A 455180-nucleotide genomic window follows, 5' to 3' on the forward strand; every position below is an offset into this window, starting at 1 on the left:
CGCCGAAGTGCTCGCCACGTTCCCCCGCGGAACCCAAGGCATCACACCCCTCCGCTGAACAAGGCCGCCGCATGTCCGAAGCGAAATACATTCCCCTGGTCGCACTGGGAGGTGCGCTCGGAACTCTGGCGCGTTACGGGCTCTCGACGGTCATTCCCAATGCCGGGGCGTTGCCGGTCAATGTGGTCGTCATCAACCTGAGCGGCGCCTTGCTGCTGGGGTGGCTGCTCGAAGCGCTGAAGCTCGGCGGCCCCGACACGGGAAGCCGCAAGGCCGCCCGGCTGGGTCTTGGCACCGGGTTGTTGGGCGGCTACACCACCTACAGCATGTTCGTCGTCGACGAGACCGGACTCATCGACACCGGCAACTTCGTTGGTTCGCTCGTCTACGCCCTGCCCACCGTGGCGCTGGGTGTGCTGGCGGCCCTGCTCGGCGCCGCCACCGCCAGGGCGCTCCATCGGGCACGCATGACGGGTGACTCATCATGATCGTCTGGACCGTTGTACTCGTCGGAGTCGCGGGAGGGCTCGGGGCCGCGGCACGATTCTCGCTCGACACGCTCATCACGCGCTACTCGAAGCGCGTTCCCATCCCGATCGGAACAATGATCATCAATGTCACCGGGTCATTCTTTCTGGGTGTGGTGACAGGGCTGGCGACAGCGGGCCTACTCACCCCCGAACTGCGCCTGATCGCGGGCACAGGGTTCTTGGCGGCCTATACGACGTTCAGCACCGCGAGCACTCAGACGGCCGACCTGTTCCGCGCGCGAAAGGGGGTCGCTGCCGTGGTGAACGGTCTCGTGATGCTGGTCGCCGCGGTCGCGGCGGCAGCGATCGGGTTGTGGCTCGGATCGGGCGGCGCCGGCTGAGATGCGAGGGAACGGACAGTCCCTTCAGATCCCGGTGGGCCCGATCAGGTCGCGATCCGTAGGCCCGGAGAGCTGGTGCCGCGACGTTATCTGCAGCTTGGTGAACACCTTCGCGAGGTGATACTCCACCGTTCGAGAACTGAGGAACATCCGCGAGGCGACTTCGCTGTTCGTGAGCCCCTGACCGACGAGCTGGGCGATCTGCGATTCCTGCGAGGTGAGTCCGCTGCCGGCATCGGCGCGCCGAGCGCCGGTCAGGATGCCGAGGGCGTGGAGTTCCTGCTGGGCACGGAGCGCGAACGCTGTGGCACCCATGTCGGCGAACACCTGATGGGCGCGCAGCAGATGGATGCGGGCGTCCGGCCTCCGCCTCTGACGACGGAGCCATTCCCCGTAGACCAGGGTCGCGCGCGCCAGATCGAGGCGGCTGGGAGTGCGTTCCAACAGGTTGATCGCTTCGAGGTAGCCCGACTCGGCGTCGGCGCCGGAGCTCAGAAGGGCCTTCGAGCGCGCATAGACGCCTCGAGCCCAGTCCGTGCCGTAACCCGCGGTCGCCGACTCGAGCTGGGCGAGCTCGCTCGACGCATCCGCCCCTTTCACTCGGCTTGCCGCCTCGATCGCCTCGGCGAGTGCCCAATTCGTGGCCGAATGCAGCGGGTTGCTCTGCCCACCGGCCAACCGTGCCCACTCCAGCGCCCTGTCGAAGTGCCCGCGACTGTTGTTCAGCACCGCCGCACCCCAATACGCGATGGCCAGGCCGCTCCCGTCTGCACGCCCTTCGGAGTCGGCGATCGTCGCGCGCACCAGCTTGTCGAGTTCGCTGTCCGATCCTTCGACCGCAGCGACCCCGATGGCGGCCGTCGGAGCCATCCGGCTTCCGGTCACGGCTGCGATCGTCTGCATCTCACGCACGGCTTCGACGGCGGCAGACGACTCGCCACGAAAAAGATGAGCGTAGGCGCGAGTCGTGAGCGCGATGGGGAGCTCGGAATAGTCGCCGGCCTCGCGGGCGTACCCGAGGTGCCGGAGGGACACCGCGTCCCAGGTGGTGAAGTCCCACGCGGCGAGAGCGGAGATGGTGGCGTGCCACATCCAATGGATGTGGGTGCGTTCGTCGTCGATCTCGCCGCTGAACGGGGCGAGGGCTTCTTGCAGGTTCCGCTTGGCCGAGGGGTCGTCATCTGTGAGCACCCGGGTCATCGCGTCGAGCAGGAGGTGGGCGGGGCGGCTTCCGGGAGTGGGCTCAGCCGCGAGCCAGCGCTCGGCGACCCGTCGGGCACCCGTCTCCGCGAGCGACGCGCCGAACATCGCCGCCGACAGGGCTTCCAGGTAGGCCTCCCTCGCGCCATCCGGATCGTCAGGTGCGAGATGCTCGGCCGCGTCGAGCAGCAGCGACACCGAAGCGCCCCCGCGATCTCGGGCGAAGGCGATTCTCGCTTCGGTCAGTTTCGACTCCGCGAGCAGTCTCTCGGGCAGGCACCCGGCCGCCGCAGCGATGTCGCGGGTCGCGAGGTCATATTGCCCGGCGGCGAGCTCGGCCTGCGCGATCCGGAGCAGCCACTCCGCTTTGCGGACGTCATCCGAGCTCACCTGCACCGCTTGATGGAGAAGCGCCGCGGCGGCGGCCGTTCCACCGCGGGCTTGCAGGCGGGCGGCGGCCGCGGCTAAGTCGGCGGCAGCGTCGTCGTCGGTATCCGGAGCAGCTCGGGCACGGTGCCAGGCGAGCAGATCGGGATCGGCATCACCGGTGATGGTCGTGGCCAGGGCGGCGTGCGCGGCTCGCACCGCGTCCGGGGTCGCGGCGCGGTAGACGGCCGATCGAACGAGCGGATGGCTGAAACGCATGGGAGGGTGTGCGAGGCCGGCGGCGATGGCAGGCTGGAGCGCCGATGCCTGCACCCCCAACGTCGAGGCGGCGGCGAAGATGATGTGCGACTGCGCCGTGGGTTCGGCGGCGGCGACCAGCAGCAGGCGCTGGGTGTCGTCGGGCAGGGCGCCGAGGAGGCGCTGGTAGTGCTCTTCCATCCGACTGGGGCTCGCGGTCGTGGCGGGGAGGATCATGCCCGTCGAGATCTCGGCTCGGCTCAGTTCCCGTGCCGACTCGACGATCGCGAGCGGATTGCCGTCTGCTTCGTCGAGGACGCGCTCCATGGCCCGCGGATCGATGGGCCCGGGCACCAACGATGACAGCAGGGTTTCGGCATCGTGTCGCTCGAAGGCTTCGACCGTGATCGGCGGTACGCCGTCGAACAGCGCGGTGCTGCTCGGCGCCCTCAGTGCGAACACCATTCCGACGGGTTCGAATCCGAGTCGCCGCGCCACGAAGCCGAGCACCTGGGCCGACGCCTCGTCGAGCCACTGGGCGTCGTCGACGAGACAGAGGATCGGCGTCGAACGAGAGGCTTCCGACAACAGACCGAGCGCTGCGAGCCCGACCAGGAACTTGTTGGGCGCGTCGCCCTCTCGTTGCCCGAAAGTGATCTCGAGCGCCTCCCGCTGCGGCGCCGGAAGTGCTGACATGGATTGCTCGAGCGGGCGGCACAGCTGGTGCAGCGCAGCGTAGGCGAGTTCGACCTCGGATTGGATGCCGGTGACGCTCAGGAGTTCGATGTCGTGGGCGCGCTTTGCCACGTAGTCGAGCAGCGTGGTCTTGCCGATGCCCGCGCCGCCATCCAAAAGGAGTATCGAGCTCCGCCCTTCGCGAATGCTTCTCAGCAGGGCATCGAGCTGAGTCCGTTGGGGATGACGGTCAAGCACACCATCAGGCTACTACGCCCCGCATCGCAGGATTGAGGCGGATGCCCCACGCGCGGCACCCGCCCACGGCGCGAACCTGAAACCATGACAACGACACCGCGACACGCAGTCCAGGCACTTCTCGACCATCCACGACTCCCCGACGGCGACGACGAACGATTCACCGGCTACGGCGTGATGGGGATGCCCTTCGCGACCGGCCACTACCTCGCACTGCGCGACATGGTGGCCACCTCGATCGGACCGGCCTACCGAGCCCTCTGGCATCGCGACCCGGCCGGCCACTGGACCATCCACACCACCGGCGCCTTCGAATCGTCCTGCCCCCGGTACTTCGGGTCGGTGACCACGAACATCCGGGTGCCCGCCATCGACGTGTCCTGGCGCGACGATCACACGCTCGACGTGGCCCTCGGCACCACGGTGACCTGGCGCATCGAACTGGGATCGACTCCCGCGACACGGATGATGACGACCATGGGAGGCGTGCTCCCCGCGTTCGCCTGGAACAGCGGAGCGGTGCTCGCCGCCATGGAGCCGATGGCACGCCACATGCTCCGATCCGGGCGCATGAGACTGCAGGGCGCGACGCCGAACGGCCATCGCTTCCGGTCGGCGCCGGTGAAGGTTTGGCGTGTGGTCGGAGGCGCAGCCTCGTTCAACGGCCACGACCTCGGCGCACCGGCACCGCTTGACGTGCAGACCCGGCTGGGTGACTTCTGGCTGCCGCAGCGGGGGATCTTCTTCATCGGTCGAGCCCGGTTCAGTCCTCAGGTCGACTCGGGCCAGCCGCTGGAGACCGTCGATCGGGCCGCCCGCATCCGCCGGCCCGCCGGTGCCACAATGGAAAAATGACCGTTGCCGCACGGCTGCCGCGACGAGTCGAGGTGCTCGCCGGGCTCTCGGTGGCGATCGACCTCGGGCTCGGTCAGCCGGCGGAGCACATGCTCCGCTCGGCGGTCGTCGCCTGCGGCCTGGCCGACCGACTCGGTCTCAGCCGGCAGCAGAAGTCCACGGTCTACTACACGACGCTACTGATGTGGATCGGTTGTCATGCCGACTCGCACGAATACGCCCGCTGGTTCGGCGACGACATCGCGGTGCGGCGCGAAGCCTATCTGGTCGACTGGTCGGGGATGCCGTACTTGCGTTTCCTGGTCGGTAACGTCGCACGCGGTGAGCCGCTCGGCGAACGGGTGCGCGTGATGGCGACGCTGATGCGGGATGCCCGCGGTCAGCTCGCCACGTTGATCCACTCCCACTGCGCCTCGGCCGCGCTCCTGGGCCGGCACATCGGACTCGACGCGGATGTCGAGCGGGCGCTCGCGTACACCTTCGAGCGTTTCGACGGCGGCGGGCTCCCGGCCGGAGTGTCCGGTGCCGACATCCCGATCGAGATGCGAGTGGCTCAGCTCGCCGACGTCGCCGAGGTGCACCACCGCCTGTACGGAGTCGAAGGAACGGTCGCGCTGGCGCGGAGCCGGCGCGGTGGTCAGTTCGACCCGGCCGTGGTCGACGCGTACACGAGCGACCCGGAGGCGCTCTTCCCGGCTCCCGGCGACGACCCGTGGGAGCGCGCCCTGTCGATCGCCCCGGAGGCCGGCACCCGGCTCGATGAATCGCAGCTCGATGTGCTGCTGACCGCGATCGGCGACTTCGCCGACCTCAAATGCCCCTTCGCGCTCGGCCACTCCCGCAGCGTGGCCGCACTCGCCGAGGCGGCCGCCGTGCAGCTCGCCCTTCCGGCCGACGACGTGACCGCGATCCGCCGAGCCGGCCACCTCCACGACATCGGGCGCATCGGCGTGTCCAATCAGGTCTGGTCGAAGCCCGCCGAGCTGACGGGGGCGGAATGGGAGCGCGTGCGGATGTATCCCTATCTCACCGACCGGGTGCTGACCCGGATCACCGGACTCGACCACGTCGCCGCGATCGCTCGCGCTCACCACGAGCACCTCGACGGATCGGGGTATCCGCTGGGTCTGTCCGGCGCGGCGCTTGGCCGGCCCGAGCGGATTCTGGCCGCCGCCGTCGCCTATCGATCGGCGCTGGAGCCGCGGCCCTACCGCGAACCGCTCACTCCGGAAGGCGCTGCGGCACGGCTTCGGAACCGGGTTTCCCGTGGGCATCTCGACCCCGACAGTGCGGATGCGGTGTTGGCCGTGGCCGGTCACGTGCGGTCGAGGGCGCCTCGTGACGACTCGCTCACCCCGCGCGAGACCGAGATCCTCGGCCTCGTTGCGCGGGGACTCTCCAATCGGGAGATCGCGCACCGCCTCGTGCTCAGCGAGAAGACGGTGCGCAACCATGTCGAACGCAGCTACACGAAGATCGGCGCCAGCAACCGGGTGGGCGCGAGTCTGTTCGCCCTCGAGCACGGACTGGTGGCGCCGGTCGACGGCCTTTAGCGGTGTCAACCCCCGTCTATGAGGTGCCCGGCCGGCGTAGCGTCGCAGACGAGGGAACGCTCTCTCCGAAGAGAACTCCGAACAGAACGAAGGAAATCATGCCGAAGCCTGTTGCCTGGATAGCGATGATCGCCGTGGGAATCACCGGGTACATCATCGGAACTCGTGTGAAAGCCGCCCAGAACGTGACGAAGAAGGCCCGCAAGAAGATCAAGAGGTAGCTCCTTACTGAGTATGTGGGGGGAATCGGGCCACGGGGAGCGCGAGAATGCCGGGTGCCGTATGGTGAGGGGACGCTGTCCTGGACCCAGGCCGCATCGCTCACCGGCTTCTGCTGGGTGACGGGCCAGGAGGACACCATCTCGAAGTTTCCGGTCGAACGGGCGCCGACCCTCTGCGATCCCTTCGTGGCGTCGCTCCCAATCACGCGGGCCGCGATCTCCACGTTGAAGAATCCCTTCGACGCCGAGACGGTCTGTGCGAGCGACGCCTTGGCCGCGCATCTCGACGAGCTCCAGATCGACCTGGGGGAGGGACCGTGCTGGCAGGCGCTCAGCGCGCGAGCTCCCGTGCTCGTCTCCGATCTGCAGCACACCCGGAGCCCGACCTGGCCGAGCCTGCACACCGCGATCGCGCAGTTCGGCATCCACTCCGTCTTCGCCTTTCCGCTGTTCGTCGGTGAACTGGACATCGGCGCGGTCGACCTCTACGCCGATACGCCGCAGCTGTTCACGACCACCGACGTCGCACGCGCCTCCGCGCTGGCCGCCGCTGCCGCGGTGGACGTTCTGAACCAGGCCCTCGATCGGCGGCCGGCTCACGACGGCGACCCGGCACAGGACGGGCCGTTCTCACGCCGCGAGGTGCATCAAGCCACCGGCATGGTGATCGCGCAGATGAAGGTCAGCCCGGAGGATGCGCTTTTGCTCATCCGCGCTCGCGCCTTCGCCGACGGGCGATCGGTTCGCGACATCGCATCGCAGATCGTCAACCGGGAGATATCGTTCCCCCTGTGACCGGCCGGAAGAGTTAGGTTGGGGACATGGTTATCGCGGCCGACCGGGAACAACAACTGCTCACGACCTTCGTCGAACTGGCAGACACGCTGGTCGTCGGTTACGACGTCGTCGATCTGCTCCACACGCTCGTCGAGCGCTGCGCCCTCATCCTCGAAGCCACGGATGCCGGCATCCTGATCCCCGATGAAACGGGGGCCCTCGAGGTGGTGGCGTCGACGAGCGAACGGAGCCACCTGATCGGGCTCCTCCAACTCCGCGCCGACGAAGGCCCGTGCATCGATGCCTATGAGACCGGCCGCCTGGTGACGGTGGAGAACATCGCCGGCACCTACGCACGCTGGCCCAAGTTCGCCACGGCTGCCGCCCAGGTCGGCTACCAGTCGATGCACGCCATTCCGCTGCGACTGCGCGGTGAGACCATCGGGTCGCTGAACCTCTTTCGCGACAAGGTCGGTCCGCTCGACCCGGAGGACGCGATGGCGGCCCAGACCCTCGCCGATGTTGCGACCATCGGGATTCTTCAGGAACGCGCCCTCCGCGAATCGGACATCGCTCGTGAGCAACTCCAGCACGCGCTCAACAGCCGGGTGCTCATCGAGCAGGCCAAAGGAGTGCTCTCCCAAGTCGAGGGCCTTTCAATGGAAGACGCGTTCTCACAGATGCGGACGCAGGCCCGCAACACCGGAACGCGACTGTCGGTGGTCGCCGAACGGGTGATATCCCAGGCTCAGTCGCGCTAGCGTTCAGACCCCGTGCTCTCCGGGCAGGAGGAGTTCGTCGTAACGACCGTCGGCTTTGAGGGGCCGAACCGTGACGATGCTCCGCAAGGGTGAGACCACGTAGTGATCCCACTCCGCGTGGATCAGCACACTCGCGACCGCATCCCTGACGGCCGCATCGGTGGCGTCGGAGACGCCGGTGGCGTCGTCGGTCAAGTGCGCCACCTTGAACGCTTCGTCGTCGAGCACGAATTCGATGTCGACCAGAACGCGGTGATGAGACACGAGCTCCTCACACCCGCACAGCGGAGAGCGGGGCCGGCTCGTCGACGAGATGCAGACCAGTGCCGGTGTTCGCGGTCTCGATGAGCATCCGTACCCATTGTTCGTTGATCGCCATCGGGCGGCTGCCGTTGAACCGGAACCGGAGCTCGGTCGTCGGGCTGATCCACATCGTCTCCCGGCCGCTGCCGCTGTGGGCGGGGTAGACGAACGACAACGCGACGCACTTGTCCGCGCGGAGAAGACTGAGGATCGCGACCTTCAGGTGCGCGAGCGGGCGGTCGTCGATCTCGACCGCGAATCCGGTGGTGCCGTAGAAGAGAAAACCCATGAGCTGGTGCCCCGATCCGGTCTAGCTCGCGACCGAGACGAGCCGCCGCAGGTCGGCGCCTTCCGGAATCAACTGCAGTCCAGTCGATCCGTCAGCTCGGGAGAGCATCGCGTCGATCCACGCGCGATTGAGCTGCGGGGCGCGAGAACCGAGGAAGTGGAACCGGATGTCGGAAGTGGGCGTGATCCAGATGGTCTCCCGTCCGCTGCCCTCGCTCGTCGGATGGGCGAAACTGAACGCGATGCTCTGCCCGTTCCGCAGCAACGTCAGAATGACGACTTTCAGGTGTGCCAGAGCGCGATCGTCGATCTCGATCGAGAACCCCGACTGTCCGTAATGGAGAGTGCCCATGATGCCTGCCCCTGTTCGATGCGGAGCGGACGCTGCCGTGCCTGTGCTGTCCGGAGAAAACGTCCGTGACCAGGTCCGGGGTCTCTTCCAGGATAGCGCCCTGGGCGCAGGGGCGCCATCGTTTCTGCACTGCGCGAATCATGCGCCCGCACGGCAGCAAATGCAAGGGTCCGCAGGAAGTCGGTGCCTGGAGCAGAGTGAAAATGCGAGCGACAGGCCGTCGCCGGTATCAAACGGAGGATCGCATGTATTTCCACGTTCAGGAATGGATCAACGACATCGCCGAGGACGAGCCAGACCCCGCGGCCGCGAACGCCCTGCAGGAGGGCCTCGGCGGCCAATTCGGCGAGATGCGCACGATGATGCAGTACCTGTTCCAGGCCATGAACTTCCGCGGTGCGGCCGCCAAGCCCTACCGTGACCTCATCCAGGGCGTCGGCACCGAGGAGATCAGCCATGTCGAGCTGATCGGCACCACCATCTCGCGCCTGCTCGACGGGGCACCGGATTACCACGGCAAGAAGACCGATCCCCTCGACACCCCGGGGGCCGGGGGCGCGACTCCGCTGAGTATTGCGCTCGACACGGGCAACATCCACCACTACCTCGTCGGTGCGCAGGGTGCCTTGCCGGTCGATGCGGCCGGGAACCCGTGGCTCGGCAGCTACGTCTACAACTCGGGCAACCTCGTGCTCGACCTGCTCTACAACCTGATGCTGGAGTCGACCGGACGGCTGCAGAAATGCCGCATCTACGAGATGACCGCCAACAAGACCGCGCGTTCGACCATCGCCTACCTGATCGTGCGCGACCAGGCTCACGAGAACGCATACGCCAAGGCGCTCGAGACTCTCGGCATCGACTGGAAGAAGACGCTGCCGATTCCGAAGACCAACGCCGAGAAGTTCCCCGAGGTGAAGAAGCTCGTCGACCTGGGTCTGCAGAGCAAGCAGTACTCCTTCGACCTCACCGGCGCATCCGAAGCCGGCCGCATCTTCCAGGGGGCGTCGCCGTCGAATGACGGCACCGAGCTGGATGCCACCCAGCAGGCACCGAAGGGCACGCCGTCGTTCATCGCACCCGAGCGGCTCGAGGAGTTCTCGCCGGGCCTGGACCCTGAGCTGCTGAAGCTCATCCAGAAGACCGCCGAGCTCGAACTGGCCGAGGTCGAGGCGAGCTTCGGGCCGACCGCAGCATGAGTGAACGCCGGAGGGCCGTGGCGGACGGCCGACCCTCCGGCGAACTTCCGCTCGAGGTGACCATCGTCATCCCGGTGAAGAACGACGCCGCGCGGTTGCGCACCTGCCTCGAAGCGATCCGTCGTCAGACCGTTGCGCCCGACGAGGTGATCGTTGTCGACAATGCGTCGACGGATGACTCGGCTTCCTGGGCGACCGCATGCGCTGATCCGACCGGTCCGAACGGGCGGGTCAGCGGCGGGCGGCAGCCCCCGGGCGCAGACGGATGAGCCGCTGCGGACCCTCCTCCTCGAGCTCGGCCACGTCGGATCGCGACGAGAGGAAGTCGGTGAACGACCGGTAGCCGAGCGGCTTCTCGTTGAACGACGGGTCCATCCGGCGCATCTGGTTCTTCACCGTGCCGGTGTTGAGCCACTCGTCGGCGTCGCCCTTCGCGTGCCCGATCTGCAGGGCGCGCACGAGGAGCTCGGTGGCGACCGTCTGGGGATCGATGTCCTCGGCCGGCTCCGGCTCGTCGTACGACGTGTCTTCGCTGTGCGAGAAGGTGGGGATGGTGACGCGACGCGAGCGCGTCGCCGCCTTCTTGGCCGGGGTGTCGGCGGCGTCGGCGGCATCCGTCGACTCCGTGGTGTCGACCGGTCCGGCGGTCGAGGCACGACGACCCGACGCCCGCTTGGCCGAGGCGCCGGCAGCGGTGCCGGCGGCGGTCGCAACGGTGGCGACGACCTTCTCGATGCCGGGAAGCGAGTCGTAGTCCTCGAACTCGTCGCACGCCGCGGCGAGCGACGTGCTGGTCGACCCGGCCACGCCGATGCCTACCACGAATCGGCCGAGCCGCTTCGACTTCTGCGCCAGGGCGATGTAGTCCGAATCGCCCGCCACGATGATCACGTGCGTGAGGTCGGGCAACCGGAAGAGGTCTTCGACCACGTCGACGGCGAGCCGGATGTCGGCGCCGTTCTTCGTTCCCCGGGTGGTGGTCGTGAACAACTGCGTGAGGTCGACCGCGCGCGACATCAGCTGGCGCTGGTAGCTGGCGTTGACCGGCACCGACCAGTCGGCGTAGGCCCGGTTCACCACCATCGTGCCGAACGAGGCAGCGAAATCGATGATGGCGTTGAAATCGACCGTCGCGGCGGCGAGGCGGGCGGCGATCTCGGGGTCGGCATCCGGGGCCGACTTGTCGAAATCGCGGATGCCGTCGCGCTGGAAGGCGTTGCGCCCGTGCAGCTGCTGATAGCGCGAGATGACGATGTTGTCGAAGTCGATGTAGAGGCCGACGCGGGATTCGCTCGGTTCGGTCATGGCATGCTCCTTAACGGAAAGCGGAAGACCCAGGCGCGATCCGGTGCCATCAGTCTATGGTCGATCTCACCAGGACCCACCTCGTGCCTGCTCCTTCCCGCCGCCGCTGACCGTTGATCGTCGCGTTCGTGGCCAGCGTCACCCGTGCAGGTCGTGATGCTGTTGATCGGGGTCGTCTTTCTGCTCTGCCGCGGCCACCGTCGGCGTGCTGAGTGTGGCCAGCCGGCGCACGCGATCCGAGGCCCAGCCGCGCATTCCGTTGGAGCTCGCGCTGAACACCATCCCGAGCGCCGGTGCGGTGAGGTAGGCGCGCTGGGGCGCGGAATCAGGATGTCGGTGCGGCCTCGCGTCTGCGTTCGGGCACCGTCGCGGGGATGCCGCGCGAGAACAGCAGCGCCAGCACCGAGATCGCGATCAGCCCGAAGAACGCGACCCGCAGCGACGAGAGCTGCGACTCGCGGTAGATCGTCGCGAGCGACTCGGCCTCATCGGCACTCAGGCCCGCCTCCTGGCCGATCTCGGCCACACTCGCCGCCGGCACGATCGTGACGCCGCCCTCGGTGGCCTCGCTGATGAGCGCGCGCGCATCCTCGGGCAGCTCGCTCGCAGCCACGCCACCGGCGAAGGATGTCGCCAGGGCGCCGATCAGGATCGACCCGATCAACGCCGTGCCGAGCGATGACCCCAGGTTCTGGAACACGCCCTGCAGCCCGCCGACCTCGCTCGATTCCTTCTCCGTCACGGCAGACATGTTCACGTTGCCGAGTTGGGAGGCGAGGAGGCCGAGGCCGGTGCCGGCGAAGAACATCCCGATCGCAAACAGGATGCTGCGAAGATCTTCGGTGGCTGAACCGAGCAACAGCAGCGCGCTGAACACCAGCACCAGCTGGCCCACCCGAACGATGCGCCGCGGCGACCAGAGCTGCGACAGCCGGGTGCCGATGATCGAGAAGAGCACGAGCGAGATCGAGAGCGGAAAGATCTTGATGCCGGTCTCGAGCGCGTTCAGCCCGAGGGTCATCTGCAGATACACCGGAACGATGAAGAACAGGCCTGCAGTCACCGTGTACTGCGCGCCGAGCACGCTGAGGCCGCTGCGCAACTGCCGGATGGAGAACATCTCCATGTGCACGAGCGGGGGCCGCCCCCGTTTCACGAGCGAGAACTGCCGGTGCACGAAAGCCCAGATGAGCAGTCCGCCGACCAGCATGAACCAGGCGGTGAGCGAGACGCCGAGCGGAGCGATCTCGACCCCGCCGATCTCGGGGGAGGAGAGTGGGCGCACCCAGCCCCAGGTCTTGCTCTGCAGCATTCCGAACACCACGAAGACGAGCCCGGAGGCCGAGAGCAGCACGCTCGGCACGTCGATGCGCACGGATTGCCGGGGCGTCGCATCCGAGATCAGGCGGGTGAAGATCACGACCACGGCCATGATCACCACCTCGGCCACGAAGACATAGCGCCAGCTGAAGTAGGTGGTGACGAAACCGCCGATCAGCGGCCCGATCGCGACGGCGCCGCCCGACACCGCTCCGATGATCGCGTAGGCCGTGATGCGTTCGCGGCCCTTGTAGTTGTCGGCGACCAGCGCGGCGATCGCCGGGATGACGAGCACCGCGCCGAGACCCTCGATGATCGACCAGCCGAGGAAGAGCACCTGGATGTTCGGGCTCAGCGCCGTCACCAGCGACCCGAGGGCGTAGATGCAGGAGCCGATGACGAACGCCCGCCGCCGCCCCCAGATGTCGCCGAGCTTGGCGCCGAGCAGCATCGCTGCCGCCATCGTCAGCGTGTAGAACGTGATCGCCGCCTGGAGCGACGACACGGTGGTGCCGAGATCGGCGACCACAATGGAGATCGATACGTTCATCACGGTGCCGTCGAGCACCATCACGAACTGCGCGGCGCCCAGCACGACGATCACCGACCATTTCTTCATGGCTCAGTGTGGCGCGAGGCGCGCTCGCGTGCATCGCCCGCAGAGGGTGATGCGTGCGATCGAGTGGGCACGATTCGTCGAAGCGCGACCGGAGTCGCGACGAATCGTGCCCACTCGATGCGCGGGGTCAGTCTCGGCGGTAGCGGGGGCGGTCTTCGCGCTTGGCGGAGTTGCCGCCGCGGTCGGGGCGCAGCTCGATGAGCACGCCGCTGATGCGGGTGTTCTCGAGGCGGCGGAGGGTGTCGTCGGAGAGATTCGCCGGAAGCTCCACGAGCGAGAAGTCGGGACGGATCTGGATGGCGCCGAAGTCGCCCCGGTTGAGCCCGCCTTCGTTCGCGAGCGCGCCCACGATCTGGCGCGGTTCGACCTTCTGACGCTTGCCGACCGCGATGCGGTAGGTGGTCTTCGGGCCGCCGTCGCCGCGTGGGGCGCGGTCGGGGCGGTCGCCTCGGGTGCCGCGGTCGTAGCCGCCGCCCGTGCGGTCGCCGCGGTCGTCGTTGCGGCCGCGCTCTGGCCGGTCGCTGCGCACCCGCTCGCCCCGGTCGTCCTTGTCGAAGCGGTCGAAGCGCTGGGCGCGCTCGGCCTGGGCGTCGAGCAGCAGCGGGGTGTCGCCCTGCGCCACCACGGCCAGGGCTGCCGCGACATCCGACTCCGGCACGTCGTGGTGCTCCACGTAGTGTCCGATGATGTCGCGGAACTGCTGGATCTGCTGCGGATCGGCCAGTGCCGCCGTGATCGAGTCGTCGAAGCGGGTGAGCCTCGTGGAGTTCACATCGTCGACGCTCGGCAGCTTCATCTCGGTGAGGGGCTGACGGGTGGCCTTCTCGATGCTGGTGAGCATCCGTCGTTCGCGCGGAGTGACGAAGCTGATCGCGTCGCCCGTGCGGCCGGCGCGGCCCGTGCGGCCGATGCGGTGCACGTACGACTCGGTGTCGATCGGCAGGTCGAAGTTCACCACGTGGCTGATGCGCTCGACGTCGAGACCGCGGGCCGCGACATCCGTGGCCACCAGGATGTCGAGTTTGCCCGACTTGAGCTGGTTGACGGTGCGCTCGCGCTGAGCCTGCACGACGTCGCCGTTGATGGCGGCGGCTGCGTAGCCACGCGCGCGCAGCTTCTCGGCGAGGGTCTCGGTCTCGTTCTTGGTGCGCGTGAAGACGATCATGCCCTCGAAGTTCTCGACCTCGAGGATGCGGGTGAGCGCGTCGACCTTCTGCGGATACGACACCACGAGGTAGCGCTGCGTGGTGTTCGCCGAGGTGGTGGTCTTGTTCTTGACCGTGATCTCTTCGGGGTCGTGCAGGTACTTCTGCGAGATGCGGCGGATCTGCGCCGGCATCGTGGCCGAGAACAGGGCTACCTGCTTGGTGTCGGGGGTGTCGGCGAGGATGGTCTCGACGTCTTCGGCGAAGCCCATCTTGAGCATCTCGTCGGCCTCGTCGAGCACCAGGTACTTCAGCTCGGTGAGGTCGAGGGTGCCCTTTTCGAGGTGGTCCATGATGCGGCCGGGGGTGCCCACCACGATGTGCACGCCGCGCCGGAGGGCCGAGAGCTGCACGCCGTAGCCCTGGCCGCCGTAGACGGGGAGCACGTGCACGCCGCGGAGATGCGCCGCGTACTTCTCGAAGGCCTCGCAGACCTGCAGGGCGAGTTCGCGGGTGGGCGCGAGCACGAGCGCCTGCGGGGTCTTCTGGGAGAGGTCGAGGCGCGAGAGGATCGGCAGCGCGAAGGCTGCGGTCTTGCCGGTGCCGGTCTGGGCGAGGCCGACGACGTCGCGACCCGCGAGCAGGGGAGGGATGGTGGCGGCCTGAATGGCGGAGGGAGTCTCGTAGCCGACGTCTTTGAGTGCCTTGAGCACGGCGTCGTCGAGGCCGAGGTCGGAGAAGGTTTGCGAGTCGGGGGCAGTGTCTGCCTCGGCCGACGCGGTGGTTGTGCTGGTGGTAGAGGCCATGTGTCAACGGTAGTACCTGCGGCTGGGCGGTTCGCGCCGGTTGTGCAGAAGAGTTGTGCATAGAAAGTGTGCATGCGAGACTGAGTCGCATGAGCGATTCGGATGACTACGTCGGCATACAGCTGGACGCACGTGCGGTTCGCGTGCTCGCGCATCCGCTGCGCTCACGCATCCTGAGCCGCCTACGGCTGACCGGGCCGGCCACCGCCACCGAACTCGCCGCAGCGCTCTCGACGAACAGCGGCGCCACCAGCTACCACCTGCGGGCACTCGAGTCGGTGGGGCTCGTGACCGACACGGGCGAGGGCGTGGGCAAGCGTCGGCTGTGGCGGGCGTCGACCGACTACCACTCGTGGACCAACTCCGACTTCGCCGGCGACGAGGATGCCCGCACCGCTCTCGACTGGTTGCAGCGCGACTACATCCGGCAGTTCGCCACCCGGGCCGAACGATGGCTGGATGCCGCCGACGGCTGGCCTCGTGAGTGGGTCGACGTGCTCGGGCTGAACGACGCGTTCGTGGAGGTCACCCCCGCGCAGGCGGCGGCGTTGCGCGACGACGTGGACGCGCTGTTGGCGCGGTACCGCGCGGCGGGGAGCGGGATGGCGGGGGCCCGCCGCATCCACATATCGACCCAGTCGAGCCCCATCGACCTCCGCCCGCCTGCGGGTGGGCCGCACAATGCAGCGAATGAGTGACACCGACCCCATATACGGCGTCGGTCGTTCGGATTCCCTGCATTACCGACGGCGGGAGCCACGACGGCGCGCGCCGAGACGACACGATCGGGGGCACGGCGCCGCGCTGACGGTGAGGGCTGCCGAACGACGACTCGTGCTGCTGACCGCGACGCGGTGGTTGCCCGTGGGGCTCGTGTTCGGGTTGACGGTGTTGCTGCCACTCGAACGCGGGCTGTCGTTGGTGCAGGTCGGTGGGCTGCTCGCCATCCAGGGCGTTGTCGTGCTCGTGCTCGAGCTGCCGACCGGCGGGCTCGCGGATGCGCTGGGCCGGCGCCCGCTACTCGTCGCCTCGGGCGTGCTGGCGGTGGGGTCGGCGCTGCTGTTCGTCGTCTCGACGGAGTTCTGGATGTTCGCGGTCGCGATGATCGCGCAGGGTGTGTTCCGGGCGCTCGACTCGGGGCCGCTCGAGGCTTGGTATGTCGACGCGGCGCACGCCGTCGACCCCTCGGCGCCGATCGAACGGGGGCTCAGCCGGGCGGCGACGATGCTGGGGGTGGCCATCGCGCTGGGGGCGCTCGCCGGGGGAGGGTTGGTGGCGTGGCATCCGGTGCCCGGGTGGTCGGCGTTGGTGCTGCCGTTCGGGGTGGCAGTGGGGCTGTATGTGGTGCACACGGTGCTCGTGGCACTGCTCGTGCGGGAGCCCCGGCGGGCGGTCGCGCGTGTCGGGGCTCCGATGGGGTCTGCGTGGGCCGCCGCGCGGGACTCGCCTCGGGTGGTGCTTGCGGGCCTGGTGCTGCTGCGGCGGTCGCCCGTGCTGCGCGCCGTCGTGCTGGTCGAGGTGTTCTGGAGTGTGGCGATGATCGCGTTCGAGACGCTGACCCCGGTGCGCCTCGCCGCATTGCTGGGTGGCGAGCAGGCCGCGGGAGCCCTTTTCGGACCCGCCTCGGCGGCGGCCTGGGCGCTGTTCGCCGCAGGGGCGGTGCTCGCCGGGTTCGCGAGCCGTCGGGTGGGCGTGGTCTGGACGGCGATCGGGTCGCGCATCCTGAACGGCCTCTTCGTGATCGCCATGGGGCTGACGGCGGGAGTCGTGGGGCTCGTCGCGGCCTACTGGCTCGCCTACCTCACTCATGGCGCCGCCGGCCCCATGCACAGCACGCTGCTGCACCGGCAGGCGACGAGCGCGAACCGGGCGGTGGTGCTTTCGATCAACTCGATGGTCGCCGGCGGCGCGTACAGCCTCGGCCTCCTGCTCTTCACCCCGTTGGCCGAAGGGTTCGGCACCGGTGTGGCATTCGCGGTGGCCGGGGCCTTCAGTATTCTCGGTGCACTCCTCTATCTGCCCGCACTGCGGCAGGAGCGGAGTCAGCGGGATTCGTAGGGAGAGCTGTGACGGTACGGCCGCGGACCGATTCCGGGTCGCCCGGCAACCGCGATCCGGCCACTAGCATGGTGCGTGCGGAGGGACCGCTCTGGGGGGAGCACGACGACATGGACGAGCCGATTTCGGCACAGCAGACGGCCGCGCCGCAGGCGACGACGGCCGCGGGCATCGACGCGAGGGCCGGGGCGAGCAGTGCGCGCATCCGGGCAGCCCGCATCTGGTTCGGCGGCATCGCCGTGGTGGTGGGCGTTGCGCTCATCATCCAGATCACGCTCATCTTCACCGGCGGGCAAGATGTCAACGCCTTCCAGAGCACGGTGGGTCAGAGTCTCGGCACGCGGTTCTTCCATCTGTTCAGCTACTTCACGATTCAGAGCAACCTGTTCGTGCTCGGCACCTCGATCGTGCTCGCGCTGAACATCTGGAAGAACGGCCGGGTCTGGCGGGTGCTGCGCTTCGACGCGATGCTCGGCATCATCATCACCGGCCTCGTCTACGAGGGAATCCTCGCCGCGCTGGTGCACCCCACCGGCTGGGCGCTGGCGGCCACCATCGGCTTCCACTACATCTCGCCGTGGGCGACCCTGATCGGCTGGTTCATCTTCGGGCCGCGGCCCCGGATGCCGTGGAGCACCACGCTGTTGGCCTTCATCTGGCCAGTGGCCTGGCTGGTGTTCACCTTCGTGGTGGGCGCGATCATGAACTGGTATCCCTACCCGTTCCTCGACGTGACGCTCATCGGCTTCGCCGACTCGCTGCGCAACTGCCTCGTCATCCTGCTGATCGGCGTGATCATCGCGGTCGTGCTGACCCTGCTCGACCGGCACCTGCCGGCCCTCGTGCACGACGGGGCGCCGCGTATGCGCAGCGCTCGCCGCTAGCACTCTCGCGAGTCGCCAAGTACTCCAGGGCGGCCGAAATCCGGCGTCAGGGTCTGGCAGCTCTGCCCGTGAACGCCCACCACACCGGAGCTACCAGACCCTGACGCCGGATTTCGGCAGGTTTCGGGGAGGTCACACTTCCTCGCGGGTCAGTTCGCCGGAGCGGGCGCTGCCGTCGCCGCTGGGGTCGGCAGGGGGGACGGGGTCGGGAGGGGCGTGGGCGCCGTCTGCGTGCTGCCGGCGGGGGCACAGGTGGTGGGCGCCGGCTCGCCCGTGAAGCGGTCGGCGATCCAGGCGGTGTACTCGCCCTTCGCGTCGCCCGGGATGGTCTGGTGCGTCGCACCGTTGTAGATCGTGTACTCGACCGGCTGCCCGAATCCGCAGGCCCGCTCGTAGTACTGCGTGGTTCCGTTCGGGTTCACGACGGTGTCGGCGGTGCCCTGCATCACCAGCAGCGGAGCAGTCGGCGCCACGTAGCCGGGCGTGTTCTCGTCGAGGCGCTTCTGCCAGTCGGCCGGTGTGGTGGGCTGGATGAGCGTCTCGAACGGTGTGGTGAGGTTCGAGCTGAACACGTACGCGAGGTGGTTGACGCACTGCACCCCCGCGGCGGCGAGGGCCTCCTCACCCTCCTTGGTGACGACATCCGAGGCCTTGAGCTCGGGATACGCGGCGAGGAAGCCGCGGTAGACGTTCAACTGCAGGGCCGCGGCGTGTGCCACCGAGGTCGAGTTCTCCGGGCCGGGCGCCACCTGCCCCGCGAACTGCGGGCCGTTGTCGGCCGCCGGCGCGAGTGCCGCGGCGCCGAGCAGGTTGAGCGGAGCCCCGTAGGAGGTGTCCTGCGCCATCCAGACGGATGCGCCGCCGCCCTGCGACCAGCCGAGCACGACCATGTCGTCGCCCGCCTTGGTGGCCTTGATCTGCTGCGCGGCCTTCACCGAGTCCCACACGTTGTTGGTCTCGGAGTCGAGCACCGTGTACTGCTGCACTCCCGGGGTGCCGAGACCCTGGTAGTCGGTCGCGACCACGACGTAGCCTGCGTCGAGCATCTCGGTGAGCGCGGGCACCCCGACATCCTGTTGGAAGGGGCTCTCGTAGGTGAAGAAGTCGACCAGGTCGACGGCCGGCTTCGGCGCGAGCGACGGAGCGCAGTTGCGGCCACCGCCTTCGGTGCCGTGCGCCCAGGCCACGACCTTGCGGCCGCCCTCGGGCGCGTCGCCTTCGGGTGCCACCACGAAGCCCGACGCCGCCACCGGGGTGCCGTCGTGGAGTTCGGAGAGGTAGAGGATGCGCCAGGCTCGCGCGCCATCCGGTGCCGGAACCTCTTCGGAGTCGATGATGTCGCCGTGCTCACCCTTCGGCAGCGGCGACGGCGGCGTGTAGAAGTCGGGGATGCCGAACTGCCCGTCGGTGGTGGGATCGACCTCACCCACCCCGGTGCCGCCGGCGTACGAGCCGCCTTCGACTGTTTCCGGAGAGGCGGTACTCACCGCTCCCGCACCCGAGGTGCAGCCGGTCACCGCCACTCCGGCGAGAACGAACAGCGACGCCGCAGCGACGACCGTCTTGGACAGGCGCAGGCGCGCCGAAAAATCAACCCCGAAGAACCCCATGATTCGGATGCTAGCGGATTCGACGATCTTCCGGTGACGCAGCGCGGCGCAGCTCAGACCCCGCGGTCGGCACGCGACATGTCGCCGGCCGTGGGCGCGCCGTTCCCCGGCCCGTACCTCAGGAACAGGGTGCCCTTCGGAGAGGAGGTCGGAGGTGCGAGCAACTCGAGAGTCGTGGGGAGCCCGTCGTCGGGGAACAGCCGCTTGCCGGCCCCGAGAACGATCGGATAGACCCACAGGTTCAGCTGGTCGAACAGCCCCTCCGCCACGAGCGAGCGGGCGAAGTCGATGCTGCCGATGACGTGGATGTCGCTGTGCCGCTCCCTCAGGGCCGCCACCTCGGTCGCGAGGTCGCCCCCGATCAGGTGCGAGTCGCGCCAGCTCAGGGCCGGCGTGCCCCGCGAGGCGACGTACTTCGGGATGCCGTCGAACTTGCGCGCGATCTCGCTGTCGGCGCCGTCGAGCTGTCTCGGCCAGAACCCGGCGAAGATGTCGTAGGTGCGGCGGCCCAGCAGCAAGGCGTCCATGGCTCGGATTCCCGCCATGATCTGCTCGCCGTCGGCCTCGTCCATGACGGGTGCTTGCCAGCCACCGAAGGCGAACCCGCCGTCGGTGTCTTCGTCGGGCCCGCCCGGGGCCTGCTGCACGCCGTCGAGAGTGCTGAAGAGGTCGATCTGGATGCGTCCGGTCATGATGTCTTCCTACTCTCGTGGCCGATGCAACACAATGGGGGGTGGCGGCGGCGCCATCCGTTTGCGAACCGGTCACCGACGGTTCACCCGGCGTCCGCATCCGGAACCTAGTCTCCGACGATGACCAACGGATGGGGGCGCCGCGCATGATCGACCACGTCGACCCGTTCATCGGCACCGAGGCCACGGCGCTGCCCGAGCCCACGGGGCTCGCGGCGAGCTGGTGGTGGCCGAAGCCGCAGATCGGCAACACGCATCCGGGTGCCACGCATCCGCTCGGCATGGTGTCGGCGTGCGCCTACTCCGGCGCCTATCCGACGGGCTACGGGCGCTACGACCTCAGCCTGGAGGGCGTGCCGCCCACGATCTACGACGCGCAACTGGCGAGCGGATTCACGCACTTCCAGCAGTCGGGAACGGGCGCGATCCGCAAGTACTACAACTACTTCCGGGTGACCCCGATGGTGGAGCCGCTGGATGTGCTCGGCCGCACCTGGGCGCTCACCGAGGAGCAGGCGTCGCCCGGGTATTACACGACCACTCTCGACTCCGGCATCGCTGCGGAGATCACCGTGGGCCCGAAGAGCGCCGTTCACCGGTACACCTTTCCGCAGCATCCGAATGCCCGCATCGTGATCGACTTCTCGCTCGGTGGGCTGGCCATTCCGTACGGCTCGACCATTCCGTTGCGGGCCCACCTCGAGACCATCTCGCCGGGTGTGGCCAGTGGTGTCGTGGTGGCCGAGGGCGCCCCGATCGCCGTGCACGTCGAGTGCGATGCGCCGCAGTGGCGGCAGATGCTCTGGTACGACCGCCGGCTGATGCCGGGCGGAACGCGGCTCGACTTCGACCACATCCGGCCCACGACACTGCGCCCGTTCGGGCTGATGTGGGCGGGGCCGAGCGAGTCGGGGCAGACCATCGAGCTTCGCATCGGCTTCTCGTTGCGCGGCGTCGAGCAGGCCGAGCGCAACCTTCGCGCCGACTGCGGGCCAGGGCCCGCGCGGTTCGACTCACGGCGCGAGCGCACCCAGAAGACCTGGCGCAAGCACCTCAAGACCATCACGGTCGACACCCCCTCGCCCGAGCGCAAGACGGTGTTCTCGACCGCGCTCTACCACTCGCTCATCAAGCCGTCGTTCGCACACTCGGAAAGCCCCTTCTGGCCGAGCGACGGCCCGTTCGCCTTCGACATCGCGACGATGTGGGACATCTACCGCACCCAACTGCCCCTGCTCACCGCACTGCAGCCCGAGAAGGCCGTCGAGCTGGCCAACGCGTTGCTGACCATCTGCGAGGAGGAGGGCAACTTTCCGATCGGCTACCGGATGGCGCGCGGCAGCGACCGCTTCTCGCGCCAGGGCAGCGCGCTCGCGCACACCTTCCTCGCCGATCTGTGCCAGCTCGGCGTGCCGGGAATCGACTGGGACTGGGCGCTCGTGCACATGAGCGACGACCTGCGGCGCACCTACGGCGAGGAGTATCTGCTGCGCGGGGAGGCGCATCCGATCACCCATACCCTCGACATCGCGTTCGGCTACTGGTGCACGGCCCAGGTGGCGCGGCACGTGGGCGACCGGGCGCTCGCCACCCAGTTCGAGGAGCTCGCCGCGCGCTGGGTCAACGCCTTCGACCCCACCACCGGGTTGCTCAAGGACTCCACCTACTACGAGGGCAGCCGCTACAACTATTCGTTCCGTCTGCAGCACGACATGGCGGGACGGATCGAGGTGAGCGGCGGGCGCGAACAGTTCGTCGCCCAACTCGACGAGTTCTTCGGATTCGGTGCGCCGCCGGTGCAGCAGCTCGGTATCGCACCCGGGGTGCCCGAGCTGGTCGCGGGCTATCAACTCGGCCGCTTCGAAGGTCTCAACAACGAACCCGACATGGATGCGCCGTGGGCCTACCATTACGCCGGTCGCCCTGACCGCACGGCCGAGGTGGTGCACAACGCGGTGCATCAGCAGTTCGGCACGGGTCGCGGCGGACTGCCCGGCAACGACGACTCGGGCGGTCTCAGCTCGTGGTTCGTCTGGGCATCGCTCGGGTTGTTCCCGGTGGCCGGGCAGAACCTCGTGCTGGTGAACGCGCCGTCGTTCGCCGCCGCGCAGATCGCGGTGGGTGGGGGAGTGTTCTCGGTGCGCACCGCGGGGTTCCGTGAGCCGGTTGCGGGCGGCCCGGTGCAGTACGTGCAAGCGGCCACGCTCAACGGGCAACCGCTCGAACGCAGCTGGTTGCGCGGCGCGGAGTTCCACGCCGGCGGCGAGCTGCTGATCGAACTCGGGCCCGAACCGAGCGACTGGGGCACGCAGCAGGTGCCGCCGTCGTCATCATCGTCGTCGTCGTCCAAGTCGTCCACGCCCCTCGCGGCGACGCACGACACGGCCACGACGGCCATGACCGCCATGACCGAACCGGCGGCCCTGACCGTCCCGGCCACCACGACAGCTCCGTCCAACGGGACGGGCGCGACCATCACGACTGCCACCACTGGCACGCCCACCACCACAGGCACGACCACCACGACAGGAGAGACCCCATGAACGCGATCCGAAACCGACTCGTCATCGTCGTTCGCGCCGATCCGGTCATCTGCGGCCACTCGGTCGAAGGTCGCAACCTCGCCGAGACGGCGCTGACCCGCGGCTTCGACGAGGTGCGCATCGTCACCTGGCCGATCGAGCGCCTGGACGCCGCCGGCCTGCCACTCAAACCCCTCGATTCGGTGCTGCCCTACAGCCCGGGAATCATCGTGGAGCGACCCGCGCCGGTGGGCGACTACAAGGTGCCCGACGGGCGCTACCTGGCCGGCATCACCGGACGCCTGGTGGAGCTGTTCACCGACGGAGTGCCGACGGTCGCGCTCTCGCTCTACCTGAGCCCCCACACCATCGCGGTGGCCGACGCCGTTCGGGCGGCGTGGGGCACCGGCCTGCCGGTGAACGTCACCACGATCGCCGAGGCCGTCGGCTCGGATGTCACCAACGTGGTGCGCACCGCGGTCGAAGAGGGCCGTTTGGGAGCGGCCGCGCACATCCTCTCGTCGTACCTCTCGCAGGATCACTGCGTCGCCGTCTCGGAGTACACCCGCGACCTCATCATCTCCGAGGCCGCACGGGTCGACGAACAGCACGGCACGCGCTTCGCCGAGCAGTGCCGGGAGCGCATCGCGGTGTCGTATCCAGCGATCGACGCGGCCGCCTATCTCGACCTCGACCCCGGCACGACCGATTCGCTGTTGGAGGCTCGCGGGCTCGCGCGCGACGGCTACCTGCTCTTCCTGTCCCGGCTGACGGATGCGAAGGGTGTGGACGACCTGATCGCCGGCTTCGAGCAGAGCGAACTCGCCGCCTCGACGTCGATGCCCTTGGTGATCGCGGGCCGCGGACCGCAGGCCGAGGCGCTTCGGGAACTGGCCTCGCGCTCGCCGCTGGCGTCGCGCATCCGGTTCCTCGACGACGTCGGAGATGCCGAGAAGCCGTTCCTGATGGCCGGATGCGCCGCCTTCGTCTTGCCGTCGAAGCCGCGCCCCGAGTTCGTGGAGACCTTCGGCATCGCGCTGGCCGAGAAGATGCTGGCGGGCGGTGGGCCGGTGATCACCACGCTCACGGGTGGCATCGGCGAGGCGATCGGCGACCACGCGATCGTGGTGCCGGTGAGCGACCCCGCGGCGATCGCGGCGGCGATCGACCAGGCGGTGCTGCACACGACGCCCGCCGCGCGCGCCGCCGGCGCGGAGGCCGCGCGTGCCTACGCCCTCCAGTTCGATCGGCACGCGGTCTTCGACAAGCTCTTCGCCCCCGTCGCGCTGGCCGAACCGCTTCCGCAGGCCCTCTGAGGCGATTGCGCCTCATTTCGGGAGGAGGAGCGCAGAACGACGGCCGTATTCGACCCTCGTTTCCTTCTCCTCCTCCCGAAACGACACCCTAGGCTCAGGGAATGGGCGAGCAGACGGAGTCGCGGCGCGAAGTGGACGCCGAGAAGGGCGTCGACCGGCTGGTGTTCTTCAGCGACGCCGTGATCGCGATCTCGATCACGCTGATCGTGCTGCCCCTGGTCGACGTGGCGCGCGACCCCGGCTCAGGCACGGCTGCGGAGTTCTTCACCCAGAACGGGCCGGGGCTGCTGGCCGCCGCGGTGAGCTTTCTGGTCATCGGGTCGTTCTGGCGCGAGCACCATCGCATGTTCAACCGGGCCGTCGGCTTCAACCGCACCTTGGTGACGGTGAATCTGCTGTGGCTCGCCGGCATCGCCTTCCTTCCGCTGGCCACCGTGCTGCAGGTCGGCGCCTCACGCGAAGACCGCCTGGCGGCCATCGTCTACATCGGCACGATCGGCGTCACCATGGCACTGCTCCGGGTGGACGAGCTGGTGCTGGCCCGCACCGGGCTGCTGGAGCCCGGAGCGGCACCCGGAAATCGTCGTCTGCTCTCGCACTGGGTGGGCGTGGTGCTCTGCTTCATCGCCGCCGGTGTGGTGGGCGTCTGGCCGCAACTGGGCCTCTACCCGCTGCTCCTGATGCTCCTGTCGTCGCCGATCCAGCGGCTGATCGTCAGGCCTCGGACTGCACCGTAGTGGTCGCCAGCGGGATCTCCTTGACGAAGCAGAGCAGCAGCGCCGCGGCGAGCATCAGCGGCACCAGGTAGAGGTAGACCGGGCTGAGAGCGTTGGAGTAGGCATCCACGATCATCTGGTGCATCTCGGGCGGCAGCGCGTTGATGGCCGCCGGGGTGAGCGCGTTGGTGTCGGTCGGCACCGCACCGGCCGCTGCTCCGCCGGCCGCAGCGGATGACGCCAGCTGGTCGGTGAGCCGCGCCACGAACAGCGAGCCGACGATCGCAGAACCGAGCGACGCACCGATCTCGCGGAAGAAGTTGTTGCCCGCGGTCGCCGTGCCCACCATGCGGTGGGGCACCGAGTTCTGCACGATCAGCACGAGCACCTGCATGGCGAGACCGATGCCGAGGCCGAGCACGGTGAGGTACGTGAGGATCAGCCAGAGCGGGGTGTCGGCACGCATCGTCGAGAACAGCACGAGGGCGAACGCGATGATGAGGGAGCCGACGATGGGCATCCATTTGTAGCGGCCGGTCTTCGTGACCAGGAATCCGCCACCGATCGCGGTGACCAGGAGTCCACCCAGCATCGGCAGCAGCATGAAGCCCGACTGGGTGGCGTTCACGCTGTTCACGATCTGCAGGAAGGTCGGCATGTAGCCGATGGCGCCGAACATCGAGATGCCGATCGCGAGCCCGCCGAGGGTGGTGAGCGTGAAGTTGCGGTTCTTGAACAGCGACATCGGGATGACCGGTTCGCTCGAGCGGCGTTCGATCATCACGAAGGCCACGGCCGAGACGACGGTGAGGACGATCAGGCCGATGATGACGGGGGAGTCCCAGTCGTATTCGGTGCCACCCCACGACGCGGTGAGCACGAGTCCGGCGGCTGCCAACGCGAGGGTGACCATTCCGGCCACGTCGATGCGCGGCTTGGAGCCGACACCGACGGGTGGCAGCTTGATGAACGCGACGGCGGCGACGATGGCGGCGATGCCGAGGGGAACGTTGATCCAGAAGGCGAGGCGCCAGCTGAGCACGTCGGTGAAGAGGCCGCCGAGCAAGGGTCCGGCCACGGAGGAGAGGCCGAAGACCACGCCGATGAACCCCATGTACTTGCCGCGGTCGCGGGCCGGGATGACGTCGGCGATGATGGCCTGCGAGAGGATCATCAGTCCACCGCCACCGAGCCCTTGGATGGCGCGACCGGCGATCAGCCACTCCATCGAGTTCGCGAATCCGCCCACGATCGAGCCGAACACGAAGATCGACAGTGCGATGACGAACAGCGACTTGCGCCCCATCAGGTCGCCGAGCTTGCCGTAGACGGGCATCACGACGGTGGAGGCGAGGATGTAGGCGGTCGCCACCCAGAGCATGTGGTTCACGCCGTCGAGGTCGCCGACGATGGTGGGGAGGGCAGTGCCGAGGATGGTCTGGTCGAGTGCCGAGAGGAGCATCGCCACCATGAGGGCGGCGAAGATGAGGCCGATCCGCTTCTGCGAGAGCTGCGGTGGGCCGTCGTCGGTGGTCTGGCCGGCGGTCGCGGCGGATGCGCCGGTCTTAGCAGGTTTCGTCGAGGTGGCCGGGTCGTCGCGGTCGGCGACTTCTTCGAGTTCGGGGCTGTTGGACATGGTTCTTCCTCGGAATCGTGTCGGGCGGTGACATGGGGGCGGCGGGGAACGGCGGCGGTGGTGGGATGCGGGCGTGCGGTGGCGGAGTGCGGGCGGCGGCGGGCGGTGGCGGAGTGTGGGCGGTGGATCGAAACGGTCGGTAGCGGTGCGGGTCAGTCGGAGTCGGCGGCGAGGCCGAGCAGGTGAATGCGGGCGGAGTCGATGTGCTGAGCGACGGGCCGGCGGGTGCCGGACTCGTGGGTCCAGGTCTGAAGGCCGAGTCGCAGCACCGCTCCGGCGAACATCACGATGGCCCACGCACGGTCGGTGCGTTCGCGAGCGGGCACGAGCCCCTCGACGCGGAGCAGGCGCTCGACCTGCTCGGCGAGCTCTTCTTCGATGGCGCCGAGGCGCTGGAAGTCCTTCGCGAGGAGGGAGGGATTGGCGAGTGCGACCGCTCGCCGCTTGGCCTGCAGCTCGGGTGTGCCGAAGTCGATCGAGGCGATCTCGTCGCGCACCGCGGCGATGAGCAGGTCGAGCACCGAGACGCCGGGCTGGTATTCGATGGTGGGGATGACCGGTGGGCCGAACGCTTTCGAGGCGCCGAGCACCGCATCCTCTTTGCTTGCGAAGTAGTTGAAGAAGGTGCGGCTCGTCACGTCGGCGCGATGGCTGATGGCTTCGACCGTCACCTCCGCCAACCCGAGTTCAGCCGCCAGCTCGACGGCCGCCACTTCGATGGCGCGCGCGGTCTCCCGCTTCTTGCGCTCACGCAGCCCGAGCGTCTCTTCGACGGGCTGGGGAGGAGCGGATGCCATACCCAGATTCTTTCACGCTGCGAAAACTTTCGCAACGCGAAAGTTAGAGCTAGTAGGCCTGCTGGATGATCGCGGCGACCTTGCCCACGTCGTCGTTCGCCTCGAACACGCCGAGCTGATCGGAGTAGAACCCTTGGTCCACCATGATCGTGAACGCGAGATCCCGCCCGCTCTTGGCCTCCATGACACCTCCGAGCGTCTTGGTGACGAGGCGATACCGGTCGTTCAGCGCGTCTTTGCCGAGCAGCGTGCCGGTCTTCGCGAAAACGTGTCCGGCCGCGGGGCTGTCGGGCTGCACATCGGCGAGCGATCCGTCGACGCCCAGGATGGGCAGCGTGTTACGCCACCGCTCCGCATCGGGACGCCCGGCCATGAGGGTCTGGATGTCGAGGGCGTTCTTCGGCGTGATGAAGTTGCCGTCGAGCCCCGATCCGTCGATGAGCGAGGCACCCGTCGTGTCCAGCCCGGCGTCACTCCAGATCTTCTGCATCAGCGGGATGCCGGCGTCGCAGTCGGTCTCACCGGCCTCTGCGGCGAGACGGCAGACGAGGGTCTGCGCACCGCGGTTGTAGCTGATCTTCATGACGTACTTCACCTCCTCGCCGAGCGGCAGCGATTCGAGCTCTGCCACGGCGGGAAGCGCCTCGACAGCGGCCTTGTCGGGCAGCGCGCTCTCGGGATTCGGAGCGAGCGGATCAGCCGTGACCGTGACCCCGGCCCGCCCCAGCGCCTCGATGAAGGCGGTGCGCGCGAATGGCGCCGGGTCGTCGAAGGCGAAGACCTTGAGCGCCGGATCGCTGTCGGCGGCGATGGTGCCGCTCATCACGATGCGGTGCGGGTCGTCGGCGGAGACCAACGGAGTGCCCAGCGCCGCCTTCTCTCCGGCCGCGACCGTCTGCACGGTGTTCACGACCGTCCACGGCGCGACCGCCGGGGTGAGGGCGACGCTCGCCGGTTCGCCGGCAGTGCCCGGCGTCACGAGGATGTCGAGGATGTTCTGATTGATGATGATGGGCGTGACCGGCTGCTTCGAGAGCTCACCCGTGAACAGGCGGTCGTCGACGATGACGTCGCCGTTCACCGCGGAGATGCCGGATGCCTTCACCTGGGCGGCGAGATCGTCGAGCCCCGCGAGCGGATCCTCGGTCGTGAGCGTCGCTCCTGGGAGGGGGTTGGCGTCGTTGTGGTCGAGGTTCGTGAAGTCGACCGTGCCGTCGGGCTTGGTGCGCCCGCCCATCGTGAGATCGCCCTGCCCCACCAGCACCAGGTCGCCGGTGAGGGTTCCGTCGGTCACCGAGCCCGACTGCTTCACGGGAGTGGTGATGGTGTGGTCAGGGCCCCACTTCACCCAGGCGGCGCCGGCGCTGTAGGTCTTGACGAACGATCCGGGCTCGGCCATCTTCTCGGCGTCGAGGTCGATCAACGTCTCGCCCGTGTCGATGTCTTCGACCGAGATCAGCCACCGGCCATCGGCGAACTGCGGCTGATTCATCACGGCGAGTGCGGCATCCGGAAGCCCGGAAACCGACTGCACCGATCCGACGGCGGTGCTCGACGGGCTCGCCGACCCGCCTGCGGTGCACGCGGCGGTGACGGATGCGACCGCCAGCACGGCGAGCACGCCGGCCACGCGCGTCGTTCGGATTCGCTTCATGGAACTGCCCCCTTGCCCGGCAGCCATGGCCTGCCGACTCAACCCACGTCGGCTCATGTTCCCAAGTGCGAGCGAAGTCGCGCAAGAGACGTGAGCCCGGTCGGTGGTGGCGACTAGTCGTCTTCGGTGTGCAGCCGGAGTTCCTCGTGATCGAGATCGGCTTGCACCCGCAAAAAGACGGAGTCGTCGATCTGACGCGTTCGACGGAGTTCTTCGAGAACGCGCCGCTTGCGGCCGACGGCCTTGAGCAGCAGCGTGCGCACCCCGCCGTCTGCCGCCGCCCCCGACCCGTCGACCGCCCTGGCGCGCTCGTTCTCGAGGTGCTCGCGCACGGTGTCACGGGCGGCGGGCGAGATGTCGGCTGCCGTCGCATCGGCATCCAGATGTTCGAGCGCTTCGTTGAGCATGGCCGTGACGGCGAGCTGGTGCTCCTCGGCGGAGCTGTCGTCGCGGGGGAGGCGCGCCTTCTTGAGCAGCAGCGGCATCGTGGCTCCCTGGCCCACGAGCAGCAGCACGATGACGCCGAACGTGATGGCGATGAGGAGTTCGCGATCGGGAAAGCCGAGGCCGTCGGCGACGAGCGCGGGCACCGCGAGGGCGGCGGCGAGCGAGATGGCGCCGCGGAATCCGCCCCAGATGAGGATGGCGCGGATGCGGAACGGCACCCGGCGGCTGCGCTGCGAGCGTCGGCGGTCGAGGAGGCGGATGGCCGGTGCCATCGCGACCACCCAGAGGAAACGCACGGCGAAGATGGCGACCGTGACCGCGAGGGTCAGCGAGAGCACGGAGAGCCAGCCGTCGGAGAGGTAGATCTCGATGACGACGCGCGCTTGGAGGCCGATCAGCACGAACAGGGTGCCGTTGATGATGTAGCTCGCGACGCGCCAGAAGTCGAAGCCGAGCGTGCGCGACCTCGCCGAGACCACTCGCGGCATGAGGCGACTGAGCAGCAAGCCGCCGGAGACGACGGCCACGACGCCCGATCCGTGCGCCAGCTCGGCCGGGAGGTAGAGGGCGAACGGCGTGAGCACGGAGATGGTGGCGGCGAGCGGGGGTTGACGGGCGACGCGGCGCAGGAGGTAGAGGGCATATCCGGCGGCGAGTCCGAGTGCCACACCGGCCACGACGGCCCAGAGGAACCGGAGCGAGATCTCGCCCACCGACGGATCGCGGCCCGCGACGACCGCTGCGACGGCGACGGAGTAGAGGGCCAAGGCGCTGGCGTCGTTCACGAGGCTCTCGCCGCGCAGGATGGTGTCGATCCGTCTCGGAAGGCGCGGGGCCATGGCTGAGACGGCGGTCGCATCCGTCGGTGAGAGAACCGCTCCGAGCACGAGTGCGACAGGGAACGCGAGCCCCATGAGGGTTCCGATTCCGGCGACGACGGCGGCCGTCACGAAGACCAGGCCGACGCTCAGCAGGAAAATGACCCGCAGGTCGAATCGGAACCCGTGAACGGAGATGTTGAGTGACTCCCAGTAGAGCAGCGCCGGGAGGAAGATGAAGAGCACGACGTCGGGCGGGAGGGTGATCTCGTGGAAGCCCGGCACGAAGCTGACGGCGATGCCGATGGCGAGCCAGGCCCAGGGGGCGGGCACGCGGAGGTACCGGTTCGCCAGCCCGCCGGCCAGAATCGCCAGACCCAGCACGACGGCGACCTCGAGTCCCTCCATGCACGAAAGAATAGTGTCGGATCTACGAGGGCGCAGTCACTTCAATATGGAGTCGCTTCAGCTTGGCCTCCGTGCTGCTGCCGGGGTCGGCGTGGTAGACGACGACCACTTGGCCGGCTGAGGGCGAGCTCACCGCCAGCTTCTCGTAGCGCAGGTCGAGTTCACCGACATCCGGATGCAGGATGACCGATCGGCCCGCGCCTTTCGGGCGCACGTCATGGCGTGCCCACAGCCGGGCGAAGTCGTCGCTCTGCGCGGTCATCTCGGCAACGAGTTCGGCGAGCTGCCGGTCGTCGAGCTCCCCGGTGGCTTGGGCTCGGAGGCCGGCGACGGTTCCGGAGGTCATCTCGGTCCAGTCCCGCCAGAGCTGCTTCACGTGGGGGTCGAGGAAGGCGGCGCGCACGAGATTGGTTCCGGGCGTGAAGATCGGGCTCAGTGCTCGCGCCAGTGCGTTCGAGGCGAGCACGTCGAGGGTGTGGCCCTGCACGTAGGCGGGGGTCAATGTCCAGACGTCCAGTAGTTGCCGGAGACTGTCGGTGGCGCTCTCGGCGCGGGATGCGACGCGAGGGGTGGGGTGGGGGCGTGCCAGCTCGAAGAGGTAGGCGGTCGCAGCCTCATCGAGCAGGAGGGCGCGGGCGAGCCCGGCGAGCACGGAGTCGGACGGATGCTGGTCACGGCCCTGCTCGAGCCGCAGGTAGTACTCGCTGCTGATGCCGGCGAGGCGGGCGGCTTCCTCGCGCCGCAATCCCTTCACACGGCGACGCGGTGTGGGCGGGATGCCGACGTCGGCGGGCTGCACCCGCTCGCGCCGTGCGCGCAGGAACTCGCCGATCGGGTTGTCGCCGTTCGCGCTGTTCTCACCCATACGGCAACCGTACTCGGGGCGTCTCGCCGCTCATCCTGGTGCTGGCGGTACCGGTTAAACCAGGGTCATTCTGTGCGGGACTTCCCGAGGCCGGAGAGGCGTTCCACGCTTCTGACAGCCTGAACAGAGGAGCAACCATGTCACTCATCACCTCACCTTTCGGATTCTCGTCGACGGCCGCCGAGGTCGCGGAGGGCATCGATCTCACCGGCAAGCGCGCCGTCGTCACGGGCGCTGCGTCGGGCATCGGCATCGAGACGGCGAAGGTGCTCGCCGCGCACGGTGCCGACGTCACCCTCGCCGTGCGCAACCTCGAGGCCGGTGAGCGCGCCGCCGTCTCGATCACCGCCGAGACGGGGAACACTGCCGTGCGCGTGGCCAAGCTCGATGTGGCCGACCTCGGGTCGGTGCGCGAGTTCGTGTCGGCGTGGACCGGCCCGCTGCACATCCTGATCAACAACGCCGGCATCATGGCGACCCCGGAGGAGCGAACGGCGGCCGGCACCGAACTGCAGTTCGCCACCAACTACCTCGGGCACTTCGCCCTCACGGTCGGCTTGCACGATGCGCTGGTCGAGGCGCACGGCGCCCGGGTGGTGGCGTTGAGCTCGAGCGGGCACCTCATCTCGCCCGTCGTCTTCGACGACATCGACTTCCGGTTCCGCCCCTACGACCCCCTGCTCGCCTACGGACAGTCGAAGACCGCGTCGGTGCTCTTCGCAGTGGGCGCGGCGAAGCGGTGGGCGCATGACGGCATCACCGTCAACGCCGTGATGCCCGGAGCCATCGCCACCGGGCTGCAGAAGCACACCGGCGGGCTCAAGACTCCGCCGGAGGGGCGCAAGACGGTCGAGCAGGGAGCGGCCACGAGCATCTTCGTCGCCACCTCACCCCTGCTGGAAGGCGTCAGCGGGCGCTACTTCGAAGACAACAACGAGGCCGCCACCGTGCACGACGGCAACGGATGGATGTCGGGTGTCGCCGCCTACGCGCTCGACGAGGGCAACGCCGACCGCCTGTGGGAGCTGGCGGTGCCGCTCATCGCGGCGTGACGCATCCGATGCCGTCACTCCTTCTTCAGCGCCTGGGCGAGCATCACGAGGATGCCGCTCGGGCCACGGAGGTAGGTGAGTTTGTAGACGTCCTGGTAGTTCGCCACCCCGCGGAGGGGATGGCAGCCATGCCGGGCGGCGATCTCGAGCGCTGCGTCGATGTCGTCGACGGAGAAGGCGATGCGGTGCATCCCGATCTCGTTGGGGAGGGTGGGCTCCGTCTCGATAGCGTCGGGGTGGAGGTATTCGAAGAGCTCGATCTGGCCCTGACCGCCCGGCGTCTGCAGCACGGCGATCTTGGCGTGGTTGCCGTCGAGGCCCACGGCGGTGTCGGCCCACTCACCGCTGACGGTGTCGCGGCCCGCGACGGTGAGCCCGAGGTCGGTGAAGAACGCGATCGTCTCCTCGATGTCCCGCACGGCGATCCCGACGTTCTCCAGTGTGATTGCCATGCTCTGCATGCTACCGAGGTGCGCGAGGAGCGGCCCACTGTGCCAATACCGTACTGAAAATGGTACGGTAATGGCACGGAGGTGGTGTTGTGGGGTATCGACGCGACTTGTGGGAGATCGCGGCATCCCGGCATGGCGTCGTGACGGTCGCGATTGCAGGCGAAGCCGGTGTTCCCGCTGTTGAAGTGCGGAAACTTGCGACGCGTGGCGCGCTCCGCCGATATGGGCAAGGCGTCTACGTGCACCAGGACGTCCCGACCTCCCGACTCACTGAGCCCGCGGTCGCGGTGGCACTCGGCGGCGATGACGCATTTCTGCACCGCGAGTCGGTCTTCGACCTACTGGGGGTGGGGCAATTCAACCCGAAGAAGATCCGGGTCGGAACGCGCCGTCGGGTGCGGCGCACGCTTCCGGAGTGGATGTCACTGGAGACACGCGCCGACGTTCTCGATGACGACATCACGACTTTCGATGGCGTCGCAACGACTACGGTCTCGCGAGCGCTTGCCGACGTGCGACTCAGGATGCCTCGCGAGAGATGGACGGCGCTGATCGACGAGACGCTGAGGCGAGAGCTGATCAATGCGCAGGAAGCGCTCTCTCTGAGGGGTGAGTTGGAATGACCGTCGTCCCGCCCCCGTTGAACGTGACTCAGCTGAATGCACGCCTGGCGCTGCTCGCGGAGGAAATGATGATCCCCGTAGCGCGAGCGCGCGTGATGCTGTGCACGCTCATCGTGGCGCAGATGCTTCCCGATGCAGTCGCGGTCAAGGGGGGAATGGGCATCAAACTGAGGTTCGGGGAGGGCGGCACCAGGGCGACTTCGGACCTCGATGTCTCTACTCGGTTTCGCGGAGAAGAGTTCGAGCAAGCGTTCCGCGCGAGACTCGCCGAGGGGTGGGGAAAGGTTCCTCCCTCGAAGGGCGACCAGCGACGGAACCCCGATGCGCAGGACCGAGTGGCCTTTACTGCAACAGTGCGAGCGAAGAGCGTTCACGATCCGGGCCTCGTCCAGCCACGGTACGTGATGCACCCTTATCGGGTGTCGCTCGCGTTCCTCGGGAGCCCCTGGGGCGGGTTGGATGTGGAGGTCTCCGATCCTGAGATCGACTCGTATGCCCATACCCAGCAAGGACTCGACGATGATCTCGTTCAGTTCGGGGCCTTTTTCGGCTTCGGAGAGTTGCTGCCCGTCGATCTGGTGGAGCTGGAATACCAGATCGCACAGAAGATCCACGCCGTGACCGACCCCGCCTCTACGCGAGCGCACGATCTGGTCGACCTGCAATTGCTGTGGGGTGCCGGCCCTGACCTGGCTCGCCTGAACCGGCACTGCATCCGAACGTTCGACCTGCGCAAGCAACAGGCGTGGCCACCGCTCCCACTTCGTGACATGAGCGGATGGGAACTGGTCTACCGGGATGCGCGCGAAGAGACCGAGGTGAACGGCCTGACGTCTGTTGCTTCCGATGTCGTCGCCGCGCGGGCTTGGCTCACCGACGTCGTCGCGACCATCGCGGGCACGATCCGAGGTCATTGAACCTTTTGGTTCAGTGATGTATTGTGAACCGTATGGTTCAGCAAGAAGTGCTCGACAAGGCATTCGCCGCTCTCGCCGATGCGACGCGCCGCGACATCCTCACCCGCCTCGGAGAAGGCCCCGCGACCATCAGCCAGCTCGCAGAGCCGGCCGGCATCACGCTCACCGGCATGAAGAAGCACGTGCAAGTGCTCGAAGACGCGGGCCTCGTGGTGTCGGAGAAGGTCGGCCGAGCGCGACAGTGCCGACTCGGAACGGAGCGATTGGATGACGCGATGGCCTGGATCGGCTTCTATCAGCGGCTCTGGGAACGTCGACTCGACGGTCTCGACGCCTACTTCACCCTCCGGAAAGGAACGCAGAAATGACCGAGAACATCGCTCCGGCCACACCGGACGCCATCGAGATGCGGATGACCCGCACGCTCCCCGCCACACCCGACGAGGTCTTCGACGCCTACACCGATCCGGAGAAGCAGAAGGTGTGGTTCACCATCCTCGACGAGACTCCGGGGATCGTGGAGATCACGACCGATCTTCGTGTCGGCGGCCAGCAGAGCACGGTGTGGGGCCCGGATGCCGACACCCTGTTCCGCGAAGTGCTGACCTTCGTCGAGATCGACCGGCCGCATCGCCTCGTGACGGAGTCGACCGGATCGAGCCCTGACGGGATGACGATGTCGACCCACATCGAGATCACCTTCGAAGCGCAGGGGGATGCCGGAGAGCAGACCCTCGTGACGGTGCTCCAGAGCGGGTTCCCGGTTCCCGAGGTGCGGGACTTCTTCGAGAACGACGTCTGGGTGGGAGCGTTCGCTCGCATCGAGGCGTTCCTCACGCGGTAGCCAGGGGTGGGGGAGCGGATCCTGCACGCATCATCTGGGTAATCTTCTCTAGCCGCAGCAGCGAGAAAGAAGGGATGGTCGGGATGTCGGATGCGTTCGACTCGCGTCACGAACTGGGGCGCATGATCGCGGATGGCCACCTCTCCGAAGAGGCTCTGCAGGCCATCACGGGTCTCGAACCCGAGAAGATTCGGGCCTTCCTCGACGAAACGAAGCCTGTTCAGACAGGAATGTCTGCCGAGCCGCAGGTGCTCTCGGGCGACGAGAGCATGAGGCTGTCCGGTCTCGCGGTGCAACTGGCGGAGGGGCTGCCGATCGGCGACGACGAGCGGCTCAAGGCGACCCTGGAGTCGCTGACGGTCGAGTGCCGCCTTACGCTTCAGCACATCTCAGGGTTGACCGGACTCGATGTCGGTGACGTGGAACGTGCCCTGCGTGACCCGCGGACCGTTCCGCTCGAGAAGAAGTACGAACTCGCGAGCAAGGCGTCATACCTCATCAACGCCGTCAATCGAGCCCGCGGTCGCTGAGTGGAACCTGCACCTCGTCTGCAGCGACGAAGGTGAGCCACTCCTCGTCCTGTTCGTATCCGACGGAGCGATTCGCGGCGATGCTCGCCGGATTGTCCATCGAGCCGCCCGTCCGGAAGTTGAGGTGGCCCTCTTCGCACAACACCGTCACAGAGAGGGCTTTCACCGCAGCGCCGATACCCCGGCCCCGCCATCCTCGGCCCACCACTGTGAAATCCGTTTCCACCACGTCTCGGCCGACGTCGACGAAAGTCATGGCGACGAGTCGGCCATCGAGAGCGAATGCGCCCCACCCGCGATGGTTGATGGTCGGCGTCGCGCGGGCAATGGTCAGCGCCTCATGAGCGGTCGCAACGTCGCCTGGGTAGTCGTCGAGGGTTTCCCGATCAAGAGCGAGCATGGCGTGCGCGTCAGCTGCTTCGAGCTCTCGTAGGGTGACGAGTGATCTCACCCGTTCTCCGAGATGCCACAGACGATGGCGGTTCCGCTCGTCGACTGTGAACCCGGCCCCCCATGAGCGAGCGATGACGACCCAGCCTTGGGCTTCCAATTGGGCTCGAGTAGTCGAGTCGGCCTTGACCACTCTGCGTTCCTGCCTAGAGGAATAGCTCGCCGTCATGTAATCGGCCCCCGCACCCCGAGGGGCCACGTCACATGCACAGCTCGGTCGCGCGCAGGAAATACGCTCGCGCGGGCTCGAATGCCGCCTCATCGCCGATCACGGATTCGTACGCGGCCTTGAGTCGCTCGAGTTCGGCGACTTCGTCGGCGGTGCGGAGCGGGTAGCACCGGGTCGTGATCGCAGCAGCGAAGTCGACCAGGCCGGCGGTCGGCCCCACGACGGAGCTTTGGGCGTCGCTGCCCACCTCCGAGTTGGCCAGGGCCCACAGTTGGCCCAGCGACGCCTCCTGGGCGGTCAGCCGGTTGTTGGAGTCTTGGTCGTAGTCCTCGGGAGGTGGAGGGTCACTCGGGCGATTGGTGGTGAGCGGGATCGTATGAGACGAGCCGCCGGCGGCAGGAGAAGCGGCGGCCGTGGGGACGACGATTTCGGATGTGCCGGAGCTGGTCGCGCATCCGGTGAGCAGGAGCGAGCCGATCAGAGCCGACAGAGCCAGGGCTCTCGGTGAATGCTGCATGTTCCCCCCGGTTGCGTGCTTGCCCCGAGGCTAGCCGTCAGGAATGGGACTTGCATCCCCAACCGCGGCCTGCGCGCCTGGCATCGCCGGGTTGTTCCGCCGACGCCGCCCGCCTGTTCCGGCGATCAGCCGCAATACTCCTTGAGGTCGGTCGGGGAGCGGCTGACGTCGATGATGTTGATCGTCTGGCCGTCGACGCTGGTGAAGTGGATCCAGCTCGAGCCGTCGGTGAGGCGATACCCCGGCCGCCCCTGCGAATCGGTGAAGGGCTCGGCAGCCGGGTAGGCGGTGAGAAGCGCACTGAAAGTCGAGCCCGACGTGATGCCCGCGTCGGTGTGCGGTCTCGCCGAGGGGTCGACATTCTGGGTCGGACCGGTGGTGGCCACGGCGACGACCGGAAGGTCGGAGCCGTCGCCGACCCCCACGACGCCGCTGTCGAAGAACGAGGCGATCCCCGGCCGGCAGGGCTCCTCGCCCGAAGGAACCTCGGCGAGCACGTCGTCGACCGGGCGATCGAGCAGCACCGGGCCGATGCCGGAATAAGTGATCTCCCAGGTGCCCATGTCAGCCGGGTCGTAGGCGTCTTCGGCTTCGGGCGTGGGCGTCGGCGTCGGGGTGGCTGTGGCGATAGGAGTGCCGGCCGCGGTCGGCGTCGGGCTGGCGCTCGCCGTGGGGCTCGGGCTCGGAGCGGGACCTTCGCCCACGCATCCGGATGCGGTCACAGCGATCGCCGCCGCCACCATCACCGCGGCGACCCCGTTCAGTGCTCTCATGCTGCCCCCTTCTGACGCTGAGCATCACCGTACACGTGTCGAACTGTTCCAGCGCCGGCCGTGTGCAAGGTCTCGCGGGACGCCTCTGGCTTGCCGTGCTCGCGCAGTCGCGGCCGCGGCCCTTGCGGGCTGGGGATGCGCGCTTTACGCTCCTGAGCATCCGGTGCGCCCCGACCAAGGAACGACGATGACCCCTGACGACTCGGCCATGGACTGGCTCCTCGATTCCGACCCGGCCATCCGCTGGCAGGTGCTGCGCGACGTGACGGATGCGCCGACCGCGGCGGTGGCGGCGGAGCGCTCGCGGGTTGCGACAGAAGGCTGGGGCGCCCGACTGCTGGCCGCGCAGACACCCGACGGCGGATGGGGCGGCACGACGCCGGGCGACCGTTGGCGCTTCGACCTGTACACGCTGCATCTGCTCGCCGAGCTCGGCCCCGATCCTGCAGCGCCCGCGGTGCGGCGCGCGATCGAGCGCACCCGCGACGGCGTCACCTGGGGCCCCGAATTCGGGGACTCGCCCTTCTTCGAAGGCGAGGAGGAACCCTGCATCAATGGCCGGGTTCTGCTGATCGGCGCTACGTTCGGTGAGATCTCGGAGTCCTTGATCCAGCGACTCCTCGGTGAACAACTCGACGACGGCGGCTGGAATTGCGACGCCCCGCTCAGCCGGCGATCTTCCTTCCACACCACCATCTGCGTGCTGGAGGGGCTTCTCGCGGCCGAGATGGCGCTCGGGCAGCGCCCTGATCTTCTCGCTGCCCGCCGGCGCGGCGAAGACTACCTCCTTGAGCGGCGGCTGCTGCGGCGACGGCGCACGGGCGAGATCATCGACCCGTCGTGGTTGCGGTTCGCTTTTCCCTCCCGTTCGGATTTCGATCTGCTGCGGGGGCTCGACTACTTCCAGAGCACCGGTGACGCCCCCGATCCGCGTCTCGACGAAGCACTCGCGTTTTTGCGCGAGCGCCGCGATGCGGCTGGCCGCTGGGCGCTCGACAACCCCGAGCTGGGCTACCAACACGTCGACATGGGGTGTGTTGCCGGGCAGTCGAGTCGGTGGATCACGCTGCGGGCGCGGCGGGTGCTGCGCTGGGCCGACCAGGGCGGCGATTCCCGGTCACCGGGTGCTTCTGTCAGGCCTTCGCACTGAAATAGAAAAGCTTGATCGGCGGTCGTCCGCCTCGTCAGTTCTGCGTCAGTTTCGTTGACAGCGCCCACAGCCGTTCCGCCGCATCGGTGTCGAGCGCCCAGGCCTTCACCCCGTGCGGGTGGTCGGCGAGGCGGGCATCGTCGGGAACGGTGTAAGCCTCCTGGCAGTCATCGATGTAGTGGCCTCCGGTGTGCGCGAATTCGGCACGAGTGGCCGCGACGATCGTGCTCGCGGCCCCCTGTTGGACTGTCTTGTAGGTGAAGACACCCGCTGCCTCTGCGGCGTCCAGTGATGCCTTCTGATCGGCGGTGAAGTTCCGCTGGAGGCCGGTCGCAACGCCGCCGGGGTTGACCGCATTCGCCACGATGCCCTCGGATGCCCACAACCGGGTGGCCTCGACGGCGAGAAGGGAGTTCGCGGTTTTCGCCTGGGCGTATGCGAGCTGCGGGTCGTAGTCGCGGTGGTCGAACTGGGGGTCGTCGAAATCGATGCCGGAGCGCATGTGAGCAGTCGAGCTGAGCGACACGATTCGCGCGCCGTTGCGGTCTGTCGCTCCCGTTGCAAGGGCGGCATGCAGGCCGACGGTGAGTGCGAAGTGGCCGAGATGGTTCGTCGCGAACTGCAGTTCCCAACCCTCCCTGGTGCGTTCGAGACCTCCGGTCACGAGGCCGGCGTTGTTCACGAGCAGATGCAGCGGACCCTCCCAGCCATCGACGAAGCGTGCGACGGATGCCTGATCCGACAGATCCAATTCGCTCACCCGCGGCCGAACCCGCGCGCCGGCATCCGCGATCTCCTCGGCAACGGCGGCGCCCGCGGCGAGGTTGCGAACAGCGAGGGTCACTTCCGCACCGGAAGCGGCAAGCGCGCGCGCAGTCTCTTTGCCGAGTCCTGAGGATGCGCCGGTGACGATGGCGCGAAGGCCATGAAGGTCGACGCCGGCGAGGATGTCGGCGGCTGTGCTGGTCGCAGTGAACGGGGTGGAGATGAGAGGGGAAGCGGTCATACCGGAACTATACGCAATAAACTAGTTTTGTATAGTGCGTCTATTTGGACGTATGCTGCCTTTGTGACCACACGACGGGCCGACGCACCGGCTGCAGGAGACCCTGATCGGCGACGGGCGGTTCTGGAGTCCGCGATGGAGACTTTCGCCCGGTTCGGGTATCGGAAGACGTCGATGGATGACATCGCCACAGCTGCACAGATCTCCCGGCCGGGCCTGTACTTCCTGTTCGATTCGAAGCCCGTGCTTTTTCGGGAGGCCGTCACGCACTCCCTGAATCGAGACCTCGGTCTGATCAGCACTGAGCTTGGCACCCACGACCGCCCTCTTGCCGAGCGACTGATCGCTGCCTTCGACCTCTGGGCAGGATCGTACGTCGGGCCCTTGAGTGAGGAGGTGTCCGTCGTGGTCGCCGACCCGTCGCTCCTCGGGTCAGCGGTGCATGAGGGTTCAGCGCGCTTCGAAGAATTCGTTGCGGGGGCGATCGCCGAAGTCCGCCCGGCTGATGGCGCGGCGAGAGCGAAGACGCTGATCAGCGCCTCCATCGGTATCAAGCACCAAGTCGCGACCCGGGAGGAGTACCTCCGCCGCCTCGAGGTAGCGGTGGGTCTCCTCCTGGCTTGATGCGAAGCCGATTCGCTTGTGATTCGAACAGCAGATGCACCGCTTCGCGCAGGAACTCGGCCTGGGTGCGCCCCGTCTCCTCGCGTAGCCGAGCGAACGCTGCAAAGGCTCACGCCGTCGGAGGGCCTGGCGTCAAAGTAGGAGATTCGTCGGCACCGGACAGGAAATATCCCAAGAAGGTGACGCCCTCGGATGTCGCGTCGAATCGGTCGATCAGCACCCCTGCCGGCTCGTAGAACACGTCGCCCGCGCGCAGAAGCGTCTCCGGACCTCCATCGACTTGAAAAACGGCCGAGCCGGCTTCGATCGCCCCGAACACGGGCCCGTTGTGGTGGTGACGGCCGCCCACCACGTTCGGCTGCATCGTGATTCTTCGCACCTGCACGGCTGCGGTGATCTGTTCGGCAAGCGACTGCTCAAGAAGGGTGACTCTCGTTACTGGTTCGGCCATGTGTCGATCCTGCCAGCGGAAAGTGCTTCGATCAGCGCAGCAGCATTGCGTGCTCGACATGTGTGCAAGAAAGGGTCATCGTGGGTATCGTCGGTTGCATGAGCGTCTTGAGTCCGCAAACGCCGACCACAACTGCCAAGCGCCGATCGTTCCGGGTGAATCGCGTCGCAATCTTGGCGCTCGGGGTGATCGTCGTGCCATTCGCCCTCACTGCCATGTTCAACAGCTACGGAGCGCTGACGGAAGAGAGCGCCATCCGTATGGCATTCGCCACCGTGGGTGGGCAGACGGTCGCGATCCTCAGTGGAGCCGCGGCGTTCGTCATCACCGCGATGCGTCGGCGGAATCCGGCACAGCTCGTGCTGTTCTTCCTCATTGCAGTCTTCATCGTGCTCAGTGCGCTCGGAATCATCGCCGCGGCATCCGATCTCCTGCTTACGCGTCTGGACCTCATTGCCGAGACGGATCTCATGAATCGGTAGCGGCCACACCCGACGTTTGGGAGTCAGACGGTCTCGGATGCGATCAGGTCGTCGAGCGGACAAGGCAGATGTGACGAGGTGCAACGAATCGCGACGCCGTGGACATTCCAGAGTATGAGCGTCTCTGACGAAGCAGACTGGGCTCGCGTGCTGGCGGGCGAGGGTGACGCTTTCGGTCGAATCTTCGACCGGCACCGTGACCGGGTTCGTCGTCACGCCGTGGGACTCGCCCCCTCCCGCAATGAAGCGGAAGACGTCGTCTCGCTCACATTCCTCGAGGCGTGGCGCAAACGCGAGAAGGTACGGTTCGTCGACCAGTCGATACTGCCGTGGCTGCTACGGACCGCCACCTACACGAGTCTGAACATGGCGCGCTCAGAGAGACGGCATCGGATCGCGTTGAGCAAGCTTCCCATCTCCGACACCGCTTATGAGCCGTCGGAGTTCGCCGATGACGCACAGGTCTTCGCGGCGATGCGGCGGCTCTCGGCCCGAGACCAGGAGATCATCACGTTGTGTGTGCTCGAGGAGCTCTCCGCTGAGGAGGCCGCCTCCCTGCTCGGACTGCGGTCATCATCAGCTCGCTCACGACTGTCCCGAGCGCGAGCCCGGCTGCGCGACGAAATGCCCGAACCGAGACCACGCGGGGTCCGATCGAAAGGTGTGCCCAATGCCTAGTGAAGAAAGCACGCGTGACCAGGCGCAACGCCGCATGCTCGTTGCCCTCGCCGATTCTGCGCCACTGGCTCGTCGACGCCCCAGGGCGCTGCTCGCCGTGGCGGTCTTCGCTCTCTCGGGTGCCCTCACGGGCGCGGCGGTCTCGGCTGCGGCGCTGACTGCAGACGCGCCGAACGTCTCGCGGCAGGTGCCGACAACCGCAATGCTCTCCACTCTCGTGCCTGGCTCGACTCAACTGTTCGCGAAACCGTTCATCATCGAAAACGGGAGCGGCCCGGCGGCTCTCGATGTCGGGCCGGCGCCGGAAGGAGCTACCGAACTGTTCCTCTCCTTCGGGTGCCTCGACGCAGGTACGCACACCACCTCGATCGACGGCGTGGTGTCGAGCATCTTCGCCTGCGATGGTCCCAGCTTGGGATCAGGCGGGGGTCGCGCCGTGATCGGCGCAGGACCACACACAGTCCGCGTGGAGGGCGAGGGTGCCTACGTACTGTGGGCGTCCTGGTCCGCTCCGGCCGTGCCGCCGGAAGCATCCGCTGAGCAGTCCGCAGCCCTCGCTGATGGCGCCGTGACGGAGGCTGAATACCGTGAGGGGTTCGCGCGCTATCAGCAATGCATGGCAGACGCAGGCTATCCCGTCGACGTGGCTGACGCGCCGGGACCGTTGATCAGCTATACGACGAGCGGGGCGGCGCACGACTCGGGAGCCGAAGAGGCTTGCTACGCCGCCGACTTCAGATTGATCGATATGGCGTTCCAGGCTGCGAACAAGTAAACGCCGCCGGGGTCAGGCGGCGGACTCGCCCTTGAGTACGCCGTCGAGCCAGTCGTAGACCGCGCCATCCCAGACCTTCTGGCCGAGGCCTCCGCAGTGGCCGCCGGCGCCGCTCTCGGCGGTCAGCGTGATGCGGGTCGTGGGCGCGGTCATGGCGGCGGCCAGCGCATCCGCGCCGCCGGTGCTGGAGAGCGGGTCGCCTTCGCACTCGACGAGGAGGGTAGGGCAGGCGACCTGGCCCGCGACCGGTGTCATGTCGAACTCGCGGAGGGTCGTGAAGTACTCGGCCACATCGGTGAGGCCGTGGGTCGCCATCCGGGCTCCGAAGAACTCGCGTTTCTCGGCGCTCAGCCGCATCTCGAGTTCGATCGTGGGTGCGGCGAGACTTCCCGCGACGGCGGGGATGTGCAAGCCGAGATTCGGGTCGGGCGGGTCGCAGACGAGCGCGGCGATGCGGTGTTCGAAGGCGGCCGCACGCGGTGCGAGGTAGCCGGCGAAGGAACGCCCGAAGAGTACGAGCTTCGAGGCGTCGACGGTGGAGCGGGTGAGCAGCCAGTCGACGACGGGGGTGAGTACGGCCTCGAAGTCGGGCCGCATGAAAAGGCGATCACGGTAGAGCGCGCGCCCTTGGCCGGGGCCATCGAAGGTGAGCACGTTGTAGCCGCGCTCGAGGGCCCCGATCACGTAAGCAAGTCCGTCTTCAGCCGTCGAGTCGTATCCGTCGGGGGAGATGACCGTCGGGCGCACCTCGCCGGAGTCATCCGGACTAAAGAACCACCCGTGCAGCGTCGTGCCCTCGTAGGGGATCTCGACAGCCTCGCCGAACGCGACGCCGAGGTTCGGAGCAGCGGCGGCGAAGGTGCGCACGTGATCGGCGTAAGCATCCTGCGCCCGCGGGTCGTCGAGGTCGTGCCGAATGAAGAAGAACGCCTGCCGGTAGTACTCAGCGGCGCGCAGATAGGCGCCGCGTGCCGTCACGGAGTGGCCATCAGCTGCAGCGGCGGAAGCGGATGCCTCCACGTTGCGAGCGAGAGCCAGCCAGCCGCCGTACCACTTGTCCGGCGTCGCGTGGGCGCCGATGGCCCGCGCGGCCGAGAACGCCTCTCCGAGGTCGGATGCGCCGGCATAGACGGCCGCCAATGTTCTGGCGAACTGGTCGTCGAAAACGTCGTCGCGAAAGAAAATGGTGGGCGTCTTCGCCATCAGATTCCTGTCTTTCCTGTCTCTGTGGGGCGCATCACGCGCATCCGGAATCTAGATGCTCAGCGTGCGGCGGCCGCAGCCACGGCTTCGTCGTGCACCCGCGCCGGGTAGGTCTTCGAGACCACGGCGGCGAGACCGAGCGCGGCGAAGGGGATGACCCAGTAGCAGATGATCGAGAGCGCGTCGGCGTCGTCGCGGATGGTCGCGTTGCCGTCGACGATCGGCGGAATGGCCGACGACACAGTCATCACCGCGAAGGCGGCGATCCACACCCAGGTGAGCTGCACGGTGACGCGGCGGAACGAGTCGGTCTGCGCGATCTCGGGCGACACGGTTTCGAGGGCGTAGTCGCGCACGAAAGGCCGGCCGATGAGCACGCCGATCACGGCGATCACGAGGATCGCGGCGGTGCTCGCGGGCTGGAGCCACTTCTCGACGTCGCTGTCGTTGGTGAAGAGCGCGATCACGAAGCTGATGGCGAAGAAGACCAGGCCGCCGATCTCGAGAACCTTCGGGTGCCTTCCCTTGCGCTTGTCGACGACCAGCATGATGACGAAGATCACCAGCGCCACGGATACTGCCGTCAGAAAGCTGGTGTTGCCGATCAGTACCCAGTACACGATCCACGGTACGAAGCCGACGAAAATTCCCATTACAACCCCCCGATTGATTGACCAGAAACGACAGTAGTCGATTGGATGGTGCGATCGCGACAACGACAGGCCCCATCACCGCGGGGGCTTCGTCTGGTCGACGGCTCGTCGGGTCGGTCGGAGAATGAGTGAGAGGGGGTGCCATGGACATCAGCTGGGACGAATCGTTCTTCAGCCACGGCCAGATCGAGATGCCGACCTACTGGGTGTGCTTCTGGACGGCGGTCGAGGGCTCTTCGGCGATGCACGACCCCGTGAAGGTCGAGGGCGCCGAATCCGTGAACGAGGTCATCGAGTGGATCCACGCGACCCGCGGTTCTCGCGGCTATGAACTGTTCGTCGAGGCGAATGATCGAGTCGAGACGCGCGACTCGGGCTGGGTCGACAGGAAGCAGTTCGTGCGTCTGGCGGGCGACTTCCGGCCCGCCTCGACAGTCGTCGCAACATGGCTGTTCACGAAGGACGACTGATCGGAGGGTAATGGTGATGGTTCTCCGAAGAACTGGTGTCAATCAGTGGGACGGACAAAAGGGGCCGTGCAGAGCGCACGCCCGGTTGGGTGCCGCGAAGCGCTGCCAAGCACGATTCGCACTGTTAGGCCGCCACCGTGCGTTTCGAATGCGTCGATGGCTCCGCCCATCATCTCGACAAAGCGTCTGGAGAGGTACGATCCGAGGCCGGAACCGGGTAGCGTCGCTGAGTCTGAGCGCCAGAATCGCGTGAACAGGTGGTGCAGATCCTGCGCCGGGATGCCGGGACCATGGTCAATCACGGAAAGGGTGCCGGTGCCTGACTCATCGGAGAAGCGCACGGTGATCCGCCCACCCGCAGGCGAATACCTGTGCGCGTTACTCAACGTATTGACGATGACCCGTTTCAGGAGCGCCGCGTCGGCGAGCACGGAAACCTCGTGCGGGGGAAAATCCAACGAGATATCCGAAGGGCCGAGGCGGAGTTCCTCAATGGCTTCGAGAACCACCGTCGCCAGCGCAACGGGCGCCAGACGAGCGCCGACAGCGCCGAACTCGATTCTCGAGAGGTCCAGAAGCTGGTCGACCAGCGCTGACATGGTGGCCATGCTTTCGAAAGCCACTGTGTAGAGCTCTTGGCGGTTCGGCTGCGTAGACCAGTCCGAACCCACGAGGCCATACATTGCCGCCGTCGCTGAGGAGATCGGTTGCCGCAAGTCGTGAGCGAGGCATGCTAGGAGGTCGACGCCGAGGGAATCCTCGTGTCGTCCTGAATCCGTTTGCGCGTCCTCCGCAGTGAGCGCCTTGACCATGCGCCGACGCTACGGGCCTCCGGATACCCGTTGCTAGAGCAATTCGACTCAATTCGACGTGTGGAGTTGCGAATGCCCGCCGAGGAGACGCCGATGCCCACAGCATGCAGCTAGTTGTTCTGAAACCACATCACGATGGAGAGCAACGAGTAATTGGCGTAGATCAAGAGGGCGACAGCGACGACACTCGACATCGCCAAGCATCCCGTCGCAAACACAGCCCCCCACACTCCGCTTGGGAAAAGGGGATCATAATGGCGGAATCGATCTCCCCACCAGGCGAAGTTGGCGCCCGCAACGATGTTGAAGCAGCCTAGGACCACGACTAGGGAAATCCATTGCACTTGGATCAGAAGAGTCCACGACAAGATGATTGCCGCCAGTCCAGCGAGGGGCAGGAGGGCGCCGATCCACAGCAACAGGGTGCCCGAGTCCCTGACAGTCGCGCGACGCAGGTCATTCGCATTCACCAGGACTTCCGCATGCGCCCCAATAGCCGTCATGCGGCAAGTCTGCCAGCAGCCAAGTGGCGGAGTCTCATTTCAGGATGCCTCAGAGCTCATCCATCCACTCGCCCGGCGGTTGGCCTACGCGACTGGATAGTGCAAGGCCCGCGGGTGCCCCGTAGGTTGGTCAGATGCGTGCCATCGAGGTCGATGAAAGAGATTCGTCGTGGGAGAGCGACGATCCCCGGTACCGCCTGTACGTCTTCACGGGGCCGGGAAGTGCGGTCAGAACGATCGACTTCATCGACAGCCAGCTCCGCGACGTCGAATCGGCTGCGCAAACGGTCGGCGTCGACCAGCTGTGGTCGATCGCACTGGTGGTCGATGATCCACGTCGCGGCCGTGGCCTCATCTGGCTCGTCGGCACCGACTACAACTCGCCGCCGAGCAGTTCGCGAGAATGGCGAAATCGAGCGGAGATGCAGAATCGCTACCTGAGCAAGAGAGCACTCAAGAACCTGCCGCTGACCCTTCCCGATGGACGGCGAGTCATTCGCCTGTTCCCTGATTGGGGTGTCGAATGGCCGCTCTGGGAGAGCTTTTCCGCTTCGTACACGCTCACCGCGGATGACTTGGGCCTCACCCCCACGCTCGCGACCGACTTGTACGCCTGGAACCTGCGATGGCAGAGCCGAAGCGAAGACGACCCGATTCCTGACGGCTGGACCGAACAGGGCCGCGCTCTGCACGCCCGGCTCGAAGTGGAGCTTGAATCTGTGGCGGAAGTGCGACCCGATTTCGACCGATAGCCAGCCGTGGGGCGCGGTGCACGATCGTCTACCGGCGATGTGAAAGCGCAAGACCTGCGTCCGGTTGGTGGGGCGTGAGCGGCCCGCTCGAGCGAGGATCAGCGGCCGGCGATGATGCCTTGGATGACCTGGATGGCGACGGCGATGAGGAACGCGTTGTAGAAGAAGCTGGTCACGCTCTGGAGCAGAATCACGCGCCGCACCTTGCGCGAGGCGATCGTCGCTCCCGACACGGCGAACGAGGTGCCGACGGTGAACGCGAGATACAGGAAGTCGCCGAGGGTCGGGTCTTCGTCGATGCCGGGAAAACTGATCATGCTCGCTTCCGGCAGGCGTTCGTACACGCTCTCGTAGATCTCGGCGAAACCGGTCTGCAGCAGCACCCAGGCGACGATCACCCCGACGGAACCGAGCACGCCGACCAGCACTGCTCCGCCCTGGCCCGAACCGGGGGATGCCTCGGTGGTGAGCAGGGTGACGGCGGCGGCGACTCCGGTTCCGCTGGCGGCGATCGGCACGATCCAGGACAGGTACTCCAGCACGTTGGCCGGCAGGGGACGGCTGCCCGCCGGAGCGCGTCGGGTGGAGCGGTTTCGGAACTTCGTCAGTACGAGCACGAAGTAGACGATGGCGACGATCTCCCACGCGATCAGGACCGGCAGCACAGGAACCACGATGTAGACGATCGCCAGGCTCGAGATCACCGCGGCGACGGCAATGCTCGCCAGTTCGTCGCCCTTCCGGGGTGTCTGCGGCCGAGGCTCCGTCGAGGGCGTCATATTTCAGGAAGCCTTACGGCGAGAGACGACGGCAATCGAAGCGCCACTCGGCCACGAGGATGTGGCCGGCGGCGAATTCGTTCGAGCGCTCATCTGGTTACTCCTCCGGGGTGAAGCTGACCGATCCATCTCGCGCACTCGCGCAGCATCCCAGCGCTCGACGATTTGATGGTGCCGTCCCAGTATCGCAACGGCGCGAGCGCCTTCACCAGCCATCCGCGCGGGCGTGTGTACAACTCTTATTGCGCGAGGGCCTGCACCTGTTCGACGACCAGGTCGGGACGGGAGACGAATGGGTGGTGACCTGTCGGCAGCTCGACGCTCCGTGTCGCCCGGTTCGCGTGGAAGCGTTGCAGCCCGATCGAGGTGCTGCGGTCCTGTGCGCAGACGATGTAGGTCGAATCGACGCCTTGCCACCCTGCCGCGGTGGTCGGTGTCAGAAAAGCTGCCGCAGCTTGAGCGGTCACGCGCTCCCAGGCCTGGTTACGGGCGACGTCGTCGGCATCCTGAAGGAATCTGAACCCGAACGAGTCCGCATCGTAGCCGGACGCGCTCAGGGTGCCGTCGTCCCCGCCCACGACGGACACCGGGTCGCTCTCCCCGCTCATGATCGCGGCCTGCGACTGTCCGACGTCGGGCAGATACGACGACACGTAGAGCACATGCGAGACGGCAGGATGATGCCCCGCTTCGGCTATGACAGTGCCTCCATAGGAATGGCCGACGACGATCGCGGAGTCCACGTCGTCGAGCTCGCGGCGAAGCGCCGCCGCATCGGCCACCAGGCCGCCCGCGACCTCGTCGAGAGTGGTCTCGCCACAGGAGGGCAGCAGCACCGCTCGGCTCCGGATGCCGGTGCGCTCGTGAAGCAGGTCGGCAGTCCGCTGCCACCACCACTGCCCGTCCCGCACCAGGGCGCCGTGCACAAAGATCAATTCCATCGGGGTTCCTTCGTTCGGCCTTTTCCGTATCCAACGGTACATGTATCAGTTATTACGTGAAAAGATGACCCTGTGGGCAGGCAGCGGCAACCGGAGATAGCAGACCAGCTCCTCGAGAGGTGCACGGATTACGCATTGGAGTACGGGCTTCCCGACCGGCTCGATCCTCTCGTGCGTGCCACCGGAACGTCAGCTCGGATGCTTCTCTACCATTTCGGCACCCGGGACAAGTTGTTGCGGGCGATCCTGCGGCAGGCGCGACAACGCCAGCTCGACAGCTTCGGCGAGTTGTTGCGCATCCGCCCCGACGAGGTGTACACCGCCACTCTGGCTCGAGCATGGTCCGCGATGACCGGTCCCGAGGGGCGCCCGTACCTGCGCATGTTCAGTCAGTTACGGGAGAACGCGGAGCAGTCGCTCTGGCCTGGATTCCGGCGCATAGCGACCACCGACTGGCTGCAGCCGCTCGAGACCGGCCTGCGCAGCATCGGGCGACCCCAGTCCGCAACCCTCGTCCTCGCGGTGATCCGCGGCCTGCTGATGGACCTCGACGCCACCGCCGACACCGCCCGCACCGACCGGGCCTTCCACGAACTCCTCGACGCCCTGAGTCCCGCAGGGGATGTGAGCCCCTCTCCTCATGAATGACTCGTCACGGGCGCCCCGATATCCGATCGGCTTACGAGCACTGAATCGGCATCGCTACCACGCTCATGCAGAAGTACGCCCGCCAGGAAGCGAAAGCATGGAAGGGAATGTGGTCGCCTGTCCGCGGATAGCGTTTCGCGTATCCGCCAGTTGATCACGTCCAGGCTGTGAGCGGCAGGGATGAATCCTGCACGTCGGGCCGCTGTCGTGGCCGGCGGTTGGCCCGCTGGAAACAATCCGCTGCTGGGGTGGTGGCGCCCCGCACTGTTCGAGCGGCAGCACAGCGCTCGATGGCCGATCATCGCACCGATGCTGCTCGCCGTTGCGCTTGTCTGCAACCTCGCCGCCCAAGGAGATGCAAGTGCTAGCACCGGTCTGGGTGCTACCAGGCGACGGGGCCGTTGACGTCGGTGAAGGTTCCGGTGGGTCCGTCTGCGGGGATAGTGGCCATGGTCACTGCGGAGCGGGCTCCCTCGGTGGGGGTGGAGAGCCCGCGGTGGCCGTTGAGGTCGGTGGCAACGAAGCCGGGGCACACGGCGTTGACGAGGATGCGCTCGGAGACGAGGTCTCGGGCGTACATCATGGTCACCGCGGTCAGCGCGGTCTTAGACGGGACGTAGCCGAGGGCTATCGGGTCGGTGTTACCGAAGTCCGAGATCGAGGCGAGGGAGCCGGCGCTGCTGGAAACGTTCACTATGCGAGGCGAGTCGGATCGGCGCAGGAGTGGCAGGAACGCGCTTGTCACGGTGATGACGCCGAACACGTTCGTCTCGAATACGGAGCGGACGTGGTCCACGTCCGCAGTGCGAGGCAACTGGCCGGCGAAGTCGGCCCCAGGCTGCTGGCTGATCCCGGCATTGTTGATGAGCGCATCCAGGCGTCCGTGTTCGGCAGTGACTCTTTCGGCAGCGGCAACCACTGAGGCGGCATCGGTGACGTCGAGCGCGACGGAGGTGACTGAACCACCGGCGGCGCGGAGCTCTGCAGCTGTCTGTTCGCCGCGTTCAAGGCTGCGCGCACCGATGATGACGGTGTGGCCGAGCTGCGCCAGTTGCGCGGCGATCTCTCGGCCGATGCCTTTGTTGCCGCCGGTGACGAGGGCGATCATGGGGTTAGTCATGTGGGGGTCCTTTCGTGCCGCACGCTGCGCGCGGCGAGTGTTGAGTGGTGTGTCGTCGGGGTGCTGGCACGTTGGGGCGGTGCAAGTAGCGCCCGCGTCAGCGAGATCGGGCCGATGACGTTGGTCTCGGGGTTTTGTGCACGGTATTCCTTCAGCGGGCCGGCAACTCCGAACCGTAGAAACAGCCTGCCGCCCCCGAGCCGTATGTGGAATCACGTTCAGTCCGTTTTTCATGCTCTATAGTCCCGATATGGCAGCTGATCGACTCTCCGAGGTTCTCGATTTCATCGAAGTGCGCAGTGTTGTGTCGGGCGGTTCCGCGGTTCGCGGTCGGTGGCACACTCACAGCGTCATCGACGATGACCTCAAATTCATTGCCGTCGTCCAGGGCAGCGTCACCCTCGCCACGGATGGAATCGACGCACCTCTCGTTCTCGCCCCCGGCGACGTCGCGGTATTGAACGGGCGATCCTGGCTGACATTGGACGGCGGCGAGGGGCCCGAAGAACCTCAGGTCGTCGAGCCGCCGTCTGCGGGCTCGATGATCGACGAAGCTGATGCTGACGCAGCTGACGTCGACATCCTGATCGGGGGTCGAGTCGATCTGAATCCCACCGGTAAAGAACTCCTTCTCCGCACCTTGCCGGCCGTCGCGCACGTCGGAGCGTCCAGCGCTGTCGGCCCGCAATTGCGCGGGCACGTGCAGCGGCTATTTTCCGAGATCGTCGCGCGCCAGGTCGGAGCGGATTTCGCGATCCGTCAGTACGGGCAGCTACTTGTTCTCGACATCATCCGCGGCTTCATCCAAGACACCGACATGCCCGCCGGATGGATGAAAGCTCTCACCGACGAACGGCTACGCCCCGCACTGGCGCTTATCCATGAACAACCCGCGAAGAGCTGGAGCTTAGAAGACCTCGCCCGCGCGGCATCCATGTCGCGCACCACATTCGCACAACGCTTCCGCGACATAGCCGGCACCCCGCCGTTGACCTACCTGATCAACTGGCGCATGTTGCTCGCACAACGCGAACTTCGCGGGAGCGACACCCGGGTCGGCGCACTAGCCTTCACCCTCGGGTACTCCTCAGAAAGCGCATTCAGCTCTGCCTTCAAGCGACACCTCGGCGAGTCGCCACTGGCCTATCGAACCCGAGCTCGCCAGGAAGCGTCGCTGACTTCAGGCCAGCGAGGTTTGACTTAGGCGGGCGACGATGCGGATGCGCTCGAACTGATCGGGGAGATGCGCAAGACATCCCCGGGAACTCATCGGCGTCGTCACCGCACCGTGTCGCGCCTCAGGCCTCGACGTCGGAAACTGCGGAAACGACACCACCCTCGTGGCCGCACCCGACACGCGGGGCCTAGAGTTCGACACCGTCATCATCGTCGGCCCGGGACGAGATCCAGCACGCGAGCAAGGCAGGCCTCATGACATCAGCTACGACACTTCCGCTGCCAGCCGGGCGGGAAGGTCACGGCCAATGGGTTCGCCGTCCCGGTCGTGGAGACGCTTGACGCCATCGATGAATCGCACGGCAACCTGTTGAAGCCCGGGATAGTGCACAAAACTCACGACGTTCTCGCCGTACTTTTCTCGCAGCAGTGCTTCGAGCCGCTCTTGCTCTGATAAGTCCATTCCGCCCCTACCCTGTGCGCTGCGGCTCTGGTCAACCCGAATGAGCAGCGCCGCAGCACACTGGATGTCTGACGCTAACGAAAAAGCAATGAGACTCCCACTCCCATACCGTGGAGGGTTATGGTCTGGATCGCATATGTGCTCCTCACCGCTCCGGTTCCGGCCGACCTTCGCGCGGCTCTCTATAAGGCGGCTGCCGAAATCCCGGGCGTCGCCGACGGCGGCGAGGAACCGAAGATCTAACCCCGCGAAGTTCAATCGTGCCCGGCGCCCTCTGACCACGACGGGCTTAATCCTGCCGCAGTGGGTGCCAGGTGGTCAGGGCGTGGCGGTGGCGGTGTTTGCCACGGTGTATTCGGATGCCGCGAGCGTCGCATCCAGCGTCGCCGCGATGGTGACGGTGGCCAGCTGTTCGTCGGCCGCGCGCTCTGCTTCGCGGTAGACCTCGCCGAGAGTGGGCCGGATGCTGCGGCCGATCGGGCAGTTATCCGACGGCGGCGAGGTGTGCAGGCCGAACAAGGGCCCATCATCGAGGGCGCGCCGCACGTCGGCCAGGTTGATCTCGTCGGCGGGCCGGGCGAGTGTCCAGCCCGCGTTCGCGCCGCGTTGCGAGACGACGAGGCCGGCCCCTCTGAGGCGGCCCAGCAGCCGGCGGATGACGACCGGGTTCGTCTTCACACTGCCGGCGATGCCGTCTGAAGTCGCTGGGCCGGTGCCCATCCTCGCCTGGAGTTCGACCCATTCCAGCGAGTGGATGGCGAGCGTCAATCGGGAGTTCGCGCTCATGCGCTCTGCCCGGCGACCGGCGCCCCTTTGATGAGTTTCGCCCCAGCCCAGGCGGAGCCGACGTTCGTTCGCCCCGGCTGCTTGACGAGCAGCTGCCGATAGAAGTCGAGGGCGTCTGCCGATGTTCCTGCTATCTCGTCCACGTCGCGAAGATACTGGATGGTCGCGTCGATGTCGGCGGGGGAGTCGCCGTTCTGCGGCTGCTTGTGTCCGCTGACCACGAAGCGCGGGTGAAGCTCCTTCAGTCGCGTCAACGCGGTGATCCAGTTCTGTCGAGTCTCCGGGGTCGTCTCGGCGAGGTACGCGTACGTGGCGTTGTAGACCACGTCACCGCCGACGATCAAGCCGAGGTCGGGCACCCACAGGGAGGTGCTTCCTTCCGCGTCGGTGTGGCCCGTCTCGATCACGCGCAGCTCGTGGCCTTCGACGTCGAAGCGATCGCTGTCGAGGGCATCCGGGAACTCGACCGGAGGGATCTGGCCCGGGAACAGCTTTTCCCAGAAGCCGGTGAGGTACGCCGGCTCGGTCTGGATGCGCAACGCGGCGATCGTTCCCTCCGTCGCGAGGATACGGGCATCCGGGAACGCTGCGCGCAGCATTCCGATGCCGAACGCATGGTCGCCGTGACCGTGCGTGAGGTACACCGCCGTGAGCTTTCGGTCGTGTGCGCGGATCCACTCGATCAGGCGTTCGTTCTGCTCAATGGTGGTGAACGTATCGACCAGGACGGCGTCGCGCTCGCCCCAGATCAGCGTGGAGGAGTTCGCCACCCAGCGCAGGTCGTCGTGGCCTTCCGGCAGATCTCGGGTGACGCCTTCACGGCGCTCAGTCGTGACTTCGTAGTGCAGTTCGCTCGACATCAGATCGACCCCTTTCGTAGGCGAAACCCAATGTAACCAAAATGATTACATTAGACAAAACTGGCGTGGGTGGCGGCGGAGCCGACCCGCTACAGCAGGTCCTCGACCGCGGCGAAGGTGCGGTCGAAGTCTCCGAGCTGCATGTCGAGGTGCAGGCCCCTCAGGGCCGCGCGAACCTGTGGAGGAGGCTCGGACTGAGTGGCAAGGCCACGCATGCGGTCAGCTGAAGTCGCCCACCTGCTGGTCGATGGGCACCGACCGGGCAACCGTGACGTCGCCGGTGTGCGCAGTGGTGACCGTTTCGATCAGCACGATGTGCACTTCGTTCTCGGCGACGGGGTTGTGGCGCACGCCGCGCGGCACCACGGAGAACTGGCCCGGTTCGAGGTGGATGTCGTCGGCGCCCTCGATCTGGATGCGGAGGTGCCCTGCCACGACCAGAAACATCTCGTCGTCGTTGTCATGCGCGTGCCACACGAATTCGCCGAGCAGTTTCGCGACTTTGATGTACTGATCGTTCACGCGCCCCACCACCCGAGGCGTCCAGTGCGCCGTCACCTTCTCGAGCTCCGCGGCAATGTCGGTTCCGAACATGTGCGTCATACGCCTAGTCTTCACGACTCGCACCGGAGTGCGTGGCCTTCGCGCGCATCCCACGACTGATTCGACCAGAAGGCCTCTTCTACACCTGTCATGATTGGGTCGGGTTCGCACTTGATTGTCTGCGGCAAAGGGAATGCGTGAATCGGGGAATTCAGCGCACGAGCGATTGGCGGTATGAAGTGAAGTGCGTTCGAGTAGGAATTGTTCTCGGACTGGCCGCGGTGGCGCTTACCGGTTGCTCGCTTTTTCCTACTGCCGAGGAGCTCCCAAGCAGTCCGACTCCGTCAGTGATGCGCACATCCACACCGTCGGCAACACAATCGCCGATTCCTACCCCGTCGGCGTCTCCCGCGGAAATCCCGACACCGGCCCCGCCGCTTCCGCCCACCCCTGCGAATGAGGCAGGTGGACAGACAGACGGCGGAAACACCCCGAATACGCCCTGGGTAGAAGACACCGGACCGGCACCCTACGCCGATGGCCCGGCCGAGCAGCTGAACGACTACGAGTTTCTCTATACCGTCACGGAGAACGACACGGTGCTCGCGGTAGCATCCCGATTCCGAGTTCAGACGATTGACGTCATCCGCGTCAACTTCCCCTGCAGAGACCCGTTGAATGTGCAGCCGGGCGATGTTCTTCACGTTCGATGGCCGCAGCCCTACGAGATCGTCGGCACCGGCGAAGGCTGTTGACAGACGAACCGGCTGTGAACACGCCTTCACTGGCTACCTACGCTTCTTCGGCCGCCCACCGCCCGAGTGCGTCGATACTCGCGCGCAAGGCGAGCCCGCGCTCGGTCAGCGCGTAGGCCCGGGTGTTGTGCCGGAGGGGCAGGCGGTGCAGCACGCCAGCCACTTCGAGCTCGCGCAAGCGGGTAGCGAGCATGTTCGTGCCCATTCCGAGCTCACGTTGCAGATCGCCGTAACGCTGCGGCCCGTCGAGCAGCTGCTCCACGATGAGGAGTGCCCATCGTGCTCCGACGATCTCGAGAGCCGCGGCCAGATCACTCACGCGGTCGGGTCGGCGTCCGCCTTCATCCAGAAGGGGGAGTAGTGGTAGCCGTCGGGGTCGTCGAACTGGCGCTGGTACATGAAGGGGTAGTCGTCAATGTCACCGATCCGCCCGCCGGCGGCACCAGCGCGCTCGACGAGCTCGTCGACCGCCTCGCGGCTGCCGAGGTCGAACGAGACCGTGACTTTCGAGGGGGTGTCCGGCCCGCCGACCATCTCCTCGGTGGCGCCGACGCTCGCGTACATCTCGCGGCTGCCGAGCATGACGTACTGCTCGGGCGCGATCGCGAAGCACGACACGTTGTGATCGGACATCCCGGCGTTGAGGGTCCAGCCGAGGGCCGTGTAGAAGGTGGTCGCGCGTTCGACGCTCTCGACCGGGCAGGTGATGAAGAGGCTCATGCAGGTAACACTTCCAAAATGAAAGTGCCGTGTCAAGGCCTGGTTGCGAGAGGGTCGGAGGAGCTCCTTGAGCCACAGCGACGCGACCGTTTCAATCGGATGCGGCTCGCGAGTAGAGAGGTTCGTCTTGACGCGAGTTAAGGAACCACCGAATTCCAAAGCCGCCGGTGCGCGACCGTTTGTCACGGCCTCGTTCCAAGAAGTCGGGCTACACGAGACCGGGCGTCGATCCACGCCGAGAGATCGGTGTCGAGGTAGGCGGCGATGGTGAGAATGTCGGCGTAGCGGCCGGCGATGTCGAACGAACAGATGCGGTGATGATGACCGATGCGATTGCGGAAGGTCCGCAGTCGCACCACGGGGTCGTGTATGGCCGCCTGGCTTCGGTTGGGGCTGTTCGGAAACGCGGCAACTAGATCGGGCCAAAGGAACGACTGTCTTTTCGAGACCATCTGATGCCAAAAGCCAAAAGGCAGCTCGGAGATCACCTGGTCTGGGCTGACCGGCATTCCGTTCCGGCGCACCCGACCGATCGCTGTCGACACGTCGAGGTAGGGCTGCTTGAGGCGAGGTGGCCAATTCGCGTCGCGCCCGAGCTCGAAGGCGTCGTCGAAGATCCAATGTCCAGATCGTCCCTTTCGGGCGTGGATGGCGGTCGATCGCATTGCGGAGAGCGACCTCGAGAAAGCTCAATGATTCCCAGAGCGCTGCCGACACCGCGGCGTTCCAGTCGTAGAGGCGCATTGCGGCAGCCTTATCGTCTCCACATTCGGCTAGGTAGTGCTGGAGACGCGCGGCGGCGAAGTGTCGCTCGTAAAATGACCAAGACGTTGAGTTGACCATCATCTCCTCGATTGTCTAGTCTGATCACGAACACCCCGGATCCGTCCCTGTAGTCCTCTTCGGAGGGCCGATCACACGGCCGGGGTTTTGCTTTTGCATCCCGGTCGGCACTGCCCTCAGAATCACGGGCCCGACGGAGGGCCACGGCTCCCGAGATTCAGGTGTCGATTCCGTAGCTCCGACGCTCTGTCCGGAGCAGGACGGCTCCGGCCCCGATGAGAGCCGCACCGAGCGGTGGCAGCACCTGGCCGAGGAATCGCATCAGCAGCTGGATGACCCCGAGGGCGCTCTCGTTGGCGGGTGCACCCGTGCCCAACATGGCGTACCCGATGGTCGGAATCGCAAAGTAGAGAGCAGCCGAGACGACGATCATGGCCACCCCGACGATGAGTACGCGCTTTCCGTGATTCATGGAGCCTCCAGGGTCCCTCCGCGAGTCGATGCGCCTTGCCGAGGATGCTTCATTACTCTGAGTGATCCTCAGTAATATCACATCCGTCTTGAAGGAGAAACATAATGAAGCGGACCAGATGTGATGCGGCTCGCGAGGATTCTTTTCCACGCGAGATGATTGAGGGAACGCTGGATTTTGCAGCCTGAGGAGGTCTTGATGGCACCCAAGACGTTCGTCAGCATCGACCGGCTCAAGGAGACGGTCGTGCGATCGACGATGATGACCATGAAGATCGAGGGTCGAGTCCCGTCACGTGAACCCGTCGTGCACTACGGCGGCAACACTGATGTTGTCGCTCGCCTCGAGTCGCATTCGTTACCGCGCCAGCTTGGTTGACGTAGATCGGACTCCCCACAGACCGTCGTCTGCGAAGAGCCGTGGCCCAGTCCCTAACTGGCGGGCGGTCAGCCCTCTCAGGAGCGTTCGTGGCTTTTGGCTCGTCCGCACAGTCTTCGGAGCATGCTCCGTGTAAATAGACCTGTCCCTGCGGCCATCGCTCATCGTGAACGCCACGGGCCTATGCCTGGGGTCGGGAGCCTGGCTACGATGCGAAGATGACACGGACGAAGTCGATCCGGCAGGGGAACCAGGCCTCCGACGAGCTCGGTCCGGTCATGCTCGTCTTCCTCTGGGTGTTCATCGCCGCTCTACTCGTCGTGCCGGCGATCTGCCTGTTCCACCTTCTGACCGGCAATGCGGAGGCTGCGGGCGACTGGGCGGCCGGTTCGATCGTCTGCGTTCTGGTCGCCCTTCTCCTGCTCGCGGGGCTGCGCTCATCGGCCCGCGACACGCGACAGCTCCGCGCCAGAGGCGTCCCCGGAACCGCCGCAGTGATCTCCGTGCGGCCGGAGGAGGACGGATACTCCGCAGTTCTGCGGATCCGCGTCGACGGCCTCGAGCCTTTCGAGTCACGCGCGCGTTCCCCATGGGGTCAGATGAGCGTCGGTGACACCGTCGAGGTGCTCGTCGACCCTTCGGACCGGCTGTTCACCATCGTCCGCTGAGCCGCGTCAGTGCGGAAACCTGCACAATGCCGCGCGCTCACAGTGGTCCCAGCACGTCGCGGACTGCGTCGTGCAGCTCGAGGCCTTCCAGGACGGTGAGCAGTTGCCGCTCCTCGTACCGGAAGTGGTTCTCCATGATCGCGGCCACGCCCTCCAGGTGACGTTCGAGTTCCGCCGTGGATGCGCCACGGTCGACCGCGTCTCTGAGGCCGCCGAGCAGGTGGCCGATCATCGAGTGGTCCCGCTCGAGGGCGCGCAGCACAGGTGCCAGGTGCGGATGCGCCTTCTCGATCGCGGGAAACAGGGCGCGGTCTTCGCCCCGATGATGACCGTCGAGCGCGGCGCAGAACCCGTGGCAGTAGATCAGCAGGTCACGCCCTGCCTGCTCCGCAGACCCAGGCTCGCGCACGGCCTCGAGGGTGACGCGCAGGGCGTCGCGGATGCGCTGGTGCACGGCGCGAAGTTCGGTGCTCCAGGCGATGAGCCTGGTCGTGTCGCGCTCAGTCACGCGACGACGAAGGGGAGGATGCGAGCATCAACGTTCCTTCGGTTCGGCGCCTCCATGCCTGACACGGACTGCCACCAGCACGCGACGCTCCCACGATCCTACCCAGCCGCGCCGACGTTCACGCGCACACACTACCGCCGGCGATACGGGCCAATCCCTCAGCCGGCGGCGTGAACCTGCAGAGCGAACTTTCGTGACCGTTACGAGCGGTGAGCTCTAGTCAACGGTCGTCCTTGGTCGCCATGGACGGAGGAAGAACGTTTAACAGCTCGCCGTCCTCGATCTGGATGTCCAGCTTTGTTTCAGAAGGCGTGTACCCGGCGAACTCGACGCTATCCAAAGCGGTTGCGGACACCGCGACGAGGTCTTGCGGGGACGAGGAACTAGATACTCCCACGACCACCTCGATGACGCATTGACCCGCCGTCCCTTTACCGGCAGGGCGCACGGAGGCGGTATCAATGCCTTCTTTGTCGCCGAGGTACGTTTCGAACGAGACTGCTCGTTCGGCGCAACGCAGATCGCTCTCTCCTACATAGTCCCCGAACTGGACACAACCGCTGAGTGATCCGATCGCAAGCAAGGAGACGACAGCCGCGGTCAAGACCTGCACTCTGCGCAACTCGTCCGAACCCTTCTGCGGATCGCTGTTAGTACCCACAATCTAGCGCGGTCGGGGACGACTTCTCGTGCACGTCCACGGTGGCAGTACCCAACGTTCGCGCGCAGCAAACCGCCGAAGTGTTGCTCTCGCCTCATGCCGTCTCGTCGCTGGCGCGTAGCTCGAGATAGTTCACTGTGATTCCGGCAGCCATCAGTGCTGCTCCGAAGGCGGGCAACACCGACGCGAGGAATCGGACGATGACTTCGATTGTCACCAGCGCGCCCTGGCCCGACTGAGTGCTGGCATCCAACACGGAGTATCCGACGGTCGGAATCCCGACCACCAGTGCCGCCGACAGGATGATCATTGCCGCTCCGACGATGAGCAAACGTCTGCCGACTTTCATCAGACCTTCCAATCACTTCTTGCAACTTGATTCGGGACTTGCGCTATGCCGCATCCACGAGGATGCTTCACAGAGACTGAGTGATCCTCAGTAATAGCACATCAATCTGGAGGCTACACACAAATGAAGCGGACTAGAAAGAACTACAGCCGGCTGGCATTCACGACGGCCGTGATCGGCGCGACGATGATCGCGTTGATGGCGGCCCCTGCGGCCTACGCAAGTCAGGATGCCCCTCCGACCGTCAGAGGTGGTGAACCGTCGCCGTCACCAAGCGGCACACTCGACCCTTTGACCTACGAAGGCAGCGTGATCGTCGCCACCACCAAAGGCGACGTCTTGACAACGGTGAACGCCGGCGAGCTTCCTGAGGTCGCCGCCAGCATCCGCGCCCGGGTCGCCGACGGAACTCTGGATCCTGAAACTGCCGGCGAGGCGGAAGGGGTCGAGCAGCTCAAGTCCGGCGGATGCCACGACTGGGCGAATGCTGTTGCCGGGGCATGGTCGTATGCAGAATCAACGACGGGTTGCGCCGTCATCGGCTATCCGGGATACGACCGCGTTTATAACTGGTCGAACAAGTCGGGGGTGCAGCTCTGCGTCCAGGCGAAAGGTTTCAAAAGCCCTGGAGGCAGCTATTGGGCGGGGATCGGTTGTCAGGGCGGCAAGGACTTTTACGTTCCGTGGGGCAACACGTTCGCCTATACGCAGGTGCGGGGCCAGGCGCTCTCGTGGGTGACGGGGGCTGCGTATACCTGGTGGGACTGATCGCCACCCTCTTCGATCTGACGTCTCATGGAAGTTCGTCGACCCGTCGTGCAAGCGTGGCAACGCCGACATCGTCATTCGCATGAGTCCGACCGGCGAGGGCTGGGTATGAGGGGCGATCGGATGGTCTTTGGTGGGCCTGTCGAGTCGGTGATTCGACGGTTCGGGTATCCGATCGCCCTGTCGACCAGCGAGGATGTCGAGCTGCGGGCGTTCTCGACGCAGGACTTTGCCGGCGTGCTCGACGTCGTCGAGGCCGCCGATGTGGTGCGCGGCGACGAAGATGCACGCGGCCGTCGGTGTGAACTTGGCTCGCGAATGGCACACACAAGAGGAAGCTGGCGTCATCCACGCCGTGACGCACCTCATTAGTCACCGCGGCGAATTTCGTGCCGGCACCGCGTGCCGGATTCGGAAGAGAGGGATCGGCCCCACCAAACGCTGATCGAGTCGCCCCGGACAAGCTCGTCGCTCGAAACTGGAGGCGATCCACCACTGCGACCTGGTTCACACTCGACACCTGGACGTACGGCTCCTTTGCAGCTGAAGCGACTCTCGTTACTGTCGCCGGACCCGCGTGGTTCGCAGAGTGCCCAATTCGATTGCGAGTTGAATGAGGATCTCGACCCAGTTGCTCGTCACGCCCTCGCCGACTTCACCACCCGACGCAGCCAGCTCACTTTCGGGGGCTGGACCTCGCCGATGCCCGCGAGTCGCTGCATTTCCCGAAGCAGATCCGGCGACACTACGGGACGGCCAAGATCCGGATGCCGTGGGATGGAAGGTTCGGTCTCTGCCGCGACCGCCAGCGCCTCAGACGCATAGACGGCGGCCCTCACGTCGTCGAGTTGATGAGCGACCCGAGCCCGCGCAACCAGGTACCGGAGGGCAACGTTTCGGAACATGCCCATGCTGGCTATCTCGGGCTCGACCGCGTCCAAGAGCACCTGGGCCCCCTGCGCATCGGCGGCAGTGTCTTTGACGACAAGAATCTCCGCCAACAGCACCTCGGTCATCCCTGTGGTCCCCGACCGCCCCGTAGGACTTTCCGCGATCAGATGCAGGGTCTGCCTCAGGTACGCCTCCGCAGCATGCAGGTCGCCAGCATCCGAGAACGCCATGCCGAGTTGCTCTGTAGCCGAGAGTGCCTGCATCCGCTCGTCGCCGTAATCGGAAATGACTCGCTGGAAGAGCGCCCGCCCTGCGGCACGACTGGGTTCATCTGCCTGACCGACGAGATGCACTGCCTGGATGCGCACATACTGCGCCCGGTTCCATGCTCGCGCCCTCGCCAGCTTTGCCTCGAACGCTTCAGCGATCTCCGGAGTCCATCGAGACGAGCGGAACCAGTCCTTGTCGTCGTACTTGTCCACGTGCACATTCTGTCTGAATCATCGGGTGCCACGGACGGTGGCTTCGGGACTGACGGTGGCGTGCGGGCCGTCTATCCGAGCGAAACGTAGTCCTTTCACCCAGGAATTGCGCGAACTAGGCCGTAAATCAAGAAGCCCACACCGACAGTCATAACTCCGAATCCGGTCACTGCCGTCATGGTCGGCGTCATGTTGCGATTCAGTGCGCTGACTTCCCGCTGCCAGCGGGAGAACGCACGCCGGAAGATGAGGATTACGAAACCGAGGGCCACGAGGCTCGCGCCGGCGAGAGCCATTAGCACCCATCCCAGCATGGGGAGAGTCTATAGACCGCCAATCAGCCGACTGCCACCAACCTCATGGCCTGGCACACCTACGGCGTGACGCCGAGTCGGATGGGATCATCTGGACACTGAAAACACATGAATGGCGCACTCGGCGGAGGACGCCGGATGAATCCCTCACCAGCCCATTCCGATTCGACTGGGAACGACCTACGACCGAGCGTCTCGACGCGATCCTCGAATCGCCGTCTGAGTCTTGCCGGGCGCGATGCGTTCGATCTCGTCAAGCACTTCAGTGATATGCCGAGCCCTCGCGATCAAGTACCCAGCGCGTTCGACGGGCAGAGCAAGTTCGAGCGAGCCAGACATCTCGAGAACCAGAGCGAACCGGTTGCTCGAGCCCGATCCTGCCGCACCGAGGCTGCCCACGATCGGGTCGATGCTGTACCAAGGAATCGAGCCGCGCTTGCACACGTTAACGACGCTCCACGGCACGGATGCGACTGCCGCGCTTCCCGATCCGGCGTAGAAGTGCGCGCCGGCAGAGGTGAACGCAACAGCCATCGGCTTTGCTCTGGTTCCGGTTCGTCCATCGCTCACTTCACCGAGGACACGGGTGGCCGTTCGGTCGCGAAAGACGTCAATGACCAGCGCTCCCGGATGCAGCGCGGCCGCTCGATCGTGGCGCGAACGGACACGCCACGTGTGACTCAGGATGAGGGCGGCCGCGCACACTCCGAGTGCTCCGCTAACCGCGACCGACAACACGATCGCGTTTGCGCTCCGGAAGGCGACTGCACTGAAGAGAACGCCGAGTGCGGCGCATGCAGGGATCAGCAACAGCCAGATCCATGATCGGAGCCATTCGGTGGGAATTCTCATACCGGTCGTGGGGCCACTACGCGCATGTTCATTCCGGTCCGGTGAGGATGACGTCCAACGCGTTCGCTTCGATTTCGATGGCGCCGAAGTCTCCCTCCAGCTCGAACGTCGTGCCGATCCAGTCGAACGTGTCGATGTGTCCCCAATCCTTCACGCCCGCGGCATCCGTCGCTGGTCCCTCCATGTCCTTCCAAGCCACGGATGAGACGCCTGTGAATCGAATCGCCCCGCGCCGGAAATACGCATACTCACCTTCGCGGGGTGGGCGCAGTTCGGGGTGGTCTGCGGCGTACGCGAGGTCGACATCAAGCTCGACAATGCCGGAGCGCACCTCGATGCTGGCAACCCAGCTCTCCTCCAGAACGAAGTGCTGAAGGGCTGGCAGGGTCACGTAATTCGGCACACCGTGAGCGTACCGGTCACCGACGTGACGTCCGCTTTCTACTGGCATTTGACCTGGTGCGGTCCTGGGGTCCTCCCGATTGCGCGCGACCTCATCGCTACACTCGCAGCATGGCGACCGGTCAGACCCCCGAGCCCTACGCGCGGTTCATCTGGCGATACGCCATGGCGTCGGGATTCGCTGGTTTCGCGCTCTTCCTGGCAACGATGAGCAGCGACGACTGGCATTGGATGGGCTTTGTGCTTCCAATTGCAATGTTCGTCGGGCTCTTGGGCTGGCTCGTCGGTTTCGCGGCGGGCGTCGTCGTCAACTCGGCCGCGCTCTTCTTCGCGCGTGCTTCGAAGGTCGAACCACGTCGGAGCATTTGGGCCACGGTCGTCGTGGGAGCAAGTTCTGGCCTTTCGGGGCTGCTACTCGCCGTTGGCTTCTCTGGATTTCAGCACGTCAGCTTGGGCTGGCCGGCGGTCATCATCGCTGCCATGTTCGCGGTGCTTTCGGTGCTTCTCTGGCGCATCGGTGAGCCGGCGGGATCTCCCTCAGTCCCCGCTGAAGCCAGGGACTAGAGGAGGAAGCCTCCGCTCGAATCACGTGACCGATCTGACTCGCAAACTTCGAGCAGATCGAGTCAGCGACCCGAGGGGAAGACCCACCCCGCGCGCACGCGGACGCGGATGCGCCCTAGTAGAAGTCCGGCCCGTAGGTGTCCTTGACCCACAGTTCGTCGGCGCAGTCTTCGGAGCAGGCCCGGTGGTTGTAGATCATCTCCCCGCGGGGTACCCGGATGCCGCAGTGCCGGCAGCGTCGGAGCCGGTTGCTGAACCGCTCGTGCACGTTCATCGTGGCACCGCCCCGACGTATTCGCGCAGGGCCGCGCAGACCACTGCATTGATGTCCTCGCCTCGTGCCGCGGCAATAAGACGAGCCGTCCGTTCGAGCTGGTCGGGAACTCCGACGATCAGCTCCATTTTGTTGGCTGTCATGGGTCAATTCTAGTCGGTGTGGCCACACCTTTCAATGCTTATATGAAAGTTCCTCGCGTAATATCTGTCAGACTGATTGGGTGCCGAATCAGCCCAAGACGCCCAAGCGGGGCTTCCGCATTCCTACTGACTTGTACCTGGCCGCGCAGGTCAAGGCAGCCGGCGAAGGGCGAACCGTCACCGACGTCGTGCGCGAAGCTTTGATGTCATATGTGACGACGACCGGAACGGAAGGTCATCGTCCCGCGGATTGACATCAGGCAATCATTTTGTACTGGTCCCTCACGGAACTCTTGCGGGCTGGCTCACGGGTCGCGTCAAGCGTCAGCTGTCACTCGTTTCATGGCGGATTCCGTGAGAAATTCACGAGATCATGCATATACTGGTCGTCATGTCTACCTCTGAGCTAGCATGCTGATTCGATTCGCAGTAGAAAATTTTCGATCAATCAATGAAGCGGTCGAAGTGTCAATGGTTGCTATGGATCGCGAATTCGAAGCGGCAAGACCAGCAGGCTCTATAGACCAAAGTCTGCTAACCGTCGTGGGCATCTTTGGGCCCAACGCATCCGGGAAGTCGAACATTCTCGCAGCGATCGATTGGTTGAGGCGGGCGGTAACACTTTCTCTTCGCAGCTGGGATGAGGGGATTCCTGTCGAACCTTTTGCGTTCGGCGGCAAAGGAAAACGTCCGACTACATTTTGGGCAGAGTATTTGGTCGACGGAGTTCGATTCGAGTATCAGCTGGAAGTGGACGAGGCGAGGGTCATTTATGAAGGCCTATTCCATTTCCCGACTGGACGTCGACGCCGCATATTCGAACGGGAAGGATTGGAGCTAAAGCTCCAGGACGGCTTGGGTGAGTTGTCCGGAATTCGAAAGGTGTTGACCGAGCGCTCTTTGGTGCTCTCGATTGCTCGGAGATTCGCCGAGCCTCTCACCCTAAAGTTTGCTCAACAGGTGCGAAACACCAACTCCAGGGGACTTGACCACCATCCGTCTCAACGATGGAGGAGGGATTTCGGGGCTGGAATGGGGATTTACAACTCTACGAGGTGGTTCGAGATCCCCGAATTGGATAGTGAGGACATCTCGCAAGACGAGCGAGATGACATGGAGCGCTCCGCTCGAAACGATCGCGAGCAAGGACTTGCACTGCTTCAAATGGCAGATCTCGGAATTGTCGATGTTGTACGCACAGAGGACGAGGACGTACTAGAGCGATCTCCACGACGACGCACACTGTTAGTCCATGAGGCCGATGGAGAGCGCTACCCGCTCGAGATGCACCTCGAATCGGCCGGCACCCAGACTTGGTTCAGACTGGTTGGACCGCTGTTGGACACGCTCAGAAGAGGGGGCGTGCTTGTTTTTGATGAAATTGATGCAAGTCTGCATCCCAAGCTTTCCGCGGAAGTCTTGGGGCTTTTCGCGAACCCACAAACGAATCCGCATAATGCCCAACTGATATTTACGTCGCATGACGCTAGCCTTTTGGCTCGCCTTAATCGCGATCAGATCTGGTTGACCGAGAAGGATGACAAGGGTTCAACGTCCATAACCCCGCTGACAGACTTTGGCGGCGACAGGGTGCGAAAATCTCAGAATCTTGAGAAGGCCTATCTGGAGGGTCGCTTCGGGGGCATTCCCGACGTCGACATGGTCGGCGTATTCCGAGCGCTCGGGCTCATTGGCTGATGGGTAGAAGAGCGCCAGCGAACCTAAAGCGACGCGGTCCGTCGCGCCGGGAGCGCTATGTAATCGCAGTCTTTAGCGAGGGTGAAGCCACGGAACCCGAATATTTCAGGGCTCTGGTCAACCTTCCCGAGATTAGGCAACGTGCAAAGCTTGAACTGCGAATCAGCTTAACGGGCGCGGTGCCTTTGACCTTGGTCCAAGACGCAGTTGCGTCTAAGAAGTCTCAGGAGGCAGATGAATATTGGTGCGTCTTTGATGTTGAGTGGCCCAGGCAGCATCCAAATCTTCGCGAGGCGTCAGATCTTGCGACGAGGAGTGGGGTACACCTGGCAATCTCAAATCCCTGCTTCGAAGCCTGGCTGATCCTTCACTTTGTTGATCACAACGCGCATCTCGACAATGATGGAGCACGTAGACGTCGTCGCGATCTCGACTATCAAGGTGATAAACACCTAGATCCTGATCTCTACTTGCCTCATAGAGCAACGGCGGCAGCTCGAGCTAAGAGGCTTGAAGAAAGGCATGCAAGCGACGGAAATCAGGTGCCGCACAATAATCCCTCATCTTCTGCCTATCTACTTGTCGCTGCGATCGAACGTGCAGGTAGCCGGTAGGCGTCTGAATGACGGCCAGGGCTAACGACCCTCAAGGTGAAGTAACGATACGACGACTAGCAAATGGATGCGGTCGTGGGCAGGGAGTGTTCTGCCTGGATGGCAGCGAGGAGTACCGGCTCGGAGCCTGGCATACTTAGGTAATGCTTACCTATCCTGCGAGCTCCGAGACCGTGCGCGACGAGCGACCCTCGTACCGGCCTTACCGCGCCACAGTGGCGCGGATCGTGCAGGTGAGCCCTAGCTTCAAACGGGTCACGTTCACGGGCGAGGAGTTCGAGACGTTCGGCACCGCCGGACTCGACCAGCGCATCAAGGTCGTGCTCCCACACGCCGACGGCGGGTACGGGGAGTGCGGATGGTTCGACCCCGAGGTGCTCGCCGCCGGCACCTGGTATCAGCGGTGGCGCGAGCTCGACGAGAGCGAGCGCAACCCGTTCCGCACCTACACCGTGCGCGCCATCCGGCAGGCCGAACGGGAACTCGACGTTGACTTCGTCGTGCACGATGAGGGGCACGACGCGCCAGCAGGGCCGGCCGCCGCGTGGCTTGCCGGGGCCGAAGAAGGCGACGAGATCGTCATCGTCGGCCCCGACGACCTCAGCGTCGACTACCGGCTCGGCCTCGACTGGCGACCCGGCGACGCCATCGACTACCTGCTCGCCGGCGACGAGACCGCCGCGCCCGCCATCTGCAGCATCCTCGAATCGCTGCCCGCCGGCACCCGGGCGCACGCGTTCATCGAAGTGCCGCATCCGGATGATGCGATCGACATCAGCACGGATGCCGACGTGTCCGTCACGTGGCTGGGGCGCGCATCCGGGGGCCTGGGCCTGCAAGATGCCGTGCGCGCGTGGGTCGGGGAACACCGCGACCGGATCGCCCCGGCGCTCGCCGAGACCGAGCAAGAGCTCGCCGACATCGACGTCGACGTGGAGATGCTGTGGGATTCACCGGAGCCCGACTCCGAGCATCCGTCGGCCAACTTCTACGCGTGGCTCGCGGGGGAGTCCGCGTGCATCAAGGCGCTGCGACGCCTGCTCGTCACCGAGGTGGGCGTCGACCGGCACCGCGTGGCCTTCATGGGCTACTGGCGACTCGGCAAGGCCGAAGCGCAGTGAGCCGCGCCGCTCCGGCAGCGGCTTCCGCGGCACAAGCACCCGCGCCGGCACCAGCGCCGGCCCGTGCGCTCGCGCGCCGCCGCGTTGCCCGCGTGCTCGGCCTCATCGGCCTGCTCGTGCTGGTGCTCGTCGCCGTGGGCGCCAGCCTGTTTCTCGGATCTCGCTCGATCGACCTCGGCGCCGTCGTCGACGCGCTGACCGGCCAGAACGGCAACGCCACCGAACAAATGGTCGTTCTCGACCTCCGGGTTCCCCGCACCGTCATCGGCCTCGTCGCCGGCGCCGCCCTCGGACTCGCAGGCGCACTGATGCAAGGACTCACCCGCAACCCGCTCGCCGACCCCGGACTCCTCGGCGTCAACGCCGGCGCCTCGCTCGCCGTTGTCGTGGCTATCGCCGTCTTCGGCATCGGCGCACCGAGCGGATACGTCTGGTTCGCCTTCCTCGGCGCTGCCCTCGCCGCCGTGCTCGTCTACGCCGTCGCATCCGGCCGCAACGGGCCCACACCGCTCAGCCTCACCCTCGCAGGCGCCGCCGTCACCGCCGTGCTCACCTCCGTCATCACCCTCGTGCTGCTGCGCGACCTCGACACGCTCGGGCAGTACCGGTTCTGGTCGGTGGGGTCGCTCGTGGCGCGCGACGTCTCGACGGTGGTTCCCCTGCTGCCGTTCCTTGTCGCGGGAGCCGTGCTCGCCCTGCTACTCGGACGCAGCCTCAACGGACTCGCCCTCGGCGACGACGTCGCCCGCGGCCTCGGCCAACGCGTCGGCATCACACGACTGGCCGCCGGCGTCGCCATCATCCTGCTCTGCGGCTCGGCCACCGCCCTCGCCGGACCACTCGTCTTCGTCGGGCTCGTCGTCGCCCACGTCGCCCGGCGCATCGTGGGCGCCGACTACCGCTGGATTCTGGCCTACTCCATCCCCCTCGGCGCCATCCTGCTCGTGCTCGCCGACACCGTGGGTCGGCTCATCGCGCAGCCGTCGGAGCTCGAGGCCGGGATCGTCGTGGCCATCATCGGGGCGCCCGTGCTGATCGTGCTGGTGCGGCGGGATCGGGCGGTGCTGCGGTGAGCGCCGACACCGTGACCCACGACATCCGGATGCTCGCCGCCGTTCGCCACGCATTCCGCCGACGCCTTCTCGTGGTGACCGCCGCGCTCGCCGCCATCCTCGTCGTGCTCGCCGTTCTGGCGCTCATGCTCGGCGACCGGATCGTGGCGCCCGCCGACGTCGTGGCCGCCCTCTTCGGCCAGGGATCGGGCGGCGACCGCTTCGTCGTGCTCGGCCTCCGCCTCCCGCGCCTCACCCTCGGCCTCCTCGTGGGCGCCTGCTTCGGACTCGCCGGCGCCGTCTTTCAGAGCCTCCTCCGCAATCCACTCGCGAGCCCCGACATCATCGGCATCTCGCAAGGAGCCAGCGCCGCCGCCGTCGGCGCCATCCTGCTGCTCGGACTCAGCGGCATCGCCGTCTCATTCGCCGCCTTCGGCGGAGCGGTTCTCGTCGCCGCCGTCATCACCCTGCTCGCCGGCGGCTTCGGCCGGGTGGGCAGCGGCCGCGGCGGGGGAGCGGGCGGCAGCGGCGGCGCGGCCGGCTCGCGCTTCGTGCTCATCGGCATTGCCCTCGCCTTCCTCGCCCAAGCGCTCATCGGCTACCTCCTCACCCGCTCCGACGTGCGCGACGCCCAGTCGGCCCTGGTCTGGCTCATCGGCAGCATCGGAACCGTGCAACCCGCCGAACTCATCGTCACCGCCGTTGGCGCGCTCGTGTTGACCGTCGCATTGGCCGTGCTCGCTCCACGACTCCGGATGCTCCAACTCGGCGACGAGGCGGCCGTCGGACTCGGCGTGCGCGTCACCTCCACCCGGCTCCTCCTCACCCTCGTGGGCGTCGGGTTCGCGGCGGTCGCGACCGCGGCGGCCGGACCCGTCGCGTTCGTCGCCTTCGTCTCCGCACCCATCGCGCGGCGACTGCTCGGCGGGCTGGGTCCGGCGCTCGTCACCAGCGCCCTCGTCGGCGCGGTCGTCGTGACGGGCGCCGACATCGTGGCCCAGCACGCCTTCGCCGGACTGCAAGCCCCCGTGGGCATCGTGACCGGCATCATCGGCGCCCCCGTGCTGCTCCTCCTGCTCGCCCGCGGCAACCGGACGGGGGCATCCGCATGACTCTCACGCCCGGTCGGGAGCGCGTTGCTCGGTGGGCACCGAACGTACGCCAACGAGAGGAGACGCATGACCTCCCATGAACTGCGCGCCGACGGGCTCGCCCTCGGCTATGACGGGCGTCGCGTCGTCGAAGGGCTCGACCTCGTGGTGCCCGACGGGGCCGTGACCGTGATCGTCGGACCGAACGCCTGCGGCAAATCGACCCTGCTGCGCTCGCTCGCGCGACTGCTGCGGCCCGAAGAGGGCGCGGCGACACTCGACGGAACGGATGTGCACCGCTACCCGAGCAAACAGCTCGCCACCGTTCTCGGACTCCTGCCCCAACAACCCGTCGCCCCCGAGGGCATCTCCGTGGCCGACCTCGTGGGCCGCGGGCGCTTTCCGCGGCAAGGACTCTTCCGGCAGTGGACCGCCGCCGACGACCTCGCCGTGGCCGAAGCGCTCCGCTCCACCGGCACCGCCGATCTCGCCGGCCGCCGGGTCGAAGAGCTCTCGGGCGGCCAGCGCCAACGCGTGTGGATCGCCATGGCATTGGCGCAGGAGACCGACATCCTGCTGCTCGACGAACCCACCACCTTCCTCGACGTCACCCACCAGATCGAGGTGCTCGATCTGCTGCAGGAGCTGAACGTGGAGCGGGGAACCACCGTCGTCATGGTGCTGCACGACCTCAACCTCGCCGCCCGCTACGCCGACCATCTGGTGGTGATGTCAGCCGGACGCATCGTCGCCGAAGGGGCACCCGCATCCGTCATCTCCGCTGACCTGGTGAACGAGGCGTTCGGGCTGGAGTCGCTCGTGGTGGCCGATCCGGTGAGCGGATCGCCGATGGTGGTTCCGATCGGGCGGTTCCACGGAAGAGGGTGATGGGCTACGCTGGTTAGGTAAGGCAATCCTTACTCGTTGCGAACGATCTGTTCGCCGTCCAGCCCCAGCCCCGACCGCAGGAGAACCTCCATGCCCCGCCGACTGAAGCTCGCCGCTCTCACCGCATCCGCCCTCGCCACCGCACTGGTGCTGGCGGGATGCGCCGGGAGCAGCACCGCCGAATCCTCACCCGCCGCCTCCGACGGCGCCCCTGTCACCATCGAGCACGCGTTCGGCGAGACCACGGTTCCCGCCGACCCGCAGCGCGTGGTGACGCTCGGCTGGGGGAGCACGGATGCGGCGATCGCGCTCGGCACGATCCCGGTCGCCATCCCGTTCGAGGGCTACGCCGGCGACGAGAACGGCGTGCTGCCGTGGGTCGCCGACGCGCTCGACAAGGCGGGCGCGGAGACGCCGACCGTGCTGCCCGAGTCGCCCGACGAGCCACCCTACGAGGCCATCGCCGAGGCCGACCCCGATGTCATCCTCGCCGTCTACTCGGGCATCACCGAGGAGCAATACGAGACGCTGTCGCAGATCGCGCCCACCGTCGCCTACCCGGGCGAGGCGTGGAGCACCCCGTGGCGCGACGTGGTGACCACGGTCGGCAAGGCCCTCGGAAAGTCCGCGCAGGCCGACGAGGTGCTGGCCGGCATCGACGCCCAACTCGCCGATGCCGCTGCCGCGCATCCGGAATTCAAGGGCAAGACCATCGCCGCCGTGTGGGACACCGCGGGCACCTTCTACGTCTACAAGAAGGCCGACCCGCGCGTGGAGTTCCTGCTCGATCTCGGGTTCGAGAACGCCCCCGCCGTCGATGAACTGGCCAATGGCGACGCCACCTTCTACTACACGCTGAGCTACGAGCAGCTCGACAAGCTCGACGCCGACGTGGTGCTGAGCTACTCCGACACGCAAGACGAAGCGGATGCCTTCTTGTCGGCACCGCAGACCTCCGTCATTCCCGCGGTAGCCGCCGGGCATGTGGCCCAGGTCGTGGGCACCTCGTACGTCTCGGCCGTGTCGCCGCCCACCGCGCTGTCGCTGCCGTGGGGGCTGGACTCGCTGGTCGACGCGTTGGCGGGGGCGACTGCCGACTCGAAGTAGGGTTCGCGCAGGCCGCACCGCCGCACCGCCGCTTTCGCGGCGCCGCTTCGCGGCTCGGCGGCCACCCGCCTCCCGTTCGGGAGGAGGAGAAGCACACGACCGGCTGTGCAGGGCGTCGTGTGCGTTTCCTCCTCCCGAGTTGCGCGTCGCACCGTGAGTCGGTCTCGACTTAGGGTGGGAACGGAGGGGGCAGATGACGAACAGCAGCGCCGACGACACGACCGAGCAGACCGACGTGACGGCTCACGCGTCTCCGCGGCGGCGCGGAATTGCGCGGCTGCTCATCGGTGCAGCGGTCGTTGTGGTGCTCGTGCTCGGGTTGGCGATGCTCGCCGGACACAGTCCGGGACTCTTCGTGGTGGTGTACCTCGGCTACGCGCTCGCGATCCTCGGCGTGCCCTACACGGTCGTCGCTCTCGTGGTGGCGGTGGTCGGTCATCGGCGGATCGCCCCGAGCCCACCGACACCCGGGCCAGCAGGGGAGTGGGATCGTCAGGTGCAGAACTTCGAGCTGTTCCCGCAGCGGGCGTCGCTGGTGCTCGCGGTCGTGCTCTTGCTGATTCTCGTGGTGGCGGGCATCCTCGTCGCCGATGGTGGCGGGGGAGCCGACCTGACGTCGCCCCTCTTGTTGTTCGGGGGCCCGGTGGTGGCCGGCGCCGTGTTCACGATCGGCGCGAATGTGCCCCAGCTCTACCGTCGCCGCGTCATCGCGCTGGAGCGACACGCGGTCGCCACCTGCACCGGACGGTGGCGCCTCATCGTGCTCAGCTGGGTGCTGTCGCCGCTTCTCTGGATCGCGTACCCGGTTGTCACCGTGCTCGCTCTCGTGCCGGCGATCCTCGGCGGCTGAGGTGCGTGAACGGCGCGGTCGGCTGCTTGCGCGGTGATCGCTAGCGGCGGCGGCGTCGGTTCGGGTAGACCGTCTCGCGCCGACGCGCGAGCCTGTCGGCGCGCACCCACGCGAGATGGGCACGGGAGGCCGGCACCCAGATCGAGACGGCCGCGACGATCGCGATGATCGCTGCGATCAGTTGCAACGGATCGACGGTGATCACCGCAAGGGATGCCTGCCACACGACGATGAGGGTGATCGCGATCGCGGTGACGCGACTGCCACGCCGGATCAGCCAGAACGGAAGCGCCGTGATGGCCAGCCCCACGATCGCGGACGTGCTGATGACGATCGCGAAGAATACGACGACACCGGTGCCGTGCTCCTCGTAGGCGGCCCAATCGATGCCGCGCGCCGCGACGACATCCTGGATCACCGACAGCCCGACCAGGGCGATCGACGCGAACCTCGCGACGGTGATGCTTGCGGGCGTGATCGGGGGCATCGTGCCTCGTCCGGCGGTGGGCATGTCTATAGACCCTCTTCGCCGGAGAGCCCGTCGACGGAGTAGCGGCGCTCGATGCCCGCCGTGGCCCGCCCCCAGCTGCTGCCGGCTGCCCGCGCCTGGTGCGCCGCGAAGACGGTCTCGTCTCGGAACAGCTCGTCGACTCGCCAGACCAGGGGATCGTCGGTGAGCGTGACCTCGAACGAAAGGCAGCCGGGTTCGGCGCGCGTGAGTGCGATGTGGTCGGGGAGGTGCTCGGCCACGATCCGGGCTTCGTACTGACTCGCGCAGACGAGGAATCCGCGGAGACGCACTTCACCCATGCGCCCACAGTAGAGCAGGATGAACCACTCGAACTGCACCCGGCAGCAGGTCGGCTACAGGTGTCGATAGAGTGTCCTCCGGACGTCCCGGATCAGCGCGGGCGCGAGCTATGGGCGGGGTGGCCAGGGTGTCGAGCGGGGATTACGGATGGGGCGCATCCGAGAGCGGTCGAGGTCGGCGCGACGACCGGTACTTCGGGCGAGGGCTGGCCTATTCGCTGCTCGTGGTGCCGATCGCCGTGCCGGTGTGGCTCATCATCTGGCAGTCGGGGTGGATCTCTGGCATCGTCGCTTTCGGTACGGCGTTCGGCGCGGCGGCCCTGTTCCGCTACGGCGCGAAAGGGAGGGTGTCGACCCGGGGAGCCGTGGCGATCTCGATCGTCTCGTTCGTCACGATCCTCCTCTGCGTCGCCTCGTCGCTGCTCTTCGATGCCAGCGTGGTCTACGCGCCGGAAGAACGGATGTTCGGCGGGCTCGCCGAGCCCGGATTCTGGAGCTGGCTCACCGGCAGCTACCTCAGCGACCCGGCCGTCGCGGCCGCGCTCGCGTGGAGTGCGGCGCTCAGCCTCTTTCTCGCGGCCCTCGGGGCGCTGCCCACGCTGATCGGGCTGCTGCGCGGTCGCACCGCCGGTGCTCGATGGGCGACATTGTTCGCCCCGATCGGAATCGCCGTGACCGCGGTGGCCGTGCTCGGGCTGCTCACCGCGAACGGATACGGCGGGGGCGTCGGCCCCGGCGGCCCTGGGGGCGTCGGCGGTGGACTGGCCGGGGTGGCCGGATCGCCTGGATCGGGCGGGGGCGCGGCATCCGGAGCCCAAGCCCCGGCATCCTTCGACCCCGCGTTCCCGGTCGGATCGTGCCTGCTGGGGGTTTCGGCGTCGGGCGACGTCGATCACGAGCTCACCCCTCCCGCGGTCGTGCCCTGCGAGCAGGCGCACGACGCTGAAGTGGTGTTCGTGGGGGAGACCGACGCGAGCGCCGGACCCGACTACCCTGGCGCATCCTGGCTGTCGGATGCCGCGGCGGCGCAGTGCACGGCGACCGTGTCGGAGTTCCTCGGCGTGGCCTGGGACCAGTCGGGCTTCACGCTGCAGACCGTCTATCCGTCGGAAGGTTCGTGGGGCGCCGGGGATCGCGCGCTGTCGTGCTGGGTGCAGAACCCGTCAGCGCAGACCACGGGGTCGCTGCGCGGCGTGGGGGCGGTCGGCGCGGCCGCGTAACGCGGCTGTCCCCGTTTCGCGACTGCCGTACCTGTCGGCTTGCGCGCCGCCGGCGCCCGGAGACATCGGGAAGCGGGGAACGACAGCGGTTCCAGAAACTCGCGGCGCGTCGGGCCCTGGCTATCTCGACGACAACCTCATTGTTTTGTCTGGTCTCCTCTGTCTGGCACTGCTGTATCTGATGGCATAGTCTGGTGTCAGACCACTCGGTAAGCGGTTTCCGCTGCAGGCACGATGAAGTGAGGACCCCAGATGACCATCGCAACCGTCGACCCCACCACCGGCGAGACCCTCGAGGAGTTCACTCCCCACACGGCCGCCGAGGTCGAGGACCGCATCGCCGCCGCCCACGCCGCCTACCTCGAGCTGGCGTCGACGACCATCGCCCAACGCGCCGAGTGGATGCGCGCGGCCGCGGGCATCCTGGAGTCCGAGGTCGACCAGGTCTCCGAACTCATCACCACCGAGATGGGCAAGACCCTCGGCCAGGCCCGCTACGAGACCCTGAAGTCGGCGACCGGGATGCGCTTCTTCGCCGACAACGCCGAGCGCTACCTCGCTCCCGAACATCCGGTCGAGGCCGGCGCGGTCAATGCTTCGGCCCTGTCGGTGCGCTTCGATCCGATCGGCGTGGTGCTCGCGGTGATGCCGTGGAACTATCCGCTCTGGCAGTGCATCCGCTTCGCCGCCCCCGCCCTCATGGCCGGAAACACCGGGCTGCTCAAGCACGCGTCGAACGTGCCGCAGAGCGCCCTCTACCTCGGCGAGCTGTTCGCGCGCGGCGGGTTCCCGAAGGGCGCCTTCCAGACCTTGCTGATCGAGGGCGGGGCCGTGGCTCCGCTGCTCGACGACCGGCGCATCCGGGCCGCCACACTCACCGGGTCGGTCGCTGCCGGCGCCTCCGTCGCCGAGGCCGCGGGGCGCAACGTGAAGAAGACCGTGCTCGAGCTCGGCGGAACCGACGTGTTCATCGTGCTGCCCTCGGCCGACGTGCCGCGGGCGGCGACCTTCGGCGTGAACGCGCGGGTGCAGAACTCGGGGCAGTCGTGCATCGCGGCCAAGCGCTACTACGTGCACACGGATGTCTACGACGAGTTCGCCGACGCCTTCGTCGCCGGAATGGCAGCGACCGTCGCCGGCGACCCCCGCGACGAGGCGACCACCTTCGGGCCACTCGCCACCTCGCGCGGACGCGACGACGTGCAGGAACTGGTCGACGACGCCGTGGCCAAGGGCGCCACGGTGCTCACCGGCGGATCGGTGCCGGACGGCCCCGGTTGGTTCTACCCCGCGACCGTGCTGACCGACGTGACGCCGTCAATGCGCATCTTCCGCGAAGAGTGCTTCGGCCCCGTCGCGTGCCTCTACCGGGTCGACTCCCTCGACGAGGCGATCTCGCGCTCGAACGACTCCGACTTCGGCCTCTCCTCGAGCGTCTGGACCACGGATACCGCCGAGATCGACCGACTCACGCGGTCGCTCGACTTCGGGGGAGTGTTCGTGAACGGGCTCACCGCATCCTTCCCCGGGGTTCCTTTCGGTGGGGTGAAGGATTCGGGGTACGGCCGCGAGCTCTCGGCGTTCGGCATCCGCGAGTTCACGAACGCGAAGACGGTCTGGCAGGCCTGAGCACCCTGCGGCGTGCGGGCGGAGCGGGCGTTGCGCGAGACTCTCGCGGCGTGGTAGCGTCGCCGCGATCGTGAATCGTCGGCTGGAGGTGAGACCCATGAACGCAGTATCCGAAATGGGTGCTCCCTCGCAGTGCACGATCGCGCGCGGCTGAAGACTGTCGCATCCGGGAGCGCCTGACAGGCAATTCGCGAAAGGCGACTCCCATGAACACTTCACTGCATCATCCTGCCCCCGCGCGTGACCGCGCACTCGTGCTCGGCGGCGGCGGATCGGCCGGCAATGCCTGGCTGATCGGCGTCCTCGCCGGTCTCGACGACGCCGCCCTCGACGTCACCGACGCCGACCTCATCATCGGCACCTCGGCCGGATCGACCGCCGCCGCCCAGATCGCGGGCGCGACCCCGGCCGAGCTGTACGCCGACATCCTCACCGCCCCGACACCGCCGCCGAACCGCCCGGTCGTCTCGAACGGTTCGCGTGGTTTCGTGGGCTCGCCCGACGACCAGCTGCGACGGATGGCCGAGATCATCGCCGCGTCTCAGGATGTCGCCGACATGAGCCGCCGACAGGGCGCGGCGGCTCTGTCGAAGGATGCTGTCTCCGACGGCTCGGAACACGAGCGCTGGCGCGCGACCGTCGCATCCCGGCTGCCTTCGGAGGAGTGGCCGGATCGCGCGATGCAGATCACGGCCGTGGATGCGCACTCCGGCGAACCCGTGGTGTTCGACCGCTCGAGCGGGGTGGAGCTGGTGGACGCGGTCGCGGCCAGCTGCGCCGGTGGGTTCGCCTACCGCATCGGGGGCGGGCGGTACATCGACGGTGGGTACCGGCGGTCAAGCGAGAACGCCGACCTCGCGGCCGGGTACGGGCGGGTGCTGGTGCTTTCCCCGCTCGGCGGTCGCACCCTGCTGCCGCTGGACTGGGGCATGCAGCTCGCGGTTCAGGTCGACGAGCTGCGGGCGGGTGGCAGCCAGGTCGAGACGGTGCTGCCCGACGGCGCCTCGCTCGAGGCGTTCGGCGCCGGCATGATGGACCTCTCGACGCGCCCGGCCGCGGCCCACGCCGGCTTCGCGCAGGGCCGAACCATCGCGCCGCGCCTCGTCGCGTTCTGGGCCTGAGGGGGCGCGGCCTGCGGGGTCGCGCGCTGCCCCGCGGGGTCGCGTTGCCCCGCGAAGTCGCGCTAAGTCGCCTCTGGTGCTGGTTCAGAGGCGACTTAGCGCGACCTCGCGAGCGGGTCGCGGCTCTCAGTGCACGGCGAGCATCACGAGCAGTTGGGCGGCGGCGGCGGCCGCCGTGAGCAGGGAATGCCGGATGCTCGCGGTGCGGCGGGCGGTGACAGCGAAAGCCGCGCGCGCCAGGAGCCACGCGATGAGCACCACGGTGGGGCTCGTGACGAACTCGAGCGCATTCGTGGGCGCGCCGCCATGATGAAGGGCCAGTAGCTCGCTGCTCGGATGCGCAACGGTCGACGCGGACGCCGACGTGGCGCCGGCACTCGCGGTGTCCGCAATGCCTTGGGCGCTGGGGGCGGCCAGCGTGCCCACCATCAGCAGAGTCATCGCCCAGAAGTCGACGATCGCCTCCCGCGCCCAGATCTCGGTGCGGGCAGCGCGAGCCATCACCGCCGCCACCACAAGGAAACCCATCGCAACCGGGAGCAATGCCCCCGGCACGCCAACTGCCACCAGCATCCCACCCACCATCAGCCCGTGGGCGCTCCAGGTCTCCCATCGACTCGTCCCTAAACGGGCCAAAACTCGACTCTTTGCCCCGTTAGGGACGACTCGAATCGGAGCGGCGCTGCTCAGGGCGGAGGGGGAGAGCGGGAGACCGGTCATGGGGGTGGGTCAGGCCACGGGCGGAGGGGCGGCGACGGTGGAGGGGGCGGCGAGGGAGGAGGGGGCGGCGAAGGTGGAGGGGGCGGCGAGAGAGGAGGGGGCGGCGGAGGAGGCGGCGGAGGGCTCGGGCGGCGACGCAGCGCCCGCAGCCGCACCCACGAGGCGGGCCGCGAGTTCGGTGGCACCGGCGACCGGCGGGCGATCGAGCAGGCGCACCCGGAGGCGGGAGTGGGCCGCAGTGACGAGTGCCGACATCCGTTCGAACAACACAGGCTGGGCCGCGATGACCGAACCGGCCGCCACCACGTCGGTGCCGACCGCCCCCTGCGCGACCAGCTGACGCACCAGGCGGGCGAGGTGTTGTGCGGCGCCCTCGATCACGATCTGCGCATCGAGCGACCCGGATCGCGCCGCCGCGAACACGACCGGCGCATGCGGCCCCCAGTTCTCGGTGCTCGGGTCGTCGTTGACCGCACGCGCGAGGCGCTCGGCATCCGTCACTCCGAAGCTTGCCAGGAGGGCGGCGAGGAGACCGTCGTCGGCGAAGCCGTCGTCGTGGCGCAGGAGCGCGCGTTTCACGGCTTCGCGCACGATGCCCGCGGCGCCCGCGTCGTCGCCGATGACCGATCCCCAACCGCCGGCGGCGAGGAACTCGCCCTCCGCGCTCCAGCCCACGCCGATCGCGCCGGTGCCGGCGATGAGGCCGATCACGTCGTCGAGTCCCGCGGCCGGCGCGATGAGCGCGGCGTCGTTCACCGCGATGGTCGGGATGCCGAGGCGTGCGGTGAGTGCCGCGCCGTACTCGAGCATGATGGCCGTGTTGTCGAGCCCCTGCGCGCCGACACCGAGCGCGGCGATCGACAGAGCGGATGCAGCGGATGCGGTCGGTGCGCCGGAAACACCGGAGGCACCGGATGCGGCAGCTGCGCCCGACGCGCCCGAAACTCCGGATGCGCCACCCGGCGGCACCGCACCGAGCGATCCGAGCACCGAGTCGAGCGCCCTCGCGATCCACTCGACGCCTGCCGCGACGGGCTCCGCATCCCAGTCGGACGACGGCACCACGACCTCGGCCACGAGCTCTCGCTCGAGCGTCTCGACCCGCACGGCGGCCTTGGTGCCGCCGATGTCCATGCCGACGAGCAGGCTCATCCGAGCTCGCTCGCGGGGGCGGCGGCGGACTCCACCTTGGTGTCGGCGTTGTGGAACACGAACTCCTCCACATCGATACCGCGCACGAACGCCATGTCGTTCGCGAACGCCTGCATCACCGCGGCCTCGAGCACCGCCCGCTGCGCGGCGTGCCGGCGCGGCAGCGAGATCGTGGTGAGCGAGGAGGTCTGCGGCACGTCCTGCGAGGTCACGAGCACCACCTGGTGCCCGGCCTCGCTGAGGGTCTGGGCGAGCGCGATCTCCCGCGCGTCGCCGAGCACGACGTGCACGCCGTCGCCCGCCGACTCCATCGATCCGTGCAGGTACTGGCGAGTGCTCATCGCTGTGGAGTGTACTCGCGCCACCTCGCGGAACAACAGGGCACCGGCCTCGGCCGACCCGACCGCCGGGCCCGCTCCCACGAAGTCGGCGGAGGGCGCCGTGGCGAAGCGTTGCGCGATGCTCAACGACCGCTCCGCGAGCTGCGCCTCCACCGAGCGGAAGTCGTCGGCCAGGCGATGCCAATCGGCGTCGAGTGTTCCCCCGTCCCAGAGGTCGGCGATCATGCCGAGCGCCACGATCGTCGCCGTGTAGCCGATGGTCGACGCGTAGCTGTCGGGGATGTTGCCGAGCACCAGCGAGCGGGACGCGACATCCGCGATCGGCGACGGCGCGTTGTTCACCACGGCAAGCCGCAGCGAAGGTGGCACCGACTCGAGCACGGCGAGGGTCTCCGAACTCTTGCCGCTCTGAGAGATCCCGATGATCGGATGCACACTCGCCGGGAACGGCAACGGCAGGTCGCCGGCACCGAGCCGCCACGAGTGGATGCCGCGCTTGCGCAACACCCACACCGGAGCAGCGGCCGCGGCGAGGCTCGCCCCGATGCCGACGAAGATCGGTCCCGGTCCGCTCAGGGCTCCGGATGCCTGGAGCTCGAGTGCGTCGGCCGCGATCCGGTCGATCGCGGGTTCGAGGTGGCCGACTTGGTTGCGGCGCGCCTCGGCGAGAGGAACGTAACCCTTCACGCGTGGTCTCCATCCTGGTGGTGCTGGTGGGTCTGGGGGTGGTGGTCGGTGTGGTCGTGGGCCATCGCGGGGTCAGTGGCGGGGTGCGTCGCGTGGTGGCCGGCGGCGTGGGGCGCGGGATGACCAGCGGAGTGGTCGTGGGCCAGGTGCTCGGCATCCGCGTGGCCCGCGGCTGCGTGCTCGGCGTGCGCGTGGCCCGGCGCGCAGTGGTCGCTCACGCTCTCCGGGATGTCGAGCGTGGGGTTGCGCCCGAAGAAGTCGTGCGGCTTGAAGGTGAACCCGGCGCTGTCGACCGGCATGATCGGCCAGTCCTCGATGCGCGGGAAGTGGGTGAGCCCGAAGGTGTGCCAGAGCACGATGTCGGTGTCGTCGATCGGGCGGTCGGCCGCGATCCAGGCCGGAAGGCCCGCGCCGCCCGGGTGCATGTTCACGAAGTCGCCGGCCGCATAGTTCTCGGCCGGGTCGTAGGCGGTGACCCAGAGGTGCTTGGTGGCGTAGGTGGCGCGGGCGTGAATGTCCGACGACGCATCCGCCAGCAGCACCGGCTTTCCCTCGGGCTGCAGCACCCAGCCCACGGGCCGGCCGAGCCGGTTCTGAACCGAGGGGTTCACGACGTGCCAGACCCGGTTGCGCGTGTTGTCGGCCAGCCGGCCGCCCTCGCTCTCGGTGCGCAGGCGGGTGACCGTCTGCGTGAATCCGGTGCCCGTCGGATTGGCGGGCCCGGGCGGCACGATCGCCGCCTCCAGCTCGTCGACCGCGTTGCCGAGGCCGTCGATCATGGTGTCGAGCCGGGCGCTGAAGAGGTGCTGGTGATAGGGAGCGCCGAGTCCGGGGGCTAACTCGGACGCGAAGGGATAGCCGTTACCGGGATAGGCCGAGGTGAACACCACCCCCGTGGCTTTCACCTCGAGTTCGATGGTGCCGTCGAGCCCGAAGTACCAGTAGAAGCCATAGTCGTAGTTGCCCACGGTCACGAAGAAGGAGATGACGAGGCGGCGGTTGCGGCGGGAGTCGCTCGATCCGTTCCAGTTGTCGAAGTGCTTCCACAGGATGCCGGTGTCTTCTTCGTGGATGCAGATCGCCTGCGGCACCACCCGGGCGTGCCCGTCGTCACCCGCCATCACGGCGTCGAGGTAGGTGATGTCGCCCACGCAATCGCAGCCGAGTTCGAGCGAGTTCGCGAAGCCGCCGAGCAGGTATTCGCCGCAGTCGAAGAAGTTCTGGAACCAGCGCTGGGGCGACGGATCGCCATACGGCACCATCATCTCCGCGATCGACGCGCGGTACAGTACGGGCCGCTGCTCGCCGGTGTCGGGGTCGCGGATGCCGATGTCGTGCAGCACGAGCCCCTCGCGCTGGTCAAAGCCCACCTGCAGTCGCCAGCCCAGCCAGTCGATCACGCCGTCGTCGTCGATCGTGAAGCTCGGGCCCTGGGGCTGCGTGATCTCGATGGGCTTGAGGCCCTCGCGGGGCGGCAGACCGACCCAGGACGGGAGGTGGAAGTTGCCGTCTTCTTGCGGCACGGGCAGGTCGACGTAGTCGATCACGTCGAGCACCTCCCGGGTCACGACGTCGACGATCACCGTGACGCCGTCGACCGGATGCGCCCAGCCGAGATCCTGAGGCGTCTTCTGCACGAAGGTGAAGCAGCGCTGCAGCCGGCGGCCGGCCTCGTCGACGCCGAGTACGCCTGCGGAGAGCGGATTGACGCGCAGCTGCGAGAGGTCGGTGAGGCCGCGCTTGGCCATGGCGGCGCGCCAGCGGGCATCCTGGTGCACGACTTCCTCCACCAGCGCGAACTCGGGGATGACCACGGGCGCCTGGCCCTCGGTGTCGGGGTCGAGCTCGTGCACCGACTCGACGCGGTCTTCGGAGGGCACCACCACGATGTCGGTCGAGAGCCCGGTGCCGAAGTCGACGAGCATGACCCGGATGCGCCGCGCGGGTCGGGCGCCGGCGAGCAGTTCGCGCTTGTCGGGCTCCTGCAGGCCGAGGTAGGCGACGTGCCCGTCGGGCCCGAGCAGCCCCTCGCGCACGAGCACGGCGCGGGTGGCTTCGATCTCGTCGGAGCTCACGGTGCGCAGCTCCGGCGCGAGCAGCGCGGTGAGGTCGGGGCTGCCGGCGCCCTCGGGCGCGCTGGCGGTGGGGAGGTTTGCGCCCTCGGCTGCGGTGGTGGTGGGGTGGTCGGCGGCGGTCGTGGATTCAGTTGTCACAGGGCGATCCCCTCGGTGGCGGCGGTCGAGGTGGCGGGGGTGGTGAATGCGGCGCCGGGAGCGATGGGCGCGTAACCCGAGGTGGCGGGCGCGGCGGGGGCAGGCGCGGCCTCGGTGGCAGCGGGCGGTGTCCCGGGCGCGGAGTCAGAGCCGGCGGCAGACGGCGCCGTGACGACGGCGGGCGACTCGACCGGCTCCCACTGGCGAGTGCGCATCGAGCGGTAGCAGGCGTCGATGATGGTGTTCACGATCACGCCGTCGTCGAAGGTCTCCGATGGGGCGATGCCCTGTTCGAAGCGGTCGAGGAAGTGCCGGAACTGCTGCGAGAAGCCGTAAGCCCGCGTCTCTTCGGGCACCGGGTAGACCCAGCCGGTGTCGGCATCCGATTTTTCGACGAGATAGCCGACCGGCGAGGTGATGAACCCGTAGACAGGGGTCTGCGAGGTGTCGGTGACGATGCGCCCACCCGAGCCGATGAACTCGTGGCGCAGCGACATCCCGCCCTTCTCGATCCACGACGACTCGATCGTGGCGAGCTGACCGCCCTCGAAGCGCAGCCAAGCCACCGCGGTGTCTTCACCCGTGGTCTTGTCGCCGTGCACGAGCGTGGCGCCCCAGGCCATCACCTCGACCACCGGGTTGTCTTTGCCGAAGAAGTGGCGGGCCGATTCGACGGTGTGGCAGCCCATGTCGAGCAGGGCGCCACCGCCGGCGGTCGAGGCATCCCAGAAGTGAGGAGCGTGCGGGCCGCTGTGCCCCTCGCGGGCGCGCATGGTGAGCACCGACCCGATGCCGCCGGCCGCCACCATCTCGTGCGCCTTCGCGATGTTGGGCGAGAACACCGAACTCTCGGCATACCCGTGCCAGATTCCCGCCGAACGCACGATCGCGAGAATCGACGCCGCCTCCGGCCCCGTGCGCGCCAACGGCTTGGTGCAGATGACGCCCTTGCCGTGCCGCGCCGCCGCGCGCACTGCCTCCACGTGCAGCTCGTTGGGCAGTGCGACGATGACGAGTTCGACCTCCGGATCGGCGCACAGCGCGTCGATGGAGTCGTGGGTGCGGGGGATCGACCAGCGCGTAGCGAGCCTGCTCGCCGACGACGGCGTGCGCGAGTAGTTGGCGACGAGCTCGGCGCTGCGCACATCGGTGAGCGCATCCGCGTAGCACTCGGCGATGAATCCGGAGCCGAGGATTCCAATTCGTGTCATGGTGAAGACCATACCTCTAGAAACAACATCCATACAATTAGCCGAAACATGTTCGTTACAAAGATACCTCTTGTAACCTCATGAACAGAATGTATATGCTGGCGAAACCCCGCACTGACAATCACTAGAAGAAGGAGGCGCCGTGCGATCGAAATTAGCGCCCATCGCGATCACAGCAGCAAGCCTGATGCTCGTCGGTCTTGCCGGATGCTCGTCGGGCGGCAGCGCCTCGTCGACTGACGGTGGCGACGACGTGACACTCACCCTCGCGACCTGGCGAACCGAAGACACCGCGATGTGGGAAGACGAGATCATCCCCGCCTTCGAGGCGTCGCATCCCGGTATCACCGTCGAATACGCGCCCGTCGGAACCGACGACTACAACGCGGCCATGCAGTCGCAGATCGAGGGCGGCACCGGCGCCGACCTCATCATGTGCCGCCCGTTCGACGTCAACCGCGCCTGGATCGAAGACGGCTACTTCGAGCCGCTGGCCGGCACAGATGCCGTCGGAGCCTTCGACGACACCGCGCTCGCCGCGTGGACGGATGTCGACGGCAACCCGTTCTGCGTGCCCATCGCATCCGTTCTCGCCGGCTTCTACTACAACACGGCGATCTTCGACGAGCTCGGGCTTGAAGTGCCCACCACGCAGGCCGAGTTCACCGACGTGCTCGAGAAGATCAAGGCCAGCGGAAAGTACACGCCGCTCGCCCTCGGCTCGGCCGACGGGTGGCAGCTCGCCTACAACGTGCTCTACAACCTGGGCCCGAACTACTGGAAGGGCGAAGACGGCCGGCTCGGCCTCATCGACGGCTCCCAGAAGCTCACCGACCCCGACTTCGTGGCCGCCTTCCAGGCGTTCGACGACCTCAAGCCCTACCTTCCGGAGGGCTACGAGTCGCTGACCTACGAAGACATGATGCAGCTGTTCACCCTCGGTAAGGCAGCGATCATCCCCGACGGCTCGTGGGACATCACGGCCGCCACCGCCACCGGGCTCGACGTGGGCGTCTTCGGCGCACCGGTCGCCGCGGCCGGCGACCAGCGCTACCAGCAGGAGATGCCCGACCAGGGAATCGGGATGAACGCGAAGTCGACCCACAAGGAAGCCGCGCAGGAGTTCCTCGACTGGCTCTCGACCTCCGAGTTCCAAAGCCTCTACGTCAACAAACTGCCCGGGTTCTTCTCGATGGGAACCGAGGCCGTGACCTACGACAACGAGCTCGCGCAGAAGTTCGCCGACCTGAAGACCGACGCCGAGCTCACTCCCCGTCTGGCCCTCGACCGGCTGAGCGCGGGAACCCCACCGCTCGACGACGAGATCTGGGTGGCCTTGCAGAACATGTACAACTCAGGATTGAGTGCTGAGGACGCCACTGCAGAACTGCAGGCCGGCCTCGACTCCTGGTACAAGCCCGCCCAGTAGGGTCTGCGACGCGCCGGGTGGCCACACGACCACCCGGCGCGCTCGCTGTCCTCCCGCCCGATCCGCCTGTCGATCCGACACCGAAAAGAGAGGTCAGATGAAGAGCACCGTCCGCTCGTACCGCAATCTGATCCTGTTCAGCCTTCCCGCCCTCGTCATCTACGCCGGGTTCCTCGTGATCCCGTTGATCGCGTCGGTCGTTCTGAGCTTCATGGATTCCGACACCGGCCCCACCTCGGTGTTCGTCGGATTCGACAACTACGTCTACCTGTTCACGAACACCTCCACGAGCGAGCGTTTCTGGAACGCCCTCGTCAACAACTTCGAATTCTTCGCGGTGCACCTCCTGGTGGAGCTGCCGATCGGCCTTCTGATGGCCGCGCTGCTCACCTCGTCGACACTGCGCCGCTCGCGCGGCGTCTACCGCACACTGCTGTTCATCCCGGCCACGCTCTCGGTGGTCATCGTCGGTTTCGTCTGGCGACTCATCATCAACCCGCTCTGGGGCATCGTGCAGTTCCCGCTCCTCGGCGACGAGAACACGGCGCTGCCGACCATCGCGCTGATGTCGGTGTGGGAGTACGTCGGCATTCCGATGATCTTCCTCTACACCGCCCTCATCGCCATCCCCGACGACGTGCTCGAAGCCGCCAAGCTCGACGGCGCGAACGCCTGGACCACCTTCTGGAAGGTGAAGTTCCCGCTCATCGCGCCGCAGTTCGGTCTCATCGCGATCCTGACCTACATCTGGACGTTCAACGGCTTCGACATCGTCTACGCCCTGAACGGATCCGCGCCCGGCCCCGACTACGCCACCGACATCCTGGGCACGCTGTTCTACCGCACCTTCTTCGGGTCGAGCGGGCAGGTGGCCAACCCCGATCTCGGCGCCACCGTCGCCTCGGTGGTGTTCTTCCTCATCCTGATCATCACGGCCGTCTACTTCGCCGTCGTGCAGCGCCGCCTGAAGAGCTACGAACTCTAGGACCCGAGAATGACGACAGACACCCGCCCTCCCCGCACTCCTTCCCGCAGCAGAAGCGGCGGCCGCACCCGCTTCCGCGGCGACCGCCCGACCGGCCTCGGTCTCAACAAGCCCAGCCGATCGGATGCCGGTGGCCGGCTGTTCGTGCACGTCGCGCTGATCATCTTCGTGATCGTCGCGATCGGCCCGATCCTCATCGTGGTGATGAACTCGTTGAAGACGACGCCCGGCATCTTCAACGGCCCGTTCCTTCCGCCGACGGCCGAGACCTTCAACCTCGACGGCTGGGCCAATGTGTTCAAGCGCGGAAACTTCGCGCTCAACTACGGCAACAGCATCATCGTCACTCTCGTCTCGACGCTGCTGACACTGGTGCTCAGCACCTTCGCGGCGTTCGCGATCACCGAATACAAGGTGAAGCTCGCGCCGGTGCTGGCCGGGTTCTTCATCATCGGCATCATGCTGCCGATTCGGCTGGGCACCGTGCCGATCCTGCAGACCATGGTGGCCTGGCACCTCGTCGACACGCTCGTGGCGCTCATCCTGGTCTACACGGCGATGAGCCTGCCGCTCGCGATCGCGCTGATGGCCACCTTCTTCCGGCGCGTGCCGATGGAGTTGAAGGAGGCCGCCAAGATCGACGGGGCGGGGGAGCTGCGCACGCTCTCGATCGTGTTGCCGCTCGTTCGCCCAGGGCTCGCGGCCGTGGCATCCGTCACCATGCTGCCGATCTGGAATGACCTGTGGTTCCCGCTCATCCTCGCGCCGAGCAAGGAGAACCAGACCGTGACGCTCGGCGTGCAGCAGTTCGTGGGGCAGTTCCAGAGCGACTACCCGGCGCTGCTGGCCGCGCTGACGCTCGGCGCGCTGCCTCTCGTCATCCTGTTCACGGTGTTCTCGCGCAACTTCATCCAGGGTCTCAGCCAGGGCTACGGCAAGTAGCCCTCACCGAATCGCCAAGACACGCCGCTACGCCGGGTCGGATTCCGTCAGAAATTGGCGAATCGACGACGGCGGGTGGACGCAAGCCCGCGAAGGGGGCTCAGCGACGCGGATGGCCCGGCTTCGAGCGGGTGAAGACCGTGCGCAGGCGGTAGCGGTCGCCCGAGTACTCGATGGTTGAGATGAGCACGGGACGGTCGCGCGCATCCACCGAGGTCTGCTTCATCACCAGGATCGGGCGGCCGACCTCGATGTCGAGATGCTTCGCGATCGAGGCGTCAGCGTCGCGGGCCTCGATGGTGGCCTCGGCGCGGGCGATGTCGATGCCGCTCTCACCGAGCGTGGCGTAGAGCGACCCGGTGGCGAAGTCGACGTCGGCGGCCTGCGGGATGAGGGTGGCCGGCACGCGCGTGTTGTCGATGGCGATCGGCACCCCGTCGAGCCGGCGCACCCGGCCGAGGCGCAGCAACGGTGTGCCGGGAGCGACGCCCAGTTCTTCGCCCTCGTCGAGGGTGGCGGGGGAGATGCGCTGCTCGATCACGAGGGAGTCGGAGACCAGCCCCATGCGGGCCGCCGTCTCACTGAACGACTCGAGCGAGTTCGGCCAGTCGCCGGCCGTGGGCTCGGCGGCGTCGGGCTGCGAGACGTACCAGCCGCGGCCGTGCGACGAGCTCAGCACGCCCTCTTCGACGAGGCTCACCAATGCTTTGCGCAGGGTCACCCGGCTGACATTGAGATCGAGGCACAGCTCGCGTTCGGCGGGCAGCCGCATCCCCTCGCCATAGGCGCCGCTCGCGATCTGCTCACGAACGTAGTCGGCGGTCTGGGCCCAGAGCGGCTCGGCGCGGGAGCTGTCGATCCTGGAATCCGTCATGAGCCTAAGCTATACCACTTTCAATACCACACCCTACAAAGCCACCCGTGGTGTGCGTCGGCGCGTCGGGGTGCCCGGGCGTCGGCACCGGTCACGATGAAGACGGTGCGGCTGATCCGGGGAGCACGACCGGTTTGTCGGCGTTCGGGTGCACGATCATCTCGGGGGCCTTCGTGACGATCAGCCAGGTGGGCAGGATCGCGAGGCAGAGCACCGGCAGCACGACGAGTCCGCCGCTGACCGCCGTGGCGATGAACAGGGCGATCCAGCCGTCTCGAGCGACGGCGAGCACCATGCCGAGCACGCCCGCCGACACGGCGAGGGCGACCGGGATGCCGGGCACCACCGCGTTGGCGAGGATGCCGATCGCGGCCCCGATGAACACCGACGGGAAGATACGACCGCCGCGGAATCCCGCGGCCGCGGCGACGGTGAGCGCCACCACCTTCACCAGCACGATCACGATCAGCGCTTCGATCGTGTAGTCGGCACGGTTCGTCGCGAGCTCAGAGGTCTGCTCCAGCCCCTTGAACAAGGTGATCGGGCCGCCGATCGCGCCCAGCACACCGAGCACGACACCACCGGCCGTGACGTAGAACACCGGGTTGCGGAGCAGCCGGAACGCGCCGTGCAGCCGCGGGAAGACGGCGGCAGCCGCGATGCCGAGGGCGGCCGCGACGGATGCGATGACGGCGGCGCTCAACAGATCGAGGGGTTGAAGGGTGTCGTATGCGGGCAGGGGCAGCGCGAAAGTCGGATGCGCGAGGAGATGCATCGTGACGGCACCGGCGCCGGCGGCGACCAGCGGAAGGAAGAGCTTGTCCCAGAGCGCTCCGCCGCCCGCGATCGAGCCGACCACGCCGGTGAACACCAACGCGGCGGCGACGGGCGTGCCGAACAGCGCGCCGATGGTGGCGGCCGCCGTGATCATGATCACCAGCTGAGGCGGCACCGCTTTCCACACCCGTGCGACGAGCGCGACCAGGAGGCCGGTGTTGATGGCGATGATCGGGTTCTCGGGGCCGAGGCTGACACCACCCGCCAAGCCGATCACTGCAACGAGGGTGAGCGAGGGCAGCGCGCGCAAGGGCAGCGGCGGTGCGATCAGTTCGGTGGTGGCGGAGTCTCGGCCACCGTGCCCGGGAACCAGCCAGAGGCACAGGCCCACCACGAGACCGGTCAGGGTGAGGATGCTGAAGATCCACCAGCCGTTGTCGGGGTCGATGCCGGTGGCGTTGGGAACGACGTCCCAGATGACCGTCTCGAGTTGGCCGGCGACCCACTCGATGCCGAACAGCAGCAGGGCGCTCACGACCCCGATGAGGAGCGACGGCGCCGACAGCTGCAGCAGACGCTTGATGGTCGGCGCGGGCTGGGTGAGCGCTCCGGGGGCGGGAGAGGTCATGTGCTCACGATAGCGTTCAGCCCCTCGCCACCGGGAGGGTCAGAAATCGTCGACGTGCAAGTGGTCGCAGCTGTCTTCGAAGTCGATGAAGTTCTGGAAGCTCGGCTCGTTGCCGGCGGAGTAGCGGCACTGCGACTGACCGACCCGTGATCCGTTGGGCATCATCGGGTCGAGCACGGCGATGAGGTTCAGCGACGCGTCGTTCGCCCCGGTCAGGCGCACGCCGCCCACCGAGGTGAAGTCGACCGCGTGGCCACCGCCCTGCTTGTAGTGAGCGGATGCGGTGCCCGCCCCTTCGATCTGCCCGGTGCAGCGGCGACTGATGTCGCTCACGCCCGCACTGCCGAAGGCCCGCACGGCGGCCACCATCGCCTGGAGGATGGTGACGTCGATACTGCAGTTGGCGACATCCTGACCCTGCGCGATCCAGGCGATCTCGAAGATGTGGTCGGGGGTCGATCCCCAGAACTGGCCCGCGGCGACGTAGCCCATGAGCTCCTCGGCGAGGGCCTGAGCGTCGCCCGAGACGGGCCCGATGACCTGGCCTCCGCCGTGGGCGGCCGCTGCTGCGGCCGCCGCTGCCGCTGCCGCCGCAGCGGCCCGCGCCGCGACTCCGGCCTGGTATTGCTGCTCGGTGACGGCGGTGTTCTGCTGCAGGCTCGCGAGTTGCGCATCCATCTCGTCTTTGTGGGCGTAGTTCTCCTGCAGGATCGCGACGGCCTCGCGCTGTGCCGCCGCGGCGGCCTCGAGCGCGGCCTGTGCCGCGTCGGCGAGCTCGGTGAGTTCCTGCTTCGCCACGTCGGCCTGCTTGCTGAGCGAGGTCGCGGTGTTCGCATCCTGTTCCGCGGCTGCGTAGACCGCGTTCACCGATTCTGTGAGCTGACTGGCGGCGCTCAGTTGGGCGAGCAGGTCGTCGATGTGAGAGGAGTCGCTCGTGAGGAGGAGGGTGGTGAGGTCCGACCCGCCGGAGCGCACGAACTGGGCGGCCATCTGCGCCGCGCGCTTCTTCGAATCGTCGGCCTTGGTGGCGGCCGCGGCACTGGTGGCAGCCAGGGTGTCCGACTTCAGCTGGCCGGCAGTCAGGGCGGCGCTCGCCTTGTCGTAGGCGTCGGAGGTCTCCGCGACGCGCGCCTGCGCGGCGGCGGCCTTCGCCTCGTTGTCGGCGATCACGCCCTGCAGCTTGGCGATCTCGTCCTGCTTCGCGCTCTCGCTGCTGCGGGCGGCGACCACTTCGTCCCAGCTCGGGTAGTCGTCGGCGAAGGCAGCCGGCGCGCCGGCGATCGAAGCGGCGGCGGTGAGGGCGACGACCAGCAGAGTGGTGCCGACGGCCCGCAGGCGCCGGGCGCGAAGTGTCTTGTCCATGGATCCTCTGAGCTCGGGCACGTCACGGATCGGCGCCCCAGATGCATATTCAACCCCGGCCCGGCACTCGTATCGGGGAGGTGACGGCGGCAATTCGCAAATCGTTGACGCCGGGCAAGGAGATGGCCGGAGGGGGGCGATAGGGTCGCCGTATGAGCGGCAGAATCGACGACCAGGGCGGGAGCCCGGGGCGGTATGGTGCATCCGCCACCACCGAGATCGACCCGCGGTCGGTGGGCCGGTTAGGAGTGGCGTACAACCCGTCGACCGATGGGGATGCCGACCCGGGCGAGGTCGTGTGGACCTGGGTTCCCTATGAGGAGAACGACGGTCGCGGCAAAGACCGACCGGTTCTCGTCATCGCGACGGAGCCCGGCGGAACGGTGCTCGCCCTGCAGCTCACCTCGAAGCCGCACGACGACCCGTACGACGTGGCCATCGGCAGCGGTGCGTGGGATTCGGCGGGTCGACCGAGCTGGGTGCGCCTCGAGCGCGTCTTCCGTGTGCACCAGGCCGGCATGCGACGCGAGGCGGTCGCCCTCGATGCCGCCCGCTTCGCGCTCGTAGCGGCGGCCCTGCAGAAGCGCTTCGGCTGGAAGCCGGCTGCGGCGCCGGCAGCGCCTGTGGCAGCGCCCGCGCGCGCTGCGGCAGCAGCTGTGCCAGCCCGCTCGGGCTCACGCTCGCGGATCGTTCGAGCCTTCCGTCGCCTCTTCGGCGCGCGCGGTTAGTATCCCGGCGCCCTCAGGGCGGGGCGCGGCACGAATCGCAACGGGCCGCTCCCGGACGACCCAGGGTGACGGCGAGGCCGCGAAGCGACCTCACCGGAACATGTCGCGCGGCGCCGGGCAAGGACCGGCGACGCCTGTGGGGGCCGCGCGAAGCACGGCCCCCACAGCAGCAAGCACAGCCGCGCGAAGCATCCCGACTACAACGAGCACCCAAGCACAGCTAGCCCAACGGGTTGGTATCTATACGCCCCGCAACCCCCGACGCGATCGCATCCGCCGCCGAGCTCACCGGCTTGCGGTCGGCCTGGTCGACGAAGCAGCGCAGGAACTCGTCGCGCAGGGTGAGCCGTGGGTAGCGTTCGAGCACCTCGGTGCGAAGTGTCTCGGGCCAGAGTTCGACGTGCCGGCCGGAGATGTCGAGGCCGGTGCCGATGCAGAGCAGGTGGCCTTCGGGGTCGACGGCGGGGTCGACTTCGTCCCACATGTGCCGCACGATGACTTCGGATGCGCGTGTGCGGCGCTCCTTCGACCAACCGGCTCCCGCGCCGAACACCCACGCGACGTGCCCGCTCGCGTTTTCGAACGGCAGTGTGTAGTTGTCGAACTCCGGCACCAGTGCCAGGTCGTGCAGCATCGCCGACACGAACAGCAGCTCGTCGTCGAACTCGAGCCCCGTGAGTCGCCCTTGAGCCGCTCCCCACAGGTACGACCGCACGCAGTGGTTGACGAGCGCCTCGCTCTGATACTCCCGTGCCACTTCGACGGCACTGGTCGCGGCGGCGCTGTCCGGCAGCGGAAGTTCGTCAAGGTGCATGCCCCCATTCTCGCCCGAGGTGTCGGCTGCCGTGAAGTCGCCGCCCGCGGCCGCCGCGTGGCGGACAACTCCAATCGAGGTCACCACCGCCGAGCCATGCGGCCAAGGTCACCCCCTCGTGTGGAGTTCTCCGAGCAACGACCACCCGATATCCCACGCAACAGGCCCTTTTCAATGACCCAGGGTGAGCGCGAGGCCGCGACAGCGACCTCACGCGAACATGTCGCCTCGCGCCGCAGTAGCGGCGGCGCGAGCAGTAGGGGCCCGCCCAGCCGAAGGCCGGGCGAGCCCGAGGGCCGGCGGGTCGGTACCCCTACGCCTGCGGGTACCCCGCGTTCGCCCGCAACACCTCCAGCCGCGCCCGATACTCCACCTCGTCGATGTCGCCTTGGGCGAAGCGTTCGGCGAGGGTCGATTCGGCGCGGCGGGCGGGCTGGTTCCAGCCGCGGGCGGCCCAGGCGTTGCGGCGCCAGCGGCGGCCGACGGTGGCGAAGAGGATGACGAACAGGGCGATCCAGAACAGCGGGATCAGGAAGAAGAGCCACCCGAAACCGCCCACGAAGGGGCCGGCGTGGGCGGCGACGGATGCGAGCGCGACGGTGGTGAACACGATGATTCCTCTCTCGGGCCCCGGAGCGGAACCCTCTGCTCACAGCCTCGCGGAGCGGCGCCTCCGGCGAATCTGCCCACGGGCGGCATTCGCCGTACACCGGCGGGAGTATCCCCGCCGAACCGAGTAGGCGCAGCGGATGCCCGAACGCGCCCTAGGCGCGCCCGGGAGCCACGAGCCCGGTCTCGTAGGCGATCACGACGAGCTGCACCCGGTCACGGGCCGCGAGTTTCGACATGATGCGGGAGACGTGGGTCTTCGCGGTGAGTGGGCTGAGGAAGAGACGGGCGCCGATCTCGTCGTTCGTGAGTCCGGTGCCGACCAGGGCGAGCACCTCGCGTTCGCGGGCCGTGAGGGCGTCGAGGCGCGAGGCATCCGGTTGCTCGCTGAGGTCGTGCGAGATGCGTTCGAGCAGGCGTCGCGTCACACCGGGGCTGAGCAGGGCGTCGCCCGCGGCGACGACTCGCACGGCACGGATCAGCTCGACGGGTTCGGTGTCTTTCACCAGAAAGCCGCTCGCTCCGGCGCGGATGGCGCGGCCCACGTACTCGTCGAGCTCGAAGGTGGTGACCACCACGATGTGTGTGGAGGCGAGTTCGGGGTCGGCGGTGATCTGCTCGGTGGCCCAGAGGCCGTCGCCGTCGGGCATCCGGATGTCCATCAGGATCACATCGGGGTGCTGCGCCCGCACGAGCTGCACGGCCTCGGTGCCCGATCCGGCTTCGCCCACCACGTCGAGGTCGGGTTCGGATGCGAGCAGACTGCGGAAACCGCCGCGGATGAGCTGCTGGTCGTCGGCGATGGCGACGCGGATCACGGGGACTCCTCGGTGGGGGCGGTGGGCCGCGGCGGCGATGGGGCTGGGGTCGGCGGCGCGGCCGGAGGCGGAGTGAGGGTGGAGGTCGAGGGCGGCGCCGAGCGATCGGCGGGCGTGGCTCGGCGGGGGATGGCTGCCTCGACGGCGAACCCCCCGCCCGGCCGTGGGCCGGCGGCGAGGTGGCCGCCGAGGAGTTCGGCGCGCTCGGTCATGCCGAGCAGGCCACGACCGGGGCGGGGCCCGTCGAGGGTGCCGGCCTGATCGCGGGGGTGCCCCGCGATCGCCCCCCGGGAGGCGTCGCGGGCGGGGTGGCGGGTTCCGTCGTCGACCACCGACACCGTCCAGGCATCCGGGGTCTCGGCCAGTACCACCGCGGCGGAGGTGGCGTTCGCGTGCCGGACGACGTTCGTCAGCGATTCCTGCACGATGCGGTAGAGGGCCAGCTGGACCGCCTTGGGAGGCGGGCTCGTGCGGGGCGCCGCGTCAGCGCCGAGCGGGATGCCGTTCTCGAGCGTGACCGCGAGCCCTTGCGACACGACGGATGCGACGAGGCCGTCGATGCGCGAGAGGTCGGGTTCGGGAACGAGGGGTGCGCTCTCGTCGCCCACCGCACCCGGCGCATCCTGACCCTCTCGCAGCACACCGAGAACCGAGCGCACCTCGTCGAGCGCGCTCTTGCTCGCCTCCTTGATGTCGGCCAAGGCTCTCGCCGCCAGTTCGGGCTGCGTATCGATGAGGTGCAGCCCCACGCCGGCCTGCACGTTGATCTGGCTGAGCGAATGGGCGAGCACGTCGTGCAGCTCACGGGCGATGCGCACCCGCTCGGCCTGCACCTCGGTGAGCCGGCGCTCGGCGGCGCGCTTGCGCAGCTCGTCGATGCGGGCGCGGCGGCTGCGGATGCGCTCCCCGATGGCCAGCAGCAGCACGAGGCCGAGGCTCACCGCGATCACGGCGGCCGGTTGCCAGTCAGCGCCGATCAGGATGCCGATGGTCACGGTAAGCACCCACGCCACGCCGAGCGACCACCAGGCCCAGAGCCGTGCACCGCGCACGACGGCACTCACGATCGCGAAGGCGAGGGCGATGTACGGCGGCGCGAACTCGCCCGCGACGAGCAGCGCGTAGGCGCCGGCGGCCGCGGACACCACGGCCACGACGGGGCCCGGAAAGCGGCGCGCGGCGATCAGGGCGACGGGGCCGAGCAGGGCGAGCCCGATCCGAGCGGCGAAACGCACCGGGTCATCGTCGGCGAATTGGGGCGCCTGCCGGAACCGCCAGGTGAACACGGCGGCGGGCACCTGCACGATGAACGAGAGGATGACCGGCACCCAGAGCCGCGCCCACCCCGAGAAACGGAACCGCGGCCATTCGCCGCCGCCCTCGGCCCACCGTTCGTGCATCCTCCGCCTGTCGTCGGCGCCGGCCCACCGTTCGCGGGTCCATCCGCGTCGCTCGTCGAGGGGGTGGTTCTCGCGGGCGCGCTCGTCTCCGCGGTCGTCGTTGGAGCGGCCCGGGTGCGGCATGGCTCGATCGTATCCGCGCCGGCCCACCCGCGGCATCCGCTCCCCGTCGCGGCCCTCGTACTCTCGGGGGAGTACGGCTCACGCCGATCGAGTGGGCACGATTTGTCGCCCGCTCGGCGCGAATGCGACGAATCGTGCCCACTCGATGAGGGAAGAGCGAGCCCTCAGGGAGCGGGGGCGGTGGCGGGGGCGCCGAGCGTGTGGGCGAGGGCCGCGGCCGCCTCGTGGGCCTCGACGAGTTCGCGGCGGCTGCGATCGATCTGGTCGGCCAGGGCGGGCACCGTCTCGGCGAGGGTGAGGTTCGTGGCGATGACCGTCACCTCCATACCGAGCGCCGTGCCGAGGATGAGTCGCAGCGCCGGCACCTCGTGATCCCAGCCGTCGGTCGGCGAACCGGGGTCGTAGGATGCGCCGCGACTGGTGACGATGATGGCCGGCCGCCCGGCGAGGGGCTGGGTGTCGACGTCGAACGGCGCTGTCACGGCCGGCACGTGGATGTTGTCGATCCAGGCCTTCAAGCTCGACGGCATGGAGTAGTTGTAGAGCGGTGCTCCTACCAGGAGGGCATCGGCGGCGAGCAGCTCGGCGATCAGCGAACTCTGCAGAGCTTCCGCATCGGCGGGCGGCATGGAGCCGGCGGGGCGCAGTCGGGGCGGCCAGTGCAGCGCCGCGTCGGCGAGGTGCGGCAAGGGGTCGCGGTGGAGGTCACGATGCGTGACCGTGTTGCCCGGCGCAGCGGCCAGCCACGCCTCGCTGAAGGAGTGCCCGATCGCCCGTGACCGGGAGTTCTCGAGGTCGGCGGAGGAGTCCAGATGCAGCAGATTCGCCATGGGGCCACGCTATACCGCCCGACCCCGGCAGGTCAGGCGCTGAGCCGCCCGAGTTGCTCGTCGACCATCGGCAGCAACCTCCGGAACCGCGAATCCAGATGAGGCGTCATGAAGCCTGAGTCATCCCGCAGATCCTCGATGAGGGCGCGCAGCCGACCGAGTTCTTCGGTCGAGAGGGCGGAAAGCGAGATGTCCGAATACGGAAGGGAAACCGCCACGGCGGCAACCTCATCGGTCCAAGTGATCCGGCCCACGATCCTCCATCTGTGCGTCGAGATGCGATATCAGGGGGAGCCTATCGGTGCGCGCCCTCACCCCGGTGTCCCCAGTAAGGGAGCGCTACGGCGTGTCGCACCGCAAAGATCTCACGCCGCGAGGCGGCGGGCCGCATCGATGCCCTGACGGGTGGCCCGCACGGCGTCGACGCGGGAGGCGTCGAGGGCGCCCCCGACCACCTCGTGGCGGGTGCCGCGGGCGGCGAGGCCGGCGCTCAGCGGGTCGTGCGAGACCTGACCGGCGCACACGATCACCACGTCGGCCGGCACGAGCGACGACGTGCCGTCGGCGAAGACCACCTCGACACCGGATGGCGTGATGCGCCGGTAGTCGAGATCCGACAGCATCTGCACGCCCGCCTCCCGCAGCTCGCCGAGGGCCACCCAGCGGGAGGTGATGCCCATCCCGGCGCCGAACTTGCCCGTGCGTCGCAGCACCGTCACCGAGTTCCCCGGCCGCGGGGCGAACGGCGCCGCCCCGGGGCGCTCGCGCACCCGCGTGCGCTGGGGGAGCGCATCCGATTCGAGGAAGGTGCTCGGCGACGCGAGCTGGAACTGCTCTTCGAACGCTCGTGCCCGAACGGCGGGGTCGTGTGAGAGCACCAAGAACTTCGCCGTGTCGATGCCGATGCCGCCCCCGCCGATGATGGCGACGCGACCCGGCGGCACCCCGTCGAGAATCGCGCGCTCGTAGGAGAGCACATGCGGCAGCGTGGACCCTTCGATCTCGACCGCGCGCGGCCGCACACCGGTCGCCACCACGACTCCCGCGTATCCGCCCGCCGCGAGCTCCTCGACGGTGACCGGATGCGACAGCTCGACCCGTGCGCCGAGCGAGGAGAGCCGGGCGGCGTAGTGCGCGACGGTCAACGCGTAGTCCTCTTTCGTGGGGATGCGTGCGGCGAGCGTGAACTGCCCGCCGAGGTGCGCATCCGCTTCGTAGAGGGTGACCCGATTGCCGCGGGAGGCGAGATCAGTGGCCGCGATGAGCCCGGCCGGCCCGCCGCCCACCACCGCGTAGTGGGCGGGGGCGGCGCTCAGCGTGAGCGGATAGCGCGTCTCGGTTCCCGCCCGCGGGTTCACCAGACACGACACCGGCTGCTTCACGAAGGAGCGGTCGAGGCACGCCTGGTTGCAGCCGATGCAGGAGTTCACCGCGTCGAAGTGGCCATTGCGCGAGCGGTCGACGATCGCGGCGTCGGCGAGGAAGGGGCGTGCGAGGGCGACCGCGGTGATGGTGCCGCGGGCCAGGATGTCTTCAGCGTCGCGCAGGTCGGTCAGCCGGTTGCTCGCGATGACGGGCACCGCCGACGGCGAGGTCGGATCGCCGGGCAACGCGATCGCCCGCGCCACGGCCTCGGCATAACGCAGCCACACACCGTGCGGCACCGCGGCCTGCACCGTCGGAACCTTCGACTCGTGCCAGCCGATGCCCACGTTCAGCGCATCCGCCCCGGCTCGCACGAGGTCGCGGGCGAGGGCATCCGTCTCGTCTTGCGTGGTCGAATCCGGCACCAGGTCGGCCCCCGACATCCGCACGATCACAGGCACGTCGATGCCCACGCCCTGCCGCACCGCGCGCAGCACCTCCACCGCGAAACGGCGCCGTCGCCGGGCGTCGCCGCCCCACTCGTCGTCGCGCCGGTTGGTCACGGGCGAGCAGAACTGGTTGATCAGGTAGCCCTCCGACGCCATGATCTCCACCGCGTCGAACCCCAGTTCCACGGCCCGTTCGGCTGCGATCCGGAAGTCGTCGATGGTGCGACGGATGCCCGCCTCGTCGAGTTCCACGGGCACCTGAGCCCCCGCACTGCGCCAGGCGAGCGGAGAGGGGGCGACCGGATGCACGGGGCGGCCCTCGGCATCCGTCACCCCGTCGAGCAGCGCGTAGCGACCGGCGTGGAAGAGCTGCGCGGCGATGAACCCGCCGGCCTCGTGCACGGCCGTGGCCGCCGCCGCGAAGCGTGCGTCGCTCGCCGGGTCACCGAGCACGCTGAAGTCGTCGGCCCCGCAGCCCTCCGCGTTCACTGCGAGCCCGCCCGTGATGATGAGCGCCGCGCCGCCCTGGATGCGCTCGGCGTAGTAGGCCGACAGCGCCGCCCCTCCGTCGTCGAGCGTTTCGAGACCGGTGTGCATGCTGCCCGTGATGACACGGTGCGGCAGTTCGAGCGCGCCCAGCCGCCACGGTGAGAAGGTGCGCTCGAGGGCGGGGGTGGCGTCGTCGCCGTGCATCCGGATGCTCCGATTGGGTCGAGCGACGTGGGTCGCGAGAGAGGTTGGTCGAGAGAGACGGGAAGGTTACCCGAAGGCTACTCGCCGGAGGCTATTCCCCCGAATACACCGCCGGTGCGACCGCGGCGCCCGAGGCGCCTTCGCCGAGCACGGCCTCACGCAGGTCGCCCGTGGTGTCGGCCCAGAACGGCGGCGACACGATGGTGAGACCGCCGTCGACCTGCAGCACCTGCCCGGTGATGTACCCGGCCTTCGCCGAGAGCAGGAAGTCGGCGGCATCCGCCATGTCGTCGGCCGTGCCGGGGCGGCCGAGCGGGATCTTCTCGAGCACCGACTGCATCGGCGCCATCCCGGGCACCCTGTTGTAGAAGTAGTCGAGCGAATCGGTGTCGATGAGTCCGCCGTTGACGGCGTTGACCGTGATTCGGCGCGGACCGTACTCGGTGGCCATGAACTTCACGTAGGCCTCGTTCGCCGCCTTGGCCGCGCCGAGTGCCGCATAGGTGGGGAACGCCCGCAGCGAGCCGTAGCTCGTGATGGCGAGGATGCGGCCACCGTCGTCCATGAGCTCGGCGGCACGGATGGCGCCGAGTACGAAGGAACGGGTGTTCATCGCGTAGCTGCGGTCGAGGTGGTGCACCTTCAGCTGCGAGACGGGCTTGAACGCGCTCGCCGCGGCGTTGGCCACGAACGCGTCGAGGCGCCCGTAGCGCTGCCGCACCTCGTCGAACAGCCGGTCGATGTCGTCGGGGATCTCGATGTCGGCCTGCACGGTGAAGCCCGATCCGCCGGCCGCCACCACGTCGGCGAGTGATTCCTCGGCGAGGTCGGCGTTCACCTTGTAGTTCACGACGACCGCGGCGCCTTGCGCGCCGAGCTTCTGGGCGAGCAGACGGCCGATGCCGCGGGAGGCTCCGGTGATGACCACGACGCGGGGGTTCTCGGTGTTCTGGGTGTCGCTCATGCTCGGGCCTCGGCTTTCGGGGTCGCGGTCGGGGTCGGTGCTGCGGCGGTCGGCGCCGGTGAGGTCGGTGCCGCGGAGGCGGCCGCGGCTGCGGTCGCCGCGTACTCGGCGAGCACGGCTCGCGCCACGACGGCCTTCTGGATCTCGTTCGTGCCTTCTTCGAAGCGCTGGGCACGGGCATCCCGGTACACGCGTTCGATCGGGTTGCGTGCCCAGTAGCCCTGTCCGCCGTGAATCTGAAGCGCCTTGTCGGTCACCCGGGCGAGCATGTCGACGGCCACGATCTTCGACGCGCTGGAGAGCGCTCCGGCGTCGGCCGCACCGTTCTCGTAGGCGCGCGCGGCCTCGAAGACCAGGGCGCGGGCGGCCGCGATGTCGGCGTAGTTCTCGGCGATGTAGTTCTGGATGACGGGTCGTTCGGCGAGTTTTCTGCCGAAGGTCTCGCGTCGCAGCGCGTATTCGATGGCGAGTTCCTGAGCGCGCTCGGCCAGGCCGACGGCGCTCATCGCGACCGAGACGCGGCTCGGCAGCAGGAATCCGCCCAGTGCGACCTCGAGACCCTGGCCCTCTTCGCCGAGACGGGCGCTGACCGGAACCGGGGTCTCGGTGAACTCGAGGATGGCGTGGTCGGTGCCGCGCACACCCATGGTGTGCGAATCGTCGATGACCTCCGCGCCCGGCAGGCCGGTGTTCGGCACGAGCAGGGCGACGGTGCCGTCTCGGCCGGTCGTGCCCTCGAGTCGTGCGAAGAGCAGCCAGTAGTCGCACTTCACGCCGAAGGTGATGAGGTGCTTCTCGCCGTTGAGGTAGTAGGTGTCACCCTCGCGGCGCACCGTCGACCGCAGGTCGGCGCCGGTTCCGGCGGTGGCCTCGGTGAGGGTGAACGCCACGAGCACCTCACCGGTGACGGCCTTCTTCACGAGCTCGCGCTGCTCGGTGTTCGCGAACGGCTCCATGGCACGCCAGGTTCCGTTGTTGACGTGCACGAGCATCCGGATCGACGCGTGCGAACGCGACACGATCTCGAGCAGTTCGAGATAGCGGGGGAACGGGATGCCGCGGCCACCGAGTTCCACGGGGGCGGCGAGGCTGAGCCAGCCCTTGTCGCGCAGCTCCTCGTAGAGGGCGCGCGGAACGTCGCCCTCGGCCTCGATGCGTTCGGCCCACACCTCACCCGGCCCGCGCACCCAGGCGTCGATCTCGCTCTTCAGCTGCTGGAAGTCGTTCTCGTCGATGCTCACGCTTCTGTGCTCTCCAATGCGTCGTTCTCCACGGTGTCTGCGTTCTCATCTGCGAGGAGCGCGGCGACGCGCTCCCGCAGGAGGTTCTTCTGGATCTTTCCGACCGGGTTCCGCGGCAGGGCCGCGATGGCTTCGAGCCGCTCCGGCCAGTAGTACTTCGATACCCGTGCGGCGGCCAGGAACTCCTGCATCTCGCTGAACCCGAGCGGCTCCTGGCCATCGGCGGGCACCACGTAGGCGCAGGCGCGCTCGCCGAGACGGGGGTCGGGCATGGCCACGATCGCGACATCCTTGACCTGCGGATGCGTGAACAGCAGGTTCTCGATCTCCACGACCGGAATCTTCTCGCCACCGCGGTTGATCACGTCCTTGACGCGTCCGGTGACGTGCAGGAATCCGTCGGTGTCGACGATGCCGAGATCGCCCGTCTTGTACCAGCCGTCGGGCGTGAAGACCTCCGCGGTGAGGTCGGGGCGATCGAGGTAGCCGAGGAACAGGGTGGGGGAGAGCAGCTCGTAGTTGCCCTCTCGACCGGCCGGCAATTCGACACCCTCGTCGTCGACGATTCGGATGCGGATGCCCTCGAGCGGCCGACCGTCGGTGCCCCAGGCGGAGCCAGGCGGATCGTTCGGCGCCGACAGCGTGCCGAGGCAGGTCTCGGTGGTGCCGAAGGCGCCGCAGACCGCCGTGTCGAGCACGCGGGTGGCACGCTCGGCGAGTTCTCGGGGCACGGCGGCGCCCGTGGCCACGAAGATGCGGAGGCTCTCAGGCGCAGATTCGCCGCTCTCCACCGCCTCCACGAGATCCATCAGGAACGGTGTGGCCGCCTGCACGAAACGTGCGCGGGCGGCGCCGAAGGCCTGCCGGAGCGCGACCGTCGGATCCCAGATCGGCTGCACGACGGATGCGACGCCCAGCTGCCAGCTGAGCAGCAGGCCGTAGAGAAAACCGGTCTGGTGGGCCAGCGGGGAGGGGATGTAGACGCGGTCGTCGGGGGTGAGCCCGAGGTGGGCGACCTCCATGGCCGTGGCGAGTTGGAGCGAACGGTGCGCATGCTGCACGCCTTTGGGTTCGCCCGTCGTGCCCGAGGTGAACAGCAGCTGCGCGACATCCGTCTCGCTGGGCCGCCGCGCCGTGATCGCGCCCGCGTCGACGCGCGCTGCAGCGAGGGCGGCGTCGAAGTCGTGCCATTCCCACGCCTCGAGCATCGGCTCACTCGTCCCGAAGTGGGCAGAGTCACCCTCTTTTGCCCCACTTTGGGACGAGTCGGCGAACGTGGGAGTGGTGCCTGCTCGGGCGGCGCCCGTGGGGTCGGTGTCGCCGATCACGAGCACGTGTTCGAGGAGCAGGGTGCGTCCGCTCGCAGCGGCCGAACGAACGACGCCGGCCAGCTCGTCGGCATGACGGCGCTTGCGGAACGAGCGCGGCAGCACGAGAACGCGCGCCTTCGCCCGTGCAAGCACCATCGCCACCTCGCGCTCGCCGAACACGGGCATGATCGGGGCGACCACGGCGCCGATCTGCAGCGCGCCGAGGGTCACTGTGACGCATTCCGCCCAGTTGGGCAGCTGGAAGGCGACGGATTCGCCGGGCTCGACCCCGAGGTTGAGCAGCACCGCCGACACCCGGTCGGCGTCGGCCTTGAGCTCTGCCCAGGTCAGGGTGCGCGCACGATCCCCGACTTCGATCACGGCCGGAGCATCCGGTTGCTCGCGGGCGAGCGCGTCGATCGCCGCGGTGACGCCGGGCGCCCCATCCTGCTCGGAGCCGGAAGGTATCGTCTCTCTGCCGCTCACGAGGCGAGCGCCTGCGCGGAGCGTGTCTTGTCGGCGCCTTCGAGCGGGGTGATCGCGAGGTCGAGCCCGACACTCGTCATCGCCTGGAGGAACGTGGGATAGGAGATGCGGTAGGCCCGCGGATAGGTGAGCCGGGACTCGCCGTCGGCCCGGGTCGCCGCGACCGACAGCGACATGAGCACGCGGTGGTCGTTGAACGACGACATGGGGGCGCCGCGCAGGCCGTCGACGCCGGTGACGAGCAGTTCTGATCCGGTGTCGACGAGGTCGCCGCCGAGCTTGTTCAACTGCAGCATGGCGTTCACCCGGTCGGATTCCTTCAGCCGGATGTGCGAGATGTTGCGGAGCCTCGAGGTGCCCTGGGCGAAGCTCGCCAGAGCCGCCAGCACGGGCAGCAGGTCGGGGATGGGCTGACAGTCGATGTCGAGCGGTTGCAGTTCGATGCCGTCGTGGCGCACGCGCACGAATCCGGTCTCCTCGTCGTGCTCCATCGGCAGTCCCATGGCGGCGATGAGGTCGAGGAACTCGGCTTCGGGATGGTCGGTCTCGGCCGAGGTGGTGGCCGTCAGCCCGCGGAAGAGCACGTCTGAGGGGTGGATCGCGGTCGCTGCGAGTCCGAACGCCGCCGATCCGATGTCGGGCGGGATGGTGTAGTCGGTCGGGGTGGCCGTCTGGCCGGGGGGAACGGTGAAGGTGCGCCAATCGTCGGAGTGCTCGACCACGAGCCCCCAGTGCCGCATCATCCGCACCGTCAACTCCACGTAGGGCTGCTCGTTCAGCTCGCCGAGCACCTCGACGGTGGTCTCGTTCTCGGCGAAGGGGGCGAGCAGCAGCAGACCCGAGAGCCACTGCGAGAGCGTGCCCGGAATGGTGACATGGCCGCCGGCCGGGGTGCCCGGCTGCACGGTGATGGGCGGGCAGTCGTTCTCGGCGGTGTACTTCACGCCGAGCTGACCCAGGGAGTCGAGCAGCGCCTTGATCGGCCGGCGGCGGAAATACTTCATGCCGGTGAGCGTGATCGGCCGGTCGGCAAGCGCAGCCAGGCCGGTCATGAAATAGAGGGTGGTGCCGGAGGAGCCGACATTGAGCAGGCCCTGCGCGGAGATCGATCCGTGATCCACCACGTCGTTGCGGGTGTGATAGCGCCCGCCGTGCACGACATAGGTGTCGCCGTCGATGTCGATCCGGGTGCCCAGTGCACGGAGTACTCCTACGGTCCAGACGACCTGTCTGGTCTCGGAGAGGCCGCGCACGACGCTGCGTCCGGGTGCGAGGGACGCCAGCACGAGTGCGCGATGCGCGTGGTATTTGGAAACGGGGATGTTCAGCTCACCGCGGATCGGGGTCTCGGAACCGCTTACGAACAACTGCACGCCAGTGCACCTCCTGAAGATGTGTCGCGGGCTCCGGCAAGAGGAGTCGCACAGGCAACGGAAAGGTATCGGGTCAATCTTGCCACTTCGCGTGCCGACATGCAGTCATAGCGACCGCCCGGAGACCGCCTGTCGCTCAGAGCGTGGTGCGCACCAGGGGCCGATCGCCGCCGGCCACGCGGATGTCGACCGACCGCAACTCGCTGGTGGGAATGCTCGTCGACGCCGACAGATTGGTCGCCTTCTCACCCGAAGCCGACCAGCTCGCCACCGTGGTCTCGGTGCCCTGCGCGTCGGTCACGACGAGGTCGTAGGTGATCGATTGAGCACCGGGATACTCCGGCCGCTCGGCGCCGTAGCTGCAGCTCCAGTCGAACCGGGTGCCCCAGCCCTTCTGGGTGACCGCGAGCTCGGCATCCACGTAGCCGGGTTCGACCTGCACCATGGCGCGCGCCACGCCGTCACCCGGTGCGTCGGCGGTGCTCGGCGCGGTCGGCGCCGGCGACACGATGGCGAAAGGGGCGCTGGGCTCCGAGATGGCGATCAGCCCACAACCGGCGAAGAGTCCTCCCACGGCGAGCACGGCTCCGACCCCGCCGGCGAGGATTGTCAGGCGCCGGCGCCTGCGCGTGCGGGTGCGACGCACCGAGCGGGCGAGGTCCTGCATGATCACGGAGTCGGGTGGCAGGGAGACGGGCGCCGGTGGATCGTAGAGCAGGGCCCCGGCCTCGGCGGTCGACAGTTTGCGCAGGATGCCGGGCAGCCCCGAATGTTCGGTGACCGCGGCGGCACACTCCGGGCAGGTGGCGAGGTGACGTTCGTAGACGCGGCGTTCCTCCGGTCCGAGCATGCCGAAGAGGTAGGCGGCATCCCAGTCCCGGTAAGGATCGTCGGCACGGTCAGGATCGACGGGTTCGTCTCGGTCGATCACTCGGTCACCCCCCTCTCCTGCAGGGCCACGCGGAGAGCACGAAGCGCGTAATGGATGCGGGAACGCACCGTGCCCACCGGCACGTTCTCCCGTTCGGCGATCTCGGCGGCGGTCTGGCCGAGATAGAACGAACTGACGATGACGGTGCGGTGTTCGAGCGAGAGCGCCAACAACGCGTCGGAGAGCAGCCACTTGTCGAGCACCGCATCCGTGGCGTCGTGCGTGCTGCGCTCCGGCACGTCGTCGGTGGCGAACTCGTGGGAGTGCCGGGCGCTCCGCCGATCGTCGATCACGAGGTGGCGCGCCACCGTGAAGAGCCAGGCGCGGGCCGCCTCGTCGCTCTGCTCCAGGATGGCCGGTGACCGCCAGGCACGCAGGAGCGCCTCCTGCACGATGTCCTGGGCGAGAATCGGGTCGTGCGTCAGCCGCACGACGAACCGGAACAGGGCCGGCGCGTGGGCGTCGTGAACCGCGCGCAGCAGCACAGCCTGATCGTCGGACATCGGTACCTCCAACCACACAACGGTATGCGAGGCGTTCGCGTTCAATTCTGAGCTCGATCCGACCCGGAATAGGCTCGGAATCCTGCCCTCCACCTGGGACTCCGCTGGGAGCCTGAACGATTCGGTGGCACGTTCCGTCTCCCCAATCAACGGTACGAAACCATTGAAGGAGACACCATCATGAAAACCCGGATGACCCTCGCTGCTGCTGCCGCGGCGATTGCCCTGCTGGCGCTGGCCGGCTGTTCGTCGAGCCCCTCGTCGGATACTTCGACGCCGGCCGCCGAGACCTCGTCGACACCGACTCCGTCTGCCGCGGCGGGCGCGGACTCCACCGGCACCGCCGACATCGCCACGGCGAGTTCTTCGCTCGGCGAGATCGTCGTGGACGGAAAAGGCATGACCGTCTACTACTACACCGTCGACACGGCGAACTCGGGCAAGAGCGCGTGCACCGGCGCCTGCGAGCCGCTCTGGCCAGCCGTGGTCTCGGCATCGACGACCCCGGTCGTCGAAGGCGTCACCGGCACCGTCGGCACCATCACGGGTGTCGCCGGAGGCAACCAGATCACCATCGACGGCCGCCCGATCTACACCTTCGCCGACGACAAGAAGCCCGGCGACGTCTCGGGTCAGGGCTTCGGCGGAATCTGGTTCGCGGTGTCTCCTGACGGCGCGGAGATCTCCGGGTCCGGGGGCGGGTCCACGCCCGCGGCATCCGGAGCCGGCTACTAAAGCCCGAGGGCACGCACGACCTCGTCGTCGGTCGTCGCGCGGAAGTCTCCGTAGTAGAGCCCGACCGCCCCGAAGGGGTCCGGCGTGAGCACGGACACGATCTCGTCGGCCTCCTCGATCACGGATGTGGTGCTCGTCGCTGCCACGGGCGCGGCGAGCACCACCGCGGAGGCGCCCCGCTCCCTCGCTGCCCGGCACGCGACCCGGGCCGTCGCACCGGTCGCGATGCCGTCGTCGACCACGACCGCCACCTTCCCCTCCAGAGAGCGGGGGCCGAGGTGACGACGGAGCAGACGCACCCGGCGGGCGAGCGCCTGCTCCTCGACACGCTCCACCCCGGCGAGGTCGGAGGCGCTGACGCCCTGGTGCACGAGGAGCGCCGTGTCGAGGTAGCGGACGCCTCCCTCGGCGATCGCCCCCATGGCCACTTCGGGCGCGAGGGGCAGACCGAGCTTGCGCACCACGATGACGTCGAGCGGAACGCCGAGCATCTCCGCCACCTCGGCTGCCACGATGACGCCGCCGCGCGGCAACCCGAGCACGATCATGTCGGCCCGGCGCGCCGGCAGCAGCATCCGGCCGAGCTGTCGCCCGGCATCCCGTCGATCCCGGAACCGGTCCATCTCCCGACGCTACGCCTCCATGGCAGCAGGTGAGTCGATGACGTCGACGAGTTTCAGGGGGCCACGAAGCGCCCCGCCGCCAGGTCGGCCGGTGCCTGCCGCTTCATCAGGAAGTGCTGCTTCTTGCCGGTCGCGGTGTAGGGCAGCTCGTCGACGAAGGCGTAGCGGCGGGGCCGCTTGAAGCGGGCGAGGGCCACGCTGTCCTGGCAGAAGCGGTCGAGGTCGGTCGCCGCTTCGGCCGCATCGTCGAGCGCACCGGGGCGGCGTTGCACGTAGGCGACCACGATCTCGCCCCATTCCGAGTCCGGCATGGCGGTGACGATGCTGTCGGCGACCCCCGGATGCCCGGCCAGCACCTCCTCGATCTGCACCGGATGCACGTTCTCACCGCCCGAGATGATCATGTCGTCCTTGCGTCCCACGATCGTGACGATCTCGTCGCCGTTCCACGTGGCGAGGTCACCGGGGTAGACCCATCCGTCACGGAACTTCTTCTCCTGCTCCGAGGGGTTGTGCATGTAGGCGTAGCCGCTCTTCACCGATCGCATGATCACCTCGCCGACGGTGCTGCCGTCTTGCGGCACGGTGTCGCTCGGGTCGGCCATCCGGTCGGGGTAGACGTTCACCACCACGACGTCGTCGTCGAGACAGGCGCGACCGGATGCGCCGGCGGCGTCGGGCAGGTCGTCGGGGCGCAGGTAGGTGTTCCAGAACGCCTCCGTGGTGCCGTAGCCGTTCGCGATGCGGGGCGTGATGGTCTGCTGGTAGCGCAGCGCGGCGGCGCGCTCGAGCGGTGCGCCCATGGTGACGATGCCCGAGAGCGAGGAGAGGTCGCGCGGCCGGGCCTCCTGCTCGTCGGCCAGGCGCTCGAGGTTCGTGGGCGCCCCGATCACGTAGGTGAGGCCGTGTCGCTCCACCAGGTCGAGCACGAGGCCGGGCTCGAACTGCGGCAGGGTGACCACCTCGGAACCCACGTAGAACGCGGTGTTCGGGCCCGCGCAGTAGTTGCCGCCGCGGTGGAACCACGGCGACATGTTCATCGTCTTGTCGGTCGGGCCGAGCGGGAAGTGCATGATCGCGTCGTGCGCCGTGAGCACCTCGTTGAGGCTCGTGAGCGGCACCGCCTTCGGCATGCCGGTGGTGCCCGAGGTGTAGAGGCGGGAGGTCTCGTCCCACACCGAACCGCCCTCGGGGGCGCGGAAGCTCGGGGCACCGTCGACGAGCAGGGAGTCGAACGGGATCGTGCCGGGAACGGCCGCCGCAGCGGCTGCGACAGCGTCGTCGTCGCCGACTGCGACCAGCACCTCGGGAACGAAATCGGTCAAGCCCAGCGCAGTCCGCACATCCGCTGCTGCCGCCGCCTCGTAGACGAAGATCTTCGGCTTCGACTCGCCCAGGATGTGCGCCGTCTCGGCCGGTGCCAAGCGGAAGTTCATCGGCGACGAGACCGCCCGCAGCCCCTGGGATGCGACGTACAAGAACGCGAACTCGGGCCGGTTCATCAGCTGGTACCCCACGATGTCGCCCACCCCGATGCCGCGTGCGGAGAGCCCGGCGACGAGGGCGCCGGTCACCTCGCCGAGCTGCCGGTAGGTCCACGAGTCGCCCGTGGTCGAGTCGGTGATCGCCGTGCGGTTCGCGTAGCGATGCGTGTTGCGCGCAACGGCCGAGGCGTAGGTGAAATGCTGCTCGAACACCTGGCGGAACGCCGTGGGATCGTACTCGGTGTTGCCGACGGTGGCGGTGGGGGCGACTGTGCGTGTGGAGGGGGCGCTGATGCTCATGAGACCTCGTTCTGTTCGGATTCCAGGTATACAACGCCGGGTGGCGCCCAGTCATCCCACACTCTTGCGTCTGCCGTGTCGACGTGATCACACTGGGTCATGGCCGACGACGTGACCGCCCCTGTTTCCGCCTGGATCGACGGGTACCGCCGAGCGTGGGAGTCGAACGATCCCGACGACATCCGGGCCCTCTTCACGCCCGACGGCGAGTACCGCACCGAGCCCTTCGCCGATCCGTGGACGGGGCACGAGGAGATCGTGGCGGGCTGGCTCGACGCGCAGGACGAGCCGGGCGACACGACGTTCTCGTGGCATCCGGTCGCCATCGACGGCACGGTAGCGGTGGTGCAGGGCACCACCGTCTACTCCGGCGGGCCGGTCTACAGCAACCTCTGGGTCATCCGCCTCGCCGACGACGGGCGGGCGACCGAGTTCACCGAATGGTGGATGGAGCAGAAGGTCGACGCCGGCGGCTGAGTGGTTCCTCGCTCGGGGATGGGGCCCTGATCAGGTGATCGTCGCCCTTCAGAGGAATTGCGCAAGCCCTGTACCCGGGGCGGCACCGCCTGTTAGGGTGAGCGACACCGACGGCGGGGTCGAGCCCGCCGCCCGAGTCAGGGGGACCAGATGGCAACGACGCCATGGGCACAGACCGAGCGACGCTCCGCCACGCGCGCGCGCATCCGCACCACCGTCGCCGGAGGAGGGGTGTTCGCGCTCGTCGCAGGCGGCCTGATCTTCGGGGCGGGGGCAGGAGCGGCCAACGCCGCGCTGCCACAAGCTCCGGTGGAGTTCACGGTGCCGGGGAGCGTGGAGAGCTGGACCGTTCCGGTCGGGGTGACCTCGGTCGACCTCGTGGTGAACGGTGCGTCCGGCGGTCGAGGCGGCGGCACGAACGGCGGCGCCCCGGGGGTCGGCGCGACGCTCTCCGGCACACTGGCCGTGACAGCGGGCGACGAGCTCGAGGTCTACGTCGGCGAAGCCGGTACGGATGGCTACCTGCTCGAGCCCGGCGACGACGGCTACGACGGACCGAGCGACGGTGACGCCGGCGTCGGAGGCCAGGGCTGGACCGAGGGCGGCGAAGGCGGCCATGGATCGTTCTTCGCCCGTTCGGGTGGTGGAGGTGGCGGGTCGAGCGCCGTCGTCGTGAACAGCGACGAGGCGAACGCGATCGTGGCTGCAGCCGGCGCCGGCGGCGGGGGCCGCGGCGTTTTCGGGTTCTGCTTCGGCGGCGACGCCGGTGATGCGGGCGAGGCCGGAAACGCGCCGCGTGACGACGAGGCGCTGCCGCCCGACCCCGACTTCGACCTGCACTGCCTGGGCGAGGGAGCCGGCGGCGAGCTCAACTTCTCGGATGACGGCGACGGCACCAACGGTCAAGACGTCGACTTCCTGCTCGGCGGCGGTGGCGGTGGCGGCGGCGCGAGCGTCTTCGGCGACGGGATCTCCGGCGGCCAGGGTGGCCGCGCCGGATCGCTCTTCCCCGCTCCCGACGGCAACCCGGACACGCCCCTGGGCACCACGGGCATCGAAGACGGCGTCATCGGCCTCGGTGGCGGCGGCGGCGGCGGCGCGGGCGGTGGCGGCAGCTCCACCACCGGCCTCGAGAACACGAGCACCGGCCTGGCCACGCAGGGCGACGGCTCGGTGACCATCTTCTACAGCATCGAGTACGCCACGGCCACCTCGATCGCCATCGCACCCGCCTCGCCGATCTTCGCCGACGACCTGACGGTGACCGTGACGGTGGAGAACCTCACGACCGACTCCTTGCCGACCGGCACGGTTCAGCTGATGATCGGCACCGACACCCCGCTCACCGCTCCGGTGGTCGACGGGCAGGCGGTGTTCACGCTCACGGCGCCGTATCCGGCGGGCACCCACATGGTCTCGGCGGCGTACCTGCCCGACGACATCTCGCCGTACGCGCCGTCATCCAGCGAGACGACACTCGCCATCGCCAAGGCGCCGACGACTACGACCCTCGTGGTCGACCCGGCGAGTGTGCGAACGGGATCGTCGGCCCGACTGACCGCGACGGTCGGATCGGCCACCGACGTCGTGCCCACCGGCACGGTCGCGTTCTACCGCGGAACGCAGCACCTCGGCGACGCGACCCTGACGGCTGCCGGCACGGCGACGCTCTCGGTCACGACCACCGGCACGGGCACCGGCCAGATCACGGCCCGGTTCCTCGGCGACCCGAACTTCCTCGCGTCGACGAGCACGGCGGTCTCCCTCACGGTGACGGCGGTCCCGGCCGCACCGGCGGCGCTGGCCAACACCGGGTTCTCGGTGAACGACGTACTGCCGCTGGGGATCGCGTTGCTCCTGGCAGGGGCTGCGGCGGTCGGTGTCGGAACATACCGTCGCTCCCGTTCCCGTTCCCGCTCCCACTCGAACGGGTAGGCGCCTCCTCCCGCATGCCGACACCCCTCGCCGACGATTCGGCGAGGGGTGTCGGCACGGGGCGGGTGGGTAGTCTGGCGACATGAGCTCGGGCCCGGTCGACGTCGTCGTGGTGGGGAGCGGCCCGAACGGACTGGCTGCCGCCGTCACCATGGCTCGGGCCGGCCTCTCGGTGAGGGTGTTCGAGGCGGCCGGATCGGCCGGTGGTGGCTCGCGTTCGGCTGAGCTCACCCTGCCGGGGCACCTGCATGACGTGTGCTCCGCCGTGCATCCGATGGCCCTCGCGTCGTCGTTCTTTCGCGAATTCGGCATCGAGCAGCGGGTGGCCTTCGCAACCCCGGAGGTCTCCTACGCCCAAGTGCTCGACGGCGGCCGGGCCGGCATCGCCTGGCGCGATCTCGAACGCACCGTCGACGGGCTCGGCGTCGACGGACCCGCCTGGCGACGCCTGTTCGGCCCCCTCCTCGAGCGGCAGGACGCGGTGGTCGACTTCGCGATGTCGCCGATGCTCCGTGTGCCCCGGCGGCCGTTCGCGGCGGCGTCGATGGTCTCCCGGATGCTCGCCTCGGCTCGAGCGGCCGACGCCGGTTTCGAGACCGACGAGGCCGGGGGGCTGCTGGCCGGGGTGAGCGCGCACTCGATCGGTCCGGTGGCGTCGCTCGGGGCGCGCGGGGCCGGGCTCCTGCTCGGCATGCTCGCGCACTCGCCCGGCGGCTGGCCCATTCCGATCGGCGGTTCGCAGGCGATCGTCGACGCCCTGGTGGCCGACCTGCGGGCCAACGGGGGAGAGGTGGTGACCGAGACGCGCATCCACTCACTCCGCGAACTCCCCTCGGCGCACGCCGTGCTGCTCGACGTCACCCCGCGCGCCCTCGACCTCATCGGCGGCGACCTGTTGCCGAGCGGCTACCGGGGCGCGCTGCGCCAGTTCCGATACGGCAACGCGGCCGCGAAGGTCGACTACGTGCTCGACGGCCCCGTGCCGTGGGCGAATCCCGACGTCGCGCTCGCCGGTACGGTGCACCTCGGCGGAGGAGCGGCCGAGGTCGACGCCGCCGAACGCGAACTGGCTCGCGGCGCGCATCCGAAACGCCCCTACGTGCTGGTCTCGCAGCCGAGCGAGTTCGATCCGGGGCGCGCACCGGATGGCCGCACGATCGTCTGGGCCTACACGCACGTGCCGCGCGCATCCGGTCGCGACATGACGGATGCCGTCACCGCCCGCATCGAGCAGTATGCGCCGGGGTTCCGCGACCGCGTGGTGGCCTCGGCCGCGATCCCGGCCTCGGCGCTGCAGCTCTACAACGCGAACTACGTCGACGGCGACATCGCGAGCGGCGCCGCCACGGTCGGGCAGCTGCTCGCCCGACCAGTGCTCTCGGGTACCCCATGGCGCACGCCGCTCGACGGGGTGTACCTCTGCTCGGCGAGCACGTCACCCGGCCCCGGGGTGCACGGCATGGCCGGCTGGCACGCCGCGCGCACGGCCCTGCGCGACGTGTTCGGCACGGAGCCTCCCTCGCTGGCGCCCTGACCCCGCCGACCTCATCGCGACTCGCGGGTCGCGGGTCGCGATGAGTGAGCGGGACGCAGGGCCCTAGAGGTCGAGCGTGTCGCCGGGCTGCAGGGCGAAGAACTCGCCGCCGCCCTGCGCGGTCGCCCACGCCAGGCGGTCGTTCGCGATGCTCTTGCCCGCCACCGAGAGCACCATCTCGTGCGTCGGGAAGGCCCTCTTGGGCTTCACCTCGAGCACGTAGTCCATGGCCTCGCCGATCTTCAGCCAGGGCGCGCCGGCCGGCACGGCGAGCATGTCGACGTCTACGCCCTCCGGAACCGCGAAGGAGTCGCCCGGGTAGTAGAGCACGTCGTTGATCAGCACGCCGACGTTGTCGACGAGGGGGATCGTCGAATGGATGAGCGCGTGCACGCCGCCGAAGAAGCGCAGGGTGAACGGGCCCGCCTCCACGGTGTCGCCCGGGTCGACACGGGTGACGTCGAAGCCGGAAGCGGCCAGCACGACCCCTTCGGGCCCGTAGATCACCGCGTCGGGGGAGACCTCGAGGATGCGGTTCAGCTGATCGGGCGTCCAATGGTCGGCATGCTCATGGGTGATCACCACGGCGACGGTGTCGGAGGCCGACGTGATCGGGGTCGTCAACGACCCGGGATCGACGAAGAGCTTCTTGCCCGACTGCTCGAGGAGAAGGGCCGCGTGTTCGAATTTCGTGAGTCTCATATCTCCCGACTCAACACCCGCGCATCGGGATACGCAACTTGGGGAATAATCGGTCGGTATGGTCTCCCCTGCGAAGCGGATCGTCGTCGCGATCAACCCGAACGCCTCCTTCGGCAAGACCCGGCCGGTGGGCCCCGCTGCGGTGGCCGCCTTGAAGCGGCGGGGGCACGAGGTCGTTCCGCTGAGCGCCCCTGATTTCGACGGTCTCGTGCGGGTGGCTCAGGATGCGCTCACCGCGCCGACCGACGCGCTGGTCGTGGTCGGGGGTGACGGCATGGTCAACCTGGGGGTCAATCTGGTGGCCGGCACGGGCATCCCGCTCGGCATCGTTCCCGCCGGCACCGGCAACGACTTCGCCGCCGGGGTCGGCATCCCCACGGCCGATCCGGATGCCGCCATCGCCGCCCTCTGCGACGCCCTCGACCGCGCACCCCGCGTGATCGATGCGGCGAAGGTCACCGGGGTCGAGGGCGACGCACCGCACCGCTGGTTCGGGGGCGTGCTCTCCGCCGGATTCGACGCCCGCGTGAACGAGCGGGCGAACGGGATGCGGTTCCCGAGGGGCGCCTCACGGTACGTCTACGCGCTCGTCGCCGAACTGATCACGCTGCGCGCGCGGCGGTACGAGCTGATCGTCGACGGAGAGCGCCGCGAGGTCGACTCCTGTCTGCTCTCGGTGGCGAACAACACCACGATCGGCGGCGGGATGCGGGTGGCGCCCGACGCCCTCCTCGACGACGGACTCCTCGACGTCTTCATCGTGAAACCCGTGTCGCGGCTGCGTTTCATCCGCCTCTTCCCGAAGGTGTTCGCCGGTGCTCATTCGGAACTCGAGATCGTGGAGTTCATGCGCGGCCGCACGGTGACCGTGTCGTCACCCGGCATCGTGGGCTACGCCGACGGGGAGCGATTCGGGCCGCTGCCCCTCACCGTCGAACTGGTGCCGGGTGCACTATCCGTCCTGGTTTGAGAAGGCTTGCCGGGTGTGGCATACTCGATGAGTTGTCAAGACGGCCCCATCGTTTAGCGGCCTAGGACGTCGCCCTCTCACGGCGGTAACGCGGGTTCGAATCCCGCTGGGGTCACAACACGCGAAACCCCCGGGAAACCGGGGGTTTTTCGCGTTTCCTGCCTTCTTCTCCCATACCCGAACTGATTCGCCAAAATACGCCGCTATGCGCGTGGGCGTTGCGGCGTGTCTTGGCGATTCGTTGCACGTCCCGAGTGTTTGAGAAGCGCAGACGCGAGCCGCGGGCCGCGCTCGGGTGAGCCTGGGCCATCGCCTCGGCCTTCCTCATCGGTGTGGTCGGCGCGGTGCTGGCCTCGCGTGATGGCCGGATACCTCGGCGTCTCCACCTCCGCGCTCGCCACCGCAGTGGTGCCGCTCGCTTTTCTCGCGGCCGCCGGATTCGGCAGGATCGACGTCTCGACCGCTCTCGACTCGCGACTGGCACGATGGCGCTCGCTCTCGCGCTCGCGGCAGTCGCACGGGCCGAACTGCCGTGGTGGTCGAAGCTCGCGGTGTTCGTGGGCGAATTGCTGTTCGCGGCGCTCGTGATCATGATTGAGTTGCTGACACACGGCCGATCCACCATCGTCTTCGGCCGGCCTGGGAGGACACCATGAACGACAAGAACGACGAGCCCGTCGACCTCAGCGACATCGAGTACCCCGACGGCGCGGGCTACCCCGACGGACAGGGCGTTGTGGGCAACGGGCCGACGACGGATGCGGTTCCCTCCGGCGTCGACGCGACGCTGGCCGACGAGCCCGAAGACGCCGACCAGGAGATCGAGACCGACGACGAGACGCTGACGGAGAACGACGGCTGACGGTCGACGCGCCGGCGCGATGACCTCGGGGTCATCCGCCCCCGATCGTTAACATCCGTCAATCGGATGTTTCCTCATCAGCCGTCCACCTCTTCTTCAGCCTGAGGGCATGCGGACGTCACCCACCGCCCCGATCGTTTCCCCCTGTACTCACTTACCGTGCAGTACCGGTCATGGTCAGGGGGAACGATGTCGGAGACGTCGCGCGTCGTCTTCTCGTCGTTCCGTGCGGGCGGCGATCCGATGCTGGACTCCTGGAACCGCTTCCGCCAGGTCGTCGCGCCGCTGTCGTCGGCCGGGTCGCCGGATCGGCCGGGCTCGCGGCCGGGTGTCGCGTCGGCGGTCGCCTCCGGGGCCGCCGAGCGCACCGGCATCTGGCGCATCCTCGCCACCAACAACCGGGAACTCTGCCGCTCCGCGCACGTCTACCCGAGCTTCTCCAGCGCCCGCGCCCACGTGCTGCAGCTGCGCGACCGGATCGACGAGCTGGTCGTCACACCCGTCATCGGCCCGCGCCCCGGCAGTCGCGGCTGGTACATGACGCTGAACGGCGTGGTGGTGGTGACCTGCGGCCGGTGGTACGGCGCCGCGGCCTCGAGTGCGGAGGCGGCATCCGCGAGCCTGGAGGAGCTGGGCCGCGCCCGCATCATGGACGCCGCTCGCGATGTGACGGCACCCGGTCGTCGCGCTCCGGGTCACTCGTCCGTGCGGGCTGCCGAGCGGCCGGCGTGGTGACGCGCGCTCAGCCGGCTCGCAGAACGTCGTCGGTGAAGGAGTGGAGGCGGGAGCTCAACCCCTGCGCCCGCGACGCGATCACGTCGGCGGGGTCGGGCTGCATGTCGGACTTCGGGGGCACGATGCGGATCAGCATCGAGCAGGTGAGGTCAGAGCAGATGTAGGTGCCGATGGTGCTGCCGTCGATGCCCGCCTGGCCCGCTCGCGGCGCCGTGAACAGGGTCACCTGGCCTCCCGGGAGCGGTGTGCGGCAGAGTGAGCACATCGCCGAGATGCCGGGCCGCATCCGCGAGCCCGCTGCTTTCAGCAGGATGCCGACGGGCCGGTCGTCGCGCCAATAGACGATATAGCCCCGATGGATGGCGTGGGCGTCGCGCCAGCCGAGGAACTCCCTGTCCTCCCACACGATCTCGTGGAGGCCCGGCAGCGTCATACGGGCGATCTCGTGCGCGCTCGTGTTGGTGAAGGAGGCGCGGATCTCCGACTCGGTGAGTGGCAGCATCGATTCGAGCTTAATCGCTCCGGGGCCAGGCGCAACCGCGGTCGCCCGTCACCCGGCTCAGGGCTCCAGCACGGGCGTGTGCGTGACGCCGATCGACACGGTGGCGATCGCATCCGCCGCCCGCACGAGGGCGAGGTGCGAGAAGGCCTGCGGAAAGTTGCCGACCTGGCGCTCGCCGGCCACGTCGTACTCCTCCGAGAGCAGCCCCACGTCGTTCACCAGCCCCACGAGCCGGTCCATCAGTGCTTTCCCCTCGTCGATCCGCCCCGAGTGGGCGTATTGCTGCACCAGCCAGAATGAGCAGGCGAGGAACGGATGCTCGCCACCCGGCAACCCGTCCACCCCCGACTCGGTGCGGTAGCGCATCAGCAGGCCGTCGCGCAGGAGGTCTTCTTCGATCGCGGCGACGGTGCCGAGCATCCGTTGATCCGTCGCACTCACGAAGCCGATCTGCGAGAGCAGCAGCAGCGAAGCGTCGACCTCGGTGGAGCCGTAATGCTGCACGAAGGTGTTGCGCACCGGGTCGTAGCCGTGCTCTTCGATCTCGGCCCGGATCGTGTCGCGCAACTCGGCCCAACGGTCGGCGTCGCCCGGCAGTCCGTAGACCCGCACCGCCTCGACGCCGCAGGCGAACGCCGCCCAGATCATCGCCCGCGAGTGCGTGAACGCCACCTGCGGGCCGCGGATCTCCCAGATGCCGTTGTCGGGGCGCATCCAGTTCTGTTCGAGGAAGCCGAGCAGCGCACGCTGCAACGGCCACGAGAACTCGTCTTCTTCGACGCCGATGCGCCGCGCTTCGCGGAGCGCGATCATGAGCTCGCCGAAGATGTCGCCCTGATACTGATCGGATGCGCTGTTCCCCACGCGCACCGGCGACGAACCCAGATAGCCGGGCAGGCTGTCGATCTCGTACTCCGGCAGGTGCCGCTCGCCTGAGAGCCCGTACATGATCTGGATGTCGGCCGGGTCGCCCGCGATCGCGCGCAGCAGCCAGCGCCGCCAGTGCCCCGCCTCGGCCTCGTAGCCGTGCAGCATCAGGGCGGCGAGGGTGAGTGAGGCGTCGCGGATCCAGGTGTAGCGGTAGTCCCAGTTGCGCGAGCCTCCGAACTGCTCCGGCAGGCTGGTCGTGACCGCTGCGACGATGCCGCCGGTGTCTTCGTGGGTGAGGGCGCGCAGCACCAGCAGCGAGCGGCGCACCTCGGCCTGGTAGGGCTCGGGCAACTCGGTCGCGGCCGCCCAGTCGCGCCACCAGGTGGCCGTGGCCTCGAGACACGCCTCCACGTCGATCGGTTCCGGTGGCGAGCGATGAGAGGGATACCAGGTCAGCACGATGTCGGTCTGCTCGCCCTCGGCGAGGGTGAAGATCGACTCGTGGAAATGGTTCGAGGCCTGCAGCTTCGGGCCGCGCACGACGACCGCATCCGGCCCGGCCACCCCGATCACGACGTTCTGGCCGTATTCGGGGGCCTGGCGCATCCACGGCAGGGCGTCGGCGTAACCGAAGCGGATGGCGAGCTCCTGGCGGATCTCCACGGAGCCGCTGACACAACGCACCCGACGCACCAGGTCGGCACGGCGGTCGCCTTTCGGCATCGCGTCGATCACTTCGGCCACGCCCGTCGGGGTCTCCCAGCGGGTGATGAGGATGAAGGTGTCGTCGAGATATTGGCGCGTCGAGGTCGCCGACGGGTCGGTCGGCGCCACCAGCCAGCGGCCGTGCTCCTCCGTTCCGAGGAGCGCACCGAAGGTCGAGGCCGAGTCGAAACGGGGGAGGCAGAGCCAGTCGATGCTCCCGTTGCGGCCGACGAGCGCGGCCGTGTGGCAGTCACCGATGACCGCATAATCCTCGATGGGAAGTGGCATGTTCCGATTCTGTCCCTTCTCGCCGAAAGTGCCGTGTATGACGCGACGATCCGTCGCGCTCGGTTGTGTTGTACAGGTGAGGCCTGTTGAATGGGGCGGATGAAGTACCAAGGCCCACTGCTCGGCGTCGTCGCCATGACGTTCGTTTTCGGTGTCGCCGTCGCCACGTCGGTGCCCGCCGCCTCGCTGACGACCCCGGATTCCTTCGACAACGTGCAGATCGATGCCGCCGTCGGAGGGGAGCAGTCGTTCTCAGCACTGGAGGGCGAAGGCCCCGCGGTGTCGCGCGACGGCTACGTCATCAACACGCCGACACCCACTCCCACGCCGAAGCCGGTGGCCTCGTCGTCGTCGTCGGGCGGCTCGAGTGAGGGCGGTTACGGCGGAGGGCAGTGCCAGGCAGGCTCCGACGCGATCGGCGAATCCGTCGCCTTCTCGCCGGTCTACCCCGACGGCTACCGGATGTCCGACGGCTTCGGCCCGCGCTCCGAAGGCTTCCACAAGGGTGTGGACATGCTGAACAGCTCCGGCGTTCCCGTGCACGCCATCGCCGACGGTGTGGTGATCGCCGCATCCGGAAACGGCGGAACCGGCGGCGTGTACACCTCGATCGCGCACAAGGTCGGCGGGCAAGCCGTCTGCAGCATGTACATGCACTTCATCGACGGATCGCTGACCGTCGGAGTCGGCTCCATCGTCACCGCCGGCCAGGTGATCGGGCTCACCGGTCGCACCGGCAACGCCACCACGGAGCACACCCATTTCGAGATGTACGGAGCCGACGGGGTGCGCTACGACCCGATGCCGTTCATGGCGGAGCACGGGATCGGGTAGAAGGGTACCGACTCGCCGCTTTTCCCCGCGCTCGGCCGGCCTTCGGCTGGTCGGGCGCTCATTGCTCGCGCCGGTCCCTGCCCGGCGCGAGGCGACATGTTCGGCTTCGGTCGCTGACGCGGCCGAGGCCTCACCTTAGGTCGTCGAGTAGGGCCTGTTGCGTTCGAATCGGCTGCCATTCCTTCCGGCATGAGGCACCCCGATCCCGCACCTCCTTTCTTCTCACCTCCTTCCCCCCTCTTCCCACCTCGCACCCCCATCTCGCATCCGCGCCAGCTCGCGATATAGCTTGACTTGCGCCCGAACGCGATATAACGTGACTTCAGACATCAACGCGATATATCGCGAATCAGGTTGGAGTGCATCGTGGTTTTGGAGAAGTGGATCGTCGACGGTCCGAAAGTCATCGACATCGAGCTGGTGCGGTCGCTCAAGGTGGGCCTCATCGGCGGGCAGATCGACATCATCGGGCACGACGAGCCGGGCGCCCGCATCGAGGTGCACTCGGTGACCGGCAAAGACCTCAAGATCTCGATCGACGGCGACCTGCTCGAGATCGACCATCCGCAACTCCGCTGGGACAACTTCATCGAGGTCTTCAAGTCCTGGCGTGGCAACGCCCGCGCCGACATCAGCCTCATGGTGCCGCGCGACGTGGCGCTGAAGTTCGGCGTCATCTCCGCCTCCGCCCTCATCTCAGGGCTCACGACGGATGCGCGCATCAGCACGGTCACCGGTGAGGTCGTCATCGACGCGGTCACCGGCGACCTCGACATCAACACCGTCAGCGGTGAGGTGTCGATCCGCGATCACAGGGGTCTCGTCAACGCGCACACGGTGTCCGGCGACATCGCGGCCTCCGGCGCCATCCGTCGATTCTCCTCCGACGGAGTTTCGGGCGAGGTCTTCGTCGACACCACCGGAACCCCCGACGAGATCCAGAACAACACCGTCTCGGGCGACCTCACGGTGCGCTTCGACAGCGATGTCGCGGCCCGCTACAACGTGAACTCGGTCTCCGGGGCCTTGCAACTGGGCTCCAGCACCATCAAGGGGCTGCGTGGTGGCGGCTACAACGGTCACACCGGCGACCTCGACGGGCGCTGGACCGAATTCCGCGCCAACTCGGTGTCGGGCAACATCACCGTCATCTTCCGCGACGACACGGCGACCGCCGACGCGACCGGAACCACGGCAGGCGACGCGACCGGAACCACCGCGGGCGGCGCGACCGGAACCACGGCGGGCGGCGCGACGTCCTCCGCCACCGGCACCGCCACGACCTCCGAGGGGGCCTCGGCATGACTCCCGTCTTCGGCCACGGCCACCTGCGCCTCTACCTCCTCAGCCTGCTCGACGAATCGCCGAAGCACGGTTACGAACTCATCCAGGCGCTGAGCGACCGCTTCGGCGGCACCTACAGCCCGAGCGCCGGCACCATCTACCCGCGCCTCGCGAAGCTCGAGGAGGAGGGGCTCGTCACCAAGACCGCCGACGGCCGCAAGACCGTCTACGCCATCACGGATGCCGGTCGTGCCGAGCTCGAATCCCGTCGCGGCGAACTCGACAACATCGAGGCGGAGCTCTCCGACTCGGTGCGGCGGCTCGCCGACGAGGTGCGCTCCGGCGTCAACCAGGCCATGAAGAGCCTCAAGGCCGATCTCGCGTCGGCGGCGCGCGATGCCCGTTCGAGCACCACCATGCCGACATCCGGAAGGGGCACCTCGGCGACATCCGGCCCCGGCTGGTCGAGCAGCGGTTCCTCGAACGGGTCGACGGATGCGCGTTCCGACCGCGGAGGCGCATCCCGTGCCGAATCGGCTGAAGCGCTCCGTGACGCCGACGCCGCGATCACGGAATTCCGCCAGCGGTTGCGGCTCGAGCTGCGCAAGGCGGCAACCCGCGAGGGTGTGGCGCCCGAGCTGGTCGCGCGGCTGAAGCAGCGGCTCAACGAGGTGGGTGCCGAGGTGCGTGACGAGCTGGCGCGAGCCCGCACCACCCGCTGACCTCCCCGTCCGCACGAAACGACGGAGATTCTCGCAGAACGCCCGGAACGACGGATGCCGACACCGGGTCTTGCGACCACCTCCGTCGTTTCGCGCGGTGGGGGCTGATGCGTCGCTCCCTGTAGTATTGCGTCGCAGAAGGGGAGTATCCCACTTCGCCGTTTTCGTCATCACGGTATCCGTCGTCGGGTGCCCGGAACGGCGGCGCGAGCACCGGGCAACCGGGGCCTTCGCGCGGGAGAGACTTTCGGAGCTTCACGCTGTCCGAGAACAGTCGCAACGGAAAGGTCCTCGTGCCCCTCGAGCTCCCTTTGGCCTTCGAAATCACCTCCCTGGTGGTTCTCGTGCTCATTCTGGCCGCCGACCTCATCCTGGCGTTCAAGCGCCCGCACGTGCCCACCTTCAAGGAGGCGACCCTCTGGGTCGTGTTCTACGTGGTGCTGGCGCTGATCTTCGCGCTGCTGATGCTGGTGTTCGCCGACGGGGAGCACGCGGGGCAGTTCCTCGCGGGCTGGCTGACGGAATACAGCTTGTCGATCGACAACCTGTTCGTGTTCGTCATCATCATGGCGCGCTTCAACGTGCCGCGAAAATACCAGCAAGAGGCGCTGATGGTGGGCATCATCATCGCGCTCATCCTGCGCGGCATCTTCATCCTCATCGGTGCGCAACTCATCGAGAGCCTGAGCTGGATCTTCTACCTCTTCGGCGCCTTCCTCCTCTACACGGCGTGGAAGCAGGCCTTCGGCAACCACGATGAGGGCGACGGCGAGAACGGCCTGGTGCGGATGCTGCGCAAGCGCATCAACATCGCGCCCGACTTCGACGGCGCGAAGGTGCGCACCACCTTCAACGGCAAGAAGATGTTCACGCCGATGCTCATCGTGTTCCTCGCGCTCGGGTCGACCGACCTGCTGTTCGCGCTCGACTCGATCCCCGCCATCTTCGGCATCACGCAATCGCCGTTCATCGTGTTCACGGCGAACGTGTTCGCGCTGATGGGGCTCCGGCAGCTCTACTTCCTGCTCGGCGGGCTGCTCGAGAAGCTCGTGTACCTGCACTACGGCATTGCGTTCATCCTGGCGTTCATCGGCGTGAAGCTGGTGTTCCACGCGCTGCACGCCAACGAGGTGTTCTTCATCAACGGTGGTCATCCGATCGAGTGGATCCCCGAGATCGACACCTGGACGAGCCTCGCGGTCATCATCCTGTCGATGGCCGTGGCTACGATCGCGTCGCTCATCAAGATGCGTCGCACCCCCACGCCCGCCCCGGCGGCCCCCGCCCCCAAAGACGCTCCCGCCCCCAAGGACCACTGACCCGCCACCCCATCGAGTGGGCACGTTCTGTCGCCTATCTCCCGGTCGCTCGGGGCGGCGCGGGGCCCTCAGGGAGGGGGCAGGAGGGCGGTGGTACGATCGGGAGGTGCTGTTCGGTCGGCTTCTCCTTCGTTGCCGCGACGGGTCTTAGCTCAAGGCCACCCCGTCGCGGAGTTTGTCGTTGGCTGACCCCCTACTCTCCGAAGGACATCCGTATCAATGAGCACCCCATCGACTCCGGAGGCCGGCGCGGGCGCCGGTGCCCCGGACACCACTGCTGCTGAGCCGACGCCGATCGACACTCTGTCAGCCGACACCGTCGCCATCGACATCAGCGCGTTGCTGCGTGCAGACGCCGAGGCAGCAGCCGCAGAAGCGGACCTGGCCGACGAGATCGCCGACGCCGAAACGGCCGCGGCCCAGCCGGTCGATCTCGCCGAGAACGCGGCCGAGGTCGCCGCCCACCTCGCGGCAGACGCCGCCTCGACCCAGCGCCCCCGCACCCTGGCCGAGAAGGTCTGGGACGACCATCTCGTCGTGAAGGGCGAGAACGGCAGCCCCGACCTGCTCTACATCGACCTGCACCTGGTGCACGAGGTCACGAGCCCCCAGGCCTTCGACGGCCTGCGCGCCGAGGGCCGCCCGGTGCGACGCCTCGACCTCACGATCGCCACCGAAGACCACAACACCCCCACCCTGGCCATCGACAAGCCGATCGCCGACCTCACGAGCCGTACCCAGATCGACACGCTGCGTGCCAATGCGAAGGAGTTCGGCGTTCGCCTGCACTCCCTGGGCGACCTGGAGCAGGGCATCGTTCATGTGGTCGGCCCCCAGCTCGGCCTCACGATGCCCGGCATCACGGTGGTCTGCGGCGACTCGCACACGAGCACGCACGGCGCGTTCGGCGCGATGGCCTTCGGCATCGGCACGAGCGAGGTCGAGCACGTGCTCGCCACGCAGACACTCCCTCTGAAGCCGTTCAAGACGATGGCCATCACGGTCGAGGGCACCCTCCGCCCCGGCGTCACGGCCAAAGACATCATCCTCGCCGTGATCGCGAAGATCGGAACCGGCGGCGGCCAGGGCTACGTGCTCGAATACCGCGGCAGCGCCATCCGTGCTCTCTCGATGGAGGGCCGGATGACCATCTGCAACATGTCGATCGAGGCCGGTGCCCGCGCGGGCATGGTGGCCCCCGACCAGACGACCTTCGACTACCTCGAGGGTCGCCCGCACGCGCCCACCGGCCAGGACTGGGACGACGCGGTCGAGTACTGGCGCACCCTGCAGACCGACGACGCGGCCGTGTTCGACGCCGAGGTCTTCCTCGACGCCGACCAGCTCGAGCCCTTCGTGACCTGGGGTACTAATCCGGGCCAGGGCGTCTCGCTCAACGAAAGCGTGCCCGATCCGTCGGCCATCACCGACCCCAACGAGCGTGCGAGCGCCGAACGGGCCCTGGAGTACATGGACCTGAAGGCGGGCACCCCGCTCAAGGAGATCCCCGTCGACGCCGTGTTCATGGGCTCCTGCACGAACAGCCGCATCGAAGACCTGCGCGCCTTCGCGAGCGTCATCAAAGGCCAGAAGAAAGCGGATGGCGTGCGCGTCATGGTGGTGCCCGGCAGCGCGCGCGTGCGCATCGAGGCGGAGGCCGAGGGCATCGACAAGATCGTCGAGGAGTTCGGCGCCGAGTGGCGCTTCGCCGGCTGCTCGATGTGCCTCGGCATGAACCCCGATCAACTCGCGCCGGGGGAGCGCTGCGCCAGCACCTCCAACCGCAACTTCGAAGGCCGTCAGGGCAAGGGCGGCCGCACCCACCTGGTGTCGCCGCTGGTCGCCGCGGCGACCGCCATCCGGGGCACGCTCTCGAGCGTCTCCGACCTGTCGACGGATGCGCCGACTCGCGAAACCGTGGAGGTCTAGAACCATGGAGAAGATCAGCACCCTGACGGGCGTCGCCGTGCCGCTGAAGCGCGCAAACGTCGACACCGACCAGATCATCCCGGCCGTCTATCTCAAGCGCGTCACGAAGACCGGATTCGAGGACGCTCTCTTCGCGGCATGGCGTGGCGACCCCGATTTCGTGCTCAACCAGGAGCCCTACAAGCACGGCAAGGTGCTCATCGCCGGCCCCGATTTCGGCACCGGATCGAGCCGCGAGCACGCCGTCTGGGCTCTTCGCGACTACGGTTTCACGGCCGTTCTGAGCGCCCGTTTCGGCGACATCTTCCGCGGCAACTCGGGCAAGCAGGGGCTCCTCACGGGTCAGGTCGACGAGGCCGACATCGAGAAGCTCTGGGCCGCCATCGAAGCGAACCCGGGAGTCGAGGCCACGGTCGACCTGGTGGAGAAAATCGCCACGGTCGGTGACCTCACAGTCTCTTTCGCGATCGACGATTACACTCGGTGGAGGTTGCTCGAAGGTCTGGACGACATCGGGCTCACTCTCCGCGACGAGGCGGCCATCACGGAATTCGAGAGCCGACGAGCGAGTTGGAGACCTCGAACTCTTCCCGTCAAATAGCGAGGGGCGCCGACACGACCGGCACCCTGAGCGCGAAATATCGTCAAATCAGACAGTGCAGGTGATTCAGTGAACAGTCTCGTACAGGATGCTCGTAATGCGGCCGAGCGGGTCGGACTCAAGTCCGACACGATCGTCATCAACGGTGGCCGGCCCCTCCGGGGAACCATCGATGTTCGAGGGGCCAAGAACCTCGTGACGAAAGCGATGGTGGCGTCCCTTCTCGGAGACACCACGTCGACGCTCCGCGATGTCCCCGACATCAGCGATGTGCACGTGGTGGCGAGCCTGCTCGAGATCCACGGCGTGAAGATCACCGGCAGCGCGGGCACGGGCGTGTTGCAGCTCGACCCGGCGAACGTCGCCACGGCCACCAGCGCCGAGATCGACGCGCTCTCGGGCTCCAGCCGCATCCCGATCCTGTTCTGCGGCCCGCTGCTGCATCGCCTCGGTCACGCCTTCATCCCCGACCTCGGCGGCTGCCGCATCGGCGACCGCCCGATCGACTTCCACCTCGACGCGCTCCGTGCCTTCGGCGCGGTCGTCGACAAGCTCCCGTCGGGCATCAACATCACCGCGCCCAACGGCCTGCGCGGCGCGAACATCGAGTTGCCCTACCCGAGCGTCGGCGCCACCGAGCAGGTGCTGCTGACCGCGGTGCGTGCCGATGGCACCACCGAGCTGAAGAACGCCGCGATCGAGCCCGAGATCATGGATCTCATCGCCGTGCTGCAGAAGATGGGCGCGATCATCTCGGTCGAGCCGAACCGCACCATCTTCATCGAGGGCGTCGAGAGCCTCAACGGCTACAACCACCGTGCGCTCTTCGACCGCAACGAGGCCGCATCCTGGGCCTCCGCCGCGCTCGCGACCGGCGGCTCGATCTTCACCACGGGCGCCAAGCAGTCCGAGATGATGACCTTCCTCAACGTGTTCCGCAAGATCGGCGGCGCGTTCGACATCGAGGAGGAGGGCATCCGCTTCTACCACCCCGGTGGCGAGCTGAAGCCCGTCGTGATCGAGACGGACGTGCACCCCGGCTTCATGACCGACTGGCAGCAGCCGCTCATCATCGCCCTGACGCAGGCGCACGGCACCTCGATCGTGCACGAGACGGTGTACGAGAACCGCTTCGGCTTCACGGATGCGCTCATCAAGATGGGTGCGAACATCGAGGTGCACAAAGACGGCCTGGCCGATCCGAACCGTCGTGTTCCGCGTCGTGCGCTCGAGCAGGCGGCCGTGATCACCGGCCCCACACAGCTCCACGGCGCCGAACTCGAGGTTCCCGACCTGCGCGGCGGCTTCAGCCACCTCATCGCAGCCCTCACCGCCAAGGGCCAGTCCTCGGTCAGCAACGTGGGCCTCATCGCGCGCGGGTACGGCGACTTCGTCGGCAAGCTGGAGAAGCTGGGAGCAGACTTCTACTTCGCGGAGTAGGGCCGATGGCGAAAGCGGGAGAGCAGACGGACGTCGATGTCCAGAAGCGGAAGAACACCGAGAAGACGGTGTCCTTCCGGGTGCTCGAAGCGCTCGCGATACCGTTCTTGAACGTCATCGCGAAGCTCGAGCTGCATGACACGGCCAAATTGCCGGTGACGGGTGCATTCATCCTGAGTCCGAATCATTACAGCAACATCGACCCGGTCATCATGGCCTGGTCGGTGTGGAAGCTGGGGCGGGCGCCGCGGTTCCTCGCCAAGGCGTCGCTGTTCCGGATTCCCGTGATCGGTTTCCTGTTGCGCAAGAGCGGGCAGATCCCGGTCGAGCGTGCCGGAGGAACTCGGCACAACGCGGCGATCTCGGCGGCGAACCAGCTCGTCGAGCACCAGCAGGGAGTCATCGTCTACCCCGAGGGAACGCTCACCCGTGAGCCCGACATGTGGCCGATGCGCGGAAAAACCGGCGCCGCCCGGATCGCGCTGGAGCACGACATCCCGCTCATTCCTGCCGCTCACTGGGGCACCCAGGCGGTGTTGCCGCGCTACTCGAAGAAGCTCAGCCTCTTTCCGCGCAAGACGATCCAGATCGTCTTCGGCGACCCGGTCGATCTCGACGATCTGCGCGGCAAGCCGGTCGACCAGAAGGCGCTCCTCGAGGCGACGGATCGGCTGATGACCGCGATCACGGTGCTGCTCGAGGGCCTGCGCGGCGAGAAGGCGCCGGCGGAGCGCTGGAACCCCGCAGCGCACAACCAGACCGAGTTCGGTCGGATCGAAGCGAGAGACGGCGAGGCCCCCGCGTGAGCCGCGCCGCCGCTCGTGTGCCGGTTCGGCCGCGGGTCACCGTGCTCGGGGCCGGCAGCTGGGGAACCACGTTCTCGAAGGTGCTCGCCGACGGCGGCTCCGACGTCACGCTCTGGGCCCGCCGGCCCGAGCTCGCCAAGGAGATCCGCGAGGCCAAGCGCAACAGCGACTACCTTCCCGGTGTCAACCTCCCGCTCGCGATCACCGCGACCGCGGACATCACGGCCGCATTGAAAGACGCGCAGTTCGTCTTCGTCTCCGTGCCCAGCCAGTCGCTGCGGCAGAACCTCGAGCAGATCCGCGAGATCATCCCCGCCGACATCCCCGTCATCAGCCTGATGAAGGGCGTGGAGAAGGGCACCGGGCTCCGCATGAGCGAGGTGCTGGAATCGGTGCTGGAGATCGACCGCAATCGCATCGCCGTCGCATCCGGTCCGAACCTCGCTCTCGAGATCGCGAAAGAGCAGCCCACCGCTGCGGTCGTCTCGTCGACGAACCTCGAGACCGCCGAAGCGGTGGCCAAGATCGCGACGAACCGCTACTTCCGTTCCTTCGTGAACACGGATGTGATCGGCACGGAGTTCGGCGGGGTGCTGAAGAACCTGATCGCGGTCGCCATCGGAATCGTCGACGGCGTCGGCTACGGCGAGAACACGAAGGCGTCGATCATCACCCGCGGACTCGTGGAGATGACCGATTTCGCGGTGGCCTACGGCGGGCATCCGGAGACCCTGTCGGGGCTCGCGGGCCTCGGCGACCTGATCGCCACCAGCGGCTCGTCGCTCTCGCGCAACAACACCGCCGGCCGCCTGCTCGGGCAGGGGTACAGCTTCGCCGATGTCGTGAAGTCGATGCAGCAGACCGCGGAGGGGCTCGCATCCGTCGCGCCCGTTCTGGAGCTCGCGGCGGCCAAGGGCGTTGACATGCCCATCTGCCGTCAGGTGAGCGAGGTGCTGGCCGGTACGCTCGATCCGAAAGACATAGCCCCCCACCTGACGACCGACGACGATTCGGGACCGCAGGGCGAAAGGACTCTCGATGCCAGGCAAGATCACGGTGGTGCTGCTCTTCGGAGGTCGCTCAAGCGAGCATTCGATCAGCTGCGCAACCGCGGGCGGAGTTCTTGAGGCGATCGATCGGTCGCGCTTCGACGTGATCCCGGTGGGGATCACCCGGGAGGGCGCGTTCGTGCTCGAAGACGACGACCCGGCGAAGTTCCGGCTCGACGTGAACGCTCTGCCGCAGGTGCTCGACAACGGAACGCGCATCCTGTGGCCGGATTCGATCGAGACCCGGGAGCTCTCGGTGCGGTCAGCCTCGGGCGACGGTGCGGGTGACTCTGCGGGCGGCGAATCGGTGCGGTCGCTCGGAGACGTGGATGTGGTGTTCCCCATCCTGCACGGACCGTACGGCGAAGACGGAACGGTGCAGGGGCTGCTAGAGCTGATCGGCCTGTCTTATGTGGGTTCGGGCGTGCTCGCCTCGGCGCTCGGCATGGACAAGCACTACACGAAGACCGTGCTCGAGAAGGCCGGCATCGCAGTGGCGCCCTGGCGCACCCTCACGGCGCGCGAGTGGGCGACGTCTCCCGAGGCGATCACCGCCTCTGCATCGACGCTCGGTCTGCCGCTGTTCGTGAAGCCCGCGCGCGCGGGATCGTCGGTGGGCGTGAGCAAGGTGTCGTCGCTGTCCGAGTTGCCGGCCGCGATCGACGTGGCCCTGCGGGAGGATTCGCGGGTGCTGATCGAGCAGGGCATCGCCGGGCGCGAAGTGGAGTGCGGGGTGCTCGGCGGTCGCGGCGGAACGATGCCGCGAGTGTCGGTGGCCGGTGAGATCGTGATGACCACGCGGGAGTTCTACGACTTCGACGCGAAATACTTGGATGCGCCGGGCGTCGAGCTCGTGTGCCCGGCGGCGCTCACGCCGGAGGAGTTGGCGACCATGCAGTCGCTCGCTGCACGCGCCTTCACGGCGATCGACGGGGCGGGGCTGGCACGAGTCGACTTCTTCCTCACGCCGACGGGTTTCGTGGTGAACGAGATCAACACGATGCCCGGCTTCACGCCGATCTCGATGTTCCCGAAGTGCTGGATCGCGTCGGGGCTGAGCTATCCGGAGATCATCGACGAGCTCATCGCGCTCGCGCTCGAGGCCTGAGCCCGGCGGTCTCAGTCCGCGGGGATCGGAACGGGCGTGCCCGTCGAGGTGCCCGTGCCGTCGTCGAGGTCGAGGCACTGATTGGTCTGCGGGATCGACGAGACCGCGTTCGCCAGGTCGACCAGCGTCGACGAGCTGGACACCGCCTCGCTGTCGAGCACGACCTCCACGGCCGGCACCCGACCGAAGGTGGTGAAGCGGTAGGTGGGGGCGTCGCTGTCGTCGCGGATCCAGTCGACGCCGTTCACGTTGTCGCAGGGCAGCGTGGTCGGGCCGTAGGGCTGCACTCCGCAGCGCAGCAGAACGGATGCGGGATCGCCCCACGCACCGGTCGCCTGCGCATCCGTCTCCCGTTTCGCCAGGTCGGCCACCGTGTCGGGCAGCCGCACGATCACGTCGGCGCAGGAGGGATTGGTGGCGTCGTCGGCCGGGTCGAGGGCGACGGTGCCGGCGCATCCGCTCAGCAGACCTGCGGCGACCAGCGTGAGCGCGAGAATGCCGGCGGCGCGGCTGCGGGTCGGGCGGGCGAGGATGGTGGCGGCGGAGCGGGGACGGGTACGTGCGGGCATCGCTGTTCAGGCTACCGTTGAGAGGTGGCCCTCGACTTCGGTTTACCTGCGAACGCCCGCCCGGAGACCCTCGCCGAAGTCGGCGAGGTCGAGACGTTGCGACGAATCTTCCCTCGGCTGCCGCACGCTTCGACGGAGCTGCTGGGGCCGGGCGACGACGCGGCGGTGCTGGCGGCGCCCGACGGTCGCTATGTGGTGACGACCGACATGATGATCCACGGCCCCGACTTCCGGGCCGCGTGGTCGACGGCGCACGACCTCGGCTGGAAGGCCGCGATGACGAACCTCGCCGACGTCGCCGCCATGGGTGCGCGGCCGACGGCGCTGGTAGTGGCGATCGCGGCGCCGCTCGACACGCCCGTCGAGGTGCTGCTCGGCATCGCCGACGGATTGCGGGATGCCTGCGAGGCGGCGGCCCCCGGATGCGGCGTGGCCGGGGGAGACCTGTCGGTGTCGGCGACCCTGACCCTCGCTGTGACGGCGTTCGGCGACCTCGAGGGGCGTACGCCCGTGACGCGAGCCGGCGCGCAGCCCGGCGACGTCGTCGCGGTGGCGGGCGCGCTCGGGCGGGCGGGGGCCGGGATCTGGCTGCTCTTCCGCGACGGGGTCGTGCGCCACGCGGGCGGGGCTGCCCGCACCGCGAGCCCTGCGGGCGGGGCGCTTTCCTCGCGAGCTGGGAGCGATGTTGTCGGCGAACATACCGCGGGAGCAGCGACGGATGCCGGCGGCGCGCACACCTCACAAGCGGCGACCGAGGCGACCGAGGCCGGTGGGGCGGGTGCCGGGCTTCGCCCTCGCGACGTGGTCGACGCATCCGGAGTGTCCGACGCATCCGCGCCGCCCGCTGAACCCGACGCCGTGCTCGGGGCGGTGCTCCGGCGGGAGCACGCCGACCTGCTCGAAGCGCAGCTCGCGCCCACGGCGCCCATCGCCTCCGGGGTCGAAGCGGCGCTCGGCGGGGCGACCGCGATGCTCGACGTCTCCGACGGTCTCGTGCTCGACGCCAGGCGCATCGCGCAGGCGAGCGGATGCGTCATCCGGTTCGACCCCGGCGCCATCGCTCGCGAGGCGCGTGCCCTGCTCGACCTCGACGCGATCGTCGGCGACCACGCGGCCGATTTCGTGCTCACCGGCGGAGAGGATCACGCCCTGCTCGCGACCTTCCCGCCCGGCGTGCCGCTGCCGCAGGGCTTCCGTCGGCTCGGCGAGGTGGGTGCGGTGCCGTCGGGCGCGGCCCCGCAGGTGCTCATCGGCGACCGTCCCTACGACGACCGGGCCGGCTGGGACCCGTACGCCGACTGGGACGGCCAGGCCGGCTGACCCGTCACCCGGCCCCATCCCACTCCACCTCGCCTCGTCGCGACCCGCCAAAATCCGGCAAAATCCGCCCCTAAATCGCTCGGGGAGGGCGAATATCGGCGAGTCGCGAGGAGGAACGACGGTGGTCAGGCGGGCGAGGCCCACCAGAGCACGGTCTCGCCATAGGCCTTCGTGCGGTCGAGTGTCAGCCCCGCGGGCCACGCGGGTTCGGGGGTGCGGCTGCTGCGCTCCACGAGCACCGTGGCGTCGGGCGCGAGCAGGGGAGCGAGCGCGGACAGCGCCTCCGTGAGTTCCGGCTCCGGCAGCTCGTAGGGCGGATCGACGAACACAACGTCGTATCCCGCTCCCACGACCACGGGCGCCGCGCGGAGGTAGGGCAGCACCGCTTGCACCGACACGTCGACCCGTGGGCGCGCATCCCGTGCCGCCGCTCGGGTCACCGTCTCGGCGTTCTGCCGGGCGATCCATGCCGCCGGCGCGTTCTTCTCCACCAGAACGACGGATGCCGCGCCTCGGCTGGCTGCTTCCAGGCCCAGGGCGCCCGATCCGGCATAGAGGTCGAGCACGCTGAGCCCGTCGAGTCCGCCACGCGCCTCCAGCGCCGAGAAGATCGCCTCCCGCACGCGGTCGCTCGTGGGGCGGGTGCCAGAGCGGGGCACGGCGAGGTTGAGCGATCCGGCGAATCCGGCGATGATGCGAGGCATCCCAGCACCCTACCGCCCGTCCGAACCCCCTCAGCGGGTCGCGAGCGTCGCGAAGTCGCGCTAAGTCGGCCGAAGACACGGTTCAGGGGCGACTTAGCGCTACCTGGCGAGCCGATTCGCTGTCCCGGACGTGCTGTCGGGGGCGCGACATAAGATTTAGGCATGACCAGCCCGGCCCCCACCTCCCTGCCCGGGGCGGGTACCGCGCTCGATGCGAAGCTCTCGGGGGTGCTCGGAGGGCGCACGGCGTCGGCGTTCGAGAAGGCATTCGGCATCCGGACCGTGGCCGATCTGCTGAGCCATTACCCGCGCCGCTACGCCCGCCGTGGCGAACTCACGGCCATCGACATGCTTCCGATCGACGAGAACGTCACCATCGTGGCCGAGGTGCGCACCGTCAGCGAGCGGCAGATGAAGGCGCGGCGAGGAAACATCCTCGAGGTCTCGATCTCCGACGGCCAGGGTTTCCTCACCCTCACCTTCTTCAACCAGGCCTGGCGGTCGCGGGAATTGCGGCCCGGGGTGCGCGCCATCTTCGCCGGCAAGGTCTCCAACTACAAGGGTGCGCTGCAGCTCTCGCATCCGAACTACCAGGTTCTCGACGACCTGGCCCTCGCAGCCGGTGCCGGCGAGGCGCTCGACGACGCCGAGGCGAAGCGCTGGGCCGAGATGCCCATCCCGATCTACCCGGCCACCGCCTCCCTCGCCAGCTGGCAGATCGCGAAGTCGGTCGAACTGGTGCTCGACGGTCTGCACGGCGGCATCCCCGATCCGGTGCCCGACGAGGTGCGCGAAGAACGCGGGTTGATGACCGCCCAACGCGCCTTCGAGGGCATCCATCGTCCGCAGAAAGACAGCGAGTGGATGCGCGCCCGCGACACGCTGCGCTTCCATGAAGCGTTCGTTCTGCAGACCGCCCTGGTCAAGCAGCGCGCCGAGACGCACGCCGTGCACACCGCGGCCCGCACGCCGAAGCCCGGAGGCTACCTGGAGCGCTTCGACGCGGCACTGCCGTTCCGGCTGACGGCCGATCAGCAACTCGTGGGCTCGGAGATCGCGCGCGACCTCGCATCCGAGACCCCCATGATGCGACTGCTGCAGGGCGAAGTGGGTTCGGGCAAGACGCTGGTCGCCGTGCGCGCGATGCTGGCCGTCGCCGACTCGGGCGGCCAGTCGGCGCTGCTCGCCCCGACCGAGGTGCTCGCCTCCCAGCATCTGCGCTCGATCGTGAAGGTGCTCGGCCCCGACCTCGCGGCCGAACTCGTGCCCACCCTGCACACGGGGCAGCTGCCGACCGCCGAGCGCAAGAAGGCGTTGCTGCGGATGGTGTCGGGTCAGGCGAAGCTCGTCGTCGGCACGCACGCCCTGCTCTCTGACGTGGTGCAGTTCTACGACCTCGGACTCGTGGTGGTCGACGAGCAGCACCGCTTCGGCGTGGAGCAGCGCGACACCCTGCGGCAGAAGGGCACCACTCCGCCGCACGTGCTCGTGATGACTGCCACGCCCATCCCGCGCACGGTCGCGATGACGGTGTTCGGCGATCTCGACATCTCCACCATCAGCGAGCTGCCCGCCGGCCGCCAGGGTATCGAGAGCTTCAGTGTGCCGTTGGCCGAGAAGCCGGGGTGGGCAGGGCGCATCTGGCAACGCGTGTCTGAGGAGCTGGCCGTGGGCAGGCAGGCCTTCGTGGTGTGCCCGGCCATCGATCCTGCCGACACCAGCGGAGACGGGCTCGACGACCCCGATGAGGGCAGCGGCGAGGGCCAGAAGGATGCCGGCCCCCCGCCGCCCCCGAAAGCCAACGTCGTCGAGACACTTCAGCAGTTGCGTGCCACCCCTCTGCTCGCCGGGCGGCGCATCGAAGCCCTGCACGGCCGGCTGCCGAGCGAGGAGAAGGATGCGATCATGCGCGCCTTCGCCGCCCGCGAGATCGACGTACTGGTCGCCACGACGGTGATCGAGGTGGGGGTCGACGTGCCGAACGCGTCCACGATGGTGGTGCTCGACGCCGACCGGTTCGGCGTGAGCCAGTTGCACCAGCTGCGCGGCCGGGTGGGCCGTGGCGGTGTGCCTGGCCTCTGCCTGTTGGTCACGCACGCGGAAGCCGATTCGCTCGCCCGCGAACGTGTCGACGCCGTCGCGGCGACTCTCGACGGTTTCGCCCTGGCCGAGATCGACCTCGAGTTGCGGCGCGAGGGTGACGTGCTCGGCAGCGTGCAATCCGGTGGCCGGTCGTCGTTGCGGCTGTTGCGGGTGGTCAAAGACGCCGATGTGATCCAGGATGCGCGGGCCGTCGCCACCGGGATCGTGGCCGACGATCCGAGCCTCGACGCGCATCCCGCTCTCCGCGATGCGCTCGATCGGCGACTGCGCGAGAGCGAGCGGAGCTTCCTGGCCAAGACCTGACCGCGTTTCCGCAGAGGAATTCTGTGCGGTCCGCAAGAGCCTGTGGCTTTCGCGCGGGATCCCGCATCATCCCCACACACCCATTGAAATCTGCTCCGCACGGGAGCACAGTGGAACCAGTGGAGATGAGGTGGCTATGAAGACCCTGAAGTCACGCCGGAGCACTGCAACCCTGCAGCCCGACATCATGCCGGTGCTCTCCGCGGGGCGGCATCGCTCCCCGCGTTCGGGCGCCTGTTTCATGGAGTTCGCATCCTTCCTGGCGGGCGAACGCTGGAGCGATCATCCGTCGTGCACGCATGCCGGGCTCGCCCACATGGCGCGCGCGGTCAACGACCTGACATCGAATGAGGGGCGAAGTGCGCTCGCGCCGCTGATCCCCTCGGTGATCGGGTTGACGACCGATGATCCGAGGCTCGACCTCATCATCGCGGTCACGGCCGCGTCGGCGGCGATCCCGATCGCGTCGATCGACCGGCAGCACGCCCTCGCCGTCGGAGCCCTGGTATGCCAGGACGCCCTCGAGCGTGCAGGCGGAAGCGCACCGATCGATGTCGACGGCCCCCTGCGCGAGGCTCTCGACGCCGCGCCCGAGGCCGAGGCCTGGGCTCGACGTTTCCTGGATCGCAATGTGCGGTGGCGCCGTGCGGAGATCTCGGCGCGGCAGACGCATGTGACGATCGCGATGTCGGTCGACGGCGTGCGCTCGGCGTGTGCGCCGTTCCCCGACGAACGGCTCTACGCTTTGCTCGAGTCGACGATCGCCTTGAGCGCGGAGTTCGTGGCCCGGGAGCAGGAGCAGGCGGGCACAGCGGAGGCCGCGGCATCCTCGCCGGCTGCACCTTTCACAGCATCGGCACCACCGGTGTCGGAGCCGACCGCAAGGGCGCAGGGAGACTTCAGCCGTCACGTGTGACCGGGGGATCCCGGCGTTGATAGCCTTGGGCCATGAGCAGTGTCGCCGTGGTCCCTGGTTCCTTCGATCCCATCACCCTGGGTCACATCGACGTGATCGAACGTGCGGCGAAGTTGTTCGACGAGCTGCACGTCGTCGTGGTGCACAACCCCGACAAGCACGCCCTCATCCCGATCGCCCATCGTGTCGCCCTGATCGAGAAGTCGCTCGAGGAACGCGGTCTCACGAACGGCAACATCGTCGTCAACTCGTGGAGCGTCGGGCTGCTGGTCGACTACTGCACGGATGTCGGCGCCTCGGCGATCGTGAAAGGCATCCGTTCGCAGGTGGATGTCGCCTACGAGACGCCGATGGCGATCGTGAACCGAAATCTCGCGGGGGTGGAGACGATCTTCCTGCTGCCGGATCCGGCCCACGCGCATGTCTCGAGCTCGCTGGTGCGACAGGTCTCAGCGCTCGGCGGCGACGTCGCGCCCTACGTGCCGGCGCCGGTGGCGGAGTTCCTCCAACACACAACCGACTGATCTGCGGGCGTTCTCCACAGCATCGGCCAGGGCGCGGAACCGGTCACGCCTGCGACCTATAGTCGAAGGAGAACAACCGGAAGGTCCATCGATGTCGAACATTCAGGTCGGCTACGCCGCGATGCTGGAGCAGTTCCATCCCAGCGAAGCCGTAGCCCTCTCGGCCTACGCCGAAGAGCACGGGTTCAGCGGGGTGATGGCGGCCGACCATTTCCAGCCGTGGGTGCCTCGTCAGGGGCAGTCGTCGTTCGTCTGGAACGTGCTCGCCGCGGTGGGGGAGCGCACGCGGGGAGACTTCGGGCCGGGGGTCACGTCGCCGAGCTTCCGGTGGCATCCGGCGATGGTGGCGCAGGCCTCGGCCACGCTCGGCGCGATGTATCCCGGGCGGCATTGGCTCGGGCTCGGCTCGGGCGAGGCCCTGAACGAGCACATCGTCGGTGGCTACTGGCCCGAGGCTCCGGAGCGCATCAACCGGATGTTCGAGGCCGTCGACATCATCAACAAGCTGTTCACGGCGTCGCTGGCCGGCAAAGACGTGAAGCACTCGGGCACCTTCTTCAAGCTGGAGTCGACACGGTTGTGGACGATGCCTGAACGGGCACCCGAGATCCTGGTGGCCACGGCGGGGCCGGTCACGGCGCGGCGGGCGGGCCGCACGGTCGACGGGTTGATCACGGTGGGGGCGCCGCTGGAGAAGATCTCCGGGTTGTTCACGAAGTTCGACGAGGGCGCGCGTGAAGCGGGCAAAGATCCGTCGACGATGCCACGGGTGCTTCAGCTGCATCTGTCCTGGGCGGCGACAGACGAGGAGGCCATGGCGAGCGCGCTGCGGGAGTGGCCGAACGGCGGGATGCGTTTCCCGAAGGCCGACATCCGGAGCCCCTTCGAATTCGAGCAGCTCGCCAAGATGGTGCGGCCCGAAGATTTCGACGGTCGCTTGGTGATCTCGAGCGATCCGGATGTGCACCGCGCGCACATCCAGCGCTTCGCCGACCTCGGGTTCGACAAGATCTACCTGCACAACGTCGGCCGCAATCAGCGCGAGTGGATCGATGTGTTCGGCCGCGACGTGCTCCCGAAGCTGCACCGATGAGCGGCATCACGATCGTGCCTCTCGGGGGCCTACCCGAGATCGAGGAGGGCGCCGACCTGGTGAGGCTCATCGGCGACGCGCTGGTGTCGGCCGAGCTCTCGCCGCAGAGCGGCGACATCCTGGTGGTGACGAGCAAGATCATGTCCAAGGCCGAGGGTCGGCGGATCGCCGCGGCCGATCGTGAAGACGCGATCACCGCCGAGACGGTGCGCGTGGTGGCCACACGGGCCTACCCCGGAGGGGTGACCCGCATCGTCGAGAACCGGCAGGGGCTCGTGCAGGCGGCCGCGGGGGTCGACTCGAGCAACACGCCGTCGGGAACGGTTCTTCTGCTTCCGGTCGATCCGGATGCGTCGGCACGTGCTCTCGCCGCCGGATTACGGTCGCGGTTCGGGGTGCGTCTCGGGGTCATCGTGTCCGACACCTTGGGTCGCGCCTGGCGGGAGGGCCAGGTCGATCTGGCCATCGGGGCCGCGGGAGTCGGTGTGCTCGACGATCTACGGGGCAGTCGGGACAGCTTCGGGCACGAGCTGTTCGTGACGCAGGCGGCGGTGGCCGACGAACTGGCCTCGGCCGCCGACCTGGTGAAGGGCAAGGCGAGCGGAATGCCGGTCGCCCTGGTGCGCGGTTACGGACACGCGGTGCTCGACACGCTCGACACACCGGCGCGGGCGCTCTCGCGCACCGGTGAGCGGGACATGTTCCGCCTCGGCACCGACGAAGCGATCGCGCTCGGTCGTGAGGAGGGCTTGGCCGAGGGGCGCGCCGCGGCGCTCGCGGAGGCAGGAGAGGCGGCGTTCGCGGTGGATCGCGAGGCGGCGCTCGCGGAGGCGCGGGAGGCTGCGTTCGCGGAGGGTCGTGAGGCGGCGCTCGCGGAGGCCCGAGAGGCCGCACTCGCCGAGGCGCGGGAGTCCGTCCTGGCCGAGGCCAGGGAGTCGGCGTTCGCCGATGGGCGTCGCGCCGGCCTGACCGAGGGTTGGGAAGCCGGATACGGCGACGGCCGCGAGGCCGGTCTGCTCGCGGGCCGCGAGGCGGGTTTCGCCGAGGGCTACGAGCGCGGCCTTGCCGAGGGTTGGGCGCGCGGCCTCGAGTGCTGACGCCACGACCCCACGGCGCGAGTGTCGTCGCACCCAGGCCGGCGAGCGAAGCGACCACCGGCCCGGGTGCGGCTGTCACACGATGATGCGGCGCAGGATCTCGCGCTCGCCGAACGTCCAGGACAGGGTGACCAGCAGGTAGAGGCTGGCCGCCAGAGGAACGAACGACGCGAACACCACCGTGATGAGCGGCAGCCAGCTCAGGATGCTCGCCGCCGCCCCACCCGGAGTGAACGCCGCCAGCACCCCGGCCCCGGCATCCGCGCCTCCAGCCCCGCCGGCACCGCCCGCGCGTCCGCCGGTGCCGCCAGCCCCACCACCACCGCCCGTGAGTCCACGACCGCCAGTGCCGCCAACACCACCCGCGCGTCCACTGCCGCCCGCGCCGCCCACGCGTCCACTGCCGCCCGCACCGCCCGAGCTTCCACTGCTGCCCGCGCTGCCCGCACCGCCCGCTCGACCGCCGCCCGCGCCTCCCACACCCGATGGCGGCACCGCGCCGACAGTCAGGGACGTCGCCCGCAGGCCCTGCCGGCGCGACAGCAGCGCGATCCCGGCGATCAGGGCGAGGATCACCGCCCCGACGAGCACTCCGATCGGGTCGGCTCCGCTCGAGACGGCTGTGGCGAAGCTCGTGCCGAGGGGCGCGCCGGCGAAGGTGTGACCGAGCAGCTCGTTCGGATGCCCGTTGATCGTCGGCAGCAGGAACAAGCCGTAGATCAGCGACAGGATCGGCGCCTGGATGAGCAGCGGCAGGCATCCGGCAAGCGGCGACGCGTTCTCGGCGGCGTAGAGCGCCATGGTCTCGCGCTGCAGCCGTTCCGGATTCGAGCCGTGCAGACGGTGGAGCTCGGCGAGGCGTGGGGCGAGGCGGCGTCGCATCCGCTGAGCCCGTGCCTGCGACAGGCCGACCGGGATGAGCGCGAGGCGCACGAGGATCGTGATGAGCACGACGGCGAGAGCCGCCGCATTCGCCCCGGCGAGGGGGACGAGCGCAGCGGCGAGGTACTGCACGACGGAATACGCTCCGTCGAGCGCGGCCGCGATGGGGCCGAAGGCGTAGATGTTCACAAGAACTCCAATCGAGCAAGAAAGCGCCGATGCATCGCGCCGATTCGCGGATGCACGGACGAGGACACGAACGTGTGGTCGCGGAGGAGTCTTCTCAGGTGAACGCGAGCTTCCGAAAACTCGCGCGATGCCTCAACCGAATTCCAGCCGAGCCGGAAGCGGGGCCGGAAGGCAGGGGCGGATCGGCGAGACGCGCGTCGGAAGAGCGGGTGGGCTCCTAGGCGGCCGCGAGGCGGCGGCCGGGAGCGCGAGGTTGCGGACGCCCGGGAGCGTCGGGCCGGCTCTGCGTGATCATGACCGGCAGGTCGACGCGCTCCGAGGGTGCCCGGGCGACGGATGCGCCGGAGAGCGCGACAATGGTCGCGATCAGGATGCGCAGCGAAGCCGAGAGCGCCATGGCGGCTGCGGTGGTGGCCGCCACGAGGGCGACCGCAGCGATGAGTCCGGCACCCGCTCCCGCTCCGGTACTGGAACCGGCCGAGACGGAAGCGCCGACTCCGGCGCCCACGACATTGGCCGTCAACAGCCACGCGAAACCGAGACCGGTCGCGGCGGCCAGCAAGCGCCACGCGGCCGAGCCGCTGTCACGCATCCGCTGTGCCGTCATGCTGCGAGGATACCGCGCCGACGTGCCGCCCGGGCTCAGCGCCCGACGTTGCCGAGTGGCGTCGCCAGCGCACGACTGAACAGCGCCGGATCGAAGCGGGTGGTGCCGGAGACGACGAGCGTGCGCTCGTTGATGCGCTCCCCGAAGTAGCCGGCGTACGGGAGTTGCACGATGTGCGTCAGGCCGGTCTTCCACGCGGCGATCAGCGCGGAGAGCGAGCGCCGCTCGGGCGTCGACTCGAGGGTCGGAACGTGTTCCGCCTCGGTGAGCATCCGTTCCCAGTCACCGAGCGCCGAGACGTCGATCCCGCGGCGCCAGAATTCCGAAGGCGCGCCGGAGACGGCGTGCGCGAGCTCCGTGTCGTCGAGGGTTGCGAGCATCCGGGCGGTCTTCGCATCCGGACCTGTCGCCCCGCGGTTCGGCGCGTCGAAGAGCGACCACGCCCGCTCCCAGTCCTGGCGCCACAGCGCCGCCATCTCACCCGACCCGAGACCGCGCCCGGGGGCCAGTCGCGAACTCGCGCCCAGCGCGGGGGGAGCGTCGAGAGACGGAACCTCGCGGATCTCGAATCGCCACAGCTCCCGCGCGAACAGCAGTTCGATCAGCGCATTCGGCGCCGTATCGATGTGCAGCACCATGTCGTGCGGCCACGGGTTGCCGGGCACCGGCTGGTCTGATCTCATTTGCCGACCCTACCTGCACGGGGCGCATGCCCGGTGCAAGCAGGAGACGGATTTCAGGAGTGGGTTTCCGGATGCGCCGCGCACGACTCCCGACGCCGGGTCACGACGCCTGTCGTCGCGGTTGCGGTCGCGCGCAGGGGCGTCAGGCAGCTCGCGCGTAGTCCGCTTCGGACGAACCCGAATCCGAACCCGAGCCCACGCGTCCGACGCGAGCGCCGGGTGCGATCGTTGAGTCGCTGTCGACCAGCGTCTCGTCGCCGATGATCGCGTTCGCGCCGATCTTCGTGTGACTGCCGATCTTCGAGCGGCGGCCGATGCGGGCCTTCTCGGCCACGTGCACGTTGGCTCCGATGAAGACCCCGGCGCCGATCAGGGCACCGCTCTCGATCCAGGTGCCCGAGCCGATCCACGCTTTCTGGCCGATGTGCGCACCGGTCTCCACGTAGGTGGTCGGGTCGACATACGCCGTGGCGTCGACTTCGGCGCCCACGGCGACATATCCCTTGCCGTTGGGGTGGCGGCGATACCGCGAAACGACTCCGCGTTCGCCCTCGATCTCTAGGAATGTTCTGCTCACGTTGTCTATAACAAACAATGCATCTGCATCATTCCTGGGAATGGACACAATGGACCGATCGTTCTGTCTCGTCTGGTCGACCCAGTCGGGTGAGGGATAATCGACCCGGTGAGCGACATCCGACAGACCTGGACCGTGGTGGTTCCCGTGAAGGGAACCGCCGCCGGCAAGACCCGGATGGCCCCGGCCCTCGACCAACGGCAACGGATGCTCCTCGTCGAAGCCTTCGCCCTCGACGCGGTGTCGGCGCTCACCGCCTCCGCGCTCGTCGACCGTGTCATCGTGGTGACGGATGCCGCTGCGGGGCTCTCCGAGTCGTTGCGAGGTCTCGGTGCCGAGATCGTTCCCGACCCGGGCGCGGGTCTCAACGTCGCTGTAGCAGCCGGCATCAGGGCAGCCCGCGCGACCGACGGCGACAGCGCCACACGGAGCGCCGGCACCGTGGGCACCGCCGTGGCTGCCCTGCTCGGCGATCTCCCGTGTCTCGTGACCGCCGACGTCGACGACGCACTGACGCGCGCGTCGTCGCATCCTCGCGCCGTGGTGCCCGACGCGGAAGGCAGCGGCACGACGCTCATCACGGCCCTGCCCGGCGTCGATCTCGTGCCGCGCTTCGGTGTCGGATCGGCCGCTCGGCACGCCGGGGCCGGCCATGCGGTGCTCGACGTCGCGCCCGACTCCACGCTGCGCCTCGATGTCGACACCGAGCAAGATCTCGCGGCGGCGCTGGCGCGCGGCGTCGGCCCGCACACGCGAGCCGCCTGGGCCTGATCGGCTTCGGCAGCGCACCTGCACCTGCACCTGCCTCGGAAGGCAGGCCCGAGCCTAGGCCTCCAGCAGAGAGTGCGCCGTCGCCTCGTCGACGATGAGGTCGGTCATCAGTCCTGCGGCCAAGGCGCCGCGCAGCGCCGGCAACTTCGATCGACCCGACACCACGCAGACCCGTCGTGACACCTTCGACAGCAGCGAGAGCGGGGGGCCCGAAGACCGCGCGTTCATCGGGATGTCGTCGCTCGATCCATCGGCACGATAGAACACCGTGGCCACGTCGCCCACGACGCCGGCGCGCGTGAGCTGCTCGAAGTCGGCGTCGTCGAGATAGCCACCCACGTAGACGTGCGACGGCACGTCGGCGAAGGCCGAGCCGAGTCCGAACAGCGCGATGTCCATGTGCTTCTGGATCTCGAGCACCCGGCGGATGCTCCGTTCCCGCCAGAGCACCTCCTTGGTGCGCGGATCGTCGAAGAATGCCGGCACCGGGAACTGCTGCACGTAGGCGCCGAAGGCCCGGCCGAAGCGGCTCATGATCTCGCTCGCGTACCCGATTCCGGTGGTCTGCGCGTTCGAGGCCCCGTTCAGCTGCACGATCTGCGAGTTGTGCGTGACCTTCTCCTGCAGGTGCCGCGACACGGCCGAGAGGGTGGAGCCCCAGGCGATGCCCATGGTCATGTTGGAGTCGAAGAAGGGCCCGAGAATCCGTGCAGCGCTCATCGCGACGCGCTCCAGCCGGTCGACCTCGTTCGTCGAATCCGGAACCGGCACGACGTGCGCTGTCACCGAATACTTGTCCCGGATGCGCTGCTGCACCGAGGAGATCCGGTCGACCGGCGACTTCACCTGGATCTCGACGAGCCCGATCTCCCGCGCGAATCCCAGCAATCGTGAGACGGAGGAGCGTGACGTGCGCAGTTCGCTGGCGATCGCCTCCATCGTCAGATCCTGCATGTAGTAGAGATGTGCGGCCCGCAATGCGTCGCGCACTTTGTCGCTCGCGAGTCCTTCGTTGGCCATGCTGCGGTGCTTCCCTCCGAAACGTCTGCACGTATGTGCATTGCTCTTGATCATATGTGAGAAGAGTCGTAGAACTATCTCGTCACATGGATTGCCAGACGCAACCCTCACGAGAGCACGAAGGCGAGTACACAGTGAGCACCCAATCCGACATCAGGCCCGAGGTCGACTCCATCCGTTCGAACCCGAAGACTCAGGTTCTGATCATCGGTGGGGGCATCAACGGTATCGGCACGTTCCGCGACCTCGCATTGCAGGGAGTGGATGTCGTCTTGATCGACCGGGGCGATTACGCCTCCGGGGCGTCGAGCGCCTCGAGCCACATGATCCACGGTGGAGTGCGTTATCTCGAGAACGGCGAATTCCGGCTCGTGCGCGAGAGCGTGCAGGAGCGCAACCGCCTCCTCCGTCTCGCCCCGCACTACGTGAAGCCGCTGGCCACCACCATCCCGATCTTCTCGATCTTCTCCGGCATCCTTTCTGCCCCCTTGCGCTTCCTGACGCACAAGCAGGGCAAGCCGAAGGAGCGCGGTGCTCTGCTCATCAAGCTCGGCCTGCTGGGGTATGACTCGTTCTCGCGCGACGGCGGAAACGTGCCGCGCCACAAGTTCGTGGGTCGCAAGAAGAGCCTGGCGAAGCTGCCGAAGCTGCGCCCCGACGTGAAGTTCACCGCCACCTACTACGACGCGACCGTCGAGAACCCCGAGCGCCTCGCGCTCGACCTGGTTCAGGATGCGCTGGCGGCCGGCCCGCACGCCCGCACGGCCAACTACGTCGAGGCCGTCGGCTCCGACGGCGATTCCGTGGTGCTGCGCGACATGCTGAGCGGCGAGACCTTCGAGGTCACCGCCGACGTCGTGGTGAACACCTCCGGCCCCTGGACCGACCTCACTAACTCCACGCTCGGCGAGCCCACGAAGTTCATGGGTGGCACGAAGGGGTCGCACATCGTTCTCGACAACCAGGAACTGTTCGACGCCACCGGCGGCACCGAGGTGTTCTTCGAGAACGACGACGGACGCATCGTGCTGATCAACCCGCTGAACGGCCGCGTTCTCACCGGCACCACCGACCTCGAAGCCGACCCGTCGGAGCCGAGCGTCACCACCGAGGCCGAGATCGACTACTTCTTCGGGCTGATGAAGCACGTCTTCCCCACCATCAAGGTCGACCGCTCGCAGATCATCTACCGGTATTCGGGCATCCGTCCGCTGCCCGGTCACGGCGACACCGCTCCCGGCTTCGTGTCACGCGACTACCGCATCGAGCAGAGCAATTTCGCCGATTCGAAGACGGTGAAGCAGCTCAGCCTGGTGGGCGGAAAGTGGACGACGTTCCGCGCACTCTCCGAGCACATGACCAACGAAGCGCTCGCCCTGCTCGGCCGGCAGCGCACGGTCAGCACCACCGACCTGCCCATCGGTGGCGGCGCGGGCTTCCCGCAGACGCCGGCGGCGGTCACCAGCTGGGTGAAGGCGCACGGCGCCGACATCGGTGAGGCCCGCGCCCGCGTGCTGCTCGCCCGTTATGGCACCAAGGCGGCCGCGGTGATCGACTTCATCGTGGCGCAGTCCGACACGAGCGGTGGCACCGGTGCGGTGGACACCCCGCTTGCGACCCTTCCTGGCTACAGCAACGGCGAGATCGCCTACCTCATGACGGAGGAGCACACGGTGCACCTCATCGACCTGCTGCTGCGGCGCACGCTCATCGCCTTCGTCGGTTTGCTCAACCAGGCCTCCTTCGACGAGTTGAGCGCCCTCGCGGCCAAGGCCGCGGGCTGGACGCCCGAGCGCCTGGCCGAGGAGCGTGCGCAGACGGTGGAGAATCTCCGCTTCTTCCACGGCATCGAGCTCGAGGCGACCAGCGCCACGGCGACCGCAGCCAGCTGAACGGGGCGGCACAGCTGCCGCCCCGACGCCCTGGGGCGGGTGTCTCTTTGGGCAATCTCTGATCTCGACCTGATCAGAGGCTGACAAGAGCGCTCGTTCTTGCAAGAATCCAATCAATAACAAAGGAGTTAGACGTGTCCGAACAGAAATATGTCCTGGCCATCGATCAGGGCACAACCAGTTCACGAGCCATCATCTTCGACCACGCCGGCACCATCGTGTCGACCGGTCAGAAGGAGCACGAGCAGATCTTCCCGAAGGCGGGCTGGGTCGAACACGATCCGACCGAGATCTGGGACAACGTGCGCGAGGTCATCGGTCAGGCCCTCTCCAAGGCTGACCTGACGCGTCACGACATCGCCGCGGTCGGCATCACCAACCAGCGCGAGACCGCGGTGGTCTGGAACAAGAAGACCGGCAAGCCGGTGTACAACGCGATCGTCTGGCAGGACACCCGCACCCAGGACATCGTCGACCGCTTGGCGGCGGACGGCGGCGTGGAGCGGTTCAAGCAGATCGTGGGCCTCCCGCTCGCGACCTACTTCTCGGGCACGAAGATCGTCTGGATCCTCGAGAACGTCGACGGCGCCCGCGAGGCGGCGGAGGCCGGCGACCTGCTGTTCGGCACCACCGACAGCTGGGTGCTCTGGAACCTCACCGGAGGCACCGAGGGTGGCGTGCACGCCACCGACGTCACCAACGCATCGCGCACCCTGTTCATGGATCTCGAGACGCTGCAGTGGCGCGACGACATCCTCGAGGCGTTCGGGGTTCCGAAGTCGATGCTGCCGGAGATCAAGTCCTCCTCGGAGGTCTACGGCACGGTCGAGGCGTCGAACCTCCTCCGCGAGGTGCCGGTTGCCGGCATCCTGGGCGACCAGCAGGCTGCGACCTTCGGTCAGGCGGCGTTCGACGCGGGTGAGTCGAAGAACACCTACGGCACCGGTAACTTCCTCATCTTCAACACCGACACCGAGATCGTGCACTCCAAGAACGGGTTGCTCACCACGCTCGGCTACAAGCTGGGCGACCAGCCGGCGCACTACGCGCTGGAGGGCTCGATCGCGGTGACCGGGTCGCTCATCCAGTGGCTGCGTGACAACCTCGGCCTCATCTCCTCCGCCCCTGAGGTGGAAGAGCTGGCGAAGACGGTCGACGACAACGGTGGCGCCTACTTCGTGCCGGCGTTCTCGGGTCTGTTCGCGCCCTACTGGCGACCGGATGCGCGTGGAGCCCTGGTGGGTCTCACCCGTTACGTCAACAAGGGTCACATCGCCCGCGCCGCCCTCGAGGCGACGGCGTTCCAGACCCGCGAGGTGCTGGACGCGGTCAACGCCGACTCCGGCGTCGACCTCACGGAGCTGAAGGTCGACGGCGGCATGATCGCCAACAACCTGCTGATGCAGTTCCAGGCCGACATCCTGGGCGTGCCCGTGGTGCGTCCGGTGGTGGCCGAGACGACGGCTCTGGGTGCGGCCTACGCCGCCGGTCTCGCCGTGGGCTTCTGGGCCAACCTCGACGAACTGCGCTCCAACTGGCAGGAAGACAGCCGGTGGACGCCGCAGATGGACGAGGCCGAGCGCGACCGTCAGATCCGCAACTGGAAGAAGGCGGTCACGAAGACCTTCGACTGGGTAGACGCCGACGTGAACTAACCTGACGGCCAAAGGCCCGCAGCCCGCACAACCGCCCAAAACGCTGGGACGGGAACGCAAGCTGCGGGCCTTTCTCGACGACCCAGGGTGAGCGCGAGGCCGCGTAAGCGACCTCACGCGAACATGTCGCCTCGCGCCGCAGCAGCGGCGGCGCGAGCAATAAGCGACGCGCGACCGCAGGCCGCGCATCGCGAAAAGCGGCGACCCGGTACCCCGCCCAGGCCCTACCCAGGCTCGTGGAACTCACTGAGCGTAAGAATCCCCCCCTGCGGGTCCTCGATCCGCGCCAGATCCGTCCACGGCGTGTCTTCGGTGCTCAGCAGCGAGCCCCCCAAGGCCTCGGCACGCGCCACACTGTCGGCGCGGGACGCCACACTGATCACCACCTGCCAGTTCGGCTGCTCCGAACCAGTGGTCGGCTGGATGGCGCCGATCACGTCGGCGAAGCCCTCGGGCGCGCCCGCCTGGCGCTCGTAGATCTCGGGGTCGACGGTGCTCTGCAGGTGCCGGCCGTAGCCGTCGACGGCGATCATCGCCTCGACACTCTCGCCCAGGTCGAGGTACTTCCAGCCGAAGAGGCGCCCGTAGAACGTCTTGGCGTCCGGGATGTCGCCCGTGCGCAGGTTGCTGAAGTTCCAGGCGCCCGGAATGTTCACCGTCTGCGCACCGAGCCGTCGGTAGGCCTGCCAGAGTCGGAACTCCGCCCCTTGCGAGTCTCGGCAACGCGCTGTGCGTCCGCCAGGGCCGGCGTCTTCCGGCCCGGAGAGCACGATCCCGCCCGCCCGGATGACCTCAGGAGCCATCGCGTCGACATCGTCGACCGCGACATACGTGTTCCACACGGCCGGACCGCCGGGTGCGCCGGAGCCGATCGCGGCGACGTCGCTGCCGTCGAGTTGCGCGATGAGGTAAGAACCGGGGGCGTCGGGCGGCATCGCGTTCTCGAAGGTCCACCCGAACAGGCCGCCGTAGAACGCGGCCGCGGCCTCCGGATCGGGCTGCTCGGTGTCGATCCAACAGCTCACGCCCTGCGGGTAGGTTCGGGGTGCGGCGCTCATCCTGAGTCCCTTCGACGGCTTCCTCCCATCCCAGCCCATTCGGCCGAAGAAGTGAAGCGCGCCGAAGTGAAGCGCCGCCTAGGCCATGGGCAGGAGGCGCAACGACTTGCCGGTCGCCGCGAAGCCGCGCGACGCGAACTCGCGGGCCACGGCGACGCGCTCCGCCGTCGGCCGGCCATACGTCGTCGTGCGCTGCACGGGCACGCGACCGATCTCGGTGATCATGCCCTCCAACTCGTCGACCGTCTTCTCCGAGCCGTTGTCGGCCCCGGCCATCCGGCTGATCGTCTCCTCCATCAGGGTGCCGCCGAGGTCGTCGGCGCCGCCCTGCAGCATCTGCTGGGTTCCGCCGTTGCCGAGCTTCACCCAGGAGGTCTGCACGTGGTCGATGCGCCCGTGCAGCATGAGTCGCGACACCGCGTGGATGGCCCGGTTCTCCTGCACGGTCGGCCCCGGCCGGGCAACGCCCGCGAGGTAGACGGGGGAGTTCATGTGGATGAACGGCAGCAGCACGAACTCCGTGAACCCGCCGGTCTCGTCCTGGAGGCGCGACAGCGTGCGCAGGTGCCCCACCCAATGCGTCGGGTTGTCGACGTGCCCGTACATCATGGTCGACGACGACCGCAGCCCCACCTGGTGCGCCGCGGTGACGATCTCGATCCACTGCGCGGCCGGCAGCTTGCCCTTCGTGAGCACCCACCGCACGTCGTCGTCGAGGATCTCGGCGGCCGTGCCCGGAATGGTGTCGAGCCCGGCGGCCTTCGCCTCGAGCAGGAAGTCGCGGAACGACAGCCCTGTGCGGGCGGCCCCGTTCACGATCTCCATCGGCGAGAACGCGTGCAGGTGGATGTCGGGCTGCCGCGCCTTCACCGTGCGCGCGAGGTCGAAGTAGGCCGTGCCCGGCAGGTCGGGATGGATGCCGCCCTGCATGCAGATCTCGGTGGCCCCGATCGACCAGGCCTCGTCGACGCGGTCGCCGACCTGTTCCATCGACAGCGTGTAGGCATCCGCATCGTTGCGTCGCTGAGCGAAGGCGCAGAAGCGGCATCCGGTGTAGCAGACGTTCGTGAAGTTGATGTTGCGGTTCACGACGTAGCCGACCTCGTCGCCGACGGTGGCGCGCCGCACCTCGTCGGCGAGGGCGGCGAGCGCCTCGAGGTCGGGGCCGTCGGCGCCGAGCAGCGTGAGGTAGTCGGCATCCGAGAGTCCGGCGGGGTCGACGGATGCCCGCAGCAGCGCCGAGCGCACCGCCGGATCTCCGGATGCGCGCGTGCTGTTGCCGGGGTTCGCTCCCACGTGCTCGCGCAGCTCCGACCAGTCGCCGTAGACGTCGTCGAAGTCACTGCGGCGGTCGCCGGTGCGCCCGACGGTGTCGATCTCGGTGTGCAGCTCCGTGCGGCCCGATCCCGACGAGCCCCACTCCGGCTCCTGCCACGGCAGACCGACCGGGTTGCGGCCTTCGACGGCGAGTCCGTCTTCGGCCGCCAGTGCCCGCACGTGCGGAAGCACCCGGGGATCGATCCAGGGCTCTTCGGCGCGCACGAAGTGCGGATGGGCGGTGAGTCGCTCCCGCAGCGTGAAGCCCGCGTCGGCGGTGAGCCGCGCCAGGTCGTCGATGTGCGGCCACGGTCGCTCGGGGTTCACATGGTCGGGAGTGAGGGGTGAGACGCCGCCCCAGTCGTCGATGCCGGCGCGCACGAGCAGCGACAGCTCGCGCGCATCCGTGAGGTTCGGCGGAGCCTGGATGCGCGCCTTCGGCCCCAGCACCAGACGCGTCACCGCCACCGCGGCCACGTACTCCTGGGTCTCGAGGTCGTCGGCCGCCATCATGGCCGTGGCCGGCTTCGCGCGGAAGTTCTGGATGATGACTTCCTGCACGTGCCCGTGGCGGCGTGCGGCGGAACGGATGGCGAACATGCCGTCGACCCGCTCCTCGTAGTTCTCGCCGATGCCGAGCAGGAGGCCCGTGGTGAAGGGCACGTTCGAGCGCCCCGCGTCTTCGATCACGCGCAGGCGCAGCGCCGGGTCTTTGTCGGGCGAGCCGTAGTGGGCCTGGCCCTTCTCCGTCCAGAGGCGGGTCGAGGTGGTTTCGAGCATCATGCCCATCGAGGGAGCCACCGGCTTCAGCCGCTGGATCTCCTCCCACGTCATCACCCCGGGGTTCAGATGGGGGAGAAGCCCGGTCTCTTCGAGCACGCGGATGGCCATGGCCCGGAGATAGGCGATGGTGGAGTCGTAACCGTGCGCATCCAGCCACTCGCGGGCCGCGGGCCAGCGGTCTTCGGGCCGGTCGCCGAGGGTGAACAGTGCCTCCTTGCAACCGAGGGCGGCGCCCTGGCGAGCGACTTCGAGCACCTCGTCGGGCGACATGAAGGGAGCCTTGCCCTGCTTGGCGAGGCCGCCGGGGGTCTGCACGAAGGTGCAGTAGTGGCAGCGGTCGCGGCAGAGGTGGGTGAGCGGGATGAACACCTTGCGCGAATAGGTGATGACGCCCGGACGCCCGGCGATCTCGAGCCCGGCGTCACGCACGCGGGAGGCGGCGGCCAGCAGACGATCGAGGTCGTCGCCACGGGCGTGCAGCAGCGTCTCGGCTTCGGTCGCGTTCAGCGAGACACCTTCGTCGGCACGCTTCAGCGCCCGCCGGATCGCGGACGCGTTCGGCACGAACGACTGGACGACGGGCGGCGGCGAAGCCTTGCGACGGGTGGGAACGGGCAGATCAGCAGGCATGGGCGACGACCTCGAAGTATCGGAAGAGATAACAAGAGAGCAGGGCCCAAAGCCAGACCCAGAACCAGAATAGAACGAGCCTACCCCCTGTTCTGGAGCACGCCCGAACCGGGAGCGCTGTGCCACTATTGCCCCAGAACGACGAATGGGGATCGACTTGGCTGAGACAGCAATCCGTGGCACCTTCTTGGATTTCGTCGATGACCCGTGGAAACACGTCGGTCGCGAAGACGAGTCGGTGCGGTTCCACTCCGACGGGTTGCTCGTCATCGACGACGGCACGATCACCGACTTCGGGCCGTACGCCGAGGTCGCGCCGCGGCATCCGGGAGTCTCCGTCACCGAGATCACCGACCGCATCATCCTGCCCGGCTTCATCGACGGCCACATCCACCTGCCGCAGACCCGGGTGCTCGGCGCCTACGGTGAGCAGCTGCTGCCCTGGTTGCAGAAGTGGGTGTTCCCCGAGGAACACAAATACGCCGACCGCGCCTACGCCGAAGAGGGCACGAAGCACTTCTTCGACAACCTGCTCGCCTCGGGCACCACGACCGCGCAGACCTTCACCACCGGCAACCTCACCTGCAACGAGGTGTTCTTCGAGGAGGCCGCGCGTCGCAACATGCGGATGATCGGCGGGCTCACCGGCATCGACCGGCACGTTCCCGACTACTTCGCCAACACGCCCGAGCAGTTCTACGACGACTCGAAGACGCTGATCGAGAAGCACCACGGGGTGGGCCGCAGCCTCTACGCCATCACGCCGCGCTTCGGCTTCGGCGCCTCGAACGAGCTGCTGGCCGCGTGCCGGCGGCTCAAGCAGGAGTATCCGGAGCTGTGGATCAACACCCACATCTCCGAGAACCCCGCCGAGATCCACGGCGTGCTGGCGCTGCACGACGACTGCCACGACTACCTCGGCGTCTACGAGAAGTACGACCTGGTGGGCCCGAAGTTCACGGGCGGTCATGGCGTGTGGCTCTCGAACGACGAGTTCCGCCGCATCTCGGAGTCGGGCGCCGCGGTCTCGTTCTGCCCCTCGTCGAACCTCTACCTCGGCAGCGGACTGTTCCGCCTGGGTCGCGCGACCGATCCCGAGCACCGCGTGCTGCTGAACTTCGGCACCGACATGGGCGGCGGAAACCGCTTCAGTCTGCTCAACTCGCTCGAAGACGCCTACAAGGTCGGGATGCTCAACAACACCCTCCTCGACGGCTCGGTCATTCCGAGCGAACAGGATCTCGCGGAGTCGGAGCGCAACAAGCTGTCGCCGTTCCGCGCCTTCTATTCGCTCACGAAGGGCGCCGCCGAGTCGCTCTACATCGACCACCTGGTGGGCAGCTTCGACATCGGCAAGGAAGCCGACTTCGTGGTGCTGGACTGGAACGCGGGCCCGCCCGCGACCGCCTGGCACCAGAGCATGCTGCACGACGGCGGGGAGCTCACGCTCGAGGCGGCATCCGACCTGCTGTTCGGCATCATGATGGTCAGCGACGAGCGGGCCGTCGACGAAACCTGGGTGATGGGCGAGCGCGCGTACAAGAAGGCCTGAGCATGACGGTGGCCCTGGTGGTGCACCGACGTCTGGCCGAGGAGAGCTACCCCGATTACTCCAGCTGGCAGGAGAAGGTCGGCCGGCGCATCGAGGAGTGGCCCGGTTTCCTCGATCGCCGCGTCATCCGACCCGACCCGCCGTTGCAGGTCGACTGGGTGATCGTGCAACGGTTCCGCGACATCGATTCGGCCCGCGGATGGTTGCAGAGCGCCGACAGGCTGGCGCTCCTCGACGAGGTGAAGGACCACTTCATCGGTAACGACGACGTGCACCTGTTCACCGAGGAGTCCGAGAAGCCGGCGGAGGCGGCATCCGTGCTCATCTCGAGCCGGGTGCCCGAGGCCGACGAAGCGGCCTTCCTCGACTGGCAGCGGCAGATCTCGGCCGCGGAGTCGCGCTTCGACGGCTTTCTCGGTCACAAGATCGAGCGACCGATTCCCGGCGTGCAGGAGGACTGGGTCGTTGCGCTCAGCTTCGACACCCCCGAGCACCTCGAGAAATGGATCGAGTCGCCCGAGCGCGAGGCGCTGCTCGCCGCGGGCCGCGACTACAACGAGCAGCTGACGCTCACGCGCGCGAGCTACGGGTTCGGGTTCTGGTCGGGTCAGAAGGGCAAAGACCTGCCTGACCCGGTCTTCAAAAGCAACCTGCTGGTGCTGCTGATGCTCTATCCGATCGTCTTCCTCTGGGGCTACTTCATCGCCGATCCGCTGTTCGCCGATCACGGGGTGCCGTTCTGGCTGTCGTTGTTCATCGGCAACGTGGTGTCGACCCAGCTGCTCGGTTGGTTCTTCGTGCCGTGGGCGTTCAAGCTGTTCGGCTGGTGGGTGAAACGCAACCAGCCGGCGCGCGTTCATGCGGCGGGGTACGCCATCATCATCGCGCTCTACCTCGTGTCGATGGCGGTCTACGCGGGGTTGCTGGCGCTTCGGGGGTAGGCCCTGGTGCTGTGGGCGAGGCCGCGGCACGATGGGGGCATGACCTCATCGCACGGATATCCCGCGTTCCGGCAGGTGGTGCTCGACACGGAGGATGCGCGCTCGCTCGCCGAGTTCTACCACCACCTGTTGGCGTTGCCCTACCAGGAGGGTGACGAACCGCCCCTGGAAGGATCGCCCGATCCGCTCGGGCAGGACTGGCTCGTGCTTCTCGGCCCCGACGGGCGCCGGCTGCTCGCGTTCCAACAGGTGGCGAGCATGCCGCCGCCCACCTGGCCCGAGGGGCCACGGCCGCAGATGCTGCACCTCGACTTCTCGGTGCCCGACCGGGAGGAGTTGGCGCGGCACCGCGACCGGGCTCTGCTGCTCGGAGCGACCATCCTGCGCGATGACGACGCCGACGACCCCGAGGAGCCGATCTACATCTTCGCCGACCCTTCAGGTCACCCCTTCTGCATCTTTGTTGCCGCCTCTGCCGGCTCTTCTGCCTAGTCCGCCGTTTCGGGAGGAGCAGCGGGCAACGACGCCCGTATAGGACGATCGTTCGGCGCTCCTCCTCCCGAAACGGCGCGTGGTCAGCGGATGGCGGCGGCCAGGGCGTCGGCGGCGAGCTGCGCGCTGGTGTCCGGGTCGCTCATCCAGAGGGGCACCACCGAAGTGCGGATGCCGGCCGCTTCGAGAACGGGGGCGCTCGCCGCATCCGTCTCGTCGATCAGCCAGGCGTCGAGCAAGCCGCCGCCCCGAGACCTCGATCCGTAGTGCTTCGCGACGGCGGCGGCCGTGGTCTCGACGCCGATGGCGGTGAGGCAGGCGTCGGCCATGCCGCGCACCGCAGCGCCGGAGATGATGGGGGAGACCCCGACGATCGGCGCTCGGGCGGCACGAAGGGCGTTCCGCACGCCGTTGACGCCGAGGATGGTGCCGATGGAGACCACAGGATTCGACGGTGCGATCAGGATGACGTCGGCGCCCTCGATGGCGTGCAGCACCTGGGGCGTGGGCTTCGCCGCATCCACCCCGACCTGGATGAAGCGTTGCGCCGGCACGTTCGCGCGGTACTTCACCCACCATTCCTCGAAGTGCACGACCTTGCGCTGGCCTTCGACGTCGATGACCACGTGGGTTTCGACCGGCTGGTCGCTCATCGGCAGGAGGCGCACGCCGGGGTTCCAGCGTTCGGCGAGGCGGGCGGTGGCTTCGGTGAGCGTGAGGCCGTCGCGCAAGAAGCTGGAGCGGGCGATGTGCGTGCCGAGATCGAGATCGCCCAGGGTGAACCAGGGCCAGCCTATGCCGTAGGCGGTGAGTTCTGCGCTGACGCGTTCGGTCTCGCCTTGGCGGCCCCAGCCGCGCTCGTCGTCGTTGGCGCCCCCGAGGGTGTACATGATCGAGTCGAGGTCGGGGCACACCCGCAGCCCGGTCAGCCACATGTCGTCGCCGGTGTTCACCACCGCTGTGACTTCGGCGGTCGAGCCGCCGTCGCCGTTCGGATACCGCGACCTCAGGTGTGTGCGCAGCCCCCGCAGGAACCGTGCCCCTCCGACGCCGCCCGCGAGAACCGTAACTTTCACGACTCCATTCAACCCCATCCGTGCGGGCGCCTTCGCTGGTCGCGCTCAGTATCCGGTGGCGTCGATGGTCGCCAGCACACTGTGAACTCCCTCATCTCGGCGAGGCCGAGCTGCTCTGCCAGCGTCGCAGCAGGGGCGAGGTCGTCGCAGCTCGCTGCACCCGGGGCAGCGAGGTACCTTTCGGCTGCCGAAGCGCCTCTGCCACCTCACGTGGCGCGGGCAGCACCGGCCAGGAGCGCGCCGACCTGGTCGAACTCCTCCCGCACGCGTCCGGCCGTCACCCTCAGGAACTGGGGGTGACCGGGCGCCGGCGCCGTGGCCGCGAACGTCGAGCCGGCGGCCACCCGGATGCCGCTCGCGGCCAGCGTGACGATCGCCGCCTTCTCGTCGACCACCGGAATCCAGGTGTTGATGCCGTCGGAGGGCTGATGCGGGAGCCCGTTGCGCACGAGCGACTCCGAGAGCAGGCGCTGCCGGGCCTGGTACATCCGCCGGGCGTCGTGCACCGTCGTCACCGACGAACTGGCCGTCAGCAGCTCGTAGAGGATGGTCTGCAGCATCCGCGAAGTCCAGCCGGGGCCGAGCATCCGGCGCGCCACGATCCGGTCGATGAGCGCCTCCGGGCCGCCGAGAGCCGCGATGCGCAGGTCGGGGCCGTGCGATTTCGCATAGCTCCGGATGTGCAGGGTGCGGTGGGGAAGCCAGCGTCCGATGCTGAGCGGGGGAGCGCTGGAGATCTCGCCCGAGTGGTCGTCTTCGATCACTACGGGGTCGCCGAGGTGCTCGTGTGCGCGCAGCACCCGGGCGATTTCGCGCATCCGGCTCTCGGTCATCGACAGGCCGGTGGGATTCTGGGCGCGGGGCTGCAGCAGGATGGCGACCGGATTCAGCTGCAGTGCCCGGGCGAGCTGCTCGGGCAGCATCCCTTCGGCGTCGAGATCGACGGCCAGCCGCTCCACCCCGATGTGATCGAGCAGATCGAGGAAGGGCGGGAAGGTCGGATTCTCCACCACGACGCGATCGCCGTACCGCACCAGGGTCTCCAGCGACCGGGAGATGGCGTCGAGCGCGCCGTCGACGATGGTGAGGGACGCGACCGGGTACGGCCACGCCGCCCGCAGCAGCAGGTCGAGATCCGGCAGCACCGGCGCGCTCAGGTAGCTCGCCGTGTCGGCCCGGGTGGGGAGCTTCGTGAGGGCTCCGCTGAGGTCGGGGAGGAGCTCCGGATCGGGGGTGCCGGTCGACAGATCCAGGCGCGCCACCACGTGTGAGCCCGCCAGCTCGCCGAAGTGCGGCGGCATCCAGGGCGTCGAGGCCTGCAGCACGTAGCTTCCGGCGCGCCCGCGGGAGGTGATCAGCCCGACCCCCGACAGGGCCTGCCACGCGTTGCTGACCGTGGCCGGGCTGACTCCGAGCGTCGCCGCGACGTCGCGTACGGTGGGAAGACGGTCGCCGGCACTCAGAGCACCGGATCGGATGAGACGGGAGATGGCGGCGGCGATGCCCTCCGGCGTGCGGTATTCCACCGCATCGACGATCTGATCGAGCATCCGTGCTCCGTTCTACGAGATGGTGCTCGGCGAAGTGGTGCTCGTGCCTCTTGACATATTTACTCCCGCGTCACAATCTGAAACACACGAGAAATGTTCAAACCGAATAATAACAAAACGGGGATGTGATGAACACTCCGGCATCCGTTCGAAAGGACCTGCAGATGACGACCGTTCGTGCCGCGATCACCCAGACCACCTGGACCGGCGACAAGGAGTCGATGCTCCAGAAGCACGAGGGCTTCATGCGGGAGGCTGCGGCCGAGGGCGCGCAGGTGATCTGCTTCCAGGAACTGTTCTACGGGCCCTACTTCGGCATCACGCAGGACAAGAAGTACTACCGCTACGCCGAACCGGCCGACGGCCCGATCGTGCAGCGTTTCGCGGCGCTCGCCAAGGAGCTCAACATGGTCGCGATCCTCCCGATCTACGAGGAGGAGCAGACCGGCGTCTACTACAACACCGCCGTCATCGTGGATGCCGACGGAACGATTCTCGGCAAGTACCGCAAGCACCACATCCCGCATCTCGAGTCGTTCTACGAGAAGTTCTACTTCCGCCCTGGCAACCTCGGCTACCCCGTGTTCGACACCGCTGTCGGCAAGATCGGCGTGCACATCTGCTACGACCGGCACTTCCCCGAGGGCTGGCGCGAACTGGGCTTGAACGGCGCCCAGATGGTGTTCAACCCGAACGCGTCGAAGCCTGGCCTCTCGAACCGCCTCTGGGAGCTCGAAGGCCCTGCCGCGGCGGGCGCGAACCAGTACTTCGTGCTCGTGCCCAACCGCGTCGGCAAAGAAGACAACGAGTACGGCGACCTCGCCGTGAACTTCTACGGCACCTCCTACGTCGTCGACCCCCGCGGCAACTACGTGGGCGAGACCGGCTCCAGCGAGCACGAGGAGATCCTCATCCGCGATCTCGACCTCGACGCCATCCGCGACACCCGCGACGACTGGCAGTTCTACCGCGACCGCCGCCCCGACGCCTACGCCGAGATCGTGGCACCGTAAGCGGGAGGGCCGTCATGAAGACTCTCATCACCGGTGGAACCGTCGTCAACGCGACGGGCACGGCCCAGGCCGACGTGCTGATCGACGGCGACACCATCGCGGCGGTTCTGGCTCCTGGCAGCAGCCTGCTCGGCTTCGACCTCGCGGGCAATGTCGACGAGGTGGTGGATGCGTCGGGCAAGTACGTCATTCCCGGCGGCATCGACGCGCACACCCACATGCAGATGCCGTTCGGCGGCACCGAGGCGAGCGACACCTTCGAGACCGGCACCCGCGCGGCCGCGCACGGCGGCACCACGTCGATCATCGATTTCGTGGTGCAGTACGCGGGTGAGAACATCCTCGACCAGTACCACCTCTGGCACGAGAAGGCGGCGGGCAACTGCGCCATCGACTACGGCTTCCACCAGATCCTCTCCGACGTGCAGGATTCCTCGTTGACGGCGATGGATGAGCTGATCAACGAGGGGGTCACCTCCTTCAAGCTCTTCATGGCCTACAAGGGCGTCTTCCTCTCCGACGACGGCCAGATCGTGAAGGCGATGCAGCGGGCATCCGACAACGGATCGCTCATCATGATGCACGCCGAGAACGGCTCGGTCATCGACCTGCTGGTGAAGCAGCACCTCGAGCGCGGCGAGACCAAGCCGTACTACCACGGTGTCTCGCGCCCGTGGCAGGCCGAGGAGGAGGCCACGCACCGCGCCATCATGCTCGCCAACCTCACCGGCGCGCCGCTCTACATCGTGCACGTCAGCGCGAAGCAGGCGGTGGAGCAGATCGCGGCCGCCCGCGACAACGGGCAGAACGTGTTCGCTGAGACCTGTCCGCAGTATCTGTACCTCTCGCTCGAAGACCAGCTCGGCGCCTCCAGCCCCGAGTGGGGCGACTTCGAGGGCGCGAAGTGGGTGTGCTCGACGCCGCTGCGCTCGAAGCACGAGGGCCACCAGAACCACATGTGGAGGGGCCTCCGCACGAATGACCTGCAGGTGATCTCCACCGACCACTGCCCGTTCTGCATGAAGGGCCAGAAAGACATGGGCATCGGCGACTTCTCGAAGATCCCGAACGGCATCGGCTCGGTCGAGCACCGGATGGACCTGATCTATCAGGGCGTGGTGATGGGCGAGATCTCGCTGCCGCGCTGGGTGGAGCTCACCAGCACCACGCCGGCACGGATGTTCGGGGTCTACGGCAAGAAGGGCGTGATCCAGCCCGGTGCCGACGGAGACGTGGTCATCTACGACCCCCAGGGTCACACCTCCATCGGTCTCGAGAAGACGCACCATATGAACATGGACTACTCGGCCTGGGAGGGCTTCGAGATCGACGGCCACGTCGACACGGTGTTCTCCCGAGGGCGCAAGATCGTCGACGACAACTCCTACCTGGGTCGAAAAGGCGACGGCGCCTATTTCAAGCGCGGCCTCAGCCAGTACCTGATCTGATCGCCTGCAGAAAAGAGACACAGCACATGGAATTCGGCGCAGTCGTTCAGACGAACCCACCGGCAGCCCGCACAGTCGGGCTCGCGAAGCTGAGTGAGCAGTACGGCTTCGACTACTTCTGGACCTTCGATTCGCACCTGCTCTGGCAGGAGCCCTACGTCATCTACAGCCAGATCCTGGCCGAGACCCACAAGATCAAAGTCGGCCCGATGGTCACCAACCCGGCCACGCGCGACTGGACGGTCACGGCATCGGTCTACGCCACGCTCAACGAGATGTACGGCAACCGCACCATCTGCGGCATCGGCCGCGGCGACTCGGCGGTGCGCGTCACCAACGGGGCGCCCACCACGCTGAAGACCCTCCGGGAGTCGATCCACGTCATCCGCGAGCTCGGCAACTCGCGCTCGGTGGAGTACAACGGGGCGACGTTGCAGTTCCCCTGGAGCCACGGATCGCAGCTCGACGTGTGGGTGGCCGCTTACGGCCCGCTCGCCCTGAAGGTGGCGGGCGAGGTGGGCGACGGCTTCATTCTGCAGTGCGGCGACATCGACATCGCCAAGTGGATGATCGCCTCGGTGCGTGCCGCCGCCGAGAACGTCGGGCGCAACCCCGATGACATCGCGTTCTGCGTCGCCGCTCCGATGTACATCGGAACCGACTGGGAGCACATGCGTGACCAGTGCCGCTGGTTCGGCGGCATGGTGGGCAACCACGTGGCCGACATCGTGGCGAAATACGGCGAGAACAGCGAGGTGCCGCAAGCCCTCACCGACTACATCAAAGACCGCGAAGGCTACGACTACAACGAACACGGCCGCGCGGGCAACACGCACACGAGCTTCGTGCCGGATGAGATCGTCGACCGGTTCTGCGTGCTCGGCACCGCGGAGCAGCACATCGAGAAGCTCAAGCAGCTGAAAGACATCGGGGTCACCCAGTTCGCCGGCTACCTGCAGCACGACTTCAAGGAGGAGACCCTCCGGGTGTACGGCGAGACCGTCATGCCGGCCCTCCGCGACCACATCACGGCCAAGGCATGAGCGAACGCTCCCGATCGGGGCCTGGCGGCCCCCGCACCAATCAGACGGCGAAGCGGATCGCCTTCGGCGTCGGGGGAGTGGTGCTGCTCGTCGTGATCTGGGAGCTCTACAAGGCGCTCGGGCCGGCCGCCGGAGTCGTGGTCGGCGACCTCACGATCCTGCCCCGCACCACCGACCTCGCCATGCCGCACGTCTGGGACATGATCGGCCGCCTGTTCGAACCGACCGGGGGCGGGCGCAATGCGGAACCGGTATGGCTCGCCGTGCTGCAGGCATCCGTCTTCAGTCTCGGCGTGGCCGCTGTGGGCTGGGTGGTGGGCGTGGTCGTGGGGCTGCTGCTGGCCATCCTGATGCAGCGCTTCCGCACCGCGGAGTCGGCCGTGCTGCCCTGGATCATCCTCAGCCAGACCGTTCCGCTCATCGCCATCGCCCCGCTGGTGCGGCGCTGGGGTTCGCAGCTCGAGTTCGGCGACTTCAGCTGGGAGAACTGGATGTCGGTGGCCGTCATCGCCTCCTACCTCGCCTTCTTCCCGGTGTCGATCGGTGCGCTCCGCGGGCTCAACTCGCCCGACACCATCCATGTCGAGCTGTTCCGCAGCTACGGGGTGGGCTGGTGGAAGACGCTCTTCGTTCTGCGGCTGCCGGCCAGCGTGCCCTACCTGCTGCCCGCGCTGCGGCTCGCCGCCGCCAACGCCGTGATCGGCACCGTGGTGGCCGAGGTCTCGATCGGCCTGCGCGGCGGCATCGGCCGCATGATCATCGAATACGCCCAGCAGGCCTCGGGCGACCCGGCCAAGACCTGGGCGCCGATCTTCGGGGCGGTGGCGGTGGGGCTCGTTGCGGCCGGATTCATCGCCCTGCTCGGAGTGCTGCTCCGCCGTTACCGTAGAGGGGAAGTGCCCGCATGAGCGACGCCAGCGTCACCACCGAGGAGCGCGGTGCAGCCGTGCCCGCCGTTCAGGTCGCGGGGGTCGACAAGATCTTCGTGGGCAAGAAGAAGTCGACCGTCACAGCCCTCGAGTCGATCGACCTGACGGTGGCTCCGGGCGAGTTCGTGTCGCTGATCGGGCCCTCCGGATGCGGCAAGTCGACTCTGCTGCGCCTGATCGCCGATCTCGACACTCCCACTGTCGGAACCGTCACCGTCTTCGGCAAGAGCGCGCGGCAAGCCCGGATCGACCAGGAATACGGCATCGCCTTCCAGCAGGCCGGCCTCCTGCCGTGGCGCACGGTCACAGGCAACATCGAGCTGCCCCTGGAACTGCACGGCGTGGCCGGCGCCGCCCGGCGTTCCCGGGTGGCCGAGCTGCTCACGCTGGTGGGGCTCTCCGACTTCGCCGAGAGCTACCCCGACCAGCTCTCGGGCGGCATGCAGCAGCGGGTCGCGATCGCCCGCGCACTCGCCGAGAGTCCCCGGCTCCTCCTCATGGACGAGCCCTTCGGAGCCCTCGACGAGATGACACGCGAACGGATGCAGACCGAACTCGTGCGCATCACCGGCGAGACCGGGGCGGCCGTCGTGTTCGTCACGCACTCCATCCCCGAGGCGGTCTACCTCTCGAACCGGGTGGTCGTGATGTCGCCTCGACCCGGGCGCATCCGCGACGTGCTCACCGTCTCGCTCGGCACGGCCTTGGAGCGCACCGAGGAACTGCGCGAGAACGAGGCCTTCTTCGAAAACGTCAGCAAGGTGCGCGAGCTGCTGCACGGCGAGGCGCCCGTCGGAATCCGGGGGGTCGAGACCCGATGAGGAACTCCGTGAGCATCTACCGCACCGTGCTCGCCCCGGTGCTGCTGGGGCTTGCGCTCCTCGCACTCTGGCAGCTGCTCGTGGTGGCCTTCGACATCAAGGCCTTCATCGTGCCGGGCCCGGTGGCCATCGGGTCGGAGTTCGGCGCCAACCTCTCCACCGTGCTCCAGGGCGCCCTCGTGACGGGCGGCAACGCCCTCGTCGGGCTCGTGATCGGCGGCGTGGCGGGCATCCTGTTCGCCATCGTCGCCGCCCTCGTGCGGGTGATCGACGAGTTGAGCGCCGCGGTGGTCGCCGCCATCGCCGTGGTGCCGATCGTGGCCCTGGCTCCGGTGCTCTACACGATGTTCGGTGCCGCCGCCGAGACCGGCCGGCAGCTGGTGGCGGCGATCGCGGTGTTCATCCCGGTGTACATCAACACGCTGCGGGGTCTGCGGCAGGTGCGCCCCGTGCACCGCGACCTGATGCGGGTCTACGCGGCATCCGCATGGCAGACGACGCGCACGGTGACGGTTCCCGGCGCACTGCCGTTCATCTTCACCGGGCTGCGCATCGCGTCGAGCCTCGCCGTGATCTCCGCCCTCATCGCCGAGTACTTCGGCGGCCCCATCGGCGGACTCGGCAAATCGATCACCTCCGCTGCAAGCGGCTCCAACTACAGCCTCGCCTGGGCCTACGTGCTCGGCGCCATCATCGTCGGGCTCGTGTTCTACTGCGTCACCCTCGCCATCGAGAAGATCGCGACGCGGCACTACAGCCCGAACACCTAGATCTGCACCATCCGGCATCACCCAGAAGGAGGAGCAATCATGAAACACAGCACCCGTCTCATCAGCGGCGTCGGCGCCCTCGCCGTCACCGCGCTCGCGCTCGCGGGCTGTTCGAGCGGCGGAACCAGCGACTCGGTCGACTCGACCGAGTCCGGTGACCTGACCCCGGTCAGCCTGCAGCTGCAGTGGTATTCGCAGGCCCAGTTCGCGGGCTACTACGCTGCCCTCGACCAGGGCTTCTACGAAGACGAAGGCCTCGACGTCTCGATCCTCGAGGGCGCGGCCGACATCGTTCCTATCGACGTGCTCACGGGCGGCGACGCCGACTTCGCGATCTCCTGGGTGCCGAAGGTGCTGGGCTCGATCGAGCAGGGCGCCGCCGTCACCGACATCGCGCAGATCTTCGAGCGAAGCGGCACCACGCAGATCTCGATGAAGGATGCGAACATCACCACCCCGGCCGACCTCAAGGGCAAGACCGTCGGCAGTTGGGGCTACGGCAACGAGTGGGAGCTCTTCGCCGGCATGCAGAAGGCCGACGTGAACGTGGGTGACATCTCGCTCGTGCAGCAGGCCTTCGACATGAACGGCTTCCTCGCCGGCGACATCCAGGCCGCCCAGGCCATGACCTACAACGAATACGCGCAGGTGCTGGAGACGGTCAACCCGGCCACCGGCGAGCTCTTCACCCCCGAGGAGCTGAACGTCATCAACTGGAACGACGAAGGCACCGCGATGCTCCAGGATGCGATCTGGGCCGACTCGGATCGCCTCGCTGACGACGCCGACTACGCCGACACCGCCGTGAAGTTCATCAAGGCCTCCATCAAGGGCTGGGCCTACGCGCGCGACAATCCCGAAGAGGCCGCGACGATCGTGACCGCCTCAGGCTCGCAGCTCGGCGAGAGCCACCAGCTCTGGATGACCAACGAGGTCAACAAACTGATCTGGCCCTCCGAGAACGGCGTCGGCATGATCAACCAGGACGAGTGGGACCAGACGGTCTCCATCGCCAAGGGCACCGAGAACGAGACGGGCGCGACCATCATCACCTCCGACCCGCCCGAGACGGCGTTCTCGAACGAGTACGTGGAGAAGGCGCTCTCGGAGTTGAAGGATGAAGGTGTGGATGTGAACGGAGCGGACTTCGCGCCGATCACGGTGACGCTCAAGGAGGGTGGCCAGTAGGGTCGCCTCCCGTCGATCCGGGGGGTGGTCTTCACCCTCCGCCTAGGGGTTGAGCGGAGCTCAAAGGCGGCGGAGGGCGAAGACCACCCCCCGGATCGACTACCAGATACACAGAACGAGATACAGAAACAGGCATTGCAATGACTCTTGATCCTGACGACGGCGTGCTCGCTCTTGAGCTTGATCGGGCCTACGTGTTCCACTCCTGGTCGGCTCAGGCGACCCTGAAGCCGATGGTCATCGCCGGCGGGGCCGGGTCGACGGTGTGGGACTTCGAAGGGAACGAGTTCCTCGACTTTTCTTCGCAGCTCGTTAACACGAACATCGGACATCAGCATCCGGCTGTGGTCAGCGCCATCAAGGAGCAGGCCGACATCCTCACCACCGTGGCTCCGGCGCATGCCAACCTGACTCGGGGGAAGGCTGCTCAGCGGATTCTGGCCCGGGCGGGGAACTCGTTCAGCAAAGTGTTCTTCACCAACGGTGGGGCGGATGCGAACGAGAACGCCATCCGGATGGCTCGGCTGTACACGGGGCGCGACAAGGTGCTGTCGCACTACCGGTCGTACCACGGGAACACGGGCGCGGCGGTGGTCGCCACGGGCGACTGGCGGCGGGTGCCGAACGAGTTCGCTCGGGGGCACGTGCACTTCTTCGGGCCGTTCGCGTATCGGTCGGAGTTCTGGGCGACGTCGCCCGAACAGGAGTCGGAGCGGGCGCTGCAGCACCTCGAGCGGGTCATCCAGTCGGAGGGGTCGACGTCGATCGCCGCGATTCTGATCGAGACCATTCCCGGCACGGCCGGTGTGCTGGTGCCGCCTCCCGGGTATCTCGCCGGGGTGCGGGCTCTGGCCGACAAGTACGGCATCGTGCTGATCTTCGACGAGGTGATGGCGGGCTTCGGGCGCACCGGGTCGTGGTTCGCGTTCCAGGCGCTGGCCGAGCAGGAGGGCGGGCTCGTGGAGCCCGATCTCATCAGCTTCGCCAAGGGCGTGAACTCGGGGTACGTGCCGGCCGGCGGCGTGATCATCTCACCGTCCATCGCCGACATCTTCGACGACAACGTCTTTCCCGGCGGCCTGACCTACTCCGGGCATCCGCTCGCCATGGCCTCGATCGTGGGCACGCTCGACGCGATGGAAGACGAAGGCATCGTGACCAACGCCGCGCACATCGGGCGCGACCTGCTCGCTCCCGGGCTCGCGGCACTGGCCGAGAAGTATCCGATCATCGGCGAAGTGCGGGGCTTGGGAGTGTTCTGGGCCCTCGACCTGGTGAGCGCCCCCTCGACCCGCGCGCCGCTGTCGCCCGGGGGAGTGGGCGCGCTGAAGGCCGCCTTGCTCGCGCGCGGGCTGCTGCCTTTCACGGCCGACAACCGGCTGCACGTGGTGCCGCCGTGCGTCGTCACCGATGCCGAGGTCGAGCGGGCGCTGACGATCTACGACGAGGCCTTCGCGGCCATCGGCGAGGTCGACTGACGCATCGCCGTCGGCGGTTCAGGTCGGCGGTTCAGGCGGGCGATTCGTTGCGGCGGCAACCATGTAGAGTCCCTACATGGATGTGCGTCGCCTCGAACTGCTGCGGGAGCTCGCCGAGCGAGGCAGCATCACCGAGGTCGCCCGCGCGACGCATCGCACGCCCTCCGCGGTGTCACAGCAGCTCCGCATCCTCGAACGGGAGGCGGGCCTGCCGCTCACCGAGAAGGCCGGCCGCGGCATCGTGCTGACGGATGCCGGCCGCGCGCTGGCCCGTAGCGCCACCGACGTCGCCGTGGCGATCGAACAGGCGACGGCGCTTTGGGACGAGTTCCGCAACGACCCCACGGGCGAGGTGTCGCTCGCTACCTTCCCGACCGGCGGCCAGATGCTGCTCCCCGGCGTCGTGAACCGACTCGACGCCGTCGGCGGACTCACCCTGCACTGCTCCGACCGCGACCCCGAGAGCGACGATTTCCCGGCCCTCACGGCCGACTTCGACATCGTGCTCGCGCACACCGCATCATCGGCGGCGACGAACTGGCCCACCACCGACGTCGCGGCGGTGAAGCTGATGACCGAGCCGCTCGACATCGCGCTGCCGCCCGGGCATCCGCTCGCGTCGAAAGAACTCCTCGACCCCGAAGACCTGATCGGGGAGCGCTGGATCGGCGTGCCCTGGGGCTATCCCTTCGAGCGCACCATCCACGACATCTCGGCCGCGGCCGGCTCGCCGATGAACGTGGTGCAGCGCTTCGGCGACACGCGCGTGACCGAGGCCTTCGTGGCCGCAGGGCTCGGCATCGCCATCCTGCCCTGCTACACGGCCGGCGGCGCCTATCGCAGCGAGATCGTGCTGAAGAACCTGCGCGGTGTCGTGGCCGAACGCCACATCTTCGCGCTGATGCGCCCCGACCGTGCCGAGCGGCTCGCCGTGCGCACGGTCGTCGATGCGCTCCGTGCCGAAGCGGATGCGGTGGTGGCCGCGAACATCCACCGCAACCCGCCCCGCGCCGCCTGAGCTGGGCAACGGCTGAGTCGGGCCTGATCGACGGTAGAATCTCTCGGTGAGCACATTCAAGAAGACCCCTTATACGGTCAACGTGCGCGACCTCATCCATAAGCCCGGCGAGATGAGAGAGCACACGCTCGACATCCCCCTCAAAGAGAAGCTGGGCGAAGGCCTCATCTCCGTCGAGACCGGCGAAACCCTGCACGTCGACGTCCGTCTGGAGTCGGTGCACGAAGGCATCCTGGTCAGCGCGGAGGTCACCTCCGAGGCGGCCGGGCAGTGCGGAAGATGCCTCCGCGACATCCGTCAGCCCGTCGAAGTCGAATTCCAGGAGCTTTTCGCGTATTCTTCTGACGAAGCTTTTGATTACGGGGTTCACGACGACCATGTCGATCTCGAACCTCTGATCAGGGACTCGGTGGTGCTGGCACTACCGTTCCAGCCGGTTTGCACGCCGGATTGCCCAGGCCTCGACCCGGTGACGGGCGAGCGACTGGCCGATCATGCAGCGGCCCCTGTGCCCGAGGTGATCGACCCGCGATGGTCGGCGCTGGCCGGCCTGGCAGCTTCCCGAGACACAGATCCCGACACAAAATAGTCGCCCGATCTAGACGACCGGAGCCGTGCGAGCAGCACGACGCCGACTGAGAAGAAGAGAGATAGCCATGGCGGTTCCGAAGCGGAAGCAGTCACGTTCCAACACGCACGCGCGTCGTTCGCAGTGGAAGGCCGAGGTCCCCACGCTCGTCAAGACCGTCGAGAACGGCAAGACGACCTACAGCCTCCCGCACCGCGCGAAGGTTGTCGAAGACTCCGCCGGCACTCCGCTGTTCATGGAGTACAAGGGCCGCAAGGTCGCCGACGTTTAGCAATTCCTGAAAGGTGCGATCGGTGTCTTCTGAAATCGAGGAGAGCGGGTCGCACCTTTTGGCGACCCTGCAGATCGATCTCGATTCGGCGCTGCTCGATCTCGCGCTGACCCACCGCTCCTTCTCCTACGAGCACGGCGGCATCCCCACGAACGAGCGCCTCGAGTTCCTCGGCGACTCGATTCTCGGGCAGGCCGTCACGGTGATGCTCTACACCACCTTCACCGACCTCGACGAAGGGGAACTCGCGAAGCGGCGGGCCTCCCTGGTGAGCACGGTGGCCCTGGCCGAGATCGCCCGGTCCATCGGGCTGGGGGAGTACATCAAGCTCGGCCGGGGTGAAGAACTCACCGGCGGGCGCGACAAGGCGTCGATCCTCGCCGACACCGTCGAGGCCATCATTGGAGCCACCTATCTCGATCAGGGGCCGGATGTCGCGACTGCGCTGGTGCTGCGGCTCGTCGCCCCCCTGGCCAACGATCCCCTGCGGTTCGGGGTGTCCATGGACCCGAAGACTTCCTTGCAGGAACGCGCCAACCGGCTCGGTTTCGACGTTCCGGTCTACGTTCTCGAGGAGAGCGGACCCGATCACCAGAAGACCTTCGTCGCGACGGTGACGATCGGCGGGCCGTCACCCGTTGAAGCGACCGGCACCGGCTCGAGCAAGAAGCAGGCCGAATCGGTGGCCGCAGCCGCCGCCTTCCCGCTGCTCAGCGCATCCGTGAATACGGATCAGGCCTAGGAGACACCCGTGCCCGAGCTGCCCGAAGTCGAGGTCGTGCGAGCCGGGCTCGAACCCGCCGTCACCGGTGCGGTGATCACGGCGGTCGAGGTGTTCGATCAGCGCTCGCTCAAGCGGCACAGCCCCCTCGAGGGCCCCTTCGACGCGTTGCTGGAGGGGCGGCGAATGCTCGCGGCCGCCAGGCGGGGCAAGTTCCTGTGGTTCCCGCTGTCGGATCGCGACGGGGCGGCTTCGCAGGCCCTCGTCACGCACCTCGGCATGAGCGGGCAGGTGCTGCTGCGCACACCGGGGGTCGAGGAGGAGGGGCTGCTGCGCATCCGGCTGCACATCGAGCATCCGGAGCGCGGCGAGTTCTGGGTGAACTTCGTCGACCAGCGCATCTTCGGCTCGATGGCGGTCGACCGGCTGCTCCCCACCCCCGACGGGCGCGACGGCGGATACTTCGGGTTCGCGGCGCAGCTCGGTCTGGAGCCCGCCGGCGACCCCGCTGAGGAGCACGCGTGGCGCGCATCCGTTCCCGCGCAGGTCGCGCACATCGCGCGCGATCCGCTCGATCCGGCTTTCGACGATGCGGCGTTCTTCGCAGCGCTCGCGCGCAAGAAGACCGGCATCAAACGGGCCCTGCTCGATCAGACCCTGATCAGTGGTGTGGGCAACATCTACGCCGACGAGTCGCTCTGGGCGGCGCGGCTGCACTATGAGTACCCGTCGGACAAGCTGTCGCGACCGCGCGCTCGCGAGCTGCTCGCCGAGGTGCGGATCGTGCTCGAAAAGGCGCTGGCCGAGGGCGGCACGAGTTTCGACGCGCAATACGTCAACGTGAACGGTGTCTCGGGGTACTTCGCGCACAGCCTCACCGCCTACGGGCGGGAGGGTCAGCCGTGCTTCCGCTGCGGAACGCCGATCGTGCGTGAGCAGTTCATGAACCGCTCCTCGTATTTCTGCCCCCGCGATCAGCGCCCCTACCGCGCCCGCGCCGCCCGAACCTAGGCTGAGGCCATGGAGCTCACCGCCGCGGCCTTCCTCACAGAACTCGACGCTCGGCGGTCGGATGCGGAGCTGGCGAAGTACGAGCGGTACTTCCCGCTGGCCGAGCGTGGCGACGACGTGTTCATCGGGGTGCGGATGGGCGAGGTCTTCGCGATGGCCAAGGAGCGCGCGGCCATGCCGCTCGCCGAGGTGGAGGAACTGCTCGAGAGCTCGGTGCACGAGGCGCGGGTGGGTGCGGTGAGCGTGATGGACTTCCAATCGAGAGCCAGGGCCACGACTCCCGAGCGGCGGCAAGAGCTGTTCTCGCTGTACCTCCGCCGACACGACCGCATCGATACCTGGGATCTCGTCGACCGCAGCGCCATCCATGTCGTGGGTGACTACCTGGTCGACCATCCGCGCGACGTTCTCGACGAGCTGGCGCGTTCGGCGCATCCGATCCGGCGTCGCACCGCCCTCATCGCGACCTTCGCCTTCGTGTCGCGGGGCGACGCCTCCGACTCCTTCCGGCTGGCGAGGATGCTCGTCGACGACCCCGCAGACGTGGTGCAGAAGGCGGTCGGCTGGGTGGTGCGCACGGCCGGGGGCCCGGGGTTGATCGAGTTCCTCGACGAGCACGCGGCCACCATGCCCCGCCCGACCCTCCGCGCCGCTCTCGAAAAGCTCCCCGCGCCCCAACGCGCCCACTATCTCGCCCTCGCGAAGTCCTCGCGACGCTGAGCCCGCGCTCACTCGTCCCTAAGGGGCCTAAATCCGGGAAAACTGCCCACTTTGGGACGAGTGGGGGTGGGAACTAGTCCAGAGGGGCGGGAGGCGTGTGCTTCGTGTGGGCCGCGAGGTGGCCGAGGAAGGCGGCGAGAAGGGTGACGATGGCGGCAGCCGCGACACCCCAACCGATGTGCAGGTTGAGGAGCAGCGCGCCTACGCCGGCGCCGGCCGCGATGAGCACGATCGCCGCCGCGCGGCGGAACCAGGGCTGGCCCTTGCCGCCGGCGAGGCGGGAATCGGCGGCGAATCCGGTGATGGTGGAGGTGACGACGACGGTCGTGACATCCTTCACGGCGATGTGGCGCGCTGTCGCCGCCTGCAGGCCCATGGCTCCGGCGAGGAAGACCGTGATGAGCAGCTCCCACGGCTGCGGAGGCTTGCCGTTCAGCACGAAAAGCGCGATGGCGAGCCCGGCCATGATCGCCCCGACGACCGTGAAGGTGGTGGTGGTGCGGGTCGTCCAGCCGGCTTTGACGGGCCGGAGCACCCGGCCACCCACGACGGCGCCGCCCATGAACGCGAACAGGGCCAGCAGCGGCCCGATCCACGGCAGGCCCTCCGCGCCGGCGAGTGCCATGCCCAGGATGACGACGTTGCCGGTCATGTTGCCGGCGAACACCTTGTCGAGTCCGAGGTAGCCGACCGCATCCACGATGCCGGTCGAGAAGGTGAGCGCGAGCATCAGCGCGAGGTGGAGGTCGTCGCGTTTGGCGCGGAGTCTCTGAAGCACGGTCGTCCTGTCGGTGAGGTGATTCGGGTGATGATCGTGCACGTTTCGTGTGTGTGAACACCGGTTTCAGCCGTGCAAACAATGCCTTGAACGGTAGCCCGTGCATCCGTCGCGGTGCAAACGGACGATACTGTCGGGATGATCGCCGGTGAGTCGGATTCGCCTGGGCGCTCGGACGAGAACGGAAACGACATGTCGATGCTGGCCGCCTTGCAACCCGGCGCGGGGGAGATCCGCGCCACGGAATACCTCGCGGCCAGCCGTCACAACGTGCTCTGGGGGCGCCTGCCCTGCGCCACCGACCGTCCGGTGCTGGAGATCGATCCGGGAACGGATGTCACGATCGACACCATCAGCCACGAGGGCCTGCTCGAGGATCAGGGGCGCGATCCGGTGGCCTTTTTCGGCTCGCACGGAGTGACACGCGATTTCGTGCTCGAAGACGCCATCGCACTCGCCGCCTCCGACTACCCGCGCAGCTCGGCCGACGGCCCGCACGTCGTGACCGGCCCGATCGCGGTGCGGGGCGCCCGGCCCGGCGACCTGCTGAAGATGACCGTGCTCGACACCACGCCGCGCGTGCCCTACGGGGTCATCTCGAATCGGCACGGCAAGGGCGCCTTGGTGGGCGAGATGCCGCTCGGGCCGGCGGACGTGAGCATCTTCGCCGAGGTGCAGGATGCGCTGAGCGGCGCCCGGTTCGGAACCCTGCCGCTCGTGCCGGGCGGGGAGCGGTCGGTGCGCTTTCCGCTGAGTCCGTTCCTCGGCATCATGGGCGTGGCCGTCTCGGGTTCCGAGCGGCCCCATTCCGTGCCGCCCGGGCCGCACGGCGGCAACATCGACATCAATCTGCTCACCGTCGGGTCGTCGCTGTACCTTCCGGTGCAGGTGCCCGGCGCGCTCGCGTATGTCGGTGATCCGCACTTCGCGCAGGGCGACGGCGAGGTCGCGCTCACCGCGATGGAGGCGTCGCTGCGCGTGACCGTGCGGTTCGATCTCGTCGACCGATCGGATGCGCTCGCGAACTTCGGCGACCTGGCCGGTCCGCTCGCCGAGACGAGCGAATTCCTGGTGCCGACGGGGATGGACCGCGATCTCGATGTTGCCGTGCAGAACTGTGTGCGCGCGGCACTGGGGTTGCTCGAGGCGCGGTGGGGGATGGATCGCACGCTGGCGTACGCCTATCTCAGTGCGGCGACCGACTTCGACATCTCACAGGTGGTCGACATCGTGAAGGGTGTGCACGCGCGCATCCGGGTGGCCGACTTCGCGGGCGTGGCCCACGCGCCGGGGCGGCACGCGGAGGCGGGCGGAGCTGCTCGTGGCTGAGGACCGGCCGGCCGCTGAGGGCGGGCTGGCCGCCGGAGCCGGTGCGGCTGCCTCCGCTGAGGCGCTTCCCGCCGGGGTGACCTCGCTCGACGGGGCGGGCATCCTGTCGCCGGCTTCGCTCTCGTCGTTGCTCTCCGCATTCCGCGCCTACGAGGCGGCGCTGATGGCGAACGATCTGGATGCGCTCGATCGGTCCTTCGCGCCCGGGCCTGCAACGCTGCGCGGGGATGCCTCCGGGCTGCTCGTGGGGCACGATCGGATCAGCGCGTTCCGCGGGCTGCGTGGGGGAGTGCCGCCGCGCACGATCGTGGAGGTGCACCTGCGGGTGCTCGACGCGGCATCCGTTCTCGTGGTGTCGGTCAGCGCGTTCGCGAAGGGCGGCACCGGGCTGCAGACCCAGCTGTGGCGGCGGGCGGATGCCGCGGGCTGGGTGATCGCGGCCGCGCACGTCACGGGAGCCCCACCCGCTGTCAACGGCGCCGTCTGGCGGGTGGCGGGGGCGCCGCTCGCGCCCGCCCGATCGGGTGACGGGACGCTCACAGGAATGAGCGTGGCCGTAAAGGATCTCTACGATGTGGCGGGGTTCGCGGTTGGGGCTGGGGTTCCCCAGTTCTTGGCCGAGGCGCGGCCCGCTCGCGCCGATGCCGACGCGGTCGCCGCGCTGCGGGCCGCCGGGGCCGCCGTGCAGGGGATCGCGCAGACCGACGAGTTCGCCTACAGCATCGCCGGGCGCAACGTGCACTACGGCACCCCGCCGAACCCGGCCGTGCCGGGGGCGATTCCGGGTGGGTCGTCGAGTGGTCCGGCCGCGGCCGTCGCGCTCGGGCAAGCGGCGATCGGATTGGCGACGGACACCGCCGGGTCGATCCGGGTTCCGGCGTCGTATCAAGGGCTCTGGGGCCTCCGCACCACGCACGGGTCGGTGAGCACGCGCGGGCTGCTGCCGCTGGCGCCGTCGTTCGACACGGTGGGTTGGCTCACGCGCTCGCCGGAGACGCTTCGCGCCGCAGCAGCCGCCACGTTCGCGCGGGCGCCCGGCCCGACGCGGGTGGGCGGCGGCGCGGGCGACGCGGGTCGTCCAGGCGGCGGCGCGGGCAGTGCGGGTTGGGTCACCGGCGGCAGCGACGGCGACGTGGTCGCGCATCCCGGGGCCGGCGCGCCGAGCGCGCTCGAACCGCGGTATGTCGTGTCGGCCGATCTCGTGTCGAGCTGCGCGCACGACGTGCAGGCGGCGTTCGGAGCGGCGGTCGAGCATCCGGTGTTCGGTGACGTCGAAAGCGTCGACCTGGGCGACCTCGATGCGGTGTTCGCAGCCTTCCGCACGGTGCAGGCCGCCGAAGCGTGGCGGGTGCACGGGGCGTGGGTCGCGGGGCATCCGGGTGTGCTCGGCGTCGACATCGCCGAACGCTTCGACATCGCCTCCCGCATCACGGCCGAGGAGGAGACGGATGCGCGTGCGCAGCTCGCCGACGCCCGGGCCCGGTTCGACGCGGTGCTGGGTGGGCGCATCCTGCTGCTGCCGTCGGCGTCGTCGTCGGCCCCGGCACTCGACGCGCCGGCCGAGGCGATCGCTGCTGCTCGGGCGGCGACGCTGCGGATGACCGCCGTCGCGGGCACCGGCGGGTACCCGGCGGTCTCGGCGCCGCTGCTGCGGGTGCCGGCTCCGGGCGGCTCCGCGCCCGTCGGCCTCTGCTTCGTGGGCGCGCGGGGGGCTGACCTGGCGCTGCTCGACCTCGCGGCGGGCGTGGCCGAGGTGCTGGCCGGCGCCGATGAGCCGCCGGCGTAGCGCCCCCGCCACACCCTCCCGCCGCACGCTCACGTTCGAAACGACGGAGTTGTGCACGATATTCGGGCTGAGGCTCCGTCGATTCGTCGTCGGGGCCGAATTCTCCGTCGTTTCGACACGGGGTTACCACGAAACACGACTGAAACGTTCGTTTCGTAGACTGGCGGTTGAGAAACAGGTATTTCGCCCACCATGCCATCACCCGCCGAGGAGCAGCCATTTCCAGCCAGCCGATCAATCCGCCGCCGCGTCTGCTCATGGGTCCGGGCCCGATCAACGCCGATCCGCGGGTGCTGCGGGCGATGTCGGCGCAGCTGGTGGGCCAATACGATCCGGCGATGACGGCGTACATGAACGAGACCATGGCGCTCTACCGCGAGGTGTTCCAGACGCGCAACGAGCAGACGCTGCTCATCGACGGAACCTCGCGCGCCGGCATCGAGGCTGCCATCGTGTCGCTCGTCGCGCCCGGCGACCGCGTTCTGGTGCCGGTCTTCGGCCGTTTCGGGCATCTGCTGCGGGAGATCGCCGAGCGGGCGGGCGCCGAGGTGCACGTGATCGAACGCGAGTGGGGCACGGTGTTCACCGACGCCGAGATCGAGGCGGCGATCGTCGAGACCCGGCCGAAGCTGCTCGCGGTCGTGCACGGCGACACGAGCACCACGGTCGCGCAGCCGCTCGAGGGGCTCGGCGCGATCTGCGACAAGCACGGCGTCTTGTTCTACACCGATGTCACGGCATCCCTCGGCGGCAACGCGTTCGCGACGGATGCGCTGGGTCTGGACGCCGTGACCGCCGGCCTCCAGAAGTGCCTCGGCGGCCCGTCGGGGTCGGCGCCCGCCACCTTCTCGGCGAAGGCGGTCGACGTGATCAACGGCCGCAAGAGCATCGAAGCGGGCATCGCGGGGAGCGACGCCGAGATCGCGACCACACGCATCCGGTCGAATTATTTCGATCTCGCCATGATCTTCGACTACTGGGGCGAGAAGCGCCTCAACCACCACACCGAGGCCACCACGATGCTCTACGGGGCGCGGGAATGCGCGCGCCTGCTCGTGGAGGAGGGTCTCGACGCCGCGGTGGAGCGGCACCGGCTGCACGGCGCAGCCATGCTCGCCGGGGTGCAGGGCCTGGGGCTCGAGGTGTTCGGCGATCTCGCCGTGAAGATGAACAATGTGGTGGCGGTGCGGATTCCGGATGCGGTGAACGGCGACGCCGTGCGCGGCGAGCTGCTGGAAGACTTCGGCATCGAGATCGGTACCTCGTTCGGCCCGCTGCACGGCAAGGTCTGGCGCATCGGCACCATGGGCTACAACGCCCGCAAAGACGCCGTGCTCACGACCCTGGCCTCCCTCGAGCAGGTGCTCCGTCGTCACGGCGCCGCCGTGGTCGGCGGTGGTGGCGTCGGTGCCGCCTACGACGTGTACGAGGACGCGAAATGACCGACGCGTCCAGCATCCTTGCACGCTGCGACATCCTCGCCACCCACTCCTCGCTCCCCGACGGCCTGATCGAGCGCGTCTACCTCTCGAAGGAGCACGCCGAGGTCAACGCCCTCGCCGCCCAGTGGATGACCGAGGCGGGAATGTCCACCTGGCAGGACGCCGCGGGCAACCAGTGCGGTCGCCTCGAGGGCGCGGTACCGGGGTTCCCGGCGCTGCTGCTCGGCAGCCACCTCGACACGGTGCCCTCGGCGGGGCGGTACGACGGCATCCTCGGGGTGCTGACGGCCATCGCGGTGGTGCAGCGCATCCAGGCATCCGGTCGCCGGCTGCCCTTCGCGCTCGAGGTCGTGGCCTTCGCCGACGAAGAAGGCACCCGCTTCGGCCGCGCCCTGCTCGGTAGTCGCGCGCTCGCCGGCACCTGGGACGACGCCTGGTGGGAGCTCCAAGGCGAAGACGGAGTCACTCTCCGCGACGCCTTCACCGCCTGGGGCCTCGACCCGGCACGCATCGGCGAGGCCGCCCGTCGGCCCGAGGAGTTGGTGGGCTACCTCGAGGCGCACATCGAACAGGGTCCCTCCCTCGAAGACGAGCACAAGGCGCTCGGCATCGTCTCCTCGATCGCCGGCGCACGACGCTTCCTGGTGACCGTGATCGGCAAGGCGGGCCACTCCGGCACTCCCTACGAACGTCGCCGCGACGCCCTCGCGGGGGCGGCGGATGCGATCGTCGAGATCGAGCGCATCGCCCGATCGGCGCAACTCATCGCGACCGTCGGTCACCTCGCGGTGTTCCCGGATGCGGTGAACGTCATCCCGGGCAAGGTCGAGTTCAGTCTCGACCTGCGCGGCGAATACGACAGTGAGCGCGATCGCATCTGGACCGTCATCCAGGACACGCTCTCCGACATCTGCCGCCGGCGTCAGTTGCAGTGGGAGAGCGTCGAGACCCATTCCGCACCGGCCGCCGTCTGCAGCGCCCGGCTGCGCGGAGCGATCGGCGAAGGCATCCGCTCGACCGGAGATCAGCGACCGATGTCGTTGTTCTCGAAGGCCGGGCACGACGCGATGGCCGTCGCCGAGATCACGGAGATCGGGATGCTCTTCGTGCGCTGCGAGGGCGGCGTGAGTCACAACCCCGCCGAGCACGTGACCGAAGACGACGTGGCCGCAACGATCGATGCGTTCGAGCGGGCCGTGCTGGCACTGGCTGATGCGGCGGACGCGACGGCAACGGCCACATCCGCTCCTTCTCCGGACGGGGTCTGACCCCATGACCACCGAGATCATGCACATCGGGCAGCGGATCGACCGCTCCTACGGCGAGCTGTCGCCGCAGGAGCAGCGGGCGGCCGACTTCATCCTCGATCACCTCAGCGATCTCGCCGTTTACTCCGGCACCGAACTGGCACAGCGCAGCGGAGTGTCGAAAGCGACGGTGTCACGGCTGTTCCGGCGACTCGGTTTCGAGAACGCGCAGGAGGTGCGGGAGCACGCGCGGTCGCTGCGGTCATCGGGCGTGCCGGTGGGCGGGATCGCACCCGGCGCATCCGCCGACCTGTCGGCCCATCTGGTGCGCGAGGTGGAGAACCTGCGGCGCTGCCTCGACGCCCTCGGCCCGGAGCGCCTCGAGCAGACCACCTCGCTCCTTGTGCGCAGTCGCTCGGTGACCGTGGTGGGGCTCCGCAACAGCTACGCGCTCGCCCTCCACCTGCGCGAACAGCTCGCCCAGGCGCGCGCCGGCGTACACCTCGCCCCGCAGCCCGGTCAGACCCTCGCCGAGGAGTTCGCCGAGCGGGATGCGCGGGATGCGGTCGTGCTCTTCGGATTCCGACGCCGCCCCGCCGGTTTCGGCGCGCTCATCGCGGCCGTCGCGGCACGAGGTGTGCCCGTGATCTTGATCGGCGACGCCTCTGCTCGTCGGTATGCGGAGTTCGCCGCGGTGTGGATCGAATGCCCGATCGACAGCGTCTCCGCCCTCGACAGTTACGCGAGCGCGATGAGCCTCGTGAACGTGCTCGCGAGCAACACGCTGGGCGCGCGCACCCGCGAGAGCCGCACTCGCATCGCCGCCATCAACGGACTCTACGACGGGCTGGGAGAGCTGGAGGGCTAACGGCTAACGCACCGCTTCGGCGAGCTTCTCGCGGGCCTCGGATGCCGTCATCCGCGTGACGTAGGCGGGGGTGTCGCGGTCGAAGCGCCAGCTCTCGGAGAGGGGTCCTGCATCGACCGTGTCGAAGCCGAATTCGTCGAGGAGGGCGGCGACGGTGCTCTTCGCGTCGGCGTCATCGCTCGCGATCGGGAGCGCGCGGCGGTTCGGCGTGCCGGCCGGGGTGCCGTCGGCGGTGAGTTCGGCGGCCATGATGTTGTTCACCGCCTTCACGACCTTCGCTCCGGGCAGGTGGGCCTGCAGGAGCCCCGACACCGTCGAGGTCTTCTCTTCGAGGGGCGTGATGCGGCCGTCGCGTTCCCAGTAGTAGTTGTTCGTGTCGAGAACGACCTTGCCCGCCAGAGGGGCGGCCGGCACGTCGAGGTAGTTCTTGAACGGCATCGTCACGACGACGAGGTCACCCGCGGTGGCGGCCTGCTGCGACGTCGCGGCGGACGCCTGTGGGCCGAGCTCTTCGACGAGCTCGGCGAGGGTCTCCGGACCGCGCGAGTTGCTGAGCACGACCGAATAGCCGTGCGCCACGGCGAGGCGGGCGAGCTGGCTGCCGATGTGGCCGGCTCCGATGAATCCGATCGTGGTGAGTCCTGTAGCTGTCATGCGACAATTCAACGCCTGTCGGCACGGACGTTTCGCGATTCCCGGAGAAATCGCGGGCGAGTGTCAGCGTGCGTGGAGGGGCGGCGCGTCGACGTCGTCTCCGCCGCCCAGGTCGGTGCAGTCGACGGCCTCCGCGTCGTGGGTTCGCAGGTAGGGGCGGGCCCCGATGTCGCCGTGCAAGGTCTCCCCGAGAGGGGCGAAATGGGCTGCGCCGATGACCACCGGATGCCCGGGGCGGCCCGCGTAGAACGCCTGCCGCAGGGTGGTCTCCGTGGCCCTAGCGGCTACCCTCCGGATCGCCTCGGGCCGCAGCTCGGGTAGGTCGACGAGCGTGATCACGGCGTACGTGGGATGGTCGACCTCGGCGAGACCGGCGCGGAGGGACGCGCCGATCCCCTCCTGCCAGCCGGCCGCTTCCACGACTCTCACCGCGGGGTCGCCCGCGAGGAGGGCGCGGACGCGGGCCGCCTCGGCGCCGAGCACGACGATGACGTGGGCGCATCCGCTCTCCCGCAGCACGCGCACGCCGCGCACCAGCCAGGGCTCGCCGTCGTCGCCCACGACGAGTGCCTTCGGCCGGCCCATCCGCCGACCTTCACCCGCGGCGAGCAGGATGCCCACGGCGCCCGGCGGCGTGGGCCGGCTCGCGGCACGGGCAGAGGCGCTCATGCCCTCATCGTAAGCTGGAGGCATGGCCGACTCCTCCGCTGCCGTCATCGATTCTGCCGAGCTGCGCGAGGCCCTGCATTCGTGCCTCGGTGTGCACCGCTTCGTCGAGGAGGTCGTCGCCGGCGCTCCCTACGCGACGTCGGACGATCTGCTCGCGACGGCGGATCGGGTGGCGGCCTCCCTCACACCGGCGGAGGTCGACGAAGCCCTCGCGCACCATCCGCGTATCGGCGAGCGTGCGCAGGGCGAAGGCCGGGCGCAGCAGTTCAGCCGGGGCGAGCAGGCGGCGGCCGAGGCATCCGACGCCGACCTCGTCGACGCGATCGCTGCCGGGAATGCGGAGTACGAGGCGCGGTTCGATCGGGTCTTCCTCATCCGGGCTGCTGGGCGCTCGCGGGCCGAGATCCTCGCTGAGCTCACCCGACGCCTCCGGCTCGACGACGCGGCCGAGGCGGCGACGGTCGCGTCCGAACTCCACGGCATCACGATGCTGCGGCTGCAGTCGCTGTATCCGCACTGAGTCCACCGTGCGCGGGGGCTCCGAGGCCGCTGCGAGCATCCGACATCCCGTCCATCCGGCATCCGTTCCAGCGACACCCACATCGACAGGAGCATCATGAGCACCGCGAACGACACCGAACGCAGTCACGTCACCACCCATGTGCTCGACTCCACCATCGGCCGTCCGGCGGGCGGTGTGCCCGTCATCCTCGAGCACGACGACGTGGGCAATTGGGTGATGATCGGATCGGCCGAGACGGATGCCGATGGCCGCGCGAACGCGCTCGGCCCGGTCGCGCTGCCGGTCGGCCGCTATCGCGTGACCTTCAACACGGCGGTCTACTTCGCCGAGCAGGAAGTGCGCGCCTTCTATCCGGAGGTGCAGATCATCTTCGAGCTCTCCGACGCGGCGGCGCACTATCACGTGCCGTTGCTGTTGAGTCCGTTCGCGTACTCGACGTATCGAGGGAGCTGAGCCGGGTCGAGCGTCGCTATCCGGCTGTGCACGTGTGGCGTTGCACGGGCCGTCGGCCTACGCGAAACCGCCCGCGATCGTCCACGCCGAGCCCGCATCCGGAGCGTCGTCGCGCAGCACCGAGGCCTGGATGAGTCCGTAGGGGCGGTCGTCGGCGTTGAAGACCTCGTTGTCATTGACGAGTCCGAACGGCGAGAGGTCGTAGAGGAAATGGTGCTTGTTCGGCGCCGACATCCGGATCTCGGCGAGGAAGGGGTAGGCCTCCAGCACCGCCTTGCCCATCTCGTAGAGAGTCTGCTGCAGCGCCAGCGAGTGCACGGTGGCGAAGGTCGACACCATGATCTGCTTGATGCCGGCGTAGGTGGCCTCCCAGTCGACCTCCGTGGTCGTGAACCGCCACTGCGCCACCAGCGAGGTGGCCATGATGCGGTCGGCGGTCGGCTCGAGCACCGTGTACTCGTCTTCGAGGAACCCGTGGAACTCCGACCCCGTGGTCTTCAGGATGACCAGATCTTTGAACCCGCCGATCACCCACTCCCGCTGCCCCGAGCCCGTGCCCTCGACGGTGACGGCGGCCGTGCGGATCTCCTGACCCTTGCGCACGAAGGTGTGGTCGTGGTCCGACCCGTCGACGAGCACGCGCTCCCAGGCGTACTCCTCGATCTCGATCCGGGCACCCGACACCGGCTCCACGTCGTCGACGAAATGGCGCGCCAACTCCAGGCCGTAGCTCTCGATCGAGACGAGACCCTTCTCCTTCGCATAGGCGTAGGCGGTCTGCTTCTGGGTGTCGGTGGGGAGCACGGTGCGCTGGTCGCCGCGCAGGTGCGCCGCATCGAAGTCGCCCCGCAACGCCGTGGAGACGTTGACGTCATGGATCTCGTGGCGCGGGGAATCGCGGTAGATCCGCACGATGCGGTTCTCCGCTTTGCCGTACTGGTGCGGGCCGAGAACGATCGACATGCTTTCCTACTCCCTGCGCGGCGGGACTTCGCGGGGCCGCGCGCTCCCAGTCTGGCCTGCGGCGACAGGGCCGAGCGGCGGATGCGCGCTCCGGCCGCAGGAATTAACGATCAATTTACGTGGCGGCTCAGAGCGTGGAACGGCGCTCGAGAAGGCGGCCACGCGGCATCCGCTCTTCGGTGTCATCGAGCACGTGCACCACTTCGCCGGCCAGCCACGTCGTGTGAACGACTCCGCGCAGTGTGCGCCCGTCGTAGGCCGACACCGCATTCTTGTGCTCGAGCGCCGACGCGTGCACCGCGAACGCCTCCTCGGGTGAGAACGCCACGAGATCGGCATCGGCACCCACGGCGATGGAACCCTTCGTCTCGCCCAGACCGAGCAGGGCGGCCGTGTTCACCGCCATCCATCCGAGCACGCGATCGAGCGGGATGCCGCGCTCGCGCGCCGCCGTCCACACGGCGGGGAAGCTCACCTGCAGCCCCGAGATGCCGCCCCAGGCCTCCTGGAAGTCACCGTCGCCGGCGAACTTCAGTTCGGCTGTGGAGGGGGAGTGGTCGGAGGCGATGAGGTCGATGGTGCCGTCGAGGAGCGCCTCCCAGAGCAGGTCGCGGTTCGCTTCGTCGCGAATGGGCGGGCAGCACTTGAACTGGGTGGCGCCGTCGGGGATGTGCTCGGCCGAGAAGCTGAGGTAGTGCGGGCAGGTCTCGACCGTGATCGGCAGCCCCTCGGCCTTCGCCGCCCGGATGGCGTCGAGCGCCCGCGCACTCGAGAGGTGCAGGATGTGGGCGCGCGCCCCGGTGGCCCGCACCCCCTCGATGACGTGGGCGATCGCATCCTCCTCGGCGAGCTCGGGGCGCGAGGCCACGAACGCGCGGTAGTCGGCGCCACCGTCGTTGCCCGAGCGATCGAGCACCGACGGGTCTTCGGCGTGCACGATGAGCAGGCCGCCGAACCCGGCGACCTCCGAGAGCGCCGAGCGCAGCTGCGCGGTCGACAGGTGCGGGAACTCGTCGACCCCGGAGGGCGAGAGGAAGGCCTTGAACCCGAACACGCCGGCCGCCCGGAGCGGCTCCAGCGAGCCGAGGCTCGACGGGATGGCGCCACCCCAGAATCCGACATCCACGCTTGCCTGCGGCCCCGCCGCCGCGCGCTTCAGCTCCAGCGCCGCGACCGTGGTGGTGGGCGGAATGCTGTTCAACGGCATGTCGACGATCGTGGTGACGCCCCCGGCCGCCGCCGCGCGCGTGGCCGTCGTGAAACCCTCCCACTCGGTGCGACCCGGCTCGTTCACGTGCACGTGCGAGTCGACGATGCCCGGCACCAGCACCTGACCTTCGGGAAGCGTGACCACGGCGTGCGCCGGCACCTCTTCGTCGTCGTCGGCGATCGCCGCCACCACACCGTCGCGCACCGCGATGGTGGCCGGGCGCCACCGCCCTTCGGTGAAAACGGACGAGGCGCGGATCGCGAGGTCGTAAGGCTGGGACATCCGGTCTCCTGGGCTGGGAATCGAAGGGGTCACCTCAACAGTAGGCGTCGTCGGTCGCGATTAGCATGAGCGGATGGTCGTCACAATCGAGCAGCGCCTGTCGTGCCCCAAACACATGGAGTACGGGCCCTGCGGCGGCGTGGAGTTCGATGGTCGCTGCGAGGTGGGAGAGTTCCGCTGCGTGTTTCTCGAGACGCCCACGGTGCGTTGGCACGGGATCGCGCCGAACCCGCAATCCCCGGCCGGGCTGGCCCGAACGGGAACCGACGTGCACCACCTCGCCGACGCCCACGAGTTTCCGGTGGCACCGCACCAGGGCGCCGCGGCGATGCGCTCCTTGATGGCCACGCGCCCCGTCGTGGTCGCCGACTTCCCCGGCCGATCCGTCGATCGCGGCTCGCTCAGCGACTGCGCACAGGCGCTCGCCGGGCGGGTGGATGCGACGCTGGCCGGCGACTCCGGGCGATCGCGCGTGCAGTTCTCGCCGAGCTACCGCGCCCAGCTGCTGCAGAACGAGGGTCTCGCGGTCTGGACCGGCCTCAACTGCCGCGATCGCAACCGCGTCGCCCTCGAGGGCGAACTCGCCGGCCTCGCCGATGTGGGCGTCGCGGGGGTGCACTGCGTGACCGGCGACCACACCGCCACCGGCAATCGGCACGATGCGCTGCCCGTCTTCGACCTCGACTCCACGCAGCTCACCGCACTCGCCCGCCAGGCGGGCCACCTCGTCTCGGTCGCGGAGGCTCCGCTCACTCCACCCGTCGATCGCCGCGCAGCGCGCCTCCACGAGAAGGTGCTCGCCGGCGCCGACGTCTGCTTCGTGAACCATTCCGGGGGAGTCGAACCGGTGCGCCGGTTCATCGCCGAGGCCCACGATCTCGGCATCGCACCCGCGTTCATCCCGTGCGTTCCGATGGTGATCGACGCGGGCAGCGCCACACTGCTGAAGTCGTTCACCACGCTGGTGCTGCCGGAGGGGTTCCTCGACGGCATCCTGCACGCCGGGCATCCCTACGACGCGGCACTCGATGCGATCACGCGGCTCTGCGAGCAGTTCCTCGAAGTCGACGGCGTGGCCGGTGTGAACCTGTCGGGCGGCCCGGCGGCGGGCGCCGAGGTGGCCTTCGCCGACGCGATGGGAGTGATTGCCGAGCGCCTCGGTCTCGCGGGATGAGAAGCTGTTCCCCATGAGTGACCAGACACAATCCGGAACACCCGCCCCCCTGACCGTCACAGTCGGTCAGTACCTCGCCACCCGCCTCGTGCAGCTCGGCGCCCACCACGTCTTCGGCCTGCCGGGAGACTTCAATCTCAGCCTTCTCGATCAGATGGCGACGGTCGAAGGATTCACCTGGGTCGGTTCCACCAACGAGCTGAACGCCGCCTACGCCGCCGACGGATACGCCCGGCTGCGGCGCGGCATCGGCGCCCTCGTCACCACGTACGGAGTGGGTGAGCTCTCGGCCATCAACGGGGTGGCGGGCAGCTACTCCGAAGACGTTCCGGTGGTGCAGATCACCGGGATGCCCACCACCGGCGCCCGAGCGGCCGGCACGCACCTGCACCACACCCTGATCGACGGCGACTACGACCATTTCCTCCGCGCCTACCGCGAGGTCACGGCGACCGCCACCGTGGTGCGGGCCCAGACCGCCACGCGCGACATCGATGCCGCGCTGATGACCGCGCTCCGCGAATCCAAGCCGGTCTACCTCGGCATCCCGAGCGACGTCGCCACGGCGCCCGTGCACGCGGCGAACCTGCGCACTCCGCTCGTGGCCGCCTCGAGCGACCGCGCCGAACTCGAGCGTTTCACCGCGATGCTCGCCGCCACCGTCGCCCGGCACGACCAGGTGTCGATGCTGGTGGGCTCCCAGGTGCACCGGTGCAGCCTCGAAGCGATCGTGCGCCAGATCGCCGACCACGACGGCGTCTACATCGCCTCACAGAACATGTCGAAAGCCGTGCTGGATGAATCGCACCCGGCGAGCCTCGGCACCTACATGGGTGCGTTCACGCGGGTCGAGGAAGCCCGCGTCGCCGTCGACGACGCCCCCCTCCTGGTGCTGGCCGGCACGGTGATGAGCGACTTCCTGACCGGATTCTTCACCCAGCGCTTCGACGAGGATGCCGCGATCGAGCTCGGTCTCACCACTGCTCGCATCGCCGACACCACCTTCTACGGCGTGCGCCTCGAAGACTCGTTGCGCGCCCTGCACACGGTGCTCGGCCAGACCCCGCGCACCGGCGTGCTGCCGGTCGGCCATCCGTCGGTCGCGGTCGCCGCGGCTCCCGTCGCCGGCGAGTTGCTCGACCACGAATTCTTCTGGGCCGCCATCCAGGGCTGGCTGCGGCCCGGCACCACCGTGATCGCCGATGCCGGCACCTCGTTCTACGGCGCGCTCGACCTGGTGCTGCCCGACGAGTCCGACCTCCTCGGCCAGGCCGTGTGGTCGTCGATCGGCTACACCATCCCGGCCACCCTCGGCGCCTGCCTCGCCCTGCCGTGGCGCCGCTCGGTGCTCTTCGTCGGCGACGGTGCGGCGCAGCTGACCGTGCAAGAACTGGCCACCATCCTTCATCGCGGCTTCACCCCCGTGATCTTCCTGCTGAACAACGACGGATACACCGTGGAGCGCAAGATCCAGAGCCCGTCGGCGGTGTACCAAGACATCACGCCGTGGGACTGGACGCTCATCCCCGCCGCGTTCGGGGCGGCCGACCGGGTGGTCACGGCATCCGTCAGCAGTCAGGACGAACTGACGGAGGCGCTGGCGCTCGCGCACGAGACGACCGAGAAGGCGGTGCTGATCGAGGTGCGCCTGCCGGAGCTCGACGCGCCCCGCCTGCTCACCGTGCTGACCGAGGGGATCGCGGCCGCGGCGGCCAAACGGTGAAGCGCGGCACCCGGGCGTGATCCTGGTCTCGCCGCCCACCTTCCCCTAGGGTGTGAACAGATCCGGAGCGAGGGACGAGATGGGTGAAGTCATCGGCGAGGTCCTCCCGCTGGCGTTGGGCGTCGCGATCAGTCCGATACCGATCATCGCGGCCATCCTCATGCTGCTCTCGCCGAAGGCCCGCGGCACCAGCCTCGGGTTCCTGCTCGGCTGGGTGCTCGGCATCGTGGTGGCCGTGGTGGTGTTCACCCTGCTCTCGGCCTTCCTTCCCGAGGCCGGAGCGGATGCGCCGAAGCCCGTGGCCGGGGTCATCAAGATCGTGCTCGGCCTCCTGCTGCTGGTGCTGGCCGTGCGGCAGTGGCGCTCGCGACCCAAAGACGGGGTCGAACCCGCGCTGCCGAAATGGATGTCGGCCATCGACACGATGACGGCGGGGCGTGGTTTCGCGCTCGGCTTCGTGCTCGCGGCGGTGAACCCGAAGAACCTGTTGATGGGCGTCGCCGCCGGAGTGGCGATCGGCGGCGATGCTCCCGGCGTCGGAACGAGTGTGGTCGGCATCATCGTCTACACCGTGATCGCGGCATCCACGGTCGCCGTTCCGGTGATCGCCTTCCTGCTGGCCGCGCAACGCATGGCCACGCCGCTGGAAGCCCTCCGGGGGTGGTTGACACGCAACAATGCGACGGTGATGGCGGTTCTGCTGTTGATCATCGGCGTGGTCGTAGTCGGAAAGGGCATCGCGAACTTCTCCTGAGCGCTACTCTGATTTTTGGCAAGCCCTACGCGCGCCGGGGGAGCCTCGCCCGAATCGAGGCAGAGTGGGAGGCTTCATCATGAGCTTCTGGGGAAATTTCTGGGACATCATCGGTTGGTTCCTCTGGGCGTTCGTCTTCATCGCCTACCTGATGGCGCTGTTCGCGATCATCGGAGACCTGTTCCGCGACCACAAGCTGAACGGCTGGTGGAAGGCGCTGTGGATCCTCTTCCTGGTGTTCGTGCCCTTCCTCACCGCGCTCGTCTACCTGATCGCCCGCGGTCGTGGCATGGCCGAGCGTCAGAACAAGGAAGTGCGCCAGGCCCAGACCGCCGCCGACGACTACATCCGCACCGTGGCCGGCTCGAGCGCCTCCGATGAGATCGCGAAGGCCAAGGCGCTGCTGGATGCCGGCACCATCACGCAAGACGAGTACAACCTGCTGAAGGCCAAGGCGCTGCAGGGGAGTTAGCTGCCTCGGGCGCCGCTGTGCTGGTTGCCTCGGGCGCCGTGCTTCGCGCGGCGTCCTCGGGCGTCGCCGGTCCCTGCCCGGCGCCGCGCGACCTGTTCGCGTGCGGTCGCTGACGCGGCCGCGCGCTCACCCTGGGTCGTCGAGTAGGGCCCCTTGCGTTCGGCCTCGGGGGGCAGCTCTGCCTTACTCGGGTCGGACGTCGAGCCTCAACGACTGGGCGATCGTGACCGCCTGATCGACGGTCACGATCGCCTTCGCCAAATCCACGGTGAGGGGATCGAGCGAGGAGAGGTCGCTTCCGCGCAGGTCGCAGCCCTGCAACTCGGCCCGGTGCCACAGGGCGCCGCTCAGGTCGAGGTCGCGCAGCACCGCACCGCCGCAGCGGGCTCCGCTGAGGTCGGCCTCCCGCATCCGCACACCGGTGAAGGATGCGCCGCTCAGGTCGTTACGGGTCAGTGACACGAAGCCCCAGTTGCCGCCGTCGACCTTCGTCAAGTCCCATTCGCACGACACGAACGCGCTGCCCACCAGCTTGCAGCGGGTGAACGAGGCGTCGAAGAAGGAGCACCGCTCGAAGGTGCAGTTCGTGAACGCGGCATCCACGTGCTCCGAGACATTGAAGCGCACACCCCGGAACACGCAATCGGTGAAGCTCGCCCCGTGGTCGGTCAGCTCGGTGAAATCGCAGTCCTGGAACAGCACACCCTCGAACACGTCGTCGGCGCCGAGTTCGCGGCCGTACCAGTCTTCGCCGGAGACGCGGCTGGTGGTGTCGGGGCGTCGATCAGTCACCTCTGAAGCCTAAGCGTGACGGCCGACACCCGGAGCCCTATCATCGGGGGATGGTTCCGTTCGGCAACTGGCTCGCGTTCGCGCTCACCGCGCTCGTGATCATCCTCATCCCCGGGCCCAGCGTGCTGTTCGTCATCGGCCGTTCGCTCGCATTCGGCCGGCGCGGGGGCCTGCTGAGCGTGCTCGGCAACGCCCTCGGCGTGCTGCCCCAAGTGGTGGCCGTGGCGGTCGGCGTCGGCGTGATCGTGGCCCAGTCGGTCGTGGCGTTCACCATCGTGAAACTGGTCGGCGCCGCCTACCTCGTCTACCTCGGGGTGCAGGCCATCCGGCATCGGAACGTCGTGGCAGGGGTGCAGCCGGGAACGACGCTGCGCTCGTCGTGGCGGCTCGTGGCCGAAGGCTTCGTGGTGGGGCTCACGAACCCCAAGACGATCGTGTTCTTCGTGGCCGTGCTGCCGCAATTCGTCGACTACTCGGCCGGCTCCGTGCCGCTGCAGATGCTGCTGCTCGGCCTCACCTCGATCGCCATCGGGCTGGTCTGCGACTCGGCCTGGGCGCTCTCGGCCGGTTTCGCACGCGATTGGTTCGCCAAGTCGCCGAAACGGATGTCGCGGATGCGCGCCACGGGCGGCGGCATGATGATCGGGGTCGGCGGCACCCTGGCCCTCACGGGCAACAAGTAGCGTCAGCCCGGGAGGAGGGCGCGCGACCAGGCGGTGGGGGTGCGGCGGTATTCGGTGCGGCGGCTAGCCGTGTCGGGTCGGCCCTCCCAGAAGGTGAGGCGCACCGGGCGCACCACGAAGCCCGCCCAGGTGGGCGGTGGGTCGAGCGTGCCCTCCGGATGCTCGGCGTCGAACTCGGCCCAGCGGGCCAGACGTTCCGCCAACGGCAGGGCGGCGAACGCGGGCGTGTTCAGCCAGGCGAGCAGCTGCAGGTAGCGCGAGCGGTGCCGGTAGGCCCAAAGTTCCTCGGCGTCGTCGGCGCGCGAGACGTCGCCCTGCACCACGAGCTGACGGCCGGGCCAGACCAGGGTGAGCGCCGCGCGCGGATCGCCCGTGACATCAGCCGCCTTGCGTGACCGGGAGTCGGTGTGAAAGAAGAAGCCCCGCTCGTCGTATTCGCTCAGCAGCACAGTGCGCGCATCCGGATACCCGCTCGACGTGCCGGTGCTGAGCGTCATGAGGGGGCGCGCGGGGTCGTCGTTCGAAGGCAGCCAGCTCGTCAGCAGCGCGGCGATTTCGTTCGCGATCCCGTCGGCGACGGATGTGGTCATGCGGCTCCCGCCGCATCGAACCGCGCCACCTCGGCCAGGGCCGCGACGGAGTCGGCGACCGATGCCTCGAACAGCTCGGCGCCGTAGGCGGCCGTTGCTCCGGTCGGATCGCCGAGTGTGCCGTTGGTGGCGAAGTCGTTCGAGAGCCAGCCGAACGTGACGCGCTTCTTGAAACCGATGTGCTCGTAGCCCGCCAGGTGCTCGGGCACGCTGCGTTCGGCGAGTGAGAGGTCGACCAGGTCGGGGCGCAGGTGCAGCACCAGCGAGGTCTCGGCGTGGCCGGCGTGGATGCCCAGGCCGAACTCCTCCGGTCCGTCGTGCGCGCCGGACGGCACCGTGGCGCCCATCAGGAAGGTCTGCAGCCCGAAGCGGCGGCGCAGTTCCCGGCAGGCCACCTGCAGCAGAGCGAGGTTGCCGCCGTGGCCGTTGAAGAACACGAGTTTGCGGGCCGGGGTGGCCGCGATCGAGCTGCCGAGCTCGACGACCGTCTGCATCAGGGTGTCCCAGCTGATCCACATCGTGCCGGGCGCCCAGTGGTGCTCGTCGGACTTCGTGTACGCGATGGTGGGGAGGATCCAGACATCCTGACCCTCCGCTGCCGCACGCTCGACCGAGGCGTTGGCGACGCTGTCGGCGATGAGGTAGTCGGTCATGAGGGGCAGGTGCGGCCCGTGGTGCTCGATGGCGCCGGTGGGCAACACGATCACCGAGGAGGAGCTGAGGGCAGCCGTCGCAGCGGTTCCGGAGAGTTCGACGAGGCGTCGGACAGTGCTCATGTCGGTCAAGCCCACTTCACCCCCGTCGGCACGGTCTCGCCGAACGGGATCTTGCCGGGGTTGAGCAGTCCATCCGGATCGGTCGATGCCGCCAGGGCCTTCGTGCGCTCCACCTCGTGGTCGACGAACCACTGGTGCGGGCTGTGGAAGTGCACCCCGATGGCGGTGAGGCGGTCGTACCCCGCGTAGACCTCGTCGGCGCTCACGTACGGCGCGGCGAGCATCCCGATCGGATGATCGCGCTGGGCCTCGATGTGCAGCATGGCGCCGGGGTAGACCTCGTGCACCTCGTCGAGTCGTTCGACCAGCGCTGCACCGGAGACCTCGACGTGGAAATACGTCTCCGGGGTCGACTTCTGCAGCCATTCGATCGGGTGGTTGTAGGAGAGCATCGAGATCTTGACGGTGGCCTGCGGCCCCTCACGCACGTCCTCGACGCGCCCGCCGGCGCTCTCGACCAGCGCGGTCGCTGCGACGACGGTCGACGGGTCGAGGATGGCGCGGAGCGAGGCGCGACCCTTCGGGATGGCGGGGTCGTCGGGCAGGGCGTCGGAGATGCGTGGCAGATCGGCCGAGACGAGACGCGGTGTGGGATCGAGCCAACCGATCTGGCGGATGACGGAGGTCGCCTCGTCGAACGACGGGAAGCTGGCGTAGAAGCCCACCCATTCCTGCACCGGCTCGAGCGCGATCGTGGCGCGGGCGATGATGCCGGCCGTGCCGTAGGTGTGCACGTACGGCTGCGCCGCCTCGCCCTCGACGTGCGTGAGTTCGGCCGTGGGAGAGGCGTGCACCACATCGAGCGCCAGCACGTAACGGCCGCTCATGTTCGAACCGTGCTTGATCGACCCCGTGCCGCCGGAGCCCCCCGAAAGGAACCCTCCGATCGACGACTGCGCGGTGGAGGGGTACATCAGGATCTGCTGGCCGGTCTCGCGCGCGGCCTGCTCGATGGCGACCATGGATGCGCCGGCCTCGGCCACCAGGTAGCCTTCGCCGACCTCCACCACGGCCCGGGCCTTCGACATGTCGAGCACCAGTCCGCCCTCGAGCGGAATGGCCTGCCCGTAGTTGCCGGTGCCCTTGCCGCGCGGCGTCACGCTCACGCCGTGGCGAACAGCGGCCGCGACGGTCTGGGCGATCTGTTCGGCGTTCGTCGGGAAGGCGACGATGTCGGCGAGTCCGAGCGGAAGCTGCTCGGCCAGGATCGGCGACATCTTCGCGCCGTCGAGCGACGCCTTCTCACGGCCGCGAAGTTCGGTGGTGACCCCGCGTTCTCCGAGGAGCGCGGTGAGTTCGGCGGCGAGAGCGGTGATCTGTTCGGGGGAGGCGGTCATACGGAATCCTCTGGTGCGTGGGCGGTTCGGGTGAAACGGACGTGGGGCGGCTCGGTCAATGCATGACCATGCCCCCGGTGACGTTGACGGCCTGGCCGGTCATGTAGTCGGCGTCGGCGGAAGCGAGGAAGACGGCGACTCCGGCGACGTCGGCCGGGTCGGCGAGCCGGCCGAGCGGCGAGTAACTCGACCACTCGGCGACGTCCTCCTCGGTGCGGGTGGCCGCGCCCATGTCGGTGAGCACATAGCCGGGACAGATGCAGTTGGCCGTGATCCCGGATGCGCCGAGTTCCAGCGCGGTCACCCGGGTGAGCGCGATCACGGCGGCCTTCGAGGCGGCGTAATGGGCCTGACCCGCGCCTCCGGTCTTGCCCGCCATGCTCGCGAGGTTCACGATCTTGCCGCCGGTGCCGGCCGCGATCATCGATCGGGCGGCGACCTGGGTGGTGACGAGCATGGCGGTGGTGTTGATGGCGAACACGGTGTCCCACTCCTCGACGGTGATGTCGAGGAGTGCTGAGAAACGCAGGATGCCGGCGTTGTTGACGAGCACGTCGATGCCGTCGAGCGCCTCGATGGCCCGGCCGAGCGCATCCGTGGTGCTCGACGGATCGCTGAGGTCGGCCGGAACGAAGTGGCAGCCCAGCTCGCCGGCCAGGGCGGAGCCCTGCTCGGCGAGGCGGTCGAGAACGCTGACCTCAGCGCCCTCGGCCGCCGAGCGCCGGGCGATCTCGGCCCCGATGCCACGCGCTCCGCCCGTGACCACGATGCGCCGACCGGCGAGCCGGGAGCTCGTTGCGGTGCGATCGGTCACGGGGCGGAGCGACATGGGCCGGTTCCTTTCAGGGTGTGGAACGGATTCGACGGATGCGCCCGACTACTTGGCCGGGAGCCCGATCGAATCGTCGATGAATTCGTTGGTGTAAATGTCCTTCACCGCAAGACCGTCGGCCGGAGTGGCACCGATCTTCTCGAGGATCGGCACGGCCTTGTCGAAGAACGACGACATCCGTGCGTCGTCGAGGTCGCCGATGGTGTCGTTCGAACCGTTGGAGACGAGGCCCAGATCGGTCATCTGCTTCACCGAGAAGTCGGCGACGCCCTGCGAGTACACCCAGCCGGTGTCGAACTGGTCGACCAGGTCGAGGATGAGCGAGTTGACCGGCGCGGGGTCGGCGAAGTAGTCGACCTCAGCCTGCTGCAGCACGGGCACCAGGGCCTTCAGGCAGTCGGCGTTGGCCTCGAGGTCACCGGTGCGCGTGGCCATCACCGACTGGTAGTAGTCCCAGCCGGTGTCGTTGATGAGCTGGAAGTCGACCGGCTTCATCCAGTCGGAGACCTCGTTCTCGTAGATGTAGGGCTCGGCCGAGGCGAAGCCCTGCTGGGCTGCCTTGCCGGCGTCGGCGACGAAGTTCGCCGGCGTGCCGTCGTAGCTTCCGTCGGCCTGGGCCTCGGGCACGATGCCCTGCGACTTCAGGTACTCCATGTAGGTGGAGTCGGCGAAGTAGCGCACGATGGCGCCCTTGCTCGTGACGTCTTTGATGGTCTTGGCGTCGGGGTAGGTCGCCGGGTCCCACATGATCATCAGTGGGCTCTTCTCCAGCGGCGCGAAGACGGCCGTGGTGGGGAAGTCGGCCGAGTTCTGGATCTGCTCGTCGGTGGAGACATAACCGAGCATGATGTCGGGGTCTTGATACATGATCGACGTGACGCTCTGGAATCCGATGGCAGGACCACCGGAGCGGATCTCGACGTTGACGCCGGTGTACTCGCCGCCGCTGTAGAGCGGGCCGCTGACCTTCTTGTTGGCGGCGTCGATCTTCGGATCAGGGCCGAGCAATTCGTAGAGGTGACCGTGCTCGGCCTCCGGGTTCCAGTCGGTCTGCAGCACCACGTTCGACGGGCAGACGCCCGACAGATCGGTGGCGCCGATGGTGAGGTCGGCCGAGGGGGTGGAATCGTCGGACGCCGACGAGCTGCTGCTACACGCTGAGAGTGCGATCGCGGTGGTCGCGACGAGGCCGGCGGCCAAGACGAGCCGGGTTCGGGGGAAGCGCATGTCATCTCCTTCTAATTGGTGCAGGAATGGATGGTGCTGTGGGCTGGTGGAACAGGGTGGGACGGATGAGTCAGTTGGCCGAGAAGTCGTACCATCGGCCGACGACGCGCTTGCCGATCCAGCCGAACAGCGCGAAGATCGCGACGCCCAGCAGTGCCGCCACGAAGATGGTGGCGAACAGTTCGGCCGATCTCAACCGCGCCGTGTAGGTGCTGAGCAGCGAGCCGAGCCCCGGCTCGCCTCGACGGAAGAAGAAGTCGCCGACGATCGCGCCGACCACGGCCAGACCGGCGGAGATCCGCATCCCGGCGAAGATCGCCGGCAGGGCGGCGGGGAACTCGAGCTTCGACAGGATGGTCCATCGACCGGCGCGCTGAAGCTGGAACAGCTCGCGCTGACCCGGGTCGACCGATTGCAGGCCGAAGAGGGTGTTCGAGACCATCGGGAACAACGCGATCATGACGCAGACGATCACGCGGGCCGGATATTCGAAGCCGAACCAGAATCCGATGAGGGGAACGAGGGCGAGGATCGGGATGCACTGCAGCACCACCGCGTAGGGGTAGAGCGAGCGTTCCACCCACTTCGCCTGGCTCATCGCCACAGCCCAGAGCACGCCGATCACGATGGCGAAGGCGAGCCCCACCAGGGCGACGAGCGTCGTGCGTCCGAGCGCCTGCATGATCTCGAGGAACGTCGCCGGGTCGAAGAAGGCGATCACCACCTCGTGCGGCGGCGGCATGAGGAAGCGCCGCTGCTCGTCGAGGATGACGTAGGTCACCGCGTACCAGATGCCGATGAGCCCCAGGAAGACGAGGATCGGCGGCAACCAGGTGGTGGCGCGGTTCTTCGACGCGCGCACCGTGGCCGGGCGGGTGACGGTGCGCTCCGTCGGCGGAGCGGGAGGACTGGTGGTCATGAGTGGCCCTCTCGGAGAGCGTGCGAGACCTTGCCGCAGAGTTCGGCGTACTCGGCCGTGAAGCGGATGTCGGGATCGCGTGGGAAGGGGAAGTCCACGGGGAACTCGTCGACGATGTGTCCTGGACGCCCCGACATCACGATGACCCGCGTGGAGAGGTAAACCGCCTCGGAGACCGAGTGGGTGATGAACAGGCCCGCGAACTGCTGCTCGGTGAAGAGCCGGATCAGTTCGTCGTTGAGGCGCTCGCGGGTGATCTCGTCGAGCGCGCCGAACGGTTCGTCGAAGAGGAACAGCTCGGGCTTCAACGTGAGCGAACGCGCCAGGCTCGTGCGCATCTTCATGCCCCCCGAGAGCGTCTTCGGCAGGTGCTTCTCGAATCCGGTGAGGCCCACCAGATCGATCGCCTCCTTCGCGGTGGCCGCGCGCTGCTTCTTCGGGATGCCGTTCAATTCGGCGAGCAGTTCGACGTTCGACTGCACGTCGCGCCAGGGCAGCAGCGTCGCGTCCTGGAACACGTAGCCGATGCGGCTCGTGTCGACCTGGGTCACGCCCTCGGTGGCCGGGGTGAGGCCCGACGCGATGCGCAGCAGGGTCGACTTGCCGCATCCGGATGGCCCGACGACGGTCACGAACTCGCCGCGATTGACGGTGAGCGAGACGCCGGAGAGCGCGGTGGTGCCGTTCGGAAACGTCATGGCGACGTCATCGAAGTGCAAGAGCTGATCGGTGGTGGTCGCCGGAGCGACGGGGGGAGGGGCGATGGTCATGGAGCTTCTCACCTCGTTTCGAGAATGGGTTCGATGGCGGGTGCGGGGGTTCTGGGGGTGGCGCCGGGGCTTACGCGGTGGGGCAGCGCGATCGTGTGGGTGACCTCGCTGCGGGCCACCAGTCGGCCGGCGTGCACGACGAAGCGGTCGGCGGGGGCGTTCGCGATCGCATCCGAGAGGCTGCGGCCGCGCACGGCGAGCAGTTCTGCTCGCGCACCGACCTCGACCCCGGCGACGGGGAGGCTCATCACGTCGCGGGCTCCCGCACTCACGGCGGTGTAGGCCTCGTCGAGGGTGAGATGCCCGGCCGTCACGAGCAACGATGCGGTCTCGAGGGCGTCGCTTCGCCCCACCGGGTTGAACGGGTCGCGCACGTTGTCGGCGCCCGCACCGAGGCGAACGCCCGCGTCGAGCAGGCTCCGCACCGCGGTCAGGCCGCGCGGGGTGGAGACCGGGTGCTCCCAGCCCTGCAGGTAGAGGTTGGTGATCGGGAGGGTGACGATGCCGATGTCGCTGCGCACGATCTCGGCGATCACGTCGTCGAGTTCGGCGGGATGCAGGGTGCCCAGCCGCACGCAGTGACCGGCCGTCACCGGGCGGGTGGCGTGCCAGGGGCGCACCACCTCGGCGAGGGTGCGCAGCGTGAGCGCGCCGTCGAGGCTCTCGTCGGTGTGCATGTCGACTCCCACGCCGCGGAGTTCGGCGAGGGCGAGGAGCCGGCGCAGGTCGGCTTCGGGGTCGTCGGCCAGGTGCGGTGCGCCTCCGACCAGATCGACCCCGAGGTCGAGGGCTTCGTGCACGTCTTCGGAAGGCGCGGTGGGTCCGGCGAGTGCGACGAGCTCGAGGTCGAGGAGCCCGCGGAGTTCCTCGCGCACCTGCACCAGCGCGCGCACCCCGCGCATCGGCTCGGGTGCCCCCAGGATGTCGACGTGGCAGCGGATGGCCGTGGTGCCGTTGGCGAGCATCCGGAGTGCCTGCTCGCGGGCGCGGTCGGCGATGCTCTCGGTCGACATCGTGGCCGCGTAGCGCTTCCACGACTCGATGGCGAGCACCAGATCGCCCATGGGGGGTTCGATTTCGTCCCACGAGAGTGCCTTGTCGAGGTGGGCGTGCGGTTCGGCGGGGGCGGTGAGCAGGAGGAAGCCGTCAAGAGCGAGGGTCGTCGGGTCGGACGCGGCCGACGGATGCGCATGGACCGGCCGGTGCGCACTGCCCGGCGCGAGGGTGCCCGCCGGCACGACCGCGGTGACGGTGTCGCCCGTGATCTCGACGTCGACGATGCGGCCATCAGGAAGGGTCGCGCCCGTCAACCGGGTGAGCTGCTGGGGGAGTGCGTTCATCGGATCGATCTCCCCGCTGTCGTTGGGCGCGTGTCGAGGACAGCGGCCCGGGTGATGATCATCTCGACGTTGGGGTGACCGTGGTGGATGTTGATGGGTTCAACACGGCTCACGCTACGGACGGCTCGTTTCGGGCACGTAACGCAAACATTTCCGATTGTTAATTGCCGCTGACGCCGATTTCGCGCGCGGGCAGGTTGGTGGTTACTGTCTGAGGTGTTCCGACCTGATCCGAGCGAAAGGGGTCGCCCATCGTGTCCGGAAGCGTCGCCCTCGACGAGCAGACCGAACGCCTCGGCGCGCGCATCCGTTCGGTGCGGCAAGCGCGCGGACTCACGCTGGTGGAACTCGCCCGCCTCGCCGGGCTGTCGCATCCGTTCCTCAGCCAGCTCGAACGCGGCCAGGCGCGACCCAGCATGCTCTCTCTCGAACGCATCGCCCGGGCGCTCGGCTCGAGTCAGATCGAATTGATCGCGGCGGCGACGGATGATCTCATCCCCGGAGCGGGTGCGGCCCGGGTGTCGCTGGTGCGGAAGGCCGAAGGTCCGCAGGGGCCGTTCGGCGGCGGTTCCGCGCGCATCCTGGTGCATGGCGACGGATCGTTCATTCCGATGGAGTTCCGCGGTACCAACCTCGAGCTGGGGGAGTTCTACCATCACGCCGAGGCCGAGTTCCTGCACGTCGTGGCGGGCCGGGTGCTCGTCGACCTCGCCGACGACGGCGAGTTCGAGCTGGTGCCGGGCGACTCGATCCACTACGCCGGCGGCACACTCCATCGCTGGTGCTCGCTCGGCGACGGGGAGTACCGCCTGTTCGTGGTGAAGGAGCGGAGGACGTCATCGTGAGTGCGGTGCTGACCGAGATCGACGCGGTCGTGACGGAGGCGACGCAGGTGGCGGAGGACGTCGTGCTGCTCGAGTTGCGGGCGGCGGATGGGTCGTCGTTGCCCCCCTGGCAGCCCGGCGCGCATCTCGACGTCGTCGTGCAACCCGGGGTCGAGCGGCAGTACTCCCTCTGCGGCGACCCCGCCGACCTCTCGCGCTACCACGTGGCCGTGCTGCGCGAACCCGACGGGCGGGGCGGGTCGGAACACCTGCACACGCACGTCGCGGCGGGCGCGTCATTGCGCATCCGGGGCCCGTTGAACCACTTCGCGCTCGTGCCACCGACCGCGGCCTCGCGCTATGTCTTCGTGGCCGGAGGGATCGGGATCACGCCGCTCGTGCCGATGATCCGGGCGGTCGAAGCCGTCGGCGCGTCGTGGATGCTCGAGTACGCGGGGCGTTCCCTCGAACGGATGCCGTTCGTCGACGAGCTGGTGCGGGAGTTCGGGGAGCGGGTGCGGGTGCATGTGCCGTCGGGGCCTGGGGCTGCGCCCGGTTCCCGCTTCGACGCCTCCACACTTTCGGCGGGCACGGCGGATGCGCCCGTGACGGTCTACGCCTGCGGCCCGGCCCGGATGCTCGCCGCCCTCGAGCAGGAGGCTGCGGCATCCGGATGGCCGGCCGGGGCATTGCACCTGGAGCGGTTCGAGGCGCGTGAGGTGACCGAACCGGTGCGGCAGGAGGCCTTCGAGGTGGAGCTCGAGATCACGGGGGTGACGCTGACGGTGCCGCCGGATCGCTCGATCCTCGAGGTCGTCGAGGAGGCCGGAGTGCTCGTGCTCTCGTCGTGCCGCGAGGGCACCTGCGGCACCTGCGAGACACCCGTCGTCTCGGGCGAGGTCGACCACCGCGACTCGGTGCTCACCCCCGACGAGCAGGAGTCGAACGAGGTCATGATGATCTGCGTGTCGCGCGCGGCCTGCCCGCGCCTGGTGCTGGAGCTGTGATCACTGCCGTGGGCGCCGTGCTTCGCGCGGCGTCCACGGGGCGCGCCGGTCCCTGCCCGGCGCACCGCGACATGTTCGCGTGCGGTCGCTGACGCGGCCGCGCGCTCACCCTGGGTCGTCGAGTAGGGCCTGTTGCGTTCGGTCTCGTGCGTCAGTGTCAGTGTCAGTGTCAGTGTCGGCGGGTGGCGAGGAGGGAGGTGAGCCCTTCCGCCATGGCGCGCTGGTCGTGCTGCACCAGCTCGTAGTCGCGCACCACGACGCGGCCACCCACCACCACGTGACGGGGGCGGCGGCCGGGAGAGGCCCAGAGGAGGCCCGCCACCGGGTCGGCGACCCCCGCGTCGGCCACCCCCGACACGTCCCAGACGCACAGATCGGCGGCGGCGCCGGGGCGCAGGTGCCCGAGTTCGGGGCGGCCGAGCCCGATCGCCGAGCCTTCGGAGGCCATCGACAGGATGCTCCGTGCGTCGATCGGCGGGCCCACGAGCGGCGCCACCTGCATCGCGAGCCGTGCATCGGCGAGCAGGTGCCCGGCGTCGTTGCTTCCACCGCCGCTCGTGCCGAGACCCACCGCGATGCCGGCCGCGCGCAACGCCGCCACCGGCGCGATGCCCCACCCCATCGGCAGGTCGCAGCCGGGGGCGTGCGTGGCGGTGACGCCGCGGGAGGCGAGCAGGGCGATCTCGTCGTCGGTCACGGCGCAGAGATGTGCGAGTGTCACGTCGGGCGCCAGCCAGCCCCACTCCTCGAGCAACGCGATCGGCCGCTTGCCGTACTTCTCGAGAGCGATCGCGACGTCGACCTGCTCGTTCGCCTGCGTGCGGCGCCGGAGTCCGCGGCGCTCGGCGACCTCGCCGAGCAACCGGAACGTCGCTTCGCTGTCGCTGTGCACGCCGGCCGGGCCGACCGCGAGCTGCAGCATGCCGTCGTCGGTGACCCCGCTCCGCGCATCCGGAACCAGCGCATCGGCGATCGCGTCGGCCGATTCCGCCGCCTCCTCGGGGTCGTCGCGCGCCGAGCCCCGCACGAAGGCGAGTCGTGCGCCGAGCTCACGGGCCGCCCCCGCCGTCGCGCGCGCGATGCCCACGGTGTCGCTGCCCGAGGGCCAGGTGAGGTGGTGGTCGGCGACCGTCGTGACGCCGTTGAGAAGCCCTTCCGCCACGCCGACCAGAGCCGAGGCTCGGGCGAGTTCGGGATCGATGCCGACCGCGGCATATGCCCTGGCCATGGTGGGCAGCCAGAGGTGCATCGGTACGCCTCGGGTGCCCGGCAGGGTGCGGAAAGCGCTCTGCAGCAAGTGGTGGTGGGCGTTGACCAGCCCGGGGGTCACCACGCAGCCGGCGGCATCGAGGTGGTCGACGCGGTCACCCGCGCCCGGGGCGTCGGCCGGGTCGGTGTCTCGACCGGCCATCGTCGGGCCCACCACGAGGCGACTCGCATCATCCGCACTCCGTTCCGTCGCGGCGTCGATGACGATGTGGGCGGCGTCGTGGATGATGAGCATGGTGATTTTCTAACACTTTCATGTGTCAGGCTGATGACGCCGGGCCCTGGGCTCGTGCTCTCAGACCGTGGATCGGAGGGACGGATGCTCGAACTCGCCTCTGCCCTGCTGTCCACGTTGACCGCCGGGAATCGACTCGCCGTCGCCACGGTGATCGGCGTCGACGGCAGTGCTCCGCGCGCGCTCGGCACCTCGATGGCGGTCGACGACGAGGGTCGGGTGATCGGCAGCATCTCGGGCGGCTGTGTCGAAGGTGCGGTGTACGAGGCCTGCGGGCGGGTGCTCGCCTCCGGCGAAGCCGAGGTCTGCGAGTTCGGGTTCACCGACGCCGACGCCTTCGCGGTAGGGCTCGCGTGCGGTGGCCGCTTGCGCGTCTTCGTGCAGGAGATCGGGCTTCCGGGTGCGCGCAACGCGCTCCCCGATGCGGTTCGCAGCGAGCTCGAGCGGGCCCGCGACCGCCACCCGGCCGGGTTGGCCCTGGTCGGGGCGGGAGATGCGGTGGAGGTGCTGGCCGCGCGCAGCGATGCCGTCGCATCCGGTGCTCGCGCCCAGGTGGTGGCGGAGCTGGGCGCTGCTGTCCAGGCCGGTCGTTCGGTGCGGCGCCGCATCGAGTGCGACGGCGAGACCGTCGACGTCGTGTTCCTCGTGAGTGCACCGCCGCCCCGCATGATCATCTTCGGCGCGGTCGACTTCTCGGTCGCCCTGTCGAATGCCGCTGCGGCGCTCGGCTACCGCGTCACCGTCTGCGACGCCCGACCCGTCTTCGCCACGCCCGAGCGCTTTCCCGCGGCCGAGGTGGTCAACCAGTGGCCCTCCGACTACTTGGCGCAGACCCCGGTCGACGAGCGCACGGCACTGTGCATCCTCACCCACGACGACAAGTTCGACATCCCGCTGCTCGAAGTGGCTCTCTCGCTTCCCGTCGCCTACGTCGGGGCGATGGGATCCCGCGCGACGCACGACCGGCGGGTTCGCGCGCTGCTCGACCGTGGCCTGGACCGGGCGGCGCTGGCGGCGCTGCACTCGCCGATCGGGCTCGACATCGGCGCCTCCTCGCCGGAGGAGACAGCCGTCTCGATCCTCTCGGAGATCCTCGCCGTGCGCACCGGGCGCACCGGCGCTTCGCTCGGGTCCACGGAGGGACCCATCCACCGTTCGAGTGCCGTGGAGGCCGTGAGTGAGTTCTGATCAGCGCATCGTCATCGAGAACGCCTACATCGCCACCATTGACATAGCCGGAACGGAATACGACTCCGGGCACGTCGTTGTCGACGGCCGGGAGATCGTCGCCGTCGGGGCGGGACGGTCGCCGGAGTGGGCGCGTGCGGGTCAGGCGCCGCCCGGCGTCGCCGCGGTGGCCGCGACAGCGTCGTCCACCCGCTCGGTCACTCGCATCGACGGAGCCGGGCATCTCCTCACGCCAGGCCTCATCAACACCCACCATCACCTCTACCAGTGGCTGACTCGCGGGATCGCGCAGGATTCGATCCTCTTCGACTGGCTCACGACCCTCTACCCCACGTGGTCGAAGATCACCGCCGGCACGGTGCACGCCGGAGCCCTCGGCGGCATGGCCGTGGGGGCGCTCTCGGGTTGCTCGACGATGGGCGATCACCACTACGTGTTCCCGCGAGGAGCCGGAGACATCCTCGGCGGCATCGTCGAGGCGGCGGGAACGCTCGGCGTGCGACTCCACGGAACGCGGGGCTCGATGGATCTCGGCGCGTCTCAGGGCGGGCTCCCACCCGACTTCGCTGTGGAGACCACCGCCGACGCTCTGCAGGCGAGTGCGGATGCGGTCGCCCGGTTCCATGACCCCTCGCGGGAGGCGATGGTCAAGATCGCCATCGCTCCGTGCTCGCCGTTCTCGGTGACCTCGGATCTGCTCCGCGAAGCCGCCGTGCTGGCTCGATCACTCGATGTGCGGTTGCACACGCACGGCTCGGAGACGGTGGAGGAAGACGCCTATTGCCTCGAGCGTTTCGGCCGCACGCCGACGGAGTACCTCGACGAACTCGGCTGGCTCGGCGACGACGTCTGGATGGCGCATTGCGTGCACCTCGATGAGAACGCGATCGCGCGATTCGCCGCGACCGGCACGGGTGTCGCGCACTGTCCCTCCTCGAATGCGCGACTCGCGGCGGGCATCGCACCGATCCCGCAGCTTCTCGCGGCGGGTGTGCCGGTCGGACTCGGGGTCGACGGCTCGGCGTCGAACGAATCCGGCCAGCTCGGAACCGAGATCCGGATGTCGGTGCTCGTCAATCGGCTGCGTGCCGGTGCCGACGGGATGAGCGGCCGCTCGGGCCTCTACCTCGCGACGATGGGCGGCGCGCGCGTGCTCGGCCGGGATCGGGAGCTCGGGTCGATCGAAGTCGGCAAGCTGGCCGACCTGGCGCTCTGGAAGGTCGACGGCGTCGAGCACGCGGGCATCGTCGATCCGGTCGCCGCGTTGACGCTGGGGGCGCAGCCGCCCCTGGCTCTGTTGCTCGTCGACGGTCGCGAGGTCGTGCGCGACGGAGCGCTGGTGCGCGCTTCCGAGGCGGATGTGGCGCGTCGTGTGACGACGGCGGTGGGGGAGCTGCTCGGTCGGTGACGACGCGCGCGTGCGGCGCAGTGGCGTGCGGCTGCGCTACATCCGCGCGCGGCGACCGCGTTCGATGAACGACTTCGGCTGCCGGTCGAGCTCGTTGTAGAGTCGCCGCTCCACGGTGTCGTGCGGGCTGCTGTTCGCGTCGATCCCGACGAGCCACACCAGCCCCTTCGCGCCGTAGGAGTCCTCGGCCAGCAAAGCGATCGAGAACAACCGGTCTTTGCCCGCGGACTGCTCGGCCCACGCCAGCGCCTCCATGAACGTCGTGTCGCTCACGTCGTGCGTCTCGGTGGTGAACGGGCCGTCTCCCGAGTAGAAGAACACGCGGAAGACCGACTCGACACGCTCCCAGCTGGTGTCGCGTTCGTCCCCCGGCTGCACCTTCACGCCCCCAGCGTAGGGGCGGGGCCCCTCGGCCGTCGACAACGAATTGCCGGTTGCACCAAGAATTGCGGATTCTGGCGGGGCTCGTCAGGCTCCCAATCGTCAGATGCCGAGGATCAACGACACGGCGATCGCGAACATCACGAGCGCGATGATTCCGTCGAGGATGCGCCACGCGAGCGGGCGCGCGAAGACCGGACGGAGGAGCCGGGCTCCGTAGCCGAGCGCCGCGAACCAGACGATGCTCGCGATGCCCGCGCCCAGTCCGAAGAGCCAGCGGGCGTCGCCGTGCGAGTTCGCGACCGAGCCGAGCAGCACGATGGTGTCGAGGTAGACATGCGGATTGAGCCAGGTGAGTGCGAGGCAGGTGAGGATCGTGGCGCCGAGCCCCGCGAAGGTGCGGTCGGCCTCGGGCGCGAGGGCGGAAGGGCGCAAGGCACGCCGTGCCGCGAGGATGCCGTACACGGTGAGGAAGGCCGCGCCACCGATCCGCACGACGGTCATCAACACGGGGACACGGTCGATCGCGAGGCCGACGCCGCTGATGCCGATGGCGATGAGCAGCGCGTCCGAGAGTGCGCAGATCGCCACGACGGCGAAGACGTGCCGGCGAAGCAGCCCCTGCCTCAGCACGAAGGCGTTCTGGGCGCCGATGGCGACGATCAGCGAGAGGCCGAAGCCGAATCCGGCGAGGGTCGCGAGGGGGTCGAGGGCGGTGGGCACTCTTCGACCGTAGGCGGCTATTTTCGAACAATCCAGCTAATTATTCTGTTGCTCCATTAGATTGCCTAATCATGCAACTCGATCTCGCACAACTCGCCGCTTTGAGCGCGGCCGTCACCGAGGGCACTTTCGAAGCGGCGGCCCGCGCGCTGAACGTGACGCCCTCGGCGGTGAGTCAACGCATCAAAGCGCTCGAGAGCACGGTCGGTCGGGTGCTGCTACAACGCAGCAAGCCGGTGCGGGCTACGGAATCCGGTGAGGCGATCCTGCTCCTGGCCCGCCAGATCGAGACGCTGGCCGGGGATGCCGTGCGCGGGCTCGGTGATGCGGACGGGCCCGACGGCCTCGGCGGCCTCGGCGGCCCCGACGGCGCGGGGGCCGGCGAGGGGAGTGGCGGGCAGGGGCGGGCTCCGCATCCGAATCCCGTGCGGATGCCGATCGCCGTGAACGCCGACTCTCTCGCGACCTGGATTCTGCCGGCACTCGCGGAACTCTCCGACGCGATGGTGTTCGACCTCTACCGCGAAGATGAGGCGCACACCACCGCACTGCTTCGTGAGGGCACCGTGATGGCCGCGATCACCGCGGTGGCGTATCCGGTGCAGGGATGCTCGTCGACCCTCCTCGGCTCGATGCGCTACCGCCCGATGGCAAGTCCGGCCTTCGCCGAGACGTGGTTCCCCGATGGAATCACGTCAGAAGCGCTCGCGCACGCACCGGTCGTGGTCTTCGATCGCCGCGACGAACTGCAGGATGCGTACCTCCGCTCGCGCGTGCCCGGTGCGGTCGACCCGCCGCGCCACTACGTGCCGGCGTCGGGCGATTTCGTCGCCGCTGTGCGGCTCGGCTTCGGGTGGGGCATGGTGCCCGACCTGCAGAGCGACCCGCGGAACGCTCTCCCGTCGGCCCCGGCCCTCGTCGATCTCGACTCGGACGGTGCCGTCGAGGTGCCCCTCTACTGGCAGCAGTGGCAACTCCGCACCCGTTCCCTCGAGCGTCTGGCCGAGGTGGTCGCGACGGCTGCGCGTCGAACCCTCCGGTAAGGCGGGTGTCGCAGCCTCCTCTGATCCAGGTGTCGCATCCTCTTCTGATTCAGGTGTTGAGCATCCTCCAGACCCGATCCCGCGAGATCGGCAGTTCATGCGGACGAACGCCGGTCGCGCGGCTCACCGCATTCGCGAGCGCGGCGGCGACGGGGTTGTAAGGAGCCTCGCTCATCGACTTCGCCCCGAACGGTCCGACCTCGTCGTCCGTCTCGGCGAAATACACTTCCGTCGCCGGAACATCGACCAGCTGCGGCACGTGATAGCTCCGGAACACCTGCGTCGTCACCAGCCCCTGGTCGAGGATCATCTCCTCGTAGAGAGCAGACCCGATCGCCTGCGCGACGCCACCCTCCACCTGGCCCCGGAGTTGCTGGGGATTCATGACGAACCCGGGGTCGGCAGCCTGCACGGACTGCAGAATCCGCACCTCGCCGGTCGCCGAATTCACCGCGACGCGCATGCCGTGCACGTTGAAGGCGAGCGAACGCTTCGACCCGTCTTCCGAGCCCTCGGCGGTCAGGAAGCCGCCGGCTGCGGCGGCGATCTCGGTCAGTGTGACGAGGCGGCCTCCGAACCGGACCCCCTCCGCGACGAGTTCTCCGGCGCCGGTCGCACCACCGGTCGCGCCACCCACGCCGGCGAGCTCCGAGGCGACGCGCAGCACATCGGCCCTCAGGGCAAGGGCCGCGGCGTGCAACGCCTTGCCGGCCACCACGATCCCCGCCGAGCCGAACGCCCCCGTGTCGTATTTCGCGGCATCCGTGTCGGACTGCTGGATGCGTACACGATCGACCGACGTTCCGAGCACACTCGAGGCGATCTGGGTGTGCACCGTCGTCGTGCCGTTGCCGAATTCGGAGGTACCGACGGCGATGAGGTATCCGCCATCGGCCTGCAGGGTGACGCTCGCCTGCGAGAAGTGACCGCGCGGCGGGAGAGTCGCGATCATGGTCGCCGCCATCCCCTCGCCGACCGTCCACTCCGGGCCTTCGGGCGCCTGGACACCGTTGCCTCGTGCCAGGGCGCCTTGCGTGAGATCGAGGCATTGGTCGAGCCCGTAGCTGCCGAAGATCAGGTCGTCGCCTTCCACGTGGGAGGCGACGAGCGGTTCGCCGGGCCGCACCGCGTTGATCCGGCGGAGTTCGAACGGGTCGAGGCCCAGTTTCATCGCCAACTCGTCCATCGCCGATTCGACGCCGAAGACGACCTGACCGAGGCCGTAGCCCCGGAACGCTCCGGAGGGGATGTTGTTCGTGTAGACGACCTCCGCATCCACCTTCTTGTTCGGTGCGGTGTAGATGCTGACGGTCTCGCTGACACTGTGGAACATCACGCCCGGGCCGTGGTTTCCATAGGCGCCGGTGTCGCTCAGAACGTCGACCGAGATTGCGGTGAGCTTGCCGTCGTCGGTCGCTCCGAGCTCGACGGAGACGCGCATGGGGTGGCGGCACGGAGCCAGGGCGAATTCGTCGCTGCGAGTGAACTCGAACTGCACGGGCCGGCCCGTCTTCAGAACCGCCAGCGTCACCACGTCTTCGGTGAGGATCTCCTGCTTGCCGCCGAACCCGCCGCCGACCCGCGCGGTGAACACCCGCACCCGGTCGGGTTCGAGACCGAAGATGTGGCTGATCTCATCGCGCACGAGGAACGGAACCTGCGAGCTCGTGCGCAGAACCAGACGATCGTCGTCGTCGATCCAGCCGATCGTGGCGTGTGTCTCGAGTGCTGCGTGCGACACGCGGTGGGTCTGCCAGGTACCGGCGACCCGCACGTCGGCTGCGCGCATCCCCTCGGCCAGCGAGCCGATCTCGGTGTGCACGGATGCGATCACGTTGCGTTCCGGCTCCGCCACCCGCGATTCGGCGGGTGCCTTGTCGGCGTGCAGGAGTGGAGCACCGGGCTGTCGCGCCTCTTCCGGATCGAACACCGCGGGGAGCAGCTCGTATTCGACATCGATGAGTCGGCAGGCGGCTTCGGCGATGGCGACCGAGTCGGCGACGACCGCGGCGATCCGCTGCCCGCGGAATCGCACGACGGTGTCGAACACCCGTGTGTCGTCGGGGTCGTCGGTGCGGAACTCGTGGCGCGCGGTGGAGTACAACGTGGCCGGCGCGTCTGCGGCCGTGAGCACGGCGTGAACCCCCGGCAGCGCGGCGGCGGCCCGCGTGTCCATCGACAGCACCCGCGCGTGAGCGTGCGGGCTCTGCAGCAGCTTCAGGTGCGTGACGCCGGGAACAGCCACGTCGAGGGTGTAGGGCTCGCGTCCGCTGACGATCCGGCGACCGGCCGGCGCACCCACCGACGTGCCCACCGTCACGGCTGCGGCAGCGATACCAGCATCAGGCGACACCGAACGCTCGGCGCTCCGCACCTGCCCGCACAGCCCTTCGCAACCCGCTCCGCCCGCGTGCTCGCCGCCGCGGAGGGCTGCGGCCTCGCAGACACCGTGACGGATCGACGCCTCGATCGCCCGATACCCGGTGCAGCGGCAGAGGTTGCCCTTCATGAGGCGCGGCAGGTCGTCGAGTTGCTCGGGTGCGAGCGTGGTCGCGGTCACGACCATGCCGGCCGTGCAGAAGCCGCACTGGAACCCGGCGTTGTCGACGAAGCTCTGTTGCACGGCGCTCAGATCGTCGGGATCGCCGAGGCCGGCCACCGTGGTCACGATCCGGTTCTCGGCGCGGCAGGCGGGGTAGACGCACGAGTGCACCGGCGTTCCGTCGACGATCACCGAACACGCGCCGCAGTCTCCCGAGTCGCAGCCTTTCTTGACTTCGAAATGCCCCTGATCGCGGATGAAGGTGCGGAGGCACTGCCCGGGCGCGGGGGTCGCATCGAACTGCTCTCCGTTCATCACGAACTTCATCGCACGACCTCCGTCTCGGTCGCCGGACCGGCATCCGGTGTGGACAGCTCGTCCAGGATCTCTCGTGCGAGGAGCGCCGACACAGCGCGCCTCCAATCGGCCGCGCCGTGCGGATCGGTGAACCAGGTCTCGATCCGTTCGACGTCGCTCGTGAGCTGCGTCGGCTCGGGGAGCGTCGCGTAACGGAGCTGTTCGGGGTGGAGCGTCGCGCCCGACACCGTGAGGATGAAAGCGCCGTCGGCGTCGAGCCGCCCGATGATCACGGCTCCCGAGCGCCCGAGCGGCGACAAGGCGATCTTGCGATACGCCGTGCGTGCCTGCAGCGAGGTCAGCGGCACCTCCAGGGCTCGGAGCACGTCGCCGTCTCGCAGTGCGTTGCGGCCGTTACCCGTCACGAAAGACGCCACGGGAATCCGCTCATCGGTGCCGTCAGCGCGCCAGACCAGTGCGTCGGCATCGAGCGACGAGAACAACGACGTCATCGGCCCGGCCGGCAGCGACGCGCAGATGTTGCCTCCGACGGTCGCGACGTTCCACACCTTGAACGAGCCGAGCAGGGCGGTGCAGCATTGGAAGAAGAGCGGATGTGCCGGCCAACCCCGATCGTCGGGCATCGACGCGAGCTCGGCGAGGGTGCAGGTCGCCGCCACCTCGAGGCCCGTCTCGGTGACGGTGAGCGACGGCCAGTCGAACGTCATCAGATCGACGAGCGCGGTGAGGTGGTCTTGCCGCTCGGAGAAGAGCCACGAGCCGCCCGCGAGCGGAGCGGAGGTCGCGCCGAGTGCGACCAGATCGTCGCGACGACGAGCCGGGACGATCGCCCCGATGGTGTTCAAGTCCACGTGGTGCTCCGTTCGAATCTGCTGGTGCGGTTTCTGTGGTCAGCCGATCGAAGCGACCCACTCCGTCGTTCCATCGTCGAAGGACTGCTCCTTCCAGATGGGCACCTTCGCCTTGACCTCGTCGACGAGGTCGGCGCACGCGGCGAAGGCCTCGGCGCGGTGGGGAGATGCGACGGCGCAGGCCAGGGCGATGTCGCCGATCGTGAGATCGCCGACCCGATGGGCGACGGAGAGCACGACGGCCGGATGCGTGCGCGCCACCTCGAGAGCGACCGTGCGGATCACCTCGGAGGCGCTCGGATGCGCGCTGTAACTCAAGGCGAGCACACCGCGCCCCTCGTCGTGGTCCCGCACGACGCCGGCGAACGTCACCACGGCACCCGATCCCGGCCCTTCGACAGCAGCGGCGCACTCTTCGACGGAGACGGCGGTCTCCGACACCCGGGCGAAGCGCACACGCTCTGCGATGTCAGTCGTGTCTGGCATGGTCACCCCCATGAATCTGATCCACCAGATGGTCGAGCACCCCGTCGAGCACCGAGAGTCCGTCGCGCACGCCGCCCGACGAGCCAGGCAGGTTGACGATCAGGGTGCGACCGGCGACCCCGCAGAGTCCGCGTGAGAGGATCGCGAGCGGCGTCTTCACCGCACCGACCCTCCGGATCTCCTCCACGACCCCCGGCAGCTCGAAGTCGAGCACGGCCCGGGTCTGCTCCGGGGTGCGGTCGGTGGGCGAGGCGCCCGTGCCGCCGGTCGTGACGACGAGCGCCATCGCGTCACCGACCGCCTCACGCAGGGCTTGCCCCACCGGTTCGCCGTCGGGCACGACGACAACGGTCGCCGGCCACCCCCGTGCGGCGAGCCAATCGAGAATCACGGGCCCGGTGGTGTCCTCGTAGACGCCGGCGGCGGCACGATTCGACGCCACGACGACTCGCGCACGTACGGCTCCGCTCGGGGCCGACTCGCGGTGCTCGGCGTGCTCGCTGTGCTCGGTGTGCCCCGTCATGCCCGGGTCCATTCGCCGCTCGCGCCGCCCGACTTCGAAAGCACCTCGATGTCGGTGATCGTCGCTCCCCGGTCGACGGCCTTGATCATGTCGTACAGCGTCAGCGCCGCGACCGACGCGGCCGTCAGCGCTTCCATCTCGACCCCCGTGACGCCCGTCGTGCTGACGGAGGTCTCGATCCGGATGGTCGACTCGTCCGTGCTAAATTCCACGGTCACGCCGGACAAGGGCAGGGGGTGGCAGAGCGGGATGAGGCTCGAGGTCTGCTTCGCCGCCAGGATTCCGGCGACCCGTGCCACAGCGAGCGGTTCGCCCTTGGGCAGGTCGCCGGCGATGAGCAGGCCGATCACCTCGGGCCGGGTGCGGACGACCGCCTGCGCTGTGGCGACCCGCTTGGTCGTCGCCTTGCCTGAGACGTCGACCATGTGCGCCGATCCGTCGGCGGTGATGTGGGTGAGTTCAGTGCCGTCAGCCATCGATCCTCCAGTAGTCGAGCTCATCGCGCGCCGTGACGGTCGAGACACCCACCGGAACGTGCACCAGCACCGTGGATTCGGCGTAGGAGTGCAGGAGATGACTCGACGGTCCGCCGACGAGTTCGAGCGTGCCGTCGTCGTGCACGATTCCGCGGCGCAGCTGATGCGCCGAAGCCGGGGATTCGAACGCGTGCGCCGCACGGCCGTGTCGCAGTTCGCGGAGCGGATCGGTGACGCCGAGCGCCGAGAGGATCGCGGGCCGCAAGAAGGCCTCGAACGAGACGAGGGCGCTCACCGGATTGCCCGGCAGACACACGACCGGAACGGGGGTGGGGAGGTTCGCGAGCCCGAAGCCCTGCGGGCCGCCCGGCTGCACGGCCACCTTCTCGAAGCGCACGCCTCGTTTCTCGAAGGCGTCGCGCACGACTTCACGCGCGCCCGCGCTCACGCCGCCGACGGTGACGACGAGATCGATGCCGGGCGCTTCCCGAACGACGATCTCGAGAAGATCGGCCGCGTCGTCGGAACGGCACGGGATCGCGGTGACCGCGCATCCGATGCTCTGCAAAGCGGCGGTGAGAGCCACGGTGTTCGCGTCGAAGATCTGGCCCGGCTGCAATTCCGACCCGGGGTCGCGGATCTCGTGACCGGTCGACACGAGGAGCACGCGTGGCCGCCGGCGCACCGGCACCGACGTGGCGCCGGTGCCCGCGACCACGCCGAACTGTGCGGGCCCGAGCCGGCTCCCGGCACGCAGCAGAATCTGTCCGCTCGTGATGTCCGAACCGGCGACCCGCACGAAGGCGCCCGGCGCGACGGGTCGGCCGAAGCGCACCGAGGCCGCGGCCGCGGCGGCCGGGAAGACCGGCGGATCGGCCGACTCGACCGGGATCACCGCGTCCGCTCCCTCGGGAACCGCTGCTCCGGTCATGATCGGCGTCGCCGTGCCCGGGGCATGCCGGGCGAAGGAGTCGCCTGCGGCGATCCGGGCTGCTACAGGGAGGGTGACCGGTGAGCCGGCGGTTGCCGCGCCGAGGTCGGCGGATCGTACGGCGAATCCGTCCATCTGCGAGTTGTCGAAAGCCGGGAGGCTCGAGGGGGAGAGAACGTCGGATGCCAGGACACGATGGGCGTAACGCTCCGGATGAGCCGTCAACGCGTCGCCGGAGACGGTCAGGATCTCGGCCTCGAGGGCGCCTGAGATACCGCCGACGAGCGTTGTCACGTCGCTCCGATGGTGCTCGATCGTGCGCATCGTCCCAGTCTGCACCATCGTTGTCGGCACGGTCGCGGGTGCCGCGCACCGGTCGCACGGGATCGCTCTCGTGCGACCGGTGGGGCTCAGTGCTCCCGCAACGCCCGCAGCGGTACGGTGCCCACGCAGGGAACCGCGATCAGGTCTCCGACCGAGAGGTCTTCCGGCACCGGAATGGCGAGAGCGGACTCCGCGGCATCGGCTGCCTGATCGCTCGCGAGGCAGGTCGCGAGCACGTGGCGAGCCGTCGACACTCGGCCGACCAGCCGCGCCTCGCTGGCCACCGGATGCGCGTGTCCGAGGTCGCCGTCGACGACGACCCGCAGAACGGGTGCCGTGCCCGCCGACGGGGTCACCGGCATCGGCTCGATCTGCAGGATGCGCACGACCACCACGCAGGCTTGACCGGTGGGCGAGGGGCGCCCGTGGGTACCCGGCACGACGGAGGCTGCGGTGTGCACGCAGGGTGTGCCGCAGAGATCGACCAGACGGAGCAGGGAGATGCCGGCGACGAGCACATCGGTCGTCGTGGCGACGGTGTGCTCGGGCCACCGATCGGTGGAGAGGGGGTCGGGGATGCTGCGTCGCAGCGACGGGATGATCGTGGTGAGGGTCATCGATGGTGTCCGGAGGCGAGGCGTCCGGAGACGGTATGGCTGTGCATGTCTCAGCTCTACGCCTGTGGAACGACGCGTCGGGCGGCCCTAACGCGATCCTGGCGCGTCGGGATGCGTTCCGTACGCGCCACTGACGCGCCCGACGACCCGACATCGTCGAGTCCTCGTCCGCCACGCAGTCTCGGCGCGTAGGCTCTCAGCATGGTTGTCGTTCTGGGAATGCCGCAGCCGCGTTCGGCCGGGCCGCGGGGCCCCTCGACCGCGTCCGTCGGAGCGCGCCCGGCGGTGAGCCTCCCGGGCGAGCGGCCCGCGGCATCCGGACTCATCGATCGCTTCGGCCGCGAAGCCACCGACCTGCGCATCTCGCTCACCGACCGCTGCAATCTCCGCTGCACCTATTGCATGCCGGCGGAGGGCCTACCGTTCCTCGCACCTCCGGCGCTGATGTCGCTCGAGGAGATCACGCGGTTCGCGCGCATCGCGGTGACCGACTTCGGGGTTCGACAGGTGCGTTTCACCGGCGGTGAGCCGCTCCTGCGCAAAGACCTGGTCGAGATCATCCGGTCGGTCGCCGCCCTCGATCCGCGCCCTGAGATCTCACTCACGACGAACGCGATCGGCCTCACGAGCCGTGCGACGGCGCTCGCCGAGGCGGGCCTCGACCGGATCAACGTCTCGCTCGATTCGATCCACCCGGAGACTTTCGCGAAGATCACCCGCCGCCCCTTCCTCGACCGGGTGCTGTCGGGCATCGACGCCGTGCGCGCCGCGGGGCTGACGTCCACGAAGATCAACGCCGTGCTGATGCCGGGGATCAACGACCACCAGGCGGTCGAACTGCTCGAATGGGCGCTGGCCGGCGGCCACCAGCTGCGCTTCATCGAGCAGATGCCGCTCGACGCCGATCACACCTGGGAGCGCGAATCGATGATCACGGCGGCCCAGATCCGGGAGCGGCTGACCCGGCGCTACCTGCTGAGCCCCGACGACGCGCCCCGCGACGGTGCCCCGGCGGAGCTGTTCCAGGTGCGGGAGCGGGCTGACGGCCCCGACGGGCCCGTGCTCGGCCTCGTCGGCATCATCGCATCGGTCAGCGAACCGTTCTGCGCGGACTGCCGACGCACTCGCCTCACGGCCGAGGGAGCGGTGCGCAGCTGCCTCTTCTCGCACACCGAGACCGATCTGCTCGGTCCTCTCCGCGCCGGCGCCGACGACGCTGAACTGGCCGACCTGTGGCGCGGAGCGATGTGGGCGAAACCGTCCGGACATCACATGAACGAAGCCGGATTCGCGCAACCCGACCGCCCGATGAGCGCGATCGGCGGCTGAGTGAGCATCCGCATCCGTTCCTTCGCCGCGGCGAAGGCGACTCTCGGCGCGGCCGAGCAGCAGAGTGACGCTTCTGGAGTCACGATCGACGAGCTGATGGGCCAGCTGGCCGCCGGTGCACCGGATGTCGCTGCTGCGACGACCGTGCTCGACCGGTGCTCCTTCATCCTGAACCGTCACGCGACCGCCGATCGCACCGTCGTTCTGAGCGACGGTGACGAACTCGACATCCTCCCGCCCTTCGCCGGCGGCTGACCCGCGGCGCGACTCCACCTTCCCATCACCTCACCGCAAGGCGCGCCGCAGCGGCGGCGGCGCCGGGTGTCAGCAGTGCGCGGCGGCGTGACGTCGCGCACAGCGGTGAGAGCACACCTCACCGGAAGGCGCGCCGCAGCAGCGGCGGCGTCGGGTGTCGGCTGTGTGCGGCGGCGTGACGTCGCGCGCAGCGGTGAGAGCGGCCCGAACTCCAGCCCCATTACCTCACCGCAAGGCGCGCCGCAGCAGCGGCGGCGCGCAAAACCAACTCAGTACCGCGGCTTCGAGGGCTCCACATCGGTGACCCAGGCGTCGATGCCGCCGCGCACGAACACGACGTCGTCCCATCCGTTCTCGCGCAGTGCGGCGGCGGCGCGCTGGGAGCGGGCGTCGTGGTGGCAGTGGATGATCACCCTTTCCTGGGGCGGCAGGATCTCGCGGGCGGCGTCGCTGAGGATCTGTCCGAGCGGCACGAGCTCAGCACCGTCGATCGCGACGAGAGCGTGTTCGTGCGGCTCGCGCACATCCACGAGCACGAAGTCCGCCTCGCCGCGTTCGCGGGCGTCGAGGAGGTCCTTCAGCTCGGTCGGTGAGATCGAGGCGAGCGGAGCGGGAGAGGTGGGGAGAGCGGATGCGTCGGTCACGGACTGCCTTTCGAAGAGCTTGGTCGCGGGGCCGGTTGCGGCCGGTCCCTGGAGGGAAACGCTGTAGGGCTCCCCGATATTCGCTGCCTTGGCACGCGGAGTGGCGTGCCCGAACGCAACCTCACGCCACGACGCGTCGAGCGCGTCGTGAACGAGCAGGCGGCCGAGGAGCGGCTCGCCGTAACCGCCGAGCAGTTTGAGGGTCTCGGTGGCCATGACGGCGCCGAGCGCTGCGCAGACGGGGCCGAGCACGCCGGCGACGGAGCACGACTCGGCGGGGTCGGCATCCGGCTGCTCGGGGTAGAGGTCGTCGAGGGTGCGGTCGAGGCCGTCGGGGGCGGTCGCCCAGAACACCGTCACCTGGCCGTCGAAACGGAGAACGGATGCCCAGACGAGCGGTTTGCCGACGAGCGCACAGGCGGCGTCGACCACGTACTGCACCTCGAAGTTGTCGGTTCCGTCGACGACGACGTCGTATTCGGAGACGAGTTCGAGAACGTTCGAGGTGGTGACCTCCTCGTCGTGTTCGATCACGTCGACGAGGGGATTGAGTGCGCGCACGGCAGCGGCAGCGGAGGCGGTCTTGCGTTCGCCGACCCGCGCATCCGTGTGGATGGTCTGCCGTTGCAGGTTGGACACCTCGACGACGTCGGAGTCGGCGATCCCGATCGTGCCGACGCCGGCGGCGGCCAGGTACTGCAGCACGGGGGAGCCGAGACCGCCCGCGCCGAGCACGAGCACCCGCGAATCCTTCAGGCGTCGCTGCCCCTCGAGTCCGAGGTGCGGGAGTGCGATCTGCCGGGCGTAGCGCACCAGCTCCTCGCGGGTCAGTTCCGGGCCGGGCGAGACCAGCGCTTTCAGGGCCATCCGGGATTCCTTTCGCGTCCTCTCCAGCGTAAGGCTGTGGAGAACCTCGGCGGCGCCGCGGCTTGTCCACACCCCTTCCCGGGCGGTGCGGATGCCGCCTACCGTGGTGGGCATGACACTCACCTGGACACAGATCGTGATCGATTCCGAGAACCCCCGAGAGCTCGCCCACTGGTGGAGCGAGGCGCTCGGTTGGCCCATCACCTTCGAGGCCGACGACGAGGAGGAGGTGGAGATCGCTCCGCACGCCGAGGCGCAGCCAGCCATCCTGTTCGTGCCGGTGCCCGAGAAGAAGTCGCTGAAGAACCGTCTGCACCTCGACTTCCGGCCCGACGACCAGTCGGCCGAGGTCGCGCGGTTGCTGGCAGCGGGCGCGACCGGGGCCGACGTGGGTCAAGGAGACGACGTGACCTGGGTGGTGCTGGCCGATCCCGAGGGCAACGAGTTCTGCGTGTTGCGCGCCCGATGAGGCCGCGAGGCCAGTCACTGCACGGGAAGCGGTGCGGAATTCGATACCGTAGTGCACACCGGAGGCGCGAGAGCAGGATGAGAGGCGGCGCGTGTATCTGAAGAGCTTGACCCTCAAGGGATTCAAGTCCTTCGCCAACCCCACCACCTTCGCGTTCGAGACCGGCGTCACCTGCGTGGTCGGCCCGAACGGCTCGGGCAAGAGCAACGTCGTCGACGCCCTGGCCTGGGTGATGGGGGAGCAGGGCGCCAAGACACTCCGCGGCGGCAAGATGGAAGACGTCATCTTCGCCGGCACGAGCACCAAGGGTCCGCTCGGTCGCGCCGAAGTCACGCTCACGATCGACAACGCGGATGGCGCGTTGCCGATCGAGTACTCCGAGGTCACGATCAGCCGCACCCTGTTCCGCAACGGCGGCAGCGAATACGCCATCAACGGCGACAGCTGCCGGCTGCTCGACGTGCAGGAGCTCCTCTCCGATTCCGGGCTCGGCCGCGAGATGCACGTCATCGTGGGCCAGGGGCAGCTGGATGCGGTGCTGCACGCGACTCCCGAGGGTCGGCGCGGATTCATCGAAGAGGCGGCCGGCATCCTGAAGCACCGCCGGCGCAAAGAGAAGACGCAGCGCAAGCTCGAGGCGATGCAGGCGAACCTGACGCGGTTGAGCGACCTCGCGGGCGAGATCCGACGCCAACTGAGGCCGCTCGGCCGGCAGGCCGAGATCGCGAAAGAAGCGCAGTCGATCGCCGCCATCGTGCGCGACGCCCGTGCGCGGCTGCTGGCCGACGAGATCGTGGGTCTGCGCACGGCTCTGGATGCGCACTCCCGCAGCGAGAGCGAACGCCACACCGAGCGGATCGTGTTGCAGGAACGACTCGAACAGAACCAGCTGCGCATCAACAGACTCGAGCAGGCGCAGGTCGGCGACGCCGTCGATCTCGCCCGGCGCACCAGCTTCGGTCTCGAATCGGTGCAGGAGCGCTTGCGCAACCTCTACAACCTCGCCAACCAGAGGCTCGCGTTGCTCGGCAGCGAGGAGAGCGTTCCGGATGCGGGCCCCAGCGTCACACCCGCCATGGTGAGCGACTCGAAGGCGGAGGTTCTGCGCCTGCACGGTGAGGTGGCCGCAGCCCAGACAGCGTGGGAGGCCTCACAAGTCGTCACCACGAGAGCACGCGGCTCCCTCGACGCGCTCGACGAGCAGATCGCCTATCAGAGCTCCCTCGTCTCGAAGCACGACCTCGAGCTCTCGAAGCTGACGGGGCAACTCGAGTCGGCCAACACCCGCCTGGCCACGGTGCGCGGCGAGGTGCTGCGGCAGCAGAACGCCCTCGACGCCGCGGCTGCGCGGCGCGAGACGGCGCAGGCCGACTTCGCGCGGGCCGAGGCAGAGGCGGCCATCGGCGAGGTCGACGAGACCGATCTCGACGAGGCGTACGAATTCGCCCAGTCGCAGGTGTTCGAAGCCGACGCCGAGATCGAACGCCTGCGCGAACAACTCCATACCCACGAGCGAGAGCGCGACGCCCTCGCGGCACGCACCAGTGCGCTCACGATGGCGCTCGATCAGAAAGACGGATCGGCCGAACTCGTCGCTGCACGTCTCGACGGCATCCGCGGGCTCGTGGCCGAGCACGTGAAAGTCACTCCGGGCTACGAGACGGCGATCGCCGCGGCACTCGGAACCCTCGCCGACGCCGTGCTGGCCGACTCGGTCGAGTCGGCCGTGAACGCCGCCAACGCCGCCGCCGAAGGAGACATGGGCCGGGTGGAGCTGATCATCGCCGACTCGACTCCCGAAGCCACGCTCGGGCAAGATGCCCTCGTGCAGATCGACGGCATCGTGGCCGCGACCTCGGTCGTCACCGCTCCGGGCGGCGTTCTCGGCGTGCTGGCGTCGATGGTCGTCGCCGACGACCTCGACGCCGCCCGCCGCGCCTGGCGGGCTCTCGAGCCGTCAGCCGGAGCGGGACTGACGGTGGTCACCCGCAGCGGCGAGGTGCTCACGAGATACATCCTGCGTGGCGGATCGGGCGCGACCCGATCGCGCATCGAACTGGTGGCCGAGCGTGACTCGGCGGCGATTGCGCTCGATGAGGAGAATTCCCTCATCGAGCGGGCCCGATTCGCGTTGGCCGAACAGCGGGGCATCGCCCAGGTCGCCAAGGAGCAGTCGCAGGCTGCCCTCTCGGCGCTGCGCGAATACGACGCGAAGCTCGCGGCCCGCACCGAGAAGCTGAGCCGCCTCAAGGCGCAGGTCGAGGCCGGCACGGGTGAACTCGAGCGCCTGCAGAAGGCCCTGCAGCTCGCTCAGGATGCGGTGGGCCAAGCCGAGCAGTCCGCCGACAAGGCGCGAGGCGAGCTCGAAGCCGTGCGCGAACGCCCGCGCCCCATCCTCGATGTCAGTTCTCGAGATGGCCTGTTGGCCGAGCTCGAAGCGGCACGCGACCGCGAGGTCGAATCGCGCTTGGGCGTCGAGACCGCCCGCGAACGGGTGCGGGCCGAGCAGGCTCGCACCACCGCCCTCGAAAAGCAGCTCGAGGCAGACCGCGCGGCCGCGGAAGCCGCGGCGCGTCGGGCAGTGATCCGACGTCGGCAGATCGAGGCGGCGACCGATGTGGTCGAGTCCCTGCCACCGGTGCTCGAATCCATCGACCGCTCGGTGAGTGAGGCGAAGGTGCAACTCGCTCAGCGTGAAGCGGAGCGCGCCGAACAGAACGAGGAATTGCTGGGACTCCGGCGAGACGAGGCGGCGCTCCGGGAACGACTGCAGGCGATCACCGAGAACGTGCACGGGCTCGAACTGCAGATCTACGAGAAGAAGCTCCACCTGTCGAGTCTGCTCGAGCGTGCCGGCTCCGAGCTGGGGCTCGTCGAAGACGTGCTGGTGGCCGAATACGGCCCCGACCAGCGGATTCCGGATGACAACGACGTCGCGTCCATCGACACCAGCGCGGCGGCTGTGGCCGCGGCGACGGCAGAGCTCGAACCAGCGGACTCCGATGACGACGAAGACGCCCCTGCATTCGTCACAGGGCCTGCCACCGCGGCCGACGAACGATCCGCACCGGTCGGCCGGCCCTTCGTGCGCTCGGAGCAGCAGCAGCGGCTCGCGAAGGCCGAGCGCAAGCTCGCCGAACTCGGCCGGGTCAACCCGCTGGCGCTCGAGGAGTTCGACGCGCTTGAGCAGCGCCACAAGTTCCTCACCGAGCAGCTCACCGATCTCACCAACACCCGCAAAGACCTCCTCACGATCATCGAAGAGATCGACGACCGGATGCAGACCATCTTCGAGAGCGCCTTCGCCGACACGCAGGAAGCGTTCGCCCAGGTGTTCCCGATCCTGTTCCCGGGCGGCACGGGCTCGATCCACTTGACCGACCCGCAGAACATGCTGACGACCGGAATCGAGGTCTCGGTCAAGCCCGCGGGCAAGAAGATCGAACGTCTGTCGCTGCTCTCCGGTGGGGAGCGGTCGCTCGCTGCGGTCGCCCTGCTGATCGCGATCTTCAAGGCCCGCCCCAGTCCCTTCTACATCATGGACGAAGTGGAGGCGGCGCTCGACGACGCGAACCTCGGTCGGCTGCTCACCATTTTCGAAGATCTGCGCCAGACGAGCCAGCTCATCGTCATCACCCACCAGAAGCGCACCATGGAGATCGCGGATGCCCTCTACGGCGTCTCGATGCGCCAAGACGGCGTCTCCGCGGTCGTCGGCCAACGGGTGAAGGCCGAAGAGCCGGTCTAGACAGCATGAGAGCCTTCGACGAGGTCCGGCAGTCGCTCGAGCAGTGCGTGGCCGACGGATACGCACCCGGCATCGTGGCAGGCATCCGCCACCGAGGTGAGACGGAGTACTTCGCGACCGGGCGGTACTCGTTCGATCCCGGCTCGCCGCCGATGACCACCGGCACACCGTTCCGCGTCGCGTCGCTCGGCAAGCTCGTCGCCGGCGCCCTGTCGACCATGCTGCTCGGCGAAGGGGTGTTCGCGCTCGATGATCCGATCGATCGATGGTTGCCCGAGGTCGCCGAGCCACGTGTGCTGGTGAGCCCTGACGCGACGCTCGACGAGACCGTCCCGGCCCACAGACCCATCACTGTCAGCGACCTGCTCACCATGACGGCAGGGTTCGCCTTCCCGTTCCCCGAGACGCCTCTCACCCGTGCGATGGCCGACGCCGGGGTGGCCACCGGCCCGGTGCCGGCACAGCTCACGCCCGACGAGTTCGCCGCCCGTCTCGGCTCGCTGCCGTTGGCTCGCCAGCCCGGCGACCGTTTCGCCTACGACACGGCGGCCGACGTGCTCTCGATCCTGCTCGCCCGGGCATCCGGCGGCACGCTCGGCGATCTCGTGCGCACTCGCGTCGCCGATCCGCTCGGCCTGGCGAGCACGACGTTCTTCGTTCCCGGCCCACTCCCGACGCCCTACCGCGTGCGAGAAGGGGCGCCGGGTAACGGCGCCGAAGCCGCGACCATGCCGGCAGACCTCGTCGTCGCCGAGGGTCTGGTGACCGCGTTCTCGCATCCGCCCCTCATGGAGTCACTGCGTGGCGGACTCGTCTCGACCGTGCCCGAATTCCTGCGATTCCTCGTGGCGGTCGACGATGACGCCCTTCTCACCCGAGCTCAGCGCATCCGGATGACGAGCGACCAGCTCACCGACGGTCAGCGGATCGGACTCGCCGAGATGGGAGGGCCCGGATACGGTTGGGGCTGGCAGACCGGCGTCGACCTGCTTCCGCGGCCCGGCGAGAGCCTCGATGCCGACGCCTTCCGTGCGGTGGCCCTCGCCGAGGAGCCGTGGCGTTCACCCGGCCGTTGGGGCTGGGCCGGCGGCACCGGCACGAGCGCCTACGTCGATCCCGACCGCGACCTCGTGGCCGCCGTCTTCACCCAGCATCAACTGGGTGCCCCCACCGACGACTTCAGCTTCTTCTGGCGCCCCTTGATCGCCTCCGTAGGCTCCCGCCACTGACTCCCGCGCCGACACCGCACGAGGCCCCACGCGCTGGGCCCGAGTCGAGCCCCCGGGCAGCCCCCGCACGAGATCGCAGGCAACAGGCCCTACTCGACGACCCAGGGTGAGGGCGCGGCCTCGCCAGCGACCGCACCCGAACATGTCGCCCGCGACGGGCAGGGACCGGCGCGGACCGGGAAGGTCGCGCGAAGCACGGCCTTCCCGGCAGCTAGCACAGCTAGTGGGTAGACGGCTCCGTAGCGATCTCCGACCGGTCGCCCGACCAGAGGGTGTGGAACACGCCCTCTTCGTCGACGCGCTTGTAGGTGTGTGCTCCGAAGAAGTCGCGTTGTCCTTGCACGAGGGCGGCCGGGAGGCGCTTCGAGGCGAGGGAGTCGTAGTACGACAGAGCGGAGCCGAATCCAGGCACCGGCACGCCGGACAGCGCGGCGGTCGAGACCACACGCCGCCAGGCCTCTTCGCCCGAGGCCACAGCCGAGGCGAAGTACGGGTCTTCGAGCAGCGAGGTGATGTCGGGGTTGTTCTGGTAGGCCTCGACGATGCGGTTCAGGAACTGGGCGCGGATGATGCAGCCCGCGCGCCAGATCTTCGCCACGGCGCCCTTGTCGATGTCCCAGCCGTACTGCTTGGCGCCGGCGATGATCTCGTCGAAGCCCTGCGCATAAGCGACGACCTTCGATGCGTAGAGGGCGGCGCGGATGTCGTCGGCGAAGGTGTCGACATCGACCTCCACGACGGTGGGTCGCGAGGTGATCGTGGCCTGCACGGCCGAACGCTGCTCGGGGTGCGACGACACCGAGCGGGCGAACACCGCTTCGGCGATGCCGCCGACGGGGGTGCCGAGGTCGAGTGCGTTCTGCACCGTCCACGCGCCGGTGCCCTTGGCGCCGGCCTGGTCGAGCACGATGTCGACGAAGGGCTTGCCGGTCTTCGCGTCGACCTGCTTCAGCACCTCGGCGGTGATCTCGATCAGGTACGACTCGAGGTCGCCGGAGTTCCAGGCGGTGAACACCTCGGCCAGTTCGGCGGGGGAGCGCTTCGTGATGGTGCGGAGCAGGTCGTAGGCCTCGGCGATGAGCTGCATGTCGGCGTATTCGATGCCGTTGTGCACCATCTTCACGAAGTGGCCGGCGCCGTCGGTGCCGATGTGGGTGACGCACGGTTCGCCCTCGGCGACCGCGGCGATCGACGCGAGGATCGGGCCGAGCGTCTTGTAGGCCTCAGCGGTTCCGCCGGGCATGATCGAGGGGCCGTTGAGTGCGCCCTCCTCACCGCCCGAGATGCCGGTGCCGACGAAGTGGATGCCCTTCGCCGAGATGTCCTTCTCACGGCGGATCGTGTCGTGGAAGTTCGCATTGCCGCCGTCGACGATGATGTCGCCCGGCTCGAAGCGCTCCGCGAGCTCGGAGATCACCGCATCCGTGCCGGCGCCCGCCTGCACCATGATGATCGCGGTGCGGGGCTTGGCGAGCGACGCGACGAAGTCGTCGATCGACTCCGATGCCACGAAGCCGGCCTCCGGATGCTCCGCCATCAGCTTGCGGGTGCGCTCGGGCGAACGGTTGAAGATCGCAACGGTGTTGCCTTCACGGCTGGCGAGGTTGCGAGCCAGGTTCGACCCCATCACCGCCATTCCGACGACTCCGATATTGGCGGTTCCAGCAGTCGATGACATTGATGCTCCTCCGTGAGATTGATCGATTCCAGCGTAGTCGCTCAGCACAAGGCCCTACCCGGCGCGCCTCCTCCGGCGAACGACGACCGTGGCGGCGCCGAGGGCGAGGAGCAGCGCCGCGACGCCGGCCCAGACCGACGCGTCGAGCCCCGTCGAGGCGAGCGACCCGTCGTGGGGGCCTGCGCCGATCGGAGTTCCCGCGGGGCCGGCCGGGCCGGTGGGTGCCACGATCTGGATGCCGTCCCACCCGATGAGCGAGCCGTCGACCGCTTGCACGACGATCCGGTGGGTGCCGAGCGGCGCATCCGCCGGGATCGTGACGGTCGCGAACCCGGCCGTGCCCACCTCGACCGTGCCGAGCAGGCGCGGGTCGGAGTGCAACCAGACGTTCACCGGCTCGCCCGTGTGGCCGGCGACCTCGAACGAGATCGATGAGCCGGGGCTGACCGACGAAGGAACGTCGATTCCGCCGCGGGTCGCATCGGTCAGCTGATCGTCGGGCACGGGCTGCCCGACGGGTGCCCCGGGCTGACCGGGGTCGGTCGGATCGGTCGGGTCGGTCGGGTCCGTCGGATCCGTCGGGTCGGTCGGATCCGTCGGGTCGGTCGGCTTCACGTCCACCGTGAGCGTCCGCACCGCCGACAGGTCCACCGCGCCGTACGGGTCGGCCGACGCCACGTACCAGCCGTGGAGGCCGTTCGGAAGCCCCGACCATTTCGTGCTGAGCCGGGTTCCGCTCGCGACATCCGGGAACGAACCGATGGTGTTGGTCGTGAGGATGTCGGCTGTGAACGAGTCGGTGGCGAGCGTCTTCGTCTTCGGCGTGATCCCGAGGTCGGCGTAGGGGAGCGAGAACTCCTGCGCCCCCAGGTCGAGCGTCGGGTCGTCGGAGTCGAAGTCGTCGAGGTAGGGCGAGTAGGTGCGAACGGTCATCTTCTGCCCCTGGTTGTCGAAGTGCAGCAGGCGGATGTACGCCTGACCGCCTTCGGGCAGCCCCTGGAAGTCGAACAGCATCGCGTAGACGTTGCGGTCGGGGGTGCCGTCGCCGTTGTCGTCGTACTGGTCCACCCGTGTGTACGCGTCGTGGTAGTGGCCGCAGAAGACCATCTTGACGTTCGGGTTCGGCTTGATGACCTTATCCGTGATGCGCTGGGGGATCGGTCCCATGCCGCCGGTGGTGAGGATGTACTCGTGCATGTCGAGGATGACGGTGCGCTCGGGGTACTTCTTGATCACCTCGTTCATCCAGGCGAGCTCAGCGTCTCCCGGGTCCCAGCCCATGTAGAGCACCATGAAGTCGATGCCGCCGGCCGAGATGAGGTCGTAGTGGCCCCGGTTGTCCTGGTAGCTCTCGCCGTACCACGGGTTGCCCTCGTAACGCTTCTCGCCGAAGTACTGGCTGAACTGCTCGTAGTCGTCTTCTTTGTGGCCGACGTCGTGGTTGCCGGCGACGATGCCGTAGGGCAGTTTCGCGTCGTCGAGCATCCGGTAGGCGTTGTCGGCGTTGACCCACTGGTGCAGGTCGTCGGACTTGTCGACGACGTCGCCGGTGTGGAACACGTACTGCAGGTTGAGGTTCTGCCGCTGGTTGAGGAAGAAGTTGTGGATCTCCAGCTGGTGCTCGTAATGGTTGTCGTTGTAGTACTGGGTGTCGGTCTCCCAGCCGAAGGTGTAGTCGTAGTCGCTGCGCGGGGTCGCGCCCTCGGAATACGGTGTGACCTCGGTCGAGCGGTCGGAGAGGTTCGCACCGGCGAACCCTTCCGAGTGCTGCACGAGCACGGTGATCTTCCCGTCGGTGACGTGGTCGGCCGCGGGCACGAGTGCGTCGAGCGTGAAGTCGGTCGGGGCGCCGCCCGTCGTGACGTAACGGTCGACCTCCTCCCAACTCCCGGTCGAGGCGTTCAGCACGTACATCAGCACCTTGGCGTCGGCGTTCGCCGACCCGGCCCAGGCCAGACGAGCCTGGAAGTCGGTGCCAGCATCCGCCGGAACGGCGACCTCGAACATCTCGTAAGGGAACGCGGCGTCGGAGGATGCCGTGGCCGCGAGGCCGTCGGTGCCCGTCATCGCTGCGAGGTCGTCGCCCGTGAGCAGCTGCTTGGCGGTGCGGTCGGTGGTCTCCGCCTCGCCGGTCTCGCCTCGGTAGCTGGTGACGGATGCGTCGGCCGGGCCGAAGCGGTAGGCCTCGTCGAATTCCACGTCGAGCTGGTCGCCGCTCGGGTCGGTCGCGGTGGCGGTGAGGTCGACGTCGCCCGAGTCGAGGATGGCCCCGTCGGCGGGTGACTCGAGTTCGGTGCCGGGCTGCTCGTCGGGCGTGGTGAAGCCGATCGTCTTCGCGGAAGCGTTTCCGAGCTTGTCCCGCGCCGAGAGCACGAGCGAGTGGCTCCCCGAGTTGAGCGTCACCGACGAAGTGGCGTAGGGCAGGGCGACCTTCCAGCCGTCGAGGGTCGCGGTGAGCGTGTCGAGGCCGGAGCCGGCATCCGTCGCCGCGCCGTCGATCGTGAACGTGCCGCGGTACTCCGTGCCTTCGACCAGCGTCGACGTCACGTCGGGAGCCGCGTTGTCGACCGAAACGGTCTGCTCGGCGTGCTGGTCGCCGTTGTCGGCGGAGACGAGGTGCGAGCCGTCGGCCACCGCCGTGGTGTCCCATTCGGTCGAGGCCGCCACGAAGGAGGCGTCGGGAAGGGTGAAGTGCGCGTCGTAGAAGTCGAGCGAACCGCTCGAGTCGCCCATCTTCAGCACCTTCTCCGGGTCGTCGTAGCCGGCCGGGCGGATGACGCGACCATCCGGCATCACGAGGCGGAGGTTCTTGATCGTGAAGTTGTCGTTGTTCTCGTTAGGGTCGATGGTCGGAGCCGCCTTGGTGCCGGCGTAGACCGAGACGACGAGCTCCTGGCCCTGCGTGACGTACTTCAACGGCACCGGGGTCGAGATGGTGTCGTAGCCCACGGGGATGCCGTCGTCGAAGATGTGCAGCACATCCGAGCCGATCAGCACGCCGTTGCGGAAGAACACGTTCACGCCGCCGGCCTCGAACACGAAGTACGGCTCACTCTCGAGCGACCGCTTGGTCGGCATGACGGAGCCGTCGACGCTCAGCGTGAGGCCGTCGGCCGCGCCCTCGGTCGCGGCGGAGAGGGTGGTGGTGCCGTTCACGAACTGGCCGTCGGTGACGTTGAGGCGCACCGGGGAGTCGTCGACGCCGTCCACCGCCAGGTGCTTCACCTCGGTCGTCGTCGTGTTCGTGCCGTCGCCCGCGACGAGGTAGTACTCGAGCCAGCGGGTGCCCATCAGGTCGACCGACGGCACCCGGTAGTCGTAGACATCCGGGTCGTCGGCGTCGTCGGCGGTGAGGTTGATCTCCCGGTACGCGTCTTCGACGTTGTTGCGGAGGTGCAGGGTCAGCGACCGCACCTGCACGTCGTCGGTCACCGTCAGGTCGAGCGGGAAGTCGACCGCCGGGTCGATCGAGCTCGCCGTGCCGTCGGTCACGACCGGGGCGACGCTGTCGTCGGGAACGATCATGAGGCCCGACGGCACCTGCGGGGCGGTCACCGATCCCGGTGTGGCCGACGATTCGCCGAGCAGCTTCTGCCGGTGGAGGTCGGCCGCGTCGAAACCGAACTGGGTGCCCTGGTTGGGCACCACGTCGTCGGCTCCGGCCAGGTTGTAGTACGCCTTGTTCACGCTGAAGCCCGTGTTGGTCGCGATCTCGATGCCGCGCGGGCTTCCGTTGGCCATCCCGGCGGCGTCGATCGTCACGAGGTCGGTGCCCAGGGTGAGCGAGGTTCCGAACTGCCGGTTGAAGTCGGCGTCGGTGAGCGCGTCGTTCGGCCCGTTCTTGATCCAGAACACGAGCGTCTTGCCGGCCGGGATGACGACGCTGGCCGGCACGGAGGGCCAGAGCGCCGTCTGGCTGTTCGACAGGTCGTCGAGGGGGTAGAGGTAGGTGAGTTTGTAGTCGCCGAAGTCGATCGGCGACGAGGTCGCGTTGTAGACCTCGATGAACTCGTAGCCGTCGGCGGAGCCCACGTTCGTGGAGTCGGGCATCAGCTCGGTGATCTGGAGCGGAGCGGTCACGATGCTCGGGTCGGGCTGCGGCGTCTGGCCGGGGTCGCCGGGCCCGTCGGTCGGCGTGGGGGTCGGTGTGGAGGTAGGGGTCGGTGTCGGCGTCAGGGTCGGCTCGGGCGTGGGTGTCGGCTCGGGCGTTCCGGTCGGAGTCGGGGTCGGTGTGGGCTCGGTGCTGCCGCCGCCGATTGCCGCCGGGTCGACGAGACCCGGGGTCGGCACGGCGAGGGCTTCGAAGACATCGAGACCGCGAGCATCCGGGTCGACGGGAAGGGCGAAGTCCGCGCCCTTGTCGGTGCCGACCGACCCGGCCGGGTAGACCGACCAGCTGATCGACGCGTCGGCGCCGTCGACGATGCGGATGCCGCGGTCACCACCATTGGCCATGCCCGCCTGCCCGGTGACACGCACGATCGGGTAGCTGCCGGCGCCCGCCGGGAAGTGCGCCCGGAAGTCGGCCTCGGTGAACGCGGAGGTGTCGACCGTCGACGTGGAGTAGTCGAGCCAGAACACCACGGATGCGCCGCCGGGGATGACCGTTCCGGCCGGGAGGGTGAGCGGAACGTCCTTCGAACGGTCGTCGGAGTTCGTGTAGATGTAGGCGAAGCTGATGCCGTCGACATCGACGTTCACATCGCTCGTCGTGGTGTTCGCGACCTCGAAGAACTCGAAGTTGTCGTAGCCCACGTTGTCGGGCACGATCTCGGTCACGACCAGGGGGAGGTGCGCCGAGGGCTCGGGTGTGGGGGTGGGAGTGGGCTCCGTGCCTCCACCGACGGCAGCGGGGTCGACGACGCCGGGGGTCGGGGTGGCGAGGCTCGCGAAGACGTCCATCGCCGGCGACCCGGGTGCCGCCGGAATCGAGAACTGAGCACTCTTGTCGGCGCCCACGGAGCCTTCGGGATAGGTCGACCAGCTGATCGACGCGTTCGATGCATCCACGATCCGGATGCCGCGCGGCCCCGAGTTCGCCATGCCGCTCTGTCCGGTGACCCGAACGACGGGGTAGTCGGCCGCGGGGGTGTCGCCCGCGAAGTGGGCCCGGAACTCGTCGACGGTGAATTTCGAGGTGTCGACGGTCGTCGTGGCGTAGTCGAGCCAGAACACCGTCGATGCACCCGCGGCCACCACGGTGCCGGCCGGCACCGTCAGCGGCACGTCCTTGGTGCGGTCGTCGGAGTTGACGTAGATGTAGTCGAGCCCGATGCCGGATGCGGTCAGGTCGATGTCGGCATGCGTCGTGTTGTAGACCTCGAAGAACTCGAAGTTGTCGTAGCTCACGTTGTCGGGCGTGATCTCCGTCACGACGAGGGCGGGCGCCGGTGCCGGCACCGCTCGCACGACCGGCTCGGCCGCGGTGGCGGGCGAGACGGCGAGAAAACCGACGCCGAGCGTCGTCGCGGTGAGGAGAGCAACGGCGGATCCCGAGAATCGTCGAGAGCGGTGTGACATGGGTGTCGCCTTCGGATCAGTGGCACAAACCCTGTGACGGTAGGAGTCCGCGGCGACTCACCGGCATCCGTCAGCTGAATGCCAGGTTTCCTCCTGGTGTCTCACAACCGACTCGGGCGTGTCGGCTCCATTGGGTCGTCGACGCTGCGCCGTGTAGTCTGGGTCACTGAACTTCGGCGAGGGATGCACGCCCCTGAGTGCGCATCCGTAATCGACGCGGTGGATCTGGCCTAGCACGTCTTTCCTCTCGCTTCACGCGGTCGAGTTGAACAATTACGAGTGCGGGCTGATCGGCTCGCGAAGGAGCACACAATGGCAGACGACACCCGGGTTTCCGCAGAGACCCGCACCACCTTCGGCAAGGGCGCTGCGCGCCGCATCCGCGCCGCCGGCAAGATTCCGGCCGTCATCTACGGCCACGGCACCGAGCCCCAGCACGTGACCCTCCCGGGCCACCAGGTCGGCCTCATCCTGCGCAAGGCGAACGCGGTTCTCGAGCTCGACATCGAGGGCAAGGAGCAGCTCGCGCTGGTCAAGGATGTGCAGAAAGACCCCGTGCTGCAGATCATCGAGCACATCGACCTCATCGTCGTGCGCAAGGGCGAGAAGGTTCAGGTCGAGGTTCCGATTCACCTCGAGGGCGAGTCGTACTCGGGCACCATCGCCACGCAGGACGCATCGACCATCCTCGTCGAGGTCGAAGCCACGAACATCCCGGAGCGCATCGTCGTCTCCATCGAGGGCCTCGAAGAAGGCACCCTCATCCACGCCAAGGACGTCGAGCTGCCGAGCGGTTCGAGCCTCATCAGCGACGAAGACCTCGTCATCGTGGGCATCACTATCCCTGCCGCGGTCGAGAGCGAAGAGAACGCCGCAGGCGAGGGCGAGTCGGAGACGGCCGACGCCGCGTCCGACTCCGACGAGAGCGCCGAGTAGCCCTCACGCTCCGAAGCGCATTCGAGAACCACTGACGACGTGAGTACGGATCTCTGGCTCGTGGTCGGGCTCGGTAATCCCGGGCCCGGCTACGCAGCCAACCGTCACAACGTGGGGCAGATGGTGGTCGCCGAACTGGCGAATCGGATGCGCGCGACCTTCAAGTCGCACAAGGCCAACGCGGTCGTCGCCGAAGGGCGCGTGGTGCCGGGCGGTCCGCGCTTCGTGCTGGCGAAGGCCAACACCTACATGAACGTCTCCGGCGGCCCGGTCAACGCGCTGATGAAGTTCTACGACATCGCGCCCGACCACGTCATCGTGGTGCACGACGAGCTCGACATCCCCTTCGACACAGTGAAGCTGAAGGCCGGGGGCGGGCACGGGGGCCACAACGGACTGCGCGACATCATCGCCGCGTCGGGAAGCGCCGACTTCATCCGGGTGCGCGTCGGCATCGGCCGTCCGCCGGGCCGGCAGCAGGCGGCCGACTTCGTGCTGCAGAACTTTTCGTCGACCGAGCGCGAGACCCTGCCGAACCTCATCGTCGACGCCGCCGACGCGGTCGAACTGATCGCCTCGGAGGGTCTGACGGCGGCGCAGCTCAAGCTGCACACCGCGCCGCCGGCCTGACCGCCGGACTTCGCCAAACGAGGCGGCAACCTCGGCCCCCTGCGGGGTCGGTTGCCGCCTCGTTTGGCGAAGTCCGATGTCAGCGCTGCAGCAGCTCCGGCGTGGCGGCGAAGAGTGCCGCGTAGAACACGATCAGGCTGACGATCGGCGCGAGCACGCTGCAGACGATCGCGAGGATGCCGAACAGGCGACCGCGATTCGTGGCCGTGGCGACGATGCCCTGGATGAGCGCCCAGAGTCCGAAGATCGCGGCGAAGAGCAGGGTGGCGACCATGCCGAACACGGCCCCGGAGCCCGCGGCCAGTTCGTCGGCGGGGATCTGCGAGACATCGATGGTGCCATCGGCGTAGTACGCCATCAGCGGCGAGAAGCCCTGGGCGACGAACACGCTGGCGATGGGAGAACCGATCAGCAGCACGAGCCCGACCACGAAGGCGATGATTCCGACGGTCTTGGGTCGTGGGGCCGCCGACGCCAGTGCCTGGCCGGGGTATGCGTACGCCGACCCCGCCGACCCCGCCGATCCGAGGGGGCTCTGATAGCCGGTGTACTGCGGTGCAGGCGCCGGCGGTTGAGCGTACTGCGGTGCGGGGGCCGCGGGCGGCGGAGTGACCGCTGCCGGGGGAGCGGTCGGCGTCGCGGGGGTGGGCGCGTATTCTCCGAAACGCGGTCGTTCCCGCTGCGGCGGGGCGGCGGTTGCGGCGGATGCGTCTGGTGCGGCGGATGCGTCAGTCGGGGTGGAGTCGTCGGGTGGCGTCGTGGTCACGGTGTCCTCGGGTTCGTTCGTGCGGTTCGCCGCTGTTCGCGGCAGGCACCTATCGCCCAGACTCTACTCGTCGCACCCCACCACTGCGGCGCACGCGAGCCCGCCGGAACGCGTCGCCGTGTGCCCGATCGCGCCTCACCACCAGCGGCGCGCAGCGGGCTCGGCGGAACGCGGCGGCGTGACGTCGCGTTCTGCGGTGAGAGCGCCCGGTGCGTGGGCTCCCGAGTGCTTCACCGCAAGACGCGCCGCAGCGGCGGCGGCGCGTAATCAGCACAGCCGCGCCGCAGCAGCGGCGGCGCGTAGCGGGCCCAGCGGAACGCGGCGGCGTGACGTCGCGTTCCGCGGTGAGAGCGCCCAGTTCGTGGGCTCCCGGGTACTTCACCGCAAGCCGCGCCGCAGCAGCGGCGGCGCGTAGACTAGCTCGGTGCTTCACGGTTTGATCGATGCGCTTTCGCGCGCCTCCACGTTCGAACGAGCCTTGGCCGAGGCCGGGCGCAATGCCGATTTCTCGTTGCCCGAGGGGCTTCGCGCCCCGCTTCTGGCCGCGATGATGAGTCGCCGCATCGAGCGCGGATTGCCGGAGGCACTCATGGTCGTCACGGCCACGGGCCGCGAGTCGGAGAAGCTCCGCGAGTCGCTCGCGAGTTTTCTGCCCGAGGCGCAGATCATCGAGTTCCCGGCGTGGGAGACGCTGCCGCACGAGCGTCTCAGCCCGAGCGCCGAGATCGTCGGCAAGCGCATCGACGCGCTCCGGCGTCTGGTCGACTGGCAGCGGGCGACGGATGCCGCGGCGGCCGACCCCGGCACCACCGCAGCCCCGGCTCCCATCGTGGTCGTCGCATCCGTTCGCGCCGCGCTGCAGCCGATCGCGTCGAATCTCACCGAGCTCGACACCATCGAGCTGGTGCGTGGCGCACGCGGTTTCGACCTCTCGGCGCTCAGCCGGCAACTGGTCGAGCTCGCCTACTCCCGGGTCGACATGGTCACGCGGCGCGGCGAGTACGCGGTGCGCGGCGGCATCCTCGACGTCTTCCCGCCCATCGCCGAGCACCCGTTCCGGGTCGATTTCTTCGGCGACGAGGTGGAGGAGATCCGTGCTTTCTCGGTGGCCGATCAACGTTCGCTGCCGGACGAAGCCGACCGTGTCAGCCTTCCGCCCAGCCGCGAACTGCTGCTGAGCGACGCGGTGCGGCAGCGTGCTCGCGAGATGCAGCACGAGTTCCCGAGTCTCGCCGGCATGCTGGAGAAGATCTCGGCCGGCATCCCGGTCGAGGGCATGGAGTCGTTGGCGCCGGCGCTCCTCGACGAGCTCGTCACCGTCGCGCATTACCTGCCGGCCGGCGCGGCCATCGCCGTGGTGTCGCCCGAACGGGTCGCCACCCGGGCCGTGAATCTCTCCGAGACGAACCGCGAGTTCCTCGCCGCCGCCTGGACCGCCGCCACGGCCGGCGCGGAGGCGCCGATCGACCTGGAGTCGGGCGAGTTCATCACCCTCAACCAGCTGCGCGACGCCGCGGGCACCGAGCGTGCCTGGTGGACGCTCAGCGAATTCCAGCAGGGCCCGGCCGAAGACGACATCCTCCCCGAGCACCGCGAGATCGAGGAGCACCTCACCATCCGTGTCGCGGCCGACGCGGTGCCGAGTTTCTCCGGCAACGCCGACGGCGCCATCGACCACGTGGCGCGCCGCCTCGCCGACGACTGGACCGTCGTGGTCGTGGCCCAGGGGCAAGGCCTGGTCGAACGTGCAGCCGACGTGCTCTCCGAGCGCGAGGTGCCGGCCCGCATCGTCGACGACTTCCCGGCCGATGCCGAACCACGGATGGCGTACCTCATCCGCAGCTCGGTCGAGCACGGCTTCGAACTCCCCGAACTCAAGCTCGCCGTCATCGGCGAGACCGAGTTCTACGGCCGCACCGCCGGCTACGACACCCGTCAGGTGAAGAAGCTCGCAAGCCGCCGCAAGAATGTGGTCGACCCGCTGCAGCTCAAGACCGGCGACTTCGTGGTGCACCAGACCCACGGCATCGGCAAGTTCCTCGAGCTGACACAGCGCGAGGTGTCGTCGGGCGGCCGCAACGCGGTGAAGACCACCCGCGAATACCTGGTGATCGAATACGCGCCCTCCAAGCGTGGCTACCCCGGCGACAAGCTCTACGTGCCCACCGATCAGCTCGACCTCCTGAGCCGCTACGTGGGCGGCGAGGCGCCCGCGCTCAGCAAGATGGGCGGCAGCGACTGGTCGCAGGCGAAGGGCAAGGCGCGCAAGGCGGTACGCGACATCGCGGTGGAGCTGGTGAAGCTCTACTCGGCTCGCATGGCGTCGAAGGGCTACGCGTTCGGCCCCGACACACCCTGGCAGCACGAGCTGGAGGAGGCGTTCCCGTTCCAGGAGACGCCCGACCAGCTGACGGTGATCGACGAGGTGAAGGCCGACATGGAGCGGCCCATCCCGATGGACCGCCTGCTCTCGGGCGACGTCGGCTTCGGCAAGACCGAGATCGCGATCCGGGCGGCGTTCAAGGCGGTGCAGGAGGGCAAGCAGGTGGCGATGCTGGTGCCCACCACGCTGCTCGTGCGCCAGCACATGGAGACCTTCGCCGAGCGCTACGCCGGCTTCCCGGTGCACCTCCGGGCGCTCAGCCGGTTCCAGAGCGACAAGGAGACGAAGGAGACCATCGCGGGGCTCGCCGACGGCACGGTCGACGTCGTGATCGCGACCCATCGCATCCTGAGCGACAACATCGCCTTCAAAGACCTGGGCCTCTTGATCATCGACGAGGAGCAGCGCTTCGGCGTCGAGCACAAAGACCAGCTGAAGAAGCTCAAGACGAACGTCGACATCCTGGCGATGAGCGCGACGCCGATCCCGCGCACGCTGGAGATGGCGGTGACGGGCATCCGCGAGATGTCGACGCTGGCCACACCGCCGGAGGACCGGCATCCGATTCTCACCTTCGTGGGGCCGTACTCCGACAAGCAGGTGGGCGCGGCCATCCGACGCGAGCTGCTGCGTGAGGGCCAGGTGTTCTTCGTGCACAACCGGGTGTCGTCGATCAACCGGGTCGCGGCGCAGATCGCAGAGCTCGTGCCCGAAGCACGGGTCGCCGTGGCGCACGGTCAGATGAACGAGCACGTGCTGGAGCAGGTGATCGTCGACTTCTGGGAGCGCAAGTTCGACGTGCTGGTGTCGACCACGATCATCGAGACCGGTATCGACATCGCCAACGCGAACACGTTGATCGTCGACCGTGCCGACAAATACGGGCTGTCGCAGCTGCATCAGCTGCGCGGGCGGGTGGGCCGTGGACGCGAGCGGGCGTATGCCTACCTGCTGTTCGACGAGAACAAGCCGCTGTCGGAGACGGCGAACGACCGGCTCTCGACGCTGGCGGCCAACAACGAGCTCGGCTCGGGCATCCAGGTGGCGCTGAAAGACCTCGAGATCCGCGGCGCGGGAAACCTGCTCGGCGGCGAGCAGGCCGGGCACATCGCCGGGGTCGGGTTCGATCTGTATCTGCGCATGATCGGCGAAGCCGTGTCGGCGTTCCGTGGCGACGTCGCCGAGGGGCAGACCGAGCTGCGACTCGAGCTGCCCGTGGATGCGCACATCCCTGAGGATTACGTCGACAGCGAGCGGCTGCGCCTCGAGGCCTACCAGAAGCTGTCGACGGCGTCGGCACCCACCGCGTCCGACGACTCGATCGACCACGTGATCGAAGAGCTCACCGACCGCTACGGCGAACCGCCGGTTCAGGTCGCGAACCTCATCGCGGTGTCGCGACTGCGGCGCCACGCGCAGAAGGCGGGGCTCAGCGAGGTGGTGACGATGGGGTCGAACCTGCGGGTGGCGCCGGCCGACCTCGCCGATTCGATCCAGGTGCGGCTGCAGCGGATGTACCCCGGCGCGAAGTACTTCGCGCAGACCTCAGCGGTCTCGGTGCCGATGCCGGTCGTCGACGGCAAGCCCCTGGCCGACTCCGAGCTCATCGCCTGGGCGCAGGGCCTCCTCGACGCGATCTTCGCCCCCGCTGGGCATCCTGCCGCCACCCCCGCACCGTAGCCTCCACGCCACCTTCGACGGCGACTCCTGCCGCTATTTGACCGTCCGGTGCGTGGCCGCGCGCATGCTATAAACGATCGAGGCAACACGTGTCGACGACGCGCGGCCGGCTCGAGGGGGGCGCGAATGCGCGGACGACGATGGATGCGCGCGAAGACGGGAGCTGCGATAGCGGCCCTCCTCGTCGTCGGTGGAATCGCGACCGCGAATCCCGCCTCGGCGAATCCGGCGTCGGCTCGCACGATCGACGCGACGGCAGGGCCGTTGCAACTCGGAGTGCCGTGGGCGCAGACTCTTGATGCTCGGTGGGAACCCGATCCGGCCGCACCGCTTCCCTCGACGACGCGGCAGTTGTCGGTCGTGGTGCCCCGCGCGCTGTTCGACTTCCAGTCGACCTTCGCTGCGATGCTGGGGGGCAAGCAGCGAAATCCTGTGACCGTGACCGCGGCTGACGCGGCGACCAGGACAATCACCGTGGACATTCCCGAGGGGTACTTCGCCACGCCGGAAGGGCAGCCGGGAATGGCCTCCGGCTCTCCCCGCTACTCCTTGTATCTGCAGGCGGCTAGACCGATGCCGGACGACATCCAACTCGGCCCCTTCGGCTTCCCCGGCGAATACCGCTCCTCCGCAATCGCCTCCATCGGGTTCTCCGCCGGTGGCCCGGGAGCCACCGACCACAGTCGCACCGTCGTCGCGGTCGACGCGTCCCGCTACGCCTCCGAATCGGTGTTCGGGATCGATCCCGCGGACGAACTCACCGCGGCTGCGGGAGAGACCCTCACGATCGTGGGCGGGCCCCTGCTCGATCCAGGAGCCTCTGCGACGCTCTCGCTGGGCTTCGATCGTGACTCGGTGCCGATGCCTGTGACCGTGTCGCCGGATGCGATCAGCCTGAGCGTGCCCTCGAAGAGTGCGATGAGTGGTCTTCTGAATCGTCACGCCATCGTCACCGTTACCGGGATGGGTGATCGCACCTCCTTCCGGCTCGAGGTGCCTCTGACGATCGTCAACCATCCGACGGCCGGCCCCGGAGTCACCACCCGCATCGCCGGCGTCGATCGTTACGCAGCAGCTGTGGCCTACAGCGGCATCCAATTCCCCCCTTACTCCGGCAGCGGGCGTTCGGTCTTCCTCGCCGCAGGAGCGAAGTACCCGGATGCGCTGAGTGGTGCCGCAGCAGCCGCGCATGTCGGCGGCCCTTTGCTCCTAATGGCGGCCGATTCACCAAGCACCGTCTTTCTGGTCGGCTCGGCAGCTCAGGGCGCGGGTGCAAGCGACATCTGGACCATCGGCGGGCCGGCTTCGGTGTCGTATGCCGACAGCCTCAACGTCGCCGGTTTGGCCGGTACGACCGGGCCCTGGCGCGTCGAAGGGGAGGACAGATACGAAGTCTCTCGCAGAACCGCCGACACTTTCTGGCCCGACGGTGCGGACACCGTCTTCATCGCCACGGGGGAGAACTTTCCCGATGCCCTCGCTGCCGTCCCGGCGGCCGCGTCACAAGGAGCGCCCGTCATCCTCGTGGCGGGCTCGCAAACGGAGCTCGACCAGAGCACGCTCGCCGAATTGGACAAGCTCGAGCCGAGCCACGTCGTGATCGTTGGCGGCCCGGTCTCGGTGTCTCCGGGCATCGCGAGTCAGCTCGGCGCCCGTGGCGCCGGAGATGTCGAACGCATCACCGGTTCCGACCGGTATGAGGTCGCGACCGCGGTCAACAGAAGGTTCTTCCCGACCGCCGAGGAAGCTTTCGTCGCCACAGGGGCGACTTTTGCCGACGCTTTGGCAGGAGGGGTGCTCGCGGCCTCGAAGCACGCCCCGCTCTTGCTCGTGCGCCCGGACTGCATTCCGACCTCCGCTCATGCCGCGCTCGACGAATGGGATGTTTCGCGCACCACGCTCCTCGGAGGTCCAGCCAGTCTCGGGCCGGCAGTGGAGGATCTCGTGCCCTGCCGCTGACGCGCCGCCGCGTGGCATGGGAGGCTTGAGGAATGCCTGAGATTCCCGACGCACCGACCAAGCTCGACCAGCTCGTCGAGGTGACCGCGGTGCTGCGCGCACCCGGCGGATGCCCGTGGGACGCCGACCAGACGCACGCGAGCCTCGTGCAGTACCTCGTGGAGGAGACGCACGAGCTGATCGAGGCGATCGAGTCCGGCGACCGCGAGGAGATGATCGAGGAGCTCGGCGACGTGCTCTACCAGGTGATCTTCCACGCCGATATCGCCTCGCACACCCCGGGCGAGGACTTCGACATCCAGGATGTCGCGGCGCACATGACCGCGAAGATGGTGGGCCGGCATCCGCATGTCTTCGGCGACCTCGAGCTCGAGACGGCCGACGACGTCGTGGCCGCCTGGGACGGCTTCAAGGCCGCGGAGAAGCCCTCGCGCACGAGTGTGCTCGACGGCATCCCGCTCGGCATGCCGTCGCTGGCGCTCGCTGACAAGTTGATCGGTCGCGCGCAGAAGGTCGGCGTGCTCGACGAGGATGCGCCGCCCGTCGTGCCGGTCGCCTCGGAAGACGAGCTCGGCCCGTTGCTGTTGGCCATCGTCGCGTCGGCGAAATCCCAGGGCCTCGACGCCGAGCGCGCCCTCCGCACCACCCTCCGTGGCCTCCGCGAGGAGATCGCGGCAGCGGAGTCCGCCCCGCCGGCGCAGTGACCCCCTCTGCTCTGCACGTCCAAACGACGGAGTGTCGAGCAGGATGCGGCGCCAGAGTCCGTCGTTCCCGTCATCGTGGGGAATACTCCGTCGTGAGGGCGCGAGCGGCGGCGGCATGAGCGCTTCTGTGCGAGTCGGTAATCTGGAGCAATGGCTTCCCCCGTTTCACCGCCCCGCGGCATGCGCGATTTCCTGCCTGCTGAGAAGGCGAAGCGCGAGCGCGCGCTCGGCGTCATCCGCGCGAGCTACGCCGCCCACGGCTTCGACGAGATCGAGACCCCCGTGGTCGAAGACTTCGGGCGCCTGCACTCCGGCCTCGGCGGCGACAACGAGAAGCTCGCGTTCAACGTGATGAAGCGCGGCCTCGACGCCGACGCGCTGCGCGCAGCCGCCGACGCCGACGACCCCGACGCGCTCGCCGACCTCGGCCTGCGGTTCGACCTCACCGTGCCCCTCGCCCGCTTCTACGCCACCCACCGCGCGAACCTGCCGCAGGTCTTCCGCGCGGTGCAGATCGCCCCGGTCTGGCGGGCTGAACGCCCGCAGAAGGGGCGCTACCGCCAGTTCGTGCAGTGCGACATCGACATCATCGGTGAGGGCGGCATCCTGGCCGAGATCGAGTTGCTCACGGCCACGCTCGCCGCGCTCGACGCGCTGGGCCTCGAGGGCTGCAGCATCCGCATCAACGACCGCCGCCTGCTGATCGGCATGCTGGAGGCCTTCGGGTTCGCCGAGGCCGAGCACGCCTCCGTTCTCATCACCATCGACAAGCTCGACAAGGTCGGGCCCAGCGGCGTCGTCGAAGAGCTTCGAGGCCGCGAAGCGACCCCCGCGGCCGTCGAGGCTCTCGAGGCCTACTTCGCCGGTGCGCCTGCGCAGGCGGCGGGGCTCGCCGAGGCCGAGATCGCCGCCGCACTGCCCGCAGGGGTGGCCCCGGATGCGGTCGCCCAGCTCGCCGCCATCGGGCTGGCCCTCCGCGAAGCCGGCGTGGCCGGCGTGCTGAAGTTCGACCCCTTCCTCGTGCGGGGGATGGGCTACTACACCGGCACCATCTTCGAGATCGAGCACCCCGACTACTCCTTCTCACTCGGCGGCGGAGGGCGCTACGACGGCATGATCGGCCGCTTCCTCGGCGAGGAGGTGCCGGCCTGCGGGTTCTCGATCGGGTTCGAGCGCATCATCGATCTGATCGACGAACCCGAGGCGACGCACGCTGAGGCGATCGTGCTCGTGCACGACAAAGCCGCCGACCCCACCCGCCTCCTCGCGCTGAAGGCGCAGCTGGTGGCCCGTGGCGCGCGCGTGCGCCTGGAGCGACGCACGAAGAACCTCACTCCGCTGCTCGATCGGGCCGCCGCGGCCGGGTTCACGAGCTTCGCCCTGGTCGGCCGGGAGACGACGGATGCGGCCGAGCTCGACCTGAAATCGCTCTCGGCTTAACCGAAAAGCCGTTGTGGTGACAGATGCATAGCTGAGCTATGTATAGTAGTTGACCGTGAACAACGACATCACTTCCCCCAGCACAGCAACCACCATCGACACCCGATCCGAACTCTCCGAACTGCTCTCCGACCTCGTGTCGGTGACGAACCGCCTCACCCGTATCGCCGCTCAGGCGACCGGCGAGTCCACCTCTCCCGCCACCTGGCGCACCCTCAGCGTGCTCAGCTCCTTCGGCCCGATGCGCCTCGGTGAGCTCGCCAAGCAGAGCCGCGTGTCGCAGCCCACGATGACCAAGATCGTCGCGAACCTCAACGAGGTCGAGTGGATTCGCCGAATCGCCGACGTCGACGACGCCCGCGCCTGGCAGATCGCCCTCGCCCCGAAGGGCATCAAGGCTCTCGACGAATGGCGCGACCGCCTCGGCTCCGCCCTCGCTCCACTCTTCACCGACCTCGACCGTGCCGAGCTCGACACCATCAGCCGGGCGGTCGACCTCCTGCACGAGTGCACCGACGTGCGCGCCGGCGACGTCGTGATGGCCGCCTGAGCGTGACCTCACCGGCGACGAGGTCGACGACGGCCGCGATGGCGGCGAAGAAGAACCCGATCCTCCATCAGCCCAAGGCCGTCTGGGCCGTCGCGTTCGCCTGCGTGATCGCGTTCATGGGCATCGGCCTCGTCGACCCGATCCTGCCGGCCATCGCGAACAGCCTGCACGCCACGCAGACGCAGACGAGCCTGCTGTTCACGAGCTACCTGCTCATCACCGGGTTCGCCATGCTCTTCACGAGCTGGCTCTCGACCCGGATCGGCGCCCGCAAGACCCTGCTCTTCGGTCTCGCGCTGATCGTGGTCTTCGCCCTCGCGGCCGGGCTCTCACAGAACGTGGAGTCGGTCATCGGCTTCCGCGCCGGCTGGGGCCTCGGCAACGCACTGTTCATCTCGACGGCGCTGGCGACCATCGTCGGTGCCGCGAGCGGCGGGGCGAGTTCGGCGATCATCCTCTACGAAGCCGCCCTCGGCCTCGGTATCGCGATCGGTCCGCTGCTCGGCGGGCTGCTCGGCTCGATCAGCTGGCGTGGTCCATTCTTCGGAACCTCCGTGCTGATGGCGGTCGGGTTCATCGCGATCGCGACGCTGATGAAGAAGGAGCCCGAACGGGCGAAGCCCACCCCGCTCTCCGCTCCCTTCAAGGCGCTGACCCGGCCCGCGTTGGCCGTGCTCGCCGTCGCCGCCCTGTTCTACAACATCGGGTTCTTCATCCTTCTCGCCTACACGCCGTTCCCTCTCGGGCTCGACGCCATGGGTCTCGGGCTGACCTTCTTCGGCTGGGGGCTCGCCGTCGCGATCACCTCGGTCTTGGTCGCCCCATGGCTCACTCGGAGACTTCCGCGCACCCGCGTGCTCTGGACGGTGCTGCTCCTGCTCGCCCTCGATCTCGTGGCGGCCGGGCTGTTCGTCTCGAACACGGTCGGTCTGATCGTGTGCGTGGTCGTCGGCGGCGCCCTGCTCGGCGTGATGAACACCGTGCTCACCGAATCGGTGATGGCGGCGACCGATCTGCCGCGCCCGGTCGCGTCGTCGGCCTACTCGGCCGTGCGCTTCATCGGCGGTGCGGTCGCCCCGCCGGTGGCCTCGCTGATCGCCGTGGCGTTCACCGCCGCGACGCCTTTCTATGTGGCCGCCGGTTCCGTGGTCGTCGCCTCACTCATCATCGTCGTCGGGCACCGGATGATCGCCCACGTCGACCACGAAGAAGAACCCGAGCTCGAAGAGGCCGAAGCGATCACCGCCGGGGAGTAGCGAATTTTGCACCATCTGCAGTAATTAGTTGATTTGGATCAACAACAGCACTATTGTTGATCCGCATCAACTTTCTTACCTGGAGAATCGTGTCGCTCACTTCTACTGAAACCTCCCCGATCGCAGGCACCCCTCGCACGCGCCGGCAGGTGCTCGTGCCGCTCTCGGGCCTCCTGCTCGGCATGTTCGTGGCCCTGCTGGCCAGCACCGTCGTCTCGAGTTCCCTCCCGAAGATCATCGGCGACCTGGGCGGCACGCAGGCCGGCTACACCTGGGTGGTCACCTCGACCTTGCTCGCCACCACCGTGTCGACGCCCATCTGGGGCAAGCTCGCCGACCTCACGAACCGCAAGCTGCTCATCCAGATCTCCCTGGTCGTCTTCGTCGTGGGCTCCGGTCTCGCGGGCCTCGCGCAGAACACCGAGATGCTGATCTTCTTCCGCGTGCTGCAGGGTCTCGGCGCGGGAGGCCTCACCGCCCTCGTGCAGGTCGTTATGGCCGACATCATCCCGCCGCGCGAACGCGGCCGCTACATGGGTCTGCTCGGCGCCGTGATGGCCGTCGCCACGGTCGGCGGCCCGCTGCTCGGCGGAGTCATCACCGACTCGGCCGGATGGCGCTGGAACTTCTACATCGCGGTTCCGTTCGCCATCGCGGCCATCATCGTGCTGCAGAAGACGCTGCACATCCCCACCCACAAGCGCAAGGTCACCATCGACTACCTGGGGGCGGTGCTGATCGCCGCGGGGGTCTCGCTCCTGCTCATCTGGGTCACCCTCGCGGGCAACCAGTTCGAGTGGGGTTCGGTGGCGAGCATCGCGATGGTCGGCGGCGCCGTGCTGCTCCTCGCCGCAGCCGTCGTCACCGAGCTCAAGGTGAAGGAGCCCATCATTCCGATGACGCTCTTCAAGAACCGCACCTTCTGGCTGGCGGTCATCGCCAGCATCTCGGTGGGCGTCGCGATGTTCGGCACCAGCGTCTTCCTCAGCCAGTACATGCAGCTGGCGCGTGGCAAGACACCGACCGAATCGGGCCTGCTCACCATCCCGATGATCGGTGGTGTGCTGATCTCGAGCATCGTGATCGGCCAGGTGATCAGCCGCACTGGCAAGTGGAAGCGCTACATGGTCACCGGTTCGGTCCTGCTCACGATCGGCCTGGCGCTGATGGGCACGATCCGCTACGACACCAGCTTCGTCCTGGTCTTCCTCTTCATGTTCGTGATGGGTTCGGGCGTCGGCATGGTGATGCAGAACCTCGTACTGATCGTGCAGAACGCGGTCGATCCGCGCCAGATCGGCACCGCCAGCGCCTCGGTCGCCTTCTTCCGCAGCCTCGGTGGAACCATCGGTGTGAGCGTGATGGGCGCTGTGCTCGGAAGCCGCATCACGACGCTCGTCACCGACGGCATCGTGAAGATGGGCATCGACCCGGCCCAGGCCGGCAATCTGGGCGACGGCGGCATCCCGAATCTCAGCACGCTGCCGGGCCCCATCCGCACCCTGGTGGAGTCGGCCTACGGCGAGGCCGTCGCGGATGTCTTCCTGCTGGCCGTTCCGCTCGCCATCATCTCCATCATCGCCATCTCGCTGCTCCCGGCACGCAGCCTCGGCACGAAGACCTCGGTCGAGCAGATCGCCGAAGCGGAGGCGGCGACCCTCGTCGCGGTCTCGGCCGCCGAGATCGCCGGCGACCCCGAAGGCCAGGAGGAGATCGAACTCCAAGCGGCTTCCCAGGCCGCGCCGGGGGAGGCCACGGAGAGGGCGTGAGCACCGCCACTACCCTGGAGGCTGTGACCTCTGACGAACGCGCCGCCGCCCTCCTCGCCGTGGAGGGCGAGATGGCGCGAATCGTGCGGGCCGTGCGCATCACGCTGCTCGAGACGGCCGCGCGTTTCTCGCCCGAGATCCAGCCATCGGGGTATCTGGTGCTGCGCCAGATCGTGGCCCACCACCCCACTCCGCCGGGCGCGATCATCGCGAGCGTCGGCATGGACAAGAGCGCGGTGAGCCGCCAGCTCCGCATCCTCAAAGACCTCGGGTTCGTCACCAGCGTGCCCGATCCCGACGACCGGCGGGCCAGTCTCTACGCGCCGACGGCCGAGACGGTCGAACGGATGGGGAGCATCCGCCGAGACGTGCAGGCGGCCTACGCCGACATCCTCGACGACTGGAGCGAGAACGATCTCGAGCAGTTCGTGCGCTTGCTGGGCGCCTTCAACGACGGCATCGAGCGACGATGACGACGCGCACCACCGACGCGACGATGAGCACGCGGGAACGACCATCTCTGCGCGAACGCAAGAAAGTGGAGACGCGCACCGCCATCCACGAGGCGGCCCTCCGCCTCGTGGCCGAGAGCGGCGCCGGGCAGGCATCCGTCGACGCGATCTGCTCGGAGGCCGGTGTCTCGAGCCGCACCTTCTTCAACTACTTCCCGTCGAAGGTCTCGGCCATCGTGGGATTGTCGGCATTCGTGGTGACGGATGCGCAACGCGAGACGTTCCTGCGCGGCGCGGGAGAGAAGGGGCTGGTTCGCGATCTCTGCACCCTCGTCGGCGACATCATGGACTCCACGGCGCGCGACGGGGTGGATCGCGCGGCCCTGCGCGAGCTGCTCGCACGCCGTCCGGAGCTCGCCCCCGACGTGATCAAGCTCGCGTCGGAGCTGCGGCTGCAGGTGATCGCGCTGACCGAAGAGCGCACCACGCCCGAGCGCGCGCAGCTCGCGGTCACCCTCGTGATGTCCGCTGTCGACTGCGCGCTGCACCGTCCGCTCGACGCGGACGACGACGCAGAGTTCACCCGATGGTTGTTCGACGCCGTCATGACCATGCAGGCCCTCGCCCGCGAATCGTTAGACTAGCCAGCGGCGGGCGCACGGTCAGCGCTCCCATCTTGCCTGAACGAATGTGTTCGAAAACCTGAGGAGAAACCACCCGTGGCACTCATCGAAGCCGTTGGCGCTCGTGAAATTCTTGACTCCCGGGGTAACCCGACCATCGAGGTCGAGGTGCTTCTCGAAGACGGCGTCGTCTCGCGCGCCGCTGTTCCGTCCGGCGCCTCCACCGGCGCCTTCGAGGCGTACGAGCTGCGCGACGGCGACAAGGGCCGCTACCTCGGCAAGGGCGTGGAGAAGGCCGTCGACGCCGTCATCGACGAGATCGGCCCGGCGCTCGAGGGCTTCGACGCCGCCGACCAGCGCCTCGTCGACGCCGCGATGATCGCGCTCGACGGCACCGAGAACAAGAAGCGTCTCGGCGCGAACGCCATCCTCGGCGTGTCGCTGGCCGTCGCCCGCGCCGCGGCCGACTCGGCCGACCTGCCGCTGTTCCGCTACGTCGGCGGCCCCAACGCCCACACCCTGCCCGTGCCGCTGATGAACATCGTCAACGGTGGCGCGCACGCCGACACCGGTGTCGACATCCAGGAGTTCATGGCCGTGCCGCTCGGCGCCGAGACCTTCTCCGAGGCGCTCCGCTGGGGTGTCGAGACCTACCACTCGCTCAAGTCGCTCCTGAAGTCCAAGGGCCTCTCGACCGGCCTCGGCGACGAGGGCGGCTTCGCTCCCGAGCTCCCGAACAACCGCGAGGCGCTCGACTTCATCCTCGAAGCCATCCAGCAGGCCGGCTTCACTCCGGGCAAAGACATCGCGCTCGCGCTCGACGTCGCGGCCTCGGAGTTCTACGACAACGGTGCCTACACCTTCGAAGGACAGCAGCGCTCGTCGCAGGAGATGTCGGCGTACTTCGCCGACCTCGTGGCGAACTACCCGCTGGTCTCGATCGAAGACCCGCTGAACGAAGACGACTGGGACGGCTGGGCACACCTCACCTCCGAGATCGGCTCGAAGGTGCAGCTGGTGGGCGACGACCTGTTCGTCACCAACCCCGCCCGTCTGGCTACCGGCATCGCCCGCGGCACCGGCAACTCGATCCTGGTGAAGGTCAACCAGATCGGCACGCTCACCGAGACGCTCGACGCCGTCTCGCTCGCCCAGCGCTCCGGCATGACAGCGATCCTCTCGCACCGCTCCGGCGAGACCGAGGACACCACGATCGCCGACCTCGCCGTCGCCACGGATGCGGGTCAGATCAAGACCGGTGCGCCTGCCCGAAGCGAGCGCGTCGCGAAGTACAATCAGCTCCTGAGGATCGAAGAAGAGCTCGCCGAGGCGGCGGTCTACGCCGGTCGCGGCGCGTTCCCTCGTTTCTCGGCCTAGGCATTCCTCGCCTCGGAGTCGATCGAAGGTAGTTCTCATGCGGCAGCGCACATCGAAGGCCCGGCCCGTTCGGGTGCCGGTGGCGCTGCCGCAGAACTCCGCGGCGGGGGGAGCTCCGCCGCCCGGTAACTGGCTGCGGAGCATCCGGTTCTCCGGATTCACGGTGCTCATGTTCGTGGTGATCGTGATGTTCGTCATCATCGTCGCGCCGGGCCTTCGGCTCTACATCGAGCAGCGGCAGGAGCTCGCCGCGCTGCAGGCCGAGGTCGACGCGAAGTCGGAGCAGAACAATGATCTGACCTCGCAGATCGCCCGCTGGAGCGACCCGGCCTACATCAAGGCCGAAGCCCGCGACCGCCTCTACTACGTGATGCCGGGCGAGACCAGTTTTCTCATCATCGACGACGTGCCGAGCGCCGGATCGACGGATGCGCCGGTGAGCGACTCCATCAGCACCACGAACGTCGACTGGCTGTCGTCGCTGTTCGCCTCCGGCATGACCGCCGGGCTCTCCACCCAGACACCCGAAGAACTCCAGTCGAACGGAACCGTGCAATGACCACCCCGCCCTTCGAGCCGGCCAGCGAGCACGACCTCGCTGTCGCATCCGCTCAGCTCGGGCGGCCGGTGCGTAACGTGCTGGGCATCGCGGCGCGCTGCGTGTGCGGCAACCCGACCGTCGTGGCCACCGCGCCGCGCCTGGCAGACGGCACACCGTTCCCGACGCTCTACTACCTGTCGCACCCGGCGGCCACCGCCGCGATGAGCGACCTCGAGGCCGAGCACGTCATGGTCGAGCTGCAGGATGCACTCGTCGACGAGGAGCTGTCGGGCGCCTATCACGCCGCTCACCAGGCGTATCTGGCCGATCGTGCGTCGTTCGGCGATGTGGTGGAGATCGCGGGCATCTCCGCCGGTGGCATGCCCACCCGGGTGAAATGCCTGCATGCCCTCGCCGCGCACGCTCTCGCTGCCGGCCCCGGCGTCAACCCGATCGGCGACCTCGCCTTGGCGCGAGGCGACTGGTCGCCCGAGGTCTGCGAGTGCGTCGACTACCTGATCGACGCCTGATGCGACGGCGCCGAATGCAAGGGGGTCGGCCGTTCCTCTTCGTCGGCGCGTTCGCTGTGGTGTGCGTCGTGGGCATCGCGCCGATCGGCTCCGTGCAGTCGGCGCGCGCCGACTCGATCCGCGACATGGAGTACTGGCTGAGCGACTACGGCTTCAGCGCGGCCTGGAACACGACGCGCGGGGCGGGAGCGACGGTCGCGGTGATCGACACCGGGGTCGACGGCAGCGTCGCCGAGTTGCAGGGCGCCGTCGTCGACGGAACGGATGTCTCGGGCATCGGTTCGGCGAACGGCCAGACCCCGGTGGGCGAGAGTTCAGAACACGGCACGATGGTGGCCTCGCTCATCGCCGGCCGCGGAACCGGCCCCGGGAACGGTGTGATCGGCGTCGCCCCCGAAGCGTCGCTGCTGTCGATCTCGGTCGCCCTGGGTGCCGGGTCGGTGGACTCCGACGAGCAGATCGCGCACGCGGTGCGCTGGGCGGTCGACCACGGTGCCGACGTGATCAACATGTCGCTCACCCGCAACAGCCTCGATTGGCCGCAGAGTTGGGACGACGCGTTCACCTACGCCTTCGACCATGACGTCGTGGTGGTGGCCGCGGCGGGCAACCGGGGGAGCGGCACCACCGAGGTGGGTGCGCCCGCCACCATCCCCGGGGTCGTCGCGGTCGCGGGGGTCGACAAGGCGGGGGAGGCGAGCTTCGACGCCTCCTCACAGGGCATCACCATCGCCGTCGCGGCACCGAGCGAGCAGCTCGTCGGCGTGGTGCCGGGCGGAGGATACGTGCTGTGGGACGGCACGAGCGGCGCAGCACCTCTGGTGAGCGGGCTCGCGGCCCTCGTGAAGTCGGCCTATCCCGAGCTCACCGCCGACAATGTGATCAACCGCATCATCGCCACGGCCGAACCCCAGGGCGACCCCGTGCCGGGGCCGATCTACGGCTACGGTCTAGTCGATGCGGAGGCCGCGGTGACGGCATCCGTCGACCCCGTCTCGGCGAATCCGATCGGCGACCTGGCGGCCTGGATCGCCACCTACCGCCCGGCGTCGGGAGGCGGATCGCTCGACTCGCTGCTCATTCCGCCGCCACCGCCCGCCCCGAACGGAGCGGAGACGGGCACGAGTGCCCCGCCTCGGGCCGCTGATCGGCCCGAGGTGTACACTCTCATCCATTGGGCGGTGCCGCTGGGGCTCCTGCTCGGGTTCCTCATCCTGATGGCGACGTTCGCCCTCGGGGCGGTCTCGCATTTCAGAGGGCTGCTTCGCAAGTAGTAGATTGTATGAAGGCCCCCCTACCTAGGAGATCGTTTCACTGTGCCCAAGATCCTCATCGTCGGCGGCGGATACGCCGGGTTCTACACCGCATGGAAACTCGAGAAGTGGCTGAGGTCCGGTGAGGCCGAGGTCACGGTCGTCGACCCGCTGCCGTACATGACGTACCAGCCCTTCCTTCCCGAGGTCGCGGCCGGATCGATCGAGCCGCGCCACGCGGTGGTCGGCATCCGTCGTCACCTGAAGAAGACGCGGGTGGTCGCGGGCAAGGTCACCGGGGTGAATCACGACGCCAGGACGGCGACGATCGTTCCCGCCGCCGGTGAGGCGTGGGAAGAGAGCTACGACCACATCGTGATCACGGCCGGTGCCGTCTCGCGCACCTTCCCGATCCCGGGGGTGGCCGACGAGGCCATCGGGCTCAAGACGATCGAGGAAGCGACCGCCATCCGCGACCGCATCCTCACGAACTTCGACAAGGCGGCTCAGCTGCCGGCCGGCCCCGAGCGGGATCGCCTGCTCACCGTGGTGGTCGTCGGCGGCGGATTCGCGGGCATCGAGGTGTTCGCGGAGCTGCGTTCGTTCGTGAGCGCCCTCGTGGAGACCTACCCCGAGATCGACTTCGAAGACACGCACTTCCACCTGATCGAGGCCATGGGCCGCATCATGCCCGAGGTCAGCATTCCCACCTCGCTCTGGGTCATCAAGAACCTGGCGGAGCGCGGGGCGCAGATCCACCTCGACACCCAGCTCAAGTCGGCTGTGGGCGGCGTGATCGAGCTGTCCACCGGCGAGAGCTTCGAGTCCGACCTCATCATCTGGACGGCCGGGGTCATGGCGACTCCCGACATCAAGCAGTACGGTCTTCCGCTCGAAGAGCGCGGGCGGCTGCGCGTGCGCGCCGACCTGCGGGTCGAGGGCGACGACGGCATCGTCGAAGGCGCCTGGGGTGCCGGCGACGTGTGTGCCGTGCCCGACCTCACCGGCGGCGGCGTCGGCGGCTTCTGCGTGCCGAACGCTCAGCACGCGGTGCGCCAGGGCAAGCTGCTCGCGAAGAACATCGTCGCCGAGCTGCGTGGCGAAGGCGTCAAGGACTACTTCCACAAGAACATGGGTGCGGTGGCCGGTCTCGGTATCGGCATCGGTGTGTTCCAGTCGGGCAACCTGGCCATCAAGGGTCTGCCGGCCTGGTTCGCACACCGCGGCTACCACGGCCTGGCGATGCCGTCGTGGGAGCGCAAGTTCCGTGTCATCTGGGGCTGGGTGAACAACTTCTTCCTGGGTCGCGACAACGTGTCGCTGGAGGCTCGCGTGCACCCGCGCGCCGAGTTCGAGAAGTTCGCGGCGCGTCCGCGTCCGGCAGCCCCGGCTGTCGAGGCCTCGACTACCGCGGCGCCGGCCGCACCGGCTGCTCCGGCGAATCCTCAATTGCCCGGTTCGCACTCCTCGGAGCCGTCCGCGACAGCCGAGGTGAACGGCGTCGCCGCCACCGACTCGGCACCGGATGCGCCGAAGGAGAAGGTCTCCCGTCCGCGTGCGAAGGCCGCTTCGAAGGCCTCAGCGCCCGCCGGCGAATAGCCCGCACGATCACGTCGCACGCCGCGCATCCGCTGTCCGAACAGGGCTCCGGATGCGCGGCGTCGCCGTTCCTCGACGGGGCACCGATACGATGAGGCACCCGCCCCCATAGCCCAATTGGCAGAGGCAGACGACTTAAAATCGTCACAGTGAGGGTTCGAGTCCCTCTGGGGGTACTGGCGGTCGAGGCCCTCCTGAACATCGCGCATTGTGTGTGATGTGCGCCTCGACCACGCGGCCTACCGTTTCTCCGAACTGAGGAGAACGTGATGACCATTCAATCGACGGTTTCAACGGATACGGTCGCGTCACTGTCGACGCCCGACCACATCGAGAGCCGGATCGGCCGGCTCGAGTTCACCGATGGCGCGCCGACCGCCGCGACGGCGGAGTTGCTCTACGACCACCTCGACTTCGTGCGCGCCGTCGAAGCGTTCATCAACGCCTTTCCTGGGGCGTCGGTGACGGCAGTCCGCCGCGGCCTCCACTCCGTCGGGGTGGAAGACAATTCGGTCATCATCTTCTCCGACCTCATGGACTCGTCGTCGCTCTTCCTGACAGCGAACTGCGACACCGTGTACGCCGTCGGGGTCCTCGACCTGACGAAGGGCCCCATGGTGGTCGAGGTGCCGGCGCTCGCGGCGCCGTCGGGGATTCTCGGCACCGCCGACGACATGTGGTTCCGGTGGATCACCGACATGGGACTGCCCGGGCCGGACCGGGCCGCCGGTGGCAGTTACCTCTTCGTCGGGCCGGACTACGACGGTTCGTTGCCGGACAGCGGCTTTCACGTCTCGCAGGTGCGCACCAGCCGCATGCTGTTCTTCCTCCGCGCCTTCCTGATCGACAACGACCCGAGCGTACCCGCGCAGGTTCTGCGCGACGGCCTGCGCGTTCACCCCTACACCCCAGGCGGCGTCGGCACCGCTGTCGGCACATTCCTGCGCGGCGAGGCACCCCTCGGGCAGGCAGCGCCTGCTCCGGAGACGCGATTCGTGGAGGGGTCGGGACTCGCGTTCAACACGATCCCCGCCAACGACTTCAGCTACTGGGAGCTCATCAACGAGCTCGTACAGGATCAGCCCGTGGGCTCCGGCGACCCCGAACTGCTCGGTCTCCTCGCCTCCATCGGCATCTCCAAGGGCAAGGAGTTCGCGCCGGATGCGCGGATGCGCAAAATCCTGGAAGAGGCGGTGGTGGTTGGAAACGCCACCGCTCGAACCATCGCGATCTCGCCCCGCGAGGAGGAGGGCTGGGCGTACTACCCCGGTTCCGGATGGATGAACCCGCTCTTCACATCCGGATACGACTTCCTCGCGCCACCACCCGAGATCACTCCCGAGGGTGCTGTCCCCGTGCCTAGTGACGGCGCGCGGAAGCTTAACGGCCGCATCGCCTGGTTCTATCCCTACACCGGAGTCACCCCGGCGATGTGCATGCGCCTGACCGGGATCGGGTCGCAGTACATCTTCACGATGCGCGACGGCGACAAGGAATTCCTCGACGGCGGGCGCGCGTACAAGCTGACCCTGCCGCCGGACATCCCTCAGAGCCGGTTCTGGTCCGTCATGGTCTATGACCGTCAGACACGGTCGATGCTGAAGACCGGCCAGCCCAAGCCCGACCTCAGCAGCCAGTTGGGCACCGTTGCGCAGAACGAGAACGGATCGACCGACATCTACTTCGCCGCGGATGCGCCCGCCGGTAAGGAATCCAACTGGTTGCAGACGGTTCCCGGCAAGGGCTTCTTCGTCATCCTGCGCCTCTACAACCCCCTGCAGCCGTTCTTCGACAAGAGCTGGCGGCCCACCGAGATCGAACGGATCTGATCGCAGAGGAGCACGACATGCCCACCCGCACGTCGACCTGCACGACGGAACCGGGCGCTGGGCAACTGGGCGACCGCACGCGGCCTGCCCTGATTCAGGTCATGACTCGGGACACTCCTCAGACAGTGTCGCGCCGAGGGAGCCCAGCGCCGTGCTCAGCGCGCGGAGCGACGTGACGATCTCGGGTGCTTTCGCCTGGAGGGTGTCGGTCGTCAATCCGCTCATGGCGGTCTGGACGGCGGAGAAGTCGGTCTTGACCTGCTCGACCGCCGGCTGGAGCTCTGCTGTCGCTGATGCAATGGCGGTGTCCAAAGCCGCTTTGGTGTCGGCTGAAGCAGCCTCCAATGCGTTGAGCCCATCCTGAAGCGGCTCGACCTCGGTGAGGCTTTGGACCGACGACTTGAGCTCGGCGGCGTCCGAGCACGCTGCGGCCGCGTCCGGGGAGGGGCTGGACGGGCTTGAGGACGCTGGGGTGGTCGGTTCGTTTGAGCCCGTCGAACTGCAGCCGACCAGGAGCGCCCCGGCTGCTATGACGAGCAGTGGCCATCCGAATCCTCGCTTGCCCTGAGCTGTGGTCATAGAGCAAGCGTGCGCCGCATGGACGGCAACAGCATCACCCAGAGCACGTGACTCCTGCGTCGATCACCTCCTTCGCACAATGGCGATGAGATCGCCTCGGCGGTGTTCATGCGATGTGAGTGACGTTTCCCCCCAGGCGCGCTGCTTGCCTTGCTGGGTACGCGGCAGCTGATCCGGAGGAGCCTGCGATGTCCACGAGCTGACCAGTACTCGACCGGAGAGGAGGACCAGGTGCTCTGGAAGAAGCCGACCTGGAGATACGGTACGACGCGGGGCAAGACGGTGTCGGGTCGCCATCGCAACGCGCGCGTGATCGGCACTGCCGCTTCTCTCAGCCAGACCATCACCTTCTCCGTTCTCTCCTGGGCTGTCATCCTCGGCCCAGCGACGGCGGAACCGTGACCGAGCCCGGCCCATCGAGACTTTCGTCGGCACGGCGACGGCGCCTGATCCTCCGGGGGCTCCTGCGCGCAGTGGTGTCGACGGCGGTCCTGGTCGCGGCGTATTTCGCAGTTCCGTTCGCCCTCATCGACGCCGTCCCCATCCCCGTCAGCCTCGTGGTCGCGCTCGTCGCGTTGCTCTGTGTCACGACCTGGCAGTTGCGAGCGATCACCCGGGCAGTACATCCGCGCGTGCGGGCGATTCAAGCGCTCGCCGTGACCGCCCCGCTGTACCTTCTCCTGTTCGCGGCGTCGTACTTCCTCATGTCGAGCGCCGACGTCGAGAACTTCACCTCGGGCGCTCTGACACGGCTCGACGCGTTGTACTTCACTGTCACGGTCTTCGCGACAGTCGGTTTCGGGGACATCTCTCCCGCGAGTCAGATGGCGCGCCTCGTCGTCATGGTGCAGATGGTCATGAACCTGCTCGTGCTGGGCGCTGGCATCCAGGTGTTCGTCGGTGCCGTCCACCGAGGAAGTCGGGGCCAGGCACCCGGGTCACCCCCGGACGTCGCCGAGGAAGAGTGACTCGAGCATCACTTCCACATCGCGATCTCGTGCCTCTGGATCTTTCTGGGGGTACGCGAGCGCTACGATGAGCGCATGTTGGGGATCTGGACGCTCGTGCTCTCGCTCGTGGTGCTGGCCGGCGGCATCGCCGCGACCGCCATCGCCCTGCGGAGCGAGAACCAGATCGCGATCATGGTCGCTCTCGACGCCGCCGTGCTGAGTGGTGTGGGAGTGCTGCTCAACGTCTTCTCGGCCGGCGAACTCCAGCTCACCGGAATCGTGTGCTTCATCGTGATCCCGGCCGTCGCAGCTGCCGCCGGCGCTCTGCTCGGACGCTTCCGCCCGACCCCGCGGCTGCGCTACGAGTCCACTCAGCCGGCGGCTCGCTGACCTCTCCGAGCGAGTCCCGAGGCGAGACTCCGGGCGGCGATCTACTGGGCGCGCTGGAAGGCCGACTTCGGGGCGCTCGACCCCGCACCCTGCGTCTCGAATTCGTCGACGATGTTTCCCGAGGCGTCGAAGCGCCAGCCGAGCACCCGCCAGCCCTGCACGGTCACTTTCATCGCCACGCCGTTGACGCTCGCGGTGCTCGGGAGATCGAGTGGGCCCTCGAAGAACCAGTACTCCGCGGCGGCGAGCTCCTCCGGTGTCTCGATCACCCGTCGGTCGGTCGTGGTGTAGAGGAAAGTGTCGGCTGGGTGCTCCTCGAACACGGCCAGTTTGTCGCCGCACAGCAGCGCCCGATAGGGCGCCAGCGCGTCGGCCTCGGCCTGAGCGGCACCGGAGATGCGCGCCTCGGCTGCCGCGAACATCGCGTCGATCCGCTGCTGCACGCGCTCCACGGTGACGGTCTCCCCGTCGATCGTGACGGCATGCTCGCTCGGGACGGTCATCACGCGGTGTCGGAGCTCGGCGTATCCCGTCCTCTCCGACAGCGCACCTTCGGCTTGGAGCACCTGCCCGTAGTCGAAAGGCGGCCGCCTTTCGAGAAAATCGGCCTCCCAGGTGGCGAGGAGTCGCTCCGCCCGATCGACGAAGGCCTGAAGGGCGCCGGCCGTCTCGTCGTCGAACTCCGGGGCCGGGGCGACCGAACGCTCGATCCGGCGGGCGTACACCGCGTCGATGCCCGACCAGTCGGCCGCTGTCACGGCATCCCCGTAGAACGCCGAGCCGCCGCCCGCGCGCCACGGTCCGTCGAGCGATCCGTGCACGGCGGCGTCGACGAACAGGACGGGGCCGGTCGCCGGGTCGTCTTCGATGGCACCCACGGCCACCATCCGCCCGTCGGCGACCTCGAAGTCGATCACCCGCGCGACCCCCGAATCCCGCAGGAGCTTCACCTGATAGCCTCCGTCGTGCTCGTCGAGCAGGTGCCAATCTCCACCCCACGCGGAGTCGCGGAGATTGTTCCAGCCCCTCACCCGGTCGAAGACGACGGCGATCTCCTGCCCGACCACGGTGCCGTCGTTGGCGGTGAAGGAGTGACGATTGTCGACGAACGACGCCGCGGCGATCCGGCGACCCTCGTAGAAGCAGTGTGCTTCGAGCCGGTAGGTGTCGACATGACCCTTGAGGAACATCGTGGCGGTGAGCCGGGGAGCGTCGTATTCGTCGACGACGTCGAGGCAGAGCAGCGCGAGATCCAGGGTCCAGTCGTTGTCGATCGCATATCGCTGCTCGCCATCGAGCGAGACCGCCGTCAGCGCGCCGATGTGAAGCACGTCATCGACGCCGTCGAGCTCGGAGACGATCCGCAGCGTGAAAGCGACGACCCCGGGTTCGGGCAGATCGCCACCGTCCATCCAGCGCTGCAGATCGATCGCCGTCGTCTGCTCCGCGTCGAGTTCGGGCACGGGAACCCGATGCTCGAACCACGGCGCCCCGTCGGGTCGACCGACCGTCCACACCAGTTCGGCACCGGCGGGAGCCGGCCCGCGCAACGGCACCCTCAGCCGAGGATGCCAGCCCTCCGGATGGAAGTTCCCGAACATTCCTGCGCTCGCGCGCACCCCATGCTTGATCATTGATGTCATTGAGGAATGATCACTTAAACGGGTTCTCACCGCAAGTGATGCAGAATGCGCGCGATCGACGTAGCGTGGCGCGTAACGGTGCCGCGGTCCGTACTGTTGTGGGAGCATGGAACCGAGAGCGCATGCTCACGAGGGTGACGCGGTGCAGGGGAGACGAAGATGTCGCAATCCCGGATGACGACTGTCGCCCTTATCGACGCCGATCCTGCGGCGCTGGCCACGAAGGTTGCCGCTCTGTCGTCGGTGCCGGGCGTCGAGTTGCGCATCGAAGCGGTTTCGCTCGGCCAGCTGCTGACGCATCCCGGGTTTCCGCCCGACGTCGTGGTGATCGAGCAGCGCGAGGGCGAGCGGGTCTCCGTGAACTACAAGATCCGGGTCTGCCGCATCGCCGAAGCGCGCGTGATCGTGATCTCCGACGATGGGCACGAGCTGGCACCGGATGTGAGCCAGCTGATGACGACGGTGAAATCGTTCGCTCAAGCGGTCGCGCTCATCGCATCCTGAACGCCGCCGGATCGGTGTCGGTCACCGGTCATAGACTCGGATCATGACCATTCCCCTCCGCTTCGGCTACAAGGCGTCAGCCGAGCAGTTCGGCCCGACCGAGCTGCTGAAATATGCCGTGCTGGCCGAGCAAGCCGGTTTCGACTCGGTGTTCGTCTCCGACCATTTCCAGCCGTGGAACCACGAAGGCGGCCACGCGCCCGCGGCGATGCCGTGGCTCGGCGCGCTCGGTGCCCGCACCGAACGCATCCTCATGGGCACCTCCGTGCTCACCCCCTCGTTCCGCTACCACCCCGCCGTGGTGGCGCAGGCTTTCGGCACGCTCGGCGCGATGTTCCCGGGGCGCGTGATTCTCGGAGTCGGGAGTGGCGAGGCGCTCAACGAGGTAGCCCTGGGCATCCCGTGGCCCGAGGTGAAAGAGCGTTTCGCGCGTCTGAAAGAGGCGATCACGATCATCGAGACGCTCTGGAGCGAAGACCGGGTGACCTACGAGGGTCAGTTCTTCCGCACGGAGAACGCCACGATCTACGACAAGCCGGAGACGCCGGTGCCGATCTACATCGGCGCGTCCGGGCCGGCCGCGACCCGCCTCGCCGGGCGGATGGCCTCCGGGTTCATCACGACCTCGGGCAAGGCCCGCGAACTCTACACCGACACCCTGCTGCCGGCACTCGCCGAGGGGATCGAGAAGGGCCACCGGTCACCTGATGACGTCGACACCTTGATGGAGATGAAGGTCTCCTTCGACCACGACCGGGAGCGTGCGTTGCAAGACACCCGTTACTGGGCGCCGCTCGCCCTCACCCCCGAGGAGAAGATGGCGGTCGAAGACCCGATCGAGATGCAGCGGCTCGCCGACGCCCTTCCGATCGAACGCACGGCGGCGCGCTGGATCGTGTCGACCGACCCCGACGAGCATGTGGATCGCATCGAGTCCTACCTCGATCTCGGCTTCCGGCACCTCGTCTTCCACGGGCCCGGCGCCGATCAGGAGCGATTCATCCGGCTCTACGGAGAGGAGATCCTGCCGCGCCTTCGTGCACGCCACGGGTGAGTTCGGCGAACCAGACCCGGCTGGCCTCGAGCGAGGTCCAGAGCCGGTCGGCGCGCACCTGGCCGTAGCGGCCGGCCTCGAAGACGAGGCGTTCACGCACCCAGCCGATGGGCTCGCGGCGGGAGTCGCTCTGGTCGAGCACGAGCCAGTAGTCGGCCCCGATGCGCTCGTATCGGATGTCGGTGGAATTCGTCATGGGTGGGACTCTCCCCGACGGGCGCGCTGCGTTGTCCGTCGGAATCGGGGTGTCTTCCGCGAGTCCGCTTCAGCAGGGCGGGTAACCCGGCGACGGAACTCGTGGTCGCCTCCAGCAAGGGAACCGGAGGATGTTCCTTCCCAGTCTGCGCCTGATCGCACTAAGTTCAACCGCCCCAGTAGTGGGGGTAGACAGCGAGCCGTCGGTGCGCAGGCGGCGAGGTCTACTGAATCTTGGAGTGCTCGCCGAGGCGGTGCCAGGTGCGGTTGTGGTAGACCAGCGGCTCGGCTTCGGCCGCGTCGGCAGAGGGGTCGCCCGCGGGTGGCGCCTTCGTCTGCAGGGCCTGCACAGCGACCACGGTCGATCCGCCGGCCTCCATCTTGTTGACCACGCGGCCGCGGATCCACGCGTGCGCGGCGGGGAAGTAGGGCTCGCCCGTGGGCAGCCTGTCCCAGATCGAACCGTCGGCGAAGCGGTCGATGCCGCTGGTGGCGCCGAGCTTCGCGATGTCGAGCTGGGCGGCGCCCAGGAGGTGCACCACGACCGTGTCGGCCCGGCGGATGGTGGGCGTGCTCGAAGAGAGGTCGGAGATCGAGAACACCAGGAGCGGCGGCTCGACGCTCACCGAGAACACCGAGGTGGCGGTCAGCGCGACCGGCCCCTCACCGGCATCGGCCGTGATGACCGCGACCCCTGCCGGGTGGTTGCGGAAAGCGGCTTTGAATTCTTCGGGTGACACGCTGTCGGCAGCCGGATGCGTGACCAGATTGCTCGCGTGCCGTCCGTGGGCGTGCGCCGATTCGTCACCGGTGGGGGAGGTCTGGGCGTTGGTCACTCTTCGATCCTAAAACGCGTTCGGGAACAGGGGGTCGGGGCTGCGTAACACGACGCAACGGTGGAGGTCGGTTTTCAGGGGGAGTCGTCGGCCACGAAGCGGGTCCAGGCCCAGGCGGAGACGCTGATCGCGGCGAAGGCCACTGCGGCGACGAGCAGCACGACGATGCGCCCGTCGGCAGCGGCAGCGGCGAGTGCGGGCACGAACAGCATGGCGAGGGTGGTGAAGGAGGCGACCGCCAGAACGAGCCAGGTGGCCGGCGACCAGCTGAGCAGCCGTCGCCCGGCCGAGCGGCCGATCGGCAGGAGCAGCATTGAGGTGGCGCCGAACGAGGCCAGCACGACGACATGAAGGAACTCGGCGTACGCGGCGAGCAGGATGTCGCTCGATGCGGTCTGGTCGCCGAGGGCGCCCGAGGCCAGCCAGGCGACGGAGCCGAGGATGCCGAGAGCGAGCACCTGCACCGTGGCGAGTTTGGCTCGGGCGGCGGGGTCGGTGACGGCGTGGGCGTGAGAGCGCCCTGAGCCGGCCCGGCGCGCCGGATCGGCTCCGCGCGCCGGATCGGCGCTCGCCGTGTCGGCTACCGCGAGCCCCGCCACGAGACCGAACACGAGGCTGGGCTCGAGATCGGCGAGCCGGGAGACGAGGGCGAGTCCGGCCGCGACGAGAAGGAGCGCCGGGCGCAGCCGCACGGTGCTCGAGATGTCGAAGGCGAGGGAGGCCACCCGAGCGGGCAGCACGGTCGCGAAGAGGTTCACGAGACCCAGCGCCGCCACCACGGCCAGGAACAGGCGGAGGTAGGCGGGCTGATTCTCGACCGGACCGGAGAGCGTCACGATCGCCGCCGCAGCCAGCACCGTGGCCCCGGCCGTCACCATCGGGCTGACCCGCAGCTCGGGGGCACGGTCGTATTCATGCCGTGAGCGGTTGCGGCCGAGGAGGGCGGCGAGCATCCGTCGCCCCGCCGGCGTGCGGCCGGGTTCCGCACCATCGCGTGCGGCGACCGTCTCCATCGTTCCCGCGAGCAGTCGCGCCGGCAAGGCGACCAGGAGCAGGGCGAGGCCGGCGACGGCGAGCGCTATCCACCAGATCGCGCCGACGCCGGTGCCTAGAGCCGGCTGGAGGGAGGCCGTGAAGCGGGTGGCATCCGTCCACGTGCCGTCGGAAGGCGGGACCTCCGCGCCCGGGATCGGCGATCCGCCCGGTCCGGGTGCCGCCGGGTCGCCGGAGTCGGTGCCGGGGGGTGATCCGGGCGTTCCCCCTCCGCCTGCTCCGCCATCGCTCGGAGGCGAGGCATCCGGAGAGCCGGGCTGGCCGGCCGAAGGGGGCGCGGGAGGAGCGGTGGTGCCGGTGCCGCCCGGGGCGCCCGGTGTGGTGCCCGCGGCATCCTGGAACAGCAAGGTCAATGGCGCGCTCTGCACGCCCACGTTGCCCGCCGGGTCTTGTTGGAGCAATGCGACCGGGTAGCTTCCCGCCGGGACGGCCTGAGCCGAGCACGACCACGACGTGCCGGACACCACCACCTGGCAGAGCGGGTAGGCGCCGGCGAAGATCGAGACCGTGGCGCCGTCTTCGCCCGACCCGGTGAACACAGCGCCTGACGTGGGTAACGCCTGGCCGGAACGGGGTGAGAGCAGCTGGGGCGCGGCCGGCACAGTGACGTCGACCTCGATGGCCACGCCGTCGCCGGCCGGCGAGGATGCGCCGCCCGACCACGGTGTGGTCTGGATGGCAGAGACCACGTAGTCGCCGTCGGTGATGCCTCCGGCGAGAACGCACGACCAGGCACCGGAGGCGTCGGCCGTGCCCGTGCAGGTGAATTCGCCCGTCGTCGCGGTCACGGAGGCGCCCGGCATCGCTGAGCCTTGAACCACGGCGTTGGTGAGGGTGCCGCGGGGTCCGCCGGTGACGACCGGTGCGTTCAGCACCCGGATAGAGAGGGTGTCTTCGAGGGAGTCGCCGCCCGCGACGGGTTCGACGGCGCGGATCGTGGTGGACGGGGAACTCGGGAGCCCGGACGCCGTGCACGACCACGCGCCGGAGTCATCGGGCGTCACGATGCAGAGCGGCTCGGAAGAGCCGGCGACGAGGATCTGCAGCGATCCTCCGGCGGTTCCGGTGCCGGTGATCTCGACCGGGGAGGAGACGAGCGCACCATCGGCGGGGGAGAGGATCGCGGGGGCGACGGGCACCGGGGGCGGAGGGGTGGAACCCGGAGGGTCGGTGGGTTCGTCGCTCGGAACAGGAGCCGACGGCGGCGCGGCGGTGGGCGTATCCGGTGCCGGAGTGGCCTCGGGGGAGGCGCTGGCGGCAGGCGCACCCGCCCCGAATCCCACCCCTCCCGCGACGAGCAAGGCGGCGATCAGGGCGGCGAAGACGACGCGCGACGCCGGGTTACGGGTTCGCGTTTCACCGCCGCCGCGAACTCGCGACGCCGCCGCACCCCACTCTTTTCGCGATGACACCACCTCCTATTTAGTCCGACGGCGAGGCAGAACCCAAGAATGAAAGCGGGGTTTCGGATGGAATTCGGAGCCAGCCGTGTACAGATCGGCGGGTTTGCGCCATACTGACGCGACTGGGACGAATGACCCAGTCGAAGATCCCGCAGTCCGCAGTCCGCAGTCCGCAGTCCCGCAGTCCCGACGCAGCGAAGCAGGAGGCTCATGGCGCACATGCCCGTCGCCGAGCGTCGCACACGCTTGCTCTCCGCGGCCTTCGAGGTGATCTCGCGCTCCGGCGTGAGCGGCGCCACCACGCGCGCCATCGTCGACGAAGCCGGCATGAAACTCGCCAGTTTCCACTACGCCTTCGAGTCGCGCGAGGAACTGCTGGCGCAGCTCGTCGACGTGGTGGTCGAAACGCAAGAGGTGGTGCTCGACATCCCGGCCGACGGCGGCGGAGGGCTCTCCGACCTGCTCGAGCGCGGCTTGCTGAGCTACTTCGCGCAGGTGCGTGCGAATCCGTGGCGCGAACGGGCGATGTTCGAACTGACCCAGTACGCGCTGCGCACGCCGAGCATGGCCGGAGTCGCCGAACGGCAGTACGAGCGATACCGGGCGCTCGCCGAGGCGTCGCTGCACGAAGCGGCGGCGCGCACCGGATGCGTGTGGCGACTTCCCGTGTCCGAGCTCGCCGCCGATCTGGTCGCCCTCACCGACGGCATCACCCTCGCCTGGCTCGCCGACGGCGACGATGAGCGGGCCTCGCGCACCATCGCGTTCGCCGCCCGTGCGATCGCCGCGGAGGGAGCCTCAGCACCGGTTCCCGCATCGGCATCCGTTCCCCCGTCGCACCGAGAAGGACGCACCGCATGACCGCAGCACGCGAAGAGACCACGCCGAGCGCCCTCGCCGAACCCGTCCGCCGGGTCGGCGGCGGCTGGATCGCCCTGTTCGGCGCCGCCTGGCTCGGCATCTGGATGGCGCAACTCACGCCCGTTCAGCTCCTGCTGCCCCTACAGGTCGAGCAGCAGCTCGACGCCGCGAGCTGGACCGACAACGTCGTCGCCTTCGGCGTCATCTCGGCCATCGCGGGGGTCTTCGCCCTGATCGCCTTCCCGGTCACGGGCGCGCTCTCCGATCGCACCACCTCCCGCTTCGGGCGCCGCCGCCCCTGGATCGCCGGTGGCACCGTGCTCTTCGCCGTCGCCCTGTTCGCACTCGGCTTCCAAAGCGGGATGGTGGGCATCGGGGTCTGGTGGACGCTCGCGATCATCGGCTTCTGCGTGCTCTCGGCCGCCCTCACGGCGGCCATCTCCGACCAGGTGCCGGTGGGGCAGCGCGGCTTCGTGTCGAGCTGGATCTCGGCGCCCCAGGCCATCGGCCTCATCCTCGGCGTGCTGCTCGCCACCACCCTGTTCACCGGCCAGTTCCTCGGCTACACCGCGATCGCCGTGCTGCTGGTCGTGCTCGTCGCCCCGTTCTGCCTGTGGATGCCGGATGCGCGACTCCGCCGCGAAGAGCGCCCGCCGTTCACGATGAGGGCGCTGATCGAGGGCATGTGGGTGAGCCCCACGGCGCATCCGGACTTCGGTTGGACGCTGCTCAGCCGCATCCTCGTGAACATCGGCAACGCGCTCGGCACCACACTGCTGCTCTACTTCCTCATGTTCGGGCTGAACGACCCGAATGCCGAAGACGACCTGCTCGTGCTGATCGTGATCTACACGATCTTCGTGGTGATCGCCTCGATCGTGGCGGGCGCGCTCTCCGACAAGCTGGCCCGTCGCCGCGTGTTCGTGCTCGTGGCCTCGGTGCTGCAGGCGTTGGCCGCGCTGCTGCTCGCCTTCGTGCCCGAGCTGACCGTCACCATGGTCGCCGCGGCACTGCTCGGGCTCGGCTACGGATGCTTTCTCTCGGTCGACCAGGCGCTCGCGACGCAGGTGCTTCCCGACCCGGCATCCCGCGGCAAAGACCTCGGCATCATGAACATCGCCACGGCGGTGCCGCAGGCGATGGCGCCGCTGCTCGGAGCCGCCATCGTCTCGTGGCTCGGCGGATTCCCCGGACTGTTCCTGCTCTCGGCCCTGTTCGGGTTCGCGGGCGCCTTCGCCGTCTCACGCGTCAGGAGCGTCCGATGAGCCAGCCCTTCCGCCTCGACCTGTCGCCGGCGGCGGTCGCCGATGCGTCGCTCCGCCCGTGGCGCGACGAACAGCGCTATTGGCGCGGGTTGACGGAGGCGACGGCCGACCGCGAGCCGCCCGTCGCCGTCATCGGCCTCGAGGCCCTGCAGCACAATGCCCGCTCGATGCTGCAGCGGGCGGGGGGCAAGCCGATCCGGGTGGCGAGCAAGTCGATCCGGGTGCGGGCGGTTCAGGATGCGGTGCTCGCGGTGCCGGGCTACGCCGGTGTGCTCGCCTACACGCTCCCCGAAGCGCTCTGGCTGGCCGAGACCGTCGACGACGTGGTGGTGGGGTATCCGACTGTCGATCGAGCGGCGATCCGCGCGCTGGCCGCGGACGAGCAGCTCGCGAGCCGGGTCACGTTGATGATCGACTCGGTCGCCCACCTCGACCTCATCGACCAGGCCGTCTCACCCGACGCGCGTCCGCGCATCCGGGTGGCGATCGAACTGGATGCCGCGTTCACCTCGCCCGGGCTCGGACGGCTCGGCGTCTGGCGCTCGCCGATCGTCACGGTCGACGACGCCACCACCCTCGCCCGCGAGGTGGTGGCACGACGGGGCTTCGCCCTGGTGGGGCTGATGGCCTACGAATCGCAGATCGCAGGCGTCGGTAACCGGCCGAAGGGGAACGTCGTACGCGGCGCCGGCCGGGGTCGCGTGATCGACTGGATGCAGTCGCGCTCGGCCGCGGAGCTCGCCGAGCGGCGGGGCGCGGTCGTGGCGGCGGTGCGCCGCATCGCCGAACTCGAGTTCGTGAACGGTGGAGGCACCGGGTCGCTCGAGTCGACCGGCGCCGACTCCTCGGTCACCGAGATCGCCGCCGGCAGCGGGCTGTTCGGCGGCCACCTCTTCGACACCTACTCCCGGTTCACACCGGCGCCCGCCGCCGCGTTCGCGCTGCCCGTGGTGCGGAAGCCGCGCCCCGACATGGCGACTCTCCTCGGCGGCGGCTGGATCGCATCCGGACCCCCGGCGCCCGACCGGCTTCCCCAGGTGGTGTGGCCCCGGGCCACGCGGATGCAGGCGCGCGAGATGGCGGGCGAGGTGCAGACCCCGCTCTCCGGGCGCGGGGCCGCGGGGCTCCGGGTGGGCGACCGGGTGTGGCTGCGGCACACGAAGTCGGGCGAGCTCTCAGAACACGTCGACGAGTTCTGCGTGGTCTCCGGGTCGGACGTGGTCGACGTGGTGCCGAGCTACCGCGGCGAAGGAAAGGCTTTTCTGTGACGGCGTTGAACGGCGTGTGGCGCAACTGGGCGCGCACCGAATCGGTGAAACCGGTGCGCATCGAGCGGCCCGTGAGCATCGGCGCCGTGCAGCGTGCCGTGCGCGGTGCCGCCCGCGCGGGTCTGCGCGTGAAGGCCGTCGGTGCGGGGCACAGCTTCACGGGCATCGCAGTGGCCCCCGGCGTGCTGCTCGAGCTCGACGAGCTCACCGGCGTCGTCTCGGTCGATCGGGAGCGCAGCCGCGTCACGCTGCTCGGCGGCACGCGGCTGTTCGACCTGCCCCGCCTGCTGCGCCCGCACGGTCTGGCCATGGCGAACATGGGCGACATCGACCGGCAAACGATCAGTGGAGCGATCTCGACCGGCACGCACGGCACCGGCGCACAGTTCGGGGGCATCTCGACGCAGGTCACCGGTCTCGCCCTGGTGACGGCCGACGGCGAGCTGCTCCGGATCGACGAGGCGTCGAACAGCGAGCTGCTGCCGGCCGCCGCCCTCGGGCTCGGCGCGCTCGGCATCATCGTCGAGGTGACGCTGCAGTGCGTTCCCGCCTTCGTGCTCGAAGCCGTCGAGCGCCCGTTGCCCCTCGATGAGGTGCTCGGCGAGCTCGACTCGTACGTCGACGGTGCCGACCACTTCGAGTTCTACTGGTTCCCGGGCACGCGCACTGCTGTGACGAAGACGAACACGCGGGCGGACGCATCCGTCGCTCGGCGCCCGCTGCCGGCCGGGCGCGCCTTCTTCGACGACACCCTGATGGCCAACGGCATCTTCCGGGTGACCTGCGCCGCCGGCGCCCTCGTGCCCGCGATCGTGCCCCGTGTGAACGCGATCGCCGATCGTCTCTGGTCGAACCGGGAGTTCTCCGACCACTCGCACAAGGTGTTCGCCACGAAGCGCACCGTGCGGTTCCGCGAGATGGAGTACGCGCTGCCGGCCGCCGACGTGCCATCGGTGCTGCGGTCGATCGACGACCTCATCCAGGACAACGGATGGCGGATCTCGTTCCCGGTGGAGGTACGCTTCGCGAGGGCCGATGACCTGTGGCTCTCCACGGCGTCGGGCCGGGAGAGCGGCTACATCGCGGTGCACCGTTACTTCCGCGAGAACCACACCGAGTACTTCGAAGCCGTCGAGGAGATCATGAACGAGCATCAGGGCCGGCCGCACTGGGGCAAACTGCACACGCAGAACGCGGCGTCGTTGGCCGCGCTCTATCCGCGGCACGGCGACTTCGTGGCCCTTCGCAACCGCCTCGACCCCGAGCGCATGTTCTCGAACCCCTACCTCGACCGCGTGCTGGGGGCCTGAGGATGGCGGCTTCCAGCCCCGAGGAGCGGCGTGAGTTCGCGCGCGACCTCGGCTCCCGCCTTCCGCCCGGCTTCGTGCTGGGCACGGCGACGAGCGCCTTCCAGATCGAGGGGGCGACGCACGAGGGTGGCCGCGGCGAGTCGGTGTGGGACGCGTTCACCACGCAGCCCGGCCGCATCCTCGACGGATCGACCGCCGACCGCGCCACCGACCACTTCCATCGCACCGCGGAGGATGCCGCGCTGCTGCACGACCTCGGGGTCGACTCCTACCGCTTCTCGTTCGCCTGGCCGCGGCTGCAGCCCGAAGGCAAGGGAGCGCTGCGCCAAGCCGGGGTCGACTTCTACGAGCGGTTGCTCGACCAGCTCGACGCCGCCGGGGTCTCGACGATGGCCACCCTGTTCCACTGGGACACCCCGAACGAATTGCGCGGCGGCTGGTTCAACCGCGACACGGCGCAGCGCTTCGGCGACTTCGCCTTTCAGATGGGGGAGCGCTTCGGCGACCGGATCGGCTCCTGGGTCACCATCAACGAGCCGGCAACGGTGACGCTCGACGGCTATGCGCTCGGCGTGCACGCACCCGGTGCTGCGCGGTTGTTCAACGCCTTGCCGGCGGCGCACCACCAGCTCCTCGGCCACGGACTCGCCGTGCAAGCGCTCCGTGGCGCCGACGTGCCCGGCCCGATCGGCATCGTCAACGTGCACTCACCGGTCGTGCCCGTCTCGGGCTCCGACGCCGACGCGGCGTTCGCCGAGCTCTTCGACCTGCTCCACAACCGCATCTTCGCCGATCCGGTTCTGCTCGGCCGTTACCCCGACGCGCCGGAGGGCTTCGAGCCGCTGTTCTCGGCGCTCACCGACGTCGACCCCGCCGACCTGCTCGTCATCTCCGAGAAGCTCGACTTCTACGGGTTGAACTACTACATGCCCTCGAAGATCGCCGCCGGGTCGGGCGGTTCGGCCACCCCCGACGGAGCGTCGTCGGCGATGGCATCGCTGCCTTTCCACCTCGCGCCCTGGCCGGAGTTCCCGACCACCGGGTTTGGCTGGCCCATCGCCCCCGAGTTCCTCGGCACCGCGCTCGATGAGATCGCCACTCGCTACGGTTCGGTGCTGCCACCCGTCTACATCACCGAGAACGGCGCGAGCTTTCCGGATGCGATCACCCTCGACCCCGAGAACGGCACCCCCTACGTGCACGACGGCGCGCGGATCGACTACCTGGCGGCGCACCTCGACGCAGCGGTGCGGGCCGTCACCGGCGGGGGAGCGGCATCCGGAATCGACCTGCGCGGCTACTACGTGTGGTCGCTGCTCGACAACTTCGAATGGGCCGCCGGCTACACCCAGCGCTTCGGTCTGGTGCACGTCGACTTCGACGATTTCACGCGCACGCCGAAGGATTCCTACCACTGGCTGAGGCTCGTGTCGGAGTCGCGCTGAGGGCGGTGGCGAAGTTTGCCGCGAATTGCTGTGAGGACGCCTCAATCCCGCTGATAATGAGGGCCGCGCTCGTTATAGTTGTCGCATGGAATGGCTCATCCCGGTAATCATCGTCGTCGTGATCATTGCGATCATCGGCATCTACCTCTGGGCGACGTACAACTCGCTCGTCACGTTGAATGTGCGCGTCGATGAAGCCTGGAGCGACATCACGGTGCAGCTGAAACGTCGTGCCGACCTGCTGCCCAACCTGATCGAATCGGTCAAGGGCTACGCGGCACACGAGAAGGCGGTGTTCGAGAACGTCACGAAGGCACGGGCGGAGACTCTGTCCGCTCAAGGGCCGGCTGAGGCATCCGTCGCCGAGAACCACATGCAGACGGCGCTGAAGAGCATCTTCGCGGTGGCGGAGGCCTATCCGCAACTGCAGGCGAGCCAGAACTTCTTGCAGCTGCAGGCCGAGATCGTCGACACCGAAGACAAGGTGCAGGCGTCGCGCCGCTTCTACAACGGTGGCGTGCGTGAGCTGAACACCAAGATCAAGGTCTTTCCGAACACCCTCTTCGCCCGCAACCTCGGTTTCACCGAGCGCGAGTTCTTCGAGGTCTCCGACATCGCGGCCATCGCCGAGCCGCCGCGCGTGCAGTTCTAGTCGCTCGACACTCCCGACGTAGAACGGCTCCATGTACAGCGCGATAGCCAAGAACAAACGCAATACCGTCATCATCATCGCCCTCTTCCTGCTGATCATCGCTGGGCTGGGATATCTCGCCAGCGTGATCTACGGCAACCTCTCGATCGTGGTCATCACGGTCGTGGTGTCGCTCGGCTATGCCCTCATCCAGTACTTCGCGGCCAGCGGGCAGGCGCTCGCGATGAGCGGGGCGCGCGAGATCCAGAAGCGCGACAACCCGCGGCTCTGGCGCGTGGTGGAGAACCTGTCGATCACGACCGGCACACCGATGCCGAAGGTCTACATCATCAACGATCCGGCGCCGAACGCCTTCGCCACCGGGCGCGATCCGCAGCACGCCATCGTGGCCGCCACGACCGGACTGCTCGACATCATGGACGACGCAGAACTCGAGGGCGTCATGGCCCACGAGATCGGCCACGTGCGCAACTACGACATCCGTGTCTCGATGATCGTGTTCGGCCTCGTGGTGGCGGTCGGCTTCATCGCCGACATGTTCCTGCGCATGGCGTTCTTCGGGCGCAATAACAACAACAACAACCCGATCGTGCTGGTCTTCGGCCTGGCCGCCATCATCGTCGCGCCGCTCGTCGCGACGGTCGTGCAACTGGCGGTCTCACGACAGCGCGAATACCTCGCCGATGCGACGGGCGCCATCACCACCCGGCACCCGGATGCGCTCGCCAGCGCGCTCGAGAAGCTCGCCGCCTACGGCCGCCCTCTGCAGCGCCAGTCGTCGTCGATGTCGCACATGTGGATCGCCGACCCCAACAAGCCCGGCATCATCGACAAGCTCTTCAGCACCCACCCGCCGATCCCGGACCGTGTGAAGCGGCTGCACGAGATGGGCGGAGCCTTCTAGCTCCCGCCGTAACGCAGCAAATGAAGAGGACCGGTGCCGCATGGGCCACCGGTCCTCTTCATTCTGTGCATTATGGCGCGCCACCATAATAGTGAGCATGATTCAGCTCTATGGCATACTGGCGCGACTCGGTGGCGTGGCGTCGACGGCCCAGCTTTCGGCAGCCGGAGTCGCGACGAATGACGTGAAGAACGCCGTGGCGCGCGGAGATGTGGAGCGCCTCCGACGCGGGTGGGTGGCCCTTCCCGGTGCGCCTGAGTCCGTGGTGCGTGCCGTGCGTGTGGGCGGTCGCGTCTCCTGTCTGTCCGTGCTGCGGCCTGCGGGTCTCTGGTGTGCAACGGATCATCGGCTCCACATCCGGGTGCCGGCCGACGCGACGCGCCTGTCGTCGCCCCACGACCGCCGCGTGCCGCTCGGTCGCCCGGAGCGTTTCGGTGTCGTCGTACACCGCTCCGTGCGTGCTCCGTTCCTCGACGAACCCGAGGGGCCGGTCGATCCGTTCGGGTGGGCGCTGCTGCACGCCATCACGTGCCAGAGCAAGATGGACGCGATCGTCACGCTCGACTCGGCCCTCAAGCAGGGCCGGGTGTCCCGCACCGAGCTCGAGTTCCTGGGGGCGTGCCTGCCCGAGAAGTTCCGCGCGTACTTCGCGCTCACCGATCCGAATGCCGCGTCGGGCCTGGAGACGAAGGCGCGGCTGGGGCTTCGCCGGTTCAACATCGCTTCGCGCAGCCAGGTGAAGATCCGCGGCGTCGGATACGTCGACTTGCTCGTGGGCGACCGCCTGGTGGTCGAGACCGACGGGCGGGAGTGGCACACGAAGCCGGAGGCCTACCTCGCGGACCGCCGCCGTGATCTCGCCCTGGCCGAGCTCGGCTATCTGGTGCTGCGCCTGAGTTACGACCAGGTGATGGGGGAGTGGGTCCGCGTCGTGGGCGTGATTCAGGCGATCGTCGCACGCGAGGAGCATCGGTGGTCGCCGCGCCAGCTCCGCTCGGGTTTGGGCACAGGCGTCGAACTCGAATGATGCGCGCGGGAAGTCAGTTCGCAGCCAACTCCGCACGGAGCGCATCGGCCAGCGTGCCTCGGGCCATGACCTCCACGTCGCCGGGGAGGCCCTGCCACAGAGCCGCTTCGCGGAGGAGCTGTGCAATGCGCGGCACGTCGTCGGCCAGGAGCCCCGGCTCCGCCCAGGCCGCCTGCACGCGCAGCACCCCTGCCTGACGGTCGCTCTTGAGGTCGACGCGGGCCGGGATGCGGTCGTCGATCAGCACAGGCAGCACGTAGTAGCCGTAGACGCGTTTCGGCTGGGGGGTGTAGATCTCGATCCGGTAGTGGAAGTCGAACATGCGCAACGCCCGGTCGCGTTCCCATACCACCGGGTCGAACGGCGACAGCAGCGCTGCGGCCGCGAGACGCCGTGGCAGCCGTGCGTCACGATGCAGCCACGCCGGCCGGTTCCAGCCCGGCACGGTCACCGGCAGCAACTCGCCGCTCTCGACGAGGGAGTCGATGGCCGGCTGCGCATCGGTCTGCTTCAGCCGGAAGTAGTCGGCCAGATCTTTCGCCGTGCCGATGCCGTGCGCCCGCGCCGAGATCGACACCAGCTCCCGCACGGCTGCGGCGCGCGGCACCGTGGTGTTCAGCACCGACGTGGGCAGCACCTGCTCCGGCAGCCCGTAGGCGCGTTCGAACCGGATGCGCCCCGCCGACACGACGTCGCCCTGCCGGAACATCGTCTCCAGCCCCCGCTTGACGTCGGACCACCCCCACCACGGCCCCTGCCGCTTGTTCGACTCGTGCTCGATGTCGCTCGCGCGCAACGGACCTTTCGTCTCGAGTTCGGCCAGCAGCCACGCCATGGTCTCGGCGTTGGATGCGCCCCACGAGTTCGGGTGGGTGGCGAAGTAATCGCGGTAGTCGTCTTTGCGCCAGGCGAGCAGCGGCAGAGTCTCGATCGGGAGGAAGGATGCTTCGTGCGCCCAGTACTCCGTGACCGCGCGCCCGTAGGTCAGCTTGTCGAGAAGCGCCTTGTCGTAGCCGCCCAAGCGCGCGAAGACCGGCTGGTAGTGGCTTCGCTCGTAGACGTTCACGGAATCGATCTGCAGCAGCCCCAGGCGTCGCAACAGCAGACCGAACTGCCGGGTTCCGGGCTCCGCCGCCCGTGGCGCACCGAACCCCTGCGCGGCGAGGGCGATGCGGCGCGCCAGTGCGGGGGAAATCGTCTCGACCATCGGATACGACATTACTCACAGCCTCGGACATCCGGCCCCGGCCTCACCGGCGACGCCGTCATCTGCCGTTCATCGTGGGTTCAGAACGACGACGGCACCCGGACCACTCGCCACCCTAACGTCCAGTAGTCGGCCCTTCCCGGCAGAGAACAGCCCGTACACAGCGCGGGCGGCCTGGGGTCGTCACCATGGAGGACCACTTGTTCACGAAGCGCATCGCGATCGTCGGCGTCGCCGCCGCCGCGGCACTCGCCCTCGGACTCACCGGATGCTCGGCCAGCGCCACGGCGACCGATGACGGAAGCGGAACCGACGCCGCCACCGCCACCAACCTCGACGCCTTCGGAGGCCTCTCAGGCCTCGAAGACGCCGCCAAGGCCGAAGGCGCCCTGAACGTCATCGCCCTGCCCCGCGACTGGGCCAACTACGGCGCCGTGCTCGACGCCTTCGCCGAGAAGTACCCCGAGATCACGATCAACGAGGCGACTCCGGATGCCTCGAGCGCCGAGGAGATCCAGGCCGCCGAGAACCTCGCCGGCCAGGACACCGCGCCGGATGTCTTCGATGTCGGCGCTGCCGTCGCCCTCGCCAACACCGACCAGTTCGCGCCTTACCAGGTTGCCACCTGGGCCGACATCCCCGACGCCCTGAAGGAGCAGTCGGGTCTCTGGGTCGGCGACTACGGCGGATACATGGCCATCGGCTACGACCCCGACGCTGTTCCCGAGCCCACGAGCCTCGACGACCTGCTCGGCGCCGACTTCAAGGGCAAGGTCGCCATCAACGGCGACCCGACCCAGGCCGGTGCGGCTTTCGCCGCCGTCGGTATGGCCGCGGTGCAGAACGGTGGATCGGTCGACGACTTCCAGGCCGGCATCGACTTCTTCTCCGACCTCAACAAGGCCGGCAACTTCGTGAAGATCGACCCGACCCCCGCGACCATCGCGAGCGGCGAGACCCCCGTCGTCTTCGACTGGGACTACCTCAACGTCGGCTACGGCAACGACCTCGACGGTCAGCGCAACTGGAAGGTCACCATCCTCCCGGGCGACGGCTACGCCGGTTACTACAACCAGGCCGTGAACAAGGATGCCCCGCACCCCGCGGCTGCTCGCCTCTGGCAGGAGTTCCTCTACAGCGACGACGCCCAGAACCTGTGGCTCGCTGGTGGTGCCCGCCCGGTGCGCGCCGACGCGATGGCTGACGCCGGAACGATCGACGAGAAGCTCTTCGCGGCGCTGCCCGAGGTCGACGGCGACACGGTCGTTCCGGACGCCGACCAGTCCGCCGCCGCAGCGACCCTGCTCGGCGAGAAGTGGGCCGCTGCCGTCCAGTAGGACGCAGCGCAGGGACGACCGATGACAGACACGATCACCTCACCGGTCGTCCCTGCCTCCGCAGGACGCCGAGTGCGCTTCCCCACCAGCATGCTCGGCCTCGTGCCATTCGCGGCCTATGTGCTGCTCTTCCTCGGATTGCCCACCGTCATCGCCCTGGTCACGGGGTTCCTCGACGGTGACGGCGCCTTCACCCTCTCCAACCTGGCGGCTCTCGGCAATCCGGTGGTGCTCAACACCTTCGGCAACTCGCTCTGGCTGTCGGCACTCACCGCCGTGATCGGCGCCCTGCTCGGAGCCGTGTTCTGCTACGCCTTGATCGGCGCGAACCCCACCGGCGCACTGCGCTCGGTGGTCGACGCGGCCAGTGGGGTGCTCGCGCAGTTCGGCGGCGTGATGCTGGCTTTCGCTTTCGTCGCCACCATCGGCATCCAGGGCATGATCACGGTCTTCCTCCGCGACAGCCTCGGCATCGACATCTTCGCCAACGGCGTCTGGCTCTATGACACGCCAGGCCTCATCCTGCCCTACATCTACTTCCAGGTGCCGCTCATGATCATCACCTTCTCACCGGCGCTGGAGAGCCTCAAGCCCCAGTGGGCCGAGGCCAACGCCATGCTCGGCGGCAGCACGCTCAGCTACTGGCGGCACGTCGGCGTGCCGGTGCTGCTGCCCTCGTTCTTCGGATGTCTGCTCCTGCTTTTCGCGAACGCCTTCTCCTCCTTCGCCACGGCCGCCGCCCTCACGAGTCAGGGTTCGGAGATCGTGCCGCTGCAGATCCGCGGTGCGCTGACCAGTGAGACCGTGCTCGGCCAGGAGAACCTGGCCGGTTCGCTCGCCCTCGGGATGATCGTGGTGATGATCGTCGTGATGTCGATCTACTCGGTGCTGATGCGCCGGGCTGCGCGGTGGCAGCGATGAGCCGCCTCCTGCACGACGTGCACCCCGGACCCTCCCGTCGCACGCGCTGGATCATCGTCGGCGTCATCGGACTGCTCTTCCTGGTGCCGATCGCCGCCATGATCGAGTTCACTCTCCGTCGGGGTCTCGACGGAGGATACGACTTCAGCCGCTGGATCGCGGTGTTCGGCGGAGGTCTCGGCACCGAGTACAAGCCGATCTTCACGGGTCTCGGCAACTCGCTGCTGCTCGCCGTCGTCACCGTCGTGGTGATGCTGGCGCTGCTCGTGCCCACCATGGTGCTCGTGCGCATCCGCTTTCCGCAGTTGCAGCGGGTGCTCGAGTTCGTCTGCCTGATTCCGATCACCATTCCCGCCATCGTGCTCGTGGTGGGCCTGGCCCCGGTCTACTCGGTGATCGCCCGGATGTTCGGCAGCGGTGTGTGGACACTCGCCTTCGCCTACGGGGTCATCGTGCTGCCGTATGCGTTCCGTTCGATCCAGACCAACCTCGTCGCCGTCGACGTGGTGACTCTGAGTGAGGCGGCACGGTCGCTCGGCGCGGGCTGGCTCACCATCCTGTTCCGGGTGGTGGTGCCGAACATCCGTCGCGGACTGCTGGCGGCCTCCTTCATCTCGGTGGCGGTGGTGCTCGGCGAATACACCATCGCGGCGCTGCTGAACCGGGTGAACCTGCAGACGGCGCTGGTCGTCGTGAGCAAAGCCGACCCCTTCGTTGCCGTGATCTTCGCCCTGCTCGCCCTCGTCTTCGCCTTCATCCTGCTGATCGCGATCGGCCGCATCGGCGGCACCCCGTCCAGCACCGGGCGGCGACGACGCCGAAACCGCCGCGCTCTCCCTTCCCCTTCACAGAAAGCAGCCGCATGACGCTCTCGATCTCCCGCCCGCAGACCCTGCCGGTACCGGAGCGCTCGCCCGGCTCCCGGGTCGAACTCCGTGGCATCGTCAAGGAGTTCGCCGGCGGCCACCGCGGCCTCGACGGCATCGACCTGGTCATCGAGCCGGGCGAGTTCGTGGCCCTGCTCGGCCCGAGCGGCTGTGGCAAGACCACGGCCCTTCGCGTGCTGGCCGGACTCGAGGTCGCGACGAGCGGCACCGTGCTCATCGATGACGCGGATGTCTCCCGGCTGCCTGCGCGCAAGCGCGACATCGGCATGGTGTTCCAGTCGTACTCGCTCTTCCCGCACATGACCGCGCTCGCCAACGTCGAATTCGGGCTCCGGATGCGCAAGGTCGATGGCGACGAGCGGCGCCTCCGAGCGGGCAACGCCCTCGAGATGGTGGGCCTCGGCTCCTTCGGCGCCCGCTACGCCCACGAACTCTCCGGCGGCCAGCAGCAGCGGGTCGCGCTCGCGCGAGCCCTCGTCACCGAACCGCGCGTGCTGCTGCTCGACGAGCCGCTCTCGGCGCTGGACGCCCGGGTGCGGGTGCAGCTGCGCGACGAGATCCGGCGCATCCAGCAGGACTTCGGCATCACCACTCTCTTCGTCACGCACGACCAGGAGGAGGCTCTCGCCGTCGCCGACCGGGTGGCCGTGATGCGCGCCGGCAACATCGAGCAGATCGGCCCGCCCGAAGACCTCTACGCGAGGGCGACCTCGCCGTTCGTGGCCGAGTTCGTGGGGCTGAGCAACCGGCTGCGGGGCACGGCGAAGGCCGGCTGGGCGGAGCTCTGCGGCGTTCGGCTGCCGCTGCTGGACCCGACCATCAGCGACGGTGACGTGATCGTGTTCGTGCGGCCGGAGGACATCCGTTTCGCCCCGTCGGGTGTGCCGGTCGACGTCGTGTCGACCAGCTTCCTCGGTTCGTTCCGGCGCACGTCGGTGGCGCTGGAAGACGGCACGGTGATCTCGGTGCAGCACGGCGCGGGATTCGTGCCGGAGATCGATTCGCGGCTGCACCTCGAATTCGACGCCGCACCGGTGACGGCGAAGCCCTGGGAGTCCTGACGGCCTCCGCTGAGAGTCGCGCCCGAGTTCTCGAGCGCATGCGGGCGGCCGCATACGTCCGCTCCTAGACTTGGCTCATGTCAGACACGGAGCCGACGCCCAGGAAGGGTGTGAAGCGGCGCAAGACGACCCTCACGGGGTCGGAGGCGCATCCGTCGTCGCGCGCCCGAACGGGTGAGGACTCGGTGCCGCTCGGGATGCGCATAGCCGGGGCCTGGTCGTGGCGCATCCTCGTGGTGCTGGCCGTGCTGGGCGTGCTCGTCTTCTTGATCATCCAGCTCCGGCTGCTGATCATCCCTCTCCTGGTCGCGGTCGTGCTCTCCGCGTTGCTGGTGCCGTTCAAGAACTTCCTGGTGCGGCACAAGTGGCCGCGCTGGGCGGCGATCGCGGCCGCCGAGCTCGGCACCATCGTCGTCGTGGCGGGCCTGGTCTTCCTGGTGGTCACCCAGGTGACCTCCGGGTTCGATGACCTCCGCACCCAGTCGATGAACTCCTACAACGACCTCAAGGCCTTCCTCGCGAACTCGCCGTTGCAGGTCTCGGAGGCCGACTTCAACGCCTACGTGGCCCAGGCCTGGGATGCGATCCAGCAAGACAGTGCGGCCTTGCTCTCGGGCGCCGCGGCTCTCGGTTCGAGCGTCGGTCACATCCTCACCGGCGTTCTGCTCACACTGTTCTCGACCCTGTTCATCCTGATCGACGGCGCCCGCATCTGGTCGTGGATCGTGCGACTGTTCCCACGCCGGGCCCGATCGGCGACGGATGGCGCGGGCAAAGCCGGCTGGAACACACTGCAGAGCTTCGTGAAAGTGCAGATCCTGGTCGCATCGATCGACGCGGTGGGCATCGGGCTGGGTGCCTTCATCCTGCAGGTGCCGCTCGCCATCCCGATCGCCGTTCTGGTGTTCCTCGGCTCGTTCATCCCGATCATCGGTGCTGTGCTCACCGGCGCTGTTGCGGTGTTCATCGCGCTGGTCTACAACGGCCCCATCGTCGCCCTCATCATGCTGGGCGTCGTGCTGCTGGTGCAGCAGATCGAGGGGCACATCCTGCAGCCGCTCGTGATGGGCACGGCGGTGCGCGTGCATCCGCTCGCGGTGGTGCTCGCGGTGGCCGGCGGATCGATGATCGCCGGAATCGCCGGCGCCTTCTTCGCGGTGCCGGTCGTCGCCACCCTCAACGTCATGATCAACTACATCGCCGGGGGAACCTGGCGCGACCCGACCCTGCTGAGCCGTAAGGAACCTCCCCTGAATGTCTGAGTCCGACACCACTTTCGCGGGCCCCACCCTGGCCGACATCGAGAGTGCCCGCCTCCGCGTGGCGAAGGCCGCGCAGGTCACCCCGATGGAGAGCTCCCGCTACCTCGCCGAGATCGTCGGCTCGCCCGTGTACCTGAAGTGCGAGAACCTGCAGCGCACCGGGTCGTACAAGATCCGCGGCGCCTACAACCGCATCTCCTCGCTGAGCGACGCCGAGAAGGCAGCCGGTGTCGTGGCCGCGTCGGCCGGAAACCACGCCCAGGGTGTGGCGTTCGCCGCGCGCGAGCTCGGCATCAAGGCCACCATCTTCATGCCGATCGGCGTGCCGTTGCCGAAGCTGCAGGCCACCCGGAGCTACGGCGCCGACGTCATCCTGCGCGGTCACTCGGTGGAGGAGGCCATCCGTGCCGCCGCCGAGTTCTCGCACGCGACCGGTGCGGTCGTCATCCCGCCGTTCGATCACATCGACGTCGTCACCGGCCAGGGCACGCTCGGCCTCGAGATGCTCGACCAGATCCCGGATGCCGACACCTTCGTCGTGTCCATCGGCGGCGGCGGGCTGATCTCCGGCATCGCCAGTGCGGTCAAACAGCGCGCTGCCGCCGAGGGGCGCACCGTGCGCGTGATCGGGGTGCAGGCGGCGAACGCGGCGGCCTACCCGCCTTCCCTCGTGGCGGGGGAGCCCGTGCAGATCACGACCAGCCCCACCATCGCCGACGGCATCCAGGTGTCCCGCCCCGGCATCCTGAACTTCGAGATCGTCAACGACCTGGTCGACGAGGTCGTCACGGTCTCGGAAGCCGACATCGCGCGCGCCCTGCTCGTGCTGCTGGAGCGTGCGAAGCAGGTCGTCGAGCCCGCGGGAGCGGCGGGGGTCGCCGCCATCCTGGCCGGCCTCGTGAAAGACACCGGCACGACCGTGGTGGTGCTCTCGGGCGGCAACATCGATCCGTTGCTCATGCAGCGCGTGATCAGCCACGGGCTCGCCGCATCCGACCGCTACCTGAAGTTGCGCATCATGCTGCCCGACCGCCCGGGCCAGCTCGCCCGCACGGCCGAACTCGTGGCCGAGGCGAACGCCAACGTGGTCGAGGTGCAGCACACCCGGCACGGGCGTGGACTGCAGATCGACCAGGTGGAGTTGGAACTGCACATCGAGACGCGTGGTCCCGATCACCGCGACCAGGTGATCGCGAAGCTGCGCGACGCGGGTTTCGAACTCCGCGTCGACCAGTAGCCCGCCTCGCGGGGGTCAGCCCTCGAAGGTCTCCACGTTCGTGACCTCGACCGTGATGTCGCGACCATTGGGCGCCGTGTAGGTAGTGGTCTCGCCGATCTTCAGACCGATGATCGCGGAACCGAGCGGGCTCTGCGAGCTGTAGACGTCGAGATCCGCGTTGCCCGCGATCTCGCGGCTGCCGAGCAGGAACCGCTCCTCGCCTCCCGCGACCAGCGCCGTCACGACCACGCCGGGCTCGACCACACCATGACTCTCGGGCGTCGCGCCCACCTCAGCTGTGCGCAGGAGCTGCGTGAGCTGACGGATGCGGGCCTCGATCTTGCCCTGCTCGTCTTTCGCGGCGTGGTAACCGCCGTTCTCTTTGAGGTCGCCCTCTTCGCGCGCCATCTCGATGCGTTTGGCGATCTCGATGCGGGCGGGGCCGCTCAACTCTTCGAGCTCGTTCGACAGGCGATCGTACGCCTCCTGGGTGAGCCAGGTGATCTGAGTGTCTTCAGCCATCGAAATACTCCTTTGAGCTTGGACGCGCCGGGCATGCGTTCGCCCGAGCCGACCCGGCCCGGACGATCAGGAAAGACTATGTGAGCCAGCAGTCGTAAATCAAACCCGTGGATGCGAGTTCACTGGTTCGCACCGTCTCCGAGAACGACCGCGTGGCCTGATCGGATGAGGGCACGTCGATGATCTTCCAGCCCACCACCGCGAACTTCTCGCTGAGCGCCTGCACCGCACAGCTGGCGGTGGCGCCGCGCGGAACGGTGAGGTCGAACTCCACCTCGACACTCCGCGAGTCGATGACGGTGTGCGCGGTGTCCTGCGTGTCGACTGTCGCCGACGTGCCATCGAGGCCCGCCCAGACCACCCAAGCGGCGATGACCACGGCGACGCCGGCTCCGGCCACCCAGGCGATCAGCCGGCCGCGGAATCGGCGGCGAGCGGTGCGGCCGTAGCGCTGCTGCATCGCCGCCGACTCCGGCAGCGCAGCGGGTGGGGCGGGCTGCATCTCGTCGTCGGTGCTCACGCGGCATACTCCCGGGGGAAAACTATTACTGTTGGTGGTGGCTTGATACCAGGCTAATTGCTATTCCTGAGGAGTTGAGACCGCTGACGCTGCGCCTCATGGCCGTGCACGCCCACCCCGACGACGAGTCGAGCAAAGGCGCCGCCACCTACGCCTATTACCTCGACCGCGGAGTCGACGTGATGGTGGTCAGCTGCACGGGCGGTGAGCGTGGTTCGGTGCTCAACGAAGGTCTCGAGCCGAGAATCTGGGCCGAACGCGACATGGCGGGCCTTCGCCGCGTGGAGATGGCGGCCGCGCAGGCAGCCGTGGGCTTCCAGCACCGCTGGCTCGGCTACGCCGACTCCGGATATCAGGAGCCCGGGTCGGGCGACCCGGTGCCCGTCAATTCCTTCGGCGCCATCCCGGTCGCCACCTCGGCGGCCCCGTTGGTGAAGCTGATCCGCGAATACCAGCCGCACGTGCTCATCACCTACGACGAGAACGGCGGCTACCCGCACGCCGATCACATCCGCTGCCACGAGATCTCGGCGCTGGCCTACGAGGCCGCCGCCGACGCATCCCGCTATCCCGATGCCGGGCCGGCCTGGCAGGTCTCGAAGCTCTACTACGACCGCATCATGAACCCGAAGCGGTTCGAAGCCGTCTACAACCTGCTCGAATCCGAGGAGCCCGAGAACCCCTTCCTCGCCCAGCTCACCGAGATGCGCGGCTGGATGCAGGATCGGCCCTACCTCGCGACGGTCAGCATCCCGTCCGGGCCGTTCTTCGACGTGCGCGACACCGCGCTGCGCTCGCACGCCAGTCAGGTCGCCCCCGACCATCCCTTCTTCTTCTGGCCGAACGATCTGCAACAGCGCGCGTGGCCCTACGAAGACTTCCAACTGGCCGACACGCGCGTGGCAGTGCCCTCGCCCGAATCCGACCTCTTCGACGGGATCGAGGACGAGGCATGATCGGCGCTCTGCTCTCTCTTGCCGGCACCGTGCTGGCAGATGACGTCACGACCCCCGATCCCGACACCGTCACTCCCGGTGTCATCGGCTTCATCGTCACGTTCCTGGTCGCCATCGTGACGGTGCTGCTGATCATCGACATGGTGCGCCGGGTGCGGCGGGTGAACTACCGCGATCAGGTGCGGCAGCAGCTCGAGGCCGAGCTCGCCGCGAAGAACGCGGCCGAGGGCACGACGACCGACACCACGACCGATGACGGTGCGGAGCCCGGTTCCCGCTGAAGTCCGCCGTTGAAAGGCGGATTGATCGCGAGGAGAAGGATGGCGGTCCAGTGGCAGAGGAATGCCACGACCGTCAACGCGTGGAAGATCTCGTGGAATCCGAAGCGGCCCGGGAACGGGTTCGGCCGCTTGAAACCGTAAGCGATGGCCCCCAGGGTGTACGCGAGCCCACCGGCGGCCACCAGAACCATCGAGGCCGGGTTGGCCTGGAAGATGTCGACGAAGTACATCACCGCCGCCCAGCCCAACGCCAGGTAGAGGATGACGTAGAGCCATCGAGGTGCGTGGATCCAGAAGACCCGGAAGCCGATGCCGAGCAACGCACCCGCCCAGACGGCGCCGAGCAGCAGCACGCCCTTCTCGGGTGGCAGCGCGAGCACGGCGATCGGGGTGTACGTGCCGGCGATGAGTAGAAAGATGTTGGCGTGGTCGATGCGCTTCAACAGCAGCTTCGTCTTCGGCTTCCAGTTGAAGCGGTGGTAGAGCGCCGAGTTGCCGAAGAGCAGCATCGAGGTGAGGGTGAACACCGCACTCGCCCATTTCGCCGGGGCACCCTGGGCCACGGAGATGAGCACGATGCCCATGGCGATGGTGAACGGGAAGGTGCCGGCGTGGATCCAGCCCCGCCAGGTGGGTTTCAGCTCGGCGACCGGATGCTCGATGACGTCGTCGAGGAACGGGATGTTGGGCATGTCGGGGCCGCCGTCGGCCGGAGTGTCGGGCTGCTCATCCGCTCGACCCCGCGCATCCGTTGTGCCGGCGAGCTGACTCGCCCGCGTCTCGGGGCCGGGATGGGCGCCGGGCTCGCGCCGGGGATCGGCGGGGGCGGGAGAATCGGGCGCTGCCATGCAGCCAGACTACGCCAGCGGCACCGCACGACCCCTGGGAGTGCGAGGCCGAATGAGCCTTCGCCATCGGCCGCATTCGGCCTCCGTGCAGGTGGACCCCGCCGCGAGCGAGTAGCGTATCGATGTGTCGAATCGCCAGCAGAGGGTCGGGAAAGGGCTGCTCTACCGTCTCTACCAGCGGCGCATCCGCAAGCACCTCGACGGATCGGTGCTGCCGAAGCACGTGGCCATGATCCTCGACGGCAACCGGCGGTGGGCCAAGCAGCGGTCGCTCGAGACGGCGGCGCACGGCCACCGGGCGGGAGCTGCGAAGTTCCTCGAGTTCCTGGTGTGGTGCGACGACCTCGGCATCGAAGTGGTGACGCTCTACCTGCTCTCCACCGACAACCTCAAGAATCGTTCGGGCGAAGAGCTCGGCGAGCTGATCGAGATCATCGCCGATCTGGCCGACGACATCTCGCGTTACCGCGACTGGCGGGTCAAACACGTCGGAACGGATGTCGGCCTGCCCGAGCCGCTGATCGCCGCCCTCGACGGCGCGGAGGCCCGCACGGCCGACCGCAAGGGGATGCACGTCAACCTCGCCATCGGCTACGGCGGCCGGTCGGAGATCGAGGATGCGGTGCGGAGCATCATCCAGAAGCACAAGGCGCTCGGCCACGGGCTCGACGAGCTCGAAGCGGCCATCGACCAGGAGCTCATCGGCGAGCACCTCTACACCGGTGGCCAGCCCGACCCCGACCTCGTCATCCGCACCTCGGGGGAGCAGCGGCTCAGCGATTTCATGCTCTGGCAGTCGGCGCACAGCGAGTTCTACTTCATGGAGGCGCTCGGTCCCGACGTGCGCGAGGTCGACTTCTTGCGGGCCTTGCGGGACTACTCACGTCGCCAGCGGCGGTTCGGGAGCTGAAGCGACATCCGGTACCCGAATTACACGCGTGTAACACGAAGTTAATCCAATTGGGAGCGTGTCGTAACCCACTCCGGGCCGGACAGTCGTAGCGTCAGTGTCATCAGGCATGGCGCCTGATCGAGACGGCCACATAAGTACGTTTCGACACTCTGACTGTGGCCCTATCGCCTACTGATCCGAGCGCCGCGCGCTCGGGGTTGGAGTGGACGTGGCCGAGCCCATGACTCACAAGACCAGCGGGACCGACACCGGAAAGGATGCACGAAGCACCACCCAGACAACGAGCGCGACATCGACGACCGAGGTGACCTACGTACTGGACACCTCGGTTCTTCTGTCCGACCCGAAGGCGATCTTCCGCTTCGCCGAGCACGCCGTCGTTCTGCCGGTGATCGTGATCACCGAGCTCGAGTCAAAACGGAACGACCCTGAGATCGGGTACTTCGCCCGCCAGGCACTCCGTAACCTCGACGAACTGCGTGTGCAGCACGAGCGGCTCGACTTCCCGATCGCGGTGGGCACCGATGGAGGATCGTTGCGGGTGGAGCTCAACCACTCGAACATGTCGGTGCTGCCTTCCGGTCTCCAGCTCGGCGACAACGACACGCGCATCCTGGCCGTGGCGATGAATCTCGCGAACGAGGGCTTCGCCGTCACCGTGGTCTCGAAAGATCTGCCGCTGCGGGTCAAGGCGGCTTCGATCGGTCTCGCGGCCGAGGAGTACCGGGCCGAGTTGGCGGTGGACTCCGGATGGACGGGGCTGGCCGACATCACGCTCGGTTCGGATGCGATGTCGCGGCTCTACGACGAGGAGAAGCTCTCCACGCCGCTGGTGCGCGACCTGCCTGTGAACACCGGTCTGGTCATCCACTCCGACCGAGGATCGGCGCTCGGGCGCGTGACCTCGCGCGACTCGTTCCAGTTGGTGCGGGGCGACCGCGACGTCTTCGGGCTCCACGGTCGGTCGGCCGAGCAGCGCGTGGCGATCGACATGCTGCTCGACCCCGAGGTCGGAATCGTGTCGCTGGGAGGTCGAGCCGGTACGGGGAAGTCCGCTCTGGCCCTCTGCGCCGGTCTCGAAGCGGTGCTCGAGAAGCAGCAGCACAAGAAGATCATGGTCTTCCGGCCGCTCTACGCGGTGGGCGGCCAGGAGCTCGGCTTCTTGCCCGGTGACGCGGCGGAGAAGATGAACCCCTGGGCTCAGGCGGTGTTCGACACGCTCGGATCGCTGGTGTCGCAGAACGTGCTCGACGAGGTGATCGACCGGGGCATCCTCGAGGTGCTGCCGCTGACGCACATCCGTGGGCGGTCGCTGCACGACGCCTTCGTGATCGTCGACGAGGCACAGTCGCTCGAGCGCAACGTGCTGCTGACGGTGCTCTCGCGCATCGGCCAGAACTCGCGGGTGGTGCTGACGCATGACGTGGCGCAGCGCGACAACCTGCGGGTGGGCCGGCACGACGGCGTCGCGAGCGTCATCGAGACACTCAAGGGTCACGCGCTCTTCGGGCACATCACGCTGACGCGCTCGGAGCGCTCGGCGATCGCGGCGCTCGTCACCGAGATGCTGGAGTCGAACGAGCTGGCGTAGCGCTCTTCTCCTGCACCGATTCAGCTGAGGCCCCGGTCGTCCACGGATGTGGTGACCGGGGCCTTGCTGCGCTTCGTGCTCCCTAGCGTGGCGGAATGGAGTTCTGGCCGCCCATCTTCGTGCTCGTGCCGCTCGCGCATCTCGCCGCGGTGACAGTACCGCTGGTGGTGATCGACGCGCGCACGTTGCGCCTGCCGAACGCCCTTGTGTTGCCGGGCCTGGCGGTGCTGGGGTGGGCCCTCGTGTGGGCGGCGTTCGCCGAACCGGCGACCACCGTTTCGGGGGTGGCCGGAGCAGTCGGCACCGGCGTTGTGGTGCTTGCCGTCTGGATGCTCGGCGGTGTCGGCATGGGCGACGTCAAGCTGGGCACATGGCTCGGCGGCCTGGCCGGCATGACGGGAGTGGTCGAGCATCCGCCCCCGCCCACGCAGCTGGCGAGCACGGTGGAGCAGTCTGGCGCACCGGTGTGGATCGCCAGCGTGGTCGAGCAGCCGGGCGTGCTGCTGTCGGCGGCGGGTCTGGTCGAGCAGCTGAGCCCGCTGGTGGGCGGTCTGGCAGCAGCGGCGGCTTTGGGGGTTGCGGCGGTGCTCGGCGACCCGCACGGCCGCATCCCGTTCGGCCCCCCGCTCCTGGCCGCCTTCTGGTGTGCCACCCTCCTCGCCTTGCCGCCAGCCCCCTGACCCCGCCCGCTCCGCGCGGCACCCGCCCTACCCCGAACTCACCCCCCCCCCCCCCGAAACTTCGGAGAAAGCGGCCGGAGGAGGGAAACGACGGAGGCTGCGACCGTCCTGGGTCGCAGCCTCCGTCGTTTCGGCGCGTGTCGCGCGGGGCGGGCTACTTGGCGGCCGGCGGGCGCGTCATCGAGAGCACGTCGAGCGCCGAGTCGAGCTGCTCGAGGCTGACCTCGCCGCGCTCCACGAAGCCGAGGTCGATGACGGCCTCGCGCACGGTGATCCCGCGAGCGACCGAGTGCTTCGCGATCTTGGCTGCCGCTTCGTAGCCGATGATGCGGTTCAGCGGGGTCACGATCGACGGCGACGACTCGGCCAGCGCGCGGGCACGATCGAGGTTGGCCTCGAGCCCAGCGACCGTCTTGTCGGCCAGCAGCACCGACGAGTTGGAGAGCAGGCGGATCGACTCGAGCAGCGCCGTTCCCATCACGGGGATCGCCACGTTCAGCTCGAACGCCCCGGATGCGCCTGACCAGGCGATCGAGGCGTCGTTGCCGATCACGCGCGAGCAGACCATCAGCACAGCTTCGGGAATGACGGGGTTGACCTTGCCCGGCATGATCGAGGAGCCGGGCTGCAGGTCGGGGATGTGCAGCTCGCCGATGCCGGTGTTCGGCCCCGAACCCATCCAACGCAGGTCGTTGCAGATCTTGGTGAGCGAGACGGCGAGAACGCGGAGAGCTCCGGATGCTTCGACCAGCGAATCCCGGGCTCCCTGAGCCTCGAAGTGGTCGCGCGCTTCCGTGATCGGCAGGCCGGTCTCGTCGGCGAGCAGCTTGATGACGAGCTGCGGGAAGCCGGCCGGGGTGTTGATGCCGGTGCCGACCGCGGTGCCGCCGAGCGGAACCTCGGCCACGCGGGGCAGGGCCGACTGCACGCGCTCGATGCCGAGCCGGATCTGCATGGCGTAGCCGCCGAACTCCTGGCCGAGGGTGACGGGCGTCGCATCCATCAAGTGCGTGCGGCCCGACTTCACGGCGTCGGCCCAGAGCACGGCTTTCGCCTCGAGTGCCTCGGCGAGGTGCTCGAGCGAGGGGATCAGATCGTGGATCAGCGCGCTCGTCACGGCGACGTGCACCGAGGTGGGGAAGACGTCGTTCGACGACTGCGAGGCGTTGACGTGGTCGTTGGGGTGCACGGGGGAGCCGAGCGCACTGGTGGCGAGCGAGGAGAGCACCTCGTTCATGTTCATGTTCGACGAGGTGCCGCTGCCGGTCTGGTAGACGTCGATCGGGAAGTCGGTGTCGAACTCGCCCGCGACCACGCGGTCGGCGGCTGCGGCGATGGCATCGGCGATTCCCGTGTCGAGCACGCCGAGCTGAGCGTTCGCGATGGCGGCGGCCTTCTTGATGCGAGCGAGTGCGGCGATCTGCGCGGGTTCGAGCACGTCACCCGACACCGGGAAGTTCTCGACCGCGCGCTGGGTCTGCGCGCCGTAGAGCGCCGCTGCGGGCACCTTGACCTCACCCATGGTGTCGTGCTCGATGCGGTACTCGATGTCCTGGGCGTTGTCCACCACTGTGTGGTCGTCCTTTCGTGTCTGCCGACCGCGCGAAGCAGCGGCGTCGTGAGGGGGTTGGTTCAGTCGTGCGGCGAAGTCAGATCTCGCCGATGGCGATGTCGGCGACGGCGCGGCCTTCGGCCAGTCGGTAGTTCGCACCGACCACTGCCAATCTACCGTCCGCCACCGCGGCCGTGATGATCTCGGAGGACTCCAGGAGCTCCCGCACGGTGTCGCGGAGGTGGGCCCGCCCGACCTCCGCCGCATCCGGAACCTGGATCAACGTGCCCTCGGGAGAGCGGTCGGTGGTGACGTGGTCGATCGCCGGAACGATGCGGTCGACCAGGGTCTTGATGTGACCGGGCAGAGGAGCAGCATCCGGCAGTTGCGAGTCGATGGCCGCACGCACCGCGCCGCAGGAGTCGTGGGCGAGAACGACCACCAACGACACGCCGAGCACCTCCACCGCGTATTCGAGGCTGCCCACCGCCGAGTCGGACGCGATCTGCCCGGCATTGCGCACCACGAAGAGATCGCCGAGCCCCAGGTCGAAGATGATCTCGGCGGCGAGCCGCGAATCCGAGCAGCCGAGAAGTGCAGCCCGCGGGGTCTGCAGGCTCGCCAACTCGGCACGGGTCTCCACGTCTTGCCGAGGATGCTTCGGGGTGCCGGCGATGAACCGCTCGTTACCCCGCACCATCGTGGCCCAGACCCGGGCCGGTGTCGTGGGGTCTTCTTGCGTCGGTTCGGTCATCACTTCTCTCCGTCGTCGCCGGCCTGGAGCACGACGTTCTCACTCAGAGCTGCCGCCACCGTCTCGATGTCGTCCGGCTCCGCCGTGCCGAACACCACGTAGGTGGCGCGGCCGGACTCCGTGGTCAGTGCGTATTCGACGTTGCCGACCTCGGTCGTCATGGAGCGGTTGTCGTAGACATCCCACTGCACGCCGTCGATCGTCAGCACACCGGATGCGCGACCCTCGGCCACCTGATCGTTCAGCCAGCTGGGATTCGCGTCGAGTGCCTGCGTGATGCCGACGTAGTCTTTGTCGGGCGTGAGCAGACCGATGTACCACGACACGATGTCGTCGCCCGTGGAGGTGCGGATCTCGGCGGCATTCGACGTCCAGCCCTCGGGCAGCGCGGGCACGGCCAGCGCGATCGGCATCGAGGGCTGCGCGTCTTCGGCGACCTTCTGGTAGTCGACGGCCTGCAGCAGCGATCCCTCGCTCCGCGGCACGAGAAAGACGATCACGGCCACCAGTCCGACGCAGACCAGCAAGGCGTAGAGCAGATTGTGGAGCGTCTTACGGTCGCGGTAGAGGCGCGACTGCTCCGCTTTGCGGGCGGCGGTCTCCTCCGCCGTCTCGGGGCGGCCCAGTTCGGCCACGATCGGCTTGCCGCCGCTCGTTCCACTCCTCGTCTTCGCCATCCGGAGCCCTACTCGCTCGCCGAGCCGCGGGCGGCGTCGAGCCGCTCCTTCGCCCCGATCAGCCACTCCTCGCAGCGCGAGGCCAGCGCTTCACCGCGCTCCCACAGCGTGAGCGACTGCTCGAGCGTCGCCGAACCCTGCTCGAGCTCCGAGACCACCCGGATGAGCTCATCGCGGGCCTCTTCGTAGCTCAAGGTCTGGAGGTCGGATGCGGGCGCGGATGCCATGGTTCAATCCTATCGATCGCGGTGAGGGCCGTTGGAAACGGCGTCGAGGGAACCGTCGGCGACCGTGATGGTGAGAGCGACACCCGCGGGCGCGTCCGTGGCTGCGCGCACGATGTGCCCGTCGGTGCCCTGCACGATCGAGTACCCGCGGTCGAGGGTGCGCTGCGGCGACAGGGCCCGCAGATGACCGGCGAGTTCGCGCACGGTGTTGCCCTCCCGCTCGATGACGCGGGACACGAGTTCGTCGCCGCGGGCCACGAATCGGGTGAGTTCTTCCGAGCGGGAGTCGATGATCCAGGAGGGCGTCGAGAGGGCCGGACGGCTGCGGATCTGCTCGATCCGCTCGACCTCGCGCGACACGAAAGCCGAGATCCGGCTCCGGATGCGCGTTCGTGCCTGATCGACGCGTGCGAGCTCCTCCGAGACGTCGGGCACCACGCGCTTCGCGGCATCCGTCGGCGTCGACGCCCGCAGATCGGCGACCGCGTCGAGCAGCGGGCGGTCGGCCTCGTGCCCGATCGCGCTCACGATGGGGGTGAGCGCAGCGGCTGCGGCGCGCACCACCGTCTCGTCGCTGAAGCCGAGGAGGTTCTGGAAGTCGCCGCCGCCGCGGGCGACGATGATCACGTCGATCTCGGGGTCGGCGTCGAGCAGCTCGATGGCGGCGACCACTTCGCGCGCCGTGCGTTCGCCCTGCACCGTGGCGTGCACCACCCGGAACCGCACCGACGGCCAGCGCAACTGGGCGTTGCGCAGTACATCCTTCTCGGCGTCGCTGTCTTTGCCCGTGATGAGACCGACTCCGCCCGGCAGGAAGGGCAGCGCCTTCTTGCGGGAGGCGTCGAACAGACCCTCCGAGGCGAGCTGGGCACGGAGGCGCTCCAGTCTTTCGAGCAGGTCGCCGAGCCCCACGTGCCGCATCTCGAATACCTGCATGGTGAGCGTGCCGCCGCGCACCCAGTAGTTCGGCTTGATCAGCGCGATCACGCGGTCGCCCTGCTTCAGGTCGGCCGGGATGCGCGCCTTCACCGACGACCAGATCGTGAACCCGACGGTCGCGTCGCCCTCGAGGTCTTTGAGTTTGCCGTAGACGTTGCCGCCCGAGACGCCCCACTGGGTGATCTCGCCCTCGATCCAGGCCGTGCCGAGTCGCTCGATGTAGCCGCGGATCTTCTGCGCCAGCTCGCCGACCGGCCACGGGTTGTCCGCCGTGGGCGGCCCGGACACGAAAGCGGGGGCGTCGGTCACAGGGGGTTCTCTCCTTCAGGCCGTTGCACAGATCGATCGAAGTAGACTCGGGGAGTGAGCAATGCGACCATCAGCCTCCCGATGCCGAGGATTCCCGGCACACGGAACAGGCTAAAGGATAACCCGGTGACCGGTGCCAAGCGTGTGCTGCTCGCAGCACCACGCGGCTATTGTGCAGGAGTGGACAGGGCCGTGGTCGCGGTCGAGAAAGCGCTCGAACACTACGGCGCTCCCGTCTACGTGCGCAAGCAGATCGTGCACAACGTGCACGTCGTGACGACGCTCGAGAAGCGCGGTGCCATCTTCGTCGAGGAGATCGACGAGGTTCCGGAAGGCTCGCACGTCGTGTTCTCGGCCCACGGTGTCTCTCCCGCTGTCGTGCAGGGCGCATCCGATCGCGGGCTGCTCGCCATCGATGCCACGTGCCCGCTCGTCACCAAGGTGCACCGCGAGGCCGTGCGCTTCGCGCGCGACGACTTCGAGATCCTGCTGATCGGCCACGAGGGCCACGAAGAGGTCGAGGGCACCGCGGGCGAGGCTCCCGAGCACATCACGCTGGTGGGCAGCCCGGATGCGGTCGCCGACATCGAGGTGAAAGACCCCGACAAGGTGGTCTGGCTCTCACAGACCACGCTCTCGGTCGACGAGACGATGGAGACCGTGCGCCGCCTGCGCGAGAAGTTCCCGAACCTGCAAGACCCGCCGAGCGACGACATCTGCTACGCGACGCAGAATCGTCAGGTCGCCATCAAGAAGGTGGCGCAGGATGCGGACCTCGTCATCGTGGTCGGGTCGGCGAACTCCTCCAACTCGGTGCGCCTGGTCGAGGTGGCCTTGGAGTACGGCGCGAAGGCCGCCTACCGCGTCGATTACGCGCACGAGGTGAAGCAGGAGTGGCTCGACGGCGTGCAGACCGTGGGCGTGACCTCCGGAGCATCCGTTCCTGAGGTGCTCGTGCAGGAGCTGCTCGACGACCTCGCCGGCGCCGGCTACGGCGACATCGAGACCGTGCAGACCGCCGAAGAAGACCTCGTCTTCTCGCTGCCGAAAGAGCTGCGCCGCGACACCGCCGGCAAGAAGGACACCCGGGCGCTCGGCGGCCGCCACCGCGGCTGACCCCTTCTCAGTGCAACCAAGCCCAGAGAAGAGCACCCGCCACGACGGTCGCGCAGACGGCTTCGACCAGCTGCGTGGACCGGTTGGAACGACCGATCGACAGGCGCAATCGAGGGCGTTCGCGCGCGGAACTCGCGCTCGCCCGCCGCTGGTCGAGAGGGTCTCTACCGGTCCCCACTCGATTGAGTCGCTGAACGCGCTTGAGTGAGTCTGCTCCGACGGATGACAGCAGTCGCAACGATCGCTCCCACTGAGTCCGGTCATCTGGATCGAACCGCCCGGGAGTGAAAAAGAAGACACGATTTCCGGTGAACTCCATGCTAGAGAAGCCGGCATTGTCGACGAGGCTCGCCATGAGGTCAGGCGTGAGCAAGTAGAGCGTGTCGAGCTTGGCATCGGGGGTGCAATAAAGATCGAAGTACTTCGGAAAGTCGCCTTCTAACGTCATCTTCAGTTTTGGATCGAACGAGGCCGGCAGGCTCCTGCTCCTCGGGTCGCGCGAGACGAGCATGATGTGTGGAAGTGATGCACCCGCCACGAGTTGCGAAGTGAATCCCCAGTTCTCAGTGACGAAAGTGCCCGCCCGCTCGACGTCAAGCGACAACGTTCCGATTCGGACGCTCCCATTGGCATCCGCACTGCGAAATTCGTCGCTGGTCCGGCAATTCCGAGCACGATAGATCAGCGCGCTCGATTCCGTCCAATTTCCCGCCCGCAGGTAGGTGAGTCCATTGGCTGCCGCGAGCCGATTCAGGCGTGCTTCTCGCCGGGCCCGCGCGACTCGTCGGGCAGCTTCCACCGCGAAGACTCCGGCGCTTGCGATCGCCAGCGCAGCGTAGGCGCGCTTCGGAGTCGGCGGCAAGATAGACGCGATGGCGACGGCTAGGGCGGCCGCGATAAGCCGGAGGAGCCAGACTGCCCAAGTGCTGGCCAATAGCCGCTCCCAGGATTTTGGACGCCCTCGAACTCCGCTCAAGTCGAATTCGTTCATCGATCATCCGTGTTCTCGGATAGCGGTCGTGAGCATCATCGTGCAGCCCCACGGAGGGTCCCCACCGTCGGAGCGCTCGAATCCCCAACCATGCAAGAGATCAGCCGATCGCCGGTGATCCACGAGGTGGCGGTGGGCTTGTAACTCGTCACGTCGAGTGTCGAATCGTCGTAGGGGAGTCCGATGAAGGCGGCAAACCGATCGGTGCAACCGCTGTCGGCTTCTTGCGCGAGCGACACAGGGTCCCACGACGCGTCAGTCACCGTAAACTCATCGAAGATCTCCAGGTCGTGGGGTGCTGCGCAGTCGACGAGAGGAACGTCGGAGATCAGCATCTCATCGATGTCGTTGAGGCAGTCCCCAACCTTTAGAGTGAATACGTCGGTCTGTTTGGGATCGGCCGATGGAGCCGTCGAAGCGTGCGTCGTCGGGGTCGGGGTCGGGGCGACGGTGACCGTGGTCGGATCGACCGGTGCTCCGCTCGGCACCTGGTCGCCTGCGCAACCAGTCAGGACCAGGGCGAGGCCGATGGATGCGGTAAGAGCCAGTCGTTTAATGAGCATTCATCAATAATAAGACTACTCCGGTCTGACACCAAGAATCGGCAAAGGAACGGCCGGTGGGCGCCCAATGCCGCTGCCGCAGCAGCTGCGCCGCGACACCGCAGGCAACAAGGACACCCGCGCCCTGGGCGGTCGCCACCGCGCCGAGGCCGAGGTGTTCTTCCCAGACTGGTTGTGACGCGTTCGATAGGTGATTTGCCGCCGATGCCGGTGTGGGGTCTGGGGCTATTGTTGTGATGGTGCCAGGTGTCGTAAGTCGCGGCCCTGGCTTCATCGCTGTGGTAAGTGGCCGCGTAGGCCCATTCCTGGGTGAGGGTGCGGTTGAAGCGCTCGACCTTCCCGTTGGTCTGTAGCCGGTAGGGGCGGGTGAAGCGATGCTTGACGGTTGGGCCTCGTTGAAGGCGTGAGCGGCCCGCTGGCCTGATCCAGATGGGCGAGTTTCGACATCAGGAAGGGAGCGAGGACCCGTTCGACTGTGGATCGGTTGATGGGGAGGTGGTAGCCGATGCGATGTGGGCCCCTCCGGCGGGTGAACCGGAGGGCGATGATGCGCCGCTCGACGTGTGACTGTCGAAATGAGTGTGGTAACCCACTTCGATACCGGAGGTCTTCGCTATCTCAGCTCACGCCACGCTGATCAGAACGTGCCAGTGAAGAACAAACTAACGCCCTCCTCAGAGCGGGCCTCCGCGCCGTTGTCTAGGCCCCCTGCGAGTCGACGATGGCGTTGATCAGCGCACCATCGGCGAAGAACGCCAGCATGAGCACGAAGAACAACGCCATGAAGCTCAGCACGCCGCAGGCGAGCGGGATGAAGAAGGCGCGCCGGCGTGCCCGGAGCGCCTTCACCGACAGCCACACCGCGGCAGCGTAGATGAGCGCGAGCACGACGGAGCCGACGATTCCGAGCAGGCTCGCGGCACCGGTGGCCGTGTAGGTCACGTCGATCTTCTGGATGTCGAGCACCTGCTGGATGACCCGGCGCAGATCGAGGAGACTCGCGATGCTGTTGATCGTCGTGAAGAACCCGATCGCGAGGAGCAGTGACGTCACGATCGCGTCGCCGGTCGCGATCGGAGCGCGAACACCAGGGTCTCCGGAGCCCCCGCGGGATGACGCCGGGGCGCCGGGAGCGCGCGCATCGCGAACCACCGGACCAGAGCGTGCCGGCACCGTCGCCGGAGCCGGAGAGGCGGACTCGTCCGCATCCGGAACCGCCTCCTGAGGCGGCTTCCAGACCCAGCCCTCGGGGGCCAGCTCTCCGTACTTCGGCTTCGGTCGCTCGTCGGTCACGCGATGGTCTCCCGGATGCTTACTTCCCCGAGTGGCCGGCGGAGCCGAGCTGCTGGGTGGCTTCGACGACGCGTGCGGCCATCGCGGTCTCCGCGATCTTGCCCCAGGCGCGGGGGTCGTACTGCTTCTTGTTGCCCACCTCGCCGTCGACCTTGAGCACACCCTCGTAGTTGGTGAACATGGTGCCGGCGATCGAGCGGGTGAAAGCGTACTGCGTGTCGGTGTCGATGTTCATCTTGATGACGCCGTTCGCCACTGCCTCGGCGATCTCGGCGTCGGAGGAGCCCGACCCGCCGTGGAACACCAGGTCGAGCGGCTTCGGACCGGTGCCGAACTTCGCCTGCAGGCCGACCTGGATCTCCTTGAGGAGCTCCGGCTTCAGCTTCACATTGCCGGGCTTGTAGACGCCGTGCACGTTGCCGAAGGTGAGGGCGGCCATGTAGCGGCCCTGCTCACCGAGGCCCAGGGCGTCGACGGTCTTGATCGCGTCGTCGAGCGTGGTGTAGAGGTGCTCGTTGATGTCGTGGCTCACACCGTCTTCCTCGCCGCCGACGACGCCGATCTCGACCTCGAGGATGGCGTTGATGGCCTTGGTGCGCTTCAGCATGTCTTCGGCGATGGTGAGGTTCTCGTCGAGTGGGATGGCCGAGCCGTCCCACATGTGCGACTGGAAGATGGGGTTACGACCCGCCTTGACCTCCTCCTCGGAGGCGGCGATGAGCGGCAGCACGAAGTCGGCGAGGGCTGGCTGCGGGCAGTGGTCGGTGTGCAGCGCGACGGTTATGGGATAGTTCTTCGCGACCTGGTGCGCGAACGCGGCGAACGCGAGTGCACCGGTGGCACGGGCCTTGACCGTCTGGCCGGCGAAGTAGTCGGCGCCGCCGGTGGTGACCTGGATGATGCCATCCGACTCCGCCTCGGCCAGTCCCTGCAGAACCGCGTTCAACGTCTGCGACGAAGAGACGTTGACGGCGGGGTAGGCGAACCCCTTGGACTTCGCCTTGTCGAGCATCTCTGCGTACTGGTCGGGTGTTGCAATGGGCATGTCATCTCCTTTGGTGGGCGCGGACGCGTCGCGCCGGCCGGTGCCGTGTCACGTTCGAGTCTAGCCAGGCCTGCGCGGCCCGGTCGGGGCCGATAGGCTGGAAACAGGCATCTGGACCCATCGGCCCTCCCGGCACGACGAAGTCGCCGCGCTGGGTCGGCTGGCCCTCCTCGAAAGGACACGTCATGACCGCCGACAGCGCTCATCTCTTCGACCACCCCGACCGAAACCTCGCACTGGAGCTGGTGCGAGCCACCGAGGCCGCGGCGATCCGCGCGCAGCCGTTCATCGGCAAGGGCGACAAGAACGCAGCCGACGGCGCCGCGGTCGATGCGATGCGCAAGTTCCTCGGCACGGTCGACTTCGAGGGTGTGATCGTGATCGGCGAGGGCGAGAAAGACCAGGCGCCGATGCTCTTCAACGGAGAGCACGTCGGCACCGGACGCGGACCAGCGTGTGACATCGCGGTCGACCCGATCGACGGCACCTCGCTCACCGCGGCCGGCCGGCAGAACGCCATCTCGATGCTCGCGGCCTCCGACCGCGGAACCATGCTCGACGCCTCGTCGGTCTTCTACATGAACAAGATCGTGACGGATGCCGACGGCTTCGGCATCATCGACATCGACCGACCGATCGGCGACAACATCCGCGCGCTGGCAAAAGCAAAAGGGAAGGATGTCGGCGACATCCGCGTCGCGGTGCTCGACCGTCCCCGGCACCAGCAGCTGATCGACGACATCCGCGCCAGCGGAGCCGGCACCCGGCTCCTGCTCGACGGCGATGTAGCGGGCGGCATCAACGCCGCCCGCTACGGCACCCGCATCGACATGTGCGTCGGCATCGGCGGCAGCCCCGAGGGCGTGGCGACCGCGTGCGCGATCAAAGCGCTCGGTGGATTCATCCAGACCCGCCTCGCACCGAAGAACGACGACGAACGCCAGAAAGGCATCGACGCGGGTCTCGACCTCGACAAACTTTACGAGGCCGACGACCTGGTGAGCGGAGACAACACCTTCTTCGTGGCGACCGGTGTGACCGACGGCGGTCTGGTGGCCGGAGTCAAGCGACTCGGGCCGATCATCCGCACGGAGTCGATCGTCATGCGATCGCACTCGGGAACGATTCGCCGCATCGAGGCGGATCATCTTGTGTCGAAATGGTTGTAGGCGACCTCTGCGCTTCTCGGTGACGCTGGGCTTCCGGCGGTTTCCGCCTCCCGCCTAAGGGTTGAGCGGAGCTCAAAGGCGGCGGGAGCCGGAAACCGCCGAAAGCCCAGCTCTCGTCGCGCATTCCTGATGGGATGCCGGGTCAGCAGCCAAGGGGGCGGTGGGTGGGTCTTGCTAGGGGCCCTCGGTGCCGGAGGGCTTCTCGTCGAGGTCGAACTCGAGTTCGATGACACGGTCGTGCTCGCCTGCGAGGAATGCTGCATCGCGGAGGGCCGCACCGCCGCCCAAGGCGTCGAGTTCGGCCACCGTGCGCTCGACTTCGGCGGCCCGCTCGTCGTCGGACTCGTCAGCCGAGTCGACTGCGTCGCCGTCGTCGTCGTCGTCCTTGTCGGTGGGGGAGAAGGGCGCGACGGGGGAGTCGGATGCGGCGGAGTCGGATGCGTCGGATGCGGCGGGGTCGACCGCGATCGCCTCACCCGAATCCGCTCGATCAGCCTGCGCGTGATCGGCCCGCGGCTGATCGTCGTGCAGTGCCGGGAGGGTCGACTCGAGTTCGGCCAGCAGCTCTCGCCCCGTGATCTCGCGCGGCGCCTCTTCGATGGCGTGACGCTCGGGAAAGAGGTTCTCGCTGTTGAGCGACGCGAGCTTGCGTGCTGTCGGGTAGACCTTGCGCTCCAGCGATCCGATGAAGGCGTTGTAGTCCTTGACCGACCGCTCGATGGTGTTGCCGAGCTTGTCGATGTGCTGGGCCGTCGTGCCGAGCCGGGTGTAGAGCTCTTTGCTCAGGTCGAAGAGTTTGCGAGCGTCTTCGGTGAGCACCTCCTGCTGCCAGCTGAGAGCGACGCTCTTGAGGATCGACCACAGCGTCACCGGCGACGCGAGGGCCACCTTGCGCGAGAACGCGAAGTCCATGATGGTCGGGTCGGCCTCCATCGCGCCCGAGACGAGCGACTCGCTCGGGATGAACGCGATCACCAGCTCGGGGGAGGACTCCAGACCGTTCCAGTAGCCCTTCGCGCCGAGCGCGGTGATGTGGCTCTTCAACGCCGTGACGTGCTTCTTCATCAGCTGGTCGCGCCGATCGCCCTCGGAGCCGGTGGCGGACGACGGGATCGCCGACGCTTCGAGGTAAGCGCCGAACGGCACCTTGGCGTCGACTGCGATGTTCTTGCCGCCGGGCAGATGCACCACCATGTCGGGGCGGCCAGCACCGGTGTCGCTCACGATGGAGGTCTGCACGTCGAAGTCGACGTGCTCGATCAGGCCCGCGGCCTCGACCACGCTCCGCAGCTGCGTCTCGCCCCACACCCCGCGGGTGCTGTTGGACCGCAGCGCTGACGCGAGGGTCTCGGCCGTGGAGCGGAGTCGCTCCTCCGATTCGGTCGCCGACTTCAACTGCTGGCTCAGCTCCCCGTGCTGCTGCTGGCGCTGGGTTTCGAGCTCGACGACCTTGGCCTGCATCTCACGCAGACTCTCCTGTACCGGGCTCAACGCGACCAGCACCTTGCTGTCTTCTGCTGCGCGCGTGGTCTCCGCATCCTGAATCGCCTTGAGACGACGCTGGAAATCGGCCAATCGCTCCTCTTGGGCGGCGAACTGCGCGGTGTATTGAGCCTCTTGCTGGGCCAGCCGCTCGCGGGCCTGCTCCGTGGCGAAGGCGAGCTGCGCCTCGAACTGTTCGCGGGCCATTGCTGCCTGCTCCCGATGAGCCAGCGAGGCGGCTTCGGCCTGCTCGCGCGCGAGCGCCGCCTGCTCCCGATGGGAGGCAGCGGAGGCCTCGGCCTGTTGACGCAGACCTGTTGCGGTGGCATCGAGCGCAGCGAGGCGTGCCTGGAGGCCTGATCGCTCCTCGAGGAGGTGCTCCACCCGCTCCCGCACCGACGTGAGGTCGGCCGTGCGCTCGGCCAGGGTCGTCTGCAGCGTGGGGTCGGCGCCGCCCGCGGCATCCGCCCGCCGACTGCGAGCGACGAGCAGGCCGCCCACCACGCCGAGGCCGAGCCCCAGCACGAGACCGATCAGGAGAGGAAGGAGTGCGTCCATGCGGCCAGTCTGGCACCGGCCACCGACACTGGCGTTTCCGCCACGGCTAGGCTTGCCAGCAACAGCTCGTAGGAGAGAAGTAGGAATCATGTCTGAAGCACTTCCTGTCATCGATGTCCCGACCGAGTCCGACGCCCTTCCGGTGGTGAACCACTGGATCGCCGGCGCCTCGTTCGTCAGCACGAGCGGTCGCACCGCGCCCGTCTACGACCCGGCCCTCGGCCTCCAGACCAAGAGCGTCGCGCTCGGCAATGCCGCCGAGATCGACGCGGCGGTCGCTGCGGCGAAGGCGGCGTTCCCGGCCTGGCGCGACACCTCGATCGCGCGCCGCCAGCAGATCATGTTCGCGTTCCGGGAGTTGCTGAACGCCCGCAAGGGCGAGTTGGCCGAGATCCTCACGAGCGAGCACGGCAAGGTTCTCTCGGATGCGGCGGGCGAGATCACCCGCGGTCTCGAAGTGGTCGAATTGGCGACCGGCTTTCCGCACCTGCTGAAGGGCGAGTACTCGGAGAACGTGTCGACCGGGGTCGACGTGTACTCCACGAAGCAGCCCCTCGGCGTCGTCGGCATCATCTCGCCGTTCAACTTCCCGGCCATGGTGCCGATGTGGTTCTTCCCGATCGCCATCGCGGCAGGCAACACCGTCGTGTTGAAGCCGAGCGAGAAAGACCCGAGCGCCGCGAACTGGCTGGCCGCCGTCTTCAAAGAGGCGGGGCTGCCCGACGGCGTCTTCAACGTGCTGCACGGCGACAAGGAGGCCGTCGACGGGTTGCTGAACCATCGCGACGTGAAGTCGATCTCGTTCGTGGGGTCGACGCCGATCGCGCACTACATCTACGAGACCGCGGCCAAGAACGGCAAGCGGGTGCAGGCGCTCGGCGGGGCGAAGAACCACATGCTCGTGCTGCCCGACGCCGACCTCGATCTGGCCGCCGACGCCGCCATCAATGCCGGTTTCGGATCGGCCGGCGAGCGGTGCATGGCCATCAGTGTGCTGGTGGCGGTGGAGCCGATCGCCGATGAGCTGGTCGCGAAGATCGAGGAGCGGATGCGCACGCTGAAGATCGGCGACGGCCGCCGCAACTGCGACATGGGTCCGCTGGTCACCGAGGTACACCGCGACAAGGTCGCCTCCTACATCGACGTCGCGACGACGGACGGCGCGACCGTGGTGGTCGACGGGCGCGGTGTCGAGGTGGATGGCGCATCCGAGGGCTTCTGGCTCGGCCCGACGCTGATCGACAAGGTGCCGACCACCTCCCGCGTGTACCTCGACGAGATCTTCGGCCCGGTGCTGTCGGTGGTGCGGGTGCACTCCTACGAAGACGGAGTGGAACTGATCAACAACGGCGCCTACGGCAACGGCACGGCGATCTTCACCAACGACGGCGGGGCGGCGCGCCGGTTCCAGAACGAGGTCGAGGTCGGCATGATCGGCATCAACGTGCCCATTCCGGTGCCGGTCGCCTACCACTCCTTCGGCGGGGTCAAGGACTCGATCTTCGGCGACTCGAAGGCGTACGGCCTCGCGGGGTTCCGCTTCTTCACGCAGGAGAAGGCCATCACCTCACGCTGGCTCGACCCGTCCCACGGCGGCATCAACCTCGGCTTCCCGCAGAACTGACGCTCGGGGGCGGCCCCGGTAGGATTGACGACCGTGGCTTTAACTATCGCGATCGTCGGACTCCCCAATGTGGGCAAGTCCACCCTGTTCAACGCCCTCACCAAGAACCAGGTTCTGGCGGCGAACTATCCGTTCGCCACCATCGAGCCGAACGTGGGCGTGGTGAACCTGCCCGACGCGCGCCTCACCAAGCTCGCCGAGATCTTCTCGAGCGAGCGCATCCTGCCCGCCCCCGTGTCGTTCGTCGACATCGCAGGCATCGTGCGTGGTGCGAGCGAGGGGGAGGGGCTCGGCAACAAGTTCCTCGCCAACATCCGTGAGGCGGATGCGATCGCCCAGGTCATCCGCGGATTCGAGGACTCGGATGTCGTGCACGTCGACGGCAAGGTCGACGCGGCGAGCGACATGGAGACGATCAACACCGAGCTGATCCTCGCCGATCTGCAGACCCTCGAGAAGGCCGAGGCGCGCTACGAGAAAGAGGTGCGTGGCAAGAAGCTCGAGCCGATCGTGCTCTCGACCGCGCAGGCCGCCCGCGAATACCTCGACACCGGCAAGCCGCTGTCGTCGTCATCGATCGACCTCGAGCCGATCCGTGAGCTGGGCCTCCTGACCGCCAAACCCTTCATCTACGTGTTCAACGTCGACGAGGCCATCCTGAACGACCCGGCGCGGAAATCCGCGCTTGCGGCTCTGGTGGCGCCGGCGCAGGCGATCTTCCTCGACGCCAAGCTCGAGTCGGAGCTGATCGACCTCGACCCCGAAGACGCCGCCGAGCTCCTCGCCTCGACCGGTCAGGAAGAGAGCGGACTCGACCAGCTCGCCCGCATCGGCTTCGACACGCTGGGCCTGCAGACCTACCTCACGGCCGGGCCGAAGGAGTCAAGGGCCTGGACGATCGGCAAGGGGTGGACTGCCCCGCAGGCGGCGGGCGTCATCCACACCGACTTCCAGAAGGGCTTCATCAAGGCCGAGATCATCTCGTTCGACGACCTGGTGGCGACCGGCTCGATCGCCGAGGCCCGCGCGAAGGGCAAGGCCCGCATCGAGGGCAAGGACTACGTGATGCAAGACGGCGACGTGGTCGAGTTCCGTTTCAACAACTGATCGGACGGCGCACCTGCCGGCCGCCCGCGAGAGGACCATCGATGTCGTCAACACCCAGCAAATCCGATCTCCGCGGTGTCGGAGGTCTGGCCATCGCAGCCGGTTCGCTGTTCATTGCCGCCGGAGCTGCGGCCTGGCTCACCGTCACGAAGCAGCTGCGCGACGAGAAGATCGAGGTGCCGGGAAATGCGCCGGCGTTGGCGGGCAAGCGCGTTCAAGGACCAGTGACCGCCTACGTCGAAGCCCTCACGATCAAGGGCAACGCCGAGCGCGGGGCCGGTGGGCGAACCTTCGCCGACGTCAGTGCAGCCCTCCGCGGCGTCGACTCGAGCAGCGACGAGGCCGGCGAGTTGCGCAAACAAAGCGCCGCCCTGTCGACGGCGGCATCGTTGCGCACCTCGCTGATGACCTCTGTACTCGCCTACGGGGTGAGCGCCCTCGTCGGCGGTCTCGGTGCCCTCTTCCTCATCGTGGGGTCGAAACTCCGCCGAGTCGACGAATAGCGTCGTCATCCAGCCGCGGTCTCTCTGTCAGCCGATGTGGTAGACCAGGCCCATCCCGCGACTCGCGATGTCTCTCGTGAAGGACTGCCCGCGCGATCTCTCGCACATACGAATACTCGTCGGGTCGTGCGACGCGATCGGAAACCTCTCGGATGTCGTCTTCGCCAACGCGAGCGAAGTCGTCTGCGATGGCCTGCATCGCGCTCGGCGGAATCGCGCGGTAGAAACCGAACCACCCGCAGCACGAGAACGTGACATCACCTTCGACCATCTGAAAAGCCGGACGGCTCGGCCGGTCGGGCCTGCTGCCGAACACGAACTGCATCTGACGCCAGCATTTGTCGAGATCGAGTGTGGGCAGATCCGGCTCTCCATGCGAGAAGAACTGATGGAACTCGTCGCTGTCGAGGTGCGCGCGAGGGTCGGCAACGGCCGATTCGGCGAAGAGCGGATGGACTGGATAGGCGTAGTAGCGGATTCCCATGCGGGAATTCTGCGAGCGTTTCACACTCATCCGGCGTCGTAGCGAAGAATTGTGGGCAGTAGCGTCTGACGGCGCGGCTGTGGAGGAGAGGTCGGAACGGGTGCCAGGACCGATTGGGCGACGACGCGCTTGCTACTGTCGAAGCGTGAAGACGGCCGGCGAGAGAGACGGGGACCTCGGATGCACATGATCACCGTGGTGAAGAACGGCAAGCTCAACCCCGACGTGCGGCTCTGGACGGGCATCGCGGCTGTGACGGTGGCCGTGCTCACGCTGGCGGAGTTCCTCGTGCAAGTGCTCCTGGTGGGCGCTCGGCCGGCACTCGACGACGCAGCGGCGCTCGCGGATTTCATGGCGCGAACCGCCAATCAGACGCTGTTCACGATTCTGATCGACACCTTCCTGATGGCAGCCCTGATCGTCTTCCTCGGCGGATTCCGGCAGATCATCACGCACACCCGACCCGACCTGCAGTGGGTCGCCGACCTCGCCTTCGGCTCGGGGCTGCTGTTCATCGGCGTGACCCTGGTCGGCGACGCGATGGAGGGAGGCACCGCCCTCGACACCATCGGCCTCACCCCCGACTCCTCCTCGCTCCGTGCCCTCACGGTCGGGCACACCCTGATGTTCGGATCGATCGGATGCGCGCTCACCGCGTTGCTCGCAGCAGCATCGGGTTACGTCACACTGGCATCCGGGGCGCTTCCCGCGTGGACCGGGTGGATCGCCTACGTCGTCGCCGGCCTCAACCTGCTCGCCGTGCCCACGATGTTCGGCGGCACGAGCCCCTCGTCGTTCTTCGCCGCGGGGGGCGCGGCGAATGCGCTTCTGGCGACCTTCCCCTGGCTGGTTTGGGTGGTCTGCGTCGGATTCGTCACCATTCGCGACCGCCGGCGCTTCCACGACCTCCCGCCCGAGGTGCAGGCGGCGACCGCGTCGACGTCACTCGCCGCGAGATGAGAATAATTCACTGAATCCTGCTTTCTCGGGTATGCTCACCATTCGAGTGATACCGACACCCCGAGGAACACATGATCCACCGCACGACGATCACTGCCGAATCGGCAGCGGTTCTCGACGCCTCGCTCGCCCTGGGGGCTGCAGCCGGTGCCGCAGGGGTTCTCCTGCTGGGCGTGATCGTGCTTCTCATCGTGCGTGCCGTGCGTCGTCGTCGTGCCGCCCCGAGTCGCCATACGACCGTCGAAGAAGGCTACTCGGCCGGTGTCGCGCAGGTGCCGAGCCCGGTCGGCGGCCGGGGGCGTCGCGCTGCTGCGCGGCTGTTCGGATTGCCTGAGCGCACCATCGGCCTGGATGTCGCACGCGGAGGTGCCCTGCTGATGCTCGTCGCCGTGGCATGGCTGGAGTCGACTGCGGGCGGCCTGGAACTCACGCGGCGTCTCGTCACGATCAGCGGGATGCAGTCAGATCGAGACCCCGCAGAGTGGCTCGCGGCAGTCGGTGCCGGCGTGGCGATCTTCTTCGTGCTGATCTCCGGAATCGCGTCCGCCCTCACGAGCGGTGGAGCAAGCCCCGTGGAGGGCCTCGAAAGGCTGCGGAGTCGTATGCGCCTCGGTGCGCGGGCGATCCTGCTTCTGGGAGTGGGGGCTGTGGCTGCCTCTTCCGGTACGCCCTTCGCCGGGCTCGTGGCGACGATCGGTACGCTGGCGCTGATCGCGCTGCCCGTGCTGGGATGGCGGTCGAGACGCCTGTTCCTCGCGGCGGCCGTCTGGACCGTCGTGGTGCCGGTGCCGGCTGCCGCTCTCGCCGACGCGGTGCAGGCATCCGGAACTCTGATCGCGCCCCCGTTGGAATGGGCGCTCTCCGGGGCTTTCCCTCCCGTACCGCTGGTGGGAGTGCTGCTCGCAGGGCTCGCCGTGGGTCGCCTCGATTTCAGCCGGGTCGGCAGGCGGTGGATCGTGTGCGCTGCGGCGACCGGATGCGCGTTGCTGGCGTTCGGAACAGGTGCGGTCGTCTCGACCCGCCTGGGCGACTCGCTCCCGGCGGCTCTGACCGCCATCCTCTCGATCGACCCGCGGTCGGCGATGCCGCTCGCCCTGCTGGGGGCGGCGAGTGGTGCGCTGGCGCTCGTCGCCGTGGCGCTGATCGTCGGGCGTGCACTGCGTTGGGCGCTCGTCCTGGTGTCCGCTGCCGGTTCGATGGCATTGACTCTCTGGGCCGTCTCGCTCGCGGTGATCGGTGCGACGTGGATGCTCGCACCCACTGTGGCATCGAAGGGCCCGGAAGCCCTGATCACGGCACTCCTGGGTTCCGACGGGTCGCTGGGACTCTTCGCTGCACTATCGGAGCCATTCAGCGCCACCGGGGTCGTGGCGGTACTGGTCGTGCTCGTGGCCGCCGCCTGCGCCGTCTGGCGGCTCTTCCTCGGAGACGGCCCGGCCGAGCGCCTCGTCAGAGCGATCGGCGTCACCCTGACGAAAGTGCCCGATCAACCGACGCCGCAACCGGATGTGGCGCCTCCGGCCTCGGTGAGTGGGTTCGACGCCCTGATCGGCGGTCAAGAAGCCGCACCCGACTCCGCGACTGGTGCAGCTCTTGAGGATCTGCCCCCCGATCGCCGTCCCGTTCGGCGACAGCCCATGGGCCCGGTCGACCCCGCCGCCGTGGCCACTCAGTGGACTCCCGGCCAGGCCATCGGAAGGCTGCCGTACTAGATGCGGCCGGAGGAACACGTGCGCCGGCTGCTCCTGCAGAGTGATCGCATGCCCACCGGGCAAGTCGAACGAGCCCTACTGCAGAGCGCCGTTCATCTGAGCGATGCACTCGACGATGACGTGCTGGGCTACGAGTCCCGGCTGCGCCTCAGCGCGTGGGCGGCAGCATCCGGCGATTCGACGACCCGCCTCCGCGCGTTCGACCGCTGCCTCGAACTGCACCTGAGCGATCCGCTCCGGTTTCCGGCGACCGTGGGCGATCTCGACCTCCTCTGGGACTTCGCCTCCATCCCTCGACTTCTCGCGAGCAGCCCCCGCTACGACCGGGAGACGATCTCTGCGTGCCTCGACGAGATGCTCGAGGTGTTCTCGTTTCAGGGCGCTGATCTGCGTGCTCTCGACTTCGCGCGTTTCGAGGTCGCCGCTGCCCTCGGCGACGGTGCGCTGGCTGCTGAGAGCCTCGCGCGGGCGACCACTGGGTTCGGTTCGCAGAACGGTCGGAAAGTTCGGGCCGAACCCCTCCTCTGCGACGCCTGCGTGCTGAGTGCCGAGATCGTGTGGCACGCCCGGAGCGGCAGGCTCGACCGTGCCGCTGCTGCCGCCGATCGGCTCCGTGGAAGCGGCGTCGCCTGCGCCGACGAACCCGAGCTCGGGTTGTCACGCTCACTCGTGCCGTATCTGCTGACCGGCCGTCTCGACGACGCCAGAGACGTGCATCTCTCCGGCTACGAGCGGGTGCGCCACGGAGCCCACAACCTTGAGGCCGTCGCCGCTCACATCGAGTTCGCGGTCCGGGTCGGCGCTCTGCGGCGCGCACGCGAGTTGGTGGAACGCCATGCCTGCTGGCTCGCCGCTGACCCGTTGGCCGAGTCGGCGCATTTCGCTCTTCTGTGCGCCGCCGGCGGAGCGATGGACGCCCTCACCCGGTCCGGGCGCGGTGGGTCGGCCATCACCCCCAACGATGCACCCACCCTCGCCCCCCACCTCGGCGCCCGGATCGGCGGTTGGACGGCGACCACGTTCGCCAAGGCGTGCTGGACCGCGGCATCCGGGCTCGCTGACGCCTTCGATGCGCGAAACGGAAGCGACCGGTTCGCGCGTCGTCTCGATGAGGCTCGCGCGATCCGCCCGGTGACGGCGTGGGAACCGTCTCCGTGGAGGCGGGAACTCGGCGATCGAGATGATCGAGATGATCGAGATGATCGTAACGACCGCCGGCATCTGCCCGGACGGCCGGCCGCGGCGGTGTTCGGCGCCGAGGCCGTTGCCGGAATCGAACGAGCCGCACCGGCTGATCAGCGTCTGGTCGAGCCGCGCGCCCTGCTCGCCAGCGCCCGGGAGTACGCGGCCGTCGGCGATCGACGGGCAGCCGAGGCAGCCATCGACGACGCACTCCCACGCGCCGACCCGCTGACTCGCGCCGAGCTGTTCGCAGTGCGCATCCGGATGCACGTCGAGCGCGGCGAGATCCGTTCCGCAGAGCAGCAGCTCGCTCAGCGCGTCGATTGTTTGATCGTCGACGACCTCGACGACGACGCGGAGCTCGATCTCCAACTCGGTCTGCTGCTCTTCGGCGCCCCACTCGCGGGCCAGGAGGACGTGCTCGGAAAGGCGGTCGAACGCGCTGGAGAGCTCGGCCTCGATCAAGGACCCAGACTGCGAATCGCGGTCGCTCTGGCCACCCTGTTCCTGCAGGAGGGGCGCCTGCTGGAAGCGGAATCGCTCCTGTCGAGCGCGCTCGCCGGCGTGGTGGGCGTTCGTCGGAGTCCCGGCTTGTTCGTGCTGGCCGACGTGAACTTCGCGCTCGGGCGCGCCCAGGAGGCGCTCGCGGCAATCGATGTGCTCCTCGGCGATCCGATCGATCGCGCCTTGCGGGCATCCGCCCTCCTCCGGCGGTCGACGGTGATCTTCCTTCTCGACCCGCACGAAGCAGCGGCCGCGATCGAGCACGCCATCGACGACGCCGACCGCGCTCTTCAGCTGTACGTCGAACTCGGTCACTGTGAAGGCGTGCTCGATGCCTGCGGCGTGCTGGGTCATCTGCTGAGTCGGGTCGGTTCCGTCGAGGGTGCGCTCGAAGCTCTGCGCACCGCGCACCAGACGGCCGAGCGTTTCGGGCATCCGGACGTCGACGCGATGGCCTTCCGCCTGGCTTGCGCCTTGGTGCGGGCCGATCGCGGCGGCGAAGCGCGGCGCCTACTCGAGGATGTCGTCGAAGCGATGTCTGCGGAAGGCGATCCGTCGCTTCGGGCTGAGGCGTTCTACTGGCTCGGCCACGCCAGCCGGGCCACCGACGACGATCCGGCCGCGTACTGTCTCTGGAGCCTCGCGCTCGAGGAGTTCGGTCGCGTCGCCGACGAGCACGGCTCGGCTCGGGCAGGCATCGCGTTCGGTCGGCTGCTTCTCGACAACGACGATCCGGCGTCAGTCCCGGTGCTGCAGGAGGCGGCCCGCCGAGCGCGCACGTCACGGGGCGAGGAGGGCGAGCGCGCACCAGGTGGCGGCGTGCCCGCGTCGACTCTGCTCATCGATGCCCTGCACCTGCTCGCACGTGCGCAGGCCGCATTCGGCGACCCGGTCGCCCTCCGCACGCTCGACGACGTCGTGAGCGAGGCCATCGCGCTGAACTGCTTCGAACCGCTCCTGAACGCCAGTGTCGCGGAGTCCCGCGCCCGGGCGCTCGACGACCTGGATCGCGAAGGCGAAGCGATCGTGGTGGCTCGGGAGGCGGCGTCGCTCTTCGACGCGTCCGGAGAACCGGGTGCGGCCGCGAGACTGTGCGTGTTCAGCGCCCGCTTGCTCGCGCGCACCGGCGACATCGATGAAGCGGATGCGCTCTATCGCGCGGGCCTCATCCGCTACGACGCAGCCGCGAAAGGCGGGCGATCGGACGCCCCGCCCCCGTTCGAACGCGCCATCGCGGCGCAGGAGCACGAAGCGCTGAGCGCGAGGCGGCTGTAGGCCTGCTACTTCGAGGTCGTCTCCGACGTCGGCGCCTTCTCGACAGCCGTTCCCGCGAGTTCCTCGTCGGTCCAGCGCGCCTCTGCTTCCGCAGCCTCGTCTTCGGCCACTTCTTCGGGCGTCTTGACGCCCTTGGGGCCGCGTCCCTCGCGGTAGACGGAGATCTCGACTCCCGGATGCCGGCGGCCCTGCACGAAGAACAGCACGAGCCCCAGCGCGATCGCCGCGAACGACGCCCAGATGTTGGCCGGGATGCCGAGGAAGCCGTCGCTCGACGGGTCGATGCGGATCGCTTCGAGCCAGCTCCGACCCAGGCCGTACCAGACGAGGTACAGCGCGAACAGGCGGCCCCAGCGGAGACGGAAGCGGCGCTCGATCAGGAGCAGCAGTGCGACGCCCACCAGGTTCCAGATGATCTCGTAGAGGAACAGCGGGTGGAAGAGCGTGTCGGCCGGCAGGCCCGTCGGGAACGCCGGGCTCACCGACGGGTCGATCTCGAGGCCCCAGGGGAGGTTGGTCGGCAGACCGTAGAGCTCCTGGTTGAAGTAATTGCCGAGGCGGCCGATCGCCTGGGCCACGAGCAGTGCCGGGGCCAGCGCGTCGGCGAACGACCAGAGCCGGATGCCCGTGATCCGGCATCCGATGAACGCACCGATCGCACCACCGATCAGTGACCCGTACAGGGCGTTGCCGCCGTCCCAGATCGCGAAGACGTTGAGCAGGTCGGCGCCGGGGTAGAAGTAGTCGCCGAGGTGCGTGAACACGTGATAGAACCGGGCGCCGATGATGCCGAGCGGAATCGCCCAGAGCACGATGTCGATGACGATGCCCGGTTCCCCGCCTCGAGCGCTGAGGCGCCGGTTCACGATCAGCATCGCCACGATGATCCCCGCGAGGATGAACAGCGCGTAGATGTGGATCTGGAAGATCCAGACAGGGAAGACCGCGAACGAATGATCGGGGCTCGGGATGCTTAGCGGGCTGATGATCTGCGACCTTTCACGAGAGCGCGGCGAGTTGCGCGATGCACCGGTTCGACCCGGCCACGTCGAATTCTAAAGGATAGGGTCGCCCTCGGGATCCGCCTCGGGGCAGCGGCCCAGGTTCGCCGAGTAGAACGGACCCATGAGCGACGAACACCCGAACCGCAACCGCATCGTCTTCGGGGTGATCGTGGCCGCCATCCTTCTCTTCGGACTGATCTCGATGATGGCGACGGCCTGGATCAGCGGCATTTCCTAGCGTGTTCGTAGCGAAAACCGGCGTCCCCGGCTAAGCTTGACGAAGTTGTTGTGTTACCCATGAATCTTGAATAGGGTCTGTGCTCGTTTCTACGAGGCTCATTTCGCATGAGACACGGACTTGTTTTTCTGAGGAGCGGAACAAAGTACACCGCGACGGTAGGTCCCGACAGGCGGGGCCGCTTACCTCGAAAAGAGAAAAACAATGCCTACAGGCACCGTGAAATGGTTCAACTCCGAAAAGGGCTTCGGCTTCATCTCCCCCGATGACGGTGGCGAGGATGTCTTCGCTCACCACTCCGGCATCAGCGGCAGCGGATACAAGAACCTCGAAGAGAACCAGCGCGTCAGCTTCGACGTCACCCAGGGCCGCAAGGGCCTGCAGGCGGAGAACATCACGCCGCTCAGCGCGTAAGTCGCCGGCGCTCAGCGCCTGACGTGAAGAACCCGTGTTCGCCATTGGCGACACGGGTTCTTTGTTTTGTCAACCCGGGGGCCAACACGCAGGTTTGCCCCGTAGCCTGAGTGCATCTGAACATGGGCGAATGCTCGAACACACGACTGGGAAGTCGAACCCGACACCAGTGAGCAGGTCCCGTTGACCGTCATGAACAATCCGGCCGCGCGCGCCACCGTTCCTCGTAAGGCCGGTGCCGCGCATCCGACGGCCGCCTATTCCGAACTCCTCACCACCGTGCGTGACGTGGGCTTGCTCCGCAAGCGCCGCACCTTCTACATCGGCATGTTCTCCGTGCTGGTGCTCGCCCTGGGCGGGGCCGCTGCCGGCTTCGTGCTGCTCGGCGAGTCGTGGTGGCAGCTGGCGATCGCCGGCGGACTCGGCATCATCTTCACGCAATTCGCTTTTCTCGCCCATGAGGCCTCGCACCGTCAGGTGTTCGAGTCCGGCCCCGCCAACGACCGCGCCGGCCGCACCCTCGCCACCGCATTCGTCGGTATGAGCTACACCTGGTGGATGTCGAAGCACACCCGCCACCACGGCAACCCGAACGTGATCGGCAAAGACCCCGACATCGAGATCGACACGGTCTCCTTCATCGAAGAGGATGCCGCGTCGCGCCGAGGCCTGATGGCGTGGCTCACCCGCCGCCAGGGCTACGCGCTGTATCCGCTGCTGCTGCTCGAGGGCCTGAATCTCCACTACCTGTCGTTCAAGACGCTGTTCAGCCGCAAGCCGGTCGAGGGCCGCCGTTTCGAACTCTGGTTCATCGGCATCCGTCTCGTCGCCTATGTCGCCGTCATCTTCTACTTCCTGCCGCTCGGCATGGCGTTCGCCTTCATCGGCGTGCAGCTGGCCGTCTTCGGCCTCTACATGGGTGCGTCCTTCGCCCCCAACCACGTGGGAATGACGATCTTCCCCGCCGGCAGCCGCATCGACTTCCTCAGCAAGCAGGTGCTCTCCTCCCGCAACATCGCGGGCGGCTGGGGCATGACCGTGTTCATGGGCGGGCTCAACCTGCAGGTCGAGCACCACCTGTTCCCGAACATGGCCCGCCCGAACCTGATGAAGGCACGGCCGATCGTGCAGGAGTACTGCGCGACCCACAAGATCCCCTACACGCAGACCTCGCTGCTCGAGGCGCACGTCGCGGTGATCGCCTACATGAACCGGGTGGGCATGCACGCACCCGATCCCTTCGACTGCCCGCTGGTGAACCAGTACCGGGTTCGTCGAAGCTGACGGATATCGTTGTCGGGTGAGAACTCCGCCCACCCGCACCCGTTTCAACGCCCTCGCCGGCGGCCTCGCAGCCGCCGGCGTCGTCGCGCTCCTCGTCGTCGGATCGGCGGGTGCGGCGTCGGCTCATGACGCGCTCCAATCGTCGTCACCGGCGGCCGGAGACTCGCTGACGACCGATCCCGGTGTCGTGACCCTGGATTTCTCTGACGAGCTCCTCACCCTCGGCGAAAGCACCGACGGCTTCGCGATCGAGGTGGTGGACAGCGAGGGGCTGCACCACGAATCCGGATGCCTGTCGGTGCAGGACTCCACAGTCGACACGCCGATCGCGCTCGGGCTCGCGGGCGCCTACGTCGTGCTCTGGCAGGTCGTCTCCTCCGACGGGCACCCGACGTCGGGGCAGTACGAGTTCGACTACGAACCCAGCACGCTCGACGGCGCCCACGACGGCTTGACCGAATCGCCCGCCTGTGGCGACGCATGGGCAGGAGACCCCGACGGCACCCCGACCTCCACTCCCGACGCGGCCGGTCCGGCCCCGGTCGCGACCGCGTCGACACCCGTGCCGACCGCCGACGCCACCGAGGCGACGGTCACGGCGACGGATGCGCCGAGCCCGGCATCCGCTCCCGTCGTGCCGTGGCCCGTCGCCGTGCTCCTCGGTCTCGTGGCTCTCGGGGCCATCGCGGGGATCGTCGTGCTCGCGGTGCGGCGCAGCCGTGGTGGCGGCTACGGCGATCAGTGAGGGGCGCTATGCTCGTTCGCGTAGCACCTTCCAACTGAATACCGCTGGCCACTAGCTCGACGCGGGAGAGCCGCTCCACAATCCGGAACGGCACCGAAGGAGCAATCCTCCCCGATAATCTCTCAGGTCCTCGTACCGCATCGAACTGGCCGCTCTGGAAAGCAGTCCGCAGCATCGACAGCGGCTCGCCCATGGTGAAAGCGTCGCTTGCGGCGTGAAACTCTCAGGCACGATGACAGAGGGGGAGTTCTCAGAGCAGATCTGCACGATTCGACACCGCGCAGTGTGCTCCCGCCACTCGCCGGCCCCGCCTGCGACGAAACCGGAGAACTCATGACCGAATCGACGGATTCCCCTCCCCGCTACTCCCCGCTGCACGCGGTGCACGTCGCCGCCGGCGCCACCTTCACCGACTTCGCCGGCTGGCAGATGCCGGTGCGCTATTCGAGCGACCTCGCCGAACACCACGCGGTGCGGAGCGCGGCCGGCCTCTTCGACCTCTCGCACATGGCCGAGTTCGAGGTGTCCGGCGCTGAGGCCGGGGCGTTCCTCGACCACGCGCTCGCCGGTCGGCTCTCGGCCATCGAGCTCGGTCAGGCGAAGTACTCCCTGCTGTTGGCCCCCGAGGGCGGGATCATCGACGACCTCGTGGTCTATCGCACCGGAGACTCCGACTTCCTCGTCGTGGCCAACGCCTCGAACCACGACCCGGTTGCGGCGGCGCTGGCCGACCGGATCGACGGGTTCGACGCCATGCTGCGCGACACGAGCGACGAGACGGCGCTGATCGCCGTGCAGGGTCCGGGCTCGCGGGCCATCCTCGAGGCGACCGCGGGCTTCGAGGCACCTGGGCTCGACGAGCTGCGCTACTACCGGGCGATCGAGGGCACCTTCCGTGGCGAGCGGGTTCTCGTGGCGCGTACGGGCTACACGGGGGAGGACGGATTCGAGCTGTATGTGCATCCGGATCTCGCCGAAGCCGTGTGGACGGCCGTCGCCGAGGCCGGAGCCGACAAGGGGATCGTGCCCGCAGGGCTCGCCAGCCGCGACACGCTGCGCCTCGAAGCCGGCATGCCGCTCTACGGCCATGAGCTCTCGCTCGAGACCTTCCCGGTGCAGGCCGGACTCGGGCGCGTGCCCGCGATGGCGAAGGCCGCCTTCGTCGGTCGAGAAGCCCTCGAGCAGGGGCCGGCGACGGATGCGCCGGTGCTGGTCGGTCTGGTGGCCGACGGTCGCCGCGCCGCCCGCGCCGACTACGCGATCTACGCCGAGGCCGCCGACGACGCGGCCACGGAGCCGATCGGCGTCGTGACGAGCGGGGCGCTCTCGCCGACGCTCGGGCATCCGATCGCCATGGCCTACGTCGCTCCGCGGTTCGCCGAGCCGGACACGGAGCTCAGCGTCGACATCCGTGGCACCCGCCTCACGTTCCGCACCACGACCCTCCCGTTCTACCGCCGGAAGAAGGACTGACATGACTGACCAGAGCGAACTCCGCTACACCTCCGAGCACGAGTGGGTGCTCGTCGAGGGCAGCGTCGCCACCATCGGCATCACCGCCTACGCGGCAGCGCAGCTCGGCGACATCGTCTACCTCGACCTGCCTGCTGCCGGCACCGTGATCGCCGGCGGAAGCGTCGTGGGCGAGATCGAATCGACCAAGTCGGTGGGCGAGCTCTTCGCCCCTGTCGACGGCACGGTGGTGGAGAAGAACGCCGCCGTCGAAGACGCGCCCGAGCTCGTGAACAGCGATCCGCTGGGCGCAGGGTGGCTGCTCAAGATCGAATTCAGCGAGCTGCCCGAACTGCTCTCGCTCGCCGACTACAACGCCCTGATCGGGGAATGACCACACGATGACCCAACTGCCCTTCTCCTCCCGGCACATCGGCACGGATGCGGCGGCGCAGTCCCGCATGCTCGAAGCGGTCGGCTACTCCAGCGTCGCCGAGCTGATGGCTGCGGCCGTGCCGCGCGCCATCCAGTTCGACCGCTCGCTCGCCGACTCGCTCGTGCCGCCGGCGGCCACCGAACGGGAGGCCGTCGACGAACTCCGGGCGCTGGCCGCTCAGAACCGGGTCTCCACCTCCTACCTCGGGCTCGGCTACTACGACACGATCACGCCCGCCGTGATCAAGCGCAACGTTCTCGAGAACCCGAGCTGGTACACGGCCTACACGCCCTACCAGCCCGAGATCTCGCAGGGGCGGCTCGAGGCGCTGATCAACTTCCAGACCATGGTGGCCGACCTCACCGGTCTCGCCACCGCGAACGCCTCCATGCTCGACGAGTCGACGGCGGCGGTCGAGGGGATGCTGCTGGCCCGCCGGGCGAGCAAGTCGGCCTCGCACCGCTTCATCGTCGACGCGGATGCGTTCCCGCAGACCAAGTCGCTCTTGCGATCGCGCGCCGAAGCGGTCGGGATCGAGATCGTCGAGATGGATCTCGACGCGGTCGACCACCCCGCGCATCCGGCCGCCGACGCATTCGGCGTGTTCATCCAGTACCCGGGCGCCTCCGGACGGGTGTGGAATCCGGCCGATGTCATCGAGATCGTGCACCAGGCCGGCGGCATCGCCGTGGTCGGTGCCGACCTGCTCGCCCTCGCGCTCCTCACGTCGCCGGGGGAGCTGGGCGCCGACGTCGCCATCGGCACCAGCCAGCGTTTCGGCGTGCCCATGGGCTTCGGTGGCCCGCACGCCGGCTACATGTCGGTGCGCTCAGGGCTCGAACGGCAGCTTCCCGGCCGGCTGGTGGGAGTCAGCGTGGATGCGGCGGGGCACCCGGCCTACCGGCTCAGCCTGCAGGCGCGTGAGCAGCACATCCGGCGTGAGAAGGCCACCTCCAACATCTGCACCGCTCAGGTGCTGCTCGCCGTGATGGCGGGCATGTACGCGGTCTACCACGGCCCCGAGGGCCTCCGCGCGATCGCGAGCGAGGTGAACCGGGCCGCTCGCTCGCTGGCCGCTCAGCTCGCGGCCGCCGGCTACGAGATCGTGCACGGCGACTACTTCGACACGATCCAGGTGCGCGTTCCGGGCCGGGCTCGCGGGCTGGCCGAGCACGCCCACTCGCAGGGCATCCTGCTGCGCGTCGACGACGACGACACCATCGGCATCTCCGTCGACGAGACCACGGGCGACGCGGAGTTGTTGCAGGTGGCTCTGGTGTTCGACGCGGTCACGACGCCACTGATCGCGACGACCGAAGCGCTAACCGCGTCCGAGGCCAACGCGGATCGCGCGCGTCGCGTCAGCGCAGCGGCCGAGGCGATCTCCGAGGTCGTCCCGAGCATCCCCGAGCACCTCGTGCGCACCAGCGACTACCTCACGCATCCGGTGTTCAACACCCACCGGTCGGAGACGAGCATGATGCGCTACCTCAAGCGTCTCGCCGACTACGACTACGCACTCGACCGCGGGATGATCCCGCTCGGCTCGTGCACGATGAAGCTCAACGCGGCCAGCGAGATGGAGGCGGTGACCTGGCGCGAGTTCGCCGGCATCCACCCCTTCGCGCCGAAGAGCGACGTCGGGGGTTACCTGGAACTCATCGGCCAGCTCGAGCGCTGGCTCGCCGACGTCACGGGTTACGACTCGGTGTCGCTGCAGCCGAACGCCGGCAGCCAGGGCGAGCTCGCCGGACTGCTCGCCATCCGCGGCTACCACCGCTCGCGCGGCGACCTCGACCGCACCGTGTGCCTCATCCCGTCGAGCGCGCACGGCACCAACGCGGCGTCTGCTGTTCTCGCCGGCATGAAGGTGGTCGTCGTGGCCTGCGACGAGCTCGGCAACGTCGACCTCGACGACCTGCGCGCCAAGATCGAGCAGCACGCCTCCGATCTCGCCGCGCTCATGATCACGTACCCCTCCACCCACGGCGTGTACGAGCACGAGGTCACCGAGATCTGCCGCCTGGTGCACGAGGCCGGCGGCCAGGTGTACGTCGACGGCGCGAATCTCAACGCCCTCCTCGGCTTCGCGCGGTTCGGCGACTTCGGCGGCGATGTCTCGCATCTGAACCTGCACAAGACCTTCTGCATCCCGCACGGCGGTGGCGGGCCGGGCGTCGGACCGGTGGCCGCGAAGGCTCACCTGGCTCCATTCCTTCCGGGGCATATATTCGCTCAGGATGCCCAGCACCTGCTGATCGACGGCACCCGCGTCGAGCACGCCGGCGGCCCGATCTCGGCCGCGCCCTACGGCAGCCCGAGCATCCTGCCGATCAGCTGGGCCTACGTGCGCATGATGGGGCTCGAGGGCCTCGCGGATGCCACGGCTTCGGCCGTGCTCGCCGCGAACTACGTCGCCGCGCGGCTGGCACCGCACTTCCCGGTGCTCTACACGGGCGAGAACGGCCTGGTGGCCCACGAGTGCATCCTCGATCTGCGTGCCATCACGGCGGCCTCCGGGGTGTCGGTCGACGACGTCGCGAAGCGCCTCGTCGACTACGGCTTCCATGCACCGACCATGAGCTTCCCGGTGCCCGGAACGCTCATGGTGGAGCCCACCGAGAGTGAAGATCTCGCCGAGATCGACCGCTTCGTGGAGGCGATGATCCGCATCAAGCAGGAGATCGACGCCGTGGCCGCGGGCGAATGGCCCGCCGACGACAACCCCTTGCGGAACGCACCTCACACAGCGCAGTCCGTGATCGAGGGGGAGTGGACGCATCCCTACGACCGCGAGACCGCGGTGTACCCCGTGCATTCGCTGGTGCGGGGAAAGTACTGGCCGCCGGTGCGCCGGATCGACCAGGCCTACGGCGACCGCAATCTGGTCTGCGCCTGCCCGCCGCCCGAAGCGTTCGAGTGAGAGTGCGCGTCATCGGGCTTTGCTAAGGTTCTCGCCATGCCCGACGCCCCACGCTTCCGCTCTGTTCGTCTGCTGGCCGGCCTGATCGCGGGGATCGCACTGGTCGGCATCGGGGCGGCTCCGGCACAAGCCGCCGACCCGGTCTTCGCCGAGGGCGACTGCGTCGTCTACCGGCTGAGCGACAACGGGCCGGGCGGCGCGCAATGCGCCGGGGTCGATCTGAGTGGCACGCGCTTCGGGGAGGGCGACTTCCGCAACGCGGCGTTGAGCGGTGCGAACTTCGCGGGAGGCGACATCCAGGGCGCCAAGTTCGACGGAGCGGTTCTCGACGGCGCCGATTTCAGCGCGACCCGCGTCGTGGGAGCCGACTTCACGAATTCGAGCGTCCTGCCCGGCGTCATCGACGTCACGGCCGACGCCTCCGGGCAGGCTCCGGTCGACTTCGCGGCCAACCTGCCGACCGGGTTGACCCTCGACGGCTGCTCGATCGTGGGCACCCCGGTGGAACCCGGGCAGACATTCCCCATCGGCACCTCGAACATCTTCTGCCAACTCTCCACGACGTTCGCCGGCAACGACCCCGGAACGGCTCAGGCCGTGATCACCGTCAACGTCGCGGCGTCGCCGACCGCGCCGCCCACGAGCGACCCGATCTTCACGCCGGTGGCGGAGGCCCCGGATGCGCAGAGCGGCTCCGGCGGCACTCCCAACGTGCTGATGATCGGCGGCTTCATCGGCGGCGGTCTGCTCGTGGTGCTCGGCATCGTGGCGTTCATCGTCTCCAACCGCAAGCAGCGGAAGGCCTAACGATGTCGGCGGGATGCGGCGACCGCGCTCGTCGCATCCGGCGGTGAGAGCGGAAGACCGTTCAGCGCCCGGGGTTGCCGCAAGGTGCGCCGCAGGGGCGGCGGCGCACAATCAAAACAGGCTCGGGAAACTGGCCAAGGCCCAGGCGTAGCCGACGAACGAGGCGATGTCGATGATCCAGTGCGCGATGACCAGCGGCATCACACGGCCCCACCGCCAGTAGCACCAGCCGAACACGATGCCCAGCACCAGGTTGCCGAAGAACGGCCCGATGCCCTGGTAGAGGTGGTAGCTGCCGCGCAACACAGCCGCGGACAGGATGATCTGCCACTTGCCCCAGCCGAGCTGGCGCAGCCTCGTGAACAGGTAGCCGATCACGATCAGCTCCTCCTGCAGGGCGGCGCGGAGGGCGGAGAGGATGAGGATCGGCGTGGTCCACCAGTAGGTGTCGAGCGGCGCGGGCACGACGTTGACGGTGAAGCCGAACGCCCGGCCCACGAAGTAGAGCGCGATGCCGGGAACCCCGATCGCGACCGCGAGAAGGAGGCCACGGCCTATGTCACTGACCGGCTTCCGGGCGTCGAAGCCGACGCGGCGGAAAGGATTGCCGCCGGAGATCGCGAGCAGGTAGAACGCCAGAGCCACTGGCACCAGGTCGAAGAAGATCGCGAGCAGCTGATAGGTGAGATCGAGCCAGGCGCGGTCGCTCAGAGCGCCGTTGATGGTGGCGGTCTGGTCGGCCAGAGCGGTGTCAGCGGTGAGGCGACCGATGAGATTGACGATCGAGTACACGGCGGATGCGCCGAGGGAGACCCCGAGAACGAGCGCGATCTCGGTCCACAGACGGCGCCGACGCAGACGAGGCCACTCAACCGCTCGAGTCATGACTCCACTTTCTTGCGCCATGCGCTCGTTTTCCCCATCTTCTGTGGGAAAGCCACAAGAAACCAGCAGAGATAGTTTCGTGTATGTAACTTTTTTGGCCACCGTTTTGCTGTTACAGGTACCCCCACTTAGGGTACTTCCTTAGGCTGCGCCCTCCATAAGGGGGTTTTCGCCTTGCCCGCATTTTGCACAGGAGGAAAATTGAAAATCAGACGGTTAGGCATCGGCGTCATCGCGCTGGCTGCCGCGAGTGCACTCGCACTGTCCGGCTGCGCCAGCGGCAGCTCGGACACCCCCACGGGAAGCTCTTCCGCGGTCATCACGGCAAACGGTTCTGAACCGCAGAACCCGTTGATCCCCACCAACACCAACGAAACCGGTGGTGGGCGCATCGTCGACTCCATCTTCGCCGGACTCGAGTACTACGACGCAACCGGCGCGCCGCAGCTCGACGTGGCCGAGTCGATCGACACCACCGACTCGAAGACCTTCACGATCAAGATCAAGCCCGACCTGACCTTCACCAACGGTGACCCGGTCGACGCGCAGAGCTTCGTCGACGCCTGGCAGTTCGGCGCCCTCCTCTCGAACGAGCAGCTGAACAGCTACTTCTTCGAGGACATCGAAGGCTTCAGCTACGACGAGGACAGCCCCCTCACCGGCCTCACCGTCGTCGACCCGACCACCTTCACCGTCACCCTGAAGGAGCCGCGCGCCGACTTCCCGCTGCGCCTGGGCTACTCGGCCTTCTACCCGCTGCCCAAGTCGGCCTTCGCCGACATGGACGCCTTCGGCCAGTCCCCGATCGGCAACGGCCCGTACAAGCTGGCCTCGGCTGACGCCTGGCAGCACAACGAGAAGATCGACCTCGTCGTCAACGACGAGTACAAGGGCGGCCGCAAGCCGGCCAACGGCGGCGTGACCTTCGTGTTCTACGCCAGCCAGGACGCCGCCTACGCCGACCTCCTCGGTGGCAACCTCGACGTGCTCGACGCGGTTCCGGACAGCGCGTTCGGCACCTACGAGTCCGACCTGGGCGACCGCGCCGTGAACCAGCCCTCCGCTGTGTTCCAGTCGTTCACCATCCCGGAGCGCCTCGCGCACTTCGGCAACGACGAAGAAGGCAAGCTCCGCCGCGCCGCCATCTCGATGGCGATCAACCGCGACGAGATCACCGACGTCATCTTCCAGGGCACCCGCACCCCCGCCTCCGACTTCACCTCCCCGGTGATCGAGGGCTGGAGCGACTCGCTCGAGGGCGCCGACGTGCTGAAGTTCAACGCTGACGAGGCGAAGAAGCTGTGGGCTCAGGCCGACGCCATCTCGCCGTGGTCGGGCACCTTCCAGATCGCCTACAACTCCGACGGCGGTCACCAGGGCTGGGTCGACGCCGTGTCGAACAGCATCAAGAACACGCTCGGAATCGACGCGTCGGGTGCTCCGTACCCGACCTTCGCCGAGCAGCGCACGGCGATCACCGACCGCACCATCCAGACGGCTTTCCGTACCGGATGGCAGGCCGACTACCCGGGTCTGTTCAACTTCCTGGGCCCGCTGTACGCGACCAACGCATCCTCGAACGACGGTGACTACTCGAACCCCGACTTCGACGCTCTGCTCCAGGCCGGCTCGTCGACCACCGACACCGCCGAGGCGAACGATGACTTCCAGAAGGCCCAGGAGATCCTGCTGAAGGACCTCCCGGCGATCCCGCTGTGGTACTCCAACGTCACCGGTGGCTCCAGCGAAGCTGTTGCCGACGTGCAGTTCGGCTGGAACTCGGTTCCGCTGTACTACGCGGTCACCAAGAGCTAGTACTCGCTCGATCGGGGGCGACGGCCATCGGCTGTCGCCCCCGTATCATGTTCTCTAGTCCAGGTGGCATTATGCCCATTAGCCCGATTGGTACGGTCTGACCTTTGGCCGGATATATCTTCAGGCGTATTCTGCAGGCAATTCCCGTCCTGCTCGGTACGACCTTCCTCATCTACTTCATGGTCTTCGCGATGCCCGGAGACCCGCTTCTCGCCCTCTTCGGCGACAAGACCCCGAACCCGGCTCTCCTCGAACGTCTGCGTCAGGAATACCACCTCGACCAACCGTTCATCGTGCAGTACTTCCTGTACCTCGGCGGGATCCTCCGCGGCGACTTCGGCACCTCCTTCTCAGGTGAGCCGGTCTCCGAGATCCTCGCCCGCACGTTCCCGGTCACCATCCGTCTCGCGATCATGGCTCTGTTCATCGAATTCGTCGGCGGCGTTCTCATCGGTCTCGTCTCCGGCTTGCGGAAGGGGAAGCTCTTCGATGCATCGGCGCTCGTGATCAGCCTCATCTTCATCTCGCTGCCGATCTTCGTCATCGCCTTCGTCGGTCAGTTCATCTTCGGCATCCAACTCGGATGGGCGAGAACCACGGTCTCCTCCGGGGCACCGATCCAAGACCTGATACTCCCGGCGTTCGTCTTGGCGAGCATCACCTTCGCCCAGATCGTGCGGTTGACCCGCGCCTCGGTGATCGAGACCCAGACCCTCGACTTCGTTCGAACGGCCTACGGCAAGGGACTCACCCGCCGTCGGATCATCCCGGTGCACATCCTCCGCAACTCGCTCATCCCGGTCGTCACCTACGCCGCCACCGACTTCGGTGTGCTGCTGGTCGGCGCGACCGTGACGGAGGGCATCTTCAACGTGCCCGGCGTCGGGCGAACGCTCTACCAGGCCATCATCCGAGGCGAAGGACCAACCGTCGTCTCGTTCGTGACGGTCATGGTGCTCATCTATCTGGTGGTCAACCTCGTGGTCGACCTCCTGTACGGCCTTCTCGACCCGAGGATCCGCTATGTCAAATAACACTCCGACTTCGAAGCACTTCGTCGCGCCCCTCGAGGAGACCCCCCTCGTCGCGATCGACGCGGTCAAGGTGGGCGAACGGCCCAGCAACCTCTGGATCGACGCGTGGCGCGACATGCGCCGCCGGCCGATGTTCTGGATCTCGGCCGCGATCATCCTGCTCGTCGTGATCGTCGCGTTCTTCCCGACCCTGTTCACCCAGGTGCCGCCGAACGACAACTGCCAGCTGTCCAACAGCAACGGCGCCCCGACCGCCGAGCACATCCTCGGCTTCACCAAGCAGGGCTGCGACGTCTTCTCGCGCATCATCCACGGCACCTCGACCTCGCTGTCGGTCGGCATCATCGTGATCATCCTCACCACGGTGCTCGGCGTGCTGTTCGGCATGTTCGCCGGTTACTACGGCGGCTGGGTCGACTCCGTGCTGTCCCGCGCGGGCGACATCTTCTTCTCGATCCCCTACATCCTGGCCGCCGTGGTCATCATGTCGGTGTTCTCGGCCTACCGGAACGTGTTCGTGATCTCACTGGCCATCGGCATCTTCGCCTGGCCGGCGACAGCGCGTGTTCTGAGAGCCGAGATCTTCCGGGTGAAGAACTCCGACTACGTCATGGCCGCTCAGGCGCTCGGCGTCTCGAAGTTCCGCATCCTGATCCGGCACGTGCTGCCGAACTCGATCGCCCCGGTCATCGTCGTCTCGACGATCTCCCTCGGAGCGGCCATCGTGGCCGAGGCGACCCTGTCGTTCCTCGGCGTCGGATTGCCCAACACGACCATGTCGTGGGGCAACGACATCAGCCAGGCGCAGACCGACCTCCGCACCGCGCCGCAGACGCTCATCTATCCGTCCATCGCGCTCTCGCTCACCGTGCTCAGCTTCATCATGCTGGGCGAGGTCATCCGAGACGCTCTCGACCCGAAGGCGAGGGCTCAGCGATGAGCGACCGCACCATCTCACCATCCGACGATCAGAAGCCCCTGCTCCAGATCAAGGACCTCCAGGTCGGCTTCCAGACCACCGAGGGCGTCGTTCCCGCCGTGCGCGGCGTCGACCTCACCCTGATGCCCGGCCAGACCCTCGCCATCGTGGGGGAGTCGGGCTCCGGCAAGTCCACCACCGCGCACGCGATCATCAACCTCCTTCCCGGCCCCGGCCGGATCACCGGCGGTTCGATCGAGTTCGACGGTCGGGAGCTCACGAAGTACTCCGAGAAGGAGATGGAGGAGATCCGCGGCAAGCTGATCGGCTTCGTTCCGCAGGACCCGATGTCGAACCTGAACCCGGTGTGGAGCATCGGCTTCCAGGTCGAGGAGACCATCCGCGCCAACGGCATCGCATCCGGTCGCAAGGAAGTCCGCGCCCACGCCATCCAGGTGCTCCGCGAAGCCGGGCTCTCGGATGCCGACAAGCGGCTGAAGCAGTTCCCGCACCAGTTCTCCGGCGGCATGCGCCAGCGCGTGCTGATCGGCATCGGACTGTCCTCGCGCCCGAAGCTCCTGATCGCCGACGAGCCGACCTCGGCTCTCGACGTGACGGTGCAGCGGCGCATCCTCGACCACCTCGAGACGCTCACCCGCGACATCGGCACCGCCGTGCTGTTCATCACGCACGACCTCGGCCTCGCCGCCGAGCGCGCCGAGCAGCTCGTCGTGATGTACAAGGGCCGCATCGTCGAGGCGGGGCCGTCGAAGGAGATCCTGGAGAACCCGCTGCACCCGTACACGCAGCGCCTGGTGGCCGCGGCTCCGAGCCTGGCTTCGCGGCGCATCCAGTCGGCGACGCACGAGTCGGCGACGCATCACCTGAGCGACCTGGAGTACGCCCCCACGAAGGTGACCGAAGGTCTCGACCTGATCGCCGCCGCTGAGGAGCGTCTCGAGCACCTGCCCACGACGAAGCGTCCTGACGCCATCGTCGTGAAAGACCTCACGAAGGTCTACAAGATCCGTGGCCAGGGCAAGGGCGCGGCCGGTGAGGTCATCGCCTCCGACAAGGTGAACTTCTCGGTGGAGAAGGGCACGACCACAGCTCTCGTGGGGGAGTCGGGTTCGGGCAAGTCCACGGTGGCCCGGATGATCCTGCGCCTCGAAGACCCCACCAGCGGGTCGATCATGATCGACGGGCAAGACGTCGCGCCCCTCAAGGGCAAGCCACTGCTCGATCTGCGGCGGCGCATGCAGCCGGTGTTCCAGGACCCGTACGGCTCACTCGACCCGCTGCGCAACATCGGCAACACCATCGGCGAGCCGCTCGACACGCACAAGGTCGGCGATCGCACCTCGCGCAAGGAGCGCGTGCTCGAGCTGCTCGACCAGGTCGCGTTGCCGCAGTCGCTCATCACGCGTTACCCGAACGAGCTCTCCGGTGGTCAGCGGCAGCGTGTGGCCATCGCCCGTGCGCTCGCGCTGAAGCCCGACATCGTGGTTCTCGATGAGGCGGTCTCGGCTCTCGACGTGCTGGTGCAGGCCCAGATCCTGAAGCTTCTGGCCGATCTGCAGGCCGAACTGGAGCTGACGTATCTGTTCATCACCCACGACCTGGCAGTGGTGCGCGTCATCGCCGACAACGTCTGCGTGATGCAGAAAGGCACCATCGTGGAGGCCGCTTCGACCGATGACGTCTTCGACAACCCTCAGGAGCAATATACTAAGGAGTTGCTGAACGCCATCCCGGGAGCTGGAATCACCCTGGGCGTTTAGCGGATCGGGCCTCGTCGCCCCCTTTTCCCCCGAATACCTGAGGACTTTTCCCATGGCACATGCCACCCGTGATGACCTGCGTAATGTCGCGATCGTCGCCCACGTCGACCACGGCAAGACGACTCTCGTCGACGCCATGCTCACGCAGACCAACTCCTTTGACGCGCATTTCGATGCCGACGACCGGATGATGGACTCGAACGACCTCGAGCGGGAGAAGGGCATCACGATCCTCGCCAAGAACACGGCGATCTCCTACAACGGCAAGCACGCCGACGGCAAGCCGATCACCATCAACGTGATCGACACCCCGGGCCACGCCGACTTCGGTGGCGAGGTCGAGCGCGGCCTGTCCATGGTCGACGGCGTCGTGCTGCTGGTCGACGCGTCCGAGGGCCCGCTGCCGCAGACCCGCTTCGTGCTCCGCAAGGCGCTCGAGGCGAAGCTGCCCGTCATCCTGCTGGTCAACAAGACCGACCGGCCGGATGCGCGCATCGACGAGGTCGTGGGGGAGTCGCAGGATCTGCTGCTCGGCCTCGCCTCCGACATGGCCGACGACGTGCCCGACCTCGACCTCGACGCCATCCTCGACGTGCCGGTGGTCTACGCCTCCGGCCGTAACGGCGCCGCGAGCCTGAACAAGCCCGAAAACGGCACCCTGCCCGACAACGACGACCTCGAGCCGCTGTTCGGCGCGATCCTGGAGCACATCCCGGCGCCGACCTACGACGACGAGGCGCCCCTCCAGGCGCACGTCACCAACCTCGACTCCTCGCCGTTCCTCGGCCGTCTCGCCCTTCTCCGTGTCTTCAACGGCACGATCAAGAAGGGTCAGCAGGTCGCCTGGGTCAAGCACGACGGCACCGTCACGAACCAGCGCATCAGCGAGCTGCTGAAGACGGTGGCGCTCACCCGCTTCCCGACCGAATCGGCCGGCCCCGGCGACATCGTCGCCATCGCCGGCATCGAGGAGATCACGATCGGCGAGACCATCGCCGACCCCGAGGATGTGCGGCCGCTGCCGGCGATCACCGTCGACGACCCTGCGATCTCGATGACCATCGGCACCAACACCTCGCCGCTGGTCGGCAAGGTCAAGGGCCACAAGCTCACCGCCCGCATGGTGAAGGACCGCCTCGACCGCGAGCTGATCGGTAACGTGTCGCTCCGCGTCGTCGACATCGGAAACCCCGCCGCCTGGGAAGTTCAGGGCCGTGGAGAGCTCGCGCTCGCCATCCTGGTCGAGAACATGCGTCGTGAGGGCTACGAGCTCACCGTCGGCAAGCCCCAGGTGGTCACCCGCCAGGTCAACGGCAAGACGCACGAGCCCTACGAGCACCTCACCATCGATGCGCCCGAGGAGTACCTCGGCGCCATCACGCAGCTGCTCGCCGCCCGCAAGGGCCGGATGGACGGCATGTCCAACCACGGCACCGGCTGGGTGCGCATGGAGTTCATCGTTCCCTCGCGCGGCCTCATCGGCTTCCGCACCGAGTTCCTCACCATCACCCGCGGCACCGGCATCGCGAACGCGATCTCGCACGGTTACGATGAGTGGGCCGGTGCGATCGTCACCCGCAACAACGGTTCGATCGTGGCCGACCGCGCGGGCGTCGTGACGCCCTTCGCCATCATCGCTCTGCAGGAGCGCATGACCTTCTTCGTGAACCCCACCGAAGAGGTCTACGAGGGCATGGTGATCGGCGAGAACTCGCGCGCCGACGACATGGACGTGAACATCACCAAAGAGAAGAAGCTGACCAACATGCGTCAGTCGACGGCCGACAACTTCGAGTCGATGACCCCGTCGCGTCAGCTCTCGCTCGAGGAGAGCCTCGAGTTCGCCCGCGAAGACGAGTGCGTCGAGGTGACGCCGGAGACGGTGCGCATCCGCAAGGTCGAGCTCGACCAGAACCTGCGTGCCCGCAAGACGGCGAACCTGAAGCGCGCCAACAACTCCTGATCCTCGCGGCTACCGCGAGGAAACGCCGGTGGCGGCTTCGGCCGTCGCCGGCGTTCCGGTGCGCCCGCTGAGAGTGAGCGCACCGAGGGTGAGCAGCAGGCCCAGCGCGAAGACAGCCGGAAAGGCGTCGAAGGATTGGAACAGGATGCCGGCGAACGAGAGCGCCATCGCCGGACCGACGGCATCGGCGATGTTGAGAGCCGAACTGTTGAATCCCTGGTTGCCGGGCGCCGAGTACTCCAGCACGAGCACGGAGAGGCGCGGATAGCACAGCCCCATGCCGGCGCCCGAGACCGCCCAGCCCACGATCGCGACCCACGCGGGCAGGCCGAGGAACGCCGTGAGGAGCACGATGCCGACGGCGAGGCTGACACCGGCGGTGCCGATGCGCAGACTCGTGCGCGTCGTCAGCCGGTCGCTGAACTGCCCTTGCAACCACGAGGACACCCCCCAGGCCACGCCGGCGGCCGTGAGCGCGAGACCGGCGAGGGCGGGGCTGAGTCCGAACTCGCCGGTGAGGAAGTAGGGCAGATAGACCTCGGCCGCGACGTACCCGCCGGCCAGCAGCATCCGCAACAGCACGACCGTCGGAAGTCCGCGGCCGCCCAGCAGAGTGCGCGGAGGAATCAATGGGCGCAGTGCGATCACTGTCACCACCAGCGCGACCCCACCCAGCGCGAAGACCGCGATTCCGTCCAACTCCGTCGACAGACTGAGACCGAGGATCGCGACCGCCAAGAGCAGCGACCACAGGATGCGCGGAGCGCTCCAGGGAGGCTTGGGGGCGGCATCCGGTTCCCGCATCGACCGCATCGCGGGCACCACCATGACGGCGGCGAACACCGAGAGCACGGCCACGCCGAGAAACACCCAGCGCCAGCCCACGGTCTCTCCGAGCACGCCGGCGATGAACGGTCCGACCAGTGCCGGGATGACCCAGGCCGCGGCGAACAGTCCGAAGATGCGTGGTTGCAGGGCCGGCGGATACACGCGGGCCACGACGACGTAGAGCGACACCGTCATGGCCCCTCCGCCGAGACCGTGCACCAGGCGTCCGGCCACGACGGCTTCCATGGTGGTGGCGGTGCCCGCGACGAACAGCCCCAGCACGAACAGGGCGACGGATGCGTAGAGCGGATGCCGAGGGCCCGCCCGGTCGGCCCAGGTGCCGGCCACGACCATCCCGAGCACCGACACGGCGAGCGGAGCCGCGAAGGCGACGGCGTACAGCGCGGCGCCGTCGAGTTCGGCGCTGATCACCGGCATGACGGTGGTGACCGCGAGGTTCTCGAAGGCGGCGACGAAGATCAGCGAGATCGCCCCGATGGTGACCAGCCGGTAGTGCCTCGAGAACAGGCCGCCGGTCGTCGTTGCGTCGCTCACACCTTCGACCGTACGCCACCGGGCTCAGCCCTTGTGCTGATTGCGGTAGTCGCGCGGCGGTACGCCATGGATCTTCTTGAACTGGCGCGCGAAGTAGAACGAGTCCGGATAGCCGACCTCCCGCGCGATGGTCGCCACGGGGCTCTGCGTCGTGTCGAGCAGTTCGCGGGCCTTCGCCATCCGGAGCATCGTCTGGTACTGCACCACCGGCGATCCGATGTGCCTCTTGAACAACGCGCCGAAATGCGATCCGCTGAGCGACGACATCGCGGCGAGCTCGGCGACGGTGAGCTGCTCGGCGAGGTTCGTGCGGATGTAGTCGGCCGCCTGCTCGATGATGTCGGCCGAGTCGGCCGCTCCTTGGCGCTCAGCGGCGAAGAGCGTGAGTGCGTGCCAGGCCGCTCCCGCCGCCGCGAGCAGGCTCGGCGTGGTGGAGTCCCGTTCCATCCAGGCCACCACCTCGGTCATCAGGGAGACGACATGGTAGATGTTCCGAACCGGCCTGACCGGCTTCTGAGACGAAAGGCCCGCGACCCGGGCGAAGGTGTCGACATCCGACCCCGTGACGTGGTACCACCACAGGGTCCACGGATCGTCGTGATCCGCTCCGTAACTGTGCGGCTCGCCAGGGGGCAGGATCACCGCCTCGGAGGCGCTGACGTCGAATCGTCCGGCCCGGGTCTCGCACCAGCCGCGCCCTTCGACGCAGACGAGCACGACGAGCTGGCCGATGGGGGCCTTGCGAACCTGCCCGTGGTGCTTCGCGCGGGGGAAGTACCCGCAATCCGTCACCACCAATTGCGCGGAACCGGCGTTCTGCAGATAGTCGCGCACGCGGGGGCGGGGGAGCACGAGCATGCGCTGGTTGGGAAATCCGTCGGAGATGAGCACGGTGACGATTCTGGATCGTCGCTCATCGTTTTGTCCAGAAACATCACCGGATGCTTCTCCGCGTCGACCCATCGCTTGTCGTAACGTCGCATCATCGCAGTTGAGAATTGGAGTCGAAGATGACCTACAGACCACATCGCCGCATCGCCGCTCTCGGGGCCGTCATGGCAACGGCGGCACTCATGGCGGGTTGCGTTTCGACCGGGGGCGCGGCGCCGGCCGACACCTCGGGTGAGGACACCGCCGGCAATCTCATCCTCCAGTCCCGGTTCACCGACGCGGAGAAGGGCGGCATCGAGGAGCTCGTCGAGAACTTCAACGCGCTGGGCGAGGGCACGGTCGAGCTGAACAGCATTCCGACCTCGACCTACAACTCGCAGTTGCCGACGTACCTCACCGGGTCGAACCCACCCGACGTCTACACCTGGTACGCCGGTCAGGCCACCCGCGACTACGCCGACCAGGGCCTCCTGCTCGATGTCTCCGACGTCTGGGACGGGATGGGGGACTTCCCGGATGCGCTGCGCACACTCAGCCAGACCGACGACGGCACCGAGGTGTTCGTGCCGACCGGTTACTACTGGTGGGGCGTCTACTACTTCAAGAGTGAGTTCGAGAAGCTCGGTGTCACTCCGCCCACCACCTGGGACGAGTTTCTCGCCGTGTGCGACCAGATCCAGGCGCAGGGCGTCAACCCGATCACGATGGGCCTGAGCGACAACGCCTGGCTGGCATCGGCCTGGTTCGACTACCTCGACCTGCGGATCAACGGCGGTGACTTCCACCTCGCTCTGCTGAACGGCGACGAGTCGTACGACAGCCCCGAGGTGCGGGAAGTCTTCAAGGCTTTCGCTCAGACCCTGCCGTACATCGACCCGGCGGTGCTCGGCACCACGCAGAACCAGGCGATGAGCGACTTCGCTCAGGGCAAGTCGGCGATGTACCTCCTCGGCGCCTGGGCGCAGCCCTCAGTGCCGGAGGATCAGCGCGACGACCTCGCGTTCTTCCAGTTCCCGATCATCGACCCCGACGTGCCCATCGTCGAGGAGGCGCCGACCGACGGCTTCATGGCCAGCGCCAAGACCACGAAGTCGACACTCGCGAAGAGCTTCCTGGAGTACGTGGCCAGCCCCGAAGCCCAGGCCGCCCTCGTGAAGGGACAGCAGGGCACCGCGCTCGCCGCGAACCCCGAAGCGGAGCAGAACCTCGACGCCCTCGCCCAGCAGGGCAAGGACATGTTGGAATCGGCCTCCCAGGTGACCCAGTTCTACAACCGGGATGCCGGCGACGCCCAGCAGGGTCCGGCCGACGCCGCACTCACGCAGTTCATCGCCGATCCCGAGGCGGTCGACAGCATCCTTGCGCAATGGCAGTCCGCGGCGGAGAAGGTGCGGAGCGCCGAGTGACGACCACCGCTCTTCCACGCGGCCGGCGGCGGGTTGGATTCCCGCCGCCGGTCGTGTTCGTGCTGGTGCTGGTGCCCTTCCTGATCGAGGCCGTCGGAGTCTTCTGGCCGGCCATCCAGGGCATCAGCCTGTCGTTCCTGCGCTGGAACGGGATCGCGCCGGCCGAATCGGCCGGAGTGCAGAACTACATCGACCTGGCGAGCGACCCGGTCTTCGGAACGGCCCTCCGCAACACGGTGATCTGGATCGTGCTGTTCGGCGGCATCTCCTTCCTGGCCGGCCTCGGAGTGGCTCTGCTCTTCCAATCCGAGCGCCGGGGCGTCGGGATCTACCGCACCGCGCTGTTCCTGCCGATCGTCTTCTCGCTGGTGGTCACCTCGCTCATCTGGAGCGCCTTCTTCCAGCCCAGCGGGGTGCTCAACACCGCGCTCGAGGGTTTCGGGTTGGGTGACCTCACCCGCGTGTGGCTGGGCGACTCCGACACCGCGCTCTATGCGGTGATCGTCGCCGCACTCTGGCGCGAGATCGGTTACGTGATGGTGCTGTTCATCGCGGGGCTGAAGGGCATCGACCCCGCCATCATGGAAGCGGCGAGGGTCGACGGCGCGACCGCCTGGCAGCGCTTCCGGCACATCACTTTTCCGCAATTGCGCAGTGTCAACTTGGTGGTGCTCAGCGTGCTCGTGATCGATTCGCTCCGGTCGTTCGACATCGTCTGGGCCATGACCCGCGGTGGGCCGTACCACTCCACCGAACTGCTCAGCACCTACATGTTCTCCACGGCCTTCGAGAGCCGGTCGCTCGGCTACGCCTCGGCGATCGCGGTGGTCATCTTCGTTCTCGCGCTGGCCGTGATCATCTCGTACCTTGTGCGAGCACTCTCTGAGGAGAAGGAATCATGACCGTCTCATTCGCACCATCCAGCCGGATCGAGCCGGCGGTGGCCGCGCCGGTCGCCGCCCCGGAGCCGATGCGTCGGCGAAGCCGCCGGAAGGCCGCGCGAACCGTGGGGTTCCACACCGCGTCGATCCTCATCTCGCTGGCCTGGTTCGCGCCGATCCTGCTCGTGGTCGTCACCTCGTTCCGCACCTTCGACGACGTCAGCACCAACGGAATCGCCAGCCTGCCGCACAGCTTCAGCATCGACACCTATGTGCAGGCGTGGAATCAGGGCGGCATGTTCCAGGCCACGGTGAACAGCCTCATCGTGACGATCCCGACCGTCATCCTCACGCTGCTGCTGGCGTCGGCCGTGGCGTTCGGACTCAGCCGGTTCCGCATCCCGTTCCGCCGCACCATCCTCCTGATCATGCTCGCGGGCAACCTGCTGCCGGTGCAGATGCTGCTGATCCCGGTGACCCGTATCACGCAGCAGATCGGTATCTACGACACCCTGGGTGCCCTGATCGTGGTGCAGACGGCGTTCGGTCTCGGCTTCTACACCTTCGTGCTCTACGGCTTCATGCGCACGGTGCCGGGCGAGTTGCAGGAGGCGGCGACGCTGGATGGCGCGGGGCCGCTCCGGATCTTCGTGCAGGTGATCCTGCCGCTGACCCGGCCGGCTCTCGCGGCGCTCGGCGCGCTGTCGTTCACGTGGATCTTCAACGATCTGCTCTGGTCGATCACCCTCCTCCAGACCTCGTCGCGGCTGCCCATCACGGCCGCGGTGCTGTCGCTGCAGGGCCAGTACGTCTCGTCGTGGTCGGTCATCGCGGCGGCCACGGTGATCGCCGCCATCCCGTCGACCATCGTGTTCCTGCTCTTCCAGCGCAGCTTCGTGGGCGGCCTGTCGCTCGGTGCCATGAAGTGATGCCGGCGGCCCGCCTCGGATGAGGTGTGCCGGGCACGAAAAAAGGACCCGGTGGGAGTTGCCTCCCACCGGGTCCTTTCTCGTCGGCCTACTCGCAGGTGATCAGCGGGTCGGCCCAGTTCGCGCGGTCGTTGTAGCCGCCGTCTCCGGCGTCACCGACGTGCAGCACCAGCTCGTCGACCCCGCTCAGGTCGACCTCGAAGGCGTTCGCGCTTCCGCGGGCCACGGTGCCGCTCTGCCAGAGCGGAGCGCCGTCACCGGAGACCTCGAAGGTGGCCGTGCCACCGTCGGGCCCGACCGTGCCGACGACGTCGTCGATGCCCGCCACACCGGTGAGCGTCGTGCAGCGGCCACCGAGGTAGTACCGGATGTCGGAGGGACTCGCCACGCCGATGCCCGTGCCGTACGTTGTTCCCGCGACGGTGATGGGGTTGCCGCCGCCGACGCTCTGATCGATGGTCGGTTCCATCCAGCCGCTCGTGCCCGACACCCACTGGTGGTGCGAGAGGGCGATCTCCGTGCCCGACGGGGGAGCCGGAGCGATGGTGACCGTGAGCGGCGGGGAGCTCACCGTCGTGGTGGCGGAGTGCAGCACCAGGGGCCGGAACGCCACCGAGGCGTTGGCGGCCGACGTGCCCACCGGAGCGTCGGCCGGCACCGCGATCGTGAACGCGGCATCCGCGCTGTGCCCGGGCGCGACGAGATGGGGCTTCCGACCGGTCGGGGTGGCGACCCAGCCCTCCGGCGCCGCGAGCGTGATCGTCGGCAGCACGACGGGGGTGAGGCCGTCATTGTGCACGGTGACCTCGGTCGTCAGCGTCGAACCGCCGGCCACGAGCACCGCCCCGCTCGGGTCGATCGTCGCGCCGTCCACAGCGGTCACCGTCGGGGCGTCGACCGTGATGCGCGGCACTCCGGGGAGCCCCCGGGCGGGTGAGATGCGCAGGAGCGACGTGCCGTGCGCCGCGACCGCGGCCCGCACGGTGCGCTTGCTCTCGGTGACCGCATCCGTCCAGGCATCCGCCACGGTGAACCGGGAACCCTTGAGGCCGAGCGCATCCGTCTCGACCGAGATCTGTGCGGGGGCGTCGCTGCGGTTGAGGAGCGCCACGGCCACCGAACCGTCGGCGAGCGGCTTCAGCCAGGTCTCCGTGTCGCCGGCTTCGCCGACGCGCACGGCTTGGCGCCCCAGCGAGTCCTGGTTGATCGCGAGCATCTCCGGGTCCATCAGCGTCGCGAGCGATGTGGCGCTCAAGGTGCGGGGATCACTGGCGATCACGAGGGGCGCGGCGGCGACCGACCAGAGCGTCATCTGGGTGCGGAATTCCTCATCCGTCATGCCGAGCTCCGGCCCGACGTAGTCCGGGTCGTTCCAGTGGCCGGGTCCGGCCGCCTCCGGGTGCCGCGCGTTCGCGTCGTAGTTGCGCAGCATGTCGCTGTACTTCATCATTCCCACGAATCCGGAGTCGGTGTACGTGCGCCACGATTCGGCGATGCCGGGGGCGTAACTCCAGCTGTGGGTCGACTGCTGCTCCTCCGGGTAGTCGCCCCAGTCGGGCGAGGTCACCGGATTGCAGAGATTGAAGATGATCGGCCGCCCGCTGCTGTTGTTCCGCAGGGCTTCGGCGAATTCGGTGTACACCGTCTGCGGGTCGAGGTCGGCCGTGATGCCGCAGAGGAAATCGACCTTGACCGCGTCGTAGCCCCACGCCGCGAAGGTGTCGGCGTCGGTCTGGTAGTGACCGTAGCTCCCGAGCCCGCAGGAACCGGGGATGTACGGGCCGGCGTCGGTGTAGATTCCTGCCCGCAGCCCCCGCTCGTGGATGGCGTCGGCCAGCGCCTTCATGCCCTCCGGGAACCGCTCGGGATCGCCCTGGAGGAGACCGTCGTCTCCCCGGGGTGTGTCGGCTTGCCACCCGCCGTCGAGCCACACGATGTCGTAACCCGACGCCGCGAGACCGGAGGAGACGAGGAAGTCGGCGACATCGAGCACCTCCGTGGTGGAGAAGTCTCCGCCCAATCCGTAGTAGGTGTTCCACCCCTGGTAGGGCGTCGGGCTCAACGATGGATCGCTCACAGACCGCGGAACAGCATCCGGTGGGGCGGATGCCGCGCTCGCCGCAGCGGGGAGCGCCACCCCCACGAGTGCCAGCGTGGTGACCGTGGCAGCGGCCATGATGACAGGTTTTCGCATTGCAACTCCAGACATCGTCGTCGTCGACGCGCTTCGTCGCGGTCGACGTGTCCAGTCCAGCAAGTCGTCCGAGGCGCGGGAATGCACACGGGCACGCGATAGCTGGACGTACTGACTAGCCCTCGTTGTGGGGGTGCTGCGTTCAGCCGAAGAGCGTCTCGCCGACGTAGCCGCCCTGGCGGGCGCCCGGGGGCACCGCGAAGACGGCGGAGCCGACGTGCCGGATGTACTCGTTCATGGCGTCGTTCTTCGCCAGGTTCATCTGGATGGGGATGAACTGCTCGCGTGGGTCGCGCTGGTAGGCGATGAAGAACAGACCGGCGTTCAGGCGCCCGAGGTCGTCGTTGCCGTCGACGAAGTTGTAGCCGCGACGCAGCAGCTGCGCACCGGAATTCTGGTCGGGATGCGAGAGCCGCACATGCGCATCCTGGGCGATGAGAGGCGCCCCGCCCTGTCCGGTCGCGGAGAAGTCGGGTTCGGAGAACTCGGTGCCACCGGAATAGGGGGCTCCCTCGCCCTTGGTGCGGCCGATCACCGCCTCCTGTTCGCGGAGCGACGTGCGGTCCCAGGTCTCGATGGTCATGCGGATCTTGCGCGACACCAGGTAGGAGCCGCCCGCCATCCAGGCCGCTCCGTCGCCGCCCGAGGCCCAGACCTGGTCGTCGACCACCCCGGTGTCTTCGGCCTTGATGTTCGCCGTGCCGTCTTTGAAGCCGAACAGGTTGCGCGGGGTCTGCTGCGCCTTCGTGGTGGAGCTGGTGCGGCCGAAGCCGAGCTGCGACCAGCGGATGTTCGCGCGCCCGAATGCGATCCGCGAAAGGTTGCGGATGGCGTGCACCGCGACCTGCGGGTCGTCGCTGCAGGCCTGGATGCAGAGGTCGCCGCCGGAGAGAGCATCCTGCAGCATGTCGGCGGGGAAGTGCGGCAGGTCGACCAGGGCGGCCGGGCGTCGGCCCGCGATGCCGAAACGGTCGGTGCCGTCGGCGGCCTGGAAGAGGGTGGGCCCGAAACCGAAGGTGATGGTGAGACCGGATGCCGGCAGCCCGAGCGCTTCGCCCGTGTCATCCGGCGGGGCGTCGTAGTTGCCGTTCACCGCACCGAATTTTCCGGCCTGCTCACCCTGCGTCATCAGGGCGGCGGCGGCGCTCCAGTCCTGCAGCAGTTCGACCAGCTCATCGCGGCTGATGTCGGCGACGTCGTAGCTGGCGAAGTGCAGGCGGTCTTGGGCCGGGGTCACGATGCCCGACTGATGCTCACCGAAGAAGGGATAGACCGCGGTGTTCTCCTGCGCCGATGCCGTGGCCGGCAACGCGAAACGATCGACCGCGGCGCCGACGCCGAGACCCACGACCCCCGCACCCGCGAGTCCGAACAGCCCCCGTCGGGAGATGCCGGAGCTCGTGGGAGCGGGGGTCGTGGGATCAGACATCGTGCCTCAACTCTAGGTGTCAGCCGACGAGCGTCGCCGTGAGCTGGCTGAGCGGCTCGCTGAGGGCGTTGACGCCGTCGGCCAGCTGCTTCACCTGGTCGGTGCTGAGCTCGTTGTAGTAGGTGAAGCCGGTGTCGAGGCTGCCGTATTCGGCCAGGGTGTCCTGGAGCGAGGCGAAGCGCTCGTCGAGCGTCTTCACCAAGTCGGGATCTTTCGCCTCGACGATGTCGCGCACGCCCTCGTAGGCCACCTTGGCGCCCTCGAGGTTCGCCTGGAAGTCCCAGAGGTCGGTGTGCGACCAGATCTCCTCTTCGCCCGTGATCTTGCCGCTCGCGACCTCTTCGAGCAGGCCGATGGCGCCGTTGGAGATGGCATCGATGGTGACCGTGTAATCCGGCGCGTTCACCGCGTCGTAGAGCGCCTGGGTGTCGGCGGTGAGCTTGTCGGCATAGTCCTGGCGCTCGGCCGCGGTCAGTGGCACATACGTGACGCCGTTGTTGTCGGCGGCCGCCGGCGGGAACAGGTCTTTCTCGATGCGGTGCCATCCGGTCCACTCGTCGCCCTCGGCGACGTCGGCCTCACGGAAGTCGATCTTCGGATCGAGGTCGCCGAACGACTCTGCAACGGGCTCGATGCGCTCGTAGTTCGCGCGGGTGGTGGCGTAGAGGTCGCGGGCCGTGGCGTCGTCGCCGGCGAGGTAGGAGTCGAGGAAGGTCTGGGTGCCGGTGACGAGCTGGCCCACCTGGTCTTTCACGTAGGCGACGTAGTTGACGGCGGCCTGATCGACCTGGTCCTGCACGTCGCCGGCCAGCTGCACCTTGTCGCCCGTGACGGTGAACCCGGCGCGGCCGATGCCGTCGCCCACCATTCCGGGCTTGCACACCGTGAAGTAGTCGCCGGGCTGCGCCTGCACCACGAGATCGCGGGAGATGCCGGGGCCCACGTTCTCGACCTCGCCGATGATGCGCAATCCGTCCTCGGCCAGCAGGTAGAACTCCGTGACCTGGTCGCCGGAGTTCGTGACCGAGAAGGTGAGCGTGCCGCTCGTGGCCGTGGTGGCGCTGACCGCGCAGTCGTCGGCCGAGCTGTCGACGGTGATCGCGCCGGCGCCGTCGGCCGCCGACGTGTTGTTCGGCACGCATCCGGCGAGGGCGAGCAGGGTGATCGCGGCGCCGGCCGCGGCGAGCACCGGTCGGGTCTTCGGGAACTTCTGGTTCGTCACGCGAACTCCTAGCTGTGGGTGTGAACGACGGCGGGCGCGGGTGCCGGCGCTGTCGTCGTGGGCTTCTTGCCCCGCATCACCGCGCGGATGAACAGGGTCATGGTGGGAACGAAGTAGAGCAGCCAGACCGTGAGCTCGAGCCAGGTCGTGGCGGGGGAGAAGTTGACGGTGCCCTTCAGCAGGGTGCCGTACCAGCTGTCGGGCTGGATGACGGCGCTCACGTCGAAGGCGAGGTTGTTCAAGCCGGGCAGGATGCCGGCCTCCTGCAGGTCGTGCACGCCGTAGGAGAGCACGCCGGCGGCCACCAGGATGAGGAATCCGCCCGACCAGGCGAAGAAGCGTGCCAGGTTGATGCGCACGAGCCCCCGGTAGATGAGGTAGCCGAGCACGACGGCGGTGAGGATGCCGAGGGCCGCCCCGAGGAGAGGCAGGGTGGTCTCGCCGGTGGCCTGCACCGCTGCCCAGATGAACAGGGCGGTCTCGACCCCTTCTCGGCCGACCGCGAGGAAGGCGACGAGCACCAGCCCCCAGCCGGCGCCGATCAGCGCCTTGTCGATGTCGCTCTGCAGTGTTCCTTTGAGGTTCTGGGAGGTGCGGAGCATCCAGAACACCATCCAGGTGACGAAGCCGGTGGCGATGATCGAGAGCGAGCCGCCGAGCGCTTCCTGCGCCTCGAAGCTCAACCCGTAGGCCCCGAAGGTGAGCACGGCACCGACGCCGAGGGCCACCAGCACGGCGAGGCCCACTCCGATCCAGAGCCGGAACAGCACGTCTCGGCGGCCGAGCTTCTGCACATAGGCCACGAGGATGCCCACGACGAGCGCGGCCTCGAGGCCCTCACGCAGGCCGATCAGGTAGTTGGCGAGCACGAGCACCATTTCCGGGAAGGGGAGACTTACATCGGTAAGCCTAGCCTTACCAAAGTCCGAGCGTAATGACCCGGCCGATGATTGTCCAACCGGAACCATCGCGCCGGTGCCGGGTTCTCCTAGGCTGTGGTCATGACGGATGACGAGGTTCGTAAGGCCCAAGCCGACGCCGCGGCAGCGGTGGAGGCGGCCCGGCAGGCGCAGGCCCTGGCGGAGGCCGCGGTGAAGCGGGCCGAGGAGGCTGCCGCCGCATCCGCCGCATCCGTCGCATCCCGTCCGGCCCCGTCGGTATTGCCTCAACCTGCCCCCGACGGGCCCCTCGACGAGGCCTCGGTGGAGGTCATCCGCGCCGGCTACGCCTTCGACGGGCCGGCGCTCGAGATCGGCGCCCTCGTCAACGGCGAGGCGCTTCCGGGGGTGCAGGTGCGCATCCCGCTCGCCATGACCAACCGGCACGGCTTGGTGGCCGGAGCCACCGGCACCGGCAAGACGCGCACCCTGCAGACCCTGGCCGAACAGCTCGCGGCCGCCGGCGTGCCGGTGTTCGCGGCCGACATGAAGGGCGACCTCTCGGGCGTCGCCACGCCGGGCGACGGCACCGAGAAACTGCTGGCGCGCACCGCCGCGATCGGGCAGGACTGGAGCCCGAAAGCCAGCCGAACCGAATACTTCAGTCTCGGTGGCATCGGCAAGGGGGTGCCGATCCGTGCCACGCTGTCGGGCTTCGGCCCGCTGCTGCTCAGCAAGGTGCTCGGCCTCAACGACACCCAGGAGTCGAGCCTCGGGCTGGTGTTCCACTACGCCGAGCAGGCTGGGCTGCCGCTCCTCGACCTCAGCGACCTGCGTGCCGTGCTCACCTACCTCACGCGAGACGAGGGCAAGGAGGAGCTGAAGACGATGGGCGGGCTCTCGAACGCCACCGTCGGCGTCATCCTGCGTGAGCTCATCGCCTTCGCCGCCCAGGGAGCCGAGGCGTTCTTCGGCGAGCCCGAGATCGACACCTCGGTGTTCCTGCGCACCGCCGACGACGGCACCGGCATCATCAGCCTGCTGGAGCTGCCGCGGGTCGCCGACCGGCCGGCGCTGTTCTCGACCTTCCTGATGTGGCTGCTCGCCGACCTCTACAACGACCTGCCCGAGGTCGGCGACCTCGACAAGCCGAAGCTCGTGTTCTTCTTCGACGAGGCCCACCTGCTCTTCCGCGACGCCTCCAAGGACTTCGAGCAGTCGATCGTGCAGACCGTGCGCCTCATCCGGTCGAAGGGCGTGGGCATCTTCTTCGTCACCCAGACGCCGAAGGACGTGCCGGGCGACGTGCTCGCCCAACTCGGCTCGCGCGTGCAGCACGCGTTGCGCGCCTTCACGCCCGATGATGCGAAGGCGCTGCGGGCGACGGTGTCGACCTACCCGACCTCGGCCTACGACCTCGACCAGGTGCTGCAGAACCTCGGCACCGGCGAAGCCGTGGTGACCGTGATGAACGAGAAGGGGGCGCCGAGCCCGGTGGCGTGGACCCGGGTGCGGGCACCGCAGGGATCGATGGCGCCGACCCCGGATGCGCAGATCGACGCGGCCGTCGCCGCCTCGCCCCTGCTGCCGCTGTACGGAACCCCGATCGACCGCGAGTCGGCGCGCGAACTCCTCACGGAGAAGATGAACGCCGCCGCGGCGGCCGCTGCCGCCGGTGAAGCCGCGGAGGAGTACGCCAGGCAGCAGGCCGAGTTCGAGGCCCAGGTCGCCCGCGAGGCGAAGGCGCAGGCCGCGAAGGAAAGGCGCAGCGCACCCGCACCTCGCTCGGTCCCGCGCAGCCGCACCACCAAGCCGCAGCCGGACATCCTCACCGACGTGCTCGGCTCCAAGACCACCCAGACGATCCTGAGAGGTGTCATCGAAGGCGTCTTCGGAACCCGCGCCGACGGTAGCTGTCAGCCGCACGTCGTAGGCTGGATCGGTGGACAACGAGCCGCGCCGCTACGGCGCCGATCAGAGCGAACCGGCCTACGGCATCCGCACGACGGGCGCCGAGGGGCCGGCGGTGTCGTGGTCGTCCGTGCCCGCCGCCGACACGCCCGCCACAGCCGAGACGCCGGTCGGCACGTCGATGCTCACCCGGGTGCTCGGTTACCTGGTCGCGCTGGTGCTCGGCGCGCTGTTCGGGGTGCTCGGCACGATCGTGCACCAGATCAGTGTCAGCGTCTTCGGGCTGTTCGACCTGCCGATCGGTCTCATCATCGCCCTGCCCGCTGAGACGCTCCTGCTGGTGGGATTGCGGATGAGCTTCGCCTCGCGGCTCGCCTCGATCCTCGCCGGTATCGGCCTGGTGGGCATGGTGGCCCTGCTGGCACTCCCGAGCCCCGGTGGCTCCATCCTCATTCCCGGAAGCGTGGCCGGTGCGGAGAACGTGCTCGGCACCGTCTGGCTCATCGGATCGACGCTGGTCGCCGTGGTGGTGCTCGCCTGGCCTCGGCTGGGCGGAGCGCGCCCGGCGACGAAGTAGACTCGAATTCCGGTCATCGAAGGGATCTGAAGCACTGTGACCTATGTCATCGCCCTCCCGTGCGTGGACGTCAAAGACCGCGCGTGTATCGACGAATGCCCTGTCGACTGCATCTACGAAGGCGAACGCTCCCTCTACATCCATCCCGACGAGTGCGTCGACTGCGGTGCCTGCGAACCGGTGTGCCCGGTCGAGGCCATCTACTACGAAGACGACCTTCCCGAGGAATGGGCCGACTACTACAAGGCCAACGTCGAGTTCTTCGACGAGATCGGTTCGCCCGGCGGAGCAGCCAAGATCGGCGTGATCAAGCACGATCACCCGGTCATCGCCGTGCTCCCGCCCCAGGGCGAGCACTGAGCGTCGGGGCCTGAGCGGTGGCCCTCGGCGAACTGCCCGACTACCCGTGGGATCAGATGGCGCCCTACGCCGCTACGGCGAAGGCGCATCCGGGCGGCATCGTCGACCTCTCGATCGGCTCACCGGTCGACCCGACGCCGCCCGTGGTGCGCGACGCGCTGGCCGCGGCGACGGATGCGCACGCCTACCCGCAGACCGCCGGCACCCCGCGGCTGCGCGAGGCCGTCGTGGAGTGGTATGCCCGGCGGCGGGGTGTCACCGGGCTGACCGAGGCGAACGTTCTGCCCACCATCGGCTCCAAGGAGTTCGTGGCCTGGCTGCCGTTCATGCTCGGGCTCGGCGAGGGCGACGTGGTCGTGCATCCGCGGGCCGCCTACCCGACCTACGCAATGGGCGCGCAGATCGCCGGCGCCTCGTCGTTCGCGTCTGACGACCCGGCCGAATGGCCGTCGAACACCCGACTGGTCTGGACGAACAGCCCCGGCAACCCCGACGGATCGGTGCTCGACGTCTCGGCCTTGACCGCCGCCGTCGCGCGAGCTCGTTCGCTCGGAGCCGTGATCGCCGGCGACGAGTGCTACGCCGAGCTCGGCTGGGACGGGCGCTGGGCCTCCGAACCCGTGCCGAGCATCCTCGATCCTCGTGTGACCGGGGGCGACCTCACCGGCGTCATCGGCGCCTATTCGCTCAGCAAGCAGTCGAACCTGGCCGGCTATCGAGCAGCGTTCGCCGCGGGCGACGCCGCGCTCATCGCACGGCTCGTGACGGTGCGGAAGCACGCCGGCATGATTCCGCCGGCGCCCGTGCAGGCGGCGATGATCGCCGCGCTGGGCGACGACGCCCACGTGGCCGAACAGAAGTCGTTGTATCGAGCACGGCGCGCAGTACTGCGGCCGGCGCTCGAACGGGCGGGGCTGCGCATCGACGCGAGCGAGGCCGGTCTCTACCTGTGGGCCACCGAGGGGCGCGACGGCTGGGAGACCATTTCTGCCCTCGCAGCGCGGGGGATACTCGCGGGCCCTGGGCACTTCTACGGCGATCACTACCCGCTGCACGTGCGATTCTCGCTCACCGCCACGGATGAGCGGATCGCCGCCGCAGCCGCCCGTCTGGACGCTGCTGGGCTGCGTTAGGAGCATTCCTCCAACAACCCGGTGCGAGCGTGGTCGGATGCAACAGTTGGGTTCGGGTCACATTAGGCTGTATGCGGGTCAACGCGGTCCAGGTTCACAAAAGCCTCGCTGCGTCCCGCCACTGACACGCAGGCAGGATCACTCAGGGAGGCGCCGTGACGGACGTCGGTCAGAAATCAGACAGCACGATCGCCGGTACGGGTGACGCTGCCGAAACCCCGGTGGTCGAGGCTGCTCCGAGCGTCGAAGGGCAGACGGCTACGCTGACCTTCCCCGGCGGCTCTGCCGAGTTCCCGCTGCTGCAGAGCGTCGACGGAGCGTCGTCGATCGATCTGTCGACGCTCACCAAGAAGACCGGGCTCACCACCCTCGACTACGGCTTCGTGAACACCGCGGCCACGCGGTCGGAGATCACCTACATCGACGGTGATGCCGGCATCCTTCGGTACCGCGGCTATCCGATCGAGCAGGTCGCGCAGAACCTCACCTACCTCGAGGTCGCCTGGCTGCTCATCTACGGCGAGCTGCCGACGCCGTCGGAGTTGGCCGAGTTCGACGACAAGATCCGGCACCACACGCTGCTGCACGAAGATCTCAAGCGCTTCTTCGACGCGCTGCCGCACAACGCGCATCCGATGTCGGTGCTGTCGTCGGGTGTCTCGGCGCTGTCGACCTATTACCAGGATTCGCTGAACCCGCGCAATCCCGAAGACGTCGAGATCTCCACCATCCGTCTGCTCGCGAAACTGCCCGTCATGGCGGCCTACGCGCACAAGAAGAGCCTCGGGCAGGCGTTCCTCTACCCCGACAACTCGCTCTCTTTCGTCGACAACTTCTTGCGGCTGAACTTCGGCACGATGGCCGAGCCCTACGAGATCAACCCGGTGCTGTCCAAGGCGCTGGAGCGCCTGCTCATCCTGCACGAAGACCACGAGCAGAACGCGTCGACGTCGACCGTGCGGCTCGTCGGATCGACCGAGGCCAACATGTTCGCCTCCATCTCGGCGGGCATCAACGCGCTGTTCGGTCCGCTGCACGGTGGAGCGAACGAGGCGGTGCTCACGATGCTCGCGCAGATCCGCGATTCGGGCGAAGGCGTGGCGAAGTTCGTGGAGCGCGTGAAGAACAAGGAGGCGGGCATCCGTCTCATGGGCTTCGGCCACCGCGTCTACAAGAACTACGACCCGCGCGCGAAGCTCGTGAAGGAGAGCGCCGACGAGGTGCTGCTGGCTCTCGGGGTGCAAGATCCGCTGCTCGACATCGCGAAGGAGCTCGAGCAGGTCGCCCTGTCGGACGAGTACTTCATCTCCCGACGGCTCTACCCGAACGTCGACTTCTACACCGGTGTCATCTACAAGGCGATGGGCTTCCCGACGCGGATGTTCACGGTGCTGTTCGCGATCGGGCGCCTGCCCGGCTGGATCGCCCACTGGCGCGAGATGGCCATCGACCCGCAGACGAAGATCGGGCGCCCGCAGCAGCTCTACATGGGTGCCCCCGCGCGCGACCTCCCGCAGGCCTTCCAGGCCCCTCGCCCCTAGGGCATCAGCGCCAGGTCGCGTCGAGCGCCAGCGTCCGGTTGCGGCCGAAAGCGGGCGGCATCGCGATCGTCGAGCGGTTGCCTCCTGTCTCCCAGCGTGCGGGTGGGGCACTGCCCGCGGTGACTGCCAGCTTCCATTCGAACCACGTTCCGAGCGGCACGGCGACCGATGCGGAAGATCTCCACGTCGGATAGCTCGCGGTGTCGGTGAGCAGGACGGGCCCTCCCGCGGCACGGCCCCAGTCTCCGAGTTGAGGGAGGCTACCGAGCACGCGGGCGTCTTCGCCGAAGCTGGTGTAGGTCGCGTGCGCCGTGAAGGTCACTTCTTGACTCGGCCAGCCGGGAAGCGAGGTGAGACGGCCGACGACTGTGGGGTAGTCGGACTCACCGTCGTCTCGAACGCTTTGGTCGGCGTACTGCGAGAGGAGCTCCATCCATCGTGCGAGGAATCGATCACCAGTGGCGCAGGAGTCTGCTCGTTCCGAGTCGATGAACAGCACGCTCTCGACGTTCTTCGATGTCGCCGTGGCCGTGCCGAGTGCGGATGTCGACCAGTTGGCGGAGTCGGCGATGACGCGCGGACAGCTCGCCCCCAGCACGGCGGCTTTCGTGTGCATCGACGCGTAGGTACCCCGTGCGTTGCGGGCCTCGTAGACGTGCACTCCGGCTGTGCGCAGGCGGTCTTCGGTCGAGTCGTTCGTCTCTCCTGCCTCGCCATCGGACTGGTTCTTGTCGGTGATGACGTAGACGGGTACTCCGGCGGAGGCCTTGGCGGTGAGCGTCGCGAGCAAGGTGTCACCGCCCGGCGCGGTGAAATCGCGAAGAGAGAAGACCATGAGGAGGATGAGATTCGACTCGCTCCTCAACCATTCGAGCATCTTGGCGCTCGTTCGTTGACCGGACGCCTCCGGTGTGAAGAGCACATTGACCGGAGCCGCAGCGTCCCACGTGTTGGCGATCTTCCTGCTCTCGAGCACGGCGGAGTAGGCCGACGAGTATTTCGAGTAAAGCGCAGCGTCGCGGATTACCTGCAGGCCGTCGTCATTGAGTTGCCAACCCTCGGTGCTCGCGTTCTGCCCGCCGGTCAGGACGATCTTCGAGGCTGGGGTTTCGAAGAGCCGGGCTTTGAGGTGCATGAAACCGGAAGTCCGAATGCCCACGAGATTCGTGCTCACCTTGGTCGTCGAAGTCAGTTTTGCTTGATCGTCGACGACGGTGAACCCCCGTCCGGCGAGGTACTCATCCGTGTCGAGCCAGGGGTAGGCCGGGTCGAGCTGTCGATAATCGACCAGAAGCTGGACGTAGACGCCGGCGTCGCGAGCGTCGGCCAATCGTGCCGCGATCTGCCGATCCGTGACGCTCATCACCTCGTAGCGGATGCGGAAGGGATTAGCGGCGTCAGTGTAGCTGTGCGCATCTCGTCGACGTTCAGCGATGACCTCGTCGATCAACTGGAGTTCTACGTCGAGTGTGGGGTCGTCGTGGGTGAAGAGTGTCGTCAGCGGGGCATCGAGGTCGAATGCGCGCGGAGCGGTGGCACCTGCCTGGGTCACACCGGCGCCGCATAGGACCCCCACCAGGCCCACCACGGCGGAGGCCGATAGTGCAAGTCGACGTAGACGCATCACAATTCTCCCGATTCATATGAATATTACTCATATTAGTCGAAAGGAGGGATCTCACAAGGTCAGGCGTGGAGGGTGGGGTTGAGTGTGACACCGGCGCCCGAGCGGGAGACCGCCTCGACCGCACCCGAGAGGGAATTGCGGCGGAACAGCAGGTTGGGCACCCCGGAGAGAGCGACCGCCTTCACGATGCGGTTCTCCTCGTCGGCACCCGATCCGTCGATCAGCACCACCTTGGTGCCGGCCGTCACGTAGAGTCCGGCTTCCACCACCGAGTCGTCGCCGATCGAGATGCCGATGCCCGCGTTCGCGCCGAGCAGCGCCCGCCGCCCGATCGAGACGCGCTGCGTGCCGCCGCCGGAGAGGGTGCCCATGATCGAGGCGCCGCCGCCGATGTCGGAGCCGTCGCCCACCACGACGCCCTGCGAGATGCGCCCCTCCACCATCGAGGCGCCGAGCGTTCCGGCATTGAAGTTCACGAACCCCTCGTGCATCACGGTCGTTCCCGGAGCGAGGTGGGCGCCGAGGCGCACCCGCGAGGCATCCGCGATGCGCACCTTCGGCGGGGTGACGTAGTCGAGCATGCGCGGGAACTTGTCGACGCCGTAGGCCTGGATGCCTTCCCGCTGCAGCAGGGGGCGCAGGCGGTCGAAGTCGTCCGGATGCACGGGGCCGGCGTTGGTCCACACCACGATCGGCAGGTGGCCGAAGAGGCCGTCGAGGTTCACGGAGTTGGGGGCGACGAGCAGGTGAGAGAGGAGATGGAGCCGCAAGTAAGCATCCGGGGTCGACTGCGGAGCGGCCGCCAGCTCGATCTCGACGGTCGCGATGTCGAAGGTCACGTTGCGCCGCGCATCCGGGTTGGCGAAGGCGACGAGCTCCTCGGGGCGGCGCCGGTCGTCCGGCGCGTGGCCGAGGGCCGGGGCCGGGTACCACGTGTCGAGCGCCGTGCCGTCGCCGGCGATCGTGGTGAGGCCGTTGCCCCAAGCGTGCGTGGGCGCGGTCAGTACTTCATCAGGCATGTCTCAAGCGTATTGGGCGGTGAACCCTAAACTTGTGGAATGTCTGCTTTCGACCCCGCGCATCCGGTTCTCGATCTCACCGCGTCGTCGGTGGTGCTGACGCAGCAGATCTGCGACGTCGAGTCGGTGTCGGGCAACGAGGGGCTGCTGGCCGATGCCATCGTGGCCGCGCTGGCGGATGCCGCCCACCTCGAGATCTTCCGCGACGGCGACACCATCGTGGCGCGCACGAACCTCGGTCGCTCCCAGCGCGTGGCGATCGCCGGGCACATCGACACCGTGCCGTTGAACGCGAACCTTCCCACCCGCTACGAGACGATCGACGGCGTCGACTACCTCTGGGGGCGCGGCACGGCCGACATGAAGGCGGGCACGGCGGTGCAGTTGAAGCTCGCCGCCGAGCTCGTCGCGCCCACGGTCGACATCACGTGGATGTGGTACGACCACGAGGAGGTCTCGAACGAGCTGAACGGCCTGACGCGGCTCGCCGCCAACCGGCCCGACCTCTTCGCCGCCGACTTCGCCATCCTCGGTGAACCGAGCAACAGCCAGGTCGAAGGCGGCTGCAACGGCAACCTGCGCGCCGAGATCCGCGCTTACGGGCTGCGGGCGCACTCGGCCCGCAGCTGGGTGGGCGACAACGCCATCCACAAGGCCGCCAGCATTCTCGACACCCTCGCGAACTACCAGGCGCGCGAGGTGGAGGTCGACGGCCTGGTCTACCGCGAGGGCTTGAACGCGGTCGGCATCAGTGGAGGTGTGGCAGGGAACGTCATCCCCGACGAGGTGATGGTGCACGTGAACTACCGCTTCGGCCCCAGCCGCTCGGGCGAGGAGGCGATCGCGCACATCCACGAACTCTTCGCGGGCTTCGACATCCGGATCGTCGACCTCGCCGAAGGCGCCCGCCCGGGGCTCGACGCGCCGCTCGCGCAACGCTTCCTGGCTGCAGTGGGGGGCGTGGCCAAACCGAAGTACGGCTGGACCGACGTCGCCCGCTTCTCGGCCATGGGAGTCCCGGCCGTGAATTACGGCCCCGGTGACCCGCTGAAGGCGCACGCCGACGACGAGCGGGTGAGCATCCAGCAGATCATCGACTGCGAAGCGGGCCTGCGTGCCTGGCTGAGCGACGGCGTCGACTCCAGCGTCGACGCCGACCACCGCACCGACGCCGACACCCACTGAGTCCGGCCGTGTCGCAGCAGCTCGCCCGCGCATCCGATGCGCAGCCGTCGCGCCCGGTGCGTTCGCGCCCGTCGCGTCTGCTGCTGCGCTACCGGATGACGCCGTGGTGGTTGCGGGTGATCGTCGTGTTCGCGCTCTCCCGACTGGTGACCACGATCATCGTGCTGCTGTTCGCGCGGGCCCAGGGCGCGAATCCGTGGACCGGACCGAACCCGCCCTACCTCAGCTACGCGGCGATCTGGGACGGCAACTGGTACAAGATCATCTCCTTCTACGGCTACCCCGCGCAGCTCCCGATCACGGCCGACGGGCACGTGGGCGAGAGCGCGTGGGCGTTCATGCCGGTCTACCCCTTCCTCGTCGGCGGCCTGCGTTTCGTCACCGGTGCTCGGTGGGAACTGATCGCCGTCATCGTCGCCGTGGCCTGCGCCCTGGGCGCAGCACTGGTCTTCTACCGATTGATGCGTCACGTGCTGAACGACTCGAACGCCGCGCTGTTCAGCGTGGTGTTGTTCTGCGTCGCGCCGCTTTCGCCCCTGTTCCAGTTCGCCTACGCCGAGTCGATGTCGCTTCTCCTGCTCGTCTCCGCCCTCTACCTCGTGGTGCGGCGCCGCTACGGCTGGGTATTTCCGATCGTCGCTGTGATGGCGCTCACCCGGCCGTCGGGGCTGGCGTTCGCCCTCTTCGTGGGGCTGCACCTCGTTCACCGCTTCCTGGTGCGTCGCACCGATCCCTTCCCGACGCGCGAGCGGGTGGTCACCGTGGCGCTCGCCGTCTTCAGCGGAGTCATGGGGCTGGTCTGGCCGCTGGTCGCCTGGATCGGCACCGGCTCGATGAGCGCCTACACCGACACCGAGCTCGCCTGGCGCTCCTCGTACATCGGCTACGGCGAGCTCGTGCCGTTCACGGCCTGGTTCCAGGGCGGGAACTGGTGGCTGGGGGAGCCGTGGGGCATCCTCGTGGTCGCGCTGCTGATCGTCGCCTTCGGAGTCTTCTTGTTCCTCGGCCCCGTGAAGCGGCTCGGAGTCGACCTGCGGCTCTGGCTCGCGAGCTACGCGCTCTACCTCCTGGCCGTGTTCTTTCCGCAGTCGAGCACCTTCCGCCTGCTCATGCCGTTGTTCCCGGCGCTCGGCGCGCTCGCCCTGCCACGCTCGAAGATCTACCGCATCGGGCTCGTGCTGGTGTGCATCGCCGGTCAAGTGGGGTGGATGGCCATCGCCTGGGGGGTCGACGGTCGCGACTGGACACCACCGTGAACAGGGGCCGAACGTGCGGTTAAAGTGATATTCGACACCCGATGAGTTTCTTCACCCCTGGCGCATCGACGATAATGGACGTGGACACCACGAAAGGGGAGTTGAATGGCCGCCATGAAACCCAGGACCGGAGACGGACCGATGGAGGCAGTGAAAGAAGGACGCCTCATCATCGTGCGAGTGCCGCTGGAGGGCGGGGGGCGCCTCGTCGTCTCCGTCAACGACGCGGAGGCGAAAGAGCTTCACGACGCACTCGCAGGGGTGGTCAACCCCGCTTAGGCGAGTTTGCTCACGACGACCTCGGTGCCTGGCACCGGGGTCGTCGGCTTTAACGCGCGTTCATCGCGCCGGGCGCACGGCGTGTCTGGCCTGTGCCGCCGCTCAGGTGACGATCTTGGTGACCTGCAGCAGCCCGTCGCCGGCGGGGGAGAGCGCCACCAGCACGGCCTCGGATGCCGAGAGCTCGGTCACGAGAGTGCGGAAATCACCCACGGTGTCGCCGCGTTGCACCGGGTCGGCAACCTTGTCTTTCCAGAGCGCGTGCGGCACCAGCACGGTTCCGCCGCGGCGGACGAGCCGCAGAGCGTGCTCGACGTATTCGATGACGGAGGCGGCGTCAGCGTCGACCAGCACCAAGTCGTAGGAGTTCTCGTTCAGACGGGGGAGCACATCGCCGGCGCGACCGGTGATGAGACGGATGCGGTTCGCCGGCACTTTCGCTTCGAGCAGGGCCGCCCGGGCGACCTGCTGGTGTTCGAGCTCGATGTCGATGGAGGTGATGGTCGCATCCGGAGCACCTTTGAGCATCCAGAGCGCGGAGACGCCGAGCCCGGTACCGACCTCGACGATGGACTTCGCTGCCGTCGCCGCAGCGATCACGGCGAGCTGGCTCCCGATGGCGGGCGACACCGATTCGACCCCGACCTCGGACGCGTGCGAGCGCGCCGCGATGATCTGCGGGCTCTCGACGACGATGTCGTCGGCGTACTTCCAACTGGATTCTTTGCTTGACACGGTGGGCCTCCGTTGCCAGCTTAGGCAACCGCTCGCCCCGAGACGGGGAGCCACGCCCCACAGCCGGCTCACGGCGACAGCTGTATGATTTCAGAGTGTTCGGGTTGACCTTTGAGAAGCTGCTGCTGATCGGTGTGATCGCGGTCTTTTTGCTGGGCCCGGAACGTCTGCCGGGGTATGCGGCCAAGCTCGCGCAGCTGGTGCGCACCGTTCGCGACATGGCGAACGGCGCGAAAGACCGGATGCGCGACGAGATGGGCCCCGATTTCGACGACGTCGACTGGAAGAAGCTCGATCCGCGTCAATACGACCCGCGACGCATCATCCGTGAGGCGCTGCTCGACGAGGAGCCGACGACGCCGACCGTTCGTCCGGTGCCGCGTGAGCCGGGAACCGGGCGTCCGGAACCGGCGTATCTGCAGCACAAGGCGAAATCGGCCGGAGGGCCGGTGCCGGTCGTCGGTGCGGGGGCCGCAGGCACTGCGGCTGGTGCCGGCGCTGCGGCTGCGGCTACGGCCGGATCGGCGGCTGCGGCCACTGCCGAGGGAGCCGAGACCCCGGTGCAGGTTGAAGCCGCGGGTGGGCCCACCGATGCCGCCACGGTCTACGATTCCGAAGCCACCTGAGTCGTTCGGCGCGGAGTTCTCCACGTGTGGGCGCAACCGACGCCGCAGAGGGTCACGGTGGCGGCGACGTTTGGAGAAGTCCGGGCGATCAGCCTGCGGGAGCAGGGGCGAACCCGCAGTGCGCCGCGATGAAGTCGTAGAGGGCGAGCCTCAGGGCGTCACTCGAGGGCACGGACACCGTGCCCGAGGGGCCGCCTGCCACGTCGAGCACCACCGGCAGGAAGGTTCCGCGCTTGTCTTCGGCGATCGCGTGCGGGTCGCAGCGGGCCGGCACCGCGTCGAGCGTGAACTCGCGCGGCGCATCACCGCCCGTCACGGTGGCGTCGAGCGGCCAGGTGGTGCCCTCGGCGGGCGCGAGCAGGATCGTGAATCGGGCCTCGTCGAGGTGGAGCTCGCCCTTTCCGTCGGCCGGATCGACCTGCAGCCTCAGGTGCGCGACCGAGGCATCGCCCGCTCCGGTCACCTCGAGAGTGTCGTCCAAGGTCAGCGCGGCCACGCCAGCCACGGCCTCGTCGAGGCAGTCCTCCCCGGCGATCCGCGGGAGCACGCCGAACGGATCGGAGGGCTGCCCGGTCACCACGCGGGTGGTACCGGATGCGTCGGCGATCGTGAGCGTGAGGGTCGGCTCCGTCGCATCCGGAGTCGGGCACACCGCTGCCGGGAGTTGCACGGGCAGATAGCGCGTCAGCCCGGCCGGCACCTCTGTCGATGCCGCCTTCGACCACGCCACCGGCTCGGCGAATTGCGGGGACTCGAACCGGGCGCCCAGAACCGCCAGCGGCCCTGCACCCTCGTTCGTGACTGAGAGCTGCATCACCCGCTTGGCGTAGTCGGGCCGATTCTGCAGGATGGCCAGCCCGACCCCGTCGACGACGGTCGGAGGCGCCGGTGTCGACGCCCCGGTCGACGCGCTCGTGGTGCGGGTCGGTTGTGGCGAGGCGGTGGGACCGCCCGACCCGGCGCATCCGGAGACCGCCGACGACGCGGCGAGCAGGATGCCGGCGAGCACGCCCGACCCCGCCCGCCGAGTGCGGGTGAACGGCCGGGCGGCGCGCGGCGCGGTCATACCGGTGAGAGCCCCAGCTTGCGGCCGGACAGGTCGCGCCCGCGGCGAGCCATCCGGTCGGCGACCGCACGGATGGCGACGCTCGCCGGATCGGCCGGATCGGCGAGCACCACCGGTGTTCCGGCGTCGCCGCCCGTGCGCAGTCCGATGCTGATCGGCACCGAGGCCAGCAAAGGAACCTCGGAGCCCTGCCGCGCGGTCAGACGGGTGGCGACATCCGCTCCGCCGCCCGCGCCGAAGAGGTCGACGACGCTGCCGTCGGGCGTGGCGAATCCGGCCATGTTTTCGATGACACCGTAGACGTGCTGCCCGGTCTGCATGGCGACGAGACCGGAGCGCTCCGCGACGTCGGCCGCCGCTGCCTGCGGAGTGGTGAGCACGATCACCTCGGCGTTCGGGAGGAGCTGGCCGATCGAGATCGCGATGTCTCCGGTGCCGGGCGGGAGATCGAGCAGCAGCACGTCGAGGTCGCCGAAGTAGACGTCGGTGAGGAACTGGTTGATGGTGCGGTGGAGCATGGGTCCGCGCCAGGCGACCGCGCCGCCGGTGGAGGAGGCCTGATCGGGATCGATGAACATGCCGATCGAGATCACCTTCACCCCGTAGGCGACGGGCGGGAGGATCATGTCGTCGACCCGGGTGGGTCGCGCGGCCACGCCCGCATCGTCGACGAGGCCCAGGATGCCCGGGATCGAGAATCCGTAGACGTCCGCGTCGATGAGCCCCACCGAGAGACCGCGCTCAGCTAGGGCGACCGCCAGGTTCGCCGTGAGCGTGGACTTGCCGACACCGCCTTTGCCGCTCGTCACCGCGTAGACGCGGGTGAGTGAGCCGGGGCCGAAGGGCATGGCGCGCTGGCCGGGCCCGCGGAGTTTGAGGGTGAGCGCCGCCCGCTCGGCCTTCGACATGATCGAGACGTCGACCTGCACGGCTTCGACGCCGGGCACCGAGCCGGCGGCCTCTCGAACGTCGCGTTCGATCGTGTCGGCCGCCGGGCATCCGACGATCGTCAGTTTCAACTGGACGGTCGCGTGACCGGTCTCGCCGACCTCGACGGCACCGACCATGTCGAGCTCCGTGATGGGTTTGCGGATCTCCGGATCGATCACCCGGCCGAGAGCGCCACGCACGGCCTGCTCGAGAGCGCCGGCGCCTGCGGCCACGGTCACTCGCCCGTCTTGCCGGAGGCACCCGTGGCCGGCCGGTCGCGGTCGAGCTCTTCGAGCAGCGAGCGCAGTTCGGCCCGGATGAACTCCTTGCTCGCCATGTCTTGCAGTGCGAGGCGCAGCGCCACGACCTCGCGAGCAAGGTATTCGGTGTCGGCCAGGTTGCGCTCTGAACGCTGCCGGTCCTGCTCGAATTGCACGCGATCGCGGTCGTCCTGCCGGTTCTGGGCGAGCAGGATGAGCGGGGCGGCGTACGACGCCTGGAGCGAAAGGATGAGGGTCAGTGCCGTGAATCCGATAGCTGCCGAGTCGAAACGCAGGTTCTCGGGCCCGAGGGTGTTGAACAGCATCCAGAGGATGACGAACAGGCTGAGGCCGAAGAGGAACCAGGGTGTGCCCATTGCGCGGGCGATGGCCTCGGTGAGGCGGCCGAAGCGGTCGCGATTGGGAGCAGCGACCGGACGACGGCGGGGGAGCACGCCGCTACGCCGCCCTTTCGGGGCATCGAGGGTGTTGTCCTGCTTGGTGCTACGACGTGCCATTGCTGGTCCTCCTTCCGCGGTTCACTAGTCGCGGCGCTCCGGGCTGCGCTCGCGTCGGCGTGCGATTCGGCACCCGTTCGGGGGCGTCGTCATCGCTGTCGTTACTTCGCCAGTCGTCAGGCAAGAGGTAGTCGAGGACATCGTCAATGGTCACCACCCCGACCAGTCGGTGGTTGTCATCGACAACCGGCACGGACACCAGGTTGTAGCTGGCGAGGATGCGGGACACGACGGCCGCGCTGGTGTCGGCGGTCACCGGCTCGAGACCCTGATCGAGGATCGTGCCGAGGCGCTCGTGCGGCGGGTAACGCAGCATCCGCTGGAAGTGGACCATGCCGAGGAATCGCCCGGTCGGCGGCTCGTACGGGGGAAGGGTGACGCAGATGGCGGCACCCAGGGCCGGGGCGAGCTCGTGCCGACGGATCAGGGCCAGACCCTCGGCGACCGTGGCATCGGCGCTGACGATGATGGGCTCGGTGGTCATCAGACCGCCCGCGGTGTCGGGGGCGTAGGCGAGGAGCATGCGCACGTCGTCGGCCTCTTCGGGCTGCATGAGCTCGAGGAGATGCTCGCCGCGCTCTTCGGAGAGCTGGGCGATGAGGTCGGCCGCGTCATCCGGCTGCATCTGGTCGAGCACGTCGGCGGCACGGTCGTCGTCGAGCTGGGAGAGGATCTCGACCTGCTCGCTCTCCGGCATCTCTTCGAGCACGTCGGCGAGCCGGTCGTCGGGCAGCTCTTCGGCCACTTCGAGCATGCGCGCCTGCGGAAGGTCGAGGAGGGTGTTCGCGAGGTCGGCCGGCTTCAGGTCGCTGTAGGTCGCGATCAGCTGCTCGGCCGATTGGGCCTGCCCGACCGCGGTCTTCTCGCGCACGTCGTTCCAGTGCGCGAACACCGTCGCACCCTTGGCGAAGGGGGAGGAGCTCGTCTTGGGCCGGCGCACGAAGAGCTGGGCGACCGCCCACTCGCCAGGACCGAACTCCTCGATCGCCACGTCTTCGATGGTCGCCTGCCCGGTGCCGTCGGAGAACACCACGGTGCGACCGAGCAGTTCGGCGATGACACGTACCTCGCCGCCGCGCTGCTCGAAGCGGCGCACGTTGATGAGGCCCGTCGTGATGATCTGGCCGCTCGAGATGCTCGTGACGCGCCCGATCGACACGAACACGCGACGGCGGCCCGGAATCTCGACGATCAAGCCGACCACGCGGGGCGGGTCGCTCTTACGGTAGACCACGAGCACGTCGCGCACCTTGCCGAGTCGGTCGCCCGCGGGGTCGAAAACGGTGCACCCCGCCAATCGGGCGACAAAGACTCTGGTGGCACTCACATGACTAACTTAGACCTTCGAACCGTGTGCTTCCGGGGCGGGCGGGGCGCGTCGGGCGGTATGCCCCGCATCCGCAGCTCACCCTCATTCGCACCCGGCATGGATATGCCCGTGGAAGAATGAGCCGGTGACCGATCGACCGCCCTTCGCCCGCCGCGGGATGCCGCGTGAGCCCGTGATGCCGCGCGGAGACGCGGTGGCGACCTTCGAGAGCTACCAGGAGGCCCAGGCTGCGGTCGACCGGCTCGTGCACGCCGAGTTCCCGCTCAAGGAGGTCTCGATCGTCGGCAGTGACCTGAAGAGCGTGGAGCGGGTGACCGGCAAGCTGAGCTACGGGCGGGCAGCCCTTGCCGGCGCGCTGTCGGGTCTGTGGGTCGGGTTGTTCTTCGGGCTTCTGCTCGTGCTGCTCTCGCCGACCGGATCGCCCTTGTTCATCGGCGCCGCGGCCCTCATCGGTGCGGGCTTCGGTCTGTTCTTCAACATCGCCGTGTACAGCATCGGGCGGCGTCGCCGGGACTTCACCTCGGTGATGCAGGTGATGGCCAGCTCGTATTCGGTGATCGTCTCGCCCGAGTTCGCGAACCGCGCCCGCAACGTGCTCGAGGGCCCGCGCGCCCCGTAGCACCGTAGCCCAGTAGTACCGTAGAGGCCGCGAGCCCCGGCCTCAGTCTCCGGGATTCAGCCGCGCGAACCACGCCTCGACGTCGTCGGCGCTGCGCGGGATCGCGATCGACAGGTTCTCGGCACCGTCGGCCGTCACCAGGATGTCGTCTTCGATGCGCACGCCGATGCCGCGCATCTCTTCGGGCACCGTCAGGTCATCGGGCTGGAAGTAGAGGCCTGGCTCGATCGTGAACACCATGCCCGGCTCGAGAATGCCGTCGAGGTACATCTCGCGCCGTGCTTTCGCGCAGTCGTGCACGTCGATGCCGAGGTGGTGGCTCGTGCCGTGCACCATGTAGCGGCGGTGCTGCTGGTTGTCGGCCTCGAGCGCCTCTTCGGCGGTGACGGGCAACAGCCCCCACTCGGCGGTGCGCTCTGCGATCACGGCCATCGCCGTCTGGTGGATCTCGCGGAACCGGATGCCCGGCCGCACGATCGCGAACGCCGCGTCGGCTGCCTCGCGCACTGCCTCGTAGATCTTCCGCTGCACCTCGGTGTAACGACCGGTGACCGGGATCGTGCGGGTGATGTCGGCCGTGTAATAGCTGTCCAGCTCGATACCGGCATCCATCAGGATCAGGTCGCCGGGCACCACCGGGCCGTCATTGCGCGTCCAGTGCAGGATGCACGCGTGCGGACCGGAGGCAGCGATGGTGTCGTAACCGACCGTGTTGCCATCGAGTCGCGCGCGGGTGTTGAACACGCCCTCGACGAGGCGCTCGCCGCGCTCGTGCTGCGAACTACGCCGGAAATCGGCGATCACATCGTCGAAGCCCCGAGCGGTCGCGTCGACGGCGAGCCGCATCTGCTCGATCTCGTAAGCGTCTTTCACCAGTCGCATCTCGGAGAGGAACTGATGGAACTCCCCGTCGCCCTCCTCGCCTGCACCCACGGGCAGGTCGCCGGCCGCCTCGCGCACCACCACGGTGGACTCGTCGAAGTCGATCGTGCCGAACTCGGCGATACCCCGCGTGGCCAGCGCCAGGTCGCTCGCCACCTGGGCGAGCGACGGTCGAGGACCGATCCAGAATTCGCCGATCTCCGGGTTCGCGTAGAACTCGTCGGAGTCGCGCCCGGCGCGCTCGCGGAAGTAGAGCGTGAACTCGTGCCCCGCATCCGTCGGCTCGCCGACGAGGAAGGAGCCGGGCTCGGAATCGGAACCCCAGCCGGTGAGATAGGAGAAGGTCGAGTGCGCCCGGTAGGGGTAGTCGGTGTCGTTCGACCGCTGCTTCGCTGCGCCGGCGGGAACGATGAGCCGCTTGCCGGGGAACGCCTCGGAGACTCGGCGCCGGCGATCGGCCGCGAACGGAGCCTGGGCGCGGGCGGGCGGAAGCACATCGGCACGCTCGGCCCAGTTGCTGCCGATGTAGTCACGGAACGCCTCGGATGCCGGGGTGGTCGACCGGTTGCTCGTGGCACGCGGCGTCGGAGCCTCGGTCGCCTGGTGCGCCGCAGGGGTGTGCCCGGGGGCCTGCTCGGGCGTGGTCTGCTCGGGCGTTGTCTGCGCGGCTGTGCTTGATTCGGTCGTCTCTGCCATGCATCCATTGTTCCACTCGATTCGGGGAGCATCACGGGAAGGCGCGTGTCTGTGGAGAACTCGACGACTGGCTACGATTGTGGAATGTCTGCTGATCGGCTGTTCCGGGGCCCGATCGATCTGCACACCCACAGCCGAGTCTCCGACGGCACCGAATCGCCCGCACAACTCATTCGTGCGGCCTCCGCAGCCGGGCTCGGAACCGTCGCCCTGACCGACCACGACTCCACCGCCGGCTGGGCCGAGGCATCCACCGCCGCCGTCGGAAACGGCATCACGCTCATCCCCGGCATGGAACTGAGCACGCGGGTGGAGTGGTCGAGCGTGCACATGCTCGCCTATCTCTTCGACCCGAACAACGCGAAGTTGGTGGCCGAGACCGCACGCATCCGTGAGGCCCGCCTGCATCGAGCCGAGGAGATGGTGGCGCGGATCGGTCGCGACTACGACCTCGACTGGGACGACGTGGTCGCCCAGACCGATCCGGGCTCCACCGTCGGCCGCCCGCACATCGCCGACGCCCTCGTCGCGCGCGGACTGGTCGCCACTCGCAGCGAAGCGTTCGAAGGCATCCTGCATTGGCGCGCCGGGTACTACCAGCCGCACTACGCGCCCGATCCGCTTGCCGCGATCGAACTGGTCGTGGCGGCGGGCGGGGTGCCCGTGATGGCGCATCCGGCGACCCGCAGTCGAACCGACGTGGCGTTGGAGAATCGGATGCGCAGCTACGCCGACGCGGGCCTGTTCGGCCTCGAGATCGACCACCGCGAGAACACGCCGGAGGGCAAGGTGCGACTCCGCGCGCTGGCGGCGAAGTACGGTCTCGCCCTCACCGGATCGAGCGACTACCACGGAGCGGGCAAGCCCAACCGTTTGGGTGAGAACACCACGCCGCCCGAGGTCGTCGACGCGCTGATCGCGCGCGCGACGGGCACCACGCCCGTCTACGCGTAGCCACTCGCCTGAAGCGCGCGACACGAGATCGCAGGCCGCGGGCCGCGCTCGACGACCCAGGGTGAGCGCGAGGCCGCGACAGCGACCTCACGCGAACATGTCGCCTCGCGCCGCAGCAGCGGCGGCGCGAGCAAGAAGCGACGCGCGACCGCAGGCCGCGCATCGCGGGAAAGCGGCGGGGCGGCACCCAAAGGGCGGGCTCTAGACAGGGCCGCGCATCGCGGGAAGTGGCGAAGCGGTACCCGCCCCCACTACTCCGCGCGAGGCGCGCGACGACGCGTGCGGCTGCGGCGACGGGGGGCGCTGTTGCCGTCGTGGTGCTCGGAGCCCGCGCCCGTGGAGGTCGACTCGGTTGAGGCGGCGCCACCGGTGGTGACCACGGCGGTGTCGGTGCCGGATGCGTTCTCCGCGCCATCCGTCGACCCGCCGGAACGGGTGCGGCTCCGGCTGCGGCTGCGTGCGGGACGACCGTCGGCCGAACCTTCACTCGAACCCGAGCCGCCACGGGACCCGCCCTGGCTGCCGGAGCGCGAACCGCCCCGACCGCCGCGGTCGCGATCGCCCGAACCGGAGCGATCGCCCGATCCGGTGGCCGAATCCGCCGAACGCGAGGTGGGCTTGAGTCGCCCGCGGGTGCCCTCGGGGATGTCGAGGTCGGAGAAGAGGTGCGGCGACGAGGAGTACGTCTCCACCGGCTCGGGCTGCCCGAACTCGAGGGCGCGGTTGATGAGTGCCCACTTGTGCAGGTCGTCCCAGTCGACGAAGGTGACGGCGATGCCGGTCTTGCCGGCGCGGCCCGTGCGACCCGCGCGGTGCAGGTAGGTCTTGTCGTCGTCGGGGATGGTGTGGTTGATCACGTGGGTGATGTCGTCGACGTCGATGCCGCGGGCTGCGACATCCGTGGCGATCAGGATGTCTTTCTTGCCCGCCTTGAACGCGGCCATGGCGCGCTCGCGCTGCTCCTGGTTGAGGTCGCCGTGCACGGCGGCGGCGTTGAAGCCCCGGTCGTTGAGCTCTTCGACGAGCTTCGCGGCTGCCCGCTTCGTGCGGGTGAAGACCACGGTCTTGCCGCGGCCCTCGGCCTGCAGGATGCGGGCGATGACCTCGTCTTTGTCCATGTTGTGCGCACGGTAGATGAGGTGCTTGATGTTGGCCTGCGTGAGACCCTCGTCGGGGTCGGTGGCGCGGATGTGGATGGGCCGGTTCATGAAGCGGCGCGCGAGGGCCACGATCGGGCCGGGCATGGTGGCCGAGAAGAGCATGGTGTGGCGGGTGGCCGGAGTCTGGGCGAAGAGCTTCTCGATGTCGGCGAGGAAGCCGAGGTCGAGCATCTTGTCGGCCTCGTCGAGCACCATCTCGCTCACGGCGCCGAGGTTCAGCAGACGCTGGCCGGCGAGGTCGAGGAGGCGGCCCGGGGTGCCGACGACGATCTGCGCGCCGGCCTTGATCTGCTCGATCTGACCTTCGTAGGCCTTTCCGCCGTAGATCGACACGATCTTGGTCTTGCGGTTCTGGGCCGCGAAGTCGAGGTCTTCGGTGACCTGCACGCAGAGCTCGCGGGTGGGCACGACGACGAGTGCCTTGACACCCGGCGACGGGTCGAGCCCGAGCCGCTGGATCAGGGGGAGCCCGAACCCGAAGGTCTTGCCGGTGCCCGTCTTGGCCTGGCCGATGATGTCTTGCCCGTCGAGCGCGAGCGGGATGGTCTGCTCCTGAATGGGGAACGGCTCGAGGATGCCCTTGGAAGCGAGGGCGTCGACCATGTCCTGGTCGATGTTGAGATCACTGAAAGTCACTATGGATACCTGTCGTGGATGCGAGGCCGCCGGTGGTGAGAACGGTGCTGCGCGAGATGTGCGCGGCGACAACCGACGATGGCGTCGGGCGGCGGCGATTGCCCCGAGTTTCGTCAGGGCCCGGCACGAGTTTAGTCGACTGGCGGGCCGGCGCGGCGAAACGGCTCGCGGCGCGCGAAAAGCGGCCGGGTGGGCCCCGATAGGATTGGCGTCGTGTTCGGATTCCTCCGCCGCCCGAAGGTGCGCATCGACATCCCGCGGCTGAAGCCTCGGGTCGACACGTCGACCTATCCGAAGGTGAATCTGGCCGAACTGACGCCCGAGGTACTGCCCTATCTGGGCCAGGCCGCCTACGTGCAGCTCGCCGTGTTCGAGGAGGTCTCGGATGCGATCGCCGCGGCCCCCACGGTGGCGGCCAAGCAGGTGCTCTCCCCGGCCGCGAGCCAGGCGCTCGACAAGCACGAGCGGCTGGTCGCCGAGATCCGCCGACGGGTCGACACCCCGGCCGACGTGATGGCCCCGTTCACCGTGGGGATCGACCGCTACCGCGCCCTCGTGAAGGGCACCGACTGGTACGAGCAGCTCGCGAGCGTCTACTTGACGGCGGGCATCCTCGACGACTTCTTCACTCTCTTGGCGGCGGGTCTGCCGGGCGACATCGGCCCGCGATGCGTCGCGATCCTCGATGCGGAGACCGGTCGCCGGGCGATCGTCGACGTGCTGTCGGAAGCCATCACCGCCGACCCGGTGCTGGGATCACGACTCGCGATGTGGGGGCGCCGGGTGGTGGGCGACACCTTGCTCGTGGCGCGATCCGCGATTCACCTCACCGGCAACCCCGAGTCGGACGAGCAGCGCATCGAGCCCGTGTTCACGGAGATGATCGCCGCCCACACGCGCCGGATGGACAAGCTGGGCCTGACGGCCTGACGGCCTGAGCCCTGGTGCCCGACGGGTGAGCCCCTTTTGCTGGCGGTCCGGTCGCCCGGCGTTCGGTGGTCTAACCGCCGACGGGGATGTGCCGCGAGAGCAGGGCTTCGAGCCGGCGCTGGTCGTGCTGCTTGCGCCCCCGGCCGATGGCCAGATCGGCCACGACGACGACGGCGGCGGTGACGACCAGGGTGACCGCCCAGATCCACCCGCCGTCCCACGGCCAGCCGAGCCAGGTGAGTGCGACCCAGACGACCGCCGAGACGGCGGCGCCGATGGCGGGGATGAGCACGACGCCGTGACGATCGCGGTTCGGCAGCAGGTAACGGGCGCCGAGGCCGAGGATCACTCCGCCGAGGGTGATGAACAGCAGTTCCATACTGGGGACGTTAGCCGACGAAGCCGACGCGGCGCGACTCTTCGCTGCCGATCTCGACGTAGGAGAGCGAGGCGACGGGCACGAGGTAGAGCTTGCCCTTGTTGTCGGTGAGCGAGACGTGCGTTCCGCCGTCGGTCAGTGCGGCCGCGATGGCCTTCTCGATCTCAGCCGGAGTCTGGCTCGACTCGAAGTTGAGTTCACGGGGCGAGTTAGCGATACCGATTCGGATGTCCATCTGGTGTGCCTTTCACGTCACGTGATCGGATTGACGACCACCTGCCCAGATTACGGCACCGGTCCGTCGCATCCGCCCATCCGGGACGCTCGGGCAACTGCCCAGAGCGAACAGCCGTCGGGTGCGCGGCCGATGTCGGAGGGGGCGGCTAGCGTGGGGGCCGTGAAAGAAGGTGCCGTGATCGAACTCGACCCCGCACAGCGGTTGGTGCTCGAGCGGCCGGCCGACGCATCCTTCTCCGTCATCGGTGCGCCGGGCAGCGGAAAGACGCTGACCCTGCTCGAACTCGTGGCCGACCGGGTGGCGCGCGAGGGGTTCGCTCCCGAGAGCATTCTCGTGCTCGCTCCCACGAGACAGAGCGCGACACGATTGCGAGATCGGGTGGCGCTCCGGCTCGGGGTTCCGAGCAACGGACCGCTGGCGCGCACGCCGACCTCGGCGGCGTTCGAACTGGTGCGTCGGAGTGCTGCCGCATCCGGTCGTCCGGTCGCGCTGCTGACGGGTGCGGAGCAGGACCGAATCATCGCCGAGCTGCTCGAGGGGGCGCTCGACGATGCGTCGGAGGGGCGGGCAGCGGTCGTCTGGCCGGAGGAATTGCCCCCGGAGGTGCGGCGACTGCGCGCGTTCCGCACGGAGTTGCGTGAGCTGATGATGCGCGCCACCGAGAACGGACTGTCGCCGACGGCCCTGCACGAGCTGGGCGCGCGGCACGGGGTTCCGGAGTGGGTGGCGGCGGCGGCGTTCCTCCGCGACTACTACGCAACCGTCGAGGGGTTCGAGTCCGCTCGGCTCGACTCGGCTGAACTCCTGGCGGAGGGGCGGCGGATCGTACGCGACTCCGGCGCGCTCGGCGGAGTGCGGCTCGTGGTGGTCGACGATTTCCACGACCTCGCGGTGGGCGCGGTCAACCTCGTGCGCGAGCTCGCACGACAGGGTGCTGCGGTGGTGGCCTTCGGCGATCCGGATGCCGCGACGGCGGGATTCCGGGGGTCCGACGTGCGGGCGCTGGGGCAGCTGTCGCGTGCTCTCGGTGTGCCGACGGCGCCCCCCGTGGTGCTGCGCACCTCGTATCGACAGGGGGGAGCGCTGCGGGCGTTCACACGGCGGGTGACGGAACGCATCGGCACGGCCGCGGCCGGGTCGCAGCGCGACACGCGAGATGTCGGCGCGGAGGCCACGGCGCCTGGTTCGATCGGCGGACGGGTGCTCACCGTGCAGGCGGATTCGCGTGCGGCCGAGATCGCGACGATCGCACACATCCTGCGCGAACGCTTCCTCCTGCACAGCACCGACTGGTCGCGGATGGCGGTCGTCGTGCGCTCGGGGGCACTGGTGCCGGCGATCGCCCGCGGGCTGGCTCTGGCCGAAGTACCGACGCGCACCCTTTCGGCCGTGCAGGCATTGCGCGACGACTACGCGGCCCGCCACTTGGTGGAGGGCCTGGCGGTCGCTATCGGGGTGGCCGACCTCACCCCGGAGATCGTGACGTCGGTCATCCTGGGCCCGCTGTGCGGAGTGGATGCGGTCGGTCTGCGGCGCCTGCGACTGGCTCTCCGCCACGACGAACTGGCGAGCGGCGGAAGTCGACACTCCGATGAACTGCTGCGGGAGGCCGTGCTGACGCCCGGGGCGCTCGTCACGATCGACTCCGCACCGGCGCGCCGGGTGGCGGCCCTCGGGGTCACCCTCGCCAAGCTCGGCGCCAGTCACCGGCGCGGTGCGACGATCGAAGAGTTGCTCTGGGAGCTCTGGCAGCGCACCGGACTTGCCAAGCGGTGGGGCGAACTGGCGGCCGGTGCGGGCATCGTCGCCGATGAGGCGAACCGCAACCTCGACGGCGCCGTCGCCCTCTTCACGGCGGCGAAACGGTCGGTCGAACGCGAACCTGAGCGGCCGGCCGAACTCTTCATCGACGAGTTCCTCACCGCCGAAGTGCCTGAAGACACGCTGTCGCCGCGTTCCCGCACCGGGTCGGTGCTCGTCACCACGCCCACCGGCGCGGTCGGCATCGACGTCGCGGTCGTGGTGGTCGCGGGCCTGCAGGAGTCGGTCTGGCCGAACCTCCGGCAGCGTGGCTCCTTGCTGCACGCGCAGCGGCTGAGTGCCCTGGCCGAGAACGGCGCCGCAGGTGCGGCGTCGGGGGCCGACGAGGCCTTCGGCAGCCCTGACGCCTCCGACGCGGAGCGGAGCGAACCGCGCCTCCCGGTCGAAGACAGCCGGGCCGAGGTGCTTTCCGACGAGTTGCGGATGTTCGCGCTCGCGGTCTCTCGCTCGCGTGAGTTGACCGTGCTGAGCTGCGTCTCCAACGACGACGAGCAGCCTTCGCCGTTCTTCGGCCTGGCGCCCGACGCCGATCCGGTGCGCCCGGCCCGACATCCGCTCTCCCTGCGCGGACTGACCGGCCACCTGCGCCGGCGACTCGTCGAAGAGGGCGACCCGCGTGCCGCAGCGGCCCTCGCCCGGCTGGCGGCGGAACAGGTTCCGGGGGCCCATCCGGCCGACTGGTACGGGTTGCTCCCCGCGTCCACCGACGAACCGATCGTCGACCCCGACGACGAGGAAGCCGTGGTGCGGGTGTCGCCGTCGCGCATCGAGGCATTCGAAGAATCGCCGCTCGTGTGGTTCATCGACCATGTGGCGGGCGGTTCGAAGGGGCTCGCCGCGGGCATCGGCACCATCGTGCACTCCGTGATGGAGCAGGTGGCAGCCGACCCGGAGGCCGAGCTCAGCACCGAGGAGCTGTGGCGGGCCGCCGAGGAACGCTGGCGCGAGCTGCGGTTCGAGGCGCCATGGATCGAGGAGCGCGAGAAGCGGGCGCTGCACACGAAGCTCGACGGGCTGTCGGAGTATCTGCGGCACTTCGCCGCAGCCGATCATGAGCTGCTCGGCGCCGAAGCGCCCTTCGCCTTTCGCCAGGGTCGCGCCCAGGTGAACGGATCGATCGATCGCGTGGAGAGGCGCTCCGACGGCCGGGTGCTGGTGATCGATCTGAAGACCGGCAAGTATCCGGCCGCCAAGGCCGATCTCCCTCGCCACGCCCAACTCGCGAGTTACCAGCTGGCGGTGCGTTCGGGCGCGGTGGAAGGGTTCGAAGGTTCTGAAGGTTCTGAAGGCTCTGAAGGTTCCAGCGGGTCCGCCGGCCCCGGGGGAGCCGCTCTGCTCTACGTCGCCAAAGGCGAGCGTGGAGTGCGGTTCACTCTGCGGGCGCAGGAGCCGCTCGACGACGAGGCGCTCGCCGACATCGCACGGCGCATCGAAGAGGTGGCCGAAGGGATGGCCGGAGCGACGTTCCGGGGTGTCGCCGAGCCCGAGGAGCGCGACCACCAGAACTCCTACGACTACCGCATCCAGTTGATCAAGGCGGTGTCCGAGTGACCGACGCCCTCTTCGACCTGGAGGCGCTCGACGACCCGCAGGCCTTCGGGCCGCCACCGCTCCACCTCGGCGCAGTCGGCGCTGTCGGCGCGGACGACGGCCGAGGCGACGACGGCGGCGCGGGCAGCGAAGCGGATGCGACCATCGGCGCGGTCGAAGGCGCGCGGCTCTCCGCGGTCGAGATCGCCGAGCGTCTCGGTCTTCCGCGGCCCACCGAGCAGCAGCGCGCCGTGATCGAGGCGCCCCTCGATCCCCGCATCGTGGTGGCGGGCGCCGGCAGCGGCAAGACCGAGACGATGGCCAATCGGGTGGTGTGGCTGATCGCCAACGGCCTGGTCGGCGTGCCGGAGGTGCTCGGTCTCACCTTCACCCGCAAGGCCGCCGGCGAACTGGCCGAACGCATCCGGCACCGCCTGCAGCAGCTGGCCGCCGCGAAGATCACCGAGCTCGCCTTCGACCCTTTCGACGCGCCATCGATCGCCACGTACAACGCGTTCGCGAACAGCATCTTCCGGGAGAACGCGGTGGTGATCGGCCGGGAGGGCGAGGCGGCCGTGCTGAGCGAAGCCTCGGCCTGGCAGCTCGCCCGCAAAGTGGTGGTGTCCAGTGCTGACGCGCGACTGCTCCAGGTGGAGAAGTCGGTCGACGTGGTGACATCGGCCGTGCTGGCGCTCAGCCGGGCACTGGCCGAGAACGTCGTGGAGTCGACCGAGGTGAGTCGCTATGCCGAGCAGTTCACCGCGCTCACCGAGCTGCCCCTCGGGTCGGCGCGGTTGCGCGGCGTTCCGACCGAGCTCGCCAAAGCTGTCGAGAACGTGGCCACCCTGCCGCTGCTGCTCGCACTGGCGGATGCCTACGCCGCCGAGAAGGTGCGGCGCGGCTACGTGGAGTACTCCGACCAGATCGCGCTCGCCCTGGCGATCGTCGAGAGCACTCCGCGGGTGGTGGCTGATTACCGAGATCGCTATCGCGTGGTGCTGCTCGACGAGTATCAGGACACCAGTGTCGTGCAGACCCGTCTGCTCTCGGCACTGTTCCGGGCGCAGCCGGTGATGGCGGTCGGCGATCCGCACCAGTCGATCTACGGCTGGCGCGGCGCGAGTGCGGCGAACCTGGCGCGGTTCGCCGCCGATTTCGACGGGCACGCGCATCCGTTCGCCCTGTCGACCAGCTGGCGCAATCCTCGGCTCGTGCTCGACGCCGCGAACGCCCTCGTCGAGCCGCTGTCGGCGACCGCCGGTGTGCCGGTGGAGCAGCTCGGCCCGCGGCCGGGCGTGACCCGAGGCGTGCTCGACATCTCGTTCACCGAGACGGTGCGCGACGAGGCCCGCGAGGTCGCGACCTGGCTCGAGCGACAGCTGGCGGTGCGCGACCCGGAAGGCCGACGGCGATCGGCGGCCCTGCTGTGCCGATCGGTGAAGAAGGTCGAGCCCTTCACCGCGGCGCTCGACGAGCGGGGGATTCCCTATCACGTGCTCGGCATCGGCGGCCTGCTCGGCCAGCCCGCCGTCGCCGACCTGGTTTCGACGCTCCGGGTGCTCTACCACCCGACTGCGGGGCCCGACCTGGTGCGGGTGCTCGGAGGAGCGCGTTGGCGCATCGGCGCCAAAGATCTGATCGCTCTGCGCGGTCTGGCGTCGTGGATCGCCCAGCGCGACCACCGCTTCCAGAAACTCGACGCGAGCGTGGCCGGGCAGCTGCGCGGATCGGTCGTGGCCGACGAAGACCGCTCCATCATCGACGCTCTCGACTTTCTCGCCACAGCGTCACCCGAGCACGGCGCGGTGAGCGGATTCAGCGAGCCCGGTCTCGCCCGTCTGCGGCAGGCCGCCGCCCAATTCGCCTACCTGCGCACGCGCGCAGGCCTCGGCCTCGTCGACTACGTCGATCTGGTGCAGCAGGAGCTGATGCTCGACATCGAGGTGCTCGCGAGCCCGCATGCCACCGCCGGGCGCGCAAGTCTCGACGCCTTCGCCGAGCAGCTCGACTCCTTCCTGGCGCTTGACCCGGCGGCCGGGCTCGGCGAGTTCCTGGCGTGGCTCGAGGAGGCGGAGAAACGCGACCGTCTCGAACCCCGCACCGAAGAACCGGAGCCGGGCACCGTGCAGATCCTCACCATCCACGGGTCGAAGGGCCTGGAGTGGGATGTCGTCGCGATACCGCGCATGGTGGAGGCCGAGCTGCCGGGTGCTCCGCTGTCGAACCTCGGATGGTTGGGGTTCGGCGAATTGCCGTTCGATTTCCGGGGCGACTCGGCCGAACTTCCCGCCCTCGCCTGGCGCGGTCTCGCCGGCCAGAACGAGTTCAAGCCCGCTCTGGAGAACTTCAAGGCGGCGAACGCCGATCACTACGCCGCCGAGCAGCGCCGTCTGATCTACGTCGCGGTCACGCGGGCTCGATCGGATCTGCTGTTGTCGGGTTCGTTCTGGACGACCGGCGTCAAGAAGGTGCGCGGGCCAGGGCGCTACCTCCGTGAACTGGACGAGATCGGACTCGTGCCTTCTGGAGCCCTTCCGGAGACCACCGCCTTCGAGGAGAACCCCTTGGCCGAGTCGGAGAGCTGGACGACGTGGCCGCGGGATCCGCTCGGGGCTCGACGTCCGCGGGTGGCGGCCGCGGCATCCGCGGTGCTGGCCGCCGACCCGGGGTCGACGACTCCCTATGACCACGACATCGAACTGCTGCTCGCCGAGCGCGCCGCGCTGCGTGGTGAACGGAGGCTCGACGTGCCGGTGCGCATCCCGGCCTCCCGTTTCAAGGATTACGTGGCCGACCCGCAGGCCGTGGTGCGGGCCCTGCAACGACCCATGCCGGAGCGACCGTTCCGGGCGACTCGGCTGGGCACGCGTTTTCACAGCTGGGTCGAGGAGCGGTTCCGGCGGCGTGGCGGCAGTTCGTTGATCGATCTCGACCTGGTGGCGGGCGAGAACCTCGACCTCTTCGACGACGAGCTCGATGCGGCCGACGACGACGTCACAGCGGGCGCGGCCTTGGTGGGCGATCAGATCGATGCGGCTGAGGACACCGGGCGGATCGATCGGGTCGAGTTGCCCGAGCAGGCCGACGAGCGACGGTTCGCCGAGCTGGTCGCCACGTTCGAGGCATCCGAGTTCGCCGACCGGCAGCCGGAGGAGGTGGAGGTGGAGATTCATCTCGTGCTCGCCGACCGGGTGGTGGTGTGCAAGATCGACGCGATCTTCGCCGAGGGCGACACGTTCCAGGTGGTCGACTGGAAGACCGGAAAAGCGCCGGCCGACGAGGCCGACCTGGAGCTGAAGCAGTTGCAGCTCGCCCTCTACCGCCTGGCGTACGCGCGCTGGAAGGGCATCGACGTCGAGCGGGTCGACGCCGCGTTCTACTTCGTGGCCGACGACGCCGTGGTGCGCCCCGAGCGCCTCTTCAGCGAGGGCGAACTCGTGGCGCTCATCCGCGACTCGATGCTCTGACGGCGCCGATTCGCCACTCAGACTCGGACTTCGCCAAACGTCGCGACCAGCGGCACTCTCTACGGGCGTGCATCCCGGCTCGTTTGGAGAAGTCCGGGCGCGACCCGGCACTCCCGGCTCTACGGGCGCAACGGTCGCGCCGGGCGGGTGGCGCTAGTCCTCGGCGATGCGGTTCGCGTGCTCGGTGGGCGAGGAACGGCCGGGCAGGGGAGTGCGGTCGAGCATCGCCTCGACGTCTTCGACCGCCATGATCTGGCCGGTGTCGGTGGAAAGCGGGTTGAGCAGATCGCTCTGCACCGTGCTGCTCAGGCTGCCCAGCATCGACTCGGCGTCGGCCACGATCGAGGCGTCGCGGGTGTCGACACCGTGCAGCAGCCAGCGCGCGATCTCGAGCTCGGCGTACAGCCGCGCGCGCTTGCGCAGCTGCCGGTCGGCGGGCTTCGAGACGGCGTTCTCGTAGGCGCCGTAGACGCGATCGGCGCTTTCCGCGCTCGACGCGGAGTTGAGCCAGAACAGGTCGAGCGCCGGGTCGCCGACCCGCAGATTCTGCCAGCCGATGATGCCGGTGACCTGGTCGTCGGCGAGCAGGAACGACTCCGGCGCCAGAGCGCCGTTGACCACGGTGGGCTGGAACTGCCAGAGCGCGCTGTCTTCCAGCGCCAGCGACCACCGGGTGAGGAGCTCTTTCGGCACCTTGCCCGAGGCCGCGGCGCGATCGGCGAGCTTGCGCGAGGTGGCGGCGATCTGGGCGGGCGTGTTCGTGGTGAGCCCCGCATCCGACACCACCGAGGTCGGCAGCGAGTGCACGGCGGCGATGGCCCGGCCGATCGAATCGGATGCGCTGCGCTCGCCCCCGATGTCGTGGAGCGAGGCCGGCGTGCCCTGGATGAAGTCGTAGACCACCGCCCGGGTCTCGCCGATCGGCGCTTGGCCGACGAAGGCGGGGATGTGGAACGGGAGCCGGGAGCGCACCCCGGGGGTGAGGGCGTTGAGGGCGACGAGGTCGCGCGACTGCTCGGACTCGGCATCGGAATTCACCGGAACCCGCACCATATACTCCTCACCCGACCGCAGGGTGACGACCGCCGAATCGAATCGGCCGTGGGTCGCGCCAGAGAGCGCGCGGGTCGCGACGATGTCGGCTCCCGAGACGGCAGAGGTCGCGAGCGCGGCTAGAGTGAGGTGAGATCTCGCCATGCTCTCCAGCGTAGGGCGGCTCTCGCCGGTCACGGCTTTCGCCACGCACGATTGGTCAACCATGTCACGCGCTTTCCAGTCCCTGCTGCCGCTTTCTCGCAACCGGATCGATCGAGATCACCTGTCGCGCTCGAACCCCGAGTTGCTCGACGAACGCTGGCGCGGGCCGGATTCGCGCGTTCTCGTACTGCACCGGGGCCAGGCTCTGGCCACAGCCGGAGCGAACCCGGCCGACTACGACGGTTTCGGTCCGAAGCCGACCGTGGCGGTGCATCCGACGCTCGATCTCCGATCGCCGGCCGACCTGCCCGCCTCCGTGCTGCAGCACCTCGACGCGGGCGGCGTGCGCCTCTACCTCGGATTCGCGCTCGACGCCTCGGAGGGCCTCTCGATCGACGCGCCCCTGTTCGCAATCTCGGTGACGGATGCGGATGCGAGCGCCCTCGAGACCCCGGGCTCCAGCTGGCTGAACCTCCGCATGGTCGCTGCCGACCTCGACGACGTGAGCGCCGGGATGTTCACCGAAGCCCTCGCCATGTTCAACTGGCACAGCACGCACACCCACTGCCCGCGCTGCGGCGAGGTGACCGTGGTGGAGAGCGGTGGCTGGGTGCGCCGCTGCCCGCGCGAGGACATCGAGCTCTTCCCGCGCACCGATCCGGCCATCATCGTGGGCGTCGTCGACCGCGACGACCGCATCCTGCTCGGCTCGAACGCTCTCTGGGAGAACAACCGCTATTCGCTGCTGGCCGGGTTCGTGGAGCCCGGGGAGTCGCTCGAGGCGGCGGCGATCCGGGAGATCGCCGAGGAATCGGGAGTGATCATCGACGATCCGGAGTACGTGGGATCGCAGCCGTGGCCCTTCCCGGCCTCGCTCATGGTGGGCTTCATGGCCCGGGTCACCGAGGAGCACCCGGCGGCGCTCCGCCCCGACGGCGACGAGATCCTCGACCTGCGGTGGTTCACCCGCGAGCAATTGGCCGATCCGGCGAGCGGCGTGCTGCTGCCCGGGTCGTCATCCATCGCTCGTGCCATCATCGAGCGCTGGTACGGCGGACCCCTGCCGGAGCCCGAACAGCAGTGATCGAGACGTCTGCCGACGACCTGCTGGAGGCCCTCGACCCCCAGCAGCGCATCGCGGCCCGGTCGTTGCTCGGCCCGGTCTGCATCCTCGCCGGAGCGGGTACTGGCAAGACCCGGGCCATCACGCATCGCATCGCCTACGGCGTCGCCACCGGTGTCTACTCGCCGAACCGGGTGATGGCGCTGACCTTCACCTCCCGCGCCGCCGCCGAGTTGCGCACGCGTCTGCGCCCGCTCGGAGCCGGCGGGGTCGCCGCCCGCACCTTCCACTCGGCCGCCCTCTCCCAGTTGAACTACTTCTGGCCGCAGGTGATCGGAGGCGAGGCTCCGAAGATCATCGACAACAAGGCGAAGGCCATCGCCCACGCTGCCGAGTTGCTGAAGCTGCGCGTCGACACCGCCACATTGCGCGATGTCGCCGCCGAGATCGAGTGGCGCAAAGTCGCGAACCTCGGCATCGACGAATACGAACTGAAGGCCCGCACGGTGCGCACCATGCCGTCGAACATCAGCGTGGAGCAGATGCTCGCGCTGCACGAGCGCTATGAGCTGCTGAAAGACGAGCGCCGCCAACTCGATTTCGAAGACGTGCTGCTCGTGACGGCGGGCATGATCGAGCTCGAGCCCTCCGTGGCGATCCAGGTTCGGGAGCAGTACCGGTTCTTCGTGGTCGACGAATATCAAGACGTGTCTCCTCTGCAGCATCATCTCCTCCAGCAGTGGTTGGGCGATCGTCGCGACCTCTGCGTGGTCGGCGACGCGAGTCAGACCATCTACTCCTTCGCGGGCGCGAGCGCCGAGTACCTCCTCGATTTCGAGCGCCGCCACGAGAACGCGACCGTCGTGACCCTCGAGCAGAACTACCGTTCGACGCCCGCGATCGTCGCGGTGGCGAACCGTCTCATGCGCGGCCGTCCTGGGGCTCTGACGCTGCACGCGGCCACCGCAGCAGCGGAAGCCACCGCGGTGATCGAGGGCGACCACGACGACGCCACGGCCGCCGCAGCACCCGCAGGCAGCGCCGCGCCCCCATCCATGGCGCCTCCTGCCACGGAGTTCGCCCCGGAGCCCCGGGTCACCGCCTACCGCGACGATCTCGCCGAGGCCGAGGGTGTCGCCACCGCCATCGCCGAGTTGATCGCGACCGGAACGGAGCCGCACGAGATCGCCCTGCTCTACCGGGTGAACGCGCAGTCGGCCGTGCTCGAGCAGGCGCTCACCGCGGCCGGCGTCAGCTACCAATTGCGGGGAGCGACCCGCTTCTTCGACCAGCCCGACGTGAAGCGCGCGGTGATGGAACTCCGCGCCGCCTCGGTGTCGATCTCTGACGAGCCGCTCTTCAAGTCGGTGAGCGACGTGCTGCGCTCGCGCGGCTGGTCGCAGGATCCGCCCGAAGGCGTCGGAGCCCTGCGCGACCGCTGGGAGGCACTGAACGCGCTGATGGGACTGGCCGAGGGAATGCCGCCCGGCACCACCTTCCGGCAGTTCACCGACGAGCTGATGGAACGGCAGTCGTCGCAGCACGAACCGACCGTTCGCGCGGTCACGCTCGCCACCCTGCACTCGGCGAAGGGCCTCGAATGGCCGGTGGTGTTCATCGTGGGCGTCGCCGAAGGGCTCGTGCCGATCAGCTACGCCACCGGATTCCAGGGCATCGACGAGGAACGCCGACTGCTCTACGTGGGCATCACCCGCGCTCGCCGACGACTCGCGCTGTCGTGGGCGGTGGCCGGATCACGGCGGAGCGCAGACCGGCTTCCCTCCCGTTTTCTGGAAGAGAGCGGCATCCGCAGCTCGGATGCGGCCTGATCCGCTCCACCGACACGGCATGACCTGATCGCCCGGGCCGGAGGATGCGCACCGCGCGCGTTCGCCACGAGGTGTCGCCCCCGAGGAACTCGGTGAGCGCCCGGGCCACGACCGGTGCGGCGGAGGCGACGCCCAGCGCATCCGCCGAGGGGGCGATGCGGCGGAGCGCCTGCAGGGCGATGGCCGGCCACGCGTCGTCGGCGTCGCTGCGGGTGTGCTCGATGCACCAGGCGCAGGCACCCGGCTCGTCGACCCCCGACGAGACCCCGGACGAGACTCCGGGCGAGACCATCGGCCCCACGCGCACGGAGTTCTCGCCGAACTCCACGAGCAGGTGCGGCACGTCGTCGCGCAGCCAGACGGCGGCACGTCGCGGGTCGGTGACGTAGTGCGACACGACCACCGCGCATTCGGGGGCAGGAGGGGGAAAGGACGACGGCTCGACTGCCGCAACCGTTGCCGCCCCGCGTCCGGGAGCAGACTCCGATCCGGCCCCCCAGAGTCGTGCACCCATCCGCTGCAGCAACACCGCGATCTCAGCCGAAGCGGCGCCACTCCCGTCGACCGCGACCGACCGCCCCTCCAATGGTTCACCCGGCGCATCGCTCTCGAGCAGCACGCCCGAGAGTTCGCCCAGCAGCTCCTCCAGGGCCGCCGGGGGCAACCCGTTCTCGGCGGCCAGGATCGCGAGCACAGGCCGGGTGACCCCGCGCGCCAGCACGTCGAGCATCAGTTCACGAGGCGCAGCCAGGCCGCCGAAGGCTCGCGAGAACGACGAGACCGACGCCACAGGCGCCTCGATGCCGAACTGCGCGGTGGTCGGGGTGCGCCAGACCATCGGATGATCGGGGTCGAGTCGGAGAACCATGTCGGAATCCTGCCCGACGATTCAGCCCCGATCGGGGTTATCCACAGCTCACGGTGCCGGAGGCTGGTCATCCCCATCTTTTGACGTCTCTTCGCGGAGAAGATCTTCGAGGGCCTGATCCATCTCGTCGGGCTCCGGGGTCCCGGCGGTCAGCCGGGCGATCAGTGCGGCCGGATCGTCGAGATCGGAGGATGTCGGCACCAGATCGGGGTGGGACCACAGGGCGTCGCGCTGTTCCTGGCCCACGGCATCCGTCACCGCCTGCCACATGGCTGCCGCGTCGCGCAGGCGCCGGGGCCGCAGCTCGAGGCCGATCAGTGCGCCGAACGCCGACTCGGCCGGACCACCGGTCGCGCGACGGCGACGCACCGTCTCGGCGATCGCGTTCCAGCGCGGGAGCCGGCTCGATGCATTCGCCGTCACGATGTCTACCCAGCCCTCGATGAGCGCCAAGGTGGTCTCGAGTCGCGCGAGTGCATGCAGCTGCTGGTCGGTCTTCGGCGGGATGAGAGCGCCGCTCGCCATCGCGTTCCGCAATTCTTCGGGGTCGCTCGGATCGAAGCTCTCGGCGAGCTCCTCGAGCCTGCTGGTGTCGATGGTGATGCCTTTGGCGAACTCGGTGATGGAGGAGATCACGTGCAGTCGCAACCAGCGTGCGTGACGGAACAGGCGGGCGTGCGCCAGCTCGCGGATGGCGAGATAGAGCTGCACCTCTTCGATCGGGATGTCGAGACCGTCGCCGAACTCGGCCACGTTCTGCGGAACGAGTGCCGCCTGCCCTTCCTCCAGCAACGGGATGCCGACGTCGCCGCCCGACACCACCTCTTGCGAGAGCTGACCCACGATCTGGCCGAGCTGCATGGCGAACAGAGTGCCGCCCAGGTTGCGCATCAGCTGACTCGCGCCGGCGAGCATCCCGGCCATCTCTTCGGGTGCCTGGTCGCGCAGCACCTCGGTGAGCGCATCCGAGATGCTCACCGCGACCGGCTCGGCCAACTGGGTCCAGACCGGCACGGTGGCCGTTGCCCATTCGGTGCGTGTCATGAGACGGGGAGCGACCGCGGAGTCGGAGAGGGCGGTCACCTCGTCGAGCCAGAGCGACGCGACGTGCAACGCCTGGTCGAGCTGCGCGCGGGACTGATCGGTGATGCTGAGGCTCGACGTGCCGGCGATCTCCTGTGCCTGGGTGCGCGCCGCATCCCAGTTCACCCCGTCGGCACTGGACTGCATCGCATTTTGCAGCTGCGCCATCAATTGCGACACTGCGGCGGGGTCGGAGGGGAGACCGGCCGCGCTGGCCAGCTTCGACGGGTCGATGTCGGAGTTTCCGGAGAGGAACGCGCGCAGCATGTCGCGGAACTCGTCCTCGGGTTCGTCGCGGGGCTCGTCGCTCACGATGTGTCCTTCCTCGGCGGCAGGCGCTGGGCGGGCTCCGAAGAACCTCCATGCGGGCTGTCAGTTTGTGTTTCTACGCTAACTCCTGGCCCACCGCCCAGGCTGGGTTTTCCCATAAGCTTGAACGCCGAGCCGTGCGCCCGTGGCGAACACTGGCCGCAGCCGCCCGCGGAGCCATCCGCAGCGAGAGGATTCCGTGAGTCTGTTCGAAACCGAGGAGCGCCCTCGCGCCTCGCGCCGTGCCCGTCGCGGTTGGACCATCCTGGTCGTCGCCCTCGTGCTGGGGCTCGTGATGAGCTTCCTGCCGGCGCCCTACGTGATCGAGCAGCCGGGCCCTGTCTACAACACGCTCGGCTCGCAGGAGCAGGGCGGCAAGGACGTGCCCCTCATCTCCATCGACGGCGCGCAGACCTACCCCACCGCCGGCACCCTCGACTTGCTCACCGTCTCGGTGCGGGGCACGCCCGAATCCCGGCCGTCCTGGGCCGAGCTGCTCAGCTCCTGGTTCGATTCGAGCCGCGCCGTTGTGCCGATCGACGCCATCTACCCGCCCGACGTCACCACCGAGCAACGCGACCAGCAGAACGCCGCCCTCATGGTCGACAGCCAGCAGGAGTCGATCGCCGCCGCCCTCACCGACCTCGACATCGCCTACACGACGAACGTCGCCGTCGGAGCGGTCGATCCCAAGGGAGCCGCGGCGAACACTCTCGTCGCCGGCGACGTGATCCTCTCGGTCAACGGCGAGACGGCCACGACGGTCGACGAGTTGCGGGCGGCGCTCGCCGCCAACGGCACGGATGCGCCGGCGTCGATCGTGGTTCGGCACGAAGACGGCACCGAGGCGACGGTCTCCATCACCCCGACGGTGTCGGAACAGACGGATGCGCCGGCCCTCGGCATCAGCGCGGCCTACGACTACGACTTTCCGTTCGACGTGGAGATCCAGCTGAACGACGTGGGCGGCCCGAGTGCCGGCATGATGTTCGCGCTCGGGATCATCGACATGCTCACGCCCGGCGAGCTGAACGGCGGCCAGAACGTGGCCGGCACGGGCACGATCGACGCGGCCGGCGACGTGGGGCCGATCGGCGGCATCCGGCAGAAGATGTACGGAGCGCGCGACGCCGGCGCGACCTGGTTCCTCGCTCCGGCCACCAACTGCGACGAGGTGGTGGGCAATGTGCCCGACGGTCTGACCGTGTTCGCGGTCGCGACGCTGTCGGATTCGATGACGGCCCTGCAGACCATCGCCGACGGCGGCGACACGGCCGCTTTGCCCAGTTGCGACAGCGTGCCGGCCACCTCGCCGGGCTCGTAACGCGCGGCGACGAGGCGTCTCCCGACCTCTCCTGCACAACGGCGGCTCAGCCCAGCTTTCGCACGGAAACCCGGCAGGGTGTTCTCAGCGAGCCCCGCCTACGATTCAGTTGTCTAGGATTGATAGACACCGCACAGCGAGCACCGCAGCATTTCGAGCACCGCAGCATCGAGCACAGAGGCACACGTGACTTCCCAAACAGCAGAGAAGCCCGCACGACGTTCGAGAGTCACTCTCGCGATCGCCATCGCGATCGTGGTCGTGCTCGCCATCCTTTTCTTCGTCTTCTCGACGTTGTACACCGAGATCCTCTGGTACGACCAGCTCGGCTTCCTGAGCGTGCTCACCACGCAGTGGGTCGCAGGGGCCGTGATGTTCGTCATCGGCTTCCTCGCCATGGCGGTGCCGGTCTGGGCCTCGATCGAGATAGCGTTCCGCTGGCGGCCGGTCTACGCGAAGCTCAATTCGCAGCTCGACCGCTATCAGCAGGTCATCGAGCCGCTCCGCCGCCTCGCCTCATTCGGTGTGCCCGCCGTGCTCGGTCTCTTCGCCGGAGTCGCCACCGCGTCGCGCTGGCAGCTCACCCTGCAATACCTCAACCGCACGGCGTTCGGCCAGACCGATCCGCAGTTCGGCCTCGACATCTCCTTCTACCTCTACGACCTGCCGTTCTGGCGCGGCGTGGTGGGCTTCGCCTCGGCCGTCGTGATCGTGGCGGGCCTCGCCGGCATCGCCACCAGCTACCTCTACGGCGCCATCCGCTTCAGCCAGCGGGAGGTGCGGATCTCGAAGATCGCGCGCATCCAGATGGCCGTCACCGCCGCCATCTACCTGCTGCTGCAGGCCGTGAGCATCTGGCTCGACCAGTTCGCCACCCTCGCCAACAGTTCGGGCATCATCACCGGTGCGTCGTATTCCGACGTGAACGCCACGATTCCGGGTCTGCAGATCCTCGCCGGCATCGCGGCCATCGTCGCCGTGCTGTTCATCGTGGCCGCCGTCATCGGCCGGTGGCGCCTGCCCATCATCGGAACCGCGCTGCTCATCGTGAGCGCGCTCATCCTGGGTTCGCTCGCCCCCTGGGTCGTGCAGCGCTTCCAGGTCGACCCGAGCGAGCGAACGCTCGAGCAGGAGTACATCCAGCGCAACATCGACATGACGCGCGACGCCTACGACGTCTCCGACGTGGAGGAGACGCCTTACGACGCCACCACCACCGCCGAGCAGGGAGCACTGCGCAACGACGCGGCCACCACGGCGAACATCCGCATCCTCGACCCGGCGCTCGTGACGAAGTCGTTCCAGCAGCTGCAGCAGTTCCGGCAGTACTACCAGTTCCCCGATCACCTCGACGTCGACCGCTACAACATCGACGGCCAGGTTCAGGATGCGGTGGTGACGGTGCGTGACATCAACATCGACCAGCTCGGCTCCTCGGCCACCTGGTACAACCAGACCGTGGTCTACACCCACGGCTACGGTGTGGTGGCCGCCTACGGCAACCAGCGCTCGGCAGACGGCCAGCCCGTGTTCATCGAGTCGGGCATCCCCTCGGTCGGTTCGCTCGGCGACTTCGAACCGCGAATCTACTTCGGCGAGAGCTCGCCGCCCTACTCCATCGTCGGCGGTCCGGAGGGCACCTCGAAGATCGAGCTCGACTACCCCTCGGGCGAAGACGGAGCATCGCAGACCTACACGACCTTCGAGGGCAACGGTGGGCCGAAGCTCGACAACATCTTCAAGCGGCTGGTCTACGCGCTGAAGTTCCAGTCGGAGCAGATCTTCCTCTCCGACGCGGTGAACGACGACTCGCAGATTCTCTACGACCGCGATCCGGCGCAGCGCGTCTCGAAGGTGGCCCCGTATCTCACCATCGACTCCGATCCGTATCCCTCGGTGGTCGACGGCAAGGTCGTCTGGATCGTCGACGGTTACACCACCTCGGCGAACTATCCGTATTCGAAGGTGCAGTCGCTCAGCGAGACCATTGCCGACACCTACACGCCGTCGCCTGCCTATCCGGTCGACGACATCAACTACATCCGCAACTCGGTGAAGGCCACGGTCGACGCCTACGACGGCAAGGTGACGTTGTATGCATGGGACGACAAAGACCCGATCCTTCAGACCTGGCAGAAGATCTTCCCGTCGACGGTGAAGCCCATCAGCGAGATGAGCGGCGACCTCATGAGCCACGTGCGCTACCCGGCCGACCTGTTCAAGGTGCAGCGCTCGATCCTCGGTCAATACCACGTGACGGATGCAGGCTCGTTCTACTCGCAGGAAGACGCGTGGACCACGCCAAACGATCCGACCTCCCCGTCGACGAACCCCACCTTGCAGCCCCCGTACTACCTCACGCTGCAGATGCCGACGCAGGATCAACCCTCGTACTCGTTGTATTCGACGTTCATTCCGCAGACGCAGCAGGATGCGACCTCCTCGCGAAGCGTCCTCACTGGATACCTGGCGGTCGACGCGAACGCGGGAGACACGACGGGCACGAAGTCGGGTGACTACGGCAAGCTGCGACTCCTGACGCTGCCGAAGGACGACACCATCCCCGGCCCCGGTCAGGTTCAGAACAGCTTCTCCTCCGACCCGGGGGTGAGCTCTGCCCTCAACCTGCTGAGACAGGGCGAGAGCCAGGTGATCAGCGGAAACCTGCTGACGCTGCCGGTCGGTGGCGGTCTGCTCTACGTGCAGCCGGTCTACGTGCAGTCGCGGGGTGAGACGAGCTTCCCCTTGCTGCAGAAGGTGCTGGTGTCCTTCGGTAACAAGATCGCGTTCGAGAGCACGCTCGACGGCGCGCTCGACTCGCTCTTCGGCGGTGATTCGGGTGCGGTCGCCGGCGACGGCGATCTTCCGCCCACCGACGACGGCAGCGGAACGCCGCCCGACACCGGCGGTACCACGCCCCCCGACACCGGGGGAACCGCTCCCACGGGCGATCCGGCCGTGATGGCAGCCCTCGCGGCCGCCCAGCAGGCGCTCACCGATCGCGACGCGGCGTTGGCCGCCGGTGACTGGACCGCCTACGGTGAGGCGGACAAGCGACTGAAGGATGCGATCGCTCAGGCGATTTCGGCTTCCGACAACTGATTTCTCGTAGCGCTGGCAGGGCGATAGCGCGTAAAGGGCAATTTATTGCCCTTAGGGCTGGATTTGAACGCTAAAGTGCAGAATAATGCACTTATGAGGGCTGATGAGCTGCGCCAGGGCGACGGAGAGACGGCGACGAGCGACGAGGTGGAGGAGCGACTGGGTGCACGCATCCGGTCGCTCCGTCTGTCGAAGAACCTCAACCAGGCCGCGGTCGCGGAACGGGCGGGCGTGAGTGTGCGCACCGTGAAGAACCTCGAGAACGGCCGAGGATCGAGCGTCGCCACCTTGGTGCGGGTGGTTCGGGCTCTCGGCCGCAGCGATTGGTTCGACGCCCTCCAGCCGGTCGTGGCGATCAGTCCGCTCCGGATGCTCGCCCAGGAGCGACGCGACAGCTCCCCGCAGCGCGCGTCGCGTCCGAGGTCGAACTCCCGCCGGGGTGCGGGTGCGGGTGCTGGTGCTGGTGATGGTGTGAGCCCGGGCGCCGGCTCGGACGCCGACGGGAGCGGACGCTGATGGCATACACGGCCGTCTCGGTGATCGAGGTGCGCGCCTGGGATCGCCTCGTCGGAGCGATCGCGCTCGACCCCGGCTCGGAGTACTTCGCTTTCGAATACGACCCCGACTGGGTCGAGGGTGGAATCGAGCTCGCCCCGTTGAGCACGCCCTTGACGGAGCGCGTGCAGGTGTATCCGGGTCTGCCCGAGCCGACTTACCACCGATTGCCCCCTTTCGTGGCCGATGCGCTTCCCGACGACTTCGGCAACGCCCTGGTCACCGCCTACCTGGCGTCGCAAGGTGTCGAGCGGCGCTCGATCACCGCGCTGGACCGTCTGGCCTACCTCGGGCGGCGGGGGATGGGGGCGCTCGAATTCCGGCCCACCCGCGGCCCGCAGCGGCGGAAGCCCACGGCGCTGGAGTTGTCGGAGCTCGTTCTCGGCGCCCGTGGTGCCCTGTCAGGGCGAATCGAGGGCGATCGGGAGTCCGCGGCCGCGCTCGCGAACCTCATCCAGGTGGGCACGTCGGCGGGCGGGGCGCGGGCGAAGGCGATCATCGCCTGGAATCCAGCCACGGGCGAGGTGCGCTCGGGGCAGCTGCCGGCCGAGGAGGGATTCGAGCAGTGGATGATCAAGCTCGACGGCGTGGGTCGCGACACCGAGCTCGGCAGCTCGGCGGGTTACGGTCGGATCGAGTATGCGTATTACCTGATGGCCACCGCGGCCGGGATAGAGATGTCTCCGTCGCGGCTGCTCGAGGAGAACGGCCGGGCGCACTTCATGACCAAGCGCTTCGACCGGGTCGGGGGAGACGCGGCGCACGAGAAGATCCATCTGCAGACCCTCTGCGCGATGGCCGAGCTCGACTACAAGCAGCGCGCCACCCACGACTACGCGCAATACTTCCAGGCGATCGGGAATCTGGGCCTGGGTGACGACGCGCGAACGGAGGCGTTCCGACGCATGGTGTTCAACGTGATGGCCCGCAATTGCGATGACCACACGAAGAACTTCTCGTTTCTGCTCGACCCGCCCGTTTCTGGAGGGGGCTGGCGGCTGGCTCCGGCCTACGACGTGACCTACGCCTTCAACCCCGCTGGACGATGGACCTATCAGCACCTGATGTCGGTGAACGGCAGCTTCGGCGAGATCACACGAGAAGACCTCCTGGTGGTGGCCGACCGTTTCCAGGTGCCGCACCGCTTCGACGTGATCTCGCAGGTTTCCGAGACGGTCGCGCAATGGGCCGGATTCGCTGATCAGGCCGGGATTCCTGCGGGCGAGGTCGCGCGCATCCGGGAGACCTTCCCCGCGATGTGAACACCGGGTGTCCGAACCCGTGCTAGTGTTAATTCTCGTGCCGCGGGGTGGAGCAGTTCGGTAGCTCGCTGGGCTCATAACCCAGAGGTCGCAGGTTCAAATCCTGTCCCCGCAACAAAAACGAAAAGGCTCCGCCGTCAGGCGGGGCCTTTTCTGCGTCATGGACTCCTCTCGAATGCGAGCCCAGTGCGGTGGGAACACCACAACCGCGAACACGAGTGCCCTGCGCGCTCTGGTCGCTCGCGCATGGGGTCGGTAGGCATGAGGTGTGAGTTCAGACCCGTCCGAGGCCGCCCGCGTGCTCGGCGACCGCATCCGTGACGAACGGCGCCGGTTCGCGATCAGCCAGATGGACCTGGCCGAGCTCGCCGGACTGCATTTCACGAACCTGGGGCGGATCGAGCGCGGACAGGCCAACCCCTCCCTCAGCACCATCCTGCGCATCGCGAGCGCCTTGAATCTGAACCCGGCATTCCTGGTCGACGGACTGACCGCCGACATGCTGCCCGACCGACCGCACACGGTCACCGTGGCCGACCTCATCCGCGCGCGAACCGCGGACGAGGAGAAGGCGGACGAGAAGAAGGTCGACGCGGGCAAGGCCGACGCGCAGAAGTAGGCGCCGCGACGCACGAATCGCCCCCGGGGTATCCGGGAGCGATTCGGTGGCACGACGGGACGGGTCTAGTCGGTGATGACCACGACGCCCGTCGGGGCGTCGAGCAGCTCGACGGTGCGGGACGCGGCGCGGTCGATCTGCACCCGCGGCTCCGCCGGGAGCTGCTCCTCGTTGTACGTGCCGGGCCCGTAGAACTGGCCGTAGCTGAGCACGACCCCGCCCTCGGCGAGAACTGCCGACTCGAGCTGGGCGACGGCGCGGGCATCCGGACCGTCGGGCAGCTGCCACGCCACCGTCTGGGCGAGGATCTTCGGCGAGCCACCGCTGGCGTGGGCGGCATCGATGATGTTCTGGTTGCCCTCGGTGCGGATGCGCGCGTTGAGTTCGGCGTGGTCGCCGATCTTCGTCACGTCATCGGGCAGGTCGGTCAACTCGTTGAGGATGACGTCGGGCTTGAAGGCACTCACCGCCTTGATCAGCGCCTCGCGGTCGAACACGTCGATGACGATCGGTTCGGCACCCAACTGGGCGATCTGGTCGGCCTTGCCGGGCGAGCGGGTCATTCCGCCGACGATGTGTCCTGCTTCGACGAGCAGCGGGATGAGACGACGGCCGAGGACGCCGGAGGCTCCGGCGAGGAAGATTCGGGACATGGGGGTTACCTGCTTTCTTTCTAGGGGGGTGGATGTCACGCGCGGCGCTTGAGGCGTGCCTGCGCGATGAGGCTGATGAGGGTGAGGAGGACGGTCAGGCCGGTGTACGCGACCACCGACGGGATCTCGCCGATGATGCCCACCAGCTGCCCCTCGATGATGATCGGGAGACCGAACGCGACATAGGAGACCACATAGATCGCGGCCACCACTCCGGCTCGCTGGTGGGCCTCGGCGAGGGGGAAGATGAGGCGGAGTGCTGCCGTGAAACAGGCGCCGAACGCCACGCCGGCCACGGCCTGCCCGATGAACATCGCGACGAGACTCCCGGCGAACACGCCGCCGATGATGCCGACGGAACCCACGAGGGCGGCGGAGATGCCGATGGTCATCGCTCGCCGCGGATCGACCTTTGCGAAAGACAGCCCGATGACGGCCGAGACCGCCGGTGCCACGAATCCGGCTGTCCCGTTCAGGAGGCCGCTGTCGAGATGGAAGACACTGCGCACCAGGCTGGGCGCCAGGCCGCCGGAGAGGCCGGCGAGCATCCACACCGCTGCGACGACCGGGGCGGCGGCCACGAACTCGCGGCGTGCGGCGGGCGGGATCGAGATGCGGGGGATCAGCGAGCGGAGCGCCCCGGGCGTTCGGCGCATGGTCTCGGGCGAGAAGATCACCACGAGGCCGCCGATGGCGGTGAGCGCGATGAGCACGACGAAGGTGACCGTGCTCGCGGCCGGGGTGAGTTGGATGGCGAGCCCGGCGAGCAGCGAGCCTGCGGCGAGTCCTCCGGTGAGGCTCACGCTGCCGAGGATCGTGCCGAGGCGCTTCTTGTCGGCCGGAGCCAGCTCGACCAGGGCTGCGGTGAACGCGGCCGTGGCGGCGCCGCTGGCGATGCCCTGCACGATGCGTCCGGCGATGACCCAGCCGATGTCGGGGGCGACCAGGAAGAGGATGTTCGAGGCCAGCTGCACCGCGAGGGCGCCGACCAGAACGGGACGACGGCCGATGTGATCGGAGAGGGAACCGAGCGTCAGCACGGCCGCCAGGAAGCCGATCGCGTAGGCGGCGAAGGCCACGGTGAGCATCGCGGGCGGAAACGCCCACTGCTGGCGGTAGACGACCAGGAGGGGGGTCAACGCCCCTGCCGCGAGGTACAGGCTCGTGAAGGCGACCGCGCTGCCGGCCATGGCCAGGCCGGCGGGGAGGGTGCGCCGTGCGCGGGTAGCTCCCGCGGTGGCGGAGAGCTGGTTGGTCAGCACGGGAACTCCTTGATTGGTGTGGTTCGCATGACCTGATCGGCCGGCGTGATCCCGACTTTACGCACCGAGCGGCTTGGGAGTATGGTCCACTTCTATGGCAGAAGACCAGACCAATTCGTCGACCGGCTCGCTGGCCGGCTTCGGGGTCGACCTCCACCTGGACCTGAACGGCACCCGGCTTGGCGCCGGCCTCACGGCAGCGCTGCGGGAGGCCGTGCGCTCCGGGCGGCTGACGCCGGGCACCCGGTTGCCGGCGTCGCGGGCACTCGCCGCCGACCTCGGCATCGCCCGCAGCACGGTGACGGAGTGCTATGCCGAACTGGTAGCGGAGGGTTGGCTCACGGCGCGGCAGGGATCGGGCACCCGGGTGGCCCAGCTCGCGACGCCGCGCCCTGCGGCCGGCGGGGGCGCTACCGCCACCGGTGGTGCGGCGGCCCCGGCCCAGCGGCGTTCCACCGGAGGCCTGTCACCGGGCGCGGGGGAGTTCGCGGAGTTCCCGCGGGTGCAGTGGCTCGCGGCGGCCCGGCGAGCCCTGGCGGCGGCGCCGCCGAGCGCCTTCGGCTACGGCGACCCGCTCGGCCGGATGGAGCTGCGCGAGGCCCTGGCTGACTACCTCTCGCGCGTGCGCGGTGTGCGGGCAGAGCCCGACCAGATCGTCATCTGCGCCGGATTCCACCACGGTTTGATGCTCGTGGCACAGGCGCTGAGATCACGGGGTGCGCGGGCGGTCGCCGTCGAATCGTACGGACTCGCCCTCTATCGTGACCTCCTGACCGACGCCGGGCTGAGCATCCCGCCCATCGCCGTCGACGACAGTGGCGCGCGCACCGACGAACTCGAGCAGCTCAGCGGCGTCGACGCCGTGCTGCTGACCGCGGCCCACCAGTTCCCCATCGGATTCGCGCTGTCGCCGGAGCGGCGAGCGGCCGCGCGTGACTGGGCGCGCGTCACGGGTGGGTGGATCCTCGAAGACGACTACGACGGAGAGTTCCGCTACGACCGCAAACCCGTCGGGGCCGTGCAGGGACTCGATCCCGAGAGGGTCGTCTACTTCGGCACGGCGAGCAAATCGCTCGGGCCGGCGCTCCGGGTGGGCTGGATGGTGCTTCCGCAGTCGCTTCTGCCGGATGTCGTCGCGGCGAAGGGGCGCGTCGAGGTGGTGAGCGTGATCGAGCAGCTGACCCTGGCCGAGTTCATCACCTCGGGCGCCTTCGATCGCCATGTGCGCTCGCGTCGGCAGATCAACCGTCGTCGCCGCGAGCAACTCATCGACGCTCTCGCGGCGAACGCACCCGGCATCCGGGTGATCGGGATGGCTGCCGGGCTGCAGGCCGTACTCGTGCTGCCGCCGGGAACCGAGAACGCGGTGCGTGACGCAGCGGCCCGTCACGGGCTGCTCGTGAGCGGGCTGGCGGAGTTCCGCCATCCGGCATTCGACAGCCCGCCGGTCGTTCGGGACGGACTCGTGGTGAACTTCTCGGCCCTCTCGGACGCGGCGTGGGAGCGGGCTCTGGCGATCCTGTGCAGTGTGTTGCCGCACTAAGGGCTCAGCCACCCGCATCCAGGCCGCGGCCGCGTGCTCGCGGGTCTAGTGCTTGGCGGGCGTGCGGTTCTCGGCGCTCACCATCCAGGCATACTGCTCGAGCTTCTCGATGATCGCGTGCAGGAGGTCGGCGCTCGTCGGATCGGCGTCGTCGACCTCGTCATGAACCTCGCGCATCGTACCCACGGCGGCTTCGAGACGCACGGTGATGAGGTCGACCGTCGCGGCCGTGTCGACCTCGCCGTTCGGATACTCGGGGAGCGTCGTCGTGGCGGCCACGGTGTCGCTCCGGCCATCCGGAACCGCGTGCAGGGCGCGGAGTCGCTCGGCCACCACGTCGCTGAACTCGCGGGCGTCTTCGATGATCTCGTCGAGCTGCAGGTGCAGGTCGCGGAAGTTCTTGCCCACCACGTTCCAGTGCGCCTGCTTGCCCTGCAGATGCAGTTCGATCAGATCGACGAGCACCTTCTGCAGGTTGTCGGTGAGCTGCTTGGACGCCTTGAAGCCGCGCTCGGCGTTCTGCCGGCGGGTCGTCTTGGCCCCGGCGTCGGACGGGGCTTTCGCGGAACGGTCGATTGTCGTAGTCATGTTCCCTGTCTACGCCGCTCGGCAGCAGACGGCAGGGGATTGACAGTGGATGCCCGGTGGGAATATCCCTCGAGCATCGCCGTGAGGGTGCGGGCCACGCGCGGTTCGACGTCGACCACCGCGTGGGCGAGCCGCGGGTCGCTGCGATAGAGCTCCTCGACCTCCCGCCCCGGGGTCGCCATCTGCCAGTAGGCACCCGACAGGGAGGTGGCTGCGGCGATCAGGTCGATGGCCTGCTCGGCCGTCAGACCGGGCCGGATGCGTTGCAGCACCTCCGAGAGCGCGTCCACCTCGTCGAGGGTCACGCGTTTGAACTCCCGCACCGATTCGAGCGACACGTTGCGCTCGAGATTGAGCGGCGCTTGAGCAAGGAGATCGCAGAACACCGGGCGTGAGGCGAGTGACGCGGCCAGGGCATGGGCGACAGCGGAGGGCGAGGCCTCTCCGGCCAGCTCGAGCTCGGCCCGCACGGCGGGCCCCCACTCGCGCCATCCTTGGGCCGTCAGTCGCAGGAAGATCTGCTCCCGGGTCTCGAAGTACCGGAGCAGGGCCGATTTGTGCATGCCGACGGCCTCGGCGATGTCGGTGAGCGTGACGGTGCGGATGCCGCGCTCGGCACCCAGCCGGCGCGCGGCATCCAGGATCGCGACCTCGCGTTGCTGCTTGGCGTCGGCGCTGCGTGCGCGCTGGAAATCCGGTCCCGTTGTGGTCATGCATCGATCATAGCGCAACACGGTTGTATTATTACCGAAACAGTGTTTTACTAACTGTCATGTCAGAACAGATATGGTTCATCACCGGTTCCTCCCGCGGCTTCGGCCGCTCCCTCGTCTCCGCCGCCCTCGAGGCCGGCGACCGGGTCGTCGCCACCGCGCGGCGCCCCGAGCAGCTCGCCCCCTTCGTCGAGAAATACGGCGACCGCATCCTCCCGGTGGCGCTCGATGTCACCGACGCCGAGCAGGTGCGTGCCGCCGTCGCCCAGGGCGTCGACCGGTTCGGCCGCCTCGACGTCATCGTCAACAACGCCGGCTACGCCAACGTGTCGCCCATCGAGAACACGCCCGACGACGACTTCCGCACCCAGTTCGAGACCAACTTCTGGGGCGTCTACAACGTCTCGAAGGCGGCCATCCCCGTGCTCCGCGCGCAGGGCGGCGGCCTGATCATGCAGTTCTCGTCGGTGGGCGGCCGGGTCGGCGGTTCGCCGGGCATCGCGTCGTACCAGGCCGCGAAGTTCGCCATCGACGGCTTCAGCCGCGTGCTCCAGACCGAGACGGCGCCCTTCGGCATCCGCGTTCTCGTGGTGGAGCCGAGCGGTTTCGCCACCGATTGGGCGGGCTCGTCGATGACCGTGCACGAGCCAGGCGAAGGCTACGAGCAGACCGTCGGCGCCATGAACGCCCGGATGCGGCAGAGCACCGACGGCCCGGCCGGCGACCCCGACCGCGCCGCCGCCATCCTGGTTCAGGTGGCCAAGCGCCAGAACGTGCCCTACCACCTGCCACTCGGCGTCAACGCCGTCGAGATGTCGATCGCGCAGGATCGGCGACTGCTCGCCGACGACGAGGAATGGCGGCTGGTGAGTCGCTCGGCCGATTTCGGCGAGCCCTTCCCGGCGGAGTTCCCGGCCGACCAGGCCTGACGCCGATTTAGGCTGGAGGTATGCGTTCGCCGGGAAGCACCGTCGTGGTCGTGGTCGGCGGGGTCACGGATGCGATCCTGCGCGAACTCGGACGCCTGCCGAACGTGCAGGCGCTGCGATTGACCGAAGACGACTCGCCGAGCCTCCGCACGGTGCTCGGTGCGGCCAACCGTCCGTTCCTCGTGCACGACCTCGACCCGTTGGCGGCGGTCGCAGCAGCGTGGCGCGGCTTCTTCGACGACCCGTCGACCATCGGGGTGCTTCGGGTGGAGGTGGAGTCGGCTCTCACCGCCTTCGCCGCTGGAGAGTCGGTCTTGCCCGACTACTACCTCGTGCTCGACCCGGAGGGCATCTCCCCGGCCGAGAGCCAATGGTGGTTGGGCGTGCTCGCGGCGGTGGCGCCGAGCCGCGTGCTGCCCGTGGAGGCGACCACTGCGTCGGTGCAACGGATGCTCGGCGCCCTTCCCACCGGGCGTGCCTGGCCCGACCCGGCCGGCTGGCTGCGTGAACTGCACCTCCAGGTGCCGGATCGGGCGGGGCTTCTGTAGCCGACATCCGCGACACCGGATGCACGAAGGCCCCCGTCGTGTCGACGAGGGCCTTCGTGATGGCGGTGGATCAGTGCTGCGAGGCCCGTCGGCGACGGATCAGGAGCAGGGCGGCGCCACCGCCGAGGAGGGCCAGCAAGGCGATCGAGGCAGTCAGCACCGGGGTGAAGCCGGTGGAGGCCAGGTCGCCCGTGCTGCCGTCGGCGGTGCCGGCATCCGTTCCCGTGCCCGTTCCGGGAGCACCGGCCGGCGGCACCGAGCCGTCGCCGGGGTTCCCGGGCGTGCCGGGGTCGCCGGGCGTGCCCGGATCGCCCGGGTCGCCGGGGTCACCGGGATCGCCCGGGTCGCCCGGCGCCGCATCGACCACGACCTGCACGGTCGAGCTGACCCCGTTCACCGTGACCGTCACCGATCCGGTTCCGGCCGACACCGCCGTGAGCTCGCCCGTCGCCGGGTTCAGCCGGAGCACGCCCGAGGCGGCCGACTCGAGTTCATCGGCGGCACCGTCGTCGATCTGGGTGCCCTCGCCCGACCACTGGGCGCTGACCGGCCAGGCCACCGGCACGACGCGGGTGGAGTCCTGCGTGAAGCTGGCCTTCGTGGTGACCGTCTCGCCCGCGGTCATCACAGCGGGCACGTCGAGCGCGATCGAGTCGACGCGCGGCTTCGTCTCGGCCTGCATCCAGGTGGTGCGGTCGACGACCGTGGTGGGCGACTGACCCACCACGCCGGCGCCCGGGTTCAGCCCGAGCATCGTCCAGCCGGTGAAACCGCCCGTCGCGGGGGTGCCGGCGGGTGACTTGCCCGAGTTGCCGTTGATCAGGCGCGAGACGCCGTCGACGCTGGTGGCGTCGAACACACCCACGTGGCCGTTCACCGCGGCGATCGACTTGCCCGAGTCGTCGCGGAAGTCGGCGAGGGTCTGCAGGAACTGCGCGGCCTCGAAGCGGTCGCCCAGCTGGCTCGCCTTGTCGGGCAGCGGGTCGTCGGCAGGGTGGTGGTTGAACACGAGCACGCCTGTGATGTTCGGGTCGTGGGCCGCCGAGGCGAGCTCGTCGTCGAGGAACTCGAGCTGCTCGAGCCCGCTCGCCCGGAACGACCCGGCCGAGCTGTTCAGCGTGATGAGCTTCGTGTGCCCGACCGTGACCGTGCGATGCGTGGCGCCGAACACGGCCTCGAAGTTCGAGATCGGCCCGCCCATCACCTCGTGGTTTCCCGGCACGTAGATGTAGGGCAGTGCGTCGCCCACTTCCTCGTCGAGCACCTTCTTGGCGAGGGCGATGTCGGCAGGGGAGGCCTCGTCGACGAAGTCGCCGTCGATCACCAGGTAGTCCGGATGCGCCGCCACGATCTGCCGGAGCGTCGCACGGGCGGCCTGCACCAGGTCGCTGTCGGGGTTACGGGCCACGAACTGGGCGTCGCTCATCACGGCGATGTGCTGCGGCCGGTCGGCGACGGTTCCATCGGTCACCACCACCGGGTCGTAGACGACCGGGGTCACCGGCTGCTCGACGTCGGGGGCGACGACCTCCTCGAGGCCGGCGATGGTGAGTTCACCGTGGTAGCTCGCGGTCGACTTGGTCTCGAGCATCCGGATGCGCTGCAGCGACAGGGGATAGGGCGTGCCGGCGGGAACGGTGAACCGCGCCTGCTTCCACCCCGTCCAGTCCACGAAGGGTCCGTCGAGGTTGACGGTGGTTCCCGCGCCGTTCTTGATCTGGATGCGCGGCCAGGTGCCGTTGCCGTCGCCCTTGATCCAGAGAGTGAGCGCCTGCGGCTGCCCCTCCAGGGTGCGGCCGATGCTGCCCGGTGTGGACATCTCGGGCGCCACCGCGTAGTAGCCGCGGGTGCCGGTGCTCTGGGTGAAGTCGTAGCTCAGGGTGAGCGCGGGTTCGCCGTTCGGGCCGGTCGAGGTGGTGGTCGTGCCGGTGGCGCGGTCGGCCGCGGTGGTCCAGCTCGCGCCGTCGCTGAAGTCGGCGACGGAGACGCTGCGGTAGCCGATGGTCACGGCGACATCGACGCTCGTGCCGCCGGCGGTGAAGGTCACGGTGGCCGAACCGCTCTCGGTGGTGGGGGCGATGGTGAAGGTGTCGAGCCCTGACGGAGTCACCGTGACATCCGGTCCGCTCGTCACGGAGACGTCAGTTGCCTCGAGTGGTGCGCCGAAGCCGTCGCCGTCGAGCCCGGTGAGGCCGATCGTGGCGGTCTGGCCGGGATCGGGCAGCGCGACCACGGTGCTGCTGGGCTTCACCCGCACCAGGTCGCCGAGAACGCGCACGGGTGTGGTCGCGGTCATGCCGTTCGCGGAATATGCCACCGAGGCGGTGCCGGGGGAGACGCCCGTGACCACGCCGGTGGCGCCATCCTGCGTCGCCACCGAGACCGTGGAGTCGGCCGAGGCGAAGGTGCCCTCCACCGGAACGCCGGCCAGGTTGTCGTCGAGGCCGATGCCGCCGAGCGTGCGGTGCAGGCCCGGGAACACGGCGTCGGCGTCAGCGGCCGTGGAGCTCGGAGCGACCTGCACGTCGGTCGCCGAGCCGGCCGGCGCGCTCGAGAAGAAGGCCAGACTGTTCGCCACGACCCGCTCGGTGCCGTCGGAGGGGCGGTTGATCACCGCCGCCTCAGCTGTGCCGGGGCGACGGGCGGCGAGGGTGGTCGATCCGCCGCCGTCGAGGTTCACGGCGTTGTAGGAGCCGAGGTCGAGCATGAGGTCGCCGAGCTCCTGGATGGTCATGCCGCGGCCGTCGCCGGCTCGTCCGTCGATCGAGACGACCGTCACGTGGGTGCCGTCGCGGCTCACGCCGACGGCGGTGCGTCCGGCCTCGACCTGGTCGTCGGGTGTCTGCGCGCCGTCGACGATCAGGCGCTGCGATCCACTGACGGCGAGGTCGACGTCGGCGCTCGTGCCCACGGTGATGTCGACACGCTGTCCGACCGAGAGGGCGGCGAGACGGTCGGCACCGGCTTCACGCCCGATCAGCACGCCGGTGCCGTCGGCGATCGACGTGGGGCCGCTCACCGAGGCGGCGTCGGTCGAGACGGCAGTGACGACTCCGTCCTTCACGGTGACGGATGCGACGCGCGCGGCCAGCGCATCCGGGCCGCCGAGCGGGCGGCTGAGCGGGTGAGCGCCCCAGGCCGCGGTGTAGTAGCCGATGGCGTCGGTGGCGAGGCCCGGGGTGTTGACGCCGGCGACGGTCGTCGGCACGCCGCCCACGGTGAAGGTCGCCTTCGCGGACAGCGCCTGGACGGCGGCTACACCGTCGGTGAGGGTGAACGCTTCCCGACTGCCGGAGGCGGCGCTCCGCACACCCTGACTGGGCGACACGTTCGTGCCGACCGGGGCGACCGAGTAATTCATGTCGAAGTAATCGCCGTTCACGGCGGCGACCGCGCCGGTGCCGGCGATCTGCTGGGAGACCGGGGCGCCGCCCGAGACGGTTCCGGAGTCGAGCACGTCGAGCGAGAGCGTGGGAGTGCTGAGATCGGCTGTCATCACGTGGCCGGTGACCCAGCCGGCCGGCTGGAGTCGGCGGAAGTCGGTGAGCACGAGGCCCGGCGCGAGTGTCTCGGTGCTGGCACTGAGCAGTGACGAGTCGCCACCGGAGAGGTCGAGTCCGCCCGTTTCGGGAGCGGTGAGGGCGCCGGCGGGTGCCGCGGTGACGCCCGAGGCCGCGAGGGCGGGCGTGGCCCCCGAGAGGCCGGCGACGGAGAGGCCGCCGAGCGCGAGCGCGCAGGCGACGCCGAGCGAGAGGGCCCGGACGGTGAGGAGGCGGCCGGTCGTGGCCGGCGGATGGTCGGGCGGCGTGCTGTGCGCAGGCATGCAGAACTACTTTCACTTCAGGTGCGTGGAGAAGCCGACGAACCCAGACCCGGGTTCACGTCGACAGGGAGACGTTAGGCAGCGGCCGAGGCGGGGTCGTGTTCGGGCGGCGAACGCCGGGTTGCCGACGGGTTAACGACCCGTGACCGGTCGGCGCGGCGGCGATTTCGGAATGATCGCATCCGGCTCTCACTTAGAGATGATGCAATAGAGGTGTGGATGCGGCCGCTCTTGCGGCCCGCCCGAACCGCTGACTCCCACGTACTGAGGCTCCTGTGACGATCGATCTGAACCACCCGGCAAGCACCGCGACACTGCAGGCGGCCGACGTCGAACGCATCCGCGCCGACTTCCCGATCCTCTCGCGAACGGTGAACGGGCATCCGCTGGTCTATCTCGACTCGGGCGCCACCTCGCAGAAGCCGCAGCGCGTCATCGACGTGGAACGCTCCTATTACGAGCTCAACAACGCGGCCGTGCATCGCGGCGCCCACACCCTCGCCGGTGAAGCCACCGAACTCTTCGAAGACGCCCGCTCGGCCGTGGCGCGATTCGTGGGCGTGGCCGACGATGAGATCGTCTGGACCTCGAACGCCACCGAGGGCATCAACCTCGTGGCCTACGGCATGTCGAACGCCTCCCTCGGGCGTGGGGGCGCCGCTGCCGAGCGGTTCCGGCTCGGCGCCGGCGACGAGATCGTGGTGACCGAGCTCGAGCACCACGCGAACCTCGTGCCGTGGCAGGAACTGGCCTTCCGCACCGGCGCGACGCTGCGGCACATCGGTCTCGACGACGAGGGGCGCATCCGTCTCGACCAGGCCGCCGAGATCATCAATCCGCGCACCCGCGTGGTGGCCTTCGCTCACGTCTCGAACGTGCTCGGCGCCGTCAACCCCGTGGCCGAACTGGTCTCCCTCGCCCACGAGGTGGGCGCGCTCGTGGTGCTCGACGCCTGCCAGTCGGCACCGCACCTGCCGCTCGACCTCGCCGCGCTCGACGTGGACTTCGCCGTGTTCTCGGGGCACAAGATGCTCGCGCCCACCGGGGTCGGCGTGCTCTACGGTCGCTCCGAGCTTCTCAACGCTCTGCCTCCGTTCCTCACCGGAGGGTCGATGATCACCACGGTCGGGCTCACCGAATCCGAGTTCCTGCCCGCTCCGATGCGCTTCGAGGCCGGCACGCAACGGGTGTCCCAGGTGATCGCTCTGGCCGCCGCCGTCGACTACCTCGGCGAGATCGGCATGCACCGCATCGCCGGCTGGGAGGCCGAGCTCGGCCATCGCCTGTATGAGGGGCTGACCGCCGTGCCCGGCGTGCGCGTGCTCGGCCCGGCTCCGGGCGACGGCGTCGAACGGGTGGGGCTTGCGAGCTTCGTGGTCGACGGCATCCACTCGCACGATGTCGGACAGTTCCTCGACGACCGAGGTATCGCGGTGCGGGTGGGCCACCACTGCGCGCAGCCGGTGCACCGCCGCTACGGGGTCTCGTCCACCACCCGGGCGAGCACCTACCTCTACAACACGGCGGCCGAGGTCGACGCGGCGGTGGCTGCCGTGGCCGACTCGCGCGCATTCTTCGGGGTGGCGTGATGGTCTCCAGCGAACTGCAGAGCATGTACCAGGCGGTCATCCTCGACCATTCGAAGCAGAAGCACGGCTTCGGGCTGCACGCTGACGCCGACGGGTCGTCGCACCAGATCAACCCCACCTGCGGCGACGAGGTCACCCTTCAGGTGCATCGCGGCGACCACGGATCGATCGCCTCCATCAGCTGGGAGGGCCAGGGCTGCTCGATCTCGACCGCCTCGGCCTCGCTGCTCAGCGATCTCGTGCACGACCTCTCCGACGACGAGGTGGCCGCGCGAATCGGCGCTTTCCGCGAGCTGATGCAGTCCAAGGGTGCGATCGAGGGCGACGAGGAGCTGCTCGGCGACGCCGTGGCGCTCGGTGGCGTCTCGCGCTACATCACGCGCATCAAGTGCGCGATGCTGCCCTGGGTGGCGTTCGAAGACGCGCTGCGCCCCTAAAATCGCAGCATGACCCCACGCTCCGACGCCGAACGTCGACGCGTCGCCGAAGCGGATGCCGGGGGATGGCGCGACTGGGGCCCGTATCTCGCCGAACGTGCCTGGGGCACGGTGCGCGAAGACTACAGCGCCGACGGCGACGCCTGGCGCTCCTTTCCGCACGACCACGCCCGCTCCCGCACCTACCGTTGGAACGAGGACGGCATGGCCGGGTTCAGCGACGACCAGCAGAGCTGGTGCCTCGGCCTCGCCCTCTGGAACGGCGTCGATCCGATCCTGAAAGAGCGGATGTTCGGCCTGTCCGGTCCCGAGGGCAACCACGGCGAAGACGCCAAGGAGTACTGGTGGTATCTCGACGCCACGCCCTCGCACTCCTGGCAGCGCTGGCGCTACCACTACCCGCAGGCCGCATTCCCCTATGACGAGCTGGTGGAGGCGAATGCAGGTCGCGCGAAGACCGAGACCGAGTTCGAGCTCGTCGACACCGGCGTCTTCGACGACGGCCGCTATTGGGTGGTGACCGTCGACTACGCGAAGGCCGGCCCGCACGATCTGCTGATGCGCGTCACGGTCGAGAACGCCGGGCCCGAGACCGCGAGCATCCACGTGCTGCCGAGCCTGTGGTTCCGGAACGTGTGGGATTGGGACCTCGAGCCGCCCGCGAAGCCGCTGATCCGTGCATCCGGAGACGACACACTGCTCGCTGCCCGCCCCGACGGCGACGACCTGGTGCTGCGCATCGATCGCGGCAGCGCCCCGGGCGCCGAGGCCCTGTTCTGCGAGAACGAGACCAACCGCGAGCTGCTCTTCGGCGAGCCGAACACCACGCCCTACCCGAAAGACGGCATCAACGACCATGTCGTCTCGGGCGCGCCAACGGTCAACCCGGCGAAGCGCGGCACCAAGGCAGCCTTCCACGAGATCCTGACCGTTCCGCCGGGTGGGAAGCACGAGATCCGGCTGCGCCTGACGACCGCTCAGGATGCGCCGACCAGCGCAGCCGAGTTCGCCGACTTCGACGAGGTGGTCACCGCCCGCGAGGCCGAGGCCGACGACTTCTACGCCGAGGTGATCCCCGCGACCACGGCTCCCGAAGAGACCCGGGTGGCGCGGCAGGCCTTCGCCGGACTGCTCTGGTCGAAGCAGTTCTTCCACTTCGACGTGCGGCGCTGGCTCGACGGAGACCCCACCTCGCCTCCGCCCCCGCCCGGCCGGCAGGCGGTGCGGAACGGCGACTGGCGGCACCTCTCGAGCCATGACGTCATTCTCATGCCCGACCCGTGGGAGTACCCGTGGTTCGCGGCGTGGGATCTGGCCTTCCACTGCGTGACCATGGCGCACATCGATCCGGAGTTCGCGAAGGCGCAGTTGATCCTCATCCTGCGGGAGTGGTACATGCATCCGAACGGTCAGCTGCCGGCCTACGAGTGGAACTTCGGCGACGTGAACCCGCCGATCGAAGCCTGGGCGGCACTTCGGGTGTTCGAGATCGACGGCGGCAGCGACTACCACTTCCTCGGCCGCATCTTCCACAAGCTGCTGATGAACTTCACCTGGTGGACCAACAACAAAGACCACGGCGACAACAACCTGTTCGAGGGCGGCTTCATGGGCCTCGACAACATCGCGCCGCTCGACCGGTCCACCCTGCCGCCCGAGGTCGGGGTGCTCGAACAGGCCGACTCCACGGCCTGGATGGCCACCTACGCACTGCACCTGCTCGACATGGCGTTGCTGCTCACGATGCACGACCGCGCCTACGAAGACGTCGCCACGAAGTTCTTCGAGCACTTCCTCGTGATCGCCGCCTCGGCCAACGACGCCGGACTCTGGGACGAGGAGGATGCGTTCTATTACGACCTCCTGCACCTGGCCGACGGCCGCGAGGTGCCGATGAAGGTGCGCTCGCTCGTCGGGCTCGTGCCGGTGACGGCCGCGCTCGTCTTCGACCGCGGGCAGATGGGTCGCCTGGAGGAGTTCGTGCAACGCGGCCGGGCGTTCCTCGATCGCAATCCGCACTACCGCCAGCACGTGCACATCCGGGTCGACGACGACGGGCGCACCGGCCGGCGGGTGTCGAGCCTGATGGCCCTGGTCGATCCGGAGCGGCTCACGCAGATCCTCGCCGGTGTGCTCTCGACCGAGCGGATGCTCTCGCCCTACGGGGTGCGCAGCATCTCGGCCTGGCACCGCGAACATCCCTTCCGGGTGGAGGTCGACGGCGCCGAGGCCGTGGTCGACTACGAACCGGGGGAGTCGACATCCGGCCTCTTCGGCGGCAATTCCAACTGGCGCGGGCCGGTCTGGTTTCCGCTCAACGTGCTCATCATCGAGTCGCTCCGCGGCTACAACGCGAACTTGGGCGAGACGCATCGGGTCGAGTATCCGGCCGGCTCCGGGGTGCAGCACACGCTCGGCGAGGTGGCCGACGATCTCGCTGGTCGCCTGATCTCCCTCTTCGTCGGAGCACCGGAGGCACCACGACCGGCGGATGCGCGGTATCCGCTGCTCTCCACCGACCCGCGCTGGCGGGACAACATCACCTTCTACGAGTACTTCCACGGTGACACCGGGCAGGGACTCGGCGCTTCGCACCAGACCGGATGGACGGCCCTCGTGGCGCACCTGATCGTGACGAAGCGCCGCTGAGCCTCAGGACGGGGCGCCGACCCCGGGGGCTGGGTTGCTCCGCCCGCGCCAGGGCACGGCGAGGATGACGAGACCCGCGGCCAGCACCACCAGCCCCACCACAGCGAGCCCCGGAAGCACCTCACCGAGCACCAGGGTGCCGAGGAGGGTCGCGGTGAGCGGCTCGGCGAGGGTGAGGGTGGAGACGGTGGAGGCGCGGAGGCGACCGAGGCCCCAGCCGAAGAGCAGGTAGGCGACCGTCGTGGTGACGAGGCCGAGCCAGAGCGCCATCGCGAGGCCGGGCCCGGTGGCCAGCCAACTCATGTCGGTGGCCAGGAGGAGCGGGATGCTGAACACGGCCGCGATCCCGAACACGGAGCCCATGGTGGAGCTCGGCGTCCAGCCGCGCTCCAGCAGCGCCTTGCTCGCCAGGGTGTACACGGCGTAGGAGGCGCCGGCGCCCAGCGAGGCGACGAGGCCGGGCACGCTGATCGCGGTGGTGCTGTCGGCCATGCCCTCGCCTGCAACGCCGCCGTCGGTGCCGAGCAGGCCGCTGATCAGCACCACCCCCGCGGTGGCGACGAGGGTGGCCACGAGCCACACCGCGCCCGGGAAACGGCGGTGCAGCGCCCAGTCGAGCAGCCCGGTGATGATCGGCGCCGAGCCGAGCGCGACCACCGTGCCCACGGCCACGCCGTTCAGGCTCGTGCCGAGAAAGAACGCGGGCTGGTAGGCGAGCACCCCCGCTGCGGCGACGAGGAGGAGCAGCCACGACGGCGCGCCGCGCCCGCTCGGTCCTGGGCTCGCGGGGTCAGGGATTCGCACCGTCGCGCGGCGTCGCATCCGGAGCCCTAGCGCGATCACGGCGAGCACCCCGCCGCCGATCAGGATGCGGGCGGCCCCGATCGAGAGCGAGGAGGCGTCGGCCGGTCCGAAGGCCTGCGCGGTGCCGGTCGTGCCGAAGCAGACGGCGGCGAGCAGAACCGCCAGATAAGGGAGCATGGGCGACAGTGTGCCACGCACGGTCAGCGCGGGATCTGCGACATCCCGATCACCAGCACGCACACCAACGCCACGGCGGCGATCGCGCCGAAGCACACGGCCATCAGCATGAGCCGGAGTCGCCCGCCACGCACCAGCAGCCGGATCTCGATCATCGCCACATAGAGCAGCAGGATGACGACGATGCCGACGATCGCCACGCCGGTCGAGTTCACCAGCTGGAGTGACCAGAGCAGCACCACCGCGATCGCCGCCATGATGGCGCCGAGCACGAGCCAGATGCGGCCGGTGGACGTCGTGAGCGACGGCTGATTGGTGACCTTCGTCGGGTCGTCGTCCATCGTGCGCCTCGTCTCCGACCGCCCCACCGCGTTCGTCTCGCCCGGGTTCGATTCTACTCCGCGGAGGCGAGTTGCCAGATGGCGACGCCGTGCAGTCCTTCTTCTCTCGCGAACTGCATGCGGATGTCGCGGGAGGTCTCATCCGACCACCAGAGCACCGTCGAATCGTCGAGCGTCGCCGTCCATTCGCCCTGTTCGGCGTCGAAGACCGCGTGGTCACCGGCGATGGCCCGCGCATCCGTCACGCGCAGGGTGGTGCCGGGAGATCCGTCGCCGGGCCAGGAGTATCCGTAGGCACCGATGCCGAGGTCGATCTTGGCGTCCGGCACCCCGGATGCGCGCAGCGCGTCGAGCGAGGACATCACCCAGGGCATGCCTCCGACCGGCCCGGGCTCGCTCCAGGAAGGTCCGTGCTGGTCGTAGCCCATCAGCACGACCCGGTCGACCGTGGCGAGCAGGCCGTGGAAGTCGTAGCCGGCGGCGAGGTAGTCGGCGGGGCTCGCCTTCGCCATCACGGCGATGGAGATCGGGATCTCGCCGGTCGCGGTGAGGGTGCCGGCATCGGGCAGCGACTCGGTGCCGTGACCGGGCACCTGGTCGAGTGCCGAGTCGAGTTCGCGGGCGAAGGCGGTGAGACCGGCCGCATCGGTGATGCTGAGGTATTCGAGGTCGAGTTGCACGCTGTCGTAGCCGCCGGCCTCGACGGCAGCCACCAGCTCGCCGATCACGGCGGTGCGGTTCGTCGGGCTGCCGAGCAGGGCAGCGCCGATCTCGGCCGAGAAGTCCTTCGTCTCGAGGTCGTAGTTGGCGATGAGGAGTTCCGCGTGCATGCCGAGGGCGTGCGCCTCGGCCACCACCTCGGCCGATCCCGGGGGCTCCGGGATGAGACTCGCGCCGCCCTCGTCCACCATCACACCGTCGACGCCGATCATGGTGGCGAGTCCCGCATTGGCGGTGACGTGTCGTGCCGAGTCCTCGTCGATGAGGAGGTAGCCCTCCACGCCGAACGGATCGGTGTGGGAGCTGCCCGTGTGCGGGTGCGTGGAACGCGAATCGGTGGGAAGTGGCGAGGGTGTGCCCGCACCTCCGTCGGGAACCGGGCGTGACGAGGGGTTGAACGAGTCACCGGCGGCCAACTCCGACACGCATCCTCCGAACAGCAGCGTCGAACCGGCCACGAGCAGCATCAGCACCGTGCGCACGGCGCGCCGGGGCTGGGAGGTGGGCGCGGGCGGGCTCATGCTCTCATTCTGCTGAACAGGGCGCTTCGCCGCCTGGCCCGCACTGAAGTCGGCGGTTTTTGCGGTTTTCCGACGGATGCTTGGTGTGAGGCCCCTGTACGGGGGTAGTCTTCGACAAACGTTCACGCGATCAAGGGGAGAACCACGTGAAGATGCTTCATCGGAGACTCGCAGCATTCGGCATCGGAACGGGGGTGATGGTCGCGGGAGTCGCCGGTTTCGGAGCGAGTGCGGCCTTCGCCGTCGATCCGGACGATCTGGAGTCACGGGTCACAGTCGCGGGGATCACCGCGCACCTGCAGGCCCTGCAAGACATCGCCGACGCCAACGGCGGCAACCGGGCGATCGGTTCGCCGGGCTACGAGGCCAGCGGGCAGTACGTCGAGAGCGTGCTCACCGCCGCGGGCTACACGCCGGTGCGCCAGGAGTTCCAGGCGACGACGCAGACGATCGATGCTTTCTCGATCACCCTGCTGGGCACCACCACCGGCCCTGAGGGCGATCGCATCCCGATGGAGGGAACCACGGAGACACCTGTCGGCGGGATCGTCGACGCCGAGATGGTCGCCCCCGCCACCGCCACCGGATGCACGACCGCGGAGTGGGGCGGTGTGGATGCCACGGACAAGGTGGCGGTAGTCAGTCGCGGGGTCTGCTCGTTCGCTGAGAAGACGCTCGCCGCCGCTGAGGCCGGTGCCGTCGCGGTGCTGGTCTACAACAGCGAGCCCGGGCCGCTCAACGGCACGCTCGGAGAGCAGCTGCCGGAGTACATCCCCTCCGTCGGACTCTCGCAGGAGGAAGGCGCGGCCCTGGTGGCCGCCCTGCCGAGCAACCCTCTGGTGAGCCTCACGCTCGAGGAGACGACGACCACCGTCGACACCTTCAACATCATCGCCGAGACGACTACCGGTCGCACCGACAACACGGTGATGCTGGGCGCGCACCTCGACTCGGTTCCCGAGGGGCCCGGCATCAACGACAACGGATCGGGGTCGGCAGCGATCCTGGAGACCGCGGTGCAGTTGGCCGCATCCGGAGACCTCAACAACCAGGTGCGTTTCGCCTGGTGGGGTGCCGAAGAGGTGGGCCTGGTCGGTTCGACCCACTACGTCGACGACCTGGCGGTGAACGATCCGGCCGAACTCGACCAGATCGCCACCTACCTCAACTTCGACATGGTGGCGTCGCCGAACTACGTGATCAGCGTCTACGACGCCGATCAGTCGACCTATGAGGCGCCGGTCGAGGTGCCCGAAGGATCGATCGCGACCGAGAAGGCGTTCACCGATTACTTCGACGCGAACGGGCAGCCGTGGATCGACACGGCGTTCGACGCCCGGAGCGACTACGACGCGTTCATCGCCAACGGGGTGCCGGCCTCCGGCCTGTTCACCGGGGCAGACGACGAGAAGACCGTCGATCAAGCCGCACTGTTCGGTGGCACGGGCGGGCCGGGCAACACCCCCGACCCGAACTACCACTCGGTTGCCGACGACATCGCCAACGTGAACGCGGATGCGCTCGGCATCATGGCCGGTGCGATCGCTTCGGTCACGGCGTCGCTCGCCAACGACACCACGGCGATCAACCAGTTCCCGCCGGCAGTCGTTCCGGTCGACCCGGCACCCGTGCCCGAGCCTGTGGCCGACCCGGCCCCCGGCTCGCAGCTCGCGGCGACCGGTGCTGAGGGTGCCCTCGGCGCCCTGCCGGTCGGCGCGCTGCTGCTCGGTGTGGGCGCTGTGCTCGCGGTGCTGCGGATGCGTTCGGCACACGCCGACGCCGCACGCCCGGGCGCTCGTCGCGAGTAGCTCGGTGGCAGTCGTGAATTAGGGAGAAACTACTCACGCCGGACGGCGGTCGCGCGAACCTAGCGTGGGGGGATGGCATCTCGTACCCATCCCCGCACCCGGGTCGCAGTCGCGGCCGCCGTTCTGTCTGCCCTCTCCACGCTGACCATCGCGGTCGCGCCGGCCGTCGCTCCTTCCGCCTCGGCGAGCTCGGGAACGGCGTCGACCGTCAGCGTGATGGCGCCGCTCTGGATCGACGACTGGCAGACCTCCGGGCCCGAGTGGCGGGCCTTCACCGCCTCGCTGGCGGTGGCGGATGCGCAGGGTGTCGACGCGGTGGCCGTCGACGTGTGGTGGGGCGCAGTCGAGGCCTCGCGCGGCAGTTTCGACTGGGCCTACTACGACAAGCTGTTCGGGGCGGTCGTGGGCGCGGGGCTCGATCTGGTGCCCGTGATGTCGTTCCATCAGTGCGGCGGCAACGTCGGAGACGACTGCTCGATCCCGGTGCCCTCGTTCGTCTGGGAGCCGTTCCAGATCTGCGGTGTCGCGGGCTGGTGCTCGAGCGTGCCGGTCGAGAATTTCTACCGGAGCGAATACGGCAACGACGATCGTGAAGCCCCGGCGCCCTGGGGCGTGGGCAACGAACGAACTCTGCTCGACATGCGCGACTTCATGAACGCCTTCGAGGCGCACTACAGCGCTTCGGGCTCGGATTTCGCCGACCGCATGCAGGAGGTGACGGTCAGCACCGGTCCGGCGGGCGAGCTGCGCTACCCGTCTTACGCCGCTCACGATTCGAAGGTGTCCGGCAATCCGGCGGGGTACCCGAACCGCGGCACCTTCCAGAGCTACACACCGGCCGCCATCACGGCGTTCGCCGACTGGGCCGTGGCGCGTTACGGCTCCGTCGCCGGCGTCGGATCGGCCTGGGGCATCCCGGGGCTCAGCTACTCGATGATCTCGCCGCCCACCGACCACGAGCGATTCATCGACTCGGGCGCCTACCGCTCGATCACCTACGGGCGCGACTTCACGCGCTGGTACAACGAGAGCCTGCTGCGCCACGGCCGTGAGGTGATGGTGCAGGCCATCGACGCCTTCGACGGCGAGCTCGCCGCGGTGCCGCTCGGCATCAAGGTGCCCGGGGTGCACTGGCAGACGATGTCGTCGAGCCCGATGCAGCGAGCGCCCGAGGTCGCCGCCGGTCTCATCCACACCGACCAGGCCTTCAACGCCGCCTCGACCTCGCACGGCTACGACAGCATCGCAGCCCTCGTGCACGATCTCGACGTGAACGGAGACGGGAGCGGTGCACCGACCCACCGGGTGCTCCTGCATTTCACCGCGCTCGAGATGCCCGACGGGCGGGAATGGGACGGATCGGCGCACGCGTACTCCGACGCCGCGTCGCTCGTGAGTTGGGTCGGGGCTGCGTCGGCCAAGGCGCACATCACCCTGAAGGGCGAGAATGCGCTGGCGGGCAACCTCGGCAGCTCGGGGTCGACGTCCGCACCGGGCTGGTCGCACATCCGCGATGCCTTCTCGGGCGCGACCGCCTATTCGGGTCTGACCATTCTGCGGATCTCCGACGTCACGGCGTCGGGCACGACCGGGCGGAGCGAATTCGAGCGATTCATCCGCGACTTCGGGTAAGGCCTCGGTCGGGGTGCCGGCGTCAGCCGGGGCTCTGTCGCGGTCGGCCGGCGCCCTAGTAGTGGGCCAGGCCGCTGCCGATGATGACCGTGCCGAGCACGAGAACGACGACGGTGGTGACGGTGGCGGCGTTGCTCTCGATCCAGATGCGGGTCTCCTCGAGCGGGTGGCGCATCCGAGACGGGTCGACGACGGCGAAGATGATGGGAGCGGCGAGGGTCGAGATGCCGAGTACGACGAAGAGGGCGATGCCGACCACGACCTCGCTGAGGGTGGCGCCCCCCGCGCCGATCGCGACCCCCGCGGCGATCGTGAGCAGCAGATTCTTCGGGCGCAGCATCAGCACGAATCCGACGCCGAGCGAGGGGATGGGGCTCAGCGTGGTGACTTTGGCCATCCACTTGGCCGCACCGGTGGGCGACTTCGCCGCGGTGCCATCGGGGGCGGGTGCCGAGGCCGGGTGTTCCTCGGCCTCGTGGTGGCGACGCCGGGCGGCGCGCCAGCGCACCCCCGCGATGACGAGCAGACCCACGCCGAGAGCGACTTCGATCGTGGCGATGAGGGGGCTCTTCGACTCGGAAGGTGCCGGCGGAAGAAGCGTCGCAACGGCTGTGAAGAGCGTGGTGAGGCCCGCGAGGCCGATGACCGCGCCGATCAGGTAGGTGAGGCTCGACCAGCGACCGCGCGGCGACAACAGGATGAGCACCATCACCACGATCGGAACCGAGCTGAGGGCCACGCCGACGGCGAGCGGCAGGATGTGTCCGATGATGCCCGCCATTGCGCCATTCTATGAGTCCGGGAGGCGGCGGATGTGCACGCGACGCCCGCGCGCGACCGTGGCCTGCGGTTATCCTGACGGGGTGACACGGTCGATGACAGACCGCGCGCTCGTCGCCGTGATGCTCGGCCGATTCGCTCGTGCGCGGTGGGGGTTCCGGTTCCGCACCCGGGCACGATTCGACGCGTGGCAACGCCGGCGCCTCCGCTCGTTCCTGCGCAGGATCTCCGATGCGCCGTTCTATCGCACGGCGGGCAGCTCGGAAGCGTTGTCGAGTGCTTCCTCCGGGAGGAATCGACCGAGCCGACGTCGCGCATCCGTGGTGCGGCTCGATCAGCTGCCGATCGTCGACAAGTCGACGTTGCTGGAGCATTTCGACGAACTGAACACGCGGGGCGTGCGGCTCACCGACGCCCTCGGTGTCGCGATGCGGGCCGAGCACAGCCGTGACTTCTCGCCCCTGATCGACGGCGATCTCACCGTGGGTCTGTCGAGCGGCACCTCGGGTCGGCGTGGAGCGTTTTTGGTGAGCCCTCACGAGCGCATGCTCTGGGCCGGCACGATCCTCGCCCGCGTGCTCGACGAACGGTCGCTCGGTCAGCTGCTCCGACCGTGGCGTCCGCCGCTCCGCATCGCGTTCTTTCTGCGTGCGGGCGGCAACCTCTATGAGTCCGTCGCGAGTTCGCGCATCCGCTTCACCTTCTACGACCTCACGGAGCCGTTCGAGTGCCACCTCGCCGCACTCGATGCCGCCGTCGAGCAAGGCACGGGCCCCGATGTGCTGGTGGCGCCGGCCTCCGTGCTCGGAGCGCTCGCCCGGCACGCGAAGGCCGGATCGCTCGGCATCCGGCCGACGCTGGTGGTGTCGGTGGCCGAGGTTCTCGAACCGGAGACGGTCGCCGGGGTGAGGGCCGCCTGGGGGGTGCCGACGCGCCAGGTCTATCAGGCGACCGAGGGGCTGCTCGGAGTGAGCTGCGAGCACGGGGCGCTGCACCTGAACGAGGAGTCGGTGCACGTCGAGCGCGAGTGGCTCGACGCCGAGCGCACCCGGTTCGCGCCGGTGGTGACCGATTTCGATCGCCGCACGCAGATCATCGCCCGCTATCGCCTCGACGACGTGCTGCGGGTCGATCCCTCAGCACCGGAGCGGTGCACCTGCGGACGGGTCACGGCCGTGCTCGCGGCGGTCGACGGGAGGGCCGATGCGGTGCTGCGGTTGCCGGCTCGCGACCACCCCGGGGTAGTTGAGGTGTTTCCGGATGCGGTGCGCCGCGCGATGGCGCTGGGCTCAGACGGCTACGCCGATTGGCGCATCCGGCAGACCGGAATCGACCTGCGGGTGTCGTTGGCCGACGCGGCTCCGGGCGCGACCACGCGGGTTGCGGCGGCGCTCGGCGAGTTGTTCGCCCACTACGGATGCGCGGCCACCGTCGTCGACGAGCCCTGGGTGACGCTCGATCCGGCGGCGAAGGTGCGCCGAATCGTGCGCGAGGACTCGTGATGACGGCGGCGGAGCATCCGGTCTCCGGAGGCGGAGTCGCCCCGGCCGGTGCCGTCGGCGATGGCGTGGTCGTCGCAGCCGGTGGCGCCGACCCCCGCGATCGCGCTCCGGATGCGGGCGGTGACCGGCCGCTTCGGGTGCTCGTGAGCGGGGCTTCTGGGTTCGTGGGCGGTGCACTGCTTCGGCGATTGGCCGGCGACCTCGGGTTCGACGCGCTCGGACTCGGGCGGAGGCCCCTCGATCGTGCCGATTACCGGATGCTCGACCTCGCCGATGCGGGAGCGGCGCACCAGCTCGACGCCCTCGGCTTCCGGCCGGACGTCATCGTGCACGCGGCCGCTCGCAGCTCCCCGTGGGGCACGTGGGCCGAGTTCGAACGCGAGAACGTCGGCACCACCCGGTCCGTCGTCGACTACGCGACACGGCAGGCGACGCGACCGCGACTCGTGTTCGTGTCGACCGCATCCGTTCTCTACACGGCGAGCGACCAGGTCGGCGTCAGCGACGACGTCGTGGCCGGGCCCCGTTTCGTCAACGACTACGCCGCCTCGAAGTACACGGCCGAGCTCGCAGTGCGCGACTACCCGGGCGAGTGGGCGGTGTTACGGCCGCGGGCGGTGTTCGGCCCGGGCGACACCACGCTGCTGCCGCGACTGCTGTCGGCGGCTCGGCGGGGTGCGCTGCCCCGGTTCCGCACCGGGCGATCTGGCCCTGTGCTGTCCGATCTCGTCTACATCGACACACTCGTCGAGCAGCTCGTCGTCGCAGCGACGTCGCCAGCGGTCGTGGGGCAGACGGTCGTCGTCACGAATGGAGAACCCGTGCCGTTGCAGGAGACCGTGTTCGGTCTGCTCGACCGGATGGGGGTGCCGCGTCCGCACCGCTCCATCTCGCGCAGGACGGCGCTGGCGGCTGCCACGGCTCTGGAATGGGCGTGGCGGATGGCGCGGAGGAGCGGTGAGCCCCCGATCACGAGATACTCGGTGATCGTGTATGCCTATTCGAAGACCTTCGATGCCCGGCGCTGTCGCGAGCTCTTCGGGCCGCCGGCCGTTTCGGTGGGCGAGGGTCTCGATCGCGTCGTGGCGTCGCTCGTCGCGAACGTGGCTGCGTCCCGGGCGGTCTCGTGACGAACGCCGCGCGCCTCCGTTCGCGCATCGCGGCCGTGGCCACCTACCTGCCGCCCGCCACGCGCAGTACCGCCGAAACCGAGCAGCGGTTGCGCCGCCTGAACCCCGGGCTCTCGCTTCCCACCGGGCTCGTGCGCCGCCTGACCGGAGTCGACACCGTGCACCTGCGCCCCGATGGCTGGCAGACCTCCGATCTCGCCGTCGCCGCCGCGCGCGACGCCCTCGAGCAGTCGCCCGGGCCGATCGACCTGCTGCTGTTCGCCTCCGCGAGTCAAGACCTGATCGAACCCGCCACCAGCCACATCGTCTCGGCCAAGCTCGGTCTCGGCTGCCCGGTGATGGACATCAAGAACGCGTGCAACAGCGTGCTCAACGCCCTGCAGGTCGCGGATGCCTTGATCACCTCGGGGCAGTACCGCCGTGTGCTCATCGCGAGCGGTGAGGAGCCCTCGCACGCCGTGCGCTGGCGACTCGACGACCAGCGGCAGTTCCTCCGCTCCTTCGCCGGATACACGATGAGCGACGGGGGAGCGGCTGTGCTGCTCGAACGCGCGAGCGATCGGGGCGACGATCAGGGGCCGGGCATCCTGGGCAGTCGTTTCGTGGCGCACTCCGAGCACTGGGCGGTGGGCACGCTGCCCGCCGGCGGCTCGGTCAATCCGCACGCCGAGGGCGGCAGCTACTTCGACATGGACGGCGCGGCCCTGCAGCGCGCCTTCAGCGAACTGGGCGTCGGGCTCGTGGAGCAGGCCATCACCGCGCTCGGTCATCGGGTTGCCGAACTCGACTTCGTCGCCGTGCACCAGGTGGCGTTGTCGTATCACGACACCATCGTCGAGGTGCTCGGAATCGACCCCGCCCGCACCGTCGTGACCATCGCCGAGCACGGCAACCTCGCCTCCGTGACCCTTCCGCTCCAGTTGCAGCTCGCGCGCGAACGGGGCCTGGTGGGAGAGGGCAGCCTGGTGGCGCTGGTCGGCCTGGCGGGCGGCATCTCCCTCGGCGCGATGGTGGTGCGCTTGTGACGCGTGACGTGCGGGTCGAATCGGGCGCGACGGCGGCCACGCCGGCGGGCGTGCGGCCGGGCGCCGAACGACCGTGGGAGGAGCGGGTGCAGCGCACCGCGCATCCGCTCGTCTACCCGCTGCTGTCCCGCATCCGGAGACCCGTGCTGCGGGTGCCGAAGCTCGGCGTCGTGGTGACGGAGGCAGACGCCCTGCGGGCCGTGCTGCTCGACACCGCGAGCTTCACCAAGACGGGCCCCGGCTCGCCGGCCGAGCTGTGGACGCCCGTGCTCGGGCCGTCGGTGCTGCTCAACATGGAGGGCCTCGATCATCTGGCGTTGCGGCGACGGCTCGGGCCGCTGTTCGCGCCGGCGTACGTAGGCGAGCTGACTCGGACGACGATCGGCGCGGCAGCGACGTCGCTCACCGAGCGGCTGGTCGCGGGCGAGACGGTCGATCTCGTGGCCGAGGTGCGGGAGTACGCCGGGAGAGTGATCAGCCGGTTGGTGGGCCTCGAACGCGAGGTGATCGGCGAAGATCTGTTCGCACGGGTGTCGGCCGTGACCGGCTTCGTGCGGCTGTCACGCCCCCGCTTCACGCCCGCGCAGGTGACCGCCGCTCGTGAGGTGCTCGGCGAACTGACCCAGCACGCCCGTCGTGCGTATCGTGAGTGCCCGGACGGCGGCCTCGACGGTAGCGGCGGCCAGGCACCGGCCACGACGGTTCCCGGCCGGATGCGCGAGCTCGGGCTCTCCGAAGACGAGGCGATGGGCGCGGTCGGCGCTTTCGTGCTCACCGGCACCGAGACGCTCGTCTCCTACCTGCCGCGGATGATCGCGATCCTGGCCGACACCGGCTGGCTCGACGTTCTCGCGCGCGACCGCACGCTCGTCGATGCGGCCGTGGCCGAGGGCCTGCGGGTGACCACACCGTCGCCGGTGATGCTGCGGAGCGTGCAGGCCGAAGCATCCGTCGGCGGCGTGGCCGTGCATCCGGGTGACCGTCTCATTCTCGCCACCTTCCTCGCGGATCGCGCCGCGGGCGGCTTCGACCCGGTCGGCAACCCGGCGGCATCGCTCAAGCAGCTCTGGTTCGGCGCGGGTGTGCACTTCTGCCTCGGAGCGCCGCTCGCCATGGCGCAGATCGCGACGACTCTGGGCGCGGTGCTCGACGCCTCGGCCGAAGCGCCCCTGCGAGTCGTCTCCCGCCGAGCCCAGCGCGGCACCCTCATCCCCGCCTACGCCCGGCTCGCCCTGTCCCGACGGTGAGGGCGCACCTGGGCGGGCGGCATCGCGGCCGGTAGCATCGAGGCATGCGTGCTGTTGTGTTCAATGCGGCCTTCGACGTCTCGGTCGAGGAGGTTCCCGACCCCGAGATCGTGGCGTCGACCGACGCGATCGTGCGGGTCGTCGCCACCTGCATCTGCGGTTCCGACCTCTGGTACTACCGCGGCGTCACCGACCGCCGGCCCGGCAGCCGGATCGGACACGAATTCATCGGCATCGTCGAGGCCGTCGGCACGGATGTCGGCGCCGTGGCGGTGGGCGACTTCGTCATCGCACCCTTCATGTACAGCGACGGAACCTGCCCGCACTGCCGGCACGGCATCACGTCCTCGTGCCTGCACGGCGGCTTCTGGGGCGCTCACGGCGTCGACGGCGGTCAAGGGGAGTTCGTGCGGGTTCCGCTCGCCGACGGCACCCTCGTCGTCGTGCCCGGCGGTCGCCCCGACGATGCGCTCATCCCGCACCTGCTCGCCCTCTCCGACGTGTGCAGCACCGGCCACCACGCGGCCGTGGGCGCGGGAGTACTACCGGGAATGACGGTCGCCGTCGTCGGCGACGGGGCCGTCGGCTTGAGCGGTGTGCTCGCGGCCCGACGGCTCGGTGCCACCCGCATCATCGCGCTGAGTCGCAACCCGGCCCGGCAGGCGGTCGCCACCGAGTTCGGCGCCACCGACCTCGTCGAGGTGCGCGGCCAGGATGCCGTGGGCGCCGTTCTCGAACTCACCGGCGGCCTCGGAGCGGATGCCACGCTCGAATGCGTCGGAACCGGAGAGGCCATGAACACCGCCTTCGCCATTGCGCGCCCCGGATCGCGGGTGGGCTTCGTGGGTGTGCCGCACGAGGTGGAGTTCCCGATCAACATCGCCTTCGACAACAACGTGGGCCTGGGCGGCGGACTGGCGCCGGCGCGCGCCTACCTCCCGGAGTTGCTCGCCGCCGTGCTCGACGGCAGCCTCCGGCCCGGCCGGGTGTTCGATCTCGAGGTCGCGTTCGAGGATCTGCCGGAGGGGTATGCGGCGATGGACGAACGGCGCGCGATCAAGGCGATGGCGAGGCTCGCGTGAGCGACGGAGTCGGCCTCACCGACACCGCCAGTGCCAGTGCCAGTGCCGGGCTCACCGGCACCGCCCCGGCTCTCGGCTTCGCCGTCGCCGTCGCCCAGTTCGCACCGGGCCCCGACAAGGCCGCCAACCTCGAGACCATCGCCCGCCTCGCCCGCACCGCCGTGCAGCGTGGGGCCTCGCTGGTGGTGTTTCCGGAGTACTCCTCGTTCTTCGTCGACCCGATCGGCGCCGAATCCGTCGCCAACGCCGAACCACTCGACGGACCCTTCGTCACAGCGCTCGGCTCGATCGCGGCCGAGCTGAACGCGCACATCATCGCGGGCATGGTCGCCGAGTCGACAGAAGCCGGCCACTTCGCCAACGTGCTCGTCGCCGTCTCGCCGGTCGACGGTCTGATCGCGCAGTACAGCAAGGTGCACCTCTACGACGCGTTCGGCGGCCGGGAGAGCGACTGGGTCGAGGCCGGAACGATCGGCACCCCGCAGACCTTCTCGATCGAGGGCGTGACGATCGGCATGCAGACCTGCTACGACATCCGCTTCCCCGAGGTATCGCGCTGGCTGGTGGATGCCGGCGCCGACCTCGTCGTGGTGCCCGCCGAGTGGGTGCGCGGCCCCCTGAAGGAGCACCACTGGCGCACTCTCGTCACGGCCCGGGCGCTCGAGAACACGATCTACGTCGCAGCCGCCGACCAGACGCCGCCGATCGGAGTGGGCGCGAGCCTCGTGGTCGACCCCATGGGCGTCACGATCGCGTCACTCGGTGAGCGCGAAGACGTGGCGGTGGCGTGGATCGACCCGCGCCGCATCGACGAGGTGCGCCGGGTGAATCCGGCGCTGGCGCTGCGGCGGTTTGGGAACTGCGTGCTGTAGTCGGGTGCCGCCTCGCCACTTCCCGCGCCCGGCAGACCTTCGGCCTGTCGGGCGCTTACTGCCGGCGCCGCCGCTTCTGCGGCGCCGGGCGACATGTTCGCGTGCGGCCGGAGGGCCCGGCCTGCGGTCGTGCCCTCCGGCCACGCGCTCACCCTGGGTCGCCGAGTAGGGCCTGTTGCGTGCCGTGCCCTGCGCTCGTGTGCGAGACGACGGAGTTTCGGGCCCTCGAGCGGAAACGACGGAGCGTCAGCCCTTAGTTCCGGGCCCCCTCCGTCGTTTCGTTCTCGTTTCCCAAGTCGTGGGGAACGAGAGCGCAGGCCGCGGGCCGCGCTCGACGACCCAGGGTGAGGCCGAGGCCGCGTCAGCGACCTCAGCCGAACATGTCGCCTCGCGCCGCAGAAGCGGCGGCGCGAGCAAAAAGGGCCCGCCCAGCCGAAGGCCGGGCGAGCCCGAAGGGCGGCGGGCCGGTACCCGGCAGCTAAAGCCCCCCCAGCTGCGCCGCGGCGCGCTCGAGCACCTCGGTCTTCTTGCAGAAGGCGAAGCGCACGAGCGAGGCGTAGGAGTGCGCGTGTTCCTCGTGCACGAAGGCGCTGATCGGCACTCCGACCACCCCGGCGAGCGCCGGCAGTTCGCGGCACAGCGTCGCCGCATCCGCGTAGCCGAGAGGGGCCGCGTCGGCCACGACGAAGTAGGTGCCTCCGGGCCGCGAGACCTGGAACCCCGCCTTCACGAGGCCTTGGGAGAGCAGATCGCGCTTGGCCTGCAAGGTGCGGGCGATGCCCTCGAAGAAGGAGTCGGGCAGGGCGAGGCCCACAGCGATCGCGGGCTGGAACGGCGCGCCGTTCACATAGGTGAGGAACTGCTTCACGGCAAGGATGGCGGTGACGAGTTCGGGCGTCGACACCAGCCAGCCGATCTTCCACCCTGTCGTGCTGAAGGTCTTGCCCGCCGACGAGATCGTGACGGTGCGCTCCCGTGCGCCTGGCAGTGTGGCGACCGGGATGTGGGGCTGTTCGAAGGTGAGGTGCTCGTACACCTCGTCGGTCACGATGATGGCGTCGTGCTCGTGTGCGAGTTCGACGATCAGTTCGAGCGTCTCCCGCGCCAGCACCGATCCGGTGGGGTTGTGCGGGTTGTTCAGCAGGATGACCCGGGTGCGGTCGGTCACGACCCGCCGCAGTTCGTCGTGGTCGGGCTGGAACTCCGGCCCGTGCAGAGCCGCCGTCTTGTGCACGCCCCGAGCGAGCGCGATCAGTCCGCCGTAGGCGTCGTAGAAGGGTTCGAGAGTCACGACCTCGTCGCCCTCGTCGACCAGCGCCAGGATGGTCGCGGCGAGGGCTTCGGTGGCGCCGGCGGTGACGAGCACCTCGCGGTCGGGGTCGACGCTCAGGCCGTAGAACCGCTTCTGGTGCTGAGCGATGGCCGAACGGAGCGCCGGGATGCCGGTTGCCGGCGGATATTGGTTGACGCCGTCGGCGATGGCGCGGCGGGCGGCGTCGAGCACCTCGGCCGGGCCGTCTTCATCGGGGAATCCCTGCCCGAGGTTGATCGCGCCGGTCGACTGGGCGAGCCCGCTCATCTCGGCGAAGATGGTGGAGGCGATGCGGCCGTCAGGAGCGAGGAGCCCGGCTCCGCGCGCTGTCCGCTGCCAGGATCCGCTGATCGTCATCGTTCCAACCTAGTGTGCCCCGGGGACCGGGTCGCCCGCGCCGTCACCCGGGCTAACGTGGAGGTCGCACCTCTCGCATCGTGGCCGGCGAGCCGGCGAGCGTCTCGTAGCTCAGTCATATCGAGACGGCAGACTGCATACAGCCGGTCCATAGAGTTCCCACAGCTTCGGTGAGGATGCTTGCAAGTGCTTGGAAGGAGCACCACATGTCAGAGAGCACCGAGAACCCCGACGGCATCCCGGCCGACAACGCGGGCGCCGCGCACGACGCCCAGTCCTCGGAGTCGACGCCCGAGGCGCAGCAGCCCACGGCGCCCGTCACACCCGCCACCCCCGAATTCTCCCACCGCGACGACACGACGGCTGTGGTGCCGCCGGTCGTTCCGCCCGTGCCGGCCCATCCGACGACGCCGGCCGGGGCCACGGCGGCGCAGCCGACCGTGCCGCAGCCGACCCAGTCTCAGCCGACGTCGGTGAACCCGCACCTCGCGGGCTACCCGGCTCCGCAGGCCCCGGCTCAGCAGAGCCCTTACGGCCAGACGGCGCAGTCGCAGGCCCCCTACGGCCAGGCGCCGCACGCCGCGCAGTCGGGCCAGCCCGCTCACACTGCCAACTACGGCAACGGCTCCTTCGGCACCCCCACGGCCGGCACCCCGCCCTACGGCGCGGTTCCCGACCCGAACTTCAACTCGGCGATGTATGCCGCGTCGGGTGCCTACACCCAGGCGCCGGCCGCTCCGGCGAAGAAGCGTCGCGGCGGGGTCGCGCTCATCGCGGCACTGGCCATCGGCGCCCTCATCGGCGGCGCGTCCGGAGCGGGCGTCACCGCCTGGGCCGTGAGCCAGAACGGCGGATCGACGAGCAACACGGCGTCGAGCCCCACCAGCATCACGGTGAACAACCCGGATGACGCGAACCTCATCACCGCGGTCGCCGCGAAGGCCTCGCCCTCCGTCGTCACCATTTCGGTGCAGAGCGACCAGGCAGCCGGCACCGGCTCGGGCGTCGTGCTCACCGACGACGGCTACATCGTGACCAACACCCACGTCGTCACCCTCGACGGCGCCACGGCGAGCCCCGACATCAAGGTGCAGACCAACGACGGCAAGCTCTACAGCGCCACCGTCGTCGGCACCGACCCGGTCGCCGACCTGGCGGTCATCAAGCTGACCGACGCATCCGGGCTCACCCCGATCGAGTTCGGCGACTCGTCGAAGCTCAACGTCGGTGACGTCGCCATCGCCATCGGCGCGCCGCTCGGCCTTTCCGGCACCGTCACCAACGGAATCGTCAGCGCGCTGAACCGCAGCATCACCGTGGCTTCCTCGGCCGCTCCCGACGACACCGAGACCAACCCCACGCCCGACGACGGCAACGGCAACGGCGACCAGGGCCCCTACGACTTCTGGAACTTCGACCTCCCGGGTCAGGGCGGTCAGGGGCAGCAGCAACAGCAGCAGGCTCCCACCCAGCAGTCGAGCATCTCGCTCTCGGTCATCCAGACCGACGCGGCGATCAATCCCGGCAACTCCGGTGGTGCGCTCCTCGACTCCGAGGGCAAGCTGATCGGCGTGAACGTGGCGATCGCGAGTGCGGGATCGGGCGACAGCTCGGGCGGCCAGTCGGGCAACATCGGTGTCGGCTTCTCGATTCCGGCGAACCTCGTGCAGCGCGTCACGCAGGAGATCATCAAGAACGGGTCGGCCACCCACGGCCTCCTCGGCGCCACGGTGGGCGACGCCTCCTCCGAGGCCGACAGCACCACCGCGGGCGCGATCATCCAGTCGGTGTCCGCCGGTGGAGCGGCCGAGAAGGCGGGACTGCAGGCCGGTGACGTGGTGACCGCGTTCAACGGACTGCCGATCACCGACTCGATCGACCTCACCGCCCAGGTGCGCACCCAGCCCGCGGGCGGCACCGCCAAGATCACCTTCACCCGTGGCGGCGACTCCAAGACGGTCGAGGTCACGCTGGGGCAGCTCGCCTCGTAATCACACGCCCCATGGGGCGCCGGAATCAGGCTGGTAGGCTCGTCGTCGCTGTAACGCGGCGGTGGCTCACCAGCCTTTTTCCGTGTGTGCGGCGGCCCGGAACACCCCTCCAGAACGATCGGATGCGATGACCCAGCCCACATCGGAGCCCACGGCGGAGCGACCGGGCGTCTCCTACGTGATGCCGGTGCTCAACGAGGTCACTCACGTCGAAGCGGCCATCGCCAGCCTGCTCGATCAGGACTACGAGGGCCCTTTCGACGTGATCGTGGCGCTCGGGCCGTCGATCGACGGCACCACCGAGCTGCTCGAGCGGCTCTCGGTGGTCGATCCGCGCATCCGGGTCATCGACAACCCCACCGGATCGACGCCGAGCGGGTTGAACGTCGCCATCGGCGCATCACAGTATCCGATCGTGGTGCGAGTGGATGCTCATTCCCTGCTCCCGCGCGACTACACGCGCATCGCCGTGGAGACCATGCTCCGCACGGGCGCGGCGAACGTGGGCGGCATCATGAAGGCCGAGGGCACGACCCCCTTCGAGAGCGCCGTCGCGATCGCCTACGGCTCGAAGGCCGGCCTCGGCGGCGGCGCCCACCACGTGGGGGGCAAGGAGGGCCCGGCCGAGACGGTGTATCTCGGCGTCTTCCGCCGCGAGTGGCTGACGAAGGTCGGGCTGTTCAACGAAGACATCCGGCGGGGTCAGGACTGGGAGCTGAACCGGCGCCTGCGGGCATCCGGTGGCGTGGTGTGGTTCACGCCCGCGCTCGTGGTGATCTACCGGCCACGCCCTTCGCTCGAGCGGCTGGCCCGCCAGTTCTTCTCCACCGGCCTCTGGCGCGGCGAACTCGCACGACGTTTCTTCACCGCGAATGCGTTGAAGTACTTCGTGCCGCCGGTCACGGTCGCCGTGGTGGTGCTCGGGTTCCTGGCCGGAGTGGTCGGGCTCGTTCTGCTCGGCGTCGGCACGGCCCAGGGCGACTCCACGCTCGCGGCGGTCGGCGTGGGTCTCGTGTTCGGCTTCATCGTGCCGATCGTCTACCTGCTCTTCGTGGCGGTGGCGGCGATCGACGCCGCTCGCCGTGGCGGCGGTCGCACGGGGGCGTGGTTTCTCATAGTCTTGCCGTGCATCCATTTCAGCTGGGGGCTCGGGTTCATCCTCGGATTCCTCACGCTGACGAAGAACATCACGGCGCACACGGGAAGGTGACAGTGTCGCAATTCCCTCACGGCCGGCCCGCGTCTGCACGCCGGCCCTCCTCGATCGCCGAGCTCAAGGCCGTCGCGCAACCTCCTGAGGTTCGCGGCCGACGCAACGCCGAGCACTGGACGGCGTCGCTCTACCTCCGCCGCCTCTCGCCCTACGTCACCTGGGTGCTGCTGAAGACCTCGATCTCGGCCAACGGTGTGACGGGCCTGATGATCCTCACCGGGTGGGCGACCGCCGCAGCCCTGCTCATCCCGGGTATCGGGGGAGCGGCGCTCGCGCTCGTGCTCGGCCAGCTGCAGATGCTCGTCGACTGCTGCGACGGCGAGGTCGCGCGCTGGCGAGGAACGTCGTCGCCGGCGGGGGTGTTCCTCGACAAGGTGGGGCACTACACGACCGAGTCGCTCATTCCGATCGCGCTCGGCATCCGGGCAGCCGGCTACCCGTTCGAGGCGCCTGAGGACTTCCTCTGGACCACCCTCGGCCTCCTGCTCGCGCTCGTCATCGTGCTGAACAAGGCGCTCAACGACATGGTGCACGTGGCCCGTGCGAACGCGGGGCTCGACAAGCTGGCCGACAAGCAGGGCGAATCTGAGCCGTCCCAGGCGCTCGTGGCCCGCTTGCGCCGCGCTGCGCGCTACCTGCCTTTCCACCGCCTGTACCACTCGGTGGAACTGACGATGCTGATCTTCGCGTTCGCGATCGTGGGACTGTTCATCGGTGGGGTGTTCGCCGACCGCATCCTGCTGGTCGCGCTCGTGCCCCTGTCGATCCTCGCGTTGATCGGGCACTTCGTGGCGATCATGGCGTCGAAACGGGTGCGCTCCTGAGCGACCTCGTGCCGACGATCGGGGTGGTGCTGCTCACCCAGGGCAAGCGCCCCGACGACCTGCGCCGAGGCGCCGAGTCGCTGCTGGCCCAGGTGGGCGTGGCGCTCGACATCGTCTGCGTCGGAAACGGCTGGGTTCCGGTGGGGCTCCCGGATGCCGTGCGCACGCTGGCCTTGCCGGCCAACGTCGGCATACCGGCCGGTCGCAATGCGGGCGCTGCCGAAGTTTCGGGCGACTACATCTTCTTCCTCGACGACGACGCCAGTCTGCCCGACCCGTCGTTCCTGGCCGACGCGGTCGCGCACATCCGGAACGACCCCGGTATCGGCTTGCTGCAACCGCGCGTGGTCGACCCCTCGGGTGCCACGAATCCGCGTCGCTGGGTGCCGCGCATCCGCAAGGGCTCGGCCACACAATCGAGCAACGTGTTCTCGGTGTGGGAGGGCGCGACGCTGCTGCCGCGCGCCGTCTTCGACGCGACGGGCGGCTGGGCCGCGCCGTTCTTCTACGCCCACGAGGGCATCGAACTCGCCTGGCGCGTGTGGGACCAAGGGCTCCGCACCTGGTACGCGGGCGACCTCGTGGCCAACCACCCCGCGATCGAACCCACCCGGCACGCGTACTACTACCGGTTGAACGCACGCAACCGGGTGTGGCTCGCGAAGCGTAATCTGCCGGCGGTACTGGTGCCCCTCTACGTGGGCAGCTGGACGGGCATCCAGATCCTGCGCTGGGCACGGCGCCCCGCCGCCCTCCGCGCGTGGTTCGGCGGCTGGGCCGAGGGCTGGCGCACCGACGCGGGGGAGCGCCGCCCGATCTCCTGGCGCACGGTCTGGCGGATGACCCGGGCCGGCCGACCGCCCATCGTCTGAGCACTGCTCACAGCTCCGCGGTCAAGGTCACGATTGCCTAAAGAAGCACTCTCCGAGAGGCCATCCGGACAGCCCGGCCGGATCGCGTCGCTAGCCTGAAACGTGTGGGTGTACTGAACGATGCGAAGCTCGGCTGGACTGTGGTGCGAGACCTCCTGCGCTCCCGGCGGGTGCGTGCGAAACTCTCGACGCAGCTCGCCGCGCGTGCGCCACTGACCCGGCGTCGCTTCGAGATCGGTGTGTACTTCGCCGACGGCGAGGTGAACCTCTACCAGCTCCGGCAGTGGTACAAGCCGCTGCTCGAGCTCTCGAAGACGCATCCCGTCGTCATCCTCAGTCGCAACCCGAGCGGTGCCAGCGCTCTGCTCGACGAGAGCCCGTTGCCCGTCGCCTACGTGCGCAAGGTCGACGAACTCGAACAGTTCATCGCCGAGCAAGACCTGAAGATCGTGTTCTATGTGAACCAGAACGCTCGCAACTTCCAGATGATGCGCTACGGCCGCCGGTGGCACGTGTTCATCAATCATGGCGAGAGCGACAAGATGTACATGACCACGAACCAGTTCAAGGCCTACGACTACAGCTTCGTGGCCGGCGATGCCGCCGTCTCGCGGCTGAAGCGGGTGCTCTGGGACTACGACTTCGACAAGCGCGCCATTCCGATCGGTCGGCCCCAGGCCGATCACTACACCGGCACGGTGCCGTTCGAGCGCGACGGGCGCACGGTGGTGCTCTACGCCCCCACCTGGGAGGGTGACCGGCCGGCTGCCGCCTACGGCTCCATCGCCTCCCACGGTGTGGGGCTCGTGCGCGACATCCTGTCGTCGCCCGATCACCGCCTGATCTACCGCCCGCACCCGCGCAGCGGAGTGCTCGACCCGGCCTATTCGGCAGCGAATCGCGAGATCGCTGCGGCCATCGCGGCGGCGAACCGCGACGACCCCACCGCCCAGCACGTGCACGACACCGGCGCCGAGCTCGGCTGGCAACTCGCGGTGGCCGATGTCGCCGTGGTCGACGTGTCGGCGATGGTCTATGACCGGCTGGCCACGGGCAAGCCGTTGCTCATCACCCGACCGGTGTCACCGGATGCGGAGATCGACACCGGCGGCTACCTCTCCGATTGCGAGTGGCTGCTCGCCGAGCAGGCGCCACAGGTGCTGTCACGGATCGAACAGGTCTCGCACGACTCGGCGGCGAACGTGCGACTCGGTCGGTGGGTCAGCCACTACTTCGGCGACACCGCGCCCGGTGCCGCCACCCGGCGCTTCCACGGGGCGGTCGAAGGACTGCTCGCCGAGTGGTCGCGCAACGCGGCACTGCACGCCCGTGACGAGCTGGTGGACGGCAGCGAGGCCTACGCCGAGCACGACGACGAGCGACTGTAGCTGTTCGCTACCGTGCTTCCGCGGTCAGCTGTGGCTGGAGCGGGCGAGAACGTATTTCGCCACGATTACGGCGATCCCGGCGATGAGCAGAAAGACGCCGGCGGTGACGAGCATCGGTGTGAAGTCGTAACCGGTGGCGGCCAAAACGGGCTCGGCCGCCGAGGGGCGCGGGTGCGAGCCGGAGGCGAGCTGTCCATCCGAGTGCGCCAGAGCGGCGGTGGCCCCGAATCCGAGAAGTGCCAGGGTTCCCAGCACGGCGGCGACGACACGATACTTCATGACATCCCCCTCACCGTGACGAAACAACCCCGAAAGCTGACACGCCCCGGCTGAAGTTCTACGCTACCACTCTGCTGTGAATCGCCCGAATTCAGATGCGGATGTCAGGATGCTCCGGAACGCCCACGTCGCGCGGGCCGGGCGCCTCCGTGATCTCCTTGCGTTTGCGCGACGGCATCAGCTTGGTGAGGGACTTCTTGTCGGCTTTCTCGCGTTTCTCGCCCTTGCGGCGCTTCCCTCCCTCACCCGTCACGGCTTTCGGTGCCTTGACCGTGATCGCGAGCTCCATCGGGAACGTGAACGGTGCGGCACCGAACGCGCTGCGGGCGCTCTGGATGACGGTGCGCCCCAACACGAGGTTGCCCACACCGCCGATGGCCGCGCCGATGCCGAAGGGGATGGCCCGCCCGATCACGTTGGCGCCCTGACCCACGGCGAACCGCTTGATGAAGACGTTTCTCAACTGATCGGCCACCGGCCCCACGACGAACTGCGGCAGACTGCTCGTCACCACCTGCCCCCAATAGGCGTTGCGCCCCACGCCGCCCGTCGCCTGGCCGGCGATCTGTTTCAGCAGGTCGCTGCCCGCCTTGCCCATCAGCAGGGTCATCACGAGCGCGCGGGCGCGATCTGGGTCGTCCACCGCGATGCCGTGCACCTCGGTGACCGATTGCGCGAACAGTGCCGTGGTCTCGAGGAACCCGGCGGTCTCGACAGCGCTCAAACCGAGCGAGATCCCGGTGCCGACGAACGGCAGCATCGAACTCGCCCCGACGGCCGCACCGCCGCTGGTCACCGCGGTGACGTAGCGGCGTTCGAGGATGACGAGCAATTCCTGAGGCGAAGCATCCGGATGCAGCCGTCGGATGCTGCGCAGGTGGGCGAGCACGACCGGCCGATGGATGCTCAGCAGACGGTCGATGTTGCGCTCGAGGCGAGAGGACATGGTTCTACTCTGCTGTGTTCTGCTGAAGAGTGCGGGAGAATAGCGGGTTATGCGCCGAAATCGTCGGGCCGAGAAGTCGGTCGTCCAGTTTTCGATCGTCGACGCTTTGGTCGCCGGGCTCTTCGACGGGGTCTTCACCGTGGGGCGGATCGCCCGCAGCGGCACCCTCGGGCTCGGGTGCGGCGACCACATGGATGGCGAGCTCGTGGTTCTCGACGGGGAGTTCCGGCTCTTCCACGGCGACGGGCGGATGACCGTGCTCGGCGCATCCGATTCCCTCGCCTTCGCCGAGGTGGTCGACTTCGAGCCGGAGAGCTCCGAGTTCGTGGTGTCGGTCGAGTCGCTGGCTGCGCTGATCGCCGACATCCACGAGCGGGTGGTGAGTGAGAACATCTTTCACGCCGTGCGCTTCGATGCTCATTTCGCCTCCATCAGCCTGCGCGAGGCGAAGCGGCAGTCGAAGCCGTATCGTCCGCTCGCCGAGGCGGTGCAGGATCAGCGCGAGAACGTGGTGACCGACGTCTCGGGCACGGTGCTGGGTTTCATCGCTCCTCACGTGTTCCAGGGCGTGACGGTGGCGGGGGCTCACCTCCACTTCGTCGATCAGAGCGGTGAGGTGGGCGGGCACGTGCTCGGCCTGGCCGGGGCGAGCGGAGAGCTGGCGGTCGAGAGCTATTCGGGCGTCACCGTGCGGCTGCCTTCGTCGGCCGAGTATCTCGCGGCCGATCTCGACCTCGCCGACGCCGATGCCGCCATCCGGCACGCCGAATCGGATCATCAGCGGTGAGTGCCGGAGAGCTCGTGGTCGAGTACCCGGTGGAGATCGTGCACTTGCTGGTGTCATCGGTGCATCGCTACGAGGGCCGACCGGCCGACGGGCCGCTGCCGGTGCCGCCAGGTGAGATCGAGTCGCGCTCGGAGGTCGAGGTGCGGGAAGGGCTCGGCATCGTGGGTGACCGCTACTTCGGGCGCCCTGCGCACAAGCGCGCCGCCGTCACCGTGATGGCCGCCGAGTCGCTCGACGCGGTGCAGGCGCTGCTGGGTGTGGCGCATCCGTTCGACCTCGGGGCCACTCGGCGCAACATCACGCTCCGCGGAGTCGATGTGGACGCCCTTGCCGGTGTGGAGTTCAGTCTCGACTCGGGCTCCGGGCCGGTGCTGTTCCGCGGGCATCGACCCGCGAACCCCTGCGCCTGGATGAACGTGACGCTCGCCCCAGGGGCGCACAAGGCTCTGCGAGGGCGGGGAGGCGTGCGAAGCGAGCCCCTGTCGACGGGAGTGCTGAGCCTGGGGCCGGCGGTGTTGCGGGTAGCAGATGCACTGGGGGGAGTCGAGCCCCTCCGGAGTTAGCCGGATCGTGCCAGCGTCGAGAGGAGGATGTCGCAACCGGCGACGTTCCGACGACGGGAGATCACGATGGCGCGCTTCGGCTACACCTTGATGACGGAACAGAGCGGACCGAAGGAACTCGTCCGCTATGCGATCGCTGCAGAAGAGGTGGGCTTCGACTTCGAGGTCTCGAGTGACCACTACTCGCCCTGGCTCACCGAGCAGGGGCATGCGCCTTACGCCTGGACGGTGCTCGGAGCCGTCGCGCAGGCCACCTCGCGGGTGGAGCTCGCGACCTACGTGACCTGCCCGACGATGCGCTACCACCCGGCGGTGATCGCGCAGAAGGCGGCGACGATGCAGATCCTCTCCGACGGGCGCTTCATCCTGGGTCTGGGTTCGGGTGAGAACCTCAACGAGCACGTGGTCGGCCAGGGCTGGCCGGCGGTCGATGCCCGGCAGGACATGCTCGAGGAGGCCGTGCAGATCATCCGTGAGCTGCACACCGGCGAGCTGGTGACGTGGGAAGGCGACTACTTCCGGGTCGACTCGGCCCGTATCTGGGACGCGCCGGATGGCGGCGTTCCCCTCGGCTTGGCCGTCTCGGGCGACAAGTCCATCGCCCGGTTCGCGCCACTCGGCGACCACCTGATCGCGGTCGAACCGGACGCGTCGCTCGTGTCGGGCTGGGCGTCGGCGAACGGCGGGCCGGCTCCCCGCTCGATCGGGCAGATCCCGATCTGCTGGGACCCGTCCGCGTCGGCCGCGGTCGCGAGGGCGCACGAGCAGTTCCGGTGGTTCGGTGGCGGATGGTCGGTGAACGCCGATCTGCCGACGCCGGCCGGATTCGCGGGCGCAAGCCAATTCGTGCGGCCCGACGACGTGTCGTCGTCGATCCCGTGCGGGCCCGACCTGGATGCCATCGCCGAGAGTGTGCGGCCCTACCTGGAGGCGGGGTTCACGGATGTGGCGCTGGTGCAGGTGGGCGACGAGGGGCAGGATCGATTCCTTGCTGAGGCTGCCGGGCCGCTGTTGGAGAAGCTCCGGGCGCTCTGACTCGTGTTCGGGCGTTCGGAATTGCCTTCGGGTCGGGCCGGGGTGGAGGGCTCTGGGCGAGGATGTTCGGGTAGTCGTGCCGCCCTCGGCCAGGCGGTGCGGGCGAGCGCGCCGAGCTGCGCGCGGGTCACGATAGTCGCCCCACGATCTGCCCGCTTGCCGCCTCCGGTTCAGTCGGCGGGGGCGCGTGGGGGTGCGGTGTGGTGGTGGCGGCCGTGGGGGCTGCGCCAATTGAGGTGGCGTGGCCGGTCGGGGTCGGGCTTGACGGTCCAGCCGGTGTCGTGTTTCAGGTGGTGGTGGCGGGAGCAGAGGTAGGTGAGGTTCTCGGCGGTGGTGCCGCCGCCGTGGGCCCAGTCTCGGGTGTGGTCGAGTTCGCAGCGGTTGGCGCGGTGTCCGCAGCCGGGGAATCGGCAGGTCTGGTCGATCGCGGCGAGCACGAGCCGCAGTTCGGGTGGGGCGCTGTACCGGTCGCGCCCGGTCTCATCGTGTCGGCCGGCGCCGGTCGTGGGGTGGGTGCCGCCGTCGGTGTGGCGGCCGGTGTCGGCGGTGGGGTGGGTTTCGGCGGTGTGGCGGCCGGTGCCGGTGGTGGGGAGGGTGGTGCCCTCGGCGTGGCGGCCAGTGCCGGAGGTGGGGCGGGTGGCGCAAGTGATCAAGGGGGCAGCGGTGCCAGTGCGGCGGCCGGCGCTGGTCGTGCGGGGCGTGGCGCCGTTGGTGGGCAGGTGGTCGGCGGCCGCACGGCCCCAGTGTCGGGTGACCATTTTCGGCTCCCCGGTGACCGGGTGGGTCAGAACCCGGAGGAACGTCGGCGCGGTGGCCGCGATTTGGCGGGCGGTGTCGGCGTCGATCGGGCCGTAGCCGTGCAGGTCGCCCGGTTCGTCGGATGCTCCCGCGACGGTCGCGGCGGGGATGGTGACGAGCACGGCGGGGGTGATGGATGCGGGCCGGGCCGGGTTGTCGGGGGTGAGCACCAGTCGGGTGAGGGCGTCGGCGCGGCGTTGCGGGTGGGTGCGTGGGTCGGTGTCGGAGCGTTCGGCGCGGGCGATCTTGTCGAGGAGGTCGTCGATCGCGACCGCGTCGACTGCGGGCAGGTGGTGGGTGAGGGTCGCCATCCCGTCGCACTCGGGAGAGAGCCACACGCTCCGCTCCTCCCGCGCCTGCCGGTGACGCGTCATGATGGATTCCGGGTGGGCGGTTTCGCGCATCCGGCGGGCCCTGTCGGCGAAGCGGTGCGCGGGCAGCACGGCGGCCTCGACGAGCAGCCGGGCTTCGAACTCGGGCCGGGCCTCGGCGGGCAGGGTGCAGGCGTGGGCGACGAGGTGCCGGGTGTGCAACGCCGACACCCGGCCGTTTTCGAGGGCGGTGAGTGTGGTCGGGTAGTCGCGCACGAGTTGCTCGGCCTCGTTCATCAGCCGCGCCACGGTGCGCTCCGACCGCAATGTCGCAGTGGCGATCTCGACCGCGACCAGTGTGCGTTCCCCCTCCCGGGCGGCCGAGAACTCGCGACCGACCGGCGACACCAGCGCGGCCCGTTCGTCGGCGATCTGGGCCGCCGCGGCCAGGCACCGGGCCCGGCGGGCATCCAACGCGGCCGTCTGAAGGTCGATCTCGCGTAGCTCGTCGATCGCGGCATCGAGGCGCGCGTCGAGCTCCTCGATGCGGGTCACGAACAAGCTCTTCATGAGAATAATTCAAGCATGAGCCACCGACACTCGACCTGCCACGCCGACCGGCTGCCGCGAGCTTGACACTCGCCACCACCGCTCAGAGGGCGCGCAACGCCTCCACCAGCGGCGTCGTCGGGTGCCCGATCAGTTGGGCGAGCTCGCCGGAGGTCTCGGCGAGCAGACCGTCGCGGATGTTGCCGTCGAGCGCGACCACGAAGCCCGCCGTCCCGGCATCCAATCCTGCGTCGGTGAGGATCGCGAGATGCTCCTCGGGGCTCACCGAGCGGTAGACCACCGGGCGGCCGAGCACCTCGGAAGCCGCGGCAGCGAAGTCGGAACCGGTCCACGCGACGTCGCCCGAGAGCTCGTAGACGGCGCCTTCGTGGCCGGGAGTGGTGAGCACGGCCGCGATCGCTTCGGCGTAGTCGGTGCGCGAGGCGCTGGCCACCCGGCCCGAACCGGTGCTGGTGAGGAACACGCCGGTCTCTCGAGCCTGCTCGAGTGCCGACAGGTAGTTCTCGCTGTACCAGTTGTTGCGGAGGATCGTCGTGGTGAGTCCCGAAGCGGCGAGGAGTTCCTCGGTCGCCTTGTGCTCAGGCGCCAGAACGAGTGGAGAGGTGGTGGCGTGCGGGGCACTGGTGTAGACGATCCGCTCGACACCCGCCCGCTTGGCCGCTTCGATGACGTTCGCGTGCAACGCCACTCTGTTGCCGGGCTCGCTCGCAGAGACGAGCACAACGGCGGATGCGCCCGCGATCGCCGAATCGAGGCTCGCAGGGTCGCTGAAGTCGATGGCCGCGGTGCGCACGCCGGGAAGGGTCTCAGCCAGCTCGGCCAGCTTGGACGCGTCGCGACCGGCGGCGACGATGTCGGAGGCCGGGATGCCTCGCGCGAGCAGGTGGTCGACGGTGAAGTGGCCGAGGTGGCCGGTGGCGCCGGTGACGACGATGGTCATGATGTTCCTTTCCGTGGCCCGCACTCACGGGCCGGTCGAGGGGTGAAACCCGTGCACATCCGCGATACTTCCCCGTCGATGGTACCCACTTTTCGGTAAGCTACTGGCGTGAACGAAAGAATTTGGGATGCCCTGCACGCCGACTGGCCGGAGGTCGACCGCACCGGGCTGGCCACTCCCTTCGCGTCGGACTGTCCGAGCCGTGCGGTGCTCGACCACGTCACCAGCAAATGGGGCGTGCTGGTGGTCGTCGCCCTCTCGCAGAAGTCGATGCGCTGGGGCGAACTGCACCGCTATGTCGAGGGAATCAGCGAGAAGATGCTGGCGCAGACGCTGCGATCGCTCGAAGGAGACGGCTTCGTGCTGCGTGAATCGATGGGCACGGTGCCACCGCGGGTCGACTACAGTCTCACCCCGCTCGGCGATGAGCTCGCGGCCGTGCTCATCCCGCTCGTGCGCTGGGTGGGCGACAACGTGCAGCGCACGGCGGTCGACGCCGCCTGAGCTCGGGCAGAGCCGGCGTCGGGCGATCCGCTCAGTCGGCGGCGTGCGCGAGGTGGGTGTTCAGCTGTTCGGTCAACCGCTCGTCGACGCCCACCGGCTGCCCGTCGAGTTCGGTCACGGCGACCGCCTGCCGGATGCTCGAGACCAGCCAGATCGCATCCGCCCGTCGCAACTCGCTCGCGCGCAGGCGCACCGCATCCGTCTCGTAGCCGTAGGTGCGAAGGAACTCGAAGGCGCGACCCTGCGTGGTTCCTGCCAGGATGCCCAGCTCGGCGCTCGGGGTGGAGAAGCGGTTGCCTTCGCGCAGCAGCACGCTCGCGGTCGGCGCCTCGAGCACGAAACCGTCGGAACTGATGAAGATGACGTCGTCGGCACCTCGCCGCTGAGCCTCACGGATGGCCGCGGCGTTGACCGCGTAGGAGAGCGATTTCGCGCCCTGCAGCAGCCAGGGCGAAGTGGCGGCCACGTCGTGTCGGTAGCCGCGATCGAGGGTGACGACCTTCACACCCTCACGCCGCACCTCGGTGAAGTCGCGAGCGGGTTGGGCGAGCACCCACGCGGTGGGAACTCCGCTGCCCTCGACACCCCTCGTGAGCACGAGTTTGACCGCGAGCACCGGAACAGGCGGATGCGTGGCCACGGCCGCGGCGACGGCGGCCCGCCAGACCGCGCGATCGGGTTCGGGCAGGTCGAGGAGCCGGGCCGAGGTCGCGAACCGGGCGAGATGCGTTTCGAGCGCAGGGATGCGGCCCTCGGCCACCATCAACGAATCGAAGACGCCGTCGCCCCGCGAGACCCCGAGATCGAGCACGCTGAGTTGCGGTGCGGACGCATCGGCGAAGTGGAAGCCGGCACTCGTGCGACCCTCAGAGTCGGGGTCGACGACATCCGTTCGCCCGTCGGTCACACCGATGACGGGTCGAGTGACCAGAATGAGGAGAGGGACCGACACAAGTGTCAGTGTCCTCTGAATCGCGACGGCGGGAAGCGGAACTCGCCGGGAAGAGATAGACCGGAGCCATGAGCCAGAACGAATCCACGACTCACCACGACTCCTCGGCGCCCCTCGAGCAGGTCGAGATCGAACGCAAGTACTCCGTGGGGGAGGAACTGCCGCTTCCGGAGCTCTCCGGAGTCGGGCGGGCGGCCGGCACCCCCGTGGAGTCGGCGGTCGTTGTCGAGCCGTTCCCGTTGGAGGCGGTGTACTTCGACACCGCCGAGGGCGCGCTGGCTCGTCAACGCATCGCGCTGCGCCGACGCCGCGGCGGCCACGACGAGGGCTGGCACGTGAAGCTGCCGGCGGTGGAGGGCCGCACCGAACTGCAGTGGCCGCTGGGCGACGACGACGACACCGTGCCGCCCGAGGTGCTGGCACCGGTGCGCGTGCACGTGCGCGATCATCCGCTCAGCCCGCTCGCCCAGCTCTCGACGACGCGACGGGTGACCAACCTGCTCGACGCATCCGGAGATCTCGTGGTCGAGATCGCCGACGACACCGTTTCCGCAACGGATGCGCGCGAGGGCACGGTGCGTTTGTGGCGGGAGTGGGAGGTCGAGCTCGGCCCCGCAGCCCCCGCGACACCCGAGGGCCGGGTGGCGTTGCTCGACGAGATCGAGGCCCGGCTGCTGGCCGTCGGAGCCGCCGTGTCGCCGAGCGTGTCGAAACTGGCTCAGGCGGTAGGGCGCACCGGGCTCGGATCGCCCACCACGGCACCGTCGGCGAAGGCAGTCGCGAAGGGATCCGCATCAGCTGCAGCTGCCCGAGTGCTCGACGGGGTGGCGGAGCTCGTGGCGCGGGTGGTGGCGCTCGATCCGGCGGTGCGGGCCGATCGACCCGATTCCGTGCACCAACTGCGCACCACGGTCAGACGGCTTCGCAACGTTCTCACCACGCATCGGCACCTGTTCGACCCCATCGCACTCGACGAGGTGCGTGATGCCCTGTCCCGCTTCGGTGCGGTGCTCGGTGAGACGCGCGACCTCGAGGTGCGCGCCGAATGGGCGGAGTTCTCTCTCGACGAGCTCGAGAGCGACCGTGGAATCGACGATCCGGATGCCCGTCGCCGGCTGGTCGACGCCACCCGCGCCGAGCACGACGAGGCCCATGCACGTCTCGTCAGCTCGATGACGGCGCCGGTCTACTACCGGCTGCTCGACGCCCTCGACGAGTTCGCCGGTGGATCGTCGATCGCGCCCGATGCCCCTCGGCAGCCCAAGAAGGAGGCCCGCCGCACCCTCCGCAAAGTGGGCAAGCGCGCCCTCGCCCGTTCGGTGAAGGAGCGCGAGGCCCGGCGCGTGCTCGGCCCCGACATCGTCGCCGCGGCGGGTGCGCTGGGAGCGCTGCACGACTCGCGCAAGGCTGCGCGTCGCCTGCGGCACGCCGCCGAGTTCGCGACCTCGGGTGCCGGCGCTGTGCTGGGCGACCACGCCGAGGCGGTCGGCGACGCCGCCGAGGAGCTGCAGGATGCGCTCGGCTGGCACCGCGACGCGTCGCTCTTCGCCGAGTACGTGCTGCTCACCGCGCGGAGGGCCGAGGCGGCGGGCGAGGGTTCGTTCACCTACGGCGTGCTGTACCAGCGCTCCCTCGACCAGGCTCGTCGAGCCCTCTCGATGGCGGAAGACGCGCGTCGCACCCTGAAGTCCACCCTCTGACCCGCCCCTCCTCGGCGGGTGGAGCAGTGCCGCCGGGGTACTGGAGCGCCGATTCGTGCACGGGGATAATCGGGCGGAGAGCGAGCGAGTTCGAGGAGGCGGGCATGCCGGACGACACAGGCGATGACGACCTGCACGGCTGGTCGGCGGTCAGCACGGAGTGGGCCGCTCTCTGGGGCGGTTCCGCCGAACCCGTGTGGCGCATCCTGATCGCCGAAGCGGCCGCCGGCCCAGGAACCCGGGTACTCGACGTGGGGTGCGGCAGTGGGGAGTTCCTGGCAGCGCTCGTCGAGGCGGGGGCGGTGGTGACCGGGATCGATCCGGCGCCGGGGATGGTCGCCGAGACGCGACGTCGGGTGCCGGGGGCGGAGGTGCGCCGCGGTGGGGTGGAGCACCTGCCCTGGGCCGAGGGATCGTTCGAGGTGGTGACCGCCGTCAACGCACTGCAGTTCGCCGACGACACGCTGGACGCTCTCGGTGAGATGATCCGGGTCGCCGGGCCCGGCGCACGCATCGCGGTGGCGAATTGGGCGGATCGGGCGCACAACGACCTCGACACGATCGAGATCGCGGTGGCGGTCGCCGACGGCGAGGAGCCGCAACCCGATGGCGACCTGCGGGTGGAAGGCGGGCTGGAGGAGCTCTTTCGCGACGCCGGGCTCGACGTGCTCTCCGCCGGTCTCGTCGAGGTGCCCTGGGAGGCGGCCGACGACGACACGCTCGTGCGCGGAGTGCTGTTGGGCGCGCCTCCCGAGGAGCAGCGGGAATCTGCACCGGTGGTGCTCGCTGCGGCGTCGCCCTTCCGTCGACCCGGCGGCGGCTACCGGTTGCTCAACGCGTTCCGCTTCGTCGTGGGCCGCGTGCCCGACTGAGCTCAGGCGATCGCGAAACGGCGCGCCGAGCGCTCCTTGGCCTTCTCGGCCTCGACCTCGCGGTTCTTCGGCGGCGCCGAACTCACCAGGTCGTCGAGCAGGTGATGGGTGATGTGCGTGATCTCGGCGACCGCGCGGTCGAAAGCCTCGGTGTTGGCCTTCGACGGCTTGGTCGTGCCGCTGATCTTGCGTACGAACTGGAGGGCTGCCGCGTGCACCTCGTCGTCGGAGGCGGCCGGCTCGAAGTTGTGGAGGGTATGGATGCTTCGGCACATGCCGACAGGGTACCTCCGGCCAGCGATCTCGACCAGACCTTGCCCCTCAGGCGTCGCGCAATCTCTGCTCGGCCGCCAGGCGGAGCATCCGGAGCCTCTTGTAGGAGGCAGCCAGCCGGGAGACCAGGATGGCCGCGACCACGATCGAGATCGCGGAGCCGAGCAGCACCGCGAGGGTGCCCTCGTCGGCCACCTCGGGGGAGTTGGCGAACGCCAGCTCGTTCATCAGCAGCGAGACGGTGAAGCCGACGCCGCCGAGCGCGCCGGCCGTCATGAGGCCCTGGAAGGTCAGGTGCGGGCGCCGCTCGCGTGGCCCGACGAAGCGGGAGAGCCAGCCGCCGAGGCTGATGCCGATCAGCTTGCCCACCGGCAGGGCCACGAGGATTCCCCAGAACGGGGCGGCGAGCTCATCGGGCGCGACCGCGGGGATCGCCACGAGCGCGGCCGAGAAGGCGAACAGCGGCAGGATGAAGCCGTTGGTCACCGGTTCCAGCGCGTGCCGCACGCGCAGCGCGGGCTTCCGCACCATCACGAGCCCGAGCGCCACCCCCGCGATCGTGGCGTGCACGCCGGAGAGGTACACCAGCGACCAGGTGACCAGCCCGACGACGACCAGGGCGATGGCGACGAGCATCCGGAATCGCGTGCCGAGCAGCCGGCTGAGCAGGCCGAAGACGACCACGCCGACGGCGGCGAAGACGAGCATCACGAGGTTCGGGTCGGCCGTGAAGAACAGGGCGATGATGAGGATGGCGACGATGTCGTCGAGGATGGCGAGAGCCAGGATGAAGATGCGCAAGCGCGACGGGATGCCCTTGCCGAACACCGCGAGCACGCCCAGCGCGAAGGCGATGTCGGTGGCGGTGGGAATGGGCCAGCCGCCCTCGTAACCCGATCCCGCGGTGAAGGCGAGGTAGACGAGGGCCGGTACGATCACGCCGCCGAGAGCGGCGATGGCGGGGCGCACGGCCTTCGACACCGAGTTCAGCTGCCCCACCGTGAACTCGTTCTTCAACTCCACCGCCACGACGAAGAAGAAGACGGCGAGCAGGCCGTCGCTGATCCAGTGGCCGACCGAGAGATCGAGCGGGGTGCCGGGGATGCCGAGGTGGGCATCCTGGAGCGCCATCAAGGCAGCACCGAGCGGGCTGTTCGCGGCGAGCAGCCCGAGCGCGGCGGCGGCCAGCAGCAGAACGGCAGCGACGCGTTCGGAGCGGATGAGAGTCATTCGTGGTCCTTGCTGCCGCGCGCGCGGCTCGTCGACGAGAATGAGCGATCATCGACCGCCCGCCGACCAGACTTCCCGGCGCACCGCTGCCCAGGTTACCGGTTTCCCGTCGCACCCGGTGTAGAAAGAGCCGACGCCGAACGTTAGGACCACCGATGACCCTCCTCGTCGACACCGTCTTCGATCTCGATGCGCTGCTCACCGACGAGGAGCGGGACTGGCAGCAGCGAGCGCGGGCGTTCGCATCCGAACGCATCGTGCCGGTGATCGACGACGACGTCGAGAACGAGTACTTCCGGCAGTCGCTCGTGCCCGAGCTCGCCGCGGAGGGATTTCTGGGCATGCATCTCACCGGGTACGGCGCGGCCGGCGCGGGCGCGGTGGCCTACGGTCTGGTGTGCCACGAGCTCGAAGCGGCCGACAGCGCGTGGCGCACCTTCGTGTCGGTGCAGGGGTCGCTCGCGATGTCGGCCATCCACAAGCACGGCTCCGAGGAGCAGAAGACCGAGTGGCTGCCACAGCTGGCACGGGGTGAGGCGATCGGATGCTTCGCACTCACCGAGCCGGCCGGGGGCAGCGATCCGGCTGCCATGACCACACGGGCCCGGCGCGACGGCGACGACTGGGTGCTGGACGGCGCCAAGCGCTGGATCGGGCTGGCCTCGGTCGCCGACGTCGCCGTGATCTGGGCGAAGGACGACGACGAGGTGGTGCGGGGTTTCCTGGTGCCGACCTCGACTCCGGGGTTCACGGCCACGCCGATCGCCGGCAAGCTCTCGATGCGCGCGTCGATCCAGTGCGACGTCCTGCTCGACGGGGTGCGGCTGCCGCCCACCGCGGTGCTTCCGGGGGCGCACGGCCTCTCCGGGCCGTTCACGTGCCTGAACGAGGCGCGATACGGCATCGTCTGGGGTGCGATGGGCGCCGCACGGTCGTGCTTCGAGGCGGCGCTCGGCCGCGCCCGCACCCGGGAGGTGTTCGGGGCTCCGATCGGGGCCCGGCAGCTCGTGCAGGGGGCGCTCGCCGACATGCTCGTCGAATATGAGAAGGGGATGCTGCTCGCCTTGCATCTCGGACGCCTGAAGGAGCGCGGCGCCCTCACGCCGGAACAGATCAGCGTGGGAAAACTCAACAGTGTGCGCGAGGCGCTGCAGATCGCGCGGGACGCGCGGGCGCTGCTCGGCGGCGACGGTGTGACGAGCGACTACCCCGTGATGCGGCACCTCGCCAACCTCGAATCGGTGCGCACCTACGAGGGCACCGACGAGATCCACAAGCTCATCCTCGGGCGGGCCCTGACCGGCCTCCCCGCCTTCTCTTGAGTCGCGCCGCGCGGGGCGATGGCGGGGCAGTAGGCTCGGGCCGATGAGTTCTCCTGTGCCGCCCGCGCGACCCGTATTCCGTGCCGACGTGCAGGGTCTCCGGGCCGTCGCCGTGATCGCCGTCATCCTTAATCACGTCATCGGCTGGCCGGCCGGGGGGTTCGCCGGCGTCGACGTGTTCTTCGTGATCTCCGGGTTCCTCATCACGGGCCTCCTGCTCCGCGACCGTGAGGAGCACGGCCGCATCTCGTTACGGCGCTTCTACGCGAAACGGATGCGCCGCATCCTCCCCGCCGCCGTCACCGTGCTGATCGCGACATCCGTCGCCGCCTACTTCCTCTTCAACCGGCCGCGCGCGATCTCGACACTGTGGGACGCCGTCTCTTCGCTCCTGTTCGTGTCGAACTGGCGGTTCGCCGCGGAAGGCACCGACTACTTCCAGGCCACCGACGCGGTCTCGCCGCTTCAGCACTTCTGGTCGTTGTCGGTGGAGGAACAGTTCTATCTGGTCTGGCCGTGGTTGATGCTCCTGGTGCTGGCCGTGGCCGCCCGCTCGGTGCGGGCATCCACGAACCGCGTGCGGATCGCCGTGGGCACGACGCTGGCTGTGATCGTGGCCGCCTCGTTCGTCTATGCGCTCTGGGAGACCGCGACGAGCCCTGCACCGGCCTATTTCTCGACACTCTCGCGGGTGTGGGAACTCGGCGTGGGCGCACTGCTGGCCGCGGCGGCACCTGCCCTCGCCCGGCTGCCGCTGCCCGTGCGGGTGCTGGGTGGATGGATCGGCCTCGCGGGGATTCTCAGCTCGTTCTTCGTGATTTCGGCCGACACGCCGTTTCCGGGTCCGTGGGCGGCGTTCCCGGTGCTCGCAACCGCCCTGGTCATCGCCGCGGGCGTCGGGGGCCGCCAGCGGCATCTGGTTCCGCTCGTGAATCCGGTGAGCGTGTTCTTCGGCGACCTGTCGTATTCGCTCTACCTCTGGCACTTCCCGATCCTGGTGTTCCTGCTCGTCTTGATGCCGCAGCAGACCACCACGGTGACGCTGCTGATCCTCGGTCTCACGCTCGCCGTCTCGCTGGTCTCCTACTTCTTGATCGAGCAGCCGCTGCACCGCTCGCCGTGGCTCGCGGGAGCGGGCGGCGGCACGGGCGAGGCCCTGGCCGCGACGGAAGAGGGGCAGGATGCGCGGGACGCCCGGCGCGCTGCCTGGCAGGGCTGGCGGGAGCGGTTCGGGGCGCAATTCATCCTGTCGTCGCTCGGACTCGTGGTGATCGTGGTGGCCGTGGTCGTGACGGCACAGGTGACGTTGCGCGGTGGGCCGTCGGCGGCCGCGCCGGGTGCGCCCGGGTCGCCCGGCGCACCCGCCGCCGCTTCGCCGAATGACGGATCGGGCGCCGGCGACACGGCCGGGCAGCCCGCGGTGAACCCCGAAGACGAGTTGCAGGCCCAGCTGGCGGAGGCGGCAGCGGCCACCTCGTGGCCCGGCGACCTCTCACCTTCGCTCGACGATGTGATCGCCGCCGGCTCCAGCACCAACCCCGCGCGCGCCTGCTTCGACATCGGCGCAACGCCCGACTTCGGCTCGTGCACCTGGGGGAGCGGCGACGCCCCGAACCACCTGTATCTCGTGGGGGACTCCGAGGCGCTCTCCTACGCGCCGGCGTTCAAGGCCCTGGCCGAGGGCAGCGACGGCACGTGGAAGGTCACGACGGTCGGGCTCTACGGCTGCCGATTCACCGACGTGCTGATCCAGAACGAGGGCGCCGGCGTGATGGATGCCTGTCAGCAGCGCAAACAGGATGTCGCGTCGCACATCGTGAGCGACGCCCCCCAGCTCGTCGTGGTCTCGAACGCCTACGCCCTCGGCAAGGCGAGCGACGGACGACCAATCACGGTCGGCGACATCGTGGCGTCGACGACGACGGAGACCGCGAAGTACGGCGCATCCGGTCGCCTGGTGTATCTCGCGCCGCCGCCGCTCGGAGCGTCACTCGGGCAGTGCTATTCGCCCGCGACCAGTCCGCAGAACTGCAACGTCGGCATCGATCAGGCGTGGCAGGACTTCCAGAGCGCGACCGCGGCGGCCGCAGCCGCGACGGGCGATCACGTGGTGAGCTCGCTGCCGTTCAGCTGCGCGAACGGTGTCTGCCCCGCGTTCGCCGGCACGCTGCCGACGAAGTACGACTCGGTGCACCTGACGCCGGCGTTCGCCGAGCATCTGGCACCCTCGATCCGCTGGGAACTGGGCGCGCTCGGGCTGTTCTGAGCCGCGACGCGACCGGAGACACTTAGCCCTTCCGCTCAGTGTCTTTGACGTGATACTTTGCCTTATGGCTCAGTATTCGACGCGGCTCGACGGCATCTTCCAGGCGCTCTCCGACCCCACGCGGCGCGCGGTGCTGCAGCGGCTCGGAGCCGGCCCCGCGAGCGTCGGTGAGCTGGCCGAACCGTTCGACATGGCCCTGCCGTCGTTCCTGAAGCACATCCACTCGCTGGAGCAGAGCGGATGCATCCGCACCCACAAGCAGGGACGGGTGCGGATGTGCACCCTCGACAAGAAGTCGTTCACGGCGATCGAGTCGTGGCTGGCCGGGCAGCGCGCGCTCTGGGAAGGGCGCACCGACCGGCTCGAGGAATTCGTCACCCGTGCCGCACCCACCGAGAACACCGACCAGAAGGAGCAGCCCGCATGACCGACACCGTCCGGCCCGCCGCCGACACCAGTCATCCCGAACTCGACCTCACGGTCTCGCGGATCATCCGGGCGCCGCGCGCCGCCGTCTGGAGCGCGTGGACCACGCCTGCGAGCTTCGAGCAGTGGTGGGTGCCGACGCCCGCCCTCAGCCGGGTGGAGGAAATGGATCTGCGACCCGGCGGCGCGTTCACCACCCTGATCAGCGAAGACGGGGGCGAGTTCGGTCCGCACATCGCGGGGTGTTTCCTCGCGGTCGACGAGCTCGAGCGGATCGTGTTCACGACCGCGCTGGTCGGCGGCTGGCGGCCGGCCGACGACGGATTCATGACGGCCGTGATCGAGTTGCGCGAGCATCCGGAGGGCACCGCCTACACCGCCCGCGCGATGCACAAGAACGTCGCCGACCGCGATCTGCACGAGGAGATGGGCTTCCACGAGGGGTGGGGCACCGTGACGCGGCAGCTGGCCGAGCTCGTCGAGCGCGCCTGAGCCGGCGGAGGTGCGGGCGCCGGAAGGTGCGGTCGCCGGAAGGTTCGGGCGCCGGGGCGGCCGCGGGTGCAGTCGCGGTCGCGGTCATCGGCGCGGTCGCCGACGTTTCGGGAGGAGGAGCGTGCGACGACCCCCTCAGGAGGCCGTCGTTGCGCGCAGCTCCTCCCCGAACGGAGGCCGAGCGCCGGAGCCTACACAGGGGGCGTGTTCAGAGGGAACCAGTCGGCGTACTTCTGCTCGGCCAGCACCGCGCCGTCGCCCGGGAGCAGCGTGCGCTCGCCCAGCAGGGCGCCGAAGTAGCGCGCCTCGGGGTCGGCCACGACCTCGCGGGTGTCTCCACGCAGGGCGAGTCCGGTGCGCACGAGGTCGTCGAGTCCGAACACCTCGGGTCCGGCGACCTCGCGGATGCCGCCGACCGGCTCGCCGACGGCGACGCGGGCGACCTGAGCTGCCACGTCAGCACCGGCCATCGGCTGGATGAGCGCGTGCGAGAGGCGCGCGACGCCGTCGACCGTGGCGGAATCGGCGATGCTCTTCACGAACTCGAAGAACTGGGTCGCGTGCACGATCGAGTAGGGCAGACCCGACTCGGCGATCAGCGTCTCCTGGGCGATCTTGCCGCGGAAGTAGGGGCTCTCGGCCAGGCGATCGGTGCCCACCACGGAGAGGGCGACATAGTGCTTCAGACCGGCCGTCTTCGCGGCCGACGTGAGGTTCGTCGTTGAGGTGGTGAAGAAGTCGAGCACCGCCTTCTCCTCGAACGACGGCGAGTTGGAGACGTCGACCACGACGTCGGCTCCGGCGAGCACCTCGGCGACTCCCTCGCCGGTGAGGGTGTTGACTCCCGAGCTGGGGGAGGCGGGAACGGCGTCGTGGCCGAGCTCGCCGAGCTTCGCGACGAGTTTCGACCCGATGAGGCCCGTTCCTCCGATGACGACGATCTTCATGGTCTTCCTCTTCCGTTGTGTTCGGTCTGCGGTGCCGCGGTCGTGCGCGGCTGTCAGGAACTACGACCGGGGGTGAGGGTGTTCTGTGACGGGTCGGTCGACGCCGCGGGCATCGCGCCGGGCGTCGCGCCGCGCACGGCGGCGCTCGCGCCAGGTCATCGCGGCCCAGGCCGCCTGGTCGCGGCTGCGCTCCTCGTCGAGCTCGCGCCGCCGCGCCGCCCGACGTTCGTGCCACCGAGCGACCTCGAGATCGATGTCGCGGGTGGGGGTGATCACCGGCGGGCCGCCGAGCAGTTGCCGGCGGGCGTCGACCACGCGGCGGTTGAAGTCGGTGAGGAGCTCCCGCACGGCGCGTTCCGAACCGGCGGCGTCGATCCGGTCGTCGAGCGCGGCGTCCTCGGTGCGCAGCGTGAGAGCCGGCGGGCCGAGACCCGTGAGCTGCTCCCGTTCGATCTTGCGGCGGATCCACCAGTTCGGGTCGTGGGTCGACGTGAGATGGGTGAGTGGCTTGCCCGCGCCCGGGAGGTCGTCGAAGTCGCCGCGACGGATCGCCTGCGCGACCTGGATCTCGACGAACTGAGCACGCTGCTCCATCGTCGGGGCGCCCGCGTCGTGGGTCTGGTCGGCCTCGTCGGTTGCGGGTCCGGCGGCGGTGGTCTCGGAGTCTCCGGTCGGCTCGGCTGCGGACTCCGCGGCCAACCGGTCGACCCGGTAACGGGCGGCGTTCACCCTCGAATCGCTCGGCGGCATCCGATCTTCCACGACTTCCAGCCTAAATTCCGCGCGCGCATCCGTCGACCCTGACCGGGCGCGAGCGCGCGTCGTCTAACCTGGACCGGTGGTGGAAGTCATTGTGGGCGAGGTCGGCATCGCCGACGGCGTCGTGCTGCGGCTGCTGCGGGCCGACGACGCGGGCCGCCTCGCGGATTCGTTCGAGCGCAATCGCGATCATCTCGCGCACTGGGACCCGGTGCGCCCCGAAGCCTTCTTCACCGAACTCGGCCAAGCCGCCGAGATCGACCGTGCCCTGCAGGCCTGCCTCGCCGGGGTGATGATGCCGTTGGTGCTCGTGAGCGGCGGAGAGATCGTCGGGCGCGCGAACCTCACCGGCATCACGCGCGGCGCGTTCCAGAACGCGATCCTCGGCTATTGGATCGACGCGCGCCTGGCCGGCCGCGGCGTGATGACCGCGACGGTCGCCGAGGTGCTCCGGCTCGCCCGGGAGGAACTCGCACTGCACCGCGTCGAGGCATCGACCTTGCTCGAGAACGCCGCTTCGCAGGCTGTGCTGCGGCGCAATGGATTCGAGAAGATCGGCGAGGCGCCGCGCTATCTGAAGATCGCGGGCCGTTGGCAAGACCACCTGCTGTTCCAGCGCATCCTGCACGACTGATCGGATGCGCGGAGGCGGTCACGGCGCGAAGACGTCGTCGCCGTGCCCGACCCTTCTCGACGCCGAAGGTTCGCCGGGTGTCGAGAGCGGCGAAGCGGCGACCGTGCCCATGATGAAAGGGATGAACGGAGCTGGATGTCAGACGGCGTGACTCTCGACGACGTCTCCCTGGGGGAGGCCACGGAGCCGCAGCTCTGCGCGCTGTTCGCGGAGGCGCGCTCGGTTTCCGGCGACCTCGCTGCAGCCCTCGCGCTGGCGCGGCGGGTGGGGCGCGACACCCCGCGACCGGGAGGCGGACGCACGGCGCGGTACTTCGAGACGCTGGCGACGCTGGCAGCGGCTGACGTCACGGTCGCCCGGGTGATCGAACCGCACCTCGATGCGCTCGCGATTCTTGCCGAGTGTCCGGCGCCGGTCGATCTCGCCGCGGTCGGGGCCGACGCCGACAGCACCTGGGGTGTGTTCGCCGCCGAGGGGCCGGGCGTGCGACTCGACGCGATTCCGGATGCCGGTGGCTGGCTCCTCGACGGCACGAAACCGTGGTGCTCGCTGGCGGGTGTCCTCAGCCACGCGCTGGTGACCGCGCACGTCGGAGGAGAGCGGCGCCTGTTCGCCGTGGCACTCCAGCAGCCGGGCGTGAGCCCCCATCCGGAAGCCTGGGTGGCGCGGGGGTTCCCGGATGTGCCGAGTGGTCCGACGGAGTTCGCGCGAGTTCTTGCGGTGCCGGTGGGGGAGCCGGGGTGGTATCTCGCGCGGGCCGGGTTCGAGTGGGGTGGGGTCGGCGTCGCCGCCTGCTGGTTCGGCGGGGCGGTGGGTGTGGGCCGGCGGGTCGTCGACGCGGTGGCGAAGCGGAACGACGACGTGTCGGCGCTGCACGCGGGCCGGGTCGCGACGTCGCTGACGTCGGCGCGTGCGGTGCTCGCGGCGGCGGCGCGCGCCATCGACGGCGAGGGAGCGCGTGGCGCGGTGGCGGCAGACGGTGTGGTGGAGGCTGACACTGGGGCCCCCGGGGCCGGGCACCCGATGGGTGCGACCGACCGCGCGCTGCTCGCCCAAATGAGCCGCTCGGCAGTGCGGAAGGCGTGCGATGAGGTGCTGCACGAAGCGGCGCAAGCCCTCGGCCCGGCTCCCCAGGCGCTCGACGCGGCCTACGCTGCTCGCGTCGCCGATCTGTCGCTCTACCTGCTGCAGCACCACGGCGACCGCGACTCGGCGCGCATCGGCCGCCTGATCGTGGAGGGCCGTCGATGACCACGCCCGACTCCTTCTCGCACCGCGACGACGGCACTCCCGAGGGCGAGTGGCAGCGCGCCTTCGGTGAGCGGATGCCCGAGCAGCCGCAGCTCGGGCCGGCCTTCTTCCAGAACCTCGGCCACCTGGTCGTCGTGGCCGCGCATCCCGACGACGAGACGCTGGGAGCTGCGGGCCTCGTGGCGCGAGCAGGCGCATCCGGGGCCCGGGTGACCGTGATCGTCGCGACGTCGGGGGAGGGATCGCACCCCGATGCTCCCGACCTCGGGGAGCTCGCGCGCCGGCGGGAGGACGAGACGCGGTGCGCACTGGCGGAAGTCGACCCAGGGGCCACCGTGCACTTCCTGCGCTTGCCGGACGGTCGTCTCTCGGAGCACCGTTTCGCGCTCGCACAGGCGATCGCGGAGGTCGTGGGGCCCGACGCCATGGCGGGTCGGGGAGCCGACCGCGCGGGTGCTGGCGCGGACGCGGGTCTCGCCACCGACGCGGATGCGACCGCCGGTCCGGCCATCGGCGCGGGTGCTGCCGCAGACGCAGACGCAGACGCAGACGCGGACGCTGGCGCGAGCGCACCGTGGCACGCCCCGCACCGCGACCGTGCCGGTCGGCACGCCGCTCCCAGCGGCGCCGACCACCCGGCCGGCCACGGCGCCGGCCGGCCCGACGCGAATCGTCCGATCACCGACGGCACCTTCGGCGGGCGCGACGAACGACGTGGCGCGACCGTGCTGGTGGCGCCCTGGGTGGGCGACCGGCATCCCGATCACGCGGCGGCCGCCGTCGCCGCCTCCGCGGTGGCGCAGACCGCCGGGCTCGAGCTGCTCGGCTACCCGATCTGGCTCTGGCACTGGGCGCGACCGGCCGACCAGGGCGTGCCGTGGGCGCGGTTGCGCGTGCTCGCCCTCGACGATTCCCAGCGTGCGGCAAAGGCGCGCGCCGTCGCCGCGCACGCGAGCCAGGTGCTCCCACTCGGCGACGCGCCCGACGAGGAACCGCTGCTGCACTCCGGGATGCTCGCCCATTTCGCCCGGCCCTTCGAATGCTTCGTGGTGTCGGCCGACGGGGAGTCTCCGAAAGCTGCTGCCGAGCGCGCCGTTCCATCGGATTCGGACGATTCGACACGTGCGACCTCCGTCGCGCCCGGCGTGCTGCACGACGGTGGAGTGGCGGCGGACTACTTCGATGCCCTGCACCGCGGCGCCGACGACCCCTGGGGGTTCGAGTCGCGCTGGTATGAGGAGCGCAAACGTGCCGTTCTGCTCGCCTCCCTGCCCGATCGGAGTTATGGCGAGGTGCTCGAGGTCGGATCGTCGACCGGCGTGCTGTCCCGTGCTCTGGCCGCACGGACATCGGGCCGACTGGTGGGCGTCGACGTCTCCGAGGTGGCCGTCGAGCGGGCCCGTGAGCGCAACGCCGACCTGCAAGACGTGAGCTTCGAGCGGATGCGCGTGCCCGCCGAGTGGCCCTCGGGCAGCTTCGATCTCGTCGTGGTCTCCGAGGTCGGGTACTACCTCGATCCACCCGATCTCACGGGCCTGATCGAACGCATCCTCGGATCGCTCACCCCGCTCGGAGCCGTGATCTGCTGCCACTGGCGGCATCCGGTGGCCGGTCGCGCGATCGACGGCGACGGAGTGCACGCTGTCTTCGCCGATCGGCCCGAGTTCGCCCGCCTCGCCCGGCACCTGGAGGAGGACTTCGTGCTCGACGTGCTCGTGCGCACGCCGGGTGAATCGGTCGCCCGTCGGGAGCGGATCGTATGATCCGCTCGATCGGAGTCGTCATTCCGGCGCGCGACGAGGAGGCACTGCTCGGCGCCGCCCTGAGCGCAGTGCTCGCGGCACGGGCCGGGCTCGTGCAGGCTGAGCCGGAGTGGGCCGAGCCGGGGCGAGTGCGCGTGGTGCTCGTTCTCGACGCGTGCACCGATGGATCGCTCGAGGTCGCCCGATCGTTCGGGTCGTCGATCGAGGTGCTCGAGATCGACGTCGCGCAGGTCGGTCGAGCGCGCCGAGCCGGTGTCGAACTGCTGCTGGGGCGGCACGATCCGGCGGTCGGACCCAGCGGGCCGGGCGCCACCGGCCACCCCGACGCACGCCGCGACCTTTGGATCTGCAGCACCGACGCCGACACCGTCGTGCCGGAGCACTGGCTGCGCGACCACCTCCAGGCCGCCCGCGACGGAGCCGAGGTCGCCGTGGGCCGGGTCGTGCCACGCGCCGCCGACGTCGGTTCCGCACTGCTCGCAACGTGGCGACGCGAGCACGAGGGTGGCGGACGCCACGTCTACGGCGCCAACCTCGGCTTCCGCGCCGATGCCTACCGAGCGGTCGGCGGTTTTCCACCGCTCAGCGTCGGGGAGGACGTCGAATTCGTGCGCGCCGCCGAGCAGAACGGCGCCGCCGTGCTCGACCTGCCGTTCTCGGTCGTGCAGACCTCGGGCCGTCGCGACGGCCGCACCCCCGGCGGATTCGCCGGGTATCTCCGCACCCTCGTCGACTAGAGACGGAGGCAGAGACGGAGGGGGAGGCAGAGGCGGTTCATCCGGCCACCGCCGTCTGCCCCAGGTGTTCGGCCAGCTCGTCGAGCGCGCTGTCCCAGCCGTCGAAGAAGCTCTCGTCGCCGCGCATCCCGTCGACACCGCGCAGATCGAAGGTGAGCCGCGTCAACTCGCCCAGCGACTCGATGGTGACGGTGACGACCGGTTGGTCGTCGGGGTCGTCATCCGGCGAGCCCCAGGTGAAGACCAGACGCTCGTTCTCGACCAGCTCTCGGTACACGCCGCCCGTCGGGTGCTCCTCGCCGCTCTCGTCGTGCACCATCGTGTAGGTGTAGCGGCCGCCCACCCGCGCGTCGACGGTGACGCTCTCGCGGGGTGTGTGCATCCCGACCGGGTGCCACCATTCGGCCACCTCGTCGGGGTCGGTCCAGGCGCGCCAGATCTGATCCGGCGTCGCGTCGTACTGGCGCACCAGGGTGAAACCTTTGTTCGTGTCGATCATCGTCGTTCCTCTCGTCGTGACTCGGTGTCTTCAGCTGACTCGTGTTCTCGGTGTTCCGCCCGTCGGGCACCGAGGTGCTCGCCCAGAAGGTCGAGGCGCTCGTTCCAGTCGGCGCGTTGCTCGTCCACCCAGGCACGGGCGTCGTCGAGCCCGGCCTCCCGGATGCTGCACTCGCGCCACTGCGCGTTGACGGTGCGCACGATGAGGCCGGCGCCCTCGAGCACAGCGAGGTGCTGCGAGATGGCAGGCCGGCTCATCGAGTAGTTCGCCGCGAGCTCGCCGACGGTGATCGGCCCGGTGCGCAGCCGCGTCAGGATGTCGCGCCGGGTCGGATCGGCGAGGGCGCCGAACACGAGGCTGAGTTCATCGGTGACTGGCATGTAAGCGTTTCCTTACGTAAGCGAACACTTACACGCTACGCCCGGAGCCGCCGGATGTCCAGACCCGGCGACGCCCGCTTCCTCAGATGCGTTCGGCCAGCCATTCGGCCTGGCGCACCCACTGGTGCATCTGACCGCCCTCATGGCCGTTGAAGGGGTAGACCTCGATCTCCCGGTCGGCCCCCGCGTAGTGGTTGAAGGCGGTGAAGACCGTGGAGGGCAGCACGATCCCGTCCATCAGCGCCACCGAGAACAGCGCCGGCGAGGTGGCCCGGCGCGCGAAGTTCACGGCGTCGAAGTACGAAAGCGTCTCGAACACACGCTCCTCGGCATCGCGGTGCACCGCGAGATAGCGCACCAACTCGGTGAACGGGGGCTCGGGCGTGGCCTCGACCGCCCGGCGGAAGTGGCTGAGAAAAGGCACATCGGGCATGACGCCCTGGAGGCCTGGCACCAGGCCCGCCACGGCGAGCGTGATGCCGCCGCCCTGGCTGCCACCGGTGACCGCGATCCGGTTCGGGTCGACGAAATCGAACTCCCGAACCGCGTCGAGGAGTCGAACCGCGTCGGTGAACAACCGCCGGTAGTAGTAGTCGGCCGGGTCGAGGATGCCGCGGGTCATGAAACCCCCGACGGACGGACCCGATCCGTGCGGGTCGGGAGTGTCTCCGCCGGAGCCCCAGCCGCTGCCCTGACCGCGGGTGTCCATGAAGACGTGCACGTAGCCGGCGGTGGCCCAGAGCAGCTTCTCGCCGGCGATGCCCCGGCCGCCGTCGTAGCCGTTGTACTCCACCACGGTCGGCAGCGGACCTCGCGTGTCGACCGGGCGCACCACCCACGCCTTGATCGGTTCGCCGGCGAATCCCGCGAAGGTCAGGTCGTCGATCCGCAGTTGCGTGATCGGTGTGCTCGCGGGAGTGAGCACCGGGGCCGACCCCGCGCGCCGCGACTCGGCGAGGGTCGTGGCCCAGAAGTCGTCGAAGTCGGCCGGTTGGGCCACCTCCGGCCGGTATTCACGCAGGATGTCGAGCGGAAGGTCACTGAGCGGCAACGGTACGTCCTCAAGCGTCGGGGAAGAATCCGGAATGGACCATCACATTTCTAGCATCCCGTCGACCCGACGGGGGTGACGCGTGGCGCCCGGGGTGCGCGGGGTGCGCTGCGCGATGAGCACGCCGGCGAGCACGAGCGCCGTGCCGATGGCCTGGGGGAGGCCGAAGACCTCACCGGCGACGAGGGTGCCGAGCAGTACGCCCGTCACCGGATTGAGGAGACCCACGAGACCGACCGTGCCGGCCGGGAGGTGCCGGAGGCCGGTGAACCAGCAGACGAAAGCGAGTGCGGTGGCGATCACCGTGACGTAGGCGAACGCTGCCAGAGCGGGCGCATCGAGCGCCGGCAAACCCCCCTCCACCACGACGGCGAAGGGCAGCACGAGCAGCCCTCCGGCGATCAGCTGCCACGAGGTGACCGCGAGGATCGGCTGCCCGGCCGCCCACTTCTTGGTGAGCACGAACCCCACCGACGACATCAGCATGGCGGCGAGCGAGGCGGCGACGCCCAGCGGGTCGATCGCATCCGTTCCCTCGAACAGCATCAGGCAGACGCCCGAGAACCCGACGACGGCCCCGAGACCGGAGATCCAGCGTGGGCGCTCAGCGAGCAACGGCCAGGCGAGCAGCAGAAGCACACCCGCCGAGGTCGCCATGATGGTGGCGGCGACGCTCGAGGGAAGCAACTGCGAGGCCAGGTAGACGAGCACGAAGAAGGCGCCCACGTTGAGGGCCCCGAGAACGAGCGACTTCCACCACCAGGAACCCCGGGGAAGCCGTCGTGCGATCACGAGCAGCAGGATGCCCGCCGGCAGCGCCCGCAGGATCGCGCCCCAGAGCGGTGAGTCCATCGGCAGGAACTGACGCGTCACGAAGTAGTTCGACCCCCAGGCAATGGGGGCGACCGCGGTGACGAGCATCCAGCGCCATTTAGCTTCCATGGAAGCTACTATAGCTTCCCGGGAAGCTATAGTGAAGGCATGGTGGAAGAACTCGACCGGGTGGCGCGTATTCAGGCGGAGTGGCGACGGGAGCGGCCCGACCTCGACGTCGGACCTCAGGGTGTCATCGGCCGTCTGCACCGGCTGTCGGCGCACCTCACTGCGTCGCTGGTCGCGGTCTACCGCGAGTTCGGTCTCGGTGAAGGGGAGTTCGACGTGCTCGCGACGCTGCGCCGGTCGGGCCCGCCGTTCGAGCGGGCACCGGGCGAACTCGCCGAGCACACGATGGTGACGACCGGGGCGATGACCAAGCGCATCGACCGTCTCGCCGAGGCCGGACTCGTCGTGCGGCGTCCGGCCGAGAACGACGGCCGCGGCCGGGTCGTGGCGCTCACGCCGCAGGGCGTCGAACTCATCGACGCCGCCTTCACGGCCCACATGGCCAACGAGCACCGCTTGCTCGAGCCCCTGTCGGTGGCCGACCGCGCTGCACTCGAGGGCATCCTCACCCGCTGGCTCAGAGCCTCCGGCCCCGACTGATCGAGGAAGGGCGCGGGTCAGAGGGCGAGGCGCACCGCGGCGAGGGCGGCAGCGGCCGCCCAGGCCTGGGGACTCGCGGCGTGCGGGTAGGCGATCGGCACGGCGACGTCGGCGCGCGCGAAGCCGCCGAAGAGCTCGGGCAGCCGGTTTCCGAAGTGCGCTGCTGCATCGACGACGGCGGAGGCCACCTGCCGCGCCTCGACGGGGAAGCCGGCCCGGGCCATCCCGAGCGCCGCCAGCATCGTGTCGTGCGGCCAGACCGAGCCGTTGTGGTACGACAGCGGGTGATGGAGGGCGGCGCCGGTGGAGAGCGTGCGGATGCCCCAGCCCGAGAACATGTCGGCCTCCAGCAGGCGCGCGGTGACCCGTGCTGCATCCGTGGGGCTCAGGATGCCGCTGAAGAGCAGGTGTCCCGCGTTCGAGGCCACGACATCGGCCTGGTGCCCCGACCCGTCGACCGCGAGGGCCGGGAAGTCGTGCTCCGGCATCCAGAAGGCCTCGCGGAAGCGGTGGCGGAGTGCTTCGGCGACGGCATCGAGTTCGTCGGCCCAGTGGGCGTCGCCCCAGTGCGACCGCGCCAGGGCGGCAGCGTCGCGGAGTGCGCGCCAGGCGTAGCCCTGCACTTCGCAGAGGGCGATCGGACCTTCGAGGATGCGGCCGGTCGCGTCGGCGACGGCGTCGAACGAGTCCTTCCAACCCTGGTGGATCAGGCCGGCCGGGTCGGGCACGTAGCGCAGGAAGCCGTGCTCGTCGATTCCGCCGTCGCCCCGCATCCAGGCCACCGCGGCGCGCACCGGATGCTCGAGCTCGCGGATCGTGTCCTCCGAACCGAGCTCGGCGACCGCGGTCACGAACAGCGGTGTCGCATCGACCGAGCCGTAGTAGCGGCCATAAGGCACCTCGCCGAGTGTCGCGAGTTCGGAGACGCGCAGCTCGTGCACGATCTTGCCGGGCTGGGCGACACGGGCTGGATCGTCGGTAGCGGCCTGCGTGGTGGCGAGGGCACGCAGCACGCCGTCGGCGAGGCCCGGGAGTTCGTCGAGGTCGCGCCCGGCCAGCATGCTGGTGAGCAGCGAGTCGCGCCCGAAGAGGGTGAGGAACCAGGGCACACCGGCGCCGATGACACCGAACTCCGGCAGGCCGGGTGCCGGCATCCGCAGGGCCGTGAGGTCGCCGAGTGCGCGGTCATGGAGGGTGGACGGGTGGGCGGCGCCCGGGATGGACGGGTCAGCGGCGCCCGTCGCGAAGGGGCCGGGTTCGTCGGCCCGCGCGGGTTCGTCTGGGGCCCGCTCGCTGAGCGGCGCGACCGTGACCTCGAGAACGCGGGCCTCCCCGGGAGCCAGGTCGAGGGCCCACACCAGGGCGCCCGTAGTCGCGGCGGGTGCGCCCGATGCGGGCGATCCCAGCTCCACCCGAGGCGAACCGGCCGCGGCGACGCGCACTCCGGCCTCGAAGGATGCCGCCCCGAGCGTGCGCCGGTAGCCGAACGTCAGGCCGGTCGGGCCGGCCGAAGCCGAGAAGACACCGCCGGCGCGATCGAAGGTGCGGCGGTCGGAGCGCAGGGTGAAGGGGTCGGCGAAGTCGCTCGCGACCTCGAGGGTCAGAGTCGTGGACACCGGATGCGCGGTGCTGTTGCGCACCTCGATCCGCTCCGCGAGTCCGGCCGACGAGACCTCCTGGGTCACGACGACGAGCAGCGCGCTCGTCTCGTTGCGAGCCGTTGCGGGCAGCAGCGCGACCGATCGGCTGCCGGCCGTTTCCGACGACGCGGTGGAGACGAGCAGACGCGACCCGTCGACGTGCAGCGCCCAGCGCGACAGCAGCCGCACGTCGGCGAGGAACAGTCCGTGCAGCCGGCCCACAGCGGATGCGTCGACCCGGATACCGCCGTCGGCATCCCCGCGGAGCAGAGCACCGCCGCCCACGAGGAGCACGTCGTCGTGGGCGGCGTCGACCGCGGAGGCGGCGGAGGCGGAGGAGGTCGACGACACGTCGCTCATTCCATCACGCCCCAGCCCTGATGACGGATGGCGTCGAGCGCGAGCGCGGCCGTCCAGCTGAACCGCCGAGTGCCGTGCGGCTTCCCGGTCCAGGGCTGCACGTATTCGGGAAAGTCGTCGGCAGCGGCGAGCCGTACGATCTGCGCGCCGAGGCGGTCGGCTTCTTCGATCCGGCCGTGCCGGGCGAGCGCGACGGCCGAGAGCCAGGCCATGTTGAACCAGGCGGGCCCGCGCCAGTACAGTCCGGAGTCGAAATCGGCAGCGGTGGTGTCGTAGCTCGGCACAAGCAGCGCCGTGGCGCCGAGGAAGCGCTCCCCGAGGAGGGTCGCGAGCAGCTCGTCGGCGTGCCGGATGCCGGGCACGAGCAACGGCAGCACCCCGTTGACGGTGGCCTTCTCCACCAGCTCGCCGCGCACCACGTCGAAGGCGCCATACGCCTCGGCGGCCGGGGAGTAGAGCGAGGAGAGAGCCGAGGCGAGTTCCGCCGCCCGCTCGCGATGCTGCGCCGACGGCCGGCCCAGCGCATCCGCGATCTCGGCCAGCGCCAGTTCGGAGACGGCGTACAGGCTGTTGAAGAGGGGGTCTTCGAGTAGGAACGGAAAGTCGTCGTCGCGGTCGTCGCAGTCGTGGTCGCGGTAGCGCTCTGCCAGCCAGAAGTACTTGCCGTACTCCCGGTCGCTCGGCCTCTCGGAGGCGTGGGCGTGCATCAGGTCGGGGCGCTCGAAGACGTGCCGCGGGTTGCCGGGCACGGTGGCGAGCACCTCGTCCCAGAGCGGCGAGTTGTCGGTGCCCGACTCCCAGGGGTGCACGATCGAGGCGAGCCCGCGACCTCCCCGATCGCGTCGGGTGCGGAGGTACTCGTGCCAGGCGACGAGTCGCGGATACGCCCGCTCGAGGAACGAACGCCGAGCCGACTCCGCGGGGTCGGCGACGTGCACCTTCCACACCGCCCAGGCGTGGTTCGGCGGCTGGATGAGGCCGGCGGTGTCGACATCGGCCGGCGACCCGGGGATGGCGCGCGACCGCCAGAATCCCGAGCCGGGGGAGTAGTCGGTGTCGCGGTGCGGATCGAAGATGATCTGCGGGAGGCGCCCGTCGTTCCACTGCCCGGCCAGCAGCGAATCGAGCTCCTGCCCCGCCCGGCGCGGCGACACGTGCCGGAGGCCGATGGCGATGAACGCGGAATCCCAGCTCCACTGGTGCGGGTAGAGGCCGGTGGCCGGGACGGTGTGCGAGCCGTTCCAGTTCGCTTCGAGCACGGCCACCGCTCGGGCCTCGGCCTCGGCCACGATGGCGGCCGGTATCGAGCCGACCCCGCCGGGGGATGCCGCGAGAGCGCTCTCCGCGCGCGGTGCGCTCATCGCAGGTACCGGCGCAGAAGCGCGGGCACGGGCGGCAGCACCGTGGCGGCGGGGCCCGACAGCCGCGACTCGATCGCGACCGTGCCGGTGTACTCGATCGACTGCAGTGTCGCCCCGAACAGGGCCCAGTCGACGTGACCGGCACCGGGCTCCAGGCGGTTCGAGTCGCTCGCCTGCACGTGCCCGATGTGCTGGCGCACGCCCTGGAAGGCGGCCGCCAGGTCGGCTTCCTCGATGTTCATGTGGTAGGTGTCGGCCACGATCTTGAGGCCGGGGCTGCCGATCTCCTCGATCAGTGCGGCGGCATCCGAGAGCCGGTTGACGAGGTAGTCCTCGTAGCGGTTGAGCGGCTCGAGGTAGAGCTCGACGCCTTCCGACGCGGCGTGCGTCGCCAGTTCGCCGAGCGCGTCGACCAGGATGCTGTGGTCGTCTTGCGGCGAGCGCGGCGGCTCGAACGGGGGCAGGCGGCGCGAGAACATGCCGTACGACCCCGGGGTCATCACCCCGAGCCCGCCGATCTCGGCCATCACCGAGAGCTGCGAGCGCAGCTGCTGCACCGCATCCTTGCGCAACGACTCGTCGAAGGCGCCGATGAAGTGGGACATCTCCACGCAGGTGGTGGGCATGAACACTCCGTTGTCGCGCGCGCGGCGGAGCTCCGGGAGCCGGCCGGCGAAGTGGAAGTCACCCTTGCTGCGCAACTCGATGCCGTCGAAACCCCACGCCTTCGCGGTCTCGAACTTCTCCTCGAGCGAATCACCCGGAAGGTGCTGCTCCTGAACGGTGATCGGGTTCACGCGAACTCCAAGACGATCTGCAGGGCTGCCGAAGGGTCGGTGTCGAGCAGCTCGTAGGCTGCGGCGGCGTCGGCGATCGGATAGCGGTGGGTCACCAAAGAGGCGGCGTCGAGGCGGCCGTCGGCCAGGGCCTCGATGACGGTGCGCTGGAGGCGCGGCACGTCCCAGCGGGCCCGCAGGCGGTTCGGCACGGAGCCGATCTGCGAGGCGAGGACCTGCACGCGGTTGTGGTGGAACTCCTCGCCGAGGCGGAGCGCCGTGGCCTCGCCCTGGTAGAACCCGGAGGCGACGACGGTTCCATCGGCGCCCACCACGCGGATCGCGGCCTGGAGGGCGTGATAGTTGCCGCTCAGCTCGATCGCGACATCCGCCCCGGCGCCGCCGGTGAGGTCGCGCACCGCGTAGGCGAGCTCGTCACCGGGGGCGAAGGCGTGCGACGCGCCCCAGGCGAGGGCGTGCTCGCGGCGAGATTCGATGCCGTCGACCGCGATGACGGTCGCGCCGCTCAGTGCGGCGAGGCGGGTGGCGAGCAGGCCGATGACGCCCTGTCCGAAGATGACGACCGTGCTGCCCACGCCGAGGTCGGCGGAGAGCACGCCGTTCAGCGCGATGGCGCCGACGCGCACGAAGGCGGCGGCGAGCGGGTCGAGCCCGGCGGGCAGCACGTGGCCGCGGAGCGCGTCGATCGAGAGGATGCCCTCGGCTCGGTGGCCCCAGATGCCCCACACCACGTCGCCCACGGCGGGTGCGTCGGCGGGAACGGGCACGCCGTCGGCCGGGCGGATCTCCACGACCTCGCCCACCTCGGAGTAGCCCCAGCCATCGAGCGGATAGCCCTGCTGCGGCACGTCCGTTCCCCGGAACAACCGGATCTCCGGGTCCCACGCCGAGGTGAGGTAGGGGTTGGTGCCGCGGTAGGCGGTCATCTCGGTTCCGGCCGAGATGCCGGAGTAGAGAGTGCGCACACGGATCTGGCCCGGCTGGAGATCGACCGCGGGGGAGTCGACGATCTCGACCAGACGCGGCGCCGCGAAGCGGAGAAGGCTGTTCACTGTAAACCGTCCTTGAGTAGTTGTGCGATCACATTAGCATTGCGACTGAACATGTTCTGTATAGACATTATGCAGAAGGTGGGTTAGTCTCCCATCGACCCCCCACCCGAATTGAGAGGACTGCGATGAAGACGTCGCGAATCACTACCCTGGCTGCCGGAGCCGCCCTGCTCGTCATGGCTTCCGCCTCGCTCACCGCGTGTTCATCCGGTGGCGACAGCAGCTCGGACAGCAAGACCATCACGGTCTGGTCGGAGGAGAACCAGCCCGACCGGGTGAACATGACCAAGGACATCATCGCCGGGTTCACCGAGAAGACCGGCATCAAGGTCGACCTCGTGCCGGTCGACGACACCCAGGTCGCTCAGCTGACCGCCTCGGCCGCCCTCTCCGGCAAGCTGCCCGACGTGATGGGCGGCGTTCCGCTCTCGATCGTGCGTCAATTCCAGGGCCAGGGCCTGCTGAACACGGATGCCGCGGCGACCGTGATCAAGGAGCTCGGTCCCGACACCTTCGTGCCCTCGACCCTCGCGCTCGACAAAGACGGCGACAGCCAGCTGGCCGTGCCCGACTCGGCCTTCGCGCAGGTGCTCGTCTACCGCAAAGACCTCTTCGCCAAGGCGGGCCTGAACCCGCCCACCACCTACGACGACCTGAAGAAGGCCGCCAAGGTACTGACCGCCGACGGCAACTACGGCATCACGCTGGCCACCGACCCCTCTGATGTCTTCACGTCGCAGACCTTCGAGTCGCTCGCCCTCGGCAACGACTGCCAGCTCGTCGACAAGGACGGCACGGTCGGCCTCGACTCCGACAACTGCCAGAAGACGTGGGATCTCTACGCCGACCTCGCGCAGAACGACTCGCCCGAGGGCACCCAGACCGTCGACACCACCCGGGCCAGCTACTTCGCCGGCCAGGCCGCGATGGTCGACTGGTCGACCTACATCCTCGACGAGCTCGCGGGCCTCCGGAACGACGCGTTGCCGACCTGCCCCGAGTGCCAGAACGACCCCACCTTCCTCGCGAAGAACAGTGGCATCGTCACGTCCATCACCGGCCCCGACGGCGGCGAAGGCTCCACCTACGGCGAGGCCGTGTCGTGGGTCATCACGAAGAACGCCAACGTCGACGCCTCCACCCAGTTCGTCGAGTACATGATGAACGAGGGCTACCTCGACTGGCTCGGCATGGCGCCGGAGGGCAAGTTCCCGCTGCGTACCGGCGACGCCACCGACCCGGCGAAGTTCACCACCGGCTGGACCCAGCTGCAGGCCGGCGTCGACACGAAGAAGACCCTCTCCGAGGTCTACGACGCCGACACCATCGCCGCGCTCCAGGGCATCCCGGCCGAGATCAACCGCTGGGCCATCCCGCAGGGCCAGGGCGCCCTGCTCGGCCCGGTGAACACCGAACTGCCGATCGCGAAGGCGGTGGCCGACCTGGGCTCCGACAGCGCGACCGCCAAGGAGGCGGCGCAGAGCGCCACCGACGCCGTGCAGCAGCTCGAGGCGAAGTTGACCAAGTAACGATGACTCAGCTTGCAAACCGCGCAACGGCGGCCCCCTCGGGGGGCCGCCGGCGCCGGTCGATCTCAAACCGCCGCGACAACCGGGCCGGCCTCACGATGGTGCTGCCCACCACCATCATCATCTTCGCGATCATCATCGTGCCGGTGATCTGGAACCTCATCCTCGCGTTCCAGGACACCTCGTTCACGTCGATCGCCGAGAACGGCCTCGCGAACCCGTTCACGTTGCAGAACTTCGCCGACGTGCTCACCGACCCCGGATTCTGGCAATCGCTCGGCACCACCGTGGTCTACTCCGTCTTCTCGACGGCTGGATCGATCGCGGTCGGCCTGATCGCCGCCCTCGCCTTCCGCAAGCCCTTCCGCGGCCGTGGAGTCGCCCGCTCGCTGATGCTGCTGCCCTACGTGGCGCCCGTGGTCGCCGTCACCTTCGTGTGGCAGATCATGCTCAACCCGCAGTTCGGCATCATCAACTCGCTCGGCACCCAGTTCCTCGGCTGGGAGCACGGCATCGACTTCCTCGGCAAGGCGCCCTTCGCGCTGATGACCGTCATCGGGTTCGAGATCTGGCGCTACTTCCCGTTCGCCTTCCTCTTCCTCACCGCGCGACTGGTCAGCCTGCCCGGCGATGTGGAGGAGGCCGCGCTGGTCGACGGCGTGACGCCCTGGCAGAACTTCCGCCACGTGGTGTTCCCGCAACTGCTTCCCGTGATCTCGCTGCTCTCGGTGCTGCGGCTCATCATGACCTTCAACAAGTTCGACGATGTGTTCCTGCTCACCGGCGGTGGCGCCGGCACCGAGGTCTCGGCCGTGCGCGTCTACGACCAGCTCGTCGGCAGCTTCGACATCGGCGGCGCGGCGGCCAACGCCTTCGTGCTCTCGGCCATCCTCGCCGTCTCCCTGTTCATCTACGTCAAGTTCTTCGCCCGGAGAGGAGAGGAAGACTGATGAGTCGCATCGTCGTGCAGAACCGCACCTTCGGAGTCCTCCGCTGGGTCGTGATCGTCATCCTCCTGATCGCGACCGTGTTCCCGTTCTATTACATGATCGAGCTGAGCTTCGTTCCGATCGAGGAGCTGCTGCTCCACCCGGACCGGCTCTGGATCCCGATCCAGGACTTCACGCTCGACACCTACGCGAACGTGCTGAAATCGGTCGACGACGGCGGACAGGGCTTCGGCCACTTCATGCTGAACTCGGCGATCGTGGCCGTCGCGACCGCCGCCATCACGCTGCTCGTGGCGATCCCCGGATCGTACGCGGTGGCAAGGCTGAAGTTCTTCGGCCAGCGTCAGGTCAGCACCCTCTTCCTCGCGGTCTACCTGTTCCCGGTGATCATCATCGCGATCCCGCTGTTCGTCGGATTCTCGGCGATCGGCATCCGTGAGTCGCTGGTGGGGCTCGTGATCGTCTACATCGCGCAGACCATCCCGGTCTCGGTGCACATGCTGCGCGGCTATCTGAAGTCGATCCCGGTGAGTGTCGAAGAGGCCGCGATGATGGACGGCGCGAGCCGCTTCCGCATCCTGACCCGCATCACGATCCCGCTCGCCATGCCCTCGATCATGTCGACGGCGCTCTACGTGTTCATGATCGCGTGGAACGAGTTCCTCTTCGCGCTCCTGTTCCTCACGGCCAACCGCGACCTGTGGACCGTGTCTCTCGGCCTCTCGCAGCTCTCCAACGGCATCGAGGTGTCGAAGACGGTGTTGATGGCCGGATCGGTGCTGCTGACGATCCCGATCATCGTGCTCTACGGCCTCGCCGAGCGCACGCTGACCGAAGGACTCACCAGCGGAGCGGACAAAGGCTGATGTCGGAGGCGGCGCCGCGTACGATGATCGGGCAGCGACCTGATGCGGGGACGGAGAAGCGGCTGATGAGTTCTGGTCCGGGGGACATCCTGCAATTGGTGCGCCGTGACGAGGCGAACACCCGTCGCGACATCCAGGACCTCACCGGGCTCTCCCGCGTCACCGTCGCTCAGCGTGTCGACTCGCTGATCGACGCGCACCTCATCAAGGAGTCGGGCGGTGGAGCCGCGACCGGCGGGCGGCGGCCCAACCGTCTGGTGTTCGATGTGCAGCACTCCATGCTCGCCGTGGCCACCATCGACACCGCTCACTCGCGCACCGCCATCACCGACCTGAGCGGGCGCATCCTCGACCACGAGACGGTCGACGTGGCGATCGTCGAGGGTCCGGAGGCCGTGCTCACCGCACTGGCCGCCTCGATCCTCGGCCTGATGGAACGTAACGGCATCGGCCTGGAGCGGATGGCGGGCACCGGTGTCTCGGTGCCCGGCCCGGTCGATCCGAAGTCGCGTCGCCCCTCGCAGCCGCCGATCATGCCGGGCTGGGACGCGTATCCGATCGCCGACCATCTGGCGGAGGCGATTCCGGTGCCCACCTTCGTCGAGAACGACGCGGATGCGATGGCGTTCGGCGAGCAGTCGACCGGGTTCTCCGACAGCAACGCCCTCTGCCTCGTGAAGGTCTCGACCGGTATCGGATCGGGCCTCGTGCTCGGCGGCACGGTCTACCACGGCATCGACGGGGGCGCCGGAGACATCGGCCACATCCGGCTCGCCGGAGTCGACGCGCTCTGCCAGTGCGGATCACGCGGATGCCTCGCGGCGGTGGCGAGCGGACGCGCGGTCGCGATGGAACTCAGCGAACGCGGCGTTCCCGCCCGCTCGGGCCGGGACGTCGGCGCTCTGCTGGCCGCAGGCAACGTCGACGCGCTCGAGCTGACGCACACCGCCGGACAGCGGATCGGCGAGGTCATGGCCACGGTCGTGTCGATGGTCAACCCGGGCGTGCTCGTGGTGAGCGGCGACCTCGCATCGAGTGCACTGCTCGGCGGGCTGCGGGAGACGCTCTACCCGCGTTCCCTCGCCCGCGCCACCCGCAACCTCGACGTGCGGCTGTCGTCACTCGGTGAAGACGCCGGGCTGATCGGCCTGGCCCGCATCGTCGCCGACAGCCTGTACTCGGCCGACGCCGTCAACGCGCGCCTCGCCTGATGGGCGATGACGTTCCTGGCGTCGAGCGGGTGGCCCCCGCGCCGTCGCCCGTGCGGATCGGGCTCGTCGGGGCGGGTCAGTGGGCGCGCACGATGCACGCGCCGCTGCACTCGGCCGGCGCCGAGACGCAGCTGACCGGAATCTGGTCGCCCTCGGGCCGTGGGGTCGCCGAACTCGCCGCCGAGCACGGGGTGACCGCCTTCGACAGTTTCGACGAGCTGCTCGCTTCGAACGAGGCCGTCGACTTCGCGGTTCCGCCGCAGGTGCAGGCCGGCCTCGCGATGCAGACCGCTCGGGCCGGCAAGGCCCTCATGCTCGAGAAGCCGCTCGGCGCCTCCCTCGACGAGGCTCGGCAGCTGCGCGACGTGGTGCGTGAGGCCAACGTGCCGAACATCGTGGTGATGACCAAACGCTTCCATCCGCGCACCCGGGCCTTCTTGCGGCAGGCGGCGTCGCTCACGGCAGCTTCACCCGCCATCGCCGTGACCGCCCGGTACGTGCACGGCGGCTTCCTCGGCTCGGGCTTCCTCGAGGCCGGTGCCAAGGCCGGCTGGCGCGACGAACTGGGCGTGCTCTTCGACCTCGGGCCGCACCTGCTCGACCTCGTCGACGAGGCGGCGGGCGCGGTCGTGGCCGTGCGGGCATCCGGAGACCCGCGCGAGGCGGTGCTCGTGGTGACCGAGCACGCCGACGGGGGAGCGGGATCGGCGCTGCTCTCGGGGCGCGTCGAGACGTCGCAGGTGCTCACCGACCTCGAGGTCTACTCGAACGCCGGCACCGCGACGTATTCCACGGCCGGCATGGATCACGACGAGGTCTGGCCGATCCTCCGGGCGGAGTTCGCCGCTGCGGTGCGCACCGGCGCCCCGGTCACGGTCGACGTGCGTCGCGCCTTCCGGGTGCAGGAGCTGGTCGATGCGGCCGCGCGATCACTGGCAGCCGGAGGCGAGCGGATGTCGGTTCCGCGCTCGGCGGAGTCGGCAGAATAGGAGCATGCGCGACATCGACGACTGGCCCACCCCGAGCACCGGCATCTGGGCGACCCTCGGGCTCCCCGCCGCAACGGCGCCGCTGGCCGCAGAGGGGATCGACTGGATCTGCCTCGACGCCCAGCACGGCCGCTTCGACGATGCCACGACGCTCGACACCATCGAGCGCCTCCGCCGCGCACCGGTCAGTGTTCTGGTGCGCGTGCTGGCCGCGCGGCCCGAGCTCATCGGCCGGGCTCTCGACGGGGGAGCCGACGGTGTCATCGTTCCCCTGATCGAAAGCCCGGCGGATGCGAGTGCGAGTGTCGAGGCCACCTTCTACCCACCGATCGGGCGTCGCAGCTGGGGACCGATCCACGACCTGCCGCTCACCCCCGACGAGGCGAACGGGCGTGCGTTCTGCGCCGTGATGGTGGAGACCGCGGGTGCGCTCGAGCAGGTGGACGCCATCGCCGCCACGCCGCACCTCGGCATGATCTTCGTGGGCCCGTTCGACCTCTCGCTCGCGCTCGGCCTCGACGTGGACGCGATGGTCGACGACCACTCGGAGGCCGGTCCGCTGCAACGTGTCGTGCGGGCGTGTCGTGCGGCCGGCATCCGTTCGGGCGTCTTCGCCGGAACGCCGGAGCGGGCATCCCGACTCCGGCGTCACGGCTTCGACGCGATCTCCATCTCGACCGACCTCGCCGCGCTGGGCGACGGCGTCCGAGCCGCTGTTACGACTTCGGCGACGACGGCGACTCCACCACGATCTTCCCGCTGATGATGTCGGCCTTCAGCTGATCGACCTCGGCGACGATCGCAGGATCGACGCGGTCTTCCCAGTCGTGCAGCGGCGCGATGCCGACGCCGTCGTTCTCGAGGGTGCCGACATACGGGGTGTTGTCGAACTCGCCGTTGCCGGCGGCCGTGGTGACCTCGTCGGCGGCATTGGTGAGGTTCTTCAGCACCGAGGTGAGGTAGTAGGACTGGTTCTCCGGTGACGCGTCGTAGGCGTCGTTGTTGACGCCCAGCACTCCGCCGTCGATCTTGCGGTCCTTCATGGCCTCGACGGTGGCGAGGAAGAGCGATCCGGCCACCGGCATGATGATGTCGGCCCCCTGGTCGAGCAGGCCCTCGCTGAGCGTCTTGGCCTGCACCTGGTCGTCGAAGTTGCCGACGAAGAGGCCGTCCTGCGTCTCCTTGTTCCAGCCGACGACCTTGACGGCCGCGCCGTGGGCTTCGTTGTACTTCGCCACGCCGTCGACGAAGCCGTCCATGAAGACGGTGACCGAGGGGAACGGCATTCCGCCGAAGGTGCCGACCACGCCGGTCTTCGACGCGGCAGCCGAGAGGTAGCCGGCGAGGTAGGCGGCCTGAGCGGTGTCGAAGAGCACCGGCTTGACGTTGTCCACCTCCACCGGCGTGCCGTCGTCGTCGGAGACGGTGGAGTCGATCAGCGCGTAGTCGACGTCGGGATTCTCGGCGGCCGAGTCGCGGGTGGCGGCGGCCAGCGCGAAGCCGACCGTCACGATGAGGCTGCAGTCTTCGTCGACCATCGCCGAGATGTTTCCCGCGTACTGGTCTTCGGAGGTCGACTCGGCGGTGCGGGTCTCGACGCCGAGGGCGTCGGCGGCCTTCGCGACGCCGTCGTAGGTCAGTTCGTTGAACTGGCCGTCTTTGAAGCCGGTGAGGTCGGAGACGGCGCAGGGCAGGAAGCTGCCCGCGCTGTCGGTGCCGCCGCCGGTGGACTCGGCGTCGGGCACGGTGCCGCACGCGGTGAGCAGCAGGGTGCTGACCGAGAGGGTCAGCGCCAGGCCGATCGTGGTCTTTCTCGCCTTCGGGTTCATCGTGTTTCTCCAGGTTTCGCTTGTGTGGGCGGGTGGTGCAGGAGTGGAACGGATGGAGCTGTGGTGCGGGTGGAGCGGTGACGCGGCTCGGCGGGTGCTAGCCGGCCGGCGCCTCCGCGGCGAGCCGTTCGCGCATCAGGATGCGCGTCGACCCGTCGAGGAAGGCGGCCTCGATGCTCACGGCGTCGAGGTGGCCGAGCGCGGCCTCGTCGAAGCCGAGCACGGAGGAAAGGAGGGAGCGTTCGGCCGAGAGCAGCGACCCCGTCTGCATCGGGTTGTCGTCGCCGAGCACCACTCCGACGCCGGCCGAGGCGAAGTGGGCGCCCGGATGCTCGTGCACGGCCGGGATCGCGCCGGTGTACCAGTTCGAGGTGGGGCAGATCTCCACCACGACGCCCTGGTCGGCGATCCAGGCCAGGGTCTCCGGATCGGAAGCGAGGTGCGCGCCGTGGCCGATGCGGGTCGCGCCGAGCAGCTCGACCGCCTCCCGGGCCGCGTGCCCTGGGGCCGACTCCGCCGCGTGACAGGTGAGGCCGAGGCCCGCGGCGCGCGCGATGCGGAAGGGTTCGACGTGCGGCAGGAGCTCGGGGTACAGCAGCTCGTCTCCGGCCAGGTCGAAACCCACCACCCCGGCTCCGGCGAAGCGCGCCGCGGCGCGGGCGACGCCGGAATTCTGTTCGGTGCTGTGATGCCGGAGTGCCGCGATCACGATGCCGGCGGGCATGCCGGTGCTCGCGGTTCCTTCGGCGATGCCTTCGCAGGCGGCCGCGATCACCTCGTCGAGCGGCAGGGATTCGGAGGCGTGCGTGGTGGGCCCGAAGCGCAGTTCGAGGTAGTCGCCGCCGTCGGCCGACGCATCCTCCACCGCCTCCCGGGCGATCCGGGCGATGTTCTCCCGCCGGCCGAAGAACGGATAGCTGGCCGCCACCTTGCGGAGGTAGACAGTGAGGTCGGCCGGGCCGGTGAGCTGAAGCGCGTGGTCCCAACCCTCGGCAGGAACCGGGAGCCCGAGTGGGGCGGCGAGTTCGGCCGCCGTTGCCGGCCGCAGTCGACCCTCGAGGTGGCTGTGCAGATTGATCAGCATCGGATTCTCCTTCTCGCCACGGTCGTCTCGATCGTCAGAGCGCCAGCAGCCGCTCGAGCAGGTGCGGAGCGAAGTCGTCGGTGAGCGACAGTACGACGCGCACGTGCGCATCCGGCTGGTCGGGAAAGCCGAGGAAGCGGCCGCGCAGGTCGCAGATGGTCTGGCCGCGACCCGGCCCGTCGGTCGCGTCGACCACCACGTGCACCCGCGGTGCGACGGCCGGCACGACGGCACCGACCGTGATCGCTGCGGCGAGCGGATCGTGCAGGGCCGAACGCCGCTCCCCGTAGAAGGTCGCGTTGAAGTCGAAGTAGAAGTCGAGCATGCCGCCGAGCGCGGTGGCGACCGGGCGGCCCGAGTCGACGAGGCGCATCCGGTCGGCTTCGAGGAGCGGGTTGCTCAGCGTCACATCAAGCGGCACCAGGGTCACCGGCCAGGCTGCACCCAGCACGAGGGCGGCCGCCTCGGGGTCGTTGCCGATGTTGGCCTCGGCCACGGGGGAGATGTTGCCTGGAACGAGCGCGGCGCCGCCCATGATCGTGACGTCGCGCACGAGTTCGGGCAGTCGTGGTTCCCGCCGCAGTGCTTCGGCGAGGTTCGTCAACGGACCGATCGCGAGGATGCGCAACTCGCCGGCCCACTCGTGCGCCAGCGCGATCAACAGATCGGCGGCGTCGCCCTCGACGGGCTCGGTGTCGGCGGCCGGGAGCGGGTGGTTGCCCAGGCCGTCGTCGCCGTGCACATGGGCGGCGCCTTCGCTGAATCGGCCGGCCAGAGGATGCTCCGCCCCCACCGCGACCGGGCAGCTCGCGCCGGCGAGCGCCAGCAGGTCGAGCGTGTTGCGGGCGGCGAGAGCGGAGGAGACGTTGCCGCTCACCGTTCCGATTCCGACGAGGTCGATCTCGGGCGACGCGATGAGGTAGCAGAGCGCCAGGGCGTCGTCGATGCCGGTGTCGCAGTCGACGTAGAGCGGCATCCGGCTCTCTGCGGTCATCGTTCTTCTCCTAGCTCGCGAGTATGATGATGGATGTTATACGTCCAATGTGTCAATCATGTTTCCCCGATCGTGATGCGGCTGCAACCGGGCATCCGGCGGCGCGGCGGGCGCGCATCCGGGTCACAGTTCCAGGCGCACGGCCGTCTCCAGGGCTGCTTCGATGCTGCGGGTCCAGCCCTCGGCGAGCGCCTCCTTCACCCCGTCGTAGAGGCTCGTGCCGTCGAAGAGGTTGCTCGAGGCCGCGCAGATCATGCCGGCCCGCACGCCGCGGAGACGGGCCACGACGTAGAGCGCCGAGCTCTCCATCTCGACATTGAGGATGCCCAGCGAGTTCAGCTGCGAGATCCACTCCGGTCCCTCGGCGTAGAACGCGTCGTCGCTGACGTTCAGCCCCGAATACACCGTGGTCGTGGTGCCTTCGGTGAGCTCGCGGGCCACGTCGCCGAGGGCGGTCGCGATGCGCAGGTCGGGCACGGCGGGGTATCCCGGATGCGCGTAGGCGGCCGTCGTGCCGTCGTTGCGCAGGGTTCCCTCGCTCACCAGCAGGTCGCCTGGTTTGATGCCCGGCTGGAGCCCCGCGGAGGAGCCGACCCGGATGAGCGAGGTGACGCCGACCCGGATGAGTTCTTCGGCCGCGATCGCCGTCGACGGGCAGCCCATGCCGGTGGAGGTCGCCGTGATGTGCCGACCCTTGTACCAGCCCGTCATCGTGAGGTGCTCGCGCTGATGGGCGACGGTCTTCACGTCGGTGAGGAACTCGGCGATCAGCGGCACCCGGAACGGATCACCGGGGAGCAGGGCGACGGTGGAGACCTCACCCGGCGCGACGCCGATGTGGTACTGCCGCTCTCCGACTCCGGCCACGCTCTTGTCGACGTTGCTCGTCATGCTCTCTCCTCGTGTCGATGGCGCGTTGCGCGCGTTTTTGTCGATGTTTGCTCGATGTGCTGAGTATGATGTCATACAACCAGCGGACATCGCAGCGATGACACCGCCGCGACGACACCGAGGAGTTCACATGACGACGGCGGTTTCGGCTCTGCGACTCGACCCTCTCGTCGTGCCCACCGGTCAGCCCCTCCGGGTGGCCGTCTACACCTCGCTCGCCGACGCCATCCGGGGCGGCCGGGTGGAGCTCGGCTCCCTGCTGCCGAACGAGGCCGAACTCGGCATCGCGCTCCGCGTCAGCCGCACCGTGGTGCGCGAAGCGCTCATGCTGCTCGAAGAAGACGGCCTCATCCGCACGCGTCGCGGCATCGGGCGATTCGTCGCCGAAGCGTTGCCGCAGGTGGGGCTCGAACTCCTGCGACCACTCGAGAAGGTGATCGCCGAAGGCTCAGGCGAGGTGACGGTGGAACGGATGCTCGAGGAGCTCCAGCCCACTTCCGACTTCATCACGCGTGGACTCCAGGTCGATCCGAGGCACGAGGTCTGGGTGCAGGAGAACGTGCTGAAGCGCGACGGCGAGGCGGTGGCGCAGCTGCTCGAGATCATCCCGTCGGCGGAGGTGCTCGCCGAACGGAGCCCCGTTCTCGCGGCGCGGCTCGACGAGACCCGCGCGCCGGGGCGGAGCCTGCTCGCGGCGGTGATGGACATCGTGGGGCCCGCGCTCGGGCCGGCGATCTACGACGTGACGGTGGGCCGCGCGGGCGCCGAGCGCGGCAAGGGGATCGGGCTGAAGGCATCCACCCCCGTGCTGGTGCTGACGCACAACGTTCTGCTCGACGGCAAGCCGATCTATCTGGCCAAGAACCTCGTGACGCACGGCTTCGGCACCCTCACCATCGCGCAGTCGGCTCAATAGCCGACCGATTCGACGACACTCCCGACCGGTGTCGGTGGTCATGTGTACGCTGTTCACATGACCGAGCAGATCGCGGCCCCCGCCCACTGGAAACGCAACACCGCGCTGTTCCTCAGCGGGCAGACGATCTCGCTCTTCGGGTCGATGATCGTGCAATACGCGGTGATGTGGTACGTCACGTTCGAAACCCGATCGGGTTTCGCGGTGGCGCTGTACGCCATCGCCGCGTTCCTGCCGCAGGGCATCGTGTCGATCTTCGGCGGTGTGTTCGCCGACCGCATGAACCGGCGCGTGCTGGTGATGCTGGCCGACGGCACCATCGCGGCTGTCACCCTGGTGCTCGCCCTGCTGATGCTGAACGGGGTCACCGATCTGTGGATCATCCTGCTCGCCGTCGGCGTGCGCTCGATCGGCGCCGGAGTGCAGACGCCGGCCGTGCAGGCGATGATTCCGCAGATCGCGCCGCCCGATCAGCTGATGCGGGTGAACGGCATCTTCCAGACCATCCAGTCCGCGATGGCGCTGCTCGCTCCCGCCGCTGCCGGTGCGGTGTTCGGGTTGTTCGGCATCGTGCCGGTCTTCTTCATCGACGTGATCACGGCGGCGATCGGCATCGTGTTCCTGGCCTTCGTGATCGTGCCGACGCTGTCTTCGATCGCCGAGAAGACCACGAGCTACCGCCAAGACCTGGTCGAAGGCTTCCACTACATCTGGCGGCACCAGGTGGTGCGCTGGCTGCTTCTCGTCTTCGCCATCATCTTCCTGCTCACCGTCGCACCGTCGTTCATCACGCCGCTCCTGGTCGCCCGCACCTTCGGAACGGATGTCTGGATGGTGACGGTGCTCGAGATCGCGTTCAGCGTCGGCATGCTGCTGGGCGGCGTGCTGGTGTCGACAGTGCTGGCGAAGTTCAGTCGGATCGGCTTGATCCTGTTCGCCACCTTCGGCTTCGCGGCGTTCACGATCGGGCTGGGGCTGAGCCCCAATCTCTGGGTGTTCTACGGGTTCATGTTCGGATTCGGCCTGCTCGTGCCGCTGTTCTCCGCACCGTTCATGACGCTGGTGCAAGAGACCGTCGACCCCGAGAAGCACGGGCGCGTGTTCAGCTACGTGGGCATCGTGATGGCGTTGGCCACCCCGATCGGCATGCTGGTCTTCGGTCCGCTGGCCGACGTGATCAGCGTGCAGACGTTGCTCGTGATCGCCGGGGTGGCGACCATTCTGGTCATCGTGGTGGCCATCCTGCTGCCGTCGGGGCGTGCCGCGATGGCGGCCGCTCGCGCCGCGCGGCCGGCGGAGGGAGAAGACGACGGCAGCGAGTCCGATCCGGGCGACTCGCACCCGGTGGAGGCAACCGAGGATGCCGGGCTTGCGGCCGACGATGCGGCGTCACCGATCGCGGTCGACGAGGCGCGCGAGACGCGCGAGGCGCGCGACCAGCGCTGACCGTTTTTCGGGAGGAGCTGGGTCGAGCGATGCCCCACGGGCCGTCGCTCCCCGCAGCTCCTCCCGAAACGCGGTGCCGGAAGCAGGCCCCTACTCGTCGTCGGGCGCGAAGAACGCGGCGATCGCTGCCGAAAGAGCGACCAGGTCGTCGACGTGGGCGAGTTCGCGGGCGGAGTGCATCGAGAGCAGCGGCGCGCCGACGTCGACGGTGCGGATGCCGAGGCGGGTCGCGGTGAGGGGTCCGATCGTCGACCCGCACGGCACTGTGTTGTTCGACACGAACTCCTGATAGGGCACGCCCGCTTGCGCGCAGGCCCGGCTCCAGAGGGCCGCGCCCGGCGCATCCGTCGCGTAGCGCTGGTTCGCGTTGATCTTCAGGAGCGGACCCCGTCCGGCCACCGGCAGGTTCGCGGGATCGTGCCGCTCGGGATAGTTCGGGTGCACGGAGTGGCCGGCGTCGGACGAGAGGCACCACGACGCGGCCAGGGCCCGCGCTCGCTCATCGACCGAGGCGCCCAGTGCCGCGCCGATGCGGGTGAGCACGTCGTCGAGGAACGGTCCGCTCGCCCCCGACCGCGACTCCGACCCCAGCTCCTCGTGGTCGAAGGCGGCGAACACCGGGATGCCGTCGGGCGACGCCGCATCCGCCACCTCGAGCAGTGCGGTGAGGCCGGCGTGCACGGAGGTGAGGTTGTCGAGGCGGCCGGCTGCGAACAGCGCGTCGTCGAGGCCGAAGCGGGCGGGCGGGTTGGTGTCGGCGGTGAGGATGTCGTAGCCCGCGATCTCTTCGCCCGCATCGGGGCCCGACCCGAGCCCGGCGAACTCGGCGAGCAGGCCGACGAGGTCGGCCTGCGAGACGTCGCCCACGCCGAAGACGGGTGCGGTGTGGCGCTGACGATCCAGGGTGAGGCCGTTGTTCGCCTCGCGGTCGAGGTGGATGGCGAGCTGCGGGATGCGCAGGAACGGTCCGGTGCGCACCAACCGTTGCTCCCCGTCACGGGTCACGATGCGCCCGGCGAGTTCGAGTTCACGATCGAGCCAGGAGTTCAGCAGTGGGCCGCCGTAGACCTCGACCCCGGCCTGCAGCCAGCCGTTCGAGCCGATGGTCGGGCGTGGCTTGAGTTTGAACCCGGGGGAGTCGGTGTGCGCTCCGAGAATGCGGAACGGCGTGAGCGGCCCGGTGCCCTCGGGAAGCACCCAGGCGATGATCGCCCCGTCACGGATGACGTGGTAGCGGCCGGGTTCGGCGGTCCACGCCTCGGTCTCCTCGAGCGCCCGGAACCCCGCCGCTTCGAGCCGGCGCCCGGCCTCGGCGGCCGCGTGGTAGGAGGAGGGTGACGACCGGATGAATTCGGCGAAGTCGTCGATGTAGGTGGAGGTGTCGGGCATGAGGCTATTCTGCCGGAGGGCCCGTGCTTCGCGCGGGCTCTCCGGGTCGCGCCGGTCCTTGCCCGGCGCGAGGCGACATGTTCGGCTGAGGTCGCTGACGCGGCCTCGGCCTCACCCTGGGTCGTTGAGCGCGGCCCGCGGCCTGCGGTCTCGTTCCCCACGACTTGGGAAACGAGAACGAAACGACGGAGGCGGCGCGGCTTTACGGGTGGAGGCTCCGTCGTTTCCGGGGTGGGGCCCGAAACTCCGTCGTTCCGCACACGAGCGCACGGCACGGCACGCAACAGGCCCTACTCAACGACCCAGGGTGACGGCGAGGCCGCGAAGCGACCTCACCGGAACACGTGGCGCGGCGCCGGGCAGGGACCGGCGCCGCCCGAGGACGCCGCGCGAAGCACGGCGCCCGAGGCAGCTAGCACAGCAGCTACCACCCCGCGAGCAGCGACTCTTCCCTCTCCACCGCCAGCCCCGGCGTCGGCCGGTCGGGGCGGAGCGGCGCGACACCGCCGATCGAGCGGAGCCAGGTCCAGGTGTCGAGCACCGTGTCGGCGAGGGGGCGGAAGCGCAGTCCGGCCGCGAGCGCTGCGGAGACGTCGCCGCGGTGCATCGCGTCGTGGTCGGGG

At 68.5% G+C, this 455180-nt stretch carries 429 protein-coding genes, 3 tRNA genes, 3 pseudogenes and 2 riboswitches (1 of these 437 running past the window's edge); of the genes and pseudogenes, 249 read left to right on the forward strand and 186 right to left on the reverse strand.

Translation table 11 applies throughout. The features are described 5' to 3' along the window. Window positions 1-71 precede the first annotated feature (71 nt). Both N1027_RS11465 and crcB read left to right on the forward strand, forming a co-directional pair. Complete coding sequence (locus N1027_RS11465; RefSeq protein WP_259508007.1) at window positions 72-488, forward strand: CrcB family protein; 417 nt, start codon at window positions 72-74, stop codon at window positions 486-488. Continuing rightward, window positions 485-871: a fluoride efflux transporter CrcB gene (gene crcB / locus N1027_RS11470; protein WP_259508009.1), complete on the forward strand. Its 387-nt coding sequence runs from the start codon at window positions 485-487 to the stop codon at window positions 869-871. Before N1027_RS11465 ends, crcB begins: the two co-directional genes overlap by 4 nt. Before the next feature lie 24 nt (window positions 872-895). Here crcB and N1027_RS20140 read toward each other — a convergent pair whose 3' ends face one another. After that, a complete protein-coding gene (locus tag N1027_RS20140; RefSeq protein WP_259508010.1) occupies window positions 896-3628 on the reverse strand; it encodes a helix-turn-helix transcriptional regulator in 2733 nt (910 codons plus the stop codon). 84 nt (window positions 3629-3712) lie between these two features. On the opposite strand from N1027_RS20140, the gene N1027_RS11480 reads away from it, so the two are divergent. From N1027_RS11480 to N1027_RS11500, 5 genes are all read left to right on the forward strand, one after another. Beyond that, the gene (locus N1027_RS11480) at window positions 3713-4483 is read left to right on the forward strand and encodes a hypothetical protein (protein ID WP_259508011.1); all 771 of its coding nucleotides are present in this window, start codon (window positions 3713-3715) and stop codon (window positions 4481-4483) included. Further along, window positions 4480-6036, forward strand: a complete 1557-nt coding sequence (locus N1027_RS11485) for an HD domain-containing phosphohydrolase (protein WP_259508013.1) — start codon at window positions 4480-4482, stop codon at window positions 6034-6036. Before N1027_RS11480 ends, N1027_RS11485 begins: the two co-directional genes overlap by 4 nt. A 98-nt stretch (window positions 6037-6134) precedes the next feature. After that, window positions 6135-6257 carry a hypothetical protein gene (locus tag N1027_RS11490; protein ID WP_259508015.1) on the forward strand — a complete coding sequence of 41 codons (123 nt, stop codon included), beginning with the start codon at window positions 6135-6137 and terminating at the stop codon, window positions 6255-6257. Between the two features lie 54 nt (window positions 6258-6311). Next, entirely contained in the window at window positions 6312-7052 is a 741-nt protein-coding gene (locus N1027_RS11495; protein WP_259508016.1) for a GAF and ANTAR domain-containing protein, read from the forward strand. Between the two features lie 26 nt (window positions 7053-7078). After that, entirely contained in the window at window positions 7079-7795 is a 717-nt protein-coding gene (locus N1027_RS11500; RefSeq protein WP_284439034.1) for an ANTAR domain-containing protein, read from the forward strand. 3 nt (window positions 7796-7798) lie between these two features. Here N1027_RS11500 and N1027_RS11505 read toward each other — a convergent pair whose 3' ends face one another. The 3 genes from N1027_RS11505 to N1027_RS11515 are packed head-to-tail and all read right to left on the reverse strand — an operon-like array spanning window position 7799 to window position 8738. Further along, window positions 7799-8059 carry a hypothetical protein gene (locus tag N1027_RS11505; protein ID WP_259508018.1) on the reverse strand — a complete coding sequence of 87 codons (261 nt, stop codon included), beginning with the start codon at window positions 8057-8059 and terminating at the stop codon, window positions 7799-7801. Window positions 8060-8066: 7 nt separating this feature from the next. Then, complete coding sequence (locus tag N1027_RS11510) at window positions 8067-8387, reverse strand: DUF7882 family protein (protein ID WP_259508019.1); 321 nt, start codon at window positions 8385-8387, stop codon at window positions 8067-8069. Between the two features lie 21 nt (window positions 8388-8408). Then, window positions 8409-8738, reverse strand: a complete 330-nt coding sequence (locus tag N1027_RS11515; RefSeq protein ID WP_259508020.1) for a DUF7882 family protein — start codon at window positions 8736-8738, stop codon at window positions 8409-8411. Between the two features lie 245 nt (window positions 8739-8983). Here N1027_RS11515 and N1027_RS11520 point away from each other — a divergent pair, with 245 nt between their 5' ends. Next, entirely contained in the window at window positions 8984-9937 is a 954-nt protein-coding gene (locus tag N1027_RS11520; protein WP_259508021.1) for a manganese catalase family protein, read from the forward strand. Further along, a complete protein-coding gene (locus tag N1027_RS11525) occupies window positions 9934-10206 on the forward strand; it encodes a glycosyltransferase family 2 protein (protein WP_259508022.1) in 273 nt (90 codons plus the stop codon). Before N1027_RS11520 ends, N1027_RS11525 begins: the two co-directional genes overlap by 4 nt. Here N1027_RS11525 and N1027_RS11530 read toward each other — a convergent pair. From N1027_RS11530 to N1027_RS11545, 4 genes are all read right to left on the reverse strand, one after another. Continuing rightward, window positions 10169-11242, reverse strand: a complete 1074-nt coding sequence (locus N1027_RS11530) for an NYN domain-containing protein (protein WP_259508023.1) — start codon at window positions 11240-11242, stop codon at window positions 10169-10171. The genes N1027_RS11525 and N1027_RS11530 overlap by 38 nt on opposite strands. A gap of 138 nt (window positions 11243-11380) precedes the next feature. Continuing rightward, window positions 11381-11524, reverse strand: a complete 144-nt coding sequence (locus N1027_RS11535) for a hypothetical protein (RefSeq protein ID WP_259508024.1) — start codon at window positions 11522-11524, stop codon at window positions 11381-11383. A gap of 43 nt (window positions 11525-11567) precedes the next feature. Next, window positions 11568-13181 carry an MFS transporter gene (locus tag N1027_RS11540; protein WP_259508026.1) on the reverse strand — a complete coding sequence of 538 codons (1614 nt, stop codon included), beginning with the start codon at window positions 13179-13181 and terminating at the stop codon, window positions 11568-11570. Between the two features lie 127 nt (window positions 13182-13308). Continuing rightward, a complete protein-coding gene (locus N1027_RS11545; RefSeq protein WP_259508027.1) occupies window positions 13309-15132 on the reverse strand; it encodes a DEAD/DEAH box helicase in 1824 nt (607 codons plus the stop codon). Between the two features lie 89 nt (window positions 15133-15221). On the opposite strand from N1027_RS11545, the gene N1027_RS11550 reads away from it, so the two are divergent. The 3 genes from N1027_RS11550 (at window position 15222) to N1027_RS11560 (ending at window position 18074) form a co-directional block, all read left to right on the forward strand. Further along, complete coding sequence (locus tag N1027_RS11550) at window positions 15222-15830, forward strand: winged helix-turn-helix domain-containing protein (protein WP_259508029.1); 609 nt, start codon at window positions 15222-15224, stop codon at window positions 15828-15830. Beyond that, the gene (locus N1027_RS11555; RefSeq protein ID WP_259508030.1) at window positions 15823-17190 is read left to right on the forward strand and encodes an MFS transporter; all 1368 of its coding nucleotides are present in this window, start codon (window positions 15823-15825) and stop codon (window positions 17188-17190) included. Before N1027_RS11550 ends, N1027_RS11555 begins: the two co-directional genes overlap by 8 nt. Before the next feature lie 110 nt (window positions 17191-17300). Continuing rightward, window positions 17301-18074, forward strand: a complete 774-nt coding sequence (locus tag N1027_RS11560; protein WP_259508032.1) for a Pr6Pr family membrane protein — start codon at window positions 17301-17303, stop codon at window positions 18072-18074. Window positions 18075-18223: 149 nt separating this feature from the next. Here N1027_RS11560 and N1027_RS11565 read toward each other — a convergent pair whose 3' ends face one another. Both N1027_RS11565 and N1027_RS11570 read right to left on the reverse strand, forming a co-directional pair. After that, on the reverse strand, window positions 18224-19684 hold the full coding sequence (locus N1027_RS11565; protein WP_259508034.1) for an alpha/beta hydrolase family protein: 1461 nt from the start codon (window positions 19682-19684) through the stop codon (window positions 18224-18226). 53 nt (window positions 19685-19737) lie between these two features. Next, window positions 19738-20376, reverse strand: coding sequence for a dihydrofolate reductase family protein (locus N1027_RS11570; RefSeq protein ID WP_259508036.1), 639 nt, complete (start codon window positions 20374-20376; stop codon window positions 19738-19740). 146 nt (window positions 20377-20522) lie between these two features. Here N1027_RS11570 and N1027_RS11575 point away from each other — a divergent pair, with 146 nt between their 5' ends. The 3 genes from N1027_RS11575 to N1027_RS11585 all read left to right on the forward strand — a co-directional run bounded on the left by N1027_RS11575 (window position 20523) and on the right by N1027_RS11585 (window position 24951). Then, the gene (locus N1027_RS11575) at window positions 20523-22919 is read left to right on the forward strand and encodes a glycoside hydrolase domain-containing protein (protein WP_259508038.1); all 2397 of its coding nucleotides are present in this window, start codon (window positions 20523-20525) and stop codon (window positions 22917-22919) included. Then, entirely contained in the window at window positions 22916-24214 is a 1299-nt protein-coding gene (locus tag N1027_RS11580) for a glycosyltransferase (RefSeq protein ID WP_259508040.1), read from the forward strand. Before N1027_RS11575 ends, N1027_RS11580 begins: the two co-directional genes overlap by 4 nt. Window positions 24215-24315: 101 nt before the next feature. Next, the gene (locus tag N1027_RS11585; protein ID WP_259508042.1) at window positions 24316-24951 is read left to right on the forward strand and encodes a TMEM175 family protein; all 636 of its coding nucleotides are present in this window, start codon (window positions 24316-24318) and stop codon (window positions 24949-24951) included. On the opposite strand, the gene N1027_RS11590 is transcribed toward N1027_RS11585, so the two are convergent. The 5 genes from N1027_RS11590 to N1027_RS11610 form a co-directional block, all read right to left on the reverse strand. Further along, entirely contained in the window at window positions 24929-26566 is a 1638-nt protein-coding gene (locus N1027_RS11590) for an MDR family MFS transporter (RefSeq protein ID WP_259508044.1), read from the reverse strand. The genes N1027_RS11585 and N1027_RS11590 overlap by 23 nt on opposite strands. A 152-nt stretch (window positions 26567-26718) precedes the next feature. Further along, the gene (locus N1027_RS11595; RefSeq protein WP_259508046.1) at window positions 26719-27363 is read right to left on the reverse strand and encodes a TetR/AcrR family transcriptional regulator; all 645 of its coding nucleotides are present in this window, start codon (window positions 27361-27363) and stop codon (window positions 26719-26721) included. Window positions 27364-27412: 49 nt separating this feature from the next. After that, window positions 27413-29017, reverse strand: coding sequence for a D-alanyl-D-alanine carboxypeptidase/D-alanyl-D-alanine endopeptidase (gene dacB / locus N1027_RS11600; RefSeq protein ID WP_259508047.1), 1605 nt, complete (start codon window positions 29015-29017; stop codon window positions 27413-27415). 113 nt (window positions 29018-29130) lie between these two features. Next, on the reverse strand, window positions 29131-30690 hold the full coding sequence (locus N1027_RS11605) for a Na+/H+ antiporter (RefSeq protein ID WP_259508048.1): 1560 nt from the start codon (window positions 30688-30690) through the stop codon (window positions 29131-29133). 22 nt (window positions 30691-30712) lie between these two features. Next, window positions 30713-31555 (reverse strand): helix-turn-helix transcriptional regulator, encoded by an 843-nt coding sequence (locus N1027_RS11610; protein ID WP_259508050.1) that lies wholly within the window; start codon window positions 31553-31555, stop codon window positions 30713-30715. Window positions 31556-31692: 137 nt separating this feature from the next. Between N1027_RS11610 and N1027_RS11615 the strand changes: the two genes are divergently transcribed. After that, window positions 31693-32607 (forward strand): SDR family NAD(P)-dependent oxidoreductase, encoded by a 915-nt coding sequence (locus N1027_RS11615; RefSeq protein ID WP_259508052.1) that lies wholly within the window; start codon window positions 31693-31695, stop codon window positions 32605-32607. Window positions 32608-32621: 14 nt separating this feature from the next. On the opposite strand, the gene N1027_RS11620 is transcribed toward N1027_RS11615, so the two are convergent. Then, on the reverse strand, window positions 32622-33059 hold the full coding sequence (locus N1027_RS11620) for a VOC family protein (protein ID WP_259508054.1): 438 nt from the start codon (window positions 33057-33059) through the stop codon (window positions 32622-32624). A 107-nt stretch (window positions 33060-33166) separates the two neighbouring features. On the opposite strand from N1027_RS11620, the gene N1027_RS11625 reads away from it, so the two are divergent. The 5 genes from N1027_RS11625 to N1027_RS11645 all read left to right on the forward strand — a co-directional run bounded on the left by N1027_RS11625 (window position 33167) and on the right by N1027_RS11645 (window position 35973). Beyond that, window positions 33167-33682 (forward strand): type IV toxin-antitoxin system AbiEi family antitoxin domain-containing protein, encoded by a 516-nt coding sequence (locus N1027_RS11625; RefSeq protein ID WP_259508055.1) that lies wholly within the window; start codon window positions 33167-33169, stop codon window positions 33680-33682. Continuing rightward, window positions 33679-34599, forward strand: a complete 921-nt coding sequence (locus N1027_RS11630) for a nucleotidyl transferase AbiEii/AbiGii toxin family protein (RefSeq protein WP_259508056.1) — start codon at window positions 33679-33681, stop codon at window positions 34597-34599. Before N1027_RS11625 ends, N1027_RS11630 begins: the two co-directional genes overlap by 4 nt. 32 nt (window positions 34600-34631) lie before the next feature. Further along, window positions 34632-34967 carry an ArsR/SmtB family transcription factor gene (locus N1027_RS11635; protein WP_259508058.1) on the forward strand — a complete coding sequence of 112 codons (336 nt, stop codon included), beginning with the start codon at window positions 34632-34634 and terminating at the stop codon, window positions 34965-34967. After that, window positions 34964-35443 carry an SRPBCC family protein gene (locus N1027_RS11640; RefSeq protein WP_259508059.1) on the forward strand — a complete coding sequence of 160 codons (480 nt, stop codon included), beginning with the start codon at window positions 34964-34966 and terminating at the stop codon, window positions 35441-35443. Before N1027_RS11635 ends, N1027_RS11640 begins: the two co-directional genes overlap by 4 nt. Window positions 35444-35526: 83 nt before the next feature. Continuing rightward, window positions 35527-35973 (forward strand): HTH domain-containing protein, encoded by a 447-nt coding sequence (locus N1027_RS11645; protein WP_259508060.1) that lies wholly within the window; start codon window positions 35527-35529, stop codon window positions 35971-35973. On the opposite strand, the gene N1027_RS11650 is transcribed toward N1027_RS11645, so the two are convergent. From N1027_RS11650 to N1027_RS11660, 3 genes are all read right to left on the reverse strand, one after another. Then, window positions 35951-36424 carry a hypothetical protein gene (locus N1027_RS11650; RefSeq protein WP_259508061.1) on the reverse strand — a complete coding sequence of 158 codons (474 nt, stop codon included), beginning with the start codon at window positions 36422-36424 and terminating at the stop codon, window positions 35951-35953. The genes N1027_RS11645 and N1027_RS11650 overlap by 23 nt on opposite strands. Window positions 36425-36623: 199 nt before the next feature. After that, on the reverse strand, window positions 36624-37109 hold the full coding sequence (locus N1027_RS11655) for a hypothetical protein (protein WP_259508062.1): 486 nt from the start codon (window positions 37107-37109) through the stop codon (window positions 36624-36626). A gap of 125 nt (window positions 37110-37234) precedes the next feature. Continuing rightward, complete coding sequence (locus tag N1027_RS11660) at window positions 37235-37882, reverse strand: hypothetical protein (protein WP_259508064.1); 648 nt, start codon at window positions 37880-37882, stop codon at window positions 37235-37237. 187 nt (window positions 37883-38069) lie between these two features. Between N1027_RS11660 and N1027_RS11665 the strand changes: the two genes are divergently transcribed. After that, window positions 38070-39032, forward strand: a complete 963-nt coding sequence (locus tag N1027_RS11665) for a hypothetical protein (RefSeq protein WP_259508065.1) — start codon at window positions 38070-38072, stop codon at window positions 39030-39032. 34 nt (window positions 39033-39066) lie between these two features. On the opposite strand, the gene N1027_RS11670 is transcribed toward N1027_RS11665, so the two are convergent. Beyond that, window positions 39067-40038: an SDR family NAD(P)-dependent oxidoreductase gene (locus tag N1027_RS11670; RefSeq protein WP_259508066.1), complete on the reverse strand. Its 972-nt coding sequence runs from the start codon at window positions 40036-40038 to the stop codon at window positions 39067-39069. Window positions 40039-40101: 63 nt separating this feature from the next. Here N1027_RS11670 and N1027_RS11675 point away from each other — a divergent pair, with 63 nt between their 5' ends. Further along, complete coding sequence (locus N1027_RS11675; RefSeq protein WP_259508068.1) at window positions 40102-40662, forward strand: TetR/AcrR family transcriptional regulator; 561 nt, start codon at window positions 40102-40104, stop codon at window positions 40660-40662. Between the two features lie 109 nt (window positions 40663-40771). Here N1027_RS11675 and N1027_RS11680 read toward each other — a convergent pair whose 3' ends face one another. Beyond that, the gene (locus N1027_RS11680; protein WP_259508070.1) at window positions 40772-41113 is read right to left on the reverse strand and encodes a cupin domain-containing protein; all 342 of its coding nucleotides are present in this window, start codon (window positions 41111-41113) and stop codon (window positions 40772-40774) included. An 80-nt stretch (window positions 41114-41193) separates the two neighbouring features. Between N1027_RS11680 and N1027_RS11685 the strand changes: the two genes are divergently transcribed. From N1027_RS11685 to N1027_RS11695, 3 genes are all read left to right on the forward strand, one after another. Beyond that, a complete protein-coding gene (locus tag N1027_RS11685; protein ID WP_259508072.1) occupies window positions 41194-41595 on the forward strand; it encodes a hypothetical protein in 402 nt (133 codons plus the stop codon). Window positions 41596-41709: 114 nt separating this feature from the next. Further along, the gene (locus N1027_RS11690) at window positions 41710-42273 is read left to right on the forward strand and encodes an RNA polymerase sigma factor (RefSeq protein ID WP_259508074.1); all 564 of its coding nucleotides are present in this window, start codon (window positions 41710-41712) and stop codon (window positions 42271-42273) included. Beyond that, window positions 42266-43048, forward strand: a complete 783-nt coding sequence (locus tag N1027_RS11695) for a hypothetical protein (RefSeq protein ID WP_259508076.1) — start codon at window positions 42266-42268, stop codon at window positions 43046-43048. The genes N1027_RS11690 and N1027_RS11695 overlap by 8 nt, the downstream gene beginning before the upstream one ends. A gap of 12 nt (window positions 43049-43060) precedes the next feature. Here N1027_RS11695 and N1027_RS11700 read toward each other — a convergent pair whose 3' ends face one another. Both N1027_RS11700 and N1027_RS11705 read right to left on the reverse strand, forming a co-directional pair. Then, window positions 43061-44251, reverse strand: coding sequence for an alpha/beta hydrolase family protein (locus tag N1027_RS11700; protein ID WP_259508078.1), 1191 nt, complete (start codon window positions 44249-44251; stop codon window positions 43061-43063). A 59-nt stretch (window positions 44252-44310) separates the two neighbouring features. Beyond that, a complete protein-coding gene (locus tag N1027_RS11705) occupies window positions 44311-44904 on the reverse strand; it encodes a DUF3159 domain-containing protein (RefSeq protein ID WP_259508080.1) in 594 nt (197 codons plus the stop codon). Window positions 44905-45047: 143 nt separating this feature from the next. On the opposite strand from N1027_RS11705, the gene N1027_RS11710 reads away from it, so the two are divergent. Next, window positions 45048-45374, forward strand: a complete 327-nt coding sequence (locus N1027_RS11710) for a hypothetical protein (RefSeq protein ID WP_259508082.1) — start codon at window positions 45048-45050, stop codon at window positions 45372-45374. Window positions 45375-45412: 38 nt separating this feature from the next. Here the strand turns inward: N1027_RS11710 and N1027_RS11715 are convergent, their stop codons facing one another. Both N1027_RS11715 and N1027_RS11720 read right to left on the reverse strand, forming a co-directional pair. Then, a complete protein-coding gene (locus N1027_RS11715; protein WP_259508084.1) occupies window positions 45413-46186 on the reverse strand; it encodes a sensor histidine kinase in 774 nt (257 codons plus the stop codon). A gap of 110 nt (window positions 46187-46296) precedes the next feature. Then, a complete protein-coding gene (locus N1027_RS11720; RefSeq protein WP_259508086.1) occupies window positions 46297-46689 on the reverse strand; it encodes a hypothetical protein in 393 nt (130 codons plus the stop codon). A gap of 134 nt (window positions 46690-46823) precedes the next feature. Between N1027_RS11720 and N1027_RS11725 the strand changes: the two genes are divergently transcribed. Continuing rightward, window positions 46824-47441, forward strand: a complete 618-nt coding sequence (locus N1027_RS11725) for a hypothetical protein (RefSeq protein ID WP_259508088.1) — start codon at window positions 46824-46826, stop codon at window positions 47439-47441. Between the two features lie 98 nt (window positions 47442-47539). Here N1027_RS11725 and N1027_RS11730 read toward each other — a convergent pair whose 3' ends face one another. Further along, the gene (locus tag N1027_RS11730; RefSeq protein WP_259508090.1) at window positions 47540-48220 is read right to left on the reverse strand and encodes a DUF1345 domain-containing protein; all 681 of its coding nucleotides are present in this window, start codon (window positions 48218-48220) and stop codon (window positions 47540-47542) included. Between the two features lie 239 nt (window positions 48221-48459). Beyond that, window positions 48460-49161: an alpha/beta hydrolase gene (locus N1027_RS11735; RefSeq protein ID WP_259508092.1), complete on the reverse strand. Its 702-nt coding sequence runs from the start codon at window positions 49159-49161 to the stop codon at window positions 48460-48462. 135 nt (window positions 49162-49296) lie between these two features. Here N1027_RS11735 and N1027_RS11740 point away from each other — a divergent pair, with 135 nt between their 5' ends. Further along, complete coding sequence (locus tag N1027_RS11740; protein WP_259508094.1) at window positions 49297-49809, forward strand: TetR/AcrR family transcriptional regulator; 513 nt, start codon at window positions 49297-49299, stop codon at window positions 49807-49809. 382 nt (window positions 49810-50191) lie between these two features. On the opposite strand, the gene N1027_RS11745 is transcribed toward N1027_RS11740, so the two are convergent. Beyond that, the gene (locus N1027_RS11745) at window positions 50192-50929 is read right to left on the reverse strand and encodes an SDR family oxidoreductase (RefSeq protein ID WP_259508096.1); all 738 of its coding nucleotides are present in this window, start codon (window positions 50927-50929) and stop codon (window positions 50192-50194) included. A 250-nt stretch (window positions 50930-51179) separates the two neighbouring features. Between N1027_RS11745 and N1027_RS11750 the strand changes: the two genes are divergently transcribed. Next, a complete protein-coding gene (locus tag N1027_RS11750) occupies window positions 51180-52133 on the forward strand; it encodes an AraC family transcriptional regulator (RefSeq protein WP_259508098.1) in 954 nt (317 codons plus the stop codon). Between the two features lie 237 nt (window positions 52134-52370). On the opposite strand, the gene N1027_RS11755 is transcribed toward N1027_RS11750, so the two are convergent. Then, a complete protein-coding gene (locus N1027_RS11755; RefSeq protein ID WP_259508100.1) occupies window positions 52371-52568 on the reverse strand; it encodes a hypothetical protein in 198 nt (65 codons plus the stop codon). A 120-nt stretch (window positions 52569-52688) separates the two neighbouring features. On the opposite strand from N1027_RS11755, the gene N1027_RS11760 reads away from it, so the two are divergent. Beyond that, window positions 52689-52811 carry a hypothetical protein gene (locus N1027_RS11760; protein WP_259508102.1) on the forward strand — a complete coding sequence of 41 codons (123 nt, stop codon included), beginning with the start codon at window positions 52689-52691 and terminating at the stop codon, window positions 52809-52811. A gap of 75 nt (window positions 52812-52886) precedes the next feature. Here the strand turns inward: N1027_RS11760 and N1027_RS11765 are convergent, their stop codons facing one another. From N1027_RS11765 to N1027_RS11795, 7 genes are all read right to left on the reverse strand, one after another. Then, window positions 52887-53354, reverse strand: coding sequence for an Rrf2 family transcriptional regulator (locus tag N1027_RS11765; RefSeq protein WP_259508104.1), 468 nt, complete (start codon window positions 53352-53354; stop codon window positions 52887-52889). After that, window positions 53351-54214: an MBL fold metallo-hydrolase gene (locus N1027_RS11770; protein WP_259508105.1), complete on the reverse strand. Its 864-nt coding sequence runs from the start codon at window positions 54212-54214 to the stop codon at window positions 53351-53353. The genes N1027_RS11765 and N1027_RS11770 overlap by 4 nt, the downstream gene beginning before the upstream one ends. 219 nt (window positions 54215-54433) lie before the next feature. Continuing rightward, window positions 54434-54817 (reverse strand): cupin domain-containing protein, encoded by a 384-nt coding sequence (locus tag N1027_RS11775; protein ID WP_259508107.1) that lies wholly within the window; start codon window positions 54815-54817, stop codon window positions 54434-54436. Between the two features lie 732 nt (window positions 54818-55549). Then, window positions 55550-55831, reverse strand: a complete 282-nt coding sequence (locus N1027_RS11780) for a winged helix-turn-helix transcriptional regulator (RefSeq protein WP_259508109.1) — start codon at window positions 55829-55831, stop codon at window positions 55550-55552. Further along, the gene (locus N1027_RS11785) at window positions 55828-56232 is read right to left on the reverse strand and encodes a VOC family protein (protein WP_259508111.1); all 405 of its coding nucleotides are present in this window, start codon (window positions 56230-56232) and stop codon (window positions 55828-55830) included. The genes N1027_RS11780 and N1027_RS11785 overlap by 4 nt, the downstream gene beginning before the upstream one ends. Window positions 56233-56414: 182 nt before the next feature. After that, the gene (locus N1027_RS11790) at window positions 56415-56897 is read right to left on the reverse strand and encodes a hypothetical protein (RefSeq protein ID WP_259508113.1); all 483 of its coding nucleotides are present in this window, start codon (window positions 56895-56897) and stop codon (window positions 56415-56417) included. A gap of 335 nt (window positions 56898-57232) precedes the next feature. Then, window positions 57233-57487: a hypothetical protein gene (locus N1027_RS11795; RefSeq protein WP_259508114.1), complete on the reverse strand. Its 255-nt coding sequence runs from the start codon at window positions 57485-57487 to the stop codon at window positions 57233-57235. Between the two features lie 198 nt (window positions 57488-57685). Between N1027_RS11795 and N1027_RS11800 the strand changes: the two genes are divergently transcribed. Both N1027_RS11800 and N1027_RS11805 read left to right on the forward strand, forming a co-directional pair. Further along, window positions 57686-57865 (forward strand): hypothetical protein, encoded by a 180-nt coding sequence (locus tag N1027_RS11800; RefSeq protein ID WP_259508115.1) that lies wholly within the window; start codon window positions 57686-57688, stop codon window positions 57863-57865. 218 nt (window positions 57866-58083) lie between these two features. Beyond that, window positions 58084-58533: a hypothetical protein gene (locus N1027_RS11805; RefSeq protein ID WP_259508117.1), complete on the forward strand. Its 450-nt coding sequence runs from the start codon at window positions 58084-58086 to the stop codon at window positions 58531-58533. 37 nt (window positions 58534-58570) lie between these two features. On the opposite strand, the gene N1027_RS11810 is transcribed toward N1027_RS11805, so the two are convergent. The 3 genes from N1027_RS11810 to N1027_RS11820 all read right to left on the reverse strand — a co-directional run bounded on the left by N1027_RS11810 (window position 58571) and on the right by N1027_RS11820 (window position 60051). Further along, the gene (locus N1027_RS11810) at window positions 58571-59041 is read right to left on the reverse strand and encodes a hemerythrin domain-containing protein (RefSeq protein ID WP_259508119.1); all 471 of its coding nucleotides are present in this window, start codon (window positions 59039-59041) and stop codon (window positions 58571-58573) included. A gap of 220 nt (window positions 59042-59261) precedes the next feature. Then, on the reverse strand, window positions 59262-59645 hold the full coding sequence (locus N1027_RS11815) for a hypothetical protein (RefSeq protein ID WP_259508121.1): 384 nt from the start codon (window positions 59643-59645) through the stop codon (window positions 59262-59264). Window positions 59646-59796: 151 nt separating this feature from the next. Next, window positions 59797-60051, reverse strand: a complete 255-nt coding sequence (locus tag N1027_RS11820; RefSeq protein ID WP_259508123.1) for a hypothetical protein — start codon at window positions 60049-60051, stop codon at window positions 59797-59799. 123 nt (window positions 60052-60174) lie between these two features. Between N1027_RS11820 and N1027_RS11825 the strand changes: the two genes are divergently transcribed. Next, window positions 60175-60819, forward strand: coding sequence for a hypothetical protein (locus N1027_RS11825; protein ID WP_259508124.1), 645 nt, complete (start codon window positions 60175-60177; stop codon window positions 60817-60819). 123 nt (window positions 60820-60942) lie between these two features. Then, complete coding sequence (locus tag N1027_RS11830; protein WP_259508126.1) at window positions 60943-61191, forward strand: hypothetical protein; 249 nt, start codon at window positions 60943-60945, stop codon at window positions 61189-61191. Between the two features lie 266 nt (window positions 61192-61457). Here N1027_RS11830 and N1027_RS11835 read toward each other — a convergent pair whose 3' ends face one another. From N1027_RS11835 to N1027_RS11850, 4 genes are all read right to left on the reverse strand, one after another. Next, window positions 61458-62192 carry a hypothetical protein gene (locus N1027_RS11835; protein WP_259508128.1) on the reverse strand — a complete coding sequence of 245 codons (735 nt, stop codon included), beginning with the start codon at window positions 62190-62192 and terminating at the stop codon, window positions 61458-61460. Between the two features lie 95 nt (window positions 62193-62287). After that, entirely contained in the window at window positions 62288-62506 is a 219-nt protein-coding gene (locus tag N1027_RS11840) for a hypothetical protein (RefSeq protein WP_259508130.1), read from the reverse strand. A 180-nt stretch (window positions 62507-62686) separates the two neighbouring features. Then, window positions 62687-63358: a hypothetical protein gene (locus N1027_RS11845; RefSeq protein ID WP_259508132.1), complete on the reverse strand. Its 672-nt coding sequence runs from the start codon at window positions 63356-63358 to the stop codon at window positions 62687-62689. Between the two features lie 28 nt (window positions 63359-63386). Then, a complete protein-coding gene (locus N1027_RS11850; protein ID WP_259508133.1) occupies window positions 63387-63761 on the reverse strand; it encodes a hypothetical protein in 375 nt (124 codons plus the stop codon). A 110-nt stretch (window positions 63762-63871) separates the two neighbouring features. Between N1027_RS11850 and N1027_RS11855 the strand changes: the two genes are divergently transcribed. Further along, window positions 63872-64324 (forward strand): hypothetical protein, encoded by a 453-nt coding sequence (locus tag N1027_RS11855; RefSeq protein WP_259508135.1) that lies wholly within the window; start codon window positions 63872-63874, stop codon window positions 64322-64324. A 115-nt stretch (window positions 64325-64439) separates the two neighbouring features. Here the strand turns inward: N1027_RS11855 and N1027_RS11860 are convergent, their stop codons facing one another. Both N1027_RS11860 and N1027_RS11865 read right to left on the reverse strand, forming a co-directional pair. Continuing rightward, a complete protein-coding gene (locus tag N1027_RS11860) occupies window positions 64440-64598 on the reverse strand; it encodes a hypothetical protein (RefSeq protein ID WP_259508137.1) in 159 nt (52 codons plus the stop codon). Then, window positions 64595-64741, reverse strand: a complete 147-nt coding sequence (locus N1027_RS11865) for a hypothetical protein (protein ID WP_259508139.1) — start codon at window positions 64739-64741, stop codon at window positions 64595-64597. Before N1027_RS11865 ends, N1027_RS11860 begins: the two co-directional genes overlap by 4 nt. An 80-nt stretch (window positions 64742-64821) precedes the next feature. Between N1027_RS11865 and N1027_RS11870 the strand changes: the two genes are divergently transcribed. From N1027_RS11870 to N1027_RS11910, 9 genes are all read left to right on the forward strand, one after another. Next, window positions 64822-64995, forward strand: coding sequence for a hypothetical protein (locus N1027_RS11870; RefSeq protein WP_259508141.1), 174 nt, complete (start codon window positions 64822-64824; stop codon window positions 64993-64995). Window positions 64996-65152: 157 nt separating this feature from the next. Beyond that, window positions 65153-66439 carry an AAA family ATPase gene (locus tag N1027_RS11875; RefSeq protein ID WP_259508142.1) on the forward strand — a complete coding sequence of 429 codons (1287 nt, stop codon included), beginning with the start codon at window positions 65153-65155 and terminating at the stop codon, window positions 66437-66439. Beyond that, complete coding sequence (locus N1027_RS11880) at window positions 66439-67053, forward strand: RloB family protein (RefSeq protein WP_259508144.1); 615 nt, start codon at window positions 66439-66441, stop codon at window positions 67051-67053. The genes N1027_RS11875 and N1027_RS11880 overlap by 1 nt, the downstream gene beginning before the upstream one ends. Before the next feature lie 143 nt (window positions 67054-67196). Further along, entirely contained in the window at window positions 67197-68174 is a 978-nt protein-coding gene (locus N1027_RS11885; RefSeq protein WP_259508146.1) for a siderophore-interacting protein, read from the forward strand. After that, a complete protein-coding gene (locus N1027_RS11890) occupies window positions 68171-69247 on the forward strand; it encodes a FecCD family ABC transporter permease (RefSeq protein WP_259508148.1) in 1077 nt (358 codons plus the stop codon). The genes N1027_RS11885 and N1027_RS11890 overlap by 4 nt, the downstream gene beginning before the upstream one ends. Then, the gene (locus tag N1027_RS11895; protein ID WP_259508149.1) at window positions 69244-70338 is read left to right on the forward strand and encodes a FecCD family ABC transporter permease; all 1095 of its coding nucleotides are present in this window, start codon (window positions 69244-69246) and stop codon (window positions 70336-70338) included. The genes N1027_RS11890 and N1027_RS11895 overlap by 4 nt, the downstream gene beginning before the upstream one ends. A 66-nt stretch (window positions 70339-70404) precedes the next feature. Beyond that, the gene (locus N1027_RS11900) at window positions 70405-71205 is read left to right on the forward strand and encodes an ABC transporter ATP-binding protein (RefSeq protein WP_259508151.1); all 801 of its coding nucleotides are present in this window, start codon (window positions 70405-70407) and stop codon (window positions 71203-71205) included. Window positions 71206-71295: 90 nt separating this feature from the next. Next, complete coding sequence (locus N1027_RS11905) at window positions 71296-72312, forward strand: iron-siderophore ABC transporter substrate-binding protein (RefSeq protein ID WP_259508152.1); 1017 nt, start codon at window positions 71296-71298, stop codon at window positions 72310-72312. A gap of 193 nt (window positions 72313-72505) precedes the next feature. After that, window positions 72506-73162 carry a hypothetical protein gene (locus N1027_RS11910; RefSeq protein WP_259508154.1) on the forward strand — a complete coding sequence of 219 codons (657 nt, stop codon included), beginning with the start codon at window positions 72506-72508 and terminating at the stop codon, window positions 73160-73162. Window positions 73163-73202: 40 nt separating this feature from the next. Here the strand turns inward: N1027_RS11910 and N1027_RS11915 are convergent, their stop codons facing one another. Together N1027_RS11915 and N1027_RS11920 are read right to left on the reverse strand one after the other, a co-directional pair. Then, window positions 73203-73673 carry a hypothetical protein gene (locus N1027_RS11915; protein WP_259508155.1) on the reverse strand — a complete coding sequence of 157 codons (471 nt, stop codon included), beginning with the start codon at window positions 73671-73673 and terminating at the stop codon, window positions 73203-73205. A 2-nt stretch (window positions 73674-73675) separates the two neighbouring features. Then, window positions 73676-73972 (reverse strand): putative quinol monooxygenase, encoded by a 297-nt coding sequence (locus tag N1027_RS11920; RefSeq protein WP_259508157.1) that lies wholly within the window; start codon window positions 73970-73972, stop codon window positions 73676-73678. A gap of 128 nt (window positions 73973-74100) precedes the next feature. Here N1027_RS11920 and N1027_RS11925 point away from each other — a divergent pair, with 128 nt between their 5' ends. The 3 genes from N1027_RS11925 (at window position 74101) to N1027_RS11935 (ending at window position 77942) form a co-directional block, all read left to right on the forward strand. Beyond that, window positions 74101-75192 carry a septum formation family protein gene (locus tag N1027_RS11925; RefSeq protein ID WP_259508159.1) on the forward strand — a complete coding sequence of 364 codons (1092 nt, stop codon included), beginning with the start codon at window positions 74101-74103 and terminating at the stop codon, window positions 75190-75192. Window positions 75193-75444: 252 nt separating this feature from the next. Then, complete coding sequence (gene aldh / locus N1027_RS11930) at window positions 75445-76821, forward strand: aldehyde dehydrogenase AldH (protein WP_259508161.1); 1377 nt, start codon at window positions 75445-75447, stop codon at window positions 76819-76821. Window positions 76822-77027: 206 nt separating this feature from the next. Further along, window positions 77028-77942 carry a patatin-like phospholipase family protein gene (locus N1027_RS11935; RefSeq protein ID WP_259508163.1) on the forward strand — a complete coding sequence of 305 codons (915 nt, stop codon included), beginning with the start codon at window positions 77028-77030 and terminating at the stop codon, window positions 77940-77942. Window positions 77943-78068: 126 nt separating this feature from the next. On the opposite strand, the gene N1027_RS11940 is transcribed toward N1027_RS11935, so the two are convergent. From N1027_RS11940 to N1027_RS11960, 5 genes are all read right to left on the reverse strand, one after another. Continuing rightward, a complete protein-coding gene (locus N1027_RS11940; protein ID WP_259508165.1) occupies window positions 78069-78515 on the reverse strand; it encodes a hypothetical protein in 447 nt (148 codons plus the stop codon). Between the two features lie 156 nt (window positions 78516-78671). Continuing rightward, a complete protein-coding gene (locus N1027_RS11945; protein WP_259508167.1) occupies window positions 78672-79814 on the reverse strand; it encodes a BadF/BadG/BcrA/BcrD ATPase family protein in 1143 nt (380 codons plus the stop codon). Next, the gene (locus N1027_RS11950; RefSeq protein WP_259508169.1) at window positions 79811-80842 is read right to left on the reverse strand and encodes an SIS domain-containing protein; all 1032 of its coding nucleotides are present in this window, start codon (window positions 80840-80842) and stop codon (window positions 79811-79813) included. The genes N1027_RS11945 and N1027_RS11950 overlap by 4 nt, the downstream gene beginning before the upstream one ends. Continuing rightward, window positions 80839-83055, reverse strand: coding sequence for a primary-amine oxidase (locus tag N1027_RS11955; RefSeq protein WP_259508171.1), 2217 nt, complete (start codon window positions 83053-83055; stop codon window positions 80839-80841). The genes N1027_RS11950 and N1027_RS11955 overlap by 4 nt, the downstream gene beginning before the upstream one ends. Beyond that, window positions 83052-84266 (reverse strand): Gfo/Idh/MocA family protein, encoded by a 1215-nt coding sequence (locus tag N1027_RS11960; protein WP_259508172.1) that lies wholly within the window; start codon window positions 84264-84266, stop codon window positions 83052-83054. Before N1027_RS11960 ends, N1027_RS11955 begins: the two co-directional genes overlap by 4 nt. A gap of 142 nt (window positions 84267-84408) precedes the next feature. On the opposite strand from N1027_RS11960, the gene N1027_RS11965 reads away from it, so the two are divergent. From N1027_RS11965 to N1027_RS11975, 3 genes are all read left to right on the forward strand, one after another. Next, window positions 84409-85695, forward strand: coding sequence for an ABC transporter substrate-binding protein (locus N1027_RS11965; protein ID WP_259508173.1), 1287 nt, complete (start codon window positions 84409-84411; stop codon window positions 85693-85695). Window positions 85696-85792: 97 nt separating this feature from the next. Next, window positions 85793-86680 (forward strand): carbohydrate ABC transporter permease, encoded by an 888-nt coding sequence (locus tag N1027_RS11970; RefSeq protein WP_259508174.1) that lies wholly within the window; start codon window positions 85793-85795, stop codon window positions 86678-86680. Between the two features lie 9 nt (window positions 86681-86689). Continuing rightward, the gene (locus N1027_RS11975) at window positions 86690-87622 is read left to right on the forward strand and encodes a carbohydrate ABC transporter permease (protein ID WP_259508176.1); all 933 of its coding nucleotides are present in this window, start codon (window positions 86690-86692) and stop codon (window positions 87620-87622) included. 100 nt (window positions 87623-87722) lie between these two features. Here the strand turns inward: N1027_RS11975 and N1027_RS11980 are convergent, their stop codons facing one another. From N1027_RS11980 to N1027_RS11990, 3 genes are all read right to left on the reverse strand, one after another. Beyond that, window positions 87723-88496 carry a GntR family transcriptional regulator gene (locus N1027_RS11980; protein ID WP_259508178.1) on the reverse strand — a complete coding sequence of 258 codons (774 nt, stop codon included), beginning with the start codon at window positions 88494-88496 and terminating at the stop codon, window positions 87723-87725. 91 nt (window positions 88497-88587) lie between these two features. Continuing rightward, window positions 88588-89901: an ion channel protein gene (locus N1027_RS11985; protein WP_259508180.1), complete on the reverse strand. Its 1314-nt coding sequence runs from the start codon at window positions 89899-89901 to the stop codon at window positions 88588-88590. Between the two features lie 39 nt (window positions 89902-89940). Beyond that, a complete protein-coding gene (locus N1027_RS11990) occupies window positions 89941-91263 on the reverse strand; it encodes a coiled-coil domain-containing protein (protein ID WP_259508182.1) in 1323 nt (440 codons plus the stop codon). A 152-nt stretch (window positions 91264-91415) separates the two neighbouring features. Here N1027_RS11990 and N1027_RS11995 point away from each other — a divergent pair, with 152 nt between their 5' ends. Further along, window positions 91416-91991 carry a type II toxin-antitoxin system PemK/MazF family toxin gene (locus N1027_RS11995; RefSeq protein WP_259508184.1) on the forward strand — a complete coding sequence of 192 codons (576 nt, stop codon included), beginning with the start codon at window positions 91416-91418 and terminating at the stop codon, window positions 91989-91991. 220 nt (window positions 91992-92211) lie between these two features. Here the strand turns inward: N1027_RS11995 and N1027_RS12000 are convergent, their stop codons facing one another. The 13 genes from N1027_RS12000 to N1027_RS12060 all read right to left on the reverse strand — a co-directional run bounded on the left by N1027_RS12000 (window position 92212) and on the right by N1027_RS12060 (window position 105900). Beyond that, the gene (locus N1027_RS12000) at window positions 92212-92805 is read right to left on the reverse strand and encodes an HD domain-containing protein (RefSeq protein WP_259508186.1); all 594 of its coding nucleotides are present in this window, start codon (window positions 92803-92805) and stop codon (window positions 92212-92214) included. 313 nt (window positions 92806-93118) lie between these two features. Then, a complete protein-coding gene (locus N1027_RS12005) occupies window positions 93119-93415 on the reverse strand; it encodes an SHOCT domain-containing protein (RefSeq protein ID WP_259508188.1) in 297 nt (98 codons plus the stop codon). A gap of 154 nt (window positions 93416-93569) precedes the next feature. Further along, window positions 93570-94232, reverse strand: coding sequence for a response regulator (locus tag N1027_RS12010; RefSeq protein WP_259508190.1), 663 nt, complete (start codon window positions 94230-94232; stop codon window positions 93570-93572). Continuing rightward, a complete protein-coding gene (locus tag N1027_RS12015; RefSeq protein ID WP_259508192.1) occupies window positions 94229-95755 on the reverse strand; it encodes a sensor histidine kinase in 1527 nt (508 codons plus the stop codon). Before N1027_RS12015 ends, N1027_RS12010 begins: the two co-directional genes overlap by 4 nt. 164 nt (window positions 95756-95919) lie before the next feature. Beyond that, complete coding sequence (locus tag N1027_RS12020; protein ID WP_259508193.1) at window positions 95920-96585, reverse strand: FMN-dependent NADH-azoreductase; 666 nt, start codon at window positions 96583-96585, stop codon at window positions 95920-95922. A 32-nt stretch (window positions 96586-96617) separates the two neighbouring features. Then, entirely contained in the window at window positions 96618-96803 is a 186-nt protein-coding gene (locus N1027_RS12025; RefSeq protein ID WP_259508195.1) for a hypothetical protein, read from the reverse strand. A 147-nt stretch (window positions 96804-96950) separates the two neighbouring features. Beyond that, window positions 96951-99092 (reverse strand): oxidoreductase, encoded by a 2142-nt coding sequence (locus tag N1027_RS12030; protein WP_259508196.1) that lies wholly within the window; start codon window positions 99090-99092, stop codon window positions 96951-96953. Window positions 99093-99183: 91 nt separating this feature from the next. Further along, the gene (locus N1027_RS12035) at window positions 99184-100056 is read right to left on the reverse strand and encodes an SDR family oxidoreductase (RefSeq protein ID WP_259508198.1); all 873 of its coding nucleotides are present in this window, start codon (window positions 100054-100056) and stop codon (window positions 99184-99186) included. Further along, complete coding sequence (locus N1027_RS12040; protein WP_259508200.1) at window positions 100053-101297, reverse strand: acyl-CoA dehydrogenase family protein; 1245 nt, start codon at window positions 101295-101297, stop codon at window positions 100053-100055. The genes N1027_RS12035 and N1027_RS12040 overlap by 4 nt, the downstream gene beginning before the upstream one ends. Next, on the reverse strand, window positions 101294-103093 hold the full coding sequence (locus N1027_RS12045) for an AMP-binding protein (protein ID WP_259508201.1): 1800 nt from the start codon (window positions 103091-103093) through the stop codon (window positions 101294-101296). The genes N1027_RS12040 and N1027_RS12045 overlap by 4 nt, the downstream gene beginning before the upstream one ends. Further along, on the reverse strand, window positions 103090-104466 hold the full coding sequence (aroA, locus tag N1027_RS12050) for a 3-phosphoshikimate 1-carboxyvinyltransferase (RefSeq protein ID WP_259508203.1): 1377 nt from the start codon (window positions 104464-104466) through the stop codon (window positions 103090-103092). Before aroA ends, N1027_RS12045 begins: the two co-directional genes overlap by 4 nt. Before the next feature lie 136 nt (window positions 104467-104602). Beyond that, window positions 104603-105397 (reverse strand): anti-sigma factor family protein, encoded by a 795-nt coding sequence (locus tag N1027_RS12055; RefSeq protein ID WP_259508205.1) that lies wholly within the window; start codon window positions 105395-105397, stop codon window positions 104603-104605. Next, complete coding sequence (locus N1027_RS12060; protein ID WP_259508206.1) at window positions 105394-105900, reverse strand: sigma-70 family RNA polymerase sigma factor; 507 nt, start codon at window positions 105898-105900, stop codon at window positions 105394-105396. Before N1027_RS12060 ends, N1027_RS12055 begins: the two co-directional genes overlap by 4 nt. Before the next feature lie 180 nt (window positions 105901-106080). On the opposite strand from N1027_RS12060, the gene N1027_RS12065 reads away from it, so the two are divergent. Continuing rightward, window positions 106081-106635 (forward strand): COG4315 family predicted lipoprotein, encoded by a 555-nt coding sequence (locus N1027_RS12065; protein WP_259508208.1) that lies wholly within the window; start codon window positions 106081-106083, stop codon window positions 106633-106635. On the opposite strand, the gene N1027_RS12070 is transcribed toward N1027_RS12065, so the two are convergent. After that, window positions 106632-107258, reverse strand: coding sequence for a phosphoribosyltransferase (locus N1027_RS12070; protein ID WP_259508210.1), 627 nt, complete (start codon window positions 107256-107258; stop codon window positions 106632-106634). The two genes, N1027_RS12065 and N1027_RS12070, sit on opposite strands and share 4 nt — an antisense overlap. 53 nt (window positions 107259-107311) lie before the next feature. Continuing rightward, window positions 107312-109042: a class I adenylate-forming enzyme family protein gene (locus N1027_RS12075; RefSeq protein ID WP_259508212.1), complete on the reverse strand. Its 1731-nt coding sequence runs from the start codon at window positions 109040-109042 to the stop codon at window positions 107312-107314. A 99-nt stretch (window positions 109043-109141) separates the two neighbouring features. On the opposite strand from N1027_RS12075, the gene N1027_RS12080 reads away from it, so the two are divergent. The 3 genes from N1027_RS12080 (at window position 109142) to N1027_RS12090 (ending at window position 112988) form a co-directional block, all read left to right on the forward strand. Further along, window positions 109142-109519: a nuclear transport factor 2 family protein gene (locus N1027_RS12080; protein ID WP_259508214.1), complete on the forward strand. Its 378-nt coding sequence runs from the start codon at window positions 109142-109144 to the stop codon at window positions 109517-109519. 150 nt (window positions 109520-109669) lie between these two features. Continuing rightward, a complete protein-coding gene (locus tag N1027_RS12085; protein ID WP_259508216.1) occupies window positions 109670-111454 on the forward strand; it encodes an Ig-like domain-containing protein in 1785 nt (594 codons plus the stop codon). 82 nt (window positions 111455-111536) lie between these two features. Then, window positions 111537-112988, forward strand: coding sequence for a phytoene desaturase family protein (locus tag N1027_RS12090; RefSeq protein ID WP_259508217.1), 1452 nt, complete (start codon window positions 111537-111539; stop codon window positions 112986-112988). Between the two features lie 63 nt (window positions 112989-113051). On the opposite strand, the gene N1027_RS12095 is transcribed toward N1027_RS12090, so the two are convergent. Continuing rightward, complete coding sequence (locus N1027_RS12095) at window positions 113052-113690, reverse strand: MBL fold metallo-hydrolase (RefSeq protein WP_259508219.1); 639 nt, start codon at window positions 113688-113690, stop codon at window positions 113052-113054. Window positions 113691-113748: 58 nt separating this feature from the next. Between N1027_RS12095 and N1027_RS12100 the strand changes: the two genes are divergently transcribed. From N1027_RS12100 to N1027_RS12120, 5 genes are all read left to right on the forward strand, one after another. Continuing rightward, window positions 113749-114660, forward strand: coding sequence for a diacylglycerol kinase family protein (locus N1027_RS12100; protein ID WP_259508221.1), 912 nt, complete (start codon window positions 113749-113751; stop codon window positions 114658-114660). Window positions 114661-114702: 42 nt separating this feature from the next. Next, a tRNA-Glu gene (locus N1027_RS12105) sits at window positions 114703-114775 on the forward strand. 370 nt (window positions 114776-115145) lie between these two features. Next, a complete protein-coding gene (locus N1027_RS12110) occupies window positions 115146-115316 on the forward strand; it encodes a hypothetical protein (protein ID WP_259508223.1) in 171 nt (56 codons plus the stop codon). Continuing rightward, a complete protein-coding gene (locus N1027_RS12115) occupies window positions 115313-115522 on the forward strand; it encodes a hypothetical protein (protein ID WP_259508225.1) in 210 nt (69 codons plus the stop codon). The genes N1027_RS12110 and N1027_RS12115 overlap by 4 nt, the downstream gene beginning before the upstream one ends. A 189-nt stretch (window positions 115523-115711) precedes the next feature. After that, window positions 115712-116257, forward strand: coding sequence for a hypothetical protein (locus N1027_RS12120; RefSeq protein WP_259508226.1), 546 nt, complete (start codon window positions 115712-115714; stop codon window positions 116255-116257). A 7-nt stretch (window positions 116258-116264) separates the two neighbouring features. On the opposite strand, the gene N1027_RS12125 is transcribed toward N1027_RS12120, so the two are convergent. Further along, entirely contained in the window at window positions 116265-116759 is a 495-nt protein-coding gene (locus N1027_RS12125; RefSeq protein WP_259508228.1) for an FBP domain-containing protein, read from the reverse strand. Between the two features lie 57 nt (window positions 116760-116816). Beyond that, the gene (locus tag N1027_RS12130) at window positions 116817-118622 is read right to left on the reverse strand and encodes a glycoside hydrolase family 15 protein (protein WP_259508230.1); all 1806 of its coding nucleotides are present in this window, start codon (window positions 118620-118622) and stop codon (window positions 116817-116819) included. A gap of 99 nt (window positions 118623-118721) precedes the next feature. Between N1027_RS12130 and N1027_RS12135 the strand changes: the two genes are divergently transcribed. The 10 genes from N1027_RS12135 to N1027_RS12180 all read left to right on the forward strand — a co-directional run bounded on the left by N1027_RS12135 (window position 118722) and on the right by N1027_RS12180 (window position 129714). Next, window positions 118722-119456, forward strand: coding sequence for a M23 family metallopeptidase (locus N1027_RS12135; protein WP_259508231.1), 735 nt, complete (start codon window positions 118722-118724; stop codon window positions 119454-119456). Between the two features lie 366 nt (window positions 119457-119822). Then, on the forward strand, window positions 119823-120761 hold the full coding sequence (locus N1027_RS12140) for a DUF4097 family beta strand repeat-containing protein (protein ID WP_259508233.1): 939 nt from the start codon (window positions 119823-119825) through the stop codon (window positions 120759-120761). Then, the gene (locus N1027_RS12145; RefSeq protein ID WP_259508234.1) at window positions 120758-121462 is read left to right on the forward strand and encodes a PadR family transcriptional regulator; all 705 of its coding nucleotides are present in this window, start codon (window positions 120758-120760) and stop codon (window positions 121460-121462) included. Before N1027_RS12140 ends, N1027_RS12145 begins: the two co-directional genes overlap by 4 nt. A gap of 293 nt (window positions 121463-121755) precedes the next feature. Next, a complete protein-coding gene (locus N1027_RS12150) occupies window positions 121756-122781 on the forward strand; it encodes a TerC family protein (RefSeq protein ID WP_259508236.1) in 1026 nt (341 codons plus the stop codon). A 219-nt stretch (window positions 122782-123000) separates the two neighbouring features. After that, window positions 123001-124710 carry a 3-isopropylmalate dehydratase large subunit gene (leuC, locus tag N1027_RS12155; RefSeq protein ID WP_259508238.1) on the forward strand — a complete coding sequence of 570 codons (1710 nt, stop codon included), beginning with the start codon at window positions 123001-123003 and terminating at the stop codon, window positions 124708-124710. 4 nt (window positions 124711-124714) lie between these two features. After that, entirely contained in the window at window positions 124715-125311 is a 597-nt protein-coding gene (leuD, locus tag N1027_RS12160) for a 3-isopropylmalate dehydratase small subunit (RefSeq protein WP_259508240.1), read from the forward strand. A gap of 69 nt (window positions 125312-125380) precedes the next feature. Continuing rightward, window positions 125381-126751, forward strand: a complete 1371-nt coding sequence (murA, locus tag N1027_RS12165) for a UDP-N-acetylglucosamine 1-carboxyvinyltransferase (RefSeq protein ID WP_259508242.1) — start codon at window positions 125381-125383, stop codon at window positions 126749-126751. A gap of 5 nt (window positions 126752-126756) precedes the next feature. Then, the gene (locus tag N1027_RS12170; protein WP_259508244.1) at window positions 126757-127557 is read left to right on the forward strand and encodes a lysophospholipid acyltransferase family protein; all 801 of its coding nucleotides are present in this window, start codon (window positions 126757-126759) and stop codon (window positions 127555-127557) included. Next, on the forward strand, window positions 127554-128684 hold the full coding sequence (locus N1027_RS12175) for an NAD(P)H-dependent glycerol-3-phosphate dehydrogenase (RefSeq protein ID WP_259508246.1): 1131 nt from the start codon (window positions 127554-127556) through the stop codon (window positions 128682-128684). Before N1027_RS12170 ends, N1027_RS12175 begins: the two co-directional genes overlap by 4 nt. After that, complete coding sequence (locus N1027_RS12180; protein WP_259508248.1) at window positions 128596-129714, forward strand: D-alanine--D-alanine ligase family protein; 1119 nt, start codon at window positions 128596-128598, stop codon at window positions 129712-129714. Before N1027_RS12175 ends, N1027_RS12180 begins: the two co-directional genes overlap by 89 nt. 11 nt (window positions 129715-129725) lie before the next feature. On the opposite strand, the gene N1027_RS12185 is transcribed toward N1027_RS12180, so the two are convergent. Then, entirely contained in the window at window positions 129726-130283 is a 558-nt protein-coding gene (locus N1027_RS12185) for a DUF3515 family protein (RefSeq protein WP_259508250.1), read from the reverse strand. A gap of 24 nt (window positions 130284-130307) precedes the next feature. Between N1027_RS12185 and N1027_RS20270 the strand changes: the two genes are divergently transcribed. Further along, entirely contained in the window at window positions 130308-131603 is a 1296-nt protein-coding gene (locus N1027_RS20270; protein ID WP_259508252.1) for a thiamine-phosphate kinase, read from the forward strand. Window positions 131604-131728: 125 nt separating this feature from the next. On the opposite strand, the gene N1027_RS12195 is transcribed toward N1027_RS20270, so the two are convergent. After that, complete coding sequence (locus N1027_RS12195; RefSeq protein ID WP_259508254.1) at window positions 131729-132307, reverse strand: RsmD family RNA methyltransferase; 579 nt, start codon at window positions 132305-132307, stop codon at window positions 131729-131731. A gap of 162 nt (window positions 132308-132469) precedes the next feature. Between N1027_RS12195 and N1027_RS12200 the strand changes: the two genes are divergently transcribed. From N1027_RS12200 to N1027_RS12220, 5 genes are all read left to right on the forward strand, one after another. Next, window positions 132470-134713, forward strand: coding sequence for an ATP-dependent DNA helicase RecG (locus N1027_RS12200; protein ID WP_259508256.1), 2244 nt, complete (start codon window positions 132470-132472; stop codon window positions 134711-134713). A 136-nt stretch (window positions 134714-134849) separates the two neighbouring features. Then, window positions 134850-135629, forward strand: coding sequence for a hypothetical protein (locus N1027_RS12205; protein ID WP_259508258.1), 780 nt, complete (start codon window positions 134850-134852; stop codon window positions 135627-135629). Window positions 135630-135661: 32 nt separating this feature from the next. Continuing rightward, window positions 135662-136153 carry a pantetheine-phosphate adenylyltransferase gene (gene coaD, locus N1027_RS12210; RefSeq protein WP_259508260.1) on the forward strand — a complete coding sequence of 164 codons (492 nt, stop codon included), beginning with the start codon at window positions 135662-135664 and terminating at the stop codon, window positions 136151-136153. A gap of 91 nt (window positions 136154-136244) precedes the next feature. Next, complete coding sequence (locus tag N1027_RS12215; protein ID WP_259508262.1) at window positions 136245-137246, forward strand: TIGR03557 family F420-dependent LLM class oxidoreductase; 1002 nt, start codon at window positions 136245-136247, stop codon at window positions 137244-137246. Then, a complete protein-coding gene (locus N1027_RS12220) occupies window positions 137243-138343 on the forward strand; it encodes a coenzyme F420-0:L-glutamate ligase (protein ID WP_308199797.1) in 1101 nt (366 codons plus the stop codon). The genes N1027_RS12215 and N1027_RS12220 overlap by 4 nt, the downstream gene beginning before the upstream one ends. Before the next feature lie 75 nt (window positions 138344-138418). Here N1027_RS12220 and yidC read toward each other — a convergent pair whose 3' ends face one another. The 4 genes from yidC to N1027_RS12240 all read right to left on the reverse strand — a co-directional run bounded on the left by yidC (window position 138419) and on the right by N1027_RS12240 (window position 141281). Continuing rightward, window positions 138419-139414: a membrane protein insertase YidC gene (yidC, locus tag N1027_RS12225; protein WP_259508264.1), complete on the reverse strand. Its 996-nt coding sequence runs from the start codon at window positions 139412-139414 to the stop codon at window positions 138419-138421. A 217-nt stretch (window positions 139415-139631) separates the two neighbouring features. After that, complete coding sequence (locus N1027_RS12230) at window positions 139632-140021, reverse strand: DUF6412 domain-containing protein (RefSeq protein WP_259508266.1); 390 nt, start codon at window positions 140019-140021, stop codon at window positions 139632-139634. A gap of 35 nt (window positions 140022-140056) precedes the next feature. Next, window positions 140057-140704, reverse strand: a complete 648-nt coding sequence (locus N1027_RS12235) for a hypothetical protein (RefSeq protein ID WP_259508268.1) — start codon at window positions 140702-140704, stop codon at window positions 140057-140059. A 142-nt stretch (window positions 140705-140846) separates the two neighbouring features. Then, window positions 140847-141281 (reverse strand): transferase, encoded by a 435-nt coding sequence (locus N1027_RS12240; RefSeq protein WP_259508269.1) that lies wholly within the window; start codon window positions 141279-141281, stop codon window positions 140847-140849. 108 nt (window positions 141282-141389) lie between these two features. Here N1027_RS12240 and cofC point away from each other — a divergent pair, with 108 nt between their 5' ends. After that, window positions 141390-142052 (forward strand): 2-phospho-L-lactate guanylyltransferase, encoded by a 663-nt coding sequence (cofC, locus tag N1027_RS12245; RefSeq protein WP_259508272.1) that lies wholly within the window; start codon window positions 141390-141392, stop codon window positions 142050-142052. 54 nt (window positions 142053-142106) lie between these two features. Here cofC and N1027_RS12250 read toward each other — a convergent pair whose 3' ends face one another. Further along, window positions 142107-143072: a sugar-binding transcriptional regulator gene (locus N1027_RS12250; protein ID WP_259508274.1), complete on the reverse strand. Its 966-nt coding sequence runs from the start codon at window positions 143070-143072 to the stop codon at window positions 142107-142109. An 86-nt stretch (window positions 143073-143158) separates the two neighbouring features. Here N1027_RS12250 and N1027_RS12255 point away from each other — a divergent pair, with 86 nt between their 5' ends. Together N1027_RS12255 and glpK are read left to right on the forward strand one after the other, a co-directional pair. Beyond that, a complete protein-coding gene (locus N1027_RS12255) occupies window positions 143159-144964 on the forward strand; it encodes a glycerol-3-phosphate dehydrogenase/oxidase (protein ID WP_372499728.1) in 1806 nt (601 codons plus the stop codon). Between the two features lie 134 nt (window positions 144965-145098). After that, the gene (glpK, locus tag N1027_RS12260) at window positions 145099-146619 is read left to right on the forward strand and encodes a glycerol kinase GlpK (RefSeq protein WP_259508277.1); all 1521 of its coding nucleotides are present in this window, start codon (window positions 145099-145101) and stop codon (window positions 146617-146619) included. Window positions 146620-146843: 224 nt separating this feature from the next. Here glpK and N1027_RS12265 read toward each other — a convergent pair whose 3' ends face one another. Beyond that, window positions 146844-147677 carry a VOC family protein gene (locus N1027_RS12265; RefSeq protein ID WP_259508279.1) on the reverse strand — a complete coding sequence of 278 codons (834 nt, stop codon included), beginning with the start codon at window positions 147675-147677 and terminating at the stop codon, window positions 146844-146846. A 78-nt stretch (window positions 147678-147755) separates the two neighbouring features. Beyond that, window positions 147756-150407 (reverse strand): bifunctional FO biosynthesis protein CofGH, encoded by a 2652-nt coding sequence (locus tag N1027_RS12270; RefSeq protein WP_259508280.1) that lies wholly within the window; start codon window positions 150405-150407, stop codon window positions 147756-147758. 157 nt (window positions 150408-150564) lie between these two features. On the opposite strand from N1027_RS12270, the gene guaD reads away from it, so the two are divergent. Genes guaD through N1027_RS12285 form a run of 3 tightly spaced genes read left to right on the forward strand, consistent with a single transcriptional unit; the run spans window position 150565 to window position 153392 of the window. Further along, window positions 150565-151959, forward strand: a complete 1395-nt coding sequence (gene guaD, locus N1027_RS12275) for a guanine deaminase (RefSeq protein ID WP_259508281.1) — start codon at window positions 150565-150567, stop codon at window positions 151957-151959. A gap of 2 nt (window positions 151960-151961) precedes the next feature. Beyond that, window positions 151962-152900, forward strand: a complete 939-nt coding sequence (locus N1027_RS12280; protein WP_259508282.1) for a putative antibiotic biosynthesis monooxygenase — start codon at window positions 151962-151964, stop codon at window positions 152898-152900. Between the two features lie 39 nt (window positions 152901-152939). Further along, the gene (locus N1027_RS12285) at window positions 152940-153392 is read left to right on the forward strand and encodes a VOC family protein (protein ID WP_259508284.1); all 453 of its coding nucleotides are present in this window, start codon (window positions 152940-152942) and stop codon (window positions 153390-153392) included. An 83-nt stretch (window positions 153393-153475) separates the two neighbouring features. Here the strand turns inward: N1027_RS12285 and cofD are convergent, their stop codons facing one another. Further along, the gene (cofD, locus tag N1027_RS12290) at window positions 153476-154468 is read right to left on the reverse strand and encodes a 2-phospho-L-lactate transferase (protein WP_259508286.1); all 993 of its coding nucleotides are present in this window, start codon (window positions 154466-154468) and stop codon (window positions 153476-153478) included. Between the two features lie 206 nt (window positions 154469-154674). Continuing rightward, window positions 154675-156018 carry an aminotransferase class I/II-fold pyridoxal phosphate-dependent enzyme gene (locus N1027_RS12295; RefSeq protein WP_259508287.1) on the reverse strand — a complete coding sequence of 448 codons (1344 nt, stop codon included), beginning with the start codon at window positions 156016-156018 and terminating at the stop codon, window positions 154675-154677. A gap of 164 nt (window positions 156019-156182) precedes the next feature. Between N1027_RS12295 and N1027_RS12300 the strand changes: the two genes are divergently transcribed. The 14 genes from N1027_RS12300 to N1027_RS12365 all read left to right on the forward strand — a co-directional run bounded on the left by N1027_RS12300 (window position 156183) and on the right by N1027_RS12365 (window position 169038). Continuing rightward, a complete protein-coding gene (locus N1027_RS12300; protein WP_259508289.1) occupies window positions 156183-157031 on the forward strand; it encodes a nitrilase-related carbon-nitrogen hydrolase in 849 nt (282 codons plus the stop codon). Between the two features lie 14 nt (window positions 157032-157045). Then, complete coding sequence (gene hydA, locus N1027_RS12305) at window positions 157046-158479, forward strand: dihydropyrimidinase (RefSeq protein ID WP_259508291.1); 1434 nt, start codon at window positions 157046-157048, stop codon at window positions 158477-158479. Between the two features lie 26 nt (window positions 158480-158505). Beyond that, the gene (locus tag N1027_RS12310; RefSeq protein ID WP_259508293.1) at window positions 158506-159522 is read left to right on the forward strand and encodes a TIGR03842 family LLM class F420-dependent oxidoreductase; all 1017 of its coding nucleotides are present in this window, start codon (window positions 158506-158508) and stop codon (window positions 159520-159522) included. Continuing rightward, window positions 159519-160430 carry an ABC transporter permease gene (locus N1027_RS12315; protein WP_259508295.1) on the forward strand — a complete coding sequence of 304 codons (912 nt, stop codon included), beginning with the start codon at window positions 159519-159521 and terminating at the stop codon, window positions 160428-160430. The genes N1027_RS12310 and N1027_RS12315 overlap by 4 nt, the downstream gene beginning before the upstream one ends. Further along, the gene (locus N1027_RS12320) at window positions 160427-161272 is read left to right on the forward strand and encodes an ABC transporter ATP-binding protein (RefSeq protein ID WP_259508297.1); all 846 of its coding nucleotides are present in this window, start codon (window positions 160427-160429) and stop codon (window positions 161270-161272) included. The genes N1027_RS12315 and N1027_RS12320 overlap by 4 nt, the downstream gene beginning before the upstream one ends. An 8-nt stretch (window positions 161273-161280) precedes the next feature. Beyond that, window positions 161281-162042, forward strand: coding sequence for an ABC transporter permease (locus N1027_RS12325; protein WP_259508299.1), 762 nt, complete (start codon window positions 161281-161283; stop codon window positions 162040-162042). Window positions 162043-162081: 39 nt separating this feature from the next. Further along, window positions 162082-163230, forward strand: coding sequence for an ABC transporter substrate-binding protein (locus N1027_RS12330; RefSeq protein WP_259508300.1), 1149 nt, complete (start codon window positions 162082-162084; stop codon window positions 163228-163230). A 140-nt stretch (window positions 163231-163370) separates the two neighbouring features. After that, on the forward strand, window positions 163371-164708 hold the full coding sequence (locus tag N1027_RS12335) for an aspartate aminotransferase family protein (protein ID WP_259508302.1): 1338 nt from the start codon (window positions 163371-163373) through the stop codon (window positions 164706-164708). Window positions 164709-164784: 76 nt separating this feature from the next. After that, the gene (locus tag N1027_RS12340; RefSeq protein ID WP_259508303.1) at window positions 164785-165726 is read left to right on the forward strand and encodes a LysR family transcriptional regulator; all 942 of its coding nucleotides are present in this window, start codon (window positions 164785-164787) and stop codon (window positions 165724-165726) included. Between the two features lie 112 nt (window positions 165727-165838). Continuing rightward, window positions 165839-166315, forward strand: coding sequence for a YceD family protein (locus N1027_RS12345; protein ID WP_259510347.1), 477 nt, complete (start codon window positions 165839-165841; stop codon window positions 166313-166315). Window positions 166316-166382: 67 nt separating this feature from the next. Then, window positions 166383-166586, forward strand: coding sequence for a 50S ribosomal protein L32 (gene rpmF / locus N1027_RS12350; protein WP_022895112.1), 204 nt, complete (start codon window positions 166383-166385; stop codon window positions 166584-166586). Window positions 166587-166608: 22 nt separating this feature from the next. After that, window positions 166609-167328, forward strand: coding sequence for a ribonuclease III (gene rnc / locus N1027_RS12355; RefSeq protein WP_372499729.1), 720 nt, complete (start codon window positions 166609-166611; stop codon window positions 167326-167328). A gap of 9 nt (window positions 167329-167337) precedes the next feature. Continuing rightward, window positions 167338-168318 (forward strand): bifunctional DNA-formamidopyrimidine glycosylase/DNA-(apurinic or apyrimidinic site) lyase, encoded by a 981-nt coding sequence (gene mutM, locus N1027_RS12360; protein ID WP_259508305.1) that lies wholly within the window; start codon window positions 167338-167340, stop codon window positions 168316-168318. A gap of 9 nt (window positions 168319-168327) precedes the next feature. Further along, window positions 168328-169038 carry a DNA alkylation repair protein gene (locus N1027_RS12365; RefSeq protein WP_259508307.1) on the forward strand — a complete coding sequence of 237 codons (711 nt, stop codon included), beginning with the start codon at window positions 168328-168330 and terminating at the stop codon, window positions 169036-169038. Between the two features lie 73 nt (window positions 169039-169111). Here N1027_RS12365 and N1027_RS12370 read toward each other — a convergent pair whose 3' ends face one another. Beyond that, window positions 169112-169816: a YoaK family protein gene (locus N1027_RS12370; protein WP_259508308.1), complete on the reverse strand. Its 705-nt coding sequence runs from the start codon at window positions 169814-169816 to the stop codon at window positions 169112-169114. Between the two features lie 192 nt (window positions 169817-170008). Between N1027_RS12370 and N1027_RS12375 the strand changes: the two genes are divergently transcribed. The 5 genes from N1027_RS12375 (at window position 170009) to N1027_RS12395 (ending at window position 176488) form a co-directional block, all read left to right on the forward strand. Continuing rightward, window positions 170009-171145, forward strand: coding sequence for an acetamidase/formamidase family protein (locus N1027_RS12375; protein WP_259510351.1), 1137 nt, complete (start codon window positions 170009-170011; stop codon window positions 171143-171145). Further along, window positions 171138-172931 carry an AtzH-like domain-containing protein gene (locus N1027_RS12380; RefSeq protein WP_259508310.1) on the forward strand — a complete coding sequence of 598 codons (1794 nt, stop codon included), beginning with the start codon at window positions 171138-171140 and terminating at the stop codon, window positions 172929-172931. The genes N1027_RS12375 and N1027_RS12380 overlap by 8 nt, the downstream gene beginning before the upstream one ends. A 257-nt stretch (window positions 172932-173188) precedes the next feature. After that, window positions 173189-174373 (forward strand): pyridoxal-phosphate-dependent aminotransferase family protein, encoded by a 1185-nt coding sequence (locus N1027_RS12385; RefSeq protein WP_259510353.1) that lies wholly within the window; start codon window positions 173189-173191, stop codon window positions 174371-174373. Beyond that, window positions 174370-175641 carry an allantoate amidohydrolase gene (locus N1027_RS12390; protein ID WP_259508312.1) on the forward strand — a complete coding sequence of 424 codons (1272 nt, stop codon included), beginning with the start codon at window positions 174370-174372 and terminating at the stop codon, window positions 175639-175641. The genes N1027_RS12385 and N1027_RS12390 overlap by 4 nt, the downstream gene beginning before the upstream one ends. Window positions 175642-175645: 4 nt before the next feature. Next, window positions 175646-176488 (forward strand): MurR/RpiR family transcriptional regulator, encoded by an 843-nt coding sequence (locus N1027_RS12395; RefSeq protein ID WP_259508314.1) that lies wholly within the window; start codon window positions 175646-175648, stop codon window positions 176486-176488. Window positions 176489-176491: 3 nt separating this feature from the next. Here N1027_RS12395 and N1027_RS12400 read toward each other — a convergent pair whose 3' ends face one another. Next, a complete protein-coding gene (locus N1027_RS12400; protein WP_259508316.1) occupies window positions 176492-177142 on the reverse strand; it encodes an NADPH-dependent F420 reductase in 651 nt (216 codons plus the stop codon). 63 nt (window positions 177143-177205) lie between these two features. After that, window positions 177206-177811 carry a nucleotidyltransferase family protein gene (locus N1027_RS12405; protein ID WP_259508318.1) on the reverse strand — a complete coding sequence of 202 codons (606 nt, stop codon included), beginning with the start codon at window positions 177809-177811 and terminating at the stop codon, window positions 177206-177208. Window positions 177812-177833: 22 nt separating this feature from the next. On the opposite strand from N1027_RS12405, the gene uraD reads away from it, so the two are divergent. After that, on the forward strand, window positions 177834-178331 hold the full coding sequence (gene uraD, locus N1027_RS12410; RefSeq protein WP_259508320.1) for a 2-oxo-4-hydroxy-4-carboxy-5-ureidoimidazoline decarboxylase: 498 nt from the start codon (window positions 177834-177836) through the stop codon (window positions 178329-178331). Window positions 178332-178427: 96 nt separating this feature from the next. Next, window positions 178428-178787 (forward strand): hydroxyisourate hydrolase, encoded by a 360-nt coding sequence (uraH, locus tag N1027_RS12415; protein ID WP_259508322.1) that lies wholly within the window; start codon window positions 178428-178430, stop codon window positions 178785-178787. A gap of 57 nt (window positions 178788-178844) precedes the next feature. On the opposite strand, the gene pucL is transcribed toward uraH, so the two are convergent. Both pucL and allB read right to left on the reverse strand, forming a co-directional pair. After that, the gene (gene pucL / locus N1027_RS12420; protein WP_259508324.1) at window positions 178845-179750 is read right to left on the reverse strand and encodes a factor-independent urate hydroxylase; all 906 of its coding nucleotides are present in this window, start codon (window positions 179748-179750) and stop codon (window positions 178845-178847) included. Window positions 179751-179877: 127 nt separating this feature from the next. Beyond that, complete coding sequence (gene allB, locus N1027_RS12425; RefSeq protein ID WP_259508326.1) at window positions 179878-181242, reverse strand: allantoinase AllB; 1365 nt, start codon at window positions 181240-181242, stop codon at window positions 179878-179880. A gap of 73 nt (window positions 181243-181315) precedes the next feature. On the opposite strand from allB, the gene N1027_RS12430 reads away from it, so the two are divergent. The 4 genes from N1027_RS12430 (at window position 181316) to N1027_RS12445 (ending at window position 185365) form a co-directional block, all read left to right on the forward strand. After that, window positions 181316-182416 (forward strand): methylenetetrahydrofolate reductase C-terminal domain-containing protein, encoded by a 1101-nt coding sequence (locus N1027_RS12430; RefSeq protein WP_259508328.1) that lies wholly within the window; start codon window positions 181316-181318, stop codon window positions 182414-182416. Between the two features lie 13 nt (window positions 182417-182429). Next, window positions 182430-184139, forward strand: coding sequence for an alpha-keto acid decarboxylase family protein (locus N1027_RS12435; RefSeq protein WP_259508330.1), 1710 nt, complete (start codon window positions 182430-182432; stop codon window positions 184137-184139). A 79-nt stretch (window positions 184140-184218) separates the two neighbouring features. Beyond that, the gene (locus N1027_RS12440; protein ID WP_259508331.1) at window positions 184219-184893 is read left to right on the forward strand and encodes a GAP family protein; all 675 of its coding nucleotides are present in this window, start codon (window positions 184219-184221) and stop codon (window positions 184891-184893) included. A 79-nt stretch (window positions 184894-184972) separates the two neighbouring features. After that, on the forward strand, window positions 184973-185365 hold the full coding sequence (locus N1027_RS12445; protein WP_259508333.1) for an SHOCT domain-containing protein: 393 nt from the start codon (window positions 184973-184975) through the stop codon (window positions 185363-185365). A 183-nt stretch (window positions 185366-185548) separates the two neighbouring features. On the opposite strand, the gene N1027_RS12450 is transcribed toward N1027_RS12445, so the two are convergent. Further along, window positions 185549-186157, reverse strand: coding sequence for a pentapeptide repeat-containing protein (locus N1027_RS12450; protein ID WP_259508335.1), 609 nt, complete (start codon window positions 186155-186157; stop codon window positions 185549-185551). Between the two features lie 50 nt (window positions 186158-186207). On the opposite strand from N1027_RS12450, the gene N1027_RS12455 reads away from it, so the two are divergent. Beyond that, window positions 186208-186840: a LysE family translocator gene (locus N1027_RS12455; RefSeq protein WP_259508337.1), complete on the forward strand. Its 633-nt coding sequence runs from the start codon at window positions 186208-186210 to the stop codon at window positions 186838-186840. Between the two features lie 2 nt (window positions 186841-186842). Here N1027_RS12455 and N1027_RS12460 read toward each other — a convergent pair whose 3' ends face one another. The 8 genes from N1027_RS12460 to N1027_RS12495 form a co-directional block, all read right to left on the reverse strand. Then, the gene (locus N1027_RS12460; protein ID WP_259508339.1) at window positions 186843-187430 is read right to left on the reverse strand and encodes a pyridoxine/pyridoxamine 5'-phosphate oxidase; all 588 of its coding nucleotides are present in this window, start codon (window positions 187428-187430) and stop codon (window positions 186843-186845) included. After that, the gene (locus N1027_RS12465; protein ID WP_259508340.1) at window positions 187427-188206 is read right to left on the reverse strand and encodes a creatininase family protein; all 780 of its coding nucleotides are present in this window, start codon (window positions 188204-188206) and stop codon (window positions 187427-187429) included. Before N1027_RS12465 ends, N1027_RS12460 begins: the two co-directional genes overlap by 4 nt. A 5-nt stretch (window positions 188207-188211) precedes the next feature. After that, window positions 188212-189543 carry an FAD-binding oxidoreductase gene (locus N1027_RS12470; protein ID WP_259508342.1) on the reverse strand — a complete coding sequence of 444 codons (1332 nt, stop codon included), beginning with the start codon at window positions 189541-189543 and terminating at the stop codon, window positions 188212-188214. A 55-nt stretch (window positions 189544-189598) separates the two neighbouring features. Continuing rightward, window positions 189599-190372, reverse strand: a complete 774-nt coding sequence (locus N1027_RS12475) for an SDR family NAD(P)-dependent oxidoreductase (RefSeq protein WP_259508344.1) — start codon at window positions 190370-190372, stop codon at window positions 189599-189601. A gap of 48 nt (window positions 190373-190420) precedes the next feature. Further along, window positions 190421-191602 (reverse strand): ABC transporter substrate-binding protein, encoded by a 1182-nt coding sequence (locus tag N1027_RS12480; protein ID WP_259508346.1) that lies wholly within the window; start codon window positions 191600-191602, stop codon window positions 190421-190423. Window positions 191603-191672: 70 nt separating this feature from the next. Beyond that, complete coding sequence (locus tag N1027_RS12485; RefSeq protein WP_259508348.1) at window positions 191673-192521, reverse strand: ABC transporter permease; 849 nt, start codon at window positions 192519-192521, stop codon at window positions 191673-191675. Further along, window positions 192518-193291 (reverse strand): ABC transporter ATP-binding protein, encoded by a 774-nt coding sequence (locus N1027_RS12490; RefSeq protein WP_259508350.1) that lies wholly within the window; start codon window positions 193289-193291, stop codon window positions 192518-192520. The genes N1027_RS12485 and N1027_RS12490 overlap by 4 nt, the downstream gene beginning before the upstream one ends. 8 nt (window positions 193292-193299) lie before the next feature. Continuing rightward, a complete protein-coding gene (locus N1027_RS12495; RefSeq protein ID WP_259508353.1) occupies window positions 193300-194631 on the reverse strand; it encodes an amidohydrolase family protein in 1332 nt (443 codons plus the stop codon). Between the two features lie 254 nt (window positions 194632-194885). On the opposite strand from N1027_RS12495, the gene N1027_RS20145 reads away from it, so the two are divergent. Beyond that, window positions 194886-195476: a helix-turn-helix domain-containing protein gene (locus tag N1027_RS20145; RefSeq protein WP_259508355.1), complete on the forward strand. Its 591-nt coding sequence runs from the start codon at window positions 194886-194888 to the stop codon at window positions 195474-195476. Continuing rightward, complete coding sequence (locus tag N1027_RS19930; protein WP_308199800.1) at window positions 195473-196462, forward strand: PDR/VanB family oxidoreductase; 990 nt, start codon at window positions 195473-195475, stop codon at window positions 196460-196462. Before N1027_RS20145 ends, N1027_RS19930 begins: the two co-directional genes overlap by 4 nt. A gap of 169 nt (window positions 196463-196631) precedes the next feature. Here the strand turns inward: N1027_RS19930 and N1027_RS12515 are convergent, their stop codons facing one another. Then, window positions 196632-197966 (reverse strand): amidohydrolase family protein, encoded by a 1335-nt coding sequence (locus N1027_RS12515; RefSeq protein ID WP_259508357.1) that lies wholly within the window; start codon window positions 197964-197966, stop codon window positions 196632-196634. 84 nt (window positions 197967-198050) lie between these two features. Between N1027_RS12515 and N1027_RS12520 the strand changes: the two genes are divergently transcribed. Together N1027_RS12520 and N1027_RS12525 are read left to right on the forward strand one after the other, a co-directional pair. Beyond that, a complete protein-coding gene (locus N1027_RS12520) occupies window positions 198051-199154 on the forward strand; it encodes an XdhC family protein (RefSeq protein WP_259508359.1) in 1104 nt (367 codons plus the stop codon). Further along, window positions 199144-200562, forward strand: coding sequence for an 8-oxoguanine deaminase (locus N1027_RS12525; RefSeq protein WP_259508361.1), 1419 nt, complete (start codon window positions 199144-199146; stop codon window positions 200560-200562). Before N1027_RS12520 ends, N1027_RS12525 begins: the two co-directional genes overlap by 11 nt. A 36-nt stretch (window positions 200563-200598) precedes the next feature. Here N1027_RS12525 and N1027_RS12530 read toward each other — a convergent pair whose 3' ends face one another. Together N1027_RS12530 and N1027_RS12535 are read right to left on the reverse strand one after the other, a co-directional pair. Then, the gene (locus N1027_RS12530; RefSeq protein WP_259508364.1) at window positions 200599-200946 is read right to left on the reverse strand and encodes a hypothetical protein; all 348 of its coding nucleotides are present in this window, start codon (window positions 200944-200946) and stop codon (window positions 200599-200601) included. A gap of 99 nt (window positions 200947-201045) precedes the next feature. Then, entirely contained in the window at window positions 201046-201666 is a 621-nt protein-coding gene (locus tag N1027_RS12535) for a LysE/ArgO family amino acid transporter (RefSeq protein ID WP_259508366.1), read from the reverse strand. A gap of 71 nt (window positions 201667-201737) precedes the next feature. On the opposite strand from N1027_RS12535, the gene N1027_RS12540 reads away from it, so the two are divergent. Further along, on the forward strand, window positions 201738-202709 hold the full coding sequence (locus N1027_RS12540) for a LysR family transcriptional regulator ArgP (protein ID WP_259508368.1): 972 nt from the start codon (window positions 201738-201740) through the stop codon (window positions 202707-202709). 49 nt (window positions 202710-202758) lie between these two features. Here N1027_RS12540 and N1027_RS12545 read toward each other — a convergent pair whose 3' ends face one another. The 7 genes from N1027_RS12545 to N1027_RS12575 all read right to left on the reverse strand — a co-directional run bounded on the left by N1027_RS12545 (window position 202759) and on the right by N1027_RS12575 (window position 209777). Continuing rightward, complete coding sequence (locus tag N1027_RS12545; RefSeq protein ID WP_259508370.1) at window positions 202759-205578, reverse strand: molybdopterin-dependent oxidoreductase; 2820 nt, start codon at window positions 205576-205578, stop codon at window positions 202759-202761. Next, window positions 205575-206420: an FAD binding domain-containing protein gene (locus tag N1027_RS12550; RefSeq protein ID WP_259508372.1), complete on the reverse strand. Its 846-nt coding sequence runs from the start codon at window positions 206418-206420 to the stop codon at window positions 205575-205577. The genes N1027_RS12545 and N1027_RS12550 overlap by 4 nt, the downstream gene beginning before the upstream one ends. 39 nt (window positions 206421-206459) lie before the next feature. Beyond that, complete coding sequence (locus tag N1027_RS12555) at window positions 206460-206906, reverse strand: molybdenum cofactor biosynthesis protein MoaE (RefSeq protein WP_259508375.1); 447 nt, start codon at window positions 206904-206906, stop codon at window positions 206460-206462. Further along, window positions 206890-207429, reverse strand: coding sequence for a MogA/MoaB family molybdenum cofactor biosynthesis protein (locus tag N1027_RS12560; protein ID WP_259508377.1), 540 nt, complete (start codon window positions 207427-207429; stop codon window positions 206890-206892). Before N1027_RS12560 ends, N1027_RS12555 begins: the two co-directional genes overlap by 17 nt. Continuing rightward, window positions 207426-207905 carry a cyclic pyranopterin monophosphate synthase MoaC gene (gene moaC, locus N1027_RS12565; protein WP_259508379.1) on the reverse strand — a complete coding sequence of 160 codons (480 nt, stop codon included), beginning with the start codon at window positions 207903-207905 and terminating at the stop codon, window positions 207426-207428. Before moaC ends, N1027_RS12560 begins: the two co-directional genes overlap by 4 nt. Beyond that, the gene (locus N1027_RS12570; RefSeq protein ID WP_259508381.1) at window positions 207898-209160 is read right to left on the reverse strand and encodes a molybdopterin molybdotransferase MoeA; all 1263 of its coding nucleotides are present in this window, start codon (window positions 209158-209160) and stop codon (window positions 207898-207900) included. Before N1027_RS12570 ends, moaC begins: the two co-directional genes overlap by 8 nt. A gap of 86 nt (window positions 209161-209246) precedes the next feature. After that, a complete protein-coding gene (locus N1027_RS12575) occupies window positions 209247-209777 on the reverse strand; it encodes a hypothetical protein (RefSeq protein ID WP_259508383.1) in 531 nt (176 codons plus the stop codon). 201 nt (window positions 209778-209978) lie between these two features. Here N1027_RS12575 and moaA point away from each other — a divergent pair, with 201 nt between their 5' ends. Continuing rightward, window positions 209979-211106: a GTP 3',8-cyclase MoaA gene (moaA, locus tag N1027_RS12580; protein ID WP_259508385.1), complete on the forward strand. Its 1128-nt coding sequence runs from the start codon at window positions 209979-209981 to the stop codon at window positions 211104-211106. Further along, complete coding sequence (locus tag N1027_RS12585) at window positions 211107-211361, forward strand: MoaD/ThiS family protein (RefSeq protein WP_259508386.1); 255 nt, start codon at window positions 211107-211109, stop codon at window positions 211359-211361. A 269-nt stretch (window positions 211362-211630) separates the two neighbouring features. Here N1027_RS12585 and moeB read toward each other — a convergent pair whose 3' ends face one another. Beyond that, entirely contained in the window at window positions 211631-212872 is a 1242-nt protein-coding gene (gene moeB / locus N1027_RS12590; protein WP_259508388.1) for a molybdopterin-synthase adenylyltransferase MoeB, read from the reverse strand. 112 nt (window positions 212873-212984) lie between these two features. Between moeB and N1027_RS12595 the strand changes: the two genes are divergently transcribed. The 3 genes from N1027_RS12595 (at window position 212985) to N1027_RS12605 (ending at window position 218318) form a co-directional block, all read left to right on the forward strand. Beyond that, the gene (locus N1027_RS12595; protein ID WP_259508389.1) at window positions 212985-213341 is read left to right on the forward strand and encodes a VOC family protein; all 357 of its coding nucleotides are present in this window, start codon (window positions 212985-212987) and stop codon (window positions 213339-213341) included. A gap of 91 nt (window positions 213342-213432) precedes the next feature. Further along, entirely contained in the window at window positions 213433-217089 is a 3657-nt protein-coding gene (smc, locus tag N1027_RS12600) for a chromosome segregation protein SMC (RefSeq protein ID WP_259508392.1), read from the forward strand. 5 nt (window positions 217090-217094) lie between these two features. Further along, window positions 217095-218318: a serine hydrolase domain-containing protein gene (locus tag N1027_RS12605; protein ID WP_259508394.1), complete on the forward strand. Its 1224-nt coding sequence runs from the start codon at window positions 217095-217097 to the stop codon at window positions 218316-218318. A 220-nt stretch (window positions 218319-218538) separates the two neighbouring features. Here N1027_RS12605 and gnd read toward each other — a convergent pair whose 3' ends face one another. Further along, window positions 218539-219996, reverse strand: a complete 1458-nt coding sequence (gene gnd / locus N1027_RS12610; protein ID WP_259508396.1) for an NADP-dependent phosphogluconate dehydrogenase — start codon at window positions 219994-219996, stop codon at window positions 218539-218541. 54 nt (window positions 219997-220050) lie between these two features. Next, window positions 220051-225516 carry a lamin tail domain-containing protein gene (locus N1027_RS12615; protein ID WP_259508398.1) on the reverse strand — a complete coding sequence of 1822 codons (5466 nt, stop codon included), beginning with the start codon at window positions 225514-225516 and terminating at the stop codon, window positions 220051-220053. A gap of 312 nt (window positions 225517-225828) precedes the next feature. Between N1027_RS12615 and N1027_RS12620 the strand changes: the two genes are divergently transcribed. Both N1027_RS12620 and pth read left to right on the forward strand, forming a co-directional pair. Beyond that, the gene (locus tag N1027_RS12620; protein ID WP_259508400.1) at window positions 225829-226452 is read left to right on the forward strand and encodes a 50S ribosomal protein L25/general stress protein Ctc; all 624 of its coding nucleotides are present in this window, start codon (window positions 225829-225831) and stop codon (window positions 226450-226452) included. A 39-nt stretch (window positions 226453-226491) separates the two neighbouring features. Continuing rightward, on the forward strand, window positions 226492-227082 hold the full coding sequence (pth, locus tag N1027_RS12625; RefSeq protein WP_259508402.1) for an aminoacyl-tRNA hydrolase: 591 nt from the start codon (window positions 226492-226494) through the stop codon (window positions 227080-227082). Between the two features lie 79 nt (window positions 227083-227161). Here the strand turns inward: pth and N1027_RS12630 are convergent, their stop codons facing one another. Then, the gene (locus N1027_RS12630; RefSeq protein WP_259508404.1) at window positions 227162-227848 is read right to left on the reverse strand and encodes a DUF6264 family protein; all 687 of its coding nucleotides are present in this window, start codon (window positions 227846-227848) and stop codon (window positions 227162-227164) included. Window positions 227849-228272: 424 nt separating this feature from the next. Here N1027_RS12630 and mfd point away from each other — a divergent pair, with 424 nt between their 5' ends. The 16 genes from mfd (at window position 228273) to N1027_RS12710 (ending at window position 247793) form a co-directional block, all read left to right on the forward strand. Further along, on the forward strand, window positions 228273-231911 hold the full coding sequence (gene mfd / locus N1027_RS12635; RefSeq protein ID WP_259508406.1) for a transcription-repair coupling factor: 3639 nt from the start codon (window positions 228273-228275) through the stop codon (window positions 231909-231911). A gap of 126 nt (window positions 231912-232037) precedes the next feature. After that, entirely contained in the window at window positions 232038-233870 is a 1833-nt protein-coding gene (locus N1027_RS12640; protein ID WP_259508408.1) for a cell wall-binding repeat-containing protein, read from the forward strand. A 32-nt stretch (window positions 233871-233902) separates the two neighbouring features. After that, on the forward strand, window positions 233903-234574 hold the full coding sequence (locus N1027_RS12645; protein ID WP_259508410.1) for a nucleoside triphosphate pyrophosphohydrolase: 672 nt from the start codon (window positions 233903-233905) through the stop codon (window positions 234572-234574). Between the two features lie 150 nt (window positions 234575-234724). Next, window positions 234725-236014 carry a histidine--tRNA ligase gene (hisS, locus tag N1027_RS12650; RefSeq protein WP_259508412.1) on the forward strand — a complete coding sequence of 430 codons (1290 nt, stop codon included), beginning with the start codon at window positions 234725-234727 and terminating at the stop codon, window positions 236012-236014. 55 nt (window positions 236015-236069) lie between these two features. Next, complete coding sequence (locus tag N1027_RS12655; RefSeq protein WP_259508414.1) at window positions 236070-236564, forward strand: MarR family winged helix-turn-helix transcriptional regulator; 495 nt, start codon at window positions 236070-236072, stop codon at window positions 236562-236564. 38 nt (window positions 236565-236602) lie between these two features. After that, window positions 236603-237820, forward strand: coding sequence for an MFS transporter (locus tag N1027_RS12660; RefSeq protein ID WP_259510356.1), 1218 nt, complete (start codon window positions 236603-236605; stop codon window positions 237818-237820). 89 nt (window positions 237821-237909) lie between these two features. Further along, window positions 237910-239589 (forward strand): MDR family MFS transporter, encoded by a 1680-nt coding sequence (locus N1027_RS12665; protein WP_259508415.1) that lies wholly within the window; start codon window positions 237910-237912, stop codon window positions 239587-239589. Continuing rightward, window positions 239586-240062, forward strand: coding sequence for a MarR family winged helix-turn-helix transcriptional regulator (locus N1027_RS12670; protein ID WP_259508417.1), 477 nt, complete (start codon window positions 239586-239588; stop codon window positions 240060-240062). Before N1027_RS12665 ends, N1027_RS12670 begins: the two co-directional genes overlap by 4 nt. Continuing rightward, window positions 240059-240685, forward strand: a complete 627-nt coding sequence (locus tag N1027_RS12675) for a TetR/AcrR family transcriptional regulator (protein WP_259508418.1) — start codon at window positions 240059-240061, stop codon at window positions 240683-240685. Before N1027_RS12670 ends, N1027_RS12675 begins: the two co-directional genes overlap by 4 nt. A gap of 75 nt (window positions 240686-240760) precedes the next feature. Further along, window positions 240761-242041, forward strand: a complete 1281-nt coding sequence (eno, locus tag N1027_RS12680; RefSeq protein WP_259508420.1) for a phosphopyruvate hydratase — start codon at window positions 240761-240763, stop codon at window positions 242039-242041. Window positions 242042-242078: 37 nt separating this feature from the next. Then, window positions 242079-242600: an FtsB family cell division protein gene (locus tag N1027_RS12685; RefSeq protein WP_259508421.1), complete on the forward strand. Its 522-nt coding sequence runs from the start codon at window positions 242079-242081 to the stop codon at window positions 242598-242600. Beyond that, complete coding sequence (locus tag N1027_RS12690) at window positions 242597-243112, forward strand: DUF501 domain-containing protein (protein WP_259508422.1); 516 nt, start codon at window positions 242597-242599, stop codon at window positions 243110-243112. The genes N1027_RS12685 and N1027_RS12690 overlap by 4 nt, the downstream gene beginning before the upstream one ends. Then, complete coding sequence (locus N1027_RS12695) at window positions 243112-244386, forward strand: S8 family serine peptidase (protein ID WP_259508424.1); 1275 nt, start codon at window positions 243112-243114, stop codon at window positions 244384-244386. The genes N1027_RS12690 and N1027_RS12695 overlap by 1 nt, the downstream gene beginning before the upstream one ends. 42 nt (window positions 244387-244428) lie before the next feature. Further along, window positions 244429-245964: an NAD(P)/FAD-dependent oxidoreductase gene (locus tag N1027_RS12700; protein WP_259508426.1), complete on the forward strand. Its 1536-nt coding sequence runs from the start codon at window positions 244429-244431 to the stop codon at window positions 245962-245964. Window positions 245965-246066: 102 nt separating this feature from the next. Then, window positions 246067-246140, forward strand: a tRNA-Leu gene (locus N1027_RS12705). Window positions 246141-246233: 93 nt separating this feature from the next. After that, window positions 246234-247793, forward strand: a complete 1560-nt coding sequence (locus N1027_RS12710) for a DUF1254 domain-containing protein (protein ID WP_259508428.1) — start codon at window positions 246234-246236, stop codon at window positions 247791-247793. Window positions 247794-247892: 99 nt separating this feature from the next. On the opposite strand, the gene N1027_RS12715 is transcribed toward N1027_RS12710, so the two are convergent. Continuing rightward, window positions 247893-248372, reverse strand: a complete 480-nt coding sequence (locus N1027_RS12715; protein ID WP_259508430.1) for a hypothetical protein — start codon at window positions 248370-248372, stop codon at window positions 247893-247895. 231 nt (window positions 248373-248603) lie between these two features. On the opposite strand from N1027_RS12715, the gene N1027_RS12720 reads away from it, so the two are divergent. The 3 genes from N1027_RS12720 (at window position 248604) to N1027_RS12730 (ending at window position 249712) form a co-directional block, all read left to right on the forward strand. Beyond that, window positions 248604-248774, forward strand: a complete 171-nt coding sequence (locus N1027_RS12720) for a hypothetical protein (protein ID WP_259508431.1) — start codon at window positions 248604-248606, stop codon at window positions 248772-248774. Beyond that, on the forward strand, window positions 248771-249340 hold the full coding sequence (locus N1027_RS20150) for a potassium channel family protein (protein WP_259508433.1): 570 nt from the start codon (window positions 248771-248773) through the stop codon (window positions 249338-249340). Before N1027_RS12720 ends, N1027_RS20150 begins: the two co-directional genes overlap by 4 nt. A gap of 75 nt (window positions 249341-249415) precedes the next feature. Continuing rightward, window positions 249416-249712: a hypothetical protein gene (locus N1027_RS12730; RefSeq protein ID WP_259508435.1), complete on the forward strand. Its 297-nt coding sequence runs from the start codon at window positions 249416-249418 to the stop codon at window positions 249710-249712. A gap of 41 nt (window positions 249713-249753) precedes the next feature. On the opposite strand, the gene N1027_RS12735 is transcribed toward N1027_RS12730, so the two are convergent. Continuing rightward, the gene (locus N1027_RS12735; protein WP_259508436.1) at window positions 249754-251355 is read right to left on the reverse strand and encodes a hypothetical protein; all 1602 of its coding nucleotides are present in this window, start codon (window positions 251353-251355) and stop codon (window positions 249754-249756) included. A 174-nt stretch (window positions 251356-251529) separates the two neighbouring features. Here N1027_RS12735 and N1027_RS12740 point away from each other — a divergent pair, with 174 nt between their 5' ends. Further along, window positions 251530-251859, forward strand: coding sequence for a hypothetical protein (locus tag N1027_RS12740; protein WP_259508438.1), 330 nt, complete (start codon window positions 251530-251532; stop codon window positions 251857-251859). Window positions 251860-251902: 43 nt separating this feature from the next. Beyond that, window positions 251903-252913 (forward strand): glucose-6-phosphate dehydrogenase (coenzyme-F420), encoded by a 1011-nt coding sequence (fgd, locus tag N1027_RS12745; RefSeq protein WP_259508440.1) that lies wholly within the window; start codon window positions 251903-251905, stop codon window positions 252911-252913. Here the strand turns inward: fgd and N1027_RS12750 are convergent. The 3 genes from N1027_RS12750 to N1027_RS12760 form a co-directional block, all read right to left on the reverse strand. After that, complete coding sequence (locus tag N1027_RS12750) at window positions 252858-253109, reverse strand: hypothetical protein (RefSeq protein WP_259508442.1); 252 nt, start codon at window positions 253107-253109, stop codon at window positions 252858-252860. The two genes, fgd and N1027_RS12750, sit on opposite strands and share 56 nt — an antisense overlap. Before the next feature lie 223 nt (window positions 253110-253332). Continuing rightward, window positions 253333-253875, reverse strand: a complete 543-nt coding sequence (locus N1027_RS12755) for a flavin reductase family protein (protein WP_259510358.1) — start codon at window positions 253873-253875, stop codon at window positions 253333-253335. A gap of 143 nt (window positions 253876-254018) precedes the next feature. After that, a complete protein-coding gene (locus N1027_RS12760; RefSeq protein WP_259508444.1) occupies window positions 254019-256409 on the reverse strand; it encodes an Ig-like domain-containing protein in 2391 nt (796 codons plus the stop codon). A 201-nt stretch (window positions 256410-256610) separates the two neighbouring features. On the opposite strand from N1027_RS12760, the gene N1027_RS12765 reads away from it, so the two are divergent. The 8 genes from N1027_RS12765 to N1027_RS12800 all read left to right on the forward strand — a co-directional run bounded on the left by N1027_RS12765 (window position 256611) and on the right by N1027_RS12800 (window position 265132). Next, window positions 256611-257261: a TetR/AcrR family transcriptional regulator gene (locus tag N1027_RS12765; RefSeq protein WP_259508446.1), complete on the forward strand. Its 651-nt coding sequence runs from the start codon at window positions 256611-256613 to the stop codon at window positions 257259-257261. Then, entirely contained in the window at window positions 257258-258526 is a 1269-nt protein-coding gene (locus N1027_RS12770; RefSeq protein ID WP_259508448.1) for an MFS transporter, read from the forward strand. The genes N1027_RS12765 and N1027_RS12770 overlap by 4 nt, the downstream gene beginning before the upstream one ends. Then, window positions 258523-259794 carry an alanine racemase gene (locus N1027_RS12775; RefSeq protein WP_259508450.1) on the forward strand — a complete coding sequence of 424 codons (1272 nt, stop codon included), beginning with the start codon at window positions 258523-258525 and terminating at the stop codon, window positions 259792-259794. Before N1027_RS12770 ends, N1027_RS12775 begins: the two co-directional genes overlap by 4 nt. Further along, entirely contained in the window at window positions 259791-261104 is a 1314-nt protein-coding gene (locus tag N1027_RS12780) for a D-arabinono-1,4-lactone oxidase (protein WP_259508452.1), read from the forward strand. The genes N1027_RS12775 and N1027_RS12780 overlap by 4 nt, the downstream gene beginning before the upstream one ends. A gap of 2 nt (window positions 261105-261106) precedes the next feature. Next, a complete protein-coding gene (locus N1027_RS12785) occupies window positions 261107-262549 on the forward strand; it encodes a glycoside hydrolase family 1 protein (protein ID WP_259508453.1) in 1443 nt (480 codons plus the stop codon). An 85-nt stretch (window positions 262550-262634) separates the two neighbouring features. After that, window positions 262635-263201 (forward strand): LemA family protein, encoded by a 567-nt coding sequence (locus N1027_RS12790; protein WP_259508454.1) that lies wholly within the window; start codon window positions 262635-262637, stop codon window positions 263199-263201. A gap of 31 nt (window positions 263202-263232) precedes the next feature. Continuing rightward, window positions 263233-264105: a M48 family metallopeptidase gene (locus tag N1027_RS12795; RefSeq protein ID WP_259508456.1), complete on the forward strand. Its 873-nt coding sequence runs from the start codon at window positions 263233-263235 to the stop codon at window positions 264103-264105. 97 nt (window positions 264106-264202) lie between these two features. Then, window positions 264203-265132, forward strand: a complete 930-nt coding sequence (locus N1027_RS12800) for a type IV toxin-antitoxin system AbiEi family antitoxin domain-containing protein (RefSeq protein ID WP_259508458.1) — start codon at window positions 264203-264205, stop codon at window positions 265130-265132. A 13-nt stretch (window positions 265133-265145) separates the two neighbouring features. Here the strand turns inward: N1027_RS12800 and N1027_RS12805 are convergent, their stop codons facing one another. After that, window positions 265146-266339, reverse strand: coding sequence for a winged helix-turn-helix domain-containing protein (locus N1027_RS12805; protein WP_259508459.1), 1194 nt, complete (start codon window positions 266337-266339; stop codon window positions 265146-265148). Between the two features lie 188 nt (window positions 266340-266527). Here N1027_RS12805 and N1027_RS12810 point away from each other — a divergent pair, with 188 nt between their 5' ends. From N1027_RS12810 to ilvA, 6 genes are all read left to right on the forward strand, one after another. Continuing rightward, complete coding sequence (locus N1027_RS12810) at window positions 266528-267676, forward strand: ABC transporter substrate-binding protein (RefSeq protein ID WP_259508461.1); 1149 nt, start codon at window positions 266528-266530, stop codon at window positions 267674-267676. A gap of 21 nt (window positions 267677-267697) precedes the next feature. Further along, on the forward strand, window positions 267698-268597 hold the full coding sequence (locus N1027_RS12815; RefSeq protein WP_372499735.1) for an ABC transporter permease: 900 nt from the start codon (window positions 267698-267700) through the stop codon (window positions 268595-268597). Continuing rightward, window positions 268594-269463 carry an ABC transporter permease gene (locus N1027_RS12820; RefSeq protein ID WP_259508462.1) on the forward strand — a complete coding sequence of 290 codons (870 nt, stop codon included), beginning with the start codon at window positions 268594-268596 and terminating at the stop codon, window positions 269461-269463. Before N1027_RS12815 ends, N1027_RS12820 begins: the two co-directional genes overlap by 4 nt. Beyond that, window positions 269460-270545 (forward strand): ABC transporter ATP-binding protein, encoded by a 1086-nt coding sequence (locus N1027_RS12825; RefSeq protein WP_259508464.1) that lies wholly within the window; start codon window positions 269460-269462, stop codon window positions 270543-270545. The genes N1027_RS12820 and N1027_RS12825 overlap by 4 nt, the downstream gene beginning before the upstream one ends. 77 nt (window positions 270546-270622) lie before the next feature. Next, window positions 270623-271807 (forward strand): AI-2E family transporter, encoded by a 1185-nt coding sequence (locus tag N1027_RS12830; RefSeq protein ID WP_259508466.1) that lies wholly within the window; start codon window positions 270623-270625, stop codon window positions 271805-271807. Next, a complete protein-coding gene (ilvA, locus tag N1027_RS12835; protein WP_259508468.1) occupies window positions 271800-273044 on the forward strand; it encodes a threonine ammonia-lyase in 1245 nt (414 codons plus the stop codon). Before N1027_RS12830 ends, ilvA begins: the two co-directional genes overlap by 8 nt. Before the next feature lie 15 nt (window positions 273045-273059). Here the strand turns inward: ilvA and greA are convergent, their stop codons facing one another. Both greA and N1027_RS12845 read right to left on the reverse strand, forming a co-directional pair. Further along, window positions 273060-273548: a transcription elongation factor GreA gene (gene greA / locus N1027_RS12840; protein WP_259508469.1), complete on the reverse strand. Its 489-nt coding sequence runs from the start codon at window positions 273546-273548 to the stop codon at window positions 273060-273062. Between the two features lie 76 nt (window positions 273549-273624). Then, window positions 273625-274068, reverse strand: a complete 444-nt coding sequence (locus N1027_RS12845; RefSeq protein WP_259508471.1) for a DUF4307 domain-containing protein — start codon at window positions 274066-274068, stop codon at window positions 273625-273627. Window positions 274069-274166: 98 nt separating this feature from the next. Here N1027_RS12845 and mca point away from each other — a divergent pair, with 98 nt between their 5' ends. Then, entirely contained in the window at window positions 274167-275024 is an 858-nt protein-coding gene (gene mca, locus N1027_RS12850) for a mycothiol conjugate amidase Mca (RefSeq protein ID WP_259508473.1), read from the forward strand. After that, complete coding sequence (locus N1027_RS12855) at window positions 275021-275305, forward strand: hypothetical protein (RefSeq protein ID WP_259508474.1); 285 nt, start codon at window positions 275021-275023, stop codon at window positions 275303-275305. The genes mca and N1027_RS12855 overlap by 4 nt, the downstream gene beginning before the upstream one ends. Here the strand turns inward: N1027_RS12855 and trhA are convergent. Continuing rightward, a complete protein-coding gene (gene trhA / locus N1027_RS12860; RefSeq protein ID WP_259510362.1) occupies window positions 275200-275997 on the reverse strand; it encodes a PAQR family membrane homeostasis protein TrhA in 798 nt (265 codons plus the stop codon). The two genes, N1027_RS12855 and trhA, sit on opposite strands and share 106 nt — an antisense overlap. Before the next feature lie 280 nt (window positions 275998-276277). Between trhA and N1027_RS12865 the strand changes: the two genes are divergently transcribed. The 3 genes from N1027_RS12865 to N1027_RS12875 all read left to right on the forward strand — a co-directional run bounded on the left by N1027_RS12865 (window position 276278) and on the right by N1027_RS12875 (window position 279337). Beyond that, on the forward strand, window positions 276278-277063 hold the full coding sequence (locus N1027_RS12865) for an isoprenyl transferase (protein WP_259508475.1): 786 nt from the start codon (window positions 276278-276280) through the stop codon (window positions 277061-277063). 223 nt (window positions 277064-277286) lie between these two features. Further along, window positions 277287-278657, forward strand: coding sequence for an RNA 5'-3' helicase PhoH2 (phoH2, locus tag N1027_RS12870; protein WP_259508477.1), 1371 nt, complete (start codon window positions 277287-277289; stop codon window positions 278655-278657). 95 nt (window positions 278658-278752) lie between these two features. Then, a complete protein-coding gene (locus N1027_RS12875) occupies window positions 278753-279337 on the forward strand; it encodes a prepilin peptidase (RefSeq protein WP_259508479.1) in 585 nt (194 codons plus the stop codon). A 154-nt stretch (window positions 279338-279491) separates the two neighbouring features. On the opposite strand, the gene N1027_RS12880 is transcribed toward N1027_RS12875, so the two are convergent. The 5 genes from N1027_RS12880 to xseA all read right to left on the reverse strand — a co-directional run bounded on the left by N1027_RS12880 (window position 279492) and on the right by xseA (window position 283795). Then, window positions 279492-280907 (reverse strand): class II fumarate hydratase, encoded by a 1416-nt coding sequence (locus N1027_RS12880; protein WP_259508480.1) that lies wholly within the window; start codon window positions 280905-280907, stop codon window positions 279492-279494. 79 nt (window positions 280908-280986) lie between these two features. After that, a complete protein-coding gene (locus N1027_RS12885; protein WP_259508483.1) occupies window positions 280987-281643 on the reverse strand; it encodes a carbonic anhydrase in 657 nt (218 codons plus the stop codon). Further along, complete coding sequence (locus tag N1027_RS12890; protein WP_259508484.1) at window positions 281643-282320, reverse strand: DUF4245 domain-containing protein; 678 nt, start codon at window positions 282318-282320, stop codon at window positions 281643-281645. Before N1027_RS12890 ends, N1027_RS12885 begins: the two co-directional genes overlap by 1 nt. A gap of 8 nt (window positions 282321-282328) precedes the next feature. After that, entirely contained in the window at window positions 282329-282547 is a 219-nt protein-coding gene (locus N1027_RS12895) for an exodeoxyribonuclease VII small subunit (RefSeq protein ID WP_259508486.1), read from the reverse strand. 9 nt (window positions 282548-282556) lie between these two features. After that, window positions 282557-283795: an exodeoxyribonuclease VII large subunit gene (gene xseA / locus N1027_RS12900; RefSeq protein WP_259508488.1), complete on the reverse strand. Its 1239-nt coding sequence runs from the start codon at window positions 283793-283795 to the stop codon at window positions 282557-282559. A gap of 81 nt (window positions 283796-283876) precedes the next feature. Here xseA and N1027_RS12905 point away from each other — a divergent pair, with 81 nt between their 5' ends. Next, on the forward strand, window positions 283877-284911 hold the full coding sequence (locus N1027_RS12905; protein ID WP_259510364.1) for a 4-hydroxy-3-methylbut-2-enyl diphosphate reductase: 1035 nt from the start codon (window positions 283877-283879) through the stop codon (window positions 284909-284911). A 7-nt stretch (window positions 284912-284918) separates the two neighbouring features. Here the strand turns inward: N1027_RS12905 and N1027_RS12910 are convergent, their stop codons facing one another. From N1027_RS12910 to fbaA, 5 genes and pseudogenes are all read right to left on the reverse strand, one after another. Next, complete coding sequence (locus N1027_RS12910) at window positions 284919-285902, reverse strand: DUF3137 domain-containing protein (protein WP_259508490.1); 984 nt, start codon at window positions 285900-285902, stop codon at window positions 284919-284921. A gap of 35 nt (window positions 285903-285937) precedes the next feature. After that, the gene (locus tag N1027_RS12915) at window positions 285938-286465 is read right to left on the reverse strand and encodes a septum formation family protein (protein WP_259508491.1); all 528 of its coding nucleotides are present in this window, start codon (window positions 286463-286465) and stop codon (window positions 285938-285940) included. A 176-nt stretch (window positions 286466-286641) separates the two neighbouring features. Next, window positions 286642-287023, reverse strand: a pseudogene (locus N1027_RS12920) (integrase core domain-containing protein); the annotation flags it as partial. 141 nt (window positions 287024-287164) lie between these two features. Continuing rightward, window positions 287165-287758, reverse strand: a complete 594-nt coding sequence (locus tag N1027_RS12925; protein ID WP_259508492.1) for a DUF6264 family protein — start codon at window positions 287756-287758, stop codon at window positions 287165-287167. Between the two features lie 19 nt (window positions 287759-287777). Beyond that, window positions 287778-288803: a class II fructose-bisphosphate aldolase gene (fbaA, locus tag N1027_RS12930; protein ID WP_259508493.1), complete on the reverse strand. Its 1026-nt coding sequence runs from the start codon at window positions 288801-288803 to the stop codon at window positions 287778-287780. Window positions 288804-288988: 185 nt separating this feature from the next. On the opposite strand from fbaA, the gene glpX reads away from it, so the two are divergent. Beyond that, complete coding sequence (gene glpX / locus N1027_RS12935; protein ID WP_259508495.1) at window positions 288989-289972, forward strand: class II fructose-bisphosphatase; 984 nt, start codon at window positions 288989-288991, stop codon at window positions 289970-289972. 174 nt (window positions 289973-290146) lie between these two features. On the opposite strand, the gene N1027_RS12940 is transcribed toward glpX, so the two are convergent. Further along, complete coding sequence (locus N1027_RS12940; protein ID WP_259508496.1) at window positions 290147-292012, reverse strand: DNA recombination protein RmuC; 1866 nt, start codon at window positions 292010-292012, stop codon at window positions 290147-290149. 88 nt (window positions 292013-292100) lie between these two features. Here N1027_RS12940 and N1027_RS12945 point away from each other — a divergent pair, with 88 nt between their 5' ends. From N1027_RS12945 to N1027_RS12975, 7 genes are all read left to right on the forward strand, one after another. After that, a complete protein-coding gene (locus N1027_RS12945) occupies window positions 292101-293636 on the forward strand; it encodes a CoA-acylating methylmalonate-semialdehyde dehydrogenase (RefSeq protein ID WP_259508498.1) in 1536 nt (511 codons plus the stop codon). 33 nt (window positions 293637-293669) lie between these two features. Beyond that, a complete protein-coding gene (gene ychF, locus N1027_RS12950; RefSeq protein ID WP_259508499.1) occupies window positions 293670-294743 on the forward strand; it encodes a redox-regulated ATPase YchF in 1074 nt (357 codons plus the stop codon). Between the two features lie 41 nt (window positions 294744-294784). Beyond that, window positions 294785-295246 (forward strand): aromatic ring-opening dioxygenase LigA, encoded by a 462-nt coding sequence (locus tag N1027_RS12955; RefSeq protein ID WP_259508502.1) that lies wholly within the window; start codon window positions 294785-294787, stop codon window positions 295244-295246. A gap of 67 nt (window positions 295247-295313) precedes the next feature. Further along, entirely contained in the window at window positions 295314-295772 is a 459-nt protein-coding gene (locus N1027_RS12960; RefSeq protein ID WP_259508504.1) for a hypothetical protein, read from the forward strand. 138 nt (window positions 295773-295910) lie between these two features. Continuing rightward, window positions 295911-296690 (forward strand): hypothetical protein, encoded by a 780-nt coding sequence (locus N1027_RS12965; protein ID WP_259508506.1) that lies wholly within the window; start codon window positions 295911-295913, stop codon window positions 296688-296690. 71 nt (window positions 296691-296761) lie between these two features. Next, window positions 296762-298402, forward strand: a complete 1641-nt coding sequence (locus tag N1027_RS12970; RefSeq protein ID WP_259508508.1) for a heparan-alpha-glucosaminide N-acetyltransferase domain-containing protein — start codon at window positions 296762-296764, stop codon at window positions 298400-298402. Between the two features lie 48 nt (window positions 298403-298450). Continuing rightward, window positions 298451-301363, forward strand: a complete 2913-nt coding sequence (locus tag N1027_RS12975; protein ID WP_259508510.1) for a hypothetical protein — start codon at window positions 298451-298453, stop codon at window positions 301361-301363. A 5-nt stretch (window positions 301364-301368) separates the two neighbouring features. Here N1027_RS12975 and lgt read toward each other — a convergent pair whose 3' ends face one another. Next, a complete protein-coding gene (gene lgt, locus N1027_RS12980; protein WP_372499775.1) occupies window positions 301369-302352 on the reverse strand; it encodes a prolipoprotein diacylglyceryl transferase in 984 nt (327 codons plus the stop codon). A gap of 457 nt (window positions 302353-302809) precedes the next feature. Between lgt and N1027_RS12985 the strand changes: the two genes are divergently transcribed. From N1027_RS12985 to N1027_RS13015, 7 genes are all read left to right on the forward strand, one after another. Next, window positions 302810-303019 carry a cold-shock protein gene (locus N1027_RS12985; protein ID WP_092557966.1) on the forward strand — a complete coding sequence of 70 codons (210 nt, stop codon included), beginning with the start codon at window positions 302810-302812 and terminating at the stop codon, window positions 303017-303019. Window positions 303020-303211: 192 nt separating this feature from the next. Next, a complete protein-coding gene (locus N1027_RS12990) occupies window positions 303212-304303 on the forward strand; it encodes a fatty acid desaturase family protein (RefSeq protein WP_259510368.1) in 1092 nt (363 codons plus the stop codon). A gap of 16 nt (window positions 304304-304319) precedes the next feature. Next, complete coding sequence (locus N1027_RS12995; RefSeq protein ID WP_259508513.1) at window positions 304320-305048, forward strand: copper resistance CopC family protein; 729 nt, start codon at window positions 304320-304322, stop codon at window positions 305046-305048. A gap of 52 nt (window positions 305049-305100) precedes the next feature. Then, window positions 305101-305196: riboswitch (glycine riboswitch) on the forward strand. Between the two features lies 1 nt (window position 305197). Next, window positions 305198-305294, forward strand: a riboswitch (glycine riboswitch). An 87-nt stretch (window positions 305295-305381) separates the two neighbouring features. Next, window positions 305382-306521, forward strand: a complete 1140-nt coding sequence (gene gcvT, locus N1027_RS13000) for a glycine cleavage system aminomethyltransferase GcvT (RefSeq protein WP_259508514.1) — start codon at window positions 305382-305384, stop codon at window positions 306519-306521. A 1-nt stretch (window position 306522) separates the two neighbouring features. Further along, entirely contained in the window at window positions 306523-306894 is a 372-nt protein-coding gene (gene gcvH, locus N1027_RS13005) for a glycine cleavage system protein GcvH (protein ID WP_259508516.1), read from the forward strand. 7 nt (window positions 306895-306901) lie between these two features. Beyond that, a complete protein-coding gene (gcvP, locus tag N1027_RS13010; RefSeq protein ID WP_259508518.1) occupies window positions 306902-309859 on the forward strand; it encodes an aminomethyl-transferring glycine dehydrogenase in 2958 nt (985 codons plus the stop codon). A gap of 36 nt (window positions 309860-309895) precedes the next feature. Then, complete coding sequence (locus N1027_RS13015) at window positions 309896-310666, forward strand: pentapeptide repeat-containing protein (protein WP_259508520.1); 771 nt, start codon at window positions 309896-309898, stop codon at window positions 310664-310666. 111 nt (window positions 310667-310777) lie between these two features. On the opposite strand, the gene N1027_RS13020 is transcribed toward N1027_RS13015, so the two are convergent. Continuing rightward, window positions 310778-311551 carry a CPBP family intramembrane glutamic endopeptidase gene (locus N1027_RS13020; protein WP_259508522.1) on the reverse strand — a complete coding sequence of 258 codons (774 nt, stop codon included), beginning with the start codon at window positions 311549-311551 and terminating at the stop codon, window positions 310778-310780. Between the two features lie 201 nt (window positions 311552-311752). On the opposite strand from N1027_RS13020, the gene N1027_RS13025 reads away from it, so the two are divergent. The 5 genes from N1027_RS13025 to typA all read left to right on the forward strand — a co-directional run bounded on the left by N1027_RS13025 (window position 311753) and on the right by typA (window position 319063). After that, window positions 311753-313366, forward strand: a complete 1614-nt coding sequence (locus N1027_RS13025; RefSeq protein WP_259508524.1) for a peptide ABC transporter substrate-binding protein — start codon at window positions 311753-311755, stop codon at window positions 313364-313366. A 104-nt stretch (window positions 313367-313470) separates the two neighbouring features. Further along, window positions 313471-314400: an ABC transporter permease gene (locus N1027_RS13030; protein ID WP_259508526.1), complete on the forward strand. Its 930-nt coding sequence runs from the start codon at window positions 313471-313473 to the stop codon at window positions 314398-314400. Next, window positions 314390-315340: an ABC transporter permease gene (locus N1027_RS13035; RefSeq protein ID WP_259508527.1), complete on the forward strand. Its 951-nt coding sequence runs from the start codon at window positions 314390-314392 to the stop codon at window positions 315338-315340. The genes N1027_RS13030 and N1027_RS13035 overlap by 11 nt, the downstream gene beginning before the upstream one ends. Beyond that, window positions 315337-317100 carry a dipeptide ABC transporter ATP-binding protein gene (locus tag N1027_RS13040; protein WP_259508528.1) on the forward strand — a complete coding sequence of 588 codons (1764 nt, stop codon included), beginning with the start codon at window positions 315337-315339 and terminating at the stop codon, window positions 317098-317100. Before N1027_RS13035 ends, N1027_RS13040 begins: the two co-directional genes overlap by 4 nt. A 52-nt stretch (window positions 317101-317152) precedes the next feature. Next, window positions 317153-319063, forward strand: coding sequence for a translational GTPase TypA (gene typA / locus N1027_RS13045; protein WP_259508530.1), 1911 nt, complete (start codon window positions 317153-317155; stop codon window positions 319061-319063). A gap of 9 nt (window positions 319064-319072) precedes the next feature. Here typA and N1027_RS13050 read toward each other — a convergent pair whose 3' ends face one another. Next, entirely contained in the window at window positions 319073-320446 is a 1374-nt protein-coding gene (locus N1027_RS13050) for an MFS transporter (RefSeq protein WP_259508532.1), read from the reverse strand. A 24-nt stretch (window positions 320447-320470) separates the two neighbouring features. Then, window positions 320471-321337, reverse strand: a complete 867-nt coding sequence (locus tag N1027_RS13055; RefSeq protein ID WP_259508533.1) for a helix-turn-helix domain-containing protein — start codon at window positions 321335-321337, stop codon at window positions 320471-320473. A 119-nt stretch (window positions 321338-321456) separates the two neighbouring features. Between N1027_RS13055 and N1027_RS13060 the strand changes: the two genes are divergently transcribed. The 3 genes from N1027_RS13060 to N1027_RS13070 are packed head-to-tail and all read left to right on the forward strand — an operon-like array spanning window position 321457 to window position 324553. Then, the gene (locus N1027_RS13060; protein ID WP_259508535.1) at window positions 321457-322743 is read left to right on the forward strand and encodes an ABC transporter substrate-binding protein; all 1287 of its coding nucleotides are present in this window, start codon (window positions 321457-321459) and stop codon (window positions 322741-322743) included. Continuing rightward, on the forward strand, window positions 322740-323645 hold the full coding sequence (locus N1027_RS13065; RefSeq protein WP_259508537.1) for a carbohydrate ABC transporter permease: 906 nt from the start codon (window positions 322740-322742) through the stop codon (window positions 323643-323645). Before N1027_RS13060 ends, N1027_RS13065 begins: the two co-directional genes overlap by 4 nt. Beyond that, window positions 323642-324553, forward strand: coding sequence for a carbohydrate ABC transporter permease (locus N1027_RS13070; RefSeq protein ID WP_259508539.1), 912 nt, complete (start codon window positions 323642-323644; stop codon window positions 324551-324553). Before N1027_RS13065 ends, N1027_RS13070 begins: the two co-directional genes overlap by 4 nt. Before the next feature lie 88 nt (window positions 324554-324641). Here N1027_RS13070 and N1027_RS13075 read toward each other — a convergent pair whose 3' ends face one another. The 4 genes from N1027_RS13075 to efeU all read right to left on the reverse strand — a co-directional run bounded on the left by N1027_RS13075 (window position 324642) and on the right by efeU (window position 330267). Further along, window positions 324642-326729: an NPCBM/NEW2 domain-containing protein gene (locus N1027_RS13075; RefSeq protein ID WP_259508541.1), complete on the reverse strand. Its 2088-nt coding sequence runs from the start codon at window positions 326727-326729 to the stop codon at window positions 324642-324644. A 160-nt stretch (window positions 326730-326889) separates the two neighbouring features. Further along, window positions 326890-328176, reverse strand: a complete 1287-nt coding sequence (gene efeB, locus N1027_RS13080; protein ID WP_259508543.1) for an iron uptake transporter deferrochelatase/peroxidase subunit — start codon at window positions 328174-328176, stop codon at window positions 326890-326892. 19 nt (window positions 328177-328195) lie between these two features. Next, entirely contained in the window at window positions 328196-329398 is a 1203-nt protein-coding gene (gene efeO / locus N1027_RS13085; protein WP_372499737.1) for an iron uptake system protein EfeO, read from the reverse strand. A gap of 8 nt (window positions 329399-329406) precedes the next feature. Beyond that, window positions 329407-330267 carry an iron uptake transporter permease EfeU gene (gene efeU, locus N1027_RS13090; protein ID WP_259510373.1) on the reverse strand — a complete coding sequence of 287 codons (861 nt, stop codon included), beginning with the start codon at window positions 330265-330267 and terminating at the stop codon, window positions 329407-329409. Window positions 330268-330399: 132 nt separating this feature from the next. Between efeU and N1027_RS13095 the strand changes: the two are divergent. The 5 genes and pseudogenes from N1027_RS13095 to N1027_RS13115 form a co-directional block, all read left to right on the forward strand. Then, window positions 330400-332175 (forward strand): annotated as a pseudogene (locus N1027_RS13095) (helicase HerA-like domain-containing protein); the annotation flags it as partial. Between the two features lie 265 nt (window positions 332176-332440). Further along, a complete protein-coding gene (locus N1027_RS13100; RefSeq protein WP_259508545.1) occupies window positions 332441-332764 on the forward strand; it encodes a hypothetical protein in 324 nt (107 codons plus the stop codon). A 36-nt stretch (window positions 332765-332800) separates the two neighbouring features. Further along, the gene (gene fdxA / locus N1027_RS13105; protein ID WP_259508547.1) at window positions 332801-333124 is read left to right on the forward strand and encodes a ferredoxin; all 324 of its coding nucleotides are present in this window, start codon (window positions 332801-332803) and stop codon (window positions 333122-333124) included. A 17-nt stretch (window positions 333125-333141) separates the two neighbouring features. Next, complete coding sequence (dapC, locus tag N1027_RS13110) at window positions 333142-334257, forward strand: succinyldiaminopimelate transaminase (protein ID WP_259508548.1); 1116 nt, start codon at window positions 333142-333144, stop codon at window positions 334255-334257. Window positions 334258-334478: 221 nt separating this feature from the next. Next, window positions 334479-335798, forward strand: a complete 1320-nt coding sequence (locus tag N1027_RS13115; RefSeq protein WP_259510383.1) for a citrate synthase — start codon at window positions 334479-334481, stop codon at window positions 335796-335798. A gap of 4 nt (window positions 335799-335802) precedes the next feature. On the opposite strand, the gene N1027_RS13120 is transcribed toward N1027_RS13115, so the two are convergent. Both N1027_RS13120 and dapD read right to left on the reverse strand, forming a co-directional pair. Continuing rightward, window positions 335803-337350: a phospholipase D-like domain-containing protein gene (locus N1027_RS13120; protein WP_259508550.1), complete on the reverse strand. Its 1548-nt coding sequence runs from the start codon at window positions 337348-337350 to the stop codon at window positions 335803-335805. A gap of 134 nt (window positions 337351-337484) precedes the next feature. Next, window positions 337485-338444 (reverse strand): 2,3,4,5-tetrahydropyridine-2,6-dicarboxylate N-succinyltransferase, encoded by a 960-nt coding sequence (gene dapD, locus N1027_RS13125; RefSeq protein WP_259508552.1) that lies wholly within the window; start codon window positions 338442-338444, stop codon window positions 337485-337487. A gap of 39 nt (window positions 338445-338483) precedes the next feature. Here dapD and dapE point away from each other — a divergent pair, with 39 nt between their 5' ends. The 3 genes from dapE (at window position 338484) to N1027_RS13140 (ending at window position 341164) form a co-directional block, all read left to right on the forward strand. Continuing rightward, entirely contained in the window at window positions 338484-339629 is a 1146-nt protein-coding gene (gene dapE, locus N1027_RS13130) for a succinyl-diaminopimelate desuccinylase (RefSeq protein ID WP_259508554.1), read from the forward strand. An 8-nt stretch (window positions 339630-339637) separates the two neighbouring features. Next, window positions 339638-340885 carry a mannosyltransferase family protein gene (locus N1027_RS13135; RefSeq protein ID WP_259508556.1) on the forward strand — a complete coding sequence of 416 codons (1248 nt, stop codon included), beginning with the start codon at window positions 339638-339640 and terminating at the stop codon, window positions 340883-340885. Window positions 340886-340990: 105 nt separating this feature from the next. Beyond that, entirely contained in the window at window positions 340991-341164 is a 174-nt protein-coding gene (locus N1027_RS13140) for a DUF3117 domain-containing protein (protein ID WP_022897336.1), read from the forward strand. 102 nt (window positions 341165-341266) lie between these two features. Here N1027_RS13140 and N1027_RS13145 read toward each other — a convergent pair whose 3' ends face one another. Beyond that, window positions 341267-341899 carry an O-methyltransferase gene (locus N1027_RS13145; RefSeq protein ID WP_259508558.1) on the reverse strand — a complete coding sequence of 211 codons (633 nt, stop codon included), beginning with the start codon at window positions 341897-341899 and terminating at the stop codon, window positions 341267-341269. A 95-nt stretch (window positions 341900-341994) separates the two neighbouring features. On the opposite strand from N1027_RS13145, the pseudogene N1027_RS13150 reads away from it, so the two are divergent. Beyond that, a pseudogene (locus tag N1027_RS13150) lies at window positions 341995-342261 on the forward strand (twin-arginine translocase TatA/TatE family subunit); the annotation flags it as partial. Between the two features lie 352 nt (window positions 342262-342613). On the opposite strand, the gene N1027_RS13155 reads toward N1027_RS13150, so the two are convergent. The 4 genes from N1027_RS13155 to N1027_RS13170 are packed head-to-tail and all read right to left on the reverse strand — an operon-like array spanning window position 342614 to window position 346626. Continuing rightward, complete coding sequence (locus tag N1027_RS13155; RefSeq protein ID WP_259508560.1) at window positions 342614-343591, reverse strand: hypothetical protein; 978 nt, start codon at window positions 343589-343591, stop codon at window positions 342614-342616. Further along, window positions 343588-344760, reverse strand: coding sequence for a P-loop NTPase (locus tag N1027_RS13160; protein ID WP_259508562.1), 1173 nt, complete (start codon window positions 344758-344760; stop codon window positions 343588-343590). Before N1027_RS13160 ends, N1027_RS13155 begins: the two co-directional genes overlap by 4 nt. Further along, window positions 344757-345299 carry a DUF1003 domain-containing protein gene (locus N1027_RS13165; protein WP_259508564.1) on the reverse strand — a complete coding sequence of 181 codons (543 nt, stop codon included), beginning with the start codon at window positions 345297-345299 and terminating at the stop codon, window positions 344757-344759. Before N1027_RS13165 ends, N1027_RS13160 begins: the two co-directional genes overlap by 4 nt. Further along, entirely contained in the window at window positions 345286-346626 is a 1341-nt protein-coding gene (locus N1027_RS13170; protein WP_259508567.1) for a magnesium transporter MgtE N-terminal domain-containing protein, read from the reverse strand. Before N1027_RS13170 ends, N1027_RS13165 begins: the two co-directional genes overlap by 14 nt. A gap of 127 nt (window positions 346627-346753) precedes the next feature. Between N1027_RS13170 and N1027_RS13175 the strand changes: the two genes are divergently transcribed. Beyond that, complete coding sequence (locus N1027_RS13175; RefSeq protein ID WP_259508569.1) at window positions 346754-347248, forward strand: YflT domain-containing protein; 495 nt, start codon at window positions 346754-346756, stop codon at window positions 347246-347248. A gap of 42 nt (window positions 347249-347290) precedes the next feature. Here the strand turns inward: N1027_RS13175 and N1027_RS13180 are convergent, their stop codons facing one another. Next, window positions 347291-348826 (reverse strand): aminopeptidase P family protein, encoded by a 1536-nt coding sequence (locus N1027_RS13180; protein WP_259508571.1) that lies wholly within the window; start codon window positions 348824-348826, stop codon window positions 347291-347293. 84 nt (window positions 348827-348910) lie between these two features. Between N1027_RS13180 and N1027_RS13185 the strand changes: the two genes are divergently transcribed. Then, on the forward strand, window positions 348911-349780 hold the full coding sequence (locus tag N1027_RS13185; protein ID WP_259508573.1) for a PHP domain-containing protein: 870 nt from the start codon (window positions 348911-348913) through the stop codon (window positions 349778-349780). Window positions 349781-350031: 251 nt separating this feature from the next. On the opposite strand, the gene N1027_RS13190 is transcribed toward N1027_RS13185, so the two are convergent. Then, window positions 350032-351576 (reverse strand): DEAD/DEAH box helicase, encoded by a 1545-nt coding sequence (locus tag N1027_RS13190; RefSeq protein ID WP_259508575.1) that lies wholly within the window; start codon window positions 351574-351576, stop codon window positions 350032-350034. Between the two features lie 213 nt (window positions 351577-351789). Between N1027_RS13190 and N1027_RS13195 the strand changes: the two genes are divergently transcribed. Next, window positions 351790-352506, forward strand: coding sequence for a ferritin-like fold-containing protein (locus N1027_RS13195; protein ID WP_259508577.1), 717 nt, complete (start codon window positions 351790-351792; stop codon window positions 352504-352506). Between the two features lie 70 nt (window positions 352507-352576). Here N1027_RS13195 and N1027_RS13200 read toward each other — a convergent pair whose 3' ends face one another. Next, the gene (locus N1027_RS13200; protein WP_259508579.1) at window positions 352577-352885 is read right to left on the reverse strand and encodes a hypothetical protein; all 309 of its coding nucleotides are present in this window, start codon (window positions 352883-352885) and stop codon (window positions 352577-352579) included. Between the two features lie 10 nt (window positions 352886-352895). Beyond that, entirely contained in the window at window positions 352896-353120 is a 225-nt protein-coding gene (locus N1027_RS13205; RefSeq protein WP_259508580.1) for a DUF3107 domain-containing protein, read from the reverse strand. A gap of 162 nt (window positions 353121-353282) precedes the next feature. On the opposite strand from N1027_RS13205, the gene N1027_RS13210 reads away from it, so the two are divergent. Together N1027_RS13210 and N1027_RS13215 are read left to right on the forward strand one after the other, a co-directional pair. Beyond that, window positions 353283-356495, forward strand: a complete 3213-nt coding sequence (locus N1027_RS13210; RefSeq protein ID WP_259508581.1) for a PD-(D/E)XK nuclease family protein — start codon at window positions 353283-353285, stop codon at window positions 356493-356495. Next, complete coding sequence (locus N1027_RS13215; RefSeq protein WP_259508583.1) at window positions 356492-359941, forward strand: ATP-dependent DNA helicase; 3450 nt, start codon at window positions 356492-356494, stop codon at window positions 359939-359941. The genes N1027_RS13210 and N1027_RS13215 overlap by 4 nt, the downstream gene beginning before the upstream one ends. A gap of 153 nt (window positions 359942-360094) precedes the next feature. Here N1027_RS13215 and N1027_RS13220 read toward each other — a convergent pair whose 3' ends face one another. Beyond that, window positions 360095-361138, reverse strand: coding sequence for a phosphotransferase (locus tag N1027_RS13220; RefSeq protein WP_259508585.1), 1044 nt, complete (start codon window positions 361136-361138; stop codon window positions 360095-360097). A 61-nt stretch (window positions 361139-361199) separates the two neighbouring features. Between N1027_RS13220 and nudC the strand changes: the two genes are divergently transcribed. Beyond that, window positions 361200-362222, forward strand: a complete 1023-nt coding sequence (gene nudC, locus N1027_RS13225) for an NAD(+) diphosphatase (protein WP_259508588.1) — start codon at window positions 361200-361202, stop codon at window positions 362220-362222. Beyond that, window positions 362222-364030 carry an ATP-dependent helicase gene (locus tag N1027_RS13230; RefSeq protein ID WP_259510384.1) on the forward strand — a complete coding sequence of 603 codons (1809 nt, stop codon included), beginning with the start codon at window positions 362222-362224 and terminating at the stop codon, window positions 364028-364030. The genes nudC and N1027_RS13230 overlap by 1 nt, the downstream gene beginning before the upstream one ends. 916 nt (window positions 364031-364946) lie before the next feature. On the opposite strand, the gene N1027_RS13235 is transcribed toward N1027_RS13230, so the two are convergent. Continuing rightward, window positions 364947-366293 carry a zinc-dependent metalloprotease gene (locus N1027_RS13235; RefSeq protein ID WP_259508590.1) on the reverse strand — a complete coding sequence of 449 codons (1347 nt, stop codon included), beginning with the start codon at window positions 366291-366293 and terminating at the stop codon, window positions 364947-364949. Window positions 366294-366489: 196 nt separating this feature from the next. Here N1027_RS13235 and N1027_RS13240 point away from each other — a divergent pair, with 196 nt between their 5' ends. The 6 genes from N1027_RS13240 to N1027_RS13265 all read left to right on the forward strand — a co-directional run bounded on the left by N1027_RS13240 (window position 366490) and on the right by N1027_RS13265 (window position 373152). After that, the gene (locus N1027_RS13240; RefSeq protein WP_259508592.1) at window positions 366490-367614 is read left to right on the forward strand and encodes a YlbL family protein; all 1125 of its coding nucleotides are present in this window, start codon (window positions 366490-366492) and stop codon (window positions 367612-367614) included. 186 nt (window positions 367615-367800) lie between these two features. Further along, window positions 367801-370716, forward strand: coding sequence for a UPF0182 family membrane protein (locus N1027_RS13245; protein ID WP_259508593.1), 2916 nt, complete (start codon window positions 367801-367803; stop codon window positions 370714-370716). A gap of 93 nt (window positions 370717-370809) precedes the next feature. After that, window positions 370810-371232, forward strand: coding sequence for a helix-turn-helix transcriptional regulator (locus N1027_RS13250; protein WP_259508595.1), 423 nt, complete (start codon window positions 370810-370812; stop codon window positions 371230-371232). Further along, window positions 371232-372533 (forward strand): type II toxin-antitoxin system HipA family toxin, encoded by a 1302-nt coding sequence (locus N1027_RS13255; RefSeq protein WP_259508597.1) that lies wholly within the window; start codon window positions 371232-371234, stop codon window positions 372531-372533. Before N1027_RS13250 ends, N1027_RS13255 begins: the two co-directional genes overlap by 1 nt. A gap of 41 nt (window positions 372534-372574) precedes the next feature. Beyond that, a tRNA-Met gene (locus N1027_RS13260) sits at window positions 372575-372648 on the forward strand. Between the two features lie 153 nt (window positions 372649-372801). Continuing rightward, window positions 372802-373152: a helix-turn-helix domain-containing protein gene (locus N1027_RS13265; RefSeq protein WP_259508599.1), complete on the forward strand. Its 351-nt coding sequence runs from the start codon at window positions 372802-372804 to the stop codon at window positions 373150-373152. Window positions 373153-373217: 65 nt separating this feature from the next. Here the strand turns inward: N1027_RS13265 and N1027_RS13270 are convergent, their stop codons facing one another. Then, window positions 373218-373805, reverse strand: a complete 588-nt coding sequence (locus tag N1027_RS13270) for an SDR family oxidoreductase (RefSeq protein WP_259508600.1) — start codon at window positions 373803-373805, stop codon at window positions 373218-373220. A 35-nt stretch (window positions 373806-373840) separates the two neighbouring features. Continuing rightward, entirely contained in the window at window positions 373841-375067 is a 1227-nt protein-coding gene (locus N1027_RS13275) for an MFS transporter (protein WP_259508601.1), read from the reverse strand. A 94-nt stretch (window positions 375068-375161) separates the two neighbouring features. On the opposite strand from N1027_RS13275, the gene pdxR reads away from it, so the two are divergent. Then, a complete protein-coding gene (pdxR, locus tag N1027_RS13280; RefSeq protein ID WP_259508604.1) occupies window positions 375162-376610 on the forward strand; it encodes a MocR-like pyridoxine biosynthesis transcription factor PdxR in 1449 nt (482 codons plus the stop codon). Between the two features lie 45 nt (window positions 376611-376655). Here pdxR and N1027_RS13285 read toward each other — a convergent pair whose 3' ends face one another. Together N1027_RS13285 and N1027_RS13290 are read right to left on the reverse strand one after the other, a co-directional pair. Then, window positions 376656-377198, reverse strand: a complete 543-nt coding sequence (locus N1027_RS13285; protein ID WP_259508606.1) for a Dps family protein — start codon at window positions 377196-377198, stop codon at window positions 376656-376658. Next, window positions 377195-377911 (reverse strand): TetR/AcrR family transcriptional regulator, encoded by a 717-nt coding sequence (locus N1027_RS13290; protein WP_259508608.1) that lies wholly within the window; start codon window positions 377909-377911, stop codon window positions 377195-377197. Before N1027_RS13290 ends, N1027_RS13285 begins: the two co-directional genes overlap by 4 nt. Before the next feature lie 59 nt (window positions 377912-377970). Here N1027_RS13290 and N1027_RS13295 point away from each other — a divergent pair, with 59 nt between their 5' ends. Then, on the forward strand, window positions 377971-378840 hold the full coding sequence (locus tag N1027_RS13295) for an SDR family NAD(P)-dependent oxidoreductase (RefSeq protein WP_259508610.1): 870 nt from the start codon (window positions 377971-377973) through the stop codon (window positions 378838-378840). 20 nt (window positions 378841-378860) lie between these two features. Further along, the gene (locus tag N1027_RS13300) at window positions 378861-379388 is read left to right on the forward strand and encodes a hypothetical protein (RefSeq protein ID WP_259508612.1); all 528 of its coding nucleotides are present in this window, start codon (window positions 378861-378863) and stop codon (window positions 379386-379388) included. 70 nt (window positions 379389-379458) lie between these two features. Here the strand turns inward: N1027_RS13300 and N1027_RS13305 are convergent, their stop codons facing one another. Next, complete coding sequence (locus N1027_RS13305; RefSeq protein ID WP_259508614.1) at window positions 379459-383211, reverse strand: phosphodiester glycosidase family protein; 3753 nt, start codon at window positions 383209-383211, stop codon at window positions 379459-379461. A gap of 275 nt (window positions 383212-383486) precedes the next feature. Here N1027_RS13305 and N1027_RS13310 point away from each other — a divergent pair, with 275 nt between their 5' ends. From N1027_RS13310 to N1027_RS13320, 3 genes are read left to right on the forward strand one after another with little or no spacing between them, the layout of a single operon-like run. Continuing rightward, a complete protein-coding gene (locus N1027_RS13310; RefSeq protein WP_259508616.1) occupies window positions 383487-384800 on the forward strand; it encodes a SufS family cysteine desulfurase in 1314 nt (437 codons plus the stop codon). Then, entirely contained in the window at window positions 384800-385237 is a 438-nt protein-coding gene (gene sufU, locus N1027_RS13315; RefSeq protein WP_259508618.1) for a Fe-S cluster assembly sulfur transfer protein SufU, read from the forward strand. The genes N1027_RS13310 and sufU overlap by 1 nt, the downstream gene beginning before the upstream one ends. A gap of 9 nt (window positions 385238-385246) precedes the next feature. Continuing rightward, window positions 385247-387886 (forward strand): MGH1-like glycoside hydrolase domain-containing protein, encoded by a 2640-nt coding sequence (locus N1027_RS13320; protein ID WP_259508620.1) that lies wholly within the window; start codon window positions 385247-385249, stop codon window positions 387884-387886. A gap of 3 nt (window positions 387887-387889) precedes the next feature. Here N1027_RS13320 and N1027_RS13325 read toward each other — a convergent pair whose 3' ends face one another. The 3 genes from N1027_RS13325 to N1027_RS13335 are packed head-to-tail and all read right to left on the reverse strand — an operon-like array spanning window position 387890 to window position 390449. After that, entirely contained in the window at window positions 387890-388867 is a 978-nt protein-coding gene (locus N1027_RS13325) for a DMT family transporter (RefSeq protein WP_259508622.1), read from the reverse strand. A gap of 23 nt (window positions 388868-388890) precedes the next feature. Then, window positions 388891-389208 carry a hypothetical protein gene (locus N1027_RS13330; protein WP_259508624.1) on the reverse strand — a complete coding sequence of 106 codons (318 nt, stop codon included), beginning with the start codon at window positions 389206-389208 and terminating at the stop codon, window positions 388891-388893. 53 nt (window positions 389209-389261) lie between these two features. Then, window positions 389262-390449, reverse strand: coding sequence for a glycosyl hydrolase family 18 protein (locus tag N1027_RS13335; protein WP_259508625.1), 1188 nt, complete (start codon window positions 390447-390449; stop codon window positions 389262-389264). Between the two features lie 152 nt (window positions 390450-390601). Here N1027_RS13335 and N1027_RS13340 point away from each other — a divergent pair, with 152 nt between their 5' ends. After that, on the forward strand, window positions 390602-392257 hold the full coding sequence (locus N1027_RS13340; protein WP_259510386.1) for a M20/M25/M40 family metallo-hydrolase: 1656 nt from the start codon (window positions 390602-390604) through the stop codon (window positions 392255-392257). 72 nt (window positions 392258-392329) lie between these two features. After that, complete coding sequence (locus tag N1027_RS13345; protein WP_259508626.1) at window positions 392330-393889, forward strand: family 14 glycosylhydrolase; 1560 nt, start codon at window positions 392330-392332, stop codon at window positions 393887-393889. Window positions 393890-393944: 55 nt separating this feature from the next. Here N1027_RS13345 and N1027_RS13350 read toward each other — a convergent pair whose 3' ends face one another. Continuing rightward, window positions 393945-394670 (reverse strand): GAP family protein, encoded by a 726-nt coding sequence (locus tag N1027_RS13350; RefSeq protein WP_259508627.1) that lies wholly within the window; start codon window positions 394668-394670, stop codon window positions 393945-393947. A 94-nt stretch (window positions 394671-394764) separates the two neighbouring features. On the opposite strand from N1027_RS13350, the gene N1027_RS13355 reads away from it, so the two are divergent. The 6 genes from N1027_RS13355 to N1027_RS13380 are packed head-to-tail and all read left to right on the forward strand — an operon-like array spanning window position 394765 to window position 401527. After that, window positions 394765-396171: a F390 synthetase-related protein gene (locus N1027_RS13355; protein WP_259508628.1), complete on the forward strand. Its 1407-nt coding sequence runs from the start codon at window positions 394765-394767 to the stop codon at window positions 396169-396171. Next, a complete protein-coding gene (locus N1027_RS13360; RefSeq protein WP_259508629.1) occupies window positions 396171-397301 on the forward strand; it encodes an NAD-dependent epimerase/dehydratase family protein in 1131 nt (376 codons plus the stop codon). The genes N1027_RS13355 and N1027_RS13360 overlap by 1 nt, the downstream gene beginning before the upstream one ends. After that, window positions 397298-398326 (forward strand): 3-oxoacyl-ACP synthase III family protein, encoded by a 1029-nt coding sequence (locus tag N1027_RS13365; protein ID WP_259508630.1) that lies wholly within the window; start codon window positions 397298-397300, stop codon window positions 398324-398326. Before N1027_RS13360 ends, N1027_RS13365 begins: the two co-directional genes overlap by 4 nt. Then, complete coding sequence (locus N1027_RS13370) at window positions 398323-399573, forward strand: cytochrome P450 (protein WP_259508631.1); 1251 nt, start codon at window positions 398323-398325, stop codon at window positions 399571-399573. Before N1027_RS13365 ends, N1027_RS13370 begins: the two co-directional genes overlap by 4 nt. 44 nt (window positions 399574-399617) lie before the next feature. Then, window positions 399618-400655, forward strand: a complete 1038-nt coding sequence (locus N1027_RS13375) for a zinc-dependent alcohol dehydrogenase family protein (RefSeq protein ID WP_259508633.1) — start codon at window positions 399618-399620, stop codon at window positions 400653-400655. Next, the gene (locus N1027_RS13380) at window positions 400652-401527 is read left to right on the forward strand and encodes a carbon-nitrogen hydrolase family protein (protein WP_259508634.1); all 876 of its coding nucleotides are present in this window, start codon (window positions 400652-400654) and stop codon (window positions 401525-401527) included. The genes N1027_RS13375 and N1027_RS13380 overlap by 4 nt, the downstream gene beginning before the upstream one ends. 478 nt (window positions 401528-402005) lie before the next feature. Here N1027_RS13380 and N1027_RS13385 read toward each other — a convergent pair whose 3' ends face one another. Then, entirely contained in the window at window positions 402006-403196 is a 1191-nt protein-coding gene (locus tag N1027_RS13385; RefSeq protein ID WP_259508635.1) for an aminotransferase class I/II-fold pyridoxal phosphate-dependent enzyme, read from the reverse strand. Window positions 403197-403402: 206 nt separating this feature from the next. On the opposite strand from N1027_RS13385, the gene N1027_RS13390 reads away from it, so the two are divergent. The 5 genes from N1027_RS13390 to N1027_RS13410 all read left to right on the forward strand — a co-directional run bounded on the left by N1027_RS13390 (window position 403403) and on the right by N1027_RS13410 (window position 409484). Next, window positions 403403-405187, forward strand: coding sequence for a trypsin-like peptidase domain-containing protein (locus tag N1027_RS13390; RefSeq protein ID WP_259508636.1), 1785 nt, complete (start codon window positions 403403-403405; stop codon window positions 405185-405187). 127 nt (window positions 405188-405314) lie between these two features. Next, window positions 405315-406397: a glycosyltransferase family 2 protein gene (locus N1027_RS13395; protein ID WP_259508637.1), complete on the forward strand. Its 1083-nt coding sequence runs from the start codon at window positions 405315-405317 to the stop codon at window positions 406395-406397. Window positions 406398-406399: 2 nt separating this feature from the next. Beyond that, complete coding sequence (locus N1027_RS13400) at window positions 406400-407224, forward strand: CDP-alcohol phosphatidyltransferase family protein (protein WP_259508638.1); 825 nt, start codon at window positions 406400-406402, stop codon at window positions 407222-407224. After that, a complete protein-coding gene (locus N1027_RS13405; RefSeq protein WP_259510388.1) occupies window positions 407221-408096 on the forward strand; it encodes a glycosyltransferase family 2 protein in 876 nt (291 codons plus the stop codon). The genes N1027_RS13400 and N1027_RS13405 overlap by 4 nt, the downstream gene beginning before the upstream one ends. Before the next feature lie 104 nt (window positions 408097-408200). After that, complete coding sequence (locus N1027_RS13410; RefSeq protein ID WP_259508639.1) at window positions 408201-409484, forward strand: CDP-glycerol glycerophosphotransferase family protein; 1284 nt, start codon at window positions 408201-408203, stop codon at window positions 409482-409484. Between the two features lie 24 nt (window positions 409485-409508). Here the strand turns inward: N1027_RS13410 and N1027_RS13415 are convergent, their stop codons facing one another. Together N1027_RS13415 and N1027_RS13420 are read right to left on the reverse strand one after the other, a co-directional pair. Then, window positions 409509-409763: a hypothetical protein gene (locus N1027_RS13415; RefSeq protein ID WP_259508640.1), complete on the reverse strand. Its 255-nt coding sequence runs from the start codon at window positions 409761-409763 to the stop codon at window positions 409509-409511. A 91-nt stretch (window positions 409764-409854) separates the two neighbouring features. Continuing rightward, window positions 409855-410709: a hypothetical protein gene (locus tag N1027_RS13420; protein WP_259508641.1), complete on the reverse strand. Its 855-nt coding sequence runs from the start codon at window positions 410707-410709 to the stop codon at window positions 409855-409857. 49 nt (window positions 410710-410758) lie between these two features. On the opposite strand from N1027_RS13420, the gene N1027_RS13425 reads away from it, so the two are divergent. From N1027_RS13425 to N1027_RS13435, 3 genes are all read left to right on the forward strand, one after another. Further along, window positions 410759-411496 (forward strand): acetolactate decarboxylase, encoded by a 738-nt coding sequence (locus N1027_RS13425; RefSeq protein WP_259508642.1) that lies wholly within the window; start codon window positions 410759-410761, stop codon window positions 411494-411496. After that, window positions 411493-412059: an MOSC domain-containing protein gene (locus tag N1027_RS13430; RefSeq protein WP_259508643.1), complete on the forward strand. Its 567-nt coding sequence runs from the start codon at window positions 411493-411495 to the stop codon at window positions 412057-412059. Before N1027_RS13425 ends, N1027_RS13430 begins: the two co-directional genes overlap by 4 nt. Window positions 412060-412125: 66 nt before the next feature. After that, window positions 412126-413094: an LLM class F420-dependent oxidoreductase gene (locus N1027_RS13435; RefSeq protein ID WP_259510389.1), complete on the forward strand. Its 969-nt coding sequence runs from the start codon at window positions 412126-412128 to the stop codon at window positions 413092-413094. A 170-nt stretch (window positions 413095-413264) separates the two neighbouring features. Here N1027_RS13435 and N1027_RS13440 read toward each other — a convergent pair whose 3' ends face one another. Both N1027_RS13440 and N1027_RS13445 read right to left on the reverse strand, forming a co-directional pair. After that, entirely contained in the window at window positions 413265-414773 is a 1509-nt protein-coding gene (locus N1027_RS13440) for an HNH endonuclease signature motif containing protein (RefSeq protein WP_259508644.1), read from the reverse strand. An 82-nt stretch (window positions 414774-414855) separates the two neighbouring features. After that, the gene (locus tag N1027_RS13445; RefSeq protein ID WP_259508645.1) at window positions 414856-415713 is read right to left on the reverse strand and encodes an SDR family oxidoreductase; all 858 of its coding nucleotides are present in this window, start codon (window positions 415711-415713) and stop codon (window positions 414856-414858) included. 132 nt (window positions 415714-415845) lie between these two features. Here N1027_RS13445 and N1027_RS13450 point away from each other — a divergent pair, with 132 nt between their 5' ends. After that, window positions 415846-416217, forward strand: coding sequence for a winged helix-turn-helix transcriptional regulator (locus tag N1027_RS13450; RefSeq protein ID WP_259510390.1), 372 nt, complete (start codon window positions 415846-415848; stop codon window positions 416215-416217). A 31-nt stretch (window positions 416218-416248) separates the two neighbouring features. Here the strand turns inward: N1027_RS13450 and N1027_RS13455 are convergent, their stop codons facing one another. Then, window positions 416249-417169, reverse strand: a complete 921-nt coding sequence (locus tag N1027_RS13455) for an aminodeoxychorismate lyase (RefSeq protein ID WP_259508646.1) — start codon at window positions 417167-417169, stop codon at window positions 416249-416251. A gap of 68 nt (window positions 417170-417237) precedes the next feature. Here N1027_RS13455 and N1027_RS13460 point away from each other — a divergent pair, with 68 nt between their 5' ends. After that, window positions 417238-418869, forward strand: coding sequence for a CYTH and CHAD domain-containing protein (locus tag N1027_RS13460; protein WP_259508647.1), 1632 nt, complete (start codon window positions 417238-417240; stop codon window positions 418867-418869). Between the two features lie 104 nt (window positions 418870-418973). Next, window positions 418974-419741: a class I SAM-dependent methyltransferase gene (locus N1027_RS13465; protein WP_259508648.1), complete on the forward strand. Its 768-nt coding sequence runs from the start codon at window positions 418974-418976 to the stop codon at window positions 419739-419741. A 2-nt stretch (window positions 419742-419743) separates the two neighbouring features. On the opposite strand, the gene N1027_RS13470 is transcribed toward N1027_RS13465, so the two are convergent. Then, a complete protein-coding gene (locus tag N1027_RS13470) occupies window positions 419744-420016 on the reverse strand; it encodes a DUF2277 domain-containing protein (RefSeq protein ID WP_259508649.1) in 273 nt (90 codons plus the stop codon). A 46-nt stretch (window positions 420017-420062) separates the two neighbouring features. Beyond that, window positions 420063-421244, reverse strand: a complete 1182-nt coding sequence (nhaA, locus tag N1027_RS13475) for a Na+/H+ antiporter NhaA (RefSeq protein ID WP_259508650.1) — start codon at window positions 421242-421244, stop codon at window positions 420063-420065. A gap of 155 nt (window positions 421245-421399) precedes the next feature. Between nhaA and N1027_RS13480 the strand changes: the two genes are divergently transcribed. From N1027_RS13480 to N1027_RS13495, 4 genes are all read left to right on the forward strand, one after another. Continuing rightward, on the forward strand, window positions 421400-422566 hold the full coding sequence (locus N1027_RS13480) for an acyl-CoA dehydrogenase family protein (RefSeq protein ID WP_259508651.1): 1167 nt from the start codon (window positions 421400-421402) through the stop codon (window positions 422564-422566). Window positions 422567-422609: 43 nt separating this feature from the next. Continuing rightward, the gene (locus N1027_RS13485; RefSeq protein ID WP_259508652.1) at window positions 422610-424832 is read left to right on the forward strand and encodes an acyltransferase family protein; all 2223 of its coding nucleotides are present in this window, start codon (window positions 422610-422612) and stop codon (window positions 424830-424832) included. 64 nt (window positions 424833-424896) lie between these two features. Beyond that, window positions 424897-425259, forward strand: a complete 363-nt coding sequence (locus N1027_RS13490; protein ID WP_259508653.1) for an ArsR/SmtB family transcription factor — start codon at window positions 424897-424899, stop codon at window positions 425257-425259. Continuing rightward, on the forward strand, window positions 425256-425750 hold the full coding sequence (locus N1027_RS13495) for an SRPBCC family protein (protein ID WP_259508654.1): 495 nt from the start codon (window positions 425256-425258) through the stop codon (window positions 425748-425750). The genes N1027_RS13490 and N1027_RS13495 overlap by 4 nt, the downstream gene beginning before the upstream one ends. A gap of 191 nt (window positions 425751-425941) precedes the next feature. Here N1027_RS13495 and N1027_RS13500 read toward each other — a convergent pair whose 3' ends face one another. Together N1027_RS13500 and N1027_RS13505 are read right to left on the reverse strand one after the other, a co-directional pair. Then, window positions 425942-426697, reverse strand: coding sequence for an SDR family oxidoreductase (locus tag N1027_RS13500; protein ID WP_259508655.1), 756 nt, complete (start codon window positions 426695-426697; stop codon window positions 425942-425944). A 60-nt stretch (window positions 426698-426757) separates the two neighbouring features. Continuing rightward, entirely contained in the window at window positions 426758-427447 is a 690-nt protein-coding gene (locus N1027_RS13505; RefSeq protein ID WP_259510392.1) for a DnaJ family domain-containing protein, read from the reverse strand. Window positions 427448-427535: 88 nt separating this feature from the next. Here N1027_RS13505 and N1027_RS13510 point away from each other — a divergent pair, with 88 nt between their 5' ends. The 4 genes from N1027_RS13510 to N1027_RS13525 all read left to right on the forward strand — a co-directional run bounded on the left by N1027_RS13510 (window position 427536) and on the right by N1027_RS13525 (window position 431841). Beyond that, window positions 427536-428090 carry a GNAT family N-acetyltransferase gene (locus tag N1027_RS13510; RefSeq protein WP_259508656.1) on the forward strand — a complete coding sequence of 185 codons (555 nt, stop codon included), beginning with the start codon at window positions 427536-427538 and terminating at the stop codon, window positions 428088-428090. A 135-nt stretch (window positions 428091-428225) separates the two neighbouring features. Next, window positions 428226-429341, forward strand: a complete 1116-nt coding sequence (locus N1027_RS13515; protein ID WP_259508657.1) for an acyl-CoA dehydrogenase family protein — start codon at window positions 428226-428228, stop codon at window positions 429339-429341. Further along, window positions 429338-431104, forward strand: a complete 1767-nt coding sequence (locus N1027_RS13520; RefSeq protein ID WP_259508658.1) for a bifunctional PIG-L family deacetylase/class I SAM-dependent methyltransferase — start codon at window positions 429338-429340, stop codon at window positions 431102-431104. The genes N1027_RS13515 and N1027_RS13520 overlap by 4 nt, the downstream gene beginning before the upstream one ends. Continuing rightward, window positions 431101-431841, forward strand: coding sequence for a glycosyltransferase family 2 protein (locus N1027_RS13525; protein WP_259508659.1), 741 nt, complete (start codon window positions 431101-431103; stop codon window positions 431839-431841). Before N1027_RS13520 ends, N1027_RS13525 begins: the two co-directional genes overlap by 4 nt. Window positions 431842-431878: 37 nt before the next feature. On the opposite strand, the gene N1027_RS13530 is transcribed toward N1027_RS13525, so the two are convergent. From N1027_RS13530 to N1027_RS13545, 4 genes are all read right to left on the reverse strand, one after another. Further along, window positions 431879-432340: an SRPBCC family protein gene (locus N1027_RS13530; RefSeq protein WP_259508660.1), complete on the reverse strand. Its 462-nt coding sequence runs from the start codon at window positions 432338-432340 to the stop codon at window positions 431879-431881. Beyond that, on the reverse strand, window positions 432337-432720 hold the full coding sequence (locus tag N1027_RS13535) for an ArsR/SmtB family transcription factor (RefSeq protein WP_259508661.1): 384 nt from the start codon (window positions 432718-432720) through the stop codon (window positions 432337-432339). Before N1027_RS13535 ends, N1027_RS13530 begins: the two co-directional genes overlap by 4 nt. 82 nt (window positions 432721-432802) lie before the next feature. After that, window positions 432803-433771 carry an acetylxylan esterase gene (locus N1027_RS13540; RefSeq protein ID WP_259508662.1) on the reverse strand — a complete coding sequence of 323 codons (969 nt, stop codon included), beginning with the start codon at window positions 433769-433771 and terminating at the stop codon, window positions 432803-432805. Between the two features lie 42 nt (window positions 433772-433813). After that, complete coding sequence (locus tag N1027_RS13545) at window positions 433814-434713, reverse strand: DMT family transporter (protein ID WP_259508663.1); 900 nt, start codon at window positions 434711-434713, stop codon at window positions 433814-433816. A gap of 39 nt (window positions 434714-434752) precedes the next feature. Here N1027_RS13545 and N1027_RS13550 point away from each other — a divergent pair, with 39 nt between their 5' ends. Then, entirely contained in the window at window positions 434753-435253 is a 501-nt protein-coding gene (locus N1027_RS13550; protein WP_259508664.1) for a MarR family winged helix-turn-helix transcriptional regulator, read from the forward strand. A gap of 17 nt (window positions 435254-435270) precedes the next feature. Here the strand turns inward: N1027_RS13550 and N1027_RS13555 are convergent, their stop codons facing one another. Genes N1027_RS13555 through N1027_RS13570 form a run of 4 tightly spaced genes read right to left on the reverse strand, consistent with a single transcriptional unit; the run spans window position 435271 to window position 440463 of the window. Continuing rightward, window positions 435271-437253 carry an amylo-alpha-1,6-glucosidase gene (locus N1027_RS13555; RefSeq protein WP_259508665.1) on the reverse strand — a complete coding sequence of 661 codons (1983 nt, stop codon included), beginning with the start codon at window positions 437251-437253 and terminating at the stop codon, window positions 435271-435273. After that, window positions 437250-438614 (reverse strand): MGH1-like glycoside hydrolase domain-containing protein, encoded by a 1365-nt coding sequence (locus N1027_RS13560; protein ID WP_259508666.1) that lies wholly within the window; start codon window positions 438612-438614, stop codon window positions 437250-437252. Before N1027_RS13560 ends, N1027_RS13555 begins: the two co-directional genes overlap by 4 nt. Then, a complete protein-coding gene (locus N1027_RS13565) occupies window positions 438611-439411 on the reverse strand; it encodes a sugar phosphate isomerase/epimerase family protein (RefSeq protein ID WP_259508667.1) in 801 nt (266 codons plus the stop codon). Before N1027_RS13565 ends, N1027_RS13560 begins: the two co-directional genes overlap by 4 nt. Continuing rightward, the gene (locus tag N1027_RS13570; RefSeq protein ID WP_259508668.1) at window positions 439408-440463 is read right to left on the reverse strand and encodes a zinc-dependent alcohol dehydrogenase; all 1056 of its coding nucleotides are present in this window, start codon (window positions 440461-440463) and stop codon (window positions 439408-439410) included. The genes N1027_RS13565 and N1027_RS13570 overlap by 4 nt, the downstream gene beginning before the upstream one ends. A 125-nt stretch (window positions 440464-440588) precedes the next feature. Here N1027_RS13570 and N1027_RS13575 point away from each other — a divergent pair, with 125 nt between their 5' ends. The 6 genes from N1027_RS13575 to N1027_RS13600 all read left to right on the forward strand — a co-directional run bounded on the left by N1027_RS13575 (window position 440589) and on the right by N1027_RS13600 (window position 446771). After that, window positions 440589-441992, forward strand: a complete 1404-nt coding sequence (locus N1027_RS13575) for an ABC transporter substrate-binding protein (RefSeq protein ID WP_259508669.1) — start codon at window positions 440589-440591, stop codon at window positions 441990-441992. Window positions 441993-441994: 2 nt separating this feature from the next. After that, window positions 441995-442942, forward strand: coding sequence for a carbohydrate ABC transporter permease (locus N1027_RS13580; protein WP_259508670.1), 948 nt, complete (start codon window positions 441995-441997; stop codon window positions 442940-442942). Further along, entirely contained in the window at window positions 442942-443808 is an 867-nt protein-coding gene (locus N1027_RS13585; protein ID WP_259508671.1) for a carbohydrate ABC transporter permease, read from the forward strand. The genes N1027_RS13580 and N1027_RS13585 overlap by 1 nt, the downstream gene beginning before the upstream one ends. A gap of 65 nt (window positions 443809-443873) precedes the next feature. Beyond that, the gene (locus N1027_RS13590) at window positions 443874-445019 is read left to right on the forward strand and encodes an ROK family transcriptional regulator (protein ID WP_259508672.1); all 1146 of its coding nucleotides are present in this window, start codon (window positions 443874-443876) and stop codon (window positions 445017-445019) included. After that, the gene (locus tag N1027_RS13595) at window positions 445019-446008 is read left to right on the forward strand and encodes a Gfo/Idh/MocA family protein (protein WP_259508673.1); all 990 of its coding nucleotides are present in this window, start codon (window positions 445019-445021) and stop codon (window positions 446006-446008) included. Before N1027_RS13590 ends, N1027_RS13595 begins: the two co-directional genes overlap by 1 nt. Before the next feature lie 4 nt (window positions 446009-446012). Next, window positions 446013-446771: an HpcH/HpaI aldolase family protein gene (locus N1027_RS13600; RefSeq protein WP_259508674.1), complete on the forward strand. Its 759-nt coding sequence runs from the start codon at window positions 446013-446015 to the stop codon at window positions 446769-446771. Here the strand turns inward: N1027_RS13600 and N1027_RS13605 are convergent. From N1027_RS13605 to N1027_RS13620, 4 genes are all read right to left on the reverse strand, one after another. Further along, window positions 446725-447837 (reverse strand): BMP family lipoprotein, encoded by a 1113-nt coding sequence (locus N1027_RS13605; RefSeq protein ID WP_259508675.1) that lies wholly within the window; start codon window positions 447835-447837, stop codon window positions 446725-446727. The genes N1027_RS13600 and N1027_RS13605 overlap by 47 nt on opposite strands. A 97-nt stretch (window positions 447838-447934) precedes the next feature. Then, window positions 447935-448921 carry an adenosine deaminase gene (gene add / locus N1027_RS13610; protein WP_259508676.1) on the reverse strand — a complete coding sequence of 329 codons (987 nt, stop codon included), beginning with the start codon at window positions 448919-448921 and terminating at the stop codon, window positions 447935-447937. 34 nt (window positions 448922-448955) lie between these two features. After that, window positions 448956-449915: a nucleoside hydrolase gene (locus N1027_RS13615; protein ID WP_259508677.1), complete on the reverse strand. Its 960-nt coding sequence runs from the start codon at window positions 449913-449915 to the stop codon at window positions 448956-448958. Window positions 449916-450038: 123 nt separating this feature from the next. Further along, complete coding sequence (locus N1027_RS13620) at window positions 450039-450806, reverse strand: nucleoside phosphorylase (protein WP_259508678.1); 768 nt, start codon at window positions 450804-450806, stop codon at window positions 450039-450041. A 130-nt stretch (window positions 450807-450936) separates the two neighbouring features. On the opposite strand from N1027_RS13620, the gene N1027_RS13625 reads away from it, so the two are divergent. After that, window positions 450937-451722 (forward strand): GntR family transcriptional regulator, encoded by a 786-nt coding sequence (locus N1027_RS13625; protein ID WP_259508679.1) that lies wholly within the window; start codon window positions 450937-450939, stop codon window positions 451720-451722. Window positions 451723-451779: 57 nt separating this feature from the next. Beyond that, on the forward strand, window positions 451780-453168 hold the full coding sequence (locus N1027_RS13630; RefSeq protein WP_259508680.1) for an MFS transporter: 1389 nt from the start codon (window positions 451780-451782) through the stop codon (window positions 453166-453168). Window positions 453169-453258: 90 nt separating this feature from the next. Here the strand turns inward: N1027_RS13630 and N1027_RS13635 are convergent, their stop codons facing one another. After that, a complete protein-coding gene (locus tag N1027_RS13635) occupies window positions 453259-454557 on the reverse strand; it encodes a M18 family aminopeptidase (protein WP_259508681.1) in 1299 nt (432 codons plus the stop codon). A 424-nt stretch (window positions 454558-454981) separates the two neighbouring features. Next, window positions 454982-455180, reverse strand: partial view of a Rossmann-fold NAD(P)-binding domain-containing protein gene (locus N1027_RS13640; RefSeq protein WP_259508682.1) — the 3' portion only. Its footprint extends 881 nt past the window's final position; the window shows 199 of its 1080 coding nt (coding positions 882-1080); its start codon lies beyond the right edge, outside the window — the gene reads right to left on this strand; the stop codon is at window positions 454982-454984.

This window comes from Herbiconiux aconitum (genome assembly GCF_024979235.1).
GTDB classification, from domain to species: Bacteria; Actinomycetota; Actinomycetes; order Actinomycetales; family Microbacteriaceae; genus Herbiconiux; species Herbiconiux aconitum.

Excerpts from the sequence above, each read along its gene's own strand:
- N1027_RS11465 (WP_259508007.1), top strand. The coding sequence starts at position 72 with ATGTCCGAAGCGAAATACATTCCCCTGGTCGCACTGGGAGGTGCGCTC.
- crcB (WP_259508009.1), top strand. The coding sequence starts at position 485 with ATGATCGTCTGGACCGTTGTACTCGTCGGAGTCGCGGGAGGGCTCGGG.
- N1027_RS11480 (WP_259508011.1), top strand. The coding sequence starts at position 3,713 with ATGACAACGACACCGCGACACGCAGTCCAGGCACTTCTCGACCATCCA.
- N1027_RS11485 (WP_259508013.1), top strand. The coding sequence starts at position 4,480 with ATGACCGTTGCCGCACGGCTGCCGCGACGAGTCGAGGTGCTCGCCGGG.
- N1027_RS11490 (WP_259508015.1), top strand. The coding sequence starts at position 6,135 with ATGCCGAAGCCTGTTGCCTGGATAGCGATGATCGCCGTGGGAATCACC.
- N1027_RS11500 (WP_284439034.1), top strand. The coding sequence starts at position 7,079 with ATGGTTATCGCGGCCGACCGGGAACAACAACTGCTCACGACCTTCGTC.
- N1027_RS11510 (WP_259508019.1), bottom strand. The coding sequence starts at position 8,387 with ATGGGTTTTCTCTTCTACGGCACCACCGGATTCGCGGTCGAGATCGAC.
- N1027_RS11515 (WP_259508020.1), bottom strand. The coding sequence starts at position 8,738 with ATGGGCACTCTCCATTACGGACAGTCGGGGTTCTCGATCGAGATCGAC.
- N1027_RS11520 (WP_259508021.1), top strand. The coding sequence starts at position 8,984 with ATGTATTTCCACGTTCAGGAATGGATCAACGACATCGCCGAGGACGAG.
- N1027_RS11525 (WP_259508022.1), top strand. The coding sequence starts at position 9,934 with ATGAGTGAACGCCGGAGGGCCGTGGCGGACGGCCGACCCTCCGGCGAA.
- N1027_RS11530 (WP_259508023.1), bottom strand. The coding sequence starts at position 11,242 with ATGACCGAACCGAGCGAATCCCGCGTCGGCCTCTACATCGACTTCGAC.
- N1027_RS11535 (WP_259508024.1), bottom strand. The coding sequence starts at position 11,524 with ATGGTGTTCAGCGCGAGCTCCAACGGAATGCGCGGCTGGGCCTCGGAT.
- N1027_RS11540 (WP_259508026.1), bottom strand. The coding sequence starts at position 13,181 with ATGAAGAAATGGTCGGTGATCGTCGTGCTGGGCGCCGCGCAGTTCGTG.
- N1027_RS11545 (WP_259508027.1), bottom strand. The coding sequence starts at position 15,132 with ATGGCCTCTACCACCAGCACAACCACCGCGTCGGCCGAGGCAGACACT.
- N1027_RS11550 (WP_259508029.1), top strand. The coding sequence starts at position 15,222 with ATGAGCGATTCGGATGACTACGTCGGCATACAGCTGGACGCACGTGCG.
- N1027_RS11555 (WP_259508030.1), top strand. The coding sequence starts at position 15,823 with ATGAGTGACACCGACCCCATATACGGCGTCGGTCGTTCGGATTCCCTG.
- N1027_RS11560 (WP_259508032.1), top strand. The coding sequence starts at position 17,301 with ATGGACGAGCCGATTTCGGCACAGCAGACGGCCGCGCCGCAGGCGACG.
- N1027_RS11565 (WP_259508034.1), bottom strand. The coding sequence starts at position 19,684 with ATGGGGTTCTTCGGGGTTGATTTTTCGGCGCGCCTGCGCCTGTCCAAG.
- N1027_RS11570 (WP_259508036.1), bottom strand. The coding sequence starts at position 20,376 with ATGACCGGACGCATCCAGATCGACCTCTTCAGCACTCTCGACGGCGTG.
- N1027_RS11575 (WP_259508038.1), top strand. The coding sequence starts at position 20,523 with ATGATCGACCACGTCGACCCGTTCATCGGCACCGAGGCCACGGCGCTG.
- N1027_RS11580 (WP_259508040.1), top strand. The coding sequence starts at position 22,916 with ATGAACGCGATCCGAAACCGACTCGTCATCGTCGTTCGCGCCGATCCG.
- N1027_RS11585 (WP_259508042.1), top strand. The coding sequence starts at position 24,316 with ATGGGCGAGCAGACGGAGTCGCGGCGCGAAGTGGACGCCGAGAAGGGC.
- N1027_RS11590 (WP_259508044.1), bottom strand. The coding sequence starts at position 26,566 with ATGTCCAACAGCCCCGAACTCGAAGAAGTCGCCGACCGCGACGACCCG.
- N1027_RS11595 (WP_259508046.1), bottom strand. The coding sequence starts at position 27,363 with ATGGCATCCGCTCCTCCCCAGCCCGTCGAAGAGACGCTCGGGCTGCGT.
- dacB (WP_259508047.1), bottom strand. The coding sequence starts at position 29,017 with ATGAAGCGAATCCGAACGACGCGCGTGGCCGGCGTGCTCGCCGTGCTG.
- N1027_RS11605 (WP_259508048.1), bottom strand. The coding sequence starts at position 30,690 with ATGGAGGGACTCGAGGTCGCCGTCGTGCTGGGTCTGGCGATTCTGGCC.
- N1027_RS11610 (WP_259508050.1), bottom strand. The coding sequence starts at position 31,555 with ATGGGTGAGAACAGCGCGAACGGCGACAACCCGATCGGCGAGTTCCTG.
- N1027_RS11615 (WP_259508052.1), top strand. The coding sequence starts at position 31,693 with ATGTCACTCATCACCTCACCTTTCGGATTCTCGTCGACGGCCGCCGAG.
- N1027_RS11620 (WP_259508054.1), bottom strand. The coding sequence starts at position 33,059 with ATGGCAATCACACTGGAGAACGTCGGGATCGCCGTGCGGGACATCGAG.
- N1027_RS11630 (WP_259508056.1), top strand. The coding sequence starts at position 33,679 with ATGACCGTCGTCCCGCCCCCGTTGAACGTGACTCAGCTGAATGCACGC.
- N1027_RS11635 (WP_259508058.1), top strand. The coding sequence starts at position 34,632 with ATGGTTCAGCAAGAAGTGCTCGACAAGGCATTCGCCGCTCTCGCCGAT.
- N1027_RS11640 (WP_259508059.1), top strand. The coding sequence starts at position 34,964 with ATGACCGAGAACATCGCTCCGGCCACACCGGACGCCATCGAGATGCGG.
- N1027_RS11645 (WP_259508060.1), top strand. The coding sequence starts at position 35,527 with ATGTCGGATGCGTTCGACTCGCGTCACGAACTGGGGCGCATGATCGCG.
- N1027_RS11655 (WP_259508062.1), bottom strand. The coding sequence starts at position 37,109 with ATGCAGCATTCACCGAGAGCCCTGGCTCTGTCGGCTCTGATCGGCTCG.
- N1027_RS11660 (WP_259508064.1), bottom strand. The coding sequence starts at position 37,882 with ATGAGAGCACTGAACGGGGTCGCCGCGGTGATGGTGGCGGCGGCGATC.
- N1027_RS11665 (WP_259508065.1), top strand. The coding sequence starts at position 38,070 with ATGACCCCTGACGACTCGGCCATGGACTGGCTCCTCGATTCCGACCCG.
- N1027_RS11670 (WP_259508066.1), bottom strand. The coding sequence starts at position 40,038 with ATGACCGCTTCCCCTCTCATCTCCACCCCGTTCACTGCGACCAGCACA.
- N1027_RS11680 (WP_259508070.1), bottom strand. The coding sequence starts at position 41,113 with ATGGCCGAACCAGTAACGAGAGTCACCCTTCTTGAGCAGTCGCTTGCC.
- N1027_RS11690 (WP_259508074.1), top strand. The coding sequence starts at position 41,710 with ATGAGCGTCTCTGACGAAGCAGACTGGGCTCGCGTGCTGGCGGGCGAG.
- N1027_RS11695 (WP_259508076.1), top strand. The coding sequence starts at position 42,266 with ATGCCTAGTGAAGAAAGCACGCGTGACCAGGCGCAACGCCGCATGCTC.
- N1027_RS11700 (WP_259508078.1), bottom strand. The coding sequence starts at position 44,251 with ATGGCGAAGACGCCCACCATTTTCTTTCGCGACGACGTTTTCGACGAC.
- N1027_RS11705 (WP_259508080.1), bottom strand. The coding sequence starts at position 44,904 with ATGGGAATTTTCGTCGGCTTCGTACCGTGGATCGTGTACTGGGTACTG.
- N1027_RS11710 (WP_259508082.1), top strand. The coding sequence starts at position 45,048 with ATGGACATCAGCTGGGACGAATCGTTCTTCAGCCACGGCCAGATCGAG.
- N1027_RS11715 (WP_259508084.1), bottom strand. The coding sequence starts at position 46,186 with ATGGTCAAGGCGCTCACTGCGGAGGACGCGCAAACGGATTCAGGACGA.
- N1027_RS11720 (WP_259508086.1), bottom strand. The coding sequence starts at position 46,689 with ATGACGGCTATTGGGGCGCATGCGGAAGTCCTGGTGAATGCGAATGAC.
- N1027_RS11725 (WP_259508088.1), top strand. The coding sequence starts at position 46,824 with ATGCGTGCCATCGAGGTCGATGAAAGAGATTCGTCGTGGGAGAGCGAC.
- N1027_RS11730 (WP_259508090.1), bottom strand. The coding sequence starts at position 48,220 with ATGACGCCCTCGACGGAGCCTCGGCCGCAGACACCCCGGAAGGGCGAC.
- N1027_RS11735 (WP_259508092.1), bottom strand. The coding sequence starts at position 49,161 with ATGGAATTGATCTTTGTGCACGGCGCCCTGGTGCGGGACGGGCAGTGG.
- N1027_RS11745 (WP_259508096.1), bottom strand. The coding sequence starts at position 50,929 with ATGACTAACCCCATGATCGCCCTCGTCACCGGCGGCAACAAAGGCATC.
- N1027_RS11750 (WP_259508098.1), top strand. The coding sequence starts at position 51,180 with ATGGCAGCTGATCGACTCTCCGAGGTTCTCGATTTCATCGAAGTGCGC.
- N1027_RS11755 (WP_259508100.1), bottom strand. The coding sequence starts at position 52,568 with ATGGACTTATCAGAGCAAGAGCGGCTCGAAGCACTGCTGCGAGAAAAG.
- N1027_RS11760 (WP_259508102.1), top strand. The coding sequence starts at position 52,689 with ATGGTCTGGATCGCATATGTGCTCCTCACCGCTCCGGTTCCGGCCGAC.
- N1027_RS11765 (WP_259508104.1), bottom strand. The coding sequence starts at position 53,354 with ATGAGCGCGAACTCCCGATTGACGCTCGCCATCCACTCGCTGGAATGG.
- N1027_RS11770 (WP_259508105.1), bottom strand. The coding sequence starts at position 54,214 with ATGTCGAGCGAACTGCACTACGAAGTCACGACTGAGCGCCGTGAAGGC.
- N1027_RS11775 (WP_259508107.1), bottom strand. The coding sequence starts at position 54,817 with ATGACGCACATGTTCGGAACCGACATTGCCGCGGAGCTCGAGAAGGTG.
- N1027_RS11785 (WP_259508111.1), bottom strand. The coding sequence starts at position 56,232 with ATGAGCCTCTTCATCACCTGCCCGGTCGAGAGCGTCGAACGCGCGACC.
- N1027_RS11790 (WP_259508113.1), bottom strand. The coding sequence starts at position 56,897 with ATGCGATCGACCGCCATCCACGCCCGAAAGGGACGATCTGGACATTGG.
- N1027_RS11795 (WP_259508114.1), bottom strand. The coding sequence starts at position 57,487 with ATGAATCACGGAAAGCGCGTACTCATCGTCGGGGTGGCCATGATCGTC.
- N1027_RS11800 (WP_259508115.1), top strand. The coding sequence starts at position 57,686 with ATGGCACCCAAGACGTTCGTCAGCATCGACCGGCTCAAGGAGACGGTC.
- N1027_RS11805 (WP_259508117.1), top strand. The coding sequence starts at position 58,084 with ATGACACGGACGAAGTCGATCCGGCAGGGGAACCAGGCCTCCGACGAG.
- N1027_RS11820 (WP_259508123.1), bottom strand. The coding sequence starts at position 60,051 with ATGAAAGTCGGCAGACGTTTGCTCATCGTCGGAGCGGCAATGATCATC.
- N1027_RS11825 (WP_259508124.1), top strand. The coding sequence starts at position 60,175 with ATGAAGCGGACTAGAAAGAACTACAGCCGGCTGGCATTCACGACGGCC.
- N1027_RS11830 (WP_259508126.1), top strand. The coding sequence starts at position 60,943 with ATGGTCTTTGGTGGGCCTGTCGAGTCGGTGATTCGACGGTTCGGGTAT.
- N1027_RS11840 (WP_259508130.1), bottom strand. The coding sequence starts at position 62,506 with ATGCTGGGATGGGTGCTAATGGCTCTCGCCGGCGCGAGCCTCGTGGCC.
- N1027_RS11845 (WP_259508132.1), bottom strand. The coding sequence starts at position 63,358 with ATGAGAATTCCCACCGAATGGCTCCGATCATGGATCTGGCTGTTGCTG.
- N1027_RS11855 (WP_259508135.1), top strand. The coding sequence starts at position 63,872 with ATGGCGACCGGTCAGACCCCCGAGCCCTACGCGCGGTTCATCTGGCGA.
- N1027_RS11860 (WP_259508137.1), bottom strand. The coding sequence starts at position 64,598 with ATGAACGTGCACGAGCGGTTCAGCAACCGGCTCCGACGCTGCCGGCAC.
- N1027_RS11865 (WP_259508139.1), bottom strand. The coding sequence starts at position 64,741 with ATGACAGCCAACAAAATGGAGCTGATCGTCGGAGTTCCCGACCAGCTC.
- N1027_RS11875 (WP_259508142.1), top strand. The coding sequence starts at position 65,153 with ATGCTGATTCGATTCGCAGTAGAAAATTTTCGATCAATCAATGAAGCG.
- N1027_RS11880 (WP_259508144.1), top strand. The coding sequence starts at position 66,439 with ATGGGTAGAAGAGCGCCAGCGAACCTAAAGCGACGCGGTCCGTCGCGC.
- N1027_RS11885 (WP_259508146.1), top strand. The coding sequence starts at position 67,197 with ATGCTTACCTATCCTGCGAGCTCCGAGACCGTGCGCGACGAGCGACCC.
- N1027_RS11900 (WP_259508151.1), top strand. The coding sequence starts at position 70,405 with ATGACCTCCCATGAACTGCGCGCCGACGGGCTCGCCCTCGGCTATGAC.
- N1027_RS11905 (WP_259508152.1), top strand. The coding sequence starts at position 71,296 with ATGCCCCGCCGACTGAAGCTCGCCGCTCTCACCGCATCCGCCCTCGCC.
- N1027_RS11910 (WP_259508154.1), top strand. The coding sequence starts at position 72,506 with ATGACGAACAGCAGCGCCGACGACACGACCGAGCAGACCGACGTGACG.
- N1027_RS11915 (WP_259508155.1), bottom strand. The coding sequence starts at position 73,673 with ATGCCCACCGCCGGACGAGGCACGATGCCCCCGATCACGCCCGCAAGC.
- N1027_RS11920 (WP_259508157.1), bottom strand. The coding sequence starts at position 73,972 with ATGGGTGAAGTGCGTCTCCGCGGATTCCTCGTCTGCGCGAGTCAGTAC.
- aldh (WP_259508161.1), top strand. The coding sequence starts at position 75,445 with ATGACCATCGCAACCGTCGACCCCACCACCGGCGAGACCCTCGAGGAG.
- N1027_RS11935 (WP_259508163.1), top strand. The coding sequence starts at position 77,028 with ATGAACACTTCACTGCATCATCCTGCCCCCGCGCGTGACCGCGCACTC.
- N1027_RS11940 (WP_259508165.1), bottom strand. The coding sequence starts at position 78,515 with ATGCTGGTGGCAGTTGGCGTGCCGGGGGCATTGCTCCCGGTTGCGATG.
- N1027_RS11945 (WP_259508167.1), bottom strand. The coding sequence starts at position 79,814 with ATGAGCCTGCTCGTCGGCATGGACATCGGCGGCACCAAGGCCGCCGTG.
- N1027_RS11960 (WP_259508172.1), bottom strand. The coding sequence starts at position 84,266 with ATGACACGAATTGGAATCCTCGGCTCCGGATTCATCGCCGAGTGCTAC.
- N1027_RS11970 (WP_259508174.1), top strand. The coding sequence starts at position 85,793 with ATGAAGAGCACCGTCCGCTCGTACCGCAATCTGATCCTGTTCAGCCTT.
- N1027_RS11975 (WP_259508176.1), top strand. The coding sequence starts at position 86,690 with ATGACGACAGACACCCGCCCTCCCCGCACTCCTTCCCGCAGCAGAAGC.
- N1027_RS11980 (WP_259508178.1), bottom strand. The coding sequence starts at position 88,496 with ATGACGGATTCCAGGATCGACAGCTCCCGCGCCGAGCCGCTCTGGGCC.
- N1027_RS11985 (WP_259508180.1), bottom strand. The coding sequence starts at position 89,901 with ATGACCTCTCCCGCCCCCGGAGCGCTCACCCAGCCCGCGCCGACCATC.
- N1027_RS11990 (WP_259508182.1), bottom strand. The coding sequence starts at position 91,263 with ATGGACAAGACACTTCGCGCCCGGCGCCTGCGGGCCGTCGGCACCACT.
- N1027_RS11995 (WP_259508184.1), top strand. The coding sequence starts at position 91,416 with ATGAGCGGCAGAATCGACGACCAGGGCGGGAGCCCGGGGCGGTATGGT.
- N1027_RS12000 (WP_259508186.1), bottom strand. The coding sequence starts at position 92,805 with ATGCACCTTGACGAACTTCCGCTGCCGGACAGCGCCGCCGCGACCAGT.
- N1027_RS12015 (WP_259508192.1), bottom strand. The coding sequence starts at position 95,755 with ATGCCGCACCCGGGCCGCTCCAACGACGACCGCGGAGACGAGCGCGCC.
- N1027_RS12020 (WP_259508193.1), bottom strand. The coding sequence starts at position 96,585 with ATGGCGAATCTGCTGCATCTGGACTCCTCCGCCGACCTCGAGAACTCC.
- N1027_RS12030 (WP_259508196.1), bottom strand. The coding sequence starts at position 99,092 with ATGCACGGCGACGACGCCACCCCCGCCCTCGAGCGCACCTTCTCACCG.
- N1027_RS12035 (WP_259508198.1), bottom strand. The coding sequence starts at position 100,056 with ATGAGCGACACCCAGAACACCGAGAACCCCCGCGTCGTGGTCATCACC.
- N1027_RS12060 (WP_259508206.1), bottom strand. The coding sequence starts at position 105,900 with ATGTCCGACGATCAGGCTGTGCTGCTGCGCGCGGTTCACGACGCCCAC.
- N1027_RS12065 (WP_259508208.1), top strand. The coding sequence starts at position 106,081 with ATGAAAACCCGGATGACCCTCGCTGCTGCTGCCGCGGCGATTGCCCTG.
- N1027_RS12070 (WP_259508210.1), bottom strand. The coding sequence starts at position 107,258 with ATGGACCGGTTCCGGGATCGACGGGATGCCGGGCGACAGCTCGGCCGG.
- N1027_RS12075 (WP_259508212.1), bottom strand. The coding sequence starts at position 109,042 with ATGAGCATCAGCGCCCCCTCCACACGCACAGTCGCCCCCACCGCCACC.
- N1027_RS12080 (WP_259508214.1), top strand. The coding sequence starts at position 109,142 with ATGGCCGACGACGTGACCGCCCCTGTTTCCGCCTGGATCGACGGGTAC.
- N1027_RS12085 (WP_259508216.1), top strand. The coding sequence starts at position 109,670 with ATGGCAACGACGCCATGGGCACAGACCGAGCGACGCTCCGCCACGCGC.
- N1027_RS12090 (WP_259508217.1), top strand. The coding sequence starts at position 111,537 with ATGAGCTCGGGCCCGGTCGACGTCGTCGTGGTGGGGAGCGGCCCGAAC.
- N1027_RS12095 (WP_259508219.1), bottom strand. The coding sequence starts at position 113,690 with ATGAGACTCACGAAATTCGAACACGCGGCCCTTCTCCTCGAGCAGTCG.
- N1027_RS12100 (WP_259508221.1), top strand. The coding sequence starts at position 113,749 with ATGGTCTCCCCTGCGAAGCGGATCGTCGTCGCGATCAACCCGAACGCC.
- N1027_RS12110 (WP_259508223.1), top strand. The coding sequence starts at position 115,146 with ATGGCGCTCGCTCTCGCGCTCGCGGCAGTCGCACGGGCCGAACTGCCG.
- N1027_RS12115 (WP_259508225.1), top strand. The coding sequence starts at position 115,313 with ATGAACGACAAGAACGACGAGCCCGTCGACCTCAGCGACATCGAGTAC.
- N1027_RS12120 (WP_259508226.1), top strand. The coding sequence starts at position 115,712 with ATGTCGGAGACGTCGCGCGTCGTCTTCTCGTCGTTCCGTGCGGGCGGC.
- N1027_RS12125 (WP_259508228.1), bottom strand. The coding sequence starts at position 116,759 with ATGCTGCCACTCACCGAGTCGGAGATCCGCGCCTCCTTCACCAACACG.
- N1027_RS12130 (WP_259508230.1), bottom strand. The coding sequence starts at position 118,622 with ATGCCACTTCCCATCGAGGATTATGCGGTCATCGGTGACTGCCACACG.
- N1027_RS12135 (WP_259508231.1), top strand. The coding sequence starts at position 118,722 with ATGAAGTACCAAGGCCCACTGCTCGGCGTCGTCGCCATGACGTTCGTT.
- N1027_RS12145 (WP_259508234.1), top strand. The coding sequence starts at position 120,758 with ATGACTCCCGTCTTCGGCCACGGCCACCTGCGCCTCTACCTCCTCAGC.
- leuC (WP_259508238.1), top strand. The coding sequence starts at position 123,001 with ATGAGCACCCCATCGACTCCGGAGGCCGGCGCGGGCGCCGGTGCCCCG.
- leuD (WP_259508240.1), top strand. The coding sequence starts at position 124,715 with ATGGAGAAGATCAGCACCCTGACGGGCGTCGCCGTGCCGCTGAAGCGC.
- N1027_RS12170 (WP_259508244.1), top strand. The coding sequence starts at position 126,757 with ATGGCGAAAGCGGGAGAGCAGACGGACGTCGATGTCCAGAAGCGGAAG.
- N1027_RS12180 (WP_259508248.1), top strand. The coding sequence starts at position 128,596 with ATGCCAGGCAAGATCACGGTGGTGCTGCTCTTCGGAGGTCGCTCAAGC.
- N1027_RS12185 (WP_259508250.1), bottom strand. The coding sequence starts at position 130,283 with ATGCCCGCACGTACCCGTCCCCGCTCCGCCGCCACCATCCTCGCCCGC.
- N1027_RS12195 (WP_259508254.1), bottom strand. The coding sequence starts at position 132,307 with ATGCCTCGCATCATCGCCGGATTCGCCGGATCGCTCAACCTCGCCGTG.
- N1027_RS12200 (WP_259508256.1), top strand. The coding sequence starts at position 132,470 with ATGACCAGCCCGGCCCCCACCTCCCTGCCCGGGGCGGGTACCGCGCTC.
- N1027_RS12205 (WP_259508258.1), top strand. The coding sequence starts at position 134,850 with ATGAAGACCCTGAAGTCACGCCGGAGCACTGCAACCCTGCAGCCCGAC.
- coaD (WP_259508260.1), top strand. The coding sequence starts at position 135,662 with ATGAGCAGTGTCGCCGTGGTCCCTGGTTCCTTCGATCCCATCACCCTG.
- N1027_RS12215 (WP_259508262.1), top strand. The coding sequence starts at position 136,245 with ATGTCGAACATTCAGGTCGGCTACGCCGCGATGCTGGAGCAGTTCCAT.
- N1027_RS12220 (WP_308199797.1), top strand. The coding sequence starts at position 137,243 with ATGAGCGGCATCACGATCGTGCCTCTCGGGGGCCTACCCGAGATCGAG.
- N1027_RS12230 (WP_259508266.1), bottom strand. The coding sequence starts at position 140,021 with ATGACGGCACAGCGGATGCGTGACAGCGGCTCGGCCGCGTGGCGCTTG.
- N1027_RS12235 (WP_259508268.1), bottom strand. The coding sequence starts at position 140,704 with ATGAGATCAGACCAGCCGGTGCCCGGCAACCCGTGGCCGCACGACATG.
- N1027_RS12250 (WP_259508274.1), bottom strand. The coding sequence starts at position 143,072 with ATGGCCAACGAAGGACTCGCGAGCGACAAAGTGCGCGACGCATTGCGG.
- N1027_RS12255 (WP_372499728.1), top strand. The coding sequence starts at position 143,159 with ATGGATTGCCAGACGCAACCCTCACGAGAGCACGAAGGCGAGTACACA.
- N1027_RS12265 (WP_259508279.1), bottom strand. The coding sequence starts at position 147,677 with ATGAGCGCCGCACCCCGAACCTACCCGCAGGGCGTGAGCTGTTGGATC.
- N1027_RS12270 (WP_259508280.1), bottom strand. The coding sequence starts at position 150,407 with ATGCCTGCTGATCTGCCCGTTCCCACCCGTCGCAAGGCTTCGCCGCCG.
- N1027_RS12280 (WP_259508282.1), top strand. The coding sequence starts at position 151,962 with ATGACGGTGGCCCTGGTGGTGCACCGACGTCTGGCCGAGGAGAGCTAC.
- N1027_RS12285 (WP_259508284.1), top strand. The coding sequence starts at position 152,940 with ATGACCTCATCGCACGGATATCCCGCGTTCCGGCAGGTGGTGCTCGAC.
- N1027_RS12295 (WP_259508287.1), bottom strand. The coding sequence starts at position 156,018 with ATGCTCGATCAGATCGTCGATGCGGTGGAATACCGCACGCCGGAGGGC.
- N1027_RS12300 (WP_259508289.1), top strand. The coding sequence starts at position 156,183 with ATGACGACCGTTCGTGCCGCGATCACCCAGACCACCTGGACCGGCGAC.
- hydA (WP_259508291.1), top strand. The coding sequence starts at position 157,046 with ATGAAGACTCTCATCACCGGTGGAACCGTCGTCAACGCGACGGGCACG.
- N1027_RS12310 (WP_259508293.1), top strand. The coding sequence starts at position 158,506 with ATGGAATTCGGCGCAGTCGTTCAGACGAACCCACCGGCAGCCCGCACA.
- N1027_RS12315 (WP_259508295.1), top strand. The coding sequence starts at position 159,519 with ATGAGCGAACGCTCCCGATCGGGGCCTGGCGGCCCCCGCACCAATCAG.
- N1027_RS12320 (WP_259508297.1), top strand. The coding sequence starts at position 160,427 with ATGAGCGACGCCAGCGTCACCACCGAGGAGCGCGGTGCAGCCGTGCCC.
- N1027_RS12330 (WP_259508300.1), top strand. The coding sequence starts at position 162,082 with ATGAAACACAGCACCCGTCTCATCAGCGGCGTCGGCGCCCTCGCCGTC.
- N1027_RS12335 (WP_259508302.1), top strand. The coding sequence starts at position 163,371 with ATGACTCTTGATCCTGACGACGGCGTGCTCGCTCTTGAGCTTGATCGG.
- N1027_RS12340 (WP_259508303.1), top strand. The coding sequence starts at position 164,785 with ATGGATGTGCGTCGCCTCGAACTGCTGCGGGAGCTCGCCGAGCGAGGC.
- N1027_RS12345 (WP_259510347.1), top strand. The coding sequence starts at position 165,839 with ATGAGAGAGCACACGCTCGACATCCCCCTCAAAGAGAAGCTGGGCGAA.
- rpmF (WP_022895112.1), top strand. The coding sequence starts at position 166,383 with ATGGCGGTTCCGAAGCGGAAGCAGTCACGTTCCAACACGCACGCGCGT.
- N1027_RS12365 (WP_259508307.1), top strand. The coding sequence starts at position 168,328 with ATGGAGCTCACCGCCGCGGCCTTCCTCACAGAACTCGACGCTCGGCGG.
- N1027_RS12375 (WP_259510351.1), top strand. The coding sequence starts at position 170,009 with ATGTCGATGCTGGCCGCCTTGCAACCCGGCGCGGGGGAGATCCGCGCC.
- N1027_RS12385 (WP_259510353.1), top strand. The coding sequence starts at position 173,189 with ATGGGTCCGGGCCCGATCAACGCCGATCCGCGGGTGCTGCGGGCGATG.
- N1027_RS12390 (WP_259508312.1), top strand. The coding sequence starts at position 174,370 with ATGACCGACGCGTCCAGCATCCTTGCACGCTGCGACATCCTCGCCACC.
- N1027_RS12395 (WP_259508314.1), top strand. The coding sequence starts at position 175,646 with ATGACCACCGAGATCATGCACATCGGGCAGCGGATCGACCGCTCCTAC.
- N1027_RS12400 (WP_259508316.1), bottom strand. The coding sequence starts at position 177,142 with ATGACAGCTACAGGACTCACCACGATCGGATTCATCGGAGCCGGCCAC.
- N1027_RS12405 (WP_259508318.1), bottom strand. The coding sequence starts at position 177,811 with ATGAGCGCCTCTGCCCGTGCCGCGAGCCGGCCCACGCCGCCGGGCGCC.
- uraD (WP_259508320.1), top strand. The coding sequence starts at position 177,834 with ATGGCCGACTCCTCCGCTGCCGTCATCGATTCTGCCGAGCTGCGCGAG.
- uraH (WP_259508322.1), top strand. The coding sequence starts at position 178,428 with ATGAGCACCGCGAACGACACCGAACGCAGTCACGTCACCACCCATGTG.
- pucL (WP_259508324.1), bottom strand. The coding sequence starts at position 179,750 with ATGTCGATCGTTCTCGGCCCGCACCAGTACGGCAAAGCGGAGAACCGC.
- allB (WP_259508326.1), bottom strand. The coding sequence starts at position 181,242 with ATGTCCCAGCCTTACGACCTCGCGATCCGCGCCTCGTCCGTTTTCACC.
- N1027_RS12430 (WP_259508328.1), top strand. The coding sequence starts at position 181,316 with ATGGTCGTCACAATCGAGCAGCGCCTGTCGTGCCCCAAACACATGGAG.
- N1027_RS12435 (WP_259508330.1), top strand. The coding sequence starts at position 182,430 with ATGAGTGACCAGACACAATCCGGAACACCCGCCCCCCTGACCGTCACA.
- N1027_RS12440 (WP_259508331.1), top strand. The coding sequence starts at position 184,219 with ATGGGTGAAGTCATCGGCGAGGTCCTCCCGCTGGCGTTGGGCGTCGCG.
- N1027_RS12445 (WP_259508333.1), top strand. The coding sequence starts at position 184,973 with ATGAGCTTCTGGGGAAATTTCTGGGACATCATCGGTTGGTTCCTCTGG.
- N1027_RS12455 (WP_259508337.1), top strand. The coding sequence starts at position 186,208 with ATGGTTCCGTTCGGCAACTGGCTCGCGTTCGCGCTCACCGCGCTCGTG.
- N1027_RS12460 (WP_259508339.1), bottom strand. The coding sequence starts at position 187,430 with ATGACCACATCCGTCGCCGACGGGATCGCGAACGAAATCGCCGCGCTG.
- N1027_RS12465 (WP_259508340.1), bottom strand. The coding sequence starts at position 188,206 with ATGAGCACTGTCCGACGCCTCGTCGAACTCTCCGGAACCGCTGCGACG.
- N1027_RS12470 (WP_259508342.1), bottom strand. The coding sequence starts at position 189,543 with ATGACCGCCTCCCCCGAACAGATCACCGCTCTCGCCGCCGAACTCACC.
- N1027_RS12475 (WP_259508344.1), bottom strand. The coding sequence starts at position 190,372 with ATGTCGCTCCGCCCCGTGACCGATCGCACCGCAACGAGCTCCCGGCTC.
- N1027_RS12480 (WP_259508346.1), bottom strand. The coding sequence starts at position 191,602 with ATGCGCTTCCCCCGAACCCGGCTCGTCTTGGCCGCCGGCCTCGTCGCG.
- N1027_RS12485 (WP_259508348.1), bottom strand. The coding sequence starts at position 192,521 with ATGACCACCAGTCCTCCCGCTCCGCCGACGGAGCGCACCGTCACCCGC.
- N1027_RS12490 (WP_259508350.1), bottom strand. The coding sequence starts at position 193,291 with ATGACCATCGCCCCTCCCCCCGTCGCTCCGGCGACCACCACCGATCAG.
- N1027_RS12495 (WP_259508353.1), bottom strand. The coding sequence starts at position 194,631 with ATGAACGCACTCCCCCAGCAGCTCACCCGGTTGACGGGCGCGACCCTT.
- N1027_RS12515 (WP_259508357.1), bottom strand. The coding sequence starts at position 197,966 with ATGCTCATCATCCACGACGCCGCCCACATCGTCATCGACGCCGCGACG.
- N1027_RS12520 (WP_259508359.1), top strand. The coding sequence starts at position 198,051 with ATGCTCGAACTCGCCTCTGCCCTGCTGTCCACGTTGACCGCCGGGAAT.
- N1027_RS12540 (WP_259508368.1), top strand. The coding sequence starts at position 201,738 with ATGCAACTCGATCTCGCACAACTCGCCGCTTTGAGCGCGGCCGTCACC.
- N1027_RS12545 (WP_259508370.1), bottom strand. The coding sequence starts at position 205,578 with ATGAAGTTCGTGATGAACGGAGAGCAGTTCGATGCGACCCCCGCGCCC.
- N1027_RS12555 (WP_259508375.1), bottom strand. The coding sequence starts at position 206,906 with ATGCCAGACACGACTGACATCGCAGAGCGTGTGCGCTTCGCCCGGGTG.
- N1027_RS12560 (WP_259508377.1), bottom strand. The coding sequence starts at position 207,429 with ATGACGGGGCACACCGAGCACAGCGAGCACGCCGAGCACCGCGAGTCG.
- moaC (WP_259508379.1), bottom strand. The coding sequence starts at position 207,905 with ATGGCTGACGGCACTGAACTCACCCACATCACCGCCGACGGATCGGCG.
- N1027_RS12570 (WP_259508381.1), bottom strand. The coding sequence starts at position 209,160 with ATGCGCACGATCGAGCACCATCGGAGCGACGTGACAACGCTCGTCGGC.
- N1027_RS12575 (WP_259508383.1), bottom strand. The coding sequence starts at position 209,777 with ATGACCCTCACCACGATCATCCCGTCGCTGCGACGCAGCATCCCCGAC.
- moaA (WP_259508385.1), top strand. The coding sequence starts at position 209,979 with ATGGTTGTCGTTCTGGGAATGCCGCAGCCGCGTTCGGCCGGGCCGCGG.
- moeB (WP_259508388.1), bottom strand. The coding sequence starts at position 212,872 with ATGGCCCTGAAAGCGCTGGTCTCGCCCGGCCCGGAACTGACCCGCGAG.
- N1027_RS12595 (WP_259508389.1), top strand. The coding sequence starts at position 212,985 with ATGACACTCACCTGGACACAGATCGTGATCGATTCCGAGAACCCCCGA.
- N1027_RS12605 (WP_259508394.1), top strand. The coding sequence starts at position 217,095 with ATGAGAGCCTTCGACGAGGTCCGGCAGTCGCTCGAGCAGTGCGTGGCC.
- gnd (WP_259508396.1), bottom strand. The coding sequence starts at position 219,996 with ATGTCATCGACTGCTGGAACCGCCAATATCGGAGTCGTCGGAATGGCG.
- N1027_RS12615 (WP_259508398.1), bottom strand. The coding sequence starts at position 225,516 with ATGTCACACCGCTCTCGACGATTCTCGGGATCCGCCGTTGCTCTCCTC.
- N1027_RS12620 (WP_259508400.1), top strand. The coding sequence starts at position 225,829 with ATGGCAGACGACACCCGGGTTTCCGCAGAGACCCGCACCACCTTCGGC.
- N1027_RS12640 (WP_259508408.1), top strand. The coding sequence starts at position 232,038 with ATGCGCGGACGACGATGGATGCGCGCGAAGACGGGAGCTGCGATAGCG.
- N1027_RS12645 (WP_259508410.1), top strand. The coding sequence starts at position 233,903 with ATGCCTGAGATTCCCGACGCACCGACCAAGCTCGACCAGCTCGTCGAG.
- hisS (WP_259508412.1), top strand. The coding sequence starts at position 234,725 with ATGGCTTCCCCCGTTTCACCGCCCCGCGGCATGCGCGATTTCCTGCCT.
- N1027_RS12660 (WP_259510356.1), top strand. The coding sequence starts at position 236,603 with ATGGCGGCGAAGAAGAACCCGATCCTCCATCAGCCCAAGGCCGTCTGG.
- N1027_RS12675 (WP_259508418.1), top strand. The coding sequence starts at position 240,059 with ATGACGACGCGCACCACCGACGCGACGATGAGCACGCGGGAACGACCA.
- N1027_RS12685 (WP_259508421.1), top strand. The coding sequence starts at position 242,079 with ATGCGGCAGCGCACATCGAAGGCCCGGCCCGTTCGGGTGCCGGTGGCG.
- N1027_RS12690 (WP_259508422.1), top strand. The coding sequence starts at position 242,597 with ATGACCACCCCGCCCTTCGAGCCGGCCAGCGAGCACGACCTCGCTGTC.
- N1027_RS12695 (WP_259508424.1), top strand. The coding sequence starts at position 243,112 with ATGCGACGGCGCCGAATGCAAGGGGGTCGGCCGTTCCTCTTCGTCGGC.
- N1027_RS12710 (WP_259508428.1), top strand. The coding sequence starts at position 246,234 with ATGACCATTCAATCGACGGTTTCAACGGATACGGTCGCGTCACTGTCG.
- N1027_RS12715 (WP_259508430.1), bottom strand. The coding sequence starts at position 248,372 with ATGACCACAGCTCAGGGCAAGCGAGGATTCGGATGGCCACTGCTCGTC.
- N1027_RS12730 (WP_259508435.1), top strand. The coding sequence starts at position 249,416 with ATGTTGGGGATCTGGACGCTCGTGCTCTCGCTCGTGGTGCTGGCCGGC.
- N1027_RS12735 (WP_259508436.1), bottom strand. The coding sequence starts at position 251,355 with ATGACATCAATGATCAAGCATGGGGTGCGCGCGAGCGCAGGAATGTTC.
- N1027_RS12740 (WP_259508438.1), top strand. The coding sequence starts at position 251,530 with ATGACGACTGTCGCCCTTATCGACGCCGATCCTGCGGCGCTGGCCACG.
- fgd (WP_259508440.1), top strand. The coding sequence starts at position 251,903 with ATGACCATTCCCCTCCGCTTCGGCTACAAGGCGTCAGCCGAGCAGTTC.
- N1027_RS12750 (WP_259508442.1), bottom strand. The coding sequence starts at position 253,109 with ATGACGAATTCCACCGACATCCGATACGAGCGCATCGGGGCCGACTAC.
- N1027_RS12765 (WP_259508446.1), top strand. The coding sequence starts at position 256,611 with ATGGCGCACATGCCCGTCGCCGAGCGTCGCACACGCTTGCTCTCCGCG.
- N1027_RS12770 (WP_259508448.1), top strand. The coding sequence starts at position 257,258 with ATGACCGCAGCACGCGAAGAGACCACGCCGAGCGCCCTCGCCGAACCC.
- N1027_RS12775 (WP_259508450.1), top strand. The coding sequence starts at position 258,523 with ATGAGCCAGCCCTTCCGCCTCGACCTGTCGCCGGCGGCGGTCGCCGAT.
- N1027_RS12785 (WP_259508453.1), top strand. The coding sequence starts at position 261,107 with ATGGCGGCTTCCAGCCCCGAGGAGCGGCGTGAGTTCGCGCGCGACCTC.
- N1027_RS12790 (WP_259508454.1), top strand. The coding sequence starts at position 262,635 with ATGGAATGGCTCATCCCGGTAATCATCGTCGTCGTGATCATTGCGATC.
- N1027_RS12795 (WP_259508456.1), top strand. The coding sequence starts at position 263,233 with ATGTACAGCGCGATAGCCAAGAACAAACGCAATACCGTCATCATCATC.
- N1027_RS12800 (WP_259508458.1), top strand. The coding sequence starts at position 264,203 with ATGATTCAGCTCTATGGCATACTGGCGCGACTCGGTGGCGTGGCGTCG.
- N1027_RS12805 (WP_259508459.1), bottom strand. The coding sequence starts at position 266,339 with ATGGTCGAGACGATTTCCCCCGCACTGGCGCGCCGCATCGCCCTCGCC.
- N1027_RS12810 (WP_259508461.1), top strand. The coding sequence starts at position 266,528 with ATGGAGGACCACTTGTTCACGAAGCGCATCGCGATCGTCGGCGTCGCC.
- N1027_RS12815 (WP_372499735.1), top strand. The coding sequence starts at position 267,698 with ATGACAGACACGATCACCTCACCGGTCGTCCCTGCCTCCGCAGGACGC.
- N1027_RS12820 (WP_259508462.1), top strand. The coding sequence starts at position 268,594 with ATGAGCCGCCTCCTGCACGACGTGCACCCCGGACCCTCCCGTCGCACG.
- N1027_RS12825 (WP_259508464.1), top strand. The coding sequence starts at position 269,460 with ATGACGCTCTCGATCTCCCGCCCGCAGACCCTGCCGGTACCGGAGCGC.
- N1027_RS12830 (WP_259508466.1), top strand. The coding sequence starts at position 270,623 with ATGTCAGACACGGAGCCGACGCCCAGGAAGGGTGTGAAGCGGCGCAAG.
- ilvA (WP_259508468.1), top strand. The coding sequence starts at position 271,800 with ATGTCTGAGTCCGACACCACTTTCGCGGGCCCCACCCTGGCCGACATC.
- greA (WP_259508469.1), bottom strand. The coding sequence starts at position 273,548 with ATGGCTGAAGACACTCAGATCACCTGGCTCACCCAGGAGGCGTACGAT.
- mca (WP_259508473.1), top strand. The coding sequence starts at position 274,167 with ATGGCCGTGCACGCCCACCCCGACGACGAGTCGAGCAAAGGCGCCGCC.
- N1027_RS12855 (WP_259508474.1), top strand. The coding sequence starts at position 275,021 with ATGATCGGCGCTCTGCTCTCTCTTGCCGGCACCGTGCTGGCAGATGAC.
- trhA (WP_259510362.1), bottom strand. The coding sequence starts at position 275,997 with ATGCCCAACATCCCGTTCCTCGACGACGTCATCGAGCATCCGGTCGCC.
- phoH2 (WP_259508477.1), top strand. The coding sequence starts at position 277,287 with ATGACTCACAAGACCAGCGGGACCGACACCGGAAAGGATGCACGAAGC.
- N1027_RS12875 (WP_259508479.1), top strand. The coding sequence starts at position 278,753 with ATGGAGTTCTGGCCGCCCATCTTCGTGCTCGTGCCGCTCGCGCATCTC.
- N1027_RS12885 (WP_259508483.1), bottom strand. The coding sequence starts at position 281,643 with ATGACCGAACCGACGCAAGAAGACCCCACGACACCGGCCCGGGTCTGG.
- N1027_RS12890 (WP_259508484.1), bottom strand. The coding sequence starts at position 282,320 with ATGGCGAAGACGAGGAGTGGAACGAGCGGCGGCAAGCCGATCGTGGCC.
- N1027_RS12895 (WP_259508486.1), bottom strand. The coding sequence starts at position 282,547 with ATGGCATCCGCGCCCGCATCCGACCTCCAGACCTTGAGCTACGAAGAG.
- N1027_RS12905 (WP_259510364.1), top strand. The coding sequence starts at position 283,877 with ATGCCGAGGATTCCCGGCACACGGAACAGGCTAAAGGATAACCCGGTG.
- N1027_RS12910 (WP_259508490.1), bottom strand. The coding sequence starts at position 285,902 with ATGAACGAATTCGACTTGAGCGGAGTTCGAGGGCGTCCAAAATCCTGG.
- N1027_RS12915 (WP_259508491.1), bottom strand. The coding sequence starts at position 286,465 with ATGCTCATTAAACGACTGGCTCTTACCGCATCCATCGGCCTCGCCCTG.
- fbaA (WP_259508493.1), bottom strand. The coding sequence starts at position 288,803 with ATGCCCATTGCAACACCCGACCAGTACGCAGAGATGCTCGACAAGGCG.
- glpX (WP_259508495.1), top strand. The coding sequence starts at position 288,989 with ATGACCGCCGACAGCGCTCATCTCTTCGACCACCCCGACCGAAACCTC.
- N1027_RS12940 (WP_259508496.1), bottom strand. The coding sequence starts at position 292,012 with ATGGACGCACTCCTTCCTCTCCTGATCGGTCTCGTGCTGGGGCTCGGC.
- N1027_RS12945 (WP_259508498.1), top strand. The coding sequence starts at position 292,101 with ATGTCTGAAGCACTTCCTGTCATCGATGTCCCGACCGAGTCCGACGCC.
- N1027_RS12955 (WP_259508502.1), top strand. The coding sequence starts at position 294,785 with ATGTCGTCAACACCCAGCAAATCCGATCTCCGCGGTGTCGGAGGTCTG.
- N1027_RS12960 (WP_259508504.1), top strand. The coding sequence starts at position 295,314 with ATGTCTCTCGTGAAGGACTGCCCGCGCGATCTCTCGCACATACGAATA.
- N1027_RS12965 (WP_259508506.1), top strand. The coding sequence starts at position 295,911 with ATGCACATGATCACCGTGGTGAAGAACGGCAAGCTCAACCCCGACGTG.
- N1027_RS12970 (WP_259508508.1), top strand. The coding sequence starts at position 296,762 with ATGATCCACCGCACGACGATCACTGCCGAATCGGCAGCGGTTCTCGAC.
- N1027_RS12975 (WP_259508510.1), top strand. The coding sequence starts at position 298,451 with ATGCCCACCGGGCAAGTCGAACGAGCCCTACTGCAGAGCGCCGTTCAT.
- N1027_RS12985 (WP_092557966.1), top strand. The coding sequence starts at position 302,810 with ATGCCTACAGGCACCGTGAAATGGTTCAACTCCGAAAAGGGCTTCGGC.
- N1027_RS12990 (WP_259510368.1), top strand. The coding sequence starts at position 303,212 with ATGAACAATCCGGCCGCGCGCGCCACCGTTCCTCGTAAGGCCGGTGCC.
- gcvT (WP_259508514.1), top strand. The coding sequence starts at position 305,382 with ATGACCGAATCGACGGATTCCCCTCCCCGCTACTCCCCGCTGCACGCG.
- gcvH (WP_259508516.1), top strand. The coding sequence starts at position 306,523 with ATGACTGACCAGAGCGAACTCCGCTACACCTCCGAGCACGAGTGGGTG.
- gcvP (WP_259508518.1), top strand. The coding sequence starts at position 306,902 with ATGACCCAACTGCCCTTCTCCTCCCGGCACATCGGCACGGATGCGGCG.
- N1027_RS13015 (WP_259508520.1), top strand. The coding sequence starts at position 309,896 with ATGCCCGACGCCCCACGCTTCCGCTCTGTTCGTCTGCTGGCCGGCCTG.
- N1027_RS13020 (WP_259508522.1), bottom strand. The coding sequence starts at position 311,551 with ATGACTCGAGCGGTTGAGTGGCCTCGTCTGCGTCGGCGCCGTCTGTGG.
- N1027_RS13035 (WP_259508527.1), top strand. The coding sequence starts at position 314,390 with ATGTCAAATAACACTCCGACTTCGAAGCACTTCGTCGCGCCCCTCGAG.
- N1027_RS13040 (WP_259508528.1), top strand. The coding sequence starts at position 315,337 with ATGAGCGACCGCACCATCTCACCATCCGACGATCAGAAGCCCCTGCTC.
- typA (WP_259508530.1), top strand. The coding sequence starts at position 317,153 with ATGGCACATGCCACCCGTGATGACCTGCGTAATGTCGCGATCGTCGCC.
- N1027_RS13060 (WP_259508535.1), top strand. The coding sequence starts at position 321,457 with ATGACCTACAGACCACATCGCCGCATCGCCGCTCTCGGGGCCGTCATG.
- N1027_RS13070 (WP_259508539.1), top strand. The coding sequence starts at position 323,642 with ATGACCGTCTCATTCGCACCATCCAGCCGGATCGAGCCGGCGGTGGCC.
- N1027_RS13075 (WP_259508541.1), bottom strand. The coding sequence starts at position 326,729 with ATGGCCGCTGCCACGGTCACCACGCTGGCACTCGTGGGGGTGGCGCTC.
- efeB (WP_259508543.1), bottom strand. The coding sequence starts at position 328,176 with ATGTCTGATCCCACGACCCCCGCTCCCACGAGCTCCGGCATCTCCCGA.
- dapD (WP_259508552.1), bottom strand. The coding sequence starts at position 338,444 with ATGCCTGATGAAGTACTGACCGCGCCCACGCACGCTTGGGGCAACGGC.
- dapE (WP_259508554.1), top strand. The coding sequence starts at position 338,484 with ATGTCTGCTTTCGACCCCGCGCATCCGGTTCTCGATCTCACCGCGTCG.
- N1027_RS13140 (WP_022897336.1), top strand. The coding sequence starts at position 340,991 with ATGGCCGCCATGAAACCCAGGACCGGAGACGGACCGATGGAGGCAGTG.
- N1027_RS13155 (WP_259508560.1), bottom strand. The coding sequence starts at position 343,591 with ATGACCGCGCCGCGCGCCGCCCGGCCGTTCACCCGCACTCGGCGGGCG.
- N1027_RS13165 (WP_259508564.1), bottom strand. The coding sequence starts at position 345,299 with ATGGCACGTCGTAGCACCAAGCAGGACAACACCCTCGATGCCCCGAAA.
- N1027_RS13180 (WP_259508571.1), bottom strand. The coding sequence starts at position 348,826 with ATGGCAGAGACGACCGAATCAAGCACAGCCGCGCAGACAACGCCCGAG.
- N1027_RS13185 (WP_259508573.1), top strand. The coding sequence starts at position 348,911 with ATGTCTGCTGATCGGCTGTTCCGGGGCCCGATCGATCTGCACACCCAC.
- N1027_RS13200 (WP_259508579.1), bottom strand. The coding sequence starts at position 352,885 with ATGGAACTGCTGTTCATCACCCTCGGCGGAGTGATCCTCGGCCTCGGC.
- N1027_RS13205 (WP_259508580.1), bottom strand. The coding sequence starts at position 353,120 with ATGGACATCCGAATCGGTATCGCTAACTCGCCCCGTGAACTCAACTTC.
- N1027_RS13220 (WP_259508585.1), bottom strand. The coding sequence starts at position 361,138 with ATGGCGAGATCTCACCTCACTCTAGCCGCGCTCGCGACCTCTGCCGTC.
- nudC (WP_259508588.1), top strand. The coding sequence starts at position 361,200 with ATGTCACGCGCTTTCCAGTCCCTGCTGCCGCTTTCTCGCAACCGGATC.
- N1027_RS13250 (WP_259508595.1), top strand. The coding sequence starts at position 370,810 with ATGAGGGCTGATGAGCTGCGCCAGGGCGACGGAGAGACGGCGACGAGC.
- N1027_RS13255 (WP_259508597.1), top strand. The coding sequence starts at position 371,232 with ATGGCATACACGGCCGTCTCGGTGATCGAGGTGCGCGCCTGGGATCGC.
- N1027_RS13270 (WP_259508600.1), bottom strand. The coding sequence starts at position 373,805 with ATGTCCCGAATCTTCCTCGCCGGAGCCTCCGGCGTCCTCGGCCGTCGT.
- pdxR (WP_259508604.1), top strand. The coding sequence starts at position 375,162 with ATGGCAGAAGACCAGACCAATTCGTCGACCGGCTCGCTGGCCGGCTTC.
- N1027_RS13285 (WP_259508606.1), bottom strand. The coding sequence starts at position 377,198 with ATGACTACGACAATCGACCGTTCCGCGAAAGCCCCGTCCGACGCCGGG.
- N1027_RS13290 (WP_259508608.1), bottom strand. The coding sequence starts at position 377,911 with ATGACCACAACGGGACCGGATTTCCAGCGCGCACGCAGCGCCGACGCC.
- N1027_RS13295 (WP_259508610.1), top strand. The coding sequence starts at position 377,971 with ATGTCAGAACAGATATGGTTCATCACCGGTTCCTCCCGCGGCTTCGGC.
- N1027_RS13300 (WP_259508612.1), top strand. The coding sequence starts at position 378,861 with ATGCGTTCGCCGGGAAGCACCGTCGTGGTCGTGGTCGGCGGGGTCACG.
- N1027_RS13305 (WP_259508614.1), bottom strand. The coding sequence starts at position 383,211 with ATGCCTGCGCACAGCACGCCGCCCGACCATCCGCCGGCCACGACCGGC.
- sufU (WP_259508618.1), top strand. The coding sequence starts at position 384,800 with ATGGTCTCCAGCGAACTGCAGAGCATGTACCAGGCGGTCATCCTCGAC.
- N1027_RS13320 (WP_259508620.1), top strand. The coding sequence starts at position 385,247 with ATGACCCCACGCTCCGACGCCGAACGTCGACGCGTCGCCGAAGCGGAT.
- N1027_RS13325 (WP_259508622.1), bottom strand. The coding sequence starts at position 388,867 with ATGCTCCCTTATCTGGCGGTTCTGCTCGCCGCCGTCTGCTTCGGCACG.
- N1027_RS13330 (WP_259508624.1), bottom strand. The coding sequence starts at position 389,208 with ATGGACGACGACCCGACGAAGGTCACCAATCAGCCGTCGCTCACGACG.
- N1027_RS13335 (WP_259508625.1), bottom strand. The coding sequence starts at position 390,449 with ATGAGCCCGCCCGCGCCCACCTCCCAGCCCCGGCGCGCCGTGCGCACG.
- N1027_RS13340 (WP_259510386.1), top strand. The coding sequence starts at position 390,602 with ATGCTTCATCGGAGACTCGCAGCATTCGGCATCGGAACGGGGGTGATG.
- N1027_RS13345 (WP_259508626.1), top strand. The coding sequence starts at position 392,330 with ATGGCATCTCGTACCCATCCCCGCACCCGGGTCGCAGTCGCGGCCGCC.
- N1027_RS13350 (WP_259508627.1), bottom strand. The coding sequence starts at position 394,670 with ATGGCGGGCATCATCGGACACATCCTGCCGCTCGCCGTCGGCGTGGCC.
- N1027_RS13355 (WP_259508628.1), top strand. The coding sequence starts at position 394,765 with ATGACAGACCGCGCGCTCGTCGCCGTGATGCTCGGCCGATTCGCTCGT.
- N1027_RS13360 (WP_259508629.1), top strand. The coding sequence starts at position 396,171 with ATGACGGCGGCGGAGCATCCGGTCTCCGGAGGCGGAGTCGCCCCGGCC.
- N1027_RS13375 (WP_259508633.1), top strand. The coding sequence starts at position 399,618 with ATGCGTGCTGTTGTGTTCAATGCGGCCTTCGACGTCTCGGTCGAGGAG.
- N1027_RS13385 (WP_259508635.1), bottom strand. The coding sequence starts at position 403,196 with ATGACGATCAGCGGATCCTGGCAGCGGACAGCGCGCGGAGCCGGGCTC.
- N1027_RS13390 (WP_259508636.1), top strand. The coding sequence starts at position 403,403 with ATGTCAGAGAGCACCGAGAACCCCGACGGCATCCCGGCCGACAACGCG.
- N1027_RS13395 (WP_259508637.1), top strand. The coding sequence starts at position 405,315 with ATGACCCAGCCCACATCGGAGCCCACGGCGGAGCGACCGGGCGTCTCC.
- N1027_RS13415 (WP_259508640.1), bottom strand. The coding sequence starts at position 409,763 with ATGAAGTATCGTGTCGTCGCCGCCGTGCTGGGAACCCTGGCACTTCTC.
- N1027_RS13420 (WP_259508641.1), bottom strand. The coding sequence starts at position 410,709 with ATGTCCTCTCGCCTCGAGCGCAACATCGACCGTCTGCTGAGCATCCAT.
- N1027_RS13425 (WP_259508642.1), top strand. The coding sequence starts at position 410,759 with ATGCGCCGAAATCGTCGGGCCGAGAAGTCGGTCGTCCAGTTTTCGATC.
- N1027_RS13435 (WP_259510389.1), top strand. The coding sequence starts at position 412,126 with ATGGCGCGCTTCGGCTACACCTTGATGACGGAACAGAGCGGACCGAAG.
- N1027_RS13440 (WP_259508644.1), bottom strand. The coding sequence starts at position 414,773 with ATGAAGAGCTTGTTCGTGACCCGCATCGAGGAGCTCGACGCGCGCCTC.
- N1027_RS13445 (WP_259508645.1), bottom strand. The coding sequence starts at position 415,713 with ATGACCATCGTCGTCACCGGCGCCACCGGCCACCTCGGCCACTTCACC.
- N1027_RS13460 (WP_259508647.1), top strand. The coding sequence starts at position 417,238 with ATGAGCCAGAACGAATCCACGACTCACCACGACTCCTCGGCGCCCCTC.
- N1027_RS13465 (WP_259508648.1), top strand. The coding sequence starts at position 418,974 with ATGCCGGACGACACAGGCGATGACGACCTGCACGGCTGGTCGGCGGTC.
- N1027_RS13470 (WP_259508649.1), bottom strand. The coding sequence starts at position 420,016 with ATGTGCCGAAGCATCCATACCCTCCACAACTTCGAGCCGGCCGCCTCC.
- nhaA (WP_259508650.1), bottom strand. The coding sequence starts at position 421,244 with ATGACTCTCATCCGCTCCGAACGCGTCGCTGCCGTTCTGCTGCTGGCC.
- N1027_RS13480 (WP_259508651.1), top strand. The coding sequence starts at position 421,400 with ATGACCCTCCTCGTCGACACCGTCTTCGATCTCGATGCGCTGCTCACC.
- N1027_RS13485 (WP_259508652.1), top strand. The coding sequence starts at position 422,610 with ATGAGTTCTCCTGTGCCGCCCGCGCGACCCGTATTCCGTGCCGACGTG.
- N1027_RS13490 (WP_259508653.1), top strand. The coding sequence starts at position 424,897 with ATGGCTCAGTATTCGACGCGGCTCGACGGCATCTTCCAGGCGCTCTCC.
- N1027_RS13495 (WP_259508654.1), top strand. The coding sequence starts at position 425,256 with ATGACCGACACCGTCCGGCCCGCCGCCGACACCAGTCATCCCGAACTC.
- N1027_RS13500 (WP_259508655.1), bottom strand. The coding sequence starts at position 426,697 with ATGAAGATCGTCGTCATCGGAGGAACGGGCCTCATCGGGTCGAAACTC.
- N1027_RS13505 (WP_259510392.1), bottom strand. The coding sequence starts at position 427,447 with ATGCCGCCGAGCGATTCGAGGGTGAACGCCGCCCGTTACCGGGTCGAC.
- N1027_RS13515 (WP_259508657.1), top strand. The coding sequence starts at position 428,226 with ATGTCAGACGGCGTGACTCTCGACGACGTCTCCCTGGGGGAGGCCACG.
- N1027_RS13520 (WP_259508658.1), top strand. The coding sequence starts at position 429,338 with ATGACCACGCCCGACTCCTTCTCGCACCGCGACGACGGCACTCCCGAG.
- N1027_RS13525 (WP_259508659.1), top strand. The coding sequence starts at position 431,101 with ATGATCCGCTCGATCGGAGTCGTCATTCCGGCGCGCGACGAGGAGGCA.
- N1027_RS13530 (WP_259508660.1), bottom strand. The coding sequence starts at position 432,340 with ATGATCGACACGAACAAAGGTTTCACCCTGGTGCGCCAGTACGACGCG.
- N1027_RS13535 (WP_259508661.1), bottom strand. The coding sequence starts at position 432,720 with ATGCCAGTCACCGATGAACTCAGCCTCGTGTTCGGCGCCCTCGCCGAT.
- N1027_RS13545 (WP_259508663.1), bottom strand. The coding sequence starts at position 434,713 with ATGGAAGCTAAATGGCGCTGGATGCTCGTCACCGCGGTCGCCCCCATT.
- N1027_RS13550 (WP_259508664.1), top strand. The coding sequence starts at position 434,753 with ATGGTGGAAGAACTCGACCGGGTGGCGCGTATTCAGGCGGAGTGGCGA.
- N1027_RS13555 (WP_259508665.1), bottom strand. The coding sequence starts at position 437,253 with ATGAGCGACGTGTCGTCGACCTCCTCCGCCTCCGCCGCCTCCGCGGTC.
- N1027_RS13560 (WP_259508666.1), bottom strand. The coding sequence starts at position 438,614 with ATGAGCGCACCGCGCGCGGAGAGCGCTCTCGCGGCATCCCCCGGCGGG.
- N1027_RS13575 (WP_259508669.1), top strand. The coding sequence starts at position 440,589 with ATGAAGACGTCGCGAATCACTACCCTGGCTGCCGGAGCCGCCCTGCTC.
- N1027_RS13580 (WP_259508670.1), top strand. The coding sequence starts at position 441,995 with ATGACTCAGCTTGCAAACCGCGCAACGGCGGCCCCCTCGGGGGGCCGC.
- N1027_RS13585 (WP_259508671.1), top strand. The coding sequence starts at position 442,942 with ATGAGTCGCATCGTCGTGCAGAACCGCACCTTCGGAGTCCTCCGCTGG.
- N1027_RS13590 (WP_259508672.1), top strand. The coding sequence starts at position 443,874 with ATGAGTTCTGGTCCGGGGGACATCCTGCAATTGGTGCGCCGTGACGAG.
- N1027_RS13595 (WP_259508673.1), top strand. The coding sequence starts at position 445,019 with ATGGGCGATGACGTTCCTGGCGTCGAGCGGGTGGCCCCCGCGCCGTCG.
- N1027_RS13600 (WP_259508674.1), top strand. The coding sequence starts at position 446,013 with ATGCGCGACATCGACGACTGGCCCACCCCGAGCACCGGCATCTGGGCG.
- N1027_RS13605 (WP_259508675.1), bottom strand. The coding sequence starts at position 447,837 with ATGAACCCGAAGGCGAGAAAGACCACGATCGGCCTGGCGCTGACCCTC.
- add (WP_259508676.1), bottom strand. The coding sequence starts at position 448,921 with ATGCTGATCAATCTGCACAGCCACCTCGAGGGTCGACTGCGGCCGGCA.
- N1027_RS13615 (WP_259508677.1), bottom strand. The coding sequence starts at position 449,915 with ATGACCGCAGAGAGCCGGATGCCGCTCTACGTCGACTGCGACACCGGC.
- N1027_RS13620 (WP_259508678.1), bottom strand. The coding sequence starts at position 450,806 with ATGACGAGCAACGTCGACAAGAGCGTGGCCGGAGTCGGAGAGCGGCAG.
- N1027_RS13625 (WP_259508679.1), top strand. The coding sequence starts at position 450,937 with ATGACGACGGCGGTTTCGGCTCTGCGACTCGACCCTCTCGTCGTGCCC.
- N1027_RS13630 (WP_259508680.1), top strand. The coding sequence starts at position 451,780 with ATGACCGAGCAGATCGCGGCCCCCGCCCACTGGAAACGCAACACCGCG.
- N1027_RS13635 (WP_259508681.1), bottom strand. The coding sequence starts at position 454,557 with ATGCCCGACACCTCCACCTACATCGACGACTTCGCCGAATTCATCCGG.